This window comes from Halovulum sp. GXIMD14794 (genome assembly GCF_054457455.1).
Window position 1 is genome coordinate 1 of record NZ_JBTLNF010000003.1, and the last position, 449,378, is coordinate 449,378.

The following is a 449,378-nucleotide window of genomic DNA, read 5'->3' on the forward strand; positions in this document are numbered from 1 at the left end:
GCGGCCTTGGGCCGCGCCAAAGCCATTCTAGAACGCGCTTGCCTCGGGGGCCGGGGGACAAGTCTGGGAGACACTAGGTGCGGCGAAGAATGCCACGATAATCGTTACGAACACGGCAGTCACTCGTGTCCGGAAGGTCATCTTTCCACCTTTGATCTGTGCACCTGAAGGTACGGCAAACAAAAAATAGCATATTTGCATGTATCCGGCAACAATCCGCCGACCTGCCTCTTTCTGGCCGCTTGAGGCGAAAAATTGGTTGATCGGATATTTACCTTCGCACGGTAAAGACGGCTGTGGACCGGCGCCGTTCCGCGGCCCGTCCGCCAATCCACGAGATCCCCAGAAATCGCAGTCGCGGGCGCGCGGCGTCCTCGGGGCGTCTTCGCGCCTCCGGCTGTCACCGCGCGACAGCAAAGGACGGCACTTTATGAACAAGGCGATCACCGAAGGTCTGAACCTCATGCCCCCCGCCTTCGTCGACGGGCTGGACATCTGGTCCAGCGGCGACGGCACTCCGGGCACCACCGCCTATGACAGCGACCCGGCGGGCACGCTCTATTCGGCTGACCCGGACTTCGGCACCTGCCTGGAACTGGCCAAGACCACCTCGCCGCAGAAGCTGCGGTACATGGGCGAGACGCCGATCCTGCCGGGCTGCTACCTGGAGGTCAGCGCGCGGGTAAAATGGGTCTCGGGGCCGAAACCCCAGGTCCGCATTGCCGGATACGCGGGCAACGCGACCGGCGGCAAGGTCGGCGCCGTCCCGCAGGAGGCCGATCCGATCACGCTCGAGGACCCGAGCCGCGTCTACACCGTGCGCGCCATCGTCGGATCCGGCCAGCGCACAGGTGTCGACATGGTCTGGGGCGTGAAGCCGGTCTATGCGCATTTCGGCATCGACCTGCTGGGCAGCGACGGTGCGATCATCCGGGTGGAGTCGATCCAGGTCGAGGACCGGACCTCGGTCTTCCATCGCAAGCTGATGGACCTTGTCGACGTGATCGACTACGGCGCAGTCGGCGACGGCGTGACCGACGACTCGCAGGCCTTCGAGGCTGCCGACGCCGCCTCGGACGGGCGAACGCTGATCGTCCCGCGCGGAACCTATTTCCTTGACCGGAATGTCACGCTGCTCTCTCCGGTGCGCTTCGAGGGAACGGTAAAGATGCCTGCCGACAAGCGGCTGGTGTTGCGCGCGAACTTCGATCTGCCCACCTATGCCGAGGCGTTCGGCGACGAGACGCTTGGCCTCAAGAAAGGCCTGCAGGCGCTGTTCAACTTCACCGACCACGAGTCGTTCGACCTCGGCGGCCGGCGCGTGGATCTGACCGAGCCCATCGACGTGCACCGTGTCGTCGGTAACGTCGACGTGCTGTCAAACCGCCGGGTGCTGCGCAATGGCGCGCTGCAGGCCGAGGAGAACGCGGCATGGGATCCCGAGGTGGTAACCGACAACGCGACTTATTCCTCGGGCGATCCGCTGGTGCTCAAAGGCCTGTCGAACATCGGCGCCATCGAGATCGGTGCGCTCGTCGAGGGCTTTGGCGTGGGGCGCGAGGTCTACGTGCGAGGGCGGAACCTTACCACCGGCGAGTTGACGCTCTCGCAGCCGCTGGCGCGCGCACGGGCGTCGCAGAGCTACACGTTCACCCGCTATCGCTACATGCTGGACTTCTCGGGGTTCACCAACATCAAGCGATTCAGCATCGAGTCGGTGCAGTTCTTCGGGGGCGGCGTCGCCTGCGGTGTCATGCTGCCCGACGACGGCACCTGGTGGACCTTCCGCGACTGTTGGTTCGAGCAGGCAGGCGATCATGCGATCAGCTCGATCGGCCGTGCCTGCCAGGGCCTGACGATCGACCAGTGCGAATTCCAGTCGGGCGACACGACGACACCGATCCCCGACCGCCGTTCGGTTGCCTTCAACACCAACGGGAACGATGCGAAGATCCGTAACAATCGCTGCATCAATTATCGTCATTTCGGGGTCATCTCGGGCAGCGGCAACCTTCTGATCGGCAACCATTTCTGGCAGTCCGACCTGCAGAGCGAGGGAGAGAAGACCGCCGGGCTGGTGCTGACCGACCGGACGTCCAAGACGACGGTCACTGGCAACTATTTCGACACCCAGTTCATTGAACTGACCAACGAACACCAGGCCGATGCCGGATCGTCAAGTTTCAGCCCGTTCGGGCGACTGAGTATCGTCGGCAACATCTTCACCGCGACCGACGTGCCGCCTTGGTTCACCTTCATCAAGCTGACGCCAATCGGCTCGAATCACTACATCGACGGCCTTAACGTGGTCGGCAACACGTTCCAGCTGTTCGGTGGCGCAAGCATCGATCGGGTCGAGCAGTTGGACGAGTCGCTGGGGACCATCGATCATTCCCGGACGGTGGATCTGCTATGGGACGGCAACAGCTACTCGTCGGTGACCGAGAAGGCCCAATCCCCGGCGCTGATTTCCCACACGGTCAGCGCCGAGGCGGCGGGTTGGGGCGTCGATGCCTCGGACCGTCTTCCGTTCGGTGGTCATGCGCTGGGCGTCGATGGCGTCACCCCGCACGGGCCGATCCGAGCAGCGAATGGCTCGGTCCACACCGGCCAGCCTTACGCCGAGCCGGCACAGGGCAGCAACAAGGCCAGAGTCGACCTGCGCTGGTCCGAGCCGGTACGTGGCACCGTGCAACTGCGCGTCCGCTCGGACATTGCGGCTTGATGACGGTCTGATGGCGCTAACCGCGTCTTAACCAAGGGCGGGGCAGGGTCGGCAAATGACCCATCCCCGCCCCCCGCGTACTGGCGAGTGCGCCCGCTTCTTCACCGTAGGATTGGCCGAGCCCGGCTCGGACCTGCTGACGGCGCGAGTCGATCGATTGCGGGCGGCCTTCGCCAGCCTGCTGAAGGCGCATCCGGTGCGGGTCGACGCGATGGTCGTCCTGCCGGATCACCTCCATGCTGTCTGGGTTCTGCCCGAAGCCGATGCCGACTTCGCGGGGCGCTGGCGGATCCTCAAAGGACAATTCACCCGGCTGTCGGACGAGGCTTCGCCTTGGCAGCCGCGCTATGCCGAGCATCCGATCGCCTCAGCAGACGAACATCGCGCGCGGATCGAATATTGCTGGCACGACCCGGTACGGCATGGTCTGGCCCGACGTCCCGTGGACTGGCCGTATTCCTCGTTCCGCCGCGATCTCAGGCGGCAGCTGGTCTCTGCTGACTGGGCGGCAAGACCGGCGGCGGTTCTGTTGGACAGCAAAAGGCCCGGCCGGAACTTCCGGGCCGGGCCAATCGGAACCTCATCTGGCGATGCTCAGGCACCGCTCATCTGAGGGGCGCAGGGACGGCACCGGGCCGTCCCGCGTCAGGTTCAGTCGGCCAGCGACAGGTTGCTGGCGGACTGACGGCCGTCACGGCCGGTTTCCAGGTCGAAGCTGACCTTCTGGTTGTCGTCGAGGCCAGACAGACCGGCACGCTCGACGGCCGAGATGTGCACGAACACGTCCTTGCCGCCCGCGTCGGGCTGAATGAAGCCAAAACCTTTGGTCGCGTTGAACCATTTCACGGTGCCAGTGGCCATACCGTAGTCTCCTTCGTAGTGCTGCCCACACCATGTGGCAGCGCGGCGTCTGTCAGAGCAGTATCGAGACTGAGGCCGTGGACGGAGACAGTGGTTCGATAGAGGTAACGTAGCGGGGCGCATCGTCGCCGAAACTCGGCATTAAAGCAAGCGGGATTGATTAGTCGATCCCCTCGTCCCGCGCCTCTGCCCAGCCGTTTTCCCAGGAAAGATGGTCGACCGTGTTCGGCGTGTAGGGGTTCTCGGTCAGCCTTAGGCCCGAAAGCGCAGCGATGAAGCCCTCATCATAGGCCTTGAGGCGCGCATCCGAGGCGCCGAGCGCCCGGTTGCGGTCCCGGATGTAAGCTTCGAACTCGGGATAGGCCATCAGCCGGTCGGTGTCGAAGCCGCCAGGATGACGGGTCAGCAGGCCGCGGCCGCGGTCGGTCAGGGCGAACTGGCCGCTTCCGAGGTCTTCGAGCAGGCGGGCAGCGGTCAGTTCGGCGGCAAGACCGGCGAATCGGGCGCCGAGTTCGGCCTCGGGCAAACGGTCCCGTTCACGTGCGGCGGCGAGCGCCGCGCGGAACCGGTGTACGCAATCGTCGATCCCGGCGGGGCCGTCCCCGGCAGCGCGCAAGAGGATCGCCACCAGGTTTGGCCGGTTGAGCAGAGGGTAGTCATTCGGAAACATGCCGGCCTCCGCTCTGTCCGGGATCAGCCTTTGGCCATCATGTTGCGGACCACGCCGATCACGGCCATCAGGATGCCGCCGCCGACGCCGCCGCCGGCGATCTGCCCGATCAGCGCACCGATATCGAGGCCGCCGGCCTGTGCAGCCGCGGCGCCGTCGGCGAGTTCCGGAGCCGCGCCACCCAGCACTGCGGCGAGGATCTGGCCGCCCAGTCCGCCGCCGACGATCCCGGCGATCGAGTTGCCCAGTGTGCCGAGGCTCTTGTCTTTCATCGCGGCGCCCGCAACGTTGCCGCCGACTGCACCCGCGACTAGGCTGATGATCAGTTCAAGCATGTGTTCCTGTCCCCCAAGACGTGCCCGGCCAGCCCGGGCCGCGCCAGTCTAGCATGAGTTTGTGACAACGTGGGCCACCTGCTATCAGAGACCGACTCAACGGAGGGATGAATGGGCGAGCTGATCCTCAAGGGCGTGGCGCTGGGCGTGGGCGCGACGGTGGCGATGGACCTCTGGGCGCTGCTGATGGGCGCGCTGAGGGTCAACCCGGCGCCGAACTGGGTGATGCCGGGCCGCTGGTTCTGGCACGCCGCGCGGGGGCGGGTCTTTCACGATGATATCGCCGCGGCCGAGGCCTACGGGGCCGAGCAGGCGCTGGGCTGGGCCGGGCACTATGTCGTGGGGATCGCCTACGGGGTAATCTTCGCGCTGATCGTGGGGCCGGGCTGGTTCGCCGATCCGACCTTTCTGCCGGCGTGGATCTTCGCGCTGGTCACGATCTCAGCGGGGTGGTTCCTGATGCAGCCGGGCATGGGGCTGGGCTGGGCGGCGGCGAAAACGCCGAACCCCTGGAAGGTCCGAGGGCTGGGGCTGGCCGCGCATACGGCGTTCGGGCTGGGCCTTTGGGTGACCGGGCTGATCGGGGTTCCGGCATGAAATCCGGGCGTTTCATCGTGAAAACCCACTTAAGCCCATGATTATAAAAAGAAACAGAATCCTAATAAAGAATTACCCCCGCGAAGGGCGGGGGTAACAACAGCAAATTCCGCAGTCAGGGCCAGGCGTTTGCCCGGCCCGAACCGGAATCAGGCCAGCGCCAGGTTGACGGCCGACTCGCGGCCATCACGACCGGATTCCAGGTCGAACGTGACCTTCTGGCCGTCATCGAGGTGGCTGATGCCCGAACGCTCGAGCGCCGAGATGTGGACGAAAACGTCCTTCGAGCCGCCCTCAGGCTGGATGAAGCCGAAGCCTTTGGTGGCGTTGAACCATTTCACGGTGCCGTTGGCCATCGTGAGATCTCCTAAACATGTACTGCCCGCAGGATGCGGCAGCCTGGCGTCAGTCATAAACAAGATCGAGAGACTGAGGCCGGTTAGGGAGACAGCAGGTCGACAAGGAATAACGTAGCCCTGCGCATATGCGCCTTCTCGCGGCAAATAGCAAGCGGCACGCGGGATCATTCGGACCAGGCCATCGCCTCGGAGATCGTGTAGGTCCAGGGCAGACCGGCATTGCGCCAGCCGTTCACGGCGCGCGCGCCGGCGTCGTTCTTGTCGCCCTCGAAACCCTCGACCAGGTTCCAGACATTGGTGTAGCCCGCGTCGATCAGCATCCTCGCCGCGACGGCGGAGCGTCCGCCCGAACGGCAGATCACGAAGATCGGGGTATCGGCCCCGCCGCCCTCGCGCGCGATGATCGCCTTGGCCTGATCCAGAAAGGCCGGGTTGTCTTGGCTCTTCAGCCCGCCCCTGCCGTCGAACTCGTGGGTGGTGATCCGCAACGGCACGATGGCGTCGACGCCCTCGGCATGGCCGATGTAGGCGATCTCGACCGGATCGCGCACGTCGAGAAAGACGATCCCGGGATCGGCGGTCAGCGCACTGTGGGCATCCTCGGACGAAAGATAGAGCCCGAGCGGCGTCGTCCTCGAGTCGGGCAGGCTGCCTGCGTCGACCGACGTGGCGATATCCCCGGCGATGGCGGGCAGGGCGGCGAAGGCGGCCGCCGCGACGGCGAGAGCTTTGAGCATGGCGTTTCCTCCGGTTGTTTTGCGGAGGAGTATGGGGTGGCGAGGTGCGCGCGGCCTTGATGCGGGTCAAGTGTGGGCCTGGGGTGAGGGGGCCTGCCGCCGAAGCTCAAATCCTGGGCGACATGGGTTTCAGCTTGCACGGTTAGGGTGCTGTTAACCCTGCCTCCCGCAGGGTGGGGTATGTCGGTTTACCTCAGACCCAGGGTGCCGGGGGCGACGGTATTCTTCACCGTATGCCTGGCCGAGCGCGGATCGGACCTGTTGGTGCGGGAGGTCGCTTTGCTGCGCACCGCCGTCGCCGCGAGCGGGCCGAGCGGCCGTTCCGCGTGCGGGCGTGGGTGGTGTTGCCGGATCATATGCATGCCGTTTGGACGTTGCCCAAGGGCGATGCGGAGTATTCCGTGCGGTGGGGCGCGATCAAGGCGCGGTTTACGATGGCGATAATGCAGAAGCAGCGTAGGGCGGGCTTCAGCCCGCCATCCGGGTTCCCGGGGGTGGTGTCGGGGAGGTATGCCGGGCTGAAGCCCGGCCTACGCAGTTACAAGCGGGAGCGCGGGATTTGGCAGCGGCGGTTCTGGGGTGAGCGGCGTCCCGGAAACCGTCCAGTGGACGGTTTCAGCCGCGAACGCGCGGAGCCCCGAGGCGAAGCCATCATGTGCGGTGCGCCGAGACCCTGGAAGCGTGTATCCGGTATTGTCATACGAACCCCGTCAAGCACGGGTTGGCCGAGACGCCGGGGCATGGCCGTATTCCTCGGTGCATCGGGATATGCGGCCAGGGGGGGTGTAGGATGGGGTTTTACCCCACCGTTACATTGGTTTCAGGAGGTATTGGGGTGTAACCCCACCCTACCCTTGCTACGGGAGCGCAATGTCAGGTTTTCGGGAGTGGTTTGATTCAGGCTCGCAACGATGCCATTCCATTTCGAAACCTGCCTGACCAGCTTTTCCGTAGCAATAGCCCCGAGCGCTCAATAGATACATCGCATAGTCTCTTGCTCCACAGGCGCGCCAAGTATCGGTTTCACCCCCAGAGCCGCCACGGCATCTCGTATCAAGTATAGAAACGTCCTGCAGAAGTTGTATCGTCTCGGCGTCCTGAGCCATCGTCCCGTCAGGTAAAAAAGACAAGAAAGCTACCGCCATCAGCGCTCTGGGAATCATTAATTACCTCGCAAACTTCTTGTACTTGATCCGCTTCGGCTCCACCGCATCCGGGCCAAGGCGGCGGATCTTGTCTTCCTCGTAGTCCTCGAAGTTGCCCTCGAACCACTCGACATGGGCCTCGCCCTCGAACGCGAGGATGTGCGTGCAGAGGCGGTCCAGGAAGAAGCGGTCGTGGCTGATGATGACCGCGCAGCCGGCGAAGTCGGCGAGGGCGTCTTCGAGGGCGCGCAGGGTCTCGACGTCGAGATCGTTGGTCGGCTCGTCGAGCAGCAGCACGTTGCCGCCCGAGCGCAGCAGTTTCGCCATGTGGACGCGGTTGCGCTCGCCCCCCGAGAGCAGGTTGACCTTCTTCTGCTGGTCGCCGCCCTTGAAGTTGAAGGCGCCGACATAGGCGCGGGAGTTCATCTCGGCGTCGCCCAGCTTGATGACGTCGAGCCCGTCCGAGATCTCTTCCCAGACGGTCTTGCTGTCATCGAGCGCGTCGCGCGACTGGTCGACATAGGAGAGTTTTACCGTGTCGCCGAAGGTGATCGAGCCCTCGTCGGGCTGTTCCTGCCCGGTCAGCATGCGGAAGAGCGTGGATTTACCCGCGCCGTTCGGACCGATCACGCCGACGATGCCGCCCGGCGGCAGGCTGAACGACAGATCGTCGATCAGCAGCTTGTCGCCGAAGCCCTTCTTCAGCCCCTCGACCTCGATCACGTTGGAGCCGAGGCGCGGGCCGTTGGGGATGACGATCTGCGCGCGGGAGATCTTCTCGCGCTCGGACTGCGAGGCGAGGTCGTTATAGGCGTTGATGCGCGCCTTCTGCTTGGCCTGCCGGGCCTTGGCGCCCTGGCGGATCCATTCCAGCTCGCGCTCCAGCGTCTTCTGCCGGGTCTTGTCCTCGCGGGCTTCCTGTTCCAGCCGCTTGGCCTTCTGTTCCAGCCAGGAGGAGTAGTTGCCCTCGTAGGGGATGCCCCGGCCACGGTCGAGTTCGAGGATCCAGCCGGTGATGTCGTCGAGGAAATAGCGGTCGTGGGTGACGATCAGGATCGTGCCCTTGTACTCGATCAGGTGTTTCTGGAGCCAGGCGATGGTCTCGGCGTCGAGGTGGTTGGTCGGCTCGTCGAGCAGCAGCATGTCGGGCGCTTCGAGCAGCAGCTTGCACAGCGCCACGCGGCGGCGCTCACCGCCCGAGAGGGTCGCGGGCATCGCGTCGTCGGGGGGGCAGCGCAGGGCCTCCATCGCGATGTCGATCTGGCTGTCGAGATCCCACAGGTTCTGCGCGTCGATCTGGTCCTGAAGCTCGGTCATCCGGTCCATCAGGTCCGGGTCCTCGGCGATCTTCATGGCGATCTCGTTGAACTCGTCGAGCAGGGCCTTCTTGGCGGCCACGCCCTCCATGACGTTTTCGCGCACGGTCTTGGTCTCGTCGAGGTGCGGCTCCTGCGGGAGATAGCCGACGCGGGCGCCCTCGGCGGCCCAGGCCTCGCCGGTGAAGTCCTTGTCCTGCCCGGCCATGATGCGCATCAGGGTCGACTTGCCCGCGCCGTTAACGCCGACGACGCCGATCTTCACGCCCGGCAGGAACGAGAGGCGGATGTTCTCGAAGCATTTCTTGCCGCCCGGATAGGTCTTGGACACCCCGTCCATGTGGTAGACGTACTGGTACTTCGCCATGAGACTTGCCCCTTGAATGCGGTTTGGCCCCATGTAGCCGCTTGCGCGGGCAGGGGCAACGGGGGCTAGGGCGCTGGCAGGGTCAGCGCGAAGCGCGCGACGTCGTCCCAGACGCGTGGGGCCTGCACGTCGCGGAAGAGCCAGTGCCAGCCCTCGGGGTAAAGGATGTAGCCCGCCTGGCCCGGGATCCGCGTGTGGACGCGCGCGACGGCGGAGGGGGCGAGGATCTGGTCGTTCTCGCCCATCAGGGTGAGCGTCGGTAGCGTGACCGAGGGGGCCGAGGCCGCAGCGCGGTCCATGACTCGGATCAGGCCCATCAGTTCGCGCCCCGAGGGGTTGCCGTAGTGGCGGGGATGCGAGGTGACGATGCGCCAGGCGTCCTCATTGTCGGTGGGGACGATGCGCACGATGCCCTTGCCGGTGAAGCGCTCGTCCGGTGCGATGCTCGCGACGAGCCAGCCACCGAAGCGCTGGGCGGTGCCGATCTGGTCGCCTCCGGCGATGGCGGGAGCGGCGAGCACGATGCCGTCCGCCTGCAGCCCGTCGTCGGCGGCGGCCAGCGTGACGCCGCCGCCCATGGAGTGGCCGACAACGACCAGCGGCACGTCCGGATGCCGGGCACGCAGCAGCGCAGTTACCGCGCGCAGGTCGGATTCGAGGATCTGCGGTCCCGGCCAGGTCTTGAAGCTGGCATTGCGGCCGAAGCCGCGCTGGTCGTAGGCGTAGGTGGTGATGCCCCGCGTTGCCCAGGAGCGCGCGGCTGGGCCGAAGGTCGAGGGGCCGAAATCGCCGTAGCCGTGGACGCCGAGGATCACCGCGCGGGTTCGGCCCTGCGCCGGCCAGGAGGACATCGCGAGGTCGATGCCATCGGCGGCCACGGCCTCGGGCGTCAGGGCGGCGCGGGTGATCGGCTCGGGGTTGCCAAGCGGCCCGGGCGCGCAGGCGGCGAGACCGGCCAGAAGAGCCAGGGCGCGAAAGACGCGAAGGCGCACGGCGGAAAGGGAACGAAAGGGCATCGCGACGCATCCGGAACCACGGGACAGCCGACTGTCGCACGAGCCGCGCACGAGGGCCAGTGCCGCGTGCAGCCCGTTGCGAGAATTGACAAATCCCGCTCCAGATGCGTTTGGTTGTCGCGCTTGGGGAAGCGGGCGGTCCAGTCCCGCACAGGACGGGAAACGCGGTGCGCTACGACTATCCGAAATCGGCGCCGGGGATGAAGGTCGGCCTGCTGGGCGGGTCCTTCGATCCGCCGCACCTGGGCCATGTCCATATTACGCGTCGCGCGTTGCGCCGGTTCGATCTGGACCAGGTCTGGTGGCTGGTAAGTCCCGGCAATCCGTTGAAGGCGGATGCCCCGGCCTCGATGGCGCGGAGAATCGCGGCAGCGCGCACGCTTGTCGGGCACCCGCGAGTGCAGGTCACCGATATCGAGGCGCGGCTGGGCACACGCTTCACCGCCGACACGCTGCGCAAGCTTGTGGGGCTCTATCCCGGCGTCAATTTCGTCTGGCTGATGGGCGCCGACAACCTCGCGAGCTTCCACAAGTGGGAGCATTGGCGCGACATCATGGAGCAGATCCCGATCGGCGTGCTGGCCCGTCCGGGCGAGCAGGTCCGTGCGGGTCTCTCGCCTGCCGCGCAGGTCTATGCGCGGCATCGGCTGCGCAAGGAGGATGCGCCGGGACTGGCGCTCGCGCCGCCGCCGGCCTGGGTGCTGCTGAGCGGCCCGATGGTCGAAGCCTCCTCGACCGCTCTGCGCAAGTCAGGCGCCTGGATCCGCTAGGCGGATAGGATCGCGCCGCCCAAAGGCGAGCGGCGCGAATCGGCTGCGCTCAGCTGCCGAACTTGGCTTCCTGGCACTCGCGCACTGCGGCGGCACCGGCCTTCGTGCCTTCGAGGCTGATGGCAATCGGATCGCGGCCCTCGACCATCAGGGTCAGGGTGTTCTTGTTCTCCAGATCGTAGATGAAGTCCGGATTGTTGAACCAGAAATAGCCGCCGACATAGTCCGGGCGCTCGATATCGACCGCGGTGCCGGTATAGCTTTCGCCGTCGACGTCCAGCATCATGCTGCCGCCCTCGGGCGAGATCCCCAGCGATGCCGGCGCAAAGATCGCGAGATAACCCCGGGTGTCGACCTTGTTGATGCCGATTTGCAGGTCGATGTTGTCCTGCATCCGCTTCTCGAGCAGGCAGCCCTGCATCTTGGTGTTGGCCAGAACCCGCCAGCCGCCAGCCTCGCCATAGGGCTCGAAGGTCTGGGCAAGCGAAGCGGTCGAGATCCCTGCAAGGGCGGCGAGAGCGAGCGTGAAAGTACGTTTCATGTGGTCCTCCGTAAACCGAGTTGTCGAGTTCGTTCTCGTGGTCTGAGTGCCGGGCCAGTTCCGTCTGACCGTCTTTCAGTGGCGCGATTGACTGCGCGCTGCTCGAATCGCCGTCCTGGGGGAGTCACAGAATGCGAGGGCATCTTAGATGCATACTTTGACATAGAACAATGCGTGGATGTATTTCGTGTCGCCCCACCGCTTTCTGCGAAAGCCGTTTCGTGGGGTCCGGAGCCGTTGCGGCGGGGTGGGCTTGAATAACCCGGTCCTGATGTTAGCCTTTGTCGCGGCCGGAAGGTCGGTTTGATCCGCGCGGTCTTGGTGGTTCGTTAACCGGGGCGTGGCAAGACGGACTCGCTCGCGATTCTGTCACATGAGCACGGGTTGCGGGCGCGGTGCGCTCTGGGCATATTCCGCACGGTCCGAATTCCGTACGGAATTCCGCATGGTCCGAATGCGAGGAGAGTTCGCGAAGATGTCGTTTTCGCGTCGTGGATTCCTGGCGGGGCTGGCCGCCTCGTTGCCAGCTGCAGCAGCTACTGCCCAGGTGCGGCCTCGACCGCGCCCGGCCGGGCACCGGCTGCCGCCGCCCGAAGGATCGGCGCAGGCTATCTTGGCGGACTACAATCTTCAGGACATCAGCGGCTTCGCGCTGCGCGACCTGTCGAACGGCCGGATCGTCGAGGAACACAATCCGCGCCTTCTGCTGCCGCCCGCATCGGTCAGCAAGGCGGTCACGACGCTCTATGGGCTGGCCGCGCTGGGCGAGAACTATCGCTTCCGCACGCGGGTCGCGATCGACGGCACGGTGCAGGACGGCGTGTTGCGCGGGGATCTCTACCTGATCGGCGACGGCGATCCGCATATGGATACCGACGGGCTGGCGGATCTGGCCTCGCAGGTGGCCGCCGCGGGCATCCACCGGATCGAGGGCGCGGCCTATGTCTTCGCCTCGGCGCTTCCCTACCACGCCGAGATCGACCCCGAGCAGCCGGTCTACGTCGGTTACAATCCGTCGATCTCGGGGCTGAACCTGAATTTCAACCGCGTCCACTTCGAGTGGAAGCCGAACGGCGGCCAGTACAACGTGGCGATGACCGCGCGCAGCGCCCGGTTCGACCCGGCGGTGAGCCTGGCTGAGGTCCGCGTGGTAGACCGCAACGGGCCGGTGTTCTCATATGCGGGGACCGAAGGACGCGAGGTCTGGTCGGTTGCGCGCGGTGCGCTTGGCAAGGGTGGTGCACGCTGGCTGCCGGTGCGCGAGCCCGCGCTCTACGCCGCCGAGGTGTTCCGCACGGTGGCGAACCAGTACGATCTGCGGCTGCCGAACCTGCGTCGCGCCGACCGGCTTCCGGCCGGGCTGGTCCCGGTCGCCGAGGCCGAGAGCGCCGCGTTTGGACCGATGGCCAAGTCGATGCTGAAGTACTCGACAAACCTGACGGCCGAGGTTCTGGGCCTGCGCGCCGCACAGGTGATCGGGCTGGAGCCGCGGGACATCGCCGACTCCGCCGAAGGGATGACCGAATGGCTGCGCGCCACGCACGGTGTGGGCGGCGCGCGTTTCCTGAACCACTCGGGGCTGACCGACGTGACGCGGATCAGCGCCTCGGAGATGGTGCAGGTTCTGGACATCGCGGCGCATGGCCCGCTGCACGGGATGCTGAAGCCGGTGAACATGCAGTCCGTGCACGATGCGGGCTGCAAGATCGTCGCCAAGACCGGCACGCTGAACTTTGCGCGCGGTCTGGCGGGGTATATCGACGGGCCCGGCGGGCGGCGCTTCGCGTTCGCCATCTTCTCGGCCGACATGGACGCGCGGGCCAAGGCCGGCTCGGCGGAAAGCCCGCGCGGCGCCAAGACCTGGCTTGGCCGCGCGAAGGCGCAGGAGCGCGCCTTGCTGGAGCGCTGGGCAAATACCTTCGTCGCCGCCTGACGCTGCAAGATTGACCCGGATCAAGGCCGGCCCTTTCCAGTCGGGGCATGACGGGCTCCGAAAGGGGGGCTCATGGCCGCCGAGGTGTTCCGCACCGAGAAGCTCTGCAAGGTCTACGATTCCGGCGAGGTGCAGGTGCGCGCGCTGGACGACGTGGACCTGTCGCTGTTCGAGGGCGAACTGGCCGTGCTGCTGGGGCCGTCCGGGTCGGGCAAGTCGACGCTGCTCAACATTCTCGGCGGTCTGGATCATGCATCGAGCGGCCGGGTCTGGTTTCGTGACCGGGAACTGAGCGGGCTGAACGACCGGGGCCTGACCCGGTTCCGGCGCGAGCATGTCGGCTTCGTCTTCCAGTTCTACAACCTCGTCGCCAGCCTGACCGCGCGCGAGAACGTCCAGTTGGTGACCGACGTGGCGCGCGATCCGATGCGCCCCGAGGAGGCGCTGGAGCAGGTCGGGCTGGGGCACCGCATGGACCACTTCCCGGCGCAGATGTCCGGCGGCGAGCAGCAGCGCGTCGCGATCGCACGCGCCATCGCCAAGCGCCCCGAGGTGCTGCTGTGCGACGAGCCGACCGGCGCGCTCGACAGCAAAACCGGGGTCGAGGTGCTGGAGGCGCTCGACCGGATCAACGCACAGTTTGGCACCGCAACGGTGGTCATCACCCACAACGCCGAGATCCGGCGCATGGCGCACCGGGTGATCCGCTTCCAGGACGGACGCGTCGCCGAGGTCGAGGTGAACGAGGGCCGGATCGCCCCGGCGGAGATCGCGTGGTGAGGGCGCTGGACCGCAAGCTATTGCGCGACCTGGCGCGGCTCTGGCCGCAGGCGCTGGCGATCGCGCTGGTGCTGGCCTGCGGGGTCACGGTGATCCAGATGTCGGTCGGCATGTCCTCGGCGCTGGATGATACGCGCGAGGCCTATTACGAGCGCAGCCGGTTCGCCCAGGTTTTCGTGCAGGCGCGGCGTGCGCCGCGCACGCTGCTGCCCGAGATCGCGGCCATTCCCGGCGTTCAGGCGGCGGAGGCGCGGGTCTCGTTCCAGGCGATGCTCGACGTGCCGGGGCAGGTGGAGGCCGCGGTCGGCCAGATCCTGTCGCTACCCGAGACGGGGCCGCCGCGGCTCAACGTGCCGATCCTGATGTCGGGCGACTGGCCGGATCCGGATAGCACCGCCCGGGTGGTGGTCAACGCGCCCTTCGCCGAGGCCAATGGCATGCGGGTGGGCGACGGGTTCTCGGCCAACCTCAACGGGCGGAAGCGCTGGCTGACGATCACCGGCACCGCGCTGTCGCCGGAGTTCATCTATACCATCGGCCCCGGAGCGCTGATGCCCGACGATACCCGCTACGGGATCCTGTGGATGTCGGACCGGGCGGCCTCGGCGGCCTTCGACATGGGCGATGCGTTCAACGACCTGAGCCTGACGCTGGCGCGCGGCGTGGACGAGGCGCCGGTAATCGACCGGCTCGACACGCTGCTGGAGCCCTATGGCGGACAGGGCGCCTACGGGCGCGACCTGCAGCAGTCGAACGCCTTTCTCGACGCGGAGATCACTCAGCTCAAGGCGATGGCGCTTATCCTGCCGCCGGTCTTCCTCGGGATATCGGTCTTCCTGGTGAACATGGTGATCGGCCGGATCGTGGCGCTGGAGCGGTCCGAGATCGGGCTGCTCAAGGCGATCGGCTACGGCGATGGCGAGATCAGCCTGCACTACATGGCGCTGGCCGCGCTGATCGCCGCCGGGGGTATCGGCATCGGTTGGATCTTCGGTGGGTTGATGGGGCGCTACATGGCCGGGGTCTACGCCGAGTTCTTCGACTTTCCCTACCTGATCTACCGGATGCCGCCGGGAACCTACGCCATTTCCGGCTCGGCGGCGCTGGGCGCGACACTTGCGGGCGCGGTACAGAGTGCGCTGAAGGCCGCGCGGCTGCCGCCCGCCGTGGCGATGGCGCCGCCCGCGCCTCCGCGCTATCGCCGGACGCTTATGGACCGGGCGTTGGCCGCGGCACAGCTGAGCCAGCCGATGATGATGGTGGCTCGCAGCCTGATGCGCTGGCCGCTGCGGGCGGCGGCGACGGCCTTGGGGCTGGCGCTGGCGGTCGCGGTGCTGGTTGCGTCGAGTTTCTTCGCAGGCTCGCTCGACGAGATCATCGACAGCGCGTTCTATCAGTCGAACCGCCAGGACGCGATGCTGCTGTTCGCCGACGATGTGCCGCGCAGCGCGCTGGAGGAGGTCCGGCGCCTGCCCGGTGTGCTTCAGGCCGAGCCTCAGCAATACGACGCGGTGATCCTGCGCAACGGCCACCGCGAGAAGCGCACCGCCATCGAGGCCCGGCCCGCCGGGACGGACCTTGCGCGAACCGTCAGCGACACCGGTGAGGTGATCCTGCTGCCCGAACGCGGCATCTATCTTGCGGCGCGCCTGGCAGGGCAGCTTGGGGTCGGGCCCGGCGACACGGTCGAGGCGGAGTTCCTGACCGGCAGGCGCGAGACCGTCCGACTGCCGGTTGCCGGGACGGTGACGCAATACCTCGGCATGGGCGCGTTCATGGAAATCGACGCCTATGATGCGCTGCACCGGCGTGCGCCAAGGATGACCGTGGCGAACGTAACACTGGACGAGACGCGGCGCGACGCGTTCCACGGCGCCATAAAGGAGACGCCGCAACTGGCGGCAGCGATCTTTATGACCGAGAACCGGCGCAGTTTCGAAGCGACCATCGAGAACAACGTTCTGGTGATGACCTCGATCTATGCCGCGCTGGGCATCCTGGTGACGGTGGGCGTGGCCTATAACAGTGCGCGTGTGCAACTCTCCGAGCGAGCGCGCGAGTTGGCGAGCCTGCGGATCCTAGGGTTTACGCGGGGCGAGGTCTCGGCGGTGCTGGTCGGCGAGATCCTGTTGCTGGCGCTGCTGGCGCAGCCGATGGGCTGGTGGATCGGCGCGGCGATCGCGCGGGCGATGACCGAGGCCTTCGCCTCGGACCTCTATTCGATCCCGCTGGTGCTGGAGCCGGGTGTGTTCGCCTATGCCAGCCTGATCGTGTTGAGCGCCACCGCCGTTTCGCTGGCGGTAGTGCGGCGACGGCTCGACCGGCTGGACCTTGTGGCCGTGATGAAGACGCGGGAGTGATTGGCATGCATTGGAAACCGCAGACATATCTTGGCGTGGGAGCCGCTGCCGCGGTGGCGCTGGGCCTGGCCTGGGCCGCATTCCGCGAAGAGCCGGTGCCCGTTGACCTGCACGCCGTCGCGGAGGCGCCGATGCGGATCACGATCAACGCCGATGGCGAGACCCGGATCCGCGAGGTCTACGACATCGCCGCGCCGATCCTCGGTACCGCGCGGCGCAGCCCGGTCGAGGTCGGAGACAGCGTCACTGGCGGCGAAACGGTGGTCGCCGAGGTCGAACCTGCCGCGCCCGCGCTTCTCGATACGCGCAGCCGTGTGCAGGCAGAGGCAGCCCTGCGCGAGGCCGAAGCGGCGCTGCACGTCGCCGAAAGCGATCTGCGCACGGCGGACGAGGATTTGGCCTATGTCCAATCCCATTACGAGCGGACCCGCAGCCTTTTCGACCGCGGCGCGACGACCGAGGCCATCGTAGAGGACGCCCAGCGGCGGCTTGCCGTGGCCGAGGCGGCGCAGGCGGCGGCGCAGAGCCGGGTCGAGATGGCCATAGGCTCGGTTGACCGGGCGCGTGCGGTGCTGGTCCTGCCCGAGGACGGCGCGGGGGATGGCAGCTGTTGCGTGACGCTGGTGGCCCCGGCGGACGGCGTGGTGCTGGAAGTCGTCTCGCAAAGCGAGCGACCGGTGCTGCCCGGGGCACAGCTTCTGAGCATCGGTGATCCGGCGGACCTGGAGATCGTCGCCGACCTGCTGTCGAGCGATGCCGTCCGGATCGGCCCCGGCACCCGTGCCATCGTCGAGCGTTGGGGCGGGCCGGTCCCGCTGGAGGCCGTGCTGCGCCGGGTGGAGCCCGCCGCGCGCACGCATGTCTCCTCGCTGGGAATCGAGGAGCAGCGGGTGGACGCGCGCTTCGATCTGGTCACCCCGGTCGAGGAACGGGCAGGGCTGGGGCACGGGTTTTCGGTGTTCCTGCGGATCGTGGAGTGGGAGGAGGACGCCGTCTTGCAGGTGCCGCTGAGCGCGGTGTTCCGCTCGGGCACGAACGGGACCGACTGGGCGGTGTTCGTGGAGCATGGCGGGCGGGTGAGCCTGCGCGCCGTGACCTTGGGCCGGCGCAACGACCTGTCGGTCCAGGTGCTGGACGGCCTGTCGCCGGGCGAGCGCGTGGTGCTGCATCCGAGCGACAAGCTTGAAGACGGCGGCGCGATCATCGAACGCGCCGTGATGGACTAGCGGCCTTTCGGGACTTCGACCGGGCGGTCGGTGAGGATCTGTTCCATCGAGAAGAGGCCGGTGACCTTCTCGATGTCGAGATCCTGGATCAGGCGCTGGTAGACCTTGTCATAGCCGCTCATCCCGGTGGTCAGGATCTTGATCAGGTAGTCCCATTCCCCGCCGATACGATGCAGTTCCATCACCTCGGGCATACTTTCGACACGGTTGCGAAAGCTCGCGGCCCAGGCAGCGTCGTGGTGGCGGCTGCGCACCAGCATGAACACCGCTAGATCCAGTCCCAGCGCCTCGGCGTTGACGCGGGCCGCGGGTTGGCCCAGCACCCCGCTTTCGCGAAGGCGTTTGACCCGCCGCCAGCAGGCGTTCTGCGAAAGGCCCAGCTTGTCGGCGAGGTCGCGCTGCGAGAGGCTGCCGTCGATCTGCAATTCGTGCAGGATCGTTGTGTCGATATGGTCCAGTTTCGCGCTCATCGGCGATCATCTGACATGGGATTGCGCGGATTGCCAATCGGTTTGCAAGGCTCAGCCCAGTTCCATGGTGGCGATAGCCTGCAGGGTCGTGCCGGTCTTTGGCGCGGGGCCGCGATACATGCGGGCGGTGGCGAAGGTTTCCTGAAAGCCGCGGTCTTCGAGGAGTTGCGCAAATTGGGCGCTGTCCTCGGGCACGTCGACGATGGCTTGGGATTGGTCCAGCAGGGAGGTTGCCGCGATGGCGAGGGCAAGCGCATCTTCGGCGCTGGGCGCGACGATCGGGCCGATCTTGCAGCCTTCGCGGCAGAGGCGGGCGGTGGCGAAGCCGGTGCCATCCTCGAGCAGGACGGTCCTGCGGGTTTCGGTGGGTCTGGCCCATTCAGCAAGGAACCTCAGCCGTGAAAAGCCGTTTGCCCGAAGGTCGAGCGCCGCCAGCGCGGGGAGGTCGCCGGGCGTCACCTCGCGGGCTGGACATTCAAAGAAGGGCAGGGTGCCGCACATTCGGCGGGTTCGACCGGTGCGGACGAAGCCGGATTTCGCGTAGTTCGCCTCCTGGGCGGGCACGCCGTCGAGACCTACCGTCCGGGTGCCCGCATGGGCGAGGGCGTGGGACCAGAGGGCAAAGCCGATGCCCTGCCCGCGATAGGCGGGCTGGCACAGGTAGAGACCGAGGAAGGCGAAGTCGTCGGAGTGGTTGACGACGGAAATCGCGGCGACCGCTTTGCCGGCGACTTCGGCGATGAAGAAGCCATCCGGGTCGCTGGCGTGGAATGCCGCGGCGTCCTCCAGACCCGGATTCCATCCCTCGGCGGCGGCCCAGTCGAGCATCTCGGCCACTTCGGAAAGGGTTGCGGTTCGAAAGGTCGCCTCGGTCATCTGTTCAGAGCTTCGCGCAGGGAAGTGGGGGGCTGGGTGACGTTGCGCAGGTCGAGCGAGGCAACAAGGTCCAGCAGGTGGCTCTTCATCAGCTGCTCGGCCAGCGCGCCATCACGCTCGGCGAAGGCGTCGAGCATCGCGTGGTGGGCCTGCGTTTCGCACAGCGCGGCACGGCGATGCCAATAGAGCGCGATGATCAGCGACGAGCGGGAGACCAGTTCCGAGATGAATGCCTGGATCGTGTCCTGGTCCGCGATGCGGGCGATCTCGACATGGAACTGGCCGGACAGCACCAGCGCGCCGGAATTGTCGCCCGCGTCGAGCGCGGCATGCTCGTTGCGGATGTTCGCCCTGAGGATCGCGAGGTCGCCGTCGGTCATGCGCTCGGCGGCGGAACGGGCAGTGCGCGGCTCGAGCAGCGCGCGGGCTTCGAACACCTCGCGCGCCTCGCGGACCGAGGGCTTGGCGACAAAGGCACCCCGATTGCGCCTCAACTCGACGAGTTTGCGGTGCGAGAGGGACTGGACCGCGGCGCGGACGATGGTGCGGCTGATGCCATAGGCCTCGCCCAGTTCATCCTCGCCCAGCTTGGTACCCGGCGGAAGCCTGTGCTCGTGAATCGCGCGCTCCAGATCCGCTGCGACGGTTTCGCTGCTCCAGTGCCTCGTCCCGGTCTTGTCCATGCCCTCTGCCTCGGCGGGCGCGTGCCCTTTTGTCCTGTGTTTCCGATTCGGCGCGTGCGGAGCAAGGAAGTTCGGAAAGCCTGGCGTTTCGGAGGGATTGTATACAACATTGTGCCGCATTTCGTGCACACTGAGCGTGAGAGTGCACAATTTTTATGCCAAGTCTGGAAATTGGCGATTGGCCGGGCGATTTCTCTGCCGCCCTCCACCGTCCAGTGCGCAAGGTGTGGGCGTTGCGCACGGCGGGGGCAAAATGGCCGCAGGACACGATCTTGAACTTGTTCACCTTACGAAACGCTACGGTTCGACCGTGGCGGTCAACGATCTGAATCACCGGTTCGCGCCGGGGTCCTATGTCTGTCTGCTGGGCCCCTCGGGCTGCGGCAAATCCTCGACGCTGCGGATGATCGCCGGGCACGAGGAGGTGAGCGAAGGCGAGATCCTGCTGGACACTCAGGATGTGTCGCGGATGCCGCCCGCAAAGCGCGGCACGGCGATGATGTTCCAGAGCTATGCGCTGTTCCCGCACCTTTCGGTCCGCGACAACGTCGCCTTCTCGCTGCGGATGAAGGGCATGGACAAGCCGGCACGCCACAAGCGCGCGGACGCGATGCTGGAGCTGGTGGACATGACCTCTTTCGCAGACCGGCTGCCCGCGCAGCTCTCCGGCGGCCAGCAGCAGCGCGTGGCGCTGGCCCGAGCGCTGGTCACGAAACCCAAGGTGCTGCTGCTGGACGAGCCGCTGTCGGCGCTGGACCCGTTCCTGCGGATCCGGATGCGCAGCGAGCTGAAGAAGCTTCAGCGCGAGCTGGGCATCACCTTCCTGCATGTCACCCACGGCCAGGACGAGGCGCTGGCGCTGGCGGACGAGATCGTCGTGATGAACAACGCCGTCATCGAACAGGCCGGCCCCGCGCGCGAGGTCTGGTCGCGCCCTCGGACCGAGTTCGTCGCCCGGTTTATCGGTGGGCACAACGTCATCACCACCCCCGAGGGCAAGGCCACGGTGCGCGCCGATGCGGTGACGATCGCCGACCAGGGCCTGGCCGCGACCGTCACGGCGGTCGAGTACCAGGGCGCATCCGTCGCGGTCACGACGCGGACCGCAGGTGGCGAGGAGGTGCTGGCCCTGCTGCCGGAGGATCAGTTCTACGCCGCGCCCCGGTCCCCGGGCGAGGCGGTGAAGCTGAACTGGAACGAGGGGCGGCTGCACCGCCTCCAGGCCTGACCGGCCCGACCCGAGCGGCGGAACCGGTCACAAACGATCCAACAGAGAGGAGAATAACAATGGCGAAACCCGAGGTCGGATACTCCCGCCGGTCGCTGCTCAAGGCCGGTGGTGCGGCCGTCGCAGCCACGGCGTTCCCCGCACCGATGATCTGGGCGCAGGACACCAAGGACATCGTCCTGCGCCAGTTCGGCACCGGCGTGTCGAACCTGAACGACGTTGCGAACAAGGTGAAGGAAGACCTTGGTCTGACGCTGGAGATGACGGCGCTGGACTCCGACAGCGTCACCCAGCGCGCGGCGACCCAGCCCGACAGCTTCGACATCGCGGACATCGAGTACTGGATCTGCAAGAAGGTCTGGCCGACCGGCAACCTTCAGGCAATGGATACCTCGAAGATCGCCAACTACGACAAGATCGTGGGCATCTTCAAATCCGGCAAGCTGACCCCGGAAAGCGTGATCGCGCAGGGCACCGCCCCGCACACCGTCGGCTTCGTCGACGGGCCGGGAGGCACCGAGTTCGTCGACAACGAGAGCGGCTGGATGACCCTCATCCCGACGATCTACAACGCCGACACGCTGGGCATCCGCCCCGACCTGATCGGCCGCCCGATCGAAAGCTGGACCGAGCTTCTGAACCCGGAGTTCAAGGGTAAGGCCTCGATCCTCGACATCTCGTCCATCGGCATCATGGACATGGCCATGGTCTGCGAGGCCATGGGCGAGATCCAGTATGGCGACAAGGGCAACATGACCCGGGAAGAGATCGACAAGACCATGGCGATCTTCACCGAGGCCAAGCAGAACGGCCAATTCCGCGCCTTCTGGAAGACCTTTGATGAAAGCGTCAACCTGATGGCCTCGGGCGAGGTGGTGATCCAGTCGATGTGGTCGCCGGCGATCACAGCGGTGAAGTCGCGCGGCATTCCCTGCGTCTACCAGCCGCTGAAAGAGGGCTACCGGTCCTGGGGCGGCGGCATCGGCCTGTCCTCGTCGCTGTCGGGCATGGAGCTGGATGCGGCCTACGAGTACATCAACTGGTACCTCTCGGGCTGGGTCGGCGGCTATCTGATGCGGCAGGGCTACTATTCGGCGGTCCCCGAGACCTCGAAGGAGTTCATGACCGAGAACGAGTGGGGCTACTGGTTCGAGGGCAAGGAAGCCACCGACGTCATCACCAGCCCGACCGGCGACAAGCTGGCCGAGGCCGGCGAGGTCCGCGACGGCGGCTCGTTCTACGACCGCATGGGCAGCGTCGCCTGCTGGAACGCGGTCATGGACGAGAACCAGTACATGGTCCGCAAGTGGAACGAGTTCATCGCCGCATGAGGCGATCCTGCTTCGGGGGGCTTCGGCCCCCCGGATTTCCTTCGAGTTCGGATGGCCCTGCGGGAGTGACGCGATGCGCGTGATCAATCGGCATGTGCTGGGATGGCTGCAGGCGGCGCCGCTGACGCTGGTGCTGGCAACCTTCCTCGTCGCGCCCATCATCATGATCGTGATCGTCAGCTTCTGGGGCGCGACCGAGTTCTCGATCTACCCGGCCTTCCAGTTCGACAACTACGAATTCCTGTTCTCGTCCCCGGTGACCTACAAGGTCTTCGGCGCGACGTTGAAATACGCGGCGATCACGTGGGCGCTGACCCTGACCATCGGCTTCACCGTGGCCTACTTCCTGGCATTCCACGTGCGCAGCCTGACCATGCAGATCGCGCTGTTCCTGGTCTGCACGATCCCGTTCTGGACCTCGAACATCATCCGCATGATCTCGTGGATCCCGTTCCTGGGCCGCAACGGCATCGCCAACCAGTCGCTGATTTCATGGGGGGTGATCGACGAGCCGCTGGAGTGGCTGCTCTACTCGGATTTCGCGGTGATCCTGGCCTTCGTGCACCTCTACACGCTGTTCATGGTAGTGCCGATCTTCAACACGATGATGCGCATCGACCGCTCGCTGCTCGAGGCCGCGCGGGACAATGGCGCGTCGGGGTTCCAGACGCTGGTGCATGTGATCCTGCCGCTGACCAAGCCGGGCATCATGATCGGGACGATCTTTGTCGTGACGCTGGTGATGGGCGATTTCATCACCGTGCGCTTCATGAGCGGCTCGCAACGGGCCAATGTCGGGCGGTTGATCTCGAACGATATCGGACTGTTGCAATACCCCTCGGCCGCGGCGACGGCGGTGGTGCTGCTTTGCACGGTGCTGATCGTGATCGCGATCCTTCTGCGCTTCGTCAACATCCGCAAGGAGCTGTGATCCATGGAGAAACGCACCGCCAGCTTCTATGTCCTCGCGGTCTTCTTCGGCCTGTTCGTGCTGTTTCTCTACGGCCCGATCCTGACCATCGGCATTCTCAGCTTCCAGGGACCGCAGGGTGGGCTGACCTTCCCGATGAACGGCGTCTCGCTGCACTGGTTTGCCGAACTGTTCCAGCAGCAGGCGGTCGGCGACATCTGGGGCGCGTTCCGGCGCAGCTTCGGGCTTGGTCTGATGGTCATGGTGACGACCGTGGTGATCTCGTTCATGGCCGGGCTGTCGTTCCGCAAGCGCTTCGCCGGATCGGGGGTGCTGTTCTATATGGCGATCACCTCGCTGGTGATCCCGTCGATCCTGATCTCGCTGGGCGTGGGCCTTATTTTCAACCAGCTGGGGCTCAAGATCCACTGGGCGACCAGCGGCTTCGGGGCGCAGCTGACTTGGACCCTGCCGTTCGGCCTGCTGATCATGTTCGCGGTCTTCAACCGCTTCGACAAGAGCTTCGAAGAAGCCGCCCGCGACCAGGGCGCCAGCGCCTGGCAGACGATCCGCTTCGTGGTCCTCCCGATCATTGCGCCCTCGCTGATCGGCGTGGCGCTGTTCGGCTTCACCCTCAGCTATGACGAGTTTGCCCGCACGCTGCTGGTGGCGGGCAGCTACAACACCCTGCCGCTCGAGATCTTCGGCATGACCACCAACGTGACCACGCCCGTGATCTACGCGCTCGGCACGCTGACGACGGCGTTCTCGCTGGTCATCATCGCGGCCTTTCTGCTGGGCGTCTGGATCATGGGCAAGCGGAGGGCACGGCTGGGATCGGATGCGGGCAAGGGCGTATGAGGATCGCCTACATCAATCCCAACTCCACCGAGGGAATGACCGACGCCATCGTGGCCACCGCACGCGAGGCGCTTCCCGATGCCGAAATCTTCGGTCTGACCAACGCCGACGGCCCCCCGGCGATCGAGGGAGCCGAGGACGGCGCGCGCGCCGTGCCGGGGGTCCTGTCGCGACTCGACGTGGCGCGGGTGCAAGGCGCCGAGGCGATCGTCATCGCCTGTTTCGACGACACCGGCCTGACCGAGGCGCAGGCGAAGAGTGGACTCCCGGTGCTGGGCATCGGTCAGGCGTCCTATGTCATGGCCTCGCTGCTGGGTCTGCGGTTCTCGGTCGTGACCTCGCTGCCGGTCTCGATCCCGGTGATCGAAGTGAATATCCGAGCGCTCGGCTACGCCGGGCACTGCGCTTCGATCCGGGCAAGCGGCCTGCCGGTGCTGACCATCGACGAGGGTGGCCCTGAGGTCATCGCCCGTATCGCGTCGGAAATCGAGCTTGCGCGCACCGAAGACGGCGCCGCCGCTGCAGTGCTCGGCTGCGCCGGAATGGCCCCGCTTCGGGCCGCGCTTCAGGTAACCACCGACATCCCGCTTATCGACGGAGTCGCTGCCTCGGCCCATCTGGCAAGGGCAGCGGCGGGCAGTCGGATCAAGGGGTAGGTTGGAGGCGACGACCGGAATCGAACCGGTGTACACGGATTTGCAATCCGCTGCGTAACCACTCCGCCACGTCGCCTTTGCTCGTCGCTGCTTAGAGATCGCTGCGGCAGCCGTCAAGCAGTTACCGCTTGATCTGCCGCTCTCAGGTTCTGCACTTGTTCCGTTCGGCGCTGGCTGATTTAAGCGCGACAGGTCGGCTTCGCTGACCGCCAATGGCATCTAACGCGTGGCGCGCCGTTCTAGGGGGATGCCGCGGCAATCGCGCGCTCGCAGGCGTTTTCCAGATGGTGCTTCAGGGCCTTTCGCGCACCCTCGGCATCCCTTTTTTCTATTTGGTCGATCAACGCCAGGTGCTCGTAGAACGCCGGACCCTCGGTGTGGAACCGGGGCGGCAGCGTTAGGCGTGTCAGGAGTTCCGTGGTCTCGATTTTCTTGTGAACGGCGGCAATCAGGTCGTTTTCCATTGCGGCGACGATCTCGCGGTGGAGACGCTGGTCCAGCTCGACGCGTTGCTGAAAGATGCGCAGCTCCTGTTCGGGCGTCGACGGATGGGTACGGATCAGCTCTTCGGTCTCCGCGCGAAGCTGGGCGATTTCGGTGGCGCTGACGTTCGCCACATAGGCGCGGATCGCCTCCAGTTCGATCATCGAGCGCAATTGAAACGTGTCGCGGATCTCTTTGCGTCCCGGCTCGTTGATGGCAACGCCGCGCTTCGGGATCAGGGTCACGATCCCCTCCGCCTCGAGCAGTTTCAGCGCTTCGCGGACCGAGGGCAGGGATGCGCCGGTGACATTCACGATCTCGCGCTGGCTGACCAGGTGTCCAGGTCGGAATTTCCGCTCGAGCAGCGCCTGCATGAAGTTGGCGCGCGCGGTTTCCCTCAGGCGTCCCGTGGCCTGATCGTCCGGGTCCCTGCGTGCGGCGGTCGCGTCCATCTCATCTTCCCTCGTACTGCGCCTGTGGTCCGAAACCATTCTTTCACAGCGGCTCGGCAAGCGCGAATCTATTGACACAGCTTGGCATCTTCGCGGATAAGCAACTTAAAGCACAGCTGAGCGCTCAGATAAATGCTCAGATAATGACGGGATCGAATGACCACTGGTCGGGGTCCGTTCAGCCAGGGAGGCGAAGTGGGAATGGTGAACGTGGCGGCAGCGCCCGAAACCGCGCGGACGGTAAACGAAGAGCGTCGGCAATTCTTCCGACGGCTGATCGTCTATGCTGCGTTGACCGGTGTGACCCTGCTGATGGCGTTCCCGATCATCATGATGGTTTCGGTCTCGCTGCGTCCGGCGATCGACACCTTCTCGTTGCCGCCCAAACTCCTGCCCGAAACGATCTATTTCGATGCCTATGTGCGTGTTCTCGAGAACCCGCAGTTCCGGCGCTTCCTGCTCAACAGTTATCTTCTGGGACTGGCGGTCACCGGGCTGTCGCTGCTGATCGGCACGCTCGCGGCATTCGGTTTCTCGCGCTACCGGTTCTTTGGCGACAAGGTCGCGAAGCTCTTCGTCATCACCACGCAGATGGTGCCGACCATCAGCCTGCTGATCCCGTTCTTCGGGGTCATCGTCTGGCTCAGGCTCTACGACACGATGTGGGGACTGATCCTCACATATCTGACCTTCGCGCTGCCCTATGCCGTCATCATGATGAACGGCTATCTCGATACGATCCCCAAGGATTTCGACGAGGCGGCGACGATCGACGGCTGCTCGCCGCTGGGCGTGCTGTTCCGGGTGCTGCTGCCGGTCGCCATGCCGGGGATAATCTCGACGGCGGTCTACACATTCCTGCTGGCCTGGAACGAGTTCCTGTTCGCCCTGGCGCTGACGCGCTCGATGGACATGCGGACTGTGCCGGTCGGGATTTCGATGCTGGTGGGGGAGTTCGGCCTGAAGTGGGACGAGATGATGGCCTTCTCTGTCATCGGATCGCTGCCGGTGCTGGTGCTTTTCATGCTGGTACAGCGCTTCGTTGTCAGCGGTCTCGCCGCGGGCGGGGTGAAGGGATGATCGAAGAACAGGGCCCACACAAAACGCCCGTACACAAGGAGGGAAGACCGACCATGAAACGCAGATCCATCCTCGCGCTGGCCACATCGGCTGCGCTTGCGGCGGGCGTGCCGGGTGCTGCCGCCGCCGACACCGAGATCGAATGGCTCCAGTGGTTCGCCGCAGAAGTCACAGACGGCACGTTCGAGGGCATCGCCGAGGAATTCGAGGCCGCAAACCCCGACATTAAGGTCACGCTGGTCACCCAGCCCTTCGGAAAGGTCCGCGAAAGCGTCGTGACCGACAATGCCATCGGGGTCGGCGCCGACGTGATCGGCATGAACATGCCCTGGACGATGGAGTTCCTGGATATCGGCATTCTCGAGCCGCTCGACGAATACCTCGCCCGCGATGACAACAGTTTCGACACCGGCGAACTGGTTCAGGGCCCGATTGGCAAGATCGAGGGCAAGACCTGGATGGTGCCGCTGAACTCCTTCCCCTTCGTGCTTCACGTCAACATGGAGCTGGTGAAGAAGGCCGGTTTCGACGCGCCGCCGACCAGCTGGGACGAATTGCTGGAACAGGCGACCGCGATCTCGAAGCTCGGCGACGGGATCTCGGGCATCGGTCTGCCGTTCAGCACCCAGCCGCCATCGAACGGCCCGATCCTGGTTTTCCTGCCGATCCTCTATTCGGCCGGCGGGAGGATCATGGACGGGACCACGCCGAACTATGACAACCCCAAGGTCGTCGAGGCGCTGATGCTTCTGAAGCAGCTCAACGATGCCGGTGCGGTCGCGCCCGGCGCCGCCTCGCGAACCGGGGGCGTCGACCTTGAGGAGTTCATCGCCGGTCGGACCGGGTTCCTGATCGCGCCGGGCCTGCATTCGAACTCGGTCACCAGTCGGAACCCGGATCTCGACTATCAGCTTGCGCGCATGCCGCAGAACGGGTCGAACGGGTTCCGCGATCACGGCTGGGAGGTCGCGATGTCGGCTTCGAGCGACAACAAGGATGCGGCCTGGAAGTTCATCGACTTCCTGCTCAGCCCCGAGGTAAACGCCCGGATCGCCAAGGCGACCAACACGCTGCCGGGCAACAAGGCCGCGCTGGACGCGATCGGCGAGGGGGCTGCAGAGCCGTTGCTGACGCAGATCGACATCGTCCGGAACGACGAGTCCGTCGAGGAAATGCGCCAGTCTCCGAAAGCCTCCGCAAGCTGGTCGGTCATGACCGAAGAGATCCAGGCGATGCTGCGCGGGGACCAGACCCCCGAAGAGACGGCGGCCAATACCCAGTCGCGCTGGATGGACCTGCTCGACTGACCCCACGGGCCGGCCGGGTCTCCCTGCGGCCGGCCCGTTCAGACCGATACTGAGGACGCTTCCTTGACCCGGATCTTCGACCGACTGACCAGCGGTGGCACGCCGTACTTCTTCCTGCTGCCTTGCATCCTGATCCTCGGAACCCTGTTGTCGTTCCCGCTCTACAAGGTTGTGGAGTACTCGCTCTACGACAACGTCATCGTCGAGCGCGAACCGACCTTCGTAGGGCTGGCAAACTACACCGAAATCCTCGGCAATTCAGCGTTCTGGAGCGCCTCGCTCAACACGCTGATCTTCACCGTGGGCTCGGTGATAGGCCACCTGATCGTGGGAACCGGCCTTGCGCTTCTGGTGAATGCGGATATCGCGCCGCGGGCGCGGACGCTGTTCCGCTCGCTGCTGATCCTGCCCTGGATATTCACAGCGGTGGTCGTGGCGTTGAACTGGCAACTGCTGCTCAACCCATTCGGCGTGGTGAACTACGCGCTGAACAGCACCGGGTTGGTCTCGGGGCAACTCGACTGGCTGGGCGATCCGACGCTGGCGATGTGGGCGCTGCTGTTGATCTCTACCTGGCGGGGCTATCCGTTCATCATGGTCAGCTTCCTGTCGGGTCTGCAGTCGATCCCGAAGGAACTTTACGAGGCAGCCGAGATCGACGGCGCAAGGTATTGGCACAAGTTCTGGCACGTCACCGTCCCCGAATTGCGGCCGGTAATCTACGGCGTGGCGCTTCTGGACCTGATCTGGACCTTCCAGCTGTTCCCTCTGGTCTGGCTGACCACCGGGGGTGGGCCGGGGCGCGAGACCGAGGTGCTGTCCACCATGACTTTCCGTCTGGCGTTCGTCGATTTCGAGTTCGCGCAGGCCTCTGCCGTGGCGGTGTCGATCCTGGTGATCTCGGCCGCGTTCACCGTCCTTTACCTGCGCAACGAAGCGCGGCGCATCTGAATACCGGAGCAGCAACATGTCCAGAATCGAGATCCGTGACCTCGTGAAGCGCTATGGTGCCCAGCAGGCGCTGCACGGCATCAACATCGACATCGGCGAGGGTGAGTTCTGCGTCCTCGTCGGCCCATCCGGCTGCGGCAAGTCGACGACCCTGCGCATGGTCGCGGGGCTCGAGTCCATCTCGGACGGCGAGGTCCGTATCGGCGAGCGCGTGGTGAACGGGCTCAAGGCGAAAGACCGGGGCATCGCGATGGTGTTCCAGAACTACGCGCTCTATCCGTCCAAGACGGTCTACAACAACATGGCGTTCTCGCTTCAGTTGTCGCGGATGCCAAAGCCCGAGATCGACCGCCGGGTGCGTGAGGTCGCCGAGATCCTGGAACTGACGCCGCTGCTCGAACGCAAGCCCGGCGCGCTGTCTGGCGGGCAGCGCCAGCGTGTCGCGATGGGCCGGGCGATCGTGCGCGACCCTGAGGTGTTCCTGTTCGACGAGCCCCTGTCGAACCTCGACGCGAAGCTTCGGGGCCAGATGCGGGCCGAAATCAAGCGGCTGCACCAGCGGCTCAACAACACGATCATCTATGTTACCCATGACCAGGTCGAGGCGATGACGCTCGCCGACAAAATCGTCATCATGAAGGACGGCAGGATCGAGCAGCAAGGAACGCCCGAGCAGGTCTTTCACGACCCCGCAACGCTGTTCGTCGCCGGCTTCATGGGCAGTCCGCCGATGAACCTGCTGGAGTGCGTGGCGACGCCCACGGGTATCCGCGCGGGTGAGGTGCAGATCCCCTGCCTCACGCCAACGGGCATCAGCGCCGGGGATGCGCTGGTGTTCGGCATTCGCGCAGACGATATCCGGCCTGCTGCGGGCGGTGACAGCGGGTTCCGTTTCGATGCCAGCGTAAGTCTGGTCGAGCAGTTGGGGACCGAGAACCTTGTTCATTTCGAATTCGGCCCCGGCACGATGATCGGCAAGACCGAGGGCCGGTTGCGGCTGGCCGAGGGGGTTGGTGTGCCGCTGACTTTCCATATGCAGCATGCCTATTTCTTCGACCCCGCGACCGGGGCACGCCTGCGGTGAGTATGCTCGCGAAGCCTGTGGGTCTGGGCTTCGGACTTCTGGGTGTGTCCAACGTCGCGCCGATTTCCGACGCCGAGGCCGAGCGGATGTTCGCGGCTGCCCTGGATCTTGGCATACGTCGGTTCGACACCGCGCCCCTCTACGGGGGCGGCGTGTCCGAAGAACGCCTTGGCCGCCTGCTTGGCGGTCTGGAGCGGTCGTCCTACCGTCTGTCCACAAAAGTCGGGCGCTACCGGCCCTACGCGGCCGCTGTGACCAACCCTATGGACAATCCCGGCGACTGGCACGACTACTCTGCCGACGCCACGCGGCGTTCGATCGAGCAGAGCCTGGCCCGGCTGGGGACGGACCGGCTCGACATCGTGTTCATCCACGACTGCGACGCCCATATCGGTGAGGCCTTGGACGGCGCGCTGCCTGCGCTGGCAGACCTGAAATCGCAAGGTGTGATTGGCGCTATCGGCTGTGGCAGCAACATCGCCGCGACGCATGTGGACCTGCTCCGGAGGTTCGAGCTCGACGTGCTGATGGTCGCTGGACGCTTTACCTTGCTCGACCAGAGCGCCGCTCCGGAGCTGCTTCCTTTGGCAACTGCCAAGGGCGTCGAGGTTGAACTTGCCGCCCCGTTCAACTCAGGGATTCTCGCCACCGGAACATCCGACCCAAGGTCCCGCTTCGATTACCTCACCCCGGACGAGACGATGTTGAACCGCGTGCGCCAGATAGAACGCATCTGTTCGGCTCACGATACGACGCTGAAACGAGCGGCGCTGGGCTACCCTGCCGCGCACCCTGCGGTTGGGCGACTCATTCTAGGGCTGATCGGTTCGGCGGGGCTGAAATCGAACCTCGAGGATCTGCAGACGCCCCCGCCTAAGGAGTTGTGGGACGACCTCGCCGGCATCGGTATTCCCCATCCCATCGGCTCGTTGCCCGAAGACTGACTTTATCTAGGGTTCCGAGGCCTTCGGAGCATGTAGTATGGACCGTAAAGCCCAGTACCATCGGGGTGAGAGGCAATAATAGCCAGTAAAGTTAATGGTTTTTATACGTGGGGTCTCGCGGTAATGCGCGATTTTTATTCGGAGGATGCGTTCGTTGCATTCAAGAGTCCTCGCCGGCAAGCCACTTTGACGGCGTTTGCCGTGCGCTCGATGTTTTACGCTGTGTTCGGGCGATGCTATCCATATTTGATAGCTGGGTGAGTTCGCCCCCCAAGCATGCCTTGAAGTTACTGCTCCCCGGGCCGGCTCGACGCGGGGGATTGCGGTGTGGACCCCTCTGCTCCGAAGCATCGCGTCTATCGGAAACGCGGCCGGTTGCGTGCGCGGCGTTGCCCACCGGGGCGGGATGTGGCACATCCCGTTCAACAAAGGGTTCGGACGAGAGTATCTGCTATGACCGACTATGCTGCAGCGCGCACCCAGATGGTGGACAGCCAGGTGCGACCCTCGGACGTCACGCGCTACCCCATTATTGATGCGATGTTGGCTGTTCCCCGTGAAGAATTCGTACCCGCGGCGCTGAAACCGGTGGCCTATGCAGGCGCGCATGTTCCGCTGGGCGGCTCGCGGGTGGTGCTGGATGCGCGGGTGTTTGGAAAGATCCTCGATGCGCTCGAGATCGGGCCGTCGGATCTGGTGCTCGATATCGGTTGCGGCCTGGGCTATTCGAGCGCCGTGATTGCGCGACTGGCCGAGGCGGTGATCGCCGTTGAGGAAGACCCCGAGATGGCGCGCGATGCGGCCGAGACCCTCGCCGCGCAAGGCGCAGATAACGCTGTGGTGACCGAAGGGCCGCTGGCCGCCGGCGACGCGGATCACGGGCCCTATGACGTCATCATGCTCGAGGGCGGTGTGGAGCACATTCCCGACGCCCTGTTCGATCAGCTGAAGGAAGGCGGCCGTATCGCCGCGATCCATATCGACGGAACCGCCGGGCGGGCGCGTATAGGCGTCAAGTCGGCCGGCCGCATCGCGTGGCGGTTCGGCTTCGATGCGACCGCACCGGTGCTGGAGGGCTTCGAGGCAACACAGGCCTTTGAATTCTGACGAAGCTCTTTGAGGCGCGCGGGTTGCGACATAGGATCCGCGCTGAGCAGTAAAACAACAGGCGACCGAAACATGGCCCTCTCCCGCACCGTCGGAACCCTCCTTGCCGGTACGATGCTTGCTGTCGGCGTCTTCGCGCCGGTGCAGGCGGACACCCTGACCGATACGCTGATCCGCGCCTATCAGCTGAGCCCAGTGCTCGAGACTGAGCGTGCCCGGCTGCGCAATACCGATGAGAACGTCGCGATCGCGCGCAGTGCGCGGCGGCCCACGCTGGACGCCCTGGCCACAGCGGATTTCTCCGGCACCGACAATACCGACTACGAGCTGCGCGACAGCTACCAGGCGCAGCTGCGCTCGTCGCTCCTGCTTTATGATCACGGCCAGACCGCATCGGCAATCGAGGCTGCAAAGGCCGCCGTCGCCGCAGGCCGTGCGTCGCTGCGCGATGTCGAACAGCAGGTGCTGCTGGCTGCCGTCACGGCCTACATGGACGTGCGCCGGAACATCCAGGCCGTGCAGGTCGGGGTCAACAACGTGACCGTTCTGGAAGAGCAGGTTCGCGCCACGCGCGACCGGTTCGAGCTGGGCGAGGTGACCCGGACCGACGTGGCGCTGTCCGAATCGCGCCTGGCCCAGGCGCAGGCGAACCTGGCGGTGTTCCAGGGCGAGTTGACCGCCTCGGAAGAAGAATTCCTGTCGGTGGTCGGTGTGCCCGCGAGCAACCTCGAGGCTCCTCCTCCGCTTCCGGCGGTGCCGCCGACGCTCGACCGGATCGAGGCGGTTGCAATCGCCGAGCACCCCGCGCTTCTGGCTGCCCGCTACCTGGAGACTGTGGCGCAGTTCGACCTGCAGCGCGCCCGCGGCGCCCGCGGCCCGTCGCTGACCGCCGACGCGATCGCCGGCGTCAGCAACACCGACACGCTGATCAGCCGCGATGGCGACAATCAGCTGAGCCTCGGCTTCACCGGCAACCTGCCGATCTACAAGGGCGGCGAGCTGAGTGCGCTGGTCCGCCAGGCCGAAGCCGTGCTGCAGCAGCGCCGGTTCGAGCTTCAGGACACCGCGCGGATTATCCGCCAGAATGCCGCGACTGCGCTGTCGACCCTTCAGGCCGCCCGCGCGACCATCGTCGCGAACCGCGAAGGTGTGCGCGCGGCGCAGATCGCATTTGAGGGTGGGCAGGAAGAGGCTACCCTCGGCGCCCGGACCACGCTGGAGGTCCTGGACCTCGAGCAGGATTTGCGCGACGCGCAGCTGGCGCTGGCCACTTCCCTGCGGGACGAATATGTGGCAGCCTATTCTCTGTTGTCCGCCATGGGGCTCTTGAGTGTCGAGTTCCTTAATCTTGGTATCCCCACATACGATCCGGACGTGAATTACAACCGGGTGTCCAGTGCGCCGTATTCCACGGTCGAGGGGGGCATCATGAAGCAGCTGAGCGACCGGTACTCCCGCTAGGGCCCAGGCCCTTCGGGGCCGGCCGGCGAGAGGGGGACTAGACCGATGAGCGATTCCGATACCCTGCCCGAGCAGGACGATGACCTGCTGAGCACGATTCGCGCCCTTGTTTCGGAAGAGGCCGCGCGGGCCGAACCGGTCCGACCGAAGACCGCTGACGACCCGTTCTCCAGACAGGACGCCGGCGCCGTCGAGCGGGCACCAGACAGCGCCAGCGTAACCCCGCTACGGTTGACGACCGATGAAGCGCCGCCAGCGGCCCGTGCAGGTGCTGCACCTCTGATTTTGGATCAGCCGGTGAAGCGGGGCCGGGTGCCTACTGCACCGATGTACGACGAAGATGCCCTGCGGGGCATCGTCACCGAACTGGTTCGCGACGAGCTGGAGCAGATGATGGGCGAAGAACTGGACATGCGCCTGCGCAAGGCCGTCCGGCGCGAGATCGCCCGTCTGGCAGAACAGCGGGCGCAGCGCCGCGAGACCTGAACCTCAGGCCGCCGGATCGGGCGCGGCCCCGGATGTCACATCCTGCCAGATTGCGCGCGGCCGGTAGCCAGGGCGCGCTGCACTCCGGGCCTTGACGCTCGGGTGTTCCGCCTCGCCCGGGGCCAGCCCGGCAATACGCGGCGCGCGCGAGACGAAGTAGCGCGCGTTGCGTCTCCACGTCCCGAAGGCCGGGGCTGCCGGATCGGTGGGGAACTGCGCCTGCCAGCCCGGCGGCAACAGCAGACCGCAAGCTTCGGCCCGGGTCAGCATCCAGACTAGCGAAATGTTCGAGAGCGGCCTGGCCGGGGGATAGGTTCCGACCTGTCCGCCGATGTCGGCATGGCCACCGGGGAACCAGACCTGCTCGAGGCGGCCGTTTCCAGTGCCGTTTCGCTGCCAGAGCACCGGTTCGTAGGCGGTGCGGGTCTCGTCGATAGCCAGCGCGTGACAGGCGTGCCGCACCGTCGGGCCGAGGTTGTAGTCGTGGAAATCCGTCGCCATTGGCGCGAGATGGCTGAGGAACGGGTAGGGGATGCCCAACGCGCCCACCGTGTCGAAGACGCCGATGAACTGGATCGGCACGTCCTGCCGGCAGTAGCGTTGCGAGAACCGGTCGGCATGCGGGTTCGGCATCGGTGACTGGTAGTAGCGGAAAGCACGGTGTACCCGGCGCTGGGTGGCATGGCGGCGGCGTAGCAAACCGATCCGGCCGATGAACCCCGCCAGCGACCGGATGGCGTAGGCCCCCCGGGAATAGCCGAAGAGGATGATCCGGTCGCCTTCGACATAGCGCGAGCAGAGCGTGGCGTATCCAGCCTCGATGCTGTGGTTTATCGTCGTCCCGGCGATCACCGTGAGCCACTTGCTCCAGCCGGTGCCTTGCACGCCGGGGTCATAGCCTACGGTCTGCCGGGCGTTCGGCCCCAGTGAGGCAACCAGCTTGTAGATCTGCCCGACATTGCTTTCATGCCCGTCGTGAAGGCGGCTGAGGGTGCCGTCGATCAGAAAGACATGGGTACGGGGCGGGCGCTCGGGCATATCGTCAGTAGACGCGTGCGCCGGGCGTCCGGCAAGGGGCCTGCCGCGCGATTGATACGGTTGTGAGGCGGCGCGAGCCGAGCTGGCTCAGCGGCCCGAGAGGCGGGCGTTGCGACCGCCGCGGCGCTTCGTAGGGCTCGCCTGCCGGTCGGGCAAAGCGGACATGATCGCGCGGCGCTCCTCGGGTGACATGCGCGACCAACGGGCGATCTCGTCACCGCTGCGTTTGCAGCCGAGGCAAAGGCGTGTCTCGGGATGGAGCATGCACACCTTGGTACAGGGGCTCTCGATCTCGTCCCGCGTCCAGGTCATTCGGGGTTGCCCGCCATATAGGTCAGCCGGTCAAGGAAGCCTTGCAGGATGACGGCGGCGGCGACGTGGTCGATCACCTCGGCCCGGCGGCGGCGCGAGGCGTCGGCTTCGAGCAGGGCGCGTTCGGCGGCGACCGTCGACAGGCGCTCGTCCCAAAGCATCACAGGGATCGGATGGCGCGCGGTGAAATTCCGGGCGAAGGCGCGGGTGGACTGGGCGCGCGGTCCCTCGGTGCCGTCCATGTTGCGCGGCAGGCCCAGCACCAGCCCGCCGATCTGTCGCCCTTCGATCAAGGCTTGCAGCGCGTCGGCATCGGCGCCGAACTTCTTGCGCTTCACAGTCTGAAGCGGCGAGGCGACCGAGAGCCGCCCGTCGGAAACCGCGACGCCGATGGTCTTGGTGCCGAGGTCCAGCCCCATCAGAGCGCGTCCGGCCGGCAGGGCCGCGCGGAATCCGGCGGCGTCCTCGTGGATCAATTGACGATCTCCGCATCGCGGGCGGCCTGTTCGATCACCGCCAGATCCTGTGGCGCCGAGGCGAAAACCTCGCGCGCCTCGTGGTAGATGTCGTTGGCTTGGCCGCGTTCGCCCAGCACGCCGAGCGCGCGGATCAGCTGTGCCCAGTCTTCGGCCGGGCCGCCTTCGGTTGCGAGCCGGTCCGACAGACGGTCGACCATTCCGCGGATCATCTGCGCCCGATCCTCGGGGCTCATGTCCTGCGCGGCGGCGATGTCGTCCTGACTGGGGCCGGAAATTGCGGCGCCGGGTATCTGCGGCATCGGTTGGCCGATAGCAGCGGCGACCTCGGGCATTTGCGTCGCGATAGGGCCGAGCCAGGGCGCGTCGGGTGTGCTTTCGCTGAGCAGCCGGGTCCAGAGGTCGTAGGTGATGTCCGGACGGCCCGCCTGCCGCGCGGCCAGCCCCGAGAAATAGCGTGCGCGAGGCTGTCTGGGGTCCAGCTCCAGCGCGGAGATAAGCGCTTGCTCGGCCTCGGGCGACACGAAGCCCTGGGTGGCGAGAATGCGGAACTCGGCCAGATTGGTCAGATCGGCGGCGGTCAGGTCGTCGCCGAGGATCTCAAGCACGGTCTCCTGCGCCGTGGCAGCCTCTGCATAGCGACCCAAGCGGGCGAGCGACGCGGCCAGCAGGCGGTGCCCCTGCAGGTCCTGCGGGCGGTCGACGAGGACTGTCTTCAGTCGCTCGATCAGGTCCAGCTGCTCGGGGTCGGCGTCGGGCGGCTCGAACCCGCTTGCGGCGAGCTGCGCTTCGGCCTCTGCCTGGCTGGGGCGTTCGGCCCACGCGCGCGCGTTGTCCTCGAAGCGGGCTTCAATAGGGCGATCCTGTGCTCCGGGAGCACCTAGCCCAAGATAGAGCGCGCCGCCGCCCGCTACGACCACAACTGCGATCAGTCCGGCGGCAGCCCGATTGGCACCAGAGGGAGCAATGCCGGCTGCATCTGTGCCGCGATCGGCCGCCGCCAGCAGCCGGCGCGAGACCTCGGCCTTCAGCGCGGTCGCCTCGGCCTCGGTGATCGTGCCACGGACGAGATCGGCATCGACTTCGTCCAATTGCGCGCGATAGACCCGCGCGGCGCGGTCGGCCCGGCTGGCCCCGGCGCCCGGCACCAGGATGGCGCGCGCGAGCACCGCGACGACGAGCAGTCCGAGAATTGCGGCAACCAGCCAGAACACCATTGCGAGCCTCTTGCAGACGAGGCGCCATTATCGACGGCAGGCCCCCGGCTGCAATGCGCAATCCGGTGAGGCGTGCCGGCCATGACCAAATGTCGCAAAACGCGGGTTTCCTGCCGTTCGGCGGCATGGCCCTCTTGCACAGGCCCGCTACACCGGTCAGCGTTCCGGGAAACATTGGGCGGAGGAAGTCGGATGAAGCGCTACTCGGTCTTCGCCATCGCGCGGGAAGCCATGCGCCACCACGAGGGATGGCAGCGGGCCTGGGCCTCGCCCGAGCCGCGGGCGGAGTATGACGTCGTGATCGTCGGGGCCGGCGGGCACGGTCTGGCGACGGCCTACTACCTGGCGAAGAACCACGGCATCACCAATGTCGCTGTGCTCGAAAAGGGCTGGTTGGGCGGCGGCAACACCGGGCGCAACACGACGATCATCCGCTCGAACTACCTGCAGGACGAAAGCGCCGCGATCTTCGAGAAGTCGCGGGCTCTGTACGAGAATCTCAGCCAGGACCTGAACTACAACATCATGTTCAGCCCGCGCGGCGTGATTATGCTGGCCCAGACCGAGCACGAGTTGCGTGCGTGGAAGCGGACAGCGCACGCGAACCGACTGGCCAATATCGAAAGCCGCATGGTCTCGCCCGCCGAGGTGAAGAAGATCGTCAAGGTCATCAACATCGACGGCCCGCGCTATCCGGTGCTGGGTGGGCTATGGCAGCCTCGCGGCGGCACGGCGCGGCATGACGCGGTCGCCTGGGGCTACGCGCGGGCGGCCTCGGACATGGGCGTGCACATCATCCAGAAATGCGCGGTGACGGGCGTGGACCGGGATGCGAACGGGGTGACGGGCGTGCAGACCGAGAAGGGGCCGATCCGCTGCAAGAGGCTGTGCTTCGTGGTGGCAGGCTCGTCCGGGCTGCTGGCCGAGATGGCGGGGTTCCGGCTGCCGGTCGAGTCGGTCGCGCTGCAGGCTTTGGTGTCCGAGCCGATCAAGCCGGTGCTGGACTGCGTGGTCATGGCGAACACGGTTCATGGCTACATGAGCCAGTCCGACAAGGGAGAACTGGTAATCGGTGGCGGCGCGGACGGGTTCAACAACTACACCCAGCGCGGCAGTTTTCAGCACATCGAGGAGACCGTGCGCGCACTGGTCGAGACGTTCCCGCTGATCTCGCGCCTTAAGATGCTTCGGCAGTGGGGCGGAATCGTGGACATGACCGGCGACCGGTCGCCGATCATCGGCGCGACCCCGGTCCCGGGGATCTTCATCAACTGCGGCTGGGGCACGGGCGGGTTCAAGGCGATCCCGGGCTCGGGCTGGGCGACGGCCGAGATGCTGGCCGACGGCGCGCCGCGGGTGCTAGCCGCGCCGTTCTCGCTGGAGCGGTTTGCAGAGGGGCGGATGATCGACGAGAGCGTCGCCGCCGCGGTCGCGCACTGATGCAGTTCTACGGAATACGCCCGTTCAAAAGAAAAGCCGCCGGTGCCCTGGAGGGAACACCGGCGGCCTGTTCACTGAGATCAGAGACCGCGACCGAAGTCGTAGCGATCCGCGTGGCGGATGCGCGGTTTGTGGACCGGCTTGAAGATCCGGTAGAGCACGAAGAAGGAAAGTACGAGCAGCGCGTAGAAAGTCACGGCATTCACCGTGTCCGAGCTTTCGAACCCGAAGGGCTCGTAAAGAAAGGCGCCAACCGTTTCCTTCGCCGTCTCGTGGACCTTCTGCAGGTCAGAAATCCACTTCCCGTTTTCAGACATTCACATGCCCCCAATCAATACGCGGTAACCAATTACGACTATGGCAATAATACATTATCGGAAGGTTTCAGCCAATCCGGTACGGAAGCCGTGACAGTCTGCACTGGTTGGGCTCATAAACCTCAGTCGGAAGGCCGGGGGCAGCCCATAAACTCCCGGGAAAAATCATATTTTTCAATATGGTTACGGGGTCTGAAGTGCCTTCCCTCCGAAACACGCGGAAATTGTGGCATACATATCGAAACCTGTGATTATATTGCCGCAGTTTCGCCGCAATTCGAATTCGCATCCTTGACCCGGGCGATTGATTCGCCGCGTTTGATCGGAGGTGCCCCGTGCTTCTGCTGACCTGTCCCTGCTGCGGCGTGACCGCTGAAGAGACCGAATTCCATCCCGGCGGTGAGGCGCACCTGACCCGAGAGGGGCCAGGGTCCGACCCAGCTGTGTTCAGCGACTACCTGTTCACCCGCAAGAACCCGCGCGGTGTGCATTTCGAGCGCTGGCGCCATGCCTTCGGCTGCGGGAAGTGGTTCCACGCGGCGCGCTGCACGGCCACGCTGGAGGTGTTCGGAACCTATCCGGCACAGGTGAGCCGCCCGCCCGACGACATCCTCGACGCCATCCGTGCTCGCAGACCCGAATGGGAGGATCGCCCATGACCACGCGCCTGTCCTCGGGCGGTCTGCTGATCGACCGGTCGAAACCCGTCGAGTTCACCTTCAACGGGGCGCGTCTGAGCGGCTATGCCGGCGACACGCTGGCCTCGGCATTGCTGGGTAGTGGCAAGGTACTGGTGGGGCGCTCGTTCAAGTACCATCGTCCGCGCGGAATCTATGCCAGCGGTGCCGAAGAGCCGAACGCGCTGGTCTCGCTTGGGACCGGCGCCCGTATGGAGCCGAACCAGCGCGCCACCACGACGGAACTGTTCGCCGGGCTGGAGGCGCGCTCGCAGAACCATTGGCCGAGCCTCGAGATGGACATCGGCGCGGTGAATGCGGGTCTGTCGAAGTTCTTCCCTGCCGGTTTCTACTACAAGACCTTCATACACCCGCGTGCGGCTTGGAAACATGTGTTTGAACCGGTGATCCGGCAGTCGGCGGGCCTGGGTCCGGCGCCGAAGGACGGGGATAGTGATCCGGATACGTATGAGTACTTCTATGCTTTTGCCGATGTGCTCGTGGTCGGCGCAGGTATCGCAGGTCTGACGGCTGCCCGTCGCGCCGCCGAGGCTGGCGCACGCGTCCTGCTGCTGGAGCAGTCCCCGCACGCGGGCGGACGCGCCTTGACGGATGGTGATCGGATCGACGGTAAGGTCGCCGCGGACTGGGTGGCCGAGCAGGTTGCCGCGCTCGAGACGACGCCGAATGTCACCCTGCGTTTCCGTACGCAGGCCACGGGTGTCTACGACCACGGTTACGTTCTGGCTGGAGAGCGGGTGGCGGATCATACGCCGGGCGACGGGCGGCCACGGCACCGTCTGTGGCGGATCCGGGCGGGGCACGTGATCACCGCGACGGGCGCGATCGAGCGGCCGCTGGCGTTTGCGGGCAATGATCGGCCGGGGGTGATGCTGGCCTCTGCCGTGAGGGACTATGTCAGGCTCTACGGGGTCAGCCCGGGGGACCGGACGGTTATCGTGACTGGTAACGACGACGCCTACCGCACGGCGCTGGCGCTGCTCGATGCCGGGCTGACCGTACCTGCGGTGATTGACGCGCGCACCTCGGCGGACGGACCGCTGGTGAAGGCGGTGCGGGAGCGCGGCGTGCGGGTCGAGACTGGGCGCGGCGTCTCGAGGGTCTGGGGTGGGCGCAAGGGCGTGACCTCGGTCGAGATCTGCGCGCAGGCGGGCGAGGGGGCACCGCTGGAAGAGATCGATTGCGACTGCGTGGCTGTCTCGGGCGGCTGGTCGCCGGTCGTCCATCTCTGGTCGCACTGTGGCGGCAAGCTGAATTGGGACGATGCGCGGGCGATGTTCGTGCCGGATCCGGAGCGCGCGCCGCTGAACCATGACGGCGCGGCGATGGTGGCGACGGCGGGCGCGGCCTCGGGTGGCTTGCAGGCCGATGCCGCGTTGGCGGATGCGGCGGCGGCGGCTGACCGCGTGATCGATGCGCTGGGGTTGAGCGTGGACATGGCCGTGCCGAAGGCCGAGGCGACCGAGGAGGGCATGCCTGAGGCGGTCTGGATGATGCCGCAGGGCGCTGCCGTGAAGCTGCGCGAGAAGGCATTCCTCGACTTCCAGAACGACGTGAAGGTCTCGGACGTGCAGCTGGCTGCGCGGGAGGGGTTCGAGAGCGTCGAGCACGCAAAGCGCTATACCACGTTGGGTATGGCGACGGATCAGGGCAAGTTGAGCAATATCAACGGGCTGGCGGTCCTGAGCCAGAGCCTCAATACCCCGATCCCGCAGGTGGGGACGACGACCTTCCGTCCGCCCTACACGCCGCTTTCTTTCGGCGCGATCTCCGGCGAGGCGCGGGACGACCTGTTCAAACCGACGCGCAAGACTGCGATCGACGGCTGGCTCGACGGGCAGGGCGCGCACTGGGAGCCGGTGGGCGACTGGCGGCGGCCTTATGCAATCCCGCGGCAGGGCGAGAGTGTCGAGGATGCCGTCACGCGCGAGATCCTGAACACACGGCAGAACGTGGGGCTTCTGGATGCCTCTACGCTGGGCAAGATCCTGGTGAAGGGGCCGGATGCCGCGAAGTTCCTCGACCTGATCTACACCAATATGATGTCCACGCTGAAGGTTGGGCGCTGCCGCTACGGGCTGATGTGCACCGAGAACGGTTTCCTGTTTGACGATGGCGTGGTGGCGCGGCTGTCCGAGGACACTTTCCTGTGCCACACGACCTCGGGCGGGTCGGACCGGGTGCATGCCTGGATGGAGGAATGGCTCCAGACCGAGTGGTGGGACCTGAAGGTCTATACCGCCAACGTCACCGAGCAGTACGCGCAGATTGCCGTCGTCGGGCCGAAGGCACGGATGGTGCTGGAGGCGCTGGAAGGCATGGATGTCAGCCGCGAGACGCTGCCGTTCATGGGTTTCGCCGAGGGCCGGTTGGCGGGGATCCCGGCGCGGGTGCACAGGATCTCGTTCTCGGGTGAGCTGAGCTTCGAGATTGCCGTGCCATCTGGCCTGGGGATGGAGTTCTGGAATGCCTGCCTCGAAGCCGGGACCGAGCACGGCATCCAACCCTATGGCACCGAGGCACTGCACGTCATGCGGGCCGAAAAGGGCTTCATCATGATCGGCGACGAGACCGACGGCACCGTCACGCCGCATGATCTGAACATGAGCTGGGCGGTCAGTAAGAAGAAGGACGACTTCATCGGCAAGCGCGCGATGGAGCGGGCGTTTCTTATGGCCTCGGACCGCAAGCAGCTTGTGGGACTGGAAACGCTCGATCCGCAGGAGGTGCTGCCGGATGGGGCGCATGCGGTCGAGGGCGAGCCTCGGCCCGACGGGATCGCCTCGATGATCGGGCACGTGACCTCGACATATTACTCGCCGACGTTGGAGCGCTCGATCGCTATGGCGCTGATCAAAGGCGGTGCGGACCGGATGGGGCAGGTGCTGCGCTTCCCGGTCGAGCGCGGCAAGGTGATCGAGGCGAAGGTGGTCGATCCAGTCTTCCTGGATCCGGAAGGGGAGCGGCAGAATGTCTGACACACGCATCATCGGCCCCGAGCACCGGGGCATGATCACTCTCCGCGGCAATCTAGGCGACGAGACCCTGCGCCGTGTGGTGACCGAGGTGACGGGGGCCGATTTCCCCGAGCAGCGGCGGATCACCTTCAACGAGGACTTCGGCCTCGCCTGGATGTCGCCGGACGAACTGCTGATCCTGCTGCCTTTCGAGCAGGCAGCCGACACGGCCATGATGCTGACCGGGCGACTCGAAGACATGCATCATTTGGTTGCCGACGTCTCGGATGCCCGCAGCCTGTTCCGGATCGAGGGTCCGGCCGCGCGCGAGGTGCTGGCCAAGGGTGCACCGGTCGATCTGGCGCCGGGGCGTTTCGAACCGGGCGACTTCCGGCGCACCCGCCTGGGGCAGGTCGCTGCGGCCTTCTGGATGCCTTCTGAAGACGCGATCGAACTGGTCTGCTTCCGCTCGGTCGAAAGTTTCGTCGCACGCTGGCTGACTGTTGTCTCGGATCAAAACGCCATAGTTGGTGTGTATTGACGGTTAGCAACTGTTACGTGCATTGACTGTGGTATGAGTGCAACTTTTGGCGATGTGTTCGCGTTTCCCCTTGGTCAATCCTGGCTGATAGGGTTTGCCTTACGTTGCGGCAGTTGACCGATTCAAACTGTTACCGGAACATTGAAATTGTTCAGCGAAAGGGGAACGGTGTTGAGGACGACCTTGATGACGATGGCGGTGCTTACGGGCATCGGGTCGCAGGCTTTCGGGCAGAGCCTGAACATCTGTGTCGAGGGCGCCTATCCGCCGTTCTCCTTCACAACTGAAAGCGGCGCCGTCGCCGGTTTTGACATCGACATCGCAAACGCGCTCTGCGCCGAGATGGGGTACGAGTGCACCCTGGTCAAAACCGGTTGGGACGGCATCATTCCCGCGCTGCTCGAGCGGAAATGCGACGCGATCATCGCCTCGATGGCAATCACCCCCGAGCGCAAGCAGGTCATCGACTTCTCGATGAAGTACTACAATACCCCCGCTCGCTTCGTTGGCCGCGAAGGGATGACAATGGACGATCTCAAGGATGCGGTCGTGGGGGTGCAGCGCGGTACGGTGCACTACGACTATATGCGCGGCGAGCACCCCACCGTCGATGTGAAGCTCTACACCTCGCAGGACGAGGCATTCCTGGATCTCGCCGCTGGCAGAGTCGATGCCGTGATGGGCGAGAGTATCGCCACCGCGAATGGGTTTCTCGAGACCGACGACGGAAAGGGCTTCGCTTTCTTCGGCCCGCCGATTTCGGTGCCGAAATACCACGGCATTGGCGCAGGAGTTGCGGTGCGACAGGGTGAAGAGGATCTTCGCAACGCGTTTTCACACGCGATAGGCGAGCTGCGGGCAAATGGCACCTATCAGAAGATAAATCAGAAATACTTCGATTTCGATATCTTCGGCGGTTGACGGTGTCCGGCGCGGCACCAATCTGCTGCTGAGACCATGCAGGAACTTATTCCCTATGTGCCGCTGCTGCTGCGCGGCACCGCGCTAACCATTGCCTTGGCCCTGTGCGGCATGGCGCTTGCGACGGCGATCGGCCTGTCATGCGCGGCGCTGCGCCTGACGGGCGGCCGGGCAGGGCGTGGCGTGACGCTCGCTTATACGACGCTGGTGCGCGGTATTCCCGACTTGGTGATGGTGCTGCTGGTCTACTTCGGTGGCCAGCGGATGCTTAACGATATTGGCGCGCTTCTGGGATGGGAGCATATCGGTCTCTCGCCCTTCGTCGCAGGGGTGCTCGCGCTGGGGATCATCTTTGGGGCCTATCTGGCCGAGACATTCCGCGGTGCGTTCCAGGCAGTGCCTACGGGGCAGGGCGATGCAGCTCGGGCCCTAGGGCTCGGACGCGGGACCGCGTTCCGCCGCGTATTGCTACCGCAGATGTTGCACCACGCGCTGCCGGGTTATGCGAACGTCTGGATGGTGCTGGTGAAGTCGACTGCGGTGGTTTCGGTCATCGGGCTTGGTGATCTGGTTGGTGTGGCGAATGACGTCGGGAAGTCGCTGCGCTCTCCATTCGTCTTCTTTGGCTTCGCTCTGTTGGCTTACCTGGCAATAACACTAGTGTCCCACCGCCTGTTGACCAAGGTTGAACGACGCCTCACTCCGCCCGGCCACGCCGCATGAAGCTGAACCTGATCGCGGAGAACTGGCCGCTCTTCGTCGAAGGCCTCTGGAATACCGTGACGCTGACCGGGCTTGCGGTCGTGATCGGGCTTGCGATCGGTCTGCCAGTCGCGCTGCTGCGACTGCACCATGTACGAATTTTCTCCGCTCTCGCGAATGGCTATGTGTACCTTTTTCGCGGCACGCCGCTGCTGGTCCAGCTTTACATGGTTTATTTCGGACTCTCCCAATTCCGGTTCGTGCGCGACAGCTGGGCCTGGGAGTTCTTACGCGAGGCGTGGTGGTGTGCGTTGATCACCTTCAGCCTGAACACAGGCGCCTATATTGCCGAGATCATGCGCGGTACGATGGCAGCTACCCCGAGGGGCGAGATCGAGGCGGCGCGAGCCTTGGGACTGCGCCCGGCGCAGGTCGTCAGACTGGTGCGGCTGCCCTCGGCCTTGCGGCGCGCCCTGCCGCAGCTTGGTAACGAAGCCGTGTTCATGCTGCATGGCTCGGCGGTAGCGAGCGTTATCACGATTACCGACATCCTGGGCGCGGGGCGGACGCTGAACGCGCAATACTACCTCGCCTACGAGGGTCTGCTGACGGCTGGGGCCCTTTATATGCTGGTTACGCTCTGCGTCGTGTTGGCATTCCGGGCGCTCGAGCGGCGCTACCTCGGGTACCTCGGACTGTCGCCTCTCAAAACCCGCTCCCCGCTTCCTGCCATGCGTTGAGTGCATGCCGGGACTGCTGTCTTGTGCGCTGCAATAGAAATCTCGTGTGCCTATCTCTCCTGTCGACCGGGACGCCTGAGGGGTGCCCCTCAAGTGACAGGAGCCAGAGATGACTAACTACTACTACAGTGACCCCGACTTTCTTATACGCGCCGAGCGCCAGGCGAATGCCCTCCGCGCTCAGGTGCTTGCGAACGGCCTGCGTGCCGCTTTCCGCGGCCTTGCTGCCGTACCGGGCCGTCTGGCCCTGATGCTGCGCCGCACCGCGCACATCTGACGACTACCCGGGCCGCGAGGTCCGGTTCGTGTTTCCTCCCTGACTTGGCCGCCCCCTTGCGAGGCGGCCTTTTTTCGTGCTTGTGGCAGGGCACGCCGCCGAAGGACCGATGATGAGCCAAATCGACCGCCCGCATATCCACCTGCGCCCTAACAAGAACGCCCAGCCGCTGCGCTTCGGCGCGCCCTGGGCTTTCGCTGATACGCTGGTGCTGGACCGGCGGGCGCGCAAACTGGCACCCGGAACGCTGGTGGTGCTTGAGGATTCCGAGCGCAATCCGCTGGGGCTGGCGGCCTTCAATCCCGAGAGCCGGATCGCCGCGCGGATGCTTTCGCGAGATCCGGACGAGGTGGTCGATCAGGACTGGTTCGAGACCCGCTTCGCCCGTGCCCTGGCCTTGCGCGAGACGCTTTACGATGCGCCATTCTACCGACTGGTCCACGCCGAGGCCGATGGCCTGCCTGGTGTCGTCGTCGACCGGTTCGGCGATGCCTGTGTGATCCAGCCGAACGCGGCTTGGGCCGAGGTGCTGCTGGAGCCGATGGTCGCCGCCCTGCGCGCAGTCACGGGTGTGACTACCGTGGTCAAGAATGCCTCCGGGCGGGCGCGCGGGCTGGAAGGGCTGGATGACGTATCCTCGGTTCTGGCGGGGGCGCTCGACGGGCCCGTGGATGTGCCGATGAACGGCGCGGTCTATCGGGCGGACCTTGAAGGGGGACAAAAGACCGGGCTGTTCTATGACCAGCGCCCGAACCATGCTTTTGCCGCGCGGCTGGGCAAAGGGCGGCGGGTGCTGGATGTGTTCAGCCATGTCGGCGGCTTCGGGCTTGCCGCGCTAGCCGGTGGCGCGGACAGCGCGCTGGCGGTGGACGGGTCCGCTGCGGCGCTTGCCCTCGCCAGCGAAGGGGCCGAGCGGTCGGGCCTGGCCGAGAGATTCGCGACACGTCAAGGAGACGCGTTCGAGGTCATGGGGGAATTGGCCGAGGCCGGTGAGCGGTTCGGTTTGGTGATCTGCGATCCGCCCGCCTTTGCCCCTGCGAAACCGGCGCTCGAGGCCGGGCTTCGCGCCTATGAGCGCGTCGCGCGGCTGGCGGCCGGATTGGTCGAGCCGGGCGGGTTTCTGGCGCTCTGCTCCTGCTCGCACGCCGCCGATCTGCCGAAGTTCCGCACCGCCAGCCTCAGGGGCATCGGCCGCGCTGGGAGGTCGGCGCAGCTGCTTGCGACCGGCGAGGCCGGGCCGGATCATCCGGTGCATCCCTATCTTGCCGAGTCGTCCTATCTGAAGGCGATCTTTCTGCGGCTAGACTGATGCGCCTGTTCCTCGACGCCTGCATCCTGTTCCCCACGGTCCTGCGGGAAATCCTGCTCGGCGTGGCGGGGCAGGGCGGGTTCGTGCCGCTCTATTCTCCGCGCGTGCTGGAGGAATGGGCGCGCGCCGCCGCCCGGCACAGCGCCGAGGCCGAGGGGATCGCGAGGGCCGAGATCGCTCTGATGCGGGCAGGTTGGCCCTCGGGCGAGGTCACTCCAGCGGAGGGCGTGGAGGAAACGCTTTCGCTGCCCGACGAGAACGACAGGCATGTACTGGCCGCGGCACTGGCGGGCGACGCCGAGGCAATCGTCACGGTCAACCTGCGCGACTTCCCGGGGCGGACGCTGGCCCGGCACGGGTTGCTGGTCCGCACGCCGGACAGCGTTTTGGTTGAACTACTCAATGAAGGAAGGGTGTCTGTAGCCGAGGCCGCCGAGGATGTCCGGAAACGGACCGAACGGATCTCGGGGCGCGAGCAACCGCTCAGGCCGCTTCTGAAACGCGCAGGGTTGCCCCGGCTGGGCAAGGCGCTGAGTTAGCGCGCCTGCCAGTTGGCGCTCAGTTGTTCGATCTGGGCGATGCGGTCCTGCGTCTTGGGGTGGCTCATCAGCCAGGCCAATTGGCCGCCACCACCGCCGGCCATGCCTTCGAGCTTCTGGAACAGCGAGACCTGCGGCCCGGTGCCGATCCCGGCCTTGGTTAGCAGTGCCGCAGCATAGGCATCGGCCTCGTACTCGTCCTGCCGCGACAGGCGCGCGGCCAGCAGCGAGGTCAGCAGCCCCGCAAGGTAAGGCCCGATGCCGGGGATGAACCGGCTCAGCACCATCGCAAGGATCGTGCGGATCGCGTTCTGGCCCGAGAAGTCGAACATCCGCCGTTTGGAATGGCCCAACGCGACATGACCCAGTTCGTGCGCGATGACCGAAGCCAGTTCCGCTGCGCTCACCTGACCCAGACGGTATTTGTCGAAGAAGCCGCGCGTTATGAAGATCCGTCCGTCCGGCGCGGCGAGGCCGTTGACGGCGGGAATCTCGTAGATGTGGACGCGGATCCGGGGCAGGTCCAGTTCGCGGGCCATGTCGCGGGTCAGCCGTTCGATCGCCGGGTCCGCAAGCACGGTGGATTGCGCGTCGAGCTGGCGTTTGAGGCGCCAGGCCGAAAGCATGTACATCCCCACCGCGAAGGCGATGGCCAACAGGATCGGAGTCAGCCGTATCATGCCTCAGATATGGGGGACGCGGCCGACCCGGGCAAGCGCCGGCCACGTTTTCACTCTGGTTTCAGAACCTTGCGGAGGCGGAGGCCCAGTCCCACAGCGACTGCGACCGCGACCAGGAACCAAAGCGCGTCGCCCAGCAGGGTCAATGCCGCCGCGATTTGCCCAGCGAAGAGGTAGCCAAGGCCGGTGTAGAGGCCGACCCAGATCGCCTCGCCGGCGATCTCGGCCCGCGCGAAGCGGAACCAGGGCATGATGCCCGCCCCTGCGACGAGGTTGACCACCGGGCATAGCGGCGACAGCAGCCAGCGGCTGAAAAAGACGGCCATGCCGCCCCATCGGTGCAGCAGGTTCTGCGCCCGGGCGTGCGCCGCAGCGCGCCCGGGGCGAGCGTCAAGAAAGCGGATCAGCCGCGTGCGGGCCAGACGCCCGACAAGATAGCCGGCGTTATCACCGAGGACCGCCCCCGCGAGCGCGGCCCCGAGGACCGACAGGGCGGTCATGTCACCGCTGGCGACGAAGGTGCCTGCCATTACCATCGACAGGCTGGCCGGGAGTGGCACCCCGAGGCAGGCGAAGCCTGTAATCAGGCACAGAAACCATGGCCCCAGCGTGGCGACGAGGCCGAGGATCTGGTCACTCACTGCGCGGGATCCCGGTCCAGGTCAGCGACGGCGGCCTCGATCAGGGCGATGACCTCGGCCTCGGTCATTGCCTTGCGCTTCGCGATCTCGGAAATGGTCTCCCGCTGCCCGCGGGTCAGCTCCAGCGGCCCGGAAAGGCGGTCGAAGAACGCGTCGCGGTCGAGCTTCCACGAATGCGCCACATAGCCCGGGGTCATCCACCCGGCTACGGCCTGCTGGTGGTTGGCGGACCAGTAGACCCAGGCGAACAACAGCTTGACCAGCATCGCCAGTGCGATCGCGACAGCGAGAACGAAGCCGGTCAGCAGAAGGCGGTGGTGCTTCCAGGCATGCGCGAGGCGGGTCAAGCTATCGCCCCAGCAGTCGAGCGGCCTGTGCGATCCCGTCGAGTGTCATCGGCACCATGCGGCCCTCGAAGATTTCCGAGATCAGTCCGACCGACTGGGTATAGCGCCAGTGGGCCTGGGGCAGCGGGTTGATCCAGACGTTCTGCGGCCATTGCTGGCGCAGGCGGTGCAGCCAGACTTCCCCGGTTTCGGCGTTGTAGTGCTCGTTCGCCCCGCCAGGGTAGAGGATTTCGTAGGGGCTCATCGCGGCGTCCCCGACGAAGATCGCCTTGTAGTCGCCGCCATAGGTCCGCAGCACTTCCGCGGTCGGCGTCTGGGCCTCCCATCGGCGGCCGTTATCGCGCCAAAGGCCCTCGTAGATGCAGTTGTGGAAGTAGTAATACTCCAGGTGGCGGAACTCGGCGCGGGCGGCGGAGAACAGCTCCGCGACCACACGAACGTGCGGGTCCATTGAGCCGCCGATGTCGAGAAACAGCAGCAGCTTGACTGCGTTGCGCCGCTCGGGGCGGGTCTGCACGTCCAGCCAGCCGTGTTCGGCGGTGGCGCGGATCGTGCCGGGCAGATCCAATTCCTCGGCGGCGCCGTCGCGGACCCAATGGCGCAATCGGCGCAGGGCGACCTTGATGTTTCGCGTACCCAGTTCGACCTGGTCGTCGAGATTTCGGAACTCGCGTTTGTCCCAGACTTTCACCGCGCGCTGGTGTCGGCTTTCGTCCTGGCCGATCCGGACGCCCTCGGGGTTGTAGCCATAGGCGCCGAAGGGAGAGGTCCCGGCGGTGCCGATCCACTTGTTGCCGCCCTGGTGCCGGCCCTTCTGCTCGGCCAGCCGCTCCATCAACTTGCGCATCAGTTCCTCGAAGCCGCCGGCGGCCTCGACCTTGGCGCGTTCTTCGGGCGTCAGATGCTTCTCGGCAAGTTTGCGGAGCCATTCCTCGGGGATGTCGACGGCGGCCATGACCTGTTCGGGCGTCAGCGATTCCAGCCCGCCGAAGACCTTGCCGAAGGCCTGGTCGAATCGGTCGAGGTGGCGCTCGTCCTTCACCATCGCGGTACGGGCGAGGAAATAGAACGCCTCGGCGTCGAATGTGGCGAGGCCTGCGTTAAGTGCGCGCAGAAAGCTCAGGTATTCGCGGAGCGAGACCGGGACGCCGTGCTGGCGGAGCTGTTCGAAAAAGCCGACGTACACTGCTTGCAGGCCTCTGGTTCCGTGTGCTGCCAGTGTGACGGGCTGGCCGTCAATGGCAAGCTGTCAGACCAGGCGGGCCGCGAAGACCAGGATCGCGAAGGTCAGCAGGCCGAAGGCGATGGCATGCCCGGCGCCGTATTGCAGCTTATCCAGACGGTTACCGCCGCGGCGGCCTGCGCGATACCAGCCGAAGGAGAACCCGGCGACGATGGCGAGAAGCGTGATCATCCGCGTTCCCTAGTCCGGGCGTCGCGCCCGCGCAAGCGGTCAGTTGGTCGCTGGCAGGATCGCTTCGAGCCGCGCCTGTTCGCGGGCACGGTTGCCGTTGCCGTCCCCATAGGCATAGCGCGCCCAGCGCAGGTGATCGAGCTGTGCCTGCCGGGCACCGGTTCGATCGCCGCGGGCGGTTAGCGCGGCGGCCTTGATGGCGAGGAGGCTCGACAGCAGCACCGCGTTCTGCCCCGCGCGGGCGGCCGGGATCGCCTGATCGGCTAGACGCTGCGCGGAGTCGAAATCGCGCTGGTCGAGCGCCGTCAGCGATACATGCAGCGCCGCCTGCGCGGTGCGGATGTCGTTCGGGCCAAGCTGGTTGTAGAACAGGTCGTAGGCAGCCCGGAAATCCGCCGCCGCGCGTGCCCGGTCGCGGTCACGTATCAGCCGGCCGCGGGTGATCAGAGCGACTCCCAGCCTGTGATCGACCGGCTGCATCCGCTGCGCCACGGCGACCGCGTTGTTCGCCGCCTCGATCCGGCGGCTTTCCGAGGTGCGGCGGGTGAGCGCCTGCTCTATATATTGCTTATAGGCGGCCGAGGCCGGGGCCCGCGGGATCGCCCCGCGGCCTTCGCCGCCGGGATTGATTTCGGACAGGATCGGCCCGATCCGACCGGCCACCACGCTCCGCGGCATGCCCGATTGCAGCTCGGGTGAGTAGAGCGCCCGAAGCATCAGCATGTCGAACGATGTAACGATCGAGTGGAAGTTGTCGTCGTTGAAGACACTGTCCGGCAGTCGGTAGAGGTCGTTCGCCGGGCCTAGGGCTTGCGCCAATTCCTCGTGCAGGCAGTCGCGGATGTCTTGCGGGAAGCTGTCCGTGGGAATGAAGATCGCCGTCAGTCCCAGCGTGCGTTGCTGCGACCAGCGCAGCCGATCGCGGTTGCCGCGCCTGCGGAACTCGTCCCATGAGGTCTCTCCCGGGACGATGAAACAGGCGGCGCCGCTGTCGACCTTTTGCAATTCCTCGAGCGTCACGCCGTCGATGTGGATCTGCGCTTCTGCCGGGTTCCGCGTGCTGCGGATGTCGAGCCGTGCCTCGACTCGGAAGCGGTTCAGCAGATTCTCGATATCTCGCTGATAGGGCAGAAGCTGCGGCGAGCGAACATAGACTCGGATCGGGCCTTCGTGGCGCAAAAGGCCGTTCAGATTCTCGCCGCGTTCCAGCGCAAACGTCAGGTCGATGAAGTCCTGCGACAGCTGGCGGTTGTCGCGGGGCACGCCGCGCGGCAGGGTCTCGCGCGGGAAGGCGACGTTGCTGACCTCGACCCCGGTGTCGATGGCGCGCGTCGGCGGCAGTGATGAACTGGTCCCGGTGTCGCAACCGGCGAGCGTGAGGGCGAGCAGGCAGAGGCTGGCAAATCGAGCGCTCACGACAGTCTCCGCTGATACTTGATAAAGTCCGTCTTGTCCGCGATCCGGTCGTAGAGCTGGCGTGCGGTGGTGTTTCCGTCCTGCGTCAGCCAGTAGACCGACGGGCAACCGGCCGCGTCGGCGGCCTTGTAGACCGCTTCGATCAGCGCGCGTCCGGCGCCGGTTCCCCGCGCCTCGGGGGCGACGTAGAGATCCTGAAGGTACACGACGTCCTCGATCTTCCAGCCATGCCGGTGGAAGATATAGTGCACGAGGCCGACAGGTCCGGTGTCGTTTTCGGCGATCATGCCGTGGTAGTCGAGGATCTGCGGATCGGTCAGCCGGTGGAAGCTGCTGCGATAGACTGCGTCGGGTAGTTCGGATTTGTAGAAGGCGAGGTAGTCGCGCCACAGGCGGCGCCAGTGCGTCTCGTCTTGCTGCGAAATCGGCCGTATCCGGATCATCGTGCCCTTGCCTGTGGACCGGCCAACCTGACGTGAGGTCCGCCTGTGACCATCTGTTCGCAGCCGCGAGCGGAACGCAACCCCAAACCCTGACGCGGCTGTGTCGGATCAGCGCTCGCGTCGTGCCATGAAGGCGAGCCGTTCGAAGAGCGCCACGTCCTGCTCGTTCTTCAATAGCGCGCCGTGCAGGCGGGGCAGGGCCTGCCTCGGATCCTGGCGCAGATCGGCAGGGTCGAGATCTTCCGCCACAAGCAGGCGCAGCCAGTCGAGCATCTCGGAGGTGGAGGGCTTCTTCTTCAGTCCCGGCGTCTCACGGATCTCGAAGAACTGTTCCAGGGCGGCGGTCAGCAGGGTCTGCTTGATGCCCGGATAATGCGCCTCGACGATGGCGCGCAGCGTCTCGGCATCCGGGAAACGGATGTAGTGGAAGAAACAGCGGCGCAGGAACGCGTCGGGCAGTTCTTTCTCGTTGTTCGAGGTGATGATGACGACGGGGCGGCGTTTTGCGCGGATCGTCTCGCCAGTTTCGTAGACGTGGAACTCCATCCGGTCGAGTTCCTGCAGCAGGTCATTGGGGAACTCGATGTCGGCCTTGTCGATCTCGTCGATCAGAAGGACGACGCGGTCCTCGGCCTCGAATGCCTGCCAGAGCTTGCCGCGGCGAATGTAGTTCGCCACGTCGCTGACCCGCGGATCGCCCAGTTGGCTGTCTCGCAGGCGGCTGACAGCATCGTATTCGTAAAGGCCCTGCTGGGCCTTGGTGGTGGACTTGATCGCCCACTCCAGCAGTGGCGCGCCCAGCTGCGCCGCGACCTGGCGGGCCAGTTCGGTCTTGCCGGTTCCGGGCTCGCCCTTGACCAGAAGCGGGCGTTCCAGCGCGACGGCGGCATCGACCGCAACCGCCAGGTCTTGCGTCGCGATGTAGTCTGCCGACGATTGAAAATTCATATGCAATTTCCTGCGTTTTCATATCGCTGCGCGGCAGGTCACGTCCGGGGCGTAAACCGATGCCATCACGCAGGTAATAGGTGACAAGCCCCGGGAATCCTAGTAGAGGACCCGCATATCAGAGAGCAGCGGTGCGAAACGGCGCCGAACCCCCCCGGCCCGTGCAAGCACGCAGAACCAGGGTAGCGCACCATATGAAAGCGGAAACCAATTTCGACTCCGATTACATTCCCTCGGAGGACGAGCCGTTCATGAACGAGCGCCAGGTGGCGTGGTTTCGCAAGGAACTGACGAAATGGAAGGAATCCATCCTCGCTGAAAGCAAGGGGACGATCGAGGACATGCAGGAAGGCACCCGCAACATCCCCGACGTCGCCGACCGCGCCAGCGAAGAGACAGACCGGGCACTCGAACTGCGTACCCGTGACCGTCAGCGCAAGGTGGTCTCGAAGATCGACTCGGCGCTGCGCCGGCTCGACGAGGGCAGCTACGGCTACTGCGAAGAGACCGGCGAGCCTATCTCGCTGAAGCGACTGATGGCGCGTCCGATTGCCACACTGAGCCTCGAGGCGCAGGAACGGCATGAGCGGCGCGAAAAGGTTCACCGGGACGATTGATCCCGGAAACCACCGGACTTGAGGGGGCCTTCGGGCCCCTTTTTCATGCGGCACCGCGGTCGTTGACGCCGGATGCCTCCGGCGGGAGTATTTCAGGGATGAAGAAGATGCGGGGCCCGGAGGCATGAGCACAGCGCGCGCGGCAGTCGTCGGAGGCGGGATCGGCGGACTGGCGGCAGCTTTGGCGCTGGCGCGGCGCGGCGTGGAGGTGGCCGTCTACGAGCGGGCTCCGGCGTTTCACGAGGTCGGCGCGGGATTGCAGATCGGCCCGAACGGGGTGCATGTGCTGCATGCGCTCGGGCTGCACGCGGTTCTGAAGGCGCATGCTGCGCGGCCGGTCGCGGTCGAGATGCGCGATGGGGAGAGCGGGCGGCTGGTGGCCTCGGTCGACATGAGCGCCTGCGAAGAGCGCTACGGAGCGCCATACCTGCAATTTCACCGGGCAGACCTGTTGGATATCCTGGCCGATGCGGTGTCGGACGCCGGTATCGAGGTGCAGTTCGACGCCCTGATATCACCCGAGGCACCGCCCGACGCAGATGTGGTGATCGCCGCCGATGGCGTGCGCTCGGCGTTCCGGGAGGCGATCGTGCCGGGCGCGGAGCCCGAATTTACCGGTCAGGTGGCGTGGCGGGCGCTGGTGCCACACGGCTCGGCGGCCGAGGGGCTGGACCCGGCGCGGACGCAGCTGTTCATGGGGCCGGGGCGGCATGTGGTGGTCTATCCGCTACGGGACGGGCGGCTGTGGAACATCGTCGCTGTCGAGGAGCGGAACGAGTGGACGGCGGAAGGCTGGGACGAGCCCGCCGACGCCGAGACCATGCGCGCCGGGTTCGCCGGTTGGTGTCCACAGGTGTCAAATCTGCTGGGCCGGATCGAGCAGGCGCATCGCTGGGGCCTGTTTGCGCATGGCGAACTGCCACGCTGGCACAAGGGCAATGTCGCGTTGCTGGGCGATGCCTGTCATCCGATGTTGCCGTTCATGGCGCAGGGCGCGACCATGGCATTGGAGGACGCCTGGGTCCTGGCCGAGAGCCTCATGAGCCATCGCGGCGTGTCGTCTGCGCTGGCAGCCTATGAACGGTTGCGGAAGGCGCGCGCCACGCGGGTCCAGAAGGTGGCTTGGCGCAATGCACGGATCTACCACATGTCGCCGGGCCCCGTGCGGATGGGACTGCGGGCCGGCATGGCGGCGGTCGGTGCGCTGGCGCCCGGCGGGTTGCTGGGGCGGTTCGACTGGCTTTATGGCCACGACGTAACCGGTGGGCGAGGCTGAGGCCTCAGTCCTCGAGCTCGACCCAGATCGGGACATGGTCCGAGGGCTTCTCGCGGCCCCGGATGTCCTTGTCGATCTGGCACGCAACTAGCCGGTCGGCGGCCTGCGGGGTCAGCAGGACATGGTCGATCCGGATGCCGTCGTTCCGCCGCCAGGCGCCGGCCTGGTAGTCCCAGAACGTGTAGACGCCATCCTGTCGGGTCGTCGCGCGCAGCGCGTCGGTAAAGCCGAGGTTCAAGATCCGTCGGAACGCGGCGCGGGTTTCGGGCAGGAACAGCGCGTCCTCGGCCCAGGCCTGCGGGTTCGCGGCGTCTTCGGCTTGCGGGATCACGTTGTAATCGCCCGCCATCAGCGCCGGTTCCTCGGCGGCGAGCAGGTCCTCGGCGCGGGCCTGCAGGCGCTTCATCCAGGCAAGCTTGTAGTCGTACTTCGGCCCCGGCGTCGGGTTGCCGTTGGGCAGGTAGAGACCGCAGACCCGCACCGGGCGGTCCGCCAGCACCAGAGCCTCGATCCAGCGCGCCTGCTCGTCCTCGTCATCTCCCGGAAGGCCGCGGCGTATGTCCTCGAGCGGCAGGCGCGACAGGATCGCGACGCCGTTGAAACTTTTCTGGCCGTGGGTCTCGACGTTGTAGCCGAGTTCCTCGATTGCCTCGCGCGGGAAGGTCTCGTCCTGGGACTTGATTTCCTGCAGGACGACGACGTCGGGCCTAGCCTCTTCAAGCCAGGCGGTGAGGGCGTGCAGGCGGGCCTTGACGCCGTTGATGTTGAACGAGGCGATCTTCATGGTCGCTCAAGTAGCAGCGCGATTCAGGTTAACGCAATCTTAATCGCCCGGGGGGCAGGCTGCGGGCGATGAGCGCACATGTGGTCAAGATCTTCGGCGAGCGGAACACCGGCACGCGGGCGCTGGGCCTGATGCTGCGGCAGTTGCCGGGGGTTACGCATCGGATTTCCGGCGCGGTCGAGGTGCCGGGCGATGGGGATCTGGAAGCGGCCATCGAGACGCAGATGCGGGGGGCGTGGAGGAAGCTCTATCTGCATGCGCTGCGCGACGAGGCTGCAGCCCGCAAGGCGGCGGCGGATCCTTGGAAGCACGCGGTGCCGCGACTGACCCCGGCGATGATCGCAGCGCGGGCCGGTGTCGTGGTGATGCTCCGCAATCCCTATTCCTGGCTGATCGGGCTCGCGCGGCGCCCATACCACATCAAGGGGCCAAACGCCGAGACGCTTGAAGGTTTCATCGCGCGCCCCTGGATGACCGAGCAGCGCGAGGGGCTGGCGGCGGTGGTCGCCTCGCCGATGGATCTGTGGTCGGCGAAGGCGGCGGCGGCGCTGGACCTGCCCCAGAAGGCCGAGGCCGAGGGGCTGCGCTGCACGCTCGCAAGGTTCGAGGCCTTCGTGGCTGATCCGGAGGGTGTTGCGCGGGCGTGTGCCGTGGCACTGGGATTGCCCGAGGGGGAGATGGAGGCGCGGGAGCGGAACACCAAGCCGGGCGAGGCGGGGCTGGTGGCGTTGCAAGCCTACTACGCTGCCGAGCTTTGGCGGGACTGGCTGACCTCGGGAGCCGTGGCGCGGATCAATGCGCGGCTGGACCGGGGCCTGGTCGAGGCGCTGGGCTATGCCTGGCTGGAACCGGGGGATTTTCCCGACAGGCTTGCCGAGCCGGTTCGGAGAGCAATGGCCGAGGAGATGGGAAGCCTGCGTCAGCCGGCGCACCGGCCGTCCGTCTGACGCGCCGGAGGGTGCGCCTGCGGCAGGCGGGGGCCTCCGGCGGGGATATTTGAAGAACGTGGAAGGGCGTCAGCGCCCCGGGATCACATCGAGAAGCTGGTGCCGCAGCCGCAGCTTGAGGTGGCGTTTGGGTTGTTGATCACGAAACGCGCGCCGATCAGTTCCTCGGTGAAGTCGATCTCGGCGTTCGTGAGGAAGGGCAGGGAGACCGGGTCGACCAGCACGCGGGCCCCGTCCTTTTCCAGCACCAGATCGTCGTCCTCGGGTGCCGGAGCCAGGCTGATGTCGTACTGGAAGCCCGAGCAGCCGCCGCCTTCGACCGCGACGCGCAGGCATTGCGCGGCGTCCGCGCCGGCGTTGATCTCGTGCAGGCGGGCAAAGGCCCGGTCGGTCACTTTCGGAGGCAGGTCGAGCTGCATCTTTTACATCGCCTCTTCATGGGGTAGCACCCCGAATGTAAGTGGCTCCGCCCGTATCAACAAGTCCGACCAGTGATCGGAGAAAGCCCCCATGTCAGCGCCCTTCGCCAGCGATCCTGCCGATAGCCGTGGCAGACTGTTTGCCGAGCCGGTCTCGGCGCACCGGTCCGAGTTTCAGCGCGACCGCGACCGGATCATTCACGCCTCGGCGTTTCGCCGCCTGAAGCACAAGACGCAGGTCTTCGTCGAGCACGAGGGGGACTACTACCGTACGCGGCTGACACACTCGATCGAGGTGGCGCAGGTGGCGCGGACGATCTCGAAGGCGCTGGGCCTGAATGATGAACTGACCGAAGCAGTTGCGTTGGCCCACGACTTGGGTCATCCGCCTTTCGGCCACACCGGCGAGGACGCGTTGGCCGAGATGATGGCCCCCTGGGGCGGGTTCGATCACAACGCCCAGGCGGTCAAGATCGTGACCCGGCTGGAGACGCACTATGCCGCTTTCGACGGGCTGAACCTGACGTGGGAGACGCTTGAGGGCATCGCCAAGCACAATGGGCCGGTGACCGGAGACCTGCCTTATGCCCTGGCCGAATACGACGCGCGGCACGATCTGGAGCTGGCCACGCACGCCAGTGCCGAGGCGCAGGTGGCGGCGGTGGCCGATGATGTCGCGTACAACAATCACGACCTGATGGACGGGCTGCGTGCCAGGCTGTTCTCGGTCGAGGACATCTGCGCGCTGCCCATCGTCGGGCCGTGCTTTGCCGAGGTGGATCGCATCTATCCCGGTCTCGACGATACGCGGCGCCGGCACGAGGCGCTGCGCCGGGTCTTCGGCGTGATGGTCGAGGACGTGATCGCCGAGAGCCGCCGTCGCCTCGATGCCGCCGCACCCGCAAGCGCGCAGGCGGTGCGCGAGTTGGGGCATCCTGTCGTGCGCTTCTCGGACGCTTTGTGGCAGGATCTGCAGCTGATCCGGAAATTTCTGTTCACCAACATGTACCGCCACCCGCGGGTGAAGGAGATGCGTGTGACCTCGGCCAGGGTGGTGCGCGACCTTTTCGAGGCCTACATGGCCACGCCTTCCGATCTTCCCGATGCGTGGAAGGCCGACGCGATGGCCGGGGACGAGACCCGGCTGGCGCGCGCGGTCAGCGATTATATCGCCGGGATGACCGACCGTTTCGCCTATACCGAACACCGCCGTATCTGCGGCTGACACCTTTACCTGTTGCCTGTGGCAGCGCCCGCGCGGCTGTGCTAGGTCGCGCAGCGCAGCATTGACCGGAATCCTGACATGAACCTCTTCGCCGAGATCCATACCGCCGTTATCGCCGCCCTCAACGCGCTGACCGCCGAGGGCCGACTGCCCGAGGGGCTGGACCTGCGCAACGTGGCCGTCGAGCCGCCCCGTGACGCGGCGCATGGCGACATGGCGACCAATGCGGCGATGGTGCTGGCCAAGCCCGCGAAGATGAAGCCGCGCGATATTGCCGATGCGCTGGCCGCCGTGCTGGCCGAAGATCCGCGCATCGCCGAGGCGACCGTCGCTGGGCCGGGCTTTCTGAACCTGCGGCTGGAGCCGGCGCTCTGGCAGGCGGTCGTTCCGGCGGCGATCAAGGCGGGCACGGATTTCGGCCGCTCGCAGATCGGTGCGGGCGTGAAAATGAACGTCGAGTATGTCTCGGCCAACCCGACGGGCCCGCTTCACGTCGGACATACGCGCGGCGCGGTATTCGGCGATGCGCTGGCGGGTCTGCTGGATTTCGCGGGCTATGACGTGACCCGGGAGTACTACATCAACGACGGCGGCGCGCAGGTCGACACGCTCGCGCGGTCGGTCTACCTGCGCTATCTTGAGGCGCACGGGCAGGAGGTCGAGTTTCTCGACGGGACTTATCCGGGCGACTACCTGATCCCGGTTGGCGAGGCGCTGAAAGCCAAGGTCGGCGATGCCTATCTCGACAAGGGCGAGGATGTCTGGCTGGCCGAGATTCGCGAGTTCGCCACCGAGGCGATGATGGACCTGATTCGCGAGGATCTCGCGGCGCTGGGCGTCAGGATGGACGTGTTCTTCAGCGAGAAGTCGCTTTACGGCACCGGCCGGATCGAGGCGGCTATTGCCGCGCTCGAGAACAAGGGCCTGATCTACGAGGGCGTGCTGGAGCCGCCGAAAGGCAAGCTGCCCGAAGATTGGGAGCCGCGCCAGCAGACATTGTTCCGCTCGACCGAGCATGGCGACGACACCGACCGGCCGATCAAGAAGTCGGACGGCAGCTGGACCTATTTCGCACCGGATATCGCCTATCACTTCGACAAGGTCGAGCGTGGCTTCGACCAGTTGATCGACGTGTTCGGCGCCGACCACGGTGGGTACGTCAAGCGGATGAAGGCGGCGGTCTCGGCGCTGTCGGGCGGACGGGTTCCGCTGGACGTCAAGCTGACGCAGCTGGTGCGACTGATGAAAGGCGGCGAAGAGTTCAAGATGTCCAAGCGCGCGGGCACCTTCGTGACCCTGCGCGACGTGATCGATCAGGTGGGCCCGGACGTGACCCGTTTCGTCATGCTGACCCGCAAGAACGACGCGCCGCTGGATTTCGACTTCGACAAGGCGCTGGAGCAGTCGAAGGACAACCCTGTCTTCTACGTGCAGTACGCCCATGCCCGCGTGCACTCTGCGCTGCGCCGGGCTGAGGCCGAAGGCTTCGCGACCGACGACGCGGCGCTGGCCGACGCACCGATCAAGGAACTGACCCGGCCCGAGGAACTGGCGCTGCTGAAGAAGCTGGGCGAATGGCCGCGGCAGGTCGACAGCGCGGCGCTGGCCCATGAGCCGCACCGAATCGCGTTCTACCTGTACGACCTCGCAAGCGCGTATCATTCGCTGCAGCATCAGGGGAAACTCGATGCCGAGATGCGATTCGTGCGCCCGGATGCCCCCGAGGCGACCAAGGCGCGTCTGGCGCTTATCCGGACAACATCTGTTGTTATTGCTGCCGGACTCGGTATCCTTGGGGTGACACCTGTCGAAGACATGTAAAATGTACATTTAGGTGTTGGGCATAGCGCTGCCACCATATAAAGTGGGGCAAGGCAGAGGCGAGCAGTATGCAGGACGCTTATTACGATGAATACGCCGAGGAAGGTGCGCCGAAGGGACTGAAAAAGGCCCTCTTCCTCTATGTCAAATGGGGCGGCGCGCTGCTGTCGCTAATGGTTCTGGGGCTGATGGTGCTCTGGGCCTACCGGCTTGGTGTGCGCGATGCGCAGGACATACCGGTCATTCAGGCAATGGAGATCCCGGCGCGGGTCCTGCCCGAGGATCCGGGCGGCGATGAGATCGCGCACCAAGGCCTCGAGGTGAACGAGATCCTTGCTGGGAGCGAGGCGCAGCGCCCCGGCGGAGCGAGCCTGGCACCCGAGGCGATGGTGCTGGACAGCGCCGACGACCCGGTCACGGACGAGCCCGAACAGGTCGCCGCCGAAGAGGATGACGCCGACCCGCTGGCCGAGACCATCCTGTCGCTGATCACCGCAGAGAACAGCGAGCCTGCACCGGGGCAGGAGGATGTTCTGGGCGAGAGCGACCTCTCCGGCGATCAGCCTCGGCCGCGCGTGCGTCCCGAGACGCTTGGAATCGAGGCCGCCGGTGGGCGGATCACCCAGCCGCCGCAGGAAAGCCTGGGCGCCGCGCTGTCGGCGACCGCTGTCGATCCGGACGAGTTGGCTGCGGGAACCCGCCTGGTCCAGTTGGGCGCGTTCGATACGACCGAGGTCGCTGAGGCGCATTGGGCGCGCCTGCTGGGCGCGCATTCCGATCTTCTGGGCTCGAAGAACCATTATGTGCAGCGCTCGGAGAACAACGGGCGGGTGTACTACCGCCTGCGAGCCGTCGGGTTCGACAGCGCGACATCGCAGCGTGCGCTTTGCGAGGCGTTGGTGGCTCGGAACGTGGACTGCATTCCCGTGACGGTGCGCTGACGTGGGTGCCCGCGCCGCAATTCTCGGCTGCGCCGGCCCGGTCCTGACCGCCGACGAAGCAGCCTTCTTCCGGCAGGCCGATCCCTGGGGGTTCATCCTCTTCGCCCGAAATATCGCCGACTCATCTCAGGTGCGCGCGCTGGTCCAATCGCTGCGCGAGGCGGTAGGCCGTGATGCGCCCGTACTGATCGACCAGGAAGGCGGCCGCGTCGCACGGCTGACGCCACCCGAATGGACCGGCTGGCTGAACGCCGGAGAGTTCATCGCGCGCTATGGGAACGCCCACACCCGGCGCGAGGCGATGCGGCTCCGCTATCACGTGATAGGAGCGGAACTGTCGCGCCTTGGCATCGACGTGAACTGCGCCCCGATGGTCGATATCGCGCGGACCGACACGCACCCGGCGATCCGCGAAAGGCTCTATGGGACGACGCCCGCCGAGGTCGCCGCGCTGGGCCGTGCCGTGACCGAAGGTCTCGCGGCGGGCGCAGTGCTGCCGGTGCTCAAGCACATTCCGGGCCACGGGCGGACGCCGCTCGACAGCCATGTCTCGCTTCCGGTGGTTGACGCACCGCGCGCCGAACTCGACGAACAGGATTTCGCACCGTTCAAGGCGCTGGCGGATCTGCCGCTGGGGATGACGGCGCATATCATCTATTCGGACATCGATCCCGAGCTGCCCGCGACGCTCTCGCCGGAGATACTTCGCGTTGTGCGGCAGGAGATCGGTTTCAACGGCGCGCTTATGACGGACGATCTGTCCATGCGCGCGCTGAGCGGTCCCTTCGCGGAGCGTGCCGCGACCGCAATCGACGCTGGCTGCGATCTGGCGCTGCACTGCAATGGCGATCCGGAGGAAATGGCCGCCGTGATCGACGGCACGCCTCGGCTGGCTGGTGAAAGCCTAGCCCGAACCGAGGCGGCGTTGGCGGCGCGTGATGCCCTCAGCCCGGTGCCGATCGACCTGCCCTCAGCCCTGCAGCAGATCGAGGATCTAGCAAGGGGGGTGCCCGTTGCCTGACGATCACGCACCGGAATTCGGCACGGAACTCGATACCGCGCAGCGCCTCGCCGCCGAGGCGCTGGTCGTCGATGTCGATGGCTACGAAGGCCCGCTGGATCTTCTGCTGACACTGGCTCGGACGCAGAAAGTGGACCTGCGCAAGATCTCGGTTCTGGCGCTGGCCGAGCAATACCTGCAGTTCGTCGAGGCCGCCAAGCGCCTCCGCATCGAACTGGCCGCCGACTACCTGGTGATGGCCGCCTGGCTGGCCTTTCTGAAGTCGCGCCTGCTTCTGCCGCCCGACCCGACCGAAGAAGGCCCTTCGGCCGAGGAACTGGCCGCACACCTGGCCTTCCAGCTGGAACGGCTCGAGGCGATGCGCCGGGCCGCCGCTCAGCTGATGGGCCGGGATCGCCTGGGCCGGGATGTCTTCGCGCGCGGCGAGCCGCAGAACACCAGCGAAAAGCGGAAGATCAATTATCAGGCCAACCTGCTCGAGTTGATGAAGGCCTATGCGCGCATCAAGACCCGCGACGACTTCCAGCCCTTCCACTTGAACCGCGGCCCCGTCTTCACGATGGAACAGGCGCTGGAGCGGATGCGCAGTCTCGTCGGCGGGGCGATAGAGTGGCGCGACCTTGCAACCTTCCTGCCTGAAGGCTGGCAGGTGGATCCCAAGAAACGCCGTTCGGCCATGGCCGCGACCTTCGCCGCGTCGCTGGAACTGGCCAAACGGGGCCGGGTGGAACTGCGCCAGGACGGTGTTTTCGCCCCGATCAGCCTGCGGGCGCGGGCGGACGGCGACGCATGAGCGACGAGACCGACGATCGGTCCGAGGGCGGCGTCGGCTCGCTTTTCGAGGCGCCGCCCCTGCCCGAGCAGGAGCGGATGGTTGAGGCTATCCTGTTCGCCGCGCAAAAGCCGCAAACGCTGCGCGAGATCGAGGACCGGATGCCCCACGGCTCCACCCCCGGCGAGGCGATCGAGTACCTGATCAAGCGCTACGAGGGGCGCGGCGTGCGGCTGGTGAAGATCGGTGACGCCTATGCGTTCCGAACCGCACCGGACCTCGGCTTCCTGATGAGCCGCGAGGTCGAGGAGACTCGCAAGCTGTCGCGCGCCGCGATCGAGACGCTGGCCATCGTCGCCTATCACCAACCGGTCACCCGCGCCGAGATCGAGGAAATCCGTGGGGTTTCGGTGTCGCGCGGGACGATCGATCTGCTGCTGGAACTGGACTGGATCCGCCTTGGTCGTCGGCGCCAGACGCCTGGCCGTCCGGTGACGTTCACGGTGACGCCCGCTTTCCTGGATCATTTCGGCTTGGAAAGCGCCAAGGACCTGCCGGGGATCAAGGAACTGCGCGAGGCGGGGCTACTGGACAACCGGCCGATGCCCGGCAGCATGGGCGTGTCCGGGGATGGCGACCAGCCTGACGAACACGAGGACGACGAGGACGATGTGGATCAGGACAGCATGTTCTGATCACCCGGGCGGGGCTCAGCCCTGCCGGAAGTGCTTCGATAGCTTCAGGCCCTGGCCCTGGTAGTTCGATTTCAGATCCGCACCGTAGAGCTTCTCGGGGCGCGCGGACATTCTTTCGTAGACCAGACGTCCGACGATCTGGCCGTGCTCCAGCGCGAAGGGCGCTTCGTGGCAGCGGACCTCCAGCACGCCCCGCGAGCCATGCCCGCCGGCCGCCGCATGGCCGAAGCCGGGATCAAAGAAACCCGCGTAGTGCACGCGGAACTCGCCGACCATTGCCAGATAAGGCGCCATTTCCGCGGCGCAGGCGGGAGGGACATGAACCGCCTCGCGGCTGACCAGGATGTAGAACGCACCGGGGTCGAGGATGATTCTGCCGTCGCGCGCCTGGACCGGCTCCCAGAAATCATCCACGGCGTAGTGGCCCAGCTTGTCGAGGTCGATCAGCCCGGTGTGGGGTTTGGCGCGATAGCCGACAATGCCGCCATCGCGCGGATGCAGGTCGACCGAGAAGCCTAGGCCGTTGTCGATATGAGCGGGGCCGTCGACCAGCGTTTCCTGCGCGTGCAAGGCGCGCAGTGCCTCGTCGTCCAACTCGGCCCGGCCACGCCGGAAACGGATCTGGTTCAGCCGCATCCCGGGGCGCGCAAGAACCGAGAAGCTGCGGGGCGAGATCTCGGCATAGAGCGGGCCTTCATAGCCGGCGTCGATCCGATCGAACTCGGTGCCGTTGTCGGTGATCAACCGGGTGAACAGGTCGAGCCGCCCGGTCGATGACTTGGCGTTGGCCACTGCCGAGACGTCGGCAGGTAGCGACAGCCGTTCCATCAGCGGCACGACATATACGCATCCCTTTTCCAACACCGCGCCGGGTTCGAGGTCGATCTCGTGCATGGCGAACTGGTCGAGGCGTTCGGCCAGCGTCGCCTCGCTGCCCGGCAGGAACGAGGCGCGCACCCGCCAGGCGCGGGCGCCGAGACGCAAGTCGAGGCTGGCGGGCTGGATCTGGTCGGTATCGCGTGCCCGTTCAAGGACAAGCGCGCCGCTGTCAATCATGTCGGCGATCTGGTGGTCGGCCAGCACGCCCTGGCCTGCGGTATCGGTCATGTGCACCCCCGGCTGCCGGTTGTGAAAAGGGCGCCGGAGCAATGTGCTCCGGCGCCCTGGAATGGGGTGGTCGGGCTAGCGAGATTCGAACTCACGACCTTTCGTCCCCCAGACGAACGCGCTACCAGACTGCGCTATAGCCCGACGAGCCGCTGTTATACTCACCTGAGCAGCGGCTGCAAGACGCATCAGCGCAGGTTCGACGCCATTTTTTCGCGCAGCGTCTCGAGCTTCGAGAGGATGCGGCGCATTTCCTCGGCGCGGGCCGCGCGGGCGGGGTCCGGCGGGAAAGGACGGCGGTCGCGTTTCTCGGCATGGCTGAACAGATCGACCTGCGTATCGCGGCGCGGACTGCGTCCGGGCTGGGGCAGGGCGGCGTCGGGAAAACTGCGCAACGGCGCGGTTTCCGGCTCAGGTGCGATCTCTGCGGCGACGGGTTCCTCGTCGGCGATTTCGTCTTCGACCTCGGCAAACGGTGCTTCGTCTTCATCCATGATTGCGGGCGCCTTGTCGTCGTTATCGGCGGGGCGCACCTCGCCGTCTGCCTGGGTCGGTACGGGCGCTTGATCCATTGGATCCTCTTCGTCCGGCTCTGCCCAGAAGGGCGCTTCGGGGACCGGCTCGGGCCGCTCGGCATCGATGATGGGTTCCGGTGTCGGTGCCTTTGCAGCCCGTGCTTCCGCCGCCTCTGGCTCGATCGTCGGCACCGTGTCCGACTTGGGACGGCGGAGAGGCGGGTCTGGCCGCTCGGTTGCGCCGAGGACCGGGTCCTGATGCGGGTCGAGATGGCCGATTCCGGCGACGTGCTTGATGCCCTTCTCGCGGAGGATCTTCTGCACGCCCTTGATCGTCATGCCCTCGCTGTAGAGCAGGTCGCGGATACCGCGCAGCAGGTCGATGTCCTGCGGACGGTAGTACCGCCGACCGCCGCCGCGCTTGACTGGCTTGATCTGCGTGAAACGGCTTTCCCAGAAACGAAGGACATGGGCCGGGATCTCGAGGATCTCGGCCACTTCGCTGATCGTGCGGAAGGCGTCGGGAGACTTGCTAACCACCGGGTCTGTCCGGCGTCAGCGCTTGTTGCCCGCGTCCACCCGCTCCTTCATGAGGTGCGAGGGGCGAAAGGTCAGTACCCGGCGGGGCGAGATCGGAACCTCTTCCCCGGTTTTCGGATTGCGCCCCATGCGTGCCGATTTGGTCCGGACGTTGAACGTGCCGAAGGACGAGATCTTGACACTCTCGCCTTCAGCGAGCGCGTCGGAAATATGCTGCAATACAGCCTCGACCAGTTCGGCCGACTCGTTACGGGACAGGCCAACCTCCCTGAACACGGCTTCGGCCAGATCCATCCGTGTGAGGGTGGATTCACTCATGTCACGCTCCCGATTTGCGACCGGTGCTGAGGACGTTAGTTGGATTCGTAAAAGCGAGTCAATATCAGGGGGTTGGCCGCCCAATTTCAAATGGCGCCGCAAGGCTACCAGCGAAGTGTCGCAGCGCCCCACGTCAATCCGCCACCGATGGCCTCCATCAGCAGCACATCGCCCTTCTTGAAACGGCCTTCGGCGTTCGCCACGGACAGCGCCAGGGGGATCGAGGCAGCGGAAGTATTGCCGTGATCCTGAACGGTTATGACGATTTTCTCCATCGGCACGCCGATCTTGTTGGCTGTGGCCTTGATAATCCGCAGGTTCGCCTGATGCGGCACGACCCAGGCGACGTCGTCGACCGTAAGACCGGCTTCTTCGAGGGCCTCTTCGCCGGCGACGGCCAGCTTCGAGACGGCGTGCTTGAACACCTCGCGTCCCTGCATCTTCAGGTGGCCTGCCGTCCCGGTGGTCGAGACGCCGCCGTCCACGTAGAGCAGGTCGTTGTACTGGCCGTCCGAGCGCAGGATCGTCGATAGAACGCCACGGTCATCGGAGGTGCCTTCGCCCTCCTGCGCCTCGAGAATCACCGCGCCGGCACCATCGCCAAAAAGCACGCAGGTGGTGCGGTCGTTCCAGTCGAGGATCCGGCTGAAGGTCTCGGCGCCGATGACCATCACGCGCTTCGCCTGGCCCGAGCCGATCAGCGCCGTGGCATTGGCCATCGCGAAGACGAATCCGGCACACACCGCCTGGATGTCGAAGGCAAAGCCGTGGCCCATCTCCAGCGCTGCTTGAACGCGGGTCGCGGTCGAGGGGAAGGTCTGGTCAGGTGTTGCCGTGGCAAGGACAACCGCGTCGATGTCGGTGCCCTTGAGACCGGCGTTCTCCAGCGCCATCCGCGCCGCCTTGATCGCCAGATCCGATGTTTTTTCGCCTTCCGCCGCGAAATGCCTGCGCTCGATGCCCGAGCGGCTCCGAATCCATTCGTCAGTGGTGTCGACGATCTTCTCGAATTCGGCATTTTCCACGACGCGCTCGGGCAGGTAGTGCCCGCACCCGACGGCTACCGCGCGCGTTACGCCCATGCTCAACTGGCCTCTGCTTCTTTTTCGTTCTTGTCACTCTGGACGGGGGTGGCACCCGATGCAATACGGCGCGCCAGCTTCTCGGTGAAGCCGTTCTGCGCCAGGATGAATGCCAGCTTGATGGCGGCCGAGATGCCCGTCGCATCGGCCGAGCCATGAGATTTCACGACCGTTCCGTTCAGCCCCAGGAAAACGCCGCCATTGACCCGGCGCGGGTCGATCCGCTTGGACAGGCGCCGCAGCGAGGTCAGGGCAAAGAGTGCGCCGATGCGGCTGAGCGGTGAGAACTCGAACGCCTCCTTCAGAAGGTCGCGGACCTGGCTGGCGGTGCCTTCGGCGGTTTTCAGCGCAACATTGCCGGTGAAGCCGTCGGTGACGATCAGGTCGGCGCGTGCGCCGCCGATGTCCGAGCCCTCGACATAGCCGACATATTCGAAGTCGCTGCCGGGGGCGGCCGCCTCGATCAGTTCGGCAGCTTCGTGAAGCTCGTTGCGGCCCTTGTGCTCTTCAGTGCCGATATTCAGCAGGCCGACGCGCGGGCGCTTAATCTGAAGGCCGTTGCGGACATAAGCCGCGCCCATGATCGCGTAATTGAGAAGGTCGCGCGCATCGGCGCGAATGTCGGCACCAACGTCCAGCACGACATTATAGCCTGACGGGTTCCGCGACGGCCACATGACCGCGATCGCGGGACGGTCGACGCCGGGCGCCTTGCGAAGGGCCAGCATCGAAAGCGCCATGAGCGCGCCGGTGTTTCCGCAGCTGACGGCGACTGTCGCGTCGCCCTGGGCGACGGTCTCCAGCGCGTTCCACATACTGGTGCCCTTGCCGCGACGCAGCACGCGCGACGGCTTGTCCTCCATCGAGACGACACGCTCGACATGGCGGATTTCCGTGCGCTCAAGAAGAGCAGGGCGCCGCTGCAGCAGCGGCGCCAGCTCGGTTTCGGGACCATGCAGAATGAAGCGGATGTCGGGATTCTTGCTGGCCGACTTTTCCATCCCGCCGATGACAGCCGAAAGCCCCCGCTCCCCACCCATCGCGTCGATGGAGATGACCGTGGACCGGTCGGGGGAGGCGGGACTTTGTTCGGTCATGCGATGGGCCGATCCGGCTTACGCGGCGTCTTCGTCCAGGTCGATCTCGTCAACCATGGCCACGACTTCCCGATCGGCATAGTGGCCGCAGGACGGGCAGACGTGATGCGGACGCTTCAGCTCGCCGCAGTTGCTGCATTCATTCGGGTTCGCGCCGGTCAGAGCATCGTGCGAGCGGCGCATACCGCGGCGGGACCGCGTGATCTTACTCTTAGGAACAGCCATCTGTTCAACCTCTGGGTCTTGGGGCTTCGCCCGTGCCGGATGCGGGACCGGGGCAAACCCCCGCGACCGCTGACACCCGGCGGTGTCCGGAAGCGCGGACCATAGCCAGATTCACCTGCGCTGCAAGTGGAAAGTTGGGTCTAATGCTCGCCATCGCTCAATTTCTGTTTCAGGGCGGCCAGCGCCGCAAAGGGTTTCGGTTCCGGCTCTAGCGGCGCGGCTCCCTCAGGGCGCGCTTCGGCATCGGCTGCACCGGCATCCTTGGCGCGTGGATAGGGCGGCAGCGCCAGCGCCAGTTCCTCAATCGCGAGCGCGCCGAGATCCAGCGTTTCGGGCAGCGGCTCGAGTTCATCGGGCGCGTCCGGGTCCAGCGAGATGTCCTCGGTGCCGGCATCCAGGCCTGCGACGTAATCCCGGTGCACAGGCACGTCTATGCGGGCGGGGACCGGCTGCAGCGTGGCCACACAGGTCTGCGTCACGCTGGCGCCAAGTATGCCGCGGAAGGTCCAGCCGCCATCCTTGGCTGCGTCCAGCTTTCCGCTGATCCTCAGTTTCGAGATGCCCTGCAGGTCCAGAAGCTCCGCCACGGCGGCGCGTTCGCCCGCGTCGGCGGTCTCGTCGAACTCGTGCGCGGTGGCGCGGCCAAGGCGGGCCAGTCGCACGGGGCGGTGAAACCCTTGCGTGGTGGTGGGCTGGGGACGATCCTCTGCCATCGCGCTCTCCTTCCATAGGTGCTCGCTTGAAATTAGGGGGGGCGCGGGGTACGGGACAAGGGGTCGAAGTGAAGAGGACAGCGTGGCAGACAGCTTTTCCAAGGCGATAGCGCGGGCGGCGGCCGGTGTCGGCCTTCTGATTCTCGTCGGCTGCGCGCCTACGGTGACCGTGCATGGCTATGTGCCCAGCGAAGAAGAGATCGCCGCGATCCGTCCCGGCGTGGATACCGTCCTGACGCTTGAGGAGCGGATCGGCCGCCCGTCGAGCACCGCGCTCGTGACCGGCAACGAGTGGTACTATGTACAGACCACGATGGAACAGCTGACCTACAATCCGCCCAAGATCACTGATCGCGTGGTGCTGGCGGTGGCCTTTGACGACAACGGTGTCGTGCGCGGTGTGGATCGCTATGGTCTGAATGATGGGGTGGACGTGCCGCTCTCGACCCGCATCACCGAGACCGGTGGCCAGCGCGAGAACATCCTGCTCGGGATCTTCGGCGGGTTGCTCAATTTCGACGCGGGCCAGTTCCTGAACGAGTGATAGAAGCGCCCTCACCGAACCATGGGCAGCGGCGCGACGGGCTGAAGCCCTCGCTCATCGTCCTGCACTACACCGCCATGCAGGGCGCTGAAGCGGCGCTTGAGCGGCTCTGCGATCCGCAACATGAGGTGTCCTGCCACTACCTTGTTGGCGCCAACGGTCGGGTCTGGCGGCTTGTCGACGAGGAGCGCCGCGCCTGGCATGCGGGCGCTGGGAGCTGGGGCGGCCGGGGGGATGTGAATTCGCGCAGCATCGGGATCGAGCTCGACAACCGGGGCACGCATCCCTTTTCAGCACCACTCATGTCTTCGCTTGGGGCGCTGCTTCCACGGATCATGGCGCGGCACGGGATCCTGCCCGCGGGCGTGATCGGGCATTCGGACATGGCGCCGGATCGCAAGAACGACCCGGGGCCCCGGTTCGACTGGCTGCGGCTGGCGCGGGCGGGGCTGGCGGTGTGGCCTGGGCCCAGCGGGCCTGCGGACGGCGATCTGCAAGCGCGGTTCGCCCGCGCTGCTCAGCGTTTCGGGTACCCGTCCGAAGGCAACGTGCTGGCGGCATTCCGAGCGCGCTTTCGCCCTTGGGCGCGTGGCGCGGGGCCGGACGGCATGGATGTCGCGCTGATCGAGGATCTCGCACGGCGTCACCCCTTCCTTGACCCCGGCGCACCCGCTGCGTAGATCACGTCGGCGGATGGCTGGATGGCCGCGGGCTCAGGCCCGAGGAAAGTCCGGACTCCACGGAGGAACGGCGCCGGGTAACGCCCGGCCGGCGTAAGCCGAGGGACAGCGCCACAGAGATCAGACCGCCCCGGTCCGCCGGGGTAAGGGTGAAACGGTGGGGTAAGAGCCCACCGCGGGCCTGGCAACAGGTCCGGCACGGCAAGCCCCGCCGGGAGCAAGGCCAAATAGGGACCGCGTGCGGCGCAAGTCGCAGGGGCGCCTCCGCCCCGAGCAGGTCCGGGTTGGCTGCCAGAGCCGTTCCGCAAGGGGCGGCCCAGACGAATGGTCATCGGGGCGCGCAAGCGCCTTACAGAATCCGGCTTACAGGCCATCCGCACCCATCGATTCCCATGACGGTCCCCCCTGGTGGGGGATTTTTCCCCATCAAGCCTGTGGATAACCGGGTGGATAACCGCTGTGAGGACGGTGGATCACGCACCTGAAAGGGAAATCATGGGACGACATGGGATAATCCTGCCTCTGCTGCATTGAGCATATCTGGGCTCACTTTCCGGAAGGGGCACTTCATCTTGTGTACTTGCCGCCGGGGGCGCGAATTCTTGCGCTCTCTTGACCCCGGACTCTCCATGCTGGACCATGGTGTGAGTAATTTTCCCATTGATTTGCATGAATTCCCACGATATACCATGAAGCACGGGAAGGATGCGGTTCACCGATACAAGGGGCGCCAAGTCCCCGGCGGACACAAAAAGACGAGCAGGTTTCATACAGGCCCGCATTCTTCCCAACGAATTACAGGCGTCCCCACGCGAGGCACTCGGCGGACAAGCGGCACGCAGGCGGGCGCGGCCACCAGGCAAATCAAGCGACCCGTGCTGAGACCGCACGGGTCGTTTTCGTTTCGGGCGCGCCGGGCAGGAGAGAAACGTGGCACGACGTTTCAGGGGCGAAAGCGTCCACAAGGTGGACAGCAAGGGCCGGGTCTCGATCCCGGCCCCGTTCCGGCGCGTGCTCGAAGAGGGTGACCCGGACTGGGTGCCCGGCAGTCAGCCCACATTGGTCCTTGTCTACGGCATCCCCGGCCGCACCTGCCTTGAAGGCTACTCCATCAAAGGCATTGAGGCAGTGGACGAGCTGATCTCGAAACTGCCGCGCTTCTCGCGCCCCCGCGAAATCCTGGAGCGCGTGATCAACACCCAGTCGATCTATGCCCAGGTGGACGAGAACGGTCGCATTGTGCTTCCCGCCAAGTTGCGCGAGCGCATCGGCGTGAAGTCCGAGGCGACCTTTGCCGGGATGGGCGACAAGTTCCAGGTATGGGAGCCCGCCGCCTACGAAGCCGACATGAACGCCATCGGCGACTGGCTGGGCGACGAGGGCAAGGAAGAGGACATCTTCGCCCTTCTCGATCCCGCAAGGCTGAACGCGTGACGGGGTGGGGGCCGGGAATATGACGCTCGAGCCGCATATCCCCGTTCTGCTGGACCCGATCCTGGCGCGGGCCGCGCCGATCCGAGGAACCTGGCTGGACGGCACCTTCGGCGCGGGCGGCTACACGCGCGCTCTGCTGGAGGCCGGGGCCGAGAAGGTCATCGCCATCGACCGCGACGCCACGGTGTTGGAGGAAGCGCGGGGGTGGGCGGGCGACTACGGCGACCGGTTGCGGCTGGTCGAGGGCAATTTCCAGGATCTGGACCGGATCGCGGCCGACCTGGGCGAACTCCCGCTTTCGGGAGTGGTGCTCGACATCGGCGTCAGTTCGATGCAGCTCGACCGGTCCGAACGCGGCTTTTCGTTCATGCACGACGGACCGCTCGACATGCGGATGGCGCAGACTGGCGATACTGCTGCGGACCTCGTGAACACTCTGCCCGAGGCGGTACTGTCCGATGTCTTGTTCCAATACGGCGAAGAGCGCGCCGCGCGTCGGATCGCGCGGGCCATCGTCTCGGACCGCAAGACCCAGCCTTTCACCCGCACCCGGCAGTTGGCCGGTCTTATCGAACGCGTGATGCCGCGTCCGCGTCCGGGCCAGCCGCATCCGGCAACGCGCACCTTCCAGGCGCTGCGGATTGCCGTGAACGACGAGCTCGGTGCGCTGGCCAGGGGACTTCTGGCCGCCGAGCGCGCATTGGGCGAGGGCGGCATTCTGGCGGTCGTCACCTTCCACTCGCTCGAGGACCGGATCGTGAAGCGCTTTCTGCGCGCCCGCTCGGGGCAGGCCGAAGGCGGCTCGCGCCACATGCCCGAGGCGGCCCCGCCAGAGGCCGCGCGCTTCAAACTTCTGACCCGCAAGGCCGTGCCCCCCGAAGAGGGCGAGACGTTGGCCAACCCGCGGGCCCGTTCGGCCAAGCTGCGGATGGCCGCGCGCACTGACGCGCCCGCCGGATCGGTGGGACTTGACCAGTTGGGCTTGCCGCCCTTGGGTCTGAAACGCATGGAGGAAAATGGATGAGAACGCTGCTCTATATCGCCGCAAGCGCGCTTGTCGTCGCCTTCGCGGCCTGGGCTTACCAGGTGAACTACACCACGCAGGAGGCCGTCCGACGGGTTGACAGCCTGCGCGCCCAGATCGCCGAGGAACGCGAGGCGATCGCCATGCTCAACGCCGAATGGGCCTATCTCAACCGGCCCGACCGCCTTCGAGCGCTGGCCGAGATGTACTTCCCGGAACTGGGCTTGATGCCAATGACAGCCGAGCACTTCGGCGACCCGGCGATGGTGCCATACCCACAGCCCGCGATCCCGCTTCTGGCCGCCAATAGCGAGGGCAATCCGTGACGCCCCGCCGCCCGCTTCGCCCGCTGGCGCGGGTATTTTCGGCCCGAGCCAAGGGCGAGAACCCCGACGAGATTGAGGCCGAAGAGCGCGCCGCGCGGATGCGTGATCGCCACAAGGCGGAACGGCAACGCGCCGAACACCGCCTGCTGCTGCTGGCGGCGACCTTCGTCCTGGCGTTCGGCGCTGTCGCCGCGCGGATGTCGGTGATGGCGGCGGCGGACCCCGAAGAGCCGACGACCACCGCGGCAATCCCGCAGATCGTTGCGCAGCGGGCCGATATCGTGGACCGAAACGGGGCGATCCTCGCGACGAACCTGATGACCGCGTCGCTCTATGCGCAGCCGCACATGATGGTGGATCGCGCCGCAGCCGCCGAGGGGCTGGCGCAGATCTTCCCCGATCTTGATGAGGCCGATCTGTTGAAGCGCTTCTCGGGCAAGCGCAAGTTCATCTGGATCAAGCGCACGCTCTCGCCCGAACAGCAGCAGCAGGTGATGGACCTCGGCGAGCCGGGCCTCCAGTTCGGCCCGCGCGAGATGCGGCTTTATCCCAATGGGCGCCTCGCAGCACATATTCTGGGCGGCTACGGGTTCGGTCGCGAGGGCGTGCACGCGGCCGAGGTCATCGGCTCGGCGGGGGTGGAGCGCGAGTTCGACAGCTTCCTGCGCGATCCGGCCAACGGTGGTCAGCCGCTGCGCCTTTCGATCGATCTTTCGGTGCAGGCGGCGGTCGAGCGAGTGCTGGCGGGCGGCATGACCCTGATGAACGCCAAGGGCGCCGCCGCCGTTCTGATGGAGGCCGATACCGGCCAGATCGTAGCCATGGCCTCGCTGCCGGACTTCGATCCGAACCAGCGCCCATTGCCGCCCACCGAAGGCGATCCCTCTGACAGCCCGATCTTCAACCGGGCGGCGCAGGGCGTCTACGAGCTTGGCTCGACCTTCAAGATCTTCACCGTGGCGCAGGCGCTTGAGACCGGCATTGCGACGCCTGACACCATTGTCGATACCTCGGGCCCGCTGACCTGGGGGCGGTTCCGGATCCGCGACTTCCACGATTATGGCCCATTCCTGACGCTGACCGACGTAATCGTCGAATCGTCCAACATCGGCACCGCGCGAATCGCGATGGAACTGGGCGGCGAGCGGCAGAAGGAATTCCTGGGCCGCCTGGGCTTCCTCGAGCCGGTACCGGTCACGCTCCCCGAAGCGACCAAGACCAAGCCGCTGATCCCGAAGCGCTGGTCCGAGATCTCGACGATGACGATCAGCTACGGTCACGGGCTTGCCGCGACGCCGCTGCACCTTGCGACGGCTTATGCCTCGATTGCGAACGGCGGCCTTCGCGTGCGGCCCTCGCTCCTCGCTGACACACCGCCGCCGACCGAAGCCGACCGGGTCATCTCGACGGAAACATCTCGCAAGATCCGGCAGATGCTGCGTGCGGTGGTCGACCGGGGCACCGCCTCGCTGGCCAATGTCGAAGGCTACCGAGTGGGCGGAAAGACCGGCACTGCGGACAAGCCGAAGTACAATGGCGGGTATCACGACGACAAGGTCATCTCGACCTTCGCCTCGGTGTTCCCGGCACATGACCCGGAATACGTGCTCGTCGTCTCGCTCGACGAACCGGAGGATCGCAGCGGGCGCGAACCGCGCCGCACTGCCGGTTGGACCGCGGCGCCTGTTGCCGCCGAAGTGATTCGCCGCATCGCGCCATTGATGAACATGCGGCCCTTGCCTAAAGAGACGCCCGAAGCCGCGCTGACCCTGCGCGCCAGCAACTGAGGGAGCTGTCGGAGTGACCAGCGAGGGGAATGGGCCGCAGGATCTGGCGGCCCTCGGACTGTTTGAAGGTGATGTTCAGCGCGCCGGCGACTGGTCGCAGCTGCGCCAGGTGACCGGTCTGTCCGTGGACAGCCGCGACACCCTGCCGGGCCACCTGTTTGCCGCGCTGCCGGGCACCAAGATGCACGGCGCAGCCTTTATCAGCTACGCGCTGCGCATGGGGGCGGTTGCCGTGCTGACCGACTCCACCGGGCTTGCGCTGGCCGAGGCCGAGGGTCCGCTTCCGGTGCCGGTGATCGTGCACGAAGATCCGCGCCTGGCGCTGGCCCGCGCCGCCGCCCACTGGTTCTCCAGCCAGCCCGAGACGATGGTCGCGGTGACCGGGACCAACGGCAAGACCTCGGTCGCCAGTTTCACCCGTCAGATCTGGGAGGACGCCGGCCATGCAGCGATCAACCTTGGCACCGTGGGTGTCGAGGGCGCGATCTCCCGGCCGCTCACCCATACCACGCCCGAGCCGATCACCCTGCACCGGCTGCTGGCCGAACTGTCCGCCGAGGGCATCACGCACGCCTCGATGGAGGCGTCGAGCCACGGCCTTTCGCAGCGCCGGCTCGACGGGGTTCGGTTGAAGGCGGCTGGCTACACGAACATCAGCCGCGATCACCTCGACTATCACCCGGATTTCGACTCCTATTTCTTTGCGAAGTGCGGCCTGTTCCAACGGGTGCTTCCGCCCGACGGGACTGCGGTGATCAATCTGGATGACCACATGGGGCCGACGGTGGCGAAGCTGGCAGCCGAGCGGGGGCAGAAAGTCATCGGCGTCGGTCGCCGCGAGCAGGCCGAGCTTCGGTTGCTGGATCAGCGCTTCGATGCGACCGGGCAGGAGCTGCGCTTCTCCTGGCGGGGCGAGGCGCATTTGCGGCGGCTCGATCTGATCGGCGGCTTCCAGGGCGAGAATGCGCTCGTCGCCGCCGGGTTGGCGCTCGCCACCGGGGTGGAGCCGTACGCGGTCTTCGATGCGCTGCCCAAGCTGGCCGCGGTGCGCGGGCGGATGCAGCGCGCGGCGGTGCGCAGCAACGGTGCCGCGATCTTTGTCGACTACGCACATACGCCCGACGCGCTGCAGACCGCGCTGCGCGCGCTGCGCCCGCATGTCATGGGGCGGCTATTGGTGGTGTTCGGTGCGGGAGGCGACAGGGATCCGGGCAAGCGGATCGTCATGGGCGCCGCTGCGCGCGAGAACGCCGACGTGGTTTATGTCACCGACGACAACCCGCGTTCGGAGGACCCGGCCGCGATCCGCGCGCAGATCCTCAAGGGGGCACCCGAGGCCAACGAAATCGGCGACCGCGCCGAGGCGATCCTGACTTCCGTCGATGCTCTGCAGGCGGGCGACACTTTGCTGATCGCAGGAAAGGGCCACGAGACCGGGCAGATCGTCGGCGATGACGTGCTGCCGTTTGACGATGCCGAACAGGCCTCGATCGCTGTCGCCGCGCTCGAGGGCCGGCTGGCATGAGCATTCTCTGGACCGCCGAGGAAGCCGCGCAGGCGACCGGCGGTCGTGTGACAGGCGATTGGACGGCGACCGGCGTCTCCATCGACACCCGTACGCTTGAGCCGGGCGACTTGTTCGTTGCGCTTGCCGCGCAGCGGGACGGGCACGAGTTCGTGGCGCAGGCGCTGGCCAAGGGCGCCGCTGCGGCACTGGTCAGCCATGTGCCCGAGGGCGTGGCCGAGGTCGCGCCGTTGCTGATCGTGAACGACACCCTCGAAGGGCTGACCGCGCTTGGCGTGGCCGCGCGCAAGCGGACCTCGGCACGAGTCGTTGCGGTGACCGGCTCGGTCGGCAAGACCTCGACCAAGGAGATGCTGCGCACGGCACTGGGCGCGCAGGCGCCGACCCACGCTGCCGACAAAAGCTATAACAACCACTGGGGTGTCCCCCTGACGCTGGCGCGGATGCCGCGCGACAGCCGTTACGCTGTGATCGAGATCGGCATGAACCATCCCGGCGAGATCGCGCCCCTGTCGCGCCTCGCCAATCCGCATGTCGGCATTGTGACCACGATCGCCGCGGCACATCTCGAGGCGTTCGGCTCGCTCGAGGGTATCGCGCGCGAGAAGGCCTCTCTGGCCGAGGGGCTGGTGCCCGGCGGGGTGATGATCCTGAACCGCGATACACCCAGTTTCCCGGTGCAGCGCGGTGTTGCCGGTCGGCTCGGCGTGCGCTGCCTGAGTTTCGGGACCTCTCCGTTGGCGCACTACCGGCTACTGGCGACGAACCTGACAGAAACCGCCGTGACCGCGCGGGCCGACTGCATGGGCGCGCCGCAGATCTTCAAGCTGGCGCAGCCCGGGCGGCACCTCGCGATGAACGCGATGGCTGTGCTGGCCGCGGTCGATGCGCTGGGCGCCGACCGGACACGTGCCGCCCTGGCCCTTGCCGGCTGGTCCGCACCCGAGGGCCGCGGCGCCCGGTGGGAGATCGCGCTGGGAGCGGGCGGCATCGACGGGTTCGTGCAGCTGATCGACGAAAGCTACAACGCCAATCCCGCGGCAATGGCGGCGGCCTTTGATGTCTTCGCGGTGACGCAGCCGCGCGACGGGCAAGGGCGGGTGGCGCGAGGACGGCGAATCGCGTTCCTCGCGGACATGCTGGAACTGGGCGACGACGGACCTGCATTGCACGCGGGCATTGCGGGTCTGCCCGCGCTTTCGTCCATCGACACTGTGCATTGCGCCGGTCCGCTGATGAAGCATCTTCACGACGCGCTGCCGCCCAAGAAACGCGGCAGCTGGAGCCCAGACAGCGCCACGCTCGCGGGTAAGGTGCCAAGACTGGTCGATGCCGGTGACGTGGTGATGTGCAAGGGATCGAACGGCAGCAAGGTCGGGCTGCTGGTACAGGCAATCAAAAAACTGGGCGATGCACGCCCGCTGGACGCGCAAGGGACCGAGTAGATGTTGTATTTCCTCAGCGGCTTTTCCGATGACGGCGGGCTGTTCAACCTGTTCAGCTACATCACCTTCCGGGCAGGCGGCGCGTTCCTGACGGCGCTGATCTTCGGCTTCATCTTCGGCCGTCCGCTGATCGACTTCCTACGCCGAAAGCAGAAGCGCGGCCAGCCGATCCGCACCGATGGCCCCGAGGGGCACCTGCTGACCAAGGCCGGAACGCCGACGATGGGCGGGCTGCTGATCCTCTCGGCGCTGCTGATCTCCACGCTGCTCTGGGCGCGGCTCGACAACGGGTTCGTCTGGATGGTCGTCTTCGTGACCTCGGCCTTCGGCCTGATCGGTTTCGCGGATGACTACTCGAAGGTCACCAAGCAGGACGTCGCCGGGATCTCGGGCAAGATGCGGCTTGGCATCGGCTTCGCCATCGCGGCCGCCGCGGCGATCTGGGCGATGTGGCTGCAGCCGACCGGCCTGAGCGGCCAACTGGCCTTCCCGGTCTTCAAGAACCTGCTGCTTGATCTGTCGATCCTCTACGTGCCCTTCGCGATGATCGTGATCGTCGGTGCGGCCAATGCTGTGAACATGACCGACGGTCTGGACGGGCTTGCGATCATGCCGGTGATGATCGCCGGCGGCAGCTTCGGCATCATCGCTTATGTCGTCGGCCGTACGGACTTCACCGAATACCTCGAGGTCCACTACGTCCCCGGCACCGGCGAGATCGCGATCTTCGCCGCCGCGCTGATCGGCGGCGGGCTCGGCTTCCTGTGGTACAATGCGCCCCCCGCGGCGGTGTTCATGGGCGACACCGGCTCGCTGGCCTTGGGCGGCGCGCTCGGCGCGATCGCCGTCGCCACCAAGCACGAGATCGTGCTGGCGATCATCGGCGGCCTCTTCGTTGTCGAGGCGCTCTCGGTCATCATTCAGGTCGCTTATTACAAGCGGACCAAGAAGCGGATTTTCCTGATGGCGCCGATCCACCACCATTTCGAGAAGAAGGGCTGGGGAGAGGCGCAGATCGTGATCCGCTTCTGGATCATCAGCGTGATCCTTGCGCTGATCGGCCTGGCGACCCTGAAACTGAGATGACCCGAAAGGCGCTCGTCACCGGCGGCAACCGCGGCATCGGGCGTGCCATCGCAGCTGGGCTCGCGGCGCGCGGTCTCGACGTGGTGATCGGCGCCCGTGATCCGCAAGCCGGGCAGGAGGCTGCCGAGGCGCTGGGCGTCCGCGCGCTCCACCTCGACCTGATGCACCCCGAAAGCCTGCGCGATGCCGTTGCGGGCGAGGGCGGTTTCGACGTTCTGGTCAACAACGCGGGTGTGCTGGACGGCGGGGGCCTGCTGGCCGATCCCGGCCCGTTCCAGACCGCCATGCAGGTCATGGTCCATGGCCCCTATCACCTGATCCGGGCCAATGTCGCGCACATGCAGGGGCAGGGCTGGGGGCGGATCGTGAATCTCTCGTCGGGCTGGGGCGCGTTCTCGGAAGGACTCGACGGGCCAGGCGCCTATTCAGTCGCCAAGGCGTCTCTGAATGCGCTGACGCTGGCGCTCAGCCACGAATTACCCGATACGATCAAGATCAACGCGGTGTGCCCCGGTTGGGTACGCACGCGCATGGGCGGCCCCGGTGCAAGCCGGTCGCCGGAAGAGGGCGCGGAGACGGCCATTTGGCTGGCGACGCTGCCCGAGGACGGCCCCACCGGGGGCTTCTTCCGCGACCTTAAGCCGATCGCCTGGTAGGAAGGAAAGACGCATGATCCCGGTCAGGGGCTTTGACGGACACCGTGTGGGCGTACTGGGTCTCGGCCGTTCGGGCCTCGCCACGGCGCGCGCGCTGGCCGCGGGCGGCGCGGTCCCGGTCTGCTGGGACGACAGCGACGGCGCGCGCGAGAAGGCCGAAGCCGAAGGGTTCGAAATCGGCGACCTGCGCCGCGATCCCGCGTGGGAGGGCATGGTCGCGCTGATCGTCTCGCCCGGCATTCCGCATCTCTACCCCGCGCCGCACCCGATCATCGAGCGGGCCTATGCGCGGGGCGTCGCCGTTGACAACGACGTTGGCCTGTTCTTCCGCTCGTGGGCGACCGACGACTGGGCCGAGATGGACCCGGTGCCGCGCGTCGTCTGCGTGACCGGCTCAAACGGCAAGTCCACCACCACCGCACTGCTGCACCACTGCCTGCAGGAAGCCGGACGCCCGACGCAGATGGGCGGCAACATCGGCCGCGGCGTGCTGGATCTCGATCCGGCCGAGGAGGGCGAGGTCGTGGTGCTGGAGCTCTCCTCCTACCAGACCGAGCTTGCCCGCGCCCTCGCGCCCGACATCGCGGTTTTCCTGAACCTCAGTCCGGACCATCTTGACCGCCACGGCGGTCTCGGCGGCTATTTCGCGGCCAAGCGCCGCCTGTTCTCCGAAGGCGGCCCCGAGCGCAGCGTGATCGGTGTCGACACCCCCGAGGGCCGTGTGCTCGCCAACCAGATGCGCGAGGTGACGGGCTCGGGCGATCCGGTTATCCGCATCGCCAACACCATGCAGATCAAGGACGGCTGGTCGGTCTTCGCCCGCAAGGGGTTCCTGGCGGAGTGGCGCAACGCACGGCAGGTGGCCTCGGTCGACCTGCGCGATATTCCGACGCTGCCCGGGGCGCACAATCACCAGAATGCCTGCGCGGCGTGGGCTGCCCTGCGGGCCCTCGGTCTCGCGCCCCGGCAGATCGAGAAGGGGCTGCGCAGCTATCCGGGCCTGAAACACCGCAGCCAGGTCATCGCCACCATCGGCGGCGTGACCTTCGTGAACGACAGCAAGGCCACCAACGCAGATGCCGCCGAAAAGGCGCTGCTGGCCTATGACAACATCCGCTGGATCGCCGGCGGTGTGCCGAAGGAAGGCGGGATCAAGCCGCTCCAGCCGCTCTTCGAGCGCATTGCGAAGGCCTACCTTATCGGCCAGTGCGCCCCGGCTTTCGCGGCCACGCTGGGCCAGACCGCGCACACCAATTGCGGAACGCTCGAGGCCGCCGTCTCCACTGCTGCCGCCGAGGCGCAGCCCGGCGACACGGTGCTGCTCGCCCCCGCCGCCGCCAGCTTCGATCAGTACCCCAGCTTCGAGCATCGCGGCGATCATTTCATCGCTCTCGTGCGCGCGCTTGAAGAAAAGGCGTGATCCAAGCCTTCCACGTTCCTCAAATATCCCCGCCGGAGGCATCCGGCGACAGCCCCGAGGCGCTATGACACGGCCCCAGGATATCCACGCCACCTACTGTCGCCAGGCCGCCCGCTGGGACCGCGAGCGGCCCAAGGGCCTCGAGATCGAGTCCGCGTGGCTGGACCGGTTGACCGGGCATCTGCCGGAAGGAGCGACGGTTCTCGATCTCGGCTGCGGCTCCGGCATACCGATCGCGGCGGATCTCGTTCGGCGCGGCTTCAAGGTCACCGGCGTCGATTGTGCCGAGCCGATGCTCGACATCGCCCGGTGCTCTGTCCCCGAGGCGCGCTTCGTGCGGGCCGACATGCGGATGCTCGACCTGGCCGAGCGGTTCTCGGCCATCCTCGCCTGGGACAGCTTCTTCCACCTCGCGCCTGCCTACCAGCGCACCATGTTCCCGATCTTCGCGCGCCACATGCTGCCCGGCGCGAGGCTGCTGCTGACCACCGGCCCCGAGGCAGGCGAGGCCGAGGGGCGTGTCGGAGACGAGCCGGTCTACCATGCCTCGCTCGATCCCGCGGATTACCGCAAGCTCATGGCCGAGAACGGGCTCCGGCCGCTCCTCTACCGCCCCGAGGACCCGGAGAGTGATTTCCATACTGTCTGGCTTGCCGAAAAGCTGGCCTGAACCGTCCAAAACCGCTAGGGTAGTCGGTACAACATAAGGCCACCTCGTTAACAAGAGGGGCCAGAGGCAGTAATTGGGCAGGTCATCATGACCGAGATGGTGTACGGCGCGGTCGTCGCGAAACCCGGCGAACCGTTGTTGCCGCGCTGGTGGCGCACGATCGACCGTTGGTCGCTCGGCGCCGTGGTGGGGCTTTTCCTCGTTGGGATCATGCTGGGGCTGGCCGCATCGCCGCCGCTGGCCGCGCGCAACGGGCTGGATGCGTTCTATTACGTCTATCGTCAGGCGTTCTTCGGCATCGTCGCACTGGGCGCAATGGTACTGGTGTCGATGCTATCCCCGACCGAGATCCGCCGCAAGGCGGTCCTGGGCTTCGTGGCAGCCACCGTCGCAGTGGCGCTGCTGCCGGTGCTGGGCACGGATTTCGGCAAGGGCGCGACGCGCTGGTACTCGCTGGGCTTCGCCTCGGTGCAGCCGTCGGAGTTCCTGAAACCCACATTCGTCGCCTTCGCCGCCTGGATGATGGCCGGCAGCTATGATCTGTCTGGCCCGCCGGGCAAGACGCTCTCGTTCATTGTCGCGGTGCTTCTGGCGCTGATGCTGGCGCTGCAGCCGGACTTCGGGCAGGCCTGCCTGATCCTCGCTGCATGGTCGATGATGTATTTCGTGGCCGGGGCCTCGATCATCCTGCTGGTCGGCATTGCGGTCGCGGTGCTGGGCGCGGGCCTGTTTGCCTATGCCAATTCCGAGCATGTGGCCCGCCGCATCGACGGCTTCCTGTCGCCGGACATTGACCCGCGTACGCAGATCGGTTTCGCCACCAACGCCATCCAGGAAGGCGGGATCTTCGGCGTCGGCGTGGGTGAGGGCACGGTGAAATGGTCTCTGCCCGACGCCCACACCGATTTCATCATCGCCGTCGCCGCCGAGGAGTACGGCCTGCTGATCTGCCTGCTTGTGATCGCGCTGTTCTCGACCGTGGTGATCCGCTCGCTGATCCGCCTGCTGCGCGAGCGCGACCCGTTCGTGCGCCTTGCCGGCACTGGCCTCTCGGTACTTTTTGGCATGCAGGCGCTGATAAACCTCGGCGTCGCGGTGCGGCTGCTGCCCGCCAAGGGCATGACGCTGCCCTTCGTCAGTTATGGGGGCTCGTCGCTGGTCGCCGCAGGCCTGTCGCTTGGCATGTTGCTGGCGCTGACCCGCGAGCGCCCGCAGGACCACTTGTCCGAGATCATCGGGCGCGGACGATGAGCGCGCCGCTTCTGGTCATCGCCGCCGGCGGCACCGGCGGGCACATGTTTCCTGCCCAGGCCCTGGCCGAGGAAATGCTCGCGCGCGGCTGGCGTGTTAAGCTTACCACCGACTCGCGGGGGGCGCGCTACGCGGGCGGCTTCCCGCAGGCGGTCGAGCGTGTCGTGCTGCGCTCGTCGTCCTTTGCGCGCGGCGGAATGCTCGCAAAGCTGATGACGCCGGTGCAGATCGGCATGGGCGTGCTGGGCGCGCTCTGGTCGATGCTGCGCGACCGCCCGGCCTGTGTGGCGGGCTTCGGCGGCTACCCGGCAATCCCCGCCATGAGCGGCGCTTGGGTGTTACGCCGCCCGCGCCTGATCCACGAACAGAACGGCGTTCTGGGCCGGGTGAACCAGATCTTCGCCCGCCGCGTGAACGCGGTCGCCTGCGGAACATGGCCGACCGAGTTGCCGTCGGGCGTCGAGGGCCGGAACATCGGCAACCCGGTGCGCTCGTCGATCCGCAAATGCGCGGGCGCGCCCTATCACCCGCCGGGCGACGGCCCGCTGGAGTTGTTGGTGTTCGGCGGCTCGCAAGGCGCGTCGGTCATGCGCAAGGTGCCCGAGGCGGTCGCGCTGCTGCCAGAGGACATGCGCGGCCAATTGGTCATCGCCCAACAGGCCCGCGACGAGGATGCCGAGGCCGTGCGCCGCGCCTACGCCGACATGGGCCTGCCCGCCGACATCCGTCCGTTTTTCGACGACATGCCCGCGCGTCTGGCTCGGGCGCAGCTGGTCATCTGCCGCTCAGGCGCCTCCTCGGTCGCGGACATCGCGGCCATTGGTCGGCCGGCAATCTTCATCCCCTATGCGGCGGCCGTCCGCGACGAACAGACCGCCAATGCGCGCGGCTTGACCGAGGCCGGGGCCGCCGTCACCCTGCAGGAATCCGAGTTGACACCGGAAAGCCTCGCGGGGCATATCGCCGCGATCCTCGGCAACCCCGAGCGCGCCTCGTGCGCCGCAAGTGCCGCAGGTGCGCTGGGCAAGCCTGAAGCGGCAACCGCACTGGCCGACCTTGTCGAGCAGCTTTCCGCCCGGACCCGATAACGGAGAAGACGCCCATGAATGCGCAGACCCGCATGCCCCAGGACATCGGCCCGATCCATTTCGTCGGAATCGGCGGCATCGGCATGTCCGGGATCGCCGAAGTGCTGCTGAACCACGGCTACACCGTGCAGGGGTCCGATCTGAAAGAAAGCCCGATCACCCGCCGCCTCGCCGAGAAAGGCGCGACGATCTTCATCGGGCAGAAGGCCGCCAACCTGAAAGGCGCCGAGGTTATCGTGATCTCGTCGGCTATCAAGCCGGGCAACCCGGAACTCGACACCGCGCGCAGCCTGAAACTGCCGGTCGTCCGCCGTGCTGAGATGCTGGCCGAACTGATGCGCCTGAAGAACAACGTCGCCGTCGCGGGGACGCATGGCAAGACCACGACAACGTCGATGGTCGCCGCGCTGCTGGACGGCGGCGGGGTGGACCCGACGGTGATCAACGGCGGCATCATCCACGCCTATGGCTCGAACGCCCGGATGGGCGCGGGCGAGTGGATGGTCGTCGAGGCGGACGAGAGCGATGGCACCTTCAACCGGCTGCCTGCCACGATTGCCATCGTGACCAACATCGATCCCGAGCACATGGACCACTACGGGGATTTCGACACGCTGCGTGCGGCCTTCCACACGTTTGTGTCCAACATCCCGTTCTACGGCGTCGCGGTTTGCTGCATCGACCACCCGGAAGTGCAGTCACTGGTCGGCAAGATCCACGATCGCCGGGTCATGACCTACGGGTTCAACCCACAGGCGGACGTGCGCGCGGTGGGGCTGCGCTATGCCGAAGGCAAGGCGCATTTCGACGTGGTGCTGGCTTCCGAGGGCGACGTGATCGACGGTCTGACCCTGCCGATGCCGGGCGCGCACAATGTCTCGAACGCGCTGGCGGCGGTGGCCGTGGCGCGGCACCTCGGGATCGCGCATGACGATATCCGAAAAGCGCTGCTGAACTTCGGCGGCGTGAACCGGCGATTCACCCGCGTGGGCGAGGCCAATGGTGTTACGATCATCGACGATTATGGTCACCACCCGGTAGAGATCGCCGCCGTACTCAAGGCCGCCCGCGAGGCGACCGAGGGGCGGATCATCGCCGTGCACCAGCCGCACCGTTACAGCCGCCTGCACGACCTGTTTGAGGACTTCTGCACCTGCTTCAACGACGCGGACACCGTGGTGATTTCGGACGTCTACGCGGCGGGCGAGGACCCGATCGAAGGCGCGGATCGCGACGGATTGGTCGCCGGACTTCGCACCCACGGCCATCGCCGTGCCCTGGCGCTGGAGAACGAGGCGTTGCTGTCCGAACTGCTGAAGGCCGAGACCAAGCCGGGCGACATGGTGGTCTGCCTGGGCGCGGGTTCGATCAGCGGCTGGGCCCATGCGCTGCCCGAGGCGATGACCAAGGTCGCTGCCGAATGATCTGGAGCGCGGCCCCCGGCCGCGTTTGGATCATCCTGGTCTCGGCGGTCGCGCTCATCCCCAATCCGCAGCACCGGCCCTATGCGGCCGCTTTGCCGGTCCCGTGTCTGCTGTTGCTGATCGCGGCGGACTTTAGCGTGCTCTGGACGGCGCTGTTTCTCGTCTGCGTACTGTCGATATATCGCTACGGGGCGCACTACCTTCTGGGCCGCGCCGCGGAGCGCCTGCGGGAGAGCCGATGACCCAGCTTGCCGCACTGCTCTGGATCTTCCTCTGCTCGGCGGCGGGGGCGACGCCCAACCGCTGGCATCGGACGATCGCCTACACGCTGATGCTGGCGGCGCTGCCGATTTTGTGGTTCCTGTGGCGCGATCTCGGGCCGCCTTGGGCGGTGGGATTCTTTCTGCTGGGGCTGTTCCAGTTCCGGCTTCTGCTGATCCACTGGGCAAAGCGCGCCTGGCGCCACTTCAAGGGGCAAGCCGATGCCTGACATTATCGACCGCCTGCCTGCCGTGCGCGGGCGGCTGACCCCGAACCGGCCGCTGGCCGACCTGTCCTGGCTGCGCGTCGGCGGCCCGGCCGAGGTACTGTTCCAGCCTGCGGACCTCGACGATCTGACCGCGTTTCTCAGGGGTCTGCCCGCCGATGTGCCGGTGTTCCCGGTCGGTGTCTGCTCCAACCTGATCATCCGCGATGGCGGGATCAGGGGGGTGGTGATCCGGCTTGGCCGCGGGTTCAACGGCATCGAGATCAAGGGCGACACGGCGCGCGTCGGCGCCGCCGCGCTGGATGCGCAGGTTGCAAAGCGCGCCGCCGAAGCGGGCGTTGACCTTGCGTTCCTGCGCACGATTCCCGGCAGCATCGGCGGTGCGGTGCGTATGAATGCTGGCTGCTATGGCCGCTACACCGCCGATGTCGTGACCGAAGTGACGGCCGTAACCCGTTCGGGTGAGGTGCTGCGCCTGTCCCCCGAGGACCTGCGATTCGCCTATCGCTCGACGCAGCTGCCCGCCGATACGCTGATCGTCGAGGCCGTGCTGCGCGGCCCGTTTCGCGCGCCCGAGGACATCGAGGCGGCGATGCAGGACGCGCTCGACAAGCGCGAGGCCAGCCAGCCGGTCCGCGACCGCTCGTGCGGGTCGACCTTCCGCAACCCGGCGGGCTATTCGTCGACCGGGCGCGACGACGATGTGCATGACCTGAAGGCCTGGAAGCTGATCGATGATGCAGGCCTGCGCGGCGCGCGGCTGGGCGGGGCGCGCATGTCGCCGAAGCACTCGAATTTCCTGATTAACGAGGGTGGCGCTTCTGCCACAGAACTCGAAGAGTTGGGCGAGAAGGTCCGCGAAACGGTTCTCAAAAATTCAGGCATAGAATTAGAGTGGGAAATCATGCGGGTGGGGGAACCTCTTAAACCAGTGGCCCCGTCCGACAAGTAACTAGAACAATCCCCGAGACGACCGTCAGAGTCGATCCGGGGCGTATCGAGGCGGGTCATGTCGAGCAGGACACTTCCCCGCGTCGCGGTCCTGATGGGCGGACCCTCTGCGGAGAGGGAGGTCTCGCTGTCGTCGGGTCGTGAGTGCGCGGCCGCATTGAGGGGCGAGGGCTACGAGGTCGTCGAGATCGACGCCGGCGCCGACCTGTGCGCCCGGCTGACCACCGAAAAACCCGATGTCGTCTTCAACGCGCTTCACGGTCGCTGGGGCGAGGATGGTTGCGTGCAGGGCATCCTGGAATGGATGCGCATACCCTACACCCACTCCGGCGTGCTGGCCTCGGCGCTTGCGATGGACAAGATTCGCGCCAAGGAAGCCTTCGCTGCCGCCGGTCTGCCGGTCGCCGAAAGCCGACTCGTCACCGCCGATGAGGCTCGTAGCTCACACCCGATCGCGCCGCCCTATGTGGTGAAGCCCTACAACGAGGGATCCTCGGTCGGTGTCTACATCGTTCACGAGCAGGCGAACGCGCCCGCTCAGTTGGACGACAAGATGCCCGAGATGGTCATGGTCGAAGCCTTCGTACCGGGCCGGGAACTGACCGTGTCGGTCATGGATGGCCGGTCGCTGACCGTAACCGATATCGTGACCGAGGGCTGGTATGACTACGATGCCAAGTACAAGGCTGGCGGCTCGCGCCATGTGGTGCCCGCCGACCTGCCGTCCGAGATATTCGACGCCTGCATGGCGCATGCCGCGACCGCCCACCGGGCGCTTGGCTGCCGCGGCGTGTCGCGTAGCGATTTCCGCTGGGATGAAACGAAGGGGCTCGAGGGGCTGATCCTTCTCGAGACGAACACGCAGCCAGGGATGACCCCCACGTCTCTGGTGCCGGAGCAAGCCGCCCACGAGGGTATTTCGTTCGGCCAGCTTGTCTCCTGGATGGTGGGAGACGCCTCATGCTTCCGGTAAAGGCGCCGCGCGACCCCGCGCCAAGTCGGCTGAAGTACCGACTGGAACGCCTGTGGCTGCGTCCCGCCATCCGAAATTCCGTGCGCATCGGCCTGCCGGTCGCCGTGCTTGCCTGGTGCGTCGCAGCCGCCGCGACGGACCCAGGCGTACGGCAGGCCGTCGCCGAGCGTACCCAGGCCGCCCGCGACGCCATCGCCGCGCACCCCGCGCTGCGGGTCGAGCGGCTGGAGCTGAACCCGGTGAGCGAGGAACTGACCGAGGCACTCGGCCCGGTGCTCGACATCGCCTTCCCGATCAGCTCGATGGACCTTGACCTTGGCGAACTGCACGACCGCGTCGTTGCACTAGAGGCGGTGGAAAGCGCCAGCGTCCGCATCGAGAGCGGCGGCACGCTGAAGATTTCTGTCGCCGAGCGCACGCCGCAGATCCTCTGGCGCCGGTCCGATGGCTCGCTTGACCTGCTGGACAAGGGTGGGTTCCGCGTCGGCGCCGCCCAGGGTCGCGAAGCCTGGCCCGAGCTTCCGCTGATTGCGGGTGAGGGTGCCAACGAGGCCGCAGCCGAGGCCTTGTCGCTTCTCAAGCTCGCCGCGCCGCTCGAAGCTCGCATGCGCGGTCTGGTCCGCATTGGCGCGCGGCGCTGGAACCTGGAACTTGCGAACGGCATCACCGTCATGCTGCCCGCTGTCGAGGCCGAAGCGGCGCTGGCCCGCGCCCTGGCGCTCGACGACGCGGAAGACATTTTCGGCCGCGACCTGAGCCATGTCGACATGCGCGATGGGCGCCGCCCGATCCTGCGCCTGCGTCCGCAGGCGTATGAAACCATGCAGGCACTACGCAACCCCGAGGGAGAACGCGACGCATGAGCCATGTGTTCGAAGCGCAGCGCGCCATGAGAGCGCGCCGTGAGGCCGCCTTGCGGCGCGGTGTCGTGGCGGTGCTGGATATCGGCACCAGCAAGATCGCCTGCCTTGTCCTTCGTTTCGCCCCTGGCAGCGAAGACGCCGAGCAACGCCAGACCCGTCACGGCCTGACACACGGGGCGTTCCGCGTGATCGGCGCCGCCACCACGCGCTCGCGCGGCGTCCGCTGCGGCGAGATCACCGCTATGGACGAGACCGAACGTGCCATCCGTACCGCCGTTCAGGCCGCGCAGAAGATGGCAGGCGTTCGCGTCGACCACGTCATCGCCAGCTTCGGCGGCGGTGGTCCGCGCTCCTACGGACTGTCCGGCGAGGTTCGCGTCGAGAACGGCGAGGTGTCCGAACTGGACGTCGGCCACGCCCTTGCCGCCTGCGAGGTGCCCGATTACGGGCACGGCCGCGAGGCGCTGCACGCGCTACCGGTCAACTTCACCCTCGACAGCCGCACTGGCCTGCGCGACCCGCGCGGTCAGATCGGCGCCCGGCTGGCCGTCGACATGCACTTGCTGACGGTGGATGCGGCGACCGTCCACAACATCCTGCACTGCTTCCGCCGCTGCGACCTGGAACTCGCTGGCCTGACCATCGCGCCTTATGCCGCCGGGATTGCCGCGCTGGTCGAGGACGAGCAGGAACTTGGCGCTGCATGCATCGACATCGGCGGCGGCACCACCGGCATTTCGATCTTCGCCAAGCGGCACATGATTTATGCCGACACCGTGCCGATGGGCGGGCATCACGTGACCTCGGACATCTGCCAGGGGCTGCACATCCCGATGGCAACCGCCGAACGGATCAAGACGCTGAACGGCGGCGTTCTGGCGACTGGCGCCGACGACCGCGACCTGATCGAGATCCCCTCGGCCTTCGAGGGCTCCGAGCGGGATCGCCAGCAGATCTCGCGCTCGGAACTGATTGGGGTGATGCGCCCTCGCATGGAAGAGATCCTCGAGGAGGTCCGCGACCGCCTGGACGCCTCTGGGTTCGAGTACCTCCAGGGTCAGCGTATCGTTCTGACCGGCGGCTCGGCGCAGGTGCCGGGGCTGGAGGAACTCGCCGCGCGCATTCTCGGGCGCCAGGTGCGCGTCGGCAAGCCGCTGCGCGTTCAGGGCCTGCCGCAGGCCGCGACCAGCAGCGCCTTCGCGGCCTCGGTCGGGCTGGCGCTTCACGCCTCGGCCCCGCAGGACGAATGCTGGGATTTCGAGATGCCGTCCGATCGCGTCGGGGCCCGCCGCGTGCGCCGCGCGATCCGCTGGTTCAGGGAGAACTGGTAACCCTTACGCGCCGCGTCCCGGGCGCGACTGTTTCAACCGCCTCACAGGCCGCGATCTGGTGTTCTCCTATGGCGAATCACCAGATACGGCTTGCCTTCGCCGATTCGACACAAAATCCGTGACCTCACGCAGATCATGGTTTACGTTACAGAATCAGCAGGACTTTTCACGAACCGTGCCCAGAAAGCGGTCGGCAGATACAGGCGGATACATCCATGGCTTTGACTCTCAGCATGCCCGAGCAGCATGACCTGCGTCCCCGCATCACCGTGTTCGGTGTCGGCGGCGCCGGCGGTAACGCCGTCAACAACATGATCGAGAAGAACCTGGAAGGCGCCGAGTTCGTGGTGGCAAACACCGACGCTCAGGCACTGGCCCAGAACAATGCGCAGCAAAAGCTGCAACTGGGCGTCCAGGTGACCCAGGGCCTTGGCGCTGGCGCCCGTCCGGCGGTCGGCTCGGCCGCGGCCGAAGAATCGATTGAGATGATCGTCGACCAGCTATCGGGCGCGCACATGTGCTTCATCACCGCCGGCATGGGCGGCGGGACCGGCACCGGCGCGGCCCCGATCATCGCCCGTGCGGCGCGCGAAATGGGCATCCTGACCGTCGGCGTCGTGACCAAGCCCTTCCAGTTCGAAGGCGCCAAGCGCATGCGTCAGGCCGAGGCTGGTGTCGAGGAACTGCAGCGCGTCGTGGACACGCTGATCGTGATCCCGAACCAGAACCTGTTCCGCCTCGCCAACGAGAAGACGACCTTCACCGAGGCGTTTTCGATGGCGGACGACGTTCTCTATCAGGGCGTCAAGGGCGTCACCGACCTGATGGTTCGCCCGGGCATCATCAACCTCGACTTCGCCGACATCCGCTCGGTGATGGACGAGATGGGCAAGGCGATGATGGGCACCGGCGAGGCCGAGGGCGAGGACCGCGCGGTTCAGGCGGCCGAGAAGGCCATAGCGAACCCGCTTCTGGACGAGATCAGCCTCAAGGGCGCCCGCGGCGTGCTGATCAACGTGACCGGCGGTACCGACCTGACCCTGTTCGAACTGGACGAAGCGGCGAACCGGATCCGTTCGGAAGTTGATCCCGAGGCGAACATCATCGTCGGTTCGACCCTCGATCCAGATATGGAAGGCCAGATGCGCGTTTCGGTCGTCGCAACTGGCATCGACGTCGCCCAGGGCGAGGTCGAGACCCCGATGCCGCAGCGCCAATCGGCTGCCCCGGCGCGCCGTACGCCCGAGCCGGCTCCGCAGCCTGAGCAGGCCGAAGCCCCGATGGGCCGCAGCTTCATCGACACGCGCGCCGAAGACACACCGCCGGCCGAGGCACCGGCGGCCCCGGCTCCGGCGGCTTACGTCCAGCCCGCCAGCCAGCCGCAGGCCCGGCAGCCCGAGGCTCCGGCCCCGGTGCAGCAGAGCTTCGAGGCCGTGGAGCAGCCGCAGCCGGCACCGCAGGTCGAACAGGTCGAACCGCAGCCGGCTCCGGTCGAAGCCGCAGGTCTGCGCCAACCGGGCGAGCCTTCGCCCGAAACCATTGCGCGCCTCCAGGCTGCGGTCTCGCACAACCCCGAGGGCGGTGCGACCCCGCGTCTTCAAGCCGAGCGCCGCGAGCCGGCTCACAAGCCCGCGCAGCACGCCGAAGAGCAGAGTCGCTTCGCGATCAACAACCTGATCCACAAGATGACCGGCGGCCGGGATGCCAGCGGTGCCGTTCGGCGCCCTCAGCAGGCCCAGGCCGAACAGCCCCAGCGCAGCGGCGAAGTGGAGCGTGACCCGAACGAAATCCCCGCCTTCCTGCGGCGCCAGGCGAACTGACGCTAGGGAAATAGGCGGATATTCGCCAAAGTATTCGCGGGCGTCCCTCCGGGGCGCCCGCTTTCTTTTGGAATCAGGACTTTGCTGCAGTTTGTAGGAATTCGTCACACGATGTGAGTTGTTCCACCCTGACCCTCGGCTTACCCAGACCCTAGTTGAGTACCGGTAAGCCCGGCGCCACGAAGTACAGGCGTAGTGGCGACAAGACGGGCGAAAGGAGAGGCCGTGCAGACGACGCTTAAGAAAGATGTCCAGATGGTCGGCATCGGCCTGCACTCAGGCCGCCCCGCGCGCATCACCCTGCGACCTGCCGACGCCGGAACCGGCGTACGCTTCCGCCGCATCGACGTGACCGACCGCGACCCGGTGATCCCGGCGCGCTTCGACCTTGTCTCGGACACCACGCTGAACACGCGGCTGACCAACGCCGCCGGCGTCTCGGTCTCGACGGTCGAGCACCTGATGGCGGCCTTCGCCGGGTGCGGCCTGCACAACGTGCTGGTCGACATCGACGGCCCCGAGATCCCGATCATGGACGGCAGCTCCCGCCGCTTCGTCCGCGAGATTGTGGGCGCTGGTCTGATCAGCACCCGCGAGCCGCTTACCGCCTGGCGCGTCCGCAAGGAAGTGGTTCTGGAAGATGGCGACGTACGCGCCTCACTGGCGCCGTTCGACGGGCTGTCGATCTCGTTCGAGATTGAGTTCCCAGACGCTGCCATTGGCCACCAGATGCACACGCTCGACATGGCCAACGGCGCTTTCGTGCGCGAGCTGTCGGATTGCCGCACCTTCTGCCGTCGGGCCGAGGTCGACTACATGCAGTCACGCGGGTTGGCCTTGGGTGGAACGCTCGACAACGCCGTCGTGATCGACGGTGCCGAAGTGCTGAACCCCGAGGGTTTTCGTCGCACCGACGAATGCGTCCGGCACAAGATGCTCGACGCGCTCGGCGATCTGTCGCTGGCCGGAGCCCCGATCCTGGGTGCCTACACCGGTTTGCGAGCCGGCCACGGAGCGACAAACCGGCTGCTGCGCAAGCTTTTTGCGACAGAGGGCGCGGTCGAGCGGGTGGTCTGCCCTCCCGAGCTGGTCCAGCGTCTGCCGGGTTTCGGTATCCGTCCCGCGGACCTCGCGGCGGCAGTCTGAACCGCAGCAACAAGCGGCGGCTTGAACACGGACCGGCGGGTTTCGATCCGGCCGGTCTTTTCGTCCCCGTCGTGGGTGTGCTAGGTCAAATCCGGCACCGGTGTTCGCACCGGAAACAGGAGCAGAGGCGCGACAGTGCACAAGGCGGCAGCCCTATTTACATTGCTGACGATTCTGACGGCCTGCGGCGGCAGCGGTGACGGCGATCTGCCTGATGTCGACGGCCGTTCCGCGCAGGAAATCTACCTTGCGGCGGAACGTGAATTGCAAACAGGCCGTCCGGTCAACGCCGGCCGTCTGTTTGACGAGGTCGAACGGCTTTACCCGTATTCCGAATGGTCGAAGCGGGCGATGATCATGTCCGCCTTCTCCTACTACGATGCAAAGCGATTCACGGACGCCCGTGCCGCAGCCGAACGCTACTTGGACTTCTATCCTGCCGACGAAGACGCGGCCTACGCGCAGTACCTGATCGCGCTCAGCTACTACGATCAGATTGCCGATGTCGCGCGTGATCAGACAACCACCTTCGATGCGCTTCAGGCCTTGCGTGAGACGATCGAGCGCTATCCCGACAGCGACTTCTCGAAATCCGCCGAACTGAAGTTCGACCTCGCCCTCGACCACCTCGCGGGCAAGGAGATGGAGATCGGGCGCTACTATCTGAAGAAGCAGCACTACACGGCTGCGATCAATCGCTTCCGCGTGGTGGTACAGGACTTCCCGACCACCCAGCACACCGCCGAGGCGCTGCACCGGCTGGTGGAGTCCTATCTGTCGCTGGGACTGGTCGACGAGGCGCAGACCGCCGGTGCGATCCTTGGTTACAACCATCAGGGCACCGTGTGGTATCAGGACAGCTTCGCGCTGCTGACCGGGCAGGGGCTGACGCTCGACCCGGCAGGAGACAGCTGGCTGACGCGCATCTACCGGCAAGTGATCCAGGGCAAATGGCTCTGACAGGGAAAGGTCTGCGCTGACATGCTGCGCGAGCTTTCGATCCGCGACATGCTGCTGATCGAGACGCTGGACCTGACTTTCCAGCCCGGCCTCAACGTCCTTACGGGCGAGACCGGGGCCGGAAAGTCTATCCTTCTCGATTCGCTGGGTTTCGTGCTGGGATGGCGCGGACGCGCCGAACTGGTGCGTCAGGGCGCCGATCAGGGCGAGGTCACGGCCGTGTTTGAACTGGCCTCGGGGCACCCCGCCAACGCGGTGCTCGAGGAAGCCGGTCTGGACCCGGACGACCAGCTGATCCTGCGCCGCATCAACTCGGCGGATGGGCGCAAGCGAGGGTTTGTCAACGACCGCCGTGTGTCAGGTGACGTGCTGCGCGCGCTCTCTGCGACGCTGGTAGAACTGCACGGCCAGCAGGACGACCGGGGGCTTCTGGACCCGCGGGAACATCGCGCGTTGCTCGACGCCTTCGGGGAGTTGGACACGCTGCGCTCCGACGTCCGCGAGGCATGGCGGGCGCTCTCCGCCGCCCGCACGGCACGCGAGAAGGCCGAGGCCGCGCTGGCCGAGGCTGCCCGTGATGCCGAGTTCCTGCGCCATTCTGTGGCCGAACTGACCGATCTGTCGCCCGAGCCGGGCGAGGAAGAGACGCTCGACACCGCACGCCGTGAGATGCAGACCGCCGCTCGCATCAAGGACGAGGTGGCCCGCGCGGTCGAGATCATGGGCCCCGACGGTGCCGAGGGCCGGATGGCCGAGGCGATCCGCTGGCTGGAGTCGGTTGCCGACCGGGCAGGGGGCGCGCTCGAGGATCCGATCGCCGCTCTGGGCCGTGCCTTGAGCGAGCTGAGCGAGGCGCAATCCGCGACCGAGAGTTTCCTCGACCGCCTGGAATTCGATCCCTACGGGCTGGAACGCACCGAGGAACGGCTGTTCGCGATCCGCGGTCTTGCGCGCAAGCATGACGTCCTGCCTGAAGAACTGCCTGCGCTCAGTGCCGAACTGTCCGCGCGGCTGGCGGCCATCGACGGAGGCGAGGACGAGATCGACCGCCTGCAGAAAGCCGAGGCCGCCGCGCAGAAAGCCTATGACGCCGCTGCAGGCGCGTTGACGGACGCGCGCCGCGAGGCTGCCGGGCGGCTGGATACGCAAATGGCCGAGGAACTGGCGCCGCTCAAAATGGAGCGCGCGGTCTTCGAGACGCGGATCACCCAGGCCGATCCGGGCCCCGAGGGACAGGACGCGGTGAACTTCACCGTCGCCACGAACCCTGGCGCCCCAGCGGGGCCCCTTGGCAAGATCGCTTCGGGCGGCGAGCTGTCGCGCTTCCTTCTGGCGCTGAAGGTCTGCCTGTCGCGCCGCGCTGAAGGCTTGACGATGATCTTCGACGAAATCGACCGCGGCGTGGGCGGCGCGACCGCCGACGCGGTCGGACGGCGACTGGCGAAGGTCGCGGACGGCGCGCAGGTTCTGGTGGTCACGCACTCGCCGCAGGTTGCGGCGCTTGGTGGGCATCACTTCCAGGTGGCGAAGTCCGTGAGCGATGGTTCGACTCGGACGCGGGTGATGCCGCTGGATGCGGCAGCGCGGGTGGACGAGATCGCCCGGATGCTGTCAGGCGATCGGATTTCCGAGGAAGCGCGCTCTGCCGCGCGGGCACTGCTGGGCGACCTCGCTGCCTGACGCCGAAAACGAGAACGCCGGCCCAAGGGCCGGCGCATGTGTTTCGGATCCGTACGATGATCAGACCAGCACGACCTGCGTGCCGATCACGACCTGATCGTAGAGCCACTCGATCTGGTGGTTGTAGAGCCCGATGCAGCCGTTTGACGAGCGGCGGCCGATCTTCCGAACGTCGTTGGTGCCGTGAATGCGGTAGTACTGCCAGCTGAGGTTCAGCGCGCGGGTGCCGAGCGGGTTCTCGGGGCCGGGGCCGACGTAGTCCGGCAGCTCCGGGTTGCGGCTCAACATGTCCGGGGTCGGGCGCCATTCCGGTGCGGGACGCTTCAACACCACCTCGGTACGGCCGCGGCGGGTCAGCTCGTCCGTCAGCGGGACCGAGGTCGGGAAGATCTTCGGCTCGGGGTCGGCTTCCGACCAGTAGTAGAGCGCGCGAGCGTTGGTGTCGCACAGGATGCATCCGTTGGCGCGGTTCTCGAAGTAGTCTTCCCAGCGGTGCGATGACAGTCCCGAAACCCGACGGGTGATGCTGCCGGTGTCCTGGGCGCGGATGATACCGGGCGCAGCCAGAGTCGCTGCGGCCCCAGCCAGAAAGGTGCGGCGTGCAATGGCCATTTTGATTACTGCTCCTGAGTCATGCCTCGTGCCCAAAAATCGCGGAATCCGCGCGCTCAGGCAAGACACGTGTCGTTGAACGGCGGCAAAAATCCGCCGGTTCTAGCCGAAACGCACCACTTTTCCGGGGTTGAGGATGTTCTTCGGATCAAGCGCGCGCTTGATCTCCGCCATCACGTCCCAGGCGGCACCGTGCTCGGCTTCCATATAGCGCATCTTGCCCATGCCGACGCCATGCTCGCCGGTGACGGTACCTCCCATGCCGATGGCGCGTTTGTTCATCCGGCCCGCCAGGTCCATAGCCACGTCGCGTTCGGTCTCGTTACCGGGTTCGATAAGCAGGCTGCTGTGAAAGTTGCCGTCGCCCACATGGCCGACCATCGCTGCCGTCAGGGGACTCGCGTCGATATCAGCGCAGGTCTCGGTAACGGCATCGGCCAGCCGCGAGATCGGCACGCAGATGTCGGTGACGATCGGCTTGCAGCCGGGTCGCAGCGACATGATCGCGTAGTGCACGCCGTGCCGCATCTTCCAGAGCTTCGTGCGTTCTTCTGGCCTGGTGGACCACTGGAAGTCCGCGCCGCCATTTTCGCGCGCCAGTTCAGCGACGGTCTCGGACTGTTCGGCCACGCCTGCCTCGGAGCCGTGGAACTCAAGGAACAGGTGCGGGGCTTCCGGAAGGCCGGCGTCCGAATGGATGTTGAACCCACGCGCGGTCATCGCGTCGACGAACTCCATCCGCGCGATGGGAACGCCCATCTGGATCGTCTGAATCACGGTATTGACCGCGCCGCGGATGTCGTCGAACCGGCAGATCGCGGCCGAGATCGCCTCGGGCTGGCCCTGAAGCCGCAAGGTCAGTTCGGTGATGATCCCGAGCGTGCCTTCCGAGCCCACCATCAGCTTTGTCAGATCGTAGCCTGACGAGGACTTCCGCGCGCGCGAGCCGGTGCGGATGATACGACCGTCCGCCGTCACCACCTCCAGCGCCAGGACGTTCTCGCGCATGGTCCCGTATCGCACTGCTGTCGTGCCCGAGGCGCGCGTCGCGGCCATGCCGCCCAGCGAGGCGTTTGCGCCGGGATCGACCGGAAAGAAGAGGCCCGTGGCGCGAAGTTCGGTGTTCAGCGCCTCGCGGGTGACACCGGGCTGGACCACGGCGTCCATGTCCTCGGCGTGGATCGCGAGCACCTTGTCCATCCGGCTCATATCCAGCGAGATGCCGCCCTGGATCGCCAGCGCGTTGCCCTCCAGCGACGTTCCGGTGCCCCATGGGATGATCGGACAGCCCTCCTCGGCGCAGATGCGGACGATGCGGGCGACCTCCTCGGTCGAGCCGGGGAAAGCCACGCCGTCGGGCGGTGTCTGGGGGAACCATGCCTCGTTCTGGCCGTGCACTTCGAGGACGGCCTGGGTCGTCGCGAAGCGGTCGCCAAGTTCCCCGCGCAGCCTTTCGACGGCAGTTTCGATCGACATCTGGTCCTCCCCGTACTCTGTCGCGGCGGAGCCTAGACCGCGCGCCGGGGAAGGGAAAGTAGGACCGTGTCCGGGAGCGCACATGCAGCGCAACCGGTCTCACAATTCAGCCGGACCCCTTGAAACTGCCGCATTCTGGGCGCACACGAAAAAGGAAGCCGCACAGATTCCGGAGGTTCGCCCCGATGGGTTCCCAGATCCGACCGCGCACTGCCGCTCCCCGGCCGGACGGGAGGCAGGGCTGAGCGATGTCGGAGGTAGGAGAACTTCTCAGAGGGCAGTTCGATCGCGGGGCGCGGCATTGCTCACACGCCCTGAAGACGGTGCGGACGCGCGGGCTCGGCGCGGTGCAGTTCTGGCTGGTGGCGCTGTTCATCGGAATTGCCGCGGGCTTCGCGGCCGTCGGTTTCCGACTTGGGATCGAAACCCTTCAGGAACTGATCTACGGCGCCAATGACGAGGTTCTGGCCAGCCACCTCGCGACGCTGCACTGGTCCTGGGTGGTTGCCATCCCGATCCTTGGCGGGCTGGTGGTCGGCGTGATCCTCAACGCCCTGACCCCGGACGGCAAGGCGCACACCGTCGCCCAGGTGATCGAGGGGGCCGCCTTGCGCGACGGCCGGGTCGATACCCGCTATGGCTTTGCCTCGGCGCTGGCAGCGCTGGTGACGCTCTCGACCGGGGGCTCGACCGGGCGCGAGGGGCCGGTGGTGCACTTCGGCGCAACGATTGCAACCTGGGTGTCGAAGCTGATCCGCGCCGACGGGCTGACGGGACGCGACCTGATGGGCTGCGCCGTCGCGGCGGCTGTCTCGGCCAGTTTCAACGCGCCGATCGCCGGGGCGATCTTCGCCCTCGAAGTGGTGCTGCGGCATTTCGCGGTGCACGCCTTCGCCCCGATCGTGATCGCTTCGGTGGCGGGCGCCGTGGTCAGTCGCCTGTTCGTGGGCGACGTGACCGAGTTCATCCTGCCGATCCACACCCTCGACTTCTACCAGGAACTGCCCGCTTTCATGATCCTCGGCCTGATCTGTGGCGGGGTCGGTGCGGTGATGATCTGGTCGCTGGTGATCGCCGAGGACCTCGGCGACGCGGTCACGAAACAACTGAAGATCCCGCGCTGGCTGCGGCCAGCCCTCGCCGGTGCCTTGCTGGGCGGCATCGCGGTGTTCTTCCCCCACATCATCGGTGTCGGCTACGAGACGACCTCCCGCGCGCTGACCGAGGGCCTGCTTCTGCACGAGGCTCTGGTCTTTGCGGCGGTGAAGGTGATTGCCGTTTCGATCACCATCGCCGGGCGCATGGGCGGCGGCGTGTTCTCGCCCTCGCTGATGCTGGGGGCGTTGACCGGCTTGGGCTACGGGATCGTCGCGACCTCGCTGTTCCCGGCGGTCTCGGGAACCGCAGCACTCTATGCCTTGGCGGGCACCGGGGCGGTGGCTGCCTCGGTGCTAGGCGCGCCGATCTCGACCACGCTGATCATCTTCGAGATGACCGGCGACTGGCAGGCGGGGCTTGCCGTGATGGTCGCCGTGTCACTGTCCTCGGCGCTGTCCACGCGGCTGGTGGCGCACAGCTACTTCCTGACGGTGATCGAGCGGCGCGGGCGCAAGCTGGCGCATGGGCCGCAGGACTATCTGCCTGCAACGATCCGGCTTGGCCGCCTGATGGTGCCGCTGGGCGACGGCGGTCCGGGGTCGATGGGGCAGATCCAGGATCTGGTGGAACAGGGCGTCTGGCTGACGCCCGAAGACACGCTCGAGCGTGCGCTGCCGATGCTGGAGCAGGGCGGGGCGGGCTATCTGCCGATTGCCCGGCCCCTTGAAGACGGCACCCCCGACGTGCTGGGGGTGGTCAGTCACATCGATGCGCTCAAGGCCTACAACCGCGCGCTCTGCGCTATCGCGCGCGAGGAGCATTCCTGAGCGCGGAGGCTTCCGTTCAGAGCTGTTCGACGGTCACGCCGTCACGCACCTGGAAGGCCACGTGACCGGTGATCTGGGTGTATTCCTCGTGCGGGGCCTCGTAGGACCAGGCGGCGTCGGGCAGTGTCCCGCTCTTGGCGCCGATCGAATAATAGGTCGCCTGGCCCATGTTCGGGCTGACGGTGGTGCTGTCCGAGCGGTCGAGAAAGTCCATCTCGATATCGTCGCGCGGAAAATAGATTACCGGGGGATAACCTTCCTCGATCAGCTCGAGCGCGTTCGGGCTTTCGCCGATCACGGCGCCACCGGCCCGGACGACCCAGTGCCCTGTTGCGGGTCGAATCGTGATGGTCTTGGTCAGCATGCGCAGTCCTCCACAAAGCGTCTTACCGCAGGTTTATGACGGGACCGTCACAAGGAGACCGTGTCAGAGAGCGCGAGTCGCGTCCGACAACCAGTCGCGTGCCTTGTCCGATACCAGCGGGGACAGCCGGTCCCGTACCGTGCGGTGATAGGAGTCGAGCCAGTCTCGCTCCTCCGAGCCCAGAAGATGGACGTCAATCAGCCTCAGGTCAATCGGGACGTAGGTGAGGGTCTCGAACGACAGCATCTGCCGGTCGCCGCCGTCGGGCGTGTCCGGCGCGCGCACCGCCAGAAGGTTCTCGATCCGGATGCCGAATGCGCCCTCTCGGTAATAGCCGGGCTCGTTGGACAGGATCATGCCGGGCAGAAGAGGCTCGATACTGCGGCGCGACAGGCCGGCCGGCCCTTCGTGTACGCCGAGGTAGGCGCCGACGCCGTGGCCCGTGCCATGATCGTAGTCCATTCCCGCCTGCCAGAGCGCGATCCGGGCCAGCGCATCCAGATCGCGCCCCGCCAGCCCCTCGGGCCAGCGCGCGCGGGAGATGGCAATCATGCCCTTGAGCACGAGCGTGAACGCGCGCCGCGCCTCGGGATCCGCCGGTCCGGTGGCGACTGTGCGGGTGATGTCGGTGGTCCCATCGACATACTGGCCACCGGAATCGACCAGCAGCAGGTCTCCGGGCGTCACCGCGCGATCGGTGTCCTCGGTCACGCGGTAGTGGACGATGGCGCCGTCCGGTCCCGCGCCGCAGATCGTGTCGAAGCTGATGTCGCGCAGGGCATTGGTCGCGCGCCGCCGCGCTTCCAGTTCCCGAACCACGGCGATCTCGGTCAGCGAGCCGCCCGCAACTGCCTCGTCCAGCCAGCACAGAAACTCGACCATCGCGGCGCCATCGCGCAGATGCGCGGCGCGGGCGCCGGCAAGCTCGGCGCCGGTCTTGGTCGCTTTCGGCAGGATGCAGGGATCGCGCATCCAGCGGATCTCGATCCCCGCCGCCGACAGCCGATCAGATACCCAGGCGGGCGCCGAGTCGCGGTCGACACCCACGGGCCCCTTCAACACATCGAGCGCCAGTCCGAACTCGGACGGAGGCGCAACGGTCACCTCGGCACCCAGGTGCCTGCGTGCAGCTTCGTCCAGCTTGGCCGGATCGGTGAACAGCGACAGCCGCGCATCGTTGTGCAGGATTGCGAAGGCATGGACCGCCGGCATCCGGGGCACGTCGCTGCCACGGATGTTCAGCAGCCACGATATCGAATCCGGCAGTGTCAGCACAACCGCGCGCACGCCATCGTCGCGCATCTCTTCGGCAATCTCGGTGCGTTTGTCGCCGTGGCCCCGGCCTGCGAGTTCCAGCGGGTGCGGCTCGACCTTGCCGCGCGGCGGCGCAGGCTGGTCGTCCCAGACGGTGTCGACGAGATTGTCCACGGCCACTAGCTTCACTCCGGCACGCTCCAGCGCCTTGGTCCAGGTCTCGATGGCCTTCGCCGTGTGCAGCCAGGGATCATAGGCCAGCACATGTCCCGGCTGCATCGTCGCGGCGGCCCATTCCTCGGGCTTGTCCTTCGGGATCGATTTCTGCGCCAGGACGCTGCCGTCAACCTGCGTTGCGGCTTGAAGCGTATAGCGCCCGTCCACGAACAGCGCGGCCTCGTCCGTCAGGACCACCGCCAGCCCGGCCGAGCCGGTGAACCCGGTCAGCCACGAGAGCCGGGCGTCGCGGTCGGCCACGAACTCGCCCTGGTGGGCGTCGGCACGCGGGACCAGGAACCCATGCACACCGGCCTCGGCCATTGCCTTGCGCAACGCGGCGATCCGGGGCGGCCCCAGCTCTGGGGCCGACGGCGTCGTGAAGTCCTGGAACATCAGGCAGCGCGCCCCTTCCGTTTGCCGCTGTCCTGCTCGAACAGGGCGGCCAGCTGGTCGGTCATCGCGCCGGCAAGCTGCTCGACGTCGGTGATGGTCACCGCGCGCTGGTAGTAGCGGGTCACGTCATGGCCGATACCGATGGCGATCAGCTCGACCGCGCGGCGGCGTTCGATCATCGCGATCACGTCGCGCAGGTGCTTCTCGAGGAAGTTCGCCGGGTTCACGCTGAGCGTCGAATCGTCCACCGGTGCACCGTCCGAGATCACCATCATGATGCGCCGCGCCTCGGGACGGCCAAGCATCCGGCGGTGCGCCCATTCCAGCGCCTCGCCGTCGATGTTCTCTTTCAGCAGACCTTCCTTCATCATCAGGCCGAGGTTCGGCCGTGCCCGCCGCCAGGGGGCATCGGCGCGCTTGTAGACGATGTGGCGCAGGTCGTTCAGTCGGCCGGGCAGGGGCGGGCGGCCCTGCGCCAGCCAGTGCTCGCGGCTTTGTCCGCCCTTCCAGGCGCGGGTGGTGAAACCCAGGATCTCGCATTTCACCTGGCAGCGCTCCAGCGTCCGGGCCAGCACGTCGGCGCAAATCGCGGCGATGCTGATCGGTCGCCCGCGCATCGAGCCCGAGTTGTCCAGCAGCAGCGTCACCACCGTGTCGCGGAACTCGGTGTCGGTCTCCTGCTTGAACGAGAGCGGCGTCGTCGGGTTCGCAACCACGCGCGCCAGCCTCCCCGCATCGAGCGTGCCTTCCTCGAGGTCGAACTCCCAGCTGCGGTTCTGCTGTGCCTGAAGCCGCCGCTGCAATCGGTTCGCCAAGCGGCTGACTGCCCCCTTGAGCGGCTCGAGCTGCTGATCCAGGTAGGCACGCAACCGCTCCAGCTCTGCCGGATCGGCCAGGTCTTCGGCGGCGATCTCCTCGTCGTACTTGGTCGAGTACACCTTGTAGTCCGGGTCCGCGTCCGAGACCGGCGGCGGCAACTGATCCTGCGGAGGCTCGCCGTCGTCGGCGTCCATCTCCTCGGACTCCTCGGCGTCCTCCTGCTCCTCGGTCGAGACATGGGCGGTCTGCGTGTCGACCTGCTCGGTGTCCTGTTCCTGCTCGCGGGCGTCGGCGTCGTCGGGCTTTTCCTCGTCCTCGCCGCCCTGGTCGGGCTCCTGCTGGGCGGTCTGCTCCTCTTGGCTTTCGTCGCCCTGCTCGGTCTCGTCCTCGAGGTCCGGGTCCTCACCCAGCTGGTCGCCATAGCCGAGGTCGCGGATCACCTGCCGCGCGGTGCGTGAGAAGGCGCGCTGGTCGTCCAGCACCTCCCCAAGCCGCGCCAGCGTCTCGCCGGCCTGTGCGTCCAGCTTGTCGCGCCACAGGTCCAGGGCGGTCTGCGCCGCCTTGGGCAGCGGACGCCCCGTCGCCTTCTGGCGCAGCAGATAGCCGGCGGCATCGGCAAGCGAGGCGTCCTCGGGCTTCGAGGCGCTGGCATAGCCCTTGCGGCGGCAATCCTCGGCGATCTTGGCGTCGATGTTCCCGGCGGTGCCTGGCATCGCGCGGGCGCCCATCGCCTCGCAGCGGGCGGTCTCCATCGCCTCGTAGAGCGCGGTCGCGTCCGGTCCCTGCGGCGCATAGCGCGTGTGCGTGGCGTCACTGTGATAGCGGCGGCGCAGCGCGAAGGCGTCAGCCGTGCCGCGCGCCAGCATCACCTCGTCGCGGGTCATCCGCCGGGTGACCTGAGGCAGGCGCGCGCCCTCTTTCGTCAGGCCTGGCGGATCGACGGAATAGGTGACCGCAAGCTCGGGATCGTTGGCCATCGCCTTGGTGGCCTCGGCCAGAGCTTTCTTGAACGGGTCCGCGGGATTGTCGCGGCCCTTGCCGTAAGGCGCCTGGGCGTTGTGGCCCCGGGGAGGTGTGCTGCTGCTGGATGCCATATCTCCGTAATTGGACATGGGCCGGGCTTTGGCAAGGGGGAAAGCTCACAGCCCCCTGATGTGAGTTTGGTGACATTTTTATGACGAAATCCGCGTAGACTGTTACCTTGCCAGAAAAAGGAAAGAGCACATGAGGCATAAAGCAGCCCTGACTGCGCTGGTGCTCGCGACCAGCGCACTGACGACCGCGGCACAGGCCGGGGAATTCGGCAAGACCTGCACCTATTTCGAGAACATCGCCTACAACGACCGGTTCACGCAGGACCACGTCACCTTCCGCATGAAGCTTGCGGACGATTGCCAGGATGCCCTGTCGATCTGGGAAGGGGCGCGTCCCGGCTCGGTGCAGCACGCGATGTCGGGCAACTACCTGCAAAGGCTCGAGGATTACCGCTGGACGATGATCGAGATGGCGCGCGAGCGGTTCCGGGCCAGCCGTGTGGGCGACTCCCATGCGATGGGGCCGGTGACCCGCACGGGGGCGTTCCTGATCGCGCGGACCATGGGTATCACCGCCACGCAGACCCGCTGGCGGGACTGGCGTCAGGCGATGGCCGAGGGACGGGTGCTCATTCGCTGAGCGCCTGCGGATAAGCCGCACGAAGCGCCTGGCAGACCTGCATTTCAGTGCTCAGCGCCTCGGCAGCGGCCGGGGCTGCGGCGGTCCCGTCATTGGCTTGTTCGGCCTGACGCAGCGCCCAGTCCCGCATCTCGGTCTGTCTGCCGAGCGCGGCGTCGAGGTCGGGCGTCACGCCCTCGGCCTTAGCATCTTCCAGCAGAACCGCGAAAATTGCCTGGGCATCGTCGCGCAACCGGGCCATCTCGGCGGCGCTATCCCCGTTGACGGAGTAGAACGCCGTCAGCGCCTCTCCCAGCCCGGTACAGCGGGCGGCCATCTCCAGCCGGATCTGCGCGGCACTGGTCTGCGCCCAGACCGCGCCTGCGGCGACGATGCAAATTCCAGCCAATACATGCTTCACGTGCGGTTCTCCGACAAGCCGATGAACCGATAGGTAGCGCGTTCGACACGTTCTAGGAACCGGGGAACGTTCCGAGTCGCCTGTGGGCTGTTTACCGCATAGTCCGAAACGAGGGTCGAGCCGACTGGACGATCCTTGAAACGCCGTCGGTATTCTTCCTTGAATTCGGTCGGGGTGCAGTCGCCCGGAAACTCCCGGGCGATCACATGATGCTCCCAGTCGACCCGCCCGAAATCGCGGCTGGATCGACGGTGCATCTGCCGGATTAACCCAGGCTGACGCTGGCGGCGCTTTCCGGCAGTTCCTCGTCGAAGCAGCGCTGGTAGAACTCGGCCACCGTCTCGCGCTCCAGCTCGTCGCACTTGTTGAGGAACGTCAGGCGGAAAGCGAAGCCGACGTCGCCGAAGATCTGCGCGTTCTGGGCCCAGGCGATCACCGTCCGCGGGCTCATCACGGTCGACAGGTCGCCGTTCATGAACGCGGTCCGGCTGAGATCGGCCACCGTCACCATGCGGCTGACCGTCTTGCGGCCTTCCTCGGTTCCGTAGGACGGGTTCTTGGCAATGACGATGTCCGCCTCGGTGTCGTGGGCCAGGTAGTTCAGCGTTGCGACCAGCGACCAGCGGTCCATCTGGCCCTGGTTGATCTGCTGGGTGCCGTGGTAGAGGCCCGTTGTATCGCCGAGGCCGACCGTGTTGGCGGTGGCGAACAGGCGGAAGTAGGGGTGGGGGTGGATCACCTGGTTCTGATCCAGAAGCGTCAGCTTGCCGTCCACTTCGAGCACGCGCTGGATCACGAACATCACGTCCGGGCGGCCCGCGTCGTATTCGTCGAAGACGATGGCGACCGGATTGCGCAGCGCCCAGGGCAGGATGCCTTCCTGAAACTCGGTGACCTGCACGCCGTCGCGCAGCTTGATCGCGTCCTTGCCGATCAGGTCGATCCGGCTGATGTGGCTGTCGAGGTTCACGCGCACGCACGGCCAGTTCAGACGGGCCGCGACCTGTTCGATGTGGGTCGACTTGCCGGTACCGTGGTAGCCCTGGATCATGACGCGCCGGTTGTGGGCAAAGCCCGCCAGGATCGCCAGCGTCGTGTCGTGGTCGAAAACGTAAGCGCTGTCGATCTCGGGCACCCGGTCGGAGCGTTCGGCGAAACCCTTGATCTTCATCGGCATGTCGAGGCCGAAGGTCTCGCGCACGTCCACGTCGACCGTGGGTTCGCCGGGCAGCTCGATTCCACCGTCAGCCATGCTCAAATCCTTCCTGCTGGTGCCGCTCGGCCTGCCGATCCGTTCGGGCAGGCGACCGCAGTTCTTTGGACGAAATCGCCCCTGGTTGCAAGGCGGCGCGCTTGACAGTCGTGGCCCAGCGCGCACCACTGGCCGCCCATTCATACCGGAGACCATTATGATCGAGGAACCCTCGCAGCTCACCATCGTCCGTCCCGCCGCGCGGCGGCGGCCCACCCCGGCCCAGATCGCGGCCTTCGAGGGGCTTCCCACCGGCTTCATCGTGGACGCGATGGACGGACGCGGGGCGATGGACATGGCGATCAAGCCGCTGCCCGGCCTGCCGAACCGGCTGAGCGGTCCGGCGCTGACCTGCGACAACCGGCCCGGCGACGTGATGGCGCTGCTGGCCGCGCCCAGCCAGGCGCAGGCGGGGGATGTCATCGTGAATGCCGTCGTCGGCTGGCAGGGCTGCGCCGCGCTGGGCGACCGGATCTGCGGGATGGCGCGCAATGCGGGCGCTGCCGGGATCGTCACCGATGGCCCGGCGCGCGATCTTGCCGGGATCCAGGCGGCGGGCCTGCCGATCTTCTGCACCGGGCTGACGCCGAACTCGCCAGTGACCAGCGGGCCGGGCGCTATCGGCCTGCCGATCCTGGTGGGCGGTTTGCACGTTGAAACAGGCGACATGATCGTCGCCGACGAGGACGGCGTGGTCGTCATACCCTTCGCCCGGCTGGACGCTGTGCTGGCGCGGGTGGCACAGGTGAAGGCGCTCGAAGAGGCGCTGGATGCGCGCGTCGCGCAGGGCGAGACCTGCCTCGACCGGATGCGCGAATTGCTGGACGGTCCCGGCGTCACCTGGATCGACTGACGCCGAAACGGGGGGCGGGTCAGTCCGGGAAGCTGCGGCTGTCCTTGACCTGCTCCCAGGCCCAGACCACCTCGGCCAGCCGGTCCTCGTCGTCTCGCTTGCCGCCGTTCATGTCGGGGTGCAGCACCTTGACCAGTGCCTTGTAGGCAGCGCGCAGTTCCGACTTGGTCGCGGTGTCCGAGACCTCGAGGATCGTGATCGCCTTGCGCTCTGCCGGAGGCAGGCGGCGCTGGGGCCGGGTCTCGGCATGGGCCGCGCCGTTCTGCGTGCCCTTGTCGCCCAGCACCTCGAACGGATCGTCAACGCCCAGCCGCTGCCAGGCGCGGCCCTCGGGATGGCCCTCGACGCCGTTCTTGAAGGGCTTGGTCGGCCGTTCCCACACCTTGTCGGCGGCGAACTGGCGCTCCAGCTCGGCCTCGGAGTGGTTTTCGAAGAAGTTCCATTTCAGATTGTACTCGCGGACATGCTGGAGGCAGAACCAGTGGAACTCCTCCAGGTTGTCGGGAGACTTCGGCGCCCGGTACTTGCCCGCGTTCTCGCAGCCCGGATGCTCGCATTTCTTGGCCGAGGACTCGACCGCCCCCGACATGCCCCGCGCACGCTGGCGGCGGCGCTTGTCCGCGCTCACCGAGATATCGAAATCGAAGGGGGACTTGCCTGTCCTGGGAGCCATCCTGTTTCCTCCTTCCCGAGTCGGAGCCGAGAGTTTAAAGGTTCTGGAGCCCGCGCCAAGGGCACATCTCCGAACAAATGGGGCGGCCATGAATACCGCGGAAATCATTGAGAAAAAGCTGCGCGACGCGTTTCAGCCCGCAAAGCTCGAGGTTATCGACGAGAGCGAGGCGCATCGCGGCCACGCCGGCTATCGCGAGGGCGGCGGCACCCATTTCAAGGTGGTGATCGCCGCGGCCGCCTTCAACGGCGAGGGCCGGGTACAGCGGCAGCGGGCGATCCACAAGGTGCTGGCCGAGGAACTCGCCGGCCCGGTCCACGCCCTGTCGCTGCAGGTCGAGGACGCCTGAGGCTCAGTCCTCCCGCTCGCCCGGGGTGAGCCGCATCGCGCTGAGCGGCGGCTCGCTGCGGGCCGGGCGTGAGAAGCGCTGCTCCTTCGACTCGGATCGGGGCGCCTCGGCCTCGTCGTCTTCCTCGTATTCGGCGGGCCGGGGCGCGGCGCGGCGGACCGGGGCCGGTTCGGACGCCACGCCCGAGATTGCACGGCGAAACACCAGTACGGTCTGGTAGACCTCGGTGGCGTTCGACAGCATGCCCTTCTTCTCTTCGGCGGGCAGGGTGTCGGCGCGCAGGTATTCCCAACCCTCACGGGCTTCGGCGTTCATCAGCTCGCTCAGCATGAACGCGAAGCGGTCCGCGTTGGTCTTGGCGCCCTTGGCGCGCTTGGCGCGGCGCGGGGCGGCCACGACCTTGTATTCATAGTGCTGCATCAGGGCCTCCGATCGGGGTGCCGACGGACACTATACGATCCGCCCGCCCGGGGGGAAGGGGGCATGGGCCGATGGGCGGAGAACACCCGGTTTCAGCCTGAAAATTCGGGATTTCATCGTGAAAACCCACTTAACCTCATGAAATATAGAGTGAAAAGAGTATGAAAACTTCGTAAATGCCCGCGCGCCCACTGTCGGAAGGGCGCGGCGCTCCGCTTTCTTCATCCGCAAAATACTTCCGCCGGAGGCGTCCGGCGCCTACATGGCGCGGATCGTCCGAACCCGGAGCGCGACAGAAAATCGAAGGCCCAAAATGGAAACCGGCCCGCTGTGCGCAGGCCGGTCATGTCGTCTCCCCAGACTTGGGCGGTGGCCCTTTTTTCGCCCCGTGATCCCGACGCGATCTGCGAATCTTTCAATTCTGTCGCGTCATTCTGTCACCGGGCGGGTGATTGAAAGCACTTTCTTGCCGATATTGCAAATCGAATATTCCACCTCGCATTGCTCAGCGTGCCGCCGGTCCGCGCATTCCATTGCACAAGCCCCTGCCTTGGCCTAACAGGGCAGGCAAGTTTGCAAGCCCTCGGAGTCCGCATGCGCCTGTCCCGTTACTTCCTGCCCATCCTGAAAGAGACGCCCTCGGAGGCGCAGATCGTCTCGCACCGGCTGATGCTGCGCGCCGGCATGATCCGCCAGGCCAGCGCCGGGATCTATTCCTGGCTGCCGATGGGCTTCAAGGTGCTGCGGCGGCTGGAGCAGATCGTGCACGAAGAACAGCAGCGCGCGGGCCATATCCCGATGCTGATGCCCACGATCCAGTCCGCCGAGCTGTGGCAGGAGAGCGGACGCTACAATGCCTACGGCCCCGAGATGCTGCGCATCCGCGACCGGCACGACCGCGACATGCTCTACGGTCCGACCAACGAGGAACTGATCACCGACATCTTCCGGTCGAGCGTGAAATCCTACCGTGACCTGCCGCTGACGCTGTACCACATCCAGTGGAAGTTCCGGGACGAGATCCGGCCCCGGTTCGGCGTGATGCGCGGCCGCGAGTTCCTTATGAAGGACGGCTACAACTTCGATCTGACGATGGAAGATGCGCTGCACGCCTACAACCGGCATTTCGTCAGTTACCTGCGCACCTACGAGCGCATGGGCCTGAAGGCGATCCCGATGCGCGCCGACACCGGGCCGATCGGCGGCGATTACAGCCACGAGTTCCTTGTGCTGGCCGACACCGGCGAGTCGGAGGTGTTCTATGACAGCAAGGTCACCGATTTCGAGTTCGGCGACCGCGCCATCGACTTCGACGACCGCGCCGCGCTGCAGGGCATCTACGACGAGTGGACGAGCCTTTACGCCCGCACCGACGAAACCCATGACGATGCGATCTACGCGGAGGTTCCCGAAGAGCGCCGCCGCAAGGCGCGCGGGATCGAGGTCGGGCAGATCTTCTATTTCGGCACCAAGTATTCCGAGCCGATGGGCGCGAACGTGCAGGGCCCGGACGGGCAGAGCGTCCCAGTCCACATGGGCAGCCACGGCATCGGCGTCAGCCGCCTTGTCGGCGCGCTGATCGAGGCGAACCACGACGAGCACGGCATCATCTGGCCGGCCTCGGTCGCGCCGTTCAAGGTCGGGATCGTGAACCTCAAGCAGGGCGATACCGACGCGGATGCGGCCTGCGAGAAGCTTTATGCCGAACTGACAGCGAAGGGGCTGGATCCGCTCTATGACGACCGCGAGGAGCGCGCGGGCGCCAAGTTCGCCAGCATGGACCTGATCGGTTGCCCCTGGCGGATCACCGTGGGCCCGCGCGGGCTGAAGAACGGCGTGGTCGAACTGACCTGCCGCCGCACCGGCGAAAGCGAGGAGCTGAGCCCCGAAGCGGCGCTCGACGCCTGCGCGCAGCGCTTGGCAGGCGCGATCTGACGCGATGAGCGCACGCCCGTTCTCGGCCTACGAGCGCATGATCGCATGGCGCTACCTGCGTGCCCGCCGGCGCGAGGGTGGTGTCAGCGTCATGTCGATCATCAGCCTGGTCGGCGTCTCGCTGGCGGTCTTCGCGCTGATCGCGACGCTGGCGGTGCGCTCGGGCTTCCGCACCGAGTTCGTCGACACGATCATTGGGGCCAATGCCCACGTCACCCTGCGCGCGGCACCGACCTACGACGAGCACGGGCTGGTGAGCGACACGATCCAGGACTTCGACAGGCTGGCCGAGGTGGCGGGACAGGTGCCGGGTGTGACCCGCGCCGCGCCGATGATCACCGCACAGGTCATGGCCTCGGCCAACGGGCGCAACAGCGGGGTCGAGGTCTATGGCGAGACGCTGGAGGATCTGAAGACGATCCCGCTGGTCTCGACGCCCGAAGTCGCGCAGGGCGATCTGGAACGCTATGACGAGGGCATCGCCATCGGCTCGGGCATCGCGCGCGAACTGCGCCTCGGCGTCGGCGACGTGCTGCGGCTGATCTCGCCCGACGGGGTGAAGGGGCCGTTCGGCACCACGCCGCGGATCGTCGACTACGAGGTGGTCTACATCTTCCAGGTGGGGCGCTACGACATCGACCGGACCCGGATCTACATGCCCTTCGAGGAAGCGCAGAGCTTCTTCAACCGCGAGGGCGTTGCCGACGGGATCGAGATCATGGTCGCCGACCCCGAGGGCGTGAACGCCATCATCCCCTCGCTGATCGAGGCGACCGGTCCCGAAGTTTATGCCTTCACCTGGCGCGACCAGTGGCAGAGCTTCCTGCGGGCGCTCGAGATGGAGGACAACATCATGTTCATCATCCTCTCGATCCTGGTGATGGTCGCCTCGCTGAACATCGTCTCGGGGCTGATCATGCTGGTGAAGAACAAGGGCCGCGACGTGGGCATCCTGCGCACCATGGGCCTGAGCGAGGGCGCGGTGCTGCGGATCTTCTTCATGTGCGGCGCGTCGATCGGCGTGGCGGGCACGGTGATCGGGGTGATCCTCGGATGCCTCTTCGCGATCTACATCGACCCGATCTTCAACGCGGTGAACTGGATCCTCGGCGGCGGAGCCTGGGACCCGTCGGTGCGCTACCTGTCCAAGCTGCCGGCCGAGCTGCGCTGGGAGGATGTCGCCAAGGCCGTCGCCCTGTCGCTGGGTCTGTCCTTCGGCGTGACCTATTTCCCGGCCCGCCGCGCCGCGCGTCTGAACCCGGTCGAGGCCTTGCGCTATGAGTGAGCCCGCGCTGATCCTGGAGGGCATTCGGAAGGCCTACAATCCCGGCAAGCGGAACGAGATCCGGGTGCTCGACGGCGCCTCGGCGCGGATCGAGGCCGGGGAGGTCGTGGGCCTTCTGGCGCCCTCGGGCGCGGGCAAGTCGACGCTGCTGCATATCGCGGGGCTGCTGGAGACGGCGGACGCGGGCGAGGTCCGGATCGCCGGGCAGGACGCCAGCGGCGGCGGTGACCGGCTGCGCACGCGGCTGCGGCGCGACCGGATCGGCTTCATCTACCAGTTCCACCACCTGCTGCCCGAATTCTCGGCCAGCGAAAACGTCGAGTTGCCGCAGTTGGCGGCGGGGCAGGGCGCAGGTGCAGCCCGCGCTCGGGCCGAGGAACTGCTGGGCCGCGTCGGGCTGGAGGGTCGGCTGGACCACCGTCCGGGCGAGCTTTCGGGCGGCGAGCAGCAACGCGTGGCCTTCTGCCGGGCGCTGGCGAACGGGCCGAAGCTGCTTTTGGCGGATGAGCCGACCGGGAACCTGGACCCGGACACCTCGGACCGGGTGTTCGCGGCAATGCTGGACGTGGTGCGCGAGACCGGGTTGGGCGCGCTCATCGCGACGCACAACCACGAGCTGGCGCACCGGATGGACCGGGTGCTGCGGCTGGATCACGGGCAGCTGGTCGCGGCCTGAGGGCCGCACTCCGGGGGCCCCAGGGCCAGACTTCTCAGATATCGCAGATGTTCTGCAGCGCGACCCAGTCGGCGTCGCGTGGCAGGACGGGTGTGGCCTCGACCGCCGGGGCTTCGGGCAGCGCGGCCTCGGGGTAGCGGGCCGCGATATCGCGCAGGAAGGGCTGCGGGTCGATCGTGGCAGCGGCGAGCGCTGCGAGCGCGGCCGAGAGTGCTTCGGGCGGGGGCGCGCCATTTGCCTCGCGGGTGAGGCGGACCATCTCGCTAATATCGGCCCGCTCGACCGTGCCGCTGGTCAGGAAATCGAGCGCTTCGGCCGCGTTCATGTCATCCGCCCACAATTTCAGCGATGAGGCAGCCCGGCCACGGGCGTTCGCGAGGGCGAGCCAGCCGGCGACGGTCTCGGCCGAGGACGTGCGTTCCACCAGGCGGCGGGACAGGAGCACGCTGCCGTCGGCCAGGGTGACTGCCGGCGGGACCGAGGCGTTGGGCACGGAACTCGGCGCGCTGTCCCAGACGACGACTTCCGCGCGAGCGCCCGGAGCGGCGCGTTGAATCAGGCGGCGCAGGCTGCGGCGGCCCTCGGGCGTGGCGCAGACCGGCAGGTTCAGTTCGGCGCGCACACGGTTCGAGATCACCTCGGCCTGTTCGGGGGTCACCAGCGTGTAGGCGCGGGTGCGCAACGCGTCGGGGCCGAGGAGCGCAGCGGCGCCAAGCGCCAGAACGGCGAGCGAGGGTACGACCAGCCTACGGAGCCGCCTGGGGCTCTGAACCGCGCGGGGGCGGACGCGGGCCATCTGGCTGACCTCGGCGATGGCCTCGATCATGTCGGGATCGCGGACCTCGAGTACCTCGTCAGTGCCGGCGTCGGGCGCGTAGACGGCCAGTCCGTCCTCGTGGACGATGCGTTCGGTGGCGGCAAGCGACCAGTGCGTCAGCGGTTCCTCGTCGAAGGAGGACAGCACCAGTGTCGCATTGCCGAACGAGATCAGCACCTCGCGCCAGGCATCGCCCGGGGCCTCGCGCCAGCGGCCCGCCGCTTCCAGCCGGATGTATTTTTCGAGCGCCGTCAAAGCGGGATCGGTCCTGTCCCTTGGGGATGCCCGGCGGGTCGCATGCCGGACCTCACTTATAGGGTGCCGACGGGCGCGGGCTCAAGCCTTCGCACGCACCGGTTCGGCAGGATTTTCGGTGTTTATCCGGGCGCGCTTGACCGGTTCCGGGGGCGCTGCTATCGCCACGGCATGAAACAGGCAGATGTAGCGGGCGGGCCGATCCAGGCCTTGGTGCGGAGCCACGGCACGCGGGCTTTGGCGAACCGGCATATCCATGTTTCTCCGGAGTTCCGGTTCATCTATTTCTCGAACCCGAAGGTCGCCTGTTCCTCGACCAAGGCAACGCTGAACCTGGCGGTTGCGGAGCGTCAGGGCATCCCGCTGAAGATCACCTCGATGGAAGAGGTGCACAGCCGGGGCCACAACCCGCTGCTGACGCCGCGCAAGATGGGCTGGAAGCAGTTCGGGAAGATGTTGGAGGATCCGGAGGTGTTTCGCTTCACCTTCGTGCGCGATCCGCTGAAGCGCTTCGTTTCGGCCTATCGCAGCAAGCTGGATGCCAACAAGCGCGGCTCAGGTCAGACCCAACGGCTGTTCGCGCATATGGGCTGGCCCAAGGACTATCCGCTTACGTTGGCTGAGTTCGCGGGTCTGGTCCGCACCGAACCGGAAGTGCTTGATCTCGATCCACACTGGCGGCCGCAGCGGCGGCAGATTGGCTTTGACGCTGTGGATTTCGATTTCATCGGCGATCATGCCGCGTTCGATCGGGATTTCGGTCTAGTCGCTCAGCGCATTTTTGGTGGTCCGCTGGAGGTCTTCGACACGCGAAAGGCTTTCGAGCGATACACCCGTGTCCCGCACGAAACCGAGGTCACCGACGAGATCCGCAAGGCAGTGGCCGAAGCCTATGCCGAGGATTACGCCATGCTGGACGAGATCCGGGACCGGGGTCTCGGTCAGCTCGCCGCCTGAATGCTGTTTCGCCGCAAGGCCGAGGGGCGCTCGCCCGCCTTCCGCGCTTTGGTCGAGAGTTATGGCGACCGGCGGCGGATGGATTTCAACATCCACATCTGCCCGGACCGCAGCTTTCTCTATTTCAACAGCCCCAAGGTCGTGTGTTCGACCACCAAGGCCAGCCTGAACAGCGCCATTGCGGCGCGGCAGGGGCGGGCGCTGGAGCTCGGCTCGATGGACGATGTGCATGATCGGGCGCTGAACCCGATGCTGACGCCCAAGGAGGTTGGCTATCCGGTGTTCGACGCGATGCTCGCCGACCCGGCGGTGTTGCGCTTCAGTTTCGTGCGCGATCCGGTGACGCGGTTCTGCTCGGCCTGGCGGTCGAAGCTGCAGCCGCGCAGCCGGGGCACGGGGCCGGGGGCGAAACTGTTCGCGGCGATGGGCTGGGATGCGGCGCAGGTTCCGACGATCGAGGAGTTCGCCGCCGAAGCAAAGCGCAATTCGGAGGTACGGGATTTCGATCCGCACTGGCGGCTGCAGCGGCGGCAGATCGGGTTCGACGTGGTGGACTATGATTTCATCGGCCACCAGGAAAGCTGGGCCGAGGATTTCGCCGCGCTGACCACGCGGCTCTGGGGTGCGCCTGCGCCGGTTTTCGACACACGCGCGCGGTTTCACAAGTTCAAGAAGTCTCGCACCCATGTCGACGAGGTCGGCCCCGCCCTGCGCCGGGACATCGAAGCCGCCTATGCCGAGGATTTCGAGATGCTCGAGCAGATCCGCGCGCGGGGGCTCGACACGCTGGTCTAGGCGGGTTGGTCTAGGCGGGTTGGGGCGTGACGTCCCGTTCCAGCGCCGGGTAGCGAATGAACAGGGTGATCCCGCGCGCCACGTTCAGCACCATCAGCGCGGCCCAGAGCCCGTGGTTGCCGAAGGCGGGCAACAGAATCGCCAGCGCCACGCCGTAGATCAGCACCGAGACCAGCATGGCGTTGCGCATCTGCCGCGTGCGGGTGGCGCCGATGAAGATGCCGTCGAGCATCCAGGCGGCGGCCCCGGCGACCGGGGCCAGCGCGACCCAGGGCAGATAGATGCGGGCGGCTTGCTGCACCTCGGGGGCCTTGGCCATCGTGTCGATCAGCCACGGCCCCGCCAGCCAGAACCCCAGACCCAGCGGGATCGCCAGTCCGCAGCCCCAGATCGAGGCCATTACCGCCGAGCGGCGCAGCAGGGCCCGGTCGCGCGCGCCGAGCGCCGCGCCGACCAGCGCCTCGGCCGAGAAGGCGAAACCGTCCATCGCGAAGGCGGTGATCTGCAGGAACTGAACCAGCACCTGGTTGGCGGCGAGGGTGACGTCTCCGAGGTCCGCGCCGAGGAACAGGAAGGCGACGAAGGTGATCTGAAGCAGGACCGAGCGGATCAGGATGTCGCCGTTCACGCGGGCCATGCGGGCGATGCGTTCGCGGTCGAAGACCCGCGCCCAGTCGCGCCACTGGTCCCCGGCGAAGGCCGAGCCGCAGAGCCAGAGACCGAGTCCGAGCGCGGTCCATTCTGCGATGACCGTGGCGACGGCAACGCCGCCAACGCCAAGGCCAAGGCCAAGGACGAACCACAGGTCCAGCACGATGTTCAGCCCGTTCATCCAGACCTGGAGGATCAGCACCGCGCGGGTTCGCTCCATCGCGATCAGCCAGCCGTTGATGGCGAAGATGGCGATGGCGGCGGGTGCGCCCCAGACACGGATCGAAAGGTAGGTGCGGGTCAGGTCCTCGACCTCGGGTGAGGCGGGGGCGACGGCGAAGGCGGCCAGGAACAGCGGCCATTGCAGCAGGATGAACAGCAGGCCGCCCGCGCCGCCGATCAGCAGGGCGCGCATCAGCAGCGCGCCGGTCTCGGCCACCTCGCCCGCGCCGCGGGCCTGCGCGACGAGGCCGGTCGTGCCCATACGCAGGAAGCTGTAGATCCAGTAGAACATCGAGATGATCACCGCGCCGAGGCCGATGGCGCCGATCGGCGCGGCCTCGCCCAACTGGCCGACGACGCCGGTATCGACCGCGCCGAGGATCGGCACGGTGGCGTTCGACAGAACGATGGGCACGGCGATCTTGAGGATGCGCCGGTTGGTGATCGGCTCAGCGCTCATCGGGCGGCGGCATCAGGAAGTGGCCGGTGGCCTGGGCGAACAGCCGGTCGCGGTTGTCCTGCCAGGCCTCGACATGGACGCTGGCATAGCGCCGGCCCGAGCGGTTGATCCGCGCCCGCGCGTAGGCGTCGCGCGGCAGGCCCGAGCGCAGGTAGTCCACGGTGAAGTCGATGGTCTTGGGCATCGGCGGGAACTGGCACTGGTCGATGGCGGCCGCGCCTTCGGGGCCGCTCTCCATCTTGTCCCAGACCATGGACCATTCGAGTTCCACCACTGCGGCGATTTCGAGGAACGCGCCCACCGCGCCGCCGTGCAGGGCGGGCAGGAGCGGGTTACCAATCAACCGGTCGGAGTAGCCGAGGATCGCGGTCAGCTCGTCGCCCTTGCGCTCGAAGCTGATGCCGAGATGGCGGATGTAGGGCACGGCCTGCACCATGCGGTCGAGCGCGTTCTGGCGGCGCTCTTTCACGACCTGGACGGGTTCGGGGCGGGGACGGGGCATCAGGCGGGCGCTTTCGGGGGTTGGCCGGGCTCGACGGTGAACGCGCCGTTGGCGGCGGCGACGGGCTTGTCTGGGCTGTCGGTCCAGGCGGTGGCGCGGACGAAGGCGACCGAGCGGGTGATGCGGTAGCAGTCGGCGCGGGCGGTCACGGTCTTTCCGGGGGTCGCGGGGCGCATGTAATCGATGCGCAGGTCGAGCGTCGCGGTGCCGCCGGGCGCGGTCGGATGCGCCATCACGGCAGTCCCGGCGCAGGTGTCGAGCAGCGCCGTGATGACCCCGCCGGCAAGCACGCCGGTGCCGGGATCGCCCACGAAGCGCTCGTCATAGCCGACAGTCATCACTGCAAAGCCGTCGCCGACCTCGGACACCTCCATGCCCAGGTCCGCCGCGTGCGGCAGGGCGGCGACGAACTGGCGGGCGATGCGGGTCTTTTCCTCGGGCGTCATGCGACCCGCTTAGCACGCGTCCGAAGCAGGCAAAACGGGAATCAGCAGCGGTACGCGAGGGCGCGGTTGACGTGGCAAGTTGTTGACGTGCGGGTAAACTTTTTTGTTGCTCCTGACGCGAACGTAAACTTATAATCGGGTCAGTTAACAAGAACATGGGAGGAGCCGTCACATGAATGACGAGCTTTGGACCATCGGCCGTATGTGCGAGGTGTTCGAAGTCACCCCGCGGACCCTGAGGTTCTACGAGTCGAAGGAACTGCTTGCCCCCATCCGCGAGGGCCAGAAACGCCTGTTCACGCGCAGCGACCGCGCGCGCCTGAAGTTGATCCTTCAGGGCAAACGCTTCGGTTACTCCCTCGAGGAGATCCGGCAGCTGCTGAACCTCTATTACATCGGCGACCAGCAGGTGACGCAGATCTCGCGCACCTACGAGCTGGGGCAGAAGCACCTCGCAGCGATGGTCGCAAAGCGCGACGAGCTGAACGAGGCGATCGCCGAGTTCGAGGAGAAGCTGCGCTGGGGCGAGCAGGTGCTGGCCTCGAAGGGCGTCAAGAAAGCCGCCGAGTAAGCGGCACTACCTCCGGTAACTGAGCTACCTGCGGCCGACATCCCGATCGGCCGCCCGAATCCTTGCGACCTGAAGGGAGAGGAAATGCCCATCTACAACGCCCCGACAAAGGACATGTCCTTCGTTCTGCACGATCTTCTGGGCGTGCACGACAGCGACATCCCCGGCTACTCCGAGCTGGATCGGGACTTCACCGGCGCGATCCTGGAAGAGGCGGGCAAGATCGCCCGTGACGTCCTTGCGCCGATCAATGCCGCCGGCGACGCGCAGGGCTGCACGCTGGAAAACGGTGTCGTTCGCACGCCCGAGGGCTTCAAGGCGGCCTTCGACACGGTTCGCGAAGGCGGCTGGACCGGTCTCGACTGCGATCCCGAGTATGGCGGCCAGGGCATGCCGCACGTGCTGGCGACCGCCGTCGGCGAGACCCAGGTCGCGGCCAACATGGCGCTGAACATGTACTGGGGCCTGACCCATGGTGCCTATTCGGCGATCCACGCGCACGGCACGGATCAGCAGAAGCAGACCTATCTGCCGAAGCTGGTCTCGGGCGAGTGGACCGGCACGATGAACCTGACCGAGCCGCATTGCGGCACCGATCTTGGCCTGTTGCGCACCAAGGCCGAGCCGCAGGACGACGGCAGCTTCAGGATCAGCGGCCAGAAGATCTTCATCTCGGCCGGCGAGCACGACATGGCCGAGAACATCATCCACCTGGTGCTGGCCAAGATCCCCGGCGGCCCCGATGGCGTGAAGGGCATCAGCCTGTTCATCGTGCCGAAGTTCATGGTGAACGAGGACGGCAGCCTTGGCGCGCGCAACGGCGTGAGCTGCGGCAAGATCGAAGAGAAGATGGGCATCCACGGCAACGCCACCTGCGTGATGAACTACGATGGGGCGGTGGGCTATCTGATCGGGCAGGAGCACAAGGGCCTGCGCGCCATGTTCACGATGATGAACGAGGCCCGTCTGGGCGTCGGCCTTCAGGGTCTGGCGCAAGCGGATGCCGCCTATCAGAACGCACTGGCCTATGCCAAGGACCGGCTGCAGGGCCGTGACGTGACCGGCGCGAAGAACCCGGACGGCCCCGCCGATCCGCTGATCGTGCACCCGGACGTGCGCCGGATGCTGATGGACCAGAAAAGCTTCGTCGAGGGCGGCCGCGCCTTCGTTCTATGGGGCGCAACGCTGATCGACCGCTCGCACCGGATGGAGGATGCCGACGCCGAAGGGCTGATCAGCCTGCTGACGCCGGTCATCAAGGGCTTCCTGACCGACAAGGGGTTCGAGGCCGCGGTGCAGGCGCAGCAGGTCTATGGCGGTCACGGCTACATCGAGGAATGGGGCATGTCGCAGTTCGCCCGCGACGCCCGTATCGCGATGATCTACGAGGGTGCGAACGGCGTGCAGGCGCTGGACCTCGTGGGCCGCAAGCTGGGCGCCGACGGGGGCAAGCATGTCATGGCCTTCTTCGAGCTGGTGAAGTCGTTCATCAAGGAGAACGAGGCCGATGAGACGCTGAAGGCCGGGTTCCTTGATCCCCTCAAGCAGGCGTCGAAGGATCTGCAGGCGGCGGGCATGTTTTTCATGCAGAACGGCATGAAGAACCCGAACGCGGCACTGTCTGGCTCGACCGATTTCATGCACCTGTTCGGTCATGTCTGCCTCGGCCTGATGTGGGCGAAGATGGCCAAGGCCGCGATGGCGGCGCTTGAGGGCGGCGCCGGCGACCGGGACTTCCTGGACGCCAAAATCGCCACCGGGCGCTACTACATGGCACGCCAGCTGCCCGCGACGGGGATGCACCTGAAGCGGATCGAAAGCGGCGCCGAGCCGGTCATGGCCCTGGACGCCGAGGCGTTCTAAGCCGGGTACGAAGGCGGCCGGCTACCGCGCATTCGCGGGCGGGGCCGGCCAGTCTTCGGGGAAAGCCGAACGCAGGCCGTCGAAATGGGCATCGCGGACATGAAGGCAGTTTGTAACATGGTGGTCGTAGGTGCAGGGAATGAATGCCCTGTCTATTCCCATTCGGACATCCCTCCGCCCCGTCGGTCCCGGCGATGCGATTGCGCTATTGATGTCGAAGTAGCGGCAGCCGTGGTTATCGGCGAGTTGCCGAACGCGGCGATTGAACTGCAGCGCCATCGCATTCTGCGCCGCCTCTCCAAGATAACAATCCTGAAGGAGCTTCGAAATTTCCCGCTGTTTGACCTTATTTTCCGTGTCAGTCGCGATGCGCGAGATGTATTTTGCCGCGAAGGCTCTGTTCTCGAGCGTTGTGAGGTTCACGCCCTTAAGCGCCAAGCGGGAAACCGGATAGTCGAGTTCTTTCAGGAAGGCGTCGTAGATGCTGATAAGGTTGTCGACGAAGGCTTCGGGCGAAATGTCTTCGGCTTTCACTGTGCGACGATAGTAAAAGCCAAGCTCAAGATCGACCTGGCCGATAGCGAGAACGATCCGATTAGCGAATCTGGATGCTTGTTCGACTTGGTCACGGACCCGAAGCGAACTGAAGCGGGAGCGAAATCCTACGAGCGATGCGCCTGGAATGGTACGCCCAGCGACTATCACGTTTCGGTTCTCAGGCTTCAGTCGTTTCTGGAGAAAAGGTGGAATACGATAATATTGCGAGTGCGAGCAACCGAAGACGTGTGCAAAGATTTGTGCTTTGGGAACCTTGCGCAAAAGTATGGGATTACCCGCGCCTACAGATATTTTGGTTTCTTCGTGAGTATTTTCAGAGGTGCTTGCGCTGTTTTCCGTCTGGGTCTCGGACATGCTTGGTTTCCTGCGCCCAACAAGGCTTATCAAAATGTTCAATGATCCATTGCTCGCGTCGCTACAAGCAGGAGTTTCGGTTGGCTATGGGAAATTCTGAATGAACAGCAAACTGCACTGCTTTGCCCAGTCCGGCAATGCGTACAAGGCTGCGCTGATGCTCGAACTGTGCGGCGAGCCGTGGGAGCCGATCCACGTCAAGTTCTTCGATGGCGAGGCGCGGACGCCGGAGTATGCAGAGCTGAACGAGATGGCCGAGGTGCCGGTCTATGACGACGGCCGCGTGCGGCTTACGCAGTCGGGGGTGATCCTCGATTATCTTTCCCACAAGCACGGCTGTTTCGGCCCCGACACCGAGACCGAGCGGCTGGAGATCCTGCGCTGGACCCTGTGGGACAATCACAAGCTGACGGCGAATATCGCCACCGCCCGTTTCATGCAGATGTTCCTGCCCGAGAAGCACCGCAATCCGGATGTGATCGGTTTCCTCATGGGCCGGGCAAAGGCGGCGCTGGGCGTGCTGGAGCGGCGGCTGGAACGGCGCGACTGGATCGCCGCCGATCACATCACCACCGCCGACCTCTCCTGCGCGGGCTACATCTGGTTCCTCGAGGAAATCGGACTGGAGCCAGCCCCCGCGACGCTCGCCTGGCGCGAGCGGCTGGAGAAGCAGCCCGGTTGGGCGCATCCCTACGAGCTGATGCCCGGCCATCCGCTGGAGCCCAGGGAATGAGCACAGGCGGCAACCTCGGGGCGTTCATGTTCATCGTCCTGGTGCTGGGCAGCTTGTGCGCACTGGGCGCGCTGACCTTGCGCCGGGCCGAGGAACGGCACCCGGACCCGGACGACTACCAGGTGCGCGGGGGCCTTGCGCACATGATCGTCGGTATTCTCGCGTGGTTCGCCGTCGTCTCGTTCGTGCTGGTCTCGATCTCGTTCGGCGGCGCGCTGATCCCGTTGCTGCTCTGGGCGTGCGCCTGGTTGGGGATCACCCGCACCGATTTCGGGGGGAGCCTGATACCCTACTACCGACTTCAGATGTCATTCGCCGCAGCGGCCACGCTCGCCGCGTTGATCCTGTGGCTTGCAACCATCAACACGATACAAGGAGTGCCCAATGCCTGAGGCCTATATCTACGACGCCGTGCGCACCCCGCGCGGCAAGGGTCGCAAGGACGGTGCGCTGCACGAGGTCACCTCGCTTCGCCTGTCCGCCGAGGTTCTCAACAGCCTCAAAGACCGCAACGACCTGGACACGCTGGCCGTCGAGGACGTGATCTGGGGCAATGTCACGCAAGTGGGCGAGCAGGGCGGCTGCCTTGCCCGCTCGGTCGTGCTGGCATCCGAGTTCGACGAGCACGTCCCGGGGCTGTCGATCAACCGGTTCTGCGCCAGCGGGCTGGAGGCGGTGAACCTCGCCGCCAACCAGGTGCGCGCAGGCTCGGGGCAGGCCTATGTCGCTGGCGGGGTCGAGATGATGGGCCGCGTGCCGATGGGCTCGGACGGGGCGGCGATCGCCGTGGATCCGTCGCTGGCGATGAAGTCCTATTTCGTGCCGCAGGGCATCGCGGCCGACATCATCGCGACGGAATACGGCTTCAGCCGCGACGATGTCGACGCCTATGCCGTCGAAAGCCAGAAGCGCGCCGCCAAGGCCTGGGAGGAGGAGCGGTTCTCGAAATCCGTCCTGACCGTGCGCGACCAGAACGGCCTGCCGATCCTCGACCGCGACGAGTACATGCGCCCCGGTACCGACATGCAGGCGCTGGGTGGGCTGAAGGCCTCGTTCAAGGAGCAGGGCGAGGTGATGCCCGGTTTCGACGCCATCGCCATGATGAAGTACCCGCATCTCGAGAAGATCGAGCATGTGCACCACGCCGGGAACTCCTCGGGGATCGTGGACGGCGCGGCGGGCCTGCTGATCGGCGACCAGGCCTTCGGCGAGAAATACGGGCTGACGCCACGCGCCCGGATCAAGGCGACGGCCAAGATCGGCACCGATCCGACGATCATGCTGACCGGCCCGGTGCCCGCGACCCAGAAGATCCTGGCCGAGGCAGGGATGAGCGTATCCGACATCGACCTCTTCGAGGTGAACGAGGCGTTCTCGGCCGTCGTGCTGCGCTTCATGCAGGCGTTCGACGTGGACCACGACAAGGTCAACGTGAACGGCGGCGCCATCGCGATGGGCCACCCGCTGGGCGCGACCGGCGCGATGATCCTCGGCACGGCGCTCGACGAGCTTGAGCGCTCGGGCAAGGGCACGGCGCTGGCCACCCTGTGCGTCGCCTCGGGCATGGGGGCCGCCACGATCATCGAGCGCCTGTGATGGGCAAGCTGGACCTTTCCGGGATCGAGCCGCGCACCGGTTCGGGCTATCCCGAGCCGCATCGTGCGGCGGTCGCGGGCCGCTCAAGCCTGCGATTGGGCGCAGTGGGCGGACTGACCCAGTTTGGCGTCAACCTGATCACGCTGGAGCCGAGCGCGTGGTCGTCCCAGCGCCACTGGCACCTGAACGAGGACGAGTTCGTCATGGTGACGGCGGGCGAGCTGACCCTCATCACCGATGCGGGCGAGGAAGTCATGCGCCCCGGCGATTGCGCCGCTTTTCCGGCGGGCAAGCCCGACGGGCATCACCTCGTGAACCGCACCGACACAGCGGGCAGCTTCCTCGTGGTCGGCACCCGCGCCGACAGCGACGAGGTCGACTACCCGGACATTGACATGAAGGCCGTATCCAAGGGCGGCGTGCATACGTTCCTGCACAAGGATGGCAGCCCCTTTGACGACGACACCGGAGGAAACGCATGAGCATCTTCACCTACGACGTGGACGCCGACGGCGTCGCGGTTCTGAGCTGGGACCAGCCGGGCACATCGATGAACGTCATGACCATCGAAGGGTTCGAGGAGTTCGAGACCCTGTTCGACAAGGCCATGGCCGATGACGCGGTGAAGGGCGTGGTCGTGACCTCGGCCAAGAAGGACTTCGCCGGGGGCATGGACCTCAAGGTGCTGGCGCAGATCCGCGACAAGGCGGGCGACAACCCGGCGCAGGCGCTGTTCGACTTCACCATGAACGGCCACCGCATCCTGCGGAAGGTCGAGCGCAACAACATGGACCCCAAGACGAACAAGGGCGGCAAGCCCGTCGCTTGGGCAAGCCCCGGCACCAGCGCGGGCATCGGCACCGAGGTGGCGCTGGCCTGTCATCGCCGGTTCGTCGCGGACAACCCGAAAGCCAAGATCGGCCTGCCCGAGATCATGGTCGGGCTGTTCCCCGGCGCGGGCGGCACGACGCGCGTGACCCGGATGATGGGCCTGATGCCCGCCGCGCCGATCCTGCTGGAAGGCAAGATGCTGGCCCCGGCCAAGGCGAAGTCGGCCGGGCTGATCGACGAGGTGGTTCCAGCGGACGAGTTGCTGGCCCGCGCCAAGGCCTGGGTGCTGGAGGCGAAGGACGCCGACATCGTCAAGCCCTGGGACCAGAAGGGCTACAAGATGCCTGGTGGTACGCCCTATCATCCGGCGGGATTCATGACCTTCGTGGGCGCGAGCGCGATGGTCCACGGCAAGACGCAGGGCGTCTATCCGGCGGCCAAGGCGATGCTCTCGGCGATCTACGAGGGCGCGATGGTGCCCTTCGACACCGCGCTGAAGGTCGAGGCGCGCTGGTTCACGAAAGTTCTGATGAACCCGTCCTCGTCGGCAATGATCCGGTCGCTGTTCGTCAACAAGACCGCGCTGGAGAAGGGCGCCGTCCGGCCCGAGGTGGGTGACGAGACCGTGAAGAAAGTCGGCGTTCTGGGGGCCGGCATGATGGGGGCCGGCATCGCCTATGTCGCCGCGCTGGCGGGCATCGACGTCGTGCTGATCGATCAGGAGCAGGCCGCCGCCGACAAGGGCAAGGCGCATTCCGAAGGGCTGCTCGACAAGGGCATCAGCCGCAAGAAGGTGACGCCCGAGAAGAAAGAACAGGTGCTGGCCCGGATCACCGCGACGACCGACTATGCCGCGCTTCAGGGCTGCGATCTGGTGGTGGAAGCCGTGTTCGAGGACCCAGGCGTGAAGGCCGACGTGACCGCGAAGGCCGAGGCTCAGATCCCCGAGGGGGCGATCTTCGCGACCAACACCTCGACCCTGCCGATCACCGAACTGGCCAAGGCCAGCAAGCGGCCCGAGCAGTATGTCGGCATCCACTTCTTCAGCCCCGTGGACAAGATGATGCTGGTCGAGATCATCAAGGGCAAGCAGTCGGGTGACCGGGCGGTGGCCAAGGCGCTCGACTTCGTGCGGCAGATCCGCAAGACGCCGATCGTGGTCAACGATGCGCGCTTCTTCTACGCCAACCGCTGCATCATTCCCTACATCAACGAGGGCGTGGCGATGGTCGCCGAGGGCGTCGAGCCCGCGCTGATCGAGAATGCCGCCAAGCAGATGGGGATGCCGCTGGGCCCGCTTCAGCTGAACGACGAGACCTCGATCGACCTCGGCGTGAAGATTGCCAAGGCGACGAAGGCGGCGATGGGCGATGCCTATCCTGAAAGCGCCGCGAAGGCTGACGAGGTGCTGTTCAAACTGTTCGAGCTGGGCCGGTTGGGCCGCAAGGCGAACGCGGGCTATTACGACTACGACGAGAAGGGCAAGCGCACGGGTCTCTGGCCCGGTCTGCGCGAGCATTGGCCGGTGGCCGGGGACCAGCCCGATGTCACCCGCGTGCAGCACCGGCTGATCCTGTCGCAGGTGCTTGAAGCGGTCCGCGCGCTGGAGGATGGCGTGCTCGAGGACATCCGCGAGGGCGACGTGGGCGCGATCCTGGGCTGGGGCTTCATGCCCTGGTCGGGCGGGCCGTTCTCGTGGCTCGACATCATCGGCGCGCAGCGCGCTTTGGAGTTGTGCGAAGAACTGTCCGAGCTTGGCCCGCGCTTCGAGGCCCCGGCGCTGCTGCGCGAGATGGCCGCGAAGGGCGAAAGCTTCTACGGACGGTTCGGGGTGGCGGAAGCCGCCTGAGCCGGGGTTTGGATGAGAGAAGGGCGGCCGTTGTAGCGGCCGCCCTTTTTTATTGAACAAGTGTTCAGTTAGCGGGCTCAGTTCTGCGGCGGGCGCACCTCGCGCAGCTCGGTGACCTGGATCGTCCCGAGGCCCTGCTGGCAGAACGAGACATCCGCGAATTCGCCCTCGACCGCGACATACTCGCCGTCGGTGAAGGGAATATTCCCGCTGACGACCGAGTAGAAATCGCCGTCTTCTGTGTGGAGCGTGTAGCACTCCGCGCCGTCGCGGATGCGGCCCCGCAGGGCGACCGGCCCGTCCCCGGCCTCGGCGCGGTCGATCACGGTGAAATCGTTCGAGTGCAGCGTGACGCCCCGATCGGTGTTGATCACGAACGTCAGCGTGTCGCCGGGATCGGCCCACCCCGGAACGGTCACCTTGGTCGACACGCGGCCCGCATCGCTCACCTGCACATCCTCGATCTCGTACCAATCGCGGTTCGAGAGACCGACGCCAATCGTGACGTAGTCGCCCGGCCGCATCTCGTGCGCGCGGATGCGAACTTCGCTGCCCGGCGCGCCGTCGGTCGGCCGCACCTTGAAACCGGGCGAGCGGTCGGCGCCGGGCACATCCAGCACGTCGCCGACGCTGAGCTGTAGCGGGTCAGCGTCCGGGTTGGCGAGCAGCAGCTCGAGCAGCGAGACGCCGAGCACTTGCGCGATGGAGTAGGGCGTGTCGCCGGCCTTCACGCGGTATTGCTGCACCCCGTTGCCCGACCACTCGCCGCTCGCGACCTGCTCGCCGTTGCCGGACCATTCGCCGCCCGTCAGCTCGATCTCCTGGCCGACGTCGAGGCTGCGCGGATCGATCTTCGGGTTGAGATCGTAGATGGTGGTCAGGCCCACGCGGCAACGCTGCGAGACTTCAAACAGTGTGTCGCCCGGGCGGATGGTGTAGCTTTCGCCGCACACGCTCTGAGCAGTGGCGGCGCTGCCGATGCCCATGAGCGCAAGGCCCGAGATGGTCAGAATTCGCGTCGTTTGGCGTTTCATCTGGCACTCCCTTTCAGTGTCGTCCTGAAGACAACAGCCCTCATATGGGGAGCGTTCCATGGTCCGGAAGCAATGTTTCCGAATGCTTCAGGCGTTTTGTAGTTTGTTTCGGATTGCTTCAGTGCGTTGTCCGACCGCATCCGCGACGCTTACGTAACCGTCGGAGGTCAGATACTTGTCGAGATCGCGCGCTATTTTTGCGATCAGACCCAATCCTTCGTAGACGAGCGCGCTGTATAGCTGCACCGCTCCGGCCCCGGCCAGGATCTTCTGGTAGGCGTCCTCGCCGCTGGCAATACCGCCCACACCCATGATCGGAAGGTTCGTGCGCTGCGCCAGCTTGGCCAGGATAAGCGTCGACATCTCCATCAGCGGCTTGCCCGAAAGCCCGCCGGTTTCCCCGGCATGGGCGCTGGCAAGCGCGGGGCGGCTGATCGTGGTGTTGGTCGCGACGATGGCCGAAAGACCGGCGCTGGCGGCGGCCTCGGCCACGGTGTCGAGGCCCGCGTCGTCGAGGTCGGGCGCGATCTTGACCATCAGGGGCAGCGGTTTGGCCAGCGCCTGGTTGGCCTCCTGCACCCGCTCCAGCACGGCGCGCAGCGCGCCGGCGCCCTGCAGGTCGCGCAGGCGCTCGGTGTTGGGCGAGGACACGTTGACCGTCGCGAAATCCACGAACGGGCCACAGCGGGCCAGCACAGCAGCGAAGTCCGCGGCCTTGTCCTCGCTGTCCTTGTTGGCGCCCAGATTGATCCCCACAACACCCTGCGCCGGGCGGCGTTCAAGCCGGGGCGCGACGGCCTCCATGCCTTCGGAGTTGAAGCCGAAGCGGTTGATGACGGCGCGGTCCTCGCTCAGGCGGAACAGGCGCGGCCTGGGGTTTCCGGGCTGCGGCCGGGGCGTCACGGCACCCACCTCGACAAAGCCGAAGCCTGCTTTGAGCAGCGGCACAATGACCTCGGCGTTCTTGTCGAACCCGGCGGCGAGGCCGATCGGGTTGGGCAGGTCCAGCCCCGCGAAACGCGTGCGCAGGCGCGGGCTGTCTGGCATCCGGGGCAGGGGGGCGACGCCCAGTCTCAGCGCCTTGATCGCGAGCCCGTGCGCCTGCTCGGGGTCAAGCCTGTGCATCAGGCCAAGGCCGACCTTTTCGAGCGGGCTCACAGCAGCCCCGTAAAGTCGTGGCCCTCGGGTCCCAGCGGAAGCGGCATGACGCGCAGCACGTCGACCATGCGGAGCGGCCCGTAGAGATGCGGGAACTCCTGCCCGCCGCGCGAGACCTCCCATTTCAGGGGCTGGATCTCGTCGGTGTCGAGCGTCAGCAGCATCAGCCCGTCCTCGCCCGCGAAATGCTTGGCGGCGGTGCCGGGGGCCTGCTCGGCGGTGGAGAGGTGCACGTAGCCGTCGGCCACGTCCACGGGCGCGCCGGGGGTTTCCCCGGCCTCTTGCAGCGCCGCCCACTCGTCGGCGCGAAGGATCTTGTAAACCAGCATGGGCGGGTGATGGCCCGCCGCGCGCCGCCGGTCAAGCGGCCCGTTACCCTTGCGGCGTCATCGCCTTGCGGGCGCGGCCGCGCTCCAGCCCCAGCTTACGCTCGCGCCAGATGATGAAGAGGCCCGCACTGACGACCAGCGCGGCGCCGATCAGCGTGCGGCTGGTCGGCACCTCGTCGAAGAAGGCATAGCCGACGGCGATGGCCAGGATCATCGAGGTGTACTCGAACGGCGCCACCACCGAGGTCGGGGCATAGCGATAGGCCGATGTCAGCAGGATCTGGCCGATACCCCCCAGCAGACCCGCCGAAATCAGCAATCCCAGCGTCAGCATGTCTGGCATCACCCAGCCGAAGGGGATGGTGAAGAGCGACAGTACAGTCGTCGTCACCGAGAACCAGAACACGATCGAGGCCGTGGTCTCCTGATGCACCAGCTTGCGGATGAACACCTGCGCCAGCGCCGCCAGCACCGCCCCCATCAGCGCCACGGTGGCGCCCAGGGTCTCGTATTGCGTGGCGCTCTCCAGCGAGGTCACCGACAGCCGGGGCGACAGAACCACCGTCACGCCGACCAGGCCGATCACGACTGCAGTCAGGCGGAAGAGGCGCACGGTCTCGTTCAGGAACATCGCGGCGAAGACGACGATCAGCAGCGGCGCGGCGTAGCCGATCGCCGTTACTTCGGGCAGCGGCAGCAGGCCGAGCGCGGTGAAGCCGCAGGCCATCGCGCCCGATCCCACCAACCCGCGCCACAAATGGCCCATCGGGTTGTCGGTCTTCAGCCCGTGCGGGAAGTCGTGCTGCATGCCCAGCCACACCAGGATCACCGGGATCGCGAAGGCCGAGCGGAAGAACACCGCCTCGCCCGCCGGAACCCCCGAGGCCGCCGTCGCCTTCACGCAAGCCGCCATGGCCGTGAATACGGTGACAGACAGGATCTTCAGCGCGATGCCGTGAAGCGGGTTCATGGAGGGGCTTTCGTGGATGCGCGCGGAACCGGCGCGCCCCGAGACTAGCCCGCGTCGCCGCAAAGGGCCAGCCCCCCGGGCGTGCACGGGTGCTTGATCATACCTTCCCGGTCGGAATATATACCCAGCGTTTCCAGACCTGCACAAAAGTGAAGAGGCGTCGATGGCCGGGCATTCCAAATGGGCGAACATCCAGCACCGCAAGGGCCGGCAGGATGCCGCGCGCTCCAAGCTGTTCTCCAAGCTCTCGAAGGAGATCACCGTTGCGGCGAAGATGGGGGATCCGGACCCGGACAAGAACCCGCGTCTGCGCCTGGCGGTGAAAGAGGCGAAGTCGAACTCGGTCCCCAAGGACGTGATCGACCGCGCGATCAAGAAATCCCAGGGCGGCGATGACGAGAACTACGAAGAGATCCGCTACGAGGGCTACGGCCCGGACGGCGTCGCGGTGATCGTCGAGGCGATGACCGACAACCGCAATCGCACCGCGTCGAACGTGCGCTCGATCTTCACCAAGTCGGGGGGCAACCTGGCCGAGACCGGCGCCGTCAGCTTCATGTTCGACCGCAAGGGTCTCGTGGTCTATCCGGCCTCGGTCGGTGATGCCGAAACGGTGCTGGAAGCCGCGATCATGGCCGGCGCCGAGGATGTCGAAAGCTCCGAGGACGGGCACGAGATCTATTGCGAGGCGACCGACCTCAACGACGTCTCGACCGCGCTGGAAGAGACGCTTGGCGAGAGCGAGACGACCAAGCTGATCTGGAAGCCGCAGAACACCACGCCGCTGGACCTGGAAGGCGCGCAGAAGGTGATGCGGCTGATCGAGTCGCTCGAGGATGACGACGACGTACAGAACGTCACCGCCAATTTCGACATCTCGGACGAGGTGATGGAGCAGCTGTGAGGCTGGTTCCTCCGGGGCGGCCTTTCGCTGCCCCGGCATTCAGGCTTCCCTGAACTCGCGGCGATTGCTAGGTTTTCCGGACATCTGCGCCCGGAGCCGCCCATGTCGGATCGCCCGCCCCTGACCCTCGGCATCGAGGAAGAGTACCTGATCGTCGATCGCCAGACGCGGGAGCTGGTGCGCGAACCGGCCGAGGCGTTTCTCGAGGCGTGCCAGGACGCGGTGGGCGAACGGGTCACGGCCGAGTACCTGCAATGCCAGGTCGAGGTCGGCACCAAGCCGCACCGTACCGTGGCCGATGCTGTCCGCGAACTGGGCGAGCTGCGGGGTGCCATCGCCGATGCCGCCGAGGCGCATGGCTATGCCGCCATCGCCGCCTCGACCCATCCGTTCAGCCGCTGGCGCGAACAGACCCACACGCGCAAGGACCGATACGATACGCTGCGCAGCGACCTGGGCCATACGGTGCGGCGGATGATGATCTGCGGCATGCACATCCACATCGGCATCGAGGACGAGGACCTGCGCATCGACCTGATGAACCAGGCCGCGTATTTTCTGCCGCACATGTTGGCGCTGACCTGCTCTTCGCCGTTCTGGGAGGGCGAGGACACCGGGCTTTCGTCCTACCGGCTGACGGTCTTCGACGCGCTGCCCCGTACCGGCCTGCCGGACGAGCTGGGTTCGTTCAACCAGTACCGCCGCCTGGTTGAGCAGCTTGTCGAGGCCGGCTGTATCGAGGACGGTACTAAGATCTGGTGGGACATCCGCCCTTCGGACAAGTTCGCCACCGTCGAACAGCGGATCACCGACGTCTGCTCGCGCCTGCGCGACGTGGCGGCGATCGCCGCGCTCTACCAGTCGATGATCGGTTATCTCTATCGGCTGAAGGCGCGCAACCAGCGCTGGCGGCTCTATCCCCGCACGATGATCATGGAGAACCGCTGGCGCGCACAGCGCTACGGCGCCGAGGGCAAGCTGGTCGACCACGGTCGCCACCAGCTGGTGCCCTGCGCCGACCTGGTCGAGGAAATGATCGACCTTTTCGGCGACGATGCCGAGGTGCTCGGCTGCCGCCGGGAGCTCGCCCAGCTTCGCGCGATCCTCAGCGAAGGCACCTCGGCCGCGCGCCAGCGCGCCGCCGCCCGCGCCGCCGAGGAGGCAGGCCATTCCGAGCACGAGGCGATGATCGCCGTCGTCGACCAGCTGATCAGCGACTTCACCGCCCACCGGGACACCTGAGGCCCCGCCTTCCACATTCCCTAAATATCCCCGCCGGAGGCATCCGACGCCTGTGACCGCGCGGCCCCGGAACCGCTATCCCAGCCGGTAGGGCAAGGCGTCCCGGTCGTCCGGGTCGATCCGGATCGGCCGGTCCATCGGCGGCAGCGCCCGCTGGTGGCAATCGGTACGCTCGCAGATCCGGCAGGACACGCCGATCGGCTCGAAGCCGCGGTTCAGATCCAGATCGTCCGCATAGGTCAGCGCCCCGGCATGGGCGATCTCGCAGCCCAGCGCGATAGCATAGCGGCGCACCGGTGCGTGGAAATCCCGGCCCGGTTTCGACACGTCCCGGGCGAGGCACAGGTAGTGGACCCCGTCCGGGGTCTCGGCCAGTTGCCGCAGCCAGCGGCCCGGGGCCTCGAAGGCACGGTGGACGTTCCACAAGGGGCAGGCGCTGCCGAAACGGGCGAACTGCAGCCGCGTCGCCGAATGCCGCTTGGTGATCTGCCCCGCCTGGTCGACACGCACGAAGAAGAACGGCACGCCCTTGGCGCCGGTGCGTTGCAGCGTGGACAACCGGTGCGCGACCTGTTCCAGCGAAGCACCAAACAGCAAGGACAGCCGGTCGAGGTCGTGGCGCGACTCGCCCGCCGCCTGCAGGAACCGCCGGTAGGGCAATTGCGCGGCCCCGGCGAAATAGTTGGCTAGGCCGATCTTGCAGATCTCGCGCGCGGTTTCGGTCCGGAACCGGCCCAGGTCCAGCGTCGCCTCCAGCAGGTCGTCATGGGCGACCAGCGCCAGCTGGTGCGCGGCCTGGAACCATTGGGTGGCAGCTCCGGCCTCGGCGGCCAGTGTCAGCGTGCGGCTGTCCGGATCATAGTGCCGAAGCGGCGCGCCGAAACGGAGGTCCAGCCGGATGCCGTGCTTTTCTTCCAGCCGAGCGGCCAGCGCCGCCAGCCGGTCGCCGGGTGCCAGTCCTTCGGCGAAATGCTCGGCGGCGCGGTCCACGGCGTCGATATAGTTGTCGCAATAGTGGAAGAAGTCGCGCACCTCCTCCCAGGGCAGGGGCGCCAGCGCGCTGCCCTCGACCCCCAGCGCCTCGTTCAGCGAGACAAGCTGCTCGCTCTGCTGCCGGTGCGCGCGGTGCAGCGCCAGGAAGGCGCGCGCCAGCCCCGGCGCGTTCGAGGCTACGAGTTGCAGTTCCGCCAGCGGCGGGTTTTCCGAGAACACCGGGTCCGCCAGCGCCTCGCGCATATCCGCGGTGATGCGTTCGGCCTCGCCTACGGACAGCTCGGTGACGTCGAAGCCGAATTCCCGTGCCAGTGCCAGCACCACCCCGGCCGAGACCGGGCGGTGATTGTTCTCCATCTGGTTCAGGTAGGACAGGCTGACGCCCAGCTTGCCCGCGAAGTCGCGCTGGGTAAGGCCGCGGCCGGTGCGGATCTCGCGCAGCTTGACGCCGGCATAGAGTTTCTGGCGGCTCATAACGGGGAGGGATGGTTTGCAAACATCGCGCCGATTATGGCCGCGAGGTTTGCAAACTCAAGTGCGATCAGAAGATCAGATCGTCCATGATCTCGGCACTAGACGTGTTCAGTACGGTCAGCCGGTCGCCGCCGCCAAAGGTGAAGACCAAATCGTCGCCTTGCTGACTGGACAATGCCAGCGCTTCGTCCGCATTGGCGAAACCGAACTTCTTAAGGACTACTGCGTCGATATCGTCTTCGAAATCCTCGATGATGTCGCGGCCCTTGCCAGTGCCAAACACGAATTTGTCCGAGCCTTCGCCGCCGATCATCCGGTCCTGTCCGCGCTGGCCGAACAGCTTGTCGTTACCGGCGCCGCCGTTCAGTACGTCCGCGCGACTGCCGCCCTTCAGGATGTCGTTCCCCGCACCGCCGTTTAGTGAGTCGTTCGAGCCGCGCCCCTTGAGGATGTCATTGCCGGAGTTGCCCGCTAGCGTATTGTCCGAGCGGTTGCCGATCAGCACGTCGCGGCCCGAACCGCCGCTCGCGTTCTCGATCACCGCGCCGAAGGCAATGGAGACATCCTCATGCGTGGTGCCGAAGCGCGAGTAGGCGCCCTCGCGCAGGTCGATTTCGACGCCGTGCGAGGTCGCGGACAAATCGAAGACGTCTGTACCGCCTGTGTCCCAGATCGAATCGACGGTATCGTTGCGCGGCGAGGAATAGGTGGTATCGCCTGCTTCGTTCTCGGCCGCACCCCAGATGTCTTGCAGCGCAAGGATGTCGAACAGCTGCATTGCGGTGCTGTCGACCCCGTTGTCGGGGTTCGCGGTATAGGACATTACCGTGTACTTGTTGTTCTCGAATTCCGCTGGAATTGTTGGCGCCGAGAAGCTGTGCTTCAAGCCCAGTGCATGGCCGATCTCGTGCAGGATAAGGCTAAAATCGGTAGTGATGTCGATGCCGTTGTCGAACACAGCGAAGGCGTCGTAGGCGGTGATCGTATTGGTGCCATCCCAAGCGTAGCTGCTGCCGCCCTCACCGGCGGTGGTTGCACCCAGCGAGACCTTTCCGAAATTCATGTCCGGGTCGAAGTCGCCGCTGACCTCGACGAAGTCGACATTGATCAGCGTCTCGATATGCGCCAGCGCGTCGCGGACGGCCTCCTTTTCGGCGCTGCTCATCGGGGTCCAGCCGAAATAATTCTGCCAGAAGTCGGGTGGTTCGATACCGTCGGCGAACTGATAGGTCATCACGTATGGCGCGGCGCCAGTCAGGTTGATCGGGTTCCGGGCGTTGATCCCGGTGAACTGCATTCCGTCGATAATCTCGGTCTGGCTGAGCATGGCATCCTGCTTGGTAATTTCGTTCGGACCATCCCCGCAGAATGAGGTGAATTTTTGGCGAATGGTTTTGCTTGTTCGCAAATTTGCAATTTGCGCCGTATATCGCGGGATCATTTTGCAAATACACCAGTTCAGACTTCATTTGCCCGCATCGCGCCGCTAGGGTCGGGGCAACGATCTGGGAGGGCGCCGTGCAGGAGATTCTCGACGAACTGGAGCGCCGCCGCGCACAAGCCCGCCTTGGGGGCGGACAGCGGCGGATCGACGCGCAGCATGCCAAGGGTAAGCTGACCGCGCGTGAGCGGCTGGACGTGCTGCTGGATGAGGGCAGCTTCGAGGAGTTCGACATGTTCGTCGCCCACCGCGCGACGGATTTCGGCATGGGCGAGCACAAGTATCCCGGCGATGGTGTCGTGACCGGCTGGGGCACGATCAACGGCCGCATGGTCTACGTCTTCTCCCAGGATTTCACCGTGCTGGGTGGCTCGCTGTCCGAAACCCATGCACAGAAGATCTGCAAGATCATGGACATGGCGATGAAGAACGGCGCCCCGGTGATCGGCCTGAACGATTCGGGCGGGGCCCGTATCCAGGAGGGCGTTGCGAGCCTCGCCGGCTATGCCGAGGTATTCCAGCGCAACATCCTGGCCTCGGGAGTGGTGCCGCAGATCAGCGTCATCATGGGGCCCTGCGCGGGCGGCGCGGTCTACTCGCCGGCGATGACCGACTTCATCTTCATGGTGCGCGACAGTTCCTACATGTTCGTGACCGGCCCCGATGTGGTGAAGACCGTCACCAACGAGGTCGTCTCGGCTGAGGAGCTGGGCGGCGCCGGTACACACACGCGCAAGTCGTCGGTCGCGGACGCGGCCTTCGACAACGACATCGACGCACTGCTCGAGGTCCGGCGCCTTGTCGACCTGCTTCCGCTGAGCAATCGCGAGCGTCCGCCCGAGCGGCCCGTGTTTGATGCGCCCGACCGGGTCGAGAACAGCCTCGACACGCTTGTTCCGGACAATCCGAACCTGCCATACGACATGCGCGAGCTGATCGTGAAGACTGCCGACGAGGGCGAGTTCTACGAGATCCAGAAGGATTTCGCGGGCAATATCCTGACCGGGTTCATCCGGCTGGACGGCTCGACCGTGGGCGTGGTCGCGAACCAGCCGATGGTACTAGCGGGGTGCCTCGACATCGACGCCAGCCGCAAGGCCGCGCGGTTCGTGCGGTTCTGCGATGCGTTCGAGATCCCGATCCTGACGCTGGTCGATGTGCCCGGCTTCCTGCCCGGCACGGGGCAGGAGCATGGCGGCGTCATCAAGCACGGCGCCAAGCTGCTGTTCGCCTATGGCGAGGCGACGGTGCCCAAGGTCACGGTGATTACCCGCAAGGCCTATGGCGGTGCATACGACGTGATGGCGTCAAAACACTTGCGGGGCGACATCAACTACGCCTGGCCGACCGCCGAGATCGCCGTGATGGGCGCCAAGGGGGCCGTCGAGATCCTCTATCGGTCCGAACTTGCTGAGCCGCAGAAGATCGCAGAACGGACCGCTGAATACGAAATGCGCTTTGCGAACCCGTTTGTCGCAGCCGAGAAAGGGTTCATCGATGAGGTAATCATGCCACACTCAACGCGGCGAAGGGTTACGCGTGCTTTCGCTGCTTTGCGAGCAAAGAACCTTCAGAATCCTTGGAAGAAACACGACAACATTCCGCTGTGATGCATTACGCTCGTAAACTGTTCGGGGAATATTGCCGATTTATTGGCGGGCACAGAATTGTTCCCGTTGCAATTTTGAATGCACAGCGTAGTCTTTCCGTCAGCGGGGGCTTCGCCCAGCCGCTGAACACAATATCGACCTACGGGGAAAGGACGTCTATATGTCGCTTGCCACTAAACTTTTTGGACTTGTCATGCTGGCCGGTGTTCTCTCGGCCTGCGGCCAACAGCAGCAGGAGCCCGAGCCGATCCCCGCGCCCCCGCCGGTCATCGAGCCCGAGCCGACCTACAGCAAGTTCTGATCTGACCAGCCTCGCCGTCCCGGTTCGCCGGGCGGCGGGGCAAATCACCCTCGCTCGCGAGGGTGATCGGGGGACCGCTGGACGGTCACCTACAACGCCATTCGATGCCGCCGCGTCCGCGCGGCGGCATCGGCTTTTTCAGAGATTTCCCAACAACATGAGTATCTTGCCATGATGAAGCATCGGGGGTTCCCGGCGCGGATGTCGGGCACGGATTTCCAGTTCACCCTGCGGCGGGAGAACAAGGGTGGCGCGACGCCGTTGCGCGCCCGGCAGCGCTATGCCGACCGTCGACCCCAGGACCGGGCGGCGGATACAGCCTTCCTTTCGGCGCTCTGGGAATACTTCGGGGACGAGCCGTTCGAGCGTGGCAATTTGGACGCGGGTCGGCTGAGCTGGTTGTTCGGACGCGAGGTGGTTGCGGCCGAGGAGCCCTTCGATCCCGAGAGCTACGAGGCGCTTTTGCGGATCGACACCGACGTCGCCACACAAAGCTTCCCGGAGGTGTTCCGGTGATTGCTTGCGTCGGAAGAGATTCGCGCGGCCTATCGCATTGGCGGAATTCCGCCATCTTTCAAAGTCTTTCAGGGCGACCCTGTTTTGTGACGGGCGCTTCCCGGCGCTTCGCATTAAGTGCGGAGCAAGCCAATCTCAAAGGGAAGCTATCGTGCAGATCATCGTCAAACCCGCCCTTGTCGCCGGCCTTCTTGCCGTTGCCGCATGCGGTGACACGTTCCAGGAACAGGCGCTCATCGGCGCCGGTGCCGGCGGCGCGACCGCGGTCGTCATGGACAAGGATGTCGCCACCGGTGCACTTCTGGGCGCAGCGGGGAACGTCGCCTATTGCAACGCCTATCCGGCTCAGTGCCGCTGAAACGCCTGCTGGTGATACACTGACGGCGGGCCCGCCTGCCGTTACCTTCGGGACCGCCTGCGTCTCGCCTCTTCGCGACAACCAGACAACGACACGACCCTGCCGCCCCACGGGCGGCGGGGCGCATACCCATGCGCGCGCGGCTTCGCCGCTCGGGCAGGGCGAGGGAAGGGACACCTGAGAATGTTCGACAAGATCCTGATCGCCAACCGGGGCGAGATTGCCTGCCGCGTCATCAAGACCGCCCGGCGCATGGGCATCAAGACGGTGGCTGTTTACTCGGACGCCGACCGCGACGCGCTGCATGTGAAGATGGCCGACGAGGCGGTGCACATCGGCCCGCCCCCAGCCTCCGAAAGCTACATCGTGATCGAAAAGATCATGGATGCGATCCGCCAGACCGGTGCGCAGGCCGTGCATCCGGGGTATGGTTTCTTGTCCGAGCGTGCAGAATTCGCCGAGGCGCTTGCGAAAGAAGGCGTCGCCTTCATCGGCCCGCCCGTCGGCGCGATCGAGGCGATGGGCGACAAGATCACCTCGAAGAAGTTGGCGGCCGAGGCGGGTGTCTCAACCGTGCCCGGCTACATGGGCCTGATCGCCGATGCCGACGAGGCTGTGAAGATCGCCGGAGAGATCGGCTACCCGGTCATGATCAAGGCCAGCGCGGGCGGTGGCGGCAAGGGGATGCGCATCGCCTGGAACGAGGCTGAGACCCGCGAGGGCTTCCAGTCCTCGAAGAACGAGGCGAAGTCCAGTTTCGGTGACGACCGCATCTTCATCGAGAAGTTCGTCACCTCTCCGCGCCATATCGAGATCCAGGTGCTGGGCGACCAGCACGGCAACTGCATCTACCTGGGAGAGCGGGAATGCTCGATCCAGCGCCGGAACCAGAAGGTGATCGAAGAGGCGCCAAGCCCGTTCCTCGACGAGGCCACCCGCAAGGCGATGGGCGAGCAGGCCGTGGCGCTGTCGAAGGCGGTGGACTACTGCAGCGCCGGGACCGTCGAGTTTATCGTGGACGGTGAGCGCAATTTCTACTTCCTCGAGATGAACACCCGCCTTCAGGTCGAACATCCGGTAACGGAGCTAATCACCGGCATCGATCTGGTCGAGCAGATGATCCGCGTCGCCGCTGGCGAACCGCTGGCGCTGAAGCAGGCTGACGTGCGGCTCGACGGCTGGGCGTTGGAAAGCCGGCTCTATGCCGAGGATCCGTACCGGAACTTCCTGCCCTCGATCGGGCGGCTGACCCGTTATCGCCCGCCCGCCGAAGTCACGCGCCGGGTGCGCAACGACACCGGGGTCTACGAGGGCGGTGAGATCTCGATGTACTACGACCCGATGATCGCCAAGCTCTGCACCTGGGGCCAGGACCGGGCCGAGGCGCTTGAGGAGATGCGCGTCGCGCTCGACACGTTCGAGGTCGAGGGGATCGGTCACAACCTGCCGTTCCTTTCGGCGGTGATGGATCATCCACGTTTCGTCTCGGGCGAGATGACCACCGGCTTCATTGCCGAGGAGTTTCCCGACGGTTTCGACGGCGTGACCCTCGCCGGGGGCGCGCTGCACCGGATCGCCGCGCTGGCCGCCCGCATGTGGGAAATCGTCAGTACCCGCGCGACGCAGATCAGCGGGCAGCTTTCCACCGCCGACCCGCAGGCGGAGCGCGAACTGGTCGTGCTGATCGGCGGCGAACAGCACCCCGTGCGCCTGAACGGCGAGGGGGCGGTCTATTTCGGCGATGTCTCGATCGACGTCGAGGCGCTGGACTGGACCCCCGGCGCAACGCTGGCCCGGGCCGAGGTCGGCGGCGTTCCGATCGCGGTCAAGGTCGACCGGCGCACGGACGGGTTCCGCATCCGGTATCGCGGCGCCGATCTGGTGGTGAAGGTCTACACGCCACGGCAGGCCGAACTGGCCGCGCTGATGCCAGAGAAGCTGCCGCCCGACACCTCCAAGATGCTGCTCTGCCCGATGCCGGGCCTCGTGGTCAACCTTGCCGTGGGAGAGGGCGACGAGGTGCAGGAAGGGCAAGCGCTCTGCACCGTCGAAGCGATGAAGATGGAGAACGTGCTGCGCGCCGAGCGCAAGGGAACGGTCGCGAAGATCCACGTCGAGGCTGGGCAGAGCCTTTCCGTCGATGAGATCATCATGGAGTTCGACTAGGGAGAGGGCGTGGAGGTCAGGTTGCATATCGGCGCGCATCGCACGGGAACGACCCGGCTCCAGCAGGAGCTGGGGCGCCGCGCCGCGCATCTTGCGACCCGTGGCATCGCCGCGCATTGGGCCGAGGGTCTTCGCCCCGATAGCGACCCGCTGTTCCCTCTTTTGGCCGGGGCCGGTTCCCTGGGCCGCCGCTGGCCGACCGAGACCGTGCGCCGCCTGCGCGACGCCCGCAATGCGGCGGAGGCTTCCGGGCGACGGCTGGTCGTATCCGAGGAGAACTACGCCGGCAGTATCGAGGCGATGGTGCGCAGCGGGGTGATCTACCCGCGCATCCGCCAGCGCCTGGCGATGCTCGCCCCCGCGATGGCCGGGGACAAGGTCGTGCTGCTGTTCTCGATCCGCAGCTACGGCGGGTTCTTCGCCTCGCTCTACGCGCAGCAGGTCCGCCGCCAGCCGATGCCGCCATTCGAGACGCTGAAACCGGGGATGCTGGCGCTCAAACGCCGGTGGCCGCAGGTGCTGTCCGATGCCGCCGCCGCGATCCCCGGCGCCGAGCTTCTGGTCTGGCCTTTCGAGGACATGCCCGGCCGCGGCATCGAGGCTCTGCGCCAGGTTCTGGGCGAGCGCCGGATCGTCGCGGTGAACGAGGATATGCCCGCCGTGCTGCCCTCGGCCACCGCCCCGGCAATCGAGATCCTGAACCGGATGACCGCGCCCGAGGAGTTGAAACGGGACGCCCGCCGCGCGGTGATCCTCGCCCACCCGCGCCCCGAGCATCCGCCTTTCGACCCCTGGACCGCGGCCGAGCGCGCGCATCTCGATGCCGACTATGCCGAGGATCTGGAAAAGCTGCGTGTCAGCCCGCCCGCACATCTGCGAATGATCTCGCTGGACGCCGAGGCTTCCGACACAGCGGAGGCTCGCCATGCGTAGCGTTTGTCAGCCGCCGGTGTTCCCGCCGCCGCCCTGGCTCTCGATCTCCTGCCGGCGCAGCGGCAGGCGGTCGATCAGTCGCAACACCTCGCGCGCCGTGATGGGAGTCGGCTTGCGGTACTTGATCTCGCCGTCCTTGCCGACGACCAGCACGACGAAATCCCGTGGCCGGTACGTCTGCCGAAGCTCGGACCGCGCGGTGGGGTCGGTGTCGACCAGGATGACCACGTCCCGCTCCTCCAGCGCCTCGCGGCTGCGTTCCAGGTTTGCAAGCTGCGTCTCGACCCGAGGATCGGCTGGCGAGTCGGCAAAGACGATGATCGGCCGCGCCACCCATTTCAGATCGTCCGGGGATGGGAGCACCACGTCTGTCGCGGTCGCGACTGTGGCGCTCAGGAACCAGGCGACAAGGGGCAGGGCACGTATCGTCATGGGCGGGTCCTCCTTCAACCAAGGTAAGCGCTTGGGCGCGGTTTGCGAGAGCATTTGCTGTCGCGGGGGCGACGACATCCGTTTTTTCAAGGAATTGGGGGCGTTGCGATGACCGATCTGCCTGCGACCGAGCGCGCAGCGACGCCAGCAGACAGCACTGGCGCTCTTGCGACCGCGCTGATCACGGCGCTGGCGATCTTCGTGCTTTACCAGTTGCTGGCGACCATGCGCGCCGGCGAGTTCACCTACCCGCTCGACGACGTTTACATCCACCTCGCGATCGCCGAGAACATTGCGGCGGGCGGCTATGGCGTAAACCCGGGCGAAATCACTTCCGCCGGATCCTCACTGCTCTATCCGTTTCTGCTGACCCCGTTCGCCGGAACCGGTTTGCAGGTCTATGTCCCGCTGTTCTGGAATGCCCTGTTCGTGATAGCCGGGGCCGCCCTCTGGGGGTTGGTCGTCGGCGAGGCGCGGCTTGACCGGTCGATGTCCCGCCTCATGGCCGTCCTCGGGGTGATAGGCTTGAACATCTCGGGCGCGGGGTTCGTGGGGATGGAGAACGCCGGTCATCTCGCCGCGACACTTGCGGTGCTGCTCGGTGTCGTGCGCTTCCTCGACACCGGTCGCATCGGCTGGATCCTGATCGCCGGCGTCGTGATCGGCCCGCTGCTGCGCTACGAGGCGCTGGCCCCGTCGATGGTCGCCGTGGGCCTTCTGGCCATCCACGGTCGCTGGAGGCCCGCACTGGCACTGGCGGCCGGAGCGACTGTTCCTTTGGTCTTGTTCGCGGGTTTTCTCGTTTCGAACGGCCTTTATCCCCTGCCGAACTCGGTCATTGCCAAGATGGGCGGCGGGCAGGTCGACGAACTACCGATCGACAACCGACTGCTGCTGAAGCTGGCGATTGCCATGATCCTCGTACCCGGCTGGGCCCTCATCCTGCTTGTGGTTGGCGGGCTCGTCACTGCCGCGGCGTGCGGAATGCGTCGCTGGGCGCTTGGCGGCTGGCTGGCATTGTCGGCGGCAGGCATTTGCGCTGCACATCTCGTCTTGGGGACAGTCGACCGCATTGGGCGCTACGAGGTCTACGCCATAGCCTTCGGCATGGGCGCGTTCCTGGTCGTCGCGGGCCGTCCGCCCGCGAGGCCCGGTAGATACGCCGTGCTTGCAGTTGCAATTGGCCTCGGCACGCTCTCGGCCTGGTATCAGTATTACCTAAGCGGCTGGGGGCTCTGGAGTCCGCAGGCCATTCGACTTCAGCAGGGCGAAATGGGCCGTTTCGCGAAAGAGGTCTGGAAGGCACCAGTCGCTGTCAACGACCTCGGCATGGTTTCCTGGCAGAACCCTTCCTACGTGCTCGATCTCTGGGGCCTCGCTTCTTCCGCGGCACTCGAAAAGATGCGCGAGGATCCAGTGCAGCCCGGTTGGGGCGGCGAGTTGGCCGAGCGCTATGGCGCGGACATGGCGATGCTCTATGCCGACAGGCTGGACCATGTCATTCCGGACGACTGGATCGTGATGGGAGAGCTGCGCCTCGATCGCCCCTGGGGATACGTCGCCGGTCCGGATGTAACTTTCTATGCCACCAGACCCGAGGCGGTAGAGCCTCTCCGCGAGGCGCTGGCCACGTTCGTGCCCGGCCTGCCAAGCGGTGCCGTCTGGACCCCCGCCAACGAGTGATGGAGAGCGACATGACCGCGAACATCGACGACTGGACCGCCCTTGCCGAGCGCGAGCTCAAGGGCCGCGACCCGAAGGACCTGACCTGGCACACGGTCGAGGGCATCGCCGTGAAGCCGGTCTACACCGAGGCCGACCTGTCAGGCGTGCCCCATCTTGGCACCATTCCCGGACAGGCGCCCTTCTTGCGCGGGCCCCGCGCGACCATGTACGCCGGGCGGCCCTGGACGATCCGCCAGTACGCGGGGTTCTCGACTGCCGAGGAATCCAACGCCTTCTACCGCAAGGCGCTGGCGGCGGGGCAGCAGGGTGTCTCGGTCGCCTTCGATTTGGCAACGCACCGGGGCTATGACAGCGACCACCCGCGCGTCGTGGGCGATGTCGGCAAGGCGGGTGTCGCAATCGACAGCGTCGAGGACATGAAGATCCTCTTCGACGGCATCCCGCTGGGCGAGGTCTCGGTCTCGATGACCATGAACGGCGCTGTGATCCCGGTGCTCGCCAGCTTCATCGTCGCAGGCGAAGAGCAAGGCGTGCCGCGCGAAAAACTCTCGGGGACCATCCAGAACGACATCCTCAAGGAGTTCATGGTTCGCAACACCTACATCTATCCGCCCGAGCCCTCGATGCGGATCGTCGCCGACATCATCGCCTATACGGCCGAGCAGATGCCGCGGTTCAACTCGATCTCGATCTCCGGCTACCACATGCAGGAGGCCGGGGCGACGCTGGTGCAGGAACTGGCCTATACGCTGGCCGACGGGCGCGAATATGTCCGCGCCGCCATCGCGCGGGGCATGGACGTGGACGCGTTCGCCGGGCGGCTGTCGTTCTTCTTCGCCATCGGCATGAACTTCTTCATGGAGGCCGCCAAGCTGCGCGCCGCCCGGCTGCTGTGGTCGCGGATCATGGACGAGTTCGAGCCGAAGAAGCCACAGTCGAAGATGCTGCGGACCCACTGCCAGACGTCGGGCGTGTCGTTGCAGGAGCAGGACCCTTACAACAACATCGTCCGCACCGCCTACGAGGCGATGGCCGCGGCGCTGGGCGGCACCCAGTCGCTGCACACCAACAGCTTCGACGAGGCGATCGGCCTGCCGACCGAGTTCTCGGCCCGCATCGCGCGCAATACCCAGCTGATTTTGCAGAACGAGACCGGGATCACCAATGTCGTCGATCCGCTGGCCGGAAGCTACTATGTCGAGGCGCTCACAGACCAGTTGGCTGCGGAGGCGTGGAAGCTGATCGAAGAGGTCGAGAGCCTCGGCGGCATGACCAAGGCGGTTGCGTCCGGCATGCCCAAGCTACGGATCGAAGAGGCGGCGGCGAAGCGTCAGGCGGCGATCGACCGGGGTGATGAGGTGATCGTCGGCGTGAACAAGTTCCGGCTCGAGCAGGAAGAGCCGATCGACGTTCTGGATATCGACAACGACAAGGTCCGCGAGGCACAGGTCGCGCGGCTGGCCCGCATCCGGCAAAGCCGCGATGCAGCGGCGTGCGAGGGCGCCCTTGCGGCGCTTGAGCAGGCCGCTTCCTCCGGCACCGGCAACCTTCTCGAACTGGCCGTCGAGGCCGCCCGTGCGCGGGCCAGCGTAGGAGAGATCTCCATGGCGATGGAAAAGGCGTTCGGCCGGCACCGGGCGGAGGTGAAAACGCTCGCGGGCGTCTACGGCGCCGCCTACGAGGGCGACGAGGGCTTCGCGCAGATCCAGAAGGACGTCGAGGCCTTCGCCGACGAGACTGGTCGCCGCCCGCGCATGCTGGTGGTCAAGATGGGCCAGGACGGCCACGACCGCGGCGCGAAGGTGATTGCAACGGCCTTTGCCGACATCGGCTTCGACGTCGACGTCGGCCCGCTGTTCCAGACTCCCGAAGAAGCCGCGCAGGACGCCATCGACAACGATGTACACGTCGTCGGTATCTCGTCTCAGGCCGCCGGTCATCGGACGCTTGCGCCGAAACTGGTGCAGGCGCTCAAGGACCAGGGCGCGGGCGATATCCTGGTGATCTGCGGCGGCGTGATCCCGCAACAGGACTACGGCTTCCTCAAGGACGCGGGCGTGCGGGCGATCTTCGGGCCCGGTACCAATATTCCTGCGGCCGCGCGCGAGATCCTCGACATGATCCGCGCGGCGCGCCCGCAGGCGGCGGAGTAGGCGCATGAAGACCGCGATCATCGGTGCGGGCGGCATCGGCGGCTATCTTGGCGCCAAGCTGCTGGGCGTGGACCGGCCGGTGATGCTCATCGCCCGCGGGGCGCACCTGCAAGCGATCCGCGAGCAGGGCTTGCGCCTGATCGAGCCGCAGGGCGAGGTGACCGTGCGCCCCGAGATCACCGACGATCCCGCGCAGGCGGGCAAGGCCGACCTGGTGATCCTTGCGGTGAAGGGCCAGGACCTGCCCGACGCGATCGAAGCCGCGCGCCCGATGGTACACGAGGGCACCCGCGTGCTGCCGTTCCAGAACGGCGTCGAGGCCGCTGGCATGGTCGCCGAGGCCTATGGCGCCGACGCCGCGCTGATCGGCGTCGCCCGGATCTTCGCCAACATCACTGCGCCCGGCGTCGTCACCCGGTATGGCGACCTTCGCAGCTTCACCATCGGCGACGCGCAGGGCCGACAGGACGATCCGTTCGTCGCCGAGCTTCGCGCGGTGCTCGCCGGGGCAGGGGTCGAAGTGCCCGAGGTTGCCGACGTACGCGTCGACCAGTGGACCAAGTTCCTGATGTTCAACGCGCTCAGCAGCCTCACCGCGGCGGCGCGCACCCGCATGGGCACGATCCAACAGACGCCCGAGCTGTGGGCCATGGCCGAGGGCCTCGTCGCGGAGACCGCCGCCGTCGCCCGCGCGCGCGGCGTACCTATTCCCGAGGGGACGGAAGCGAAGGTCATCAAGGCCATCGCCCGGATGCCCGGCGATGCCCGCGCCTCCACCGCACATGACCTCGAGCAGGGCAAGCCGCTGGAAATCGACTGGATCTGCGGCGCGGTCGCGCGGCTGGGGCAGGCCTCGGGCGTGGACACGCCGCTCAGCCGCGCCTGCCACGCGATCCTCTCGCCCTGGAAAGACGGAAGGCCTGCCGCATGAGCGCGCCGCTGCATTGCTTCCACGCGACCTTGCGTCAAGCAATCGCTGGCGCCCGGCGCCGGAATATCGCAGGTAACGGGGTGATGACCGCCCGATCCGATTTGAGGACGACCCCGTGACCGATCGCAAGACCGACCCGTTCGTGCAGGCCGCGCTGCACTACCACCGCCACCCGCGCCCCGGGAAGCTGGAGATCCGCGCCACCAAGCCGCTGGCCAACGGCCGCGACCTGGCCCGTGCCTATTCCCCCGGCGTGGCAGAGGCCTGCATCGAGATCCGCGAGGACGCCTCGACGGTGTCGGACTACACCGCCCGGGGCAACCTTGTCGCGGTGGTCACCAACGGCTCGGCGGTGCTGGGGCTGGGCAATATCGGCGCGCTGGCCTCCAAGCCTGTGATGGAGGGCAAGGCGGTCCTCTTCAAGAAATTCGCCAATGTCGACTGTTTCGATATCGAGGTGAACGAGAGCGACCCCGAGAAGCTGGCCGATATCGTCGCCAGTCTCGAGCCGACCTTCGGTGCGATCAACCTCGAGGACATCAAGGCCCCCGACTGCTTCATCGTCGAGGAGCTGTGCCGCAAGAAGATGAACATCCCCGTCTTCCATGACGACCAGCACGGTACCGCCATCGTCGTTGGCGCGGCGGCGATAAACGCGCTGCGTGTCGCGGGCAAGAAGATCGAGGATATCAAGATCGTTTCGACCGGCGGCGGCGCGGCGGGGATCGCTTGCCTCAACATGCTGATGAGCTTGGGCGCGAAGCGCGAGAACATCTGGCTGTGCGACATTCACGGGCTGGTGCACGAGGGCCGGACCGAGGACATGACGCCCCAGAAGGCCGCCTTCGCGCAAGTCAGCGAACTGCGCACCCTCGATGAGGCGATCGACGGCGCCGACCTGTTTCTGGGCCTCTCGGGGCCGAACGTGCTGAAGCCCGAGATGGTCGCGAAAATGTCTTCGCGCCCGATCATCTTCGCGCTCGCCAATCCCAACCCCGAGATCATGCCCGAGGCCGCCCGCGAGGTGGCCCCCGACGCGATCATCGCGACCGGCCGCTCGGACTATCCGAACCAGGTCAACAACGTCCTGTGTTTCCCGTTCATCTTCCGCGGCGCGCTGGACGTCGGCGCGACCGAGATCAACGAGGAAATGAAGGTCGCCTGCGTTGAGGGCATCGCCGCGCTGGCGCGCGCGTCCTCGTCGGCCGAGGCCGCCGCCGCCTACCAGGGCGAGAAGTTGGTGTTCGGTGCGGACTACCTGATCCCCAAGCCTTTCGATCCGCGCCTGCTGGCCATCGTCGCCTCGTCCGTGGCGCAGGCTGCTATGGCGTCGGGTGTCGCGACCAAGCCGCTCGGGGATATCGAGGAATACAAGCAGCAGCTCGACCAGTCGGTGTTCCGTTCGGCGATGATGATGCGCCGGGTGTTCGAGGCGGCGCGAAACTCCGAACGGCGGATCGTGTTCGCCGAGGGCGAAGACGAGCGCGTTCTGCATGCTGCCCACGCGATGATCGAGGAAACCGTGGACAAGCCGATCCTGATCGGCCGTCCCGAGGTGGTCGAGACCCGGCTGGAGCGTCTGGGCCTGCCGATCCGTCCCGGTGCCGATTTCGAGATCGTGAACCCCGAGAACGACCCGCGCTATCGCGACTACTGGGAGACCTATCACGGTCTTATGGCCCGGCGCGGCGTGACCCCGGACCTGGCCAAGGCGATCATCCGCACCAACACCACCGCGATCGGCGCGGTGATGGTCCACCGTGGCGAGGCCGACAGCCTGATCTGTGGCACTTTCGGTCAGTATCTGTGGCACCTGAAATACGTCTCCGAGGTTCTGGGGACCGACCATCTGCATCCGATCGGCGCGCTGTCGCTGATGATCCTCGAGCGCGGCCCGCTGTTCATCGCCGACACGCAGGTGCACCCCGAACCCACCGCCGAGCAGATCGCCGAGACGACCATCGCCGCCGCGCGCCATGTGCGCCGCTTCGGCCTGGAGCCCTCGATTGCGCTCTGCTCGCACTCGCAGTTCGGCAACCTCGACACCGACAGCGGGCGGCGGATGCGCGGCGCGCTGGAGATCCTCGACAGCCAGCCCCGCGATTTCGCCTACGAGGGCGAGATGCACTCGGATGCGGCGCTCGACCCGGACCTGCGTGAGCGGATCTTCCCCGGCGGGCGGATCCAGGGGCCGGCCAACGTGCTGATCTTCGCGAACACCGATGCAAGCTCGGGCGTGCGCAACATCCTGAAGTCGGCCGCAGGCGGGCTGGAGGTGGGGCCGATCCTGATGGGGATGGGCAACCGCGCCCATATCGTAACCCCTTCGATCACCGCGCGGGGGCTGCTCAACATCTCGGCATTGGCGGGAACGCCCGTGGCGCACTACGGATAGGGGATGCGATGACAGGCGGCGCGGTTCAGGCAAATTCCGGGGCTTTGTCCCCTGCCTGTGCGCCGCCGCACGGCCTGCTCGGACCGCGCGACGGCGCCGGTCGCTACGGGTTATTCGGCCTTCGGTTTCGGGCCCGGTTTCCCGGTTTTCTTGCCCGCGGGCTTCTTGTCGCCCATGGCTTTCGCATCCTCTGTGACAGGTGCGGCGGGATGCCGCACCTGAGCACATCAGGTACGCCGATCCGCCTGCAATGCAAGCGGAATCGGACGGGGCGTCTGCGCCCCCTCGGCGCGCTGCCGCCGATCCCGGCCCGCGGGTCGCAATCAATCAGAATGCTGAAAGATGGGAGAACGGAATGGGCTACAAGGAGACCTATGCCGCCTGGAAGGCGGACCCCGAGGCCTACTGGATGGAGGCCGCCGAGGCGATCGACTGGGTAAAGAAGCCCAGCCGCGCGCTCGATGACAGCGACGCCCCAATCTATCGCTGGTATGCCGACGGGCAGATGAACACCTGTTTCAACGCGGTGGACCGGCATGTCGAGGTCGGGCGCGGCGATGACGTGGCGATCATCTGGGACAGCCCGATGACGGGGCTGAAGCGCAAGATCACCTTTGCCGAGCTTCAGGAGCAGACCGCGCGTCTTGGCGGGGCCCTGCAGGCCAGGGGCGTCGGCAAGGGCGACCGGGTCATCATCTACATGCCTATGGTCCCCGAGGCGCTGGTCGCGATGCTGGCCTGCGCGCGGATCGGGGCGGTCCACTCGGTCGTCTTCGGCGGTTTCGCGGCGCACGAGCTGGCGGTGCGGATCGACGATGCGACGCCGAAGGCGGTGATCGCCGGGTCGTGCGGGCTGGAGCCGGGGCGGGTCGTGGAGTACAAGCCGCTGCTCGACGAGGCGATACGCCAGTCCACGCACGATCCCGATTTCTGTGTCATCCTGCAACGCCCCGAGGCCGAAGCCGCGCTGGAGCCCGGGCGCGACTTCGAGTGGGAGGCGTTCCAGAAGGACGCCGCCCCGGCGGAATGCGTGCCGGTGGGCGGGGCCGATCCGCTGTACATCCTCTATACCTCGGGGACCACCGGACAGCCGAAGGGCGTGGTGCGGCCCAATGCGGGCCATGCCGTCGCGCTGCACTGGACGATGAAGAACATCTACAACGTCGAGCCGGGCGACGTGTTCTGGGCGGCCTCGGACGTGGGCTGGGTCGTGGGGCACAGCTACATCTGCTATGCGCCGCTGATCTATGGCTGCACGACCGTGGTGTTCGAGGGCAAGCCCGTCGGCACGCCCGATGCGGGCACCTTCTGGCGTGTGATCTCGGAGCACGACGTGCGGGTGCTTTTCACCGCGCCGACGGCGTTCCGGGCGATCAAGCGCGTCGATCCCAAGGGCGAGTTCGTGGGCAAGTACGATCTTGGCCGGTTCAAGACGCTGTACCTGGCCGGAGAGCGGGCCGATCCGGACACGATCCAGTGGGCGCAGCGGCTGTTGAACGTGCCGGTGATCGATCATTGGTGGCAGACCGAAACCGGCTACACCATCGCCGGGAACCCGGTCGGGCTGGAACTGCTGCCGGTTAAGATCGGCTCGCCCACGGTGCCGATGCCGGGCTACGAGATCCACGTGCTGGGCGATGACGGTCACGAGGTGAAACCCGGAGAACTGGGCGCGATCGCGATCAAGCTGCCGCTGCCTCCGGGCACGCTGGGCGGGCTGTGGAATGCCGAGGAGCGGTTCAAGAGTTCGTACCTGAACCACTTCCCCGGCTACTACGAGACCGGGGATGCCGGGATGATGGACGAGGACGGTTACCTCTGGATCATGGCCCGCACCGACGATGTCATCAACGTGGCCGGGCACCGGCTGTCGACCGGCGCTATGGAGGAGGTTCTGGCAGGCCTGCCAGACGTTGCCGAATGCGCCGTCATCGGGGTCGCGGACCAGCTGAAGGGGCAGGTCCCAATGGGCTTTCTCTGTGTCAGCGCCGGGGTCGACCGGCCTCATGATGACATCGTGAAAGAGGCCGTCCGCCAGGTCCGCGAGCAGATCGGACCGGTGGCCGCCTTCAAGCTGGCGGTTGTCGTGGACCGGCTGCCGAAGACCCGCTCGGGGAAGATCCTGCGTGCGACCATGGCCAAGATTGCCGATGGAGAGGCCTGGAAGATGCCCGCGACGATCGACGATCCGGTGATCCTGGACGAGATCACCGAGGCGCTTAAGGGCCTCGGCTACGCCAAGGAGACGACGGGGGACTAGGCCCCTCGCAAGCGGGCATTTCACGGTGAAAATCCCGGATTTCACCGTGAAAACCCCTTTAACCCACTGATCTAAAAGGAATGTTAAGTGTTGATGGTTCGTTAACACCGAAAATGCGCGCCGCAAGACGTGAACCAAACACCCGCTTTAAGTGTTAATCTGGGAAACCGGATGCGCGACTGAGGGGGGAGTCATGCTGCGCTTCGACCACACGGATCGGGTGATCCACGCGGTGCTGGAAGGGACCGTTACCCGCGACGACCTGCTACCCTTCTACGAGACATTGAACGCGGCGCTCGATGACGGTGGCCGCCTGGGGTTGGTGATCGATTTTGCCGGGCTGTCGGACATGACTGCCGATGCCATCGTCGAGGATGCCCGGCGCGAGCTGGCCTTGCTGCCCCGCTTGCGGCGCATTCCGCGTGTCGCGGTAATCAGCAACAAGGAGTTCATGGCCGCGCTGGTGCGCTGGACCGATCCGCTGGTGCCGACGACCGAGCTGCGGGTGTTCGCCTCGGGCGAGGACGACCTGGCCCGCGCCTGGGTGGCGCAGGCACCGCAACTGGCTCAAGCGCCGCGCCGCCGCGACGGGTTGCGCGAAATCCCGACGGACGAGGCCGACGTAGTCGCCTTCGAGATCGACGGGCCGTTCGATGGCAATACGCTCGATCCCATCATCGCGCGGATCGACGCGCTGGTGGACCGGGGCACGGGGTTCGACATGCTGGCGCGGGTAAAGCGTTTCGAGGGATTCGACCCGCGGCTGCTGACCCGCTCGGGGCTGTTCTCGATGAAGGTGAACGCGATCCGGCATCTTGACCGGTACGCCATCGTGACGGACGCCCGTTGGTTGCGGACCATGGCGCGGGCGGTCGCGGACGTCATGCCGATGGAGGTGCGCGTCTTCACCCTGGAACAGGAGCCCGAGGCCTGGGCCTGGCTGCGCTGCCGGGCGGCCCGCGAGACGGGCTGAGGGCCGCTCGCGCAGGACTCATGAAAGCGTGACAGCCGGGTCCGGAAACCGGTGCTATCGTCTTCCCGAGGTCTACGAGGGAGGACGATGTGAAACGGTTGATGTTTGCGGCGGCACTGGCGCTGGCCCCCGGCGGGGCGTTTGCGGCGCAGGGCGAGCGGGTCACTGTGACCGGCGAGGCGATAGACACCTGGTGCTATTTCTCGGGCGTGATGGGCGGGCCGGACGCGGTCGTGGGCTCGGCGCATCACACCTGCGCGCTCTGGTGCTCGGCGGGGGGCATCCCGGTGGGGCTGCTGGCCGAGGACGGCACCGTTTACATGGTGCTGAAGATCGAGGGCGACGATGCCTCGAACGGCGGCGACACGCAGCTGCACGTGGCAAGCCATGTGCTGACCGCCGACGGGATGCTCTACCAGCGCGACGGGATCAACTATCTGGTGGTTGAGGAAGTCACCGCCGACGAGGATATCCTGAAGCTGACGCACGAGGATTTCGGCGTCGTTCCCGGCTTTGCCATCCCGGATCCGGAATGAGGGGTAATGCGATGAAATACCTTGCTTTTGCTTTTTCTCTGATGGCCGTTCCGGTGGCCGCACAGGATTTCTCGGAAGGCTCCGAGGCGAAGGAATGGGGGCTCTACGGCGAGTCCAAGGCGCGGTTCGCCGCCACGGTGGTCGATCCGCTGTGCGAACTGGCCGGGGAGTGTGCCGACAATTGCGGCGACGGGCGTCGGCAGTTGGCGCTGCTGCGCGAGGCCGACAATGTGATGGTGCTGCCGCTGAAGAACGGTCAGCCGGTGTTCTCGGGCGCCGCGAACGAGCTGGCGCCGTTCTGCGGGCAGGCGGTCGAGGTCGACGGGCTGCTGATCACCGACGAGGAGCTTGGCGCGCAGAACGTCTACCTGGTGCAGATGATCCGCGCCGCCGGCTCGGACGAGTGGACCCCCGCGAACCGGTGGACCAAGGATTGGGCCGAGGCGAACCCGGATGCGGCGGGCGAGGGCCCGTGGTTCCGGCGCGATCCACGCGTGCTGGCCGAGATCGAGAAGGAAGGCTGGCTGGGTCTTGGCGCCGAGGCGGACGCCGCCTTCCTGGAGGAGTGGTTCCAGTGATCCGCGCTGCCTTTCTGGCCTGTGCGCTGGCGGTGCCTGCCGCCGCGCATGACGGGGTGGAGCATGGCTCGGCCGGGGAAGCGGCAGCGCATCTGGCCGCCAGCGCGCCGATCGATGCGGGCCTGCCGTTCTTCGCCGACATCGGCGGCGCGTTCGCCTTGACCGACCAGACCGGGGCTACGCGGACGCAGGCCGATCCGGACGGGCGAATGCAGCTGCTGTTCTTCGGCTATGCGAACTGCCAGGCGATCTGTTCGGTCGCGCTGCCGCTGATGGGGCAGGTCGCCTCGGATCTGGAAGCCGAGGGGCTGGCGGTGACGCCGGTGATGGTGACGGTCGATCCCGCCCGCGACACGGTCGCGGCGATCGGGGCGCCTTTGGTCCAGCATCACCCGCGCTTCGTCGGGCTGACCGGGACCGAGGCCGAGCTGGCCGTCGCCTGGGACGCCTTCAAGGTCGAGCACAAGGTGGTGTTCGAGGACCCGGAGTACGGCCCGATCTTCGCGCATGGCAGCCATGTCTACCTGCTGGATCCGCAGGGCGAGGTGCTGACGCTGCTGCCCCCGATCCTCAGCGAGGCGCGGGTTGCCGAGATCGTGCGGGCTTATGCCGCCGATTGAGTCGCAGCGTGACGTGAGCGTAATGCGGCCGCCCGCCCCTTGCATGAGCGGGGGGCGGCGGCGATAGTCGGTCGAAGCGTTCAGCAGGGACCGATTTTTCATGGATTTGTTCGAGACCGCCCGCGCGGCGCGCGAGAATGCCTATGCGCCCTATTCGGGCTTCAAGGTGGGGGCGGCGCTGCGCTCGACAGGTGGGACCGTTTTCTCCGGCTGCAATGTCGAGAATGTCGCCTATCCCGAGGGCACCTGCGCCGAGGCCGGGGCGATTGCCGCGATGATCGTGGCGGGCGAGAGCCGGATTGCCGAGGTGCTGGTGATCGCCGACAGCCCCGAGCCGATCCAGCCCTGCGGCGGCTGCCGACAGAAGCTGGCCGAGTTCGCCGATCCGGGCGTCGTGGTCACGCTGGCCGGGCTTGACGGCCCGCGCGGCAGCACCACCGTCGGGGAACTGCTGCCCGGCGCCTTCACTAAGATACATCTGGAATGACCCCATGTCCGAAGACGAACTGAAACAGGCCGCCGCCCGCGCGCTGGCGTGCCTCGATCTGACCAATCTCAACGACGACTGCACCGCCGAGGATGTGCGCGCGCTGTGCCGCCGCGCGATGACCCCGCACGGGCCGGTCGCTGCCGTCTGCATCTGGCCGCAGTTCGTGACCGTCGCGCGCGAGGCGTTGGGCGGCTCGGGCGTGCGGATCGCCACCGTGGTGGCCTTTCCGGGCGGCGACGACGAGACGTCCGAGGTTCTGAAGATGACCGCCCAGGCGGTCGCGGACGGCGCGGACGAGATCGACATGGTGATCCCCTACAAGTCGCTGATGGAGGGGCATCCGCAGATGGTCGCCTCGGCCGTGGCGCGGGTGAAGGACGCGGCCGGCGGGGCGCTGGTGAAGGCGATCCTGGAAACCGGCGTTCTGGGCGATGCCGAACTGATCCGGGAAGCCTCGGAATGCGCGATCGAGGGCGGTGCGGACTTCATCAAGACCTCGACCGGCAAGGTGCCGATCAACGCGACGCCCGAGGCCGCCCGCGTGATGCTGGAGGTGATCGCCAAGGCCGATCCCTCGGTTGGCCTGAAGCCCGCGGGCGGGGTGAAGTCGACGCAGGATGCCGCTGTCTACCTGGATCTCTGCGACGAGATCATGGGCGAGGACTGGGCGACGCCCGGTCATTTCCGCATCGGCGCGTCCTCGGTGCTGACGGCGCTGCTGGCGACGCTGGACGGCGAGGAACCGGCGGACGTGGGCGGAGGCTATTGATGCTGGCGGCGGAACTGATCGGCAAGAAACGCGACGGCAAGCGGCTGACGGATGAGGAACTGCGCTTCGTCGTCAAGGGGATCACCGACGACAGCCTTTCGGAAGGGCAGGTCGCGGCCTTTGCCATGGCGGTCTATTTCAACGGCATGACCGATGCCGAGCGGGTCGGTTTCACCGAAGCGATGCGTGACAGCGGCACTGTGCTGAAATGGGACCTGCCCGGGCCGGTGGTGGACAAGCATTCGACCGGCGGCGTCGGAGACAACACCTCGCTGATGCTGGCGCCCGCGCTGGCGGCCTGCGGGGCTTATGTACCGATGATTTCCGGGCGGGGGCTGGGTCATACCGGAGGAACGCTCGACAAGTTCGACTCGATCCCCGGGTACAAGACGCAGCCCGACGTGGACCTGCTGCGCAAGGTCACGAAGGAAGTCGGCTGCGCGATCATCGGTCAGACGCCGGATATCGCGCCCGCCGACCGGCGGCTGTATGCTATCCGTGACGTGACCGCGACGGTGGAAAGCATCGACCTGATCACCGCCTCGATCCTGTCGAAGAAGCTGGCCGCAGGGCTGGAGGCGCTGGTGCTGGACGTCAAGACCGGCACGGGCGCGTTCATGTCGAAGAAGAAGGACGCCGAGGCGCTGGCGCGCGCGCTGGTCGACGTGGCGAACGGCGCCGGGTGCAAGACCTCGGCTCTGATCACCGACATGAACGAGCCGCTGGCAAGCGTTGCCGGAAACGCGCTGGAGGTCGCCTGCGCCATCGAGTTCCTGAAGGGCGACGAGATCGACAGCCGCCTGTGGGATGTGGTCGTGGCGCTGGGCGCGGGGGCGTTGGTCTCGGCGGGTCTGGCCAAGGACGACGCCGAGGGCGAGGCGAAGATGCAGGACGTGCTGCAATCGGGCAAGGCGGCCGAGGTGTTCGGGCGCATGGTCCACGCGCTGGGCGGGCCGCCGGACATCCTGGAGGATTTCCACACCCATCTGCCGGACGCGAAGGTGATCGAGGAGGTCTATGCCCCGACCGAGGGCTTCGTGACCGCCATCGACACCCGCGCCGTCGGCTGGACCGTTGTGGAACTGGGCGGCGGCCGGAAGAAGGCGACCGACAGCATCAACCCGCGCGTCGGGCTGGACTGGCTTGCAGGGCTGGGCCGCCGGGTCGATGCCGAGACGCCGATCGCGCGTATTCATGCCGCCTCGGCCGACGATGTCGAGGTGGCGCGCAAGCGGCTGGTCGAGGCCTACAAGATCGGCGACGTGCCCGGCGACGAGACGCCCCTGATCGTGAAGAAGATCCGATGAGCCGCGCGATCATCTGCGTGCTCGATTCCGTCGGCTGCGGCGGTGCGCCGGATGCCGAAGCGTTCGGCGACGCGGGCGCGAACACGCTTGGTCATATCGCCGAGGCCTGCGCGGCGGGCCGCGCCGACGAGGGGCGCGCGGGGCCCTTGCAGATGCCGAACCTCGACGCGCTGGGGTTGGGGCGGGCGATCACGCTGGCCTCGGGGCTGGAGGCTCCGGGGCTTGGCGCCGAGCCGAAGGGCCGCTGGGGGGCGGCGACCGAGGTGTCTCAAGGCAAGGACACGCCCTCGGGGCATTGGGAACTGGCCGGCGTGCCGGTGCCTTTCGACTGGCACTATTTCCCACAAGAGGTGCCGACCTTCCCGAAGGATGTGACAGATGCGCTGATCGAACGCGGTGAGTTGCCGGGGATCCTTGGCGACACGCACGCAAGCGGCATGCCGATCATCCGTGAACTGGGACAGGAGCATATCCGTACCGGCAGGCCGATCTGCTACACTTCGGCCGACAGCGTTTTCCAGATCGCCGCGCACGAGGAGCATTTCGGGCTGGAGCGTCTGCTGAAGCTTTGCGAAATCGCCGCCGAGATCGTCCACCCGATGAAGGTCGGGCGGGTCATCGCGCGGCCTTTCGTCGGCGAGACCCCCGACGATTTCAAGCGCACCGCGAACCGGCGCGACTATGCCATCGCGCCGCCCGAGCCGACGATCTGCGACCGGGTGACCGCGGCGGGCGGCACGGTCTGGGGGATCGGCAAGATCCGCGACATCTTTGCCGGGCAGGGGATCGGCAAGGTGCTCAAGGCCAAGGACGACATGGGCCTGTTCGACCGCACGCTCGAGGCGATGGACCGTGCAGCACCCGGCGACCTGGTCTTCGCGAACTATGTCGAGTTCGACTCGCTCTATGGCCATCCGCGCGACGTGGCGGGCTATGCGCGGCACCTGGAGGCGTTCGACGCCCGTGTGCCCGAATTGTTGGGCAAGCTGCGGGCGGGCGATCTGCTGATCTTCACCGCCGATCACGGCAACGATCCGACCTGGACCGGCACCGACCACACGCGCGAGCGGGTGCCCGTGCTGATGGCCGGTGTCGCGCCCGGAGAGATCGGGCTCTGCGGCTTTGCGGATGTCGCCGAAAGCGTCGCGGCGCACCTGGGGCTGGCCCCCGGCAAGCATGGAAGGAGCGTCCTGTGAGCGTCGAGGATCTGCCGAAGGTCGAACTGCACCTGCATCTCGAAGGGGCAGCGCCGCCCGATTTCATCCGCCTGCTGGCGGGCGAGCAAGGTGTCACGCTGAACGGGGTATTCGACGACAAGGGCCAGTACCAGTGGGCCGATTTCGCCGAGTTCCTGGAATGCTATCACAAGGCCTGCGAGGTGCTGACCGGGCCAGACGAGTTTCGCCGCCTGGTCGAGGCGGTGCTGGCGAAATCCGCCCATGATGGCGTGGTTTACACCGAGATCTTCATCGCGCCTCACATTTGCGGGGGGGCCGATCGCGGGGCGTGGTTCGAATATCTCGACGCGATCTACGAGGGCGCGGCCTCGGCGAAGCGGGCGCACGGGATCGAGGCGCGGTTCCTCTCGACCTGCATCCGCAACCTCGGGCCGGACGAGGCGCGCGTCGCGGCGGAGCTGTCGGCCGAGGTGGCTGGGCCGATGCTGACCGGTTTCGGGATGGGCGGCGAGGAGCGCTATCTGAGCGCCGCCGATTTCGCCCCCGCTTTCGACATAGCGCGCGAGGCGGGGCTGGGCATCACCAGCCATGCCGGCGAGATCTGCGGCGCGGACAGCGTGCGCGAGACGCTGGACCACCTCAAGCCCGCGCGCATCGGACATGGCGTGCGCTCCATCGAGGATCCGGCGCTGGTCGCGCGGCTGGCCGAGGAGGGCGTGGTGCTGGAGGTGAACCCTGGATCGAACATCGCGCTGGCGGTGTTCCCGGACTGGGCCGATCATTCGATCGACCGGCTGCGGCAGGCAGGGGTGAAGGTCACGGTCTCGACCGACGATCCGCCCTATTTTCACACCGATATGCGTCACGAGTACCGGATGCTTGCAAAGACCTTCGGATGGGGCGAAGAGGTGTTCCGAAACCTGAACCTGACCGCGATCGACGCTGCGTTCTGCGACGAGCCGACCCGCGCCGCGGTCCGCGCCCGGCTGAAAGGGGCCTGACATGACCCAGCATCTGACCGTCGTCGACCATCCTCTGGTGCAGCACAAGCTGACCGTGATGCGCGAGACCGACACCTCGACCGCCTCGTTCCGGCAGCTTCTCAAGGAGATCAGCCTGCTGCTGGCCTACGAGGTGACGCGCGATCTGCCGATGACCACCAAGCGGATCAACACGCCGCTGACCGAGATGGACGCGCCCACGCTCGAGGGCAAGAAACTGGCGCTGATCTCGATCCTGCGGGCCGGGAACGGGTTGCTCGACGGGGTGCTGGAGCTGATCCCCTCGGCCCGAGTGGGTTTCGTCGGCCTCTACCGCGACGAGGAGACGCTGCAACCGGTGCAGTACTATTTCAAGGTGCCCGCCGATCTTGGTGACCGCCCGGTGATCGCGGTGGACCCGATGCTGGCCACCGGCAACTCCTCGGCCGCCGCTGTCGATCTGCTGAAGCAGGCGGGTGCGACGGATATCCGGTTCCTGTGCCTGCTGGCCGCACCCGAGGGCGTGGCCCGGATGAAGGAGGCGCATCCGGACGTGCGCATCGTGACCGCGGCGCTGGACGAGCGGTTGAACGAGAAGGGCTATATCGTGCCCGGCCTCGGCGACGCCGGTGACCGGATGTTCGGCACCAAGTAAGTCTCAGCGGGCGCGCAGCATCGCCGCGCCCGCGAACAGCAGCGCCAGCCCCGACGTGGCGGTGCGGATCTGATTCCAGAACTGCCAGTCCGCCGAATAGTCGTCCCAGATCCGCGCGGCCTCGGCCGGGTCCTGCGGGACGGTGACAGCGGCAAGCGCCTCGTTCATCGGGACGTTGATCGCCAGCGTGAGACCCATGCCCCCCAGCAGGTAGACCGCCGCCGCCAGCCCGAAAAGCGCGGCAACCGCGCGTTGACCGCAGGCCCACCAGGCCAGTGCCGCCGCCGCCAGCGCCGGGCCGGTGGCGAAGAAGGCGGGCGCGAAGACCGTGTTGCGGACCGAGGCGTTCATCGCCTGCATTGCCGCGATAGCCACCTTCGGATCGGCGGCGTCCAAGCCCCACATGGTCGAGCACACCCAGGCGTAGAAGAACCCGAAGATCGCGCCGCTCAATAGAAGGGCAACGAGGGAAAGCGCGTATCGCATGGGGTCTCCAGAGGCGTAATTGTTGTTACGGTTGCGATGATCCGTAACATAGATTACGGATTTTTCCCAGCAGCGAAGGAAGCGGTCATGCGCGAGGAAAGCCGTTCGGCGCGGCGGGATCAGATCGAACAGGCGGCCTATGCGGTGCTGCGTGACAAGGGGTACGCGGGCGCGTCTATGCAGGCCATCGCGCGCGAGGCGCGGGCCTCGAACGAGACGCTCTATCGCTGGTATGGCGACAAGGCGGGTCTGTTCCGCGCGCTGGTCGTCCGCAATGCCGAGGAAAGCCGCGCGCTGTTGGAAACCGGGCTGGCGGAGGATGTGCCGCCGATGCAGGTGCTTGCGGCGTTTGGCCCGGTGCTGTTGCGCCTGCTGACCGGCGACCGTGCGGTTGCGCTGAACCAGGCGGCGGCCGCCGATGCCTCGGGCACCTTGGGCGCAACGATCGCCGAAGCTGGTCGCGAGAGTATCGCACCGATGATCGGCCGGGTGTTGGAGCGTGCGCGCGAGGCAGGGGACCTTGCCTTCGACGAGACGGGGGCGGCGGTGGGTCTCTACCTCGATCTGCTGGTTGGCGATCTTCAAATCCGCCGCGTCATCCGCCGGCTCGATGCCCCGGACGAAGCGTTTATCCAGAACCGTGCAGCAGAGGCGACAGCCAACCTGAAGCGCCTTCTGGCCCCGTGAAGCGCGCCGCTTTCTGGAACCCGGGGAAAACTCTCTCCGGAAACCCTCGATAGCTGCCGAGGGACCGGCCGATCAGTCCGCGAGCGCCCGCCAGGCCGCCCAATCCTCGGGCGTGTCGAGGTCGGTCAGCGGCGCCCGGCTGTCCAGCGTTACGTCAAAGACATACTCCCGCGCCCCGGCGACGATCCCGCGCGCGCCGGTATCGCCGCGCAGGTCCTGCAGGCTTTCGAAGAAGCGCCTTCCGAACAGGACCGGGTGACCGGGTGTGCCGTCGGGCGCGGCCGCGCGGCATATCTCGCGGTGCCGGCCGGGATCGTAGGCCGTGATCAGCGCATCGAAGGCGGCCGCGTCCACCTCGGGCATGTCGGCGAGCGCGACGATGGCCGCTGCGCTGTCCTCGGGCAGGGCGGCGATGCCGGTGCGCAGGCTTGCGCCCATGCCCTCGGCGGCGGCCTCGGCGATGACCGTCTCGACCGCGAGCCCCTCAAGCGCCTCGGCTCGCGCCCCGGCCTCCGGCGGCAGAACGACGACCACGCGCCGGGCCTGCGAGGCCAGCGCAGCCTCGGCCGCCTTGCGCAGCAAGGGTGCGCCCGCGATGGTTTCGAGCAGCTTGTCCCGCCCGCGCATCCGGCGCGAGGCCCCGGCGGCCAGCAGCACCACATCGACGGGCACGCCCGCCTTGGGCGTGGGTGCGATCACCCGTGGCTGCGGGCGCACGGGGATTTCCTTCAGCAACCCGCCGACGCCCATGGCGGCGATTTCGGCGTCGCCGACTTCGATGCCGCAGACCAGCCGCTCCAGCACCCAGTCGGCCCCATTCAGCGCGGGCGATCTGGCGCAGCCCGGCAGGCCGACGACCTGCGCCGCGCCGCGTCGGCCCAGGAACAAGAGGTTGCCGGGATCGACCGGCATGCCGAACCGGGTCAGCGTGCCACCCGAGGCGACAAGACCGGCGGGGCATACGTCACCCGCATCCGAGGTCGCCGAAGCGCCCAGCACCAGCACCAGCGGGGCCGAGGTCCGATCCAGCGCCTCGGCCACGGCGCCTGTCTCGTGCGGCACCACCTCGTCGCGCAGCAGGCGCACGCCCAGCGCGCCCAGCCGGTCGGCCACCGCGCGGCGGCCCTTGTCGATCAGCTTCTCGGAAAAGCCCGGCGTGCGGGTGATGATCAGCTCGGCCTCGTGCAGCACCGTCGGCGCGACCGAGATCACCGGCGCGTTGCCCAGCGTCGCAGCGGCGCGCGAGACCGCCGCGCCGGGCACCGCATAGGGGATGATCTTGACGGTCGCCAGCATCATCCCGTCCGAGACCCGGGTGTTGTCCGGCAGCGTCGCCAGCGTGATTGCCGGGTCGATGCCGTTGAGCGCATGGATCGCGTCCACGTCCAGTCGTAGCACGCCGGGCCGGTCCGCCAGCAGGTTCACCCGCCCGTTCTGCGGCCGGGTGATCCGCACGCCATGCCCGTCCGGCACCAGCGCACGGGCGACCTGCGTCGCGGCCTCGTCCTCGGGTACGTCGCCCGGCTCCAGCCGCGCGGTGGTGACTTGTTCGATGCCTGCCGCTTGAAGCGCTGCGATCTCTTCGGGACCCAGCACAAGCCCTTTGCGCAACCTGCGCGCGCCGACCTGCACCGAGTGCGCGAGCAGCGCGCCGGCGGCTTGTGTGACCGGCTCGGGCCCGAATTTCATGCTGCGGCTTTCGCGGCGGGTCGGGTCTCGGGGCGGCGCAGGCGCTCGGTGATCTGGGCGAGGATCGAGACCGCGATCTCGGCCGGCGATTTCGCGCCGATGTCCGCGCCGACCGGAGCGTGGATGCGGGTGATCTCGGCCTCGGTGAACCCGTCTTCGGTCAGCCGTGCCACGCGCTTGGCATGGGTCCGGGTGGAGCCGAGGCAGCCGAGGTAGAACACGTCCGAGCGCAGGGCGATGCGGATCGCCGGATCGTCCAGCTTCGGGTCGTGTGTCAACGTGACGACCGCGGTGCGGGCGTCGAGACCGGCCGCTTCCAGCGCCGCGTCGGGCCAGTCCCGCAGGATCGTCTCGCCCGGAAAACGGCTGTCCGAGGCGAAAGCGTCGCGCGGGTCCACCAGTACCGGGTCATAGCCGGTCAGCCGCGCCATCTGCAGCAGCGGCTGGGCGATGTGCACCGCGCCGACGACGACCATGCGCAGCGGCGGGTTGTGGATGCCGACGAACCACGCGTCCTCGAACCCGGATTTGTCCGAGTGGAACCGCGCCTCGATCGCGGGCCAGAGCGGATCGCCGGGCGCCTCGGCCAGCCGCCGCTCCCAACTGTCGGTGTTCACGACATAGGCCACGGCGCGGCGCGCGGCGCGGGCGGCAACCAGGGCGTCCAGCATGTCCTCGGGGATGCCGCGCCCGGTCGCCACGGGCTCGACCATCACGCGGATACGGCCGCCGCAGGCAAGGCCGACGGCGAAGGCCTCGTCGTCGCTGACGCCGAAGTCCAGCACGCGGGGCGTGCCGTCCTCGACCGCCTCGAGTGCCTCGGCAACCACGGCCCCCTCGACGCAGCCGCCCGAAACCGAGCCGGCCATCTCGGCCTCATCCGTGATCGCCAGCTGCGCGCCGACCGGACGCGGGGCCGAGCCCCAGGTCTCGATCACGGTGGCCAGCGCCACCTTGCGCCCCGCCCGCAGCCAACCCAGCGCCTGTTCCGGGATCTGGTCGTGCCGTTCCGCGTCCATCGCAGCCTCCCTCTCTTGCCCGCAATATAGGCCCGCGCCGCGCCTCCCGAAAGGGCGCGGCCTGCCTTCCACTTTCCCCAAATATCCCCGCCGGAGGCCCCCGCCCGGGCCGGGCGCTGCCTCAGTCGGCCAGCATCGCCATCAGCCGCAGCTTGTCGCCACTGTCATCCGCCCGCGTCAGCGCGTCCGCGAGCGCCTCGAGCGAGGCGACGGAATGCCCGGCGCGGAAGCTGTCGACGCGGGGCAGAAGGGCCTTTACGCCGCGCGCCTTGGGGGCGAAGCCGTCCCATCGCAGCAACGGGTTCAGCCAGATCAGCTTGCGGGCCGAGAGGCGCAGGCGGTCTGCCTCGGCCTCGAGCAGGGCGGGATCGTCCCGGTCGAGCCCGTCGGTGATCAGCAGCACGACCGCGCCCTGTCCCAGAACGCGGCGCGACCAGTCGCGGTTGAACTCGTGCAGGCAATGGCCGATGCGGGTGCCGCCCTCCCAGTCCTGCGCCTCGGCCCCGGCGGCGGTGAGCGCCGCGTCCACGTCGCGGGCGCGCATGTGGCGGGTGATGTTGGTCAGCCGCGTGCCGAAGGTGAAGGCGTGGACCTGCGCCCAGCCCGCGCCGTGGGCATTGGCGGCGGCGTGAAGGAAGTGCAGCATCATCCGGCTGTAGGAGGACATCGAGCCGGAGATGTCGCAAAGCGCCACGAGGTTCGGCCAGCGCACCCGGCGGGTCCGGGTCGAGAGGCCGCGGATGTCGCCGCCCGAGCGCATCGCCGCGCGCATCGTGCCGCGCCAGTCCGGCACGCGCCCCTGCGGCGCGGCCATCGTGCGGCGCGAGGCGATGGGCCGGACCGGCAGGTCGAGCCGGGCGATGGCGCGCTTCGCCTCGGCCAGTTCGGCGGCGGTCATCTGCTCAAAATCCATCCGCTTGAGCCGTTCTTCGGCCGAGAAGGTCAGCGTGGCGTCGATCTCGATCTCTTCGCCGTCTTCTTCCGCTTCGGGCAGTTCCGGCGCGGGGGCATCGGGATCGTCCAGCAACGCCTCGGCGGCGCGGCGTTCGGCGGCCCTGGTGTCCGGGGCGGGGTTCGCGCCGCGCACCATCGGGCTGAGCATTTCCATCATCTTCTCGAGGAACTGCGGGTCGCGCCAGTAGAGCCGGAAGACCTGCCCGAAGACCGCGCGATGCTCGGGGCGTGAAACGAAGCAGGCCTCGAGCGTGGCGTAGAAATCGGCCTTCTCGGTGAAGCCTGCCGCTTCCACGGCGCGGATCGCGTCGACCACCCGTCCGGTGCCGACGGGCAGGCCGGCGCGGCGCAGGGCGCGGGCGAAATGGGTGATGTTCTCGGCCAGGCGGCCGTGTTCGGTGACGGGGAGGTCGGCGTAGGTGACCATCGCGCTTGTCTACCGGGCGCGTTCGCTGCGGCGGGCGCTGGATGCCTCCGGCGGGGATATTTGGAGAATGTGGAAGGTGGGCGCGGAAAGGCCGAACGTTGTGGCGGGCGGGATGGTCATACCGGCTCCAGCGCGGCTTTGGACTCGTCGAGGATGCGCTTGGCCTCGGAGCCCTGCAGTTTCTGGATGTCGTCCTGGTATTTCAGGATCGCGCCGAGCGTATCGGCGATCACCGCGGGGCTCAGTTCGAGGTGGTCGAGCGCCACAAGGCACTTCGCCCAGTCGATCGTCTCGGCAACGCCGGGTTTCTTGAACAGGTCCTCGGTGCGGAGTTGCTGGACGAACGCCACGACCTGGCGGCTGAGCTCCTCGCGCGCTTCGGGGGCGCGGGATTGCAGAACGGCCATCTCGCGGTCGAAGCTGGGGTAGTCGACCCAATGGTAGAGGCAGCGGCGCTTCAGCGCGTCGTGCACTTCGCGTGTGCGGTTCGAGGTGAGGATCACGATCGGCGGCTCGGGCGCTTTGATGGTGCCAAGCTCGGGGATGGTGACCTGGAAGTCGGAGAGGGCTTCGAGAAGGAAGGCCTCGAACGGCTCGTCGGTGCGGTCCAGTTCGTCGATCAGCAGGACAGGCGCGCCGCCGTCCTGCGGGCTCATCGCCTCGAGCAGCGGGCGGCGGATCAGGAAACGGTCCGAGAACAGTTCGTCGGTCAGCGCCTGGCGGTCGGTGCCCTCGACCGCCTCGGCGGTGCGGATCGCGACCATCTGCGCGGGAAAGTTCCATTCGTAGACCGCCGAGGATGCGTCCAGTCCCTCGTAGCATTGCAGGCGGATCAGGCGGCGGTTCAGCCCGGCGGCGAGCGCCTTGGCGATTTCGGTCTTGCCGACGCCGGCCTCGCCCTCGAGGAACAGCGGTCGGCCCAGCTTGAGCGACAGGAACACCACGGTGGCCAGCGCGCGGGACGAGACGTAACCCGCCTCGGCGAGCAAGGTCTCGGTGGCGTCGATGCTGTCGGGAAGGTCGGTCACGGGCGGTCTCCGGATCGCTGCTCCTGACCTTTAAATGGCAGCGCCGCGGGGAATTCAACCCCGGCACGTTGGCGGCCCACTCGTGCTATTCTTGAGCATGGCAGACGGGGGAGGGAAAGTCATGACACGGAAGCGGGCCCTCGTGATCGGCGCCAGCGGCGGTATCGGGCGCGCGATCAGCGAGCGGTTGGGCGGAGAAGGCTGGCATGTGCTGGCCCATGGCCGCCGGCGCGACGCGCTGGACGAGACGCTGGCCGCGGTGTCAGCGCATGGCGGCAGCGCCGAGGCGCTTAGCGCAGAGCTTACGGATGCCGACGCGCTCGATGCGCTTTGCGCGCGGATGGCCGGCGAGAAGCGGCTGGATGCGCTGGTCTGGTCGGCGGGCGGCGGGCGCTCGGTGGACAGCGGGCCGGAAGCCTTGCCGGAATGGGAGCGGACCTTGCAGGCGACGCTGCTGGCGCCGATGCGGGTCACGGCGCTGTTGTTACCACAACTACGTGCGTCACACGGGTCGATCCTCTACATTTGCGGGATGTACGCGAAAATGGGCATGGCGCGGATGGCGGCGCATTGCGCCGGTCGGCACGGGCTGGACGGGTTCTGCAAGGCGCTGTTCGAGGAGGTGCGTGAGGACGGCGTGGGCGTCACCCTGCTGCATCCAGGGTTCGTTCATACCGGGCTGACGGACACGGCCCGTCTCGACCCGGACCGGATGATCCATGCAGCCGAGATTGCGGCGATGGCGGTGCTGGCGCTAAGCATGCCTTCGCGGACCTGCGTGACCGAGATGACAGTGCGCCCGCAGCGCTCGCCCTATCGGTAGGGTCTAGGTCAGCGCCTTGCGCAGGAACCAGCGGACATGGGTCGCGGGCGTCGCGCCGGGCGGGTTCTCTAGCCGGCCGAACTCGCTGTAGCCGAGCGCGAGGTAGAAGCCGCGCGCCTTGGGGTTCGAGGTGCGAGCCATGCCGAATGGCAGCCGAGAGCGCTGCCTTCCTCCTCGGCGCGCATCATCATGCGGCGGCCGAGCCCGGTGCCGCGCTGCGCCGGGTCGACCCAGAGTGTCTTGATCAGCAGCCAACCGTAGGAGGTGCTGGCGGTCAGCCCGCTGTCGAGCCGGTCTTCGGGACCGGCGGTAAGCGTGAAGGCGGTGTTGGTTGCTTGCGGCAGGGCGTTTCGCAGGTCGTCCAGCAGTGCAGCCTCGACGCGCGCGGCCAGTCCATTGGCTTCGGGGCCGTGACGCCGGATCCCGCTCACAGCAGGAGGACGGCGGCGAGTCCAAGGAAGGCGAAGAAGCCCACCACGTCGGTCACGGTGGTCACGAACGTGCCCGAAGCCAGCGCCGGGTCGACGCCAATTTTCGACAGTACCATCGGGATCAGGATCCCCGAGAGCCCGGCGACGAAGAGGTTGATGACCATCGCGACGCCCAGCACCAGGCCGAGCATTGGCGAGCCGAACCAGATCATGCCGATGATGCCGATGATCACCGCAAAGGCCACGCCGTTGCCGAGACCCACCAACGCCTCGCGCCGGATGATCCGCATGGCGTTCGATCGGGTGATGTCGCGGGTCGCAAGGGCGCGCACCGCCACGGTCAGGGTCTGCGTCGCGGCGTTGCCGCCCATTGAGGCGACGATGGGCATGAGCACCGCAAGCGCCACGATGGCGGCGATGGTATCGTCGAAAAGCGAGATCACGAGCGAGGCGATGATCGCCGTGACCAGGTTGACCGCGAGCCAGGGGAAGCGGGCGCGGGCGGTTTCCCAGACGCTGTCCGAGATTTCCTCGTCGCCGACGCCGGCGAGAAGCTTCATGTCCTCTTCGGCCTCGTCCTCGAGGACCTCCATCGCGTCGTCGATGGTGATCACACCGACCAGCCGGCCGTCGGCGTCGACCACCGGGGCGCTGACCATGTGGTACTGGTTGAAGGCGTAGGCGACATCCTCCTCGGGCTGGTCGACGGGAATCAGGCGCGGGTTGGTGTCGGCCAGATCGATCAACTTGTGATCGCGTGGGTGGGCCATGATCGTGCCCAGCATCACCGTGCCCGCGACGTGCATCCGGGCGTCTGCCAGGATCACCTTGTAGAAGGTCTCGGGCAGGTCCTCGTGGCTCCGCATGTAGTCGATCGCCTCGCCCACGCTCCAGTGCGGGGGGCAGATCACCATTTCGCGGCTCATCAGGCGGCCGGCGGTGCCTTCGTCGTATTGCAGCGAGGCCTCGACCGCGTGGCGGTCGGCGTCCTCCAGGTGGCTCAGGATCTGGTCCTGCTCGTCCTGTTCGAGATCCTCGATCAGGTAGACGAGGTCGTCGGTTTCCATGTCCTGGACGGCCTGGGCGAGTGTCTTGCGGTCGAGGACCTCGAGCACCTCGTCGCGGACGCCTTCCTCAAGCTCGGACAGCACCTCGCCGTCGAAGCCTTCGCCCCAGACGCGGATCAGCTTCTCGCGTTCGGCGGGGCCGATCTGTTCCAGAAGGTCCGCCTTGTCGGCGGGGTGGAGCGGTTCGAGCAGCTCGTGCAGCCGGTCCTGCGAGCCGACTTCGACCGCCGCGAGGATCGCATCGACCGTGGCGGCGTTTAGTGCGTAGGCGTCATGGTCCACCGCGTCCTGATCGGTCTCCGGGCCGGTCGTCTGGTCGGACATGCGCGTATCCTCTCACAGAATCGGGGCTTTGCGCCGCGCGGGCGCGGCAGCTATAGGGTCCTAGTCCTAACCGGTGGTATCCGCGATGCAACAGACACTTCACCTCGGCCAGACGCTGGAATTCACCGCCGATCCCTTCGTCGAGGGCATCGGCGCCGCGCGGCACCGCAGCGCAGGCGGTGTGCTGGTCGAGGGTGGCCGGATCGCCGCCGTGGGCGAAGCGGTCGACTTGCGCGCGGCGTCGCCCGAGGCCAAGGTGGTGGACCACGGGCAGGGGCTGATCCTGCCGGGCTTCATCGACGCGCATGCGCATTACCCGCAGACCGGGATCATCGCCAGCTGGGGCAAGCGGCTGATCGACTGGCTGAACAGCTACACGTTCCCTGAGGAGGCGCGGTTCGGCGACCCCGAGCATGCGGCCGCGGTGGCACGGACCTACCTGGACCTGAATCTCGCGAACGGGATCACCACGGCCTCGGTTTATTGCACGATCCATCCGGGCAGCGTCGATGCGCTGATGACCGAGGCCGAGGCGCGCGGGCTTGCGATGATCGCGGGCAAGGTGATGATGGACCGCAACGCGCCCGAGGATCTGCGCGATACCGCGCAGTCGGGCTATGACGACAGCAAGGCGCTGATCGGCCGCTGGCATGGGCGCGGACGCCTGGGCTATGCGATCACGCCGCGCTTTGCGCCAACCTCGACCGAGGCGCAGCTTGAGGCGGCGGGGGCGCTCTGGGCCGAGCATCCGGATTGCCTGATGCAGACGCATCTGAGCGAGCAGGTCGAGGAGGTCGCCTGGGTGGCCGAGCTGTTCCCTGAGACGCGGGATTATTTCAGCGTCTACCAGCGGTTCGGGCTGGCCGGACCTGGCGCGGTGATGGGGCATGCGATCCAGTTGAGGCCGCGCGAATGGGCGGCGATCGCCGAGACCGGAACGGCGGTGGCGCATTGCCCGACGTCGAACACGTTCATCGGCTCTGGGCTGTTCGATATGGATGGCGCGCAGACGCTGGGTCTGCCGGTGGGGCTGGCAACGGACGTGGGCGGCGGGTCGAGCTTCTCGATGCTGCGCACGATGGCAGCGGCCTACGAAATCGGGCAGCTGAAGGGGCGGGCGCTGCATGCGGCTGAGTTGATCTGGCTGGCGACAGCGGGCAGCGCGCGGGCGCTGCGGCTGGATGGGCGGTTGGGGCGGCTGGCGCCGGGGATGGATGCGGACCTGGTGGTTCTGGACCTGGCTTCGACACCGGTAATCGCGCAGCGCGCGGCGCGGGCCGAGGACATCTGGGAGGCGTTGCTCCCCACGATCATGCTCGGCGACGACCGGGCCATTGCCGGGGTCTACATCGCCGGCCGCACGGGCGACACCCGGGGCTTGGGCTAAAGCTTCCGAAACCGCCCCCGGACCCGCGAAGCGGGCCCGGCCCAACGGGCGCGGTGCGCCCCTTGGGGGCGCTCCGCGCCGGGCGGGAGCCCACCGCCCGCTTCGGGATCTACCTCGGGATTTCCAGAACCGTATCGCGACCGCCGCGCCGCATGCGCACGGCGTTCTCCCCGATCGCGGCGACCTGGTAGCCGTCGACGCGGTCTCCGGGGCCGACCTTGACGAAGCGGCCGTTGGGCAGACGCACCAGCGCATGGCGGCTGCCTGATTTTCCGAACACGCCGACCAGTGCCAGCTGGCGCATCGGCATGGCGTTGTCGATGGTGGCGGCCTTGGCGACCGAGGCAGACGTCGGCAGCTGCGGCGCCGGCCGCGGGGCGGTGGCGGCGCGGGGCGGCTCTTGCGGAGTGGGCGCGACGGTCGTGCCCGGGACCGGCTGGCGCACCGCTGCGACCGAAGGCGCAGGCGCGGGCGTCGTCGCCACCGCACCAGCGGCTGCGGCGGCCGGGGCCGGAACGCGGACGACGACTGCGTCGGGACGCGCACGGGGTGCGTCCGAACGGGTCAGCGCCAGGTCGCTGGGCGCGAGGGCCGCCATCAGTTCTTCCCGCTCGCGCTCTTCGGCGGTCATCGCGCCGGGACGTGCGGGCGGCCGCGACATCTGGCGGATCGCGTTGGGCGAGGGGGCGAGGTCCTCGGCCTCGGCTGTCGCCGCGGCGGTAGCGGCGGCAACGGCGGTCGCGATCTCGGCCGCTTCGACCGCGCGGGGGCTCGGCGCCGTGGCCGCGACGGTCGCGCCGCCGCGAGCCGGGGGCACGATATCGGGTTTGCGGGGAAAGACCGGCACCGCCGGCTCCGCTGCCACCGGGCGTTCGGGAGGGGCGACGGCGGGTTCCTCCGGGATCACCGCGACCGCAGGCCGGGAATCTGGCCGGGCGGGCGGAACGATCTCGGGTTTGCTCGAGAAGACCTGTACCGGTTCTTTTGCCGGGGGCTGCGGGGCAGCGGGGGTGGAAGGGGAAGCGGTGGGCACCTCCGCCACTGTGCCCGGGCGTGACGGCGGCAACACCGGCAGGGTCTGAAGCTCGGCCACCCGCACCGGAACGGTGTCCTCGCGCGGGGTGCGGGGGGCATCGGCGATCTCGGGTAGTGCAAGCGCGGCGATGCTGTCGAGCAGCGCCGGCCGGAACCCGGTCGCGGCGAGCGCGCGGTCCAGCGTTGGCGGCAGCGTCTCTGCAGTACTCTCGGCGCGCGGGGCCGAGGCTGGGCTGCGCGGTGCGGTCGCCGGTTCCTGCGCTCCGGGCAGTGTTGCGCGGGCGTCGACGATGCTGTTGGGCAGTTCCGGCTGCGGCGTCTCGGTGCGGGGCGGATCTGCCAGCAGCCGCAGCGCGCCGAGGCTGGCCAGCACTTCGGTCCGGTCTTCCGCATTTGCAGGTGGGCTTGCCGGAGCCTTGGACAGGTCCGCGACCGCCGGTTCAGTGGCCGGGATCGCGGGCGTCGCACCTACGGCGGGGCTGACGGGCGTTGCGATGGCGCTGGAAAGCGCCACGGCTCCGGGCGGGCGCGGCGGCGCGCTTGGGGCCGCGTCCGGGGTCGAGGTCGCACGCGCAGCCGCGGGCCGTATCGCGCGGGCCGGAGTGTCGAGCGCGCCGGGCGCAGCGTGGAGGGCGGGCGCGGCTTCGGCCGAGAGCACGATCTGCTGTCCGCCGCCGATATCCGCGCGCGGCTCGGGGGCGTCGCTGCCCCCGCTCAGCCCCCAGAGGCCGCCGGCGCCGAGGACCGCCAGCGCTACCGTCGCGGCGAGCCCCAGCCGTTTGCGCTGGGCAGGCGCGGCCGGGGGCAGGAAGACGGGTGCCGCGTCGAGGCCTTCGGGCGCCTCGCGGAACGTGTAGTGCGAGGGCGTGAAGCCGTGGCGGGTGAGGAACTCGCCAGCTTCGTCGATGAGCGTTTGTGGGATTTCTGCGTTCAGACCCGATGGCGTATCGGGCAGCCATACCTCGACCGGCGCGTCACCGGTGAGCGATGCGGCAAGGCCCCGAAGACGGGCCATTTCCTGCCCGACTTGTCCGAGGGCGAGGGCCACGCGGGCGACTTCCGTCCACTCGGCGCCGGGGTCCTGTCGGTAGAGGCCGACACCTTCCCCGCCGAGGTCCAGCGCGAAGCGCGGTGCGTCCGCAGGGCAGTTGTCGCGAAGGTCGGTCCTGTCGGCTTGGTCGTTCATCGCCCGGTCATGTCCTGTCTGCCCGCGGCGGGATCGTTTGTCGTGGCCCGCCGTTCCCGCGGGGTGCAGCCCCGCCTGCGCGGGAGCATAGCCTCCAGGAGCGTGCAGCGCCATAGAAGAAGCCCGAGGACCGGTATTCGGGCGGGTTTCCGGCGCCCCTTGCGGCGGGGCACCGGATGAAGCGGTCGCCGGTCAGGCGGCGGCGCGGGTCGCGGCGGTCAGCGCCTGGTCTAGATCGGCGATCAGGTCGTCCGCGTCCTCGATCCCGATCGACAGGCGGACGACGTCCGGGCCAGCGCCGGCCGCCTCCTGCTGCTCGGGGGTCAGCTGGCGGTGCGTGGTCGAGGCCGAGTGGATGATCAGCGAGCGGGTGTCGCCGAGGTTCGCGACATGGCTGAAGATCTCGACCGCATCGACCAGTTTCACGCAGGCGTCGTAGCCGCCCTGGACCGAGAAGGTGAAGAGCGCGCCCGCACCCTTGGTGTACAGCCGCTTCGCGCGCTCGTTCCAGGGCGAGGAGGGCAGGCCGGCGTAGGTGACTTTGGTGACGCGGCTGTCCTGCTCCAGCCAGGCGGCGATCTTCTCGGCGTTCGCGACATGCTTTTGCATGCGCAGGCTGAGCGTCTCGATCCCCAGCAGGGTCTGGAACGCGTTCATCGGGGCCATGGTCATGCCGAGATCGCGCAGGCCGATGGCGATGCCGTGGAAGGTGAAGGCCATCGGGCCGAAGGTCTCGTGGAACTTCAGGCCATGGTAAGCGGGCTCCGGCTCGGTCAGCGAGGGGTACTTGCCCGCCGCCGTCCAGTCGAAATTGCCCGAGTCGACGACCACGCCGCCGACACTGGTACCGTTGCCCGAGAGGTATTTCGTGGTCGAGTGCACGACGATATGCGCGCCCTGCTCGAACGGTTTGCACAGGTACGGAGTGGCCGAGGTGTTGTCGACGATCAGCGGCACCTGGAGGGCGTTCGCGACCTCTGCCACGGCCGGAATATCGGTGACATAGCCGCCGGGGTTCGAGATCGACTCGCAGAAGATCGCCCTGGTGTTTTCGTCAGCTGCCGCGCGCAGCGCGTCGAGATCGTCGAGATCGACGAACGTCGCCGACCAGCCGAAGCGCTTGATGGTCTGGCTGAACTGGGTGACCGTGCCGCCATAGAGCCGGGTCGAGGCGATGATGTTGTCGCCCGGGCGCATCAGGGGGAACAGGGCCATGATCTGCGCCGCGTGCCCCGAAGAGCAGCCGACCGCACCGACGCCGCCCTCGAGCGTGGCGACGCGTTCCTGCAGCGCGCTGACCGTCGGGTTGGTCAGGCGCGAGTAGATGTAGCCCACTTCCTGCAGGTTAAAGAGCTTCGCCGCATGGTCGGCGTCGCGGAAGGCGTAGGCCGTGTTCTGGTAGATCGGCACCTGCCGTGCGCCCGTCGCGGGATCCGGCCGCACGCCCGCGTGGACCTGCATAGTGTCGAAGCCAAGTTGCCGGCTGTTGTCGCTCATCGGTGTTTCCCCCGTGTCAGTCTTTGTTTCGGTCAGCGCAGACCCTAGAGCCTGCGCGGGCGCGGGGGAACCGGGATTTTGCGGGCGCGGGAGTTCTCAAGAAAAGCGGCCCGGGAAAACCCGGGCCGAGGTCTGGAACGAGGGACAAAAAGACCGGGACGGCACGTTCCTGCCGCACCCGATAATTCTCAAGTAGGCGCGTTTCCTGTCCCGGCAAGATGTCGGCGCCGTGCCTGGCGGGATTTCGCCCGGGCCTCACGCGAGCGTGATCGGGCGTGTGCGCCGGCTGGCCGCCGCCGGATGCCTCCGGCGGGGATATTTGACGAAAGTGGAAGGCGGGCAGGGCTGTCCGGGCGCGCCGATCAGAGGTCGCGCAGGCCCTTCCAGACTTCCTCGGCGGTTTCGATGTTGCCGCGGATATCGTTCGCCCAGCGGTTCTGCTCGGGGATCGAGTAGTGCAGGTAGATCTTGCCGTCGATCAGCACCCAGAGCGTGGGATCGCTCATCCGCTTGAAGCCGGACGCCACGCCTTGCGCGCAGTAGCCGCCGAAGCGGGGCATGTACTGTTCGGGACGTGAGCGGAACTTCGACAGGTGGTCGGCGCGGGAAAAGAGCCAGGTGCCTTCCTTGGTCTCGTAGGAGTATTCCAGGTCGCCGCGGATGGCTTCCTCGTAGACATGGTAGGCGACCGGGTCGTATCCGCGGATAGCGTGACCGCGACCGTCGAGATAGACCGGCTCGCCATAGCCGGCGCGGGCGGGAGTGCTCAGGGCCGAGGCGGCGCCCGCGGCCATCAGGCCGAGCGCCGTGCGGCGGGTTGGACGGGTCATCTTGCGGACCTCTGGGTTGCTGCTGTCATTTGCCTCGTGTGAAGCATACACTGCAACCGCCCGGAAATCAGTCGAAAATATCCTCTATCGCGTCGAAGATGTCCTCGACGTGGCCGCCAAGCCGCTTGAACGGGCTCTTGCGCTTCTTGGCCTTGGTTTTCTTCGGTTTTTTCGCGGGCACGGGGTCCGGGTGCGGCGCCTTGCGCGGCGGCGAGGACTTGCCGGAGCGGTCCGTGCGCAGAGGTTTCATCTCGGAGAGATGCGCGCCGCAGGCGGTGCAGATCAGCTCGTGCCGCGGTCCCTTCGAGAAGTCGAGCACCGCGCGCGTCCCGCAGTACGAGCAGGTTGCGATCTTGGTCCGGTCAGGCATCGCTGACGGTGCGCGCGGCGTAGAGCGCGACGGCTGCGGCGTTGGAGACGTTGAGCGAGCCGAAGGCACCGGCGGCCGGGATCCGTGCCAGCACGTGGCAGGTCTTGCGGGTCAGCTCGCGCATTCCAGGCCCTTCCGCGCCCATTGTCAGTGCAATGGGCCGTTCGGCGGTGCCGGTCAGCGCCTGATCCAGCGTCTGGTCGGCCTCGCCGTCGAGGCCCACGATCAGGTAGCCCATCTGCTCCAACGATTGCATGGCGTTGGCGAGGTTGGGCACCCGCAGGTAGGGCTGGCGTTCCAGCGCGCCCGAGGCGGTTTTGGCCAGCGCCCCTGTCTCGGGCGCGGAATGCCGGTGCGGCGCGATCACCGCGCGGGCGCCGAAGACCTCGGCCGAGCGCAGGATTGCGCCGACGTTGTGCGGGTCCGTCACCCGGTCGAGCAACACCACGCGGGGCGCACCGCCGCGGGGCGCGCAAAGCTCGGAGACCGAGCCCCAGTCGAGCGGCGCCACCTCCATCGCCGCGCCCTGGTGCACGGACTGCGGGTCGATGGGGGCGGGGAACTTGCGCGCGTCGGCCAGTTCCGGCTCGATCCCGGCCTCGGCGATGGCGTCGGCCAGCTTGTCGGCGGCGTTCTTGGTGACGATCAGCCGGAACCGCTCGCGTGCGGGGTTCACCAGCGCGTCGCGCACGGCATGATGGCCGAACAGCCAGACACGCTCGGGCTGGCCGTCGCGGCCGCGCTCGCGCTCGACCACCCAGGCGGGCTTTTTGCCGCCCGATTTTCTGCCGCCGGGCGCGGGGCTGTTCGATTTTCTGGTCATGACGCCAGCGACTTGGCATTGTGCGGGGCAGAATTCAAGGAATCTCGTATGATCCGTCACGCCCGAATGTCCGACTTGCAGCAGATCCGCTACCTGGCGCAGACCCAGTTCGCGCCCTATGCCTTGCGCGTCCGTGGCAGGCGGGAGCCGTTGCCGGACGACCTGCGCAAGCTGGTCGAGGACGAGCGGATCTACGTGTTCGTGCAGGACAACGGGATCCGGGGATTCATCATCTACCATATCTCCGGCCCGGACGTGCACATCGAGGCGCTGGCGGTCAGCTACCGCTACCGTCGCAGGGGCGTCGGCCGGCAGCTGCTGGACGCCGCCGACCGCGAGGGGCTGAAGCACCACTGCCGGCGCGCGATCTTCTACACCAACGCGCAGATGTTCGAGAACCTGGCCTATTTCCGCGGCAAGGGCTTCACCGAGGTCGACCGGCGCTTCGACCACGGCTTCGAAAGGGTCTACATGGAGCGCTACCTGCGCTAGGCGGGCTGCCGGGGCGGAAGCGGAAAATCGGTCGATTTCGCTATTGACCCCGCCTCGCCGCCTTCGTATTCACCGGGCCTCAGAGGGCGACGTGCTGCAAGGTGCGGCAGCGGACTGTAACTCCGCCGGGGAGACCCATGCCTGGTTCGATTCCAGGGTCGCCCACCATTTCCCGGCAATATCCACTCCCGATCGGTACGTTTGCGGCATCCCGTCGCGCTTGGCGCGCAGTGTTTGGCGCGAATTGGGCTGCGCGATTTCATCCTGTTGTGGCAAAATGGTTTTCCGGCTTGGCAGGCGCTTGGTGCTTTGCCGGGGGACAGGGAGGGAAAGACCATGAGAAAAGCAGCATTGGCTATTGCTCTGTGCGGCCTGGCGGCGCCGGCCTCGGCGCAGGATGACTGGGAATTCACGTTTTCGCTTTACGGCTGGTTCACCGGGATCAACAGCGAGCTGGAAACCCCGCGCGGAACCGTGAACAGCAACATCAGCTTCTCGGACGTCTGGGATTCGCTGGACATCGCGCTCTTCACTGCCGCCGAGGCAAGGCGCGGCCGCTGGAGCGGCGTGGTTGACGTCATCTACTCCGAACTGACGTCCTTCAGCAGCACCGGATTCCCGACCTATTCCGAGGCGAAGGTCTCGAGCGACATGGCGGTCATCGGCGGTTTCGCGACGTATCGCGCGATCGAGCAGCCGAACGTCAGCGTCGATGTGCTGGGCGGTTTCCGCTACTACAACGTGGATATCGGGCTCGGTCTGCGCGGCGACGGCGCGCCCGACCTGGACACTTCTCGCGGGGACCAGTGGGTCGATCCGGTGATCGGCGCACGGGTGCGGGCCCCAATCGGAGACAGCTGGTTCGTCAACGGGTTCGCGGATATCGGCGGCTTCGGCATCGGTGACGCTTCGGACCTCAGCTGGCAGATCTACGGAGGGGCGGGTTACGAGATCAACGAGACCTGGGTGCTTCAGGGCGGCTACCGTTACCTGTCTATCGACCGCGAGTTCGACAACGCGGATACCAAGCTGGAGCTCTATGGGCTTCTACTGGGCGTCTCGGCTCGGTTCTGATACGCGGCCTGGGATACGGGGGCGCGATGGCCCCCGTGGATGGTCTCAATCGGCGGGCAGGCCGCGGAGCGCCATGACCTTGTTTCCGTAGCGCTTGTCCGATGTCACCTCCGTACCGAGCCAGTCGGGCGGTGTGAAGGATCGGGCGGCATCCTCGGACGGAAACTCGACCTCGACAAGGCGGAGCGGTGCGTGCGCGCCCGCGAAGACGTCCAGTTCGAAGACAAGACCGCCGGGCAGGCCGCCGGTCCAGCGTTCCTTCTCGATCCGCCGGCCTTCGGTCGCGGGCCAGAGCCGATCGAACTGGGCTGCGTCGATCGGCACCTCGCGTTCCTGACGCGCCAGCCCGTCGCCGGATTTCAGCGTCAGGAAGAAGCGCGCGCCCTTCTGGCGCAGGCGCAGTTCGACCGAGTCCTCGGGCAAGGTCAGGTAACCCTGCCGCACCGCCTCGGAGCGGGCGTTCGAGAGGTCCGGCATCTGCCGGACCAGGAACTTGCGCTCGATCTCGATTTCCGTGGCCATCTTCAAAGCCTGTCCATGACTTCGCGCCACAGCGCGTCATAGGCCTTGCCCGCCTCGCGGCCCGGCGCGAAGGTCGCGACGGGGGCGCGGTGGACGCCCATCTTCTCGATATCCGACGAGAACGGGATCGAAGTTTTCAGGATGCGCTTCGGGTGGGTCTTACGCAGCCGCGCTTCGGTTTCGGCGTGCAGCTTCTTGCGCTTCTCGACCATCGAGAAGAACGGCATCAGCTTCTTGCGGGGCAATTTCTCGGCTGCGAAGAACTCGATCAGCTGGTCCAGCGTCCGCTCTGACAGGGTGGTTGGGATCACCGGCACGACGATGGCGTCGGCGGCGCGGAACACGTTCTCGGACAGGGTCGAGATGTTCGGCGGGCAATCCAGCACGACAACGTCATAATCGCTATTCACCGATTTCAGCGCCTTGTGCAGGCGCGATCGGCTGCTTTTCATCCGCGACAGGAACACGTCGAAATCGCGGAACGTCAGGTTCGCTGGCAGGATGTCGAGATTGTCGAAATCGCTGGCGCGGATCGACTTCGTGAACCGTTCGACATCCTTGAAGAAGGTTTCGTTCTTCAGCTTCTTCGAGGGCTTCACCCGGAAATAGAAGCCTGAGGCGCCTTGCGGGTCCAGATCGCACAGCAGCACGCGCTTGCCGCCCGCCGCGAAGGAATGCGCCAGGTTGACCGAGGTGGCCGTTTTGCCGACGCCGCCCTTGTTGGAATAGCTCGCGATGATCTTCATGCCGGGACCTCCGCGCCCTTGAAGAGTTTGCGGAAGCCCGCGCGGGTGTCCTCGCCGTCGAAGGTCGCGAAGCTGTCGGCAACCTTGGCGCGTTCCTCGAGTTGGCGCTGGTGAAGCACGGCGATCAGCGCGCCGACGCTTTGCGCGATTTCGAGTTTCTGCGGATTGCGGGCCGACTTCAGCTTTTCGAGGTAGTCCTGTAGCGCGACCTGCTGAACCGAGTAGTCGTTGAAATTGCCGAGGTTGTCCTGCAGCTTCTTCAGCGCCTTGATGAGCGGCTTGGTCTCCGAGCCGAAAAGCGGCGAGAAGAACTCCATCAGGTAGCGCAGTTTCTTGCAGTGAATGCGCAGCTCGTGGACATGCTCGTCCGGCGTCTTGGGGGTTATGTCGGCGGCGGTCTTGCAAACCTTGCGGTAGCGTTTCCAGATCAGCTGGCGTGAAAAATCAAAGGCGGTCCGGTCCGCCGTCGGGCCTTTCTCGAGCGTTACCGGTTCGGCGAACAGCGCCTGCAGATCCTCGATCTCCTTGCGGTATGCCGCGCTGCGGAACCGCTTGGCTAGCTTAGTCTGCGCCTCGCCGCGCCCTTCGGCAAAGCTGGAGAACATTCGATCGAGTCCGGGTTGCAGGCTTTCGGGCACAAGGCCGAGGTAGCTCTCGCGCTCAAGCAGGTAGACGTCGAGGTCGCGCAGCGTTCCGGTCGCGGCCATAAGCGCCGAGAAGCGGTCTTTCAGTTCCCGCGTGCAGTCCTCGGAATAGACGCCCTTGAACAGGCTCAGCACCGAACGGACCTTGCGCAGGGCGACACGGTAGTCGTGCAGGAATTCGCTGTCGTGATCGGCCTGCACGCCGGCCTCGTTCTGGCGCGCGACGTCGAGATAGGTGCGGATCACATCGTTTGCCACGCGATATACTGCATCGCCCGGGGCCATCGGTACGTCGGGCTTCGGGTTGTATCCGACAAGGTCCGGTGCCAGGTGCGTGGCCACGTCTGCCAGCTTCAACGGCGCCGCCTTGTCGGCTGCTAGCGCCGCGCGCAATTGGGCGAACGGCTTGTCATAGCCGCGCAGGCGCTGCAGTGCGGCGAGGGTCACGACCTTCTGCCCGTCGACCGTCAGTTCGCGAAGCGACAGCCGGGCCTGCGTCTTGTCGAGTTCGTCCACCAACGCGAAGCTCTTGAAAACAAGGGTGCCCGAGGCGATCGGCAAGAGGGTGCGCAGCGGATCGACGATGCCTGCGAGCGCGTGTTTCACCGGTCCGTCCGGCAGATCCTGTACGAAGCCAGCCGTGCCATGCGCGGTCTGGACCGTCTCGCTGCCCTTGGCGTCGAGCAGTACGAGTTCGCTGGCCGTCTCCAGCACCAGCGCGCCTGCGGCGGTGACCTGGCCGTCGAACGTGTCGAGCAGGCGGAAGGCAGCCTTGTCGTCAGTGCCGGTCTCGCTCAGCCGGCGTTTGCCGAGCCCGGTTGTGGCACGTTTCGGGGAAAGCGTGCCGGAAATGATGAGGATTTCGTCGGGCGCCGGGGTCGTGCCCGTGCGCGCGTCGTCAGTGGTCAACGGTTCGTCCGCCCTTTTCAATTGGCCCGGTCACGCCCTGAAATGTATCCCGCCCGGATGCTCGGCGAGGTCTGGGCAGGACCGGGCGTTCCATGCCTGGTCTCGAAGGCGCGCCCTGTTCCGCACGGCTTCGAAGGGGGTATTTGTCACGATAATATATCATCTTGCAACAGTGACGCCGGGGCCGATTGTGAGCAGGCGCTCATTCCGCAGCGGCCTGCGCGCAGAAACACGATGCGCGCACCGGTCTGTCGGCCCGCGCGTTGGCGAGGTTCAGCCGCTGCGCGAGCAACCGTCCCTCGGCGCTTTCATCCGCGCCGCGTCGGGTCAGGCAATCCATCAGGCCGCGCAGGCTCCACACGTTGTCGGGGTGGATCTGCGCGCGGGGCAGGGTGCCGCCAAGACCGAGATCCTCGCGGTAGACGGCCTCCGCTTCTTCGACACGGTTCTGCTCCAGCAGCAGCGCACCGAGCGCATGGCGGGTCGGCTGCATCCAACCCCAGGGTTCGTCATAGGGCAGCGCATCCTCGAGCGCGATTGCGCGGCGCAGGTGCGCGAAGCCGGTATCAAAGTGTCCCTTGCGGTAGTCGATCTCGCCCGCGAGCATTTCCTCCGCGACGGCGAGTTGCTGGTGGCAGTGCATGTTGTGCATCAACCGGCCCTCGGGAACCCGGTCGCGGGTGGCGAGGAACAGGCGCTGCTGTTCTTCGGCGGCGTCGACCTCGCCCAAGGCCGCATGGGCGACGCCCTTGGCGTAGTGGCGCACCGCTGTGAGGTTAGCGAAGAGCGCGGGGTCCTCGGGCATTGGCAGGTCGATGATCTCGCGCCATCTGCCGAAGCGGATCAGCACGTGATCGCGGATCGCGAAATAGCTCTCGAAGTAGTCGGCCATCGGCGGCGAGGGCACGCGCAGCAGATCCTCGGGCGTGACGTCGATGAGCTCCTGCGCGGCGGCCAGCGCCGGTTCGTACTGGCCCAGGAACATCGCGCCGTAGACCGCGAAATGGTAGTTGTGGATCCGGTAACCGGTGTAGATCTTGTAGACGCCGTTTCGATCCAGGTACTTGCGGTCGACCTGGCTGGCCTTGTGGTTCCAGTACCAGGTGTCGCGGTACTGGCCGCACTGGATGTCGATATGCGTCGGCATGTGCAGCAGGTGGCCCGAGTCCGGCACAAGGTCGCGCAGCACGTCGCCGGCTTTCATCGCGGCCTCGGGGGTTGGCGACATCTCCATGAGGTGGACGTAAAGGTGCAGCAGCCCCGGATGTTTCCAGGCGGCGGGATCGTTTTCGAAGGCCCACTCCAGTGCGGTGCGCGCCTCTTCGGTCCCGGCGCCCTCGGCGGGCAGGCCGGTCTGAAGGTTCCACATCTGCCAGGGCGTGCGGTTCATGATCGCCTCGACGAAGATCGCCCGCACGTCGAGATCGCCCAGATGCGCGTGGTGGACCTGCCGCATGGCGTCGGCGAAATCGTCGTTCCAGCCGGTCATCACCTCGAGCGGCGCCGGATCACGCTGCGGGAAGCGGGCGGTCAGGGCTTCGAGCAGGGCGCGCTCGGCCTCGGTGACTTTCTTGAGCTTCAACCCGGCCTGCGTCGCGTCATAGGCCTCGGCCAGCGAGTCCGCGCGCATCTGCTCGTCGCGCTTGATCCACGGCAGGTTGTAATTCGGCCCGACAGCGTAGGCGAGGCCCCACCAGGCCATCGCGCATTTCGGGTCGTGGTCGAGCGCCCGGCGGAAACAGTCGGCGGCTTCCTCGTGGCTGTAGGCGAAGCACCAGACCAGTCCGCGGTCGAACCATTTTTGCGCCTTGGCCGATTTCGTCGTGACCTTGCGCGAATAGACGTCGATGTCGAAGTAACTCACGGAACCGCCCCCTGATCCATGGGGCGGAGCATAGCATGGATCGAGGGGAGCGGGTGCGGCGATTGCCTGGTCAGCCGCCCGAGACGCGGACCTCCAGCAGGGCGCAGCGGCGCTCTTCCTGAACGACTTTCAGCGCGTCGGCGATGGCTGCATCCAGCGCCTCCGGGTCCTCGACCAGTCGGGCCCAGGCGCGGCTGGCCTCGGCGTATCGGGTGAAGTCGGGCGTTGGTTCCAGGTTCGTCAGCGGCATCCTGTTCGCCTGCGCCGCCGCCCCGTCCGGGTAGAGCCCTGAGACCGAGGCCCGCACCGCGCCCCATTCGCCGTTGTTCAGGATCACCACCAGCACGGGAAGTTCGAGCGCCTCGGCGATCTGGTGGCAGGCGGCGGGGTTGGCAAAGATGTAGCTGCCGTCGCCCATTGTCGCGACGCAGATCCGCTCGGGCGCGGCCAGTTGCGCCCCGAGCGCGGCGGGGAAGGACCAGCCGAGCCCGCCCGAATGCGGTTCCTGGAACCACGACCGCGGCTCGTGGCGTGAAATCGTGCCAAGGCTGGTGCCCAATTCCGAGAAAACCGTCGCGGGCAGGCCTTCAAGCGCCCGGCCAAGCGCATGGCTCGCCTGCGCCTTGGTGATCCGCCCGCCCTTGGGCACCGCGGCTTCTGCAAGGCCGCGACGCATCCTGTCGGTGGTGTCGGCCAGCGCCGCACGGCGGGTGGCGAGCTTCGCTTCGTCGCGGGGCAGGCCTTCCATCGCCGAAATCAGCGCCGGTATCGTCGTCGCATTTTCGCCGGTGATCGACAGGTCCGACCCGAAGTTGCGCACTGGAAAGCGCGAGAACAGAGGGTCGGGGCCGACATTCGCGATCTTTGCGCCAGGGTGCGGGCGGTGGATGTCCGGCTGCCAAGGCGCCAGGCAATCGAGGATCACCACCACGTCGGCCTTCTCCAGCCACGGACCAGGATCGGCGCCGACATGGCATGGGTGATCCGTCGGGATCGCCAGGTGCGTCGCCCACCACGAGCAGACCGCAACGCCCCAACTCTCGGCCCAGTCCGAGAAGGCGGCGAAGCTGACCTCATCGCCCGCGCCGCGCTGGGCGATGACCAGGGGCGCCTCGGCTTCGGCCAGCCACCCGGCCAGCGTGGCGATGGCCTGTGGGTCCGGCGCGGTCTGCGCGGACGCCATGCCAGGGGCGGCGTCCAGGCCCTCGGTCGGGATCTCCTCGCACAGCACCTCGCGCGGGATCGACAAGTACACCGGCCCCTTGGGCGTCGAGTTGGCGATGGCGTGGGCGCGGTCCAGAAGGTCTGGCACCTGCTCGGGGAACTTCAACTCGTAGTCCCATTTCGCCGCCTCGCGGACCAGAGCGGTCTGATCGCGCATCTCCTGCCCCCAGCCGATGGGGACGGTGCGTGCGCCGAAGCGGCCGATTTCCGTCACCGGTGTGCGGCCCGACATCAGGATCATCGGCACATGCTCGCAGGCGGCGTTTATCGCGCCGATCGCGCCGTTCGCCAGGCCGACATTGGTGTGCAGCATCACCGCCTGCGCGCGCCCGGTCATCAGATAGTAACCGTGCGCCATGCCCATCGCGGCATTCTCGTGCGGCATCACCAGTGCCTGCGGCAGCTCGATCCCCTCGGCGGCCGCCTGGGCCAGCCCCTCGATGATCGGAGGAAAGTCGGTGCCCGAGTTCACGAACACATACTCGACGTCGAGTGCCTTTAGGCGCGGGAAGATTGCGCCCCCCGCGGTCACCTTGCCCTTTTTCATGGGGCCCTTGGTCATGGGGTCAGCCTCCGATCACGCTGGGCAGCCACAGGGTCAGGGCGGGGAAGGCCAGCAGGATCGCCACGCGGATCAGCTCGGCGCTGAAGAAGGGAAGCACGCCCTTAAAGGTCTCGATCATCGGCGTGTCGCGGGCGAGCGCCGAGATGATGAAGACGTTCATGCCGACCGGCGGTGTTATCAGCCCAAGTTCCACGACGATCAAGGCGAGGATGCCGAACCAGACCTTCAGGTCCTCCGAGCTCATGCCGAAGCCCGATCCGTCAGCCCCCTGGTAGAGACCGCCGTTGATCTCCAGCAGGACAGGCCAGAAGAACGGGATCACCAGCAGGATCATCGACAGGCTGTCCATCAGGCAGCCCAGCAGGATCAGCGCGACCAGCAGTACGATCATCACCGCCATTGGCGGAAAGCCCGCGTCGGCGATATAGCTCGCGGCCTGCTGCGGCAGCCCGATGCGGGACATGAGGATCTTCATCAACTCGGCGCCGAGCAGGATCAGGTAGATCATCCCCGAGGTCCGCGCGGTGGCCAACAGCGCGTGGATCAGTTCGCCGAAGCCGAACTTGCGGCGCACAGCGCCGTAGAGGCCGACCAGCGCGACGCCGATGGCGGCGGCCGGGGTCGGGTTGAAGAAGCCCGCGTAGATGCCGCCCAGCACGATGCCAAAGATCACGGTGACCGGGATCAGTCCGACGGTGGCGCTGACGAACTCGGCGCGCGATGCGGCGCCGCCGGGAGGGCCGGCCTCGGGGCGGATCAGCACGTAGATCGCGATGGTCAGGATGAACAGCAGCACCGCCAGGATGCCTGGAAGAAGCGCGGCGGCGAACATGGTGACCACGTTCGCCTCGACGATGACGGCGTAGACGATCAGCACGACCGAGGGCGGGATCAGGATGCCAAGCACGCCGCCGGCGGCTAGCGAGCCGGTCGCAAGCGCGCCGGAGTAGTTGTAACGCTTTAGCTCCGGCAGGGCGACCTTGCCCATGGTCGAGGCGGTTGCCAGCGACGAGCCGCAGACCGCGCCGAAGCCCGCGCAGCCGGCGATGGCCGCCATTGCTGTGCCGCCGCGCATCCACCCGAGCCAAGCGTTCGCGCCTCGGAACAGCGCATGGCTCAGGCCCGCGACGGTGGCAAGCTCGCCCATCAGGATGAACATCGGCACGACCGACAGGTCGTAGATCGAGAATTGCCCGTATGCGAGTGTCTTGAGCTGGCTCAGCAACAGGGCCGGGCCGTTCACAAGCGCGATGCCGACGCCGCCCACCAGGATCATCGCATAGGCGATCGGAATGCGGATCGCGATCAGCACGACCAGCACCGCGAGCGCGATGAGGCCTAGGGTCGTCGGGTCGGTCATTTGCGCACCTGGCCCAGGGATTCAATGAAGGTCAGCGCCGCGGCCGCGATCAGCAGCGCAAGCGACAGAAGGATCGGCACGAACCCCCACCAGATCGGTACCTGGAGGATCGCCGTGGTGTAGTCGTAGTTCTTCTGGTCAAGCATCCCCAGCCACATCCGCCAAACCAGGATGGCTGCGAAGGCGAACGCGATCAGCGAGGCCAGCGCCTTGAGGGCCGCGACCACCGGGGCGGGCGCCCGCGCGGTGAAAATGTCTGCCGTCACGTTGGAATCGGTCAGCTGGCAATAGGGCAGGAAGGCGAAAACTGCGACCGCGACGCCGATCTCGGTCAGCTCGAAATCGCCCGGAAACGGTTTCCAGACGATCGCGCCGAGGACCGACACGACGTTGACCGCGACGACCAGCAGCAGTAGCACCCCGCCGAGCAACGCCCAGAGCGTCACCAGACGAGCGACCGCAGCGGAAAGCCCGCTGCGGTCCCGGGTCATGCCCATGGCCATCAGTTGCTGGCGGCCTGAGCGTTGGCCTCGATTGCGGCGCGGGCAGCCTCGACCAGGGCGGTGCCGTCGACGCCGTTGGAGGCGACGTCCTCGATCCAGCGATCCACCACCGGCTCGAGTGCGGTGCGGAAGACCTCGGTTTCTTCCTCGCTCAGGACGATGTGGGTGTTGCCCGCCTCGACGGCGAGGTTGATCCCGAAATCGTCGGTGGCGCGCCAGATCCGGCCGACCTCGGCCACCCAGTCGCGGCCCGAGGCATCGCGGAAGGCCTGCTTGATGTCGTCGGGGAGGCTATCCCAGCGGGCCTTGTTCATCGAGACCTGGAAGGTCGTGTTGCCGAAGCGGGCCATGTCGTGGCCTTCGATCTGGTACTCGGTCTGGTCCTGGATCTTCAGCGGCGGGATGATCTCCCACGGGATGAAGGCGCCGTCGACGACACCCTTCGACAGCGCGGGCGGCAGGTCGGGGACCGGCATCGCGACCGGGGCCGCGCCGAGAGCCTCGATGATCCAGGCACCGGTGCGCGTCGGGATGCGCATCTTCATGCCCTCGAGGTCAGCGGGCGCGCGTACTTCCTTGTCCGCCATGTGGATGCCCTGGCCGGCGTGGACGTGCAGGAACATCGGCTCGACGCCCTTGTAGTCCTCGGCGAGGTGCTCTTCGTAGAGGTCGAGCATGGCGAGGTTGGTCGCGACCGGATCGTTGACGTAGACGAAGGGCAGTTCCATCACCTCGGTGCGCGGGAACAGGCCCGGGGTGTAGCCGTTCACGGTCCAGACCAGATCGACCACACCGTCGCGAACCTGGTTGATGAGCTCAGGCGGGCGGCCGCCCAGCGTCATCGAGGGGTAGATCTCGATCTTCACGGCGCCGCCGGAGTTCTCTTCGACCTGGCGGGCCCAGGGTTCGAGCATCTGGGTCTGCGCCGGGGCGGTCGCACCCAGGAAGTGATGAAGCTTGAAGACATGCTCCTGCGCCGAGACGGCAGAGCCCGCCAGCACGGCGAAGGCCGCGAGCGCGGTTCTTGCGATATGTCGTTTCATGGTTTCCTCCCTTTGAAACTCCGGATCGTCACTTCGCCGCGGGCTGGGTATCCCGTTGGCCCCCGGTGGGCGAAGTGTCGTGGTTCTGCTGGCCGTCGGCCACGTCGCGAAGTGCCGCGATCAGCGCGGCACGCTCTAGGCTTGGCGGCACGGATTCCTTCTGGCTGATCCCAACGGGTCCGGCGAGCAGCTTCGAGACCAGCGGGATATCGACGAGCGTTCCGTTGGACAGCTCATCCGCGACAACCCCGCGCGAGATGAACCAGACCATGTCCGATTCCTGCACGACCTTGCGGCCGAAGGTCAGCGAGACGGTCTCGAACGCGCCCTCGGCTTCGGGCAGGCCGATGCTCTCGAGATAGCGGAGCACGGTCTTGCGGATCACGGCGCCGCCCGGCGGCAGCACAAGCGGATAGTCGGCGATCTGGGCGGCGGGGCGCACGGTGCGCGTCAGCGGGTGACCCGGCCGCACGACCAGCACGACGTCCTCGACGTAGAGCTGCTGGAACGTCAGGCCCGACAGTGCCTCGGTCTCGGGCATCCGGCCGACGACCATGTCGAGGCGCCCTTCGCGCAGCATGTCGAACAGCAGCCAGTTCGGCCCGGTCATCACCGAGAGCCGCGCCTTGGGATTCTCCGCCCGGTATTTCAGCGCGGCGCGGGGAAAGAGGTCGCTGGCGGCGGTCGGCAGAACGCCCACCTTCAGCCGCGAGCCGGTCGTATTGCCCCGGATCCGGCTCTGACCGCGCATCAGCTCAAGCAGCGCGGCCGAGGCGTGGCCCTGGTAGATCCGCCCCTCGGCGTTCAGGTGCAGCCGACGCCCGGCACGGTCGAACAGTTGACGGCCCAGGATTTCCTCGAGTTCGCGCAGGGTTTTCGACATCGCCGGCTGGGTGAGGCCCAGGTGTTCGGCCGCCTCGGATACGCTTTCGACCTCGGCAATCGCGAGGAAGCACGTGATGTGGCGCAACCTGAGGCGGGATTCGATATCCATAACCGTCAGGTACTATGAAGCCGCTAAAAATTCAATTCAAAGATGTCATTCGTAATGTATAAGGAGGGCAGGAGGGGCGCATGACATCAAGACTCGATCAAGGCATGCGGATTCGGCGGCAGGTGCTGGGCGACACGCATGTGAACAAGGCCGAGGCGGCCAAGAACGCCTTCGACACGCCCTTCCAGGACCTGATCACCGAATCGGCTTGGGGTACTGTCTGGGCCGACGACACGATCACCCGGCGGGAACGCTCGATGCTGACGCTGGCCCTTCTGGCCGCGACCGGCAATTTCGAGGAGATCCCGATGCACGTCCGGGCCACCGCAAATACCGGGGCCAGCCCGGACGACATCATGCAGGCCTTCCTGCATGTCGCGATCTACGCGGGCGTGCCCAAGGCCAACCATGCGATCAAGCTGGCGCGGCAGGCGCTGGACGAAATGGAGGAGGAGAAGGGACGATGACCCCGGCCGAATTCTACCAGAGGGACCGTCACCGGCATCCGCCAACTCTGGCCCCGGACTACAAGACCTCGATCGCGCGCTCTCCGCGACAGTCGATGATCAGTCTCGAACAGGGCATGGGCGAGATTACCGGCCCGACCTTCGGGCACGGTGACATAGATCCGATCGACAACGATCTGATCCGGAACTACGCGCAGAATGGCGACCCGATTGGCGAGCGGATCATCCTGCACGGGCAGGTTCTGGACGAGAACCGCCGCCCGCAGCCGAACACGCTGGTCGAGATCTGGCAGGCGAACGCGGGCGGGCGATACCGGCACCGGAAGGACACCTATCTTGCGCCGATCGACCCGAACTTCGGCGGCTGCGGCCGCACGCTGACCGACGAGAACGGCTACTACTTCTTCCGCACCGTGAAGCCTGGCGCCTACCCTTGGCGCAACTGGGTCAACAACTGGCGTCCGGCGCATATCCACCTTTCGGTCTTTGGCACCTCGTTCAGCCAGAGGCTGATCACGCAGTGCTATTTCGAGGGCGATCCGCTGATCCCGCTCTGTCCGATCCTGGGCACGGTGCCGGATCCGTCGGGGATCGAGGCGCTGACAGCGCGGCTGGACATGAACTCCACGATCCCGTTGGATACGATTGCCTGGCGCTTCGATATCGTGCTGCGGGGCCGCCGCTCCACGCTGTTCGAAAACCGGCTGGAGGGAAACTGATGCGCGAGTGGATCGACTACCTCAAGGAAACTCCGTCGCAGACCGCCGGGCCCTATGTCCACATCGGTCTGGCGCCCGGCGCTGCCGGTTTCGACATCTACCGCCAGGAACTGGGCTGGGACATCGCCGGTCCCAATGCGAAAGGCGAGAAGATCCGCGTCGAGGGCCGGGTCATCGACGGCATGGGCAGCCCCGTGAAGGACGCGCTGATCGAGGTCTGGCAGGCCAATGCCGACGGCATCCACGCCCACCCGGAACATCCGGGCCAGGTCGAGGAAGGCTTCCGTGGCTGGGGCAGGGTCATAACCGATTTCGATACCGGGGTGTTCGTCCTCGACACGGTGAAACCGGGCCGGGTGCCGGGCCGCGTGCCGATGCAGCGCAACGAGGTCCGTGCTGCGGGCCAAGCCGCGCCCGCGCCTGCGTCGCAGCCGCTCCAGGCGCCGCACCTGCACCTGTGGGTCGTGGCGCGCGGGATCAACCTCGGGCTCAACACGCGTCTCTATTTCTCGGATGAGGCCGAGGCAAATGCCGCCGATCCCGTGTTGAATCTGATCGAGTGGGAAAGCCGCCGCGCGACCCTGATCGCGCATCGCCAGGACGAGCCGGCCGAGGACGGGCGCGCGCGTTATCTGTTCGATATCTGCCTGCAAGGCGAAAACGAGACCGTATTCTTCGAAATCTGAGGACCGATGACACAACCTTGCATCATCTGCGTCGCGATCACCGGCTCGGTGCCGACCAAGGCGAACAACCCGGCCGTTCCGATCACTGTCGAGGAACAGGTCGAAAGCACGCACGAGGCCTTCGAGGCCGGGGCGGCGATCCTGCATGCCCATGTGCGCAACGACGATCAGACCCCGTCGAGCGATCCGGAGAAGTTCGCACGGCTGAAGGAGGCGGTGGAGAAACACTGCCCCGGCATGATCATCCAGCTTTCGACCGGCGGGCGTTCGGGCGCCGGGCAGGCGCGTGGCGGGATGCTGCCGCTGCGGCCCGACATGGCCTCGCTGTCGGTCGGGTCGAACAACTTCCCCACGCGCGTCTACGAGAACCCGCCCGACCTGGTGGACTGGCTGGCCTCGGAGATGGTGAAATACGAGGTGCGCCCCGAAATCGAGGCGTTCGACCTCAGCCACATCTTCCAGGCCGCGAAGATGCATGCCGACGGGCGGTTGCCCGAGGTGCCCTATGTGCAGTTCGTGATGGGCGTGAAGAACGCCATGCCAGCCGACCGCGAGGTTTTCGACTTCTACGTTCACACGGTCAAGCGCCTGCTGGGAGAGGATGCCCCGTGGTGCGCCGCTGGCGTGGGCGCGAACCAGTTGAAGGTGAATGAGTGGGCGATTGCGTCGGGCGGTCACGCGCGCACGGGACTGGAAGACAACGTGCGGCTGGACAGGGACACCCTTGCGCCGTCGAACGCCGCTCTGGTCAAGCGCGCGGTCTCGGTCTGCGAGCGGTTCGAGCGGCCCGTTGCCACCGTCGTCCAGGCGCGCGAGATCCTGAAGCTGCGGCCCGCCGCATGACCCAGGCGGTCGCCGTCGACGGTGCGGTGCTCCACGCTGCTTTCCGCCCCGGGGCAGAGGGTCGGCGGCCCGTGGTCTTCGCCAACTCGCTTGGCACCGATCTGCGGATCTGGGACGCGGTCATCGATGCGTTGCCCGCCGACCTGCCGGTACTGACCTGGGACAAGCGCGGGCACGGACTGTCGGATGCGACCGCGCTAGAGATGGAGACGCATGTCTCGGACTTAGCTGCGCTGATGGACCGTTTTGTACTGTCGGGCGCGGTGGTCTGCGGCGTCTCGGTTGGCGGCATGATCGCGCAGGGACTGGCCGCGACGCGACCGGATCTGGTCGCGGGACTGGTGCTGTCGAACACCGGCATGAAGATCGGCGATGCCGCAAACTGGCAGGCGCGGATCGACGCGGTGATGGGGCAAGGGCTGGAGAGCATCGCGGATGCGGTGCTGGAACGCTGGTTCGCCCGCGCCTTCCGCGAAGGCCAGCCCGAGCGGTTGGAGCTCTATCGAAACATGCTGATCCGCACTCCGGCCGAGGGCTATGTCGCGACCTGCGCCGCGATCCGCGACACGGACTACAGCGCGAGGGCGGCGGCGATCTCGGTGCCCTGCCATTGTCTTGCGGGGGACGAGGATTTTGCGACGCCCCCGGAGATCGTCCGCAAGCTGGCCGAGACCGTGCCCGGCGCGGGCCTGACTGTCCTTCCGAACGTCGGCCATCTGCCCTGTATTGAAGCGCCCGAGGCCGTGGCAAGGGCGGTTGTGAACATCCACGCGGGGCTGTCGTGACCGGTCCCTTCGAACACCCCTGGCTCGGCGGATTGCTGGGCGACGACGAAGCGGCGGCGATCTGGTCGGCGGAGCGGGAGCTGTCGCACATGCTGGCGTTCGAGGCCGCTTGGTCGCGTGCCTGCGGGGCGGCGGGACTGTTCGACGAGGAACAGGCCGAGGCCGCAGCGCGGGCCATCGAGCAGGCGGATATCGACCCGTCCTCGCTGCGGGACGGCATGGCCCGCGACGGGGTGCCGATCCCCGCGCTGGTCCGCCAGTTGCACGCCGAGGCAGGGACCACAGCAGAGGCGGTGCACGATGGCGCAACCTCGCAGGATGTCGTGGACAGCGCGCTGGCGCTGACCCTGCAAGAGACATCGAACCTTTTGCAGGAACGGCTGGAAACGCTCCTAGACGCGCTCGACGCGCTGGCCGAGCGGTTCGGCGCAGTGCCACTGATGGGACGCACGCGAATGCAGGCGGCGCGCGAGATCCGCGTCGCGGACCGGATCGCATCATGGTCCCTGCCGCTCAGCGATCACCTTGAACGGCTCGCGCGGCTTCGCGGTATTGTCGAGCGGGTTCAGCTCGGCGGCGCGGCCGGCGACCGCGCGGCGCTGGGCGCGCAGGCCGAAGAGATCGTTGCCGGGGTTGCGGGCGATTTGGGTCTGCAGGCCGCCGAGGTCTGGCACGCCCGCCGCGATGGGATCGCGGACTACGCGAGCTTCCTGTCGCTGGTCTCGGGCAGCCTTGGCAAGATGGGGCAGGATATCTGCCTGATGGCGCAGCAGGGGCTGGACGAGATCACGCTCTCAGGCGGCGGCGGCTCGTCGGCAATGGCGCACAAGCGCAACCCGGTGAAGGCCGAGGTGCTGGTGGCGCTGGCGCGGTTTAACGCCGTGCAGGTCTCGGCGATGCACCAGGCGCTGGTGCACGAGCAGGAACGCTCGGGCGCGGCCTGGACGTTGGAGTGGATGGTGCTTCCGCAGATGGCGCAGGCCACAGCCCGCGGTCTCGCGCTGGCGCTGGAACTGGTGGAGAGTGTCGAGGCAATGGGAGAGCCGGACGCCTGAACTACGCCCGTTCGGAATCGGGCGGCGATCCCTTCACCAGTTCCAGCGTCCGGCCGAGATGTGCCAGCATGGCTGCCCTCGCCGCTTCGGGGTCGCTTGCGGCAATCGCCTCGACGATTGCCCGATGCTCGGCGCGCGAATTGCTCAGGTCACGGTCGCCGAAGGTGCCCGCCGAGGTGAGCGATACGCGCATCCGCGGGATGATCAGTGGCCCCAGATACTCGGTCAGTTCCTCGATGTAGGCGTTGCCGGTCGCGCGGGCGACGGCGAGATGGAAGCCGTAGTCGGCGGCGGCGGGCGCTTGTTCCGCGCCGGCGGCGTTCTCGTAGGCCAGCGCGGCGCCCCGGATCTCGTCAAGCTGCGTGTCCGTGCGCCGCTCGGCGGCCAGGGCAGCGCCTTCGGACTCGACGCCGAGACGCAGTTCGACGAGCGCGATGACGTCCTCGCGTGTTGTATCGCTGGCAGGGGGCAGGGTGAGCGCCCCGCCGCGCGGGGACCGCGCCGCGACGATCAGTGTGCCATCCGGTCCGGGCGCGGCAAGCTCTTCGTCCACCAGCAGTCCCAGCGCCCGCTCGGCAACGGTTTCGCTGGTCACGAAGCTGGAAGCCAACTCGTGCCGGTCGGGCACGGGGTGGCCGGGGGCCAAATCTCCGGTGCGGATCCGATGGGCGATGCCCTGCATCACCTCTTCGGCAAGCTTGGCCTGCCAGAGTGCCCGGCGCGACATGAAACCCTTGTCCGGCATCTCAGTGCTCCGCCTCGACGAGCCGGTTGTGCCGGATCGAGGAATAGAGGGCGAGGCCGATCAGCCCCGCGCCGATCAGGCCGGTGATCACCTCGGGGATATGGGTGATCGACTGGGCGAACATGATCACCGAAAGCGTCAGGATCGAATAGAATGCGCCATGCTCCAGGTAGCGGAACTGCGCCAGCGTTCGCCGTTCTACCAGCATGATGGTCATCGAGCGGACGTAAAAAGCGCCAATGCCGAGGCCGATGGCGATCAGGAACAGGTTCTGGGTGAGAGCGAAGGCGCCGATCACTCCGTCGAACGAGAAGCTGGCGTCCAGCACCTCGAGATAGAGAAAGGCCCCAAGGCCTCCGCTTGCCGCGGTGCCCCGCGCGGCCTCGGCACTGTCGAGCACCTGTCCCAGAAGTTCCACCGCGAGGAATGTCAGCAGGCCGCAGATCGAGGCGAAGAGGAACTCCGCCCCCTGGTCGTCGGGCAGGATCGTGGTGAAGAGCATCGCGAAGGCCAGCACGATCGCCATCTCGACGCCGCGTAGCGAGGCCCAATCCCGAAGCCGGGACTCGACCGCGCGCAGCCAGTCGACGTCCTTCTCCTGGTCGATGAAATAGCTGAGCGCGACCATCATCAGGAACGTGCCGCCGAAGGCCGAGATCGTCAGGTGCGCCTCCTCCATGATGTGGGCGTATTCCTCCGGCTTCGAGGCGGCCAGCACCACCGCCGAGATCGGGTCGATCCGCGCGGCGATCGAGACCACGGCCAGCGGAAAGATGATCCGCATGCCGAAGACGGCGATCAGGATGCCCCAGGTCAGGAAGCGGTGCTGCCATTCGGGGGTCATGTCCTTCAGTTTGTTGGCGTTGACGATCGCGTTGTCGAAGCTGAGCGAGATCTCCAGCACCGCCAGCACGACGCCGATCATCAGGAAGGACAGCGCACCTGTCAGGCTATCGGCGGTGTTCAGCCCAAGAAGGAAGGCGAGGCCCAGCCCAATGAAGGTCAGGGCGATTGGCCAGCGGAAATAGTGGAGTGTGGTGGAGATCACTTCGCGGGAACCGGTACTGCGTTGACGGGCGTGAGCAAGGGTCTGCCCTGGAAATGGGCTGCCAGGTTGTCGACCACGAGCTGTGCCATTGCATCCCTGGTCTCGACCGTGCCGCTGGCGTGATGAGGATAGAGCGTCACATTCGGCAGCGCGATCAGCGCCGGGTCCGGCTCTGGTTCGTTCAGGTAGACGTCGAGCCCGGCGCTGCCCAGCTTTCCGTCCTTCAGCGCGGCGATCAGGGCAGGCTCGTCCACGACGCTGCCGCGTGCAACGTTGATCAGCGTGCCCGTGGGCCCAAGTGCCGCCAGCACCTCGGCGTCGATCATGCCTCGGGTTTCCTCGCCTCCTGGCACCACGAGCACGAGGATGTCGGCCCAATCGGCAAGGTCCCGAGCGGTCGGGTGAAAGGCGAAATCGACCGGCTTTCGGCTACGGGAGGTGTACCCGATCTCCAGCCCCAGCGGCTCGAAGCGGCGCGCGATGGCAAGGCCTATGTTGCCGAGACCGACGATCCCGGCGCGCTTGCCGCGGATCGCCGAAAGCAGCGGATACATGCCCTTTCGGCCCCAGTCGCCGGAGCGGACGTAGGCATGCGCCGCGATCAGCTCTCGCCGGGCTGCGAGCGTCAGCATCAGCGCCGTGTCCGCCACGTCGTCATGTAGGGCGGCAGAGGTATTGGTCAGCGGGATGTCCCGCGCCGTCAGCGCATCCACGTCGATGCTTTCGAACCCTGCCGACCCACAGGCGACGATCTCGACGCCGGGCATGTGCGCAAGGTCCGCATTTGTCAGCGGCGTATGGCCGTTTGTCACCACGGCGCGGCAGAGCGGGCCGTATTGCGCCAGGAATGTCACCGGATCCCCGGCCTCGTCGTAGCGGTGAAGCGTGTAGGCCTCTGCGAGTTGCGCCATCGCCTTGGGGCGGGCGGCGTGCATCACCAGGACTTCGGGCTTGCTCATGGCGCCGCCTCTTCCAGCTGGGCGCGAGCCTGCCTGCGCTCGGCCTGCACCTCGGGATCGGGATCGAGACTCGCGGCCAGCAGGGCCCGCGTATAGGGCTCGCGCGGGCTATCGAAGATCTGCCGGACCGGGCCCTGCTCGACGATCCGGCCGCCCTGCATGACGACCACGCGATGCGCGAAGTCGCGGACCAGCGGCAGGTCATGGGCGATGAAGAGATAACTCAGGCCCAGATCCTTCTGCAGCTTGTTGAGAAGGTCGATCACCTGCGCCTGGATCGAGACGTCGAGCGCCGAGACGGCCTCGTCGCAGATGATGAGCTTCGGCTCCAGCGCCAGGGCGCGAGCGATGGCGATGCGCTGCCGCTGCCCGCCCGAGAACTGGTGCGGGTAGCGGTGGATGTGGCTAGGGTCGAGGCCGACCTGTTGCAGCAATTCCCGCACCCGTGCGTCCCAGCGGTCCTTCGGGAGAATGCCTGGGTGGATCACGAACGCTTCCGAGATGATCTGGCCTACCGACATGCGCGGGTTCAGCGATTGCGTCGGGTCCTGGAACACCATCTGGATCTCGCGCCTGAGGGCGAACAGCTCCTTCGGCGGCATCGAGATCAGGTCCTTGCCTTCGTAGTAGGCCGCGCCGCTGGTGGCCTCCTCCAGCCGCAGCAGGGTCTTGGCCAGCGTCGATTTGCCCGAGCCGCTTTCGCCGACGATCGCGACGGTCTCGCCCGGCAGCACCGTCAGCGAGGCGTTATCGAGCGCGGTGAAGGGGCCGTATTCCTTGGTCAGCCCCTGTACGTCGAGGATCGGCTTGATCCCGGTGTCGAGTGGGGCTGCCATCTCGCCCGAGCCGGGCACGGCGTCGATCAGCTTGCGGGTGTAGGGGTGACGCGGGGTGCGGTAGACCTCGGCGGCGCTGCCGGTCTCGACGATCTCGCCGGAGTTCATGACGACGACGCGGTCCGCGACCTCGGCTACGACACCAAGGTCGTGGGTGATCAACAAAAGGCCCATGCCGGTCTCGCGCTGAAGCTCCTCGAGTAGGGCGAGGATCTGCGCCTGTACCGTAACGTCGAGCGCGGTGGTCGGCTCGTCCGCGATCAGGATGTCGGGCTTCAGCGCCAGCGCCATCGCGATCATCAGGCGCTGCCTCTGGCCGCCCGAGAACTGGTGCGGGTAGGCGTCGATCTTCACCTCGGGTTCGGGGATGCCGACGCGGCGCATCAGGTCGAGCGTGCGGGCGCGCGCGTCCGAGCCCCCGACGCCATGCGCGGTCATCATCTCGGCGATCTGGAAACCCACGGTGTAGACCGGGTTCAGATGGCTCATCGGGTCCTGGAAGATCATCGCGATCCGCTTGCCGTTCAGCTCGCGCCGCGCCTCGTCGGACAGGGTCAGCAGGTTTCGGCCCTCGAACAGGATCTCGCCCGAGACGATTTCGCCCGGCGGGCAGTCGATCAGGTTCATCACCGCCGAGGCCGAGACCGACTTGCCCGAGCCGGATTCGCCCAGGATCGCCAGGCACTCGCCACGGTCCAGGTGCCAGCTGACGTCGCGGACCGCGTGGACGGTGCCGCGGGCGGTGTGAAAGTCCACGGTCAGGTTGCGAACCTCGAGAAGATGCTCGGTCATGTCTTGCTCCGCGGGATTTCCAGCCGCCAGCGCTGGACCGGATCGAGCGCGGTTCGCATCCAGTTCGATAGCAGGTTCAGCGACAGGGTTGTCAGGATGATCGCGAGGCCCGGCCAGAACGACAGCCACCAGGCGGTGGTCAGGTATGGGCGGCCCTGCGAGACCATCAGCCCCCAGGTGATCTCTGGCGGCTGGATGCCGATGCCCAGGAACGACAGCGAGCTTTCGGCCAGCATCACGAAGGCGAAGTCGAGCGTGGCGATGGTCACCAGCGTCGGGAAGATCACCGGCAGGATGTGGCGAAACACGATGCGCGGCTTCGAGGCGCCCATCACCTTGGCCGCCTGCACGAACATGCGCTCGCGGACCTCGAGCACCTCGGCGCGCGAGGTGCGCAGGTAGACCGGGATCCGGGTGATCGCCAGCACGATCACGAGGTTCCCGACAGAGGGTGACAGCATGTAGAGCACGATCACCGCCAGCAGCAGCGAGGGGAAGGACATGATCACGTCCGCCAGCCGCATGATGACCTGGCTGGCGAGCTTCGACGTGTAGCCCGCGATCAGCCCCAGCGCGGTGCCGATGGCAAGCGAGCAGACGACGGCTCCGGCGGCGACCAGAAGCGTGTTCTGCGCCGCGACGATGATCCGCGCCAGCAGCGGCCGGCCCAGCGCGTCGCCGCCCAGCCAGAAGAGCCAGGGCTTTGTGAAGTCGAACGGTGGCGCGTTGCGCCCGCGCAGGTTCTGCTTGGTCGCGACCTCCTCGAAGAGGGCAGGGCCGAACAGGGCGCAGAACACCATCAGCAGCAGGAAGCACGCGGCGGCGAAGGCGAACTTGTCGCGCCAGAGCATCGCCAGGATCTGCCGCGCCGGGTGCGGCGCGTCGGCGAGCTTGGGCGTATCGGGCTGTGTCTGCGCCATGGGCTCAGTACCGGATGCGGGGATCGAGGATGGCATAGAGGATATCGATCAGAAGGTTCATGACGAAGATGGCTGCGGCGGTGACCATGATCGCGGCCAGGATGACGGCGAAATCCCGCTGCAGGATCGAGTCGATCATCAGCTTTCCGACGCCCGGGAAGCCGAAGATGGTCTCGACGACGACGGCGCCGTTCAGAAGTCCGGCGGCCTGGTCGCCGATCACGGTGATGACAGGCAGCATGGCGTTGCGCAGCGCGTGCACGAATATGATCGGTCGGTTCTTCACTCCCTTCGCTCGGGCGGTCTTGATATAGGGCGAGGACAGCGTCGTGATCATCGAGCCGCGCACCACCTGGAGGATGAGCCCGAAGGGCCGGATGAAAAGCACCGAGATCGGCAGGATCCAGTGCCAGACCGAGCCGGTGCCACTGGTCGGGACCCAGCCCAGCTGGACCGAAAACAAGACGATGGCGACGATGGCGATCCAGAAATCCGGCGCGCTGGCGCCGATCAGCGAGAAGAACGTGGCCAGCCGGTCGAACAGGCCGCCGACGTTGAACGCGGCGAGGCTGCCGATCACGATGGCCAGCAGCGTAACCAGGAACATCGTGATCGCGGCCAGCTGCAGGGTCCAGACGAAGGCGCGCAGCACCGCGTCAAGCGCTGGCTCGGCCCGGCGGATCGACATGCCGAAATCCAGCTGGGCCAGATCGCCCAGGAACCGCCCGAACTGGACCATCAGCGGATCGTTCAGGCCGTGGATGTTGCGGAAGTTCTCGCGCGCCTCCTGGCTGGCATCCAGGGGCAGGTAGAGATCGGTCGGATCGCCGGTCAGCCTGCTGAGGAAGAAGACGAGGATGACAAGTCCGACGAGGGAGATCGCGCTGGCGATCGCCCGTTTGCCAAGAAAGCCCTTCATTTCGGAGCCCCTTTTCGTTCCGGGGGCGAGGCGTGCCGCCCCCGGAAAGCGTCCATTACTTGAACGAGATCTGCGAAAGCTGCAGCTCGCTGTTGGTGCGGATCGTCGGCGAGAAGTCCAGGCGTGGGTTCACCCGGCTGAAGCCGACCATGTGGAACAGCTGCACATCGTAGACCTGGTCGGTGGCGATGTACTTGAAGAGCTCGGCCCACTTCGCCGCGCGCTCGTCACCCGTGGCCGTGGTCGCATCGAGGATCATCGCATCGAGATCCGGATCGCGAACCGCCGACTGCAGACCTTCCGAGGCGTACTTGAAGAACACCGAGAACACCGGGTCGCCGTTGGCGTTGTCATGCTGCGCGGCAACGATCTCGGGGCCGCGGCCCTCGGGGAACGGATTGGAGTAGTGCTCCAGCCACTCGGCCACCTCGACCATCTGCAGCGACATGTTGAAGCCCGCGTCCTGCCACATGGCCAGCAGCGCTTCCATCGTCTCCAGCACGTTGCCCCAGTTGTTGGTGCGCCCGATCAGCGTGATCTCGGTGTCGACCGGCACGCCGTCGGCGCGGGCTTCCTCGAGCAGGGCCTTGGCCTTCTCCAGATCGTAGGGATAGGGCTCCAGGTCGTGGTTGTAGCCGATGGTCGAGGGCGGCACGAGCGCGGTCGATAGCAGCGTGCCGTCGGCCAGGATGGTCCCCACGAAGGCCTCGCGGTCGACCGCGTAGTTCAATGCCTGCCGGACCCGCACGTCGTCGAGCGGCGCCATGGTGGTGTCAGGCCGCATGTAGACGCTCTCCGAGTTCGGATAGGAGAAGTCCATCGAGGCGTCGGTGGCGTCCTGAAGTGCGATGTTCGGCGCAATGTCTGCCTCGCCCGCCGCGACCATGGCCGCACGCACCGCGGAATCCGAGCGGAACACGTAAGTCGCGTTCTTCACTGCGGGGGCTTCGCCCCAGTAGTCCGGGTTCTGCGACAGCTTGATGTGCTGGCCGCGGGCATATTCGTCGAACTTGTAGGGGCCGGTGCCCACGGGCGTATCAACGAAGGAATCCATCGCCGTTTCCGCCGGAACGACCGTCACGGTGGACATCAGCAGCGGCAGGATGGGCTGCGCCGGGTCGGCCTTGATCTCGATCGTGGTGTCGTCGACCACGTTGGCGGTCAGTTCGATGCCGCCGAAGAACTTGGCGCCGATCTCGCACGAGATCTGGTCCGACTTGATCCGTGTCAGCGAATGCGCGACGTCGCCCGCATCCAGCGCCGAGCCGTCATGGAACGTGACGCCGCTGCGCAGGTTGAAGCGCCAGGTGCCGTCGCCGATATCCTCCCAGCTTTCGGCCAGACGGGGCTGCAGGCCCGAGCCCGGCACCAGTTCGGTCATGGTCTCCGCGATGTTCTGAAGCACGACGCGTCCCACATTGGACCGCGATGCCTCGCACGGATCGACGATGTCGAGTTCCTCGGAAAGAACGATGGTCACGGCATCGTCCTGTGCGGCCACCTGCGTGGCGCAGGCGGCGGCAAGAACCGCTGCGACGGTTCCGAGCTTGGTTCTGGGTGTCATTCTGTCCTCCCTTTATGTGCGGCCTTCTCTTGGTCCGCGGACTTGGCCTTGCCGGCGATTCCGGTAGCCAGGCTTTCGTTTTCCCGGAACGATACCGGGAAGTTGGCGAAACGCTGTTTCGGATCTGGATTGCTGCGATACAAAAGTTGTATCAATTTGTAATGTGACGAGCGGAGGGGCGCGTGGCCAGCGGCAAATTTGAACTTCACCAGATCAGGTGCTTCGTCTGCGCGGCGGAGGAGTTGAACTTCCGCCGGGCCGCCGAGCGTCTGAACATGACCCAGCCGCCGCTGTCGCGGCAGATCCAGCTTCTGGAGCATGCGGTCGGGGTGCGGCTGATCGACCGCAATAACCGGGTGATCCGCCTGACGGCCGCTGGTGAAACCTTCCTGAGCGCCGCCTATGACATTCTCGAGCGGGCGGAGTTTGCGCTGCTCAGCGCCCGCCAGGCCGAACGGGGCGAGATCGGAAGCATCGTCATGGGCTTCGTGCCCTCGGCCGCGTTCCAGTTCGTACCCACGGTCATCGCGGCGCTCGCCCGGGATCTGCCGGGGGTCAGCTTCAATCCCATCGAGATGATGAGCTACGAGATCGTAGAGGCGCTCGCCTCCGGCCGGCTGGACTTCGGGCTGACGCGCTCGCGCGGCCGCGCAGGACGCCTCGATACGGAGCGGGTGGTGAACGAACCCTTTTTGCTTGCCCTGCCGGCGGATCACCCGCTGAGCCGGGCCGAAGAGCTTCGGCTTGAAGATATCGATGGGCAGGACTTCATTGGCTTCTCCGCGGAACGTGGCGGGTACCTGCGCGAGGTTCACCAGGGGATGTTCGCCGACTCGGGCATCGCCCCGCGGATCGTGCAGGAGGTCAGCCAGACCCATACGGTCCTTGCACTCGTTGACCGGGGTCTCGGCATGGCACTGGTGCCCACCTCGGCCAGTACCGTCAGAATGCAGAACCTGGTCTACCGGCAGCTTCCGATCTCGGCGCGGTTCCGGTCCAGCATCTACCTCGCCTCGGCGCCACGGCGCGGAAACCCGCTGCGCGAGCGGGTACGGGAGGTGATCCGCGAGGCGCTCGCCGGGATCGAATTGCGGGTCGCGTAGGGTCTGGGTCCACACGGTCATATCCAGCGGCTCCGGCGGGTGCGGGCGGTGCGCGCCATAAGAAGCGAAGCGCCGAATATCACGATGCCGCCGATATAGGTCTCGAGCGGGACGACCTCGCCGAACAGCAGGAATGCGAGGCCTGCGACGATGGGCAGCCTAAGGAAGTCGAAGGGTACGATAAGCGAGGCCTCGGCAAGCGAGAAGGCGCGGGTGACCATGAACATCGCGAGCGCGCCGATCATGCCCTGGGTGGCGAGCAGCAGCCACTGATCGGCGGTCGGCGTGGTCCAGAAGAGCGCCGCCGGGATCGCCGCGATCGGGACGGTCACGATCAGGTTCCAGGCGACCAGTGTCTGGGTGGAATCGCGTGCCGACATTGGCTTCAGGATCAATTGGATGATCGCCGTCAGAAGCGCGCCAAGCAACGCGAAGAGCAGTCCGGCCGGGATTCCCTCGTGCTGACCGGGGCGCAGGACGATCACCACACCCGCGAAGCCCATCACGACAGCGACGATGCGCGCCGCCTGCGGGCGCTCGGACAGGAATGCCCAGGCCCCGAGGGTGACGAAGATCGGCGCGGTGAAGGCTATGGCGGTGACGTCGGCCAGTGGCGCGGTCGCGAAGGCCGCGAAGAAGGCGACCAGAGAGGCCAGTTTCAGCGCGGCCCGCACCACGTGCATCATCCGGAACTCGGAGCGCAGCACCTGCGGGCGCGCCATGATCCAGGGGAGCACGACCAGCAGTCCAAAGAGGGAGCGCGTGAAGCCGATGACGAACGGGTGCACGCCCGGCGAGACCGACCGCACGATCACCGCGTCGACCGCGCTGAGCGCGGCGACCGCCATCATCAGGCCGACGCCGACGAGGGCGGCGCGGTCGCTGGCTTGCGTTGTCGAATCCATTCGCTGGTAGAACTCCCCCGGGCCCGGATTGCCGGGCTTGGGGTAGTGTCTGATCTACCGCCGCACATGTCAACTATTCTCGGCAAGAAATTTCAAGAGGCAGGAGGGCTCGAGAAATATATACGTTATAACAGTATCTTAATTGACATAACTCGGAGACCTTCCGGGACTTGAGGTCATCAACAACTTGACAACTAATGAATCGAGGCGCATTGCTGCCCCGATCCGAAGGGGGATTCCATGGACTCACCGCTAACGCCGGAAGCGATCGAAAGCCGGATGGACGGGCGGCTCCTGCCGGTCTCGGCCGGGCGCTGGGAAGCCTTTCTTCCCTCGCCCTGTGTCCAGAACCATGCCGCTTTCCTCGATGCGGGGGACGGCACGCTCGCCTGTCTGTGGTTCGGCGGATCGCTCGAGGGCAAATCGGACATCTCGATCTACCGCTCGACCCTTTTGGGCGATCGTTGGCAATCCGCAGAGAGGTTGAGCGACGATCCCGAGCGATCAGAGCAGAACCCGGTGCGGTTCGTCGCGCCGGACGGGCGGGACATGGTGTTTCACACGGCACAGCCTGGCGGTGACCAGGACGCCTGTATCGTGCGGATGCGCGAGGCCGGGCAGGCGCCCCGCGCGCTGTCGCTGCCGCGCGGAACCTTCGTGCGCGGCGCGGTGCACGTGCGTTCGGACGGCGCCTGGCTGCTGCCGCTCTTTCGCTGCGTTCCGCGACCCGGTGCGCGCTGGATCGGGGCGGACGACACCGCCGCCCTCGCGATCAGCGAGGATGCAGGCGAAAGCTGGCGCAGCGTCGAGGTGCCGGGCTCGGTCGGCTGTGTTCACATGACGCTGGTGCCGCTCGGCGGCGACCGGTTCGCCGCCTTCTTCCGCAGACGCCAGGCAGATCACGTGTTCCGTACCGAAAGTGCCGACGGCGGTGAAAGCTGGAGCGTGCCCGTCGCGACGAACGTCCCGAACAACAATTCCTCGATCTCGGTGGTGCGGCTCAACGACGGACGGGTGGCGATGGCCTGCAACCCGGTGAACGCCCAGATGCACCCGGACCGGCGGAGTTCGCTCTACGACGAACTCGGCTCGGATGATCGGCCGAACGCGACCGGCGGATGCAAGCCGATATGGGGCGTGCCTCGCGCCCCGCTATCGCTGTGCCTGTCAGAGGACGAGGGGCGCAGTTTTCCTGCCCGTCACGTGGTCGATGACAGCCCGGGAACCTGCCTCTCAAACGACAGCCTTGACGGGCGCAATCACGAACTGTCGTATCCGTCGCTTCTCCAGCGACCGGACGGGACGCTGGAACTGGCCTATACGTACTTCCGCCGGGCCATCAAGCACGTTCGCCTGGCACCGGAATGGATGGATGGACGATGATCGGAATTACCATGGGCGACCCGGCGGGGGTCGGACCTGAAATCACTTTGAAGGCGGTCGCCGAGATGGCCCCGGTGGAGCGCGCGGCGACGCGCATCTTCGGCTGCCGCCGCACGCTCGAGGCGGCGGCCAGCGCGGTCGGCGTGCCGCTGGACCCGTCGGTCGCGGTGACGGATCTGCCGGTGGAGGGCGCGCCACTGCCTTTCGGCAAGGCAGACCCTCGGGCAGGGGACGCAGCCTTCCGTTTCATCGAGGCAGCCGTACGCGCGGCCGAAGCGGGCGAGATCGGTTGCATCGTCACCGCGCCGATCAACAAGGCCGCGCTGAACGCCGCCGGCCATCACTACGACGGCCATACCGGCATGCTCGCTGCGCTGACCGGTGAGAAACGCGCCTTCATGCTGTTGGCGTCGGAGCGGCTCAAGGTGATCCATGTCTCGACCCACGTCAGCCTGCATGACGCCATCGACCGTGCGACACCCGATCAGGTGCTCGCGACGATCCGTATCGGGCACGAGCATCTGCGCCGTATCGGCATCGACGCGCCCCGGATCGCGGTGGCAGGCATCAATCCGCATTGCGGTGAAGGCGGACTGTTCGGCCGGGAGGACGATGTGCAGGTCGTTCCGGCAGTCGAAGCCGCCCGGGCCGAGGGCATCGACGTCATTGGGCCGGTGCCCGCCGATACAGTCTTTCATCGTGCCTACAATGGAGCATTCGACCTTGTCGTCGCGCAGTACCACGACCAGGGCCACATCCCGATCAAGCTTGTGGCCTTCGACACCGCGGTAAACGTTTCGCTGGGCCTGCCGATCGACCGGACCTCGGTGGATCATGGCACGGCATTCGATATCGCCGGGAAGGGCATCGCCAATCACCAGAACATGAATGCGGCCATCGCCTATGCGCGCAAGCTGGTCGCCGGGGGGGGAACTTGAAACACGCAATCCAGGGGGTGCACTGCGCCGCCGCGACGCCGGTCACGCCCGAGGGCGAGCCGAATCTGACGCTCTTCGCCGCGCACTGCCGCGCGTTGCTGGATGAGGGGTGCCACGGCATCGCGATGCTCGGTACCACGGGCGAGGCGAACAGCTTCGGCCTGTCCCAGCGCAAGTCGCTGCTCGAGGCGGCCATCGAGGCCGGTATCGCGCCAGGTGATCTGCTGCCCGGGACCTCGACCCCATCCGTCGCGGATACGATCGAACTGACTCGCCACGCCGTGCAGGCGGGGGCCAAAGGCGTGGTGCTGCTGCCGCCGTACTACTACAAGGGCGCGAGCGACGAGGGGCTCTACCGGTTCTACGCCCGGGTGATCGAGGGCGTCGGCGACGACCGGCTGCGCGTGGTTCTCTATCACATCCCGCAGGTCACGCAGGTTCCGATCGGCGAGGCGCTGATCGGCCGGCTGCTGGCGGAATTCCCGGGTATCGTCTGCGGGATAAAGGACAGCAGCGGCGATCTCGAGAACATGACGCGGCTTTGCGAGATCTTCCCGGATCTGGGCGTGCTGGCCGGCGCCGATCCGCTGATGCTGCCTCTGCTTCGGGCCGGTGGCGCTGGGTGCATCACCGCCACCTCGAACCTGCGCGCCGATGCGCTCCGCACCGTGTGGGAGGGCTGGCAGGATCCGGCCCGCGCCGACGAAGTCGCCGCTGCGCAGGCGCGCATCGACGCTTGGCGGACACTGACGAACCGATATGTACAGCTGCCGACGGTCAAGACGATGCTGGCCCGCTCCCGCGGCGACAGCGGATGGTTGAACCTGCTGCCGCCGCTGGTCGAACTGACCGAGTCTGAGCGGCGGGATGTCTGGGCGGAAATGGAAAGATTGGGAGGCTGAAGCGATGAGCATGTCGGGCATATCGCGGGAAATCACCCTTCACCTTCCGCCGCGGATCGAGATCGGCACCGGCGCAGCCGCGAGGCTCGGCGCGCTCGTCGGTGACGCGGAGCGCGTGCTCGTGCTGGCACAACCGGCCACCGCCGATCTGCTCGGCGGTCTCGGGCTCCCGGGCAAGGTCGTGGTGTTCGACGGCATTTCGCCTGAGCCGAAGGACAGTGATCTTGATTCCGCGCTGGATGCCGCGCGGCAGGTCAGGCCGGACCTCGTGGTGGGGCTGGGCGGCGGCTCGGTCATGGACGTGGCCAAGTTGGTGGCGGTGCTCTGGGACAGCGATCAGGCGCTGGAGGATATTATCGGCCCGAACAAGGTCGCTCGAAAGTGCGCGCGCCTGGTGCAGGTTGCGACCACCGCAGGCACTGGCTCCGAGGGCGGGATACGGGCGCTGATCACCAACAGTGAGACCGGCGCGAAGATGGCGGTCGAAAGTCCGCTGATGCTGGCCGATATCGCTGTGCTCGACCCGGAGCTGACGATGACGGTGCCGCAGGCCGTTACTGCCGCGACCGGCGTCGACGCGCTCGCCCATTGCGTCGAGGCATTCACCAGTGCCCGCTCGCATCCGCTGATCGATGGCTATGCGCGCATGGGCATCGGCCTTGCCGGGCAGTTCCTGAAGCGCGCCGTGGTGGATGGCGCGGACGCCGAGGCGCGGGCCGGGATGCTGATGTCATCGTTCTACGGCGGGCTGTGCCTGGGCCCGGTCAATACTGCCGCCGGGCATGCGCTCGCTTATCCGCTCGGAACCCGCGCGGGCCTTCCGCATGGTTTGAGCGTGGCGCTGCTGTTCCCGCAGGTGCTGGCCTTCAATGCGCCGGCCTGCCCTGAGAAGACCGCCGAGATCGCCGCCTTCCTCGGTCTCGACCCGTCTGCGGATGTCGGCGAGGCGGTGGAGGCCTTCTGCCGCGACTTGGGTATCGAGATGTCCCTCGAGTCGCATGGCGCAGCCCAGGAAGATCTGCGCGCCTGGGCCGAAGAGGCGCACGCCATCCGCAGACTAATGGACTACAATCCGCGCGAGATGAGCGTGGATGACGTCGAGGCGATTTACCGCGCTGCGTTCTGATACGCGGAAGCATCCTCCGCGCTGGGCCGACCCTCGAACAACCGGTCGCGCGAGCCCTCCAGGTGTTCCCTCATCAGAAGGCGAGCCGTGTGCGCGTCCCGGTCCACAATGGCTTGGTAGATTGCGGCATGCTCGTCGAAGACACGCTGTAGGCCGTCAGGTGTGGCCTTCAGTGATTGGCCGTGGAATTGCATTCCGACGGCAATATGCTCTTTCAGCGCGTCCATCGCCGTTTCGAAATACTGGTTGTCGCTGGCGCGGGAGATCGCGCTGTGAAAGGCGAAATCGGCATCCTCGCGGTGCCGGTCGCGGGCGGTGGCGTCGCGCATGATGGCCAGCGCATCGCGGATCTCGGCCAGCGACTCCTCGGTCCTGCGTGAGGCGGCGGCGGCGGCAGCGGCAGGCTCCATGGTAAGGCGAAATTCGTAGCATCGGTGCAGGCCAGCGATGCTCTCCAGTGGTCCGAAGCCGAGCGGCTGGCGGATGCCAGACTGCCGCACGAAACTGCCCGCGCCGCGGCGAGAGTAGATCAGCCCATGGTCGCGCAGGCGCTGCAGGGCCTCGCGTACGACGGGGCGGGAGACCTGAAACTCTGCGGCGAGGTCGAACTCGGTGGGTAGCCGTTCGTCCGGGCCATAGGCGCCGGACTTGATGGCGTTTTCGAGCCGGTCATAGATCATGTCCGACAGGTTGCGTCGGCTGCGGCGATGCTTTCGTGTCTTTGGTTGCTCGGTCGGCATCCTCAGCTCTCCACTTCGGCGGCGAGCCTCGCTAAGCGCAGCAGCGCGTCGGTCTCGCCAAAGCCGCCGGACTTGGTGACCACAACCTGGTCTCCGGCTTCGCACAGCGGCATTCCGGGAAGGGCTTCGCCCAAAACACGCAAGGTCGCAAGGCCGAGCCTGTCCAGGACCGACTCTGCCGTCGCGCCGCCTGTCAGCACCATGCTGCGGCAACTGTGGAGGATCGGCGCGGCGGTATTGGCGAGATTGCGTGCCACGACATCTGGCCTGGCCTCGGTGCCGTCGGTGGCTTGGATAAGGACTATATCGCACTGTGCGGGGATTGCGCCGCCTTCGCCGTTTCCGCCGGGGCAGGGCAGGTAGGCCACATGGCCGCCTGAACGTAGCCGGGCAATCTGCGCTAGAGTGATCGGATCGGTCGAACCGACCGTTACGCATAGCGGGGGGGGCAGGTCGGCGCGAGCGGGAACATGCGGCAGGCCGGAGCGTTCGGCAAGCGCCTGGCAAAGGCCGCGTGCGCCGACGAGAATGGCACCGGCGGGCGCGGTGTCGAGCGCCTGCAGCATCTCCTCTCCGGTCGACGTGTCCGGGATTGTCGCGGCGCGCCCCACCGGGCCAAGGCGCTCTCGCACCGACAGGGGAGTGTCGATACCGAAACCCTGCAAGTGACCACCCCGCACGATGCGCCCGAAGTCAGGGATCGCCGGAGCCACGAAAAGCGGTGCGCCGGCAAGCGGCGCCAGTTCCGCCGCAAGGTTGCCCTTGAGCCGGGAGTCGATCTTCTTAATGATCCGCGTCCCGGCTGGAAGCCCGGCGAGCGCGGCCTCGACAGTCCCTTGGGCTGCCGGAGGGTCGAGTTCGCGCGACCGTGTCGAGACCGCGATGACACCTGGATCGAGTGCCAGCGCCTGGGGCAGTGCGTCGGGTCTGGTCGCGACTGCGACGCCCCCTGAAATCCCAGCGAACGGCGCCGACGCATCAAGCGCGCCGGTCAGGTCGTCGGCAATGATGGCGAACTGCGGCTGGGGTATCGTATCGGGCAGGGTCTGTCTTTCGCAGAGTGTGTCTGAAGCCGTCCATGACTTTCAGATCATTTGTTCAACTTTTCACGTTTTTATCTTTATTGTCAATTATCTTGATAACGAACTGAGTTTACATCTGAAATCGGTTTGGTTCAGTTCATGTAGGTTCCGCCGTTGGCGTTCACGGTCTCTCCGGTGATGAAGCCCGAGCCGTCGGAGGCGAGGAAAAGGATCGTTTCAGCGATCTGCTCGGGCGTGCCGAGGCGGCGCAGCGGGACCCTTTCCAGCACCTTTCGGCGGTAGCCCTCATCCCATTGTGCGGTCATGTCGGTTTCGATCGGGCCGGGGCAGACCGCGTTCACCCGAATGCCGTGGAGAGCCATTTCCTGTGCAAGGTGCATGGTCAGGTAGTTTACCGCCGCCTTAGACGCGCCATAGGCGGGGGCCGCGTTTCGGTGCGGCGTCTTGGCGGTTGAGGAACTTACGTTAACGATGGCGCCGGAGCCCTGCGCGATCATCGGCGCCAGCGCTGCCCGGCAGAAATGCAGCGTCCCGGTGAGGTTCACGTCCAGCACGCGGTGCCATTCATCGATGGGCATGTCCAGGGTCGTGGATCGCGTATTGATGCCTGCGTTGTTCACCAGGATGTCGATCCGGCCGTAGCGCTCCATCGCTGCCTCCGCCGCGCGGCTGGCGGTGTCCGCATCCGCGACATCTCCGGTGACGACCTCGGCGGCAGAGCCGATCGCGCGAGCTTCCTCGGCCAGGTCCTCCAGCAGAGCCCGGTTGGTGCCATGCAGGATCAGCGAAGCCCCGGCGCGCGCCAGGCGCAGGGCGGTCGCGCGGCCGATCCCCCGGCTGGCCCCACTGATGATGGCGGTCTTTCCGTCGAGCATCTCATCCTCCGGTTTGTCATTCGTTTTGCTTCGACTTTATAGTCGGTCGTCGTGCGGAACCATCCGCCGCGATCCGTCGAGGGGGACTACATGATCGGGCCAATCGCGATACTCGAGCCGCTTGCGCCGCGGCTGATCCAGACCGTGCGCGCGCTCGCAGGCGAGGATCTGGAATTTCGGGTCATTGAGGACGCAGGTCCCGAGGCGATGCGCGCTGCGCTGCGTGGCGCGCCTTACGCGATCACCCGGGGCGTCGCATTGCCCGAGGAAGTGCTGGCCGAGGCTGATGCGCTGCAGCTGATCCATCAATGGGGCACCGGTGTCGACGGAATACCGGTCGCGCAGGCTCTTGGCCGTGGCATGACCGTTGCCCGCTGCCCGGGCGTGAATGCGCCGTCGGTCGCAGACCTGACGATCGCACTGATGCTGTCGGCCTTGCGCAAGCTGCCGCAGACCGATGCCGGGTTTCGTGCGGGGCACTGGCACATGCCGGAGCTCTGGGACGAAGCGCGCGATCTGGCCGGGATGACCGTTGGCCTGCTTGGGTTCGGTGCGATCGGTCAGGCCGTCGCACGCCGCTTGCAGGGTTTCGATTGCAACGTGCGGTACTGGCGCCGCTCTGGACCAATGCCAGGTGCGGATGCGCGGTTCTGCGAGGTCGATGTTCTGCTCGCCGAGTGCGACGTGGTGAGCGTGCACATGCCGCTGACCGAGGGGACGCGGGACTTCCTTTCGACCGAGCGGCTGGCGTCCATGAAACAGGGGGCGGTGCTGGTGAACACCTCGCGCGGTGGGCTGGTGGACGAAACCGCGCTGCTTGTCGCGCTGCGCAAGGGGCCGCTTTCGGCGGCGGGGCTCGATGTCTTCGCTGAAGAGCCCACGCCCGCGGACAACCCGCTGCTGCGCCTGCCGAATGTCGCCGTTACGCCGCATGTCGGGGGCCGCACACGCGACAACCTGCACCGGATGGTGCGTTACTGGGCGGCCAATATCCGGCGTCACGCCGCAGGGGAGCCGATCCCCGAGGGTGATCTTGTCCGTGGCTAGATCCCGAGCGCATCGCGGTTGACCACCCGCTCCGGCAGCTCGCCCCGCCGAAGCGCCGCGATGTCGTCAAGGACCATGCCGCCCATTCGCTCCAGCGCCTCCCCGGTGTCGGCGCCTGAATGCGGTGAGAACAGGACGCGCGGGTTGCGGAAAATCGGGTGCGTGCGGTCCGGTGGCTCGGTCTCGTAGACATCCAGTGCCGCGCCGCCGAGGTGGCCCGAGGTGAGCCGGTCCTGCAGGGCGTCGAGATCGACGAGGCTGCCGCGCGCGTAGTTCAAAAGTATCGCGCCAGGTTTCATCCGGTCCATCTGCGCTCCGGCGATCAGTCCACGGCTGTCGCCTCCGCCTGCTGCGTGGAGCGACACGTAATCTGCCTTGCCAAGCACCTCGTCTAGCGAATGCAGCGAGACACCGAGCGTTTCGGCAATTTGCGGCGAGCCCCACGGGTCATGTGCGATAACGGTCATATCGAGCGCCCTCGCCATCCGTGCTAGCTGCTGGCCGATCCGCCCAAAGCCAACGATTCCAACCGTGCTGCCGCCAATTTCGCGCCCCGGTTGCCGGTCCCAGCCGCCCGTGGTCACCGAAGCGTGGCCAGCGACCAGTTTCCGCGACATGGCGAGAAGACCTGCAAGCGCCATCTCGGCCACTGCCCGGGCGTTGGCGCCCGGTGTCGAGAGCACTGGCAGGCCTCGCGCAGTGCATGCCTCCAGATCTATGGAATCGAGCCCCACACCGTGCTTGAGAACGGCTTTCAGGGTCGGGGCTGCCGAGAGGGTCTTCGCGTTGACCGGCGGCAAGCCGGCCACGAGGTAATCGGCCTGCGCCAGCAGTTCGGCTAGCGTTTCGTCGTCGGCAGTGTGGCGGACAAGCGAAAGCCCGTCGCGCTTCAGGCGCGCTTGTAAGGCCTCGGTCGTGGCGAACCCCGGCGAGGTGGTCAGGACCATTGGGGTCTGTGGCATCAAGTTGAGGCCCGCTCGAAGAAGTCGGGAAACTCCTGTTGCAGCGCGCTGACCCGGGTGATCGTGCCGGTTATGTGTCGGCGCATGGCGTCCGTGGCGCGCTCGGGGTCCTGTGCTGCCAGCCCGTCGACGATCTCGGTGTGCGCCTGGACGATCTCGGTCATCTTGCCGGCGCGCGGCAGTTCCAGCCGCTGGCAGCGCGCGAGATGGCCGAGCCGGCGCAAAAGGTGGGCGTGCAGGCCATACATGCCGACACCCTCGAACAGGCCGGCGTGGAAGGCGCGGTCGAGCTCGTTGAACATCGCGATCTCGGACGGGTTGTCGACCAGCGTCTGCTGCATCTTGATGATGCTGCGGGCGCGGTTGACGACGACCTCGTTCGGGTTGGAGGCGAGGCGGCGGACAACTTCGGTTTCAAGGGCGACGCGCATGAACTGCGTCTCGTGCAACTGGTCCTGGCTGATGCGGGCAACCACGGTCTTAGACTGCGGGTGAATGCGCACGAGTCCATCCTGCTCCAGCAATTGCAGGGCCTCGCGCACAGGCGTCAGGCTGACGCCGTAGCTTTGCGCCAGCTCGTTCCGCGACAGGGTCATGTCAGGCTTCAGCTCGAGATCGATGATTCGGCGCCGCAGGTCGCCGTAGATACGGCTGGCGGCAGGACCGCCGCGGACAAGTTTCGCCGCGTCCTGTTCGGCTGGGCCCGCGGCCGCCTGCGAAATCTCTCTGTTCATTCGTCACTCTTGGTCTGACTGGCGGTCGCCGCCGTTGGGCCGGGATTTCCCGTATTGCCAGTATTGAGGTACTAATATATTAGTTGGATCGCGCAATCAACAAGACCGCCCCGAAAGCGGGCAGCGCATCCTGAAACAGGGAGGGAAAAATGAAATTGCAGAACCTGCGTGGCCTCGTTCGCGCCGCTACCGTCGCGGTCGTTGTCGGAAGCGTTGCGCTCCCGGCTTTCGCGGCGGATCGCGTGCTGAAGATCCAGACCTCGTCGAACGCCAGTCACGCCTCGCTGGCGTACCTGAACGAGGAGTGGGTGCCGAAGCTCGAGGCCATGACCGGCGGTTCGCTGACCGTCGAGTTGCTGCCCGTCGACGCCGTCGTTCCGCGGCGCGAGACTGCCGAGGCGATCGGCGTCGGGATCCTCGACGGCGACCTGACCTCGATCAACTATTTCTCGGGTATCGATCCGGCTTTCGCGCTGATGGGTGACCTGATCGCTGGTTACGACTCGGCGGACCAGATCCAGGCCTTCTGCGCCCAGGGCGGAGGCAAGGAGATGCTGCAGAAGCTATTCGATGCGCATTATCCCGGCGTGCACGTTGTTGGCTGCGGTGCCTATGCCCGTGAGGCCTTCGTCTCGAAAGTGCCGGTCAACGGTGTCGCAGACCTTGCCGGGCTGAAGATCCGCTCGCCCGAGGGCCTGGCGGCCGACGTCTTCAAGCGCGCGGGCGCGGCGCCAGTGTCGATGTCCGGCTCCGAAACCTACGGCGCGCTCGAGAAGGGCGTGATCGACGCGGCTGACAACTCGGCCTATGCGAACAACGATGCCAACGGGATGCACAAGATCGCCAAGTACCCGATCTTCCCGGGCATCCACTCGACGCCGATCCTGCAGTTTACCGTGTCGCAGCAGGTCTGGGACGAACTCAGCGAGCAGGAGCAGGTGGCGCTCGAGACCTGGTATCTTGCGGCTTACAACGGCCTGCGCCAGTACTTCGACCGCCTCGACCGTCAGCTGGTGGCCCGCGACAAGGCCGCCGGAGAGCTGACGATCATCGACTGGCCCCAGGAAGAGCGCGACAAGCTGCGGGCCATCGCGCAGGAAGCCTGGAACGACTTCGCCGCCCAGTCCGACCTGGCGAAGGAAGTCTATGACGCACACGTCGCTTTCATGAAGGAAGCCGGCCTCCTCTGAGGACCGCTTGGGCGCCTGCGTGCGATCGCGGGCGCCCCATGCCGTCCGGCCTCCGGGCCGGGTCAGAGTGGATGCGGCGCGCCAGACGCCGCCCTAGCAGGGACGCCGGGACCGCAGCATGACCCAGGAATACGAACGCAGGCTCGCCGATACCGACATCGAGATCGGGGCGCAGGACCCGCTACACGAGGACGCGGTCGTCCGCCGCGAAAACTACACCCCCGTCGATCATTTCAGCCACTTGCTCGGCATCGGGATTTCGACCTTCTACCTGGTCGCCGCGCTCGCCACGCTTTACGAGGTGTTCTCCCGCTACCTGCTGAACGCGCCAACCTACTGGGCGTTCGAGACGGTGATGATGCTTTGCGCCTCGGCGTGGATGCTGTCCTCGGGCTACATCACCATGAAGCAGCGCCATATCGGCATCACCGTCTTCCACGTCATGGCGAGCGACCGGCAGCGCTGGTGGCTCGACCTCTTCGCCATGCTGGTGGGCGTCGTCGCGCTCTACATGCTGCTGACGGATGCTTCGATCCGCGCCTATGACAGCATCGCGCGCGTCGAGAAGTCCGGCTCGGCCTTCAACTCGCCGCTGCCGATGATGCTGAAGAGCATCATGGTGACCGGCGCCTTCCTCTATCTGGCGCAGCTGCTCGTCAATCTTCACAGGCATTTCCAGACGCCCTTGCCCCGGCTGCTGGTGAAGGCCACCGCCGGCTACATGATCGTCTATTTCGGCGCCGCGCTGCTGGGCCATGCGTTCGACGTGCAGATCGCCGCCGCGGTATCGGATTTCTTCTCGTCGATCGGGGCGTCTCTTGATCCCAGTAAGGCGCTCAACATGCGCCAGTACGACCTGGGAACGATCTCGGTCATCATGGTGATCCTGCTGGTCGCGCTGATGATGACCGGCATGCCGCTGGGAATCGTGACGCTGATCGTCTCGGTCATTATGGCGATTGCCTTCTTCGGTCCGCGCGGCCTGTTCCTGGTGTCCTCGAATGCGGTCGGCCTGCTGGAACATTACTCGCTGGTCGCCGTGCCCTTTTTCGTGCTGATGGCCTCGATTCTGGAACGCGCCGGCATCGCCGAGGATCTGTTCGACGCGATGTCGATCTTCGCAGGCAACCTGCGTGGGGGCGTGGCGGTGCAGACGACCGTCGTGGCGGTGATCCTCGCGGCCATGTCCGGCGTGATGGGCGGCGAGATCGTGATGTTGGGCCTTGTGGCCCTGCCGCAGATGTTCCGTCTGGGCTACGACCGCAAGCTGACCATCGGGCTGATCTGCGCCAGCGGCGCGCTTGCGACGCTGATCCCGCCGTCGATCATCATGATCGTCTACGGTCTTTCGGCCGAGGTCGGCATCGGCGATCTGTTCATGGCGGGCGCGACGCCCGGCGTGATGCTGGCGGTGTTCTATGCCGGCTACGTGCTGATCCGCGTGAACCTGAACCCCTCGCTGGCGCCGACCGCCGCCGAGGTGGCCGAGATGACCGGCTCCGAGCAGAAGCTCTCGAAGGACCGGATGATCGCGGTGCTGCTCTGCATCCTGCTGATCGGCGCCGTCATGGGCTCGATCTACGGCGGTGTGGCCTCGGTGACCGAGGCCGCGGCGGTGGGTTGTATCGGCTCTCTCTTCGTTGCGGCGGTGCGTAACCAATTCAAGTGGGACGTGCTGTCTGCTGCGATGCTGGGCTCAATGACCACGGTCGGCACGATCATCTGGCTGGTGCTGGGCGCGGTCAGCTTCGTCGGGATCTTCAACCTCGTGGGCGGCGGCGACTTCATGCGCTCGCTGTTCCTCGACATGGGTCTGTCGGCGATGGGCACGATCCTGGTGATGATGCTGATCCTGATGGTGCTCGGTACCTTCATGGAGTGGATCGCCATCGTCTTCATCACCGTGCCGGTGTTCGCGCCCGTCGTGATGACGCTTGCACCCGAGCTTGGTCTGACCGAGGATCAGGCCAAGGTCTGGTTCGGCATCCTCTTCGTGATGAACATCCAGATCTACTTCCTCTCGCCGCCCTTCGGCCCGGCCTGTTTCTGGCTGAAGTCGGTGGCTCCCAAGGATGTGACACTTCAGGAGATCTTCCTTTCCGTCCTTCCCTTCATCGTGCTGCAGGTGATCGGCCTCGTCCTCGTGATGATGTTCCCTCAGATCGCCCTGTGGCTGCCAGAGTACCTGACCGGAGGTTGACCCAATGATCGGACGCGACTCACGCGAGGACATGGACGCCTATGGCCCCTGGCCGTGGATCGGCGGGGTGGCCTTCGCGCTCTTTCTCATCTGGATCCTGTTTCAATTTGCGAGACCCATCTCATGACCAAGAAATACGAAGACCTGCGTTCCGCCCGCTGGCTGGCGCCGGACGATCTGCGCTCGATGGGGCACAGGTCCCGCGCGATGCAGATGGGCTGGGCCGAAGAGGACTGGGCCGGCAAGCCCATCATCGCGATCATCAACACCTGGTCGGACCTCTCGCCCTGCCATCACCACCTGCGCGAGCGCGCCGAAGAGGTAAAGCGTGGTGTGCTCCAAGCCGGGGGTATGCCGGTCGAGATGCCGGTACACTCGTTCTCGGAGCAGTTCCTGAAGCCCACCTCGATGCTCTATCGCAACATGGGCGCGATGGAGGTCGAAGAGACGCTTCGGGCCCATCCGATCGACGGCGTGGTGCTGATGGGCGGCTGCGACAAGTCCACACCGGCGCTGGTGATGGGCGCGATCTCGATGGGCATTCCGTTCATCTTCATGCCGGCCGGTGCCATGCTGCGCGGCCATTACGCCGGGCGCACGCTGGGCTCGGGCACGGATGTCTGGAAATACTGGGACGAGCGACGCGCGGGCACCATCGGCAAGGAGGAATGGGATGGCGTGCAGGGCGGCATTGCGCGCTCCTACGGGACCTGCATGACTATGGGCACCGCCTCGACCATGATGTCGATCGCCGACGGGTGGGGCCTGACCTTGCCAGGCGCCTCGTCGATCCCGGCACCTGATGCCGGGCACAAGCGCATGGCCGCGGCCTGCGGCCGACGCGCGGTCGAGATGGTCTGGGAAGACCTGACGCCCGACAAGATCATCACGCCCCAATCCACGCACAACGCGACCGTTGTCGCGATGGCGACCGGATGCTCGACCAATGCGATCATCCACCTTATCGCGATGGCCCGCCGCGCCGGGATCGACTGGGGACTGGAGGATCTCGACCGCATCGGTCACGAGGTACCGGTGCTCGCCAACATCCGGCCCTCGGGCAAGGAATACCTGATGGAGGATTTCTTCTACGCGGGAGGTCTGCGCGCGCTGATGAAGGAGCTGGGCGACAAGCTGGATCTCTCGTGCATGACCGTCACCGGCAAATCGATGGGCGAGGCGCTGACGGACGCCGTCAACTACAACGACGACGTGATCCGGCCGCTGTCGAACCCGGTCTACCACGAGGGCTCGCTGGCGGTCTTGAAGGGCAACCTCGCGCCAGACGGTGCGGTCATCAAGCCCGCCGCCTGCGATCCGAAGTTCCACACACACGCGGGCCCGGCCATCGTCGCGGACAGCTATCCCGAGCTGAAGAAGATCATCGACGATCCCGACTACCCGATGACGCCCGACCACGTACTTGTGCTCCGCAATGCAGGACCGCAGGGCGGACCGGGGATGCCGGAATGGGGCATGATCCCGATGCCGCGGGCGCTGCTCAAGGACGGGCACCGGGACATGGTGCGGCTGAGCGATGCGCGCATGTCAGGGACGTCCTTCGGGGCCTGCGTGTTGCACGTGGCGCCCGAGTCCTACATCGGCGGCCCGCTGGCGCTGATCCGCACCGGCGACATCATCGAGCTCGACGTGCCGAACCGTACGCTCAACGTTCGCCTGAGCGACGAGGAGTTGGCCAAGCGCCGCGCCGCCTGGACCACGCCGCCGCCGCGCTACGAGCGGGGCTACGGGCACATGTTCCTCAAGCATATCGAGCAGGCCGACAAGGGCTGCGACTTCGACTTCCTGCGCACCGAATTCGGCGCCCCTGTGCGCGAACCGGATATCTACTGAAGGACCGAGAATGACCGATACACCGCTCAAGGACGAGACCCGGGCGAAGCTGGAGACCGTCTCGGTCGCGACGCTGGCGACCGCGCTCTACAAGCGCGGGCTGCGCAACCAGGTGATCCAGGACGTGCGCCCGGTGGCGCCGAAGGGCCGCAACATGGTCGGCCCCGCGTTCACCCTGCGCTACATGCCCGCGCGAGAGGACCGCAACCAGCTGGTCGAGTTCCGCAATCCCAAGCACCCGCAGCGTCATGCCATCGAGACCTGCCCGAAAGGGCATATCCTGGTCATGGACAGCCGCAAGGACGCGACGGCCGCCAGCGCCGGGGACATCCTGATCACCCGGTTGATGATGCGGGGCGCGGCAGGGGTGGTCACCGACGGCGGTTTCCGCGACGCCATGCGGATCGGCGAGCTGGAGATGCCCGCATATCACAACCGCCCGTCGAGCCCGACCAACCTGACGATCAACGAGGCAATCGACATCAACGTGCCGATCGGCTGCGGCGATGCCCCGGTCTTTCCCGGTGACGTTCTGGTCGGCGACGACGACAGCGTGATCGTGATCCCCGCGCACATGGCCGACGAGGTTGCCGACGAGGCGGTCGAGATGACCGCCTACGAGGATTTCGTCGTCGAGCAGGTGAAGGCCGGCGAGACCATCATCGGCCTCTATCCGGCGACGCAGGAAGAGAACCTCGAGAAGTTTGCCCGCTGGCGCGAGCAGAACGGGCGCTGACAAACGGCCGCGCCCGCCGCACGGCGGCCCCGGTCCTCATGCGTGACGCATGACTTTTTCATCGCTTCCGAAGATGTGGAACTTCTGACCCTCGAAGGCGAGGTGCAACACGTCTCCGGCCGAAACCTTCGCCTGACCTTTGATCTCCACCGTCACCGTGTCGCCCTCGGGCAGGGCGACGTAGACATAGGTCTCGCCGCCGAGCTGCTCGGCGATCTGCACGGTGCCTGACAGCACGCCTTCGCCTTCGGCCACGGGAACCAGGTCTTCGGGGCGGATCCCCAAGGTTATGTCCTCGTTTGGTTTCGGCGGTGCGGGGAAATCAGTGGTGAGGCGCTGCCCGCCGTGCAGTTCGATCTCGGCGTGGTGACCGTCTACCGACAGGATCCGGCCCTTCAGGAAATTCATCCGGGGCGAGCCCAGAAAGCCCGCGACGAACACGTTGGCCGGCTTGTTGTAGAGCTCCAGCGGCGCGCCCGCCTGTTCGATCCGGCCTGCGCGCAGAACGACGATCTTGTCGGCAAGCGTCATTGCCTCGACCTGGTCGTGGGTCACGAAGATCATCGTCGAGCGCAGGCGCTGATGGAGGCGGTTGATCTCGACCCGCATCTGCATCCGGAGTTCGGCGTCGAGGTTTGACAGCGGCTCGTCGAAGAGGAAGATCCGCGGCTCGCGCACGATGGCGCGGCCGATCGCGACGCGCTGGCGCTGGCCGCCCGAAAGCTGGCCCGGTTTGCGCTCCAGCAGCTCGTTGATCTGCAGGATATCGGCGGCCTGCTGCACCTTCTCGGCGATCTCGGCCTTGGGCACGCGCATTGTTTCTAGCCCGAAGGCCAGGTTCTTGCGCACGCTCATGTGCGGATAGAGCGCGTAGCTCTGGAACACCATCGCCAGCTCCCGCTTGGCCGCGCTCAGTTCGTTGACCACGGCGCCGTCGATCATCACCTCGCCGTCCGAGATCTCCTCGAGTCCGGCGATCATCCGCAGCAGCGTGGACTTGCCGCAGCCCGAGGGGCCGACGAAGACCACGAATTCGCCGTCGTCGATCTGCAGGTCGATGCCATGGATAACCCGCAGGCTACCGAATTCCTTGACGACCTTGTTGAGAACGAGTTCAGCCATGTGCAGTTTCTTTCTTCATCGTGTCCAGCCATCCGGCATAGAACGGGTGGTCCGGGCTGATTGGCAGTGCGACGGTGTCCCCCGTGCGGGCCGACCAATAGGCCGCGGTCAGAAGCTCGATCGAGCGGCGCGCGTCCGCCAGCGTGACGGGCAGCGGCGCATCACCGGTCAGGGCGCGGTGCAGGCGCATGAACTGACCGGGAAAACGCTCGGGCAGCGGCTCGAAGTCTTTCAGTGCGTCCTCGATGGCGCGCGCCTGTGCGGGATCGTCGTGCGGAAAGGTCCAGGGCTCGTGGCCGGGGTTGTAGGGTGCGAGCCCGCTTTCCGCGACCAGCCCGTCGAAGCAAAAGCGCATCCGCGACATCTCGTGCCGCGAGCCAAGGGTGACCGAAGATGTCGCGAAGGCGCCGTTCTCGAATTCGAGGCTCAGCACGGCCATGTCCTCGGTCTCGTTTCCGTTGATCCGGTTTGAGGTCCGCGCGTGGACCGACGCGATCGGCCCCAGCACCTCGCAGAGCATGTCGTGGATGTGAATCGCGTGTGTAGTGAGGCAACCGCCGGTCTCTCCGGCCCAGGTGCCCCGCCAGGCGGCGCGGTCGTAGTAGGCATGGCCGCGATGCCAGTGCGTCTCTAGGGTCGCGACCGAGGGCGCTCCGGCAACACCTTTGGCGATCAGGTGGTGCAGCTTCTGGATGCCGTGGCCGAAACGGTACTGGAACACCGGGCAGGCGCGTCGGCCGGTCTCGGCCTCGGTGCGGATCAGCGCGTCGACCTCGGCCAGAGAGCGGGCGACGGGCTTTTCGATGACCACGTCGATCCCGGCTTGCATGACCTGCGTTGCCTGGCTGAAATGCAGGCCCGAGGGCGTGCAGAGGTCGATCAGGTCCAGCCCGAGGTCGAGCAAATCCTCCAGCCGGTCGGTCTTGGTGCCGATCCCCGCGGCTTCGGCTACTTTGGCGCAGCGCTCGGGGTCGAGATCGCAAAGGGCGACCACCTCATAAAGGTCGGGGAATTCCTGATAGGCGCTGACATGGGACGCGCCTACCCCCGCGCCGACGACGGCCACACGAAGGCGGGTCATGCGGATACCGCCTCGGGCCGAGACCCGCCGATGCGCTGCGCCATTTCGTGCGCTTGGAGCGCAAGCTCCATTGCATGGAAGCAGTGCACCTGACCCATCGCGGTCTCGGTCCGGTTTCGCACGTCATCACGTAGCCGCGCGCCATAGGTCAGCTCGGTATCCGAGCAGTCGATATAGCGGGTGCCCTTTACGTCAGTCAGGTACAGGTGGTCACCGCCGGGACGCCCCTCGATGTCCATGTACTTGCGCAACTCGATCGTGCCTTCGGTGCCCATCAGGAAAATCCGCCCATCGCCCCAGACCGGAGAGCCCTCGGGTGTGAACCAGTCGACGCGCATGAAGCCGGTCGCATGGTCCGAGGCGACGACCGCGTGGCCATAGTCGCAAAAGTCGGGCCGGTCGGGGTGATCGAAATTCTCTTCGACGCTGCTGAGGATTCGGGCCGATGTGGAGCCGGTGAAGCTGAGGAACTGCTCGAACTGGTGTGCGGCAATGTCCGTCAGGATCGAGCCGCTTTGTTTCGGGTCCCAGAACCAGTCGGGTCGCGGTCCCTGTCCGGCCCGGTGCGGACCAAGGCCGACGGTGTGGAACACCCGGCCGATCGCCCCGGCGCGTACCAGTTCAAGCGCGCGAACGGTGGATTTCTGCCGGTAGTGCTCGGAATAGAGGATCGAGAGGATTTGCCTGGTTTCCGCCTGCACGGACTTGAGCTCGGCCAGTTCAGCAAGCGAGACACAGCCGGGCTTGTCCAGCATCACGTCCTTGCCGGCCCGCATCGCGCGCACAGCCATTGCCGCACGATCCGAGGGGATCCCCGCGCCGGCCACCAGAAGGATCGCGGGATCCTCGAGGATCTCGCGTTCCCCGGCGACCCGGCGGGCCTGCGGATAACGCTCCGAGAACTGCGCCGCCAGATCATCCTCTACGGCGTGGAACTTCGTCAGCCGGCAACCTGCGCCCAGCATCAGATCCACCTGGCCCATGATGTGGTTGTGGTTTATGCCTATGGCAGCGAAATCGAAGGGTTCGGTCGTCATCACCGCCTCACCGTTTCAATGCGCCAAGGGCGACGCCCCGGATGATCAGCCGCTGGAACGCCAGGAACACGATGAACACCGGCACCAGCGACAGCGTCGACATGGCGAACAGCTCGCCATAAAGCGACTCGCCGCCCGAGCTGTCGACGAAGGCGCGCAGCGCCAGCGGCACGGTATAGCTGTTGATATCGTTCAGGTAGATCAGCGGGCCAAGGAAGTCGTCATAGGTCCAGATGAACGAGAAGATCGCGGCCGTCGCCATCACCGGCGTGGAGAGCGGCAGCATGATCTTCCAGTAGATCCGCCAGGGCCCACAGCCGTCCATGATCGCCGCCTCGTCGATCTCGCGCGGGATGCCGCGGAAGAACTGCACCATCAGGAAGATGAAGAAGGCATCGACGGCCAGGAACTTCGGCACGATCAGCGGCAGGAAAGTGTTTACCCAGCCGAACTTGAGGAACAGCACATACTGCGGAACCAGCGTCACATGATAGGGCAGCATCAGCGTGCCCAGCATCAGCGCGAACCAGATCTTCCGGCCCTTGAACTCGAGCCGAGCGAAGGCATAGGCGGTCAGCGAGCATGCCATCAGGTTTCCGATCACCGCCAGCACGGCGATGATGAACGAGTTCATGTAGAAGGTCGTGAACGACACGCGCAGCGCGGTCCAACCCTCGAAATAGCTCGACAGGTCGAACGAGGTCGGCAGCGCCGCCGGCTCCGAGAAAATCAGCTCGTCCGGCTTGAACGACGACATGATCATCCACAGCAGCGGATAGAGCATCAGAACTGCGGCGAAGCCCAGCAGCATGTGCCGCAGAACCTCGCGGCGGACGTTTCTCACGCGTTTGCTCATCGCGACTCGTCCTCGTAGTAGACCCAGTATTTCGAGGTGCCGAAGGCGATGGCGGTGAAGATCGCAATGATGATCAGCAACAGCCAAGCCAGTGCCGAGGCATAGCCCATGCGGAAGTTCGCGAAGGCCTCCTCGTACAGGTAAAGCGAATAGAACAGGGTGGAGTCGACCGGCCCGCCAGTGCCGCCAGAGACGATGTAGGCCTGGGTGAAGGCCTTGAACGCCTCGATCGTCTGCAGCACCAGGTTGAAGAAGATGACCGGCGCCAGAAGTGGCAGGGTAATCTTCCAGAACTGCCGCCAGCCGCTGGCACCGTCCATCGAGGACGCCTCGTATAGATCCTGCGGGATCTGCCGCAGCCCGGCGAGAAAGATGATCATCGGCGAGCCGAACTGCCAGATCGCCAGCACGATCAGCGTCGAAAGTGCGTAATCGGGGTGGGTGATCCACGCCGGCCCCTCGATGCCGGTCACCATGAACAGAAGCTGGTTCACCAAACCGTCTGCGCCGAACAACTGCCGCCACAAGACTGCGATCGCAACCGAGGCGCCTAGCAGCGAGGGCAGATAGAACGTCGCCCGGTAGAAGGCCACACCGCGCACCGAGCGGTCCAGCACCATCGCGAGGATCAGCGCGACCGCAAGTTTCAGCGGAACTGACCACAGCACGTAGGTGAACGTCACCTCGAGCGCATTGCCCAGTCTGCGGTCATAGAAGAAGGCGTATTCGTAGTTCTTCAGCCCAGACCAGCGCGGGGAGGTGAGAAGGTCGTAGTCCGTGAACGACAGATAGAGCGAGGCCAGCGTCGGCCCCAGCGTCAGCGCGAAAAATCCGATCAGCCACGGAAGAAGAAACATGTAGCCTGCGCCGTTCTTCTGCCAGAAGCGGGACAAGCGGCCGGAGCGGGTGGACGGCGCGAGCCGTCCACCGATGTCCTGGTTGAGCGTCGCCACGTTGGCCTCAGGTACGCTCGAGGATCCGCTTGGCGTTCTCGTAGAACTCCACGGCACCCTTTTCCGGATCGATCTGGCCGAAGGCCACCGACTCCCACGCCGGGCGCAGCGAGCGGTCGATCTCGCCCGCGTTCTGCGGCGGCGGCGGGGGCAGGGGGCCGACCCAGGTCGAGACCAGGTCGAGGTAGCGGATGATCTTCTGCTCGGTCTCGGTGAGGCCGGGAAGGATCCGCTCGCGGATCGAGGCATCGCCCGTTACGCCGCGTTCGATCAGCAGGATGTCGTTGGCGTCCTCATTGGTGATGAAATAGTTCAGCAACTCGGCCGCCGCCGCCTTGTCCGAGGAGCTTTCGGACATCGATAGGAACATAGACGGTTTCAGGTACTGCCCCGGCTGGTCGCCGGCGTTCGGGATCATGACGATCTCGATCTCGTCTTCCATGAGGTTCTGGTTCGCGACCAGCTGGTTCGAGTGGATGAAGCCGAAGAGCGAGCGGCCGATCACGTGCATCCGCTCTTCCATCTTGCCCGAGTCCTGGGCCTGCAGGTCCGCCGGCGGCGTCAGCCCCTCGTCCTGCATCATCTTCCAGTATTCGAAGTAGTCGACCATGTCCTCGACGTCGAAGGCGAGCTGTCCATCGGCGTCGTAAAGGTCCTTGCCGCGCGAACGAACCCAGGTCTGCAGGCGCGGCTCCTGGATGCCCATGTTCTCCGAGAAATAGACGCCTTCGGGCAGCTGATCCTTCAGCTCCTTGCCGATGGCGACATAGTCGTCGGTGGTCCACTTGGTGCTGTCCGGCAACTCGAAGCCGATCTTGTCCAGCATCGTCTTGTTGTAGACATGGGTCATCGAGTTCGCGCCCATGGAGACGCCGTAGAGCTTGCCGTCGACCTTGCCGGATTCCATCTGGTTCGGGTCGAAATCGCCCAGCTGAAGCTGGTTGCCGACGAACTCGTCCATCGCCGCAAGCTGGCCGCGACGGGCGTATTCGAAGATGAAACGGTAATCCATCTGGATGACGTCGGGCAGGTTACCGCCCGCGGCCTGCGTGGCCAGCTTCTGCCAGTAGTCGCCCCAGGCGTAGGTCTCGGGTACGACCGAGTTGCCGGTCTGCTGCATGTAAAGGTCGACCACCGCATTGGTGCGCTTGTCCCGCTCGGGGTTGCCCCACCAGATCAGCCTGACGTCGCCGCTTTGCGCGAGCGCGCGACCGCCGAACAGGGCAGAGGCCGCAACTGTACCGCCCAACAGGCCGCCAAAGGCCCGTCGATTGAGCTTCATCGTCATCGTTTTTCCTCCCTTGCGAACCGATATTTCCAGGCCGATTCGTCTGCGCCGGCAGTTGTATTTCCGGCTGTTCCGGAAAAGTAACTTGATGGTTATTTGCTGGCAAGAGGTTTCGAACGAAGGTAGCTCAGAACCACGTCCACGGCATGAGCGCGTCGCGCCTCGCGGCCAGCCGGCGTGTTGAGGTTCTCGTCGAAAGCGATTGATAACGTGTGGATATTCGAGAAGTAGAAATAGCTGACACCGGCGATGGTGATATACAACTGAACCGGGTCGACACCGGTGCGGAAGAGGCCTGCGCGCTCGCCCGCGGCGAGCACGTCACCGATCTGCTGGATGATCGGGGAATGCAGTTCCTTGAAATCGGCGGACTCGGCCAGGTAGCGGCCACGCAGCATGTTCTCGGTCGACAGCAGGCGGATGAACCACGGGTTGCTCTCGAAGTGATCGAAGGTGAACCCAACCAGCTTTTCCATCGCCTCGTCGGGGGGAAGTTCTCCAAGATGCAGCTGCCGTTCGCCGCGCCGGATATCGCGGTATGCTTCGATCAGGACGCGGGCATAGAGCGCTTCCTTGTTGCCGACGTAGTGATAGAGCAACCGCTTGTTTGCACCGGCGCGCTCGGCGATCCGGTCGACCCGGGCACCTTCGAGCCCATGCTCGACGAACTCCTCGCGCGCCGCGACCAGGATGTTGCGCGTGGTTCGTTTGGGGTCGCGGATCTGCTTCGCCCGCCCGGTGTTCCCGGTTTCGCCAGTCTGCTTGTCCATCCTTCAGCTCCCCACCCGATGCGGTCCCAATTTCCTTGACACCTGCTCGGATGCAAACATAGTAACCAAGCTGTTACTTATCGAGCAATGGAAATCCGACATGGCTACGAACAAGCGCCGGGTCGCGATCGTCGGGACGGGGCACCGCGGCACCGGCACCTGGGGCATGGACGCGCCGCAGACCTGCATGGACGAGATCGAATTGGTCGGGCTTGCGGACCTGAACGCCGCTCGGCTGGCGGTGGCGAAGGACAAGGTCGCGGGCAGTGTCGAGGTCTCGACCGACCTGCACGAGATGCTCGACAAGACGCATCCGCACACGCTGCTGGTTTGCACCCGCGACGACACCCACGCCGATATCATCGTGGAGGCGCTCGAACGCGGTATCGACGTGGTTACCGAGAAGCCGATGGCCACCACCGCCGAGGCCTGTCGGCGCATTCTGGACGCTGAGTCGCGGACCGGGCGCAAGGTCAACGTCGCCTTCAACTACCGTTTCGCGCCGACCTCGCGGAAGATCCGCGAGTTGATCGCCTCGGGACGGATCGGCACGGTGACCTCCTGCGATTTCCATTGGTATCTAGATACCGTTCACGGCGCCGACTACTTCCGCCGCTGGCACGCCTACAAGCGTCATTCCGGCAGCCTGTTCGTGCACAAGTCCACGCATCATTTCGACCTGCTGAACTGGTGGATCGACTCGGATCCGGTGCGGACCTTCGCGCAGGGCGCGCTTCGCAAGTACGGCCGCAACGGCCCGTTTCGCGGCGAACGCTGCAAGACCTGCTCCCATGCAGCCGAATGCGAGTTCCATTTCGACATGGGCAAAAGCCCCTGGCTCGACGCGCTTTACGAAGCGCCGATGGCCGAGGACGGATACGTCCGCGACGCCTGCGTCTACCGCGAGGACATCGACATCTACGACACGATGAGCGCGACGCTGGAATACGCGAACGGCGTGCAGGTGTCCTATTCGCTCAACGCGTACATGCCGATCGAGGGATACCATCTGGCCTTCAACGGCACCCATGGCCGGATCGAGGTCCGGATGTACGAGCGCCAGGCTTTCGACGCGCCCTCGGGACAGGACGAAATCCTGCTGCTGGGCACCGACCGTTCGGTCGAGCGGATCACAGTGGCGCACGGGCCCGGCGGACACTTCGGGGGTGATCCGCTGCTGCACAAGTCGCTGTTCGAGCCCGAGGCGGACGATCCTATGGGCCAGCGCGCCGGCGCGCGGGCGGGGGCGCTGTCGGTGCTGACCGGCGTGGCCGCGACGCGCAGCGCCGAAACTGGCCGGCCGGTCGATATCCTGAAGCTGCTAGAAGCCGATTAGGGCTGCGGCTCAGACGATGCCGCCGCCCGCGCCGCTGACCTCGGGTCGCTCAGCGGCCTTGGCGGCGCGGTAGCCCGACGCGCGGAACGCCGCGATCGGGTCGATGGCGGCGCCCTTCCGGGCCCGAGCCATCGCCAGAATCGGTTCCACATCCGTCCGGAACGCTGCTTTCAGCGTCCGCGTCGCCATCAGCGCGTCGTTCTCTTCCTGGAAGCCCAGCAACGCCTCGCGGTCGACCAGCAGCGCCTGCGCATACGCGCGCTGGACCTCGGCGGCGCTCAGCATCAGGCTTTCGATCGGATCGGTGACGTTGTGGCTCTGGTCGAGCATGTGTGCGGGATCAAACCCCGGTTTGCCCTCGGCGGCGACCAGTTCGTTGAAGACCAGGAACAGCCGGTAGGGGTCGATCGCCCCTGTGTCGAGGTCGTCGTCGCCATACTTGCTGTCGTTGAAGTGGAATCCGCCCAGCTTCTTGGCGTGGATCAGCCGCGCCACGATCATCTCGATGTTTACGTTCGGGGCGTGGTGACCCAGGTCGACCAGACAGAAGGCGCGCTCGCCCAGGGTCTGCGCGATCATCAGGTTGGTGCCCCAGTCCTGCACGACGGTCGAATAGAACGCCGGTTCGTACATCTTGTGCTCGGTGAACAGCCGCCAGTCCTCCGGCAGCCCCGCATAGACCTGCCCCATCGCATCGAGATACCGGTCGAATTGCCGGGTGAAATCGGTCTGCCCGGGAAAGTTGGAGCCGTCGCCGACCCAGACCGTCAGCGCCCGGGAGCCGATGGCCTTGCCGATCTCGATGCACTCTAGATTATGCTCGACCGCCTGCGCCCGTACCGCCCTGTCGGCGTGACTGAGCGAGCCGTACTTGTAGGAATGCGCCTGCCCCGGCTGGTCCTGGAACGTGTTTGAGTTCATCGCGTCGAACCCCAGTCCGACCTCCTCGGCCTTGGCCTTCAGCTTGCCCGGATCGGCCTTGTCCCACGGGATGTGCAACGACACCGTCGGCGTCGCGTCGGTCAGTTGGTGGATCACGCCGCAATCGTCGAGCTTGTCGAAGACGTCACGCGGCTCGCCCCTGCCGGGGAAGCGCGCGAAGCGCGTGCCGCCGGTGCCGACGCCCCAGGAGGGGATCGCCACGCCGTAAGCAGCAACCTTGTCGCGGATTGCGTCGATCGAGACGCCGCGCCGATCGAGTTGCGCGCCGAGCGCTTCGTAGTCCTGCTTCAGTGCCGCTTCGCGGGCCGCGTTCTGCTCGGCAATCAGGTCCTTGTCGATCATCGCGTGAACGCCTCCTTGTTGCCGGCGTCGACGTTCAGGATGTTGCCGGTTGATTTCGCCGACAGATCCGAGGCCAGGAAATACGCCGCTTCTGCGATGTCCTCTGGCAGCACCGAGCGTTTCAGCATCGAGCGCTGGCGATACATCTCTTCCAGCCCCTCCTTGTCGGTGCCATATGTCGCCGCGCGCTGGTCGAGCCATTCGCCCGACCAGATCTTCGAGCCGCGCAGCACGGCGTCGGGGTTCACCACGTTGACCCGGATCCCGTGTGGCGCGCCCTCCAACGCAAGGCACCGGGCGAGGTGGATCTCGGCGGCCTTTGCGGTGCAATAGGCGGAGGCGTTGGGCGAGGCCGCCAGCCCGTTCTTGGAGGCGACGAAGACGATGGCTCCACCCATGCCCTGCGCCTGCATCAGCCGGACGGCTTCGCGGCTGACAAGGAAATAACCGGTCGACAGGATGTCCATGTTCCGGTTCCAAAGCTCCAGCGAGGTATCCTCGATCGGCGCGGAAGAAGCGATGCCGGCGTTGGACACGAGGATATCCAGGCCGCCGAACTGCCGCGCCGCATCGGCGAAGGCGCGCGCGACCGCCACCTCGTCGGTCACGTTCATCGCGACGCTGCGCACCACATCCGCCGAGAAGCTGTCCGAGAGCTGCGCCTTTGCGGCCTCCAGCGCATCGGCGTCGATGTCCGCCAGCACCACGCAGGCGCCTTCGCGCAGGTAGCGCTCGGCGGTGGCGGTTCCGATCCCGCCGGCGCCGCCGGTGACCAGGGCGACGCGGCCCGCCAACGACTTCGGCTTCGGCATCCGCTGCAGCTTGGCCTCTTCTAGAAGCCAGTATTCGATGTCGAATGCTTCCTGCTCGGGCAGGCCGCGATAAATGCTAACCGCGCTCGCGCCGCGCATGACATTGATCGCGTTGACGTAGAACTCCCCCGAGATCCGCGCTGTCGCCTTGTCCTTGGCGAAGGTGATCATCCCGACGCCGGGTACCAGGTAGACAACCGCGTTCGGGTCCCGCATCGCCGGGCTGTCCGGGCGTTTGCAGCGCTCGTAATAGGCGGAATAGTCCTGCCGGTATTGCTCGATACTGCCCCGAAGTCCGCTCAAGACTGCATCCACATCCGGCCTGGCCGGGTCGAAATCGACCACAAGCGGCCGGATCTTTGTGCGCAGGAAGTGGTCGGGGCAGGAGGTCCCGAGCGCTGCCAGCGCGGGCATGTCCTTCGCGTTTACGAACTCCAGCACTGCGTCCTGGTCGTCGAAATGACCGACCATGTGCTGGTTGCCCGAGACATAGCCCCGGATCGCCGGCATAAGTCGCGACGCGATCTCGGCGCGCTGCTCGGGCGGCAGGCTTTCGTGCACCGCGCCGCCGAAGGCAGGGCTTTCCGAGGTGCGCGCCTCGAACCAGTCCATTGCCGTGTTGATGACGTCCAGCGTCAACGCATAGCATTCTTCGGCATCGTCGGCCCACGTGAACAGGCCGTGCGATTCCAGCACCACGCCCTTGGCTTCGGGGTTTTCCTCGCAGAACCGCTCCAGCCAGAGCCCCAGTTCGTATCCCGGGCGCTTCCACGGCAGCCAGCCGATCGAGTCGCCGAAGATTTCCTCCGTCAGCGCCTTCGAATCCGCCGAGGCTGCGATGGCGATGATCGCGTCAGGGTGCATGTGGTCGACATGGCGCTTCGGGACATAGGCGTGGAGCGGCGTGTCGATCGAAGCCGCGCGCGGGTTCAGGTTGAAGGTGCAATGGGGCAGGTAGCCCACCATCTCGTCCTCGAACTCCAACCCGCGATACTTGCCTTTCAGCGCCCGCAGCTTGTCCATGTAGAGCGTCGAGAACCCGTCCATCTTTATGGACCCCACATCGCCTCCGGACCCCTTGACCCAGAGCACCTCGACCTGCTCGCCAGTCAGCGGATCGGTCTCCATCACCTTGGCCGAAGTGTTGCCGCCGCCGTAGTTCGTGATTCGCTTGTCCGAGCCCAGCAGGTTCGACCGATAGAGCAGCTTCTCGGGCTCGCTCATCCCTGCGGCCTTGGCGGAATCCCAAAGGTTCTGAAGCCGGTTGCCGGCGCGCGTCAGCATGTTGTCCTCCCCGAGAGCGCGGTCGCTATGCGCGACATTTGCTTCAAGGCTGGCCGCAGCGCCCGCCCAAGTCAACCAGTTTCGATCAACTTCAATCATTGTGCGCTGCAATATGATTGAATATGACAGTTTATGATTGACTTTAGTGGGGAATCGTCCGACCGTTGCGGAAACGGGAGGAACGGATGCACGAGAAGGAGCGGCACAGGGTCATCTTGTCGGCGGTGCAGGAGCGCCCCGTCGCCACCGTGTCCGAACTTGTCTCGCTGACTGGCAGTTCCGAGGCCACCATCCGCCGTGACATTGCCACCCTGCACATGCAGAAACGCCTGCGCCGCGTTCGGGGCGGGGCCGAGGCCGTCGCGCCGCCGCCGCTTCCGGGCCTTGCCGGGCGCCCGTTCTCGGTCAACCAGACCATGCACATCGCACAGAAGCAGGCCATCGCGCGCGAGGCCGTGGCGCTCTGCGACGATGGCGAGCCGATCATCATCAACGGCGGCACGACGACCTTCCAGATGGTGCACCCGCTGGCGTCGCGCCGGTTGCAGGTGATGACCAACAGTTTTCCCATCGCCGAACACCTGCTGAAGCACTCCAAGAACACGGTGCTGGTGCCCGGCGGGGCGCTCTACCGGGAGCAGAACATCATCCTCAGCCCGTTCGACAGCGACATGGCCCGCAACTACTACGCGCGGCGCATGTTCATGGGGGCGCAGGGGCTTGGGCCTCTCGGGCTGATGGAGGCCGACCCGCTGCTGATCCAAGCCGAGGAGAAGCTGATCGGGCAGGCGGACGAACTCGTGGTGCTGGTGGACAGCTCGAAATTCGAGAACCGCTCCAGCCTCATCCTCTGCCCGCTCGAGCGCATCGACGTGGTCATCACCGACGAGGGTGTGACCGACCGTGTCGCGGCGATGCTCGAGGCAGCGGATATCAGGCTGATCGTGGCCGAGGCCCCGGCGGCGGAGAAGACAGGCCCGGCCTGAACCGGGCGAGAGAACGACAAGAATGCTCACCAAGGGAGGAACAACATGAGCATCAGCAGAAGACTGTTCGGCGGCGCGGCTATGGCCGCGCTGATGATGGCCGGCGGCGCGGCTCAGGCGCAAGACAACGTGCGCATCGCGCTCGTGGTCAAGGCGCTGGGCATCGGCTTCTTCGAGGCAGCCGCCGAGGGCGCCGAGGAAGCGGCGCAGGAACTGGGCAATGTCGAGGTGATCTACACCGGCCCGACCGACACCACCGCAGAGGGGCAGATCGAGGTGATCAACTCGCTGATCGCCCAGCAGGTCGATGCGATCGCGGTCTCGGCCAACGATACCGATGCGCTGGTGCCGGCGCTGAAGAAGGCGATGGATCGGGGGATCACGGTGATCAGCTGGGATTCCGGCGTTGCGCCCGAGGGCCGCGAGCTGCACCTGAACCCGTCGTCAAACCCGTTGATCGGCAACATGATCATCAAGCTTGCCGCGGATCACCTGCCTGATGGCGGCCAGGTCGCTGTGTTGTCGGCCTCGGCCACGGCGACGAACCAGAACACCTGGATCGCCGAGATGGAAAAGGTCATGGGCGACTACCCCGGCATCGAGGTCGTGGGCACCGTCTATGGTGACGACCTCGCCGACAAATCCTACCGCGAAGCCCAGGGCCTGATGCAGTCCTACCCGGACCTCGACGCCATCATCGCGCCGACCTCGGTGGGCATCGTGGCCGCCGCGCAGGCGGTCGAGGATGCCGGCAAGGTGGGCGAGGTGAACGTCACCGGCCTGGGCCTTCCGTCGGAAATGGCTGGCGCCATCGAGAGCGGCGCGTCGAAGTCCTTCGCGATCTGGAACCCGATCGATCTGGGGTATTCGGCCACCTATCTCGCCTACCAGTTGGCCACCGATCAGGCCGAGGCCGCGCCGGGCGCAGAGATCCCGATGGGCCGGATGGGCTCGCTGACCCTCGATGACAACAACGAGGGCGCGATGGCTGATCCCTTCGTCTACGACGAGTCCAACATCGATCAGTTCAAGGACATCTTCTGATCGCGTTCCGGCGCGCGGGAGGTTCTGCGCGCCGGACCTTTTTCGGACATGACGATGCTGATGAACGCACCCGCCACCCAAGCCGGGACCGGCGCAGCCGAGCCCGTTCTGCGCCTCTCGGGGATCACCAAGACCTTCCCGGGCGTGAAGGCGCTCGACCAGGTTTCGCTGGAGCTCTACCCTGGCCAGGTCACCGCGCTGGTGGGCGAGAACGGCGCGGGCAAGTCCACCATCGTCAAGGTGCTGACCGGTATCTACCAGCCCGACGGCGGCGAAATCCGCATCGAGGGGGCGGCGACACGCTTCCCGACCGCGCAGCACGCCACCGCCGCCGGGATCACCGCGATACACCAGGAAACGGTCCTCTTCGACGAGCTGACCGTGGCCGAAAACATCTTTATCGGCCATGCGCCCCGCACTCGCTTTGGCCTGATCGACTGGCCCGAGATCCGCCGCCGCGCGTCCGAGATCCTCGACCGTATCGATGCGCGTATCGACCCGATGACGCCGCTGCGGGAACTGGGTATCGCGAACAAGCACCTCGTGGCTATCGCCCGCGCGCTCTCGGTCGAGGCCCGCGTGGTCATCATGGACGAACCCACCGCCGCGCTCTCGCAAAAGGAGATCGAAGAGCTTTACGAGCTGGTCGAGCGCCTCAAGGCCGAGGGGAGGGCGATCCTGTTCATCAGCCACAAGTTCGACGAGATCTTCCGCATCGCGGACCGCTACACCGTGTTCCGCGACGGTCAGCACGTCGGCTCCGGCCTGATCGCCGACGTTGACGAGGCCGAACTGGTGCGAATGATGGTCGGCCGCTCGGTCGACCAGATCTTCCCCGAGCGCAACCACGCCCCCGGCGACGAGGTGCTGAAAGTCGTCGGTTACGCGCACCCGACCGAGTTCGACGATATCGGATTCACGCTTCGCAAGGGCGAGATCCTAGGCTTCTACGGCCTTGTCGGGGCAGGGCGGTCCGAACTTATGCAGGCACTCTTCGGGATCACGAAGCCGTCCAAGGGTGTGGTGCGCATCGACGGCAATATCCGCGTGATCCGCTCGCCCGCCGACGCCATCGCCAACGGCATCGTCTACGTCCCCGAGGACCGGGGCAAGCAGGGCGCGATCATCGGCTTGCCGATCTTCCAGAACGTCACACTGCCCTCACTCTCGCAGACCTCCCGCAACGGGTTCCTGCGGCTGGCCGAGGAGTTCTCTCTGGCTCGCGAATACACCGAGCGGCTGGACCTGCGCGCTGCCGCACTGGACCAGGACGTCGGCAACCTTTCGGGCGGCAACCAGCAGAAGGTCGTCATCGCGAAATGGCTGGCGACCAAACCTCGGGTCATCATCCTCGACGAGCCGACCAAGGGTATCGACATCGGCTCGAAGGCCGCCGTCCATGCCTTCATGGCCGAGCTCGCCGCGCAGGGTCTGGCGGTGATCATGGTCAGCTCGGAGATCCCCGAGATCCTCGGCATGTCCGACCGCGTGATCGTCATGCGCGAAGGCCTAATCGCGGCAGAGCTTTCAGGCGACGAACTGACCCCGGAAACCCTGGTCCGCCATGCGGCGGGCATCGGCGGAGGCTCCGCATGATCCAGTTCCTGAAATCCCGCGAGGCGATCCTGCTGGGCGCGCTGCTTGCGCTACTGGCGCTGATCGCCAGTCGCTTCCCCGGCTTCATCGCGCCCGCCAACCTCGGCAACGTCTTCAACGACACAGCGCCGCTGATCATCCTCGCGCTGGGCCAGACGGTTGTGATCCTGACCCGCTGTATCGACCTCTCGGTCGCCGCAAACCTGGCGCTGACCGGCATGGTCGTGGCGATGCTGAACGCCGCTATGCCAGGCGTGCCGGTTCCGGTCGTGCTGCTGATCGCCTTGACGCTTGGCGCCGCGATGGGGGCGCTCAACGGGCTTCTGGTCTGGAAGCTCTCGATCCCGCCCATCGTCGTGACGCTTGGAACAATGACGATCTACCGGGGGCTGATTTTCGTGATCTCGGGCGGCGAGTGGGTCAACGCCCACGAGATGAGCGCTGCCTTCACCGGCTTCCCCCGCGCCGAGGTGCTGGGCATTCCGATGCTCAGCTGGATCGCCATCGCGGTTGCGGCGCTGTTCTTCCTGATGGTGGCGCGCACGCCGCTGGGCCGGGCGTTCTATGCGGTCGGCGGCAACCCGAACGCGGCGGTCTACGCGGGCATCGACGTCGGCCGTACGCAGTTCTGGGCCTTCGTGATCTCGGGCGCTCTGGCTGGCCTTACCGGCTATCTTTGGGTCGCGCGTTATTCCGTCGCCTATGTAGACATCGCCGGCGGGTTCGAGCTGGAGGTCGTTGCGGCCTGCGTGATCGGCGGCATCTCGATTGCCGGCGGCGCGGGCACAGTGCTGGGCGCGATCCTCGGGGCACTCTTCCTGGGCGTGGTCAAGAACGCGCTGCCGGTGGTGAACATCTTGCCCTTTTGGCAACTCGCGATCTCGGGCGGGGCCATTGTCATCGCCGTTGCCTTCAACGCCCGCGCCAACCGCTCCAAAGGCCGCATCATCCTAAAACGCGCCGAGGGACACGCATGACCGACGCCGTCCGCCATATCCCCGACCGGCTGGAAAGCACCGCCGCGCGCCTGCTGAAAAGCTGGGAGAGCCTGCTGCTGGCCGTCGCGCTGGCAATCTTCGTCGCCAACAGTTTCGCCTCGCCCTATTTCCTGAACGCCTGGAACCTCAGCGACGCGACCTTCAACTTCACCGAGAAGGCGATGATCGCCTTCGCCATGGCACTGCTGATCATCTCGGGCGAGATCGATCTATCGGTCGCCTCGATCATTGCCCTGGCCTCGACAGCCATGGGCGCGGCGGTGCAGCTCGGGGCTGGTACGCCGGAGCTTGTCGCCATCGGCCTTGGCGTGGGCCTGCTCTGCGGGGCATTCAACGGCTTTCTCGTCACCGTCATGGGGCTGCCGTCCATCGTCGTGACCATAGGCACAATGAGCCTGTTCCGCGGTATCTCTTACATCGTGCTCGGCGATCAGGCCTATCGCGGCTACCCGCCCGAGTTCGCCTTCTTCGGGCAGGGCTACGTGTTCTGGGTGATCTCGTTCGAGTTCGTCCTCTTCGCGCTGCTGGCCGTCGTATATGGCGTGCTCCTGCACCGGACCAACTTCGGCCGGGCGGTCTTCGCCATCGGCAACAACGCGACCGGCGCGCTGTTCTCGGGCATCCGCGTGCAGCGGGTGAAGTTCATCCTGTTCCTGCTGACCGGGCTGATGTCCGGGATCGCGGCGATCTGCCTGACGTCGCGGCTCGGCTCCACCCGGCCCTCGATCGCCTTCGGCTGGGAGCTCGAGGTCGTGACCATGGTCGTGCTGGGCGGAGTCAACATCCTCGGAGGCTCGGGCTCGATCCCCGGCGTGGTGATCGCGGCCTTCGTCATGGGGCTGGTGACCTTTGGCCTTGGCCTGTTGAATGTGCCCGGCATCGTCATGTCGATCTTCATCGGCCTGCTGCTGATCGCCGTGATCGCGCTGCCCAGGCTCTGGGCCATGCGGAGAAGATGATGGAGAAATACGCCTTCAAGATGCAGCTGAACCCGGGCTGTGCTGAGGAATACCGTCGCCGCCATGACGAGATCTGGCCCGAGCTGGTCGAGCTGCTGAAGGGCGCGGGCATCTCGGACTACTCGATCCACCTGGACGAGGAGACCGGGACGCTGTTCGGCGTACTCTGGCGCACGCAGGATCACCGCATGGACGATCTGCCCGCGCACGCGGTCATGCAGCGCTGGTGGGCCTACATGGCCGACGTGATGGAGACGCAGGCCGACGACAAGCCGGTGGTGAAGGACCTCGTCCCGATGTTCCACATGCCATGACCGCGAAGCGCGTCGCCGTCATCGACATCGGCAAGACCAACGCCAAGCTGGCGGTGGTCGACACCGGCACCATGCGCGAATTGGGCGTGCTGACCCGGCCCAACACGGTGATCGACGCAGCGCCTTATCCTCATTTCGACGTGGACGGCATCTGGTCCTTCCTGACCGAGGCTCTCGCCGCGCTTCACCGCGCGCATGGTATCGAGGCGATCAGCGTCACCACCCACGGCGCATCGGGTGCGCTGCTGGACCCGGGCGGAGGGCTCGCCTGCCCGGTGCTTGATTACGAGCACGACGGGCCGGATGCCCTCGCCACCGCCTATGATGCGCTTAGACCTGGCTTTGAAGTAACCGGCTCGCCCCGGCTGGGCATGGGGCTGAACCTCGGGGCGCAGCTGCACTGGCTGCTCGAGACGCAGCGCGGGCTGGCGGGGCGGCTGGGGCAGGTCGTGACCTACCCGCAGTTCTGGTCCGGCCGCCTGACCGGTCGGTACCATTGCGAGTACACCTCGCTCGGCTGCCACACGGACCTCTGGGCGCCAGGGCAGGGGGGATTCAGCCCGTTGGTCGAGCGGCTCGGACTCGGTGGTCACATGGCGGCTTTGGCGCGCGCGGACGACAGCCTGGGTCCGATCCTCCCCGAGGTCGCTCGCGCCACTGGCCTGCGACCCGATACTCCGGTCTTTTGCGGCATCCACGACAGCAACGCCTCGCTTCTCCCGCACCTGCGCAGCCTCGAGCCGCCATTGAGCGTGGTCTCCACCGGGACCTGGGTGATCTGCATGGCGATCGGCGGTCGGACGGTGACGCTCGACCCGGACCGGGACACACTAATTAACGTCAATGCGCTGGGCGCGCCGACGCCCTCGGCGCGCTTCATGGGCGGGCGCGAGTACGAGATGCTGCGCGGCGAAACCGCCGACCCGACGGCAGACGACGTGGCCAAGGTTTTGTCTGGCGCTCCGGCGTTGCTGCCTGCTGTCGATCCCGGCAGCGGCCCTTTCCGCGGTCGCACGGGCGGATGGGCCAGCGAGGGCCTGAACCCGGGAGAGAAAGGCGCAGCGCTGTCCTTCTACCTTGCACTCATGACCGCCGAATGCCTGGACCTGATCGGTGCGACGGGCGCAACCGTCGTGGAAGGGCCGTTCGCCCGCAACCGCCCCTACCTCGACATGCTGGCTGCTGTTACGCAGCGCCCAGTGCAGTACAGCAGTAGCGCGACGGGAACGAGCCAGGGCGCGGCGCTGTTGGCGGCTGGCGCCGCGCGTTTGTCGCCGCCGCCTGTTCATGCCGAACCGACCGCAGCGGACCGGCTGGCCGCCTATGCCGGGCGCTGGCGCGCCGCCGTTCAGTAGCGCGGCCGGGCGAAGTTCCAGTCCGGCTTGTGCTTGCGCATCTCGGCCTCGTCGTCCCGCGTCTCGTAGCCGTGCTCCAGCCAGTTGCGGTGCAGCCGTGTCAGCGCATCCCGATCCAGCGTGACGCCGAGCCCCGGCCCCTCAGGCACCGCGAGTGCGCCGCCCCGGAACACAAGCGGACCGCCCTCGATCACCTCGTCGACCTGCCACGGGCTGTGCGTGTCGCAGTCGTAGGTCAGGTTGGGTGTCGCCGCCGCCAGGTGCGTCATCGCCGCAAGGCTGATGCCGAGATGCGAGTTCGAGTGCATCGACAGGCCAAGGCCCCAGATGTCGCAGATCCGGCCCAGGTCCCGGCTGGCCGCCAGCCCGCCCCAGTAGTGATGGTCCGAAAGGATCACCCGCACCGAATCCCGCGCGATGGCGGGCGGAAGATGCGCGTTCGCGACCACGCACATGTTCGTCGCCAGCGGCAGATCGGTCTTGGCCTGCACCGCCGCCATGCCGTCCAGACCGGGCGCCGGGTCCTCGAGATATTCGATCAGCCCTTCGAGCCGGGGCAGCAGCCGCAGCGAGGTCTCGACCGTCCAGCCCGCGTTCGGATCGATCCGCAGCGGCGCCTCGGGGAAGGCCGCGCGCAGCGCCTCGAGCCCGGCGATTTCCGCCTCCGGCTCCAGGATGCCGGCCTTCAGCTTTATCGCATGGAAACCGTGCGCGTCGATCATGCGCCGGGCCTCGTCGACCAGCGTTTCGGGGGTCAGCACCTCGCCCCAAGTGTCGTCCGCATCCGCCCCCGCATGGCGGCCGAACTTGTAGAAAAGATAGGCCGAGAACGGTACTTCGGCCCGGACCTGCCCGCCCAGCAGGTCGCAGACCCGCCGCCCGGTGCTCTTGCCGAAAGCATCCCAGAGCGCCACCTCGATCGCGCCGACCACGCGGGGCAGCAGCCGGTCGCCATCGTCGCTCAGCCGCGCGCCCGCCACCGACCACAACCCGTTCAGGTCCGTCACCTCGCGACCGATCAGTCCCGGGATCACCTGCGCCAGCCCGTCCAGCACCGGCTTGGTGCCATAGCTTTCGCCCAGACCGATCACGCCGTCCTCGGTCTCGACCTCGATGATCGAGCGCAGCGCGAAAGGCTGGTGGCAGCCCGCGTTGTTCAGAAGTGGAGGGTCGTAGAAGGCGATGGGCGTGACGCGGATGTCGGTAATGCGCAGGTCAGACAAGGTTGGCCTCTATGTAGTCCAGTTTCAGATCCTGACCCAGTCCCGGTTCGTTCCGGAAATGGACATAGCCGTCGGCGTCCATCTCGTCGTCGATCCGGTTCTGGTAGTCCTTGGGCTCGTCATAGTCGATGAACGGGTGCAGCAGGCCCCGCTCGTAGTAGGTCGTGTTCGGAATCGCCCCCACGACCGCCATGTTGCCCGCGCCGGTGCCGTGCACTTCGCAGGACATGTGGAAGCTTTCGGCGAGTTTCGCGGTCTTCATCGCCGGGCCGATGCCGCCCACGTCCCAGACGCCGGTCCGCATCATGTCGCAGGCGCCCCTCGCGGCCCATTCGGCGCGGGTCCAGTGCTTGCCGGTCATCGACTCGGGGCCGAGGATCATCAGCCCCGGCGTCCGTTCGGTCAGCCACTGGTAGGACGAGAGCGAGGCCTCCTCCATCATCTCCTCGATCCAGAGAAAGCCCAGCTCCTCCAGCCGTTTGCAGAGCCAGAGGCTGTCGGCGCGCGAATACCAGTGGTTCGGGTCCAGCATCAGCGGGATGTCAGGCCCCACGGCTTCGCGCACGGCGGCGCAGGCGGCATAGTCCTTGCGAACGTCAGGGGCGCCGGGGATGGGGGGCATCCAGCCGTGCAGTTTCACCGCCTTGTAACCACGTTCGCTGACCAGCCATTCACCGAACCGCCCGTAGTCGTCGGGGGTCGCCAGGCCGCCCTCCAGATCGTCGCCGCACATGGTCGAACCATAGGCGAGGATCTTGTCGCGATAGCCGCCCAGCAGCTTCCACACCGGCTGGCCGGTGGCCTTGCCGATCAGGTCCCACAGTGCAAGATCCACCGCGCAGAGCATCCGGTCGGTCAGCTTCATGCCGCTGCCGCGCTGCGACTTGTAGAGCCGCTGCCAGACCCGCTCGGTGCACATCGGATCCTCGCCCAGAAGCATCGGGCGGATGAACTGCGCCAGAAGCGGCTCCTCGATGTCGCCGGGCCGGGCGATCACGTGACCGGTGGTGCCGTCGTCGCAGGTGATCACCAACAGCGCCGAGGTGGTCTGTCCGATCTCTCCGGGGTGCGAATGCCCGTCACTGTCCCGCGTCTGGTTGGTGCTGTGCCGGAAGACCTTTGCCTCCACCCGTTCGATTTTCATGCCGTTTCCTTCTTTGTCAGCGCCGGGTGAGCGGCGGTATTCATGCCTCGCCGTGGTAGCGGTGGCGCTGCCGCGTGCCGCGCATGGCCGGGTCCGAGATAGGAACCGAGGACAGCAGGGCCTGGGTGTAGGGATGCTGGGGATTGGTGATGATCTGCTCGGTCTCGCCGATCTCGACGATCTTGCCGCGGTACATCACCGCCACGCGGTCGCAGAAATAGCGGATCACCGCCATGTCGTGGCTGATGAAGATGAACGACAGCCCCATCTCGGCCTGCAATTGCAGCAGCAGGTCCAGCACCTGCGTCCGGATCGAGACGTCGAGCGCCGATGTCGGCTCGTCGGCGATCACCAGTTCCGGCTCAAGCGCGATGGCGCGGGCGACGACGATGCGCTGCCGCTGCCCGCCCGAGAACGCGTGCGGATAGCGCTCCATCATGCCGGGATCGAGCCCGACCTGCCGCAGCAGGGTGGCCACCCGGTCCTCCAGCTCCTGGCCGCGGGCGAGGCCGTTCACGATCAGCGGTTCGGCGATGATCTGCTTGACCGTCATCCTCGGGTTCAGCGACGCGAACGGATCCTGGAAGATCATCCGGATCTGCTGGCGATAGGTCTGTAGCTCGCCCTTGCCCGCCGAAACAAGGTCCACGCCGTCGTAGTCGATCTCGCCCGAGGTCGGATCGTAGACCCGCGCGATACAGCGTCCGACCGTGGTCTTGCCCGAGCCGGATTCGCCGACGATCCCCAGCGCCTCGCCGCGTTTAAGGGTGAAGCTCACCCCATCCACCGCTTTCGTCGTATCGGTGACTCGCTGGAAGAAGCCCTCGCGCTTCTCGAAATGCAGTCGTAGACCATCGACGCGCAGGATGTCGTCGGCGTCCGCCGCCGGGCGCACCTTGGCCGCCGCCGGTTCGTCAAGGCGCTTCACCGCGCCCAGCAGCTTGCGCGTGTAGGGATGGGTCTGGTGCCGGAACAAGGCGCGGGTCTCGCCGGTCTCGACGACATGGCCCTTTTCCATGACGACAACGTCGTCGGCGATTTCGGCCACCACGCCCATGTCATGGGTGATGAACATGATCGCCATGTCGAGGTCGCGCTGCAGGTTGCCCATAAGGTCGAGGATCTCGGCCTGGGTGGTCACGTCGAGCGCGGTGGTCGGCTCGTCCGCGATCAGCACGTCCGGGTGGCAGGACAGCGCCATCGCGATCATCGCGCGCTGGCGCATCCCGCCCGAGAACTCGAACGGGTACTGGTCGAGCGCCTTTTCGGCGCGTGGGATCTCGACCTGCTCCAGCACCTCACGGGCCATCGCCCGGGCCTCCTTGTTCGAGACGTCGCGATGCAGCCGGATCGCCTCGACGATCTGGTTGCCGATCGTGTGCACCGGCGAGAGCGAGCTCATCGGCTCCTGGAAAATCATCCCGATGCGCCCGCCGCGGATCTGCCGGATCGGCTTGCCGCGCGGGTCGAGCGCGGTCAGGTCGGTTTCCTCGCCTGCCGAGGGGCGGAACAGGATGCGCCCGCCGTTGATGACGCCGGGGCGGGGGACCATGTTCAGGATCGCCCGCGCCGTCACCGATTTGCCTGACCCGGACTCGCCCACGATGGCCGTGGTCTTGCCCCGGTGCAGCTCGAAGCTGACGCCGTGCAGCACGTCGAACATGCCCTGCCGCATGTTGAAGCCGATGTTCAGCTTCTCGACCGACAGGATCGGGCGGTCACTGGCCATAGGGGTCTGCTGCATCACGCATTCCGTCTCCGAGGAAGTTGAAGGCCAGCACCGCGATCACCACGAAGCCGCCGGGGACGAACAGCCAGGGCGCCTGGCTGATCGAGCGGATGTTCTGCGCCTCCTTCAGCAGCACGCCCCACGAGATCGCGGGCGGCTGCAGGCCGAGGCCGAGGAACGAGAGGCTGGTCTCGGCCAGGATCATCAGCGGGATCGCCAACGTCAGAGAGGCGATGATGTGGCTGGTCAGTGAGGGCAGCATGTGCCGGAAGATGATCCGCCGTTCCGAAGCGCCGTCGAGGCGCGCCGCAATGACGAAATCGTCGTTCTTCATCGCCAGGAACCGGCCCCGGACGACGCGCCCCAGTTCGGTCCAGCCGACGAGGCTGACGATCAGGGTGATGACGAAATACTGCTGGTAGATCGGCCAGGACGGGGGAAGAGCGGCGGCCAGCGCCAGCCAGATCGGGATCGTCGGCAGGCTGAGGACGAACTCGATCAGCCGCTGGATCACCGCGTCGATCCGCCCGCCGTAATAACCCGAGACCCCGCCCAGCGTGATCCCCAGGATCAGGCTGATCGCGACGCCAACAAGGCCGATCGACATCGAGATCCGGGTTCCGTACATCACCCGGCTGAACATGTCCCGGCCCAGCCGGTCCGCACCCAGCAGGAAGAACTTGTCGCGCGGGTTCTCGGTCGCGAGCAGGTGGATGTCGGTGTCGAAGAGGCCCCAGAACCTGTATTCCTCGCCTTTGCCGAAGAACGTCAGGTAAATCTTCTCGCCCGACGGGACATAGCTGACCGCAAGCGTCTCGGGATCGCGCTCGCGGTCCATCTCCCAGACGTAGGGGCGGATCGACCAGCCATCTTCGCGACTGTCGATCAGGTGGATCATCTGCGGCGGGTGGAAGACGGCGCGGCGGTTCTGCTTGGTCGGATCGTCCGGCGCGATGAATTCGCAGAACAGCGCCATTAAATACATCAGCCCGATCACCCAGAGGCCGATCATTGCCAGCCGGTGCTTTCGGAAAGCCCACCAGGTCAGCTGCCACTGCGAGGCGATGGCGACGCGGTCCGAGGCGCTGCCCGAACTTGCGGCCGGTGCGGAATGGGTCGTGTCACTCATAGCGCACCCTCGGATCGAGCAGGACGAGAAGGATGTCCGAGATCAACATCCCGATCACGGTCAACGAGGAAAGCAGCAGCACGAAGGCCCCGGCCAGGTACATGTCTTGTGCCAGCAGCGCCTGAAGCATCAGCGGCCCGGCAGTCGGCAGGCTCAGTACGATCGCGGTGACGACCGCGCCCGAGACCAGGTTGGGCAGCACCCAGCCGATGGTCGAGACGAACGGGTTCAGGGCGACCCGCACCGGGTACTTCATGATCAGCCAGAATTCCGACAGGCCCTTTGCGCGCGCGGTGTCGACATAGGGCTTGTTCAGCTCGTCCAGCAGGTTGGCACGCATGATGCGGATCAGGCTCGCCGTGGCCGAGGTGCCCAGCACCACCACCGGCAGCCACAGATGCTGCATCAGGTCCCAGACCTTGGCCCAGGACCAGGGCGCGTTCTTGTACTCGTTCGAGAATAGCCCGCCGACATCACTGCCGAAGTGGACGACGCCGACATACATCAGGATCAGTGCCAGCAGGAAGTTCGGGGTGGCGAGGCCGATGAAACCGATGGTCGTGGCGATGTAGTCGCCCACCGAGTATTTGTGCACCGCAGAGTAGACGCCGATCGGAAAGGCGACCGCCCAGGTGAAAAGCAGCGTCGCGAACGAAAGGCACAGTGTCAGGCCCATCCGTCCCCACACCAGGTCCGACACCGGCAGGCGCCATTCGAAGCTCATGCCGAAGTCACCGACCAGCAGGCGGCTGACCCATTTGAAGTACTGGACGTATAGCGGCTGATCCAGCCCGAAGCGGGCGCGCAGGTTGTCCACGGTGGCCTGGTCGAGCACCTCGTTCGACTCGCCCAGCTTGGCGATATAGGTGGTCAGGAAATCGCCCGGCGGCGCCTGGATCAGCAGGAACGCGACCACCGAGACCGCGAACAGGAAGGGGATCATCCAGAGGATCCGCTTGATGATGAAGCGCCAGATCATGAGGCCTGTGGTCCTGAATTGCGCGATGGGAAAGCCGGCCCCGGCCGAAGGGGTTCCGCGGGGTGGGGCCGGCGCAGGGGCGGTGGGGGCCGCCCCTGCCACGCGCTATTGCGCGTAGTAGTAGGTCTGCGGCAGCGTCGGGCCCGGATCGGGATACATCCACGATCCCGGCAGGCTCTCGGGCACGTTGCGCAGGTTCTTGTTCACCACCCCGAACTGGTTGGGGGCAAGCGACACGCCGATGATCTCGAACTCGTCCGCGGCGATCTGCAGGATCTCGCGGAAGATATCGAGCGCCTTCTCCTGGTCGGCTTCCTTCTTGAAGTCGTCATAGAGCGCCAGGCGCGTCTTCATAGCCTCGGTCGGCTCCTCGCCTTCCGTGCCGCCCGACAGGTACCAGCGCGCCCAGGGAATGCCGTACCAGCTGGCCTGCGGGTGCACCGAGATGGTGTCGCGCGGTGCCAGCGTCGGGTCGAGCCCGCCAGCGCCGCCCCAAACCATGAAGTCATGCTCGTTAGCCTCGCCGCGGCTGTAGTAGATCGAACGCTCGACCGAGCCGATGTTCAGCCCGACGCCGATCTCTTCCCACTGCTCCTTGATGATCTCCAGCGCATCTCCCCACTGCGGCACCTCGATGCCGGTGTACTGGACGTTGAACTCGAACCGCTCGCCGTTGGGCAACAGGCGATAGCCGTCGCCGTCCCGCTGGTCATAGCCGGCGGCGTCGAGCATCTCGTTCGCAAGGTCCGGATCGTACTCGGTGTGCTGCTTGCCAAGCTGCTCGTTATAGAGCGTATGCCCCGGCCGCGGCCCGATCTGGAACGGCTCGCCGACACCCTGGTAGACGATGTCGATGATCTCCTCGCGGTCGATCGCATGGGACAGCGCCACGCGCACGTCCTTGTTGCGGATCGCCTCGCGCATCACCGGATCCTTGTGGGTGTGGTTGAAGTGGATCGCCATGGTGTTGGAGTTCGAGTTGCGCCGCTCATAGAGCTTGTAACCGCCCTTTTCGGCGTTCTCGGCCAGCACCGGCTTGTTGGCGAGGCTGGAGATCCGACGCGCCTGCATGTCGATATTTCCGGCGACCGCCTCGAGGATGATCGACTGGTTGTCCTGCGAGACGTTCCATTCGAGTTTGTCGACATAGGGCAGCTGATTGCCGTCAGTGTCGACCTGCCAGAAGTAGGGGTTGCGCTCCATGATCACCTGGGTCGCCCCGGCGGTGTAGCCATCACCGGTCACGACCCATGGATCCAGTGTCGGGCGCTCGGCATTGGCCCAGCGGTTCGGGGCCTCAACCTCGCCGCAGTTCAGGCGGAACAGCGACGGCCAGTCGTCGACGGCTTCGGTGGCGTCGATCATTTCCTGAATGTTGTCGTTGTAGGTCGGGTGGAACTGCTGGCAGTAGTGCTTGGCCCAAATCACCGGTTCCTGGGCCAGCGGTGTCGCCAGCTCGGTCAAGAAGGTGCCGTAAGGTGCGGCGAACTTCAGCGTCACCGTGTAGTCGTCGACCTTCTCTGCGGTCATCACCTGACCGTCGACGACATAGCGGGCGGGGGCGTTCGGATAGAACTCCTCGTTGTGGAGCAGGTCGTTGACGTAGAACATCACGTCATCCGCGGTTAGCGGCGCGCCATCGCTCCACTTCATCCCCTCGCGCAGTTTGAAGGTGAACTCCGAGCCGGCGTCGTTCACCGTCCAGCTTTCCGCGACATTCGGCATTATACTCTGGAAATCCGGGTCCCAGCGGGTCAGGCCTTGCGGGCTGACGAAGCGCAGGATCGAGTTGTGATCGTTCGACCCGCCCAGCACGCGGCGGATCGTCCCCCCGTAGGTGCCGACAGAGTCGATCGGCGTGATCACTTCGGGATTGGCGGGCAGCCGCTCGTCCACCGGGGGTAGGGCGCCGGACTCCACCAGGGAATCGAGCGACGGCGCCTGCTGGTAGGCCAGTGCGCCGCAGGGCGCAACGAGGGCGCTGCAGGTGGCCGCAAGCGCAAGCAGGCGCGGTTTGCGCCATGAGATGGTCATCAGGATCCTCCCTTTGCAACGGGCCGCATTCTGGGGCGGCCACTGATTGACAAGCGAAACATCTAATCGAAAATCTGTCAAACCGATTCTCATATGTTGTAATTTTGATAGAAAAGTTGCTAAGAGATGTTCAAAGCAGTTGAGGGCTGTCACGTGGTGCAGAAATCTCTCCATGACGAGGTCGAGGGCGGGCAGGAGGACGGCTCGCTGGACGAGCGTGTCTATCTCGCGCTGCTCGACCATATCCGCTCGGGGCACTTCCCGCTGGGAAGCCGCCTGCCCAGTGAGAATGCATTGGCCGAGGAGTTCGGCGTTTCCCGCCCGATCGTGCGGGTCGCGCTGGCACGGCTTCGCGACGAAGGGCTGATCGTTTCGCGCCGCGGCTCGGGCAGCTACGTGACCGACGGCGAGCCGGCGCAGGAGGAAGGCTTCTCGCCGCTCGGCAGCATCGACGATATCGCGGCCTGGTACGCCTATCGAAAGATGATCGAATCCGAGGCGGCCGCGCTCGCCGCGACGCACGCGACGGAGCAGGGCCTTCGCGATCTCCGCGCCATGGTCGAGAACGCCGAGAAGTCGACCGTCACCGGGCGCTACAAGCTGGAAGAGGATCTGCGCTTCCACCTGTTCGTCGCCGGCATGTCCGGCAACCGCTTCCTGTTCGAGACAGTCCGCCTGATGCGCCCGCACATGCAGTTCGTCGGGCGGTTCGTGAACAGCATGAGCCCGCCGATCGCCTTCGCCGCCGATGCGCCGTTCCGCAAGGAGCACCGGGCGCTGCTCGATGCGCTCGAAGCCCGCGATCCGGTCCGGGCCCGTCAGGTCATGGCCGCGCACATCGAGTTGTCCGAGAAACGCGTCTTCAAGGGGGGGTGAGCATGTCGGTATCGGTCGAGATCGCGGTCGACAGCCGCTCCAGCGTCGGCGAGGGCGCCGTCTGGGATGTGTCCGATGCCTCGCTCTGGTGGGTGGACATCAAGCGAGGCCTGATCCACCGCTACGACCCCGAAGCCGGGCGCAACGACAGCTTCGACTTCGGTGAGCCGGTCGGTTGCCTCGCGCGCCGCGATGCTGGCGGGCTGATCGTCGCGGCGCAGAGCGGGTTCTACTTCTACGATCCGGGGACCGGGGCGCGCGAGGCGCTGGCTGACCCCGAGGCCGACTTGCCCGGCAACCGGTTCAATGACGGTGCCACCGACCCGCGCGGGCGTTTCTGGGCCGGAACCATGAAGGACGACGGCGGCCCGGCCGCGCAGGTCGGCCACTTCTACCGCCTAGATCCCGACCGCACCGTAAGCCGGCATTTCGAGCCGGTCTGGACAACCAACGGCATGACTTTCTCGCCAGACGGCAGGACCATGTACCTGTCGGATTCGAACCCCGACGTCCGGATGATCTGGGCCTGTGACTACGATCTCGACAGCGGCATGCCCTCGAACCGGCGGGAGTTCTTCGATACCCGCGCCGGGGCCGGGCGGCCCGACGGAGGTACGGTGGATGCGGACGGCTGCTATTGGATGGCGGGCGTCGGCGGGGCGCAACTCGTCCGGATCACGCCCGACGGCGATATCGACCGGGTCATAGACATGCCTGTCGAGAAGCCCACGAAGCCGATGTTCGGCGGGCCGCGGCTCGACACGCTCTTCGTCACCTCGATCGGCGCAGGCTACGAGGACGATCCGGATCAGCCCCATGCAGGCAGCCTGTTCGCCGTCACTGGCCTCGGCGTGACCGGCGTGCCGCAACCCAGGTTTGCGGGGTAGGCGGCGTGAAAACCATCGGATCACTCATTTCCCCGGACCTTCTGCCGTGCGCGCTCGCTGGCGCCGCCGCCTACGACGAGCGCGCGGAATGACCGAGTCCGCCGCCAACTTGTTGCGCCGCGACCTGCGCGAACTTCTGGGACTGCCTCCCGAGGTGGCACCGCTCACCTGCGCGGAATTGCGGGAGAGCAGCGAGGCTGGAACGATCCGCGAAGACCTGCGCCTTGGACCAAGTGGCGTGATCCCGGGTACGTTCGTGCGCCCCGAGGGACCCGGCCCGTTTCCCGCGGTGCTCTACTGCCATGCACATGGGGGCGACTACTGCATCGGCCGGCGCGAACTTACGGACGGGCGCGCAGCCCTGCTGTCTCCCTATGGGCCGCATATCGTGCGCCGGGGCTGGGCGGCGCTCTGCATCGACGTCGCCTGCTTCGGGGATCGCCAGCCAGAGGGGCCCGAGAACGATCTCGCGAAAGAACTGCTCTGGCGGGGCGGTTCGCTTTTCGGCGCGATGCTCGCCGACCTGCTGGGGGCATTCGGTTACCTCGCGGCGCGCCCGGACGTGGATGCAGGCCGGATCGTAACGCTCGGCCTTTCGATGGGCGCTGCGCATGCCTATTGGCTCTCAGCCCTTGAGCCGAAGGTCGCGGGCTGCGCACATCTGTGCATGATGGCCGACCTCGGATCGATGATCGAAGCGCGGGCGCACGGCTCCCATGGGTTCTACCTGTGGGTGCCCGGCCTCGCACGCATCGCCGAGACTGGCGATATCGCCGGCTTGATCGCACCGCGCCCGCAATTCGCAGCGCACGGCGGGCGGGATGCGCTGACCCCGCTTGCGGCACGCGAGGCGGCGGTCGCACGGCTGGCGCAAGCTTACGCCGTCGCGGGCGCATCGGAGAAACTGACGCTCTGCCTGGAGGATCGGGCAGGGCACGAGGAAACACCGGCCATGCGGGCCGGCGTCATGGCGCTGCTGGAGCGCGTTGCGGCGAAAGAGAAATCTCAGGATCTGGGGGCAATCACATGAAACGATTACTGATTACCGGTGCGGCAGGGGGCTTGGGCAGCGAGTGCCGCAAGCGCCTCGCGCACATGGCCGACACCTTGCGCCTCTCGGACGTGGCGGACCTCGGAGAGGCCGGTCCGAACGAGGAGCTCGTGCTCTGTGATCTGAGCGACAAGGCGGCCGTCGAACGGCTGGTCGAGGGATGCGACGGCATCGTGCACCTGGGCGGCCGCTCGACCGAGGACACGTGGGAGGTGATCCGCGCGGCCAATATCGACGGGGTCTTCAACCTCTACGAGGCGGCGCGCAAACACGGCAATCCGCGCATCGTTTTCGCCAGTTCGAACCACACCATCGGCTACCACCGGCAGACCGAGCAACTAGACGCGGATGCCCGGATCCGGCCCGACGGGCTCTACGGTGTCTCGAAGGTCTTCGGCGAGGCGATCGCGTCGATGTATCACGACAAGTTCGGCGTCGAGACCGCCTGCGTGCGCATCGGCTCCTGCTTCCCCGAGCCGCGAAACCAGCGGATGATGGCCACCTGGCTAAGCTATGACGATTTTGTCCGCCTGATCGAGCGCGTTTTCGCGGTCCCGGTGCTGGGCTGCCCGATCATCTACGGCGCTTCGGACAATGACGTGTCCTGGTGGGACAACGGCAAGACCGGCTACCTTGGATGGCGTCCACAAGACAACAGCGAGGCGTTCCGCGCCAAGGTCGATGCCGAACCGCGCCCCGCGCCGGACGCGCCGGATTCCATCTTCCAGGGTGGGATGTTCACCGCCAATGGCATCTTCGAGGACTGACCCCGCCATGACCCACGACCTTTCCAAGGCCCTGACCGGCATCTCGGGCATTCTCGCAACGCCCTTCGACGCGGCGGGCGAGATCGCTCCCGAGCGCCAGGCTCCGATCGTCGAACGCGCCATCGCGGCGGGGGTCCACATCCTCACTGCGAACGGCAACACCGGTGAGTTCTACGGGCTGACCCTGGACGAGGCCGAGGCGATGGTGCAGGCCGCCGCCGGGCACATTGCGGGCCGCGTGCCACTGGTCGCAGGCGTCGGGCGCGGCATTCGCGACGCCTGCCGTCTGGCCCGAACCTCGGCCGAGGCGGGCGCGGCGGCACTGATGATCCACCAGCCGCCCGATCCTTTCGTCAGCCCGCGTGGCCTGTCGGACTATGTCCGCGCCGTGGGCGAGGCCTCGGGCGGGCTGCCGCTGATCCTTTACCTGCGCAACGACGCTATCGGCACCGGCGCCATCGCCGAACTGTGCGCGCTGCCGAACGTGGTCGGCGTCAAATGGGCAACGCCCAACCCCATGAAACTCAAGGCCGCGATGGAGGCCGCACCGGATCACATCGTCTGGGTTGGCGGCCTTGCCGAGGTCTGGGCGCCCACGTTCTATGCCGTCGGCGCGCGCGGCTTCACTTCGGGCCTGATCAACGTCTGGCCGGAACGCTCTGTGGCCATCTCCCAAGCCCTCGAAGCCGGGCGATGGGAAGAAGCCCGCACCCTTATCGCCGAGATGCAGGTCTTCGAGGACATCCGCGCCGAAGAGCAGGGCGGAACCAATGTCACCGGCGTCAAGGCGGCGCTGCGTCTGATGGGTGAGGATTGCGGCGCCGTCCGTCCGCCCGGCGCCTGGCCGCTGACCGACGATCAGTCCGCACGCCTGCAACAATTCATGGCCGACAACGGCCTTCTGTCCCGCTGAGCCGCTGGCTCTTATTTCCGAGGATCCCATGATCGAACCCACCGCACTTCGCGACATCATCCGCTCCGGCCTGCTGTCGTTCCCCGTCACGCCCTTCGACAGCGAGGATCGGTTCAACCCCACCGCTTTCGCGGCGCATCTCGAATGGCTATCCCAGCACCCGGTCGCCGGTCTCATTGTCGCTGGCGGCACCGGCGAGCTGTTCTCGTTGACCCCGTCAGAGATCGTCGAGGTCGTCCGAACCGCCAAGCAGGCCCAGCCCGGCAATCCGATCATCGCAGGCTGCGGCTACGGCACCCGCATGGCCTGCGAGATCGCGCAAGGCATCGAGGCCGCGGGCGGCGACGGCATCCTGCTGCTGCCGCACTACCTGATTGGCGCGCCGCAGGACGGTATCGAGGCCCACATCCGCACGGTCTGCCAGTCCACCAACATGGGCGTGATCGTCTACAACCGCGGTCAAAGCGTCTGCTCGGCCGAGACGCTTTCGCGGCTGGTCGAGGAGTGCCCGAACCTGATCGGTTTCAAGGACGGCACCGGCGACATCGACACGGTGAAGCGGGTCACGACGGGCCTTGGCGATCGCCTCGCCTATATTGGGGGCATGCCCACGCACGAGCTGTTCGCGCAGGCGTTCCGTGGGGCAGGGGTGGATACCTATTCCTCGGCGGTCTTCAACTTCGTCCCGGAAACCGCGCTGGCCTTCCACAAGGCTTTCGTCGCGGGCGACGATGCGACCTGCGATGCGATGCTGCGCGATTTCTACTATCCCTTCGCCAAGATCCGCGACCGCAAGACCGGCTACGCGGTGTCCGCGATCAAGGCCGGCGTCTCGCTGCGGGGCTTTGATACCGGCCCCGTACGTACGCCGCTGACCGACCTGACCGGCGAAGAGCGCGAGATGCTCCAGGCACTGATTTCCGACCGAAGCTGATTTCGGTCTTCTGCATCCGGCCCTCGTATCCTAAACCGGGGGCCGGGACTGCGGAGTATTTCGATGACGACGGAATTGGTGATCTTCGACTGCGATGGCGTGCTGATCGACAGCGAAGCGATCAGCGCCAAGATGCTGGTCGAGGAAATGGCCGAGCGCGGAATCACCATCGACACGGCCTATGTCACGCGAAATTTCCTCGGCCGCAGCTATCCGGTGGTGCTGTCCACGATCCGCGCCGAGTTCGGCGTCGACTTGCCCGAGGATTTCGAAGCCTCCTACCGCGCCCGCCTGCTGGCCGCATTCGAGCGAGACCTGCGCGTGATGCCCGGCGTGACGGACGTGCTGCAGGCGCTGAACCTGCCGTTCTGCCTTGCCACCAGCTCCAGCGCACCGCGTGTGAAGCGCTCTCTGGAAATCGTTGGTTTGACGGAGCTTTTCAAAGATCGCGTTACCACCGCGTCCGAGGTTCCGCGCGGAAAGCCGGCACCGGACCTGTTTCTTCTCGCGGCCCGGAAGATGGGCGTCGATCCGGCGCGCGCTCTCGTGATCGAGGACAGCTTGAACGGCATCCGCGCGGGGCGCGCCGCAGGCGCCGAGGTCTGGCATTTCACCGGTGGCTCGCATCTGTGCGGTGTTGATCTTGGCCCCGAATTCGGCAGCGAGGCGCACCGCCGATTTGCGTCTTTCGCGGATTTCTTCCAGATTCGACCCGATCTCATGAACTCGGAGGCGCCCGCATGAAGCCTCAGAAACCGCAGGATCAGGACCCGACGTCGCTGGACCAGGCCGCCCGCGCGGCCTGGCTGGCCTATATCGGCGGCATGACACAGGATCAGATTGCGGCCGAAATGGGCATCTCGCGCCAGCGGGCACAACGGCTGGTCTCCCGCGCCATGGCCGAAGGACTGGTGCACGTCCGGCTCGAGCATCGCGTCGCCCGCTGCCTTGAACTCGAGGCCAGCCTGTCGCGCCGTTACGGCCTTCGTCGCTGCCGCGTCGCGCTGGGGCTTGGGCCAGGGATCGACCCGGTCCCGGCGCTGGCGCCGATCGCCGCCGAAGAGATCGAACGCGTTCTTGTGCAGGAGGAACCCAAGGTCGTGGCCATGGGCACCGGCCGCACGTTGCGCGCCTCGATCGAAGAGATGCGCAGACTCGATTGTCCCCAGCACAAGATCGTCTCGCTCAACGGCAACATTGCGCCCGACGGCTCGGCCTCGTTCTTCGATGTCATCATGCGGATCGCGGACAAGGTTCGCGCACCGCATTTCCCGATGCCGCTGCCGGTCCTCTGCGCCACGCCCGAAGAGCGCGAGGTGTTTCATGCCTTCGCCCCCGTTGCCCGGACGCGGGCGCTCGCCAAGTCCGCGGATATCGATTTCGTCGGCATCGGAGAGATGGCCGAGAACCCGCCGCTCCTGAAGGACGGCTTCCTGACGCAGGCGGAACTCGACGACATGCAGGCCGCGGGCGCTGCAGGGGAAATCCTCGGCTGGGTATTCGATGATTCGGGGAAGTACTTGTCTGGCGGCACCAACACCCGTGTCGCCGGTGTCCGGCTGGAGCCAGAGCCCGATCGTCTGTCGATCGGCATTGCTGCAGGCAAGGGCAAGCTGCGCGCGATCCGCGGTGCGCTGAACGGGAACCTTATCAATGGTTTGATAACCGACGAGGCCACCGCCGAGGCGCTTCTCGACGATTGATCCGACTGACGCAGGGGAAGCTTTCCCTTGACAAGTTGCGCCTAGATATGAGCAATTAATCACAACACGAATAAATGCTCATCAGGGAGGAAAATGATGACATCGCCTATCCGTGCCCTTTGCGGTGCGAGCGTCCTGGCTATCGCAGCCGCCGGCGTCTCGGCCGAAACCATCACGGTCGCGACCGTGAACAACGGCGACATGATCCGCATGCAGGGTCTGACTGCCGATTTCACCGAGAAGACCGGCCACGAGGTCGAGTGGGTGACGCTCGAGGAGAACGTGCTGCGCCAGCGCGTGACCCAGGACATCGCCACCAAGGGCGGCCAGTTCGACATCATGACCATCGGCATGTACGAGACGCCGATCTGGGCGGCCAATGACTGGCTGGTGTCGCTGGCAGATCTTCCCGACAGCTACAACGCAGACGACATCCTGCCCGCGATGCGCGCAGGTCTCAGCCATGATGGCACGCTCTACGCCGCGCCGTTCTACGGCGAAAGCTCGATGGTCATGTACCGCACCGACCTGATGGAAGCCGCCGGCATGGAAATGCCGGAAGAGCCGACCTGGGCCGACATTGCGGCCGCCGCCGAGGCGATGACCGACAAGGACAACGAGATCTACGGCATCTGCCTGCGCGGCAAGGCGGGCTGGGGCGAGAACATGGCGTTCATCACCACGGTGGCCAACTCGTTCGGTGCGCGCTGGTTCGACGAGGACTGGAACCCGCAGCTCGACAGCCCCGAGTGGAAAGAGGCGGTCAGCTTCTACTACGACCTGCTGAGCAACTACGGCCCGCCGGGTGCCTCGACCAACGGTTTCAACGAAAACCTGGCGCTGTTCCAGCAGGGCAAGTGCGGCATGTGGATCGACGCCACGGTGGCTGCGTCCTTCGTGACCAACCCCAACGACTCCAGCGTGGCCGACAAGGTCGGGTTCGCGCTGGCGCCGAACAAGGAAGGCGTCGAGAAGCGCGCGAACTGGCTCTGGGCCTGGGCGCTGGCGATCCCTGCGGGTACTCAGAAGGAAGCGGCCGCCAAGGAGTTCATCAACTGGGCGACCTCGGCTGACTACCTCGCGCTCGTAGCCGAGAACGAAGGCTGGGCGAACGTGCCCCCGGGCTCGCGGACCTCGCTCTACGAGAACCCCGAGTACCAGAAAGTGCCCTTCGCGGACATGACCCTGCGCTCGATCAACGCCGCGGATCCGTCGAACCCGACGGTCGACCCGGTGCCCTATGTCGGTATCCAGTACGTCGCGATCCCCGAGTGGGCCGGCATCGGGACCACCGCTGGGCAGGAGTTCTCGGCCATGGTCGCAGGCCAGCAGAGCGTCGACGAGGCGCTCGAGAAGGCCCAGACCCTGACGGCTGACGAGATGGAAGCAGCGGGCTACCGCTAACTCCTCTCCCACCCGGGGGGCGCGGGCCAGCGTCCCCTGGGGCATTCGTTGATTTCCTAGACCGATAGCCTGCCTCGCGGCCCTTGAGCGGCTGCGCCCGGAGGAGACGTCTCATGGCGACCCAGCATTCCCGATCCGCTGCCCGGCTTATGATGGCACCTGCGGTGATCCTGCTCTTGGGCTGGATGCTCGTGCCCCTGACGATGACACTGTGGTTCTCGTTCAAGCAGTACCTACCGCTGCGCGGCGGCGACCTGGGCTGGGTGGGCTTCGACAACTACGTCCGCTTCGTCACCAGCAGCTCGTTCTGGCCAGCGGTGCAGACGACGCTGATCATCGTCGGCGGCGTGCTGGCGATCACCATCATCTTCGGCGTACTGCTCTCGATCCTGCTGGACCAGCCGATGTGGGGGCAGGGGGTCGTGCGCATCCTGGTGATCGCGCCGTTCTTCGTGATGCCTACCGTGTCGGCATTGGTCTGGAAGAACATGTTCATGGATCCGGTGAACGGCCTCTTCGCGCATCTCGCCAAGTTCCTGGGCGCCGAGCCGGTGTCCTGGCTGTCCGAGGCGCCCTTGTTCTCGATCATCCTGATCGTCGCCTGGCAGTGGCTGCCCTTCGCGACGCTGATCCTGCTGACCGCGATTCAGTCGCTCGACAGCGAGCAGCTGGAGGCCGCCGAGATGGACGGCGCGCCGCCCTTGAAACGCTTCTGGTTCATCATCCTGCCGCACCTTAGCCGGGCGATCACGGTCGTGGTGCTGATCCAGACGATCTTCCTGCTGTCGATCTTCGCCGAGATCTTTGTGACCACGCAGGGCTCGTTCGGCACCCGCACCCTGACGTACCTGATCTACCAGCGCGTGCTGGAGAGCCAGAACGTCGGACTCGGCTCGGCCGGTGGCGTCTACGCCATCATCCTCGCCAATATCGTCGCGCTGTTCCTGATGCGCATCGTCGGCAAGAACCTGGACGCCTGAGGAGGATCCAATGGCACGCGCCGTCAAGACACCCCGCAAGATCGTAAACACCGCCCTCGCTTGGGGTGTGGGACTGCTGATCTTCTTCCCGATCCTCTGGACGATCCTGACCAGCTTCAAGACCGAGGCGCAGGCCATCGCAAGCCCGCCCCTGTTCCTGAACTTCGACTGGACGCTCGAGAACTACGCCATCGTGCAAGAGCGCTCGGACTACATGCGCTTCTTGTGGAACTCGATCATCATCGCCGGCGGCTCGACGCTGCTGGGGATCATCATCGCGGTGCCCGCGGCCTGGTCGATGGCGTTCGTTCCGTCCCGCCGGACCAAGGACATCCTGATGTGGATGCTCTCGACCAAGATGCTGCCGGCGGTGGGCGTGCTCTACCCGATCTACCTTCTGTTCATCCAGATGGGCCTGCTCGACTCGCGGATCGGCCTGGTGATCGTGCTGATGCTCATCAACCTGCCGATCATCGTCTGGATGCTCTACACCTACTTCAAGGAGATCCCCGGCGAGATCCTCGAGGCCGCCCGCATGGACGGCGCGACCCTCAAGGAAGAGATCCTGCACGTGCTGACCCCGATGGCCGTACCGGGCATCGCCTCGACCATCCTGCTGAACATCATCCTCGCCTGGAACGAGGCGTTCTGGACGCTGAACCTGACCGCTGCGAAAGCCGCACCGCTGACGGCGTTCATCGCCAGCTACTCGAGCCCCGAGGGCCTGTTCTACGCCAAGCTCAGCGCCGCCTCGACCATGGCGATCGCACCGATCCTGATCCTCGGCTGGTTCAGCCAGAAGCAACTTGTCCGCGGTCTGACCTTCGGCGCCGTGAAATAAGGAAGAAAGCACATGGGACGCATTGTACTGGACAAAGTCACCAAGCGCTTCGGCGACGTCGAGGTCATCCCGCCGCTGGACCTGACCATCGAGGACGGAGAGTTCACCGTCTTCGTCGGCCCCTCGGGCTGCGGCAAGTCCACGCTGCTGCGCCTGATCGCGGGGCTCGAGGACGTCACCAGCGGCGAGATCCGCATCGACGGCACCGACGCGACCACGATCCCGCCCGCCAAGCGCGGCCTCGCGATGGTGTTCCAGAGCTACGCGCTTTACCCGCACATGAGCGTGCGCAAGAACATCGCCTTCCCGCTGCGCATGGCCAAGCTGGACCAGGCCGAGCAGACACGCCGGGTCGAAGCCGCCGCAAAGGTGCTCAACCTGACCGACTACTTGGACCGCCGCCCGGGACAGCTCTCAGGTGGTCAGCGCCAGCGCGTCGCAATCGGCCGTGCCATCGTCCGCGAGCCGGCGGCCTTCCTTTTCGACGAGCCGCTCTCGAACCTCGATGCCGCGCTGCGCGTGGGCATGCGGCTCGAGATCTCGGAACTGCACGAGCGTCTGAAGACCACGATGATCTACGTGACCCACGACCAGGTCGAGGCGATGACTATGGCCGACAAGATCGTGGTGCTTCAGGCCGGTGTTATCGAGCAGGTGGGCAGTCCGCTGGAACTCTACCACACGCCGCGTAACGTCTTCGTTGCGGGCTTCATCGGCTCGCCCAAGATGAACCTCCTGACCGGTGCAGAGGCTGACAAGCGGGGCGCGCACACCATTGGCATCCGGCCCGAGCATATCACCGCCTCGCCCACCGAGGGCGACTGGAAGGGCAAGGTTGGCGTGTCGGAGCACCTCGGCTCGGACACGTTCTTCCACGTGCATCTCGAGGGCCGCGAGGATCCCGTCACCGTTCGCGCGGGCGGCGAGGTCTCGCTGCACGCCGGTGACACGATCTACCTGACGCCCGACGAGGAGCGTATCCACCGCTTCGACCAGCAGGGGCTGCGCATCGCATGAGCCGCCTTGCAGGCAAATGCGCGCTGATCACCGGCGCGGCGCGCGGCATCGGCCTGGCCTTCGCCGAGGCCTATGTCCGCGAGGGTGCGCAGGTGGCGATCGCCGACATCGACATCGCCCGCGCCAGGCAGGCGGCCGAAGCGATCGGCCCGCAGGCCATCGCCGTCGAGATGGACGTGACGCGTCAGGACAGCATCGACGCCGCCGTCGCCGATACCGTCTCGCGGCTCGGCCGGATCGACGTACTGATCAACAACGCGGCGCTCTTCACTGCCGCGCCCATCGTCGAGATCGACCGCGCCGACTACGACCGCGTGTTCGCGATCAACGTCGCGGGCGTGCTCTTCACGATGCAGGCGGTCGCGCGCCACATGATCGAGCGCGGCGGCGGTGGGCGGATCATCAACATGGCCAGCCAGGCCGGCCGCCGGGGCGAGTCGCTCGTGGCGGTCTACTGCGCCTCCAAGGCCGCGGTGATCAGCCTGACGCAATCCGCGGCGCTGAACCTGATCGAGCACCGCATCAACGTGAATGCCATCGCGCCCGGCGTCGTGGACGGCGAGCACTGGGACGGCGTCGACGCGTTCTTCGCAAAGTACGAGAACAAGGCCCCCGGCCAGAAAAAGCGCGAGGTCGGCGAGGCCGTGCCCTACGGGCGCATGGGCCGGGCCGAAGATCTGACGGGCATGGCCGTGTTCCTCGCCTCGGACGAGGCCGAGTACATCCTCGGCCAGACCTACAACGTGGATGGCGGCCAGTGGATGAGCTGAACCTGCTGCGGGACCCGAAAACGGAGGGATCAAGCATGGCGACGAAACTTGCGAACGCCACCCTGGGCAGCCTGCCCGCCGGCATCGCGGCTCCCGGCTACGACCGTGCCGCGCTCAGGGGCGGCATCCTGCATGTGGGTCTGGGCAATTTCCACCGCGCCCACCAGGCGGTCTATTGCGACGAGCTTCTGGCGCAGGGTGGCGATCCGGCCTGGGGCATCCTCGGCGCGGGCGTCATGCCCGCCGACGCCGCGATGCGCGAGGATCTGCTGGCGCAGGACTGCCTCTATTCCGTGACCGAGCAGGACGCCGAGGGCGATGCCGTGCGCGTGGTCGGCGTGATGACCGGCTTCCTGCCGGTCGAGCCGGGCCACGGGCCGATCCTGGCCGCGATGCGCGACCCGGCGGTGCGGATCGTCTCGCTCACCGTGACTGAGGGCGGCTATTTCGTCAGCGCCGAGACCGGCGGCTTCAACCCCGAACATCCCTCCATCCGCGCCGACATTGCCGCGCCGGATGCGCCGACCACGATCTTCGGCGCCATCGTGGCGGGCCTGCGCGCACGTCGCGCCGCCAAGGCCGCGCCCTTTACCGTGATGTCCTGCGATAACCTTCCGCACAACGGTGACGTGACGCGCGCCGCGGTGCTGGGCATCGCCCGCGCTCAGGACCCGGACCTCGCCGCTTGGATCGAGGACACCGTCACCTTCCCGAACGGCATGGTCGACCGCATCACCCCGGCGACCACAGGCGCGCGGCAGGCGGACCTGCGCGAGGCGCACGCCCTTGACGATGCCCGACCGGTGTTCTGCGAGCCCTTCCGTCAGTGGGTGCTCGAGGACAGGTTCTGCAACGGCCGCCCCGAACTCGAGCGCGTCGGCGTCCAGTTCGTCGAGGACGTGACGCCCTACGAGCACATGAAGATCCGCATGCTCAACGGCGGCCACGCGCTGATCGCCTATCCCTCGGCGCTGATGGGGCTGACCTATGCCCACGAGGCGATGGCCGACCCGCTGGTCTCGTCCTTCTTCGACAAGGTCGAACGCGACGAGGTCTACCACGTGGTCGAACCTGTTCCCGGCGCCACGCAGGAAGACTACCACGCGCTGCTGCGCGCGCGCTTCGCCAACCCGCGCATCGAGGACACGATCGCTCGCCTCTGCTTCGACGGCTCGAACCGGCAGCCCAAGTTCATCGTGCCCTCGGCCATCGACAACCGCGCATCTGGACGGGACGTGCCCGGCCTGGCTCTCGGCACGGCGCTCTGGGCCCGCTACTGCTTCGGCGTCGATGATGCGGGCCGCCAGATCGCCCCGAACGATCCGGACTGGGACCGGCTGCACGACCTGGCACGCCGCGCCAAGGACGAGCCGGACCTCTGGCTTGGCATGCGCGACATCTACGGCCCGCTCGCGGATGACAGCCATTTCCGCGCAGCCTTCGCCGCCGCGCTGACCGCATTGCACGAGAAGGGCACCGCGCAGGTGCTGCGCGACTACCTGGGCTGATCCCGTCCTCCCAGACCAAACGCGATCGCCCGGGACTGCGGGACGCCTGCCTGTAGCGCGGCGTCCCGCCTTCCACTTTCCCCAAATATCCCCGCCGGAGGCCCCCGGCCGGACCGGGCGCCGCTTCGGGCCGTCAGAAAATTCGCTGGAACAGCGAGGTCGGCAGGCTCCCCCCGACCGAGAACACCCAACTGAACGGCCTCGGAAAACTGGTCGAGAACCGCCCCGATCGGATCGCGCGCACCACATGCCCGGCCGCTTCGTCCGGCTCCATGATCTGCGGCATGTTGAAATCGTTCTTGTCCGTCAGCCGGGTACGGATGAATCCGGGGTTCGCCCGCTGTACGGTCACCCCCGTGCCCTTCAGGTCGACCCGCATGTCCTCGGCCAGGTGCATCAGTCCGGCCTTGCTCGCGGCATAGCCGATCGATCGTGGCAGTCCCGCAAACCCGGCGAGCGAGCCGATCAGCACGATCCGCCCGGTGCCGCGCCTGACCATGGCCGGGGTCACATGCCCCAGCAGCCTGAGCGCGCCGACGAAATTGATCTCGCCCATCTTCGCCGCTTCCTCGGGGTCCCAATCGGGTGCCGCCATCGGATCGTAATAGCCCACGCAATAGATAAGCCCGTCGATCTCGCCAGCCTCCGCCACCGCCTGCCGAACCGACTCGGGCTGCGTCACGTCCACCGGCAGCGCCCGCGCGTCGCGCAGGCCGCCGGCGATCTCGCGCAGCTTGTCTTCGCTCCGTGCAGACAGGATCAGCGAGGCGCCCTCGGCGTCCAACTGCTTGGCGATGGCCACGCCCAGCCCTTCGCTCGCGCCGACCAGCCACCAGCGGCGGCCTTCGAACAGGTGTGTCACGGGCGGCCCTCCTCCATCGGCCGGATCGTTGCGACCAACTCGGCCAGCTTGATCCCGAACTTCCGCATTTCCGAGCGGTTCAGAACCGCCCCGTCCGGCGCAAGGTAGAGCCAGTCCGTCACCGTCAACACGTGGCCGCCCGCATCGTCGTCGAGCCGCAGCCGATAGCGCATCCGCATCGCGGCGCCGGTACGCTCCACCTCCGCCTTGCCGACGATGTCCGGCGCCGTCGCCTCCATCCGCTGCCCGCCAAGGTCGCGCAGGGTCCAGGCCCGCCGCATGGTGCTGCCGCTGGCGAACTCGAAGACCTCGTCCAGCACGCCGCCGTCGTTGTTCCAGCGGCCGCTCATCCGCGCGGTGAACCGACCCGCGATCCGGCCCGTCGGTCCAAAGATTACTCCCTCCGAGACCATCGGTCCCGAGAGGTGCTGCCGCGGATCGAATACCGGTCCGGCGTCCGCATAGTCGGCTGGCGATTGCGCCCCGAAGCTGAGGAACGTCCGCCGCGCGGCGATCAGCGCCAGCGCAGTCAATGCAAGTGCGAGCAGCACCCAGGGCAGCATCATCGTACCTCCCCAGGCAGGCGCGCGACCATCGCCACCGCGGGCAGTTTCAGCGCCAGCGGCAGCAGTGCATAGGCGGCGTTCAGTGTTGCCAGCGCCTCGGGGCCGTTGTCCTGCCCCGGCACGTAGCCCGACACATCTAGCAGCGGCAGCACGACACCGGCGGCCAATGCCAGCGCGGCCTTGTTCGCGAAGCTCCATGCGCCGAACCCTATGGCCTCGGGCAGGCGCGCGCGGGACAGGGTAGCGGCGAAGAGCGCCGGCAGGATCACCAGATCCGCCCCGACCGCCGCACCCGAGACGATGCAGATCGCGCCGAAAGCCAAGGCCGCGCCCTCGGGCAGCACCGAGGCCCCGGCGAAGGCAAAAAGCGCCAGCGTCATCGCCGGAAGCAGGACGCGTTTCGCACCGAAGCGTTCAGCCAGCCGAGACCACAGCGGTGCGGTCACGCCCGCCGAGAGAAAGAACAGCACCAGGAACGGCCCCGCCAGACCGGGCAGGGCCAGCCGGTCCTCGACGAAGAACAGGAACAGGGTCGAGGTCACCGCGACCGGCAGCGCGTCCAGCAGCGCCAGCACCAGAAGGGGTAGGGCGCCTGCCTGCCGGAAGGCGCTGAGGCGTGGCGCCTTCCCGACCCGGCCCGGCGCGGCGCTCCACAGCGGCATCCCCGCCTGCCACACCAGCGGCGCGGCCAGCGCCAGCACCAACCCGAAGCCCGCATAGCCGCCCAGTGGCCCGAACGCCGCGGCCAGCAGGACCGGCAGCATCGCGGCGGCGACGATCCCCGCCAGAGCTCCGGCCTCGCGCCAGCCCGCCAGCCGGTAGTGCCCGCCGCTTTCGCCCGAGCCGACCAGCACCGCGCCCTGCGCGTAGAACAGGATCGTCCCCAGACTGTAGGCGGTGAAGACCAGCACCAGCGCGGCAGCCAGCCCTGCAACGCCCGGCTGAAGCCAGAACACGGCAGCAAAGCCCGTGCCCATGCCCCCCAGGGCGAGCGCGGCCAGCAGCGGGCGGCGGTCCCGAACCCGCTCGGCCAGCCAGCCCAGGGCGGGGTCCTGCACGAAATCCATCACCCGGAGCGCCAGCAGCAACAGACCGATGGTTGCCAAAGGGATGCCAAGCTCGGCGGCGAAGCGCGGCAGGTGGATGTAGAGGGGCACACCTGCGAACGCCAGGAACCCCGCGACCAGCGCCACCCGTGGCCCGATCCGAGGATCCCGCATCGCAAGCGTTCCCGCCTCAGGCATGGGCAAGCTCGACCTGCACCACGTCTGTCTGCTGGACCGCGAACGAGGCGGCGCAGATCTCGAGGTAGTAGAGCCAGCTGCGCAGGAACGGCTGGTCGTGGCCCATGCTCAGGATCCGGGCGCTTTCCGCGCGCAGCCGGTCGGCCCAGATCCGGCAGGTGCGGGCATAGTCCTGCCCGAAGCCGAAACTGTCGGTGACCCGAAGACCTGCATTGCGGGCCTGCTCGGCGATGACCTCGTTGCTCAGCAGCATCCCGCCCGGGAAGGTGTGATGCCGGATGAAGTCCGAGCCCTTGCGGTAGGTCTCGAAGTACATGTCCGGCACGGTGATCGCCTGCACCACGGCACGCCCGCCCTCGGCCAGCCGGTCGCGCAGCGTGCCGAAATAGGCGGGCCAGTAGCGCGCACCGACCGCCTCGATCATCTCGATCGAGACGATGTTGTCGAAACGGCCTTCGGTTGCGCGATAGTCCTGCAAACGAATGTCGGCGCGGCCGTCCAGCCGGGCCTCGGCCCAGGCCTTCTGCAAGGGGCTGATCGTGATGCCCGTGACGTCACGCCCCGCCTCGGCGGCGGTCTCGGCGAACCCACCCCAGCCGCAGCCGATCTCGAGCACCCGCTCGCCCTCGCCCAGCCGACCCAGGATACGACCGTACTTGCGCGCCTGCGCCCGCTCCAGATCGTCGTCTCCCGGCGCGAACAGGGCCGAGGAATAGGTCATCGATGGGTCCAGCCAAAGCTGGTAGAACTCATTGCCGACGTCGTAATGCGCCCGGATGTTCCGCGACGCGCCGCGCTTCGAGTTCGCGCGCATGATCCGGTCCACGACGCGGAATTTCAGGTTCGCCAGCACTGACGGGTAGGCATAGCCCTGTAGCGCGCCGAGATTGTTGAGCGCCACCGTGGTCACTGCCTCGATCGAGGGCGTGTCCCAGAGCCCGGCCACATAGGCCTCGCCGAAGCCGATATCGCCCCGCGCGGCAGCGGCAGTGATGGCGGCCCAGTCGTGGATCAGAAGCTCGGCCTGCGGCATGCCCTGACCGAAATCGTGCACGTCGCCCTCGGGCGTGACCACGCGGAGCGTCCCGTTCCGGATCCCCTCGCAGCTTTCAAGAAAGTCGTGCTGGATGCGGCGGGACAGGAAACTGGTCATCGGCTGATCTCCTCGAGCGGCGGTTGTGGGCGGGTGCGATAGGGCGCCCCCTTGGCCTTAAGGCGTAGCGCATGCCAGTAGATCAGCAAAATCGTCCGGACCGGGCCCAGCGGCCTGCGGATCAGTGCGCCGAGGATGGCGCGGTTGGTCAGAGGCGCCAGCTCGCCGGTCAGAGTTGCGATCAATCCGCCCTCTCGGGCGGTGTGATCGATGCGGATCGCGATCCGCCCGCCCCTCAAGTCGAAGCGGAATTCGTAGTCGCCGGTCACCTGCTGGAAGGGCGAGACGTGAAACACTTTCTGCGCCGCGATCCGGTCCTGCGGGCGGATCGGCGCGAAGCCGGGACGCGCGCACAGGTAGGAGTGCCGGTCACCGAACGTGTTGTTGACCTCGGCGATCACCGCGACCAGATCGTCACCCTCGAACCGCAGCCAGAAGCTGACCGGGTTGAAGACGTAGCCCAGGAACCGGGGCTGCGTGAGCAGCAACAGCCGGCTTTCCGGCGTCGGCGTAAGGCCAGAGCGGCGCAACACCTCTTCCGCCCAGATTGACCCTCGCCCCGCGCCGCGCACCCCGCCGTGGTCCTTGTCATCGACCGAGGCCAGGTTCAGCCGGTTGCGCGAGAAAAGCCGGGGGCCGGAGCGGGCCTCGGGGTCGATCAGCACGTAATCGATGCCGTAATCGAAGCTGTGCCTCAGCGCGCCGCGTCGGGCATGGACCGTTCGGCCCCGAAGATGCCGGGGCTTGAGAACTCGGGAAGCAGTCATGCGGCCTCCGCGACCGGGCGGGCGATCTGCCGGGCCATCAGCCGCGCGACACGCATGGCCGAGGCGATGCCGTCCTCGTGGAAGCCATGCCGCGTCCACGCCCCGGCAAACCAGGTGCCGCGCTGGCCCTGCAGCGCCGAGATCCGCCGCTGCGCCCGCAGCGCCGCGCGATCGAACACCGGGTGCCGGAAAGTGACCTCGTCATAGACAAAGTGCTCGGGGATCTCTCGCAGTGGATTGAGCGTGACGAAAAGCGGATCGTCCTCGGGGATGTTCTGCAGACGGTTCATCCAGTAGGTCACGCCGATCCCGGCCTGATCGCGCCCGGTCTCCGCCTGATAGACCCAGGAAGACCAACAACGCCGCGCCTGTGGCATCTGTCCAGTGTCGCTGTGCAGCAGCGTGCGGTTGTCCTGGTAGCGGATCGCCGACAGCGCATTGACCTCTTCCATCGAGGGCTGGCCGAGCATGCGCAGCGTGGCGTCCGGGTGCGAGGCGAAGACAACCTCGTCGAACGGACCCTCGGCTCCGGCCTCGGTCCGCACGGTCACACCGGTTTCGTCCCGGTGGACGGTGACAACGGGACAGCCGGGGCGCAGGTCGACGCCGCGCGCGGTCAGCGCCGCCTCCAGCCGCCGCACGTATTCCACGCTGCCGCCCGAGACCGTCCACCACTGGTGCTGCCCGGTGGCGCTGAGCAATGCGTGGTTGCGGAAGAACTGGACCAGAGTGCGGGCCGGGAAGTCGCCGACGCGCTCGGCCCCGGTGGACCAGATCGCACCGCAGATCGGCATCAGGTAGTAGCGCCGGAACCAGTCGCCGAGGCGCAGCCCATCTACAAGCTCGTCTATGGTCACGTCGTCCGAGACTGCCGCCGCCTCGGCGCGCGCATTGAAACGAAAGATATCGCGCAGCATGCCCATGAAGCGCGGATCGCCCAGGTTACGGCGCTGGCCGAACACCGCGTCAAGGGACTTCAGCCCGTACTCAAGCTTACCGCCGTCGATGGTCGCGCCGAAGCTCATGCAGCTTTTCTCGACCGGCACGTCAAGATCGCGGAACAGCCGCGTCAGGTGTGGGTAGTTGGCATAGTTGAAGACGATGAACCCGGTGTCGACGGGCTGATCGCCGTTGCGTCCTGCCATCACGGTACGGGCATGCCCGCCCAGGCGCGGTTCGGCTTCGAACAGAGTGACGTGCCCGATGTCGGCGAGAGCCCAGGCGGCGGACAGACCGGATATGCCACCTCCGATCACGGCGATACGGGGGCGGCGGGGGCGCATGGCGTCGAAGGGCATAAAGTCTCCGTATTTTTCGAGCGATACGACAGGTTAGAGCACCCGGATCAAAAGGCGCGAAAAGAATTCACGCTGGGTATCGGCCCTGCGGATCAGCCGGTCAGCGTGCGCGCGAGCGCGGCGATCTCGTCCGCCATCCAGGCCAGCCGTGCGGGTATTGGCAGACCGGCCGGCCGGATCTGCCAGAGCGTCTGCCGTACCGGGCGGGGCAGGGGGGCGAGGCGCAGCTTGCCGGACCCCGCGAAGGCGTCGACGCCACTGCGGGGCAGGATCGTGTAGCCGGCACCCGAGGCGACCGGCAGCGGGATCTGGGTGATCTGGTTGACGAAACCGCGCCGCCGCAACGCCGCCGCGCCGCGAAAGCCGGGGACGTTGGGCTGCATCAGCATCTCGGCATAGGCCGCCCCGTCCGGGTGGTCGATGAATCCCAGCGTGTCCAGATCTTCCAGCGCCGGCATCCCGTCCGGCGCGGTCCCCGGCAGCACCAGGCACAGGTCCTCATGCCCCAGCTGCTGGGCCTCGATCCCGGCCCGGCCGGGGTCCCGCGCCACCACCGCAAGGTCCAGCCGCCCGGCCGAGATCGCCTCGATCAGCGAGCCCTGCGGCGCGGCGGTCAGCTGCAACTCCAGCGCGGGGGCGACGGCAAGCCGGTCCATGAGGCGCGGATAAAGCAGACTGGCGAAACTGCCCGATGCCCCGATCCGCACCCGCCCGGCCTCCGGGTCGTCGCGCCCGATCCGCACGGCAAGCGCGGCCTCCTCGGCGCGGCGCGCCAGGCCGAGCGCGCGCAGCTCGTGCCCGGCATCCGTCAACCGCAGGTCGCGCCCGGTGACCATGACCAGCTTCGCGCCCAAGGCCTGCTCGAGCTTGCGGACATGCTGCGAGACGCCCGGCTGCGTCATGTTCAACCGCCGCGCGGTCGCGGTGAAGCTGCCCTCTTCGGCGAGGGTGGTGAAGGTTTCGATCCAGGTCGCGTTCAGCATGCTCAAAACGTAGCATTATAAAATCCATTCCAAACGATAATTTTTCATGTGGGTCGCGAATGCCTAGATCCGCGGTGAACGCAAACAAAGGAGACTTTCCATGACCTATCCCCGCGCCTTCTCCCACATCGGCCTTTCGGTGCCGGACCTCGACGCCGCCGTGCGGTTCTATTCCGAAACGCTGGGCTTCTACGTCATCATGAAACCGACCGAGGTGGTCGAGGACGACAGCGAGATCGGGCGCATGTGCACCGACGTGTTCGGCCCTGGCTGGGGGCGCCTGCGCATCGCCCATCTCGCAACCGCCGACCGCATCGGCATCGAGCTTTTCGAGTTCGAGGGCAACACGCCGCCCGAGAACAACCTCGACTACCGCCGCAACGGGCTCTTCCATTTCTGCATCCAGGACCCCGACGTCGAAGGCCTCGCGGCACGCATCGTCGAGGCGGGCGGCAAGCAGCGGATGCCTGTGCGCGAATACTTCCCCGACGAAAAGCCTTATCGCATGGTCTATGTCGAGGACCCGTTCGGCATCGTCTTCGAGATATACAGCCACGGCTACGAGCTGACCTACTCGGCGGGTGCCTACGCCTGAGGCCGTGCAAGGCGCTCAACCAGGAAGTGCCGCCACCTCGTCCGAGGAGATCAGGTTCGCGTACTTCTGCTGCATGTCGAAAAGGTTCGCTTCGTGCGGTCCTTGCGCCCGGTCGCCGACGCAATCGGACAGTACATAGGGCCTGAAGTTTGCGCTCACCGCATCGACCACGGTGGCGCGGACGCAGCCGCTGGTGGTGGCACCCGCCACGGCTACCGTGTCCACGCCACGTGCCCGCAAAACATCCCCCAGGCCGGTGCCGAAGAAGGCCGAGGCCTGGGTCTTGCGGACGACCAATTCGCCGGGCACGGGGCGCAGGATGTCGGCGACATGGCTGGCGGGAGTGTCCTCGGTCAGGTCCCTCAGCCGGGGAACCTTCTCGCACCAGACGCCCGCGTCCGAGCCGTCGGCGGCATAGACGATACGCGTGAACACCACCGGCAGGTCCCGGTCGCGAAACGCGGCGAGCTCGGGCTCCGTCGCCTGCGCCGCTTCCAACGTGTTCCCGCCCCCGAACATCTCGGGATCGAGAAAACCGTTCACGAAGTCGACGACGATCAGCGCGGTCCGGCGACCGGGCACGATCGTGCCGCCAAGCTGCTGTTTTCGATAGATGTCGACGTCGCTCATCCCGCACCTCCGGCCGTTCCCGGCAGGGTAGCACGGGGGGCGCGGACGATCATGCGCGGCGCAGTTGGCAAATGCGAAAGAAAATCCGCATATTCGGTGATCCGCCCCCTTTCTGCCAGCGTAACACCGGTTATGCTTGTCCAGAACGATGTTGCGACCGAGGACTTTACAGCGTGGGCGGGGGCCCGCCCCCCGGCTTTGCGCGTGGCACACGTGATGGACGACGACACAAGGACGGAACTGACACCGCAGACCCAATGGCTGCTCGACGTGCGCGACCGGCGCGACAAGGCCGCGTTCGCTCAGTTGTTCGACTACTATGCGCCCCGCCTGCGGGCCATGTTGGCGCGGCAGAACTGCCGCGGCGCTGCGGCGGACGACATCGTGCAGGACGCAATGCTGCGCGTCTGGCACAAGGCGCACCAGTTCGACCCGGCGCGCGCCTCGGCCTCGGCCTGGGTGTATCGGATCGCACGAAATCGTCACGTCGATGTGATCCGCCGCACCGGCAAGCCCGTACCGGAGGCGCTGAAGGTCGAGGATGCACCCGAGACCGACGCCGGGCAGCGGCTGGCCCTCGACCAAGAGGCGCGGCGGCTGCGCGGCGCGCTGGCCGGGCTGAAGCCCGAGCAGCGCAAGGTGATCGAGCAAGCCTACCTGGGCGAGCTCAGTCATAGCGAGATAAGTGAGCAGACCGGCCTGCCGCTGGGAACGATCAAGTCCCGGATCCGGCTGGCGCTCGAGAAACTGAGACACGAGCTGAAAGACCTGAGAACCGAATGAAAGGCATCACGCATCATATCCCCCAGACGATGATCCGCGCCTACGCCGCCGGAAGCCTGCCCCACGGGTTCTCGCTGGTCGTCGCCGCGCATGTGTCGAAATGCGACGAGTGCCGTGCAATGCTCGAGGCCGAAGAGGCCGCGGGCGGCGCCGTGCTTGATACATTGGATGCGTCCGAGATGAACGGCGACGCGCTTCGCGACCGGTTGCTCTCCATGCTGGACGAGCCTCAACCGGTTGAAGCGGAAGTGCGCCCGATGGGCATCTACCCCGGCCCGGTTGCGCAGGCACTGGGCGGCAAGGAGCCACGCTGGCGCAAGCTTGGCGGCGGCATCCGGCAGACGATCCTGAGCGCCGATGCCGAGGGTTCGGTCCGGCTGCTTTACATCCCCGCCGGAGAGGCGGTCCCGGATCACGGCCATAAGGGCACCGAGCTGACGATGGTCCTACAGGGCAGTTTCAGCGATGAGACCGGGCACTTCGGCGTCGGCGATGTCGAGGTCGCGGACGAGGAGCTGGATCACACCCCCGTCGCCGGCATGGGCGAGCCCTGCATCTGCCTGGCCGCCACCGACGCGCCGCTGCGCTTCCACGCGCTGGTGCCGCGTCTGCTTCAGCCGATCTTCCGGATCTGAATGATCTCTTGCGCTGGCGTCACTTCGCCAGCGCGACGCCCAGCGCGACAAGACCAAGCACGCGGCCCACGTCCGCAATATTGGTCACGCCGCTGTCGTAACAGGCCAGCGCATCGCCCGGCAGCAGGTAGGGGTCGAAATCGTCACGATCCGCACGCACCCGCATCTCTTCGATCCGGCGCTGCACCACCACCGAAACATCCGTCACCGGGTTGCGCGAGAACAGCGCCGCCGAGCGGTCGGCGCTGGTCGCCCGCACCCCGCCGACGCAGTTCAGGTCAACCACCGCCTGCATCATCCGCGTGCCATAGGGCACCTCGCGCACCTCGCGCCCGATGGCCGACTGCGCATTGCTGTCGGCAGGCTGGGTCACGTTCGACATGAACAGCGACACCCCAGGGGGGCTGATCGGGCTCGGCACCATCAGGTCCGACTGGAAACACTGGCGGCTGTGCACGACGACCTCGTCGCCGGTCATCAGCATCACGTCCTCAAAGGCGCGGCCGTCGATCACCGGGCGCAGGTCCAGCACGTATTTGCGGCCGTTGCGGTAAAGCTCCACCGCCGATAGGTCGGCGTCCGGCCGCACTCCGCCCGAAGCGCGCAGCGCGACGCTGAGGTTCCGCCCTTCCGTCGACGAGCCGCGCGCCGCCTGCCGCAGCGCATCCACCTGGTCGCCGGGCACGCCGCCGATATCGCGGGGGCCAGGCTCGAACACTGCGCCCGAAACCGCGACGCGGGCAGGGGCGAAATCCGAAACCAGCAGCGAGATGCGCGGCGCGTCCTGGTAGTAGTCACCCGCGACCAGGGCGCGGGCGATGTCGTTCGCGACTGCCTCCGGGCTGCGGCCCTGCGCCGGGATCGCGCCAATGAAGGGCACCTTCAGCTTGCCGTCGCGGCTGACGACATAGGCGCCCGAGAACACCTCGTCGTCGGGAATGTTCAGCTCCAGCAGATCGTCGCGGGACAGGATCTCGCCCAGCAGCGCCGAGGGCGTCACGCCGACACCCTTGCCGGCGCCCGGCGCGCCGCCGCGCCAGGGGATGCAGTTTTGAGCGTTGATCAGATCCGACTTCAGCGTCTTGGTGCCCTGCGCCATCGGCGTGGGACTGCGGTACTGCGCCTGGTAGGCCTGTCCCGCGTCGACATTCTCGATGTTGTCTGCGGGCGTGAACGAGGCGCAGGACGCCAGCGCCGCCAAGGCGCAGCTCGCCAAGCCCGTTTTCACTGCCCGTCTCAACCTCTTCGCGCCCCGTCTGTCTGCGTCGGCTTGGGCGGAACAATAGTCGCCGCTTTGCGCCAAGTCCACGCGTTCGGGCAATGACCTATCCCTCGGTATAGAACTGTGTCCTTCCGCGCATCCCTCCTGTCCCAAGGCGGACGCGCAATGCCCGGTCCCGGCGGTTATCCCTTTGGCAACGCAACGCCCAAGATGGAGCGCCACCGCATGACCGCACTGGTCGACCGCATCGGACCTTTCGCCCGTAACCTCGCGGCCTACTCGGCCTCGGAGGTCGCGGCCAAGGCCTCGCGGCTGCTGGTCGTCGTGGCCGTGGCGCGCACCATGGACGCGGGCGCGATCGGCCTCGCCGCCGCTGCGATGGCCGCTTCGGACATCCTCAAGGCGCTGACCGAGAACGGCGCGGTGCAGCGGATCATCGCCGCGCCCGAGCACGAGCTTGCCGCCACCTGCGCCACGGCCCGCCGGATCTTCTGGGCCTGGTGCCTGGGCCTCTTTGTGCTGCAGGTCGCCGTCGGTGCCGCGCTCTGGGCGATGGGCGGCAGCGCGATGCTGTTCGGCCTGATCTTCATCCTCGCTTGCGAGTACCTCTTCATGCCCGCGGGGCTCGTGCAGGTTGCGCTCGCAATGCGCGAGGGCCTGCTGAAGCAGACCGCGATGATCGCGGGGGCGCAGGTCGTCGGCGCGAACCTGATGTCGGTGGTCCTGGCGATCTTCTGGCCCGGCGCGCTGGCGCTGGTGCTGCCGCGTCTGCTGTCCGCGCCGATCTGGTTGGTCGCGGTGCGCCGCCTGCGCCCTTGGACGGCGGACCTTTCGCAGGGCTACGCGCCGCTCAAGCCCTTCATCACGTACGGCTGGGCCGTGCTGGGGGTCGAGGTCGTGCAGGCCGCGCGCCTCCAGGCGGACAAACTGGTCATCGGTGCGCTGATGGGCGCCGAGGTACTGGGTCTTTACTTCATGGCGTTCAACGCCGGGCTCGGCCTCGCCACCTCGTTCTCGATGGCCTTCTCCCGCGTGCTCTTCCCGCATCTCTGTGCCGCCGCCGACCGGGCCGAGGCGCTGCGCCGCGCGCTGCTGCTGGCCGTCGGCATCATCGGCCCCGCCGTGGTGCTGCAGGCGCTGATGGCCCCGGTCTACGTTCCGATCCTCTTCGGCGAGAAATGGGCCCACCTGCACCAGGTCGTCTCGATCCTCTGCCTCGCCGCGATCCCCGGCGTGATCTGGGCCGCCGCCGCCCAGTGGCTCCGCGCCGAGGGCCGCCCGCAGGTCGAGTTCGCCGCCACGCTGGCGATGACCCTCGCGCTGGTCGCCAACACGGTGCTGATGGCGCCGCACGGGCTGGTCGCGCTCGCCGCCGGCTACCTGGCCGTCGCCACCGTCACCCAGCTGGGCGCCGCGCTGGCCCCGCTCACCGCCGCCCTTCGCCCCGTCCCCCAGGAGGCCTGATCCATGCCGCGCTTCTCGATCGTCATCCCCTGCTACAACGCCGCCGAAACGCTGCCCGAGACCCTCGCCAGCCTTCGCGCCCAGAGCTTCGCCGACTGGGAAGCGATCTGCATCGACGACGGCTCGACCGACGCGACCGCCGCCGTGATCGAGGCCGCCGCCGCCCATGATCCGCGCATCCGCCGCGAGGCCAGCCTCGGCAAGGGGCCGAGCGATGCCCGCAACGAAGGTGCCTTGCTCCACGCCAGCGGCGAGATCGTCGCCTTCCTCGATGCCGACGACCTCTGGTGGTCCGAGAAGCTGGCGGTCCTCGACCTCGCCTTCACCGACGAAACCGTCGACGCCTGCTATGGCCGGATCGCCTTCTTCGACAAACAGCCGCACACGGCGCGCGTCTTTTCTACAGTCGTGCCCGGTCCGTTGGGCGTCGCCGACCTTCTGGGAGAGAACCCGGTCTGCACCATGTCGAACGTCGCCGTGCGCCGCGATGTCTTCGCCGCGTCCGGCGGGTTCGACCGCGACATGGTCCACAACGAGGACCTGGAATGGCTGATCCGCCTGACCGGCTCGGGGGCGAAGCTGATCGGCCTGCCGCAGATGATGGTCTGGTACCGCGCCAGCCCCACAGGCCTGTCCTCGGACCTGGAGGCCATGCGCAAGGGCCGCGAGGCTGCGCTCGCCAGCGCCCGCAAGCTGGGTTTCACCCCCAGCCCCGCAGACGAGGCGGTGCACCTGCGCTACCTCGCGCGCCGTGCGCTGCGCCTGCAGGGACCACGCATGACCGCGCTGCGCCTGACCGCGACGGCGCTGCGCACCAGCCCCGCGGGCTTCTTCGCCGACCGCCGCCGGGGCGCATTCACCGCCGCCGCCGCCATCCTCAACCCGCTGCTGCCGCGCCGCCTGTCGGGCGCGCTCTTCGCCCGCTGAAAGGAGCCGTCATGCCCCACGCCACGATCGTCGTCCCCGCCTACAACGTCGCCGCCACCATCGGCGACACGCTGCGCTCGCTGCTGGCCCAGACCGCCACCGATTTCGAGATCGTTGTCGTCGACGACGGCTCCTCCGATGACACCGTCGCCGTCGTCCGCAGCTTCGACGACCCGCGTATCCGCCTCGTGCAGCAGGCCAATCGTGGCCTCGCCGGGGCGCGCAACACCGGCATCGCCGAGGCGCGCGGCCAGTTCGTCGGCTTCTGTGACAGCGACGATCTGTGGCTGCCCGGCAAGCTCGCCGCGCACCTCGCGCACCTGCGTGCCAAGCCCGGCGTCGGCATCAGCTATTCCGGCTCCGAATTAATCGACGAGCAGGGCCGCTCGATGGGCATCACCCAGTCGCCCCGCCTGCGCGGCGTCGACGCGGCCCATGTCTTCAAGCGCAACCCGATCGGCAACGGGTCGGCCCCGGTGATCCGCCGCGAGGCGCTGACCGATCTGTCCTGGCGCCCCAGTACCGAGACCGAGCGCGACTGGGTCTTCGACGAGACCTTCCGCCAGTCCGAGGACATCGAGTGCTGGCTGCGCCTGATGCTCACCACCGGCTGGCAGATCGAGGGTGTGCCCGGCGCGTTGACGCAGTACCGCGTGAACCAGGGCGGGCTCTCGGCCAATACCGAGCGCCAGTTCGCCGCCTGGCAGCGCATGGTCGACACGCTCACGCCGCACAACCCGACCTTCTTCGCGCGCCAGACCCCCGCCGCCCGCGCCTATCAGCTGCGCTACCTCGCGCGCCGCGCTGTCAGCGACCGTGACGGCGCCCGCGCGCTGGAACTGGTGCGGCTGTCGCTGGCCTCCTCGGCCCGGCCACTGGTCGAAGAGCCCGCCAAGACCCTGACCACAGGCGCCGCCGCCCTGGTCCTCGCCCTGATCGGCAAGTCCGGCTTCGCCCGTCTCGAAGCCCTTCTGCGCCGCCCCCCCCGTACCGAAGGAGCCTGAGTCATGACCACCATCGTTCACCTGATCGACGACACCACCGCCGGCGGCGTGATGCGCGTGCTGGAGCATCTCGAGACCGATCCCACGCTGGGCGCCTTCGCCACCCACAGGATCCAGACCGTCGAGCGCGGCCGCTTCGGTGCCCCGGCGGTCGAGGGCGCGGACGTGATCGTCTCGCACCTCTCGGTCAGCTGGCGCGCCTTGCCGATGCTTGTCGCGTTGCGCGCCCGCTACGCTCACCTGCCGGTAATCCATGTCGAGCACAGCTACACCGAGGCCTTCACCGCCTTGAACGTCTCCCGCCGCGGACGGTTCATGGCCCTGCTGCGCATCGCTTACTCGCTGTTCGACAAGGTCGTCGCGGTGTCGGAAGCGCAGGGCGCCTGGTTGGTCGAGCGCGGTCTCGTCGCCGCCCCGGCGCTGCGCGTGATCCCCTCGGCTGTCGACGTTACGCCCTTCGCCGAACTGCGTCCCGTCTACACCCAGCCCCGCACCTTCGGCGCCATCGGCCGCCTCGACGCCCAGAAGGGCTTCGACCGGCTGATCGACGCCTTCCGCGCCACCGACCGCGAGGATCTGCACCTTCGCATCATCGGCGACGGCCCGGAACGCGAGGCGCTGGAGGCGCGCGCCGACGGCGACAGCCGCATCAGTTTCACCGGCTTCGTCTTCGACGCGGCCTCGGCCATGGACGAGCTGGACGCCGTCGCGATGCCCTCGCGCTGGGAGGCCTACGGCCTTGTCGCGCTCGAGGCCCGCGCCGCCGGGCGTCCGCTGCTGGTCTCGCCCGTCGACGGACTCGAGGACCACGTCGCTGCAGGCGCGACTGTTGTGGAAGGCGACAGCGTTGCCGACTGGACCCGCGCCATCACACGGCTGGCGGACAGCGGCCCCGCCCTCCACATCGCCGTCGCTCGAGCCCGCAAGGACGCGATGCAAGCCACCGAGCGTTTCGCCGGCGCCTGGGCCGCGCTGGTCGGCGAGCTGGTCGCGACGGACGGCAAGACGCGCAGCGCCTCCGACGCTGCCTGACACCACGGACGCTCCGATCCAGGCGGAGCGCCCGGCACCCGAAGCCCCCCTGCCGGGCCTCTCGGTGCGAAAGCCCGCCGCCCGGTGCACCCGGCGCGGCGGGCTTTCTGCGTCTCGGCGCGACAATCCCGGCCGCGACAGAACGAGCGGTCGCCACAGCCGCGACATGCGCTATCCTCCGCGCAAGGACGGATCAGGGGGAGAGTGACGATGAGCAACGACGTGATGAAATCCGGCAATGTCGCCGTGGTAACCGGAGGCGCCGCCGGCATCGGCTTGGCCGCCGCGCAGCGCTTTGCGAAACGCGGCATGACGGTGGTCGTGGTCGACGTCCGCAAGGAATTGTTCCCTGACGCCGAAACATCGCTCCGGGAAGCAGGCGCGCCCGAGGTCATGGCGCGCGCCGTAGATGTCTCCGACCGCGCGGCGGTCGACGCCTTCCGCGACGAGGTGATCGCCGCCTATGGTCATATCGACCTGCTGATGTGCAACGCGGGCATCCAGCCCGGCAGCGACATCTTCGACAGCAAGCAAACGTGGGCCCGCGTGCTCGAGGTCAATCTCTGGGGCGTGGTCAACTGCTGCCAATCCATCGCGCCCGGCATGATCGAGCGCGGCCGCCCCGCGATCGTCATCAACACCGGCTCCAAGCAGGGGATCACCACGCCGCCGGGCGATCCGGCCTACAACACGTCAAAAGCCGGCGTGAAGGTCTTCACCGAGGCGCTCGCCCACCACCTGCGCGAGGTCGAGGCGAATGTCTCGGCGCATCTGCTGATCCCGGGCTTCGTCTTCACCGACCTGACCCGCCACGACCGGACCGAGAAACCCTCGGGTGCGTGGACCCCGGACCAGACCGCCGATTTCCTAATGGAGCGGCTGGCGATGGGCGATTTTTACATTCTATGCCCGGACAATGACGTCTCCCGCGAGATGGACCAGAAACGCATGGCCTGGGCGATGGGGGACATCATCGAGAACCGCCCCCCGCTCTCGCGCTGGCACAAGGCCTGGAGCGAGGCGTTCGAGGACTTCCTCGCCAAGGACGACTGAAGCCGTTTTCGGGTAGGGTGCTTTCGACACGCAGGCACCGATGGGGAACGGCATGGAGTTGCGCAAGGCAACGTACACGGACGCCGAGGCGCTGGCGCGGATCCACCGCGCGGCCCGCAGAAAGGCCATGCCCTGGCTCCCGGTGCTTCACTCCCCCGAGGGCGACCGGAAATTCTTCGGCAACACGGTCCTCTCGACCGAGGACGTACGCTTGTTCGAAGACGGTGGGCAGGTCATCGGCTTCATCGCCACAAAGGACGACTGGGTGAACCACCTCTATGTGGATCAGGCCCATTGGCGTCGCGGCGTTGGCTCGCGTCTGCTGGAGATCGCGAAAGCGGACGCGCCCCGGCTGCAACTATGGACCTTCCAGGGAAACGACGGTGCGCGCCAATTCTATGCGGCGCATGAGTTCACGGAAGTCGAATTCACCGACGGGCGGAACAACGAGGAAAAGACGCCCGATGTCCGGCTGGTCTGGACCCGAGACGGCTGACCTCGCTCAGGCCGGCAGCGCCTCGATCCGCGCGGCGCGGGCCTCTTTCGCCTCGTCCGCCAGTTCCCGTGCATGCAGGCCCAGGATCATCAGGCCGGGCCAGATCATGTAGGCCTCGATCTCTATGTTCTCGCCCATCGAGAGCAGCACGAAGGTCATGACGATGCCCAGCGGCAGTGCACCGCGGCGGCCTCTGGCGGCGTCCATCAGCGCCAGCCCGGTCTGCCACAGCAGCGGAACCAGCAGCGCGAAGAAGCCGACGACGCCCTTCACGAACAGCAGCCCGTACCAGGTGTGGTGGCTGCCGATGGGCATATACTCGACCAGGTGCGGGCCGGGGCGCACCGTCCCGTGACCGAACCAGAACGCCTCGTTCTGCCAGCGCTCGCCGGCGATGCGCTGCAATGTCTCGCGCACCCGCGTGCTGTCGGCCCGCGCGCCCTTGAAGGCGGCGACGCCGTCCTGAAGGCCGCGCAGCAGCGCCGGGCCGATCATCGCCAGCGAAGCGGTCGCCAGCGCCACCAGCTGCCAGGCCCAGCCGCGCAGGATCAGCGGCATCATCCGCGGGCCGATGGTGCAGGCCACCAGCCCGACCAGCCCCATGCGCGACTTCGACATCAGGATCATCGCGACCCCCGCCGCGATCCCGATGGAGCGCCAGCGGATGTTGCGCTCCTCCAGCGCGAACAGCACCTGGATCACGCCCAGCAGCGCCGCGAAGGGCGACCAGGGCGCATAGAACTGCCAGCGCGGCGTCCACGAGGCCGGATCCCAGGTGAAGAAATAGACGCTGAAATACTCGGGGCCGGGGCCGCCGATCGCCTTCAGCGGCGAGGTGAAGATCTTTTCGGGCAGGCCGATCATAGGCGCGACGGCAAGAATCGGCAGCAGCGCCAGCGTCCAGAGACCGATGACGCACTGGCCGCGCGCCAGCACCTCGCGCCGGATCGGCAGCACCGCGCCCGCCAGCGGGAACAGCGCCATCAGCGCCCAACCCTTGGCCCAGCCGATGCTGCTCTTGATGGTCTGCTTCATGCCCAGCCCCCAGTCGAGATGTCCGACCCAGAGCGCGACCAGCATCACGAGCATGCCCGCGAACCAGCCCCAGACCACAGGCGGGATCGTGCCGGTGGCCCGCAGGTCCTCGCGGATCGCCGGGCCCAGGTAGAGCGACAGCGCCGCAAGCCCGCCCAGGGTCCAGGCCAGTACCGGTCCCACCACGTAGAGCGCACCTACGAAGTAGAGCGGCCATGTGAAGACCAGCGCCTTGTAGACCAGCGCCTCGGCGGGATTGCGGGGCAGGGGACTCATGCCTTGCTTGCCCCGGTGGCCAGCAGGCGGTCGATGACCGGCTGGCGGATCCAGCCCAGCGTCAGGCCCATCAGCAGGAACAGCGTCGCGGCGATCCCGGCGGCGATGGCCAGTTTGCGCTTCGGCGAGGAAGGCTCCTCGGGGAGCGAGGGGTTCTCCAGTACCTGCACCAGCGGGTACGAGGCGAACAGGTCCACCTTCGACGTCTGGCTGCGCGCCATCGCCGAGGCGAAGACGGCTTCGGCGACCGAGAAATCGCGCTGTAGATCCTCCAGCCGCGCCGCAGGCTCCAGCAGGTCGCGGACCCGCGCCTCGGCCTCGGCCAGCTGCGCCCGCAGCGCGCCCAACTCGGCGGCTAGGCCCGCGCGGGCGCTTTCCAGCTGCACCAGCTGCGACAGCAGCTCGGCACGCCCGCCGATGGGGGACATGTCGAGCATCGCGACCTGAACCTCTGGCAGGCCGGTGATCGCACTGGCGCGAGCCAGCGCCCGGCCACGGGTCGCCGCGTGGTTGGCCTGCGCGGAACGAAGCGCCGGGTGGTTGGCGCCGAACTGGCCCTGAGTTTCGGCCAGCGCGGTGGCGTGCAGGCCCATTTCCTCGATGATTGTCGAGAACTCGGTATCCGCGTGCAGGCGCAGCGTCGCGGCGGCCATGATGGCATCGACCCCGAGCGTGGCGCGCAGCGCGGCCACCGCCTGGGTCTTCTCGGTCAGCTCGCTGTCCAGCACGTCGACATTGGCGCGCAGCGCGGCGGTGTCGTCCACAAGGTCATTGTATTGCGAGGCGGTGATCAGCCCGGTCTCGCGCTGCAGGCGGCTGATCTCGGCGCGGGTGGCGGCGACCGACTGGCGGTACTCCTCCAGCGCGCCGCGCCCGCCGTCCTCGCGCACGGTCAGCTCGTCGTTCCGCAGCGCGTCGATCTCGGTAAAGAAGGCGCCCAGCAGTGCATCCAGCCGCGCCTGCGAGTCCTCGGGAGAGTTGCCCACCAGCTCGACATGGATCAGCCCGGTCTGGTCCACCAGGTTCACCCGTGGCTGGCCGAAGTCGCGCCGGATCATGCCGACGGTGCCCGCGGCGGCATCGAGGATCCGGTCGGCGGCCAGCAGACGCTTGTAGGTCTCGGTCGGGCTGACCGAGGGGCTCGAGAACGGAGAGTTCGCGAACGAGGAGGCCTGCCCGATCCGATCCAGGTTGACCGAGGCCGACGCCCCCGAGCCGGGCAGGATCAGCGACATTGACGAGGTGTAGCGCAGCGGCGCGGTCATCAGGTAGCTGCTGACCGGCATCCAGATCGCGGCGGCGCCGATGGCGAACAGGCCAAGATAGCGCGGCAGACGCCCGGCATCGCCGATCCTGCCGCCCCGGAACAGCCGCGCCGCCGACATCTGCCGCAGCGGCGTGCGGAACAGGCGGGGAAGCGGCAGGCGGCGGCGCGGCGCCTCCTCGGCACAGGCGACCCCGGTAATGTCGTCGCAGGCAATCTCGGTCTGAATGTTCATGGCATCTCTCCTTCGCGGGCAGAGATACCGGTTCCCGGCGCGTCCCGGCAGACGCGCCGGGGGATAGGGCAGGGGGCAATCGGAGCGGAACCTAGCCGCCCGGATAGGTCAGAACAGTCCGGCTTCCTTGGCGATCAGCGCCGCCTGGGTGCGGTTCGCCGCGCCGATCTTGCGGTAGAGCGTCTTGACGTGCAGCTTCACCGTGGGCTCGGTCACGTCGAGATCCCGGGCGATCTCCTTGTTGGACTTGCCCTGCGTCAGCCCTTCCAGCACCTGCAACTCGCGCCGGCTGAGCTTTTCCGCCAGCTCGTTCTTCGGCGCGTCCTCGGCGGCGGTCATGAACTCCAGCGGCGCGTACTGCTCGCCCATCGCCATGAACCGGACCGCGTTATAAAGCGACTTCGCCGCCAGCGTCTTAGGCACGAACCCGGCGGCCCCGGCGGCCAGCGCCTTCTCGGCCACATCGCGGGTGGCGACGCCGGACATCAGCGCGACGCGCTGCCCCTCGGCCCGCGCCATCGCCTTCTCCATGCCTGACAGACCGTTCATTCCGGGCATGTTGTAATCCAGCAGGACCAGATCGAACGGGCCTTCCTCGTCGATCTTGACCAGAGCGTCGTCGAGGTTCGCGACGCACACAGTCTCCATCCCGCCCTCGCTCTGCAGGAACAGGACGAGCGTGTCACGCAACAGGTCGTGATCGTCGGCGATCAGGATCTTCATGTCTGCTCTGGGCCTCTTGACCGGGTTTTGCCGACAATAGCGGCGCTTTGCGCGTGCGAACAAGCCTGTTTGGCACAATTCCTATCCGCGTGGATAGCGCGCCGCACCGTCCGGCGAGCGCGGGCGCCCGGTCGGCACCGATGCGCCCCCCGGAACGGACAGGGCGCTGACCGACGGCGCCGCGATCCTCTCCGTCCGCTATGTAGATGGCAGGGCCCGACCCGGGGCATCCCCGTTGCAAGCGAAATGCAAACGGAAGGCCCCCCGCCATGACCATCACTCTGCCGATCCAGACCCGCGATGCCCTCAAGGCTCCCGGCATTCCCGGACTGCCGACGCTTCCCGTCATGGACCTCGACCTGGTCGACGCCACAACCGAAACCACCGTCGACTGGCTTCTGGCCGGCCGCCGCCGCGTCGCTTTCCTAAACGCCCACTGCGCCAACGTCATGGCCCGCGATACGATGTACGCCGCCGCGCTCGAGACCGCCGACGCGGTGCTGCCCGACGGTATCGGGGTCGAACTGGCCGCCCGGATGACGGGCAAGCGGCTGACCGAGAACCTGAATGGCACCGACCTGACCCCGCGCCTGCTCCGCGCTGCCGCGGCCCGCGGCAAGTCGGTGTTCCTGTTCGGTGCCGGGCGCGGTGTCGCCGAGGCCGCCGCCGCGCGGCTGGCGCTCGACATCCCGGGCCTGCGCATCGCCGGCGTGCTCGACGGGTTCGAGGGCGCTGCCGACGATGAGGCCGCCGTTGCCCGGATCAACGACTCCGGCGCCGACATCCTGCTGGTCGCCATGGGCGTGCCGAAACAGGACCTCTGGCTAGCCCGGAACATGGACCGCCTGCAGCCGAGCCTCGCGATGGGCGTCGGCGCGCTCTTCGACTTCCTTGCCGGCCGCGTCACCCGCGCGCCCGCGCCAGTGCGCCGGGCCAAGCTGGAATGGGCCTGGCGCCTGGCGATGGAGCCCCGCCGCATGGCCAGCCGCTACCTGGCCGGCAATTTCACCTTCATGGCCCGCGCCGCGCGCCACGCGGTGTCCACCTCGGCCCGCACTCTCAGCCCGAAGCGCGCGCTCGACGTCGCAATTTCGGGCGGCACTTTGCTGGCGCTCTCGCCGATCCTGCTGACGGTCGCTGCAGCGATCAAGCTGGACAGCAAGGGCCCGGTTCTCTTCAGCCAGACCCGTGTCGGCCGCGACGGCACTCCCTTCAAGGTCTTCAAGTTCCGCACCATGCACACCGACGCCGAAGCCCGCCGAGCCGCGCTGCTGTCCCAATCGGACCGCGAGGGCGTCTGCTTCAAGTCGCGCAACGATCCGCGCGTGACCCGCGTTGGTCGCCTGCTGCGCCGCTACTCTATCGACGAGCTGCCGCAGATCCTCAACATCCTGCGCGGCGAGATGTCGGTCGTCGGCCCCCGCCCGGCGCTGCCCGAAGAGGTCGCCGCCTATCCCGACCGCGCCCTCGGCCGGCTCGCCGTTCGCCCCGGACTGACTGGTCTGTGGCAGGTTTCGGGGCGTGCCGACATCGGTTTCGACAAGATGATCGACATGGACCTGGCCTATGCCCGCTCGGCGACGATCATTCTGGATATCGCCCTGATCGCAATGACGTTTCGGGCAGTTCTGACGGGCAAGGGAGCGTACTGAACCCGCCCTGCGATACGTCCGACCTATCCGTTGGGATAGCCGCGCCTACTCCCCTGCGCGGCTGTCCCCTCGTCCGTATCGTGCTACGTGATGGAGGTATTCCACACGGAAGGGGAAGTCATGACTACCGAATTCCGCACCGCTTTCGCCGCGTTCGCCACCGCCGCCGCGCTGGCCTTCGGCGGGGCCGTCGCAGCCCAGGACCTCCCGGCGCCAAGCGGCGAGGTGGTGCTGACCGTAACCGGTAAGATCGGACAGACCAACGTCGATGCGGCGGCGCAATACGACATGGACATGCTGCAGGCGATGGACAGCCGCAGCTTCACGACCGAGACCATCTGGACCGACGGCGCGCAGACTTTCGAGGGCGTTGGCCTCGACACGCTGCTGGAAAGCCTTGGCGTCTCCGAAGGTACGCTGACCGCCACCGCGATCAACGACTACGCGGTCGAGATCCCGATTTCGGACGCGGTCGCGGACGGCCCGATCATCGCCTATGCCCGCAACGGCGAGGGCATGTCGGTGCGGGACAAGGGGCCGCTCTGGATCGTGTATCCCTATGACGATAACTCGGACTACCAGAGCGAGCAGGTCTATGCCCGCAGCATCTGGCAGCTTGACCGGCTCGACGTCGGTGAGTGATCTCTGAACCCTGAAGAGCGCGTGGTCGGATGGCGCAATCGAGATCCGGCGGCCGGCTGGTCTCCTGGCTGAGGTACACCGTCATCGGCGCAGGCATCGGGCTCTGCATCGTCGCCATCGCCGTGCTCGCCTTCGAGGTCCGCAAGCAGCTCGACGAGCTGGGCACTGCGAACTCTGACAACGTCCAATGGACCCTTTCGCAGCTCGAAGTCGAGTTTACCGCCTTCCAGTTAGCCCTGCACGAGGCCGGTCACGAAGCGCCGCTCTCGGATGTCCGGCGCGCTTTCGACATCTTCTACAGCCGGGTCAGCACCGTCTCGGGCGGCCTGGCCTACAACGAGTTGAACGACGATCCGGTCTTCGCCGCCGCGGTGCTAAAGGTCCGTACCTTCCTCGACCGGACGGTGCCGCTCATCGACGGCGAGGCCTCGGCGCTGGAGGCCGATCTTCCCCGGCTGCAGGAAGTGGCGGGTGAGACCCGGGATGATGTGCGCCGCATCTCGCTGCGTGGCCTCGAGCAATTCGCCAGGGTCTCGGATGCGCGCCGCGAGGATATCGCGGACACCATGTTGCACCTCGGCGTGATCACCACGGCGCTTGTGGCCGCGATGATCCTGTTCACCGTGATGCTTCTGAAGCAGATCCGTGTCAGCGAGCGCCGCGCCGAAGAGCAGGAACTGACCGCGACGCGGCTCCGGACCATCATCAGCACCTCGCTCGATGCGGTGATCGTGGTCGACGAGGACGGCACCGTGCGCGAGTTCAACGGCGCCGCCGAGCGGATCTTCGGCTACACGCGCGCCGAGGTCATGGGCAGCGCGATGCACGAGCTGATCGTCCCCGAAAAGTACCGTGCCGCCCACAAGAAGGGCATGGAGCGGTATCGCAAGACCGAGGAACGCCGCGTGATCGGCGCAGGCCGGATCGAGATCGAGGCGATGCGCAAGTCGGGCGAGGTATTCCCGGTAGAGCTGTCGGTCGATGCCGCCGGCCGCGAGGAAGGCGAGCTTTTCGTCGCCTATATCCGCGACATCACCAGCCGCAAGAAGGCCGAGGCCGAACTGGTCGAGGCCCGCGACCGCGCACTTGCGGGCGAAAAGGCCAAGGCCGAGTTCCTCGCCGTGATGAGCCACGAGATGCGCACGCCGCTCAATGGCCTGCTCGGCACGCTGAACCTGATCCGGGATACCGAGCTGACCAGCGAGCAGGAAAATTTCCTCGATATCATGGATACTTCGGGCCGGCTGCTGATGCACCACGTCAACGACGTGCTCGACATCTCCAAATACGAGGCCGGCAAGATCGAGATCGCGCGCAAGCCGTTCGAGGTGGACGAGCTGCTGCACGAGATCGTCGATAGCCAGCAGAGTGTTGCGAAGGTGCATGGCAACGAGCTGACCTGTCAGTGGGTCGGCGATCCCGCCGGCTGCGTGGTCGGCGACGCGGTGCGCCTGCGCCAGATCCTGCTGAACCTTGTCGGCAACGCGCTCAAGTTCACCCGGCACGGCAGCGTGACCGTCGAAGCCGAGACGCTGACCGATACCGGCGCTCAGCAGGTCGAGTTCCGTGTCATCGACACCGGGATCGGCATCTCCGAGGACGATATCGACCGGGTGTTTTCGGACTTCGAAACGCTCGACACCACCTATGGCCGGCAGACCAGCGGCACCGGGCTCGGGCTCGGGATCGCGCGGCGCCTGGCGCATACCATGGGCGGAGAGATCGGCGCCGAGAGCGTCGAGGGCGAGGGCAGCGTATTCTGGGTGCGCCTGCCGTTGCCCGACTATGACGGGGTCGAGGAGGTCGCCAAGCCCGACGCCGAGAAGCGGCGCGCCCCGGCGCTCGACGTGTTGATTGTCGAGGACAACCGCATCAACCGCGTCGTCCTGCGCGCCATGCTGGAGCGTGAAGGCCACAAGGTTACCGAGGCGGGCGACGGCGAAGAAGGCGTGGCGATCGCCGGCACACGCCGGTTCGACGTGATCCTGATGGATATTTCCATGCCGGTGATGGACGGGGTCGCGGCGACCCGGGCAATACGCGACGGCGGTGGTGCCTCGCACGCCGCGCCGATCCTGGCCGTCACCGCGCATGCGCTGCCCGCCGACCTCGAGACCTTCCGCTCCGCCGGCATGAACGCGCACCTGACCAAGCCGATCACCCGTGAGGCGCTGGCCGAGCAACTCCACCGCCACGTCGGATCCCGCAAGCCGGTCGCCCCGCCCGCGCCGGCCCCGGGCGAGGTGCCGCTGATCGACAAGCCCAAGATCGAGGAACTGCGTGAGGGCCTTGGCAACGGACCTGTCATCGATCTGCTCAAGCGACTCCGGGAAGAAACCGAAAGCACTGTCGGCACGCTCCGCACCCGCGCCGACGACCTGACCGACGACGAGGTCTACGCTCTGCTCCACCGGCTTGCCGGGGCGGCGGGAACGCTGGGCCTGTCCCGGCTCCACGCCGAGCTATCCGTCCACCAGACGCGGGCGCGGGCGGGGACGCTGACGGACATCCGCGGCGCGGCCGATACGCTCGACGCGATCTGGACCGAAAGCTGCGAGGAACTGTCCGAATACTGCCATTGACGCAAGGTTGCCGTCGGCTCCGGCCAGCGCCCCTGATCTGGATCAAGTCGCCCGGCGCGGACCTGTCCTAGAGCAAACCTGCCGGCGCAAGGGCCGGCTGGTGAGGGACGCAGGATGACCCAGTCGGACAACAGCGGCGACGTCGATTTCGTGCCGGCTCCCGACCGGCTGCGCGAGGTGTCGACGCTGCTCGACCGCGAGACGCGCTCGCGCCTCGCCAAGCTCACCCACGGCATATCGCCCGCCGCGCTCATCGACGTGTGGACGGACTGGGGTCTGCACATCCTGTTCTCGCCCGGCCGGCGGGCGGAACTGGCGCAGCGGGCCGTCACCCAGGGCTTCGACCTCTGGCGCTATGGCATGATGCAGGCAATGGGCGGCGATCCCGACCCGATCATCGAGCCCGATGCCCATGATCGGCGCTTCCGCCATCCCGGCTGGGCCAAGCCGCCCTACAGTCTCTACGCGCAGGGCTTCCTGCTGGCGCAGGACTGGTGGCGCAACGCGACCACCGACATTCGCGGCATGAGCGCCGGCAAGGAACGTGCCGCCGCCTTCATGATGCGCCAGCAACTCGACGCGTTCGCGCCCTCGAACCTGCCATGGATGAACCCCGAGGTGATCGAGCGCACCGCAGAGGAGGGCGGGGCGAACCTGCGCCGCGGCGCGGAATACCTGCTCGAGGACATGCGCGACATCGCCGCCGGCCGCTCGGCCGGGGCCGACAGTCCCTACGAGGTCGGCGAGAACCTCGCCGTCACTCCCGGCAAGGTGGTCTACCGCAATCATCTGATCGAGCTGATCCAGTACGCGCCGAAGACCGGCACCGTCCGTCCCGAGCCTGTGCTGATCGTCCCGGCCTGGATCATGAAGTACTACATCCTCGACCTCTCGCCCGAGAACTCGATGGTGCGCTACCTCGTGGGTCAGGGCTTCACCGTCTACATGATTTCCTGGCGCAACCCGGGCGCCGGGGACCGCGAGCTTGGCATGGCCGACTATCTGCGCATGGGGCCGGGGGCGGCGCTGGCCAAGGTCCGCGAGATCACCGGCACGTCCAAGGTTCACCTGACGGGCTATTGCCTGGGCGGCACGCTCGCCGCGATCCACGCCGCGGCGCTGGCGCGCGAAGGCGACGACAGCCTCGCCAGCCTGTCGCTCTTCGCCGCGCAGACCGACTTCACCGAGGCCGGAGAGCTGACGCTCTTCATCAGCGAAGGCGAGGTGGATTTCCTCGAGGACCTGATGTGGTCGGTCGGCTATCTCGACGCCAACCAGATGTCCGGCGCTTTCCAGATCCTGCGCTCGAACGACCTGATCTGGTCGCGCATCCAGCGCCATTACCTGCTCGGCGAACGGGCCGCGCCGAACGACCTGATGTCCTGGAACCAGGACAGCACGCGGATGCCCTATCGGATGCACTCCGAATACCTGCACAAGCTGTTCCTGCAGAACGACCTCGCCAACGGCCGGTTCGAGGTCGACGGCGCGCCGGTCTTCCTCAGCGACATCCGGGTGCCGATCTTCGCCGTCGGCACCGAGAGCGACCACGTCGCGCCCTGGCGCTCTGCCTACAAGATCGCCGCCCTCTCGGACGCGGACACCACATTCGTGCTGACCAATGGCGGGCACAACGCGGGCGTCGTCTCCGAGCCCGGCCACCCGAACCGGCATTACCGGATACGAAGCCATCACCATGGGAACGTTCACCTTTCTGCGGACGCCTGGATGCGTTCGGCGAAAGTGCGCGAGGGGTCCTGGTGGCCCGAGTGGACGCTCTGGCTGGGGGCGCATTCCGGCCTGAAGATCGCACCGCCCGAGATGCCGGTTGCGCTTTGCGATGCGCCGGGCACCTATGTGCACATGAAATGACTGGGGCCCCGCGCATGGACATGATCGAGAATCGCACCTTCGACGAGATCGAGGTCGGCGACACCGCCGAGCTGACCCGCGTGCTCACCGCGAAGGACATCGATCTCTTCGCCATCGTCTCCGGCGACGTTAACCCGACCCATGTCGACCCGGAATTCGCGGCCGGCAGCGAAGAGCACCACGTCGTGGCGCACGGCATGTGGGGCGGCTCGCTGATCTCGGCGGTGCTCGGAACCGAGTTGCCGGGACCGGGCACGATCTATCGCGACCAGCGCCTCAGCTTTCACCGGACCATGACCCAGGGCGACCAGGTCACCGTGCGCGTGCAGGTCACTGGCAAGGATCCCGCGACCGGAGAGGTCCGGCTCGCGTGCAGTTGCCTCGACGCCTCGGGGGATCTGCTGATCGACGGCGAGGCGGTGGTCGTCGCCCCGCGCCAGAAGATCCGCCGCCCGCGCAGGGTGATGCCCGAGGTTCTGCTGCGCCGCCCCGGCGCGAGCCTCGACGAGCTGGTGAAGATGACCGCTCCGCTCGATCCGATCGTGACGGCAGTGGTCCATCCCTGCGACGTCGCCTCGCTCGAAGGCGCGCTGACCTCGGCCCGGCTCAGCCTGATCGAGCCGGTGCTGATCGGCCCCGAGGCCCGCATCCGTGCCGTCTCGGCCGAGGCCGGTCTGGACCTTTCCGCCGCCCGCATTGTCGACGCGCCCCACAGCCACGGCGCCGCCGCGCAGGCCGTGGCCATGGTCCGCGCGGGCGAGGCCGAGGCGCTGATGAAAGGCGCGCTTCATACTGACGAGATCATGGCCGAGGTCGTCGACCGCCAGACCGGTCTGCGGACCGAGCGCCGGATGAGCCATGTCTTCGTACTCGACGTGCCCGGCTACCCGCGCCCGCTGCTCGTCACCGACGCCGCGATCAACATCGCCCCGGACCTCGAAACCAAGGCCGACATCATCCAGAACGCCATCGAGCTCGCGCACGCCATGGGTCAGGAAGCGCCCCGCGTCGCCATCCTCTCGGCGGTCGAGACCGTCTATCCCAAGGTGCCCTCGACCATCGAGGCGGCGGCGCTCTGCAAGATGGCCGACCGGGGACAGATCACCGGCGGCCTGCTGGATGGCCCGCTGGCCTTCGACAACGCGATTTCCCCGGCGGCGGCAAGCGCCAAGGGCATCGTGTCGAAAGTGGCGGGGCAGGCCGACATCCTCGTCGCGCCGGACCTCGAGGCGGGAAACATGATCGCCAAGCAGATGATCTATCTCGCCGGGGCCAAGGCGGCCGGCATCGTGCTCGGTGCGCGGGTGCCGATCATGCTGACCAGCCGCGCCGACGACAGCGCCGCCCGCGTCGCCTCGGCCGCGCTGGCGCTGCTGCTGCGCCGCCACGCCGGAACGAAAGCCTGAGGCTCACTCTGCCGGTGCCATCCGCGCCTGCGCCGGAGTCATCCCGGTCCAGCCGTGGAACGCCCGGTAGAACGAGTTGGGATCGCGGAACGCCAGCAGGTAGCTGATCTCCTCGGCCGACATGTCACCGCGCCGCAGATAGGTCAGCGCAAGGTCGGTGCGGGTCTCGTCGAGGATCCCCTGAAAGGTCCGCCCCTCGGCTTTCAGATGCCGCTGGAGGCTGCGCTTGCTCAGGTGCAGCCGCGCGCACACCGCCTCGGCCGAGGCCTTGCCCGACGGCAGAACGTCCAGCAGCACCGCGCGCACCCGCTCGGCCACGCTGTCGCACACCTCCGCCGCGCGCAGCTGCCCGGTCAATTCGCGCTCGATCATCCGGTAGAACTCGGTGTCCTCCGAGATCAGCGGCCGATGCGCGTCCGCCAGCGCCAGCTCCATCGCCGCACGTGGCCCACGCTGAGCCGGAGCGCCGGTGAATTCTCTGAAGGCGGGCGTCGCCTGCGCAAGGTCCGGCAGCGTCACCATGCGCGGCACGATCCGGTGCCCGGTAAACCCTCGCGCGCTGGCCAGAAAATAGACGATCTCGAAAGCGGCCATGTTCGCAGGCATCGCCGTGCCCGGCTCGGAGGTTTCGAAACTGACCAGCAGCGCGCCATCGCTGCGCTCCAGGATCAGCCGGACCGGCGCGCAGAGCGGTTTGAACAGCGCCATCCGGCTCAGCCCGATCTCCACATTCGGACTGCACGAGAACGCCAGTGCGGCCGGAACCCAGGGCCCGGTGGCGGCAGCCCGGCCCAGCATCACCGGCAGGTCCGGCTGCGGGCATTCTGCCTCGATCGCGGGCCAGAGCGCAAAGAAGGTTGCGGCATCCACCGCCGCGTCCTCGCGGTGCAGGAAATCCGCGCTCAATCCGACACGGGCCAGCACCCGCGCCTCGGAAAGGGACAGCGCGGTGCAGACCTGCCGGATCGACTTGGTGATCGGATATCTTCGTGCCTGCAACCAGACGCCCTCCGTCCCCTCGGATTACTGTGTCACCCGCGCACACACCGGCCTTGGTCTGTCCTCGCGCAGCGCCTGGCGCGGTATGTTGGCATTTTGGCGCGATCCGCAAGTACCCATGTCACAATCCGATGCTATGTATGAACCCAGACCGAAACGACCACGGACCTTCCGACGATGAAGATCGCTTTCACCGTGAACGGCCAGCCGCAAGAGGCCGACGTCCCCGAGGACATGCCGCTCCTTTGGGTGCTGCGCGACGAGCTGGGGCTGACCGGTACGAAATACGGTTGCGGCATCGCGCAGTGCGGCGCGTGCACCGTGCACTTGGACGGGCAGGCGGTCCGCTCCTGCCAGGTGCAGGCACGCGAGCTGGATGGCACCGAAGTGCTGACCGTCGAGGGGCTCGGCCAGCCCGAGGCGCTCCACGCGGTACAGCAGGCCTGGGTCGCGCATCAGGTCGCGCAATGCGGCTACTGCCAGTCGGGCCAGATCATGCAGGCCGCCTGGCTGCTCGACATGAACCCCGAGCCGACGGACGAGGACATCGACGCCGTCATGTCCGGCAACCTCTGCCGCTGCGGCACCTATCCCCGGATCCGCGCCGCGATCCACGACGCCGCCGCGAAGCTGAGGGCCTGAGCATGGGACGCATCCGCACCTTCACCCGCCGTGCCTTCCTCGTCGGCTCGGTCGCCGTTGCGGGCGGCGTCGCCTTCGGCACCTACATGGTCCGCAAGCCGCACGCCAACCCGCTCGCCGATGGGCTGGCCGAGGGCGAGGCGACCTTCAATCCCTGGGTCCGCATCGGTCCCGACGGTGTCACGCTGATCGCGCCGCACACGGACCTCGGGCAGGGCGTGCGCTCGGTGCAGGCAGCGCTGATCGCCGAGGAACTGGACATCGATCCGGCGGCGGTGACAGTCGAAACCGGCGTGCCGTCGCCCGCCTATTACAACGCGGGTCTCGCGGACGAGGGCGTGCCCTTCATGCCGCAGGACGACAGCTTCCCGGCGCAGATGGCCCGCGGCGCGGTCGGCGGGGTGATGAAGGTGCTGGGGATGCAGGTCACCGGCGGCTCCAGCACGATCCCCGACAGTTTCGACAAGCTGCGCCATGCGGGCGCGGTGGCGCGCGAGACGCTGAAGGCCGCTGCCGCGCAGCGCACCGGCGTCGCGGCCTCGGATCTCAAGACCGGGGACGGCGCGGTGATCCTGCCCGACGGAACTGCGATCCGCTATGAAGACCTCGCCGCCGAAGCGGCGCAGATCCCGCCGGTCACCGATGTCGCCCTGCGCTCCCCCGAGGACTGGCGGCTGATCGGCAAGCCGATGCAGCGGCTCGACATTCTGCCCAAATCCACCGGCACCGCCGAATACGGGATCGACTTGCAGATGGAGGGGATGCTCAACGCCACCGTCCGCTTCAACCCACGTCAGGGTGGCGCGCTGAACGGCTATGACGCCAGCGCCGCCGAAACCATGCCTGGCGTCCGGCAGGTCCTGCCCGTGACCGGCGGCGCGGCGGTGATCGCCGACAACACCTGGAACGCCTTTCAGGCCGCGAACGCCATCGACTTCGACTGGGGCCCCGCACCCTATCCCGCCGAACAGCAGGGCCATTGGGACGAAATCGCCGCCTCGTTCACCGACGAGCGGCTGGACAAGGAATGGCGCCATGACGGCGACGTGCCCGCTGCACTGGGGCAGGGGGCGGCGCTCGAGGCCGAGTACCGCTGCCCATATGCCGCGCACGCCCCGCTCGAGCCCATTGGCGCGACAATCCTCGTCACCGATGCGCGCGTCGATATCTGGGTCGGCCACCAGATGCCGATCTTTGCCCGCGACATGGTCGCCCGCATCACCGGGCACGAGGCCGATCAGGTCCACCTGCACAACCTCTATGTCGGCGGCAGTTTCGGTCACCGACTGGAGTTCGAGAACGTCCGCTATGCCGCCGAGATCGGCACGCAGCTCAAGGGCACGCCCGTCAAGCTGACTTTCAGCCGAGAGGAAGATTTCGCCCACGATTACCCGCGCCAGATCGGCATGGCGCGCGGCACCGGAACGGTCGCGGACGGCAAGGTGACGGCGATGGACCTGTCGATCGCGACGCCCTCCGCCTCCGCCTCGCAGTTCGGGCGGCTGGGCATGGCGATGCCGGGGCCGGACGCACAGATCGTCTCGGGCGCTTGGAACATGCCCTACGACCTGCCCGCGCTGCGCGTCCGCGGCTACCGCGTGCCTGAACTCGCGCCGACCTCCTCCTGGCGTTCGGTGGGGGCGGTGACGGCGGGCTTCTTCGCTGAAAGCCTGCTCGACGAGCTGATCCACGCCGCCGGCGCCGACCCGGTGCAGGAGCGCCTGCGCCTCTGCAACTGGGACGTCGCCCGCAAGACGCTGGAGGCTGCGGCCGAGATGTCGAACTGGGGCACCGATCTGGGCGAGGGCCGCGCGATGGGCGTCGCCATGGTCGTCTCGTTCGGCGTACCGGTTGCCGAGGTCGTGCAGGTCGCGCAGACCGACCGGGGCCTGAAGATCGAAAAGGTCTGGGTCGCCGCCGACGTCGGCCGCGTGGTCGATCCGGTCAACTTCGAGAACCTGGTGCAGGGCGGCGTCGTCTGGGGCCTCGGCCACGCGATGAACGCCGAGATCACCTATTCGGACGGCATGGCGCAGCAGACCAACTATCACGCGCACGAGGGGATGCGAATGCACCAGTGCCCCGAGATCCACGTCCGCGGTCTCGAGAACGGCCATGTGCGCGGCATCGGCGAGCCGCCCGTGCCGCCCGCCGCCCCGGCGCTTGCCAACGCGATCTTCGCCGCGACCGGGCAGCGCCTGCGCGAGATGCCCTTCCACAACCACGTCACCTTCGCCTGAGGTCCCGATGCGCCGCATATCCCTGACCCTGGCCGCGCTCGCGGCCTCCGCCGGGCTGGCCCTCGCCGAGGGTGACGCCCCCGCCAAGATCGACGCGCCCGCACCGGGCAGCGTCTCGACCAAAGACGGCCTCGCCGCCTTCACCCGCATCTTCGAAGTGGTCAGCCACCCCCGCTGCGCCAACTGCCACGTCGGCGAGGACCACCGCCCGATGTGGTCCGGCCCCAGCTACGGCCAGACCCGCCCGCACGGCATGAACGTGATTGCCGGCGAAAGCCGCATGGGGATCGAGACCATCCCCTGCGAGACCTGCCACCGCCGCAACGAGGACTTCGCCGCCGACCCGCACGCGCCGCCCCACGCGGGCCTCGACTGGCGCCTGCCGCCGGTCGAGTTCCAGTGGTTCGGCAAGTCACCTGCGGACATCTGCGCCCAGCTCTCGGACCCCGAGCGCACCGGCGGCCGCGACTGGCTGGCCCTGGCCGAGCACCTGGTCGAGGACGCTGGCCACCGCGGCTTCGTGCTCTGGGGCTGGAACCCCGGCGGCACCCGCGAGCCCGCGCCCCACGATCTGCAAACCCATGTCGACGATATCCTGGCCTGGGGCGCGGCGGGCACGCCATGCCCGGCGGAATGAGGAACACCCGATGACCGACGACCGCCCCTTCGTCCCCGCCGTCCTGCTGCTGTTCCTCGCAGGGCTGCTGCACCTCTCCCTGCTCGCCGTTCCCGGCCCGGCAGGCGCCACAACGGTCATCGTCGCCGCCATCCTGCTGGTGGCGCTGGCGCTGGGTCTTCGCCAGGCATGGCGGTGGCTCGGCTATGTCGCCTTCCTCGTGGCACTCGGCACCGGCATCGCGGCGCTCGGCCTTGCCGTCGCGGACGGCGGCACGCAGAGCCTCATCGCCTGGGGCATTCTCGGCTCCACCTGGCTTGCCGCCGCGACGCTCTTCCTGGAGCTCTGGGCTCCGGCTCCATCCGAGTTCGACGTCTGACGCACCGCAGTGCGCCCCGCGTCAGGGGCGCCTACTCCCCGACCACTCCGGCGACGTTCTGGTCGAAATCCACGACCGAGCCGGTCATCACCCCCGAGTCCGCGCTCAGCATGTAGCTCGCCAGCCCCGCAACGTGCCGAGGCTTGACCAGCATCCCCATCGGCTGCGCGGCCTCCGCGTCCTCCAGCCAGCCGTCCTGCGCACCGTGAAACTCGCGCTGGATCGCGTCCTCGCCGGGCGTGTCCATCCACCCGATGTTGATCCCGTTCACCCGGATCCGGTTCCGCCGAAGCGCATGCGCCGCATTCTTGGTGATCACCGCCAGAGCGCCCTTCGAGGCCGAATAGGGCGCGAGGAAGCTCTGCCCCACATGTGCCGACATCGACAGGATGTTCACGATCGAAGCCGCATGCCCGGCCTCGATGGCCCGCTGCGCCACCCGCTGGATCGCGAAGAACGGAGACCGGGCATTGGTCGCGAACATCAGATCGAAGAACTCGGGCGTGGTGTCGAGGATCGAGCCGCGGTGCGTCAGCGCGCCCGCGTTGACCAGCGCGCTCACCCGGCCCATCCGCTCGGCGGCCTCGTCCACAAGCCGAACGACGCTGTCCGTGTCCGCCAGATCGCTCGCCACGAAGGCCGCGTCGACGCCCTCCGCCGCCGCCTCGCCCCGCGCCACGGTGCGCCCCGAGATCACCAGCTGCGTGCAGCCCTCCGCTCGCAGCCGTTCGGCGATGGCCAGCCCCAGCCCTTGCGTGCCGCCGATGATCAGCGCGGCGGTGTCCTTGTGCAGATCCGTCATCCGGTCCTCCCCCTGTGCCGGCGCCTTCCCGCGCCCGTCCCGAACCAGACACCGACCGCCGTCTCCGCGCAAGCGCCGCGCCACGTTCCGCCGATCCCCGCCACAGCGCCGGTCTCGCTTGACCTCGGCGCGGCTTTGGCGGTCACTGGACCGGCTTTTCCCTGAAGTCACGCCGACGTCGAGAGGCCGAATTGACCAGCTTTTCCATAGTCCAGATCAGCGACACGCATTTGTCGCGCAGCTTCCCGCATTTCGTTCCGAATTTCGAACGCGCCGCCGAGTTCGTCGCCCGGACCAAGCCCGATCTCGTGATCCACACCGGCGATCTCTGCGTCGAGGCCCCGGACCGCCCCGAGGAACTGGCCTTCGTCAGAAAGGCGCTCGACGGTCTCGCGGCGCCCTGGCGCGCGATCCCCGGCAATCACGACATCGGCGACAACCCGGATCTGGACTACGCACCCGCCCGCCAGGTCAGCGCCACCCGGGTCGAGGCCTGGCGTGAGGTCTTCGGCCCCGACCGCTGGTCCCTGCGCAAGGGCGACTGGACGCTGATCGGGCTCGACGCGATGCTGTTCAACTCGGGCCTCGAGGACGAGGCGGCGCAACTCGACTGGCTGAACGAGACGCTTTCCGCCGCGCGCGGCCCGGTGGCCGTGTTCAGCCACAAGCCGCTGTTGCTCGACCGGCTGGACGAGCAGCCCGAGCAGCGGTTCTTCTTCGTGCCGACCGTCAGCCGCCCCGCGCTGGTCGAGGCGTTTTCCCGCGCCGACGTGCGGCTTTTCGCCTGCGGGCATGTCCACCAGGCGCGCGATCACGTGGTCGATGGCATCCGCCACGTCTGGGCGCCGCCGACTTCATTCACGCTGCCCGACACGCTGCAGCGGGCCTTCGGGCACAAGACCTGCGGCGTGGTGCGCTACCGCTTCTCGCCGGACGGATTCGAGGTCGAGTTCCTGAGGCCCGAGGGCATGGTCTCGCCCCCCGACGAGGAGGTCGCGGAAATCTACGCCTGAGCCCGTTCCGCCGCCAGCGCGGCGAAGTGGTCCCTTAGCCGGCGCGTCCCCACGGGCGTGCCGACCATGTCCTGTCCCATCGCGCTCAGGAAGAATCGCGCGGGCCCCGCGATGGATCGGGGAAGCCCCGGCTTCAGCGCCAGCAGCGCCGCCTTGCGCAGCGCGTCGGGCAGATGGGTGATCCGCACGGGCGTGCCCAGTGCAGTGAAAGCCAGCTCGGCGATCTGGTCATGGGTCAGCACGTCCGGCCCGCCCACGTCCAGCCAGTCCCGTTCGGCCTCGATCGCCGCGGCGCTGGCGGCGCCAAGATCCGCGCCATGGATCGGGTTGATCCGGTACTGACCGTCGCCGAACAGCCAGACCCGGCCGCCACGCGCCATGTTCAGGAAATCCGCCATGTCCGAGAAGTAGCCCCCCGGCGCAATCACGGTCGAGGCGACAGGTGCGGCGCGCAGCCGGTCCACGAAGGCCTGTTTCGCCTCGACCAGCGGCACGCCCCGCATTTTGTCGGCGTTCAGCACGTGCACATAGGCGAAGCGCGGCACGCGGGCGCGCATCGCCTCTTCCAGCAGGTTGAGGTTCGCACCGTAGTCCACCTCGCGATAGCCCAGCCCGTCGCGTTGCCGCGTGATCCCAAGGGCCGAGATCACCAGATCCGTCCCCTCCATCACGCCCCGCAGGCTGTCGGGCTGCGTGGCCTCGGCCTCGACGATCTGCTGCGCGCGCAGGTCGCCCGCGCGGTCGGCATCGCGCACCAGCGCCCGGACGTGCCAGCCGGTGTCCGCGTACTGGCGGACAAGATGGCGGCCCAGATAGCCGGTGGCGCCGGCGATGAAGACGGTTCTCATGGGGCGGGGTCCGGGGTTGGAGAAAGGACGACGACAGGCTGGCGGCAGCCTAGCCGAAAGCCGCCCGAAATGGGCGGCTTTCTGGCGTTTACGAAGTTTTTACACTCTTTTCAGCATGTATTTCATGGGGTTAAGGGGGTTTTCACGATGAAATCTCCCTTTTTCACCCTGATTTCAGGTCGGGGCCGTGCCGCCCTCTGGCCCAGCCAGACCGAGCCCAGCACCACGATCGCGCCGCCGATCTGGACCGGGGTCAGGCTCTGCCCCAGCAGCGCCCAGCCCAGCACCACGGCGGTCACCGGGCTCATCATCCCCAGCATGGAGATCGCCGACGGCTCGATACGCGCCACGCCACGGAACCACAGCCAGTAGGTCGCCGCCGCGCCGATCAGCCCGAGCCACAGCAGCCCGCCCAGGTTCTCTCCGGTCAGAGGCGGCAGCGGCGGCTCCAGCAAGGCGGCAAGCGGGACCAGCAGCAGTCCCCCGGCGGTCAGCTGCCAGGCGGTGAAGGTCAGCGGCGGCACCGGCGGCTGCCATTTCCGCGAAAGGACCGTGCCCGCCGCCATCGAGGCCGCGCCGCCGATCCCCGCCGCCAGCCCCAGCGGGGCCAGCGCCGCCTCTGGCCCCAGCACCAGCGCCGCGACCCCGGCCGAGCCCGCCAGCGCCGCGAAGACCGCCAGCCCCCGGACCGGCGTGCCCAGCAGCCCGCGTGCCAGCAGGATCACCAGCAGCGCCTGAAGCGAGCCCAGCGTCGCCGCGACGCCGCCGGGCAGGCGGTAGGCGGTGACGAACAGCAGGCACCAGAAGATCGCGAAGTTGAACGCGCCAAGTATCAGGATCCGGCCCAGCCACGCCCTCGGCGGCAGCTGTCTGGTGATTGCCAGCAGCAGCAGGCCCGCGGGCAGGGCGCGCAGCACCGCCAGCGTGACAGGGTAGTCCGGCGGCAGGAACTCGGTGGTGACGTAATAGGTGCTGCCCCAGATCGCCGGCGCGAGCGCGGTCAGCAGAAGATCGGTGGTACGGGTCATCTCTCGGACCTTTCACGATGAAACATGTCAGCAGGCGATACCGCCCGCAAGCGCGACGCTGGCTCCGATCTGCGCCCGCAGATCCTCCAGCGTCCCGTTGACCAGCCGCGCCCCGGTCTCGCGCACGATGACCGTAGGCACGCGCGAGACCTGCAGCCTGCGGGCCAGCGCCCGGTCGGCCTCGACGGCCTCCCGCGTTGCCGGGTCCCGCATCAGCCGGGCGAACCCCGTCGGGTCGAGCCCCTCGGCCTGCGCGATGGAGACCAGCACCTCCGGGTCCGCGACGTTGCGGGCATGGCTCAGGTGCGCCGCCTGGATCGCATCGAAGATCCGCCAGTGCAGATCCTGTCCGCCCAGCCGCTCGGCGGCCTTGCAAGCCAACGCGCCCGGCAGACCGTGGGGATAGTCGAAGGGGGCGGCGCGCATCGCCTCGATAGCGAACCGCTCGGGCGTGTCGCTTGCGGCCTGACAGGCGGCCCAGTGACCGAGGATCGTCCGCTTCGCCTCGTTCTGAGAGCTGAAGACCTCGGCCATCCGCGCCGGGCTGTCCTGCAGCACGAAGGTCCGGTGGCGGATTTCGAGTGGCAACTCTTCAGCGAGCCGGTGCAGCCGGGGCGAGAGGTTGAAGCACCATCCGCAGACCACGTCGTGAAAGAAGTCGAGCGTGAGGATCGGAGCGGCCATCACGCGGCCTCCGACAGCGCCGGGGCGGCGGCCAGCCGCGCGGCGATCTCGGCGACATGACGGCCCTGGAACCGGGCGCCGTCAAGCTCGGTCGTCGAGGGCAGGCGCGAGCCGTCGCCCCCCGCGATCGTGCCCGCGCCGTAGGGCGAGCCGCCGACCACCTCGTCCATCCGGGTCTGCCCGGAGAAACTGTAAGGCAGGCCGACGACCATCATCCCGAAGTGCTGCAGGGGCAACTGGCTCGACAGGATCGCCGCCTCGTGCCCGCCATGTTGCGAGCCGGTCGAAGTGAAGACCGCGCCGACCTTGCCCACAAGCGCGTTCCGCGCCCAGAGCCCGCCCGCCATGTCGATGAACTGCTTCATCTGCGCGGCCATGCCCCCGAACCGGGTCGGAGTTCCGAAGATGATCGCGTCATAGCCCGGCAGGTCCGCGACCGCGGCCTCGGGGGTGTCGTCCGCGGCATAGCCCGCCGCGGCGCGGACCTCGGCAGGGACCGTCTCGGGCACCCGGCGCAGATCGACGGTCACGCCGGGAACGCTCGCCGCGCCTTCGGCCTCGGCTTCGGCCATCGCGCGAATGTGGCCGTAGGCGGAATAATAGAGCACCAGAACACGGGTCTGGGTTGGGGTTTGAGTGGTGGTCATCTTTGCCTCCTGCAATGCGATGCAGGGAAGATGCGTCGGACGGCGCCCCGGAATAACCGGGCGGGGTGCAAGGCTTTCTTAACGGGGCGTAAACAATCAACCCGCGTCGAGCAGACCCTTCAGGTAGTCGAGGAACGCCAGCGTCTTGGCGTCGGTGCCCAGCCGCGAGGCCGTGACGGCATAGACGAAACGCGGGCTCATCGCGTGGTCCGGCAGCACACGGATCAGCCGCCCGGCGCGTTCTTCTGGGTCCGAGATGAAATCGGGCAGCGCGCCGATCCCCTGACCCGAGATCAGCAGATCCCGCAGCACCAGGCTGCTGCCCACGGTCACACGGGGAGTAAGCGGAACCGCCACCTCGCCCTCGGGGCCGATCAGCGGCCAGCCGGCGGACTGGTCCACCAGAAGGTAGCTGACGGTGTCGTGGCCGCGCAGCGCGTCAGGGCTGGCAGGCGTGCCACGCGCCTCGAGGTAGGCAGGCGCGGCGAAAAGGCGACGTTCGACCCGTGCAAGGCGGCGGGCGATCAGGCCGGAATCCGGCAGTTCGGCGCGGACGCGGATCGAGATATCGTAGCCGCCCTCGACCATGTCGATCACCCGGTCGTCCATCGACAGTTCGACCTCGACCTGCGGGTGCGCAGCCAGAAACCCGGGCAAAGCGGGGCCGAGGACGATCTGCCCGAAGCTTTGCGGCGCGTTGATCCTGAGCCGCCCCTGCACGCTGCCCGCGCCCTGCCGGACGCGCTCCTCGGCGGCGTCGATCTCGGCCAGCAGCCGGCGGGCTTCCTCGTAGTACTGGCGGCCGTGGTCGGTGAGGGCCATCGAGCGGGTGGTGCGCGACAGCAGGCTGCACCCAAGACTGGCCTCGAGCAGCTTCACCTCGCGGCTGAGCAGGGCCGAGGATACGCCGAGGTCCTCAGCGGCGCGCACGAAGCTGCCACGCTCGACGATGCGGCAGTACGCCTTCATGACCGACAACCTGTCCACGCGCGCCTCCGGGTCCGGGTGCGACAGGTGTAGCGCCCTCGGAGCGAGGGAAAAAGACCGCGAGACGGGCTTGGGGAATGTTTACCGCCGCCAGCATCGCCCTCTTGGGGGAAAGGGCGAATATCGCTGCTGCCCACTTTTTGGGGGAGGAGGGCAGCAACTGGCTGGCGGCGGCAACTCGGGGACGCTGGCGATGCGGAGGGAAATCTCCACCGTTCCGGGCGTCCCGTCTTGACGCCGTTACACCAGAGATTGCGGAGCCTCGACAGGGCGCGAACAGATAACCGGGCGGCACTTTCGCGCCATCACCTGTCCATCCGGATAGGGTGCCCCAAGGTCACCCTTGCGCGGCGAGACGCAGATTCTCGGGAGGAGCGCCGTGGTGCAGTGCGACTCGGCGGCCGCCGATCTCGTGGACGGCGACTTCGGTGCCGAAAATCGCGCTGAGCTGCGGACCGGTCAGCACCCGGGCCGGCGTGCCCTCGGCGGCAATGCGGCCGTTCTGCATGGCGACGATCCGATCGGCATGGGCGGCGGCGTAGTTTACCTCGTGGAGGACGATGACCACGGTGCGCCCGTGCCGGTCGGCAAGCTCGCGCAGCTGTTCCATCAGCGCGCGGGCATGGGCCATGTCGAGATTGTTCAGCGGCTCGTCCAGCAGAAGGTAGTCGGTTTCCTGCGCGAAGCTCATTGCGACCAGCGCGCGTTGCCGCTGCCCGCCGGAGAGCGTGTCGAGAAAGCGGTCGGCGAGGTCCTCGAGCCTGAGCGCGGACAGCGCCGCCTCGACCTTGCGGTGGTCTTCGCAGGTCAGGCGGCCGCGCGAGTGCGGAAAGCGCCCGAAGCCGACCAGTTGCCGGACTGTCAGCCGGCTGGAGAACACCTGCTGCTGGCGCAGGATCGCCAGTACCTTCGCAAGGCGCGCGGTCGGGGTGGTGGTTACGTCCAGCCCGTCGACGCGGATCGCGCCGGTCTGTACCGGATCGAGCCGGGCGATCAGGGACAGCAGTGTGGACTTGCCCGCGCCGTTGGGGCCGATCAGTGCCGTGATCCCGCCCTTGGGAATCGTGATGTCGATGCCCCCGAGGATCGGGGTGCCGTCGATGGCATGGCTGACGCCTTTGATCTCGATCATCGGGCTGGCTCCTTCAGGACGAGGAAGAGGAAAGTCAGGCCGCCGAGGAACTCGACGATGACGCTGAGCGTGGTCGACAGGCCGAAGACGCGCTCCAGCAGGGCCTGGCCGCCGACCAGCACCAGCGCGCCGATCAGCGCGGCGGCGGGCAGCAGCAGGGCGTGGCGGTGGTCGCGCATCGCCCGGTGCGCGAGCGCCGAGACCAGCAGGCCGAAAAAGGTCACCGGCCCGACCAGCGCCGTGGAGACCGAAACCAGCAGCGCGACGAGCGCCAGCACCGCAAGAACCGAGCGGCGCCAGGCGACGCCGAGGCTGACCGCCGCCTCGCGTCCCAGCGCGAGCACGTCGAGCGTCGCGCGCATCCGCCAGAGCGCCGCGACCGCAAGCGCACAGACGATGGCCGAAAAGCCTAACAGCTCATTATCCACCGCCGAGAAGCGGGCGAAGGTCGTGGACTGGACGACGGCGAATTCAGACGGGTCGATCATCCGCTCCATCAGGCCGGAGAGGCTGCGGAAGAGAACGCCGAAGATGATCCCCGCCAGCACCATCCGGTGCAGGTCGGTGCGACCGCGCCCCAGCAGCAGGCCGAAGAGAGTCAGCGCGGCGACCAGCAGCAGCCCGGCCTCGACGCCGAAGCGGAGGTAGGGGCCGATCATCGCTGCGCCCAGACCGCCCAGCAGGAACACCGCGCCGGTCTGGAGAAGCACGAAGAGCGCGTCCAGCCCCATGACCGAAGGGGTCAGGATGCGGTTCCCGGCGACGGTCTGGAAGGCCACGGTCGCGGTCGCGATCGAGACGCCGATCACCGCAAGCGCCGCCAGTTTGCTGCCACGGTAGGACAGCACGAACCCCCAGTCTCCGCGTGCGCCCCAGGTCAGGAACACGGTCGCCGCGACCACGAGGGCGAGCGCCAGAACGATCAGCCGCTTATCGGGCATGGGCGGGCTTTCCCAGCAGCAGCCAGAGGAAGACGAGTGCGCCGATCACGCCGAAGACGGTGCTGACCGGGATCTCGTATGGATAGCGCAGAAGGCGCGCGAGCACGTCGCAGGCGGTAACGAGGCCCGCGCCCATGGCCGCCACGATTGGCAGGCCCGCACGCAGATCGTCGCCGCTCATGCGGCTGACGATGTTGGGCACGACGAGGCCGACGAAGGGGATCATGCCGACCGTCACCACGGTCACGGCGGTCACCAGCGAGACGACCAGCAGCCCGGCGGTCGCGACGGCGGTGTAGTTGAGGCCGAGGCTGACGCTGGTTTCGCGCCCGAGCCCGATGATTGTAAACCGGTCGGCGACAACATACGCCGCCAGCGCCAGCGCTCCGGCCAGCCAGAGCATCTCGTAGCGACCTTGCAGCACGCCCGAGAACTCGCCGTTCATCCAGATCTCGACATATTGCAGCAGGTCGGTCTGGTAGCCGATGAACGTGGTGATCGCGCCGATGATGCCGCCGTAGATCAGCCCGACGAGCGGCACCATCAGCGGCTGTGTCGGAGGAAGGCGGCGGACCAGCGCCAGGAAACCTGCGCTGCCGATGATGGCGGCGAGGCAGGCCAGCGCCATCTGCACCCAGATCGGCGCCGAGGGCCAGAGGATCGTTGCGCAGAGGATGCCGAGCGCGGCGCTCTGGCCGGTTCCGGCGGTGGTTGGTTCGATGAACCGGTTGCGCGCCAGCATCTGCATGATCATTCCCGCGACCGCCATCGAGGCGCCGGTGAGGATCAGCGCGGCGGTGCGGGGCAGGCGGCTGACCGCCATGACCCGAAGCGCCTCGGGGTCGGAGAGGGCCGCCGCCGGACCGATCTCGATCACGCCGGTCAGCAGGCTCGCGGCCGCCAGCCCCGCGAAGGCGATGCCCGATAGGGCAAGTGTCAGCGGCCGCGGCATCGCTCAGGAGGCCGGGTCGGCTTCGGAGAAGGCTGTGGTCAGCAGGTCCAGCGCCCGCTCGATCGACTGCGCGCCGCCGCCCGAGATGTAGGCGTCCGCGCCGTTCAGGTAGACGACCTGACCCTTTTCCCAGGCGGTGGTCTCGGCGACCAGTTCGTTGTCCAGCGTCTGCTCGGCGCGGGCGCCGTCGGCGCCAATCGCGGCCGCGCGATCGATGACGATCAGCCAGTCGGGATTGGCCTCGGCGATGAACTCGAAGCTGATTGGCTGCCCGTGCGAGCCGGCATCGTCGGTCTGTGCGGCGGGTTCGAGACCGAGGGCGCCATGTACCCAGCCAAAGCGCGAATCGGCGCCATAGGCCGAGACCTTGGGTCCATTAGTGAGCACGATCAGCGCGCTGCCCTTGCCGTCGGCGGCGGTCCGGGCTGCGTCGATCTTGCTCTCCAGGCGGTTACGTAGCGCGGCAGCTTCATCTGCGCGGTCGAAGAGCGCGCCGTAGGCGTCGATCCGCGCCAGCCCGGTCTCGATCAGCGCCTCGCCGGGGATGGTCATGTCGATGGTCGGGGCCAGCCCTTGCAACGACTCAAGTTGGGTCGACGAGCGGCTGCCCAGGATCACCAGGTCCGGCTGCAGCGCGTTGATCGCCTCGAGGTCCGGCTCGAAGAGCGACCCGACCACCTCGGCGGCTTCAGCCTCGGCCAGGTAGTCCACGTAGAGCTTGTCCGGACGGCCCGCGACGGGAATCCCTAGCGCGTACAGCGTGTCGATGGCGGCGATGTCGAAGGCAACCACAGTTTCGGGGGCGGCGGGCATGTCCACTGCACCGCGTGCGGTCTCGACGGTCACGGTCTGGCTCACGGCGGGTGCCGCCAGCAGCATGGTGGTGGCGAAAAGCGCTATTCTGATCAAGGCTTTGGGTCCTTACTCCTTGGCGCGGCGACGGAGGTGGGTCGCCGCGACGTTATACCCGACTGAAAGACTCACTTGCTCGAGCCTTGCGGACTGCTTATTCCGACTGAAATGCTAAGGAAAGGGGAAATCTCATGGATCTGACCACCAGCATCGCGACGTCGAACGGGTCGCGCTACTTGCAGCAACTGTGCAAGCACTTCGCCCACAAGATCGAAACCAGCTTCACGCCCGAGCAGGGCGTGTGTCGGTTCGATTTCTGCGAGGCGCGGATGACCGCCGATGGCGTGGGGCTGACGATCACCGTCGTCGGCGATAGCGTCGAGGGTGTGGACCGGGGCAAGGCCGTGATCTGGAGCCATCTGGAACGCTTCGCATTCCGCGAAGACCTGCCAGAGCCGGTGTGGACGGCCGCCTGATCCCGGGCGGCCTGTCCGGAAAGCGGGTCAGCCCGCGCGCAGTTCCGCCAGCGTTGGCGGGTTGCAGCCGGAGCGCTCGCAATTGATCGCTGCGGCACGGGCGGCGGTTTGCAGGACTTCGACCGCTTCGGACTTGGTGATGCCCTTCAGACCGCCGCGGGTGAGCTTGCCGCGGCGGCGGGTCTCGGCCATCAGCGTGCCCATGAACGTGTCGCCCGCGCCGACGGTATCCTTCAGATCGTGCACCGGGTGGACGGGCACTTCTACCGCGCCCTCGACGGTGATGGCGAAGGCGCCCTCGGATCCCATGGTCAGCACGACCAGGCCCGCAGAGGATCTCGCGGCCATGCCGCGCAGGGCGGCGCGCGGGTCCTCGCCGGGGGCCAGCCAGGAAATGTCCTCGTCGGACATCTTCACGAGATCCGCGCCCGCCAGCAGGTGGTCGAGCCGCTTCAGATAGCGGTCGCGGTCATGGATAAAGGCGGCGCGGATGTTCGGATCCAGCGCAGTGAAAAGGCCACGGCCCGTCAATTCGTCAAAAAGCGCGGTCCAGGCATCCGCGTCGGCGCCATCCGTGACGGCGAGCGAGCCGATGAAGAAGGCCTCGGCCTCGGCCGGGACCAGCGCCGATAGACCCGCATGGGTCACGTCCCGCTCGGCCGTGCCCTCGCGATAAAACTGATAGCTGGCCTGCCCATTGGTCAGCGAAACCACCGCCAGCGAAGTCGGTCGGTCCGAGCCGGGATTGAGCGCCGTCATGTTCGGGACCTTCATCAGGTCCACAAGCAACTGCCTTCCCAACGTGTCTGTCGAAAACGGCGTCAGGTAGCCCACTGGCACGTCCTGCAAAGCCGTGGCCTTGGCGACATTGAACGGCGCCCCGCCGGGCACCGCGCGATAGGCGGGGTGGCCGCCGTCTGGTGGGTCCTGGATGAAATCGATCAGGTTCTCGCCGCCTACGAGGATCATTCTGCTGCTGTCTCCGCGCTCGGTTGGTCAGGGCCGGACCGGTACAATGGCACAGAATTCCGCGCACTAGTAAGTCGGGATTTGTATGCCTTTCGGATCCTTGGACCTGTCGCGTGAATTCGCAGAATCGATTTTGACCGATGTTTCCGGAGCGATTGCGACACTTGGCTTTAAATGAATATGTACAACCTTCGGAAGTTTTCTGAATAACCAGAGTTCTGATTTTGATAAGCGAAAGTGAAAATCTCACACCGATCAACTGAAGTTTGTTGTCGATTTGGTCAATTTTCAGGCAAAGTTGTGGTGGCGGTGGTCTTGAGGGCCAGCGTCGTGCGCCCTGAATTTCACTTGGGGCGATTATTGTAGTGATTGCAGAGAATAAGTGAGTGGGGAGTAACGATGGCTGAGACAACCTTTCAAATAATCGGTGATGTCGCAGTGGCAATCACCGTAACGGAAGTCGCGGGGGACCTCGTCTTCACGGTAGAAGTGCTTGACGAAACTGGACAGATTGGCGACTTGCGTGGCCTGTTCTTTGATCTTAGCGATGACTCGCTGACCGGTTTGACGATCATCGGGGATGACGTGACCGCCCAAGGTACCGATACGAAGGATTTGGGCAACGGCAACAATATGAACGGCGGCGGCCGCGGCAAGTATGATGTCGGTGTCGGCTTCGGCACGCCAGGTATCGGCAAGGACGATATCCAGACCACGACCTTCACGCTATCCGCAGACCAAGATTTGTCGATTGACGATCTCGCCGAAAACTTTGGTGTTCGACTGACAAGCGTTGGAGAAGAAGGCGGGCCTCGCGAAGGTTCGCTGAAGCTGACGGAGATCTGTGAGAAAGTCTGTGAGGAAGAGGAAGTCTGTACGGAGTTTAAGATCGACTTCGAGCAGTTTGAAGCGGGCGATCTCGTAGACGAGATCATCCTCGGCGACCTGGTTGTTAGCGTTCAAGCAGACGAGGACGACAGTTCTGACGCAACAACCGACAACGACGCGATGATTTTCGACAGCGAGAATCCGACAGGCGGCGACCCAGATTTGGGTACCGCTGATCAGGGTAAGGTGTTGATCATCACCGAGAACGATAATGCCGCTAATCCTGACGACTCGAAGGACGGCGGGGTGGTCGTTTTCGAGTTTAGTGAAGCGGTGGATCTGACCTCGATCCTACTGATCGACACAAACGGCGGATCGATAACAACCGATCAAGGAGGCAACGTCTCGATTCCGAATCTTGAGGATAATCAAACCGACGTGCTGCTTCTGGCCAGCGAAACAGGGTTCGAGGATGTCATGACGCTAACGGTGAACATGCGTGGATCGGGCGCCATCGATGATCTGTGCTTCGAAGTATGCAAGATCGTCGAGACGTGTAGCTGCGAATACGAACTACTCTGATGGCTCCGCCAGCTCCGTTCCGGGGCTGGCGGACTAGCGCTGGCGCGCGATCAGCTATACGTGTCGATTCCCATCTGCAAACCTTCCCCAAAGATGCGAAAACACACATTCCGCGCCGGGCCACGCTTGCCGCTTCGAAGGTTTTTGGGCAGAAAGCACCAAGAGTGTCACAGTTAATTGCCTCGGAAAGCAATCTCCGATCTAGTTTGGTGTGGCACGTGTCTTTGCTGCTTGCGTAGCCTCGCCCCCGGGGCGAGGTTCCGAAATTGCGGCATGTATCGGAAGCGCAGTTGGGGGGCGCTTCCGCCCCGGTGTTGCCCTCTTGCAGACAGGGCGCGCCGGAGACACCGGGCTCGTGCTTCGTGCGCGAGCCCGGTGGGTTATCAGAGAAAATTAGCCATCACTCCGCGGCTTCGGCAAAGGCCTCCATCGGCGGGCACGTGCAGATCAGGTTCCGGTCGCCATAGGCGTTGTCGACGCGGTTGACCGGCGGCCAGTACTTGTCGACGCGGAACGCGCCCGGCGGATAGCAGGCCTGCTCGCGGCTGTAGGGCCGGTCCCAGTCGCCAACCAGATCCTCGACCGTGTGTGGGGAGCGCTTTAGCGGGTTGTTGTCGGCGTCCATCTCGCCGCGCTCGATCGCCTTTGCCTCTTCGGCGACAGACAGCATTGCATCGATGAACCGGTCCAGCTCGGCCTTGGGTTCGCTTTCGGTCGGCTCGACCATCAGCGTGCCGGGGACCGGGAAGCTCATCGTCGGTGCGTGGAAGCCATTGTCGATCAGGCGCTTGGCGACATCCTCGACGGTCACGCCGGCGGTCTTCTCCATCGGGCGGGTGTCGATGATGCACTCGTGCGCGACCCGGCCCGAGGGCGAGGTGTAGAGCACTTCGTACGCGCCTTCGAGCCGCTTGGCGATGTAGTTGGCGTTCAGGATCGCCACCTTGGTCGCCTGCGTCAGGCCCGCGCCGCCCATCAGCAGGATGTACCCCCAGGAGATCGGAAGGATCGAGGGCGAGCCATAGGGCGCCGCCGAAACCGGACCGGTCTGCCCGCCAGTGTGCGGATGTCCGGGCAGGAAGGGTGCGAGGTGTTCGCGCACACCGATCGGACCCATGCCGGGACCGCCGCCGCCATGCGGGATGCAGAAGGTCTTGTGCAGGTTCAGGTGGCTGACGTCGCCGCCGATCTTGCCCGGCTGGGCGATGCCGACCATGGCGTTCATGTTCGCGCCGTCGATATAGACCTGCCCGCCGTGCTGGTGGGTGATCTCGCAGACCTCGCGCACGGTTTCCTCGAACACGCCGTGGGTCGAGGGGTAGGTGATCATGCAGCCCGCCAGGTCGGCCGAGTACTGCTCGGCTTTGGCCCGGAAGTCCTCGACGTCGATATCGCCGTTGTCGGCGGATTTCACCGGCACGACCTTCCAGCCGACCATCTGGGCCGAAGCCGGGTTGGTGCCATGCGCCGAGGTCGGGATCAGGCAGACGTTCCGGTGCCCCTCGCCGCGCGAGGCGTGGTAGGCGCGGATCGTCAGCAGGCCCGCGTATTCGCCCTGCGCGCCGGAGTTCGGCTGCATCGACAGCGCGTCATAGCCGGTGATCTCGCAGAGGCGCCGCGACAGATCGTCGATCAGCTCCTTGTAGCCCTGCACCTGGTCGGCGGGCGCGAACGGGTGAATGTCCGAGAACTCGGGCCAGGTCACAGGGATCATCTCGACCGTGGCGTTCAGCTTCATGGTGCAGGAGCCAAGCGGGATCATCGCCCGGTCCAGCGCTAGGTCGCGGTCGGCCAGACGCCGCATGTAGCGGGTCATTTCGGCCTCGGCCCGGTTCATATGGAAGATCGGGTGCTCCATATAGGACGTTTCACGCAGCGAGCCCTCGGGCAGTCGGTAGGGCCGGTCGTCGTCGCGGTAGGTCAGATCGCCGCCGAAGGCGCGCCAGACGGCCTCGACGGTCTCGCCATAGGTGTTCTCGCCGCAGCTCATGCCGATCTTCGTCGTGCCGACCTTGCGCAGGTTCACGCCGTTTGCGGCGGCGGCCTTGAGGATCACGCCCTGAAGCGCGCCGACGTCGACGGTGATCGTGTCAAAGAACTGGCTCGGCTCGACTGTGAAGCCCAGCTTCTCGAGGCCGGTCGCAAGGCGCACGGTCTTGCGGTGCACACTCTGGGCGATGGCTTTCAGACCGTCGGGGCCGTGGAAGACGGCGTACATCGAGGCCATGACCGCCAGCAGCGCCTGCGCGGTGCAGACGTTCGAGGTCGCCTTCTCGCGGCGAATGTGCTGCTCGCGGGTCTGCAGGCTCAGACGGTACGCCTTGTTGCCGCGCGCATCGACCGAGACGCCGATCAGACGGCCGGGCATCGAGCGTTTCAGCGCGTCCTTGCAGGACATGTAGGCGGCGTGCGGACCGCCATAGCCCATCGGCACGCCGAAACGCTGGGTAGAGCCGACGGCGATGTCGGCGCCCATCTCGCCCGGGCTTTTCAGGATGCACAGCGCCAGCGGGTCAGCGGCCAGAACGGCCAGCGCCTTCGCCTCGTGCAGCTGCTCGATCAGGCCCGAGAAGTCGTGCACGTGGCCGTAGGTGCCGGGGTACTGGAAGATCGCGCTGAAGACCTGGTCCGCGGCGAGGTCCGCGAACGGGTCGCCCACGATCACCTCGATGCCCAGTGGCTCGGCGCGGGTCTGGATCACGGCGATGGTCTGCGGGTGGCAATGATGGTCGACGAAAAAGCGCTTCTCTTTCGACTTCGAGGCGCGCTCGGCCATGGTCATTGCCTCGGCCGCGGCGGTCGCCTCGTCCAGAAGCGAGGCGTTGGCGATCTCGAGGCCGGTCAGATCGGCGATCATGGTCTGGAAGTTCAGCAGAGCCTCGAGCCGGCCCTGGCTGATTTCCGGCTGGTACGGCGTGTAGGCCGTGTACCAGGCGGGGTTTTCCATGATGTTGCGCAGGATAACCGGCGGCGTGACGGTGCCGTAATAGCCCTGGCCGATCAGCGAGGCGCACACGCGGTTGCGCTTCGCCACTTCGCGCATCTTCTTGAGCATGTCGCGCTCCGACAGCGCCGGTCCCAGGTCCAGCGCTTCGGGCTGGCGGATGCCCTGCGGCACGGTCTGGTCGATCAGCGTGTCGAGGTCCGGCACACCGAGGGTCGCCAGCATTTCCTCCATCTCGGCCGGAGTCGGGCCGATGTGGCGGCGGTTGGCGAAGTCGTAGGGATCGTAGTCTGTCAGCGCGAAGGTCATGCGATCTCTCAGGAAATGAGCTTCTTGTAGGCTTCTTCGTCCATCAGCTCTTCAAGCTGGGACTCGTCGGTGATGCGGATCTTGTAAAACCAGGCATCGCTTTCCGGGCTTTCGTTCACGTCCGCCGGCGTGTCGGCCAGGCCTTCGTTGGCCTCCAGGATCTCGCAGTCGACGGGGGCATAGATTTCCGAGGCGGCCTTGACGGATTCGACCACGCCGACCTCGTCGCCCTTGGCGAAGCTGTCGCCGACGTCCTTCAACTCGACGAAGACCACTTCGCCCAGCTGTTCGGCGGCGTGCTCGGTAATGCCCAGGGTGGCAACGTCGCCGTCAACGTCGAGCCACTCGTGATCCTCGGTGTAGTAGGTCGTCATGTCGCGCGGTTCCTTCTCAGCGTTTGTAGTTGTGCGGGACGAAGGGCAGGGCGGCGACGCGCGCCGGGTGCGCCTTGCCCCGGATCATCAGCGCCAGTTCGGTGCCCTCGGCCGCATGCTCCGACTCGACATAGCCCATCGAGACCGGTGCCTGCACTGTGGGGCCGAATCCGCCGCTCGTCACCACCCCGATTTCGCGGCCCTCGGCGTCGGCGATCACGGTCCCGGCGCGTGCGGGCGCCCGGCCCTCCGGGCGCAGGCCGACCAGTTTGCGGGGTGCTCCCTCGGCATGTTCCTTCAGGATGCGGTTCGCGCCGGGGAAACCGCCTTCCTCGCGGCGGCGCTTCTGGATCGCCCATCCCAGTCCTGCCTCAATGGGCGAGGTCGTGGTGTCGATGTCGTTCCCGTAAAGGCAAAGCCCCGCTTCCAGCCGGAGGCTGTCGCGTGCGCCGAGCCCGGCGGCCTCCACGTCACCGTGCTCCAGCAACCGACGGGCAAAGCCCTCGGCGGCTTCGGCGGGGATCGAGATTTCAAATCCGTCCTCGCCGGTATAGCCGAGGCGCGAGACGCGGACCGGCGTGCCGTCGATGTCGGCGATCATGGTCTCCATGAAGGTGAGGTCGGCGGCCCCCGGGACGATCGGGGACAGCACGTCCACCGCTTTCGGGCCCTGGAGCGCGATCAGCGCGAGATCGGCGCGCTCGATCAACTCCACACCCTCGGGCAAGTGCGCGCGCATGTGGCCCAGGTCGTGGTCTCGCCGCGCTGCGTTCAGTACCAGGTACAGATGGTCGCCTGCGTTCGAAACGATCAGGTCATCGAGGATGCCGCCGTTCTCGTCGGTGAAGAACGTGTAGCGCGCCTTGCCGGGCTTCAGCGTCGCGATCGAGGCCGGGACCAGCGCTTCGAGGGCCGCGACCGCGCCGTCGCCACGCAGTTCGGCCTGGCACATGTGGCTGACATCGAAGAGCGCCGCCTTCTCGCGCGCGGCGGTGTGTTCGCCCATGACGCCGAGCGGATAGCTGACAGGCATCTCCCAACCGGCGAACTCGACCATTTTCGCGCCCAGCTCGATGTGCAATGCGTGTAGCGGCGTCTTCCCAGTCATGGCGGCCCTTTCCCGACTCGTGCGCAGATAGTGGCGGAAGTTTCCGATAGGAAACATCACAAAGCCGGCGCCGGTGCAAGGGTCTGCGTTTCCAGCGGCAAGTTTCGTTTTGACAGAAAAACGAAAGCGGGCGACACTGTCCGAAAAAGATAACACAGGGAGGATGCGGTGTCGTACCGCAAGGATACCATACTTGCCATGGTCCGGCAGCAAGGCCGTGTCATGGCCGAGGATATGGCGCGCGCGCTGAACACCTCGGTCCAGACGATCCGCAAGGATCTGCGCGAGCTTGAGGCCGCCGGTCAACTGACGCGCTTTCACGGCGGGGCGGTCCCGAGGGCCGGTCGCGAGTACATCGACTACGACGTACGCCTGTCCATCGCGGCGGAGGTGAAGCGCGAGATCGGTGAAAAGGCTGTTGGCCTGTTGCCGCGCGGCGCGACGGTTTTTGTCAACGCGGGCACCACGACCGAGGCGGCGGCGCGTGCATTGCGCCCCGGCATGGGGCTGACGGTGATCGCCGACAACGTGAGAATTGCGAATATCACCAGACAGATACCGGGTATCACCACGATGATCGCGGGCGGCGAAGTGCGCGCGGCAGACGGGGCGGTTGTGGGGGCGACGGCGGTGGCCTTCCTTGACCAGTTCCGCGCGGACTACGCTTTGATAGGTGCCGCGGCGGTCGGCCCGGAGGGGGCGCTGCTGGACTTCGACCTCGATGAGGCGATGGTAGTCCGGGCGATGATGCGCAACGCCACGCACTCCCTCATCCTTGTCGATTCGAGCAAGTTCGAGGCGACCGCTCCGGTCCGTGTGGGCGACGTACGCGACGCACAGGCGCTGGTCACCGATCGCTGTCCGGGGCGGATCCGGGCACTCTGCAATTCAGCCGGTGTCGATGTGGTCGAGGCGGTTTCCGCAACGGATGAACACGCCGCCAATCGGATCGCTTGACTCGATGCTTCGTTTCGAACAGCATCCGAAACCAATCGACGCAAGGGACGAAAGATCCCCGTCGGTCCTGTGGGAGGGAACAGCTTGATCCTGCTCGGCGCGCCTTTGCGCATCCTGTCGGCCGTGAACGCCGGCATTCTGACCGTCGGGCGTCAGCTCGCCTGGGTCGCGTTGGCGATCATGGTGATCGTGATCCTCGCCCAGATCTTCTTCCGTTATGTCCTCGGCGATGCGCTGGCCTGGTCCGAAGAACTCGCCCGCTTCTTCATGCTCTGGATGACCGGGCTGATTGCGCCGTCGGCCTACCGCTGGGGCGGGTTCGTTGCGATCGACATGCTGCCACATGCGCTGCCGCAGCGGCTCGCGGCGGCGCTGAACCTTGTGCTTCTGGCAGTCGCGCTGATGGTGCTGGTTGTCGGCCTGCGCCTTGGCTGGGAGGACGTCACCGGCTTTGGCGGGCGTTTCGCCACCGCCTCGCTCTGGGTGCCGGCCTATTTCGAATTCGCACGGCCCGAGGGGGCACTGCTGCCCGACATCACTTTCGTGGCCGAGCCGACGAAGATCGCCAAGAAATACATGATGGCGTCGCTGCTGACCTGCATGCTCCTTCTGGTGATGGTGAACATCGAGCTGATGCTGCGCGCGATCATTCGCCTGTTCGACCCTGAAACGACTTTCGACATGGTGCCGGATGCTGGCATCATGAGCGCGGGAGCCGACTGATGCTGCTGTGGTTCCTGCCTGTTTTCCTGATCTTCCTGATGATCGGCATGCCGGTCTTCTTCGCGCTGCTCGCGGCGCCCGGCATCCTGATGTACCTCGACGGCGAGAAGCTCGCGCCGCTCTATCGGAACGTCTACAACGGCATGGACAGCTTCCCGCTGATGGCCTTGCCGTTCTTCATGCTGGCGGGCGAGCTGATGAACCGGGGTGGGATCACCCTGCGCCTTGTCGAGTTCAGCCAGGCCGTCATGGGCCACCTGCGCGGCGGGCTGGCGCATGTGAACATCCTCAGTTCGATCCTCTTCGCGGGGCTTTCGGGCTCGGCGGTGGCGGACACTTCGGCGCTGGGCTCGACCCTGATCCCGGCGATGGAGAAGAACGGTTATTCGCGCCGGTTTGCCGCCGCGATCACCGCCGCATCGAGCGTCATCGGGCCGATTATCCCCCCCTCGGGGATCATGATCATCTACGCCTACGTGATGGGCGAAAGCGTTGCAGCACTGTTCCTCGCGGGCATCGTGCCGGGTGTTATGGTGGGCGTCGGCCTGATGCTGGTCGTGCGCCTGATGGCCGATCGCTACGATCTGCCCAAGGCCGAGCGCATCGTGCGCAAGGGTCAGACGGTCAGCCCGGTCGAAAACCTGATCGCGCGCATCCTGGCGCGGGTCAACTTCGTGGGCATCCTCTGGGGGGTGTCGCTGCTGGTGACAGCCGCCGCGGGCATTGAGGACGTGCCGACGCTGCCGGTGCTGGTGGTGCTGCCTGTCGTCACGGAAGCTTTCTTCCGCTACATGCGCCCGCGCATGTCCGAGGATGTCCGCGTGGTCTGGAAGCGCGCGGTGGTGCCACTGCAGACGCCGATCATCATCCTGGGCGGCATTCTGGTCGGCGTGTTCACCCCGACCGAGGCCTCGGTGATCGCGGTGGCCTATGCGATCCTGATCTCGTTCTTCATCCTGCGCTCAATGAAGCTCTCGGACCTGCCGTCGATCTTCATCCGATCGGCGCTGGGCTCGTCCACGGTGCTGCTGCTGGTCGGCGCCGCGGTTGCCTTCAAGACGGTGGTCGCGCTCAGCCACGCGCCCGAGGAGATGGCCGAGTTCATCCTGTCGCTGTCCGAGAACCCGCTGACGCTGCTGTTTCTGATCAACATGCTGCTCTTCGTGGTCGGCATGTTCCTCGATGCGGGGCCCGCGATCATCATCCTCGGCCCGATCCTGGGTCCGATCTTCACCGAGATCGGGGTTCATCCGGTCCACTTCGCCATCATCATGAGCGTCAACCTGACCGTGGGCCTGGCCACGCCGCCGATGGGGCTGGTGCTGTTCGTCGCGTCCGGTGTCTCGGGCGAGCGGGTGGAGGCCATTTCCAAGGCCATCCTGCCGTTCCTGGCGGTCGAGGTCGCGGTGATCTTCCTGATCACCTATGTCCCGGCCATTTCGTTGACCGTCCCCAGGCTGACGGGGTTCATCCAATAGGGCCGAAAGAAGCCGAAACCATCATCTGACAGGAGGAAACAGATGCACTTCAAGAAACTCGCCGGGTCGCTCCTGGTTGCCACGCTGCTGGCCGGCGGCGTCGCGCAGGCTCAGGACTTCACGATCCGCGCCACCGCCAACTCGAACGAAAATGACGAGGACGCAGACGGTCTCAACGTCTTCAAGCAGTATGTTGAGGCGGCCTCGAACGGCGCCATCGCCGTCGAGACCTTCATCGGCACGCAGCTCTGCTCGACCGGGCAGGAGTGCATGCAGGGCATCGCTGACGGTTCGATCGATGTCTACATCTCGACCTCGGGCGGCACCTCGGGGATCTTCCCCTTCGTCCAGGTGCTGGATCTGCCGTACCTGATGGCCGACGACCGTATCGCCGAGGCGGCGCTGGCGAACGGCTCGCCGCTGGTCAAGACCATGCAGCAGATGGTGCGCGAGACGTCGGGCGATGCGATCCGCCTGATGACCATCGGCAACACCGGCGGCTGGCGCAACTTCGCCAACACCAAGCAGCGTGTGGCCAAGCCCGAGGATCTGGCTGGCATGAAGATCCGCACGGTGGTCGCGGACTTGCCGCAGGAACTGGTCAAGGCGCTGGGTGCCAGCCCGACGCCGATCCCGTGGCCCGAGCTGTTCACCAGCCTTCAGACCGGCGTGGTCGAGGGATCGAAGAACGGCATCACCGACATCATGGGCATGAAGTTCCCCGACGCGGGCCTTCAGTACATGACGCTGGACGGCCATGCCTACATGGGCGCGCTGTGGTTCATGAACAACGAGAAGTTCATGTCCATGCCCGAGGACCTTCGCAAGGTCGTCGTGGACGGCTTCTACCAGTTGCAGCAGGCGACCTTTGCCTCGCCGAAGCGCAAGTCGATCCAGGCCTATGAGGATTTCGTCGCCGGTGGCGGTGACCTCTACGTGCCGACGCCCGAAGAAAAGGCCGCTTTCGCCGAGGCTGCCGCGCCGGTCTACGACTGGTTCAAGGCCAATGTCGACGGTGGCGAGGAGATCTTCGCCGCGATGACCGAGGCCGTTTCGCAAGCCGAGGCACAGATCAACGCGGTCTATGAAGGCGAGCTGAACTGATCAACCGGGCCGTGCCCTTCGGGGGCGCGGCCCGACAGTCCGCGCCGGGGTGCGCCCCGAACACGGAACGCCCGGCAGGCCGGGCATGGACTTCCAGACCTGACCGACAGACCGCAGCCTTCCAGGGCCCGACCCATGACGCCGAACGACAGCCAGATTCGCCCACAGACGCGCCCGCTCCGGGCCGCCTCGGCTATGTCATTCGAACGGGTAGAGCCAGGGGCGGTAGTCGTCGATCAACACCTGCGCGCGGGCGATCTGTTCCGGCGTCATCTTCTTGACGACCTCCTCGATGCTGATCGCCGCGTCCGGATCGCCGCCGATGGCGCTGAGCGCATACCACAGATACGCGCGCACGAGGTCCCCTTCGGGCATGCCGCGGCCGATTTCGTAGTACCAGCCGACGCCGGACTGCGCGCCGGGGTGGCCCTTCATGGCCGAGCGCAGATACCAGTCGAACGCCCGCTCGTCGTCGCGCGCGACCCCGAGGCCGAGGGCGTACATCACTCCGATCAGTTCCTCGGCATCCGCGTTGCCCGAGCGCGCCGCCGGCCACAACTCCTTGTACGCCTCCTCGAAGCGTCCGGCCTCCATCAGGTCGCGCGCATGTTCGATTTCGGCCAGTGCTGGGGCGGCCAGAAGGGTCAGCGCAAGGGCAATGGGTTTCAGCATGTTCGTCCTCCGTTGGCCGGACTGTGCCTTGCTGCGGGGCTTGCCTCAAGCGTGACCGCACAAGAGGCGCTGGGGCCAGACGACTTCCTGCCGTTCAACGAGAAGGCCGCCGAAGTCGGGCGGCTGCTGTTCTATGACCCGGTTCTGTCGGGCAACCGGGATATCTCGTGCGGGACCTGCCATCACCACGACCACGGCACCGGCGACGGGCTGAGCCTGGGCCTGGGGCAGGGCGCCAGCGGGCTGGGACCGGAGCGCACCGCCGCGCCGGGCGTGGTCCTGAAGCGGATCCCGCGCAATGCCCCGCCGCTATGGAACCTCGGCGCCAAGCAGGTGCGGGTGCTGTTCCATGACGGGCGGCTGGAGCCCTCGGATCTTTACGACAACGACTTCAACTCTCCGGCCGAAGAATTCCTGCCCAAGGGCCTCAACGGCATTCTCGCCGCGCAGTCGCTGATCCCGCTGACCGCGCGCTTCGAGATGGCCGGCGATCCCGAGGAGAACCCGGTTGTCCGCGCCGTCCTGCGTCGCCCTTCCGAGGGTTGGGCGATGATCGCGCAGCGGGTCCGGACAATCCCCCAGTATGTCGATCTGCTGCGCGCGGCGTACCCCGAGATCGCACGGCCCGAAGATGTCGATATCTCTCACGTCGCCAATGCATTGGGGGATTTCATCAACGCGGAATGGCGCAGTTTCGACAGTCCTTATGACCGGTACCTGGCGGGCGAGGACGCGCTGAGCCCGGCGCAGGCTCGCGGCATGGACCTGTTCTTCGGCGCGGCGGGCTGCGCGGACTGTCACTCCGGCGCGCTGCTGACTGATCAGGGCTTTCACGCGCTGGCACTGCCGCATATCGGCCCAGGACGCACGCGGCGGTTCGATCCAATCCCGCGCGATGTCGGACGCATGGCCGAGACCGACCGGATCGAAGACGCCTACCGTTTCCGCACGCCCGGCCTGCGCAATGTCGCGCTGACCGCGCCTTACGGGCACAACGGGGCCTACCGGACGCTGGAGGGCATCGTGCGGCACCATCTGGACCCGCTGGGGATGCTGGACGCGTGGACGCCAGACGAAGCGATGCTGCCCGAGGTCGCGAATCTTTCTCCCAACGATTTCATGAATTTCCAGGATGAACGTGAAGCGCGTCGTCTACGGGCGCGGGTAGACATCACGCCGCGCAGTCTGACCGATGCGCAGGTGGACGACGTTGTCGCCTTCCTGAATGCACTGACCGGCGGGGACAGCGTGACCGGCCGGTTGGGACGGCCCGAGAGCGTGCCCAGCGGGCTTGAGGTGGACTGAATGGCCGAAGTGCTCGTCTGCGGCTCGACCGCGATCGATTTCCTGTTCATGGTCGACGCCTTCCCGGACCGCCCCGAGAAGTACCGGGCCAGCGATGCCGCCATCGTCGGCGGCGGCTGTGCGGGCAATGCCGCCGTGGCCATCGCGCGGCTCGGCGGTGAGCCGAGGCTCGCGGCGCGGGTCGGGCAGGACATGATCGGCCGGATGACCTGCGACGACCTCGAGGATTGGGGCGTCGACACTTCTCTGGTGATGCGCAGTCCTGGCGGGCGCTCGGCCTATTCCTCGATCCTCGTGGATGGGGCGGGGGAGCGCCAGATCGTCGCCTTTAGAGGAGAGGGGCTGGCCGAGCGGCTGGACAAGGACCTTGGCCGCCCCGCTGCCGTGCTCGCCGACACCCGCTGGCCCGAGGCGGCGATGCAGGTGTTCGCCCATGCCCGATGCCTTGGCATCCCGGCGGTGCTGGACGCCGAGGCCCCGGTGCCAGAGGACCTTGCCGCCGCCGCGACCCATGTCGCCTTTTCGGCGCAAGGACTGGCCGATTTCACCGGCACCCGCGACCTGGACGCTGGCCTTGCGAAAGCCGCCCGCCGCACTGGCGCCTGGGTCTGCGTCACCGACGGCCCCTCGGGCACGCTGATCGCCGGGGCGAACGATCCCGAGCGCATCCCGGCGCCGAAGGTCGCTGCGATTGACACGCTCGGCGCGGGCGACGTCTGGCACGGCGCCTTTGCGCTGTCGCTGGCCGAGGGTCGATCCGAACGCGAGGCGGTGGTCTTCGCCAATGCCACCGCCAGCCTGAAATGCACCCGCCCCGGAGGCCGCCAGGGCGCGCCGACGCGGGCCGAGGTGGAAGAGTTCATGCAAGGAGCAGACTGATGCAGCTTACGCCCGGAAAACTCTGGGGTTTCCGACGCCTGGCCGACGCGGCAGGCCGGTTCAAGATGACCGCCGTGGACCAGCGACCGCCGATCAAGAACCCGATCGCCAAGCACCACAACGCCGCCGAGGCCCCCTGGGAGGAGGTCGCTCGCTTCAAGACCTTGCTGATCGAGACGCTACAGGCGGAAAGCTCGGCCCTGCTGCTGGACCCGCATTACGCGATTCCGATGGGGCTGGACCGCATGTCGCCCGCCAAGGGCCTGATCGTGACGCTCGAGGACAGCCTGTTCGAGGAGACCGACGGCGGTCGCCTGTCCTCCCAGATCGACGACTGGACCGTTGGCAAGATCAAGCGCATGGGCGGCGATGCGGTGAAGGTACTGGCGTGGTACCGCCCCGACGCCGCGCCCGAGATCTGCCGCGCCCAGCAGGAGTTCACCCGCCGCATCGGCGACGCCTGCGCGCAGCATGACATCCCGTTCCTGTTCGAACTGCTGGTCTACCCGCTCAAGGGCGATGCGGACCAGACCAAGGACTATGTCGAGATGCAGGCCAAGCATTCCGACCACGTGCTGGCCTCGGTCGAGGAATTCGCCAAGCCCGAGTACGGCGTCGACATCTTCAAGCTGGAAAGCCCGGTGAACGCGAAGGCGGCGGATGGCTCGGCGCAGGTTCAGGCGCTGTTCGACGAAATGGGCCGGCTGGCGGGGCGTCCGTGGGTCATGCTCTCGGCGGGCGCGGGCAAGCCCGAGTTCAAGCGCATCCTGGAACACGCCTATGCGGCGGGTGCCTCCGGTTACCTCGCAGGGCGGGCGATCTGGCTGGATGCGTTTCAAGCCTATCCCGACTGGGCGGCGATCGAAGCCGGGCTGCGCGATGGCGGCATTTCCTACATGCAGGAGCTGAACGCGCTGACCGATGCCAAGGCCATGCCCTGGGCCGAGCATCCGGCGTTCGGCGGCACCGGCGCGCGGTTCGCGCCTGCCGACGCCAGCTTCCGCCACGCCTATGCCGAGGCCTGAGATGGCGCGGATCGGACTTCTTCCGCTGGGCCGGCCCACCTTCGACGTCGCGTTCGCGAACGAGAAGCTGGCAGCGATGCTGACGGCGCTGGACGCGACGGGGCATGATCTGGTCGGTCCGCGCGAGCTGCTCTTCGACATGGATGCCGGGCGCAAGGCGCTGGCCGAAGTGACTGGGCAGGGCATCGACCGGCTGCTGGTGCTGCAGGTGACCTTCACCGACGCCGCAATGGTGGTCGAGGCGGCGAACGGCTTCGACGGCCCGCTGGCGATCTGGGCCGTGCCCGAGCCCCGGCTGGGCGGGCGGCTGCGCCTCAACGCGTTCTGTGGGCTGAACCTGGCGAGCCACGCGCTGGGGCTGGCGGGGCGCAGCTTCGACTGGCTGTACGCAGACCCGGAGGGCGCGGACGTGGCGGCTCTGCTGGCGGGCACGCGGCCTTCGGGCAAGCTGGAGCCTCAACCAGTGACCGAGACCGGGCCGGACGGCGAGCGGATTGCCAAGGCGCTCTCGGGCAAGCGCATCGGGCGGATCGGCGCGCACCCGGATGGGTTCGATACCTGCGCCTATGACGCGGACACCCTGAAGGCCCTGACCGGCGTCAGCGTCGATGCGCTGGAGATCCAGTCGCTGTTCGCCGACGCGCGCGCCTTGCCCGAGGACGCCGCCGCCGGTCTGCGCGCGCAGACGGCGCAGGCGCTGCCGGATCTGGATGAGGTGGACCAGGCAGAGCTCGACCGCTCGCTGCGGCTGCGGGTGGCGCTGGACAACCTGCGGGCCAAGGGCAGCTATGACGCCTTCGCGATCCGATGCTGGCCCGAGACGTTCACCGAATACGGCGGCGCGGTCTGCGGTCCCGTCGCGCAGCTGGGCGAGGCCCGCGTGCCCTGCGCCTGCGAGGCCGACGTCTACGGCGCGCTAACCCAGATGCTGCTGCAGGAGGCCGCCGACGCGCCCGTATTCCTGGTCGATCTGGTCGACATGGACGAGGGCGACAATACCGGCGTCGTCTGGCATTGCGGGCAGGCACCGTTGTCGATGGCCGACCCGGACGAGCCCCCGCACGCCACGATTCACACCAACCGCAAGATGCCGCTGCTCTACGAGTTTCCGCTGAAACCGGGGCGCGTCACCTTCGCCCGCGTCAGCCAGGCGCAGGGCCAGCCGCGGTTGGTGATCTCGGGCGGCGAGGCGCTCAAGCGGCCCAAGGCCTTCACCGGCACCTCCGGGGTGATCCGTTTCGACCGGCCCGCGAGCGCGGTGCTGGACGACGTGATCGCCTCGGGTCTCGAACACCACATGGCCTTGGCCTATGGCGATCACCGCCCCGCGCTGCGGCAGGCGGCGGCCGCGCTCGGCCTTCCCGTTCTGGAGATCTGACGGACATGCAGAAGACATACGGCATCATCGGCGCCGGCATGATGGGGCGCGAGCACATTCGCAATATCGCCCTTCTGGACGGCGCGCGGGTCACCGCCATCGCCGAGCCCGACGCCGAGCAGACCGCGCTTTCGCTGGAACTGCTGGGCGAGGGCGCGCACGCCTACCCCGACCATCGCGCGATGCTGGCAGCCGAGGAACTGGACGCGCTGGTCATCGCGGCGCCAAATCACCGGCATCTGCCGATTCTGCGCGACGTGCTGCGCACCGAGATCCCGGTGCTCTGCGAGAAGCCGCTGGGCCTGAGCGATACCGAGTGCGTCGAGATCGAGGCGCTGCAGGCGCGCCGCACCGCCGCTCTCTGGGTGGCGATGGAATACCGCTACATGCCCGCGGTCGGGCGGCTGATCGAGGAGGTTCGGGCCGGAACGGCTGGCGACGTGCGGATGCTGACGATCCGCGAGCACCGCTTCCCCTTCCTCGACAAGGTCGGCAACTGGAACCGGTTCAACGCCCAGTCGGGCGGGACGCTGGTCGAGAAGTGCTGTCATTTCTTTGACCTGATGCGGCTGATCCTGCAGGCCGAGCCGGTGCGGGTCTTCGCCTCTGGCGGGATGGACGTGAACTTCCTCGACGAGGACTACGCCGGTCAGCGGCCGGACGTGCTGGATAATGCCTATGTCATCGTCGACTTCGACAGCGGCCAGCGCGCGATGCTGGACCTGTGCATGTTCGCCGAGGGCGCTGAATGGCAGGAGGAAATCTCGGTCGCCGGGACGCTGGCACGGATGGACGCGCGCGTGCCCGGCCCGGCACGCTTCGCGCCTGGCGGTCTGGAGCGGCATGGCGAGTTCGCAACCTACGAGCGGGCGACCAAGCGTGTGATGCGCGAGACGGTCGAGACAGATCCGCGGATCCTGCGGGCCGGGGATCACCACGGTTCGACCTATTTCCAGCACGAGGGCTTCCTCGCGATGCTCAATGGCGGTCCGGGTCCCGCGGTAACCGTCGAGGACGGGCGGATCGCCGTGGCGGTCGGCGCGGCGGCGGAGGAGAGTGTGCGAACCGGATTGCCGGTGATGCTCAGCGGGATCGGTGCGGAGGCGTTGCGGGCCTAGGGGCCTCCTGGTCCGGCGTCCGTCTTCGGGCTGGCGCCGGTTGCCTCCGGCGGGAGTATTTTACGGATAGAGAAGGCGCGGTGTGCACTTTCGGGCGGCGCTCGGTGTCAGGTCAGGCGCGATTGGGCGCGCTGGCGCGCGAGGCCGCTGTCGACATCGTTCACGCCCAGTAGCTTGACGACAAGGCGCAGGAAAGCGTTTTCCGCGTGGTCGCGGTCGGCGTCGGCGAGGGCGACCGACCACAGTGCTTCGACGATGGCACCGCGTTCCTCGTAGGGCACGCCGTCCTTGATTGCCTTGGTCAGGTGGACCGTGTCGCCAGCCTCGAGTTCCAGCGCCTCGCCTTCTGCGCGCAGCTCGGCGGCATCGGTTGCGGACAGCCCGTAGCGGCTGGACAGGATCCGGTCTATGCGCTCGCGCTCGGCCGGGGCGTAGTCGTCGTCGATCCGGGCGCAGCGCACCAGCAGCGCCGCCAGTGAGCGGCGGTAGTCGCCCTGTGGGTCGGGCTGCGGGGCCTCGCCGAGGAGGCGGTTCATCAGGTCAGCAAACATGCAGGCTCATGTAGGGCGGCGCGGGCCGCCCTGAAAGGGGTCAGACGAGGCGCGACTGTTCCAGAGCGGCGCGGATGAAGTCGCGGAACAGCGGATGCGGCTCGAACGGTTTGGACTTCAGCTCGGGGTGGAACTGCACACCGATGTACCAGGGGTGGTCCTTGTACTCGACGATCTCGGGCAGGCGGCCGTCAGGGGACATGCCCGAGAATTTCAGCCCCGCTTCCTCCAGCCGGTCGCGATACTTGATGTCGACCTCGTAGCGATGGCGGTGGCGTTCCGAGATGTCGCTGCCGCCATAGATTTCGGCGACCTTGCTGCCGTCCTTAAGCACCGCGTTGTAGGCGCCGAGGCGCATGGTGCCGCCCTTGTCGTCCTGCGTGGTGCGCTGGATCGTGCGATTGCCCTCGACCCATTCCTTCAGGTGGTAGACGACGGGCTCGAAGCGCTTCACGCCGGCCTCGTGGTCGAATTCCTCGGAGCCGGCGTTCTCGACGCCGGCCAGATCGCGGGCCGCCTCGATCACCGCCATTTGCATGCCGAGGCAGATCCCGAGGTAGGGCACCTTGCGCTCGCGGGCGAACTGGGCGGCGCGGATCTTGCCCTCGGTGCCGCGTTCGCCGAAGCCGCCGGGGACCAGGATCGCGTGATAGCCTTCGAGCAGCGGGGCGACATCCTCGTCTCGCTCGAAGATCTCGGCGTCGATCCACTCGGCGCGGACCCGGACCCGGTTAGCCATGCCGCCATGGGTCAGCGCCTCGGCGATGGATTTGTAGGCGTCCTCAAGCTGCGTGTACTTGCCGACGATGGCCACGCGGACCTCGCCGTCGGGGTTGTAGACGCGGTCCGCCACGTCTTCCCATTTCTCGAGGTTGGGCTTCGGCGCTGGGGAAATCCCGAACGCGTCCAGCACCGCCTGGTCCAGACCCTCGCGGTGATAGGCCAGCGGCGCCTCGTAGATCGACTTGAGGTCCTGCGCGGCGATCACGGCATCGGGGCGCACGTTGCAGAACAGCGCCAGTTTCTCGCGTTCCTTTTCGGGGATCGGGCCTTCCGAGCGGCAGACCAGCACGTCTGGCGCGAGGCCGATCGAGCGCAGTTCCTTGACCGAGTGCTGCGTCGGCTTGGTCTTCAGCTCGCCGCTGGCCTTGATCCAGGGCAGCAGGGTGAGGTGCATGAAGATGCACTGCCCGCGCGGCTTTTCCTGCGCGAACTGGCGGATCGCCTCGAAGAAGGGCAGGCCCTCGATGTCGCCGACAGTGCCGCCGATCTCGCAGAGCATGAAATCGACCTCGTCCTCGCCGATCGAGATGAAGTCCTTGATCTCGTTGGTGACGTGCGGGATCACCTGAATCGTCTTGCCGAGGTAGTCGCCGCGGCGTTCCTTCTCGAGCACGTTGGAATAGATGCGCCCCGAGCTGATCGAGTCGGTTGCCCGGGCCGCAACGCCCGTGAACCGCTCGTAATGACCGAGGTCCAGGTCGGTCTCGGCGCCATCGTCGGTGACGAACACCTCGCCATGCTCATAGGGGCTCATCGTGCCGGGGTCGACGTTCAGGTAGGGGTCGAGCTTGCGCAGTCGAACCGAGTAGCCGCGCGCCTGCAGAAGCGACCCGAGCGCGGCCGAGGCCAGACCCTTGCCCAGGCTCGAAACCACACCACCGGTGATGAAGATGAATCGCGCCATGTTGCGACAGCGCCTCCCGTGCGCCTGACCGGGACGGACCCGGCAAAAATTACTGCTCCACGGGATTACAGACGTAAGGGATTCTCGCGGCCAAAACAAGCCGCGACAACGCTATATCTCGTGGAATGGGGAAAAGGGGCAACCAAGGGTGCCCCGGCGAAGCGGGCAGGGGCGGCAGTCTTGCGCCCCTGCGGTCATCGGCTCATTCGGCCGGCGGAGGAACCGCGGGGCCGGAGCCGTCGGCGCCGGTTGCGGGCGGCGGGGTCAGGTCGCCTTCCAGCGCCGGGGGCAGGGCGATGCCGCCACCGGTCGTGCCATCGGCGGGCGCGTCCACGCCGACCCGGTCGATGACCGAGCTGCCGGCGGAATCCTGCGTAGCGAACCACGTCAGTGCGAGGCTGGTGCAGATGAAGCCGATCGCCAGGATCCACGTCACCTTGGCCATGGGCGTGGTGGGCGGGCGACCTGACATCACACCGCCGCCGCCACCGCCGATCCCCAGGCCGCCGCCTTCGGAGCGCTGCAGCAGCACCGACAGGATCAGCGCCAGCGCCAGCAGAAGGTGGATGATCAAAACGATGTTTTCCATGACGTGCCCGTGGGGTTCCCGTGCGTTTCCGGCTCAGCGCCGGTGTCTAGGCCATGAGGTCGGGATTGTCGATACGCAATTCAAGCGCACGCCGGGACAAGCGGTCCGGGCGTGCGCTCAAGCGGATCAGGCGTTGGTTTCCTCGACGTCGTCCACGTCCAGCTGGCCGGACAGGCGGCGGCGGATGATCGACCAGCTGAGGCCGACGCCCATGACGATCGAGAGGGTGATCAGTGCAAGCCACGTCATCACAGACGGGTTCTCGATCGAGATCATGCCGGCCTCGATCAACACCCAGACCAACGCGCCGATGAGCGCGAGGACCAGGGCGATGCCGACGATGCCGATGGAGCGGACAGTGGCGCGCAGGTAGATGACATAGGCGACCGCCAGCAGCAGGCCGATGAAGACCTTGATGGCCGGCGCTTCGCCGAAGCCATTGCTGACCCAGTGCACATAGCTGAAACCGGCGGGGTTGTAGGTCAGCAGGACCAGCGCCAGTGCGGCGGCCCAGCGGATCAGGAAGGCTCTGCCCATGTCTTGCTCCTGCAATTCGCGTTCGGTGCGGACCTTAGCGGGGGCAGGGCGTCTAGGCTAGGGAGCCGAGGGCGCGCATCCGGGGAAAGGGCTCCCCGGATGCGCGATTGTCACAGCCAGTAGGTGGCGATCAGTTCTTGGCCTTGTCGACCATCTTGCCTTCCGAGATCCACGGCATCATGCCGCGCAGCTTCTCGCCGACCGCTTCGATCTGGTGGGCATCGTTGTTGCGGCGGATCGCCTTGAACGACGGCTGGCCGGCCTGGCATTCCTGCATCCAGTCGCGGACGAAACGGCCGTCCTGGATGTCCTTCAGGACCGCCTTCATGCGGGCCTTGGTCTCGTCGTAGGGCAGGATGCGCGGACCCGAGACATATTCGCCGTACTCGGCGGTGTTCGAGATCGAGTAGTTCATGTTCGCGATGCCGCCCTCGTAGATCAGGTCCACGATCAGCTTCACCTCGTGCAGGCACTCGAAATAGGCCATTTCCGGATCGTAGCCGGCCTCGACCAGTGTTTCGAAGCCCATCCGGATCAGTTCGACCAGACCGCCGCAGAGCACCGCCTGCTCGCCGAACAGGTCGGTCTCGCACTCCTGTTTGAAGTCGGTCTCGATGATGCCCGAACGGCCGCCGCCGATGCCCGAGCAGTAGGATTTGGCGATCTCCAGCGCGGTGCCGGTGGCGTCGTTGTGAACGGCGACCAGGCAGGGCACGCCACCGCCCTTGACGAATTCGCCACGGACGGTGTGGCCGGGGCCCTTCGGCGCCATCATGATGACGTCGACGCCCGGCTTCGGCTCGATCAGGCCGAAGTGCACGTTCAGGCCGTGGGCGAATGCGATCGCGGCGCCTTCACGCAGGTTGTCGTGGACGTATTTCTTGTAGGTGTCGGCCTGAAGCTCGTCCGGCATGGTCAGCATCAGGACGTCGGCCCAGGCGGACACCTCGGCCAGGCCCATGACCTGCAGACCCTCGGCTTCTGCCTTGGCGGCCGAGGCCGAGCCTTCGCGCAGGCCGATGGCCAGGTTCTTGGCGCCCGAGTCGCGCAGGTTCAGCGCGTGGGCGTGGCCCTGGCTGCCGTAGCCGATGATGCCGACCTTCTTGTCCTTGATCAGGTTGATGTCGCAGTCGCGATCGTAATAGACGCGCATGGCGTTGCCTCCGGTTATGGTTGTCGTTCGAAGTGACCGGCGCAGCATAGGGCCGGTCCGCGGTGAACGGGTTTGCCATTTTTGCGGAATTCACGGATTATGCGGCGCATTCATTCACTGAATGTTGCTTGCGCAGAGGATTCATGCAGATCGACCGGATCGACCGCCACCTTCTGAGACTGCTGCAGGAGGATGCCGCGCGCCCCGTCTCGGCGCTGGCCGAGGCGGCGGGGGTGTCGGCCTCGGCCGCGCGGCGACGCATCGACAGGCTGGAGGCCGAGGGCGTTATCGCCGCCCGCCGCGTAGCGCTGGACCTGAAGGCGCTGGGCTACGAGGTGCAGGTCTTCCTGCGTGTGACGCTGGAGAAGACCGAACCGCGCGCCTTCGACGACTTCATCGCAGAGGCCCGCAAGATCCCGAACGTGCAAAGCATCGAGACCCTGCTGGGCCGGGTCGACATCCGCATGGACGTGGTGGCGCGGGACCTGGCGCACTACCAGCAGATCTACCAGGAGCGGATCCTGGCCTTGCCGCATATCTCGGATATCGAGGCGCTGATGCTGGTGAGCGAACTGAAGAACTCGGAGGCGCTGGCAATCTGATGGCCATCGACCTCGACGATACCGACCGGGCGCTGCTGCGGGCGCTGATCGAGGACGGCGGGCGGTCGGCGCAGGTGCTGGCGGACATCACCGGCATCTCGCAGCCAGCCGCCTGGCGCCGGGTCAGACGTCTGGAGGATGCGGGCGTCATCACCGGCCGCCACGCGGTGCTGGACCGGGAAGCACTTGGATTCGGCGTCGTGGTCTTCCTCGGCGTGAAGCTGGCGGCGAAGGGTCGGGTGAGCCTTGCCGAATTCGAGCGCGCGGTGATCGCCATTCCCGAGGTGCAGCTCGTGCAGCATGTGCTGGGGGTCTACGACTACCGGCTTAAAGTCGTGGCGCGGGATCTGGGCGATTTCGAGCGGATCCTGCGGCGCCGGATCATGACCCTGCCGGGCGTGGGCGAGATCGAGTCGAACGTGCTGTTGCGGCAGGAGGACGTGGGCCCCGACGCGCTGTTCGGGGCCGGACGTTAGCGCTTGCGGCCGTCGCCGGGTGCCTCCGGCGGGGATATTTGGGGAAAGTGGAAGGCGGGGCGTTTCGCGCCGAGGCCGAGGCGCATCGCGGCGGTTTTCAGCGGTGTGGTGCGGTGCAGGAGGGCGAGCCCGGCGCGGCGGGCGGCCTGCAGGGTCGGCTCTCCGGCCATCGCGGCGCGGTTGAGGGCGTCGATACCGGCGACGCGCAGCGCGGTCTCGGGTTGGCGGGCGCGGTTGTAGCGGGCAAGCAGCTCGGGCGCGCCGATGTCGCCTTGGGTGTGGGTGATGAGCTCTTTCAGGCACGCGACGTCGGCCAGTGAGGTGTTGAGGCCCTGCGCGCCGATCGGCGGGACCACGTGCGCGGCCTCGGCGATCAGGGCGAGGCGCGGCGCGTCGAAGCGGGCGGCGATCTGGCTGATGATCGGCCAGGCGGCGCGGTCGGAGGCCAGCACCAGCGGGCCGTACTCGTTGCAGGAGCGCTCGGTGGCGGTCTCGGCGAAGGCCTCCGGCGAGAGGGCGCGGAGAAGTGCAACCTCGGGGCCGCGCTCCATCCAGACGACGGCGGAGTGTGGCAAGCCGTCCTGATCGGGCAGCGGCACCAGCGTGAACGGACCGCCGGAGCGGTGGATCTCGGTCGAGATGTTGTCATGCGGGCGTGGGTGCGAGACGGCGAAAACCAGGGCCTGTTGGCCGTAGTCCCATCGCGGCGCGGTGGTGCCCGCCGCTTGTCGGAGCGGGCTGTCGCGGCCGTCCGCGGCGACGACCAGCGGCGCGCGAACCTGGCGGCCGTCGGAGAGGTGCAGGATCGCTTCCGAAGTCCGCGGCGTCATGCGCTTGACGGCGGTGCCGGGCAGCAAGGTTGCGAAAGGCTGGGCTTCGAGATGCGCCAGCAATTCGCGCCTGATCAGCCAGTTGGGCAGATTGACACCGAACCGCGCCTGACCGATCTCGGCCGCGTCGAAGTCGGCACGCTCGCGGACCGTGCCCTCGGGACCGGCGGCGTCGATCAGGCGCATGATCCGCAGGTCGGTGCCGTAGGGCGCGAAACGCTGCCAGAGCCCGGCATCCTCCATCAACGCGATGGCCGGTTCCAGAAAGGCGGTCGAGCGCAGGTCGGCACCCTTGGCGGTACCGGTGGTGACCTGCGGCGCTGGCTCGACGCAGACCGTGCGCAAGCCCATGGCGGCAAAGACTACCGTCGCGGTCATGCCGGCGATGCCGCCGCCGGCGATGGCGATATCCGCAGTCAGGATCTCGGGGCGCTCTGTCATGAGCAGCAACCTAGTCCCCTCGCACTGGGCGGGGAAGGGCGGCTAGACCAGTTGCGACAGAAAGCCCGGCAGGTCGCTGGTATGATGCTCGACATGGGGCGCGGGCGCGGCCTCGGGCGCGACGTGGACGGTACGCATGCCGAGCCCGTGCGGAACCTGCAGGTTGCGCGGGTCGTCCTCGAACATTGCGGCTTGAGCGGGGTCCAGGCGGTCGGCTTCGAAGACTGCCGCGAAGGCCTCGGCACGGGGTTTCGGGACATAGCCCGCATCCTCGACGCCGTAGAGCGCGTCGAACACGCCATCGAGCCCCAGAGCCGCCGTCACGCCGCGGGCGTGGCCGCGCGAGCCGTTGGTGTAGACGATCTTGCGCCCCGGAAGCGTCTCGATCGCACCGCGCAAGCCGGTATCGGCAGCGATGCCGGTCAGATCGATCGCGTGAACCTCTTCGAGGAAATCGTCAGGGGCGACCTGGTGGTGCACCATCAGCCCGGCGAGCGTGGTGCCGTGATCCTCCCAATAGGTGCGGCGGAGCGCGGCGGCGGCGGTCTGGTCCAGGCCCAGCCGGGCGCGAATGAAGCCGTTCATCTTTGCCTCGATCTGGTCGAACAGCCCCGCGCCGGGCGCGTAGAGCGTGTTGTCCAGGTCGAAGACCCAGGTGCGGACGTGAGAGAAGCGGTCTTTTGGCATTCTCCCGACATACGCTGTTGCGGGGGCGGGCTCAACGGGCCGCGGATGCTGCGCCGCGGAAAATTCATCGACAACCTGCGTTCCGGGCGGTAAGCCGTTGAGCGGACGAGAGGAAGCGGATGCCGAGCGATATCCAGGCGCACAAGGATGCCTACGACCTGGTGCTGGACGCCATCGACAAGGGCGAATACCGGCCGGGCGACCGGCTGGTCGAGGCCGAGCTGGCCGAGCGCTTCGGTGTAAGCCGCACGCCGATCCGCGAGGCGTTCCAACGACTTGAAACGCAAGGCATTCTCGCGCGCGACGGGCGTTCGCTGATCGTCGCGTCACTGAACCATGACCAGATCGGCGAGCTCTATGTCCTGCGCGCCGAGCTGGAGGCGCTGGCTGCGCGGCTCGCCGCCCAGCACGCCACACCCGAGGAGATCCGGGTCCTTTTCTCGATGATCGAGGAGGACCGTAAGCTTCTGGGCCAGCCCGACCGGATGAGCCGCGCGAACAAGCGCTTTCATCGGCAGCTGCACCTGGCCAGCCACAACCGCTATCTGGTGCAGCAGCTCGAGGCCGTGCACCGCTCGATGGCGCTGATGAGTTTCACCACCTTCCAGGCCGAGGGCCGTGCCGAAGTCGCGCTGGACCAGCACCAGGCGATCGTCGACGCGATCGAGGCGCGGGACGGGCAGGCGGCGGACCTGGCGATCCGAGGGCATATTTCTTCGGCCTATGAGACGCGGCTCAAGCAGGGCGCGGGGCGGCTCTAGGGGAGCGGGTGTGAGCAGGCGGATCGTTCTCCACATCGGGATGGAGCGCACTGGCACGTCGGCGGTGCAGCGTTTCCTGGCCCGCAACCGCACCGCGCTGCGGCTGATGGGCGTGCGCTATCCGCGGCCCAGGTCCGGCGCGCCGGAGAAGCACCAGGACTTGGTGCATGCGATCCGTTCCGGCGATGACGAGGCGATACGTGCGCTGGTAGCGGCCTATACCGACGGCGCCCGCGCGCCGATTACCGTGCTCAGCGCCGAGGGGTTGTCAGGACCGGATCCGGCCTACGCCCGTGCCCTGTCGCCGCTGGCCGGGAAGTTCGATGTACGCGTCGTGGTCTATTTGCGGCGGCAGGACGAATGGGCGCTGTCGGCCTACAAGCAGGCGGTGTTGGACCCCGAGAAGGCCGAGGCGCGCCCGGTGTCCGAATGGCTGGACGACCCGCGCACGCGCGCGCGGCTGGACTATTCCGAGATGCTGACCTGGTGGGAAGAGGCGTTCGGGGCCGAGAACATCCGGCTGCTGCGTTATCCGCACGATCTGCCGCTGTTGGCCGGGTTCCTGTCTGCGGCGGACCTTCCGGCGGCGGCGGGGCTGCTGCCGCATCGGTCCCTGCGAGTGAACGAGACCGTGGGGGACGCGCGGTTGCTGGAGGCGCTGGCCCGCAACGGGGCCGAGACGGTGGTGCCGGATCTTCCACAGGATGCGCGGGATGCGCTGCTGGAAAGCCTGCGGCCCGGGAACAACCGGATCCGGGAGCGGTATCTGCCGCAGAGCCATACGCTGTTCGGTGTGGCCTGAGGACCGGTCCAAGGGCAGGCTTGGGGACGCCTCCGGCAGGAGTATTTTCGGGATGAAGAAAGTCGGGTGCGTCAAAGGCCGTGGGTGGTCTTGGCCCAGTAGAAGGGTCTGCTGAATAGCTCTCCCACGGCGCGCCATGCGGCGAGTGCGCCGAGCGGCCAGTAGAGAAACAGCAGCGGCACCGTTTTGAGCAGGTGCCGGCGGGGGCGGGCCCAGACCGCGCGCACGGCGACCGCCGCCATCAGCAGTTGGCCAATCGTCATCGAGGCGAACCACGCGCCCCAGAGCCAGCGCGGGCCTGTCTGGAACACGGGCAGGTCGAAGCCGAGCCAGCCCGCCCATAGTGCCCAGTAGATCGGAGTCGCGAGATAGGCTGTCAGCCCGCCCAGCAGCAGCAGTTGGAACCCGGCGAAGCCCATCGGGCCGAGATCGCGCCAGAGGCGGCCAGGACGGCGGATGTGTGTCGCCCAGGTCATCGCATAGCCCTTGAGCCAGCGGGAGCGCTGGCGGATCCAGGGCAGCGGATGGCAGTTCGCTTCCTCGTAGGTGGTGGTGGCAACCATTTCCGTGCGGTAGCCAAGTCGCGCGAGGCGCATTCCAAGATCCGCATCCTCGGTCACGTTATGCGCGTCCCATGCGCCGATCTTCTCGAGCACCTCGCGTCGGAAGAAGACAGTCGTTCCACCAAGCGGCAGGGGCATGCGCAGGCGCTGGACGCCGCGCAGCAGGACCCGGAACCAGATCGCGTATTCGACGGCGAAACAGCGTGCGAGCCAGTTCTGGCGCGGGTTGTAGAAGTCCAGGTAGCCTTGCACGCAGGCGACATCCGGCGGCGCGGCGGCCATGTGCTCGGCGACGCGGCGCAGCTGGTCCGGCTCGGGCCGGTCCTCGGCGTCGTAGATGCCCACGATGTCGCCGCGACAGAAGTTCAGCGCCAGGTTCATCGCCCGCGGCTTGGTCTTGAGCGTGTCCGGCGGCGCCGTCAGCACCCGTGCCCAGGGTGGCAGCCTGCTTTGAGCCAGCGCGATCGGCGTCGCCACGTCGTCGGCCTCGAGGATGAAGATCACGTCGAGCCGTTCGCGCGGATAGTCCGAGGTCTCGAGCGCGGCGATCAGCTGGCGCAGCGTCGCGTCCTCGCGGAACAGCGGGATCAGCAGCGAGATCACCGGCAGCGGCGCATCCGAAGGGGCGCGGCACGGGGCGGATTGCCCGGCGCGAAAGCTCTCGACAAGGGCGACCGCCCGCAGCGCCATGGTGCATGCGTTGACCAGCGCCAGCCAGCTCAGCAGGCCAAGGAACAGCGGTACGGGGGCGAGCAGCGCGACTGCCATCAGCGCAAGACCGAGGACAGGCAACAGGCGGCGGCCCCCGGTCCAGCCACGGCAGGAATAGGGTTCGGGGCAGCGGTCGCGGGCGGCGGTGGCCAGCGCCGGGCCGTGGAGGGCGAGGATTGCATCCTCGATTGCGCGGCGGTCGGCGATTGCAAAATCGGCGGACGCTTCCAGGTCTGGACGCAGGTCCAGCAGGCGCGCGCGCGCGCCCGGCCCGTCGACGGCGATCACCAGCCGATCGTGCCGCCGTTTCCACGGGAGGATGCCGAGGCGTAGCAGGCCGCGTGGGTCCATGCCGCGGGAAAGGGCGGGGTCGGGAGGCTCGGCCTTGAAGTCGGCGAGCGGCAGGCGGGTCTGTTGCGAAAGCGCCTGCGCGACGGCCGCGCCGGTGACGAGACCCCGGCGGCGCAGCGCTTCGCCCAGCGGAACGACGCCCCGCGCCGACAACGCCGCATCGACCGCAGCGCGCGGCACGAGGCCCGACGCGTGCAGCAGATCGCCCAGCCGCGGCGCGCGCGCCGCCGGTCTGCCGAAGTCCTTGGCTGCGGCGGTTCTGGGCACGCGTCGGTCCTCGCTACGGGGTGTTGCGAGTGTGCGCGGAGTTTACTTAACGCGGGCTTAACGCGATCTCAGCCGCCGGATGCCTCCGGCGGGAGTGCTTGGGGATGAAGAAAGCCGGCCCGCGCTCAGGCGGCGCGGGCCTTCATGGCGTCGACGAAGCGGTCGAACAGGTAGTAGCTGTCCATCGGGCCGGGGCTGGCCTCGGGGTGGTACTGAACCGAGAACACCGGGCGGTCGGTCATCGCGATGCCGCAGTTCGAACCGTCGAAGAGCGAGACATGCGTCTCCTCGACGCCCGCTGGCAGCGACTGGGTGTCGATCGCGAAGCCGTGGTTCATCGAGACGATCTCGACCTTGCCGGTGGTGTGGTCCTTCACCGGGTGGTTCGCGCCGTGATGGCCGTGGTTCATCTTGAGCGTCTTCGCACCAAGCGCGAGGCCAAGCATCTGGTGGCCAAGGCAGATGCCGAAGACCGGGATACCGGATTTCTCGAGCACTTCGCGGATCATCGGTACGGCGTATTCGCCAGTCGCCGCCGGATCGCCTGGACCGTTCGACAGGAACAGGCCCTCGGGGTTAAGCGCGAGCACGTCCTCGGCCGTCGCGGTCGCAGGCAGCACGGTCACGTCGCAGCCGGCCGAGGCCAGGCAGCGCAGGATGTTGCGCTTCGCACCGTAGTCGATGGCGACGACCTTGTGGCCCGGCGTGTCGCGCTTGGGATAGCCGTCGGGCCAGGCCCAGCGCATCTCGTCCCAGCGGTAGGACTGGGCGCAGGTGACTTCCTTGGCAAGATCGGCACCTTCAAGACCAGCGAATGCGCGGGCTTTGGCGGTGAGCTCTTCCAGGTCGAAATTGCCGTCCTTGCTGTGCGCCATCGCGACATGCGGGGCGCCCTGGTGGCGGATCGCGCGGGTCAGTCGGCGGGTGTCGACACCGCCCAGACCGATGCGGCCGCGCGCGTTCAGCCAGTCCGAAAGATGCCCGGCGGCGCGCCAGTTCGACGGTTCGGTCGGGTCCCAGCGCACCACCATGCCGGCGGCGACCGGGTCCGAGGTCTCGTCATCCTCGGGATTCACACCTACATTACCGATGTGCGGGAAGGTGAAGGTCACGACCTGCCCGGCGTAGCTGGGGTCGGTCATGATCTCCTGGTAGCCGGTCATCGCCGTGTTGAAGCAAAGCTCGGCGACCGCCAGTCCCTCGGCCCCGAACCCCTGACCATAGAAGACCTGTCCGTCGGCGAGGACGAGGCAGGCGGTGGGTTTGTCGTTCGGTCTTTCGTCGGGCGCGGCCGCGTCGGCGGCGGCCGTCCGTGGGTCGGCGGTCATGGGCAAACGTCCTGTGCGAAGATCGCGCGGACCCTATGCCCGGCGCTCCGCAGGGTCAAGCACCGGGGGCGCGACGCGCCAGCACAGCCGGGCCGGTTTGCCCGCCAAGTTGAAATTAATTGTAACGCTAGCGTCAAACGGATATGACTGTCCGTCCGGACGCCGGAAAACGCCAAGGATGACCCCATGATCCGCAAGCGGCTTACGCGTGAGCTGAGCGAAGCGATGAAGGCGAAGGATCAGACTCGCCTCTGCACGATTCGACTCATCAATGCAGCCATCAAGGACCGCGACATCGCGGCCCGAACCGAGGACAACACCGAAGGTGTCGGCGAGGCCGAGATCCGCGAGATCCTCGCCAAGATGATCAAGCAGCGCAAGGACAGCGCCGAGGTCTACGACGAGGCCGGGCGGATCGAGCTTGCCGAACAGGAACGCCGGGAGATCGAGATCATCCAGGGTTTCCTGCCCAAGCCGCTGTCCGATCAGGACGTCGAGAAGGCGATCCGCGAGGCCATCGACGAGACCGGCGCCAGTTCGATCCGCGACATGGGCCGGATCATGGGCGTGCTGAAAACCCGATATGCCGGGCAGATCGATTTCGGCAAGGCTGGGCAGCGGGTGAAAGCCGCGCTGGGCTGAGGCCGCCCATTTCTCCGGAATTCTGCTAGACTGCCTGGATCCAACACAGGATCCGGGGGGCTGGCGTGTCGGCGATTGCACGAGGAAATCCGCAGGGCGAGCCGCCTGCCTACCGGTGGACGGTAGTCCTGACGGCGGCACTGGTGCTGGCGGTCAGCATGGGCCTGCTGGTCAACGGGTTGTCTGTCCTGATCATCCCCTTGCAGGAAAGCTTCGGCCAGAGCCGAGCCGAGGTCGCCTTCATCAACACCGCCGGGTTGATCGGGCTGGCGCTGGGAGGCGTCGTCATGGGCCGGGTGGCCGAGGCGACCTCGACCCGGACGGTGGCGCTGTTCGGCGCCGGGGTCTTCGCGCTGTGCGTACTGGCGGCGAGCCAGGCGCAGGCGCTCTGGCAGTTGCAGTTTCTGTTCTTCCTTGCGGGTTTTCTGGGTGGTGGAGCACTTTTTGCGCCGTTGATCGCCAACGTGGGGAACTGGTTCGGATTGAGCGCGGGCCTCGGGATCGGTATCGCGGCGGCGGGGCAGGCGCTGGGGCAGGGGGGCGTGCCCTTCGTACTTGGCCTGATGATCGGCGAGTTCGGTTGGCGTGCGGCGCTGGCGCTGTTCGGGGCGGGCTCGCTGCTGCTGCTGCCGCTTGCCGCGCTGCAACGGACCGCGCCGCGGGAGCAGGGGGTCGGCGGTGCGGCTGCGCCACTGTCGAGCGAGTCGCCGGTGCCGGTTCCGACCGGCGTTGTCACCGTGATGCTCTCGGCGGCGGTGCTGTTCTGCTGCACCTGCATGGCCGTGCCGCTGGTCCACCTCGTGCCGCTGATCCAGGGCTGCGGTTTCACCGTGCAAGAGGCGAGCGGCGTGGCCTTCGGGATGCTGCTGGTCGGGATCGCGGGACGCGTGGCCTTCGGGAGGCTTGCGGACTGGATCGGGCCGCTGCAGGCGTGGCTGCTGGCCTCTGCCTGGCAAACGGTGCTGGTCTTCGGGTTCACCCGGCTGGAGAGCTTGGGCGGGTTCACCACCTACGCGCTGATCTACGGCTTCGGCTATGCCGGGGTGATGACCGGGGTTCTGGCGACGACCCGGGCCCTCGCGCCGCCAGCGCGGCGTGCGAGCGTGCTGGGCATCGTGATGGTCTTCGCCTGGGCAGGGCATGGAACCGGAGGCTTGCAGGGCGGGTTCTTCTTCGACCTGACCGGGGGCTATGGCTGGACTTTCGCTAACGCGGCCTTTGCGGGGATTGCCAACCTCGCGATCCTCGGGACGCTCTGGTGGCTGATCAACCGCCCGCGCGGGGTACCAGCTGCTGCCTGAGGGACGGCGGCTGGTTCACCCTGAAATCCGCGTGAAAATCGGGGATTTCATCGTGAAAACCCCCTTAACCCCATGAAATCGCAGGCAGACTGATTCCCAAAACTTCGTAAACGCCCGAAATCGGCCCTAGCCGCGGGCTTGCGGAAGCCGTCTGAGCGCGCTGTCGAGGCGGTCGTGGATCTCGACCCGCTCCTCGGGACTGAGGAAGGCCCCAAGCTCGATCTCGCGGCCCGAGCCCTTGAGTGTCAGGTAGCTTTCCAGGCGCGCGTTCTGGTGCAGAGTCAGCTTCACCCAGTAGGGATTCGCCTGCCAGCGCAGGACGCGGCCGTCGGTCTCGTGGCGCTCGACGGTGATGAGGTCCGGCCAGAGGCGCAGGATCTCGTGCAGGCGGGCGTCGCGGTAGTTCCGTCCGATGGCGAGATAGAGCGCCACCAGCGCGCCGACGAGGAACGGCAGCAGTCCCCAGCCCACGGGGGTGCCGAGGAACGGAATCAGCGGGATCGCGAGGCCGACCGAGGTGAAGATCAGCACCCAGCGAAAGCCGCGCAGGCTCATCGAGCGGTGCGGGTACAGGACCAGCTCCAGCAGCGGTGGGTCGCTCCGGTCGGGCGGCGCGTCCTGCCCCGAAACCGAAGAGGCCGGGGTCTGTGCCCCGGCCTCGTTCTTGTCTTGCTTGTCTGGCCGCATCTCAGTGATGCTGCTTGTCCCACATGTCCTGGGTCGGCAGCGTCTCGAACGTGTGCTCTGGCGGCGGGTTCGGCAGCGTCCACTCCAGCGTGTCGGCGTGCGGGCCCCAGTAGGCCGGCTCCTCGACGCGGGCGCCGCGGGTCAGCGTGTAGAACACGATGCCGAAGAACAGCAGGAACGAGGCGCCCGACAGGAACGCGCCATACGAGCTGACTTCGTTCCAGAGCGCGAACTGCTCGGGGTAGTCGATGTAGCGGCGCGGCATGCCCTGACGGCCCAGGAAGTGCTGCGGGAAGAAGGTCAGGTTGGCGCCGATGAAGAACAGCCAGAAGTGGACCTTGCCCCAGAATTCCGGGTACTGGCGGCCGCTCATCTTGCCGATCCAGTAGTAGACGCCAGCAAAGATCGCGAACACTGCGCCAAGGCTCATCACGTAGTGGAAGTGGGCCACGACGTAGTAGGTGTCGTGATAGGCCCGGTCCACGGCCGCCTGCGACAGGACCACGCCGGTCACGCCGCCCACGGTGAACAGGAAGATGAAGCCGATGGCGAACAGCATGGGCGTCTTGAAGTCGATCGAGCCGCCCCACATGGTCGCGATCCAGCTGAAGATCTTGATGCCGGTGGGCACCGCGATCACCATCGTCGCCATCATGAAGTAGGCCTGCTGGGTGGTCGACATGCCGACCGTGTACATGTGGTGCGCCCACACGACGAAGCCCAGTGCGCCGATCGCCACCATCGCGAAGACCATCGGCAGGTAGCCGAAGATCGGCTTCTTCGAGAAGGTCGCGACGACGTGGCTGATGATGCCGAAGCCCGGCACGATCACGATGTACACCTCGGGGTGGCCGAAGAACCACAGCAGGTGCTGGTAGAGCACCGGGTCACCGCCGTTGGCCGCGTCGAAGAACGCAGTGCCGAAGTTGCGGTCGGTCAGCAGCATCGTGATGGCGCCGGCCAGAACGGGCAGGGCCAGCAGGATCAGGAAGGCCGTGACCAAGATCGACCAGGCGAAGAGCGGCACCTTGAACAGGGTCATGCCCGGGGCACGCATGTTCAGGAAGGTGGTGATCATGTTGATCGCGCCCAGGATCGACGAGGCGCCCGAGAGGTGCACGGCGAAGATCGCGAGGTCGGTCGACATGCCCTGTTCAGAGGTCGACAATGGTGCGTAGAGCACCCAGCCGATGCCGGATCCGAGCTGCCCGTTGCCGCCCGGCGTGACCACCGAAAGCACCGCCAGCGAAGAGCCGGCCGTGAACAGCCAGAAGCTGAGGTTGTTCATCCGCGGGAACGCCATATCCGGCGCACCGATCATCAACGGCATGAAATAGTTGCCGAATCCGCCGAACAGCGCGGGGATGACCACGAAGAACATCATCAGGATGCCGTGGGCGGTGATCATCACGTTCCACAGGTGGCCGTTGGGGGTCCCGTCCTCGAGCAGCATGTACTGCACGCCGGGCTCCATCAGCTCCAGCCGCATGAACATGGTGAAACCGACCGAGATCAGGCCCAGCAGCGCGGACACGATGATGTAGAGGATCCCGATGTCCTTGTGGTTCGTCGACATGAACCACCGGGTGAAAAATCCCCGGTTGTCATGCTCGGCATGGGCGTGTGCCGTAGCGTCTGCCATGTGTTTCTCCTGAGGCGTATTGTCTTTCGCCGCGGGACTCGGGGCCACGCGGGTGTGAGCCGGACTATAGTTCGGCCCCCCGGCCGCCTCAACCAGTTCCTGTATGAAGTAACGGGGTGAATTGTCGCGCTGGAAAGGCCGGCTCAGGTCGCGGGCGGGGCGCCGAAGACCTCGGCGAAACTGGCCTTCAGCGCGAGGTCGACGTCGTCCATCGTGACCGGCAGTCCGAGGTCCACAAGGCTGGTCACCCCGTGGTCCGAAATGCCGCAGGGCACGATGCCCTGGTAGTGGCTGAGGTCCGGCTCGACGTTGATCGCGATGCCGTGGAAACTGACCCAGCGGCGCAGCCGCACGCCGATGGCGGCGATCTTGTCCTCGGCGGGCGAGCCGTCCGGGTTCGGCGAGCGGTCCGGGCGCACGACCCAGACGCCGACGCGGCCCTCGCGCCGCTCTCCGATGACGTTGAAGCGCGCCAGTGTGCGGATCACCCATTCCTCGAGCAGCCAGACGAAGCGCCGCACGTCGCGCCCGCGCCGGTTCAGGTCAAGCATGACGTATGCCACCCGCTGACCGGGCCCGTGGTAGGTGTACTCGCCCCCGCGCCGGGTCTCGTAGACCGGGAAGCGGTCGGGATCGACGAGGTCCGCCGGGTCAGCCGAGGTGCCGGCGGTGTAGAGCGGTGGATGTTCGACCAGCCAGACCAGTTCCGGCGCGTCCCCGGCGAGCATGCGGGCGACACGCTCTTCCATCGCGGCGACGGCCTCGGGGTAGGGCACCGGCGCCTCGGCGCGGAGCCATTCCGGGCTCGTCGTTTCCGGGGCGACCGGAGAATCGACAAGGGAATCGGTCTGGAGAGGGCGTGTCTGGGACATGGCGTCGGCTTCGGTCCTTGGGGGCGGCGTCGCTGTGCCAAGACTTAAGCGGGCGGGGCGGCAAGTGCCAGTGGCACGGGCTTCGGGAGTGGCTTTGGAGGCCGGTTTCGGGAAATTTCAAAAACCCTCGAAACGGCGCTTCACAACCCGAAACGGAGTTGCTATAGCCCCTGCACCAATTTGTGCGGTCGTGGCGGAATTGGTAGACGCGCAGCGTTGAGGTCGCTGTGGGGTAACTCCCGTGGAAGTTCGAGTCTTCTCGACCGCACCAGATTTTCTGGAAATAGTATCAACCCCTTCGGGGGCGACATTGAACCGGGCCTGAGGTCCGGGACAATTGCCGTTTGCGGGGCATTGGCTCCACGGACGGGACTCAGATAGCGTCGGGAGAGGTCTCGTGCCGCGGGTCGGTCGGCAGGCCGACGGGATCGGTGCCGCGGACCTGCGCCCACAGTCCGATTCCCATCAACAGCAACGGGATCGCGATGAAGCCGCCGACCGGGCCCCAGAGCCAGAGCCAGAACACCAGCGAGACGAAGACCAGCAGTGGGTTCACCGACATGTGCCGACCGACAAGCGCGGGGGTTATGAACTGGCCCTCGGCGACGTTGAGCGCGACGAAGACCAGCGGCGGCAGCAGGGTTGCCGCGCCGTCGTAGACCACGATTCCGCTGATCGCGAGGCTGAGCGCCACCAGCGCCGGGCCGAGGTAGAGGATGAAGTTCATCGCCGCCGCGATCACGCCCCAGAGGATCGGCGAGGGCATCCCGATCAGATGAAGCGCGACACCGACGGCCGCGCCGAAGCAGAGGTTGATGACGCTGATCGTCAGGAAATAATGCGAGACGATGTGCTCGACATGCTCGATCTGGCGGCGTTCGAGCTGGGGCAGGGTGCGCGCCAGCGCGTCGTAGACCTGATCGCGGGTCAGCAGGAAGAAGAACAGTCCGCCGATAAAGATCAGGATCTGCGCGGCGAGCGACGGCGCGAACAGCAGGGCGTCGGCCCAGGTGGGGATCGCGTTGCCCTGGCCGTTCTCGGCCTGCTCGCCCAGGGTTTCCGAGACCTGGTCCGAGAAGCGCATCAGCCCGCCGAGCTGGGATTGCAGCTCGGCCACGGTCATCCGGACCTCGTACCAGATCAGAGGTGCGCGCTCGACGATGCGGCTGACCGGCGGCTCAAGCAGCATGACGAGCGCCGCTATGACGCCCAGACCGCAGATCAGCGCGAACAGGGCATTCAGGACCGGCGGAAAGTGCAGCCGTTCGCCGATGCGCAGCAGGGGGGACAGAACCACGCCGATCACGATGGCCAGCAGCATTGGCGCGAACACCGCCTGCGCCTGCCAGAGCGCGAAGAACAGCGCCACGGTGGCCAGAAAGACCACCGCCCCGCGGAACAGGGTATCAGGTATCGTCATGCTCGGAGCGTCCCCCCGCCGGGGCCCATTCCCCGGCGCGGGGGCGACCATAGCCGAGCCGCAGGGCGGTGAAAAGCCGCCCTCAGAGCATCGAGAGCAGCGACAGCCAGCCCCAGACCGACAGCAGCGAGACGAAGGTCGCCAGCATCACCGTGCTGGCCGCCGCGCCTTCCGCGCGGTTGTAGAGCGTCGCGAAGATGTAGGTGTTCACGCCCGGTGCCATCGCGGCGACGGTGACGGCGGCCTTCACGAACAGGATCGGCAGGCCGAACGCCCAGTAGGCCAGCGCGAAGGTGATCGCCGGGTGCACGATCAGGCTGAGCACGCAGGTCATGCCGGCCTCGCCCAGCGACTTTCCGATGGAATAGCGGGTCAGCACGCCGCCCAGCGCGAACAGGGCCACCGGCAGCGCCGAGCGCACCACCATGTCGACAGCGTCCTGGATCGGGGCGGGCAGCGTGGCACCGGTCAGGTTGAAGGCGAAGCCGAGCGCAATGCCGACCATCAGCGCATTGCGCAGCATGGCATTCAGCACCGCTTTGGCGGTATCGCCCGCGCTGCGCCCGTCGGCACGGCTGATCTCCATCACGGTGATGCCGAGGAAATAGCAGAACGGCGCGTGCAGCGAGATGATGGCGATGGCGGCGGCCAGGGCCTCGGGTCCGTAGGCGCGCTCGACGATGGGAATGCCGAGGATCACCGAGTTCGAGAACAGGGACGAGAAGCCGATCGCCACCGCCTCGCCGGGGCGGCGCTTGAAGATCAGCCGCGCGCCGATGATGCCCAGCGTGAACGTGGTCGTCGCCGCGATATAGAATGACAGCAGCATGCCGGGGTTGAACACAGCCGCGAAGTCCATCGTTCGCGTTGCGTTGAACAGCAGCATCGGGATCGCGAAGGCTTGCGTGTAGCGGTTCAGCCCGTCGACCAGGCTGTCCTTGAAATACCCGCCACGTACCAGGCCGTAGCCCGTCGCGGTCACGAGGAAGACGGGCAGGACGACCTGGAGCAGCGTCAGCATGTTAGGGGATACCTCAGCGTCAGCCCGTCGTGGGCGGGGGTGATGTTCTCCGGGGTTTCGGCGTCGACGGTGGCGTAGTCCATGTCGATGTGCATGTTCGTCAGCACGCCGCGCCGGGCGCCGGAGCGGGCGATCCAGGCGAGCGCGGTCTCGAGGTTGATATGCGTCGGGTGCGGCTCGTAGCGAAGTGCGTCGAGAATCCAGGTGTCGAGGTTCTCGAGCAGCGGCCAGCAGTGGTCCGGCATCTCGGAGACGTCCGGCAGGTAGGCGACATCGTGGATCCGGAACCCGAGCGAGGCGATCCGGCCGTGCGTGACCGAGAACGGCATGAACGGGATCGCACCGCCCGCGCCATCGATCTGGAACGGGCCCTCGATCATGTTCAGATCGAGGATAGGGGGATAGGCACTGCCCTCGGGGGTGAAGAACGCATAGCCGAACCGGGCGGTCAGCGAGTCCGAAGTGGGTCCATCCGCCCAGACCGGCAGCCGGGACTTGCGGTTGAAGACCACCATCCGCAGATCGTCCAGCCCGTGGGTGTGGTCGGCGTGTTCGTGGGTGAAGACGACCGCGTCGAGCAGTCCGACCTCGGCGTCGAGAAGCTGGAAGCGCAGGTCCGGCGAGGTGTCGACCAGGACGCGTGTCACGCCGCCCGCATCATGCCGCTCGACCAGGATCGAGCAGCGCCGCCGGGCGTTGCGCGGGTTGCCGGGATCGCACGCGCCCCAGAGCCCGCCGATCCGGGGCACGCCGCCGGACGAGCCGCAGCCCAGGATGCGGACAACCAGCTCAGCCATGCGCGCCCCAGGCGGCGGCCTTGGCGAAGAGCCGGTCGAAATTGGCGGTTGTCTGCGCAGCGAACTCCTCGACGCTGAGGCCGAAGACCTCGGCGCCTGTGGCTGCCGTATGCGCGGTATAGGCCGGCTCGTTCCGCTTGCCGCGATAGGGCACCGGAGCGAGGTAAGGGCTGTCGGTCTCGACCAGGATCCGGTCCACCGGGGCAGCGGCGAAAATCTCGCGCAGTTCGGTGGATTTCTTGAAGGTCGCGATGCCGGACATCGACAGGTAGAAGCCGAGGTCTAGCGCAGCCTGCGCCAGCGGAGCACCGGACGAAAAGCAGTGCATCACGCAGGAATAGGCGCCCGCGCGGTGTTCCTCGGTCAGGATGCGGGCCATGTCCTCGTCCGCGGCGCGGGCGTGGATGATGAGCGGCAGGCCGGTCTGGCGCGCGGCCTCGATGTGGATGCGCAGGCTTTCCTGCTGCACGGCGGCGCTTTCGGCGGTGTAGTGATAGTCGAGGCCGGTCTCGCCGATGCCGACGAATTTCGGGTGCGCGGCGAGGGCGGTCAGTTCCTCGACGGTGGCCATCGGCTGTTCGGTCACGTGCATAGGGTGGGTACCGGCGGCGTAGAACACCGGGTCGTGCGCCTCGGCTATGGCGCGGACGGCGGGTTCGGTGGCAAGGCGCGTGCAGATCGTGACCATGCGGGTAACGCCCGCTTCGACGGCGCGCGCGACGATTTCGTGCGTCTGGCCCTCGAAATCCGGGAAATCCAGGTGGCAGTGGCTGTCGACCAGGGAAGGGGGCATTCGGGCCTTTTGGGCTGGGGCCGGGGTCAGGCGGCGGCTGTCCCGATCCGGCTGGCGGTACGTTCAATGGCGATGAACATATCGAGGATCACCTGCTCGGGGTCAAGGTTCAGCGCCTTCGCGCGGCCCGCGCGTTCGGTGACGGCGGCGTGGGCCTCGGCCCAGGCGCGGGCGGCGTGCGGGTGCGGAGAGAGACGTGCGGCGATGGGCGCCTCGGCCTCGGTCAGATCGTGGGTGAGACCTGCGCCGGCACGGGCGAGCCGGGCGACGGCGCGCTCGGTCAGCGTCAGGATCATGCGGAATGTCGGCTCGTTGGCGCGGCCTGCGGCCTTTTGCGCCAGTGCGGCGATGGCCTGTCGGTCCATGCGCGGCGACTGCGAAAGCAGCGTCAGGATCGCGGGCCAGATCTCGAGCCCGCCGCCTTCGAGCAGGTCGATTGCCTCGCCGACCGAGCCGCCGGACAGCCGGTGCAGCGTGTCGATCTCGTCCAGCGGCTGGCCCGCGGCGTCGAGCGCGCGGCCCATGTCCTCGGGCGAAAGCAGGCCCATGCGCAGGGTGCGGCAGCGCGAGCGGATCGTCGGCAGCAGGCGCGCGGGCTGGTGGCTGATCAGCAGCAGCACCGTGTCGGCGGGCGGTTCCTCGAGCAGTTTCAGCAGCGCGTTGGCGGCGGCGGTGTTCATCTCGTCCGCCGAGTCGATGATCGCGGCGCGCCGGCCGCCGTCGGTCGAGGACAGGCCGAAATGCGCCTTCATCTTGCGGATCTCGTCCACGGTCAGCTGAGTCTTCAGGCGTTTGGCCTTCTCGTCCCAGCCACGGCGACAAAGGAAGATGCCCGGCTCGGCCAGCGCGGCGGAGCGGCGCACGACCGGGTGATCCTCGGGCAGATCGAGCGAAGTCGGGGCAGGGGCCTCGCCAAAAAGACCCGCGTCCTGCCCGGCGGGGGGCGTCGCTGCGAGAAAGCGGGCGATGCGCCAGGCCAGTGTCGCCTTGCCGACGCCGCGCGGGCCTGTCAGCAGCCAGGCGTGGTGCATTCGGCCCGAGGCGTGGGCGTCCAGCACCTCGGCCTCGGCGGCCTCGTGGCCGAAGACCTGAAGGCTGTGACGGGGATGCGGCGCGCCTTCGACGCGGTCGGGTTCGGGAATGTCCTGCTCGCTCATGCGAACTGGCGTATCACGAGGCGCCCGCCGCGCCCAGATGTTCGGCAAGCACCGGCTCTGCGGCGGCGCGGACGCGGGCGGCGACCTCGTCGGGCGACCCGGCCCCGTCAACAAGACGGCAGCGACCGTGGGCGGCGCGGGCGAGGGCGCGGAACCCCTCTGCCAGGCGGGCCTGGAATTCTGCGCCCATGTCCTCGAACCGGTCCTCGCCGCTGGAGCGGGCAAGGCCGCGGGCCAGCGCGGTTTCGGGGTCCATGTCGATGATCAGGGTCAGGTCCGGCTCCGTTCGGATCATCAGGTCGTGCAGAGCGTTCACGGTCGAGCGCAGGTCGGCCCGCGCGGCGCCCTGATAGACCCGGGTGCTGTCGGCGAAGCGATCGCAGATCACGATCTCGCCCCGGTCGAGCGCAGGGCGGATCAGCCGCTCAAGGTGGTCCCGGCGCGCGGCGGTGAACAGCAGGATCTCGGTCTCGGGAGACCAGCGGCCGGGGTCGCCCTCGACCAGCAGCCGCCGGATCTCTTCCGCGCCCGGAGAGCCGCCGGGCTCACGCGTCAGGTGGACGGTCAGGCCTCGGTCGCGCAGAAGATCTGCCAGCCGGGCCGCCTGGGTGGACTTGCCCGATCCGTCGATGCCTTCGAGGCTGATGAACAGGCCGCGCCGGCCCGGGTGTTGCATGGTGTCAGCCGCCGGCTTCGCCCTCGGTGCCGAAGGCGGCCGAGATGGCCCGGCCCATCAGCACCTGCGCCGTCGCCTGGAGCTTCGGCATGAACCCGCCGCGCTTCACGGCGCTGGCGGCCTCGAGCGGGTATCGCGTCTCTCCGACGCCGGGAACGGTGACGACCAGTTCCGCGATCTGCTGGCCGGCCTCGATCGGCGCCTCGACCGGGCCGGAATACTCGACCCAGGTGGTGACGTTGTCGCGCTCGGCCCAGGGCACAACGGCAGTGACCCCGCCGGAGGAGACCAGCGGCACCTCGCTGCGGTCGCCGATCCAGACACGGGCGTTCGAGATCGTCTCGCCGGGTCCGTACATCTCGCGGGTGGTGAACTCGCGGAAGGCCCAGGTCAGCAGGCGCTCGCTCTCGGCGGTGCGCTCGGCATTGGTGTTAAGCCCCGAGACGACAAAGGTCACCCGGCGGTCCTCCTGCACGGCGGATCCGACGAGGCCGTAGCCGGCCTCTTCGGTGTGGCCGGTCTTCAGTCCGTCGGCACCGATATCGAGGTTCAGAAGCGGGTTGCGGTTGTAGCGGTTCGAGGGCGCGCGGCCGTCGAAGTCATACTCACGCACCGAGAAATACTCGTAGTATTTCGGGAATTTGTCGATCAGCAGCGTGCTCAGGTGCACGAGGTCCCGCGCGCTCATCCGGTGATCGGGGTGCGGCCAGCCGGTGGCATTGGCGAAGGTGCTGTCGAGCATCCCCAGTTCGCGGGCGCGCTGGGTCATCTGCGTCGCGAAGGCGCTTTCGCTGCCCGCCAGCCGTTCGGCCAGCACCACGCAGGCGTCGTTGCCGGACTGCACGATCACACCCAGGATCAGATCCTCGACCCGCACCCGGTCGGTGGTGTCGAGGAACATGGTCGAGCCGCCCATCTGCTGCGCCTTGGCCGAAACCTGGAGCCGTTCGTCCAGCGACAGGCGCCCCGCTTCGAGCGCCTCGAACACCATGTAGAGCGTCATCAGCTTCGACATCGACGCCGGCGGAAGCGGCGTGTCGGCCTCCTTCTCGAGCAGCACGGTGCCGGTGTTCTGGTCGATGACCAGTGCCGAGCGCGCGGCAGTCTCGAAGGCCGAGGCCTGGGGGGCGCCCAGCAGCGCGGCCGCGCAGGTGGCGGTGGCGAGCAGGCGGGTGAACGGGCTGGCGGTCATGCCGGTCCTCCTTGTGCGCGATCCCCGGCGCGGTCGAGCCGCACCAGGGTCACTTGATCGCGAAGGCGTCGCCGTAGCCGAGTCCCTTGATCTCGGCCATGGCCGCGTCGAAGGACGCCTGGTTGCTGAAGGGCCCGGCGACGACGCGGTAAAGCTGCGCGTTGGCGGGTCCGTTGGGCTGGATCAGCCCGGCAAGGCCGTTGTCCTTGAGCCGTTTCAGGGTCACCTCGGCGCCGTCTTTGTTGCCGCCGTTGACGACCTGGATATAGGGCTTCGAGGGCGGCTTGGCGCTGGCGGCGGCGGCCTGCGGTTTGGCGGCTGCCGGTTTCGCGGCCGCAGCAGCCGGCGTCGCGGCAAGCGTCGTGGTCTGTAGCGCACCGGTGCTGATGCCCTGCGCCGCCGGCGCGGTGGAAGCCTCCGGTTCGGCCTCGGTCTGGGCCGCACTGGTCGCGGCGGCAGGCGCCACGGCGGCGGGCGCGATGGTGCCGGGGATGCTCTCGGTCTTCATCGAGCCGATCTTGAAGCTCTGGCCGGATTCGGCGATCGGGACGGCTGCGGTGCCGTCGGGCTGGACCTGCACCACCTCGCGGCGGACCACGACGACACGCATCTCGACCGGCGTGCCGGGTAGCATGTTAAGCGCTTCGGCGGCGTTCTGCGAGACCATGATCGGCGGCCCCGGCAGGTTCTCTTCCTTCTGGAAGAGTGCGCCCTCGATCTCGCGCCCGTTGGCGAGGTTGACGATCTTGACCCGGTCGGCCTTGACCGGCGCGGCGACGGCTACCCAGCGGTCGCCGAAGCTGTAGCGCCCGTCCCAGAGGCCCTTGGCTTTGATCTCGAAAATGTCGGGACGTTCACGGTCGCGCTCCTCGACACGGACCGACGCCGTGGCTGCGGGCTGCGCCTCGCCGCTGCTGGCGGCGACCACACCGTCGAACTGGTCACAGCCGGTAAGGGCGGCGCCCAACAGGATAACCCCCAGGACCTGCCCGGGGCGGTTGCGTGAGACTTGCCTGCTCATACTGCTCCCTCTTGCCGGCCCCGGAGAGCGCTCTGCGACGCCTGCCCGGGGAAAGGATCCCTGCCGTCCTTGTGCCGACAGGGCATATGTTGCGGCCAGACTACCGGATGCGGCTAGGTTTGGGAAGGCAGGAAAGCACGCTTGGCGGGTTCTTGCCCCCGCCCGCGGCTCGGTGTACCCCCACGTTGCCGGAGGTGTGGCCGAGTGGTCGAAGGCACTGGTCTTGAAAACCAGCAGGGGGCAACCCCTCGTGGGTTCGAATCCCACCGCCTCCGCCAATGACCTGATTTCTGAATATAATCGTAACGTCAATGATTTAGGCGGTGTGAGCAACCGACGCCCACACACGCTTCCCACACACACAAAGCAACCGGATCTCTGTTTGGTTCGGATTCTAGGGCGGCACCCTCTTTTGTAAGGTGCTGTCACAGTAGTAGTGACGGGAGGGCAGTGCTGAGTCAGCGTTTTGAAAGGGGGGCAAACGATGCGGTTATTGGCATACGCTATGTCTAGCACGCTGGCCGCAGTAATTGCTCGTTTGACACCAGATTGCTAGCGATGGGGAACGAGCGATGCAGGGGGGCAGGCGCTTTTATAGTCGAGACAATACCCAGACCCTGCGAGCCGCCACTCTCGTCGAGTGGCTGACACCACATTCTGGGCGCGGTCATGTAAAATGCAGCAAACTGAAACTGGTTAGAATTAGTCTGGCGGCACCTGCGCAAGCTTAGTCCTATGTCTTGTCTGAACGTTCAATATACGGTCGAAGAGAAGCGCATATTAGTTGAAAAGACTAAAAATATCTTGCAGGTTTCTATGCAGATGCAACCGGGTCGATGATGATGTGCAGGGAATGAAGCATAGCCTCGGAGTCGCGGTCGTGGTGGCGGCCCTTTGCTTCGGCCCCGCGGTTTGCGAGGAGATGCCCAGCGATCATGGTTCGGAGGACAGGCGCCTACGTTTCTTTGCGGATGAGCCAATTCGCAATGGGATCATGTACTTTCCCTATGGTGTGCACACCGCATCAGATGAACTCGAGGCGACTCCGCATAATCTGGTGGGGCTCAGCTACAGGTCGTTCTCTCTTGCCTATTTCCGAAACTCCTATGGGGGCGATACCGTGGCGCTGGTGCACGGGCGGAACCTGCTGAGTTACGAGCCTTTCGGGGCGGATCTGTTCTACGGGATCATGTATGGTTACCACGGCGAGCTGGCCGAAAGCGACAACATGCCGAGCGTGGCCAAGCCGCTTTTCGAGGGCGAGATCAACCCTGTTGCTTCGGTTTCTCCCTATTGGCGGGTCACGGAAAGGCTTGAGCTCAGGGCGATGCTGACCCCGTTTTTTGCGACCCTCGGTGTGAAGGTCAACTTCTGAGCCATGGTCGGAGCCGGGGTCAAGAATTGGCCCCAAACTCAGCGTAGGGTCGGGCAACCGGTTTGCCACGGTCGGAGCCGCAGCGCTGTTTCTCCGGTTTTTGTATGTGTGCTGGATCGCTACTGTGCTCATGCTCCGAGGGCGCATGGCCCGACCGGGCGGATGAGGGCAAGGTCATGTTCTATCGTTCAATCCATTATTTGCGCGCCTTCGCCGCCCTCTCGGTTGTCGCGTATCACGCCTTCCCGAAGGATATGGCGCCGGTCCTGACCGGGGGCGTGGATGTCTTCTTCGTCATCAGCGGGTTCGTGATGGTCGAGTCCACGCGTCGCGGGTTCGTCGCGTCGCGTTTCCTCGCGGCCCGAGCGGTGCGGATCTTTCCAGCCTACTGGATCGCGTGCGCTCTTACGTATCTGTTCGTGGCGAAAGGTCCGATACAGGACTGGTTCTTCCTTTCGGATATCGGAACGATCATGGGCTGGCCCGTGGTCCTGCCGTTTCTGCTGCCTGGCTGGACGCTGGTCTACGAACTGGTGTTCTACATGCTCTTCGCCTGCTGCTTCGGGAATTGGAAGGCGGTCACGGCGGTCCTGATGGTGCTGTCAGCCTCGGGGGCGATCTGGCAGACCGCCATGACCAACCCGGTGTTCGTGGAATTCGCCTTCGGCATGGCGCTGGCCAATGCGCCGCGCGATTTGCTGCGCCGATGGGCCGCTCCGCTGTTTCTGGCCGCGATGCTGGGGTTCATGTGGGCCTCGAGCGCTTTGACGATCACCATGGCAGAGCGCTGGTGGCTGCTTGGGTTCCCGGCGGCAGCCCTCGTGGCGGCCGGGCTCGGGTACGAGAAGCGGGTGCCGGAAAGCAGGGTCCTGCACTTCCTTGGATCGGCGAGCTACTCGATCTATCTCATCCACTTCCTGTTAATGACGTGGTTCAAGGACTGGACCGGGTTCTTCATCGGAACCGCGGCCGGCTGTCTCGTTTACGTGCTGCTCGAAGCGCCCGTGACGCGGCTCCTCAAGCGAGTGATCGTTCGCCTGCAGCGTCGTAGTCCTGCCGCCAGTCCGGCAGAATAGTCCCGCTTCGCTTTGTAAATGGCGTCTTGTCATACCAAGATCTCTGCGGACCCTTGCCTGACCACCTTGTTTGATTGCATGTATCCCCCGCGGATGCCCTGACCAAATGTCGGGGCGCGACCGCGCCGCGGGTCTGCCCGCGTGCAGAGTATTGAAGGGGCGGAAGGGCCGCCGGAAAAGGGGAAACGCATGAAATTCGTACGCTTCGGTGAGAGAGGCCAGGAGAAGCCCGGTGTTCTGGATGCGGATGGCAACATCCGGGATCTGTCGGGCAAGATCGGCGATCTCTCGGGCGCGGTACTGACCGAACTCGATGCGCTCAAGTCGGAGGACCTTTCGGCGCTGCCGCTGGTCGAGGGTGCGCCGCGGCTCGGTGCCCCGATCGCGGGGACCGGCAAGTTTATCTGCATCGGGCTGAACTACGCTGACCACGCTGCGGAATCCGGCCTGGACGTGCCGCCCGAGCCGGTGATCTTCATGAAGGCCACCAGCGCGATCTGCGGACCGAACGACGACATCATCATCCCGCGCAAGAGCCAGAAGACCGACTGGGAGGTCGAGTTGGCCGTGGTCATCGGCAAGCCCGCCAAATACGTTTCGGAGGACGAGGCGCTGAATCACGTGGCGGGCTACGCGATCACCAACGACGTCTCGGAGCGCGAGTTCCAGGCCGAGCGCGCCGGCCAGTGGACGAAGGGCAAGTCCTGCGACAACTTCGGCCAGATCGGCCCCTGGCTGGTGACCCCGGACGAGGTTGCCGATCCGCAGAAGCTCAAGATGTGGCTGACCGTGAACGGCAAGACCATGCAGGACGGCTCGACCGAGACCATGGTCTACGGCGTCAAGCACCTGATCAGCTATCTCAGCCAGTTCATGACGCTGCACCCGGGTGACGTGATCTCGACCGGAACGCCTCCGGGCGTGGGTCTGGGCATGAAGCCGCCGCAGTACCTGAAGGCCGGCGACGTGGTCGAGCTGGGGATCGAGGGCCTGGGCAGCCAGAAACAGAACGTCGTCGCCGACAAGTGACGTTATCTTCCCGCGCCGGGGTATCCGGCGCGGGATTTTCCGGGCCGCGATGCCCCGGGTCTGGTATGCTTTCCCCGCGTGATTTCTGGCGAAAGGGGGGAAGCCATGAGTGTCGCGCGTGTCACCGAGATATCGGCCGTTTCGAGAGAGAGTTTCGAGGATGCCATCGAGCAGGGCGTCGCGCGGGCGTCCGAGACGCTGCGCAATGTCCGCTCGGCCTGGATCAAGGAGCAGCAGGTCCGGATCGAGGGCGGCAAAGTCGTCGAATACCAGGTCAACATGATGGTGACCTTCGTCCTCGAGGGTTGAGAGCTATTCGGTCGTGAATGTGCCGCGCCAGAGATCGAGGAAGCGCGCGCGCTTCTGCTGATCGAGGCCGACCAGCAGCACCGGCGAAAGCGGGATCTGGCGCAGCACCGCGCTGCCCGATGGCAGTGTCAGCTCCGCGGTGTCCGGATCGTCGAGACGTACGATCAGGCGCACGTCCGCCATTGCGCGCTGGCCCGCGTCCGACAGCAGGAAATCGAGGAGCAGCCCGGCGTCCTCGGCCCTTGGCGCGTGTTTCGGGATCACGGCGGCTCGGGACAGCACGAGTGTGTAGTCCTCGGGCGCGACCACGGCCAATTCGGGCGAGGCCTCGGCCCGGGCAAGCGCGTAAGAGCCCAGGACGTTGTAGGCGATCAGGTAGCGACCCGAGACGACGCCATCGATGATCTCGGCCGAGCAGCAGGTGGCGATGGCGCCGGAGCGGCCGAAGGCCTCGATCAGGCTGCCGAAGGTCGTGGCCTGCTGGGAGTCGACGAAGGCGAAGAGGTATCCCAGGCCCGACTGCTCGATGTCGTAGGTCGCGACGCGGCCCGCGTATCGGCTGCCGACCGGGCGCAACAGGTCGATCAGATCGAACCGCGATCGCGGCGCCTCGGAGGCGGGGACCAGGATGCGGTTGTAGACCAGCACCGCCGGCTCGCGGGTGATGCCGAAAACCTCGTCGCGCCAGTTCGCCTCGGGAGGCAGACGGTCGGTCGCATCGGAGCGGTGCGGGCGCGCGCAGCCGTCGTTGACCAGTCGAACCTGCAGATCTACCGCCGAACTGATCAGCATGTCCGCCGTCGGCGTGCCGGTCCCGCAGGCTTCATTGGCGGTGGCGTAGAGATCATTCGACCCCCATTGCTCGTAGTCGACCGCGTATTGCGGGTTGGCGGCAGTAAAGGCCCGGAGCACCGGGCCGAAGAGAAGGATGTCAGTGGTCCCGCGCACGGTCAGCCGGTACACCGCGTCCTGCGCGCCGAAGCTGCGGACGGCCTCGGGGGCTTGGGCGTGGGTTTGTGCTGCAATCGTCAATGCGGCCAGCGTGGCAAGAATGCGTTTCATGATGAACTTTCGGCGGAATAATCGGTTGCGGACAATTCAATGGTTGCTTCAAAACCGCCCGAGGCGGGATGGCTCAGCAATAGCCGTCCCTTATGGGCTGCGGCAACCGCTTGCACGATGGCGAGCCCCAGCCCCGAGCTGTCGGCGCTGACCCCGCCATCGCCCGAGAACCGTTCTCCGGGGGCGGGCAGGCGGGCGGCGGGGATGCCGGGGCCGGCGTCGCGAACCGTGATCCGGGCGCGTGTACCCTTGCGCGCGACGCTGAGGACCACTGGCGCGCGACCGTAGCGCAGGGCGTTCACAACCAGGTTCTTGCTGGCCTCGACCAATGAAAGCGGGTCGCCTTCGGCCCAGACCGGGTCCTCGGGCAAATCGAGGTCCGGGCGTATGCCGCTGCCCAGCACGTCGTGATCGGTCTGCTCCAGCGTCCGGATCGCCACGGTGCGGAGATCCACCTGCTCCAGCGGGGCCGAGTCCGCGCGGTGAATGATCAGCGCGTGGTTCAGAAGCTGATCGGCCAGCCGGCTGAGCGTCACCGAGCGGCGGTGGATCCGGGCGATGGCGCTGCGCAGGCGTTCGGGATCGGTCTCTTCACCCGCGAGTTCGGCCTGTGCGCGCAGGGCGGCGATCGGCGTGCGCAGCTGGTGCGCGGCATCGGCGATCAGGTTGCGCATCACGCCCACCTGCCGGTCGAGCCTGGCCATGAAGCGGTTGAGCGTCGCGACCACGCCGCCGATCTCGCGCGGGACTTCGACCGACAGCGGCGTCAAGTCGTTCGGCGCGCGCCCGGCGATGTCGCTTTCGATCCGGCGAAGGGGCAGCAGGGCCGAGCGGACGGCGAACACCGCGAGCCCCGACATGATAAGTCCGGCGATCCCGGCTGCGATCAGCGCGTTGCGGGTGATCTGTGTGGCCAGTCGTTCTCGGGCGCGGGTCGTCTGCCCGACGAGCACCTCGACCACGCCGGAGAAGCTGCGCTCGGCGAAGGGACGTCGGACCTGGGCGATGCGGATCGGCTCGCCCCCGAAACTGCCGTTGGAGAAGGTCGTTTGCGGGTCGGCCGAGCGCAGCGCCTGGTAACCGGTCAGCAGCCGCCCTGTGGGGTCGTAGACGGCATAGACGATACGATCCTCGGGAGCGAGCGACAGCAGTTCGAAGGCGGAGACGGGCAGATCGACTTCGACCTCGCCACCGCGCACGGTGATCTCGTTGGCGATCTGGTTGGCGGCGCCGATCAGCAGGTTGTCGTAGGACTGCTGCGCGGCATTGCGGCCATAGGCGAGCGCGGCGAGCGCGACAGCGACCCCGCCCAGCGCGAAGATCAGCGCCAGCGCGCCCGCGAGCCGCGCGGTCAACGAAAGGCGCAGGCGCGGCTGCTCAGCGCTCGGTGACAAGCTGATATCCCAGGCCGCGCAGGGTCTTGATCGCAACGCCGCTGCCCGCAAGCTTTCGGCGCAGGCGGGCGATGTAGAGCTCGACCGTGTTCAGCCCGACCTCGTCGTCGTCGAACGAGAACATGCGCTCGAGGATCCGCTGTTTCGGGATCACCCGGCCGCGGTCGGAAAGCATGACCTCCAGCAGGCTCATTTCCCGCCGGGTCAGGGAGAGGGGTTGGCCCGCGACCTCGACCGTATTGCCGGCGGGATCGAAGATCAGGTCGCCGAAGGCGATGGTACCGGCGCGGTCCGTACCGGTGCGGCGCACGAGTGCGCGGACGCGGGCTTCGAGCTCGCGCAGATCGAACGGCTTCACCAGGTAATCGTCTGCTCCGCCGTCGAGCGCCGCCACGCGGTCGTCGATATGCGAGCGGGCGGTGAGCATCAGCACGGGCGTCGGCTTGTTGGCAGCGCGCAGCGCCCGCAGCACGTCGCTGCCGCTGCCGTCCGGCAGGCCGATGTCGAGGATCGCCACGTCGTAGTCCTGAACCGCGAGGCTGTCCTGCGCCGCCTCGACCGTGGCGGCGTGGTCGATGGCATCGCCCCGGCGGCGGAAGCTTTCCACCACCGCTTCGGCAACGTCCATGGTATCCTCGACCAGCAGGATGCGCACCTGCGGGACCCTCCCAGGCTGGCGGCTCTTGGCGGCCGCGGGTTCAAGCCGAACCACTATAGGGGGGGCAGGGGCATGCGCAATCCGCGCCGGGCCGGTGGTCGTTCGTTCGGGGATGACAGGTTGGCGACAGCTTCGCGCGGTATCACCGCTCCGTCCCGGCCCCGCCGAGGGCCAACAACACAATATCAGGAGGAGACACCATGACCCGTTCCACACAGCTGAAGACCGGCCTCGGCGCCGTTCTGATCGTCGTCGGCGCCGCCACGGCGGGCTCCGCGCAGGACTTCGCCCCCGAGGCGCCCGAGTGCATCGCTCCCGCCAACCCGGGCGGCGGCTGGGACTTTACCTGCCGCCAGGTCGGCAAGTCGCTGCAGGACCTCGGCATGATCGACAAGACCATGCAGGTCGTGAACCTCGCCGGTGGTGGCGGCGGCGTGGCCTTCGCCGAGGTCGTCAACAAGCGCAATGACGACAACGACCTTATCGTCGCCGCCTCGACCGCGACCGCGACCCGCCTGGCGCAGGGCGCATATCCGGGTAACACCCGTGAACAGGTCCGCTGGCTGGGCTCGATCGGCGCCGACTACGGCATGATCGCCGTCTCAGCCGACAGCGAAGTCGAGACGCTGCCGCAGCTTCTGGACATGATCAAGGAAGACCCGCGCGCGGTGTCCGTTGCGGGCGGTTCGGCCGTCGGCGGCTGGGACCACCTTAAGGTTCTGATCGCCGCGCAAGCCGCCGGCATCGAGGATGTCCGTCAGGTGAAGTACATCGCCTTCAACGGCGGTGGCGAGGCCGTGACCCAGCTTCTGGCCGGTTCGGTCCAAGCGTTCACCGGCGACATCTCGGAAGCCAAGGGCTTCGTCGACTCGGGCGATATCAAGGTGATCGCCGTCCTGTCCCCGGAGCGTCTGGAGGGCGAGTTCGCCGACTTCCCGACCGCCAAGGAGCAGGGCATCGACGTGGTCGGCGCCAACTGGCGCGGCTTCTACGCGCCGGGCAACATGAGCGACGACGCGTACAACTACTGGGTCGACACGATCGACAAGCTCTACGACACCGAGGAATGGAAAGCCGTCATGGCCCAGAACGGCTTGGCGCCGCTGGACCTGCAGGGCGACGAGTTCCAGCAGTTCGTGTCCGAGTCGATCGACAGCATCACCGCGATTTCCAAGGAAATCGGCATCATCAAGTGATGTGATCCGGGCCTCGGACCGATCCGCCGGCCCCGCATCCCGGGGCCGGCTTCAACCTTTCAAGACGGGAGGGCCGCATGAGCGACCGCGTCTTCGGCGGCGTCGGACTGGCGCTGGCGATCTTCTACATCTGGCAGGCCACGGTCATCGAGGAGAGCTTCATCCAGGACGTGGTGGGCCCCAAGGTGTTCCCGATCATCATCGGCACCGTGCTGGGCCTGTCGAGCCTGTGGTTCATCCTGCGCCCCGATCCCTCGCCCCATTGGCCCGGTGCCGGACGGCTGTTCGAGATCGCCATGGCCGTCGCGGTGATGGTCGCCTACGCGATCATGCTGCCGCAGGTCGGCTTCCTGATCGCGACCGCTGTCGCCTCGGCCTACCTGACCTGGCGGCTGGGCACCCGTCCGCTGCAGTCGATAGTCGCGGGCGTCGCGACCTCGGTGGGCATCTATGTCGTTTTCCGTCTGATCCTGGGCCTATCGCTGGCCAAGGGTCCGCTGGGTTTCTGAGGGGATAGGACCGATGGATGTACTTGCTTCCCTCGGCGACGGGTTCGCCGTCGCCTTCACCTGGCAGAACCTGCTGCTGGCGCTGCTGGGCTGCCTTCTGGGCACGATCATGGGCGCGCTGCCGGGGCTTGGCCCTTCGAACGGCGTCGCCATCCTGATCCCCTTGGCTTTCACCCTGGGCCTTGGCGCGACACCGGCGCTGATCCTGCTGACCTCGGTCTACTACGGGGCGATGTACGGCGGGCGGATCAGTTCGATCCTGCTGAATATTCCGGGTGACGAGCCGGCGCTGATGACCTGCCTCGACGGGTATCCGATGGCGCAGGCAGGCCGCGCGGGCGAGGCGCTGGCGCTGTCGGGCATCGCCTCGTTCGTGGGGGCGTTCTTCGCCACCTGGGGGCTGGTGTTCCTGGCGCCGCAGCTGGTTAAGGTCGCGCTGCTGTTCGGCCCGGCCGAGTATTTCGCGCTGTTCACGCTGGCCTTCGCCACGCTGGGCGGCATCGCCTCGACCAACCAGGCCAAGGCGGCCTTTGCCGCGGCGCTGGGCCTGGGGCTTGCCACCATAGGCGTCGACGGCCAGACGGGCGTTCCGCGCTTCACCTTCGGCGAGGTGCACCTTTACGACGGTATCGACTTCCTGGTCGCCATCGTCGGCCTCTTCGCGTTGTCCGAGGTGCTGATTTTCCTTGAGCACCGCGGCACCGAAAACGACGTCACCGGGCGCAAGGTCGAGATTGGCCGCATCGTGCCGCCCTGGTCGCTGATCCGCAGTTGCATCCCGACCATGGGCCGGACCACCGTCCTCGGCTTCATCGCGGGTGTGCTGCCGGGGGCAGGGGCCTCGTTGGGTTCGTTCATCAGCTATTCGATGGAGAAGCGCCTCGTGGATCGCGAGGGCACGTTCGGCACCGGCGATCCGCGCGGTGTGGCGGCGCCCGAGGCGGGGAACAATGCCGCCGCCGGGGGCGCGCTGGTGCCGATGCTGGCGCTGGGCGTGCCGGGTTCAGGCACCACGGCGGTACTGCTGGCGGTGCTGCTCGCGCTGAACATCACGCCGGGGCCGCTGCTGTTCACCCAGAACCCGGACGTGGTCTGGGGCCTTATCGCGGCGCTCTTCATCGGGAACTTCATGCTGCTGGCGATGAACATTCCGATGGTGGGCCTCTTCACCCGGGTGCTGCTGGTCCCGCCGCGCCTTCTGATGCCGGTCGTGGCCATGGTCTCGTTCGTCGGGATCTACGGCATCTCGGGTTCCAGCTTCGATCTGCTGGTGATGGTCGGCTTCGGCGTCATGGGCTGGGTGCTGCGCAAGCTGGATGTACCGCTGGTGCCGGTGATCCTCGGCACGCTGCTCGGCAACGAGATGGAGGCGAACCTGCGCCGCGCCCTGACGATCTCGGATGGTGACTGGTCGATCCTGGTTGGCAGCCCGCTCGCCATCGTTCTGTGGATCATCGCCTTCGTGGGCTTCGTCCTGCCGATCATCTTCGGCAAGGTGCTGAAACGCCGGATGCGGATGGCGCGTGACGAGGAAGGCGCGATCAGCGATTGATCGCCTTCGCCGGAGGCCTTCGGGCCTCCGGCCCCGCGTCGAGGTCAGGGAACCTCCGCATCGACACCGATCTTTCACGAAACCGACACCTGCGTGTCACCGATGGGGCGACAGGTTTGCGCAACGTCCGATTGCGCGACCGCCGGGGCACACCGGCACGCATCGGAACCGCGCGGCCGCCGCTATCTCGGCAGCATGCGGCGATTGAACTTGTGACGGTGGCCGGGGCCACCCGGTCCTCGCGCTTGGTGGAGGTATGGCCGTGGCCGATATTTCGATCAGGGGTGTCAGCAAGCACGTCGACCGGGTCGAGGTGCTGCACGGCATCGACCTCGAGATCGCGCACGGCAGCAGCGCCGTACTTCTGGGCGCGCCAGGCTGCGGCAAGTCCACGTTGCTGCGGCTGATCGCCGGGCTGGAAGCGCCAAGCGCCGGGAGGGTCCTGGTCGGAAGGCTGGGGCCGGATCCGGGCGTTTGCCGCATGTTCAAGCCTGAAGACGGTGTTGCCGCGTTGGCGAGGGAACTGCTGTCCCTGCCTGATGCCTTGCTGTTTGATGATCCGTTGTCGGCTGTCGAGGCGGCGGAGCGCCCAGCCTTTGCGCATGAAGTACGGAGCGCGCTTGTGGCAGGCGGCGTGACTTCGGTGCATGCGACCCACGACGCGGCGGCCGCGATGGTGCTGGCCGACCAACTGGTCGTGATGCGCGCCGGACGGATCGAGCAGGCCGGCCCGCCGCATGAGGTCTATGACCGGCCCGGAACGATCTACGTTGCTGAAATGGTCGGCTCGCCTGCAATGAACTTCCTGGCCGCAAGGCTGGACGATGCGGGAAGCGTGGTTTTGCCAGATGGCGTTGCGCTTACGCTTCCGAAACCTCCACCGCTCGCGCCGGGCGCGGCGGTGACGCTGGGCGTGCGCCCCGAGGGACTGCGCATCGCAAAGGAGGGCACCGGGCTGCGCGGCACCTTCGACTTCGCCGAGGATCTTGGCGCGGTGCGGCTCTTGTATTTCGAGGTAGGCGGCCGCCGCGTCACCATGCGTAGCGGCGAGCCATGCGGTCTTTTCCCGGGCGACACGCTGACGCTGGCGGTTGCCCCTTCCGCGATGCACCTGTTCGATCCGGCGACCGAGAGGCGGATCGAGGTGATGGTCTGACCCGCGACGCTCCATTGACAAGACGCCCGCTGCCCGTGAGCGTGGCGCAGCAAAGAAATACAAGACAGGGGGAGGGCGCATGAGCCTGGGAGTGGCCGTCATCGGGGCCGGTGTCATGGGCGGAGACCACGCCCGGATCATCCGCGAGGAAACCGCCGGGGCGCATCTGGTGGGCGTTGCCGATGCAGACGTGACGCGGGCCGAGCGCGCGGCTGCCGGTGCGCGGGCGGTGGCGGACGGAATGGAACTGATCGCATCGCCGGACGTCGATGCCGTGATCGTCGCATCGCCTGACCCTTCTCACGCGCCGCTGACGCTGGCCGCGATCGAGGCGGGCAAGCCGGTCCTCTGCGAAAAGCCCCTGGCGGTCACGCCCGAGGATTGTCTTGCGATCTGCGAAGCCGAGGCGGCGGCTGGGCGCAAGCTGGTCCATGTCGGTTTCATGCGCCGCTTCGATCCCGCCTATCGCGAGATGAAGGCCGCAATCGACAGTGGCGCGCTGGGGCCGGTGCGGCTGCTGCACTGCCTGCACCGCAACCAGCAGGTGCCCGACTGGTTCGAGCCGCACATGGCGATCACCAACTCTTTCGTGCACGAGATCGACATTTGCCGGTGGCTGCTGGACAGCGAGTTCGTGGCGGCGACTGTGATCCCGTCGACCTCGGCATCATATGACCCGCTGGGCGATCCGCTGCTGATTGTGCTGGAGGCGGAAAGCGGAGCGGTGGTCTCGACCGAAGTCACGATGAATGCCGAGTATGGCTACCATGTCCACGCCGAGGCGCTGTGCGCGAAGGGCTCGACCGAAATGGCCGAGCCGGCGCGGACGCTGACGCGGGTAGATGCCGCGCAACGCTCGGCCTATCCGCCGAACTGGATTCCACGCTTCGCTGACGCCTACCGAATCCAGGCGCGTGCCTGGGTCGAGGCGATTGCTGCCGGCGGTGTGGACGTGCAGGCGGCGGGTGCCTGGGACGGGACCGTAGCAACGATCCTTGCGGAGCAGATCGTCGAGGCGCTTCGGACGCGGCAGCGGGTCAGCCTGGAGCTTCCGAAGCGTCCAGGCTGATCGCTTCGGGGTCTATTCCTGGATGCTCTCGAGATAGGCCAGCAGCCCGGCCAGTTCGCGCGGGGTCGGGGTCAGGATTCCGTCGATCTCGACCGGGACGAGGTCTTCGGCCATCGCGCCGCCGAACTGCGGCATGACCCGCGACAGGTGACCCTGCTGCGGGTCGCCCCAGATGTAGCTGAGCGCCTCGGCTGCCGGGAAGGTGCCGCCATTGTTCCGCGAAAGCGTGGTCAGGTCCAAGGGTGCTTGGGGCAACTCGGCGGCCAGCGGCCCGTCGCCGCGGGCGTCGGAGCCGTGGCAGGAGACGCAGTTGTCCGCGAAGAAAGCGGCGCCGTCCGCGCGCGTCGGCATCCTGTCGGCGGTGCAAGCCACGAGTCCGAGGGCTGCCGCCATTGTTGCCGCCGCGGCCTGGAAAATTCTGCGCATCTCGTCCTCGCTTCGTCTGCCTGCTCATATCCGGCGGGAACGCCGGCGGTGCCTCTTCTCCGCACCGTAAATCACTCTGTCGGAGTGTTAAGGGAAAAGTGCTGACGGCTCCATGATGGATCGCGAAGGGCTTGGGCGCGGAACGAAAACGGCCCCCTTCGGGGAAGGGGACCGCAAGCCGTTTCAGGATCGATTACTGCGCGATGCAGGTGTCGACGTTGTCAGGCGTGCACACGTCGAGGCCGGTGTAGGTCGGGTCCTCGGGCGCGTCACCGCCTGCAGCCATCTGCGCGAAGGCCTGCATGACGCGGTAGCCCATTTCGAACGGCCGCTGGCCGACCTGTCCGGCGGACAGACCCTCTTTCATCTGGTCGATCTGGACCGGCAGCGTATCGGCGACCACCAGTGCCAGCTTGCCGCTGGCGATGTCGTCCTTGTAAGGCTCGACCGCCGCGCGGTTTGCGTCCGGCACGAACTGCGGGAAACCGCCGGTTGGCAGGAAGGCATCCACGTCCGGATTCGCGGCCATGAAGTCCTCGAACTGCTGCACCGAGACGGGGAAGTCGTCGTTGGTGTAGAGCGGGCAGCCGTCTGCCTCGGTCCAGCCGTTCTGGCCGGTCAGCCGCTCGCCCGGCGAGGTCGTGCCGGACATGTTGCCCAGCGTGTCGCGGATGCCCTGCATGCGCTCGTTGTGGTTCGCCGCTGCGGCGCCGCCCGACTGGATGCAGACCGTGCCGCCGTCGGGTTTGATCTCCATCGCGATCTTGGCGAGGTTCACGCCGATCTCGTAGTTGTGCGTGCCGATATAGGCGGTGCGCAGGTCGGCGTTCTCGGGCAGCAGGTCCGAGTCCCAGGTCAGCATGGGGATGCCGGCCTCTTTCGCGGCCTGCGCCGCGACCGCCATCGCCGCAGCATTGGATGGCGCCACGCCGATGCCCTTCACGTCGCCGCGCGCGATCAGATCCATGACGATCTGCACCTGCTCGTCGCCGCCGCCATGCTCGCCCGGGCCGATGTATTCGCACTCGAAAGCGCCGTTCGACTCGGCCTCGGCCTTCTTGCAGCCGTCGCGGGCCTGGTCGAAGAACGGGTTGTTCATGTTCTTCGGCACAAGTGCGAAGATGTCCTGTGCGACCACCGCCGTTCCGCCGGTCAAGGCGGTGACGGCGACGGCCGATGTGATGAGTAGCTTCTTCACGGTAGTCCTCCCTGGTTCTTTTTGCCGGTTTTCGGTCCGGCGACCGTCATCGATCCCGCCGAAGCCGGATCGAATCCCTCAGTTTCGCGAAGGCGCTGTTGCCGCTGGTCTGCAGGCCGATCAGCACCGCGAGGATGATGATGAAGCCGACGAAAGCGCCCTGCCAGTTCGAGTCGATCCCTGCCATGAGCAGCGCGTTGCGGATCACCTCCAGCAGGGCCGCGCCGACCAGTGCGCCATAGGCCGTGCCCGAGCCCCCCATCAGGTTCGCGCCGCCGATCACCGTGGCCGCGATCACCCTGAGTTCGTAGGTCTGGCCCAGTGCGTTGATCGCCGAGCCCGAGTAGCCGAGGATCAGCAGAGCCGAGACCGAGGCGCAGAAGGCCGAGAACATGTAGACCTGCAGCTTCATGAACGGCACGTTGACCCCGTTCAGCCGTGCGGCCTGCTCGTTGCCGCCGATGGCGAACAGATGCCGGCCCCACGTGGCGTACATGAACACCGCGCCGACGATCAGGCCGAGCACGATCATCACCCAGAAATGGGACGAGAAGGCCGGGATCCAGTCGGGCCAGAAGTCGCCCTCTATGTTTGGCGGAAACCGCGCCTGGCCGATGGCTTTCACCGTCGGTGCATCCGGGCCGAACTGGTAGAGCATCTGGTTGCCCGATATCACCACAGCCAGCGAGCGGGCGATGGACATCATCCCGAGCGTCACGACGAATGGCGACATGCCGACATAGGCCACGAAGAACCCGTTGACCGCGCCGCAGGCCAGTCCTGCAAGCATCCCCATCGAGAAAGCCACGTACCAAGGGTATTCCCAGGTCAGGAACAGGCCCGCGACAATGGCGACAAGCCCCATGATCGAGCCGACCGACAGGTCGATTCCGCCGGTGATGATCACGCAGGTCATACCCAGCGCCATGATCCCGAAGGGCGCGAAGTTGCGCGTGATGTTGGCCATGTTCTGCGCGGTGAAGAAGCTGGGCTGGTAAAGCCCTATGCCCACCGAGACCACGACCAGCGCCACGGTAACCCAGAACGGCTGGCTGGTGACGATCCGATTGAAGACGGATTTCTCTTCGATCTGGGTGACGGTCTCGATATCGACGTCCGCGATCGGGGCTGCGGATTCATGCGGCATGGATCGCTCCAGTGATCAGTCCGGTAATTTCCTCGGGCGAGGTCTGCCCGATCGGCTTGTCGGCGACCTTGCGGCCCCGGCGTAGCACGGCGACGCGGTCGCAGACGTCGAACACGTCCGGCATCCGGTGGCTGACCAGGATGACCGCGTGGTTGGTGTCCTTCAGGCGCTGGATCAGGGCCAGAACCTCGGCCACCTGCCGGACCGAGATCGCGGCGGTGGGCTCGTCCATCAGCACCAGCTTCGGGTCGGAGAGCCGGGTGCGGGCAATGGCGACCGCCTGCCGCTGGCCGCCGGACATCTGCTTGACCAGATCGCGGGGGCGGGTCTCGGATTTCAACTCGGCGAACAGCTCTCCGGCGCGCTGGACCATGCCGCGATGGTCGAGATAGCGGATCGGGCCGATCTGCTTTTTCAGCTCGCGCCCGAGGAAAACGTTCGCCGCTGCCGTCAGGTTGTCGCAGAGCGCGAGGTCCTGGTAGACGATCTCGATCCCGTTGTTGCGTGCATCCAGCGGCTTGTTGAAGTGGACAGGGCGACCCTCGATACGGATCTGGCCGGTCGTCGGCGGGAAGTTCCCGGCGATGATCTTCATCAGCGTCGACTTGCCCGCGCCGTTGTCCCCCATCAGGCCGACGGCCTCACCGGGCTGTATCGTCAGGTTGACGGATTGCAGCGCATGGATCGCACCAAAACTCTTGGTGATCCCGTCGAGCTCCAACAGGCTCATGTATTCCCTCCCACCGCCGGTTTTTCCGGCTGCTTGGTTTATAGGGAAAGCATCGGCGGAAATTATCCCGCCTGTCAACGGTTTGTCTGATTATGGAAAGAAAGGTTTTCGAGGCGTATTAGCTCGGCTGCCCGCGAAGTGAAGATGGATGCCGAGGTTGTTCCGCCGGTCGAACGGGTCCCAGCGTTCGTCTATAGCTGCTATCGGACGATGCCATGCGGGCCCGCCTCACGCGCGGACTTAAACCTTTAGCATTTAACGGCTGGGGCGCGTGAGGATATAGGCCGCCGCAGCAAGCATGCAGGCGCCCTGAAACACCAGCAGTTTCGGGTCGAGTTGCAGTATCAGGACCGAACCGGCGAAACTGACCGCCATAGCGGTGCAGGCGAAGACCTTCCACTTGGTGGCGATGGCTCCGGTGCGTTCCCAGTCATCTATTATCGGCCCGAAATGTTTGTGCGCCACCAGCCTTGCTCGCAGGGCAGGGGAGCCCTTGCCGAAGGCGAAGGCCGCCAGGATCACGAAAGGCGCCGTCGGCAGCACTGGGAGCACCGCGCCGATCAAGCCTGCCACAAGCGCTGCGGCCCCGAGTGCGGTCCACAGCATGCGGCCGCCAGCCGTACGCCTGATGCCCTCCGTTCGCTCGCTCTCGGTCGCCGGCATGCTGCCTTCCTCTTGCCCGTGGCTGTCAAGAAAGCGTCCGGGGCGCCAAGTTCAAGAGGCTTGCGGAGCTTGAATTCGGCTCGGCGGTGAAGTGTAGTCCGAACCGGTCCCGGTCACCGTGCGGTGCCGTTGCGGCCCGCCACCTGAAAGGAGCGCCGATCCGTGAAGGTCCAGGTTTCTGCTGACGGCATCACCGTCGATGCGCGCGATCTCGGCCCGCTGCTGGGGCTCGAGCCGTCCGAGGTGCCGGAGAAGATGCGCTCGGGCGAGATCACCAGCATGCACGAGACCGGCTCGGGCGAGGATGCAGGGCGGTTCCGCGTGACATTCTGGCATGACGGTCAGCGGCTTCGCCTGACCTGCGCCGAGGATGGTACCGTGATCAGCCGGGTGAAGAACCCCGGAACGCCGCCGCGCCGGCGGTAGCTCAGTCGAGCGGCGGCTGCCCGGCGACCTCGAGAGCCCGCGTGTCCACTTCGCCGCGGGCGGTACCGAAGCGGAATTCGTCATAGTAGGCGACGAGCGTGGGTTTCGGGCGGTCCGGGAAGCTGCGGTCCCAGCGTTCGGTGTAGCTGACGAAGATCCCGCGACGGTGCTCGGGCGCCGAGGCGCCCCCAGGCACGGTGGCGACGATCGGGCCGCGGTAGTCGCAGCGCAGCGCGCCGTCGACCCAGATGCGCAAATACCCCGCGTCATCGGTCGCGAAATTCGTGTTCATCACGATGTCGACCCAGCGGCCGCGGCTTTCGGTCATGTCGAACAGGCGGCAGATGTGGCCGCCGTTCTGGGCGTCGCCCCAGTTTCGCGCGGCGGCGATGTCTGGCAGTTGCACCGCGACATCCGCGCTGGAGCGGGCGGAGGGTGAGCAGACCGCCGGGTCGCAGCCTCGCCCGGTCGCTTCGCCGCTGCCGGTCTGCACCAAGCGGATTGCGGCGGGTGCATCGCCCGGCAGCTTCCACTGTCCGACCACGACCCTCAGTGCGTTGTCCGCCGAAAAGCCGGGGATGGTCTCGTTCCGGAAGCTCCAGCCGTACCAACCGTCGCTGTTCAGACGGGCCTTCGGTGCGGTCTCGCGGATCTCGGCCCGGTAGCGCGGTGCGCCGCAGTCACTGCCACCGCAGTCGCCGTCGCGCAACTCGTAGCGTTCGGCGGTCTCGCCTCTCCGGACAGGCTCACCGGGACTGGTGCGGCGCACGGCATGATCAGCGGGGCTGAAGAAGGGAGCATACCCTGCGGGCAGGTCCCCTGACGCGCCGCCGGAACACGCCGCCACTAGCAGCGCGAGAAGTACCCGTCGCGCTCTCGCTGAAACTGATGCTGCCATGTCAGAGATCTCCTGTGCGGCCCGCGTCGGCTGAGGAGTTGTCGCCAGAGTGGACCTCGCCGGTCAAGGGCGGGCGGCGGACTTCACCCTTGAGGAGAGAGATTGCATAAATATTCTTTCAATAAGTGCAAAAAAGTGGCCTTCGGGCACAAAACTGTAGCAGTCCTACAACCATTCAATTCTCGACATGTTTTCGCCAAGAACGCTCCCTATCGCCTTGCGGTGATTTTCATATTCTTCCTTCAACCCAGGGGGCTTCGAGGCAGCTATGGCAAGAATAAGCGTGTTCGGCATCGGTTACGTCGGCGTGGTATCTGCGGCGTGTCTGGCCAGCGACGGCCATGACGTGATCGCCGTCGATATCGACCGCGGCAAGATCGAAGCGATCAATGCCGGCCTTGCGCCAATTGTCGAAAACGGCCTCGACGAATTGCTGGAGAACGTTGTCGCGGAAGGACGCCTGCGCGCCACCGACGACGTTCAGGACGCGATAGAGAACTCGGATGTCTCGTTTATCTGCGTTGGCACGCCTTCGGCCCCCGATGGCAGCGTTGGTCTGAAATATGTCGAGGCCGTGTGCAAGACCATCGGCGAGGCGCTGGGCCGGAAGGACGCCTATCACTCGGTCGTCATCCGCTCGACTATCGTGCCTGGCAGCACCGAGACCACCTGCATTCCCGCGCTCGAGGCGGCCTCCGGCAAGACCGCCGGTGAGGAATTCGGCGTCGGCTACTACCCCGAGTTCCTGCGCGAGAGCACTGCGATCAAGGACTACTACGACCCCGGCCTGATCGTCTTCGGCGCGATGGACGAAGGTACCACCGAAATCCTGACCGCGCTGAACGAACCGCTCGGCTGCAAGATCCATGCCGTCGACCTGCGCACTGCCGAGATGGTCAAGTACACTTCGAACACCTGGCGCGCGGTTAAGGTCACGTTCGCCAACGAGATCGGCAACATCGCCAAATCGGCAGGGCTCGACGGGCAGACGGTGATGGAGATCCTGTGCTCGGACAGCAAGATTGCCATGTCGCCCTATTTCATGCGGCCCGGTTTCGCATTCGGCGGCTCCTGCCTGCCCAAGGATGTCCGCGCACTGCGCCATATGGCGTCCGAAAACGGCACGCCGACGCATCTGCTGGATGCGGTGCTGGACGCCAACGCCGCCCAGATCGCACGCGCCGAAAAGATGGTGAAGGACGCCGGGCTGCGCCGGGTCGGTTTCGTCGGCATCAGCTTCAAGCCGGGCACCGACGATCTGCGCGAGAGCCCGCTGGCGGAACTCGCCTCGCGCCTGATCAGCTCGGGCGTGCAAGTGGATGTCTATGACCCCTATGTCTTTGAGGCCTACAGCAACGGCAATAGCGCCGCCGGTCGGGGCAACGACGTGATCCCCGATCTGCGTGACCGGCTGGTTGCCAGCCTCGACAGTCTGATCGACAGCGCCGGCGCGGTGCTGGTCGGCAACCTCTATTCCGACACCGTAAAGCGGCTGGAGGAAGCCTCCGCTCGCATTCCCGTCCTGGATCTGACCCGCCTGAACCGCAGCCTGGTTTCGAGCGGCCGGTACCAGGGCATCTGCTGGTAAAGGAGATGGTGTGTACGGGGGCCTGACACACGCAGCCTATTTCGCACTGATCGTCCTGCTCGCCACCAGCGTCGAGCCGGCCTATCTGGGCACCCTCGACGGGGCCCAGAAGACGATCGTGATCATCGGGTTTCTCGGTGCATGGCGCTACAGCTGGGCGGCGATAAACTTCACCCGCGCAGTGATCTTCAAGGCCTTCGTCTACCCGCGCCGCCGGGCGCGGCGTCACCGGCAGTTCGCCGAACGGGGCGCGCCATCGCACGCCTATTTCCTGGTGACCTCGTACATGGTGGATGCCGAAGTCACGGTGCCGGTCTACCGTGCCCTCTTCGAAGCCGCCGCGCGCGCGCCTGACGGGGCGACCATCGTGACTTCGGTGGTGGATGGGGCGGATGCACGTCTGATCCAACGCCTGTACGACAGCATGGCACGCGACATGAGCCGGGTCGAGTTGGTGATCGACCGGATCAAGGCGAACGGCAAACGGGACGCGATGGCGCGGACGCTGAAGATCATCGGTCGCAAGTGCCCCTCGCACCGCGATATCGTGGTCTTCGTCGACGGCGACACGATCGTGCCGCTGGACATCGTCTCGGCCTCGGCGCCGGTCTTCACTGATCCGCAGGTCGGTGCGCTGACGACGGACGAGGGCGTGCTGATCGAGAAGCAGAACCTGTTCCGCGACTGGTTCGTTCTTCGCTTCAACCAGCGCCAGATGATGATGTGCTCCATGGGGCTGGGGAACCGGGTACTGACGCTGACGGGCCGCATGTCGGTGTTCCGCGGAGATCTGGCGACCGAGCCGGGTTTCATCGCAGCCGTCAACGACGACTATCTGGATCATTGGCGGTTGGGCCGGGTGAAGTTCCTGACCGGCGACGACAAGTCGACCTGGTTCTGGCTGCTGAAGAACGGTTACGAGATGGCCTACCTGCCCGACGTGCGTTCCTGGTCGATGGAGACGCAGCCGCGGCCGACCTTCCTGGATAGCTCACAGACACTGATGATCCGCTGGTTCGGCAACATGATGCGAACGAACGGCCGGGCGCTGAAGCAAAGCCCGCGCAAGATCGGCTATTTCACCTGGTGGTCGATCCTCGATCAGCGGGTGTCGATGTGGACCACGCTGGTCGGGCCGCTGACCGTCACGCTGACAGCGGTCTTCGAGACCGCGACGATCATCCCGCTCTACATCGCCTGGGTCATGGCGACGCGCTACATCTTCTGCACGATCATCTCGCTGTTCCGGGGGGGCTGGTTCCCTGTGACGCATCCGCCGCTGCTCTACTTCGGGCAGATCGCGGGCGCGCTGGTGAAGACTTTCGTCTTCTTCCGGCTCGACAAGCAGAAGTGGACCCGGCAGTCGGCTGGCGGAGTTGGCGGCGCGGCATCGGCGCTGGCCGACCGTCTGCGGGGCATCGACTCGGTCGTGCACCACGCGCTGGCGCTGGGGTGGCTGACAATCGGCATTATGTTTCTGCTTAAGGCATAGGGGTTTATCGTGCGTTCCTGGCGAACCGATTCAGTACAAGAACCGCCGGTAGTCTCGCCTGTGCGCGAGCAGCCAGTACCTCCCGGGTTCGCCTTCGAGAGCGAGCATCCGGTGGTTCCGATCCCGTTCCGTGCACGGCTCGACGACCTGTGCCTTGAGGGGGCAGGGCTTTCCGTGGCATCGGCGCAAGTGATTGCGCCGCCACGGCTGGACCTGAGCCTGATCCGCAACCGCCAGGTGGCGCGGCTGCAGTTCGACTTCGAGGATTTCTCGATCAGCCTCTACCCGGAGGTTCAGGTCCTCGACGGCGGCAAACCGGGTCAGCTGACGCTTCAGTTCATGGACCCGACCGGGCCGCACCTGCCGCAGCTGCGCTATATTCTAAACAGCTTCATTGCCGGCGATTTCATGTCTCTCGGTTCGATGATGGCCTATTCCGGCCCGACCAAGCCGAAAGAGCCGAAAAGCGGGCAGGGCGGCAAGCCGCGGCAGTATTTCCGCAGCTTCTCGGTCGCTCTGCTGTCACTGGTGCTGATCGTTCTGGCCGGCCAGACGCTGCACGCACGCTATACGCAAAGTTACGAGGCGCGGCCCGCGCTCATCACCCGCGACGGCAACGACATGCGCGCGACGAGCGCGGGTCAGATAACCTATCTGAATCAGGAGGCGAAGGCCGACGAGGTTATCTATTCGATCAGCGCGAATAGTGGCGATGTTTTGAACTTCCAGTTGCCATGCGATTGCGAAGTCTCTGTTTCGGAAGGTATTTTTGAGGGGGCTACTGTCCTTCCGGGCGACCCAATTCTGTCCATTTTCAACTCTACGGTTGCTGTCAGGGTAGAAACCTTGATGAGCGTCGAAGGGGTGGCGAAGGCGATGAGCGGCGAACAGGTCTTCCTGGACATGAGCGATGGCCGGTCTGTACCGGTCACGGTCATCCTGACCTCCGCCACCGAAGCCGCAGCAGCCCGTGGGGACCTGTTCCTTCCGATCACCATGCGGGCCCGCGAAGGCGCGCTCGGGGCGAAGGACATCGGCAAGACGGCGCGCGTGCGCCTGACCAAACCCCTGTTCGGCGGCGCTCTTCCCGGCTTCGGAGGACAGGGATGACCACGATCAATCCGCTTATCATCTGCGGCGGCAACGGCACGCGGCTCTGGCCGATCTCGCGTGTGCAGAGCCCCAAGCAGTTCCAGCGCGTAAGCGGACCGGGGTCGCCCACTTTCTTCCAGTCCGCCGTGCAGCGTCACCGGGCCGACGGGTTCGGTCGCCCGGTGATCGTCACCGGCGCGCGCCACGCCCGCACCGTAGGCGACCAACTCGATCAGTTGCAGTGCCGCGCCGATGTCCTGTGCGAGCCGATGGGCCGCAACACCGGTCCTGCGGTGTTGGCTGCCGCGCTGCACCTGGCGGCGCGCGATCCAGAGGCGCTGATGTTGGTGGTTCCCGCCGATCACGTGATCGAGGGCAATATCAACGAGGCGATCCTGGCGATGGCGCCGGCCGCGTGCGCCGGTCATATCGTCACCTTCGGCATCACTCCGCGCTATGCCGAGACCGGTTTCGGCTACATCGTCGACGGCGGCGAGATCGCTGCCCATGACGGCCTGCACCGCGTCGACCGCTTCGTCGAGAAGCCGGCGATGCCGCGCGCCAAGGAACTGGTCGCGGCGGGAAACGCCTATTGGGCCTCGGGTATCAGCTTGTTCAGCGCCGCGACGATCATCGCCGAGTACCGTCGCTTCGATCCCGAGACCGTCGCCTGCATCGAGCAGTCGCTTTCGATGGCCGTCGCGCGCCCCGAGGGGCTGATGCTGGCCGAGTCCGCGTTCGCTGAGGCCACTTCGGGCGCGACCGAAAGCGTCGTCTTCGAGCGAACCGACCACATCGCGCTGTGTCCGCTGGATGTCGAGTGGAGCGATGTCGGCAGCTGGACCGCGATGTACGGGATTTCCCAGCGCAACAAGGAAGGCAACGTGTTGCAGGGCGACGTGCTGGCGGTCGAGACCGAGAATTCGATGGTCCGCTCGGACGGACGCCTCGTCACCGTTGTCGGCATGAGCGACGTGATCGTCATCGACACAGACGACGCGGTGCTGGTCGCCAAGGTCGGCCACTGCCAGAGCGTCAAGCAAGTCGCCGAGCACCTCAAGGCGCAGAAGCGCGCCGAAGCCGAGCGTCACCTGGGCACCGAGCGAGATTGGGGCAGCATGAAGAAGCTGGTCGACAGCGAGCATTTCTGCATGACCTCGCTGACCATCCAGCCCGGTGCCTCGCTGAGCCTTGACCCGCTGCCGGGTGCCGAGGTCGTTGCCGTCAAGGGCGCTCTGCGTGTTGCCGGGGCCGAGACGGTCGAGCTGAAGGACGGTGCGCGCTGCACACTGGATCTGGCCACGCCGAGCGTACTGACCAATCCGTCCGATGATCCGGTCGAGGCGCTCTACATGGCCAATGCGGCGTCGGGGATGCTGGAGAGGGACACGTCTGCCGTGCGGTATGCCTAAAATTTTAGGAAAACTTCCGCGACTGGCCGCAGGAGCGGCCATCGCCGCGACGCTGATCGCCTCGGGTGCCACCGCCGGTCCCGAGGCGTTCGGCGTAGGTCTACGCGCCAAGCTGCGCACGCTCGAGCAGGCTGCCGCCGATCCGGCGCAGACTCATGTTGCAACGCGCGAATTGATCCGCGAGGCAGGTCTGCTGTCCGCGCTCGACTACGTGCCGGAGCAGGCGCGCCCGAAGATCTTGACCTTTCCAGCTGGCCTGGCCGATCCGATCCATATCGACGTGCTCGATGCGCGTCTGGCACTGGCCATGCTGGCGCAGTCCCACGGCGCGACTGACAACGGCAAGGTGATCGCGGCTCAGGCTTCAGCGGACCTTCCAGCGCTCGTCCTGCATGCTGGCGACGCCGGTCTCGCCGATCTGAAGCTGTTCCTTCGGCTACACGATCTGCAGGAGGTGGCGGACAGTGGCCCGTTGGTCTTGCGGGTGCCGCTCGTCACGATGGCGGGAAGCTCGTTGAACCTTCTGCCCGGCGAGGCGCTTCACCTCGACCGCGAGGCCGGGGCGTTCGTGGTCAACATGGGCGTGCTGCGTTCCAGCGGCGCCGAGATCGCCGGCGTCGGCGGCGAAAACCCGGGCAGCGCCGAGTTCGTGCCCTTTGTCACCTCGACCGGTGGTGGCGCGATGCAGATCCTGGCCAGCCGCATCTCGGATCTCGGTTTCGGTTACAGCCCGAAGTTTTCCGGGCTGTCGGTGCTGCGCAACGGGCTGATGCCGGCGGCGGATGGGTCGCATCTTCGGGACAGCCGGATTTCGGGGCTGGTCTCCGTCTCGGTTGCCGGCGTTCCGGAATTCACCGTCATCGGCAACCGATTCAGCCGGATGAGCGGCCGCTCGGTCATGCTGGCCGCGTCGCCGCGCGCCATAGTGAAGGACAACATCTTCCACAGCGGGATCGAGAACAACGCGATCCGAGTCACCGAAGGCTCGGCGGGCGCGACGGTCTCGGGGAACGTGGTACTGGGCGGACGCCGCTCGGGGATCGTTGTCGAGAAGAGCAGCCACCGCAGTGAGGTCACCGGCAACATCGTCTGGAAGCGGGATGGCGGCGGGCTCAAGATCGACCACGCGGATTGCGGGCGGATCGCCGGAAACCTGTTGATCGACAACCGTCAGAAAGGCATCGAGGTGCGCTCGGGACTCGGTACGAAGGTCGCGGGCAACCGGGTGATCGCAAATGAAAGCGCAGGGATCTGGGTCTCGGCGCAGGACATCGACGCCGTGACCTTCCTGGACGGCAACGTGATGGCAGCCAACGGCACGGGCCTGTCGTCGGCGACGCCGGGGCAGGTCTATCTCTCCGGCAACGATTTCAGCAACCAGTTCCCGCGGTTCCTGCACGGCGACATGGCGCGTCACAACCGCTGGATCGCGAGCGATCTGAAAGGCGCGCAGCCGGTTCTGATTTCGAACAACCAGGGCGGCCCGGCCGGGCGTCCTTACAGCCGGTGCGGGCAGTGAGCGTCTCTTCGTCCAAAATGCGCTCGGCAGTTGCGGCAGCGTTCTGCGGGCTTATGGCCCTTGCTACCGACGCGAACGCCCAACTTAGGTCGGCCTATGGCTGCGAGGGGCTCGAGGACGCGCCGCGGGTTGCGAGCATCGAGGGGCGCGGCGGCGTGTTCTTCCGCCTGCGGCCGGACCTGCAGATGACGCACCCGTTTTCCGACGAAGTCATCGAGGACCTGGGCAAGCTCTCCCGGGCCCTTGCGCGGCGGGGGACGCTGTTGGTCTATGCCCCGGTGCCGACAAAGGCGCTGGCGATGCCGCAGGATTTGCCGGCCGAGGCCGCGGACTACGGCTATGATCCGCTGATCGCTGGCACCGTCTATGAGGAACTGATGGGCCGCCTGCGCGATGCGGATGTCGCGACCGCTGATCTGCGGGCGGCGATGCGGGCCCTGTGGCCGCAGGCGCAACCTTTCTTCGAGGCCGACCCGAGAATGTCCGTCGACGGTGCGCGTGCTGCCGCTCGGGCGGTCGCCGCGATCGTGCGGGACCGCCTGCCGGCGGCGGGCGGAACTCGGTTTGCGAGCGTATCGACCGGGCGCATCGAACTCGCCTCGCAGCACAGGACGCTGATGCAACGCCACTGCTCCGCGACATTGCCGCAGGTGGCGACGGACGTTTTCGAGACGCGGGCGCTTTCCGCTTCCGGTGGAGGCGAATCCGGCGCGATGTTCTTGGATCGCCGTGCCCCGGACCGCCTGGTGCTGGTAGGCACCGAACATTCCGCGACGACGGAAGTGAATTTCGCTGGCTTCCTGGCGGAGGCGACCGGTATGGAGGTCGAGCGCATCGCGCAGCCCGGCGGCGGCGCGTTCGGCGCCATCACCGCCTATCTGACGTCTCGCGCGTTCCAGGATGCCCCGCCCACGGTGCTGGTCTGGGAGAACCCGATCGAGAACAACCTTGGCGGACTGGCCGACCAGCCGATGCGCGAGCTGATCGCCGCTGCCTCGGCCGCGTGTAGGGTGCCGCTGACCATGGTGATGCGCGGCGACCCGCGGCGGCTGGACGTGGACCTTTCGGGGCAGCCCGTCGTGGGGCACATGATCCAGTTCGATGCGGACACGACAGCCGAGGCGGTGCGCTTCCGTTTTGTGACGTCGGAGGGCCGTGCCCGCAGCCGCACGATCCGCCGTCCCGAGGGGCAGCCAGCGAACGGGCGCTTCTTCGTGCCTGTGGACGGACTTTTCGCCGAGGCGCCGACGGCGCTCGAGATCGACCTGCCGGTTCCTGTCGGCGAGGCGCCGTCGCTGAGCATTTGTCAGGCGGCGGAGGGCTGAGATGAAGCGGTGCGTCTGGATCGCGAGCCTTTTCCTGGGCGCGGCGCCTGCCGCGGCTCAGGTGCCGACGCTAGACCTCACTTTCCTGCCGCCCGAGGTGGAGCCGCGCCTGCTGTGCCTTACCAAAGTGGAGGTGCAGGAGCCGGAGCTTGGCGGAGACGGACGGCCAGAGCTGACCGACCTCGATCGTATCGCCTTCCTCGAGGACGACATTCGTCGCTACCAGCGGGAGGATCCGGACCTCTGGTTCGAGTTCATCGAGGCGCTGATCGCACGCCGGGCGGCGCTGGACGAGGAATTCGCGGGCAATGCCGCCCTGTTTGCGCTGGTCGACCTTCACATAGACGCGGGCCGGATGGAGGAACTGAAACGCAGGGGCCTGATCGACCAGTTGCGTTCGGCGGCTGCGGATTTGCACAACGGGCAACGGCTCCGACTGGCGCAACTCTACCGCGCCGGGATCGGTGTCGCGCGCGACGAGGCGCTGGCGTGGAGTCTGATCCGGGACGCCGCCTACCAGGGGCACCCCGACGCGCTGATGACCATCGCGCGGGCGATGCTGGCGGGCGAGACCGTGCCGGACTGGAGCGCGCCGCTCGACCTGACGGTGACGATGGCCTTCAGTGGAATGCTCGGCCAGATGAACGCTGGCGTCTGCGACCGCGCCGAGCGCATTGCCCGGGAGTATGCCGAGGGCGGGATCGTCGCGCAGAACTCTGAGATCGCATATGCGTGGCACCGGTTCTCGGCCGACATGGGCGGGCGGACCGGGGCCTGGCGCGTGGTGGAGCATCACCTGACCAGCGATGGCGTGACCCGCGACAATGCCGAGATGCTGCGCTACCTGCGGCTGGCCGTCGAGCGTGGTTTCCGCCCGGATGAGGCAGACGAGCGCCGCCTGCTTTCAGCCGAGGAACTCGACACAGACGAGCTGCGCAAGATCCTCGGTTTCGATTACACCGGCACCCGGGCCCGACCTTCGATCGCGCCCATGCTGCAGCTGTCGATCCGGCATACCTCGGACACGCCGCCCGAGGGCGGGCTCTACATGGACTACCTGCGCGAGATCTCTGAGATGGAAACCGCGCCAGGCCGTGTATTCACCGAACTGGCCGAGGAAGTGCTGGAGCGCCAGGGCCGCTGGGCGGGCGAGGCCGAGGCGCGGGAACTGCTGGAAGAGGCCGTCGCCCGTGCGGATGGCGAGGGGATGCGCCTGCTGGCCGGGCTTCTTACCCGGCGGCTCGAGAATCCGGAAACCGCCGACCGCGTGGTTGATCTTCTTACCGAGGCGGCCTCGGGCTTCGGTCTGACGGCGGCGATGAACGACCTTGACGCACTCTACCGCTGCCGGATGCCCGGTGCGCCGGTTCTGGAGCCCGCCGCCTATTGGGCTCGCGCCTATCGCGCGTCGCAGGACGAGACGCTGCTTCTGAATCCTACCGATATCGGCGCGTTGGATCCCTATGCATCACCGGGTGTCTATGCGCGGGTGCAGGCGCAGGCGCTGGACGGGCGGATCGGCTCGCTAGCGAACCAGGTCGCGCGCGTGCAGCTGGACCCGACCATGACCGAGCGTGGCCGGCGGATCTGGGCGGATCGGATCGACGGTTCCGAGAAGGCGCTCGAGGAATACGCCAAGCTCGAGTTCGAGTTGGCAACGACCGTAGGCGATCGGCGGCTGGCGCTGGAGCTGTTGCGGCGGGTGTACCTCAACAACGGCACCACCAGCGCGCTGGACCTGGCGATCGGGCTGATCGAATCCGGCGGGCGCGATCCGAAGGTCGCCGAAGAGGTGAAGCGCCTGCTGGCCCAAGCCGGGAGCCGGGGCGAGGGCGCGGCGATCCGCCTTCTCGCGCGGCTGGAGCATGGCAATCGGACGCCGCGCGAGATCTACAATCAGTTCGCTCCGCAGATCGAGGCGCGCGGCGACTTCCTGGCGATGATGTTTTCGATCCCCCACCTGCCCGAACGCGCGGTCCCGGAGTATCTCTCGCGGGCTGTGTCGGTGATGAATTGCGGCACCAAGGATATTGTCGAGATGGCGGACGCGAACATGCTGGCAGGCTTCGCGCAAGGGGCGCTGCACTGGCAGCGGGTGGGGTTGGCGATGGAGCATGGAAACGTGCTGGCCAAGTTGCGCCTGACCGATCAGCAGGTAGCGGCCTTCGGCATTGGCGCCGCCCCGGACGAGCGCGCCGTCTATCGCCGTGCGGCTGCCGACGGCTCGCTGACCGCCCATCGGCAGCTGTTCCGGCTGGCGGCGGACCCCGGTTTGCAGACCTATGACCCACAGGCGGCTGCGCGCCACGTCGCAGTGCTTCTGGACAAGGGCGATGCGGGCGCCAGACGCTGGGCGCAGGTTCAGTACCGGCAGGCCCCGGACGATGTGCGCAAGGCGGTGGCCGAGGCTGTGGACCTGAGGGCGCTTTATCTCGGAGCGGCCGAGGCTGGGGACGTGCAGGCGATGCTGGAACTGGCCCTGCTGTTGCGCGATCAGGCCGGGAGCGTCGCGGAACTCGAGCAGTCCGCACGGTGGTTGAAGAAGGCGGCAGACAACGGCAGTGTCCCGGCAATGGGCGAACTGGGGCATGTGCTGGCCTACGGTATCGGCACGCCCGTCGACAGGCAGGAGGCGCTGCAATGGCTGGACAAGGCTGCCCGGGCCGGCGAGGCGGACGCGGCGCAGACCGCGCGACTGCTGCGGCTCATGCCCGACGGCTGATCCTGGGCCTGGGCCTCTCGCTGGCCGGGGCCGGGGTCTCTGCGGACGAGACCTGCCCCGAGGCGCCGCCGCCAGTGCTGACTCTCGACTACGGCAGCCGCTATTCCGAGGACAGCGAGACCCGTTCGGACCTCGACGAGGATGCCGATGCCGAGGTGGATGCAGCCCTCGCGCCGGTGGATGATTTCCTGCGGGACATGGCGGGCGTGGCGAACCGGGTCTACGCGCCTGGTATCGACCCCGTCGTTGCCGCCGATTGCGTGCTGTCGCGGCTTGCGCCCTGGGCCGAGGCCGATGCATTGGCGCAGCTCGACAGCCAGGCGGCGCAGCTGACCGCCGGATCGCGGCTGGCATCGGTCGGGCTGATCCTGCGGCAGGTCGCTCCTCATGTGGCGGACGATACGCGGCTCGGGATGGTCGTGGGCTGGCTCGACCGCCGGATGCTGGCGCAAATGCGGTACTGGGAGCAGGATGCGCCGGACGGGGCACGGCGGGGCAACCTCAGGGCATGGGCCGCGCTTGCAGCTGCCGCGACGGCGGACCTGACCTGGGACCCGGTGACGCGAGGCTGGGCGGCGTGGTCGACACAGTATGTCCTATGCACCGCCAACGAGGACGGCAGCCTGCCGCAAGAGATGATCCGAGGGCGCCACGCGCTGCACTACCAGCTTCATGCGGTGACGCCGCTGGTGGTCTCGACGGTCTTGCTGGAAGGCCAGGGCATCCCGATGCAAGATCGTTGCGACGGGGCGCTGGGCCGGGTGGTCGCCTACACGGTTGCCGAGCTGGCCGACGGCGCAATGACTGAAGCCCGCACCGGCCAAGTGCAGACCTATTTTGATGGCACGCGCGAGTTGCAGGGGTTCAACATCGCCTGGCTCGAGGCCTATCTGGCGCTGAACCCGGACCCGGTGCTCGAGGTGCTGGCGGCGGACTGGCGGCCGCTGAGCCATTCCAAGCTCGGCGGCGACCAGACGGCGATGTGGGGTGCTCAGCAGTAGCGCTCGGGTCCGATCCACTGGCTTTCGTTGTAGCGATCGCCGTGCGCCCAGCCGACGGGCAGGACGCTTTCGATCCGCTCCATGTCCGCGTCGCTGAGTTCCAGCCGTCCACCGGCGGCCAGTTGTCGGAGGTGGTCGACATCGCGTGTGCCGGGGATCGGGATCACATGCGGGCCGCGTTTCAGTAGCCAGGAGATGGCAAGCGCAGCCGCGCTGTGGCCCATGTCGGCAGCCAGTTTCTGGAATGCCGCTGAATACTCTAGGTTCGCCTGCAGGTTCGGGGCCATGAAGCGCGGGTTGGACTTCAGGAAGTCAAGCCCGTCGACCTTTTCGGCGGTGGGCGGTGTGTCGGTCAGCAGCCCGCGGCCTACGGGCGAGAAGGCGACGAGCGCGGCGCCCACATCGGCGCAGGCCTGGATCAGGCCAAGGTCCGGGTAGCGGGTGGAAAGCGAGTATTCCGACTGCAGGGCGGCAATCGGGTGCACGGCGGCGGCGCGCCGCAGGGACGACGGCGCGATCTCTGAATATGCGATCTGCTGCGTCTTGCCCTTCTTCACCAACTCGGCAAGCGCGCCGGTCACATCCTCGATCGGGATCGCCGGGTCGCGGCGGTGGACGTAGAAAAGCTCCACTTGCTCGACGCCAAGCCGCTTGAGGCTGCCGTCGAGTTCGGTCTCCAGGTGTTCGGGGTCGTTGCAGAACGTCCGCTTGCCCGAGGCGTCGCGGGTGATACCGGCCTTGGTTGCGATCACGAAGGGCGAGCCGCCCTGTTGCTTGGCGAGGTACCGGCCGATGTATTCCTCGGACAGCCCCATCCCGTAGACGTTCGAGGTGTCGATATGGTCGATCCCCTCGTCGCGGGCGGCGTCCAGCAGGGCGTGGGTCTGTTCCTCGGTCGCGTTGCCGTAGACGCCCGCGAAGGACATCGCGCCGATGCCGATGGCCGAGACCTCGGGGCCGTGCGCCCCCAGTTTGCGTTTCTGCATGAGTTCCTCCGGTCGGTGCGTGATGGCCCCGCGGGTGAGTGGTGCTGGCGCGCGCGAGGGGCGGAAATGAATGGGCGCAGGATAGCGGGCCAAGCGGGGGGCGCAAGCCTAGCGCGGTCCCTGCACCGGCCGGGCCCGTCGCGCCGACAGGCTGGACCAGAGCGCAGCGCCCACGATCAGCGCCGCACCGGCAAGGAACGGCAGGGTCAGCGCCTCACCAAAGACGAAGTATCCGACTGCTGACGAGATCACCAGCGAGCCATAGCCGAGCACGGCGAGGAACCCGGCCTCGGCTCTCTTGTGGGCCTGCAAGAAACAGAATTGCCCGGATTGCGCGAAGAGGCCGATGGCAAGCAGCGGCAGCCATTCGCCCTGCGCCACCGGCTTCCAGGTGAGCGCCGCGAACGGGGCTGTAACCAGTGCCAGGCCCGCGGTGTAGAAGCACATCAGCACGATGGTCGGTGTCGCCGACAGGCGGCGGGTGACGATGATCGCGAGCGTTCCGGTTGTCACGGTGACGGCCAACGCGGCGAGGCCGAGGTTTGGCGAGACCGGCCCCCAGGGTTCGACCGCGACGATGACGCCGGCAAGTCCGATGAACGCGGCAATCCAGCGGCGGCCGGGGATGTGCTCGCGCAGGATCAGTGCGGCCATGACCATCATCATCAGCGGACGGGTGAAGTTGATCGCCGTGAACAGCGCGAAGGGCACGCGCGCGATGGCGAAGAAGCTGCTGACCAGCGTGATCGAGGACAGCACCACGCGGAACAGGTGCAGGCCGGGGTCGGAGACATGCGCGAAGGCCCGGCGCTCGCGCCAGATCCAGGGCAGCATCAGGGTGAAGCCGACCAGCGCGCGGAGGAAGACCAGTTGCACGGGCGGGAACTCCAGCCCCATCGCCTTGACGATCGAGAGGGCCCAGATGTTCAGGCTGAAGTCCGCGATCAGCCAGGCCCCGCCCGAGAGGTTCCGGGGCGCGGAAGGCTCACTCATCCCGTGGCGTGACCAGGTTCGCCATCAGGCGGAACGCGCCGGCGGTCAGCCGTTCCATCTGGTGATGCAGGATCAGCGAGGTGTGGATGTGCCGGCCTTTCCCGATATCGGCGGCCAGCATCGCGCCCTTCAACGGGGCTTCGCCCTCATCGTGCATCGACAGCAGCGGCGTGTATGCGTTGTCCCATTCCTTGGCGAAGTAGAGCCCGCGCTCCTTGTGCCAGTTCGCCCAGTCCTCGGGGCCGATCGGGTTCGGCGTGCTCAGGGCAGGGTGGTCGGCCAGCACCGTCACTTCGGCTTTTTCATTCGTGACGCGCCAGCGCAGCGAGGGCTGGCCAATCTCCAGCCGCGCGGGCGGGATCGTGTCCGGATCCCAGGCGTCCCAGGGCCGATGATAAAGCGTGACCAGCGTACCGCCTGCGCGCACCCAGTCGTTGATCCGGGGCATGGCCTGCGCCAGTCCCTCGCGGAAGCGCATGGCGAAGATGCCGACGACCAGCGTGTCATAGGTGGCGAGCGCGCTGTCACTGGCAAGTTCGTCATCGGTCAGGGCGGTGACATTCGTGCCGATGGCAGCCAGCCAGTGGTCCACCCGGTCGTTGCCGCCGCCGATATAGCCGATGCGCCCCTTGGGAAGCGCGACGTTCACAGCGCGTACAGTGACGACGGCGAGCGTGGCCAGGGCGCGGGGTGCGATGTGGGGGTGCGCGATCCGGCGAACTGTCTGCGCTGGCTGGCCGTCGAGCGTCAGCGTCAGGTCATAGGCGCCCTCCGGCAGGGAGGCGGGGGCGGTGACGCGGAAGCCGGTCTCGGTCCGCTCGGCCTGCCAGCCCTCGGGCAGATCCAGCCCCGGCTCGGCCCCGGCGGGCGAGATGTCGGTTAGCGTCAGGTTCAGTGTCCGGGCGTCGGTTGCTGTGTTCAGCACGGCGGCGGTGGGGCTCAGCGCGGCGGACCGGGCGGGCAGCACCACCGGGGCAGGGCGCAGAGGCAGCACGGTTTCCGAACTCTGGCCGTGGGCGGTGATCCGCACCGTGACAGCCGGGGCCCGAGGCACGCCGGGCAGGTAAGTGTCGGGGTAGGGATCGCTGGGCTGTGCGCTATTATCGATATTCAGCGCGATTGCGCCGTCCTTGGGTTCGGCGGTCCAGCCCTCGGGAAGCAGGGGCATGACAGACAGCGCCTCGGCGCGGCCCTGGCGGGTTTCCAGCACCACCTGCACCGCATCCCCGGGGCGTGCGAAGTCGCGATCTGCGATGGCGTGAACCTCGACGCCGGAGGCCAGCCGGATGAGGTGCGCAAGTTGCTGCTGCTTGCGATCCAGCTTGTGGCCGAAAACGGCGTGCTCGGCCTCGGTCAGGGCCTCGGCCCCCTGGCGGAGGGCGGCAAGCGCGGCGCTGGCCTCGGCGAGGATCGCCTCGGCATCCGGGAAGGCCGCGCGGGTCGCATCCATGCGGGCCTGCGCTTCGGCCAGATGGGGGCAGTCCTTCAGATCGGTCAGCGTCGCGGCCAACCCGCCGGACAGCGAGGTTTCCGCGCCATCGACCCGGCCATCGGCCAGGTGCAGCGGCCAGTCGCGCTCGGCCCCGGCGGGCACCCATTTGCCCATGGCCTGCGTCGCGTGGAAGGCGCGGGACTGCTGGCCGATGCGCTCGAAGCTCCAGCCGGTCAGGGGATCGAGGCCCGCGCCGGGCACCGTGATCGTCGCGGGCGGCGGCGGCAGGTCGTCGTCATAGGCCTGGCCTGCGCCCGACCACGCGGGCAGGAACAGCTTCTTCACCTGCCAGGGCGGCAGGTCGCTGCCGGGGAAGGCCGGATCGGCGGCCAGGTCCATGACCCGGTGCGCGGCCTCGGTCATCGCGCGGTGGTGGCCATGCTGGCCCGGCACGTCCAGGAAGGTCGGGCAGATGATGTCGGGCCGCTCGCGCCGCAGGATGTGGACGAAGCTCGCCAGCGTTCGGTCCTCGCCCCAGCGACCCAGCGTCTCCTTGCCGGATTTCGAGAAGCCGAAGTCGAAGATCGCGTCCTCGGGCCCCTCGGAGAGCCAGTACATCCGTAGGCCCAGTATGTCGCAGGCGGCCTCCATCTCGGCGGTGCGCAGCACGCCGAGCGCGGCCCCGGCCTCGGTCCCGATGTCATTCTGCCCGCCTTCACCGCGCGTCGAGCAGGCGTAGGAGATGTCGATCCCATCGCGCCAGGCCATAGCCGCCAGCATGGCCGAGGTCTCGTCGTCCGGGTGCGCGCCGGTGTTCATGAAGCTGACCACGGTCTGCAGTGGCTGGAGGGCGCGCCACAGTTCGACGATCAGCGGGTGGCGGGCCTCGTCGGCAAGGCGGGCGCGGTCGGTCAGGGGCATGGGAAATCCGTTCGGTTGGAAGCTCAGAATGTGCCCACGCGGGGCGTGAAGGCGCGGTCGAGGATCAGCGCTGCGGCGCCAAGCGTGGCAGTCAGCCGCCCGCAGGAGCCGCGGGTCAGGCGGGGCAGGGTGCGGTCAGGCCGGTTCGAGACGCTTGCCGCGGGCAGTTCGATCCGGGCGATGAGCGCATCGAGGATCGATGCCGGCATTGCACCCCCCAGAATGACGGTTTCCGGGTCGAACAGGTTCTCGACCGTGTGTATGGCCTGCGCCAGCGCAGGTGCGGCGCGGTTCAGCCAATCGGTTACTGAGGCATGGTCGTGCAGCGCTTCGAGGGCCTCGACACTGCCGGTTTCGAGCCCTGCTTTGGCGAGGTGGTGCTCGATCGACAGTCGGCTGGCGACGTTCTCCAGCCGCTCAGGCCCGGAGGGCGTGGCGATGGTCAGGTGCCCGATCTCGCCCGCGTTGCCGAAAGCGCCCGCGACGCGCTGGCCCGCGCTGACCAGCCCCAGCCCGAGGCCCGTCCCGAAGTAGAGATAGGCATAGGTCTGAAGTCCGTGCGCCGCGCCGGTGACGCGCTCGGCCATGGCGGCGGCGTTGGCGTCGTTGTCGAATTCGATGGGCAGGTCCAGCGCCTCGGCGAATACGGCGCGGGGGTCCAGCTCCTGCCAGCCGGGCAGGTCCGACTCGGCTCCGGACAACCCGGTAGCACCGAACGGTCCGGGCATGACCACGCCCGCACCGAGCATCCGCGCCTCGGAGCGCGGATGAGCCTTGGCGATCCTGGTCCGCAGCCTCGACAAGATGGCGAGCACCGTGTCCGGGTCAGCGTGCTCCAGTGCCTCGCGGTGGGTGAAGATCGCGGTGCCTTCGAGATTGAGCAGGGCGATCAGAAGGGCGGTGGGTCGGACCTCGATCCCAAGGGCATAGGCGCCCTCGGGTTCGATGGCGTATTGCACCGGCGGCTGGCCGCGTCCGGTGCCCAGCCGCCCGGCCTCGCGGATCAGCCCGTCGTCGTAGAGTTCGGCGATGATGTTCGACACGGCCTGTGTCGACAGGCCCGAGGCCCGCGCGATCTGCGCCCGGCCCATCTGCCCGCCCGCATGGATATGCCCCATGACAAGCCGCCGATTGTGGCTGCGGGCGCGTTCGGCGTTGGCGCCCTGAAGGGAGAGGACCGAGACCATGATCTCTGATTAACTCAACTGTATTGATTGCTCAAGAAGTTTGAGTTAATGCTTTCGGACAGGGGGCGAGACAACGCCGCCGCCATGGCGCAGACGCCATGAACGCGAATGCAAGCAGGGTTGCCGCAACCGGCGCCCGACCAACTGGGAGACCACCCTATGATCAGATCGATTCGCATGACGGCCCTGGCGGGGATGACCAGCGCGGCGGCGCTGCTGGCCGGCCCCTCCGCCGCGGTCGAAATCGAGTATTGGCAGTATTTCTTCGACGCCCGCGTGAAGGCGATGGAGCACCTGATCGAAAGCTTCGAGGAAGCCAACCCCGACATCACCGTCACGATGACCCACTTTCCCTATGCCGACTACCGCACCAAGGTCGCTGCCGCGATCCCCGCGGGAGAGGGCCCGGACGTGGTGCAGCTGTTCTACGGCTGGCTGAACGACTACATCGAGGCCGAGTTGATCCAGCCGTTGCCCGAGGACAGCTTCCCGGCGGCCGAGATCGACGAGCAGTATTTCCCGATGGTCCAGGCGATGAAGGTTGACGGCCAGTATTTCGCCCTGCCGACGGCCGTGCGCTCGCTGGCACTGTTCTACAACGAGCGTCTGTTCGACGAGGCCGGGATCGAAGGCCCGCCCGCCACGCTGGAAGAACTGGTCGAGACCGCCAAGGCGCTGACCAAGAAGGATGGCGCGGGCAACATCACCCAGGTCGGTATCACCGCCGGCATGACCGCGCAGGATCACCACTGGTGGCGCGAGGGCCTGGTGCGCCAGTTCGGCGGCGAGCCGTATCTCGATGACTACCAGACCGTGAACTACAACACCGACGCCGGAAAGGCGGCGCTGGAGTACTATGCGAGCCTCTTCACCGGAGAGGACGCCGTATCCTCGATCGGCTTCATGGACGAGCCCCAGGCGGCGTTCAAGGCGGGCCGTGCGGGCATGCACATCGACGGATCGTTCCGCATCGGCTCGCTGGCTGATGTGCGCGGCCTGAAATGGGGCGTGGCCGAACTGCCGGCGGCGGCTGACGGCACCAAGTCGAACTACTCCAGCTACTGGGTGAACGCGGTGACCTCGAAAGCCGAGGGCGAGAAGTACGAGGCCGCGCTGAAGTTCATGGAGTACATCACCTCGGACGAGGCGATGCAGGTTTGGCTGGATGTCGTGGGCGAGCTGCCCGCCAAGCCGTCCGTTGGCATGACCGACGAGAACGCCAACGATCCGGTGTTCGGCCCGTTCATCCGTGGTCTGGAAAACGCGCACACGACGATCTTCGCCAACGAAAGCGCCCAGCGTCAGTTGATGGTCGAGATGGTCGAGCGCATGACGCTCGAAGACATGCCGCTTGACGAAAGCCTCGCGATCGCGGTCGAGGCCGAGCAGAAGATCCTCGACGAGTACTACGGCAAGTAAGCGCCCCCGCCCCGCCCGGTGACGGGTGGGGCGTCGCGCTTGACGGCGGCGCGGATGACGCGCCGCCCCGAACCGGGAATACGGGATGCAGCTTTACCGCAATCTCTCGATCAAGCAGAAGCAGATCGTCTGGGCCTGGGCCTTTCTGGCCGTGCCGGTCCTGTTCTATGTCGTGATCCGCTTCTACCCCACGGGCAACGCGATCCTGATCAGTTTCCAGGACTGGAACCTGCTGGGGGACCGCACCTGGACGGGGCTTGAGAACTATCAGAAACTGGTCGCGGACCCGGTGTTCTGGAAGGTCTTCAAGAACACCTTCCTCTACCTGCTGATCGGCACGCCCATCAGCCTGGTCTTCAGCTTCATCGTCGCCTACCACCTGGACCAGGTGCGGTTCATGCACGGCTTCCTGCGGATGCTGTACTTCCTGCCGTTCATGACCAGCGCCGTGGCGATGGCTTGGGTCTGGCGCTGGTTCTACCAGCCCGTGCCGACGGGGCTTTTCAACAACCTGCTCAGCCAGATCGGCATCCCGCAGATCGAGTTCCTGAATTCGACCACCAACGCGCTGCCGTCCGTGCTGGCGCCCGCCGTCTGGGCCGGTCTGGGCTTTCAGGTCATCATCTTCATGGCGGGGCTGCGCGCGATCCCGGTCAGCTATTACGAGGCCGCCAAAATCGACGGCGTCGGCTGGTGGACCGTGCTGACGCAGATCACCCTGCCGCTGCTGCGCCCGACAATGGTGTTCATCGTCGTGTTCAGCTCCATCGGCTTCCTGCGGATTTTCGACCACGTCTACAACATGACGACGAACAATCCGGGCGGGCCGCTCAATTCCACGAAACCGCTGGTGCTGATGATCTACGACACCGCCTTCAATGCCTTCGACATGGGCTATGCCGCCGCGCAGACGGTTGTCCTGTTCCTGATCCTGCTGGTGGTCAGCCTGATCCAGCTGCGCCTGCTGCGGAGCGACTGACATGGCCGTGACCGACATTCGCCCGACCACCGCCGCGCTGCTGGATGCAACGCCCGAGCGTAAGCCGCGCAACCTGGGCCAGATCATCCGCTGGACCCTGCTGTTCCTGGGCGGGGTGCTGATGATCATGCCGATCGTCTACATGATCTCGACGTCGCTGAAATGGCCGCACGAGGTCTACAACGTCAACCTGATCCCCGAAGAGCCGACGATCGAGAACTACACCTACGTCCTCGAGGATGGGCGGTTCTACATGTGGTTCTGGAACTCGATCATCATCGCGACGATCACCACGATCTCGAACCTCTTCTTCGACAGCCTCGTAGGGTACACGCTCTGCAAGTTCCGCTTTCCGGGGCGCCAGCTGGTGTTCATCGCAATCCTGTCCACGCTGATGATCCCGACCGAGATGCTGGTGATCCCGTGGTACCTGATGAGCCAAAGCTTCGGCTGGCTCGACAGCTATTGGGGCATCATGTTCCCCGGCCTGATGACCGCATTCGGCACCTTCCTGATGAAGCAGTTCTTCGAGAGCGTGCCTGACGACTTCATCGAGGCCGCGCGTATCGACGGGCTGAACGAACTTCAGATCTGGTGGACCGTCGCCATGCCGCTGGTCAAGCCGGCGCTGGCCGCGCTTGCGATCTTCGTCTTCCTCGGCAACTGGACCGCGTTCCTGTGGCCGCTGATCGTGACCAACTCGGTCGACATGTACACGTTGCCTGTGGGTCTTTCGAGCTTCGGCGACGAGGCTGACGTGGCGTGGGAGCTGATCATGACCGGGGCGGCGATCTCGACCATCCCGACGCTGATCGTGTTCCTTATCTTCCAGCGCTTCATCATTCGCGGCGTCGTCATGGCAGGGCTCAAGGGATGACCGATCACTCCACCTTCCCCGATCCCGTCTACCGCGATACGGTGCTTGCGCCGCTGTTCGAGGGTGTGAAGGCGCACTACGCGCGGCATATGGACAGCATCAACCGGGCGCACTTGGTGATGCTTGTCGAAACCGGCATCCTGAGCGCCGAACAGGGTGCGCAGATCGCCGGAGCGCTTGAGGCGATCCGCGAGGAAACCGATGTCGCGGCGCTGACCTACACCGGTGAGCACGAGGATTATTTCTTCCTCGTCGAGGCCGAGTTGCGCAAGCGGCTGGGTGACCTGGGCGGCTCACTGCACACCGCGCGGTCGCGCAACGACATGGACCACACGCTGTTCAAGATGGAACTGCGGATACGGGCCGAAGCGGCGCTAACGCTGGTGCTAAAGCTTGCCGCCGCGCTGATCGACAAGGCGGAGGTCGAGGCCGAGACGCTGATCGTCGCCTATACCCACGGCCAGCCCGCGCAGCCGACGACCTTCGGTCACTACCTCGCCGCAGCCGTCGAAGTGCTGTTGCGGGATGCCGAGCGCCTGTCGGCGGCCATCGACGGCTTGGAGCACTGCCCGATGGGGGCCGCCGCGATCACGACATCCGGCTTTCCCATAGACCGGCACCGAATGGCGAAACTGCTCGGCTTCGAGACGCCGCTGGTCAACAGCTATGGCTGCATCGCCAGCGTGGACTACGTGACCGGGCTCTATAGTGCGCTGAAACTGGTCTTCGTGCATCTGGGCCGCGTCGTGCAGGACATGGCGTTCTGGTCCAGCTTCGAGGTCGGGCAACTCTACGTGCCGAACAGCCTCGTGCAGATCAGCTCGATCATGCCGCAGAAGCGCAACCCGGTGCCGATCGAACACATGCGCCACCTGGCCAGCGTTACCGCCGGACGCTGCGACATGATCGTGAACACGATGCACAACACGCCGTTCACCGACATGAACGACAGCGAGGGCGAGGTGCAGCAGGCCGGCTATGCCGCGTTCGACAGCGGCGGGCGCGTGCTGTCGCTGCTCACCGCATTCCTGCCCGCCTGCGGGATCCGCGCGGATCGGGTGGCGGCGAACATGGACGCGGCCTGCGTGACGATCACCGAACTGGCCGACACGCTGGTCCGGGACGAGGGGCTCAGCTTCCGGCAGGCGCACGAGATCGCCGCCGACACGGCGCGCGCCGTGATCGCCCGGGAGGCGCCTCTGCGTGAGGGCTACGCGGCCTTTGCCGAGGCCTTCGAGGCGCGGGCAGGGCACAAGACCATGCTGGACGAGGCCGCCTTCCGCACCGCAGTTGCGCCGGAAACCTTCGTTGCCCGCCGCGACCGGCTGGGAGGCCCGGCCCCCGCCGCCCTTGCGGCGGCCCTGAACGATAGTCGTGCCGCGCTGACCATCCTGCGCGGCGCATCCGAAGAACGCACAACCCGCCGCGCCGAGGCCGAACAGGCCCTGGCAACGGCTTTCGCATCGCTTATGGAGGTCTGAGCTTTGGCCAATCTCTCGCTGAAGAAACTGGTGAAGGCCTATGGCCAGACCGAGGTACTGCACGGCATCGACCTTGATGTGGGCGACGGCGAGTTCGTCGTCTTCGTTGGCCCCTCGGGCTGCGGCAAGTCAACCACTCTGCGCATGATCGCGGGGCTCGAGGAAGTGTCCTCGGGCGCCATCGAGATCGGCGGCCGTGTGGTCAACAACTTGGAGCCCAAGGAACGCGACATCGCGATGGTGTTCCAGAATTATGCGATCTACCCGCACATGAGCGTGCGCAAGAACATCGCCTTCGGCCTGCGCACCTCGAAGATGTCGCGCGCCGACAAGGACAAGCGCATCGACGAAGTGGCGGGCATCCTCGGCATGACCGACCTGCTGGAGCGCAAGCCCAGCCAGCTGTCCGGCGGCCAGCGCCAGCGCGTCGCGATCGGCCGGGCGATGGTGCGCGATCCGGCGGTGTTCCTGTTCGACGAGCCGCTCTCGAACCTCGATGCGCAGTTGCGTACGCAGATGAGGCTGGAAATCAAGAAGCTGCACCAGCGCGTTGGAAACACGATCATTTTCGTGACGCATGACCAGGTCGAGGCCATGACGATGGCCGACCGGATCGTGATCATGAAGGACGGTTACATCCAGCAGGTCGGTACCCCGGAAGAGGTCTATCACCGGCCCGCGAACACTTTCGTTGCGCAATTCATCGGCGCGCCGTCGATGAACATGCTGGACGCCCAGCTTGTTGGCGGGCGGGTGAACCTGCCCGAGGGTCATGCGCTTGACTTGCCGCTGGCGCAGCAGCCGTCCAACGGGCGGGTCGTGCTTGGCGTGCGCCCTGATGATCTGACCCTGGCCGACGACGGTGCGTTGATCGAAGGCCGCGTCGCTGTCCGCGAGCCGCTGGGCGCCGAGACGCTGATCTATGTCGAAACGGCCGGGGGCGAGGTCGTCGCTAAGGCTGACGGCCGCCACCCGCCGGAGGTGGGCGCGCACGTGCGACTGGGTGCGGACCCGGCCAACCTGCACCTCTTCGACGGGGAAACCGGAATGGTGCTGACGTGACCGGGAGCGGCTCTGCCAGTTCCCGGCGGGTGCTTTGCGTCGGGCGGCTCTACTGCGACTTGGTGTTTACCGGCGTGCCGCGAATGCCGACGCTCGGCACCGAGGTCTTCGCCGAGGATCTCGGCGTGCATGCGGGCGGCGGCGCGTTCATCACCGCCGCGACGCTGGCAGCGCTCGGTCGGCCCGCCGCGCTTTCAGCGGTCCTGCCCGCGCCGCCCTTCGACGCCCCGGTAAGCGCCGAGATCGAAGCCGCGGGCGTGGATATCGCACTTTCCCAACCCGCAGCTCAGGGTGCCGCCCCGCAGGTCACCGTCGCCATCGTGCAGGGCGGCGACCGTGCCTTCCTGACCAAGGCCAGTGGCGCCGCGGTGCCGGAACTCGACGCTGACGCCCTGCGCGCGTCGGGGGCGGCGCATTTGCACATTGGCGAGCTGCGCAGTCTGAAGGAGCATCCCGGCCTGCTCGAGGCTGCCCGGACGGCCGGCATGACCGTTTCGCTCGATTGCAGCTGGGACGACGCCTTGGGGCCGGAAGATGTCCGGCTGATCGGCGGGGTCGACCTGTTTTTGCCCAATGCCGAAGAGGACGCACGTCTTGCCGCTTTCGGACTGGGCCGAGATTACGCGCCGCTGACCGTGGTCAAGCGAGGCGGCGAGGGGGCGACGGCCCTGACCGGTGGACGGAGTATCGACGTGCCCGGCCTCAGCGTTGCTGTGGTCGACACCACCGGCGCAGGCGATGCGTTCAACGGCGGGTTTCTCGATCGTTGGCTGGACGGAGCGCCGCTGGAAGCCTGTCTTGAAGCCGGGAACGCCTGCGGGGCGGCGACCGTCCAGCATGCGGGCGGGACGGGCGGGCTTGCAGCCGTCCGCGTCGCTCCGGATGGACGCAGGAGTGCCTGATGGCTGGCTTCACCCTCGACGGGTTCGTGTCCGATGCCCGCGCGGCTGCCGCTTCGCAGGACCCGCTGGCCGAGGCCGAGCGGCTGATGGCGCGTGTCCTTGCCGATCCCGACAAGGTTCGGGCGGGCGTCCCGCACATGGATCAGGACGAGGTGCTGCTGTTCGAGGACGACAGCGTCTCGATCTGGCATGAGCGCTTCCTGCCGAGCGAGGTGTTGCCCCCGCACGAGCACCGCATGCCCGTCGTTCTTGGCGTCTATCACGGGCGGGAGCGTAATACGCTATGGCGCCGGATCGACGGCGCGCTGCACCCCGCGGGTAGGCTTGAGCTTGCGGCGGGCGAATACCAGGTGCTTGGTGCCGACGCGATCCACGCCGTTCAGGCGCTGGACGATGCCCCGAGCCTGGGCCTGCATATCTACCTCGGCCCGCTGACGCGGGTCGAACGGTCGCTCTTCGACTGGGACGACGGAGCGCCCCGGCCGATGACCGACACCAATTTCGAAGCCATGAAACGCAGGGTCTGACATGACCGAACAAACGAATATGCGGCGTGAGATCGACGAGATCCCCGCCGCCGCTGCCCGCCTGCTGGATGCGGCGGCACAAGAGCAGATCATCGAAGCCGCCGCACGGCTCAAGGCCGCAGATCCGGCCGCGCTCATCACGATCGCCCGCGGATCTTCGGACCACGCGGCGACCTGCCTGAAATACGCGGTCGAGATGATGACCGGGCGGCCGGTGTCGTCGATGGGTCCATCCGTGGCCTCGATCTATGGCACCCGGTTGCACCTGGAGCGGATCGCCGCAATCGGCATCAGCCAATCCGGGCGAAGCGAGGACCTTGTCGCCCTGATGCGCGCCTGCCGCGAGGGCGGGGCGGAAACGGTGACGTTGACGAATACAGCCACCAGCCCGCTGGCCGCCGCCGCGGGGACGGCGATTGACCTGCAGGCGGGCCCCGAACTGGCGGTCGCGGCGACCAAGAGCTTCACCAACTCGGTGCTGACGGGATTGTGGCTGCTGGCGCATTGGACCGGCGACACGGAGCTTGAGACCGCGCTGCGCAACGCCCCCGATCGCTTTGCCGAAGTTGCGTCCACCACCGCGCCCGAAATCGCCGAGACGCTGGAGCGCACGGACCGGCTGCTGGTGATCTCGCGCGGGCCCGGATTGGGCGTCGCAGCCGAGGTGGCGCTCAAGGCGATGGAGCTTTGCGGCATCCACGCTTCGGCCTATTCCTCGGCCGAAGTGCTGCACGGGCCTTCCGCGGTGCTGCGTGACGGGTTTCCGGTCCTTGCACTGGGCGATCCGGCCGAGGCGGGGCTGCAGGGAACCGTCGACAAGCTGGCCGGGCAGAGGGCGCGGATCGTGCTGCCGCCAAAGATGGACACTGCGAACCGCTTCCTTGCGCCGCTGATCCAGCTGATCCCGGTCTATGGCGCGCTCGAGGCTGCCGCGCGTGCGCGGGGTCGAAACCCGGACAAGCCGGACTTCCTCGCAAAGGAAACGCTGACAGTCTGACCCAAGCTTGACCGGTCGTGCCCAAGCGTATCTTATCGCCGCCGGGGACTGATTGGGGGACAGGCATGAACGCGGACCCGCGCATACTCGAGTCATTGGGTTGGCTCGCGAAGATGCCGCCGGAATTTCGAAGCGACGTTCTGGGCGGTTGCGAGCTGATCGAGTGCGCCGCCGGGCGCAGGATATACGAGCACGGCGGCGAGGCGGATGGCGTCTACGGCGTGCTCGAGGGCCGGGTCGGGCTGAGCAGCATCGCCCCGGACGGGACCATGTACCTGTCCTACATTGGCGGGCGCGGGTTCTGGTTGGGGCTGGCGACCTTCCTGAAGCGGCCCCGGCGCTTCATGGCTGAATCCCGCTCGCACTGCGCACTGCTGTTTCTTTCGGCTTCGCGGATCGAGGAAGTATGTGCCGACAAGCCTCTGTACTGGAAGCATTTCTTCATTCTCACCAACCACAATCTCGAAGTCGCCATCGATGTGCTCGACGTGTTCCGGCACGAGGCGGCGCTGGGCCGTGTCGCCGCCGTTCTGCACATGCTGGCGGTGCATGATCCGTCCGAGGAAGGCATTCAGGCGACGCAGGCCGATATCGCCGAGATCGCTCGGGTGTCCCTGCGTACGGTTGCGGCGGCTTTGGCGGACCTTCAGGAGAAAGGGATCATCCGCCGGCAGTACCGACGGATGGAAATCCTCGACATGGCGGCGCTTCGGAAGCTGGCCGCCGCCTGACCGGGCCGCTCAGGTCGCGAGCGCCTGCTCGGCGGGCAGGAAGTCCAGCGAAAGCGCCTCGGCAACGGCAGAATGGGTGACCTTCCCGTCGCACACGTTAAGGCCTGCGCGCAGGTGCGGATCCTCGGTCAGTGCGGTCTTCCAGCCGCGATCGGCGATGGCCAGCGCATGGGGCAGGGTGACGTTGTTCAGGGCATAGGTGCTGGTGCGCGCCACGGCTCCCGGCATGTTGGCGACGCAATAGTGCACGATCCCCTCGATCACGAAGGTCGGGTCGGCGTGCGTGGTCGGATGAGACGTCTCGAAGCAGCCGCCCTGGTCGATGGCGACATCCACGAGCACCGCGCCGCGCTTCATCATGGCGAGGTGCTCGCGCCGGACCAGCTTGGGGGCGGCAGCGCCGGGGATCAGCACCGCGCCGATCACGAGGTCCGCGCGGGCGATTTCGTCCTCCAGATTCATGGCGCTCGCGAACCGGGTGGTGGCACGGGCCTCGAAATGGGTCGCGAGTTTCTCGAGAACGTCCGGGTTGCGATCCAGAATGGTGGTGTGGGCGCCGAGGCCCACGGCCATCTGCGCCGCGTTGAACCCCACGACGCCGCCACCGATGACCGTAACCCGCGCGGGTGAGACCCCCGGTACGCCGCCCAGCAGCACGCCACGCCCGCCCTGGTGCGTTTCAAGCGCGCTGGCCCCGGCCTGTACCGACAGCCGCCCGGCGACCTGGCTCATGGGCTTGAGCAGCGGCAATCCGCCAGTGGCCGAGGTGACAGTTTCATAGGCGATACAGATGGCCCCGGAGGCGATCAGGGCCCGGGTCTGCGCGGGGTCGGGCGCGAGGTGGAGATAGGTGAACAGGATCTGCCCGGGGCGCAGCATCTTGCGCTCGTCAGCCTGAGGTTCCTTGACCTTGATGATCATGTCGGCGGCCGCGAAGATCGAGGCGGCGTCGCTGATCACTTCGGCGCCGGCGGTGCGGTAATCCTCGTCGGTCGCGCCGATCCCTTCGCCGGCTCCGGCTTGTACGGAAACCACATGTCCGTGTCGACGGCACTCGGCCACGCTTTCGGGCGTAAGCCCAACACGGTATTCATGATTCTTGATTTCCTTGGGGACGCCGATATGCACTTGGATCTCCTCGAAGCAAGGTTTCCCGGGCGCGCCGCGGGCGGCGACGCCCTCTCTGCCGACGATTGCCGTGGCGCTGCGCCGGGTCAAGGGCCTGTGCGGGAACTTGTGGGATTGGTCGGCGGAGCGGTGGCCGCCTTGCTGCTGTGCGCCGTGGGGCCGTCTGAAACTCACGCGCAGGATTCTGCGGTGGAACGTGCATTGGATAGTGCCGTTCCCGAGGACGAGGCGGGCAAGTTCGGCTTTTCCCGCGGGTCCTTCGTCGGGGCGCCGATCCCTTTCCGGAACCCGACAATCGGTACCGGTCTGGCGCTTGGGGCAGGATACCTTTTCAACGCCGACGAGAACTCCGACGCTTCGACCATCGCGCTGGGCGGGTTCTGGACCGACAACGGCAGCAACGGTTACGGCGCGTTGCTGGACCTCAGCCTGTTCTCGGATCGCGTCGGTGTAAAGCTCGCCGCGGGCACCGCGGACGTCACTTATGACTTCTATCTTCTCGGCACGCCGGTTTCTTTCGATCAGAAAGCCGATTTCATCCGGGCCGAAGCCTCGTACGGGCTGACCGAAAAATTCGCGCTCGGACTGGGCGTTCGGTATATCGACACGGTTGTACGGCCCTCGGCGCTTGGCGATCTGCCCACAAGCATCATTCCCGACGCAAATCTCACCATCCTCAAGGGCGGCGCGTTCGGCGAATGGGATGCCCGCGACGACACGCTCTATCCGACCTCGGGGACATATGCCCGGCTTGAGGCGTTTCGGGGCTGGGGGCTGGAAGGGCGGGACCGCGAATACGACAAGGCGACACTGCTGACGAACGCTTACTATCCGATAGGCGAGAAGATCGTGCTCGCCGGCCGCTTCTCGGCTTGTGCTGCAGACCGAGAGGCGCCGTTCTTCGACAGTTGCCTGCTGGGCGGGACCGACGCGATGCGTGGGTTTCCGGTCACCCAGTACATCGGCGACCGTCTGCTGTCGGTGCAGGGAGAGGTGCGGGGCCGACTGACCTCTCGTTTCGGCTACGTGCTGTTTGGCGGTGCAGGGTCGGTGGGGGACGATTTCAGCGATGTGTTTGACGGCCCGTTGCGCGTCGCCGGTGGCGTGGGAGCACGCATTCGCCTTTCGAACAGCTTTCCGGTCGATTTCTCGATAGATGGGACGCTGAACGACGAGGGCGAGAAGCTTCTCTATATCTACGTCGGACAGGATTTCTGAGCCAACGCGCCTGTCGCGGCGCGCCTCCCGTTCTTGAATTACAAGATCCGCCGGGCCGAGAGCCGGTATGGCCGCGCGCGATTGGGCGAAATCACACGATTGACAGATTCCGCTCCGGTATGTTACCAACCGGTAGGTAATAATACTGGGGAGGAAAAACATGACATTCAAAGCAACCGCCGCCGCGCTGGTGGGGCTGGGCCTGATGGCCGGGCCCGCGCTGGCCCAGTGGCAGCCGGACAAGCCGATCAACATCATCGTGCCGTGGTCGGCCGGTGGCTCGACCGACCAGGTCACGCGCGTCGTCGCACCGATCCTGGAAGAGGCTCTGGGGACCCCCGTCGTGGTGGTGAACCAGCCGGGTGCCTCGGGCTCGATCGGCACCAAGGCGGCGCTGGATGCGCCGCGCGACGGCTATACCTGGACGGCGAACGCCATCGCGAACAACGCGACCTATTCGGTGACCGGTATGATCGAGGATACCTCGATCGAGGATTACCACATCTACCTGCACGTCGCGAACGTGCCCGTGGTCTCGGTCAATGCCGATGCGCCCTACCAGGACTTCGGCGAGTTGCTGGAAGCGATGAAGGAAGCCGAGGCCGTCAAGGTCGGCACCGCCGGTGTGAACTCCTCGGGTGGCATGGCGATGGCTGCGATCAACGAGGCAGCCGGCGGCGATCTGGGGGCGCGCATGGTCGCCTATGACGGCGGCAACCCGGCGGTTCTGGCCGCCGCGGCGGGCGAAGTCGAGGCCACGACGCAGCTGGCTGTGGAGCAGACCGAGATGATCAAGGCCGGTCGTCTGCGCGCGCTTGCGGTGCTGTCGGACAAGGAACTGGTCGTCGAGGGGCTGGACCCGATCCCGCCGATCACCAACTGGTTGCCGGACATGCACGTCGCGCCCGACTACTTCGGCGTGTTCATCCCGATGGGCGCTCCGCAGGAGGTCTACGACACCGTGGACAAGGCCTGGCAGGAGCACGTGATGACCTCGGACGCTCTGACGTCCTACGCAACCGAGCGCGGCGCGGTCTTCGATCCCAGTTTCGGCGCCGCGGCGCTGGAAAAGGCGATGCCCGTCGTGATCGCTGAAGCCTGTGCCCGCGTCTCCCGTGGCGAGGCCGTGGTCGATCCGTCCGAGATCGGTATCGACTGCCCGGCCGAGTAAGGCCCCACCCCGCACGCCGGCAGGTCCGGCGTGCGGCCCCTCGCTCCGACACAATCTACCTGGCCGAACGGCCGTGAAAAGGGCACCCGGAATGCGCTTCGATACCCCATTGGCTGACAGAGTGACCGCCGCGATCCTTTTCGCGCTCGGCGCGGCCATGAGCTGGGGCGGCTTCGTCATGGACCGGCTCGAGATCCGCCAGATCCATCCCGCCAGCATCCCCGGCCTCGTGCCGATGATCCTGGGCGCCTTCCTGATGATCTGCGCCGTGCTGTTGGCTTTGGGCACAAGGGGCAAATCCACGCCGCGCGGCGACGTCGAGCCGCATTCGGTCGGCAACTTCACCTTCACAGCGGTCTGGAGCTGCGTTTTCGCCCTGATCCTCGTCGGCTCGCTGCCGTTCTGGCTGGCGACGGCGATCTACATTCTGGTCTTCTCGGGCTGGTTCCTGATCCCCGAGACCGGCGGCGGCGCGCGGCTGCGCACCGGCATTCTACTGCTGATCTTCGCCTTCGGCATGGCCGTCGGCATCTCGGCCCTGTTCCGCTACGGCTTCCTGGTGCGTCTGCCATGATTGACGGTCTCGCCTCCACCGGCTCGGCGCTGCTGGCCTTCCTGACGCCGATGGGCCTGTTCCATGTCGCCTGGGCGACATTGCTGGGCATCCTCGTCGGCAGCCTGCCGGGTCTGACCGCGACCATGGGCGTCGCGCTGCTGACCACGCTGACCTACACGCTGGACCGGGACAGCGCGATCCTGGTGCTGATCTGCATGTATGTGGGCGCCATCTACGGCGGCTCGCGCAGTGCGATCCTGCTGAATATTCCCGGCACGCCCGCCAGCGCGGCAACCTCGCTCGACGGCTTCCCGCTCGCCCAGCGGGGCGAGGCGGGCTACGCGATGGCGCTGGCGACGGCAGGCTCGGCGCTGGGCACCTTCGTCGGCATCCTGCTGCTGGTGATCCTCGCGCCGCTGCTGGCCGAAGTGGCACTGAGCTTCGGCTCGTTCGAATTCTTCTGGCTGGCAGTCTTCGGCATCGTCATCTCGGGTCAGCTTACGGGCGGGGTCAGCCCGCTGCGCGGCTATATCGCGGGGCTTCTGGGCCTGTCGGTCGCGATGGTCGGCTCCGAGGGGATACACGCCCATGTGCGCTTCAACCTGGGCCTGTCCGACCTGAACGGCGGCATCGGCCTGATCCCGGCCATGGTTGGCGCTTTCGGCTTCGCCGAGGTTCTGACGGTCATGTGGCGCGGCAAGGCGAAACTGACCGGAGACGCGGCCACACAGGACCGCATCCTGCCAAGGTTCATCGACCTCTGGCGCTACAAGTTCACCGTCGCTCGTTCGGGCGTGATCGGCACGATTGTCGGCATCATCCCGGGCGTGGGCGAGGACATCGGCGCCTGGGCCAGCTACGCTGTCGCCAAGCGCACCAGCCGCGAAAGCGACCAGTTCGGCAAGGGCTCGAAAGAGGGGCTGACCGCCGCCGAGACCGGCAACAGCGCGGTCGTTCCCGGCGCGCTGATCCCGGCGCTGACGCTGGCAGTGCCCGGCTCGGCCCCGGCGGCGGTTCTGATCGCGGCGCTGTTCATTCACGGTGTGCGCCCCGGCCCGATGATCATGTTCGAACAGCCGGACTTCATCTACTCGGTTGCCGCCATGCTGCTGCTGGCAACCGCCGCGATCCTGATCTACGGCCTGTCGCTGACCCGCGCCTTCATCCAGGTGCTGCGCATCCCGCGCGAGTTGCTGATGCCTGTGGTCTTCGTCCTCTGCGTGATCGGCCCCTACGCGCTGACGCAGCGGGTGTTCGACATCTGGGTCATGGTCGGCTTCGGCCTGCTGGGCTTCCTGTTGCGGCAGATGAACTACCCGATGGCGCCGCTGGTACTGGGTATCATCCTGGGCGACCTGCTGGACAAGAACCTGCGCCGCGGACTGACGCTTTCCGACGGCAGTCTGGAGCCTTTCTTCACCCGCCCGGTCAGTGCGCTGTTCGCAGTCGTGATCGCAGCCAGTATCCTGCTTGGCCTCGCGCCGGTTCGGCGCGGCCTTGCCCGCCTGGCGGGCGCGACAGGAGACCGGACATGACGACCAAACCCAAACCCCGCCGCAGGGACGCCGCGGCCTCCCAGCGGCGGATCCTAGATGCGGCACTGGATGAGTTCGCCCGGCTGGGCCACGCGGGTGCGCGGATCGACTCGATCGCCGAGGCGGCGGGCGTCAGCAAGCCGATGATCTACAGCTACTTCGGCGACAAAGAGGAGCTCTACAAGGCGGCCCTGCGCGAGAGCTACGTGCAGATCCGCCAGGGCGAGCGCGAGCTGAAGACCGACCACATGTCCCCCGACGCGGCGGTGCGCGAGCTGGTGCGCTTCACCATGCAGCACTTCGTCTCGAAGCCCTGGTTCATCTCGATGCTCAACACCGAGAACCTGATGGGCGGAAGCGCCGTCCAGGACATCGCCGACGTGGCCGAGATCCAGTCGCCGCTGATCGAGAAGATCCGCGGTATCCTGAACCGAGGCGCGGCCGAGGGCGTGTTTCGCGACGACGTCGACCCGGTCGAACTTTACATAACCATCGCCTCGCTTTGCTATTTCCCCGTGTCCAACAAGCTGACCCTGCGTGCCGTCTTCAAGGTGCCGGTGGATCAGGCGTGGCTGGATGCGCGGGCTGAAATGGCTGCCGACATGGTCATTGGCTACCTGCGGCAGTCCCCCGACTGACATCACATCAAGAGGAAGATCATGAGACAACAGCGCATCGGCATCATCATGCACGGCGTCACGGGCCGGATGGGCATGAACCAGCACCTGATCCGCTCGGTTCTGGCGATCCGGGACCAGGGCGGCGTGGCGCTGTCCGACGGTTCCTACCTGGTGCCCGACCCGATCATCGTCGGCCGCAACGCCGAAAAGATCGAGGCGCTGGCGAAAAAGCACGGGGTCGAGCGCTGGACGACCGACATGGACGCGGCGTTGGCAAACCCGGACGACACGATCTTCTTCGACGCCGCCTCGACCCAGATGCGCCCCGGCCTGCTGGCCCGCGCCATCGAGGCGGGCAAGCACGTCTACTCCGAGAAACCCGTCGCTGAGGGGCTTGAGGACGCGATGAAGATCGCCCGGCTCGCCAAGGAAAAGGGCGTCAAAAACGGCATCGTGCACGACAAGCTGGACCTGCCGGGCCTTCTGAAGCTCAAGCGCCTGCGTGACAGCGGCTTCTTCGGCAAGATCCTCAGCGTGAAGGGCGAGTTCGGCTATTGGGTGTTCGAGGGCGACTGGATGCCCGCGCAGCGCCCCAGCTGGAACTACCGCGCGCAGGACGGCGGCGGCATGATCTCGGACATGCTGTGTCACTGGCGCTACGTGCTGGATAACGTGGTCGCCCCGGTCAAGTCGGTGTCCTGTCTGGGCTTCACCCACATCAACGAGCGTTGGGACGAGAAAGGCGAGGCCTATGAGGCGACCGCTGATGACGCAGCCTATGCGACCTTCTTGCTGGAAGGCGACATCGTCGCGCACATCAACTCCAGCTGGTGCACCCGCGTGCGCCGCGACGACCTGGTGACCTTCCAGATCGACGGCACCCACGGCTCGGCCGTCGCGGGCCTGCACAAGTGCTATTCGCAGCACCGCGTGAACACGCCGAAGCCGGTCTGGAACCCGGATGAACCGCAGACCCTCGACTTCTTCGCGGATTGGGAGGAAGTGCCCGACAACACCGTCTTCGACAACGGCTTCAAGGTGCAGTGGGAGCAGTTCCTGCGTCACGTGGCCGAGGATGCACCGTGGCACTACACGCTGCTGGAAGGCGCCAAGGGCGTGCAGCTGGCACAGGCGGGCTATCAAAGCTCGAAAGAGCGCCGCTGGGTCGACCTGGAACCGCTGGAGGTCTGAGAATGGTGCATTTGAACCTGCCGGGTGGGGCGGTCGATCTGACCGCCGGCCCGGCACCCGAGGCGCCGCAGGGCTGGACCCGCACCGCCTACGCCGCCGCGCATGTCGTCAACGATCCGCTGGCCGATTGTGACCCCTGGCTCGACTGCCCGATCGACTGGGACCGCACGCTGGCCTTCCGCGAGCATCTGTGGTCGCAGGGCTTCGGCGTCGCCGAAAGCATGGACACCGCGCAGCGCGGCATGGGCCTTGACTGGCCCACCTCGCTGGAGCTGATCCAGCGCTCTACCCGCAACGCCAAGGCGGGCGGGCACCTGATCGCCTCGGGCGCCGGGACCGACCACCTGGCCCCCGGCCCGGACGTGACCATCGACCAGGTGATCGCGGCCTACGAGGAGCAGTGCGAGGCGGTCGAGGCCGCCGGTTCCTGCGTGATCCTGATGGCGTCCCGCGCGCTGGCGCAGGCCGCGAAGGGCCCAGAGGACTATGCCCGCGTCTACGGCAAGGTCCTGTCGGGCCTGTCGCAGCCCGCGATCCTGCACTGGTTGGGCGAGATGTTCGACCCCGCGCTTGCAGGCTACTGGGGCTCGGACGATCACATGACGGCGATGGATACCTGCCTTCAGGTGATCGAGGCCAATGCCGCCAAGGTAGACGGCATCAAGATCTCGCTGCTGTCCGCCGAGAAGGAAATCGCCATGCGCCGCCGCCTGCCCGAAGGCGTGACGATGTATACCGGCGACGACTTTAATTATCCCGAACTGATCGCGGGTGACGAGCAGGGGTATTCCCACGCGCTGCTGGGCATCTTCGACCCGATCGCCCAGTCGGCGTGCCGGGCGCTGAACCGGCTGGGGCAGGGCGATCTGGACGGCTACCATGCCGAGTTCGGCCCTACAGTTCCGCTGTCACGGCACATCTTCAAGGCGCCGACGCGCTTCTACAAGACCGGTGTCGTGTTCATGGCCTACCTGACCGGCCACCAGGATCATTTCACCATGATCGGCGGGCAAGAGAGCACGCGGTCCACGCTGCATCTGGCCGACATCATCCGCATGGCGAATGACGCGGGCCTGTTCGCGGATCCGGACATGGCCGCCGCACGCGCCCGTCCGGTCTTTGCCGCCCGGGGGGTAGAACTATGAGCGGCGTATCGGCCGAGCGCCTGTCGCTCAACACCGCCACGGTGAAAGAGAAATGGGGGCTGGCCCAGGCCATCGACGGCTGCCAGCGCCACGGCCTTGGGGGCATCGCCCCCTGGCGCGACGTCCTTCAGGAGATGGGCGTCGCCAAAGCCGCCCGCGCGATCAAGGCGGCGGAACTGACCGTCACCGGCCTGTGCCGGGGCGGCTGGTACACCGCTGAGGGCGCGCTGACCCAAGGTGTGATCGACGACAATCGCCGCGCCGTGGACGAGGCCGCCGAGATCGGTGCCGAGTGCCTTGTGATGGTGGTGGGCGGTCTGCCCGACGGCTCCCGCGACATCGACGGGGCGCGCGCCATTGTCGAGGAGGGGCTGGCGAACACGCTCGAATATGCCCACCAGAACGACATGAAGGTCGCAATCGAGCCGCTGCACCCGATGTACGCCGGGGACCGGGCCTGCGTGAATACGTTGCGTCAGGCGCTGGATATCTGCGACCGGCTGGGCGACGGGATCGGCGTTGCGGCCGATGTCTATCACATCTGGTGGGATCCCGAAGTGAAGGAACAGATGGCCCGCGCGGGCAAGGAACGGCTGATGGCCTTCCACATCTGCGACTGGCTGGTGCCGACGCGCGATCTGCTGACCGACCGAGGCATGATGGGCGACGGGGTGATCGATATTCCCGGCCTGCGTGGGACGGCCGAGGCCAACGGTTTTGACGGTCTGTGCGAGGTCGAGATCTTCTCGGCGCTGAACTGGTGGAAACGCGATCCGGACGAGGTTCTGGAAACCATCATCGAACGCGGACGGACCGTCTGCTGAGCGTCCGGGCGGGGCTCAGCCCCCGCCCGCCATCACCTCGCGCGGGTCGGTGAAGGCCAGCGGAACGATCCCCCTTACGGCATTCTCGCCGCCCAGCTTCTCGACCAGCGCCGTCTGATCGGCGAAGGCCTGCGCACTGGCGCGCTCAGGGTCGACGATCCGCCGCAGCGCCGCACGGCAATCGGCCAGTGCGACCACATGAGCCGGGTCGTCTGCCAGGTTCTGCAACTCCTCGGGGTCGTTCTGAAGGTCGTAGAGCAGCGGCGCGTCGCCCACGCACTCGATCAGCTTGTACCGCCCGAGCCGCAACATGAACATGCCCGTGGCCGAGCCAACGGCGTGATATTCCGCCATCACCGGACGCTCGGGTCGTTTGTCGTTCGCCAACCGCACAAGGCTTTCACCCGGTCGATCGGGGACGGGGGGCAGTCCGGCGGGCTCCAGCACAGTCGGGTGTAGGTCCAGTAATGACACCGGCGTCCGGTTCACCACGCCCTCGGGGACGCCCGGCCCGGCGACGATCATCGGTACGCCCACTGATTCCTCCCACAAGGTCGACTTGCCCCAGTATCCGCGAGCCCCGACATTGTCGCCATGATCCGAGGTATAGATGATCAGCGTGTCATCCGCCTTGCCGCTGGCCTCGAGCGCCCGCAGCACGCGGCCCACGTTCTCGTCCAGCGCGGTGCAAAGCGCGTAGTAGTGCGCCACCGCCTCGCGGATATGGGCTTCGTCGTCGAAGTGGTCGTGGAAGTCCTGAAGCGCGCGCATCGCGGCGACGCTGGCGTTCTCGGGTGCGTAATCCTGCGCCTTTGGAAAGGGCAGGGTGCTTGCGTCATACATCTCCCGGAAGCGCTGCGGCGCGTTCAGCGGGAAATGCGGCATGACCATGCTGACATAGGCGGTCCAGCCGTGCTCTCTCGGTTCGGCCAGCCAGTCCTCTGCCGCCTTCGCCACGCTGCAATCGTAGTCCCAATAGGGTGTCACGCCCTGACCTGTCGTCGCTGCCAACTGCCGTGTCCCCGGCCGTCTGGGCGGATCGCGCCGCAGCAGCGTCGTCGGATCGCCGATCCCGTCCTTTACGTGCAGAGGCAGGATCTGTTCGTCGAAACCGCTGTCGCAGACGGCATCGCGGAAATGCAGCTTGCCGATGGAGACCACCGACTTCCCCGCCGCCTGTAGGGCGTGGCCCCAGCTTTCCACTCGCCCATCATAGGGCATGGCATTGTCCCAGTACCCGATCTGGTGCGGATAAAGCCCGGTATGCAGACTGGCCCGCGACGGCACGCAGATGGGCGAGTTGCAATAGGCGTCGGTGAACAGCGTCCCCCGCGCGGCCAGCCCGTCGAGGTTCGGTGTGATCGCCTGAGCATTGCCATAGGCGCCCAGCACCTTTCGGCTGTGCTCGTCCGACATGATGACGAGCGTATTCCTGGCCATGATCGCCTCTCAGGTCTCGGGTGAGGTTTCGGGGGCCGCCGCGCGCCTGCCGCGCACGAAGGGCAGCACCAGCATCAGCGCCGCCAGCGCGACGAAGGTCAGGGCGATCGGGTGCCCAGTGATCGCCAACAGCGAGCCGTCCGAAAGTTGCAGCGCCGTGCGCAGCTCCGACTCGAACGGCACCGCAAGCACGAAGCCGATCACGAACGGCCCCAGCGGCACCTTGGCCCGGTCCAGGAAGTAGCCCAGCAACCCGAAGCCCAGCATCACCCAGACGTCGAAAAGGCGGTTCCCGACCGAGAACGAGCCGATCATGCACAGGACGAACACCACCGGCACAAGATAGTGAGCGGGGATGGTGATGATCCGCGCGATCTGCCGGTAGGACAGGATCATGATCGCGAACATCATCACGTTTGCGATCATGTAGGCGGCGATCATCGCCCAGACGAGGTCTCCGTTCGTCGCGAACAGCAGCGGTCCAGGCTGGATCTGATGCATGATCATCGCGCCCAGCAGGATCGCGTCCACCGGCGCGCCAGGAATGCCCAGCGTCACCAGCGGGATCATCGCGCCGCCCACGTTGGCGTTGTTCGCGGCCTCGGAGGCAACGACGCCCTCGTCATGACCGGTGCCGAACTTTTCGGGCGTGCGCGAAAAGCTGCGCGCCATGCCATAGGCCACCATGGACGAAATGCTGGCCCCCACGCCCGGCAGGATGCCGACGAACGTGCCCACAGCCGAGGAACGCAGGATGTTGACCGTGTGCCCCCGCCACTCGGTCAGCTTTGGGAATGCGCCCGACCGCCTGGCCAGCGCGATCAGCTTGCCCTTCGCCAGCGCCTTGTCACTTTCCTTCAGCAGCTGGCTGATGACGAAGATCCCCAGCAGCACCGGCAGCAGGCGAAAGCCCGTCGCCATGTCGGCGCTGCCGAACGTATAGCGCAACTGCCCGTCGGACTCCGCCAGCCCCGGCAGCGCGGCGATAACGCCCAGTACCGCCGAGAACAGCCCTTTCAGCATCGAGCCCTGCGCGATCGCCGCGACCAGCACCAGAGCCATCAGGATCAGCGCCGCCAGTTCCCACGGCCCGATCTTTAACGCCCAGAAGGAGAGCGGCGGCGCCAGGAAGGCCAGCACCACGCCGGCCAGCAACCCGCCGATCAGCGACGCGCCGATACCAAGGCTCAGCGCCCGCTCGGGCTGGCCCTTCTCGGCCATCGGGTGGCCGTCGAACGTGGTCATGACGGACGAGGGCGTGCCGGGCATCTTCAGCAGCGTGGCGCTGATCAGGCCGCCGCTGACCGATCCGACATGCATGCCGATCAGCAGCAGGATCGCATCGACCGGGGCCATCGCGAAGGTCAGGGGCAGGGCCAGCGCCATCAGCATGCCGCCGCCAAGGCCGGGCACGGCCCCCACGAGGATGCCGCTTGCCGTGCCGATCAGGGTCCAGAACAGCGGCAGCGGGCTGAAGGCCGTCAGTAGTCCGTCGAGCATGTCTACGTCCTCAGCCGAAGCGTGGCAGGTCTACGAAGAAGACCGAGGTGAACAGCCACTGTGCCCCCAGCCCCAGCACCAGCGCGATGGGCACGCTGAAGATCAGCAGTCGCCGCGACCGGGCGACCAGCGGGATCGCGGCGGCGGTGAACAGGATCGTCGCTAGCGCGAAGCCCAGACCGAGTTCCATCGCCAGCACATAGGCGACCATCAGGCCGACCAGTCCGATTGTTGCGGGGCGGATCGCGCCCGCCCCGCCCGAAGGGATTCCGCGGAGGGCGGATTGCAGCGCCGTGCCCAGTCCCAGCCCGATCAGAGCCACCGCACAGGCGCGCGGCAGCGCCGCCGAGCCGACCGGGTCGAACATGGGCGGCGCGATGCTGCCCGCTCCGATCAGCAGCACCGCGCCGATGCCAAGGCCGAGACCGGCCACAAAAAGAGCGCTGCCGTCGGGACGGGCCTTCATCGCGCCAGCCCCCCTCAGTTGGCCATCGCGCGAGCCGCTTCGACGAGCGGCTCGGTGCGGGCATTCATGTCGTCCAGACGGGACTTCACGTCGTCGGCCGAAATCCAGGCCGGGTCGATGCTAAGCCCGCGCAGTTCCTCCTGTACGGCCTCGTCAGCGAGTACGGCCTGAAGTATCTCCTCCAGCTTGGCCGAGACCTCGGGCTCCAGCCCCTCAGGGGCCAGCCAGACGCGGAAGACGCCGATGGACAGGTCCACACCGACCTCTTTCAGGGTCGGAACGTCCGGCAGGTCCGGGTCGCGCTCTTCGGCAAAGAGGAACAGCGGGCGCAGGCCGCTTTCCTCGTAGGTCTTGAACTCCGAGACCGAGAACAGCGCCGTGTCGGTATGCCCGCCCAGGATCGAGGCCAACCGCTTTGCGCCGCCGCCGATCTGCACCATCTTCAACTCGATATCCGCCTCGTCCGCGAACATCATCGGGATGAAATGCACCGGCAGGCCGATGTTCGTCGCCACGACGACCGAGTTCGGCTCGGCTTTGGCGGCCTCGATCAGCTGTTCCGGGCTTTCGTAGTCGCTGCTGTCCAGTACGCCCATGCCGATCTGCGTCAGCCCGGTGCCGCCCAGAACGGTGAAGGCGGTGTGGTCATAGTCGACGACGCCCATGGCCTTGGAGGTGATGATGCCCGGGCTCCACAAGCCGATGGTGTGACCGTCCGCCTTGGCGTCCTTGACCGCACGCGTGCCGACAGTGCCGCCCGCGCCGGGTTGGTTGACCACGACGACCGACGGATAGACGTCCATGCCTTCGATTGCGCGCTGGAAGATCCGCGCCAGGTTGTCGACGCTGCCGCCAGCGTCGGTGGGCACGACGATCCGCAACGGCTCGCTGGGGTAGTCCTGCGCTGCGGCCGTTCCGGCCAGGGCGACAAACGCCGCTGTGACGGCCCCGCTGAGAAATTTCATGAATCGATCCTCCCGATGTTTGATTGTGTTTCGCCCATCCTAAGCGGGGACAGAGCCCTCGGGATAGGCGGCGCGGGCGGTATCGCCATAACGATCTGTTATCGCGGGCCGGGCGCAACTGGTCTGTCCAATCGCCCACCGCCCCCATTTGGTCTGGACAATTTTGATGTGGATGCCTATTGGTAGGGCCGATACGAGCCGCCAAAGCGGCACCAGAAGGGGAGGAGTACTCATGAAAATCAAGTCTCTCGCGACCGGCCTGCGCACAGGGCTCGCGATTCTCGCCGCCGGCGCGTTTTTCTCGCCGGTCGGACCGATTTCCGGCACTGCCGCACAGGCGCAGGACTTTCCGACCAAGCCGATCCAGATCATCGTCCCCTTCAAGCCCGGCGGCCGGACCGATGTCGTCGCCCGCCTGATGGCCGAGAAGATCCAGGAAAACGACTGGCTCTCGCAGCCCATGGCGGTGATGAACGCCGACGGCGGGGCCGGGGCCAACGCGGTCAACCAGATGCGCCGGGGCGATGCGGACGGGCACACCATCGTCCACTGGCACCACCAGGCGCTGATCGCGATGGCAATGGGTTTGGGAGACTTCAGCCTCGATGACTTCAAGTCCATCGGCTACACCGGCGGCGGCAGCCCGGTCTGGGTCGTCCGCGAGGACAGCGAGTTCGACACCTTCGAGCAATTGGTCGAGCACCTGAAGGCCGAGCCGCGCTCGCTGGTCGAGGCTGTGGGCATCGGCACCATCCCGCATTTCGTCGGCGCGATGCTGGCAAACGAAGCCGGGTTCGAGACCCGCTATGTCACCGCCAACAGCGGTGCGGACCGTCTGCGCCTGATCCTCGGCGGCAATGCTGACATCTCGCTGTTCGCGGCGTCCGAATACCTGGCGCAGGCCGAGGGTCTGAAGCCGCTCATCTACTTCGGACGCGAGCGTCTGCCGGATCTGCCGGACGTGCCCACCGCGACCGAACTGGGCTATGACGTCTCATGGGCCAACCCGAACTGGTGGCTGGCTCCGGCCGACACCCCGGACGAGGCTGTGGACGCGTTGGCCGCTGCGCTCGAGAAGGCGATCGCCGATCCCGAGATCGTCGAGTACTTTACCAATAACACGCTCGAAGCCTACTGGACGCCCGGAGACGAGGCGATGGCCGACGCCGAAAAGCAGCTCGAGGCGCTGTCCGCCGTCGCGGCCACTATCCAGTAAGACGACAGGCCGGGCGTGCTGCGCCCGGCCTCTCACGGGGCTTCAGGAATGTATCGCAACCAACTGAGATACTGGGGTGATCTCGCCCTTGCTGCGCTGGTAATCTGCGGCGCCGTCGTGCTGCTGATCGGTGCGGCCGAACTGCCGCCGCCCCGGTTCGAGCCCCTGGGCTCGGCCGCCGTGCCGCGCGGGCTGGCCGCGATCCTGATCGTCCTCGGGCTCTGGGTCGCGGTCCGCGCGATCCTTGGCCTGAGGGCCGACGCGCCTGCGCCGAAGGAAACCGGCGAGACCGCTCACCCGATGCGCAGCCTCGGCGTTCTTGCCGCGCTCGTGGCCTATGTCGCGGCGCTCGACCTGGGCCAGATGCCCTTCCTGCCGCTCACCGCGCTGTTCCTCGCGGCGTCGGGCACGATCCTCTCGGGCGGCGGCTGGAAACCCGCGCTGATCTACGGCGCGCTGGGGCTGGCGCTGGCCGCGGCGCTGTCCTTCATCTTCTCCAACTTCCTGTATATCGAGATCGGCTGAGCCATGCTGGACGCCTTCGCCGCCCTGATGGACTGGCACAACCTGCTGCTGCTGCTGATCGGCACCGGCCTTGGCATCGTGATCGGCGCGATCCCCGGCCTGACCGCCTCGATGCTGATCGCGCTGACCTTGCCGCTGACCTTCCACATGGACCCGGTCAACGCGGTCACGCTGCTGATCGGCGAATATGTCGGTGGCATCTCGGGCGGGCTGATCACCGCGATTCTGCTGCGCATGCCCGGCACGCCAGCATCCATCGTCACCACCTTCGACGGCTACCCGATGGCGCAGTCCAACCGCGCAGAGCGGGCGCTGGCCCTGGGCATCATGGCCTCGGTCGTGGGCGGCATCATCTCGTGGGGGTTCCTGGCGGGCATGTCCCCGGCGCTGGCGAAGTTCGCGCTGCAGTTCGGCCCGTGGGAGTATTTCACCTTGGTCCTGATGGCGCTGGTGATGCTCGCAGTGCTTGCGCAGGGCTCGCTGGTCAAGGGGCTGCTGGCCGCTGCGCTTGGCATGGCCTTTGCGCTGCCGGGCATCGACAGTTCCATCGGGCAGGCGCGGCTGACCTTCGGCTCGTCGGCGATGCTGTCCGGCTTCGGCCTGCTGCCGGTGCTGATCGGCGCCTTCGCGATCAGCCAGGTGCTGCGCGACGCGGCGCTGCCGATCAGCAACAAGAAGATCGAGATCCCCAAGCGCCGACTGCCGGTCTACCTGTCGGACGCCAAGACGCACGGCCCGAACATGGCGCGTTCGTCCGTGATCGGCACGTGGATCGGCCTGCTGCCGGGCATCGGCGGCAACATCGCCGCGCTAGTCAGCTACTCCACCGCCAAGCAACTCTCGCGCGAGCCGGATAATTTCGGCTCCGGGCACGAGCCGGGCGTGGTCGCGGGCGAAAGCGCCAACAACGCGGCCATCGGCGGGGCGCTGATCCCGCTGATCACCATGGGCATCCCCGGCAGCGTGACCGAGGCGATCCTGATCGGCGCGCTGACCATCCACAACCTGCAACCCGGGCCGTTGCTGTTCCAGAACGCGCCCGAGATCGCCTATGGCATCATCGCCGCCTACCTGGTCGCCAACCTGTTCATGCTGTTGATGATGTGGGGCGCGGTCAGCTATATCGCGCAACTCGTGCGGCTGCCGCGCGCGGGCATGCTTAGTGTGATCCTGGTGTTCTGCGTCGTCGGCTCCTACGCCGTGAATTCCAGCTTCGTCGATGTCTGGGTGATGATCGCCTTCGGCGTCATCGGCCTGGGGTTGGAGGCGGCGCGCGTTCCTCTAGGTCCGTTCGTGATCGGCTTCGTCCTGAGCCCGATTGCCGAGGAACAGCTGCGCGCCTCGCTGATGCTGTCGGATGGCAACGCGCTGGAGATCTTCCAGCGGCCGTACGCACTGCTGTTCCTCGCTCTCGCCGTGCTAACCGTTGCCTGGCCCGCTATTCTGCAGCGCATTGCTCGCAGCAGAGGGGTTTCGACATGAGCGCGCTAGACCTGCCCGGCGGAGGCCGGCGGTATCTTCAGGTTGCCCAGCAACTGGCCGATCAGATCAATGCCGGCGACTACGCCACAGGCGAACGTTTGCCGCCCGAACGGGATCTGGCTGCGAACCTCGGCGTCAGCCGTACGACCGTGCGCGAGGCGTTGCTGGCGCTGGAGATCATGCGGTTCATCGAGATCCGCGTCGGCTCGGGCGTCTATGTCCTGTCCGAACACCTGCGGGACCGTGACCGAGGCGACCTGATCGCCACCGATGCCGTCGGCCCGTGGGAAGTGCTGGAGGCGCGTCGCGTGGTCGAGGGCCATTCCGCCTACGCCGCCGCTCAGCGCGCTACCGAGGGGCAACTTGATGCGATCGAGGCCACGGTGGACCGCATGGCCGCGGCCATCGACGACATTCCCTCCTTCGACCAGGCAGACGTGGAGTTTCACGCGCTGATCGCGCAGGCCGCCGGGAACGGGGTCATCGAAAGCTATGTCGGGCACCTGTGGCGGATGCGGGAAAGCAATCTCTGGAGCCGCTGGTACGACCTGACGCGCAAGCCGTCGAATCGGCGCCGCTCGGTTCAGGATCACCGCGACATCCTGCGCGCCATGCGGCGCCGGATGCCGGAGAACGCCAAGACCGCCATGCAGGCGCATATCGACGTGCTTGGCGACCGATTTTTCGAGCTCAGGCTCGAACCTACCGAAAGAAAGGACTGACATTGACCGACGCGTCGCTCGACAAGCCCGATATCGTCATGATCGTCACCGACCAGCAGCGCTACGATACGATCGCCGCGCTGGGTGCGTCCCATATGGACACGCCCAATATCGACCGGCTGGCCGAGCGCGGCGTCGTATTCTCGAACTGCCATGTGACCGCGCCCAGCTGCGTACCCTGCCGCGCCAGCCTGTTCACCGGCTATTACCCACACACGAACGGCGTCTTGGCCAACGGCCAGCCCTGGAGCCGCACCTGGGTCGAGGATCTCGCCAATGCCGGTTACCGGACCGTCAACATCGGCAAGATGCATACGATCCCCTACGACGCGAAGGCCGGCTTCTCCGAACGCTACACGGTCGAGAACAAGGACCGCTTCATGGAGGGGCGCTGGTACTTCGACGAATGGGACAAGGCGCTCGCAAGCCACGGGCTGAAGAAGCAGCAGCGCGTCGAATACCGCAAACGCGACGACTACCGCGATGCGCTGGGCGCCTTCCTGTGGGAGCTGCCCGAGAAACTGCATTCCGACAATTTCGTCGGCGAGACCGCGAAATGGTGGCTGGAGACCAAGCCGGTGCAGGAGCCACTTTTCCTTGTCGTCGGCTTCCCCGGGCCGCACCCGCCCTATGACCCGACCCCCGAGATTGCACAAAAGTACATGGACCGCGATGTGCCGCTGCCCGAGTTCGACGCCGAGCAGGAAAGCCAGCTGCCCCCGCCGCTGACCGAGAAGCGCACCCACGATGTCGAGGTCGACCACGATTCCGTCGCGTGGAAGCTGAACCCGACCCGCGACGAGTTGCACAAGATGCGCGCCTACTACTACGCCAATGTCGAGATGATCGACAAACAGGTGGGCGAGATCCTGGACACGCTCGAAGCACGCGGCCGGCTCGACAACACGATCATCATCTTCACGTCCGATCACGGTGACAACCTGGGCGATCACGGGCTCAGCCAGAAATGGGCGCCCTACGAGGAAGTCACCCGCGTTCCGCTGATCATCAGCGCGCCCGAGCGCTTCACCGGCGGCCGCGAGGTGGCCGATCTGGTGCAGCTGTTCGACCTCGGCCCGACAATCCTTGAATGGGCGGGGGTTAAGCCCGACCCGACCTTCGAGGCGATCTCACTGAATCCAGCGCTCGAGGGCGAGGCATTCGAAGGCCGCTCGCATGTGTTTTGCGAGCAGGGCGGCGACGTGAACCTGACTGGTGCCAGTTTCGTGACCATGGTCCGCTCCGCCACGCACAAGCTGGTGCACTACCAAGGTGCGGACTACGGGCAACTCTTCGACCTTGAGTCCGATCCGAAGGAGCACCGTAACCTCTGGGACGATCCCGGCGCAGCGCAGGTGAAGGCCGAACTGATGAAGACCCTCATGAACTGGCACATCGACAGCGCCGTGGCGACCAAGAACGCCCGCCGCCTGATCGTCGCGCCGCAGGCCGAGGTCGCCATCTGACACGGCGCGCGGGGCTGGACAGTCCCGCGCCGCTGCTGCACCAAGGTCTCCGGGGCAAACCGTTCCGGAGACAGCCTATGCACATCGCCTGCACCACCACCGCCGGACGTGGCGACACCGACCGCCTGCTGGCCTCGCTAGCCGAGCGCATGGCCGCGGAAGGATTGACCGCCAGCGGCGTGGTGCAGATCAACACGAATTGCGGCCCCGACCGGCCCTGCGACATGGACGTCGCCGTGCTGCCGGACGGCCCCAGTTTCCGCATCTCCGAGACCCGTGGCCCCGGCGCACGGGGCTGCCGCCTGGACCCCGATGCGCTGGAGCGTGCGGTGGCCGAGGTCGCCGCCCGTCTGACCTCCGAGACAGACGTGCTGATTGTCAACAAGTTCGGCAAGCACGAGGCCGAGGGCAGGGGCTTTCGCGACGTGATCGCCCGCGCCCTGGAGCTGGATGTGCCGGTGCTGGTCGGCGTCAACGGGCTGAACCTCGACGCGTTCAGCGCCTTCGCCGGCGGGTTGGAAACCCGCCTTCCGCCCGAGCCCGAGGCGCTGCTGGATTGGGTCCGCAGCCACGCCCGCACCGCCCGCGCCTGAGCTGCTCCGCAGGCTTGACAAGCTCCGCGCAGGGCAGCGATAACCGGGTTGTTTTAGTCATACCATAATCGGCGACTTGTCAGCTTTGGTCAGCCGTAATCGGAGGAAATCCCATGCCGGCGATCCGTTCGGTCGACTGCGAGCTGTTCCGCATCCCGCTGGCCGAGGTGCTGAGCGACGCCAAGCACGGCGATCATACCCATTTCCAGCTGGTCACCGTCCGCATCGCGCTGGACGACGGGACCGAAGGCACCGGCTACACCTATACCGGCGGCTATGGCGGCGATGCGATCAAGGCGATGGTGGATACCGACCTGAAGCCTTGGCTGCTGGGGCGCAATGGCGGCGATATCGATGCGATCTATGACGGGATGCAGTGGCTGATCCACTATGTCGGGCGCGGCGGCATCGCCTCGTTCGCGATCTCGGCGGTGGATATCGCGCTATGGGACGCGCGCGGCAAGCGCGAGGGTCGGGCGCTTTGGCAGATGGCCGGGGGCCATGCCGACCGCTGCCGCGCGTATTGCGGCGGTATCGACCTGAACTTCCCGCTGCCCAAGCTGCTGGACAGCATCCAGGGCTATCTGGACTGGGGCGCCAACGCGGTGAAAATCAAGATCGGTCAGCCCGAGCTTGCCGCCGATGTCGAGCGTATCGCCGCCGTGCGCGAGCTGATCGGCCCCGACCGGCACTTCATGGTCGACGCCAACTACGGCATGAGCGTCGAGCAGGCCATCGAGGCATCGAAAGCCTTCGCGCCCTACAACCTGACCTGGTTCGAAGAGCCGATCATCCCGGACGACTACGACGGTTACGCTCGTATCGCGAAGGAAACCAGCATGCCTGTCGCGCAGGGCGAGAACCTGCACACGATCCACGAATTCGAAGAGGCGGTGGCGCGCTCCAGCCTGTCTTTCCTGCAGCCCGACGGCTCGAACTGTGGCGGCATCACCGGCTGGCTGCGGGCGGCGAAATTGGGCGCGGAGGCGGGGATCACCGTCTGCAGTCACGGCATGCAGGAGCTACACGTCAGCCTGGTCTCCGGCTTCCCCGGCGACGGCTGGATCGAGGTGCATTCATTCCCGATAGACCAGTACACCACGCGCCCGCTGAGCCTGGAAAACCACCTCGCTGTGGCCTCGTCCGAACCTGGCACCGGCGTCGTTTTCGACTGGGACAAGCTGCGCGCGGCGCACGACCCGGTATAAGGCCTACCGGTCCGCGTCGAAGGTCACGCGGACATATTCCCAGGCCGAGCGCAGATGGTCGGTCAGGGCCCGCTCGGCCGCCTCGGGATCGCGCTCGACAATCGCATCGAAGATCGCTTTGTGGCTGCCGTAGTTAACCCGGTTCCGCTCGGGATAGCGCTGCATCCGCAGCCAGTGCGGAGATAGCCAGGCGGCATAGGCCGCGTGTACCGCCGGGAATACCGGGTTGCGCGTCATCTTGTAGAGGACTCCGTGAAACTCGGTGTCGGTGCGATAGAATTCCTCGGAATTGTCGATGGCGGCATGGTTCGCTTCCAGCGCGGCGGCCAGTTTCTCGATATCCGACTTGGTCGCGGACATGGCTGCGTCGCGGACCAGCCCGCGCTCGATGAAGATGCGGGTGTCGAAGAGGTTGCGTACGTCAGAGCTGTCGACCAGCAGGTGTCGGATGATGCTGCCGATGCTGTCGATCGCGGTGCGGTAGTCCGGACGCTTCACGATGGGACGGTGGCGCGGGCGGCTTTGAAGCATGCCGCGCGCGCTCATCATAATGATCGCTTCGCGGATCACGGTGCGACTGGCGCCGAATCGCTGGATCAGATCGCGCTCGGCAGGCAAGGGGCGGCCGTCGGGCAGGGCGCCCGACAGGATGTCGGCCTCGAGCGCCTTGACCACGGCATCAGCGGCGCGGCTTTCGCCATGCACCTCGTCCTCGTCGCTGTCGGTCGTTGAAATCTCGTGATGTGCTTGATCGACCATGTGACTGGCCCCTGTTTTCGTTCCGGATTCCATTGCACAGGCGGAAAATGACCGCCAGTCCGCGCGATGCCGCAGCAGGGGCAATGTATCATACGAAAATTGCGTTGTAACAAAATTTTGGTATGACAAAACGTAATTGCTTGTTGACGAGATAATAACTCAAAGCCTATCGTCGGCATAGAAACAATAACATCATATCTGGGGGAATGCGTGGCCAGGCGCCCGAACGTTATCCTGATCTCATCCGACCAGCAGCGCGGCGATTGCATTGGCGCTGACCGGCGGAATGTCCGTACTCCGAACATCGACCGTATCGGTCAGGCGGGCGCGCGGTTCGCGAACTGCATCACGCCGCACCCGATGTGCATGGCGGCCCGTGCGTCGATCCTGACCGGCAAGCTGCCCTATACACACGGCGTGCGCGACAACGGCCGCGACCTCGACCCGGCGTTCGGTGCGCAGGGTCTGGCCGGTGTCTTCGGTACCGCCGGCTATGACACGCATTTCATCGGCAAGGCGCATTTCACCTCGCACCAGACGTTCGAGCCGACCGGCCAACCCGAGAACTACCAAAGCGCAGCAGACTATCCCGCCGACTGGAGCGGCCCCTATTTCGGCTTCGACAATGTCCAGATGATGCTGCGTCCGCACCATCACACCCGCTGGTACGACATGCCACAGGGCCTGCACTACGAAAATTTCCTCGATCAGGACGGCAAGGGGCAGGAGCGGTGGGACCGCGCCAAGGAAGCACTTCCGCCCGAAAGCGGGCATTTCCAGGCTTGGCGTTCGAAGCTCGAGGAGCCCTGGCACTCCACCGCCTGGATCGGTGACCGCGCCATCGAGATGATCGAAGGGCAGGGCGACGACCCTCTGCTGGCCTGGGTCTCGTTCCCCGATCCGCACCCGCCGTTCCTGTCGCCTCTGCCCTGGGGCAACATGTACGACCCGGACGAAGTGGATCTGCCGAACCACTATGCGCTGGACCTGGAGCGCCGCCCTTGGTGGCACCACGATTTCCTGAACAACCCGATTCGCACCAGCCAGGGCACCGAGCACAACGCCCGCGGCGTGAACTGGGGTGGCAAGGGCGAGATCACCGAGGCGACGCTGCGCCAGATCACCGCGATCTACTACGGCATGATCTCGAACATCGACGCCCAGGTGGGCCGGATGCTGGACGCGCTGGCCGCGAAGGGCGAGCTGGACAACACCTATGTCATCTACATCAGCGACCACGGCGAGTGGCTGGGCGATCACGGCCTGCTGCTGAAGGGGCCGATGCTCTATGACGGGCTGCTGCGCGTGCCCTGCCTTATGCAGGGGCCGGGCGTGCCGCAGGGCAAGGTGATCGACGATCCGGTCAGCACGCTCGACCTGCGCTCGACCCTGTCGGATCTCTGTGCGATCGAAAATGCGCCCGACAACGGCGCCTCGCTGCGTGGCCTTCTTGACGGTAGTGACAGCCGCGATTTCGCCTATGGCGAATGGGAAGTCGACCAGCGACGCTCGGGGATCTCGCTGGATCTGCGCACCGTGCGGACAGGCCGCTACCGGCTGTCGCTCGACATGCAGACCGACACTGGCGAGCTCTACGACCTGCACGACGATCCTGACGAGATGGACAACCTGTTCGACGATCCTTCGCGCGCCATCGCCCGCAAGGAACTGACGGACATGATCCGCTCGCGCCCCGACGACATGATCCCCGCCGCGCCGCGCGTGGGCTGGCATTGAGCACGAAAGACACAGCATGACCAAGATTGCCGCCATCGAACCGATCCTCGCCCGTGTCGGGAAACGCAACCAGTTGCTGGTCAAGATCACGACCGAGGACGGGATCGTCGGCTGGGGCGAGTCTGGCCTATCCGCGCGCGAGAACAGCGTCGCCGCCAACGTCCGCCATTTCGCCGATTTCCTGGTCGGGCAGGACAGCCGGCAGATCGGCCGGATCTGGCAGGAGAGTTACCGCAGCCAGTATTTCGAAGGCGGGCGCGTCTTCACCGCTGCCATGTCGGCCATCGACATCGCGCTGCATGACATCCTCGGTAAACGGCTTCAGGTGCCGGTCTACCAGCTTCTGGGCGGCAAGCATCGTGACAAGGTTCCCGCCTTCGCGACGACGAACGCCGATGACACCGAAGGCACGCTGAAACAGGTCGACATGCTGCGCGAAGGCGGCTGGGACTGCATCCGCATCCTGCCCGGCATCTGGAACAACGGCGACATCTTCGAGCCGCGCAAATCCATCGCCGACACCGCCGAACGCCTGATCGCCGTGCGCGCGCATGTCGGCCGCGAGATGACGCTTGGCATCGACTATCACCACCGCCTGTCGCTGGCCGAGGCGGCGAGCTTCTGCAACATGCTTCCCGCCGGGACGCTCGACTTCCTTGAAGAGCCGATCCGCGACGAGACCCCCGAGGCCTATCGCACCCTGCGCACGATGACCGACATTCCCTTTGCCGTGGGCGAGGAGTTCGCGTCGAAATGGCAGGCCGGTCCCTATATCGAGCAGGGGCTGACCCAGTACATGCGGCTCGACATCTGCAACATCGGTGGCTTCACCGAGGCGATGAAGGTCGCCGGCTGGTGCGAGCGGCATTACATCGACCTGATGCCCCACAACCCGCTCGGCCCGGTCTGCACCGCCGCGACCGTGCATCTGGGCGCCGCCGTGCCGAACTGGTCCTGGGTCGAGACCCGCCAGGCCCCGACCGAGAACCTGGGCTTCCACGATCCCAAGCTGTTCCCGGTGCAGGTCAAGATGGACGGCCCCTTCTACATCACCCCCGACGCCCCGGGCCTCGGCGTCGAGGTCGACGAGGACGCGATCCGTGCGGCGGGCGCGCCCGAACATGTCGAGCCGCCCCACCTGAGGCGGCCCGACGGATCCGTAACCAACTGGTAAACCAAATAAAAGAACCAGCAGAGGAGGAAATGATGACCCTGATTACCCGCAAACGCGGATGGCGCGCGACGCATGTCGCGGCAGCCTGTCTGGCGTTGGCGCTCTCCGGTCCCGCATGGGCCTATCAGGAAGCGCCGATGCTGACCCAGATGGTCGAATCCGGCGACATTCCCCCCGTGGACGACCGGCTCCCGGCCGAGCCCATGGTGCAGGAAGTCGTCGAGCAGACCGGCGAGTATGGCGGCACCCTGCGGCGCGCGATCCTCGGCGGTGGCGACCAGCACAACATCGTCCGCACCATCGGCAGCGACAACCTCGTGCGCTGGGACTGGAACTGGAGCGAGGTGAAGCCCAACATCGCCAAGGAGTGGGAAGTCTCGGACGACGCGACGACGTTCACCTTCCACCTGCGCGAGGGCATGAAATGGTCTGACGGCGAGCCGTTCAGCGCCGATGACATCATGTTCTGGTACGAGGACGTGTTCCTCAATCCCGATCTGACCCCGGTCAAGGACATCAACTTTGTCGGCGCCAGCGGCCCCGTCGTGGTCACGAAGATCGACGACTACACGGTCGAGTTCAAATTCGGCGAGCCGAACGGCCTGTTCCTGCAGAACCTGGCCTACGGTTTCGGCTATTACCCGACCGTCTTCGCCAAGCACTACCTGTCGCAGTTCCACGAGAAGTACAATCCGGACGTGCAGGCGCTTGTCGACGCGGAACCGGCGGCCTCGGACTGGAAGCAGCTTTTCAACCTCAAGGCCGGGCCGATGGACACGCCGCTGTTCTGGCAGAACCCGGACCGCCCGACGCTGCACGCCTGGCACCTGACCAACGCCTACGGCTCGACCGATCGGGTCGAGGTGGTGCGCAACCCGTACTACTGGAAGGTCGACGAGGACGGCAACCAGCTGCCCTATATCGACCGCATCACCTATGATCAGGTCGAAGACGTCGAGACGATCCTGCTGAAAGCCTTCAACGGCGAGATCGACCTGATGCTGCGCCACATCGGCCGGCCCTCCTACAAGTCGGTGCTGACTGACAACATGGAGCGGGGCAAGTACCGGTTCTTCGACGTGAACGATCTGCCGGCAAACTCGATGATCGTGATGCTGAACCTGACCAACAAGGATCCGGTCAAGCGCGAGGTCGTCAACAACAAGGACTTCCGCATCGGCATCAGCCACGCGATCAACCGCCAGGAGATCATCGACCTGCTGTACTTCGGCTCGGGCCATGCCGCCCAGTCGGCGCCGCAGCCCGGCTCGGAGTTCTTCAAGGAAGAATACCAGAAGCAGTACACCGAATTCGATCCGGACCTGGCCAACGAGTATCTCGACAAGGTCATGCCCGAGAAGGACGGTGAAGGCTTCCGCCTTGGTCCCGACGGCAACCGCTTCCAGCTGATCTTCCTGGTCGCCGATGTCTTCGGTCTGCAGTACCCGGACGCGATGGAGCTGATCAAAGGCTACCTGGCGGACGTGGGCGTGGACATCCAAGTGCGCGCCACCGACCGCTCGCGGCTGATCGCGCTGCACACGGCGAACGAGCAGGACGCCTACCTGTGGAACTGCGGCGGCGGCCAGAAGGATGCCTACACGGCGCCGCTCTGCTACCTGCCGATGCCGTCGAACTCGGTCTCCTGGGCGCGTGAATGGGCCAAGTGGGCGACCGACAAGTCCACCGGCGAAGAGCCGCCCGAAGCGGTGAAGGCGATCCTGACGCAATACGACGCCGTCAAGGCCGCCCCCACGCCCGAAGAACAGTACGAGCGCATGGCCAAGCTGATCGAGATGGCGATGGACGAGTTCTTCACCGTGGGTCTCGTGCAGAACGAGCCGAACTTCGGCCTCGCCCGGAACAACGTGCGCAACGTGCCCGACCCGCTGCCGATCGCCGGCCAGCTGTGGTTCCCGGCGCCTTATGTCGCGCAGGTCTACTACGAAGGCGGTCAGTCTCTCCCTTGATCGTCTAAACTGCGGCCCGGCGATCGGCGTCGGGCCGCCTTTTCTTCCTCTTCGGCAAAGATGCAGGAGCCTATGGCGCCCAACATCCTCATTCTGTGCACCGACCAGCAGCGCTGGGACTCGCTGGGCGCGACGGGCAACCCGCATGTCTCGACGCCCGCGATCGACAGGATGTACGAGACGGGCGCGGGCGTCCCGCTGGCCTATTGCCAGTCGCCGGTGTGCTCGCCCAGCCGGGCCAGCTTCACCACCGGGCGCTATCCGCGCACGACGCGCGTGCGGCAGAACGGGCAGGACATCCCCGCCGACGAGCGGCTTTTGGGCCGCATCCTTGCCGATCACGGCTATGCCTGCGGGTTGGCCGGCAAGCTGCATCTTTCCGCCTGTCATCCCTCCGCTGCGCCGGTGATGGAACGGCGGATCGACGACGGCTACCATGTCTTTCACTGGTCGCATCACCCCGGTGCCTCGGTCTCGGACCAGGCCAGGGGCACTGTCGGCGACCGGACAGTGAACTGGGCGCTGAATGACTACAACACCTGGCTCGCCGCGCGTGGGCGGCACTACGACACCGCGCCGCTGCCCGAGACGGATCTCGTCGTGACCGGCCCCGCGGCTGAGGACCATCAGACCGCTTGGTGTGCCGAGCGCGCGATCCAGTTCATCGATGGGTTCGAGGGCGTCGACAGCCCTTGGATGTTCACCGTCAACTTCTTCGATCCGCACCACCCGTTCGACCCGCCCGTCGACTACCTTCAGCGGCATCTGGACAAGCTCCACGATCTGCCGCTACCCGCAAAGCGCGACGGAGAGCTGGACGACAAGCCGCCCTACCAGGCGACCGACGCGAAAGGCGCATATGGCGGGTTGATGCCCTACGATCCCTCGGCCATGTCCGAGACCGAGCACCGGATGGTCCGCGCCGCCTTTCATGCGATGATCGACCTGATCGACGATCAGGTGGCACGCATCCTCGACGCGCTCGACCGCACCGGTCAGCGCGAGGATACGCTGGTGGTCTTCATGTCCGACCACGGCGAACTGCTGGGCGATCACGGCCTCTACCTCAAGGGCCCGTTCTTCTACGAGCCGTCGGTGCGCGTGCCGCTGGTCCTGAACTGGCCCGGCACCATCGCGCCGCAGACCGTCGAGGGTCTGGTGGAACTGGTCGACCTGGTGCCGACGCTGCTCGACGCGGCGGGCCTGCCGCCCGAGCCGGGCGTGCAGGGCAAATCGCTCTGGCCGTCGATCGCGAAAGGGCAGGGCAGATCAGACCGCGCGTCGGTCTATTGCGAATACTACAATGCGATGAACTGGCACGACACGCCCGGTCCGGCGTTCATGACCATGATCCGAGACGAACGGTGGAAACTGGTGGCCGATCACGGAAACGGCGGAGGCGAGCTCTACGATCTCGACGCCGATCCCGGAGAGCACGTCAATCTGTGGAACCACCCCGATCACAGGGAGGAGCGTTTCAGAATGCTCGAACAACTGGCCGCACGAATGGCCTTCACAGTCGATCCGCTGCCCGCGCGGCAGGCGATCTGGTGAGGTAGCGCGACGATGCGTGCATTCCTGCTCAGACGCCTGCTTTACATGATCCCGACACTGTTCCTGGTGTCGATCACGACCTTCATCATCATCCAGCTGCCGCCCGGCGACTACCTGGATGCACTGGCCGCCGACATGGGCGAGGCCGGCGTCGAGAACACCGCCGTGATGGAGGCCCTGCGCCAGCAGTACGGCCTCGGCCAGCCGATGTACGTCCAGTACTTCAAGTGGATGAAGGGCATCCTGTTCGAAGGCAACTTCGGCATTTCGTTCGAGAAGAACGTGCCCGTCAACGACCTGATCTGGGACCGGCTGGCCTGGACCTTCGGCATCTCGCTTCTGACGCTGATGTTCATCTGGTTCACCGCGCTGCCCATCGGCATCTACTCGGCGGTGCGGAAATACTCGGTCGGAGACTATGTCGCGACCTTCTTCGGCTTCCTCGGCCTCGCGATCCCGAACTTCCTGCTGGCGCTTGTGATGATGTACGTCGCCTTCAAGTATTTCGGCCAGAGTGTCGGCGGTCTCGTCAGCCCGGAATACCTCGACCAGCCCTGGACCTGGGCGAAGTTCGTCGACCTGCTTCAGCACATCTGGATGCCGATCTTCGTGGTGGGCACCTCGGGCGCGGCGGCGCTGATCCGCATCATGCGCGCCAACCTGCTGGACGAGCTTTACCGCCCCTATGTCGTCACCGCCCGCGCCAAGGGCATGAGCGAGTTCCAACTGCTGCTGCGCTACCCGGTGCGCGTCGCGCTGAACCCGTTCATCTCGACCATCGGGTGGATCCTGCCGACCCTCGTCTCGGGCGAGATCATCGTCGCCGTCGTCATGAACCTGCCCACCACCGGCCCGCTGCTTTTGCGCGCGCTGCTGGTACAGGACATGTACCTGGCCGGCTCGATGATCCTGATCGTCAGCGTGCTGACGGTGATCGGTACCCTCATCTCCGACCTGCTGCTGGCCTGGGTCGATCCACGGATACGCTACCAATGACCATGACGCAGACCGATCTGGCGAACGCCGCCGAAAGCAACGCCGACCTGACGCCCGTCGTCCTTGGCCCCTGGGCCCTGGTGTGGCGCAAGTTCCGCCGCCACAAGCTGGCGATGGTCTCGGCCGTGGTGGTGATCTTCATCTACCTGGTCGCGATCTTCGCTGAGTTCCTGGCTCCGTTCCCGACCGACCAGACCAGCGTGCGCCACACGTTCGCGCCGCCTCAACCCATCGGCCTGTTCGTGACGGACGACGAAGGCTCGCGCTTCCAGCTTCACGCCAAGGGCCTGAAGATGGAGATCGACCGCGAGGCGATGCGCCGGACCTTCGTCGTGGACGAGGAAAAGATCATCCCCGTGGGCTTCTTCGTGAAGGGCTACGAGTACAAGCTGCTGGGGTTCATTCCGACGAACCGCCACTTCTTCGGCCCGGTCAATCCGCGGGATCCGATGTATCTCTGGGGCGCCGACCGGCTGGGCCGCGACGTGTTCAGCCGCATCGTCATGGGCACCCGCGTGTCCATGTCCATCGGCCTTGTCGGCGTCGCGGTCTCGCTGATCATCGGCGTCGCGATGGGCGGGCTGTCGGGCTACTACGGTGGCTGGGTGGACACGCTGATCCAGCGCTTCATCGAGTTCATCCGCTCGGTCCCCACGATCCCGCTCTGGATGGGCCTCGCTGCCGCGATCCCGCTCGACTGGCCGCCACTGCGAACATATTTCGTGGTGACGGTGATCGTCTCGATGATCGGCTGGACCAGCCTCGCGCGAGAGGTCAGGGGCAAGTTTTTGTCCCTTAGGGGCGAGGATTTCATCACCGCCGCGCGGCTCGACGGGCTGACCGACTGGGAAGTGATCCTCAAGCACATGGTCCCCAGCTTCTCCAGCCACATCATCGCCTCTCTCACGCTGGCGGTTCCGCTGATGATCCTGGCCGAGACCTCGCTGTCCTTCCTGGGCATCGGCCTGCAACCGCCGCTCGTCAGCTGGGGCACCCTGCTGAAAGAGGCGCAGAACATCCGCTCGATCATCGAGGCGCCCTGGCTGCTCATCGCGCCCGGCTCCGTCATCGTGGTCGCCGTCCTGGCACTCAACTTCCTGGGAGACGGTCTTCGTGACGCAGCCGACCCCTATTCCAACTGAGCCCGCACCGCTGCTGAGCATCGCGGGGCTCAAGACACACTTCTTCACCGACGATGGCGTGGTGAAGGCCGTGGACGGCGTGGACCTGACCGTCGAGCAGGGCAAGACGCTCTGCGTGCTGGGTGAATCCGGCTGCGGCAAGTCGATCATGGCGCGCTCGATCCTGCGGATCGTCGATCATCCGGGGCGCATCGTCGATGGCTCGATCACCTACCGGGCCGCCGATGGGCGGACGGTGGATCTTGCCGCCATGTCGCCGACCTCTCCGGCGATCCGGCAGATCCGCGGCAGCGACATCGCGATGATCTTCCAGGAGCCGATGACCTCGCTCGGGCCGATCCAGAAGATCGGCAAGCAGATCGTCGAGACCATCCTGCTGCACCGCAAGATGAGCAAATCCGAGGCGAAGGAAACCGCCATCGAGATGCTCAACCGCGTCGGCATCCCCCGCCCGCGCGAGCGGTTCGAGGCGTACCCGTTCGAACTGTCCGGCGGAATGCGCCAACGCGCCATGATCGCCATGGCGCTCTGCTGCCAGCCGCGCCTTCTGATCGCGGACGAGCCGACGACGGCGCTCGATGTGACCACGCAGGCGCAGATCCTCGACCTGATCGCGGACCTGAAGGAAGAGTTCAATATGGCCGTCATGCTGATCACGCATGATCTGGGCGTTGTCGCCGAGGTGGCGGAGGACGTGGCCGTGATGTACCTCGGCAAGGTGGTCGAGAAGGGCGACGTCTATTCGATCTTCGAGGAACCGAAACATCCCTACACTCGTGCGCTGCTGGAATCCGTGCCCCGGATCGGTGTGAAACACGAGGGCCGCCTGCCTGCGATCGAGGGCATGGTCCCGCACCCGCTGGTCCGCCCCACGGGCTGCCCGTTCCGCACCCGCTGCCGCGAATTCATGCCCGGTATATGCGACGTTCATCAGCCCGAGCTTCAGCGGCAGGGCCGCTCGGACGTGGCCTGTTTCCTTCACAATCCGGTACCCGCCCATGGATGACCAGACCCCGATGAACGACGTGATCCTGGACGTCCGAGACCTGTCCATGCACTTCCCGGTGCGCGCCGGCATGTTTGGCAAGAACCACGCCGTGGTGCGCGCGGTCGACAATGTCTCATTCGACGTGAGACGAGGCGAAACATTTGGAATCGTTGGGGAAAGCGGGTCCGGCAAGACCACGCTCGGGCGCTGCATCATGCGGATCCTCGGCCCCACCGGTGGCGAGATCGCCTATGCCAGCGAGGGCGCGGGCCAGGTCGATCTGGCCTCGGTCGACGATTCGCAGATGCGCGACCTCTGGCGTGAGATCCGGATGATCTTCCAGGATCCACAGTCCTCGCTGAACCCACGCCTGCCGGTGATCGAACTCGTCGGCCAGGTGCTGCGCAAGGCCGAGGGGCTGAAGGGGGGCGCGCTCGCCGACCGGGTGGCCGAACTGCTGAAAAGCGTCGGCCTGCGCCCCGAGATCCTGCACCGCTACCCGGCCGCCTTCTCAGGCGGGCAGCGACAGCGGATCGGGATCGCGCGGGCACTTGCGACCCGCCCGCAACTGGTCATCGCCGACGAGGCGGTCTCGGCCCTCGACGTGTCGATCCAGGCGCAGACGCTGAACCTGCTGCAGGACCTGCAGGAAGAGTTCGGCCTGACCTATGTTTTCATCGCGCATGACCTCGCGGTGGTCGAGCACATCTGCGATCGCGTCGCCGTCATGTTCCTCGGGGAGATCGTCGAGCTTGCCGACACCGAGACCCTGTTCGCGTCGCCCAAGCACCCCTATACCCGCGCGCTGCTCTCCGCCGTGCCGGTGCCCGATCCGCGCAAACGCACGGACCGCCGGCTGCGCGCCGCCGCGCCCGCCGAGGTGACGGACACCGCCAGCGCCTGCAAGTTCGCCGCCCGCTGCCCGCACGCCCAGGACCTCTGCCGTCGCCAGCGCCCGCAGAAACGCGTGGTCGACGGGGCAGAGGTCCTGTGCCACTTCGCCGGGGAGATCTAAAGAACAAGGGCGTTGAACCTGCTGCGAACGCGTTGGGTGCTTTGTGCACCCTCGGTTCGTCTTGGCGTCCGAAGTTTGTGCGGCACGAAGCTTGCCAGACACGTTTTGCGAAAGCTACTGATGAATGGGCGACTACTATGGTTGTGGCCGCGTACCATTCAAATCTAGTTTTTGTGAAGGGATTTCAGATGGAAGAGCAGGATAAGCTTCGCGGAAGGCAGAATCATCCGCGCAATCTGGCGATTATTGCTGCGGGCTTGGTTTTTGTCTTTCTGGCGTGGAACGCTTTCGGTGCGGTGCAGTGTATTTCAAGAGGCGGTGATTTCAGCATTTCTGGATTCAACGGAACCTGCTTTCTCGACCTAAGCGATCCTCGCGTACGGGAGCGTGCCGCGAGCCGGGGATAGCCCTCGTTTCGGGATGGGCACGGAGAAGGGTTCGCCGTGCCCAATGGTTTCTTCGCGGAGGGCGGGTTCTGGTTGACCCAGCTTGTCTCTATCGCCGGTTCGGCTTTCCCTTCGTGATCCGCTTCACCATCTTCCCGAACTCCTTGTCCCGCGCCCTTCGCTCGGCCAGCGAGGCGCTGTTATGGGCGTCCTCGGCGGCCAGTTTGCGCCAGCGGGCGAGGCGGGCGGGGTCGAGCGTGCCGTCCTCGATGGCTGCTTGCACCGCGCAACCCGGTTCGGTCTGGTGGTGGCAGTCGTTGAAGCGGCAGGTGGCGGCGAGCTCGGTGATGTCGGCGAAGACCTCGGCCAGGCCCTCGGCAGCGTCCGCCAGCTGAAGCTCGCGCATGCCGGGGGTGTCCAGCAGCCAGCCGCCTCCGGGCAGGCGGTGCAGCTGGCGCCGGGTGGTAGTGTGCCGCCCCTTTGCGTCGTCCTCGCGGATGCCTTGCGTCGCCAGCGTCTGGCCGGTCAGCGTGCCGATCAGGGTCGACTTGCCAACCCCCGACGAGCCGACGATCCCCACCGTCTGGCCTTTGCCGCACCAGGGTGAAAGCCGCCCGGCGGCCTGCGGATCGCGGGCGTCGAGCACCTCGACCATCAGGCCGGGCAGAAGGGCCTCGGCCTGCCGCGCCAGCGCCTGCGGGTCGTCGCAGAGGTCGGCCTTGGTCAGCACGACGACCGGCGTTACCTCGGCCTCGCGGGCGAGGGCGAGGTAACGCTCCAGCCGGGCGGGGTTGAAGTCCTGGTTGCAGGATGTCGTGATGAACAGCGTGTCGAGATTGGCGGCGATCAGCTGCCGCTCCCGCCCCGCGCCGGGGGCGCGGCGGGCGATCAGGCTGAACCGGTCGAGCAGGCGGACAGGACGGAGCGTTTCCGGCTCCACCAGAAGCCAGTCGCCGACGGTGGCGGGACCGCCGCGATCTTCGGGTAACGGCGGAACGTGCGCCGAGAGGGTTTCACCCTGCACGGTCAGGCCGGAGCGGTCCACGGTCAGCACGCGGACAGGGGCGAGGGTGCCGAACTCGTCCATGTCCAGTTGCGCGGTGAAATGCGGCCGCCAGCCCAGCGCGGCGAGGTCGGCCGGGGTATACCCGAGGTGCAGGACCGGCTCGCCGGTCGCCTCGTCGGTGCCCTCGCCTGTCACGGTGAAACCGTAGGCGGCATAGAAGGCGCGGGCCGAAGGGTTGCGGGCGAAGACGGTCAGGCTCAGCGCGCCGCGTTCGGCGACGGCGTGGTCCAGCAGCGCCCGGCCGAGGCCGAGGCCCTGGCAGTCGGGCGCGACGAAAAGGCCGCCAACCTCCGTGTCCAGCAGCGAGACGAAGCCCGCGACGCGGCCCTCGTGCTCGGCCACCCAGGTCTCGGCGGCGGGCAGGTAGACGGTGCGGATCGTCTCGGCGTTTTCATCGTGAAACCCGGCGGGCAGGAAATCATGCGCGGCCGAGGCGGCGGCATGCCAGACGGCGACGACAGCGTCGGCGTCCTTGGGGTCATAGGGTCGGATCATCGGTTCCGGTCTTTCAAGTGATCAGGTTGGCAAAGGCACGAGGGACCAGCCCGCGACTTGCGGGGTGAGAGGGTCTGCATTCGTGCAAGGGGCGGCCATTCGGCTGCCCGGCCTGATCAGGACATAAAAGCTCCGTTTCCTGCGCCGAACATAGGGCCGGGATGTGCCGCAGGGAAGGGGGTGATTGAGGTGAAATCAGGGGTTTTCATCGTGAAAACCCCCTTAAGTATATGAAATTTAATCTGAAAAGAGTGTGAAAACTTCGTAAATGGCTTTTTACTGGGGGCAGCCGGGCCATGAGGCTCACGTTGATGGACCTGGCTGGAGGAAGCATGGTTGCGAAGAACGCGAGGACCTGTCGTGTCCCTATGTCGGTCGGTACGTGAGGCCCGACGGTGGCATTTCTGGTGCCCGTCGAGCTCTCGCCGTGGATAGCCCTGTGAGTGCCACCCCGTCGGGATTACGGCACTCGCCATACAGAGAGCGCCCTCTACAACTCGTTCTTGTAGATCTCGCCTCCCTTCATGATCAGGTCGAACCGCTCGTCGTATTCCGTCATGACCGACATGTCCTCCAGCGGATTTCCATCGATCAGCAGGATATCGGCGTGCGCGCCTTCCGCGATGACGCCAAGCGCACCGGGATAGGGATTGCGCGGCCCGGAGAGCGCCAGCAGCTCGGCCGAGCGCGACGTGGCCTGCCTCAGGATCTCGACATTGTCGAACCACTCGGTGCGCAGCACGAATTCCTCGTTGGCGCGCGCGAGCATTGCGGGCGAGGTGATAACGTCGGTTCCGAAGACGATGTTCTCGAAGCCGAGTTCCTTGGCCATGGTGAACATCTGGTCGATCCCGTCAAAGGCTTCGTCGTGCCGGGCCTTCTGCTCGTCGTTGTAGCCCGCCGGGTGGAAGGTGTAGACGATCACCTGCGGCGACAGCCATGCATCGGCTTCCATCATCGCCCGCATGGCCTCTTCGCTCATAAGGTTGCCGTGCTCGATGGATTTCACCCCGTTCCGCAGCGCACGCAGAATGCCGTCGGAATTGTAGACATGGGCGGTGACATAAGTGTTCCAGTCCTCGGCCGCTTCGACGGCGGCGCGGATCTCGTCATCCGTGTATTGCATGGTGTCGAGCGGGTCGGCGTAGGAGCCGGTCCCGCCGCCAACCGAGATCTTGATCTGCGACGCCCGCCGGCGCAGGATCTCGCGCACCGTGCGCAGCACCTCCTCGCGCCCGTCGGCAATCGCGGCATGGAAGTATTTCATCGGCGTACTGGGTTCGAATGCCAGTGACCCAGGCGCTTCGGCATCGGTGCGGTGGTCCGAATGGCCGGAGCTTTGCGAGATCATCGGACCCGAGGGATAGACCCGCGGGCCGACAAGGATGCCCTCGTCGATTGCACGTTTCAACGAGAACGAGTTCCCGCCCACATCCCGCACTGTCGTGAACCCCTGCATCAGATATTGTTCGGCAGTGACCGACGCCACATAAGCCCAGTATTCGCGGTCGGCGGTGAAAGCGATACCGAACGGCATCTGGAACATCAGGTGCGCGTGCATATCGGCGAAGCCGGGCATCAGGAAACGCCCCTCGGCGTCGAGCACGGTGGCCCCTTCAGGCACCTCGAGACCGGTGCCGATGGCGGAAATAATGCCGTCCTGCACCAGAACGTCCTGCCCCTCGATCAGCTCGGCACTGACACCGTCGAATATGCGAGCGCCGGTGATCAGGGTGGCCTCCTGTGCAAGGCCTGGCGCGGCAACGGCGAAGGACAGGAGGCTCGCGGCGATCTTGCACGCAGTTCGCATTTCGATTCCCTTCAGGTTTTATGGGTCTGGCGAAACGATACCGTATAGATCTGCAGGTTAGTCGGACTTCAGTGCAGATTGAACGGTCACGTTGGGCGAAGCTCTGAAGACGGTTCGGGATCGTCGGCGTAGCCCGGGCCCTCGATGCTTGCCAGTTAGCGGCCGGTTTGCAGCAGCTCAGGCGTTTGAGCGCACCGGTTCCTCGTCCTCTCCGGCGAGGAAGTTGCCGAAGCTGCGCAGGCCCGGGATGTAGGAGCAGAGCACGCGCAGCACCACCAGCATCGGCACCGCGACGATCATGCCCATCACCGACCACAGCCAAGCCCAGAGCGCCACGGTGACGAATACGACCACCGTGTTCAGCCGCAGCCTGCGCGAGACGAAATAGGGCGTGACGAACTGGCCCTCGGTCGAGGTCAGGATGAAGTAGGTGAGGCCCACGAGGAAGGGCTGGAACACGCCCGGCATCGAGACGAGCGCGACGACGGTGGCGAGCGCGACGCCGGCGACCGCTCCGAGGTAGGGCACGAAGTTCACCGCGAAGGCGAAGACCCCGAAGAGCACCGGCGCGGGCATTCCCCAGGCCCACATGGCGAGCCCGACCGAGATGCCGAGACAGGCGTTGATCAGGGTGATCGCGCCGAGGTAGCTGCCGAGGCTTTCCTCGATCTCGTACATCGCCTCGAGCGCCTGGCGTTTGTCGGAGATCGCCGAGAAGCTTTGCACGATCCGCTTGTAGAGCAGGTGGCCCGAGGCGAGCATGAAGTAGAGCAGCACGAAGGTGAACGCGAGCTGCGCGAATAGCGAGGGCGTGTTCCGGGCGACCTGGGTCAGGATGTTGCCCTCGTCCTCGGTCTCGGCCTTGATCGTGGCGCCGTCGTCCTCGCCGTTGGAGATCTCGTCGATCTTCTCGGCAGCCTCCTGAATTTCCTTCATCGAGCCCTGCAGCTTGTCGAGCTTGTACTCCATCTGCGCGAACAGGCGCGGCGCGTTGTCGAGCGCGTTGGTGATGGGCATGGTCAGCGAGAGCGCGGCGAGGGCGAGGCCGATGAAGAGGCTGAAGGTGATGAGCGCCGCCGCGATCGGGCGCGGGATCCGCATCCGGACCATCACCCTGCAGATCGGCGAAAACACGAAGAACAAGAGGATGCCAAGGGTCAGCGGCATCAGGAAGTCGCGTGCGAGCGTGATCGCGCCGAACGCGAGGATCAGGAATATCCCGATCACGGCCCAGCGCGGCGCGCTGATCCAGATCGTGTCGGGGTCCGCGTCGGGCGGGGCGACCGGGCGGGGTGAAGGACGGGACACGTCGTTCATGATAACGGGGGCAAGGCAAGCGGGCCGCTGGGGGAATTGGCGTGGCCTGAGCGCCAGACTTGCGCTGGGTCCTCCCGGATATGTGAACGGAACATTCGGTGTTGAACGCTTGGGAGGGAGGATTGGTTCCCTGCCTTGTTTCCCGGTTGCAACGAGGGCTGCGGAAGGCATTGCTCTCGGAGGGTTTACTGGCGCGAACCGCCGGGGCGGGGTATTTCCTGACCTCGATGAAAGTGCTGACCTCCTTTTCTGCCCGCCTCGCGGCCTGTCTCGCGACCGTCGTCGCCTCGGGCCTGTCTGCCCATGCCGACGCAGACGATCCGGTCGTGGTCGAGCTGTTCACCTCGCAGGGCTGTTCCAGTTGCCCGCCGGCGGACGCGCTGTTGGTGGAACTGGCCGCGCGCGAGGACGTGATCGCGCTGGCCTATCATGTCGACTACTGGGACTACCTGGGCTGGGAGGACACCTTCGGCAGCCGCGAGAACACCCAGCGGCAGCGCAGCTACGCGCCAGTGGTCGATCGCTCGCATATCGAGGGGCGCAAGCTGCGGGGCAGTTTCACCCCGGAGATGGTGGTCGGCGGCATGGACAGCCTGGTGGGATCGGACCGCGAGGATGTGCTGGCGCGGATCGACTACCATGCGCAGAAGCCGGCGGTCGCGGATGTCGACCTGAGCCGGGACGGCGAGGCGCTGGTGATCTCGATGGCGCCCGTGGAGGGGATGGATGCGGCCACGGTCAACGTGCGGGTGGTCGAGTTCCTGCCGATGGCCGAGGTCGAGATCCCGCGCGGCGAGAATGCCGGCAAGATGATCGCCTATGCCAATATCGTGCGCAGCATGCGCGACGTCGGGCGCTGGGATGGGGCAAGCCCCGCCGAGATCCGGTTGACCGACGTGACCCCGCCGCTGGCGGTGCTGTTGCAGCGCGGGACGGCGGGCAAGATCCTCGCCGCGGCCGCCACCGAATAGGCGCCGACCCGTCCGCCATCGACTATTCCGACTTGGGGCGCGGTTTGCGCATGCCCTTGGGTGTCGCCCAGCGCCGGTGCAGCCAGTACCATTCGGTGGGATCGCGCCGGATGTGGTCTGACAGCATGTCGTTGAGCTGCCGGGTCATCTCGACCGGGTCGCCATGCGGGATCGGGCCCTCGACCTCGAGCCGGAAACCGTGCTCGCCGACGCGGCGCGCGACACCGGTCATCACAAGCAGGTTGTGACGCAGCGCCAGTTCGGCGGCCTCGGTCGAGGTCATCGCGGGGTGTCCTAGAAAGTCGAGCGGCTGGCCAAGTCCCATCTTCTGGTCGATCAGGATCGCCATCGCGCCGCCGCCCTTGAGGTGGCGGATCAGCTGGCGCATGCCCGCACGGCCACGGGGCAGCATCGGCTCGCCGGCGCGGGACAGTCGGTCGATCATGAACCGGTGGAACCAGGGATTGTTCTGCTGGCGGTAGACGGCGCCAACCTCGATCCCGCACGTGCGCAGTCCGATGCGTCCGGCGTCGAACTGGCCGTAATGCCCCGAGATCAGCAGGACGCCGCGCCCCTCGGCCTGGGCTTCGCGCAGGGCGGCGAGGGCAGGGGTCTCGGGGATCTCGATCAGGCTTTCGGCGATGGCGATCAGATCGCCATTGTCCAGCAACTCGACCATGTTGCGGGCGATGTTGCCGGCGATCCGCGCCAGCAGGCGCGCGCGCTCGGCCTCGGAACTGTCGGGGTAGACCAGCGCCAGGTTCTCGGCAATGCGGCGGCGCAGGCCAGGGATATTGAGGATGATGCGGCGACCCAGCCAGCGCGTCGCGGCGGGGCGGCGGCTGGCGGGGATCGCGTGCAGCGCGGCGAGGATGCCACGCAATGCTGCATATTGCAGAAAATAGCCGAACGACTTCAGGCGGGCCATGCGGTGTCTCGGACCGGGACGGCCCGCCTTCGTCTTCTCAGCGCGTCAGTGCTTGAGCGGGTTGATGATCATGACCATCTGCCGCCCTTCCATCTTCGGCATCGCCTCGACCTTGCCCAGTTCTTCGGTGTCGGCGGCGACACGTTCCAGAAGCCGGCGGCCAAGATCCTGGTGCGCCATCTCGCGCCCACGGAAGCGCAGGGTGACTTTCACCTTGTCGCCGCCTTCGAGGAAGCGGGTGACGTTGCGCATCTTGACGTCATAATCGTGCGTGTCGGTGTTGGGCCGGAATTTGACTTCCTTGACCTCGATCACCTTCTGCTTCTTGCGGGCCTCGGACTCTTTCTTCTGCTGTTCGTACTTGAACTTGCCGAAGTCCATGATCTTGCACACGGGCGGCGTCGCGTTCGGCGAAATCTCGACCAGGTCGAGGCCGGCTTCCTCTGCAAGTTCGAGGCCGCGGGCGGGGGAGACCACCCCGATGTTTTCACCCTCGGCGCCGATCAGGCGAATCTCGGGCGCGCGAATGCGGCGGTTGACGCGGGGTCCGTCGTCACGGGTCGGCGGGGCGTGGTGCGGTCTGCGGGCTATGGCCTGAGAATCCTTCGATTGTTCACGGTCAGAAACGAGTATGGGCGCCGTTCAGCGCCCGGCAGGGAATATAGGCGAATTTCCGGGTACGTAAAAGGGGTTTGAGAAAACCGGTGGCCGGGCCCGGCCCAGAGCGTGGTAGGATGGCCGCGCTGCCCGCCATGCCGGCGGCGGCAGAAGTTATGGGGGAATTCAATATGCGTGCAGCAGTCATCGTGATCGCGATCATCATCGTCGTCGGGGGGATCTTCTGGTTCAGCTCGACAGGCGACGAGCCGACCGTCGAGGAGGCCGCAGGCGAAGCCGCAACGGCTGTGGAGGAGGCCGGGGAAGCCGCGGAAGGCGCTGCCGAAGGCGCGGCCGAGGCGGTCGAAGATGCTGCCGAGGGAGCAGCAGAAGCAGTCGAGGGCGCGGCCGAGGAGGCCACCACCGGCCAGTAACGCGCTGCTTTGAAGAAAAACGATTACGCCGGGCACTTGGCCCGGCGTTGACCGGGGGGCGGCATGTGCCGCCCGCCCATTCTGTCTTGTTACGTCAGTCGCGCAGGTCGGGCGGGGTCGCCTCGTCCTTGAGCTGGGCAACCACGGTGTCGAGACCGAGCACCTCGGTGGACTTCTCGCCGAGGCGGCGGACCGAAACGGTGCGCTCCTCGACCTCTTTCATGCCGATTGCCAGGATCACCGGCACCTTGCCGACCGAGTGCTCGCGGACCTTGTAGTTGATCTTCTCGTTCCGCACGTCCGCCTCGGCGCGCAGTCCTGCCGCGCGGAGGGTCTTGACGACCTCGTGCACGTAGGGGTCCGCGTCCGACACGATCGAGGCGACGACCACCTGGCGCGGCGCCAGCCACAGAGGGAACTTGCCCGAGTAGTTCTCGATCAGGATGCCGAGGAAGCGCTCGAAGCTGCCGAGGATCGCGCGGTGCAGCATGACGGGGCGGTGCTTTGCGCCATCCTCGCCCACGTACTCCGCATCCAGCCGCTCGGGCAGGTTGAAGTCGGCCTGAAAGGTGCCGCACTGCCATTCGCGTCCGATGGCGTCCGTCAGTTTGAAGTCCAGCTTCGGCCCGTAGAACGCGCCCTCGCCGGGGTCGAGCTCGTAGTCGTTGCGCACGGCCAGGATCGCCTTTTCAAGCGCCGACTCGGCCTTGTCCCAGACCTCATCCGAGCCGACGCGGACCTCGGGTCGGGTCGAGAACTTGATGTCGAAGCGCTCGAAGCCGAGATCGGCGTAGATCGAGGACAGCAGGTCGATGAAGCCTGCGCATTCCGCCTCGATCTGGTCCTCGGTGCAGAAGATGTGCGCGTCGTCCTGCGTGAAGCCGCGCACGCGCATCAGCCCATGCATCGAGCCCGAGGGTTCATAGCGGTGGCAGGCGCCGAACTCGGCCATGCGCAGCGGCAGGTCGCGGTAGGACTTGAGCCCGTGGTTGTAGACCTGGACGTGGCAGGGGCAATTCATCGGTTTGAGGGCGTTGACGCGCTTTTCCTGCGCGTGCTCTTCCTCGACTTCCGCGATGAACATGTTCTCGCGGTACTTGTCCCAGTGGCCCGAGGCCTCCCACAGCTTGCGGTCGACGACCTGCGGGGTCTTGATTTCCTTGTAGCCGGCAGCGGTCAGGCGGCGGCGCATATAATCCTCGAGCACCCGGTAGACGGTCCAGCCGTTGGGGTGCCAGAAGACCATGCCGGGGGCCTCTTCCTGCATGTGGAAGAGTTGCATTTCGCGGCCCAGCTTGCGGTGGTCGCGCTTGGCGGCCTCTTCCAGCATGTGCAGGTAGGCCTTGAGGTCCTGCTTGTTGCGGAAGGCGACGCCGTAGATGCGCTGCAGCATCTTGTTCTTGCTGTCGCCGCGCCAGTAAGCGCCCGCGACGCTCATCAGCTTGAACGCGTCCGCCGGAACCTGCCCGGTATGGGCGAGGTGCGGGCCGCGGCAAAGATCCTGCCAGTGGCCGTGCCAGTACATGCGGATCGGCTGATCCTCGGGGATCGCGCCGATCAGTTCGACCTTGAAGGGCTCGTTCTGCTCTTCGTAATGGGCGATGGCGCGGGCGCGGTCCCAGACCTCGGTGCGGACCGGGTCGCGGGCGGCGATGATCTCGCGCATCTTCGCCTCGATCTGGTCCAGGTCCTCGGACGAGAAAGGCTGTTCGCGGTCGAAATCGTAGTACCAGCCGTTCTCGATGACCGGGCCGATGGTGACCTTCACGTCGGGCCACAGCTCCTGCACGGCGCGCGCCATGATGTGGGCGGCGTCGTGGCGGATGAGCTCCAGCGCCTCGTCGTCCTTGGGCGTGACGATGGCGACCTCGGCGTCGGCCTCGATGGGGCGCGAAAGGTCGGTGAGGGTTCCGTCGATCCTGGCGGCGATGGCGGATTTGGCGAGCGACTTGGAGATGTCGGCGGCAACGTCCGCGGGGGTGGTTCCGGCGGGGTAGCTGCGGCTTGCGCCGTCGGGAAGGGTAATGGAAATATGAGCGCCGTCCATCGCGCTGTCCTCCATGGTTCGGCGCCTACGAAACGCCCGGTTACGGTTGCGGGGTTTCACTGCGCGTTCCGGGGCGCGGTGTCAACCGTCCGGCTGTCGCGCCCGGGCCGGGTGGGGGCCTCCGGCGGGGATATTTGGATAAAGTGGAAGGTGGGGACTTCGGGCCGGGCGCGGTGCGCGGGGTGGCCTTGCGAACGGGCGCGCGCCCCGGATGGGCCGGGGCGCGAGACCGGTCAGGCTAGGATGCGTTCGGCCAGGGCCTCCTGGTAGACTGCCAGGGTTTCGGCCTGCATGCGTGCGACCGAGAAGCGGCCCGAGACGAAGGTACGGGCGGCCATCGACATTGCGTCGCGGATGATATCCTCACGCTCCAGCGCGCCGGAGACCGCGTAGACCAGCGAGCCGGGGTCGCGGGCGCGGACCAGCCAGCCGGTCTTGCCGGGCTGGATCGCCTCGGCCCCGGCGCCGGCGTCGGAGGTGACGACCGGGCGGCCCATGGCCTGCGCGCAGAGCGCGTGTTCGCAGATCAGCGGTGCGTTGGCGGGCAGCGAGACCACGAGGCTGGCCAGCTTGTAGGCGGCCTGCCAGTCCTCGGGCGCCTCGGCCCAGGCGACGCGGTGCGCGGCGCCGGACGAGGCGATCTTGCTGCGGGCCGCGGTAGCGTCGGTCTCGGATCCGAGCAGCATCCAGACCGCATCGGGCGCGTCCGGCGCGGCGGCGGCGGCCAGCAGGGTGCCGAGCCAGGTGGGGTCGGCGGAAGCGCCGGGCACCAGGATGAGCGGGCGCATGTCGTCCTGAAGCCCCCAGGCCTGGAGCAACGCCAGGGTTCGCGGGCCGCTGACACGGCTGGCGTCGAACGCCTCGAGATCAATGCCGGGCGGGATCACGCGGATCGCCGCCTCGGGCACCGCGAAGTCGCGCCGCAGGCATTCGGCGGCGAAGGCCGAGCGCACGATCACCGGGCGGCCCGAGATGTGCTTTCGCGCCGAGCGGCGGCGCAGGAGGCCGGCGGCCGGGGGCAGCGTCTCGCAGGTCATCACCAGCGGCAGGTTCGCGGCCTCGGCGAAGGCCTTGGCGGCGAGGCCCCCGGCGGTGCCGTGCACGTGGACGAGTTGCAGCCGGCGTTGGTCCACCGTGTCGAGCAACGCCTGGGTCGCGCCGAGCTGGAAGATGGAGCCGCGCTGCGCGGTGTAGGGACGATGGTCGATCCCGGCGCGGCGGGTGTCGACCTCGAGCCGGGGCGGTCCGCCGGCAATGACCATCTCGCCGCCCGCGCCTTTCAGCGCCTGAGCGATCGCGAGGGCCCGATTTGCCGCGATGGGATCAAGTTCTTCTGGCAGGAGTTGCAGGACGCGCGCCGCTGAGCCATTTTCGGCAGCGACGGATGGTCCGCCTTGGTGACGGAGAAACATGCTCGATTACGACCTCTATGGTGCCTCTGACGGGCGTTCATTGGCCTACAGTACAGTAAATTCGCCGAAGAGCAGCAAAAAACTGCCGGGACTCGTGTTTCTCGGAGGCTTCCGATCAGACATGACCGGGACCAAGGCCGTATTCCTCGAAGACTGGGCGAAATCGCAGGGCAGGGACTTCTTGCGCTTCGACTACACCGGGCATGGCGCAAGCTCGGGCGCGTTCGAGGACGGCTGCATCGGCGACTGGATCCGGGACGCGCGCGACATCATCGGCGCGCTGACCGAGGGGCCGCAGATCCTTGTGGGCAGCTCGATGGGCGGCTGGATCGCCCTGTCGCTTGCGCGCGACTGGCCCGAGAAGGTCGCGGGGCTTGTCGGCATCGCCGCGGCCCCCGATTTCACCGAGGACAGCATGTGGGCGAACTTCGACGCCGATCAGCGTGCCGCCCTGGAACGTGACGGCCGGGTCGAGATCCCGACGGAATACGACGACCAGCCCTATGTTATCACCCGCAAGTTGATCGAGGATGGGCGGCAGCGTCTGCTGCTGCGCGATCCGCTGCCGCTGCGCTGCAAGGTGCGGCTGCTGCACGGCACGGCGGATGCGGATGTCGAAATGTCGGTCCCGCTGCGCCTGCTGGCCCATGCCGACTGCGACGACATGGCGCTGAAGCTGGTCAAGGGCGCGGATCACCGGTTCTCGGAGCCGGGGCCGCTGCAGGAGATCCTCGGGGCCATCGCAGAGGTGGAGCCGGGCGGAAGCTGACCGGCGGCGGCAGGTCGCACAGCCTGCGCTTGTGCGGCTTCGCTACCCGGAATAAGGTTCAACGATCATGCGGATCATCCTGATATTCTTGGCAGTTGTCGTGGTCGTGGGGGCGGTGCTGTGGCTTGTTGGCCCGCGCGAGCCTGCCGGGCGCGGTGCGCCCTTCGATCCCGAGAGCATCGGGCGCGACGTGGACAACTATCTCTACCGGACCGAACGTGCGGTGCCGGGCGTGGTGCGCGGCGCGCAGAAGCATGTGCTCTGGGCCGATCCGACCCGGCGCGACAAGCGTGCGCTGGCGCTGGTCTACATCCACGGCTTCTCGGCCTCGCTGGAGGAAACCCGGCCGGTCAGCGACATCGTCGCGCGGGAACTGGGGGCGAACCTGTTCTACACGCGCCTCACCGGGCATGGCCGCGATGGCGAGGCGATGGCCGAGGCGACCGTCGCCGACTGGCGCCGCGACGTCGAGGAGGCGATCGCCATCGGCCGGAGGCTGGGCGACCGGGTGATCCTGATCGGTGCCTCGACCGGGGCGACCTTGATCACCCTGGCGCTGGAGGACCCCGCGCTGCGCGAAGGTGTCGCCGGGATCGTGATGATCTCGCCCAATTTCAAGGTGAAGGCGGCCGGCTCGGCGGCGCTGACCTGGCCCTTTGCCCGCCGGTTCGTGCCCATGATCGAAGGCGAAGAGCGGTTCTTCGCCCCGCGCACCGCCGAGCATGCCAAGTGGTGGACGGAGCGCTACCCGACCGTCGCCGTGCTGCCGATGGCGGCCTCGGTCAAGGCGGCGCGCGAGGTCGAGGTCGGCGAGATCGACGTGCCGGCGCTGTTCGTCTTCTCGGATCTCGACGAGGTGGTCGACCACCGCCAGACCCGCGCCGTCGCCGACGCCTGGGGCGGGCCGGTCACGGTCTGGCCGGTGGAGCCGGGCCGCAGCGACGATCCGCAGGCGCATGTGATCGCGGGGGACATCATGAGCCCGGGCCTAACCGAGCCCGTCGCCGAGCGGATCCTCGAGTGGACGCGGGAGCGGGGACTACGCTGATCTGGGCGCTGATCCGGGCAGCGCGGCGCGTGCTGCCGTCGACGGATGCCTCCGGCGGGGATATCTGGAGAAAGTGGAAGGCTTGGGGGCGTTTCGGCCCCGGGCGCGGGTTCTAGAGGAAGAGGCCGACCACCACGAAGGCGAGGCCGAGCCCCGCGACCCCGACCGAGGCAAGGTTCAGCGCCACCAGCCCGTGCAACTGACGTTTCACCTTTTCCTGGTCCGGCTCGCCCTTCACTGCCGCGGCGCGGCGGATGCAGACGGCCAGACCGGCGAGGCCGATCAGCGTGGTGATGGTTCCGAGGATCACGAGCCATGTCATGCGCGTCCGGTTACGCCAGAGCGCGGCGGGCGGCAAGGGCCTTCGTGGCTCGGGCGGGGCAACGCGGGCTTGAAGCCGCTTGGGCAGGGCCATACTGTGCGCGCCTGACAATGTGCCCTAGGGCAGCCCCACGAGCAGGTGAGAGGACGAATGGAGACCCCCCTGGAAGATCTGGAAGACGACGGCCCGCGCGACATTCACCGTGTCACCGCCGCCGAGCTGCGCCAGTTCATAGAGCGTTTCGAGCGGCTGGAAGCCGAGAAGAAGGACATCGCCGACCAGCAGAAGGAGGTGATGGCCGAGGCCAAGGGGCGCGGTTATGACCCGAAGATCATGCGCAAGCTGATCAGCCTGCGGAAGAAGGACCCGCAGGAGATTTCGGAGGAGGAGGCGATCCTCGATCTCTACAAGGAAGCGCTGGGCATGTGAGCCCGGTCCTGCCGCGGCGCCCTCGTGCGGGGCGCCGCCGGTTCCAGGCGAAACTGGCGCTAGAGCCCTTCGAGGGGCATCGTGTACGTGGTCGCCTCGCCTTCGACGCAGATGTCTCCGTCGCTGTCGATGACGGAGACTTTCAGCTGGCAGATGGGCTTGTCGTCGCGGACCGAAACCACCTCGACGATCCCCGTGATTTCCTCGTTCACGCCGACAGCCTTCCGGAAGCTCAGGTTGGTGTTGAGGAACACTGTCCCCGGCCCAGGAAGGTCCTCGGCGACGCAGGCATTCAGAATCCCCGTCGTGACGCCTCCCTGAACGATCAGCTTTCCGAATGGCGTCTTCCTGGCGAGCGCCTCGTCGTAGTGCACCGGATTGCGGTCGCCGGTCATGCGGGTGAACGCCTCGATGTCCGCCTTCGAGGTCGTGCGCGTCCGTCTGGCGACCGCTCCCAGTACGGGCTTGCCGTTCGTCACGCCGCTCCACCCGTCTGTGCCCTGGCTCATTGGTCGCGCTCCCTTTGATGATCCTCCGGGAGTATAGCGTTTGCGCGCTTGCCGGAGAACTTGGGTTCCCTGTCGCCGAGTTACGTACCTTGTGCGACCGGCTGCGGGAACTTTTTGGCAGTGCAGCATTTCCTTTGGCGTCGGCGTACAAACTGCGCTAAGGCAGGCTCTGGCCCTGTCCTGCGTGAACCCCCGGGGGACAACATGACGAAAGACGACCTCAAGGCCGAGATCCTGCGCCACCTGGCGTTCTCGTTCGGCAAGGATCCCGCCCATGCGCAGCTGCGCGACTGGCGCATGGCGCTGTCGCTGGCGATCCGTGACCGGATCGTGACGCCCTGGTTCGACTCCACCCGCAAGACCTATGAGGGCCGCAACAAGCGGGTCTACTACCTGTCGATGGAGTTCCTGATCGGCCGCCTGCTGCAGGATGCGATCGTGAACCTTGGCCTCGACGAGGCCGCGCAGGCCGCCTGCGGCGAGCTGGGCCTGTCCTATCGCGAGGTGCTGAACGACGAGCCGGATGCGGCGCTGGGCAACGGCGGCCTGGGGCGGCTGGCGGCCTGCTTCCTCGACAGTCTCTCGACGATCGGGATTCCGGCCTACGGCTACGGCATCCGCTACGAGCACGGGCTGTTCCGGCAGTCCTTCCACGAGGGCCGGCAGGTCGAACAGGCCGAGGACTGGCTGAGCCAGCCCCATCCGTGGGAGTTCGAGCGGCCCGAGGTCACCTATGGCATCGGCTATTACGGAACTGTGCGCGAGGCCGAGGACGGCGCGCACTGGGATCCGGGCGATCTGGTCGTGGCCAAGGCTTGGGACACGCCGATCCTGGGCTGGCAAGGACGCTGGGCCAACACCCTGCGCCTTTGGAGCGCGCAGCCGCGCACCCAGTTCGACCTGGCGCGCTTCAACGAGGGGCAGTTTGCCAGCGCGGCGGAGCCCGAGGCGCTGGCACGGACGATCAGCCGGGTGCTGTACCCGAACGACTCGACGCCGCAGGGCAAGGAACTGCGCCTGAAGCAGGAATACTTCTTCACCGCCGCGTCGCTTGCCGACATTATGCGCCGCTATCACAGCGAATACACCGACATCCGCGCCCTGCCGCAGCATGTCGCGATCCAGTTGAACGACACGCACCCCGCGATCGCCGGGCCCGAGCTGGTCCGGATCCTGCACGACGAGCATGCCGTCGATTTCGACGAGGCGGTCGAAATCGCCCAGGCGACGCTGTCCTATACCAACCACACCTTGCTGCCCGAAGCGCTGGAGCGCTGGGACGAGGGGCTGATGTGGCACCTGCTGCCGCGTCACATGCGGCTGATCGAGCAGATCGACGACTGGCACGCGCGGAAGTTCCCGAAGCGGACCCAGTCGACCATCGACCACGGGCAGGTGAAGATGGGCGAGTTGTCCTTCGTCATGGCGCACAAGGTCAACGGCGTCTCGGCGCTGCACACGGACCTGATGAAGAAGACCGTGTTCAAGGAATTGCACGCGCTGCATCCGGAGCGGATCGTGAACCAGACCAACGGCATCACGCCGCGACGCTGGCTGCGGACCTGCAACCCGGCCCTGAGCAGATTGATCACCGATACGATCGGCACCGGCTGGGAGGACGATCTGGAGCGGCTTCAGGACCTTGAGCCGCATGTCGAGGATGCCGGTTTCCGCGAGGCCTTCGCCAAGGCCAAGCGCGACAACAAGGTTGCACTGTCGAACCGGGTGCGGGCGCTGCGCGGCGTCTGGCTGGACCCGGACGCGATGTTCGATGTGCAGGTGAAGCGGATCCACGAGTACAAACGCCAGCTGATGAACGTGCTCGAGGTGATCGCGCTCTGGGACGAGATCCGGCGGTTCCCGGACCGCGAATGGACGCCGCGGGTCAAGATCTTCGGTGGCAAGGCCGCGCCGGGTTATTACACTGCCAAGGAAATCGTATATCTTATCAACGACGTGGCGCGGATCGTAAACTCGGACGAGACGGTGAACGGTCGGCTGACCGTGGCCTTCCCGCCGAACTACAACGTCTCGATGGCCGAGCGGCTGATCCCGGCGGCGGACCTGAGTCAGCAGATCTCGACCGCGGGCAAGGAGGCCTCGGGCACCGGCAACATGAAATTCGCGCTCAACGGCGCGTTGACCATCGGCACGCTGGACGGCGCGAACGTCGAGATTCGCGAGCACGTCGGGGCCGAGAATTTCTTCCTTTTCGGCATGACCGCCGAAGAGGTCGTCGCCCGACGCAACGTTCAGGATCACGCGATGCAGGCCATCGCGGAGTCGCCCGAGTTGGACCGCGCGATCGAACATATCGAGCGGGGCAGCTTCTCGCCGCGCGAGCCGGACCGGCACCGGCATCTGGCCAACCTTCTGCGGCATCACGATTATTTTCTCGTCTGCTCGGATTTTGCGTCATACTGGAAGAAGAGTCGCGAGGTGGATGCGGTCTACCGGGACGCGGACAAATGGGTGCGCATGGCGGCCCTGAACACCGCGCGCACCGGATGGTTCTCGTCCGATCGCACGATTCGCGGCTATGCTGGGGACATCTGGGGGGCGGCGCCCGCGACCTGACCTCCCTTGCCGATCGACTGGACTGGAGCAGGTAGAGACATATGCGCGAACCCGAAGCTACCCCGTCTCACCTGATCGACGAAGCGGACGCCCAGCTGCTGGCCGAGGGCCGGCACCCGGATCCGTTCGGCGTACTTGGCCCCCATGAATTCGGTGGCCGCCGCGTGCTGCGGGTCTTCGATCCCGCTGCCGAGCAGATCACCGCCGCGATGGAAGATGGCTCGGTCAATGCGCTGTCGCACGTGCCGGGCGCGCGGGGCGTCTTTGCGGGCAAGATCGGACCGGGGAACTACCTGCTGCACTGCCGGGGCCAGGGTGCCGAGTGGCAGATGGAGGATGCCTACCGCTTCGGCCCGGTGCTGGGCGAAATGGACGAATACCTGCTGGGCGAGGGCACGCACCAGCGCATGTGGCACGCGCTGGGCGCGCATGTGATGACCCATGAAGGTGTGCACGGCACGCATTTCGCGGTCTGGGCGCCGAATGCCGAGCGGGTCTCGGTCGTCGGGGATTTCAACGGCTGGAACGGGCGGCGGCATCCGATGCGGTCGCGGGGGACCACCGGCGTGTGGGAGATCTTCCTGCCCGGTATCGGCGAGGGCGCGGTCTACAAGTACGAGATCATCGCCCAGGGCGGGCGCCTGTTGCCGCTCAAGGCGGACCCCGTTGGCTTCGGTGCGCAGCACGCGCCCGAGACTGGGTCCGTGGTGCGCGATCTTTCAGGCTATGGCTGGCGCGACGGCGACTGGATGGCCGGGCGCGAGGCGGCGCAGCGCGTGGATGCGCCGGTGTCGATCTACGAGGTGCACCTCGGCTCGTGGCGGCGGTTGCCGGAGGAGGGGAACCGCTCGCTCAGCTATCGTGAACTGGCGACCGAACTGGTCGATTACGTCGTCGACATGGGCTTCACCCATATCGAATTGCTGCCGGTGTCCGAGCATCCGTTCGACGGGTCCTGGGGCTATCAGCCGGTGGGGATGTACGCGCCGACGATCCGCTTCGGCCCGGCGCAGGAGTTTCGCGACCTGATCGACGCAGCGCATAAGAAGGGCGTCGGCGTCATCATCGACTGGGTGCCGGGGCATTTCCCGACCGACGCCCACGGGCTGGGACGCTTCGACGGTACGCCGCTCTACGAGCATTCCGATCCGCGCGAGGGGTTCCACCAGGACTGGAACACGTTGATCTACAACTTCGGTCGAACGGAGGTCGCCAACTACCTGATTTCGAACGCCCTCTACTGGCTTGAGGAATACCATGTCGACGGGCTGCGGGTGGATGCGGTGGCCTCGATGCTCTATCGCGACTACAGCCGTGCCGAAGGCGAGTGGGTGCCAAATGTCCACGGCGGGCGCGAGAACCTGGAGGCGATCTCGCTGCTGCAGCGGATGAACACGCAGGTCTATGGCGAGGTGCCGGGGATCCTCACGGCGGCCGAGGAAAGCACCTCGTTCCCGGCGGTCTCGCGGCCGGTGGACATGGGCGGGCTCGGCTTCGGATACAAGTGGAACATGGGGTGGATGAACGATACCCTGTCCTACATCGAGAAGGACCCGATCCATCGCCGGCATCATCACCACCAGATGACCTTCGGCATTCACTACGCCTATTCCGAAAATTTCATCCTGCCGATCAGCCATGACGAGGTGGTGCACGGCAAGGGCTCGATGCTGGGCAAGATGCCGGGGAACGAGTGGGACAGGTTCGCCAACCTGCGCGCCTATTACGGGTTCATGTGGGGCCATCCGGGCAAGAAGCTGCTGTTCATGGGGCAGGAGTTCGCCCAGGGCACCGAGTGGAACCATGCGACGCAACTGGACTGGTATGTGCTGGATTACGAGCATCACGCCGGGATGCAGCGGCTGGTGCGCGATCTGAACACGCTTTACCGCGAGACGCCGGCGCTGTTCGTCCGCGACTGCGAGCCCGAGGGCTTTCAGTGGATCGAGGCCAACGCGGCGGAGGAATCCATCTTTGCATGGGCGCGGTTCGGCGGCCCGGGCGATCCGCCCTGCGTGGTGATCTGCAACTTCACGCCCGTCGAGCGCCGCGACCGGGTCTGCGGACTGCCGAAAGCGGGACGCTGGGAAGAGGTGCTCAACACCGATGCGGAGCACTACGGCGGCGGGAACAGGGGCAACATGGGTGGCGTTGAGGCGACGGAAAGCGGGGCGCACGGGCAGCCGGCCTCGGCGACCGTCACGCTGCCGCCACTGTCCGCCGTCATCCTGAGATTTGCCGGTTCTTGAAAAGACGCGAAGTCAAACGGGGAGGGGAGCCACATGACCAAGAGATCACAAGAGCCGGGACGGCGGCTGATGAGCCGGACGATGGCCTTCGTTCTGGCGGGCGGGCGCGGCTCACGGCTGAAGGAGTTGACCGACCGCCGAGCCAAGCCGGCGGTCTATTTCGGTGGCAAGACCCGGATCATCGACTTCGCGCTGTCGAACGCGCTGAACTCGGGCATCCGCAAGATGGCGATCGCAACCCAGTACAAGGCGCACAGCCTGATCCGGCACATGCAGCGCGGCTGGAACTTCTTCCGCGCCGAGCGCAACGAGTACCTGGACATCCTGCCGGCCAGCCAGCGCGTCAGTGAGCATCAGTGGTACGAGGGCACTGCCGACGCGGTGACGCAGAATATCGACATCGTGGACGATTACGACGTCGATTACGTGCTGATCCTGGCTGGCGACCACATCTACAAGATGGATTACGAGATCATGGTCCGGCAGCATGTCGAGACCGGCGCAGACGTCACCGTCGGCTGCCTGACCGTCCCGCGCGAGGAGGCCTCGGCCTTCGGGGTCATGGACATCGACGATGATCTGCGGATCAAAAGCTTCCTCGAAAAGCCCGCCGATCCTCCGGGGATGCCGGGGGATCCGGACCGGACGCTGGCCTCGATGGGGATCTACGTTTTCAAGTGGAGCTTCCTGCGCGAGCTGCTGCTGGCCGACCGCGACAACCCGGACAGCAAGCACGATTTCGGCGGAGACATCATCCCGCAGGTGGTCGCCAACGGGAAGGCAATGGCGCACAAGTTCGACGAGAGCTGCGTGCGTTCGGGTGAGGATGCGCCGGCCTACTGGCGGGATGTCGGTACCGTTGATGCCTTCCATCAGGCCAATATCGACCTGACGGATTTCACGCCGGAGCTGGACCTGTGGGACAAGGACTGGCCGATCTGGACCTATTCCGAAAGCGTGCCGCCCGCGAAGTTCATCCATGACGAAAAGAACCGGCGCGGGCTTGCCGTCAGCTCGATGATCTCGGGCGGGTGTATCATCTCGGGGACCGAGGTGCGCGAGTCGCTGCTGTTCACAGGGGTCCACACCAACAGTTTTGCAGTGCTGGAGCGGGCGGTGATCCTGCCTTATGTCACCGTCCATCGCCACGCACGGTTGCGCAACGTGGTCATTGACCGGGGCGTCGAGATCCCGCGTGGACTGGTCGTCGGCGAGGACCCGGTCGAGGACGCCAAGTGGTTCCGCGTCAGCGACAAGGGCGTGACGCTGATCACCGCCGACATGATCGCAAAGTACGAGGCCGCGCACTGATGCGGCAGGCGCTTTCGGTCGCTTCGGAATGCGTGCCGCTGGTCAAGACCGGCGGGCTTGCGGACGTGGTAGGCGCGCTGCCCGCCGCGCTCGCGCCGCAGGGCTGGGCGCTGCGTACGCTGCTGCCGGGCTATCCGAAGGTCATGGCTACGATGGGCGAGGCGCGCGAGGTCTGGCAGGCCGCCGAGCTGTTCGGCGGCCCCGCGCGGCTGCTTGCGGCCGAGGCCGAGGGGCTCGACCTCTTGGTGCTGGATGCGCCGCATCTCTACGACCGGGCAGGGACACTGTATCTGAACCCCGAGGGATTCGACTGGCCCGACAACCCCGAGCGCTTCGCCGCGCTGAGCCTGGCCGCGACCGAAGTGGCTGCCGGCGCGCTGGGCGACTGGCGGCCCGAGGTGGTGCACGTCCACGACTGGCAGGCGGCGCTGACGCCGACCTACATGAAGGGCCGGAGCATCGATGTGCCCGTGCTGCTGACGGTGCACAATATCGCCTTTCACGGCCTCGCCCCCTCGGACCGGCTGGAGGCACTGCACCTGCCGCGCATCCGCTTCACCCCCGAGGAACTGGAGTTCTGGGGGCAACTGAGCGCGCTCAAGGCGGGGCTGGTGGATGCGGCCGCCGTCTCCACCGTCAGCCCGACCTATGCGCGCGAGCTGATGAGCCCGCGGTTCGGCATGGGGCTGGAGGGCGTCATCGCCACCCGCGCCGCCGATCTGCACGGCATCCTGAACGGAATCGACACCGCCGTCTGGTCCCCCGAGGCGGACCCGGCGATCACCTCTTATAGCGCGCCCAAGGGCAAGGCCGCGAACCGTGCCGCGCTGCTGGAGGAGTTCGGCATCGAGCCGGGGCCTGGGCCGCTTTGCATCGTCGTTTCGCGGCTGACCGGGCAGAAGGGATTGGACCTGTTGCTACACGCCGCACCGCGCCTTCTGGCGGCGGGGGGCATGATCGCGCTGCTCGGTACCGGCGAGAAGGGGCTGGAGGGCGGCTGGAAGGATCTGGGGGAGCGCTCTCCAGCGGTGGGCGTGCACATAGGGTATGACGAAGCGATGAGCCACCGGATGTTCGCGGGCGCGGACGCGGTGCTGGTGCCCTCGCGGTTTGAGCCTTGTGGTCTGACGCAGATGTACGGGCTGCGATATGGTACGATACCGCTGGTCGCGCGTACCGGTGGGCTGGCCGATACGGTGATCGACGCCAACGAGGCCGCATTGCGGGCGGGCGTCGCGACCGGTCTGCTGGTCGAGCCGGACGACGAGGCCGCGCTGGGCGCCGGGCTCGAGCGACTGGTGGACCTGCATGCACAGCCCGAGTTGTGGGCGAAGATGCAGCGCAACGCGATGAAGCACCCCGTGGGGTGGCGAACCTCGGCTGCCGAATACGCGGCGCTATACGACAGCCTGTCAGGGTAAGGCGGACATGAGTGCGGAACATGTGCTGGGGCCAGGCAGCCCCGAGCCTCTGGGGGCGACCCCGGATGCCGAGGGCGTCAATTTCGCCGTCTACTCGGCCAACGCGACGCGGATGCTGCTGTGCCTGTTCGATGCCGACGGGCTGGAGACGGCGCGTCTGCCGCTGCCCGAGCACACCTGCGGCGTCTGGCACGGCCATGTCGCCGGACTGAAGCCGGGGCAGCTATACGGCTATCGCGCCGAAGGGCCGTGGGCGCCGGGGCAAGGCCATCGGTTCAATGCGCGCAAGCTTCTGGTCGATCCCTACACGCGCGCGCTCAGCGGCCCGCTGGTGTGGGATCCGGCGCTGATGTGCCACGCCGGACCGCACGGGCAGATGGCCGAGCCGCGCGACAGCGGACCTTACGTACCGAAGTCGGTGGTCACCGAGCCGCAGCCGCCCGCAGACGAGGCGCGGCCCCGCACGCCGTGGTCGCAGACGGTCATCTACGAGGCGCACGTCAAGGGGCTGACCATGCAGATGCCCGGCGTGAAGGACCCGGGCACCTACAAGGCGCTGGGCGATCCCAAGGTCATCGCGCACCTGCAGGCGCTGGGCGTCACGGCGATCGAGCTCCTGCCGATCCACGGCTTCATCGAGGACCGGCACCTAGCGGACCGGGGGCTGACGAACTACTGGGGGTATCAGACGCTGACCTTCTTCGCGCCAGAGCGCCGCTATGCCGCGACGGACGATCCGGCTGCCGAGTTCCGCGAAGCGGTGAAGGCGCTGCACGGCGCCGGGATCGAGGTGATCCTCGACGTCGTCTACAACCACAGCTGCGAGGGTGACTGGGAAGGCCCGACGCTGATGTTCCGCGGGCTCGACAATGCGACCTACTATCGGCTGGGGCCGGACGGGCACTCCTATCTGAACGATACCGGGACGGGGAACACGCTCGATTGCGCCGAACCTGCGATGCAGCGGCTGGTGATGGACAGTCTGCGGTTCTGGGCCGGAGAGATGGGCGTCGACGGGTTCCGCTTCGACCTTGGCACCGTGCTGGGGCGCGAGGGGCGCGGCTTCGATCCCGGCGCGGGGCTGCTGGACGCGATGCGGCAGGACCCGCTGCTACGGCAGGTCAAGCTGATCGCCGAGCCCTGGGACGTGGGGCCGGGCGGCTACCAGGTGGGGGCCTTCCCGCCGCCCTTCGCCGAGTGGAACGACGTCTCGCGCGACACGATGCGGGCCTTCTGGCGCGGCGATCCGGGGCAGGTGCCGCATCTGAGCAGGGTGATCGCCGGCTCTGCCGGGGCGTTCGACCACTCGGGGCGGCCGGCGACCAGTTCGATCAATTTCCTGACGGCTCATGACGGGTTCACGCTGGCCGACGTGGTCAGCTACAACGCGCGCCACAACGAGGCCAATGGCGAGGACAATCGCGACGGCCACGCGCACAACATCTCGGACAACATGGGCGTCGAGGGACCGACGGACGATCCGAAGATCCAGGCTGCCCGCGACCGGCGGCGGCGCAACATGATCGCGACGCTGCTGGCCGCGCAGGGCACGCCGATGCTGCTGGCGGGGGACGAGCTTGGCAACAGCCAGAGCGGCAACAACAACGCCTATGTGCAGGACAACCCGACCGGCTGGCTGGACTGGGAGGGTGCGGATCCCGAGGTCGTGGAGTTCGTCGCCCGCGCCGTGCGCCTGCGCCGGGCCTGCCCGATGATGGGCCAGCGGCGTTTTCTGCATGCCGAGCAGCGCGCGGACGGTTTGCCGGACCTGACGTGGTATCATCCTGACGGGCACGCGATGCGCGCCCCGGATTGGGAGGATGACGAGCTGTTCGCGCTCTGCGTCGAGAAGCGCATGGCGGCCGGCACGCCTGACCATGCGGACAGCGACCTTGCGCTGTTCATGGTGTTCAACGCCGGCGCCGCCGTCGATGTGGTGCTGCCGCGCGGCAACGAGGCCGACTGGCAGCCCTTCTTCTGGAGCGCCGAGCCTCCGGAGGTGCATGGCGGCGCGGTGCGCGTGCCAGAACATTCCGTGGCGGTGCTCAAGCCCGCCGACGACCAGATTGCAATGCCCGAAAACGGAGCCACGAGATGACCCGTATCGCCACCCATGACACCACCCCGATCGAGGGCCAGAAGCCCGGCACCTCGGGGTTGCGGAAGAAGACCCGCACCTTCATGGAGCCGCACTTCCTTGAAAACTTCGTTCAGGCGATCTTCGACGGGATCGGTGGTGCGGACGGCAAGACCTTCGTGCTGGGCGGGGACGGGCGCTATTTCAACGACCGTGCGGCGCAGGTGGTTCTGCGCATGGCCGCCGCCAATGGCGCGGCGAAGGTGATCGTCGGGCAGAACGGTTTGCTGTCGACCCCCGCCGCCAGCAACGTGATCCGCAAGCGTGGCACCGACGGCGGCATCATCATGTCCGCCAGCCATAATCCCGGCGGTCCGGACGAGGATTTCGGGGTGAAGTTCAACACGCCCAACGGCGGACCCGCACCCGAGGAGGTGACGGGGCGGATCCACGCCGCGACGCAGGTGATCCAGCGCTACAAGATCATGGAGACGGGGGACGTCGACCTCTCGACGCTGGGTGAGACCACACTGGGCGACATGGTGGTCGAGGTGATCGACCCGGTCGAGGACTATGCCGCGCTGATGCGGGACCTGTTCGATTTCGACGCGATTTCGAAACTGTTCGCGGGCGGGTTCACCATGGCGTTCGACGCGATGCACGCGGTGACCGGGCCTTATGCCAAGCGCATTCTGGAGGGCGAGCTGGGCGCACCCGCCGGTACTGTCCGTAATGGCGAGCCGAGCCCGGATTTCGGCGGCGGCCATCCGGATCCGAACCCGGTCTGGGCTAAGGAGTTGATGGACCTGATGATGGGGCCGGACGCCCCCGATTTCGGTGCCGCCTCGGACGGCGACGGCGACCGGAACATGATCGTCGGCAAGGGGGCCTACGTCACGCCCTCTGACAGCCTCGCGGTGCTCGCGGCGCAGGCGCATCTGGCGCCGGGCTACGCGGGCGGTCTGGCCGGGGTTGCGCGGTCGATGCCGACCTCGGCGGCGGTGGACCGGGTGGCGGAGGCCAAGGGCATCGGCTGCTATGCCACGCCCACCGGCTGGAAGTTCTTCGGCAACCTGCTGGATGCCGGCAAGGCGACGCTGTGCGGCGAGGAAAGCGCCGGGACCGGCTCGAACCATGTGCGCGAGAAAGACGGGTTGTGGGCGGTGCTGCTGTGGCTGAACATCCTGGCGGCGACCGGCAAGAGCGTCGCCGACCTGCTGGCCGCGCATTGGGCCGAATATGGGCGCAACTACTATTCACGCCATGACTACGAGGCGCTGGATGCCGTGGCGGCGGGCGACCTCATGGACGGTCTGCGCGAGCAGCTGGAGTCGCTGGCCGGGGTCGAGGTGAATGGCCTGACCGTGCGCGAGGCGGACGAATTCAGCTACACCGACCCGGTCGACGGCTCGGTCGCCACGGCGCAGGGCATCCGGGTGCATTTCGAGGATGGCAGCCGCATCGTCTATCGCCTCTCCGGCACTGGCACCGTGGGCGCGACGCTGCGGGTCTATCTGGAGCGCTACGAGCCGGACCCGGCGAAGCAGCAGATGGACCCGCAGGAGGCGTTGGCCCCGGTGATCGCGGCCGCCGACGCGCTTGCGGGCATCTCGGATCGCACCGGGCGCGAGCGCCCGGACGTCATCACCTGACGCCTAACCGATCCAGGCGGCGAAGATGTCGAGCGGCTGCAGCGAGATCGTCTTGCCGTTCAGCTTCCCCTTGAAGCCGGGCAGTTCCAGCTGCTTCGGCTTCTTGGCCCAGGAGGGCAGGGCGGGCGCGGCGGGGTCTTCCGAGTAGTTGTAGACCAGGAGCAGCCGCTTGCCCGCGTGCGCGCGGACGATCAGCAGGCAGCCGTCGTCCAGCGCCTCGCACCGTTCCATGTCACCGAGTTTCAGGGCGGGCGTTTCGGCGCGCAGCTTCAGGATCGCGCGGTAGTGGTTCAGCACCGAAGCCGGGTCCGCGTCCTGCCGGTCAACGGCGCCCGGTAGATGTTCCTCCCGGATTGGCAGCCAGGGCGCGCCTTTGGTGAAGCCTGCGTTCGGGTCTTCGGCCTGCCAGAGCATCGGCGTCCGGCACCCGTCGCGACCCTTGAAGGCGGGCCAGAAGCGTTTGCCGTAGGGATCCTGGATCTCGTGGTAGTCATAGTCGGTCTCGGGCTGGGCGATCTCTTCGCCCTGGTAGAGGCAGAGCGTGCCGCGCATCCCAGCCAGCACCATCAGCGCGAATTTCGCCACCTGGTCGTGGTCCATGCCCGGCTTGGTGAAGCGGGTCACATGGCGCGGCACGTCATGGTTCGAGAACGCCCAGCAGGCCCAGCCGTCGGTCACGACCTTCTCGAACCGGTTGACGGTATGCGAGATGAACTTGGCGTCGAGCCGCGGGCTGAGCAGGTCGAACGTGTAGCACATGTGCAGCTTGTCGCCGCCGTTGGTGTATTCGGCCGTCAGCTCGATCGCCTTTGGATCGCCGATCTCGCCCACGCTGGTCGTCGCGCCGTACTCGTTCAGCAGGGCGCGCATACGCTGGTAGAAACCGATCATCTCGGGCTGGGACTTGGAATGCACGTGTTCCTGCATCCCGTAGGGATTGGTCTCGGGCGCGTCCGCCCCGATACCCGCCGGGCCTCCGAAATCCTCGCGCGGCGGGTTGGAGCGCAATTCGCGGTCGTGGAAGAAGAAATTCGCCGTGTCGATGCGGAACCCGTCGACGCCCCGCTCAAGCCAGAAGCGGCAGGTGTCGAGGATCGCATCGACGACCTCGGGGTTGTGGAAGTTGAGGTCCGGCTGCTCTTTCAGGAAGTTGTGCAGGTAGAACTGACGCCGCACGCCGTCCCATTCCCAGGACGGTCCGCCGAACACCGACAGCCAGTTGTTGGGGGGCGTCCCATCGGGCTGCGGGTCGACCCAGACATACCAGTCTGCCTTTGGGTTGGTGCGGTCCTTGCGGCTCTCGATGAACCAGGGGTGCTGGTCCGAGGTGTGGTTCATCACCTGGTCGATGATCACCTTCAGGCCCAGCACGTGCGCGCGGGCGATCAGTGCGTCGAAATCGGCGAGATAGCCGAAAATCGGGTCGACATCCGTGTAGTCCGAGATGTCATACCCCATGTCCTTCATCGGCGAGGTAAAGAACGGCGACAGCCATATCGCGTCCACGCCAAGCGCCGCGATGTGGTCGAGCCTGCGGGTGATCCCGACAAGGTCCCCGGTGCCATCCCCGTCCGAGTCCTGAAACGAGCGCGGGTAAACCTGGTAGATCACTGCGCCGCGCCACCAGTCGTTGTCGCTTTCGGAGACACCGGTGTCGGCGGGGGTGGTCGCGGGTCGGGCCATGAAGTCACCTGTCGTGGAGCGGGTGGCGGAGGGTTTTGCCTGAATGTGGCTGTGAAAAGCCTAGGGCCGGTATCAGGGGCTGGCAACGGGGCAAATGCTGTGTGGCACGGGGCACAGCGACGCGCGGGTGTTACGCCTTCGAGTTGACAGATTCACACCTGAAGGTGCCTTTGGCTCGGGACGGAATCCCGCAGGAAAGGCCGATCGTGACCGTGACAGCAGACCGGGCAAGCCCGCAGTCCAATGCCCTGACCCTCTTCCTGCCTGCTGCGCTGGGACTGGTTGTCTACGTCATGCTGATGTGGCCGTCGCTCATGGACCAGCCGGAGCCAAGCTTCGGCGACATGATCTACAATTACTACTTCCTGTCGATCATCGAGGGACGCTTCGATGTGCCCGCCCGGATCGTGAGTTCCGAGGGGCTCTACGCCCCGGATGGCACCGCATACGTCAACCAGGGTTTGGCGCCTTTGC

General features: G+C 66.5%; 427 protein-coding genes, 5 tRNA genes, 1 other RNA gene and 1 pseudogene (1 of these 434 running past the window's edge). 250 read left to right on the forward strand and 184 right to left on the reverse strand.

The genetic code is table 11. The features are described from left to right. Window positions 1-430: 430 nt before the first annotated feature. Together ACW9UR_RS02330 and ACW9UR_RS02335 are read left to right on the forward strand one after the other, a co-directional pair. A complete protein-coding gene (locus ACW9UR_RS02330; protein ID WP_458915295.1) occupies window positions 431-2,725 on the forward strand; it encodes a right-handed parallel beta-helix repeat-containing protein in 2,295 nt (764 codons plus the stop codon). 55 nt (window positions 2,726-2,780) lie between these two features. After that, window positions 2,781-3,338, forward strand: coding sequence for an REP-associated tyrosine transposase (locus ACW9UR_RS02335; RefSeq protein ID WP_458915296.1), 558 nt, complete (start codon window positions 2,781-2,783; stop codon window positions 3,336-3,338). A gap of 38 nt (window positions 3,339-3,376) precedes the next feature. On the opposite strand, the gene ACW9UR_RS02340 is transcribed toward ACW9UR_RS02335, so the two are convergent. The 3 genes from ACW9UR_RS02340 to ACW9UR_RS02350 all read right to left on the reverse strand — a co-directional run bounded on the left by ACW9UR_RS02340 (window position 3,377) and on the right by ACW9UR_RS02350 (window position 4,591). Further along, a complete protein-coding gene (locus ACW9UR_RS02340; protein ID WP_458915297.1) occupies window positions 3,377-3,586 on the reverse strand; it encodes a cold-shock protein in 210 nt (69 codons plus the stop codon). 160 nt (window positions 3,587-3,746) lie between these two features. Beyond that, the gene (locus tag ACW9UR_RS02345; RefSeq protein WP_458915298.1) at window positions 3,747-4,256 is read right to left on the reverse strand and encodes a ribosome modulation factor; all 510 of its coding nucleotides are present in this window, start codon (window positions 4,254-4,256) and stop codon (window positions 3,747-3,749) included. Window positions 4,257-4,279: 23 nt separating this feature from the next. Beyond that, a complete protein-coding gene (locus ACW9UR_RS02350; RefSeq protein WP_458915299.1) occupies window positions 4,280-4,591 on the reverse strand; it encodes a hypothetical protein in 312 nt (103 codons plus the stop codon). A 111-nt stretch (window positions 4,592-4,702) separates the two neighbouring features. On the opposite strand from ACW9UR_RS02350, the gene ACW9UR_RS02355 reads away from it, so the two are divergent. Continuing rightward, the gene (locus tag ACW9UR_RS02355; RefSeq protein WP_458915300.1) at window positions 4,703-5,188 is read left to right on the forward strand and encodes a DUF2938 domain-containing protein; all 486 of its coding nucleotides are present in this window, start codon (window positions 4,703-4,705) and stop codon (window positions 5,186-5,188) included. A 149-nt stretch (window positions 5,189-5,337) separates the two neighbouring features. On the opposite strand, the gene ACW9UR_RS02360 is transcribed toward ACW9UR_RS02355, so the two are convergent. The 4 genes from ACW9UR_RS02360 to ACW9UR_RS02375 form a co-directional block, all read right to left on the reverse strand. Further along, window positions 5,338-5,544, reverse strand: coding sequence for a cold-shock protein (locus ACW9UR_RS02360; RefSeq protein ID WP_458915301.1), 207 nt, complete (start codon window positions 5,542-5,544; stop codon window positions 5,338-5,340). A 167-nt stretch (window positions 5,545-5,711) separates the two neighbouring features. Beyond that, window positions 5,712-6,284 carry a rhodanese-like domain-containing protein gene (locus tag ACW9UR_RS02365; protein ID WP_458915302.1) on the reverse strand — a complete coding sequence of 191 codons (573 nt, stop codon included), beginning with the start codon at window positions 6,282-6,284 and terminating at the stop codon, window positions 5,712-5,714. 1,166 nt (window positions 6,285-7,450) lie between these two features. Beyond that, window positions 7,451-9,112: an energy-dependent translational throttle protein EttA gene (ettA, locus tag ACW9UR_RS02370; RefSeq protein ID WP_458915303.1), complete on the reverse strand. Its 1,662-nt coding sequence runs from the start codon at window positions 9,110-9,112 to the stop codon at window positions 7,451-7,453. Window positions 9,113-9,177: 65 nt separating this feature from the next. Beyond that, entirely contained in the window at window positions 9,178-10,128 is a 951-nt protein-coding gene (locus ACW9UR_RS02375; RefSeq protein ID WP_458915304.1) for an alpha/beta fold hydrolase, read from the reverse strand. A gap of 167 nt (window positions 10,129-10,295) precedes the next feature. On the opposite strand from ACW9UR_RS02375, the gene ACW9UR_RS02380 reads away from it, so the two are divergent. After that, entirely contained in the window at window positions 10,296-10,898 is a 603-nt protein-coding gene (locus tag ACW9UR_RS02380) for a nicotinate-nucleotide adenylyltransferase (protein ID WP_458915305.1), read from the forward strand. A 49-nt stretch (window positions 10,899-10,947) separates the two neighbouring features. Here ACW9UR_RS02380 and ACW9UR_RS02385 read toward each other — a convergent pair whose 3' ends face one another. Beyond that, entirely contained in the window at window positions 10,948-11,439 is a 492-nt protein-coding gene (locus ACW9UR_RS02385) for a hypothetical protein (protein WP_458915306.1), read from the reverse strand. 613 nt (window positions 11,440-12,052) lie between these two features. Here ACW9UR_RS02385 and dacB point away from each other — a divergent pair. The 4 genes from dacB to ACW9UR_RS02405 all read left to right on the forward strand — a co-directional run bounded on the left by dacB (window position 12,053) and on the right by ACW9UR_RS02405 (window position 17,738). Further along, window positions 12,053-13,372, forward strand: a complete 1,320-nt coding sequence (dacB, locus tag ACW9UR_RS02390; RefSeq protein WP_458915307.1) for a D-alanyl-D-alanine carboxypeptidase/D-alanyl-D-alanine endopeptidase — start codon at window positions 12,053-12,055, stop codon at window positions 13,370-13,372. 72 nt (window positions 13,373-13,444) lie between these two features. Continuing rightward, entirely contained in the window at window positions 13,445-14,152 is a 708-nt protein-coding gene (locus ACW9UR_RS02395) for an ABC transporter ATP-binding protein (RefSeq protein ID WP_458915308.1), read from the forward strand. Further along, window positions 14,149-16,512, forward strand: a complete 2,364-nt coding sequence (locus tag ACW9UR_RS02400; RefSeq protein ID WP_458915309.1) for an ABC transporter permease — start codon at window positions 14,149-14,151, stop codon at window positions 16,510-16,512. The genes ACW9UR_RS02395 and ACW9UR_RS02400 overlap by 4 nt, the downstream gene beginning before the upstream one ends. Window positions 16,513-16,517: 5 nt before the next feature. Further along, window positions 16,518-17,738 carry an efflux RND transporter periplasmic adaptor subunit gene (locus ACW9UR_RS02405; RefSeq protein ID WP_458915310.1) on the forward strand — a complete coding sequence of 407 codons (1,221 nt, stop codon included), beginning with the start codon at window positions 16,518-16,520 and terminating at the stop codon, window positions 17,736-17,738. On the opposite strand, the gene ACW9UR_RS02410 is transcribed toward ACW9UR_RS02405, so the two are convergent. From ACW9UR_RS02410 to ACW9UR_RS02420, 3 genes are read right to left on the reverse strand one after another with little or no spacing between them, the layout of a single operon-like run. Further along, the gene (locus ACW9UR_RS02410; protein ID WP_458915311.1) at window positions 17,735-18,208 is read right to left on the reverse strand and encodes an Lrp/AsnC family transcriptional regulator; all 474 of its coding nucleotides are present in this window, start codon (window positions 18,206-18,208) and stop codon (window positions 17,735-17,737) included. The two genes, ACW9UR_RS02405 and ACW9UR_RS02410, sit on opposite strands and share 4 nt — an antisense overlap. A gap of 51 nt (window positions 18,209-18,259) precedes the next feature. After that, a complete protein-coding gene (locus ACW9UR_RS02415; protein ID WP_458915312.1) occupies window positions 18,260-19,084 on the reverse strand; it encodes a GNAT family N-acetyltransferase in 825 nt (274 codons plus the stop codon). Then, window positions 19,081-19,767: a GntR family transcriptional regulator gene (locus ACW9UR_RS02420; protein ID WP_458915313.1), complete on the reverse strand. Its 687-nt coding sequence runs from the start codon at window positions 19,765-19,767 to the stop codon at window positions 19,081-19,083. Before ACW9UR_RS02420 ends, ACW9UR_RS02415 begins: the two co-directional genes overlap by 4 nt. Before the next feature lie 253 nt (window positions 19,768-20,020). On the opposite strand from ACW9UR_RS02420, the gene ACW9UR_RS02425 reads away from it, so the two are divergent. From ACW9UR_RS02425 to ACW9UR_RS02445, 5 genes are all read left to right on the forward strand, one after another. Continuing rightward, complete coding sequence (locus ACW9UR_RS02425; protein ID WP_458915314.1) at window positions 20,021-20,995, forward strand: ABC transporter ATP-binding protein; 975 nt, start codon at window positions 20,021-20,023, stop codon at window positions 20,993-20,995. A 59-nt stretch (window positions 20,996-21,054) separates the two neighbouring features. Further along, entirely contained in the window at window positions 21,055-22,326 is a 1,272-nt protein-coding gene (locus tag ACW9UR_RS02430; RefSeq protein ID WP_458915315.1) for an ABC transporter substrate-binding protein, read from the forward strand. Between the two features lie 73 nt (window positions 22,327-22,399). Continuing rightward, on the forward strand, window positions 22,400-23,257 hold the full coding sequence (locus ACW9UR_RS02435; RefSeq protein WP_458915316.1) for an ABC transporter permease: 858 nt from the start codon (window positions 22,400-22,402) through the stop codon (window positions 23,255-23,257). Between the two features lie 3 nt (window positions 23,258-23,260). Then, window positions 23,261-24,097, forward strand: a complete 837-nt coding sequence (locus ACW9UR_RS02440) for an ABC transporter permease (RefSeq protein ID WP_458915317.1) — start codon at window positions 23,261-23,263, stop codon at window positions 24,095-24,097. Continuing rightward, window positions 24,094-24,753, forward strand: coding sequence for an aspartate/glutamate racemase family protein (locus ACW9UR_RS02445; RefSeq protein WP_458915318.1), 660 nt, complete (start codon window positions 24,094-24,096; stop codon window positions 24,751-24,753). Before ACW9UR_RS02440 ends, ACW9UR_RS02445 begins: the two co-directional genes overlap by 4 nt. Window positions 24,754-24,755: 2 nt before the next feature. On the opposite strand, the gene ACW9UR_RS02450 is transcribed toward ACW9UR_RS02445, so the two are convergent. Beyond that, window positions 24,756-24,829, reverse strand: a tRNA-Cys gene (locus ACW9UR_RS02450). A gap of 163 nt (window positions 24,830-24,992) precedes the next feature. After that, window positions 24,993-25,688 carry a GntR family transcriptional regulator gene (locus ACW9UR_RS02455; RefSeq protein ID WP_458915319.1) on the reverse strand — a complete coding sequence of 232 codons (696 nt, stop codon included), beginning with the start codon at window positions 25,686-25,688 and terminating at the stop codon, window positions 24,993-24,995. A gap of 156 nt (window positions 25,689-25,844) precedes the next feature. Between ACW9UR_RS02455 and ACW9UR_RS02460 the strand changes: the two genes are divergently transcribed. The 8 genes from ACW9UR_RS02460 to ACW9UR_RS02495 all read left to right on the forward strand — a co-directional run bounded on the left by ACW9UR_RS02460 (window position 25,845) and on the right by ACW9UR_RS02495 (window position 34,108). Further along, complete coding sequence (locus ACW9UR_RS02460) at window positions 25,845-26,768, forward strand: carbohydrate ABC transporter permease (protein ID WP_458915320.1); 924 nt, start codon at window positions 25,845-25,847, stop codon at window positions 26,766-26,768. Window positions 26,769-26,821: 53 nt separating this feature from the next. Further along, window positions 26,822-28,075 (forward strand): ABC transporter substrate-binding protein, encoded by a 1,254-nt coding sequence (locus ACW9UR_RS02465; protein WP_458915321.1) that lies wholly within the window; start codon window positions 26,822-26,824, stop codon window positions 28,073-28,075. A 63-nt stretch (window positions 28,076-28,138) separates the two neighbouring features. Next, window positions 28,139-29,026 (forward strand): carbohydrate ABC transporter permease, encoded by an 888-nt coding sequence (locus ACW9UR_RS02470; protein WP_458915322.1) that lies wholly within the window; start codon window positions 28,139-28,141, stop codon window positions 29,024-29,026. Window positions 29,027-29,042: 16 nt separating this feature from the next. Next, entirely contained in the window at window positions 29,043-30,110 is a 1,068-nt protein-coding gene (locus tag ACW9UR_RS02475; protein ID WP_458915323.1) for an ABC transporter ATP-binding protein, read from the forward strand. Between the two features lie 2 nt (window positions 30,111-30,112). Further along, entirely contained in the window at window positions 30,113-31,054 is a 942-nt protein-coding gene (locus tag ACW9UR_RS02480; protein WP_458916152.1) for an aldo/keto reductase, read from the forward strand. 453 nt (window positions 31,055-31,507) lie between these two features. Continuing rightward, a complete protein-coding gene (locus ACW9UR_RS02485; protein WP_458915324.1) occupies window positions 31,508-32,161 on the forward strand; it encodes a protein-L-isoaspartate O-methyltransferase family protein in 654 nt (217 codons plus the stop codon). Between the two features lie 72 nt (window positions 32,162-32,233). Continuing rightward, window positions 32,234-33,622: a TolC family outer membrane protein gene (locus ACW9UR_RS02490; protein WP_458915325.1), complete on the forward strand. Its 1,389-nt coding sequence runs from the start codon at window positions 32,234-32,236 to the stop codon at window positions 33,620-33,622. Window positions 33,623-33,667: 45 nt separating this feature from the next. After that, window positions 33,668-34,108, forward strand: coding sequence for a hypothetical protein (locus ACW9UR_RS02495; RefSeq protein WP_458915326.1), 441 nt, complete (start codon window positions 33,668-33,670; stop codon window positions 34,106-34,108). A 3-nt stretch (window positions 34,109-34,111) separates the two neighbouring features. Here ACW9UR_RS02495 and ACW9UR_RS02500 read toward each other — a convergent pair whose 3' ends face one another. The 4 genes from ACW9UR_RS02500 to ccmI form a co-directional block, all read right to left on the reverse strand. Next, the gene (locus ACW9UR_RS02500; RefSeq protein ID WP_458915327.1) at window positions 34,112-35,146 is read right to left on the reverse strand and encodes a DUF2235 domain-containing protein; all 1,035 of its coding nucleotides are present in this window, start codon (window positions 35,144-35,146) and stop codon (window positions 34,112-34,114) included. A gap of 87 nt (window positions 35,147-35,233) precedes the next feature. After that, window positions 35,234-35,458: a DUF1289 domain-containing protein gene (locus ACW9UR_RS02505; protein WP_458915328.1), complete on the reverse strand. Its 225-nt coding sequence runs from the start codon at window positions 35,456-35,458 to the stop codon at window positions 35,234-35,236. Then, window positions 35,455-35,934 (reverse strand): Holliday junction resolvase RuvX, encoded by a 480-nt coding sequence (ruvX, locus tag ACW9UR_RS02510; protein WP_458915329.1) that lies wholly within the window; start codon window positions 35,932-35,934, stop codon window positions 35,455-35,457. The genes ACW9UR_RS02505 and ruvX overlap by 4 nt, the downstream gene beginning before the upstream one ends. Further along, window positions 35,931-37,151 carry a c-type cytochrome biogenesis protein CcmI gene (gene ccmI / locus ACW9UR_RS02515; RefSeq protein ID WP_458915330.1) on the reverse strand — a complete coding sequence of 407 codons (1,221 nt, stop codon included), beginning with the start codon at window positions 37,149-37,151 and terminating at the stop codon, window positions 35,931-35,933. The genes ruvX and ccmI overlap by 4 nt, the downstream gene beginning before the upstream one ends. A 192-nt stretch (window positions 37,152-37,343) precedes the next feature. Between ccmI and ACW9UR_RS02520 the strand changes: the two genes are divergently transcribed. Continuing rightward, window positions 37,344-38,591 (forward strand): sarcosine oxidase subunit beta family protein, encoded by a 1,248-nt coding sequence (locus ACW9UR_RS02520; protein WP_458915331.1) that lies wholly within the window; start codon window positions 37,344-37,346, stop codon window positions 38,589-38,591. 80 nt (window positions 38,592-38,671) lie between these two features. Here the strand turns inward: ACW9UR_RS02520 and ACW9UR_RS02525 are convergent, their stop codons facing one another. Beyond that, window positions 38,672-38,908, reverse strand: coding sequence for a hypothetical protein (locus ACW9UR_RS02525; protein WP_458915332.1), 237 nt, complete (start codon window positions 38,906-38,908; stop codon window positions 38,672-38,674). A 335-nt stretch (window positions 38,909-39,243) separates the two neighbouring features. Between ACW9UR_RS02525 and ACW9UR_RS02530 the strand changes: the two genes are divergently transcribed. From ACW9UR_RS02530 to ACW9UR_RS02570, 9 genes are all read left to right on the forward strand, one after another. Then, window positions 39,244-39,567, forward strand: a complete 324-nt coding sequence (locus ACW9UR_RS02530) for a sarcosine oxidase subunit delta (RefSeq protein WP_458915333.1) — start codon at window positions 39,244-39,246, stop codon at window positions 39,565-39,567. Beyond that, window positions 39,564-42,584 (forward strand): sarcosine oxidase subunit alpha family protein, encoded by a 3,021-nt coding sequence (locus ACW9UR_RS02535; RefSeq protein ID WP_458915334.1) that lies wholly within the window; start codon window positions 39,564-39,566, stop codon window positions 42,582-42,584. The genes ACW9UR_RS02530 and ACW9UR_RS02535 overlap by 4 nt, the downstream gene beginning before the upstream one ends. Continuing rightward, window positions 42,577-43,104 carry a sarcosine oxidase subunit gamma gene (locus tag ACW9UR_RS02540; RefSeq protein ID WP_458915335.1) on the forward strand — a complete coding sequence of 176 codons (528 nt, stop codon included), beginning with the start codon at window positions 42,577-42,579 and terminating at the stop codon, window positions 43,102-43,104. The genes ACW9UR_RS02535 and ACW9UR_RS02540 overlap by 8 nt, the downstream gene beginning before the upstream one ends. A 171-nt stretch (window positions 43,105-43,275) precedes the next feature. Beyond that, window positions 43,276-44,025 (forward strand): transporter substrate-binding domain-containing protein, encoded by a 750-nt coding sequence (locus tag ACW9UR_RS02545; RefSeq protein WP_458915336.1) that lies wholly within the window; start codon window positions 43,276-43,278, stop codon window positions 44,023-44,025. A 36-nt stretch (window positions 44,026-44,061) separates the two neighbouring features. Continuing rightward, a complete protein-coding gene (locus ACW9UR_RS02550) occupies window positions 44,062-44,748 on the forward strand; it encodes an ABC transporter permease (RefSeq protein WP_458915337.1) in 687 nt (228 codons plus the stop codon). Beyond that, window positions 44,745-45,467, forward strand: a complete 723-nt coding sequence (locus tag ACW9UR_RS02555; RefSeq protein ID WP_458915338.1) for an ABC transporter permease — start codon at window positions 44,745-44,747, stop codon at window positions 45,465-45,467. Before ACW9UR_RS02550 ends, ACW9UR_RS02555 begins: the two co-directional genes overlap by 4 nt. A 109-nt stretch (window positions 45,468-45,576) precedes the next feature. Then, a complete protein-coding gene (locus ACW9UR_RS02560; protein WP_458915339.1) occupies window positions 45,577-45,744 on the forward strand; it encodes an RSP_7527 family protein in 168 nt (55 codons plus the stop codon). 121 nt (window positions 45,745-45,865) lie between these two features. Then, window positions 45,866-47,053: an RSP_2647 family RNA methyltransferase gene (locus tag ACW9UR_RS02565; RefSeq protein WP_458916154.1), complete on the forward strand. Its 1,188-nt coding sequence runs from the start codon at window positions 45,866-45,868 to the stop codon at window positions 47,051-47,053. Next, entirely contained in the window at window positions 47,053-47,592 is a 540-nt protein-coding gene (locus ACW9UR_RS02570; RefSeq protein WP_458915340.1) for an RSP_2648 family PIN domain-containing protein, read from the forward strand. Before ACW9UR_RS02565 ends, ACW9UR_RS02570 begins: the two co-directional genes overlap by 1 nt. On the opposite strand, the gene ACW9UR_RS02575 is transcribed toward ACW9UR_RS02570, so the two are convergent. From ACW9UR_RS02575 to ACW9UR_RS02610, 8 genes are all read right to left on the reverse strand, one after another. Continuing rightward, window positions 47,589-48,272 (reverse strand): M48 family metalloprotease, encoded by a 684-nt coding sequence (locus ACW9UR_RS02575; protein ID WP_458915341.1) that lies wholly within the window; start codon window positions 48,270-48,272, stop codon window positions 47,589-47,591. The two genes, ACW9UR_RS02570 and ACW9UR_RS02575, sit on opposite strands and share 4 nt — an antisense overlap. A 50-nt stretch (window positions 48,273-48,322) precedes the next feature. Then, a complete protein-coding gene (locus tag ACW9UR_RS02580) occupies window positions 48,323-48,913 on the reverse strand; it encodes a DedA family protein (protein ID WP_458915342.1) in 591 nt (196 codons plus the stop codon). Continuing rightward, the gene (locus ACW9UR_RS02585; protein ID WP_458915343.1) at window positions 48,910-49,260 is read right to left on the reverse strand and encodes a hypothetical protein; all 351 of its coding nucleotides are present in this window, start codon (window positions 49,258-49,260) and stop codon (window positions 48,910-48,912) included. The genes ACW9UR_RS02580 and ACW9UR_RS02585 overlap by 4 nt, the downstream gene beginning before the upstream one ends. Window position 49,261: 1 nt before the next feature. Then, window positions 49,262-50,446: a vWA domain-containing protein gene (locus ACW9UR_RS02590; protein WP_458915344.1), complete on the reverse strand. Its 1,185-nt coding sequence runs from the start codon at window positions 50,444-50,446 to the stop codon at window positions 49,262-49,264. 63 nt (window positions 50,447-50,509) lie between these two features. Further along, complete coding sequence (locus ACW9UR_RS02595) at window positions 50,510-50,674, reverse strand: hypothetical protein (protein ID WP_458915345.1); 165 nt, start codon at window positions 50,672-50,674, stop codon at window positions 50,510-50,512. A gap of 39 nt (window positions 50,675-50,713) precedes the next feature. After that, the gene (locus tag ACW9UR_RS02600) at window positions 50,714-52,090 is read right to left on the reverse strand and encodes a DUF2927 domain-containing protein (RefSeq protein ID WP_458915346.1); all 1,377 of its coding nucleotides are present in this window, start codon (window positions 52,088-52,090) and stop codon (window positions 50,714-50,716) included. Beyond that, a complete protein-coding gene (locus tag ACW9UR_RS02605; RefSeq protein ID WP_458915347.1) occupies window positions 52,087-52,533 on the reverse strand; it encodes a GNAT family N-acetyltransferase in 447 nt (148 codons plus the stop codon). The genes ACW9UR_RS02600 and ACW9UR_RS02605 overlap by 4 nt, the downstream gene beginning before the upstream one ends. A gap of 108 nt (window positions 52,534-52,641) precedes the next feature. Beyond that, window positions 52,642-53,481: an AAA family ATPase gene (locus ACW9UR_RS02610; RefSeq protein ID WP_458915348.1), complete on the reverse strand. Its 840-nt coding sequence runs from the start codon at window positions 53,479-53,481 to the stop codon at window positions 52,642-52,644. A 194-nt stretch (window positions 53,482-53,675) separates the two neighbouring features. On the opposite strand from ACW9UR_RS02610, the gene dksA reads away from it, so the two are divergent. Both dksA and ACW9UR_RS02620 read left to right on the forward strand, forming a co-directional pair. Further along, window positions 53,676-54,098, forward strand: a complete 423-nt coding sequence (dksA, locus tag ACW9UR_RS02615) for an RNA polymerase-binding protein DksA (RefSeq protein WP_458915349.1) — start codon at window positions 53,676-53,678, stop codon at window positions 54,096-54,098. Window positions 54,099-54,222: 124 nt separating this feature from the next. Continuing rightward, on the forward strand, window positions 54,223-55,374 hold the full coding sequence (locus ACW9UR_RS02620; RefSeq protein WP_458915350.1) for an FAD-dependent monooxygenase: 1,152 nt from the start codon (window positions 54,223-54,225) through the stop codon (window positions 55,372-55,374). 4 nt (window positions 55,375-55,378) lie between these two features. On the opposite strand, the gene xth is transcribed toward ACW9UR_RS02620, so the two are convergent. Beyond that, complete coding sequence (gene xth / locus ACW9UR_RS02625; RefSeq protein WP_458915351.1) at window positions 55,379-56,158, reverse strand: exodeoxyribonuclease III; 780 nt, start codon at window positions 56,156-56,158, stop codon at window positions 55,379-55,381. Between the two features lie 68 nt (window positions 56,159-56,226). On the opposite strand from xth, the gene ACW9UR_RS02630 reads away from it, so the two are divergent. Next, window positions 56,227-57,105 (forward strand): hypothetical protein, encoded by an 879-nt coding sequence (locus ACW9UR_RS02630; protein WP_458915352.1) that lies wholly within the window; start codon window positions 56,227-56,229, stop codon window positions 57,103-57,105. 83 nt (window positions 57,106-57,188) lie between these two features. Here ACW9UR_RS02630 and erpA read toward each other — a convergent pair whose 3' ends face one another. Further along, window positions 57,189-57,524 carry an iron-sulfur cluster insertion protein ErpA gene (erpA, locus tag ACW9UR_RS02635; RefSeq protein ID WP_458915353.1) on the reverse strand — a complete coding sequence of 112 codons (336 nt, stop codon included), beginning with the start codon at window positions 57,522-57,524 and terminating at the stop codon, window positions 57,189-57,191. Between the two features lie 91 nt (window positions 57,525-57,615). Here erpA and ACW9UR_RS02640 point away from each other — a divergent pair, with 91 nt between their 5' ends. From ACW9UR_RS02640 to scpB, 6 genes are all read left to right on the forward strand, one after another. After that, on the forward strand, window positions 57,616-58,749 hold the full coding sequence (locus ACW9UR_RS02640) for a deoxyguanosinetriphosphate triphosphohydrolase (RefSeq protein ID WP_458915354.1): 1,134 nt from the start codon (window positions 57,616-57,618) through the stop codon (window positions 58,747-58,749). 78 nt (window positions 58,750-58,827) lie between these two features. Beyond that, window positions 58,828-60,570 carry an arginine--tRNA ligase gene (gene argS, locus ACW9UR_RS02645; RefSeq protein ID WP_458915355.1) on the forward strand — a complete coding sequence of 581 codons (1,743 nt, stop codon included), beginning with the start codon at window positions 58,828-58,830 and terminating at the stop codon, window positions 60,568-60,570. A 68-nt stretch (window positions 60,571-60,638) separates the two neighbouring features. Then, complete coding sequence (locus tag ACW9UR_RS02650; protein WP_458915356.1) at window positions 60,639-61,511, forward strand: SPOR domain-containing protein; 873 nt, start codon at window positions 60,639-60,641, stop codon at window positions 61,509-61,511. Window position 61,512: 1 nt separating this feature from the next. Next, entirely contained in the window at window positions 61,513-62,532 is a 1,020-nt protein-coding gene (nagZ, locus tag ACW9UR_RS02655; RefSeq protein ID WP_458915357.1) for a beta-N-acetylhexosaminidase, read from the forward strand. Next, on the forward strand, window positions 62,525-63,325 hold the full coding sequence (locus ACW9UR_RS02660; RefSeq protein WP_458915358.1) for a segregation and condensation protein A: 801 nt from the start codon (window positions 62,525-62,527) through the stop codon (window positions 63,323-63,325). The genes nagZ and ACW9UR_RS02660 overlap by 8 nt, the downstream gene beginning before the upstream one ends. Next, window positions 63,322-63,999 (forward strand): SMC-Scp complex subunit ScpB, encoded by a 678-nt coding sequence (gene scpB / locus ACW9UR_RS02665; protein WP_458915359.1) that lies wholly within the window; start codon window positions 63,322-63,324, stop codon window positions 63,997-63,999. Before ACW9UR_RS02660 ends, scpB begins: the two co-directional genes overlap by 4 nt. Before the next feature lie 15 nt (window positions 64,000-64,014). Here scpB and ACW9UR_RS02670 read toward each other — a convergent pair whose 3' ends face one another. From ACW9UR_RS02670 to ACW9UR_RS02705, 8 genes are all read right to left on the reverse strand, one after another. Further along, window positions 64,015-65,106 carry a 2'-deoxycytidine 5'-triphosphate deaminase gene (locus tag ACW9UR_RS02670; RefSeq protein WP_458915360.1) on the reverse strand — a complete coding sequence of 364 codons (1,092 nt, stop codon included), beginning with the start codon at window positions 65,104-65,106 and terminating at the stop codon, window positions 64,015-64,017. Between the two features lie 67 nt (window positions 65,107-65,173). Then, a tRNA-Pro gene (locus tag ACW9UR_RS02675) sits at window positions 65,174-65,250 on the reverse strand. A 44-nt stretch (window positions 65,251-65,294) separates the two neighbouring features. Next, complete coding sequence (locus tag ACW9UR_RS02680) at window positions 65,295-66,161, reverse strand: MerR family transcriptional regulator (RefSeq protein WP_458915361.1); 867 nt, start codon at window positions 66,159-66,161, stop codon at window positions 65,295-65,297. A 15-nt stretch (window positions 66,162-66,176) separates the two neighbouring features. Next, window positions 66,177-66,479 carry an integration host factor subunit alpha gene (gene ihfA / locus ACW9UR_RS02685; protein WP_458915362.1) on the reverse strand — a complete coding sequence of 101 codons (303 nt, stop codon included), beginning with the start codon at window positions 66,477-66,479 and terminating at the stop codon, window positions 66,177-66,179. Between the two features lie 104 nt (window positions 66,480-66,583). Then, the gene (locus ACW9UR_RS02690) at window positions 66,584-67,561 is read right to left on the reverse strand and encodes a beta-ketoacyl-ACP synthase III (protein WP_458915363.1); all 978 of its coding nucleotides are present in this window, start codon (window positions 67,559-67,561) and stop codon (window positions 66,584-66,586) included. A 2-nt stretch (window positions 67,562-67,563) separates the two neighbouring features. Further along, the gene (plsX, locus tag ACW9UR_RS02695; RefSeq protein ID WP_458915364.1) at window positions 67,564-68,658 is read right to left on the reverse strand and encodes a phosphate acyltransferase PlsX; all 1,095 of its coding nucleotides are present in this window, start codon (window positions 68,656-68,658) and stop codon (window positions 67,564-67,566) included. A gap of 18 nt (window positions 68,659-68,676) precedes the next feature. After that, complete coding sequence (rpmF, locus tag ACW9UR_RS02700; RefSeq protein WP_458915365.1) at window positions 68,677-68,883, reverse strand: 50S ribosomal protein L32; 207 nt, start codon at window positions 68,881-68,883, stop codon at window positions 68,677-68,679. Window positions 68,884-69,023: 140 nt separating this feature from the next. Continuing rightward, entirely contained in the window at window positions 69,024-69,596 is a 573-nt protein-coding gene (locus ACW9UR_RS02705; RefSeq protein ID WP_458915366.1) for a YceD family protein, read from the reverse strand. An 82-nt stretch (window positions 69,597-69,678) separates the two neighbouring features. On the opposite strand from ACW9UR_RS02705, the gene ACW9UR_RS02710 reads away from it, so the two are divergent. The 26 genes from ACW9UR_RS02710 (at window position 69,679) to recN (ending at window position 96,167) form a co-directional block, all read left to right on the forward strand. Next, window positions 69,679-70,140, forward strand: coding sequence for an outer membrane protein assembly factor BamE (locus ACW9UR_RS02710; protein ID WP_458915367.1), 462 nt, complete (start codon window positions 69,679-69,681; stop codon window positions 70,138-70,140). Continuing rightward, window positions 70,137-70,820 (forward strand): N-acetylmuramoyl-L-alanine amidase, encoded by a 684-nt coding sequence (locus tag ACW9UR_RS02715; protein WP_458915368.1) that lies wholly within the window; start codon window positions 70,137-70,139, stop codon window positions 70,818-70,820. Before ACW9UR_RS02710 ends, ACW9UR_RS02715 begins: the two co-directional genes overlap by 4 nt. 9 nt (window positions 70,821-70,829) lie before the next feature. Then, an RNA gene (gene rnpB, locus ACW9UR_RS02720) (RNase P RNA component class A) lies at window positions 70,830-71,202 on the forward strand. A gap of 548 nt (window positions 71,203-71,750) precedes the next feature. Then, window positions 71,751-72,254, forward strand: a complete 504-nt coding sequence (gene mraZ, locus ACW9UR_RS02725) for a division/cell wall cluster transcriptional repressor MraZ (protein WP_458915369.1) — start codon at window positions 71,751-71,753, stop codon at window positions 72,252-72,254. A 19-nt stretch (window positions 72,255-72,273) separates the two neighbouring features. After that, window positions 72,274-73,278 carry a 16S rRNA (cytosine(1402)-N(4))-methyltransferase RsmH gene (rsmH, locus tag ACW9UR_RS02730; protein WP_458915370.1) on the forward strand — a complete coding sequence of 335 codons (1,005 nt, stop codon included), beginning with the start codon at window positions 72,274-72,276 and terminating at the stop codon, window positions 73,276-73,278. Beyond that, window positions 73,275-73,604, forward strand: a complete 330-nt coding sequence (ftsL, locus tag ACW9UR_RS02735; protein WP_458915371.1) for a cell division protein FtsL — start codon at window positions 73,275-73,277, stop codon at window positions 73,602-73,604. The genes rsmH and ftsL overlap by 4 nt, the downstream gene beginning before the upstream one ends. Further along, window positions 73,601-75,391 (forward strand): peptidoglycan D,D-transpeptidase FtsI family protein, encoded by a 1,791-nt coding sequence (locus ACW9UR_RS02740; protein WP_458915372.1) that lies wholly within the window; start codon window positions 73,601-73,603, stop codon window positions 75,389-75,391. Before ftsL ends, ACW9UR_RS02740 begins: the two co-directional genes overlap by 4 nt. 58 nt (window positions 75,392-75,449) lie before the next feature. Then, complete coding sequence (locus ACW9UR_RS02745; RefSeq protein WP_458916155.1) at window positions 75,450-76,916, forward strand: UDP-N-acetylmuramoyl-L-alanyl-D-glutamate--2,6-diaminopimelate ligase; 1,467 nt, start codon at window positions 75,450-75,452, stop codon at window positions 76,914-76,916. After that, window positions 76,913-78,361, forward strand: a complete 1,449-nt coding sequence (locus ACW9UR_RS02750) for a UDP-N-acetylmuramoyl-tripeptide--D-alanyl-D-alanine ligase (protein WP_458915373.1) — start codon at window positions 76,913-76,915, stop codon at window positions 78,359-78,361. The genes ACW9UR_RS02745 and ACW9UR_RS02750 overlap by 4 nt, the downstream gene beginning before the upstream one ends. Then, a complete protein-coding gene (gene mraY / locus ACW9UR_RS02755; RefSeq protein WP_458915374.1) occupies window positions 78,362-79,447 on the forward strand; it encodes a phospho-N-acetylmuramoyl-pentapeptide-transferase in 1,086 nt (361 codons plus the stop codon). Then, window positions 79,444-80,103, forward strand: coding sequence for an SDR family NAD(P)-dependent oxidoreductase (locus ACW9UR_RS02760; protein ID WP_458915375.1), 660 nt, complete (start codon window positions 79,444-79,446; stop codon window positions 80,101-80,103). The genes mraY and ACW9UR_RS02760 overlap by 4 nt, the downstream gene beginning before the upstream one ends. Window positions 80,104-80,116: 13 nt before the next feature. Then, on the forward strand, window positions 80,117-81,523 hold the full coding sequence (gene murD, locus ACW9UR_RS02765) for a UDP-N-acetylmuramoyl-L-alanine--D-glutamate ligase (RefSeq protein WP_458915376.1): 1,407 nt from the start codon (window positions 80,117-80,119) through the stop codon (window positions 81,521-81,523). 64 nt (window positions 81,524-81,587) lie between these two features. Next, window positions 81,588-82,193, forward strand: coding sequence for a class I SAM-dependent methyltransferase (locus tag ACW9UR_RS02770; protein WP_458915377.1), 606 nt, complete (start codon window positions 81,588-81,590; stop codon window positions 82,191-82,193). Between the two features lie 87 nt (window positions 82,194-82,280). Then, window positions 82,281-83,444, forward strand: a complete 1,164-nt coding sequence (locus ACW9UR_RS02775) for a peptidoglycan glycosyltransferase FtsW (RefSeq protein WP_458915378.1) — start codon at window positions 82,281-82,283, stop codon at window positions 83,442-83,444. Further along, entirely contained in the window at window positions 83,441-84,532 is a 1,092-nt protein-coding gene (locus ACW9UR_RS02780) for a UDP-N-acetylglucosamine--N-acetylmuramyl-(pentapeptide) pyrophosphoryl-undecaprenol N-acetylglucosamine transferase (protein ID WP_458915379.1), read from the forward strand. The genes ACW9UR_RS02775 and ACW9UR_RS02780 overlap by 4 nt, the downstream gene beginning before the upstream one ends. 14 nt (window positions 84,533-84,546) lie before the next feature. Next, window positions 84,547-85,956, forward strand: a complete 1,410-nt coding sequence (gene murC, locus ACW9UR_RS02785; RefSeq protein ID WP_458915380.1) for a UDP-N-acetylmuramate--L-alanine ligase — start codon at window positions 84,547-84,549, stop codon at window positions 85,954-85,956. After that, window positions 85,953-86,198 carry a hypothetical protein gene (locus ACW9UR_RS02790; RefSeq protein ID WP_458915381.1) on the forward strand — a complete coding sequence of 82 codons (246 nt, stop codon included), beginning with the start codon at window positions 85,953-85,955 and terminating at the stop codon, window positions 86,196-86,198. Before murC ends, ACW9UR_RS02790 begins: the two co-directional genes overlap by 4 nt. Then, window positions 86,195-86,446 (forward strand): DUF2484 family protein, encoded by a 252-nt coding sequence (locus ACW9UR_RS02795; protein WP_458915382.1) that lies wholly within the window; start codon window positions 86,195-86,197, stop codon window positions 86,444-86,446. The genes ACW9UR_RS02790 and ACW9UR_RS02795 overlap by 4 nt, the downstream gene beginning before the upstream one ends. Beyond that, window positions 86,439-87,395, forward strand: coding sequence for a UDP-N-acetylmuramate dehydrogenase (murB, locus tag ACW9UR_RS02800; protein WP_458915383.1), 957 nt, complete (start codon window positions 86,439-86,441; stop codon window positions 87,393-87,395). The genes ACW9UR_RS02795 and murB overlap by 8 nt, the downstream gene beginning before the upstream one ends. Window positions 87,396-87,452: 57 nt before the next feature. Then, on the forward strand, window positions 87,453-88,367 hold the full coding sequence (locus ACW9UR_RS02805) for a D-alanine--D-alanine ligase (protein ID WP_458915384.1): 915 nt from the start codon (window positions 87,453-87,455) through the stop codon (window positions 88,365-88,367). Beyond that, a complete protein-coding gene (locus tag ACW9UR_RS02810) occupies window positions 88,355-89,230 on the forward strand; it encodes a cell division protein FtsQ/DivIB (RefSeq protein ID WP_458915385.1) in 876 nt (291 codons plus the stop codon). The genes ACW9UR_RS02805 and ACW9UR_RS02810 overlap by 13 nt, the downstream gene beginning before the upstream one ends. Continuing rightward, window positions 89,227-90,561, forward strand: a complete 1,335-nt coding sequence (ftsA, locus tag ACW9UR_RS02815) for a cell division protein FtsA (protein ID WP_458915386.1) — start codon at window positions 89,227-89,229, stop codon at window positions 90,559-90,561. The genes ACW9UR_RS02810 and ftsA overlap by 4 nt, the downstream gene beginning before the upstream one ends. A gap of 215 nt (window positions 90,562-90,776) precedes the next feature. Further along, the gene (gene ftsZ / locus ACW9UR_RS02820; protein WP_458915387.1) at window positions 90,777-92,381 is read left to right on the forward strand and encodes a cell division protein FtsZ; all 1,605 of its coding nucleotides are present in this window, start codon (window positions 90,777-90,779) and stop codon (window positions 92,379-92,381) included. A gap of 225 nt (window positions 92,382-92,606) precedes the next feature. Then, on the forward strand, window positions 92,607-93,527 hold the full coding sequence (gene lpxC, locus ACW9UR_RS02825) for a UDP-3-O-acyl-N-acetylglucosamine deacetylase (RefSeq protein ID WP_458915388.1): 921 nt from the start codon (window positions 92,607-92,609) through the stop codon (window positions 93,525-93,527). 135 nt (window positions 93,528-93,662) lie between these two features. Then, window positions 93,663-94,487, forward strand: coding sequence for an outer membrane protein assembly factor BamD (locus tag ACW9UR_RS02830; RefSeq protein ID WP_458915389.1), 825 nt, complete (start codon window positions 93,663-93,665; stop codon window positions 94,485-94,487). Window positions 94,488-94,508: 21 nt separating this feature from the next. After that, complete coding sequence (recN, locus tag ACW9UR_RS02835; protein ID WP_458915390.1) at window positions 94,509-96,167, forward strand: DNA repair protein RecN; 1,659 nt, start codon at window positions 94,509-94,511, stop codon at window positions 96,165-96,167. Between the two features lie 60 nt (window positions 96,168-96,227). Here the strand turns inward: recN and ACW9UR_RS02840 are convergent, their stop codons facing one another. Then, the gene (locus tag ACW9UR_RS02840) at window positions 96,228-96,779 is read right to left on the reverse strand and encodes a L,D-transpeptidase (protein ID WP_458915391.1); all 552 of its coding nucleotides are present in this window, start codon (window positions 96,777-96,779) and stop codon (window positions 96,228-96,230) included. A 102-nt stretch (window positions 96,780-96,881) separates the two neighbouring features. Beyond that, window positions 96,882-98,255 carry an FAD-binding oxidoreductase gene (locus ACW9UR_RS02845; RefSeq protein WP_458915392.1) on the reverse strand — a complete coding sequence of 458 codons (1,374 nt, stop codon included), beginning with the start codon at window positions 98,253-98,255 and terminating at the stop codon, window positions 96,882-96,884. A 248-nt stretch (window positions 98,256-98,503) separates the two neighbouring features. On the opposite strand from ACW9UR_RS02845, the gene ACW9UR_RS02850 reads away from it, so the two are divergent. Further along, entirely contained in the window at window positions 98,504-100,180 is a 1,677-nt protein-coding gene (locus ACW9UR_RS02850) for a chloride channel protein (protein WP_458915393.1), read from the forward strand. A 16-nt stretch (window positions 100,181-100,196) separates the two neighbouring features. On the opposite strand, the gene ACW9UR_RS02855 is transcribed toward ACW9UR_RS02850, so the two are convergent. The 3 genes from ACW9UR_RS02855 to cobT form a co-directional block, all read right to left on the reverse strand. Continuing rightward, the gene (locus ACW9UR_RS02855) at window positions 100,197-100,541 is read right to left on the reverse strand and encodes a DUF427 domain-containing protein (RefSeq protein ID WP_458916156.1); all 345 of its coding nucleotides are present in this window, start codon (window positions 100,539-100,541) and stop codon (window positions 100,197-100,199) included. A gap of 66 nt (window positions 100,542-100,607) precedes the next feature. Then, the gene (locus ACW9UR_RS02860; protein WP_458915394.1) at window positions 100,608-102,410 is read right to left on the reverse strand and encodes an aminopeptidase P family protein; all 1,803 of its coding nucleotides are present in this window, start codon (window positions 102,408-102,410) and stop codon (window positions 100,608-100,610) included. Beyond that, a complete protein-coding gene (gene cobT, locus ACW9UR_RS02865; RefSeq protein ID WP_458915395.1) occupies window positions 102,410-104,323 on the reverse strand; it encodes a cobaltochelatase subunit CobT in 1,914 nt (637 codons plus the stop codon). The genes ACW9UR_RS02860 and cobT overlap by 1 nt, the downstream gene beginning before the upstream one ends. 130 nt (window positions 104,324-104,453) lie before the next feature. On the opposite strand from cobT, the gene ACW9UR_RS02870 reads away from it, so the two are divergent. Further along, window positions 104,454-104,903, forward strand: a complete 450-nt coding sequence (locus ACW9UR_RS02870) for a hypothetical protein (protein WP_458915396.1) — start codon at window positions 104,454-104,456, stop codon at window positions 104,901-104,903. Here ACW9UR_RS02870 and ACW9UR_RS02875 read toward each other — a convergent pair. Both ACW9UR_RS02875 and cobS read right to left on the reverse strand, forming a co-directional pair. Further along, the gene (locus ACW9UR_RS02875; protein WP_458915397.1) at window positions 104,893-105,303 is read right to left on the reverse strand and encodes a hypothetical protein; all 411 of its coding nucleotides are present in this window, start codon (window positions 105,301-105,303) and stop codon (window positions 104,893-104,895) included. The two genes, ACW9UR_RS02870 and ACW9UR_RS02875, sit on opposite strands and share 11 nt — an antisense overlap. Window positions 105,304-105,568: 265 nt before the next feature. Beyond that, the gene (cobS, locus tag ACW9UR_RS02880) at window positions 105,569-106,555 is read right to left on the reverse strand and encodes a cobaltochelatase subunit CobS (protein ID WP_458915398.1); all 987 of its coding nucleotides are present in this window, start codon (window positions 106,553-106,555) and stop codon (window positions 105,569-105,571) included. A gap of 157 nt (window positions 106,556-106,712) precedes the next feature. Between cobS and ACW9UR_RS02885 the strand changes: the two genes are divergently transcribed. Then, window positions 106,713-107,408 carry an RraA family protein gene (locus ACW9UR_RS02885; protein ID WP_458915399.1) on the forward strand — a complete coding sequence of 232 codons (696 nt, stop codon included), beginning with the start codon at window positions 106,713-106,715 and terminating at the stop codon, window positions 107,406-107,408. 19 nt (window positions 107,409-107,427) lie between these two features. Here ACW9UR_RS02885 and ACW9UR_RS02890 read toward each other — a convergent pair whose 3' ends face one another. Continuing rightward, a complete protein-coding gene (locus ACW9UR_RS02890) occupies window positions 107,428-108,081 on the reverse strand; it encodes a J domain-containing protein (RefSeq protein WP_458915400.1) in 654 nt (217 codons plus the stop codon). Between the two features lie 88 nt (window positions 108,082-108,169). Here ACW9UR_RS02890 and ACW9UR_RS02895 point away from each other — a divergent pair, with 88 nt between their 5' ends. Next, entirely contained in the window at window positions 108,170-108,430 is a 261-nt protein-coding gene (locus tag ACW9UR_RS02895; RefSeq protein ID WP_458915401.1) for a BolA family protein, read from the forward strand. Window positions 108,431-108,433: 3 nt separating this feature from the next. Here the strand turns inward: ACW9UR_RS02895 and ACW9UR_RS02900 are convergent, their stop codons facing one another. Then, on the reverse strand, window positions 108,434-108,850 hold the full coding sequence (locus tag ACW9UR_RS02900) for a DUF4177 domain-containing protein (RefSeq protein WP_458915402.1): 417 nt from the start codon (window positions 108,848-108,850) through the stop codon (window positions 108,434-108,436). A gap of 594 nt (window positions 108,851-109,444) precedes the next feature. Between ACW9UR_RS02900 and proS the strand changes: the two genes are divergently transcribed. From proS to ACW9UR_RS02915, 3 genes are read left to right on the forward strand one after another with little or no spacing between them, the layout of a single operon-like run. Then, window positions 109,445-110,785, forward strand: a complete 1,341-nt coding sequence (gene proS / locus ACW9UR_RS02905; protein WP_458915403.1) for a proline--tRNA ligase — start codon at window positions 109,445-109,447, stop codon at window positions 110,783-110,785. Between the two features lie 4 nt (window positions 110,786-110,789). After that, window positions 110,790-112,070: a lipoprotein-releasing ABC transporter permease subunit gene (locus tag ACW9UR_RS02910; RefSeq protein WP_458915404.1), complete on the forward strand. Its 1,281-nt coding sequence runs from the start codon at window positions 110,790-110,792 to the stop codon at window positions 112,068-112,070. After that, window positions 112,063-112,746 carry an ABC transporter ATP-binding protein gene (locus ACW9UR_RS02915; RefSeq protein WP_458915405.1) on the forward strand — a complete coding sequence of 228 codons (684 nt, stop codon included), beginning with the start codon at window positions 112,063-112,065 and terminating at the stop codon, window positions 112,744-112,746. Before ACW9UR_RS02910 ends, ACW9UR_RS02915 begins: the two co-directional genes overlap by 8 nt. Before the next feature lie 34 nt (window positions 112,747-112,780). On the opposite strand, the gene ACW9UR_RS02920 is transcribed toward ACW9UR_RS02915, so the two are convergent. Next, window positions 112,781-113,818, reverse strand: coding sequence for a hypothetical protein (locus ACW9UR_RS02920; protein ID WP_458915406.1), 1,038 nt, complete (start codon window positions 113,816-113,818; stop codon window positions 112,781-112,783). A 42-nt stretch (window positions 113,819-113,860) separates the two neighbouring features. Here ACW9UR_RS02920 and ACW9UR_RS02925 point away from each other — a divergent pair, with 42 nt between their 5' ends. Together ACW9UR_RS02925 and ACW9UR_RS02930 are read left to right on the forward strand one after the other, a co-directional pair. Then, a complete protein-coding gene (locus ACW9UR_RS02925) occupies window positions 113,861-114,775 on the forward strand; it encodes a sulfotransferase family 2 domain-containing protein (RefSeq protein WP_458915407.1) in 915 nt (304 codons plus the stop codon). After that, window positions 114,776-115,570: a sulfotransferase family 2 domain-containing protein gene (locus ACW9UR_RS02930; RefSeq protein WP_458915408.1), complete on the forward strand. Its 795-nt coding sequence runs from the start codon at window positions 114,776-114,778 to the stop codon at window positions 115,568-115,570. It abuts the gene before it with no gap. A 10-nt stretch (window positions 115,571-115,580) separates the two neighbouring features. On the opposite strand, the gene ACW9UR_RS02935 is transcribed toward ACW9UR_RS02930, so the two are convergent. From ACW9UR_RS02935 to ACW9UR_RS02945, 3 genes are read right to left on the reverse strand one after another with little or no spacing between them, the layout of a single operon-like run. Then, entirely contained in the window at window positions 115,581-116,903 is a 1,323-nt protein-coding gene (locus ACW9UR_RS02935; protein WP_458915409.1) for an MATE family efflux transporter, read from the reverse strand. After that, window positions 116,893-117,405 carry a PaaI family thioesterase gene (locus tag ACW9UR_RS02940; protein WP_458915410.1) on the reverse strand — a complete coding sequence of 171 codons (513 nt, stop codon included), beginning with the start codon at window positions 117,403-117,405 and terminating at the stop codon, window positions 116,893-116,895. Before ACW9UR_RS02940 ends, ACW9UR_RS02935 begins: the two co-directional genes overlap by 11 nt. Beyond that, window positions 117,405-117,851, reverse strand: a complete 447-nt coding sequence (locus ACW9UR_RS02945) for a PaaI family thioesterase (protein ID WP_458915411.1) — start codon at window positions 117,849-117,851, stop codon at window positions 117,405-117,407. The genes ACW9UR_RS02940 and ACW9UR_RS02945 overlap by 1 nt, the downstream gene beginning before the upstream one ends. A gap of 172 nt (window positions 117,852-118,023) precedes the next feature. Between ACW9UR_RS02945 and ACW9UR_RS02950 the strand changes: the two genes are divergently transcribed. Together ACW9UR_RS02950 and ACW9UR_RS02955 are read left to right on the forward strand one after the other, a co-directional pair. Continuing rightward, window positions 118,024-118,422 (forward strand): MerR family transcriptional regulator, encoded by a 399-nt coding sequence (locus ACW9UR_RS02950; RefSeq protein ID WP_458915412.1) that lies wholly within the window; start codon window positions 118,024-118,026, stop codon window positions 118,420-118,422. A gap of 84 nt (window positions 118,423-118,506) precedes the next feature. Further along, on the forward strand, window positions 118,507-120,285 hold the full coding sequence (locus tag ACW9UR_RS02955; protein ID WP_458915413.1) for an acyl-CoA dehydrogenase C-terminal domain-containing protein: 1,779 nt from the start codon (window positions 118,507-118,509) through the stop codon (window positions 120,283-120,285). A gap of 21 nt (window positions 120,286-120,306) precedes the next feature. Here the strand turns inward: ACW9UR_RS02955 and ACW9UR_RS02960 are convergent, their stop codons facing one another. Next, complete coding sequence (locus ACW9UR_RS02960; RefSeq protein WP_458915414.1) at window positions 120,307-121,197, reverse strand: hypothetical protein; 891 nt, start codon at window positions 121,195-121,197, stop codon at window positions 120,307-120,309. 100 nt (window positions 121,198-121,297) lie between these two features. Here ACW9UR_RS02960 and ACW9UR_RS02965 point away from each other — a divergent pair, with 100 nt between their 5' ends. From ACW9UR_RS02965 to ACW9UR_RS02985, 5 genes are read left to right on the forward strand one after another with little or no spacing between them, the layout of a single operon-like run. Next, a complete protein-coding gene (locus ACW9UR_RS02965; RefSeq protein WP_458915415.1) occupies window positions 121,298-121,930 on the forward strand; it encodes a glutathione S-transferase family protein in 633 nt (210 codons plus the stop codon). After that, window positions 121,927-122,322, forward strand: a complete 396-nt coding sequence (locus ACW9UR_RS02970) for a hypothetical protein (RefSeq protein WP_458915416.1) — start codon at window positions 121,927-121,929, stop codon at window positions 122,320-122,322. Before ACW9UR_RS02965 ends, ACW9UR_RS02970 begins: the two co-directional genes overlap by 4 nt. After that, the gene (locus ACW9UR_RS02975) at window positions 122,315-123,526 is read left to right on the forward strand and encodes an acetyl-CoA C-acetyltransferase (RefSeq protein ID WP_458915417.1); all 1,212 of its coding nucleotides are present in this window, start codon (window positions 122,315-122,317) and stop codon (window positions 123,524-123,526) included. Before ACW9UR_RS02970 ends, ACW9UR_RS02975 begins: the two co-directional genes overlap by 8 nt. After that, entirely contained in the window at window positions 123,526-124,008 is a 483-nt protein-coding gene (locus ACW9UR_RS02980) for a cupin domain-containing protein (protein ID WP_458915418.1), read from the forward strand. The genes ACW9UR_RS02975 and ACW9UR_RS02980 overlap by 1 nt, the downstream gene beginning before the upstream one ends. Beyond that, window positions 124,005-126,206 carry an FAD-dependent oxidoreductase gene (locus ACW9UR_RS02985; protein ID WP_458915419.1) on the forward strand — a complete coding sequence of 734 codons (2,202 nt, stop codon included), beginning with the start codon at window positions 124,005-124,007 and terminating at the stop codon, window positions 126,204-126,206. Before ACW9UR_RS02980 ends, ACW9UR_RS02985 begins: the two co-directional genes overlap by 4 nt. Window positions 126,207-126,283: 77 nt before the next feature. On the opposite strand, the gene ACW9UR_RS02990 is transcribed toward ACW9UR_RS02985, so the two are convergent. The 4 genes from ACW9UR_RS02990 to ACW9UR_RS03005 all read right to left on the reverse strand — a co-directional run bounded on the left by ACW9UR_RS02990 (window position 126,284) and on the right by ACW9UR_RS03005 (window position 129,697). Next, window positions 126,284-127,240, reverse strand: coding sequence for a LysM peptidoglycan-binding domain-containing protein (locus ACW9UR_RS02990; protein WP_458915420.1), 957 nt, complete (start codon window positions 127,238-127,240; stop codon window positions 126,284-126,286). A gap of 87 nt (window positions 127,241-127,327) precedes the next feature. Beyond that, a complete protein-coding gene (locus ACW9UR_RS02995) occupies window positions 127,328-128,398 on the reverse strand; it encodes a quinone-dependent dihydroorotate dehydrogenase (RefSeq protein ID WP_458915421.1) in 1,071 nt (356 codons plus the stop codon). Further along, a complete protein-coding gene (locus tag ACW9UR_RS03000; RefSeq protein WP_458915422.1) occupies window positions 128,395-128,727 on the reverse strand; it encodes a DUF952 domain-containing protein in 333 nt (110 codons plus the stop codon). Before ACW9UR_RS03000 ends, ACW9UR_RS02995 begins: the two co-directional genes overlap by 4 nt. A gap of 43 nt (window positions 128,728-128,770) precedes the next feature. Continuing rightward, window positions 128,771-129,697 carry a DMT family transporter gene (locus tag ACW9UR_RS03005; RefSeq protein WP_458915423.1) on the reverse strand — a complete coding sequence of 309 codons (927 nt, stop codon included), beginning with the start codon at window positions 129,695-129,697 and terminating at the stop codon, window positions 128,771-128,773. A gap of 163 nt (window positions 129,698-129,860) precedes the next feature. Here ACW9UR_RS03005 and ACW9UR_RS03010 point away from each other — a divergent pair, with 163 nt between their 5' ends. Both ACW9UR_RS03010 and ACW9UR_RS03015 read left to right on the forward strand, forming a co-directional pair. Beyond that, on the forward strand, window positions 129,861-130,601 hold the full coding sequence (locus ACW9UR_RS03010) for a YebC/PmpR family DNA-binding transcriptional regulator (protein ID WP_458915424.1): 741 nt from the start codon (window positions 129,861-129,863) through the stop codon (window positions 130,599-130,601). Between the two features lie 102 nt (window positions 130,602-130,703). Beyond that, the gene (locus tag ACW9UR_RS03015; protein ID WP_458915425.1) at window positions 130,704-131,843 is read left to right on the forward strand and encodes a carboxylate-amine ligase; all 1,140 of its coding nucleotides are present in this window, start codon (window positions 130,704-130,706) and stop codon (window positions 131,841-131,843) included. A 75-nt stretch (window positions 131,844-131,918) separates the two neighbouring features. Here ACW9UR_RS03015 and ACW9UR_RS03020 read toward each other — a convergent pair whose 3' ends face one another. Further along, window positions 131,919-133,310, reverse strand: coding sequence for a helix-turn-helix domain-containing protein (locus ACW9UR_RS03020; protein ID WP_458915426.1), 1,392 nt, complete (start codon window positions 133,308-133,310; stop codon window positions 131,919-131,921). Between the two features lie 67 nt (window positions 133,311-133,377). Further along, complete coding sequence (locus tag ACW9UR_RS03025) at window positions 133,378-134,637, reverse strand: M10 family metallopeptidase C-terminal domain-containing protein (RefSeq protein WP_458915427.1); 1,260 nt, start codon at window positions 134,635-134,637, stop codon at window positions 133,378-133,380. Window positions 134,638-134,828: 191 nt separating this feature from the next. Here ACW9UR_RS03025 and ACW9UR_RS03030 point away from each other — a divergent pair, with 191 nt between their 5' ends. From ACW9UR_RS03030 to ACW9UR_RS03055, 6 genes are all read left to right on the forward strand, one after another. Further along, a complete protein-coding gene (locus ACW9UR_RS03030) occupies window positions 134,829-136,361 on the forward strand; it encodes an acyl-CoA carboxylase subunit beta (RefSeq protein ID WP_458915428.1) in 1,533 nt (510 codons plus the stop codon). A 160-nt stretch (window positions 136,362-136,521) separates the two neighbouring features. Continuing rightward, window positions 136,522-136,662, forward strand: a complete 141-nt coding sequence (locus ACW9UR_RS03035; RefSeq protein ID WP_458915429.1) for a hypothetical protein — start codon at window positions 136,522-136,524, stop codon at window positions 136,660-136,662. Between the two features lie 171 nt (window positions 136,663-136,833). Beyond that, window positions 136,834-137,178, forward strand: a complete 345-nt coding sequence (locus ACW9UR_RS03040) for a hypothetical protein (RefSeq protein ID WP_458915430.1) — start codon at window positions 136,834-136,836, stop codon at window positions 137,176-137,178. Window positions 137,179-137,329: 151 nt separating this feature from the next. Continuing rightward, the gene (locus ACW9UR_RS03045) at window positions 137,330-137,536 is read left to right on the forward strand and encodes a hypothetical protein (RefSeq protein WP_458915431.1); all 207 of its coding nucleotides are present in this window, start codon (window positions 137,330-137,332) and stop codon (window positions 137,534-137,536) included. Between the two features lie 183 nt (window positions 137,537-137,719). Further along, window positions 137,720-139,702 carry an acetyl-CoA carboxylase biotin carboxylase subunit gene (locus ACW9UR_RS03050; RefSeq protein ID WP_458915432.1) on the forward strand — a complete coding sequence of 661 codons (1,983 nt, stop codon included), beginning with the start codon at window positions 137,720-137,722 and terminating at the stop codon, window positions 139,700-139,702. Between the two features lie 9 nt (window positions 139,703-139,711). Beyond that, on the forward strand, window positions 139,712-140,635 hold the full coding sequence (locus tag ACW9UR_RS03055) for a hypothetical protein (RefSeq protein WP_458915433.1): 924 nt from the start codon (window positions 139,712-139,714) through the stop codon (window positions 140,633-140,635). Window positions 140,636-140,641: 6 nt separating this feature from the next. Here the strand turns inward: ACW9UR_RS03055 and ACW9UR_RS03060 are convergent, their stop codons facing one another. Then, a complete protein-coding gene (locus tag ACW9UR_RS03060; protein ID WP_458915434.1) occupies window positions 140,642-141,067 on the reverse strand; it encodes a DUF4174 domain-containing protein in 426 nt (141 codons plus the stop codon). Between the two features lie 108 nt (window positions 141,068-141,175). On the opposite strand from ACW9UR_RS03060, the gene ACW9UR_RS03065 reads away from it, so the two are divergent. From ACW9UR_RS03065 to upp, 15 genes are all read left to right on the forward strand, one after another. Next, window positions 141,176-142,750 carry a hypothetical protein gene (locus ACW9UR_RS03065; RefSeq protein WP_458915435.1) on the forward strand — a complete coding sequence of 525 codons (1,575 nt, stop codon included), beginning with the start codon at window positions 141,176-141,178 and terminating at the stop codon, window positions 142,748-142,750. Between the two features lie 11 nt (window positions 142,751-142,761). Further along, window positions 142,762-144,906, forward strand: a complete 2,145-nt coding sequence (scpA, locus tag ACW9UR_RS03070; protein WP_458915436.1) for a methylmalonyl-CoA mutase — start codon at window positions 142,762-142,764, stop codon at window positions 144,904-144,906. A 4-nt stretch (window positions 144,907-144,910) separates the two neighbouring features. Beyond that, a complete protein-coding gene (locus ACW9UR_RS03075) occupies window positions 144,911-145,837 on the forward strand; it encodes a ketopantoate reductase family protein (protein ID WP_458915437.1) in 927 nt (308 codons plus the stop codon). A 115-nt stretch (window positions 145,838-145,952) separates the two neighbouring features. After that, complete coding sequence (locus tag ACW9UR_RS03080) at window positions 145,953-148,232, forward strand: NADP-dependent malic enzyme (RefSeq protein WP_458915438.1); 2,280 nt, start codon at window positions 145,953-145,955, stop codon at window positions 148,230-148,232. 355 nt (window positions 148,233-148,587) lie between these two features. After that, window positions 148,588-150,492 carry a propionyl-CoA synthetase gene (locus ACW9UR_RS03085; protein WP_458915439.1) on the forward strand — a complete coding sequence of 635 codons (1,905 nt, stop codon included), beginning with the start codon at window positions 148,588-148,590 and terminating at the stop codon, window positions 150,490-150,492. Window positions 150,493-150,685: 193 nt separating this feature from the next. Then, a complete protein-coding gene (locus tag ACW9UR_RS03090; protein WP_458915440.1) occupies window positions 150,686-151,465 on the forward strand; it encodes a SpoIIAA family protein in 780 nt (259 codons plus the stop codon). 89 nt (window positions 151,466-151,554) lie between these two features. After that, window positions 151,555-152,001, forward strand: coding sequence for a hypothetical protein (locus tag ACW9UR_RS03095; RefSeq protein WP_458915441.1), 447 nt, complete (start codon window positions 151,555-151,557; stop codon window positions 151,999-152,001). Window positions 152,002-152,012: 11 nt separating this feature from the next. Further along, window positions 152,013-152,579 (forward strand): hypothetical protein, encoded by a 567-nt coding sequence (locus ACW9UR_RS03100; protein ID WP_458915442.1) that lies wholly within the window; start codon window positions 152,013-152,015, stop codon window positions 152,577-152,579. Then, window positions 152,576-153,199, forward strand: a complete 624-nt coding sequence (locus tag ACW9UR_RS03105; protein WP_458915443.1) for an SCO family protein — start codon at window positions 152,576-152,578, stop codon at window positions 153,197-153,199. Before ACW9UR_RS03100 ends, ACW9UR_RS03105 begins: the two co-directional genes overlap by 4 nt. A gap of 100 nt (window positions 153,200-153,299) precedes the next feature. Next, window positions 153,300-153,686: a cytidine deaminase gene (locus ACW9UR_RS03110; RefSeq protein WP_458915444.1), complete on the forward strand. Its 387-nt coding sequence runs from the start codon at window positions 153,300-153,302 to the stop codon at window positions 153,684-153,686. 4 nt (window positions 153,687-153,690) lie between these two features. Continuing rightward, complete coding sequence (gene deoC, locus ACW9UR_RS03115; RefSeq protein ID WP_458915445.1) at window positions 153,691-154,458, forward strand: deoxyribose-phosphate aldolase; 768 nt, start codon at window positions 153,691-153,693, stop codon at window positions 154,456-154,458. Then, on the forward strand, window positions 154,458-155,765 hold the full coding sequence (gene deoA / locus ACW9UR_RS03120) for a thymidine phosphorylase (protein ID WP_458915446.1): 1,308 nt from the start codon (window positions 154,458-154,460) through the stop codon (window positions 155,763-155,765). The genes deoC and deoA overlap by 1 nt, the downstream gene beginning before the upstream one ends. Next, the gene (locus tag ACW9UR_RS03125) at window positions 155,762-156,961 is read left to right on the forward strand and encodes a phosphopentomutase (protein WP_458915447.1); all 1,200 of its coding nucleotides are present in this window, start codon (window positions 155,762-155,764) and stop codon (window positions 156,959-156,961) included. Before deoA ends, ACW9UR_RS03125 begins: the two co-directional genes overlap by 4 nt. Further along, window positions 156,958-157,944, forward strand: coding sequence for an adenosine deaminase (locus tag ACW9UR_RS03130; RefSeq protein WP_458915448.1), 987 nt, complete (start codon window positions 156,958-156,960; stop codon window positions 157,942-157,944). Before ACW9UR_RS03125 ends, ACW9UR_RS03130 begins: the two co-directional genes overlap by 4 nt. 1 nt (window position 157,945) lies before the next feature. Then, a complete protein-coding gene (gene upp / locus ACW9UR_RS03135) occupies window positions 157,946-158,578 on the forward strand; it encodes a uracil phosphoribosyltransferase (RefSeq protein ID WP_458915449.1) in 633 nt (210 codons plus the stop codon). A gap of 3 nt (window positions 158,579-158,581) precedes the next feature. Here upp and ACW9UR_RS03140 read toward each other — a convergent pair whose 3' ends face one another. Continuing rightward, entirely contained in the window at window positions 158,582-159,064 is a 483-nt protein-coding gene (locus tag ACW9UR_RS03140; RefSeq protein WP_458915450.1) for an anthrone oxygenase family protein, read from the reverse strand. 87 nt (window positions 159,065-159,151) lie between these two features. Here ACW9UR_RS03140 and ACW9UR_RS03145 point away from each other — a divergent pair, with 87 nt between their 5' ends. Continuing rightward, window positions 159,152-159,751 carry a TetR/AcrR family transcriptional regulator gene (locus tag ACW9UR_RS03145; RefSeq protein WP_458915451.1) on the forward strand — a complete coding sequence of 200 codons (600 nt, stop codon included), beginning with the start codon at window positions 159,152-159,154 and terminating at the stop codon, window positions 159,749-159,751. 72 nt (window positions 159,752-159,823) lie between these two features. Here the strand turns inward: ACW9UR_RS03145 and ACW9UR_RS03150 are convergent, their stop codons facing one another. From ACW9UR_RS03150 to ACW9UR_RS03165, 4 genes are all read right to left on the reverse strand, one after another. Further along, window positions 159,824-161,440, reverse strand: a complete 1,617-nt coding sequence (locus tag ACW9UR_RS03150) for an NTP transferase domain-containing protein (protein ID WP_458915452.1) — start codon at window positions 161,438-161,440, stop codon at window positions 159,824-159,826. After that, the gene (locus ACW9UR_RS03155) at window positions 161,437-162,459 is read right to left on the reverse strand and encodes an XdhC family protein (protein ID WP_458915453.1); all 1,023 of its coding nucleotides are present in this window, start codon (window positions 162,457-162,459) and stop codon (window positions 161,437-161,439) included. Before ACW9UR_RS03155 ends, ACW9UR_RS03150 begins: the two co-directional genes overlap by 4 nt. 121 nt (window positions 162,460-162,580) lie before the next feature. Continuing rightward, the gene (locus tag ACW9UR_RS03160) at window positions 162,581-163,840 is read right to left on the reverse strand and encodes a vWA domain-containing protein (RefSeq protein ID WP_458915454.1); all 1,260 of its coding nucleotides are present in this window, start codon (window positions 163,838-163,840) and stop codon (window positions 162,581-162,583) included. A 116-nt stretch (window positions 163,841-163,956) separates the two neighbouring features. Beyond that, the gene (locus tag ACW9UR_RS03165) at window positions 163,957-164,868 is read right to left on the reverse strand and encodes an AAA family ATPase (protein ID WP_458915455.1); all 912 of its coding nucleotides are present in this window, start codon (window positions 164,866-164,868) and stop codon (window positions 163,957-163,959) included. A 121-nt stretch (window positions 164,869-164,989) separates the two neighbouring features. On the opposite strand from ACW9UR_RS03165, the gene ACW9UR_RS03170 reads away from it, so the two are divergent. Next, window positions 164,990-165,691: an SDR family oxidoreductase gene (locus ACW9UR_RS03170; RefSeq protein ID WP_458915456.1), complete on the forward strand. Its 702-nt coding sequence runs from the start codon at window positions 164,990-164,992 to the stop codon at window positions 165,689-165,691. A 68-nt stretch (window positions 165,692-165,759) separates the two neighbouring features. Here ACW9UR_RS03170 and ACW9UR_RS03175 read toward each other — a convergent pair whose 3' ends face one another. Both ACW9UR_RS03175 and mgtE read right to left on the reverse strand, forming a co-directional pair. Next, window positions 165,760-166,122 (reverse strand): GNAT family N-acetyltransferase, encoded by a 363-nt coding sequence (locus tag ACW9UR_RS03175; RefSeq protein ID WP_458915457.1) that lies wholly within the window; start codon window positions 166,120-166,122, stop codon window positions 165,760-165,762. Further along, entirely contained in the window at window positions 166,119-167,513 is a 1,395-nt protein-coding gene (gene mgtE / locus ACW9UR_RS03180; RefSeq protein ID WP_458915458.1) for a magnesium transporter, read from the reverse strand. Before mgtE ends, ACW9UR_RS03175 begins: the two co-directional genes overlap by 4 nt. 85 nt (window positions 167,514-167,598) lie before the next feature. On the opposite strand from mgtE, the gene guaD reads away from it, so the two are divergent. Then, window positions 167,599-168,900, forward strand: coding sequence for a guanine deaminase (gene guaD / locus ACW9UR_RS03185; RefSeq protein WP_458915459.1), 1,302 nt, complete (start codon window positions 167,599-167,601; stop codon window positions 168,898-168,900). Window positions 168,901-169,009: 109 nt separating this feature from the next. Here guaD and ACW9UR_RS03190 read toward each other — a convergent pair whose 3' ends face one another. The 5 genes from ACW9UR_RS03190 to rlmB form a co-directional block, all read right to left on the reverse strand. Then, window positions 169,010-171,121 carry a hypothetical protein gene (locus ACW9UR_RS03190; protein WP_458915460.1) on the reverse strand — a complete coding sequence of 704 codons (2,112 nt, stop codon included), beginning with the start codon at window positions 171,119-171,121 and terminating at the stop codon, window positions 169,010-169,012. 192 nt (window positions 171,122-171,313) lie between these two features. Next, window positions 171,314-172,618 (reverse strand): O-acetylhomoserine aminocarboxypropyltransferase/cysteine synthase family protein, encoded by a 1,305-nt coding sequence (locus ACW9UR_RS03195; protein WP_458915461.1) that lies wholly within the window; start codon window positions 172,616-172,618, stop codon window positions 171,314-171,316. A gap of 362 nt (window positions 172,619-172,980) precedes the next feature. Further along, window positions 172,981-173,448, reverse strand: a complete 468-nt coding sequence (locus ACW9UR_RS03200) for a YHS domain-containing (seleno)protein (RefSeq protein WP_458915462.1) — start codon at window positions 173,446-173,448, stop codon at window positions 172,981-172,983. 67 nt (window positions 173,449-173,515) lie between these two features. Beyond that, window positions 173,516-173,818, reverse strand: a complete 303-nt coding sequence (locus ACW9UR_RS03205) for a hypothetical protein (protein ID WP_458915463.1) — start codon at window positions 173,816-173,818, stop codon at window positions 173,516-173,518. Further along, window positions 173,811-174,641 carry a 23S rRNA (guanosine(2251)-2'-O)-methyltransferase RlmB gene (gene rlmB, locus ACW9UR_RS03210; protein ID WP_458915464.1) on the reverse strand — a complete coding sequence of 277 codons (831 nt, stop codon included), beginning with the start codon at window positions 174,639-174,641 and terminating at the stop codon, window positions 173,811-173,813. Before rlmB ends, ACW9UR_RS03205 begins: the two co-directional genes overlap by 8 nt. 48 nt (window positions 174,642-174,689) lie before the next feature. Between rlmB and ACW9UR_RS03215 the strand changes: the two genes are divergently transcribed. The 3 genes from ACW9UR_RS03215 to ACW9UR_RS03225 all read left to right on the forward strand — a co-directional run bounded on the left by ACW9UR_RS03215 (window position 174,690) and on the right by ACW9UR_RS03225 (window position 176,207). Further along, window positions 174,690-175,133, forward strand: coding sequence for a GNAT family N-acetyltransferase (locus ACW9UR_RS03215; RefSeq protein WP_458915465.1), 444 nt, complete (start codon window positions 174,690-174,692; stop codon window positions 175,131-175,133). An 84-nt stretch (window positions 175,134-175,217) separates the two neighbouring features. Then, window positions 175,218-175,301: transfer RNA gene (locus ACW9UR_RS03220), tRNA-Tyr, on the forward strand. Window positions 175,302-175,469: 168 nt separating this feature from the next. Further along, window positions 175,470-176,207 carry an outer membrane beta-barrel protein gene (locus tag ACW9UR_RS03225; protein WP_458915466.1) on the forward strand — a complete coding sequence of 246 codons (738 nt, stop codon included), beginning with the start codon at window positions 175,470-175,472 and terminating at the stop codon, window positions 176,205-176,207. A 45-nt stretch (window positions 176,208-176,252) separates the two neighbouring features. Here ACW9UR_RS03225 and ACW9UR_RS03230 read toward each other — a convergent pair whose 3' ends face one another. The 9 genes from ACW9UR_RS03230 to ACW9UR_RS03270 all read right to left on the reverse strand — a co-directional run bounded on the left by ACW9UR_RS03230 (window position 176,253) and on the right by ACW9UR_RS03270 (window position 186,557). Continuing rightward, window positions 176,253-176,729 (reverse strand): CYTH domain-containing protein, encoded by a 477-nt coding sequence (locus tag ACW9UR_RS03230; protein WP_458915467.1) that lies wholly within the window; start codon window positions 176,727-176,729, stop codon window positions 176,253-176,255. A gap of 2 nt (window positions 176,730-176,731) precedes the next feature. Next, the gene (locus tag ACW9UR_RS03235; RefSeq protein WP_458915468.1) at window positions 176,732-177,475 is read right to left on the reverse strand and encodes a ParA family protein; all 744 of its coding nucleotides are present in this window, start codon (window positions 177,473-177,475) and stop codon (window positions 176,732-176,734) included. Continuing rightward, window positions 177,472-179,028, reverse strand: a complete 1,557-nt coding sequence (locus ACW9UR_RS03240; RefSeq protein WP_458915469.1) for a CHAD domain-containing protein — start codon at window positions 179,026-179,028, stop codon at window positions 177,472-177,474. The genes ACW9UR_RS03235 and ACW9UR_RS03240 overlap by 4 nt, the downstream gene beginning before the upstream one ends. 202 nt (window positions 179,029-179,230) lie before the next feature. After that, window positions 179,231-180,892: a tetratricopeptide repeat protein gene (locus ACW9UR_RS03245; RefSeq protein ID WP_458915470.1), complete on the reverse strand. Its 1,662-nt coding sequence runs from the start codon at window positions 180,890-180,892 to the stop codon at window positions 179,231-179,233. Window positions 180,893-180,962: 70 nt separating this feature from the next. After that, the gene (locus ACW9UR_RS03250) at window positions 180,963-182,678 is read right to left on the reverse strand and encodes a thiamine pyrophosphate-requiring protein (protein WP_458915471.1); all 1,716 of its coding nucleotides are present in this window, start codon (window positions 182,676-182,678) and stop codon (window positions 180,963-180,965) included. Window positions 182,679-182,682: 4 nt separating this feature from the next. After that, entirely contained in the window at window positions 182,683-184,041 is a 1,359-nt protein-coding gene (locus ACW9UR_RS03255; RefSeq protein WP_458915472.1) for a TRAP transporter large permease, read from the reverse strand. Then, window positions 184,038-184,538, reverse strand: a complete 501-nt coding sequence (locus tag ACW9UR_RS03260; RefSeq protein WP_458915473.1) for a TRAP transporter small permease — start codon at window positions 184,536-184,538, stop codon at window positions 184,038-184,040. The genes ACW9UR_RS03255 and ACW9UR_RS03260 overlap by 4 nt, the downstream gene beginning before the upstream one ends. Before the next feature lie 5 nt (window positions 184,539-184,543). Further along, the gene (locus ACW9UR_RS03265) at window positions 184,544-185,587 is read right to left on the reverse strand and encodes a TRAP transporter substrate-binding protein (RefSeq protein WP_458915474.1); all 1,044 of its coding nucleotides are present in this window, start codon (window positions 185,585-185,587) and stop codon (window positions 184,544-184,546) included. 28 nt (window positions 185,588-185,615) lie between these two features. Beyond that, the gene (locus ACW9UR_RS03270; protein WP_458915475.1) at window positions 185,616-186,557 is read right to left on the reverse strand and encodes a LysR substrate-binding domain-containing protein; all 942 of its coding nucleotides are present in this window, start codon (window positions 186,555-186,557) and stop codon (window positions 185,616-185,618) included. A 104-nt stretch (window positions 186,558-186,661) separates the two neighbouring features. Here ACW9UR_RS03270 and pcaC point away from each other — a divergent pair, with 104 nt between their 5' ends. The 6 genes from pcaC to ACW9UR_RS03300 are packed head-to-tail and all read left to right on the forward strand — an operon-like array spanning window position 186,662 to window position 191,136. Beyond that, complete coding sequence (gene pcaC / locus ACW9UR_RS03275; RefSeq protein ID WP_458915476.1) at window positions 186,662-187,048, forward strand: 4-carboxymuconolactone decarboxylase; 387 nt, start codon at window positions 186,662-186,664, stop codon at window positions 187,046-187,048. Continuing rightward, window positions 187,045-187,767 carry a protocatechuate 3,4-dioxygenase subunit beta gene (pcaH, locus tag ACW9UR_RS03280; RefSeq protein ID WP_458915477.1) on the forward strand — a complete coding sequence of 241 codons (723 nt, stop codon included), beginning with the start codon at window positions 187,045-187,047 and terminating at the stop codon, window positions 187,765-187,767. Before pcaC ends, pcaH begins: the two co-directional genes overlap by 4 nt. Beyond that, window positions 187,767-188,453 carry a protocatechuate 3,4-dioxygenase subunit alpha gene (pcaG, locus tag ACW9UR_RS03285; protein WP_458915478.1) on the forward strand — a complete coding sequence of 229 codons (687 nt, stop codon included), beginning with the start codon at window positions 187,767-187,769 and terminating at the stop codon, window positions 188,451-188,453. Before pcaH ends, pcaG begins: the two co-directional genes overlap by 1 nt. 6 nt (window positions 188,454-188,459) lie before the next feature. After that, entirely contained in the window at window positions 188,460-189,296 is an 837-nt protein-coding gene (locus ACW9UR_RS03290; RefSeq protein WP_458915479.1) for a beta-keto acid cleavage family enzyme, read from the forward strand. Further along, window positions 189,293-190,081 (forward strand): 3-oxoadipate enol-lactonase, encoded by a 789-nt coding sequence (gene pcaD / locus ACW9UR_RS03295; RefSeq protein WP_458915480.1) that lies wholly within the window; start codon window positions 189,293-189,295, stop codon window positions 190,079-190,081. The genes ACW9UR_RS03290 and pcaD overlap by 4 nt, the downstream gene beginning before the upstream one ends. Further along, window positions 190,078-191,136 carry a 3-carboxy-cis,cis-muconate cycloisomerase gene (locus ACW9UR_RS03300; protein WP_458915481.1) on the forward strand — a complete coding sequence of 353 codons (1,059 nt, stop codon included), beginning with the start codon at window positions 190,078-190,080 and terminating at the stop codon, window positions 191,134-191,136. The genes pcaD and ACW9UR_RS03300 overlap by 4 nt, the downstream gene beginning before the upstream one ends. A 1-nt stretch (window position 191,137) precedes the next feature. Here ACW9UR_RS03300 and ACW9UR_RS03305 read toward each other — a convergent pair whose 3' ends face one another. From ACW9UR_RS03305 to ACW9UR_RS03335, 7 genes are read right to left on the reverse strand one after another with little or no spacing between them, the layout of a single operon-like run. Then, a complete protein-coding gene (locus ACW9UR_RS03305) occupies window positions 191,138-191,881 on the reverse strand; it encodes a FadR/GntR family transcriptional regulator (protein WP_458915482.1) in 744 nt (247 codons plus the stop codon). A 1-nt stretch (window position 191,882) separates the two neighbouring features. Beyond that, on the reverse strand, window positions 191,883-192,926 hold the full coding sequence (locus ACW9UR_RS03310; RefSeq protein WP_458916157.1) for a DUF475 domain-containing protein: 1,044 nt from the start codon (window positions 192,924-192,926) through the stop codon (window positions 191,883-191,885). Beyond that, window positions 192,926-193,888 (reverse strand): 2-hydroxyacid dehydrogenase, encoded by a 963-nt coding sequence (locus ACW9UR_RS03315; RefSeq protein ID WP_458915483.1) that lies wholly within the window; start codon window positions 193,886-193,888, stop codon window positions 192,926-192,928. The genes ACW9UR_RS03310 and ACW9UR_RS03315 overlap by 1 nt, the downstream gene beginning before the upstream one ends. Then, window positions 193,885-195,516 carry an ABC transporter ATP-binding protein gene (locus ACW9UR_RS03320; RefSeq protein WP_458915484.1) on the reverse strand — a complete coding sequence of 544 codons (1,632 nt, stop codon included), beginning with the start codon at window positions 195,514-195,516 and terminating at the stop codon, window positions 193,885-193,887. The genes ACW9UR_RS03315 and ACW9UR_RS03320 overlap by 4 nt, the downstream gene beginning before the upstream one ends. Continuing rightward, on the reverse strand, window positions 195,513-196,436 hold the full coding sequence (locus tag ACW9UR_RS03325) for an ABC transporter permease (protein ID WP_458915485.1): 924 nt from the start codon (window positions 196,434-196,436) through the stop codon (window positions 195,513-195,515). The genes ACW9UR_RS03320 and ACW9UR_RS03325 overlap by 4 nt, the downstream gene beginning before the upstream one ends. Before the next feature lie 4 nt (window positions 196,437-196,440). Then, window positions 196,441-197,355 carry an ABC transporter permease gene (locus tag ACW9UR_RS03330; protein WP_458915486.1) on the reverse strand — a complete coding sequence of 305 codons (915 nt, stop codon included), beginning with the start codon at window positions 197,353-197,355 and terminating at the stop codon, window positions 196,441-196,443. 55 nt (window positions 197,356-197,410) lie between these two features. Continuing rightward, complete coding sequence (locus tag ACW9UR_RS03335; protein ID WP_458915487.1) at window positions 197,411-198,919, reverse strand: ABC transporter substrate-binding protein; 1,509 nt, start codon at window positions 198,917-198,919, stop codon at window positions 197,411-197,413. A 182-nt stretch (window positions 198,920-199,101) separates the two neighbouring features. Here ACW9UR_RS03335 and ACW9UR_RS03340 point away from each other — a divergent pair, with 182 nt between their 5' ends. Beyond that, window positions 199,102-200,022 (forward strand): LysR substrate-binding domain-containing protein, encoded by a 921-nt coding sequence (locus ACW9UR_RS03340; RefSeq protein WP_458915488.1) that lies wholly within the window; start codon window positions 199,102-199,104, stop codon window positions 200,020-200,022. A gap of 17 nt (window positions 200,023-200,039) precedes the next feature. Here ACW9UR_RS03340 and ACW9UR_RS03345 read toward each other — a convergent pair whose 3' ends face one another. After that, entirely contained in the window at window positions 200,040-200,927 is an 888-nt protein-coding gene (locus ACW9UR_RS03345) for a DMT family transporter (protein ID WP_458915489.1), read from the reverse strand. Between the two features lie 240 nt (window positions 200,928-201,167). Between ACW9UR_RS03345 and ACW9UR_RS03350 the strand changes: the two genes are divergently transcribed. The 4 genes from ACW9UR_RS03350 to ACW9UR_RS03365 are packed head-to-tail and all read left to right on the forward strand — an operon-like array spanning window position 201,168 to window position 205,276. Then, entirely contained in the window at window positions 201,168-202,310 is a 1,143-nt protein-coding gene (locus tag ACW9UR_RS03350; RefSeq protein WP_458915490.1) for a sialidase family protein, read from the forward strand. Continuing rightward, a complete protein-coding gene (gene pdxA / locus ACW9UR_RS03355; RefSeq protein WP_458915491.1) occupies window positions 202,307-203,248 on the forward strand; it encodes a 4-hydroxythreonine-4-phosphate dehydrogenase PdxA in 942 nt (313 codons plus the stop codon). Before ACW9UR_RS03350 ends, pdxA begins: the two co-directional genes overlap by 4 nt. Next, on the forward strand, window positions 203,245-204,150 hold the full coding sequence (locus ACW9UR_RS03360) for a dihydrodipicolinate synthase family protein (protein WP_458915492.1): 906 nt from the start codon (window positions 203,245-203,247) through the stop codon (window positions 204,148-204,150). Before pdxA ends, ACW9UR_RS03360 begins: the two co-directional genes overlap by 4 nt. A gap of 4 nt (window positions 204,151-204,154) precedes the next feature. Continuing rightward, the gene (locus tag ACW9UR_RS03365; RefSeq protein ID WP_458915493.1) at window positions 204,155-205,276 is read left to right on the forward strand and encodes an iron-containing alcohol dehydrogenase; all 1,122 of its coding nucleotides are present in this window, start codon (window positions 204,155-204,157) and stop codon (window positions 205,274-205,276) included. On the opposite strand, the gene ACW9UR_RS03370 is transcribed toward ACW9UR_RS03365, so the two are convergent. From ACW9UR_RS03370 to ACW9UR_RS03385, 4 genes and pseudogenes are all read right to left on the reverse strand, one after another. Next, window positions 205,258-206,016, reverse strand: coding sequence for a FadR/GntR family transcriptional regulator (locus tag ACW9UR_RS03370; RefSeq protein ID WP_458915494.1), 759 nt, complete (start codon window positions 206,014-206,016; stop codon window positions 205,258-205,260). The two genes, ACW9UR_RS03365 and ACW9UR_RS03370, sit on opposite strands and share 19 nt — an antisense overlap. 2 nt (window positions 206,017-206,018) lie before the next feature. Continuing rightward, a complete protein-coding gene (locus ACW9UR_RS03375) occupies window positions 206,019-206,582 on the reverse strand; it encodes a nucleotide-binding domain containing protein (protein WP_458915495.1) in 564 nt (187 codons plus the stop codon). 108 nt (window positions 206,583-206,690) lie between these two features. Then, window positions 206,691-207,059: pseudogene (locus ACW9UR_RS03380) on the reverse strand (four-carbon acid sugar kinase family protein); the annotation flags it as partial. 131 nt (window positions 207,060-207,190) lie between these two features. After that, a complete protein-coding gene (locus ACW9UR_RS03385) occupies window positions 207,191-207,934 on the reverse strand; it encodes an SDR family NAD(P)-dependent oxidoreductase (RefSeq protein ID WP_458915496.1) in 744 nt (247 codons plus the stop codon). 90 nt (window positions 207,935-208,024) lie between these two features. Here ACW9UR_RS03385 and ACW9UR_RS03390 point away from each other — a divergent pair, with 90 nt between their 5' ends. Next, the gene (locus ACW9UR_RS03390; protein WP_458915497.1) at window positions 208,025-208,981 is read left to right on the forward strand and encodes a 2-hydroxyacid dehydrogenase; all 957 of its coding nucleotides are present in this window, start codon (window positions 208,025-208,027) and stop codon (window positions 208,979-208,981) included. On the opposite strand, the gene ACW9UR_RS03395 is transcribed toward ACW9UR_RS03390, so the two are convergent. Further along, a complete protein-coding gene (locus ACW9UR_RS03395; protein ID WP_458915498.1) occupies window positions 208,978-209,943 on the reverse strand; it encodes a phosphoglycerate dehydrogenase in 966 nt (321 codons plus the stop codon). The genes ACW9UR_RS03390 and ACW9UR_RS03395 overlap by 4 nt on opposite strands. Next, window positions 209,943-210,677 (reverse strand): GntR family transcriptional regulator, encoded by a 735-nt coding sequence (locus tag ACW9UR_RS03400; RefSeq protein WP_458915499.1) that lies wholly within the window; start codon window positions 210,675-210,677, stop codon window positions 209,943-209,945. Before ACW9UR_RS03400 ends, ACW9UR_RS03395 begins: the two co-directional genes overlap by 1 nt. A gap of 149 nt (window positions 210,678-210,826) precedes the next feature. On the opposite strand from ACW9UR_RS03400, the gene ACW9UR_RS03405 reads away from it, so the two are divergent. From ACW9UR_RS03405 to ACW9UR_RS03420, 4 genes are all read left to right on the forward strand, one after another. Then, complete coding sequence (locus ACW9UR_RS03405; RefSeq protein ID WP_458915500.1) at window positions 210,827-211,867, forward strand: TRAP transporter substrate-binding protein; 1,041 nt, start codon at window positions 210,827-210,829, stop codon at window positions 211,865-211,867. A 118-nt stretch (window positions 211,868-211,985) separates the two neighbouring features. After that, entirely contained in the window at window positions 211,986-214,067 is a 2,082-nt protein-coding gene (locus tag ACW9UR_RS03410; RefSeq protein ID WP_458915501.1) for a TRAP transporter large permease subunit, read from the forward strand. A 123-nt stretch (window positions 214,068-214,190) separates the two neighbouring features. Further along, window positions 214,191-215,921, forward strand: a complete 1,731-nt coding sequence (gene araD / locus ACW9UR_RS03415; protein ID WP_458915502.1) for an L-arabinonate dehydratase — start codon at window positions 214,191-214,193, stop codon at window positions 215,919-215,921. A gap of 10 nt (window positions 215,922-215,931) precedes the next feature. Further along, window positions 215,932-216,657, forward strand: a complete 726-nt coding sequence (locus tag ACW9UR_RS03420; protein WP_458915503.1) for a ribonuclease activity regulator RraA — start codon at window positions 215,932-215,934, stop codon at window positions 216,655-216,657. 36 nt (window positions 216,658-216,693) lie between these two features. Here ACW9UR_RS03420 and ACW9UR_RS03425 read toward each other — a convergent pair whose 3' ends face one another. The 7 genes from ACW9UR_RS03425 to ACW9UR_RS03455 form a co-directional block, all read right to left on the reverse strand. Further along, on the reverse strand, window positions 216,694-217,779 hold the full coding sequence (locus ACW9UR_RS03425) for an ABC transporter ATP-binding protein (protein ID WP_458915504.1): 1,086 nt from the start codon (window positions 217,777-217,779) through the stop codon (window positions 216,694-216,696). Further along, window positions 217,772-218,860, reverse strand: a complete 1,089-nt coding sequence (locus ACW9UR_RS03430; protein ID WP_458915505.1) for a Gfo/Idh/MocA family protein — start codon at window positions 218,858-218,860, stop codon at window positions 217,772-217,774. The genes ACW9UR_RS03425 and ACW9UR_RS03430 overlap by 8 nt, the downstream gene beginning before the upstream one ends. Beyond that, complete coding sequence (locus tag ACW9UR_RS03435; RefSeq protein ID WP_458915506.1) at window positions 218,857-219,897, reverse strand: Gfo/Idh/MocA family protein; 1,041 nt, start codon at window positions 219,895-219,897, stop codon at window positions 218,857-218,859. Before ACW9UR_RS03435 ends, ACW9UR_RS03430 begins: the two co-directional genes overlap by 4 nt. A gap of 7 nt (window positions 219,898-219,904) precedes the next feature. Next, a complete protein-coding gene (locus ACW9UR_RS03440) occupies window positions 219,905-220,753 on the reverse strand; it encodes a carbohydrate ABC transporter permease (protein ID WP_458915507.1) in 849 nt (282 codons plus the stop codon). Further along, a complete protein-coding gene (locus ACW9UR_RS03445; protein ID WP_458915508.1) occupies window positions 220,750-221,706 on the reverse strand; it encodes a carbohydrate ABC transporter permease in 957 nt (318 codons plus the stop codon). Before ACW9UR_RS03445 ends, ACW9UR_RS03440 begins: the two co-directional genes overlap by 4 nt. Window positions 221,707-221,713: 7 nt before the next feature. Further along, a complete protein-coding gene (locus ACW9UR_RS03450) occupies window positions 221,714-222,994 on the reverse strand; it encodes an ABC transporter substrate-binding protein (protein WP_458915509.1) in 1,281 nt (426 codons plus the stop codon). A 92-nt stretch (window positions 222,995-223,086) separates the two neighbouring features. Continuing rightward, the gene (locus tag ACW9UR_RS03455) at window positions 223,087-223,764 is read right to left on the reverse strand and encodes a TetR/AcrR family transcriptional regulator (RefSeq protein WP_458915510.1); all 678 of its coding nucleotides are present in this window, start codon (window positions 223,762-223,764) and stop codon (window positions 223,087-223,089) included. Window positions 223,765-223,864: 100 nt separating this feature from the next. Between ACW9UR_RS03455 and ACW9UR_RS03460 the strand changes: the two genes are divergently transcribed. Beyond that, on the forward strand, window positions 223,865-225,100 hold the full coding sequence (locus tag ACW9UR_RS03460) for a Gfo/Idh/MocA family oxidoreductase (RefSeq protein WP_458915511.1): 1,236 nt from the start codon (window positions 223,865-223,867) through the stop codon (window positions 225,098-225,100). 9 nt (window positions 225,101-225,109) lie between these two features. Here the strand turns inward: ACW9UR_RS03460 and rhaI are convergent, their stop codons facing one another. Next, a complete protein-coding gene (gene rhaI, locus ACW9UR_RS03465) occupies window positions 225,110-226,384 on the reverse strand; it encodes an L-rhamnose catabolism isomerase (RefSeq protein ID WP_458915512.1) in 1,275 nt (424 codons plus the stop codon). Beyond that, complete coding sequence (locus ACW9UR_RS03470) at window positions 226,381-228,480, reverse strand: bifunctional rhamnulose-1-phosphate aldolase/short-chain dehydrogenase (protein WP_458915513.1); 2,100 nt, start codon at window positions 228,478-228,480, stop codon at window positions 226,381-226,383. Before ACW9UR_RS03470 ends, rhaI begins: the two co-directional genes overlap by 4 nt. Before the next feature lie 185 nt (window positions 228,481-228,665). Between ACW9UR_RS03470 and ACW9UR_RS03475 the strand changes: the two genes are divergently transcribed. Genes ACW9UR_RS03475 through ACW9UR_RS03505 form a run of 7 tightly spaced genes read left to right on the forward strand, consistent with a single transcriptional unit; the run spans window position 228,666 to window position 235,732 of the window. Next, window positions 228,666-229,466, forward strand: coding sequence for a DeoR/GlpR family DNA-binding transcription regulator (locus ACW9UR_RS03475; protein WP_458915514.1), 801 nt, complete (start codon window positions 228,666-228,668; stop codon window positions 229,464-229,466). A gap of 45 nt (window positions 229,467-229,511) precedes the next feature. Then, the gene (rhaS, locus tag ACW9UR_RS03480; RefSeq protein ID WP_458915515.1) at window positions 229,512-230,510 is read left to right on the forward strand and encodes a rhamnose ABC transporter substrate-binding protein; all 999 of its coding nucleotides are present in this window, start codon (window positions 229,512-229,514) and stop codon (window positions 230,508-230,510) included. A gap of 60 nt (window positions 230,511-230,570) precedes the next feature. Continuing rightward, window positions 230,571-232,106: a sugar ABC transporter ATP-binding protein gene (locus ACW9UR_RS03485; protein WP_458916159.1), complete on the forward strand. Its 1,536-nt coding sequence runs from the start codon at window positions 230,571-230,573 to the stop codon at window positions 232,104-232,106. After that, on the forward strand, window positions 232,103-233,083 hold the full coding sequence (locus ACW9UR_RS03490) for an ABC transporter permease (protein ID WP_458915516.1): 981 nt from the start codon (window positions 232,103-232,105) through the stop codon (window positions 233,081-233,083). The genes ACW9UR_RS03485 and ACW9UR_RS03490 overlap by 4 nt, the downstream gene beginning before the upstream one ends. Then, entirely contained in the window at window positions 233,080-234,063 is a 984-nt protein-coding gene (locus ACW9UR_RS03495; protein ID WP_458915517.1) for an ABC transporter permease, read from the forward strand. Before ACW9UR_RS03490 ends, ACW9UR_RS03495 begins: the two co-directional genes overlap by 4 nt. Further along, window positions 234,063-234,377, forward strand: a complete 315-nt coding sequence (gene rhaM / locus ACW9UR_RS03500) for an L-rhamnose mutarotase (protein WP_458915518.1) — start codon at window positions 234,063-234,065, stop codon at window positions 234,375-234,377. Before ACW9UR_RS03495 ends, rhaM begins: the two co-directional genes overlap by 1 nt. Beyond that, the gene (locus tag ACW9UR_RS03505) at window positions 234,374-235,732 is read left to right on the forward strand and encodes an FGGY-family carbohydrate kinase (RefSeq protein ID WP_458915519.1); all 1,359 of its coding nucleotides are present in this window, start codon (window positions 234,374-234,376) and stop codon (window positions 235,730-235,732) included. Before rhaM ends, ACW9UR_RS03505 begins: the two co-directional genes overlap by 4 nt. Here ACW9UR_RS03505 and ACW9UR_RS03510 read toward each other — a convergent pair. The 6 genes from ACW9UR_RS03510 to ACW9UR_RS03535 form a co-directional block, all read right to left on the reverse strand. Further along, a complete protein-coding gene (locus ACW9UR_RS03510) occupies window positions 235,726-236,955 on the reverse strand; it encodes a glucarate dehydratase family protein (protein WP_458915520.1) in 1,230 nt (409 codons plus the stop codon). The genes ACW9UR_RS03505 and ACW9UR_RS03510 overlap by 7 nt on opposite strands. Continuing rightward, the gene (locus tag ACW9UR_RS03515; RefSeq protein ID WP_458915521.1) at window positions 236,948-238,099 is read right to left on the reverse strand and encodes an enolase C-terminal domain-like protein; all 1,152 of its coding nucleotides are present in this window, start codon (window positions 238,097-238,099) and stop codon (window positions 236,948-236,950) included. The genes ACW9UR_RS03510 and ACW9UR_RS03515 overlap by 8 nt, the downstream gene beginning before the upstream one ends. A gap of 40 nt (window positions 238,100-238,139) precedes the next feature. Beyond that, window positions 238,140-239,843 carry an ABC transporter ATP-binding protein gene (locus ACW9UR_RS03520; protein WP_458915522.1) on the reverse strand — a complete coding sequence of 568 codons (1,704 nt, stop codon included), beginning with the start codon at window positions 239,841-239,843 and terminating at the stop codon, window positions 238,140-238,142. Further along, entirely contained in the window at window positions 239,818-240,957 is a 1,140-nt protein-coding gene (locus tag ACW9UR_RS03525) for an ABC transporter permease (RefSeq protein WP_458915523.1), read from the reverse strand. The genes ACW9UR_RS03520 and ACW9UR_RS03525 overlap by 26 nt, the downstream gene beginning before the upstream one ends. After that, window positions 240,950-241,936, reverse strand: coding sequence for an ABC transporter permease (locus ACW9UR_RS03530; RefSeq protein WP_458915524.1), 987 nt, complete (start codon window positions 241,934-241,936; stop codon window positions 240,950-240,952). The genes ACW9UR_RS03525 and ACW9UR_RS03530 overlap by 8 nt, the downstream gene beginning before the upstream one ends. A gap of 105 nt (window positions 241,937-242,041) precedes the next feature. Continuing rightward, window positions 242,042-243,970 carry an ABC transporter substrate-binding protein gene (locus tag ACW9UR_RS03535; protein ID WP_458915525.1) on the reverse strand — a complete coding sequence of 643 codons (1,929 nt, stop codon included), beginning with the start codon at window positions 243,968-243,970 and terminating at the stop codon, window positions 242,042-242,044. A gap of 126 nt (window positions 243,971-244,096) precedes the next feature. Between ACW9UR_RS03535 and ACW9UR_RS03540 the strand changes: the two genes are divergently transcribed. The 14 genes from ACW9UR_RS03540 to ACW9UR_RS03605 all read left to right on the forward strand — a co-directional run bounded on the left by ACW9UR_RS03540 (window position 244,097) and on the right by ACW9UR_RS03605 (window position 257,621). Then, window positions 244,097-244,846, forward strand: coding sequence for a FadR/GntR family transcriptional regulator (locus ACW9UR_RS03540; protein ID WP_458915526.1), 750 nt, complete (start codon window positions 244,097-244,099; stop codon window positions 244,844-244,846). A gap of 2 nt (window positions 244,847-244,848) precedes the next feature. After that, window positions 244,849-245,733, forward strand: a complete 885-nt coding sequence (locus tag ACW9UR_RS03545) for an SMP-30/gluconolactonase/LRE family protein (RefSeq protein WP_458915527.1) — start codon at window positions 244,849-244,851, stop codon at window positions 245,731-245,733. Between the two features lie 88 nt (window positions 245,734-245,821). Next, a complete protein-coding gene (locus ACW9UR_RS03550; RefSeq protein ID WP_458915528.1) occupies window positions 245,822-246,763 on the forward strand; it encodes a dienelactone hydrolase family protein in 942 nt (313 codons plus the stop codon). Continuing rightward, the gene (locus ACW9UR_RS03555) at window positions 246,760-247,551 is read left to right on the forward strand and encodes an NAD-dependent epimerase/dehydratase family protein (protein WP_458915529.1); all 792 of its coding nucleotides are present in this window, start codon (window positions 246,760-246,762) and stop codon (window positions 247,549-247,551) included. The genes ACW9UR_RS03550 and ACW9UR_RS03555 overlap by 4 nt, the downstream gene beginning before the upstream one ends. A 7-nt stretch (window positions 247,552-247,558) precedes the next feature. After that, window positions 247,559-248,464, forward strand: a complete 906-nt coding sequence (locus ACW9UR_RS03560) for a dihydrodipicolinate synthase family protein (RefSeq protein ID WP_458915530.1) — start codon at window positions 247,559-247,561, stop codon at window positions 248,462-248,464. 31 nt (window positions 248,465-248,495) lie between these two features. Continuing rightward, window positions 248,496-249,398 (forward strand): 5-dehydro-4-deoxyglucarate dehydratase, encoded by a 903-nt coding sequence (locus ACW9UR_RS03565; protein WP_458916160.1) that lies wholly within the window; start codon window positions 248,496-248,498, stop codon window positions 249,396-249,398. Between the two features lie 63 nt (window positions 249,399-249,461). Further along, a complete protein-coding gene (locus ACW9UR_RS03570; protein ID WP_458915531.1) occupies window positions 249,462-250,142 on the forward strand; it encodes an HAD family hydrolase in 681 nt (226 codons plus the stop codon). Further along, complete coding sequence (locus ACW9UR_RS03575) at window positions 250,139-251,101, forward strand: sugar-binding transcriptional regulator (protein WP_458915532.1); 963 nt, start codon at window positions 250,139-250,141, stop codon at window positions 251,099-251,101. The genes ACW9UR_RS03570 and ACW9UR_RS03575 overlap by 4 nt, the downstream gene beginning before the upstream one ends. Window positions 251,102-251,197: 96 nt before the next feature. Next, a complete protein-coding gene (locus ACW9UR_RS03580; protein WP_458915533.1) occupies window positions 251,198-252,505 on the forward strand; it encodes an ABC transporter substrate-binding protein in 1,308 nt (435 codons plus the stop codon). A gap of 113 nt (window positions 252,506-252,618) precedes the next feature. Beyond that, window positions 252,619-253,485: a carbohydrate ABC transporter permease gene (locus tag ACW9UR_RS03585; RefSeq protein ID WP_458915534.1), complete on the forward strand. Its 867-nt coding sequence runs from the start codon at window positions 252,619-252,621 to the stop codon at window positions 253,483-253,485. 10 nt (window positions 253,486-253,495) lie between these two features. Beyond that, a complete protein-coding gene (locus ACW9UR_RS03590; RefSeq protein ID WP_458915535.1) occupies window positions 253,496-254,326 on the forward strand; it encodes a carbohydrate ABC transporter permease in 831 nt (276 codons plus the stop codon). Window positions 254,327-254,338: 12 nt separating this feature from the next. Beyond that, on the forward strand, window positions 254,339-255,343 hold the full coding sequence (locus ACW9UR_RS03595; RefSeq protein ID WP_458915536.1) for an ABC transporter ATP-binding protein: 1,005 nt from the start codon (window positions 254,339-254,341) through the stop codon (window positions 255,341-255,343). After that, on the forward strand, window positions 255,340-256,113 hold the full coding sequence (locus ACW9UR_RS03600; protein ID WP_458915537.1) for an L-iditol 2-dehydrogenase: 774 nt from the start codon (window positions 255,340-255,342) through the stop codon (window positions 256,111-256,113). Before ACW9UR_RS03595 ends, ACW9UR_RS03600 begins: the two co-directional genes overlap by 4 nt. Window positions 256,114-256,148: 35 nt before the next feature. Continuing rightward, the gene (locus ACW9UR_RS03605; RefSeq protein WP_458915538.1) at window positions 256,149-257,621 is read left to right on the forward strand and encodes a mannitol dehydrogenase family protein; all 1,473 of its coding nucleotides are present in this window, start codon (window positions 256,149-256,151) and stop codon (window positions 257,619-257,621) included. Window positions 257,622-257,754: 133 nt separating this feature from the next. Here the strand turns inward: ACW9UR_RS03605 and ACW9UR_RS03610 are convergent, their stop codons facing one another. The 7 genes from ACW9UR_RS03610 to ACW9UR_RS03640 all read right to left on the reverse strand — a co-directional run bounded on the left by ACW9UR_RS03610 (window position 257,755) and on the right by ACW9UR_RS03640 (window position 264,494). Then, window positions 257,755-258,474, reverse strand: a complete 720-nt coding sequence (locus tag ACW9UR_RS03610; RefSeq protein ID WP_458916161.1) for an SDR family NAD(P)-dependent oxidoreductase — start codon at window positions 258,472-258,474, stop codon at window positions 257,755-257,757. Between the two features lie 5 nt (window positions 258,475-258,479). Continuing rightward, on the reverse strand, window positions 258,480-259,049 hold the full coding sequence (locus ACW9UR_RS03615; protein WP_458915539.1) for a DUF3833 family protein: 570 nt from the start codon (window positions 259,047-259,049) through the stop codon (window positions 258,480-258,482). After that, complete coding sequence (locus ACW9UR_RS03620; RefSeq protein WP_458915540.1) at window positions 259,046-260,293, reverse strand: MFS transporter; 1,248 nt, start codon at window positions 260,291-260,293, stop codon at window positions 259,046-259,048. The genes ACW9UR_RS03615 and ACW9UR_RS03620 overlap by 4 nt, the downstream gene beginning before the upstream one ends. Further along, window positions 260,286-261,446, reverse strand: coding sequence for a class I SAM-dependent methyltransferase (locus tag ACW9UR_RS03625; RefSeq protein ID WP_458915541.1), 1,161 nt, complete (start codon window positions 261,444-261,446; stop codon window positions 260,286-260,288). The genes ACW9UR_RS03620 and ACW9UR_RS03625 overlap by 8 nt, the downstream gene beginning before the upstream one ends. Next, entirely contained in the window at window positions 261,443-262,213 is a 771-nt protein-coding gene (locus tag ACW9UR_RS03630) for a DUF1365 domain-containing protein (RefSeq protein ID WP_458915542.1), read from the reverse strand. Before ACW9UR_RS03630 ends, ACW9UR_RS03625 begins: the two co-directional genes overlap by 4 nt. Then, window positions 262,210-263,511, reverse strand: coding sequence for an NAD(P)/FAD-dependent oxidoreductase (locus ACW9UR_RS03635; protein WP_458915543.1), 1,302 nt, complete (start codon window positions 263,509-263,511; stop codon window positions 262,210-262,212). The genes ACW9UR_RS03630 and ACW9UR_RS03635 overlap by 4 nt, the downstream gene beginning before the upstream one ends. A 92-nt stretch (window positions 263,512-263,603) precedes the next feature. Beyond that, window positions 263,604-264,494 carry a LysR family transcriptional regulator gene (locus tag ACW9UR_RS03640; RefSeq protein ID WP_458915544.1) on the reverse strand — a complete coding sequence of 297 codons (891 nt, stop codon included), beginning with the start codon at window positions 264,492-264,494 and terminating at the stop codon, window positions 263,604-263,606. 100 nt (window positions 264,495-264,594) lie between these two features. On the opposite strand from ACW9UR_RS03640, the gene ACW9UR_RS03645 reads away from it, so the two are divergent. Then, window positions 264,595-265,089 (forward strand): lactoylglutathione lyase family protein, encoded by a 495-nt coding sequence (locus tag ACW9UR_RS03645; RefSeq protein ID WP_458915545.1) that lies wholly within the window; start codon window positions 264,595-264,597, stop codon window positions 265,087-265,089. A 15-nt stretch (window positions 265,090-265,104) separates the two neighbouring features. Here ACW9UR_RS03645 and ACW9UR_RS03650 read toward each other — a convergent pair whose 3' ends face one another. Further along, window positions 265,105-265,719: an isochorismatase family protein gene (locus tag ACW9UR_RS03650; RefSeq protein ID WP_458915546.1), complete on the reverse strand. Its 615-nt coding sequence runs from the start codon at window positions 265,717-265,719 to the stop codon at window positions 265,105-265,107. 216 nt (window positions 265,720-265,935) lie between these two features. Between ACW9UR_RS03650 and ACW9UR_RS03655 the strand changes: the two genes are divergently transcribed. Continuing rightward, window positions 265,936-266,502, forward strand: a complete 567-nt coding sequence (locus ACW9UR_RS03655; RefSeq protein WP_458915547.1) for a sigma-70 family RNA polymerase sigma factor — start codon at window positions 265,936-265,938, stop codon at window positions 266,500-266,502. Further along, window positions 266,499-267,137, forward strand: coding sequence for a ChrR family anti-sigma-E factor (locus tag ACW9UR_RS03660; RefSeq protein WP_458915548.1), 639 nt, complete (start codon window positions 266,499-266,501; stop codon window positions 267,135-267,137). The genes ACW9UR_RS03655 and ACW9UR_RS03660 overlap by 4 nt, the downstream gene beginning before the upstream one ends. A gap of 19 nt (window positions 267,138-267,156) precedes the next feature. Here the strand turns inward: ACW9UR_RS03660 and ACW9UR_RS03665 are convergent, their stop codons facing one another. Then, window positions 267,157-268,365, reverse strand: a complete 1,209-nt coding sequence (locus tag ACW9UR_RS03665) for a polysaccharide biosynthesis/export family protein (RefSeq protein WP_458915549.1) — start codon at window positions 268,363-268,365, stop codon at window positions 267,157-267,159. Between the two features lie 219 nt (window positions 268,366-268,584). On the opposite strand from ACW9UR_RS03665, the gene ACW9UR_RS03670 reads away from it, so the two are divergent. From ACW9UR_RS03670 to ACW9UR_RS03695, 6 genes are all read left to right on the forward strand, one after another. Next, window positions 268,585-269,823: an oligosaccharide flippase family protein gene (locus ACW9UR_RS03670; protein WP_458915550.1), complete on the forward strand. Its 1,239-nt coding sequence runs from the start codon at window positions 268,585-268,587 to the stop codon at window positions 269,821-269,823. A gap of 3 nt (window positions 269,824-269,826) precedes the next feature. After that, window positions 269,827-270,750 (forward strand): glycosyltransferase family 2 protein, encoded by a 924-nt coding sequence (locus tag ACW9UR_RS03675; protein WP_458915551.1) that lies wholly within the window; start codon window positions 269,827-269,829, stop codon window positions 270,748-270,750. A gap of 11 nt (window positions 270,751-270,761) precedes the next feature. Beyond that, window positions 270,762-271,754: a glycosyltransferase family 2 protein gene (locus tag ACW9UR_RS03680; RefSeq protein WP_458915552.1), complete on the forward strand. Its 993-nt coding sequence runs from the start codon at window positions 270,762-270,764 to the stop codon at window positions 271,752-271,754. Between the two features lie 3 nt (window positions 271,755-271,757). Then, complete coding sequence (locus tag ACW9UR_RS03685; protein WP_458915553.1) at window positions 271,758-272,786, forward strand: glycosyltransferase family 4 protein; 1,029 nt, start codon at window positions 271,758-271,760, stop codon at window positions 272,784-272,786. A 210-nt stretch (window positions 272,787-272,996) separates the two neighbouring features. After that, complete coding sequence (locus ACW9UR_RS03690; protein WP_458915554.1) at window positions 272,997-273,839, forward strand: SDR family NAD(P)-dependent oxidoreductase; 843 nt, start codon at window positions 272,997-272,999, stop codon at window positions 273,837-273,839. Between the two features lie 52 nt (window positions 273,840-273,891). Then, window positions 273,892-274,335: a GNAT family N-acetyltransferase gene (locus ACW9UR_RS03695; RefSeq protein ID WP_458915555.1), complete on the forward strand. Its 444-nt coding sequence runs from the start codon at window positions 273,892-273,894 to the stop codon at window positions 274,333-274,335. 6 nt (window positions 274,336-274,341) lie between these two features. On the opposite strand, the gene ACW9UR_RS03700 is transcribed toward ACW9UR_RS03695, so the two are convergent. The 3 genes from ACW9UR_RS03700 to ACW9UR_RS03710 all read right to left on the reverse strand — a co-directional run bounded on the left by ACW9UR_RS03700 (window position 274,342) and on the right by ACW9UR_RS03710 (window position 277,868). Then, window positions 274,342-275,646: an O-antigen ligase domain-containing protein gene (locus ACW9UR_RS03700; protein WP_458915556.1), complete on the reverse strand. Its 1,305-nt coding sequence runs from the start codon at window positions 275,644-275,646 to the stop codon at window positions 274,342-274,344. Further along, complete coding sequence (locus ACW9UR_RS03705) at window positions 275,643-277,145, reverse strand: GumC family protein (protein ID WP_458915557.1); 1,503 nt, start codon at window positions 277,143-277,145, stop codon at window positions 275,643-275,645. The genes ACW9UR_RS03700 and ACW9UR_RS03705 overlap by 4 nt, the downstream gene beginning before the upstream one ends. Before the next feature lie 108 nt (window positions 277,146-277,253). Further along, window positions 277,254-277,868 carry a response regulator transcription factor gene (locus tag ACW9UR_RS03710; RefSeq protein ID WP_458915558.1) on the reverse strand — a complete coding sequence of 205 codons (615 nt, stop codon included), beginning with the start codon at window positions 277,866-277,868 and terminating at the stop codon, window positions 277,254-277,256. 269 nt (window positions 277,869-278,137) lie between these two features. Between ACW9UR_RS03710 and ACW9UR_RS03715 the strand changes: the two genes are divergently transcribed. The 5 genes from ACW9UR_RS03715 (at window position 278,138) to ACW9UR_RS03735 (ending at window position 286,022) form a co-directional block, all read left to right on the forward strand. Next, window positions 278,138-279,520, forward strand: a complete 1,383-nt coding sequence (locus ACW9UR_RS03715; protein WP_458915559.1) for a sugar transferase — start codon at window positions 278,138-278,140, stop codon at window positions 279,518-279,520. A 120-nt stretch (window positions 279,521-279,640) separates the two neighbouring features. After that, window positions 279,641-280,162, forward strand: a complete 522-nt coding sequence (locus ACW9UR_RS03720; RefSeq protein ID WP_458915560.1) for a putative pterin-binding protein — start codon at window positions 279,641-279,643, stop codon at window positions 280,160-280,162. Between the two features lie 29 nt (window positions 280,163-280,191). Then, window positions 280,192-282,744 carry a hybrid sensor histidine kinase/response regulator gene (locus ACW9UR_RS03725; RefSeq protein WP_458915561.1) on the forward strand — a complete coding sequence of 851 codons (2,553 nt, stop codon included), beginning with the start codon at window positions 280,192-280,194 and terminating at the stop codon, window positions 282,742-282,744. A gap of 114 nt (window positions 282,745-282,858) precedes the next feature. After that, window positions 282,859-284,616: a PHA/PHB synthase family protein gene (locus ACW9UR_RS03730; RefSeq protein ID WP_458915562.1), complete on the forward strand. Its 1,758-nt coding sequence runs from the start codon at window positions 282,859-282,861 to the stop codon at window positions 284,614-284,616. A gap of 14 nt (window positions 284,617-284,630) precedes the next feature. Next, window positions 284,631-286,022, forward strand: coding sequence for a bifunctional enoyl-CoA hydratase/phosphate acetyltransferase (locus ACW9UR_RS03735; RefSeq protein WP_458915563.1), 1,392 nt, complete (start codon window positions 284,631-284,633; stop codon window positions 286,020-286,022). 3 nt (window positions 286,023-286,025) lie between these two features. Here the strand turns inward: ACW9UR_RS03735 and ACW9UR_RS03740 are convergent, their stop codons facing one another. Beyond that, window positions 286,026-287,021, reverse strand: a complete 996-nt coding sequence (locus tag ACW9UR_RS03740; RefSeq protein ID WP_458915564.1) for a helix-turn-helix domain-containing protein — start codon at window positions 287,019-287,021, stop codon at window positions 286,026-286,028. Window positions 287,022-287,204: 183 nt separating this feature from the next. Here ACW9UR_RS03740 and ACW9UR_RS03745 point away from each other — a divergent pair, with 183 nt between their 5' ends. The 4 genes from ACW9UR_RS03745 to ACW9UR_RS03760 are packed head-to-tail and all read left to right on the forward strand — an operon-like array spanning window position 287,205 to window position 290,898. After that, on the forward strand, window positions 287,205-287,663 hold the full coding sequence (locus tag ACW9UR_RS03745; RefSeq protein ID WP_458916162.1) for a (2Fe-2S)-binding protein: 459 nt from the start codon (window positions 287,205-287,207) through the stop codon (window positions 287,661-287,663). Between the two features lie 2 nt (window positions 287,664-287,665). Beyond that, window positions 287,666-289,903: a xanthine dehydrogenase family protein molybdopterin-binding subunit gene (locus ACW9UR_RS03750; protein WP_458915565.1), complete on the forward strand. Its 2,238-nt coding sequence runs from the start codon at window positions 287,666-287,668 to the stop codon at window positions 289,901-289,903. A gap of 7 nt (window positions 289,904-289,910) precedes the next feature. Further along, the gene (locus ACW9UR_RS03755) at window positions 289,911-290,540 is read left to right on the forward strand and encodes a hypothetical protein (protein WP_458915566.1); all 630 of its coding nucleotides are present in this window, start codon (window positions 289,911-289,913) and stop codon (window positions 290,538-290,540) included. 10 nt (window positions 290,541-290,550) lie between these two features. Further along, a complete protein-coding gene (locus ACW9UR_RS03760) occupies window positions 290,551-290,898 on the forward strand; it encodes a hypothetical protein (protein WP_458915567.1) in 348 nt (115 codons plus the stop codon). A gap of 31 nt (window positions 290,899-290,929) precedes the next feature. Here ACW9UR_RS03760 and ACW9UR_RS03765 read toward each other — a convergent pair whose 3' ends face one another. Further along, entirely contained in the window at window positions 290,930-291,700 is a 771-nt protein-coding gene (locus ACW9UR_RS03765; RefSeq protein WP_458915568.1) for an SDR family oxidoreductase, read from the reverse strand. A 191-nt stretch (window positions 291,701-291,891) separates the two neighbouring features. Between ACW9UR_RS03765 and ACW9UR_RS03770 the strand changes: the two genes are divergently transcribed. Further along, entirely contained in the window at window positions 291,892-292,713 is an 822-nt protein-coding gene (locus ACW9UR_RS03770) for a metallophosphoesterase family protein (protein ID WP_458915569.1), read from the forward strand. Here the strand turns inward: ACW9UR_RS03770 and ACW9UR_RS03775 are convergent. From ACW9UR_RS03775 to ACW9UR_RS03815, 9 genes are all read right to left on the reverse strand, one after another. After that, window positions 292,704-293,561 (reverse strand): SDR family oxidoreductase, encoded by an 858-nt coding sequence (locus tag ACW9UR_RS03775; protein WP_458915570.1) that lies wholly within the window; start codon window positions 293,559-293,561, stop codon window positions 292,704-292,706. The genes ACW9UR_RS03770 and ACW9UR_RS03775 overlap by 10 nt on opposite strands. 122 nt (window positions 293,562-293,683) lie before the next feature. Further along, a complete protein-coding gene (locus tag ACW9UR_RS03780; protein WP_458915571.1) occupies window positions 293,684-294,589 on the reverse strand; it encodes an EamA family transporter in 906 nt (301 codons plus the stop codon). Window positions 294,590-294,616: 27 nt separating this feature from the next. Further along, window positions 294,617-295,273 carry a DsbA family oxidoreductase gene (locus tag ACW9UR_RS03785; protein ID WP_458915572.1) on the reverse strand — a complete coding sequence of 219 codons (657 nt, stop codon included), beginning with the start codon at window positions 295,271-295,273 and terminating at the stop codon, window positions 294,617-294,619. Next, window positions 295,273-295,920 carry an NAD(P)H:quinone oxidoreductase gene (gene wrbA / locus ACW9UR_RS03790; RefSeq protein WP_458915573.1) on the reverse strand — a complete coding sequence of 216 codons (648 nt, stop codon included), beginning with the start codon at window positions 295,918-295,920 and terminating at the stop codon, window positions 295,273-295,275. Before wrbA ends, ACW9UR_RS03785 begins: the two co-directional genes overlap by 1 nt. Window positions 295,921-296,016: 96 nt before the next feature. Further along, complete coding sequence (locus tag ACW9UR_RS03795) at window positions 296,017-296,907, reverse strand: LysR family transcriptional regulator (RefSeq protein ID WP_458915575.1); 891 nt, start codon at window positions 296,905-296,907, stop codon at window positions 296,017-296,019. Window positions 296,908-297,244: 337 nt separating this feature from the next. Beyond that, window positions 297,245-298,039, reverse strand: a complete 795-nt coding sequence (locus tag ACW9UR_RS03800; RefSeq protein ID WP_458915576.1) for an iron ABC transporter ATP-binding protein — start codon at window positions 298,037-298,039, stop codon at window positions 297,245-297,247. Beyond that, entirely contained in the window at window positions 298,036-298,980 is a 945-nt protein-coding gene (locus ACW9UR_RS03805) for an iron chelate uptake ABC transporter family permease subunit (RefSeq protein ID WP_458915577.1), read from the reverse strand. The genes ACW9UR_RS03800 and ACW9UR_RS03805 overlap by 4 nt, the downstream gene beginning before the upstream one ends. Beyond that, window positions 298,970-299,932, reverse strand: coding sequence for an ABC transporter permease (locus ACW9UR_RS03810; protein ID WP_458915578.1), 963 nt, complete (start codon window positions 299,930-299,932; stop codon window positions 298,970-298,972). The genes ACW9UR_RS03805 and ACW9UR_RS03810 overlap by 11 nt, the downstream gene beginning before the upstream one ends. 3 nt (window positions 299,933-299,935) lie before the next feature. Next, window positions 299,936-300,841 (reverse strand): siderophore ABC transporter substrate-binding protein, encoded by a 906-nt coding sequence (locus tag ACW9UR_RS03815; RefSeq protein ID WP_458915579.1) that lies wholly within the window; start codon window positions 300,839-300,841, stop codon window positions 299,936-299,938. A 134-nt stretch (window positions 300,842-300,975) separates the two neighbouring features. On the opposite strand from ACW9UR_RS03815, the gene ACW9UR_RS03820 reads away from it, so the two are divergent. Next, entirely contained in the window at window positions 300,976-301,260 is a 285-nt protein-coding gene (locus ACW9UR_RS03820) for a DUF2218 domain-containing protein (RefSeq protein WP_458915580.1), read from the forward strand. A 27-nt stretch (window positions 301,261-301,287) separates the two neighbouring features. On the opposite strand, the gene ACW9UR_RS03825 is transcribed toward ACW9UR_RS03820, so the two are convergent. Then, window positions 301,288-302,229, reverse strand: a complete 942-nt coding sequence (locus ACW9UR_RS03825; RefSeq protein WP_458915581.1) for a carbohydrate kinase family protein — start codon at window positions 302,227-302,229, stop codon at window positions 301,288-301,290. Between the two features lie 399 nt (window positions 302,230-302,628). Here ACW9UR_RS03825 and ACW9UR_RS03830 point away from each other — a divergent pair, with 399 nt between their 5' ends. After that, the gene (locus tag ACW9UR_RS03830; protein WP_458915582.1) at window positions 302,629-303,639 is read left to right on the forward strand and encodes a hypothetical protein; all 1,011 of its coding nucleotides are present in this window, start codon (window positions 302,629-302,631) and stop codon (window positions 303,637-303,639) included. 400 nt (window positions 303,640-304,039) lie between these two features. Here the strand turns inward: ACW9UR_RS03830 and gcvP are convergent, their stop codons facing one another. The 3 genes from gcvP to gcvT are packed head-to-tail and all read right to left on the reverse strand — an operon-like array spanning window position 304,040 to window position 308,374. Continuing rightward, a complete protein-coding gene (gcvP, locus tag ACW9UR_RS03835) occupies window positions 304,040-306,892 on the reverse strand; it encodes an aminomethyl-transferring glycine dehydrogenase (protein WP_458915583.1) in 2,853 nt (950 codons plus the stop codon). A gap of 8 nt (window positions 306,893-306,900) precedes the next feature. Then, on the reverse strand, window positions 306,901-307,266 hold the full coding sequence (gcvH, locus tag ACW9UR_RS03840; RefSeq protein ID WP_458915585.1) for a glycine cleavage system protein GcvH: 366 nt from the start codon (window positions 307,264-307,266) through the stop codon (window positions 306,901-306,903). Window positions 307,267-307,282: 16 nt separating this feature from the next. Further along, window positions 307,283-308,374, reverse strand: coding sequence for a glycine cleavage system aminomethyltransferase GcvT (gene gcvT, locus ACW9UR_RS03845; RefSeq protein WP_458915586.1), 1,092 nt, complete (start codon window positions 308,372-308,374; stop codon window positions 307,283-307,285). A gap of 168 nt (window positions 308,375-308,542) precedes the next feature. Between gcvT and ACW9UR_RS03850 the strand changes: the two genes are divergently transcribed. From ACW9UR_RS03850 to dctP, 4 genes are all read left to right on the forward strand, one after another. Further along, window positions 308,543-309,331, forward strand: coding sequence for a DeoR/GlpR family DNA-binding transcription regulator (locus ACW9UR_RS03850; protein WP_458915588.1), 789 nt, complete (start codon window positions 308,543-308,545; stop codon window positions 309,329-309,331). An 84-nt stretch (window positions 309,332-309,415) separates the two neighbouring features. Further along, window positions 309,416-310,054 (forward strand): TRAP transporter small permease, encoded by a 639-nt coding sequence (locus ACW9UR_RS03855; protein WP_458915590.1) that lies wholly within the window; start codon window positions 309,416-309,418, stop codon window positions 310,052-310,054. Further along, window positions 310,054-311,532, forward strand: a complete 1,479-nt coding sequence (locus ACW9UR_RS03860) for a TRAP transporter large permease (protein ID WP_458915591.1) — start codon at window positions 310,054-310,056, stop codon at window positions 311,530-311,532. The genes ACW9UR_RS03855 and ACW9UR_RS03860 overlap by 1 nt, the downstream gene beginning before the upstream one ends. A gap of 42 nt (window positions 311,533-311,574) precedes the next feature. Continuing rightward, window positions 311,575-312,636 (forward strand): TRAP transporter substrate-binding protein DctP, encoded by a 1,062-nt coding sequence (gene dctP / locus ACW9UR_RS03865; RefSeq protein ID WP_458915592.1) that lies wholly within the window; start codon window positions 311,575-311,577, stop codon window positions 312,634-312,636. Between the two features lie 198 nt (window positions 312,637-312,834). Here dctP and ACW9UR_RS03870 read toward each other — a convergent pair whose 3' ends face one another. Then, window positions 312,835-313,308, reverse strand: a complete 474-nt coding sequence (locus ACW9UR_RS03870) for a tetratricopeptide repeat protein (protein WP_458915593.1) — start codon at window positions 313,306-313,308, stop codon at window positions 312,835-312,837. 51 nt (window positions 313,309-313,359) lie between these two features. Here ACW9UR_RS03870 and ACW9UR_RS03875 point away from each other — a divergent pair, with 51 nt between their 5' ends. The 5 genes from ACW9UR_RS03875 to ACW9UR_RS03895 are packed head-to-tail and all read left to right on the forward strand — an operon-like array spanning window position 313,360 to window position 319,013. Beyond that, a complete protein-coding gene (locus ACW9UR_RS03875) occupies window positions 313,360-314,613 on the forward strand; it encodes a cytochrome-c peroxidase (protein ID WP_458915594.1) in 1,254 nt (417 codons plus the stop codon). After that, window positions 314,614-315,492: a PfkB family carbohydrate kinase gene (locus ACW9UR_RS03880; protein WP_458915595.1), complete on the forward strand. Its 879-nt coding sequence runs from the start codon at window positions 314,614-314,616 to the stop codon at window positions 315,490-315,492. Beyond that, window positions 315,492-316,517 (forward strand): tagatose 1,6-diphosphate aldolase, encoded by a 1,026-nt coding sequence (locus tag ACW9UR_RS03885; protein WP_458915596.1) that lies wholly within the window; start codon window positions 315,492-315,494, stop codon window positions 316,515-316,517. Before ACW9UR_RS03880 ends, ACW9UR_RS03885 begins: the two co-directional genes overlap by 1 nt. A gap of 1 nt (window position 316,518) precedes the next feature. Next, on the forward strand, window positions 316,519-317,895 hold the full coding sequence (locus ACW9UR_RS03890; RefSeq protein WP_458915597.1) for an L-fucose/L-arabinose isomerase family protein: 1,377 nt from the start codon (window positions 316,519-316,521) through the stop codon (window positions 317,893-317,895). A gap of 5 nt (window positions 317,896-317,900) precedes the next feature. After that, complete coding sequence (locus ACW9UR_RS03895) at window positions 317,901-319,013, forward strand: Gfo/Idh/MocA family protein (RefSeq protein WP_458915598.1); 1,113 nt, start codon at window positions 317,901-317,903, stop codon at window positions 319,011-319,013. A 107-nt stretch (window positions 319,014-319,120) separates the two neighbouring features. On the opposite strand, the gene ACW9UR_RS03900 is transcribed toward ACW9UR_RS03895, so the two are convergent. The 5 genes from ACW9UR_RS03900 to ilvC all read right to left on the reverse strand — a co-directional run bounded on the left by ACW9UR_RS03900 (window position 319,121) and on the right by ilvC (window position 323,530). Next, the gene (locus tag ACW9UR_RS03900; protein WP_458915599.1) at window positions 319,121-319,564 is read right to left on the reverse strand and encodes a tellurite resistance TerB family protein; all 444 of its coding nucleotides are present in this window, start codon (window positions 319,562-319,564) and stop codon (window positions 319,121-319,123) included. A 40-nt stretch (window positions 319,565-319,604) separates the two neighbouring features. Further along, window positions 319,605-321,251, reverse strand: coding sequence for a CTP synthase (locus ACW9UR_RS03905; protein ID WP_458915600.1), 1,647 nt, complete (start codon window positions 321,249-321,251; stop codon window positions 319,605-319,607). A gap of 202 nt (window positions 321,252-321,453) precedes the next feature. Beyond that, window positions 321,454-321,840 (reverse strand): preprotein translocase subunit SecG, encoded by a 387-nt coding sequence (gene secG / locus ACW9UR_RS03910; protein ID WP_458915601.1) that lies wholly within the window; start codon window positions 321,838-321,840, stop codon window positions 321,454-321,456. Between the two features lie 126 nt (window positions 321,841-321,966). Then, complete coding sequence (locus ACW9UR_RS03915) at window positions 321,967-322,377, reverse strand: DUF6524 family protein (protein WP_458915602.1); 411 nt, start codon at window positions 322,375-322,377, stop codon at window positions 321,967-321,969. A 130-nt stretch (window positions 322,378-322,507) separates the two neighbouring features. Beyond that, on the reverse strand, window positions 322,508-323,530 hold the full coding sequence (ilvC, locus tag ACW9UR_RS03920; RefSeq protein ID WP_458915603.1) for a ketol-acid reductoisomerase: 1,023 nt from the start codon (window positions 323,528-323,530) through the stop codon (window positions 322,508-322,510). A gap of 143 nt (window positions 323,531-323,673) precedes the next feature. Between ilvC and ACW9UR_RS03925 the strand changes: the two genes are divergently transcribed. Both ACW9UR_RS03925 and ACW9UR_RS03930 read left to right on the forward strand, forming a co-directional pair. After that, entirely contained in the window at window positions 323,674-324,132 is a 459-nt protein-coding gene (locus ACW9UR_RS03925; protein WP_458915604.1) for an Lrp/AsnC family transcriptional regulator, read from the forward strand. Then, window positions 324,132-324,608, forward strand: coding sequence for an Lrp/AsnC family transcriptional regulator (locus tag ACW9UR_RS03930; RefSeq protein ID WP_458915605.1), 477 nt, complete (start codon window positions 324,132-324,134; stop codon window positions 324,606-324,608). The genes ACW9UR_RS03925 and ACW9UR_RS03930 overlap by 1 nt, the downstream gene beginning before the upstream one ends. On the opposite strand, the gene ACW9UR_RS03935 is transcribed toward ACW9UR_RS03930, so the two are convergent. Both ACW9UR_RS03935 and ACW9UR_RS03940 read right to left on the reverse strand, forming a co-directional pair. After that, window positions 324,605-325,879, reverse strand: a complete 1,275-nt coding sequence (locus tag ACW9UR_RS03935) for an FAD-dependent monooxygenase (RefSeq protein WP_458916163.1) — start codon at window positions 325,877-325,879, stop codon at window positions 324,605-324,607. The genes ACW9UR_RS03930 and ACW9UR_RS03935 overlap by 4 nt on opposite strands. Window positions 325,880-325,921: 42 nt before the next feature. Next, window positions 325,922-326,566 (reverse strand): pyrimidine 5'-nucleotidase, encoded by a 645-nt coding sequence (locus ACW9UR_RS03940; protein WP_458915606.1) that lies wholly within the window; start codon window positions 326,564-326,566, stop codon window positions 325,922-325,924. Window positions 326,567-326,685: 119 nt separating this feature from the next. Between ACW9UR_RS03940 and ACW9UR_RS03945 the strand changes: the two genes are divergently transcribed. Together ACW9UR_RS03945 and ACW9UR_RS03950 are read left to right on the forward strand one after the other, a co-directional pair. Beyond that, the gene (locus ACW9UR_RS03945) at window positions 326,686-327,327 is read left to right on the forward strand and encodes a GntR family transcriptional regulator (protein WP_458915607.1); all 642 of its coding nucleotides are present in this window, start codon (window positions 326,686-326,688) and stop codon (window positions 327,325-327,327) included. A 10-nt stretch (window positions 327,328-327,337) separates the two neighbouring features. Continuing rightward, window positions 327,338-328,129 (forward strand): hypothetical protein, encoded by a 792-nt coding sequence (locus ACW9UR_RS03950; protein ID WP_458915608.1) that lies wholly within the window; start codon window positions 327,338-327,340, stop codon window positions 328,127-328,129. 71 nt (window positions 328,130-328,200) lie between these two features. On the opposite strand, the gene ACW9UR_RS03955 is transcribed toward ACW9UR_RS03950, so the two are convergent. Continuing rightward, complete coding sequence (locus ACW9UR_RS03955; protein ID WP_458915609.1) at window positions 328,201-330,021, reverse strand: glycosyltransferase family 2 protein; 1,821 nt, start codon at window positions 330,019-330,021, stop codon at window positions 328,201-328,203. A gap of 125 nt (window positions 330,022-330,146) precedes the next feature. Next, on the reverse strand, window positions 330,147-331,349 hold the full coding sequence (gene carA, locus ACW9UR_RS03960; protein ID WP_458915610.1) for a glutamine-hydrolyzing carbamoyl-phosphate synthase small subunit: 1,203 nt from the start codon (window positions 331,347-331,349) through the stop codon (window positions 330,147-330,149). A 186-nt stretch (window positions 331,350-331,535) separates the two neighbouring features. On the opposite strand from carA, the gene ACW9UR_RS03965 reads away from it, so the two are divergent. Together ACW9UR_RS03965 and ACW9UR_RS03970 are read left to right on the forward strand one after the other, a co-directional pair. Continuing rightward, complete coding sequence (locus ACW9UR_RS03965; protein WP_458915611.1) at window positions 331,536-331,991, forward strand: GatB/YqeY domain-containing protein; 456 nt, start codon at window positions 331,536-331,538, stop codon at window positions 331,989-331,991. A 65-nt stretch (window positions 331,992-332,056) separates the two neighbouring features. Beyond that, window positions 332,057-333,292 carry an MFS transporter gene (locus ACW9UR_RS03970; RefSeq protein ID WP_458915612.1) on the forward strand — a complete coding sequence of 412 codons (1,236 nt, stop codon included), beginning with the start codon at window positions 332,057-332,059 and terminating at the stop codon, window positions 333,290-333,292. Window positions 333,293-333,418: 126 nt separating this feature from the next. On the opposite strand, the gene ACW9UR_RS03975 is transcribed toward ACW9UR_RS03970, so the two are convergent. From ACW9UR_RS03975 to lipB, 3 genes are all read right to left on the reverse strand, one after another. After that, entirely contained in the window at window positions 333,419-333,979 is a 561-nt protein-coding gene (locus ACW9UR_RS03975; RefSeq protein WP_458915613.1) for a DUF2244 domain-containing protein, read from the reverse strand. A gap of 1 nt (window position 333,980) precedes the next feature. Further along, complete coding sequence (ctaD, locus tag ACW9UR_RS03980) at window positions 333,981-335,621, reverse strand: cytochrome c oxidase subunit I (RefSeq protein ID WP_458915614.1); 1,641 nt, start codon at window positions 335,619-335,621, stop codon at window positions 333,981-333,983. 143 nt (window positions 335,622-335,764) lie between these two features. Further along, window positions 335,765-336,493: a lipoyl(octanoyl) transferase LipB gene (gene lipB, locus ACW9UR_RS03985; RefSeq protein ID WP_458915615.1), complete on the reverse strand. Its 729-nt coding sequence runs from the start codon at window positions 336,491-336,493 to the stop codon at window positions 335,765-335,767. A 184-nt stretch (window positions 336,494-336,677) separates the two neighbouring features. Between lipB and ACW9UR_RS03990 the strand changes: the two genes are divergently transcribed. After that, window positions 336,678-336,764 (forward strand) — tRNA-Leu (locus ACW9UR_RS03990). Window positions 336,765-336,866: 102 nt separating this feature from the next. Here ACW9UR_RS03990 and ACW9UR_RS03995 read toward each other — a convergent pair. The 8 genes from ACW9UR_RS03995 to ACW9UR_RS04030 all read right to left on the reverse strand — a co-directional run bounded on the left by ACW9UR_RS03995 (window position 336,867) and on the right by ACW9UR_RS04030 (window position 344,570). Beyond that, window positions 336,867-337,913 carry an AI-2E family transporter gene (locus ACW9UR_RS03995; RefSeq protein ID WP_458915616.1) on the reverse strand — a complete coding sequence of 349 codons (1,047 nt, stop codon included), beginning with the start codon at window positions 337,911-337,913 and terminating at the stop codon, window positions 336,867-336,869. Window positions 337,914-337,995: 82 nt separating this feature from the next. Next, entirely contained in the window at window positions 337,996-338,934 is a 939-nt protein-coding gene (locus ACW9UR_RS04000; RefSeq protein WP_458915617.1) for an AEC family transporter, read from the reverse strand. Next, a complete protein-coding gene (locus ACW9UR_RS04005) occupies window positions 338,928-339,731 on the reverse strand; it encodes an MBL fold metallo-hydrolase (RefSeq protein ID WP_458915618.1) in 804 nt (267 codons plus the stop codon). Before ACW9UR_RS04005 ends, ACW9UR_RS04000 begins: the two co-directional genes overlap by 7 nt. Beyond that, window positions 339,724-340,524 (reverse strand): TatD family hydrolase, encoded by an 801-nt coding sequence (locus tag ACW9UR_RS04010; RefSeq protein ID WP_458915619.1) that lies wholly within the window; start codon window positions 340,522-340,524, stop codon window positions 339,724-339,726. Before ACW9UR_RS04010 ends, ACW9UR_RS04005 begins: the two co-directional genes overlap by 8 nt. Window positions 340,525-340,550: 26 nt before the next feature. Continuing rightward, the gene (locus ACW9UR_RS04015; protein WP_458915620.1) at window positions 340,551-341,681 is read right to left on the reverse strand and encodes a DNA polymerase III subunit delta'; all 1,131 of its coding nucleotides are present in this window, start codon (window positions 341,679-341,681) and stop codon (window positions 340,551-340,553) included. A 13-nt stretch (window positions 341,682-341,694) separates the two neighbouring features. Then, window positions 341,695-342,357, reverse strand: coding sequence for a dTMP kinase (gene tmk / locus ACW9UR_RS04020; protein WP_458915621.1), 663 nt, complete (start codon window positions 342,355-342,357; stop codon window positions 341,695-341,697). Window positions 342,358-342,361: 4 nt separating this feature from the next. After that, complete coding sequence (locus ACW9UR_RS04025; protein ID WP_458915622.1) at window positions 342,362-343,549, reverse strand: D-alanyl-D-alanine carboxypeptidase family protein; 1,188 nt, start codon at window positions 343,547-343,549, stop codon at window positions 342,362-342,364. A gap of 49 nt (window positions 343,550-343,598) precedes the next feature. Next, window positions 343,599-344,570 (reverse strand): SPOR domain-containing protein, encoded by a 972-nt coding sequence (locus tag ACW9UR_RS04030; RefSeq protein WP_458915623.1) that lies wholly within the window; start codon window positions 344,568-344,570, stop codon window positions 343,599-343,601. Window positions 344,571-344,760: 190 nt separating this feature from the next. On the opposite strand from ACW9UR_RS04030, the gene ACW9UR_RS04035 reads away from it, so the two are divergent. The 5 genes from ACW9UR_RS04035 to ACW9UR_RS04055 all read left to right on the forward strand — a co-directional run bounded on the left by ACW9UR_RS04035 (window position 344,761) and on the right by ACW9UR_RS04055 (window position 348,359). Then, window positions 344,761-344,848 (forward strand) — tRNA-Ser (locus ACW9UR_RS04035). A gap of 575 nt (window positions 344,849-345,423) precedes the next feature. Next, entirely contained in the window at window positions 345,424-345,945 is a 522-nt protein-coding gene (locus ACW9UR_RS04040) for a hypothetical protein (RefSeq protein WP_458915624.1), read from the forward strand. 176 nt (window positions 345,946-346,121) lie between these two features. Beyond that, window positions 346,122-347,021, forward strand: a complete 900-nt coding sequence (locus ACW9UR_RS04045; RefSeq protein ID WP_458915625.1) for an acyltransferase family protein — start codon at window positions 346,122-346,124, stop codon at window positions 347,019-347,021. A 189-nt stretch (window positions 347,022-347,210) separates the two neighbouring features. Further along, window positions 347,211-348,050, forward strand: coding sequence for a fumarylacetoacetate hydrolase family protein (locus ACW9UR_RS04050; RefSeq protein ID WP_458915626.1), 840 nt, complete (start codon window positions 347,211-347,213; stop codon window positions 348,048-348,050). Window positions 348,051-348,155: 105 nt separating this feature from the next. Further along, complete coding sequence (locus tag ACW9UR_RS04055) at window positions 348,156-348,359, forward strand: dodecin family protein (RefSeq protein ID WP_458915627.1); 204 nt, start codon at window positions 348,156-348,158, stop codon at window positions 348,357-348,359. Window positions 348,360-348,362: 3 nt separating this feature from the next. On the opposite strand, the gene ACW9UR_RS04060 is transcribed toward ACW9UR_RS04055, so the two are convergent. From ACW9UR_RS04060 to ACW9UR_RS04070, 3 genes are read right to left on the reverse strand one after another with little or no spacing between them, the layout of a single operon-like run. Beyond that, a complete protein-coding gene (locus ACW9UR_RS04060) occupies window positions 348,363-349,421 on the reverse strand; it encodes an ABC transporter substrate-binding protein (protein ID WP_458915628.1) in 1,059 nt (352 codons plus the stop codon). Beyond that, a complete protein-coding gene (locus ACW9UR_RS04065) occupies window positions 349,418-350,815 on the reverse strand; it encodes a sensor histidine kinase N-terminal domain-containing protein (protein WP_458915629.1) in 1,398 nt (465 codons plus the stop codon). The genes ACW9UR_RS04060 and ACW9UR_RS04065 overlap by 4 nt, the downstream gene beginning before the upstream one ends. Beyond that, window positions 350,799-351,470 carry a response regulator transcription factor gene (locus ACW9UR_RS04070; protein WP_458915630.1) on the reverse strand — a complete coding sequence of 224 codons (672 nt, stop codon included), beginning with the start codon at window positions 351,468-351,470 and terminating at the stop codon, window positions 350,799-350,801. Before ACW9UR_RS04070 ends, ACW9UR_RS04065 begins: the two co-directional genes overlap by 17 nt. Before the next feature lie 203 nt (window positions 351,471-351,673). Here ACW9UR_RS04070 and ACW9UR_RS04075 point away from each other — a divergent pair, with 203 nt between their 5' ends. The 5 genes from ACW9UR_RS04075 to ACW9UR_RS04095 all read left to right on the forward strand — a co-directional run bounded on the left by ACW9UR_RS04075 (window position 351,674) and on the right by ACW9UR_RS04095 (window position 356,955). Continuing rightward, entirely contained in the window at window positions 351,674-352,669 is a 996-nt protein-coding gene (locus ACW9UR_RS04075; protein WP_458915631.1) for a Bug family tripartite tricarboxylate transporter substrate binding protein, read from the forward strand. A gap of 77 nt (window positions 352,670-352,746) precedes the next feature. Further along, the gene (locus ACW9UR_RS04080) at window positions 352,747-353,178 is read left to right on the forward strand and encodes a tripartite tricarboxylate transporter TctB family protein (protein ID WP_458915632.1); all 432 of its coding nucleotides are present in this window, start codon (window positions 352,747-352,749) and stop codon (window positions 353,176-353,178) included. 13 nt (window positions 353,179-353,191) lie between these two features. After that, window positions 353,192-354,730, forward strand: a complete 1,539-nt coding sequence (locus tag ACW9UR_RS04085) for a tripartite tricarboxylate transporter permease (protein ID WP_458915633.1) — start codon at window positions 353,192-353,194, stop codon at window positions 354,728-354,730. A gap of 262 nt (window positions 354,731-354,992) precedes the next feature. Continuing rightward, window positions 354,993-355,886: an ABC transporter ATP-binding protein gene (locus ACW9UR_RS04090; RefSeq protein ID WP_458915634.1), complete on the forward strand. Its 894-nt coding sequence runs from the start codon at window positions 354,993-354,995 to the stop codon at window positions 355,884-355,886. A 79-nt stretch (window positions 355,887-355,965) separates the two neighbouring features. After that, entirely contained in the window at window positions 355,966-356,955 is a 990-nt protein-coding gene (locus tag ACW9UR_RS04095; RefSeq protein ID WP_458915635.1) for a Gfo/Idh/MocA family protein, read from the forward strand. Window positions 356,956-356,967: 12 nt separating this feature from the next. On the opposite strand, the gene ACW9UR_RS04100 is transcribed toward ACW9UR_RS04095, so the two are convergent. The 5 genes from ACW9UR_RS04100 to ACW9UR_RS04120 all read right to left on the reverse strand — a co-directional run bounded on the left by ACW9UR_RS04100 (window position 356,968) and on the right by ACW9UR_RS04120 (window position 361,119). Further along, window positions 356,968-357,381: a c-type cytochrome gene (locus tag ACW9UR_RS04100; protein ID WP_458915637.1), complete on the reverse strand. Its 414-nt coding sequence runs from the start codon at window positions 357,379-357,381 to the stop codon at window positions 356,968-356,970. 193 nt (window positions 357,382-357,574) lie between these two features. Beyond that, entirely contained in the window at window positions 357,575-358,579 is a 1,005-nt protein-coding gene (locus ACW9UR_RS04105; protein ID WP_458915638.1) for a substrate-binding domain-containing protein, read from the reverse strand. Between the two features lie 46 nt (window positions 358,580-358,625). Next, complete coding sequence (locus ACW9UR_RS04110) at window positions 358,626-359,726, reverse strand: ABC transporter permease (protein ID WP_458915639.1); 1,101 nt, start codon at window positions 359,724-359,726, stop codon at window positions 358,626-358,628. Next, on the reverse strand, window positions 359,716-360,456 hold the full coding sequence (locus ACW9UR_RS04115; RefSeq protein WP_458915640.1) for an ATP-binding cassette domain-containing protein: 741 nt from the start codon (window positions 360,454-360,456) through the stop codon (window positions 359,716-359,718). Before ACW9UR_RS04115 ends, ACW9UR_RS04110 begins: the two co-directional genes overlap by 11 nt. Before the next feature lie 255 nt (window positions 360,457-360,711). Further along, complete coding sequence (locus ACW9UR_RS04120; RefSeq protein WP_458915641.1) at window positions 360,712-361,119, reverse strand: YbaN family protein; 408 nt, start codon at window positions 361,117-361,119, stop codon at window positions 360,712-360,714. Window positions 361,120-361,281: 162 nt separating this feature from the next. On the opposite strand from ACW9UR_RS04120, the gene ACW9UR_RS04125 reads away from it, so the two are divergent. After that, window positions 361,282-361,545 (forward strand): DUF6522 family protein, encoded by a 264-nt coding sequence (locus ACW9UR_RS04125; protein ID WP_458915642.1) that lies wholly within the window; start codon window positions 361,282-361,284, stop codon window positions 361,543-361,545. A 1-nt stretch (window position 361,546) separates the two neighbouring features. Here the strand turns inward: ACW9UR_RS04125 and ACW9UR_RS04130 are convergent, their stop codons facing one another. Further along, window positions 361,547-362,314 carry a heparin lyase I family protein gene (locus ACW9UR_RS04130; RefSeq protein ID WP_458915643.1) on the reverse strand — a complete coding sequence of 256 codons (768 nt, stop codon included), beginning with the start codon at window positions 362,312-362,314 and terminating at the stop codon, window positions 361,547-361,549. 397 nt (window positions 362,315-362,711) lie between these two features. Here ACW9UR_RS04130 and ACW9UR_RS04135 point away from each other — a divergent pair, with 397 nt between their 5' ends. From ACW9UR_RS04135 to ACW9UR_RS04170, 8 genes are read left to right on the forward strand one after another with little or no spacing between them, the layout of a single operon-like run. Further along, entirely contained in the window at window positions 362,712-364,031 is a 1,320-nt protein-coding gene (locus ACW9UR_RS04135) for a nucleotide sugar dehydrogenase (protein ID WP_458915644.1), read from the forward strand. 10 nt (window positions 364,032-364,041) lie between these two features. Beyond that, window positions 364,042-365,523: a glycosyltransferase gene (locus ACW9UR_RS04140; RefSeq protein WP_458915645.1), complete on the forward strand. Its 1,482-nt coding sequence runs from the start codon at window positions 364,042-364,044 to the stop codon at window positions 365,521-365,523. A 60-nt stretch (window positions 365,524-365,583) separates the two neighbouring features. Further along, window positions 365,584-366,633, forward strand: coding sequence for a hypothetical protein (locus ACW9UR_RS04145; RefSeq protein ID WP_458915646.1), 1,050 nt, complete (start codon window positions 365,584-365,586; stop codon window positions 366,631-366,633). After that, a complete protein-coding gene (locus tag ACW9UR_RS04150; protein WP_458915647.1) occupies window positions 366,630-368,027 on the forward strand; it encodes a mannose-1-phosphate guanylyltransferase in 1,398 nt (465 codons plus the stop codon). Before ACW9UR_RS04145 ends, ACW9UR_RS04150 begins: the two co-directional genes overlap by 4 nt. After that, on the forward strand, window positions 368,020-369,546 hold the full coding sequence (locus ACW9UR_RS04155) for a right-handed parallel beta-helix repeat-containing protein (RefSeq protein ID WP_458915648.1): 1,527 nt from the start codon (window positions 368,020-368,022) through the stop codon (window positions 369,544-369,546). Before ACW9UR_RS04150 ends, ACW9UR_RS04155 begins: the two co-directional genes overlap by 8 nt. 53 nt (window positions 369,547-369,599) lie before the next feature. Further along, the gene (locus tag ACW9UR_RS04160; protein WP_458915649.1) at window positions 369,600-370,871 is read left to right on the forward strand and encodes an alginate O-acetyltransferase AlgX-related protein; all 1,272 of its coding nucleotides are present in this window, start codon (window positions 369,600-369,602) and stop codon (window positions 370,869-370,871) included. Between the two features lies 1 nt (window position 370,872). Next, a complete protein-coding gene (locus tag ACW9UR_RS04165) occupies window positions 370,873-373,593 on the forward strand; it encodes a hypothetical protein (protein WP_458915650.1) in 2,721 nt (906 codons plus the stop codon). Continuing rightward, window positions 373,512-374,594 (forward strand): alginate lyase family protein, encoded by a 1,083-nt coding sequence (locus ACW9UR_RS04170; RefSeq protein WP_458915651.1) that lies wholly within the window; start codon window positions 373,512-373,514, stop codon window positions 374,592-374,594. Before ACW9UR_RS04165 ends, ACW9UR_RS04170 begins: the two co-directional genes overlap by 82 nt. On the opposite strand, the gene ACW9UR_RS04175 is transcribed toward ACW9UR_RS04170, so the two are convergent. The 4 genes from ACW9UR_RS04175 to ACW9UR_RS04190 form a co-directional block, all read right to left on the reverse strand. Then, window positions 374,585-375,580 (reverse strand): aldo/keto reductase, encoded by a 996-nt coding sequence (locus tag ACW9UR_RS04175; protein ID WP_458915652.1) that lies wholly within the window; start codon window positions 375,578-375,580, stop codon window positions 374,585-374,587. The two genes, ACW9UR_RS04170 and ACW9UR_RS04175, sit on opposite strands and share 10 nt — an antisense overlap. Before the next feature lie 108 nt (window positions 375,581-375,688). Continuing rightward, window positions 375,689-376,573, reverse strand: coding sequence for a DMT family transporter (locus tag ACW9UR_RS04180; RefSeq protein WP_458915653.1), 885 nt, complete (start codon window positions 376,571-376,573; stop codon window positions 375,689-375,691). Further along, window positions 376,566-378,926 (reverse strand): PIG-L family deacetylase, encoded by a 2,361-nt coding sequence (locus ACW9UR_RS04185; protein WP_458915654.1) that lies wholly within the window; start codon window positions 378,924-378,926, stop codon window positions 376,566-376,568. The genes ACW9UR_RS04180 and ACW9UR_RS04185 overlap by 8 nt, the downstream gene beginning before the upstream one ends. A gap of 23 nt (window positions 378,927-378,949) precedes the next feature. Then, window positions 378,950-380,113 (reverse strand): ROK family transcriptional regulator, encoded by a 1,164-nt coding sequence (locus ACW9UR_RS04190; protein ID WP_458915655.1) that lies wholly within the window; start codon window positions 380,111-380,113, stop codon window positions 378,950-378,952. A gap of 159 nt (window positions 380,114-380,272) precedes the next feature. On the opposite strand from ACW9UR_RS04190, the gene ACW9UR_RS04195 reads away from it, so the two are divergent. From ACW9UR_RS04195 to ACW9UR_RS04235, 9 genes are all read left to right on the forward strand, one after another. Next, entirely contained in the window at window positions 380,273-381,532 is a 1,260-nt protein-coding gene (locus ACW9UR_RS04195; RefSeq protein WP_458915656.1) for an extracellular solute-binding protein, read from the forward strand. Between the two features lie 85 nt (window positions 381,533-381,617). Then, window positions 381,618-382,511, forward strand: a complete 894-nt coding sequence (locus ACW9UR_RS04200; protein ID WP_458915657.1) for a carbohydrate ABC transporter permease — start codon at window positions 381,618-381,620, stop codon at window positions 382,509-382,511. A gap of 1 nt (window position 382,512) precedes the next feature. After that, on the forward strand, window positions 382,513-383,388 hold the full coding sequence (locus ACW9UR_RS04205) for a carbohydrate ABC transporter permease (RefSeq protein ID WP_458915658.1): 876 nt from the start codon (window positions 382,513-382,515) through the stop codon (window positions 383,386-383,388). Further along, entirely contained in the window at window positions 383,385-384,869 is a 1,485-nt protein-coding gene (gene argH, locus ACW9UR_RS04210) for an argininosuccinate lyase (protein ID WP_458915659.1), read from the forward strand. The genes ACW9UR_RS04205 and argH overlap by 4 nt, the downstream gene beginning before the upstream one ends. 3 nt (window positions 384,870-384,872) lie before the next feature. Further along, on the forward strand, window positions 384,873-385,931 hold the full coding sequence (locus ACW9UR_RS04215) for an ABC transporter ATP-binding protein (protein ID WP_458915660.1): 1,059 nt from the start codon (window positions 384,873-384,875) through the stop codon (window positions 385,929-385,931). Then, window positions 385,928-386,833 (forward strand): carbohydrate kinase family protein, encoded by a 906-nt coding sequence (locus ACW9UR_RS04220; RefSeq protein WP_458915661.1) that lies wholly within the window; start codon window positions 385,928-385,930, stop codon window positions 386,831-386,833. The genes ACW9UR_RS04215 and ACW9UR_RS04220 overlap by 4 nt, the downstream gene beginning before the upstream one ends. Further along, the gene (locus tag ACW9UR_RS04225; protein WP_458915662.1) at window positions 386,833-387,360 is read left to right on the forward strand and encodes a hypothetical protein; all 528 of its coding nucleotides are present in this window, start codon (window positions 386,833-386,835) and stop codon (window positions 387,358-387,360) included. Before ACW9UR_RS04220 ends, ACW9UR_RS04225 begins: the two co-directional genes overlap by 1 nt. Before the next feature lies 1 nt (window position 387,361). After that, window positions 387,362-388,357 (forward strand): SIS domain-containing protein, encoded by a 996-nt coding sequence (locus ACW9UR_RS04230; protein WP_458915663.1) that lies wholly within the window; start codon window positions 387,362-387,364, stop codon window positions 388,355-388,357. Between the two features lie 65 nt (window positions 388,358-388,422). Next, window positions 388,423-389,088 (forward strand): Crp/Fnr family transcriptional regulator, encoded by a 666-nt coding sequence (locus ACW9UR_RS04235; RefSeq protein WP_458915664.1) that lies wholly within the window; start codon window positions 388,423-388,425, stop codon window positions 389,086-389,088. A gap of 9 nt (window positions 389,089-389,097) precedes the next feature. On the opposite strand, the gene ald is transcribed toward ACW9UR_RS04235, so the two are convergent. Further along, window positions 389,098-390,216 (reverse strand): alanine dehydrogenase, encoded by a 1,119-nt coding sequence (gene ald, locus ACW9UR_RS04240; protein WP_458915665.1) that lies wholly within the window; start codon window positions 390,214-390,216, stop codon window positions 389,098-389,100. Window positions 390,217-390,405: 189 nt separating this feature from the next. Between ald and ACW9UR_RS04245 the strand changes: the two genes are divergently transcribed. From ACW9UR_RS04245 to ACW9UR_RS04280, 8 genes are all read left to right on the forward strand, one after another. Next, complete coding sequence (locus ACW9UR_RS04245; RefSeq protein ID WP_458915666.1) at window positions 390,406-391,434, forward strand: BamA/TamA family outer membrane protein; 1,029 nt, start codon at window positions 390,406-390,408, stop codon at window positions 391,432-391,434. 160 nt (window positions 391,435-391,594) lie between these two features. Further along, entirely contained in the window at window positions 391,595-392,605 is a 1,011-nt protein-coding gene (locus tag ACW9UR_RS04250; protein ID WP_458915667.1) for a Bug family tripartite tricarboxylate transporter substrate binding protein, read from the forward strand. A 91-nt stretch (window positions 392,606-392,696) separates the two neighbouring features. Then, on the forward strand, window positions 392,697-393,179 hold the full coding sequence (locus tag ACW9UR_RS04255) for a tripartite tricarboxylate transporter TctB family protein (RefSeq protein WP_458915668.1): 483 nt from the start codon (window positions 392,697-392,699) through the stop codon (window positions 393,177-393,179). After that, entirely contained in the window at window positions 393,176-394,696 is a 1,521-nt protein-coding gene (locus ACW9UR_RS04260; protein ID WP_458915669.1) for a tripartite tricarboxylate transporter permease, read from the forward strand. Before ACW9UR_RS04255 ends, ACW9UR_RS04260 begins: the two co-directional genes overlap by 4 nt. After that, complete coding sequence (locus ACW9UR_RS04265; RefSeq protein WP_458915670.1) at window positions 394,693-395,334, forward strand: TetR family transcriptional regulator; 642 nt, start codon at window positions 394,693-394,695, stop codon at window positions 395,332-395,334. The genes ACW9UR_RS04260 and ACW9UR_RS04265 overlap by 4 nt, the downstream gene beginning before the upstream one ends. Window positions 395,335-395,355: 21 nt before the next feature. Continuing rightward, on the forward strand, window positions 395,356-396,507 hold the full coding sequence (locus ACW9UR_RS04270) for a Gfo/Idh/MocA family protein (protein ID WP_458915671.1): 1,152 nt from the start codon (window positions 395,356-395,358) through the stop codon (window positions 396,505-396,507). Window positions 396,508-396,509: 2 nt separating this feature from the next. Further along, on the forward strand, window positions 396,510-397,652 hold the full coding sequence (locus ACW9UR_RS04275) for a dihydrodipicolinate synthase family protein (RefSeq protein WP_458915672.1): 1,143 nt from the start codon (window positions 396,510-396,512) through the stop codon (window positions 397,650-397,652). Beyond that, window positions 397,649-398,476 carry a sugar phosphate isomerase/epimerase family protein gene (locus ACW9UR_RS04280; protein WP_458915673.1) on the forward strand — a complete coding sequence of 276 codons (828 nt, stop codon included), beginning with the start codon at window positions 397,649-397,651 and terminating at the stop codon, window positions 398,474-398,476. The genes ACW9UR_RS04275 and ACW9UR_RS04280 overlap by 4 nt, the downstream gene beginning before the upstream one ends. Before the next feature lie 15 nt (window positions 398,477-398,491). Here ACW9UR_RS04280 and ACW9UR_RS04285 read toward each other — a convergent pair whose 3' ends face one another. Genes ACW9UR_RS04285 through ACW9UR_RS04300 form a run of 4 tightly spaced genes read right to left on the reverse strand, consistent with a single transcriptional unit; the run spans window position 398,492 to window position 402,847 of the window. Next, a complete protein-coding gene (locus tag ACW9UR_RS04285) occupies window positions 398,492-399,916 on the reverse strand; it encodes a sulfatase-like hydrolase/transferase (RefSeq protein WP_458915674.1) in 1,425 nt (474 codons plus the stop codon). A 9-nt stretch (window positions 399,917-399,925) separates the two neighbouring features. Next, entirely contained in the window at window positions 399,926-401,416 is a 1,491-nt protein-coding gene (locus ACW9UR_RS04290) for a tripartite tricarboxylate transporter permease (protein WP_458915675.1), read from the reverse strand. A gap of 10 nt (window positions 401,417-401,426) precedes the next feature. Further along, the gene (locus ACW9UR_RS04295; RefSeq protein ID WP_458915676.1) at window positions 401,427-401,882 is read right to left on the reverse strand and encodes a tripartite tricarboxylate transporter TctB family protein; all 456 of its coding nucleotides are present in this window, start codon (window positions 401,880-401,882) and stop codon (window positions 401,427-401,429) included. 14 nt (window positions 401,883-401,896) lie between these two features. Further along, window positions 401,897-402,847, reverse strand: coding sequence for a Bug family tripartite tricarboxylate transporter substrate binding protein (locus ACW9UR_RS04300; protein ID WP_458915677.1), 951 nt, complete (start codon window positions 402,845-402,847; stop codon window positions 401,897-401,899). 232 nt (window positions 402,848-403,079) lie between these two features. Here ACW9UR_RS04300 and ACW9UR_RS04305 point away from each other — a divergent pair, with 232 nt between their 5' ends. The 7 genes from ACW9UR_RS04305 (at window position 403,080) to ACW9UR_RS04335 (ending at window position 410,059) form a co-directional block, all read left to right on the forward strand. Then, window positions 403,080-404,063 carry a Bug family tripartite tricarboxylate transporter substrate binding protein gene (locus ACW9UR_RS04305; protein WP_458915678.1) on the forward strand — a complete coding sequence of 328 codons (984 nt, stop codon included), beginning with the start codon at window positions 403,080-403,082 and terminating at the stop codon, window positions 404,061-404,063. 48 nt (window positions 404,064-404,111) lie between these two features. Continuing rightward, window positions 404,112-404,588, forward strand: a complete 477-nt coding sequence (locus ACW9UR_RS04310; RefSeq protein ID WP_458915679.1) for a tripartite tricarboxylate transporter TctB family protein — start codon at window positions 404,112-404,114, stop codon at window positions 404,586-404,588. A gap of 3 nt (window positions 404,589-404,591) precedes the next feature. Then, window positions 404,592-406,070 carry a tripartite tricarboxylate transporter permease gene (locus ACW9UR_RS04315; protein WP_458915680.1) on the forward strand — a complete coding sequence of 493 codons (1,479 nt, stop codon included), beginning with the start codon at window positions 404,592-404,594 and terminating at the stop codon, window positions 406,068-406,070. Then, a complete protein-coding gene (locus tag ACW9UR_RS04320) occupies window positions 406,067-406,792 on the forward strand; it encodes a FadR/GntR family transcriptional regulator (RefSeq protein ID WP_458915681.1) in 726 nt (241 codons plus the stop codon). The genes ACW9UR_RS04315 and ACW9UR_RS04320 overlap by 4 nt, the downstream gene beginning before the upstream one ends. 2 nt (window positions 406,793-406,794) lie before the next feature. Continuing rightward, window positions 406,795-408,258, forward strand: coding sequence for a sulfatase family protein (locus ACW9UR_RS04325; RefSeq protein WP_458915682.1), 1,464 nt, complete (start codon window positions 406,795-406,797; stop codon window positions 408,256-408,258). Window positions 408,259-408,335: 77 nt separating this feature from the next. Then, window positions 408,336-408,851, forward strand: a complete 516-nt coding sequence (locus ACW9UR_RS04330; RefSeq protein ID WP_458915683.1) for a DUF2478 domain-containing protein — start codon at window positions 408,336-408,338, stop codon at window positions 408,849-408,851. A gap of 113 nt (window positions 408,852-408,964) precedes the next feature. Further along, a complete protein-coding gene (locus ACW9UR_RS04335) occupies window positions 408,965-410,059 on the forward strand; it encodes a mandelate racemase/muconate lactonizing enzyme family protein (RefSeq protein WP_458915684.1) in 1,095 nt (364 codons plus the stop codon). Between the two features lie 3 nt (window positions 410,060-410,062). On the opposite strand, the gene ACW9UR_RS04340 is transcribed toward ACW9UR_RS04335, so the two are convergent. Continuing rightward, window positions 410,063-410,818: a FadR/GntR family transcriptional regulator gene (locus ACW9UR_RS04340; RefSeq protein ID WP_458915685.1), complete on the reverse strand. Its 756-nt coding sequence runs from the start codon at window positions 410,816-410,818 to the stop codon at window positions 410,063-410,065. A 210-nt stretch (window positions 410,819-411,028) separates the two neighbouring features. Here ACW9UR_RS04340 and ACW9UR_RS04345 point away from each other — a divergent pair, with 210 nt between their 5' ends. From ACW9UR_RS04345 to ACW9UR_RS04385, 9 genes are all read left to right on the forward strand, one after another. Beyond that, entirely contained in the window at window positions 411,029-412,555 is a 1,527-nt protein-coding gene (locus ACW9UR_RS04345) for a sulfatase family protein (RefSeq protein WP_458915686.1), read from the forward strand. A gap of 16 nt (window positions 412,556-412,571) precedes the next feature. Continuing rightward, on the forward strand, window positions 412,572-413,729 hold the full coding sequence (locus ACW9UR_RS04350) for a mandelate racemase/muconate lactonizing enzyme family protein (RefSeq protein ID WP_458915687.1): 1,158 nt from the start codon (window positions 412,572-412,574) through the stop codon (window positions 413,727-413,729). A 32-nt stretch (window positions 413,730-413,761) separates the two neighbouring features. Beyond that, window positions 413,762-415,699: an ABC transporter substrate-binding protein gene (locus ACW9UR_RS04355; RefSeq protein ID WP_458915688.1), complete on the forward strand. Its 1,938-nt coding sequence runs from the start codon at window positions 413,762-413,764 to the stop codon at window positions 415,697-415,699. Between the two features lie 72 nt (window positions 415,700-415,771). Continuing rightward, entirely contained in the window at window positions 415,772-417,253 is a 1,482-nt protein-coding gene (locus ACW9UR_RS04360) for a sulfatase-like hydrolase/transferase (RefSeq protein ID WP_458915689.1), read from the forward strand. A gap of 12 nt (window positions 417,254-417,265) precedes the next feature. Continuing rightward, entirely contained in the window at window positions 417,266-418,249 is a 984-nt protein-coding gene (locus ACW9UR_RS04365) for an ABC transporter permease (protein WP_458915690.1), read from the forward strand. Next, a complete protein-coding gene (locus ACW9UR_RS04370; protein ID WP_458915691.1) occupies window positions 418,246-419,391 on the forward strand; it encodes an ABC transporter permease in 1,146 nt (381 codons plus the stop codon). Before ACW9UR_RS04365 ends, ACW9UR_RS04370 begins: the two co-directional genes overlap by 4 nt. Next, complete coding sequence (locus tag ACW9UR_RS04375) at window positions 419,363-420,397, forward strand: ABC transporter ATP-binding protein (RefSeq protein WP_458915692.1); 1,035 nt, start codon at window positions 419,363-419,365, stop codon at window positions 420,395-420,397. Before ACW9UR_RS04370 ends, ACW9UR_RS04375 begins: the two co-directional genes overlap by 29 nt. After that, on the forward strand, window positions 420,390-421,394 hold the full coding sequence (locus ACW9UR_RS04380; RefSeq protein WP_458915693.1) for an ABC transporter ATP-binding protein: 1,005 nt from the start codon (window positions 420,390-420,392) through the stop codon (window positions 421,392-421,394). The genes ACW9UR_RS04375 and ACW9UR_RS04380 overlap by 8 nt, the downstream gene beginning before the upstream one ends. 188 nt (window positions 421,395-421,582) lie before the next feature. Next, window positions 421,583-421,801, forward strand: coding sequence for a hypothetical protein (locus ACW9UR_RS04385; RefSeq protein WP_458915695.1), 219 nt, complete (start codon window positions 421,583-421,585; stop codon window positions 421,799-421,801). Window positions 421,802-421,889: 88 nt separating this feature from the next. Here the strand turns inward: ACW9UR_RS04385 and rsgA are convergent, their stop codons facing one another. From rsgA to ACW9UR_RS04400, 3 genes are all read right to left on the reverse strand, one after another. Continuing rightward, window positions 421,890-423,341, reverse strand: a complete 1,452-nt coding sequence (rsgA, locus tag ACW9UR_RS04390) for a ribosome small subunit-dependent GTPase A (protein WP_458915696.1) — start codon at window positions 423,339-423,341, stop codon at window positions 421,890-421,892. Between the two features lie 490 nt (window positions 423,342-423,831). Beyond that, entirely contained in the window at window positions 423,832-425,151 is a 1,320-nt protein-coding gene (locus tag ACW9UR_RS04395; RefSeq protein ID WP_458915697.1) for a metal-dependent hydrolase family protein, read from the reverse strand. A 177-nt stretch (window positions 425,152-425,328) separates the two neighbouring features. Next, on the reverse strand, window positions 425,329-426,468 hold the full coding sequence (locus ACW9UR_RS04400; RefSeq protein WP_458915698.1) for an AI-2E family transporter: 1,140 nt from the start codon (window positions 426,466-426,468) through the stop codon (window positions 425,329-425,331). A 227-nt stretch (window positions 426,469-426,695) separates the two neighbouring features. Between ACW9UR_RS04400 and ACW9UR_RS04405 the strand changes: the two genes are divergently transcribed. Then, a complete protein-coding gene (locus ACW9UR_RS04405) occupies window positions 426,696-427,439 on the forward strand; it encodes a DUF1223 domain-containing protein (protein ID WP_458915699.1) in 744 nt (247 codons plus the stop codon). Between the two features lie 22 nt (window positions 427,440-427,461). Here ACW9UR_RS04405 and ACW9UR_RS04410 read toward each other — a convergent pair whose 3' ends face one another. Next, complete coding sequence (locus ACW9UR_RS04410; RefSeq protein WP_458915700.1) at window positions 427,462-428,367, reverse strand: lysophospholipid acyltransferase family protein; 906 nt, start codon at window positions 428,365-428,367, stop codon at window positions 427,462-427,464. 45 nt (window positions 428,368-428,412) lie between these two features. Continuing rightward, complete coding sequence (infC, locus tag ACW9UR_RS04415; RefSeq protein ID WP_458916164.1) at window positions 428,413-429,000, reverse strand: translation initiation factor IF-3; 588 nt, start codon at window positions 428,998-429,000, stop codon at window positions 428,413-428,415. 155 nt (window positions 429,001-429,155) lie between these two features. On the opposite strand from infC, the gene ACW9UR_RS04420 reads away from it, so the two are divergent. Then, on the forward strand, window positions 429,156-429,398 hold the full coding sequence (locus tag ACW9UR_RS04420) for a hypothetical protein (protein ID WP_458915701.1): 243 nt from the start codon (window positions 429,156-429,158) through the stop codon (window positions 429,396-429,398). Between the two features lie 94 nt (window positions 429,399-429,492). On the opposite strand, the gene thrS is transcribed toward ACW9UR_RS04420, so the two are convergent. Together thrS and ACW9UR_RS04430 are read right to left on the reverse strand one after the other, a co-directional pair. After that, complete coding sequence (thrS, locus tag ACW9UR_RS04425) at window positions 429,493-431,445, reverse strand: threonine--tRNA ligase (RefSeq protein ID WP_458916165.1); 1,953 nt, start codon at window positions 431,443-431,445, stop codon at window positions 429,493-429,495. 233 nt (window positions 431,446-431,678) lie between these two features. Next, window positions 431,679-432,857 (reverse strand): glycosyltransferase, encoded by a 1,179-nt coding sequence (locus tag ACW9UR_RS04430; protein WP_458915702.1) that lies wholly within the window; start codon window positions 432,855-432,857, stop codon window positions 431,679-431,681. Between ACW9UR_RS04430 and ACW9UR_RS04435 the strand changes: the two genes are divergently transcribed. Beyond that, a complete protein-coding gene (locus tag ACW9UR_RS04435) occupies window positions 432,856-433,626 on the forward strand; it encodes an alpha/beta fold hydrolase (protein WP_458915703.1) in 771 nt (256 codons plus the stop codon). The two genes, ACW9UR_RS04430 and ACW9UR_RS04435, sit on opposite strands and share 2 nt — an antisense overlap. Window positions 433,627-433,693: 67 nt before the next feature. Next, window positions 433,694-434,674 carry an alpha/beta hydrolase gene (locus tag ACW9UR_RS04440; RefSeq protein WP_458915704.1) on the forward strand — a complete coding sequence of 327 codons (981 nt, stop codon included), beginning with the start codon at window positions 433,694-433,696 and terminating at the stop codon, window positions 434,672-434,674. Window positions 434,675-434,786: 112 nt separating this feature from the next. Here the strand turns inward: ACW9UR_RS04440 and ACW9UR_RS04445 are convergent, their stop codons facing one another. After that, the gene (locus tag ACW9UR_RS04445) at window positions 434,787-435,089 is read right to left on the reverse strand and encodes a hypothetical protein (protein WP_458915705.1); all 303 of its coding nucleotides are present in this window, start codon (window positions 435,087-435,089) and stop codon (window positions 434,787-434,789) included. Between the two features lie 57 nt (window positions 435,090-435,146). On the opposite strand from ACW9UR_RS04445, the gene ACW9UR_RS04450 reads away from it, so the two are divergent. After that, a complete protein-coding gene (locus ACW9UR_RS04450; RefSeq protein WP_458915706.1) occupies window positions 435,147-435,425 on the forward strand; it encodes a DUF2312 domain-containing protein in 279 nt (92 codons plus the stop codon). 59 nt (window positions 435,426-435,484) lie between these two features. On the opposite strand, the gene ACW9UR_RS04455 is transcribed toward ACW9UR_RS04450, so the two are convergent. Next, on the reverse strand, window positions 435,485-435,934 hold the full coding sequence (locus tag ACW9UR_RS04455) for a MaoC family dehydratase (protein WP_458915707.1): 450 nt from the start codon (window positions 435,932-435,934) through the stop codon (window positions 435,485-435,487). Window positions 435,935-436,138: 204 nt separating this feature from the next. Here ACW9UR_RS04455 and ACW9UR_RS04460 point away from each other — a divergent pair, with 204 nt between their 5' ends. The 6 genes from ACW9UR_RS04460 to ACW9UR_RS04485 are packed head-to-tail and all read left to right on the forward strand — an operon-like array spanning window position 436,139 to window position 447,221. Then, window positions 436,139-438,511, forward strand: a complete 2,373-nt coding sequence (locus tag ACW9UR_RS04460) for a glycogen/starch/alpha-glucan phosphorylase (RefSeq protein ID WP_458915708.1) — start codon at window positions 436,139-436,141, stop codon at window positions 438,509-438,511. 41 nt (window positions 438,512-438,552) lie between these two features. Then, window positions 438,553-440,760, forward strand: a complete 2,208-nt coding sequence (gene glgB / locus ACW9UR_RS04465; RefSeq protein ID WP_458915709.1) for a 1,4-alpha-glucan branching protein GlgB — start codon at window positions 438,553-438,555, stop codon at window positions 440,758-440,760. A 33-nt stretch (window positions 440,761-440,793) separates the two neighbouring features. After that, window positions 440,794-442,071, forward strand: coding sequence for a glucose-1-phosphate adenylyltransferase (glgC, locus tag ACW9UR_RS04470; protein ID WP_458915710.1), 1,278 nt, complete (start codon window positions 440,794-440,796; stop codon window positions 442,069-442,071). Further along, entirely contained in the window at window positions 442,071-443,492 is a 1,422-nt protein-coding gene (gene glgA / locus ACW9UR_RS04475; RefSeq protein ID WP_458915711.1) for a glycogen synthase GlgA, read from the forward strand. The genes glgC and glgA overlap by 1 nt, the downstream gene beginning before the upstream one ends. A gap of 7 nt (window positions 443,493-443,499) precedes the next feature. Beyond that, complete coding sequence (gene glgX, locus ACW9UR_RS04480; protein ID WP_458915712.1) at window positions 443,500-445,590, forward strand: glycogen debranching protein GlgX; 2,091 nt, start codon at window positions 443,500-443,502, stop codon at window positions 445,588-445,590. Then, window positions 445,587-447,221, forward strand: coding sequence for an alpha-D-glucose phosphate-specific phosphoglucomutase (locus ACW9UR_RS04485; protein WP_458915713.1), 1,635 nt, complete (start codon window positions 445,587-445,589; stop codon window positions 447,219-447,221). The genes glgX and ACW9UR_RS04485 overlap by 4 nt, the downstream gene beginning before the upstream one ends. Before the next feature lie 3 nt (window positions 447,222-447,224). On the opposite strand, the gene ACW9UR_RS04490 is transcribed toward ACW9UR_RS04485, so the two are convergent. Continuing rightward, entirely contained in the window at window positions 447,225-448,904 is a 1,680-nt protein-coding gene (locus ACW9UR_RS04490; RefSeq protein WP_458915714.1) for an alpha-amylase family glycosyl hydrolase, read from the reverse strand. A 206-nt stretch (window positions 448,905-449,110) separates the two neighbouring features. On the opposite strand from ACW9UR_RS04490, the gene ACW9UR_RS04495 reads away from it, so the two are divergent. Next, window positions 449,111-449,378, forward strand: the beginning of a protein-coding gene (locus ACW9UR_RS04495; RefSeq protein ID WP_458915715.1) for a hypothetical protein. The gene runs 1,202 nt beyond the window's last position; 268 of the gene's 1,470 nt are visible here — the first part of the coding sequence; it begins with the start codon at window positions 449,111-449,113; its stop codon lies off the right edge, out of view.

Excerpts from the sequence above, each read along its gene's own strand:
- plsX (WP_458915364.1), bottom strand. The coding sequence starts at position 68,658 with ATGACCGAACAAAGTCCCGCCTCCCCCGACCGGTCCACGGTCATCTCC.
- ACW9UR_RS03935 (WP_458916163.1), bottom strand. The coding sequence starts at position 325,879 with ATGACAGAGCGCCCCGAGATCCTGACTGCGGATATCGCCATCGCCGGC.
- ACW9UR_RS03880 (WP_458915595.1), top strand. The coding sequence starts at position 314,614 with ATGGCCGAAGTGCTCGTCTGCGGCTCGACCGCGATCGATTTCCTGTTC.
- guaD (WP_458915459.1), top strand. The coding sequence starts at position 167,599 with ATGCAACAGACACTTCACCTCGGCCAGACGCTGGAATTCACCGCCGAT.
- ACW9UR_RS03520 (WP_458915522.1), bottom strand. The coding sequence starts at position 239,843 with ATGCAGCAGACCCCTATGGCCAGTGACCGCCCGATCCTGTCGGTCGAG.
- ACW9UR_RS03205 (WP_458915463.1), bottom strand. The coding sequence starts at position 173,818 with ATGCCTGACCGGACCAAGATCGCAACCTGCTCGTACTGCGGGACGCGC.
- ACW9UR_RS04045 (WP_458915625.1), top strand. The coding sequence starts at position 346,122 with ATGTTCTATCGTTCAATCCATTATTTGCGCGCCTTCGCCGCCCTCTCG.
- ACW9UR_RS02950 (WP_458915412.1), top strand. The coding sequence starts at position 118,024 with ATGAATGACGAGCTTTGGACCATCGGCCGTATGTGCGAGGTGTTCGAA.
- ACW9UR_RS04275 (WP_458915672.1), top strand. The coding sequence starts at position 396,510 with ATGGTGCATTTGAACCTGCCGGGTGGGGCGGTCGATCTGACCGCCGGC.
- ACW9UR_RS04030 (WP_458915623.1), bottom strand. The coding sequence starts at position 344,570 with ATGAGCAGGCAAGTCTCACGCAACCGCCCCGGGCAGGTCCTGGGGGTT.
- ACW9UR_RS04320 (WP_458915681.1), top strand. The coding sequence starts at position 406,067 with ATGAGCGCGCTAGACCTGCCCGGCGGAGGCCGGCGGTATCTTCAGGTT.
- ACW9UR_RS02810 (WP_458915385.1), top strand. The coding sequence starts at position 88,355 with ATGCTTCCGGTAAAGGCGCCGCGCGACCCCGCGCCAAGTCGGCTGAAG.
- ACW9UR_RS02475 (WP_458915323.1), top strand. The coding sequence starts at position 29,043 with ATGTCCAGAATCGAGATCCGTGACCTCGTGAAGCGCTATGGTGCCCAG.
- ACW9UR_RS02760 (WP_458915375.1), top strand. The coding sequence starts at position 79,444 with ATGACCCGAAAGGCGCTCGTCACCGGCGGCAACCGCGGCATCGGGCGT.
- ACW9UR_RS04400 (WP_458915698.1), bottom strand. The coding sequence starts at position 426,468 with ATGAACGACGTGTCCCGTCCTTCACCCCGCCCGGTCGCCCCGCCCGAC.
- ACW9UR_RS02355 (WP_458915300.1), top strand. The coding sequence starts at position 4,703 with ATGGGCGAGCTGATCCTCAAGGGCGTGGCGCTGGGCGTGGGCGCGACG.
- ACW9UR_RS03575 (WP_458915532.1), top strand. The coding sequence starts at position 250,139 with ATGAAGCCTCAGAAACCGCAGGATCAGGACCCGACGTCGCTGGACCAG.
- ACW9UR_RS03475 (WP_458915514.1), top strand. The coding sequence starts at position 228,666 with ATGCACGAGAAGGAGCGGCACAGGGTCATCTTGTCGGCGGTGCAGGAG.
- ACW9UR_RS03730 (WP_458915562.1), top strand. The coding sequence starts at position 282,859 with ATGACCCAGTCGGACAACAGCGGCGACGTCGATTTCGTGCCGGCTCCC.
- ACW9UR_RS03605 (WP_458915538.1), top strand. The coding sequence starts at position 256,149 with ATGGCGACGAAACTTGCGAACGCCACCCTGGGCAGCCTGCCCGCCGGC.
- ACW9UR_RS04340 (WP_458915685.1), bottom strand. The coding sequence starts at position 410,818 with ATGGTCGATCAAGCACATCACGAGATTTCAACGACCGACAGCGACGAG.
- ACW9UR_RS04200 (WP_458915657.1), top strand. The coding sequence starts at position 381,618 with ATGCAGCTTTACCGCAATCTCTCGATCAAGCAGAAGCAGATCGTCTGG.
- ACW9UR_RS04100 (WP_458915637.1), bottom strand. The coding sequence starts at position 357,381 with ATGCGCAGAATTTTCCAGGCCGCGGCGGCAACAATGGCGGCAGCCCTC.
- ACW9UR_RS03655 (WP_458915547.1), top strand. The coding sequence starts at position 265,936 with ATGGACGACGACACAAGGACGGAACTGACACCGCAGACCCAATGGCTG.
- ACW9UR_RS04280 (WP_458915673.1), top strand. The coding sequence starts at position 397,649 with ATGAGCGGCGTATCGGCCGAGCGCCTGTCGCTCAACACCGCCACGGTG.
- ACW9UR_RS03900 (WP_458915599.1), bottom strand. The coding sequence starts at position 319,564 with ATGTTTGCTGACCTGATGAACCGCCTCCTCGGCGAGGCCCCGCAGCCC.
- ACW9UR_RS02620 (WP_458915350.1), top strand. The coding sequence starts at position 54,223 with ATGAGCACAGCGCGCGCGGCAGTCGTCGGAGGCGGGATCGGCGGACTG.
- ACW9UR_RS02490 (WP_458915325.1), top strand. The coding sequence starts at position 32,234 with ATGGCCCTCTCCCGCACCGTCGGAACCCTCCTTGCCGGTACGATGCTT.
- murD (WP_458915376.1), top strand. The coding sequence starts at position 80,117 with ATGATCCCGGTCAGGGGCTTTGACGGACACCGTGTGGGCGTACTGGGT.
- ACW9UR_RS04110 (WP_458915639.1), bottom strand. The coding sequence starts at position 359,726 with ATGCCGCATGAATCCGCAGCCCCGATCGCGGACGTCGATATCGAGACC.
- ACW9UR_RS02345 (WP_458915298.1), bottom strand. The coding sequence starts at position 4,256 with ATGTTTCCGAATGACTACCCTCTGCTCAACCGGCCAAACCTGGTGGCG.
- ACW9UR_RS03060 (WP_458915434.1), bottom strand. The coding sequence starts at position 141,067 with ATGACGATACGTGCCCTGCCCCTTGTCGCCTGGTTCCTGAGCGCCACA.
- ACW9UR_RS03025 (WP_458915427.1), bottom strand. The coding sequence starts at position 134,637 with ATGCTCAGCCAGACCGAGATTATCGACGGAATGCAGTTCACCGGGATC.
- ACW9UR_RS02360 (WP_458915301.1), bottom strand. The coding sequence starts at position 5,544 with ATGGCCAACGGCACCGTGAAATGGTTCAACGCCACCAAAGGCTTCGGC.
- ACW9UR_RS03320 (WP_458915484.1), bottom strand. The coding sequence starts at position 195,516 with ATGACCGAGCATCTTCTCGAGGTTCGCAACCTGACCGTGGACTTTCAC.
- ACW9UR_RS03680 (WP_458915552.1), top strand. The coding sequence starts at position 270,762 with ATGCCCCACGCCACGATCGTCGTCCCCGCCTACAACGTCGCCGCCACC.
- ACW9UR_RS03580 (WP_458915533.1), top strand. The coding sequence starts at position 251,198 with ATGACATCGCCTATCCGTGCCCTTTGCGGTGCGAGCGTCCTGGCTATC.
- ACW9UR_RS04270 (WP_458915671.1), top strand. The coding sequence starts at position 395,356 with ATGAGACAACAGCGCATCGGCATCATCATGCACGGCGTCACGGGCCGG.
- ACW9UR_RS03430 (WP_458915505.1), bottom strand. The coding sequence starts at position 218,860 with ATGACCCGCCTTCGTGTGGCCGTCGTCGGCGCGGGGGTAGGCGCGTCC.
- murC (WP_458915380.1), top strand. The coding sequence starts at position 84,547 with ATGAATGCGCAGACCCGCATGCCCCAGGACATCGGCCCGATCCATTTC.
- tmk (WP_458915621.1), bottom strand. The coding sequence starts at position 342,357 with ATGCAACACCCGGGCCGGCGCGGCCTGTTCATCAGCCTCGAAGGCATC.
- ACW9UR_RS03585 (WP_458915534.1), top strand. The coding sequence starts at position 252,619 with ATGGCGACCCAGCATTCCCGATCCGCTGCCCGGCTTATGATGGCACCT.
- ACW9UR_RS03860 (WP_458915591.1), top strand. The coding sequence starts at position 310,054 with ATGCTGCTGTGGTTCCTGCCTGTTTTCCTGATCTTCCTGATGATCGGC.
- ACW9UR_RS03640 (WP_458915544.1), bottom strand. The coding sequence starts at position 264,494 with ATGCTGAACGCGACCTGGATCGAAACCTTCACCACCCTCGCCGAAGAG.
- xth (WP_458915351.1), bottom strand. The coding sequence starts at position 56,158 with ATGAAGATCGCCTCGTTCAACATCAACGGCGTCAAGGCCCGCCTGCAC.
- ACW9UR_RS03715 (WP_458915559.1), top strand. The coding sequence starts at position 278,138 with ATGACCATCACTCTGCCGATCCAGACCCGCGATGCCCTCAAGGCTCCC.
- ettA (WP_458915303.1), bottom strand. The coding sequence starts at position 9,112 with ATGGCGAAGTACCAGTACGTCTACCACATGGACGGGGTGTCCAAGACC.
- ACW9UR_RS03215 (WP_458915465.1), top strand. The coding sequence starts at position 174,690 with ATGATCCGTCACGCCCGAATGTCCGACTTGCAGCAGATCCGCTACCTG.
- ACW9UR_RS02550 (WP_458915337.1), top strand. The coding sequence starts at position 44,062 with ATGCAGGAACTTATTCCCTATGTGCCGCTGCTGCTGCGCGGCACCGCG.
- ACW9UR_RS04455 (WP_458915707.1), bottom strand. The coding sequence starts at position 435,934 with ATGAGCCAGGGCACAGACGGGTGGAGCGGCGTGACGAACGGCAAGCCC.
- ACW9UR_RS04330 (WP_458915683.1), top strand. The coding sequence starts at position 408,336 with ATGCACATCGCCTGCACCACCACCGCCGGACGTGGCGACACCGACCGC.
- ACW9UR_RS03905 (WP_458915600.1), bottom strand. The coding sequence starts at position 321,251 with ATGGCGCGATTCATCTTCATCACCGGTGGTGTGGTTTCGAGCCTGGGC.
- ACW9UR_RS04355 (WP_458915688.1), top strand. The coding sequence starts at position 413,762 with ATGACCCTGATTACCCGCAAACGCGGATGGCGCGCGACGCATGTCGCG.
- ACW9UR_RS03440 (WP_458915507.1), bottom strand. The coding sequence starts at position 220,753 with ATGAGCAAACGCGTGAGAAACGTCCGCCGCGAGGTTCTGCGGCACATG.
- ACW9UR_RS03160 (WP_458915454.1), bottom strand. The coding sequence starts at position 163,840 with ATGGTCACCTACGCCGACCTCCCCGTCACCGAACACGGCCGCCTGGCC.
- ACW9UR_RS02840 (WP_458915391.1), bottom strand. The coding sequence starts at position 96,779 with ATGGCCATTGCACGCCGCACCTTTCTGGCTGGGGCCGCAGCGACTCTG.
- scpB (WP_458915359.1), top strand. The coding sequence starts at position 63,322 with ATGAGCGACGAGACCGACGATCGGTCCGAGGGCGGCGTCGGCTCGCTT.
- ACW9UR_RS03550 (WP_458915528.1), top strand. The coding sequence starts at position 245,822 with ATGACCGAGTCCGCCGCCAACTTGTTGCGCCGCGACCTGCGCGAACTT.
- ACW9UR_RS03400 (WP_458915499.1), bottom strand. The coding sequence starts at position 210,677 with ATGAACAGAGAGATTTCGCAGGCGGCCGCGGGCCCAGCCGAACAGGAC.
- glgB (WP_458915709.1), top strand. The coding sequence starts at position 438,553 with ATGCGCGAACCCGAAGCTACCCCGTCTCACCTGATCGACGAAGCGGAC.
- ACW9UR_RS03940 (WP_458915606.1), bottom strand. The coding sequence starts at position 326,566 with ATGCCAAAAGACCGCTTCTCTCACGTCCGCACCTGGGTCTTCGACCTG.
- ACW9UR_RS03915 (WP_458915602.1), bottom strand. The coding sequence starts at position 322,377 with ATGGGCAGAGCCTTCCTGATCCGCTGGGCCGCCGCACTGGCGCTGGTC.
- ACW9UR_RS02435 (WP_458915316.1), top strand. The coding sequence starts at position 22,400 with ATGCGCGTGATCAATCGGCATGTGCTGGGATGGCTGCAGGCGGCGCCG.
- ACW9UR_RS04180 (WP_458915653.1), bottom strand. The coding sequence starts at position 376,573 with ATGAGTGAGCCTTCCGCGCCCCGGAACCTCTCGGGCGGGGCCTGGCTG.
- wrbA (WP_458915573.1), bottom strand. The coding sequence starts at position 295,920 with ATGACCACCACTCAAACCCCAACCCAGACCCGTGTTCTGGTGCTCTAT.
- ACW9UR_RS03020 (WP_458915426.1), bottom strand. The coding sequence starts at position 133,310 with ATGAGCCGCCAGAAACTCTATGCCGGCGTCAAGCTGCGCGAGATCCGC.
- ACW9UR_RS04370 (WP_458915691.1), top strand. The coding sequence starts at position 418,246 with ATGACCATGACGCAGACCGATCTGGCGAACGCCGCCGAAAGCAACGCC.
- ACW9UR_RS03820 (WP_458915580.1), top strand. The coding sequence starts at position 300,976 with ATGGATCTGACCACCAGCATCGCGACGTCGAACGGGTCGCGCTACTTG.
- upp (WP_458915449.1), top strand. The coding sequence starts at position 157,946 with ATGACCCAGCATCTGACCGTCGTCGACCATCCTCTGGTGCAGCACAAG.
- carA (WP_458915610.1), bottom strand. The coding sequence starts at position 331,349 with ATGACCGCCGACCCACGGACGGCCGCCGCCGACGCGGCCGCGCCCGAC.
- ACW9UR_RS04290 (WP_458915675.1), bottom strand. The coding sequence starts at position 401,416 with ATGCTCGACGGACTACTGACGGCCTTCAGCCCGCTGCCGCTGTTCTGG.
- ACW9UR_RS03235 (WP_458915468.1), bottom strand. The coding sequence starts at position 177,475 with ATGAAGATCATCGCGAGCTATTCCAACAAGGGCGGCGTCGGCAAAACG.
- ACW9UR_RS03460 (WP_458915511.1), top strand. The coding sequence starts at position 223,865 with ATGGCTACGAACAAGCGCCGGGTCGCGATCGTCGGGACGGGGCACCGC.
- ACW9UR_RS02465 (WP_458915321.1), top strand. The coding sequence starts at position 26,822 with ATGAAACGCAGATCCATCCTCGCGCTGGCCACATCGGCTGCGCTTGCG.
- ACW9UR_RS02960 (WP_458915414.1), bottom strand. The coding sequence starts at position 121,197 with ATGTCCGAGACCCAGACGGAAAACAGCGCAAGCACCTCTGAAAATACT.
- rhaS (WP_458915515.1), top strand. The coding sequence starts at position 229,512 with ATGAGCATCAGCAGAAGACTGTTCGGCGGCGCGGCTATGGCCGCGCTG.
- ACW9UR_RS04440 (WP_458915704.1), top strand. The coding sequence starts at position 433,694 with ATGCGGATCATCCTGATATTCTTGGCAGTTGTCGTGGTCGTGGGGGCG.
- ACW9UR_RS04395 (WP_458915697.1), bottom strand. The coding sequence starts at position 425,151 with ATGCGAACTGCGTGCAAGATCGCCGCGAGCCTCCTGTCCTTCGCCGTT.
- ACW9UR_RS02895 (WP_458915401.1), top strand. The coding sequence starts at position 108,170 with ATGAATACCGCGGAAATCATTGAGAAAAAGCTGCGCGACGCGTTTCAG.
- ACW9UR_RS04485 (WP_458915713.1), top strand. The coding sequence starts at position 445,587 with ATGACCCGTATCGCCACCCATGACACCACCCCGATCGAGGGCCAGAAG.
- ACW9UR_RS03200 (WP_458915462.1), bottom strand. The coding sequence starts at position 173,448 with ATGACCCGTCCAACCCGCCGCACGGCGCTCGGCCTGATGGCCGCGGGC.
- ACW9UR_RS04005 (WP_458915618.1), bottom strand. The coding sequence starts at position 339,731 with ATGGCTGAGCTGGTTGTCCGCATCCTGGGCTGCGGCTCGTCCGGCGGC.
- ACW9UR_RS03650 (WP_458915546.1), bottom strand. The coding sequence starts at position 265,719 with ATGAGCGACGTCGACATCTATCGAAAACAGCAGCTTGGCGGCACGATC.
- ACW9UR_RS04335 (WP_458915684.1), top strand. The coding sequence starts at position 408,965 with ATGCCGGCGATCCGTTCGGTCGACTGCGAGCTGTTCCGCATCCCGCTG.
- ACW9UR_RS02395 (WP_458915308.1), top strand. The coding sequence starts at position 13,445 with ATGGCCGCCGAGGTGTTCCGCACCGAGAAGCTCTGCAAGGTCTACGAT.
- ACW9UR_RS04170 (WP_458915651.1), top strand. The coding sequence starts at position 373,512 with ATGGCTGGACAAGGCTGCCCGGGCCGGCGAGGCGGACGCGGCGCAGAC.
- ACW9UR_RS04300 (WP_458915677.1), bottom strand. The coding sequence starts at position 402,847 with ATGAAATTTCTCAGCGGGGCCGTCACAGCGGCGTTTGTCGCCCTGGCC.
- ACW9UR_RS03435 (WP_458915506.1), bottom strand. The coding sequence starts at position 219,897 with ATGACGACCGAACCCTTCGATTTCGCTGCCATAGGCATAAACCACAAC.
- ACW9UR_RS02945 (WP_458915411.1), bottom strand. The coding sequence starts at position 117,851 with ATGACGCCCGAGGAAAAGACCCGCATCGCCCGCCAGTTCGTCGCCGCC.
- ACW9UR_RS03545 (WP_458915527.1), top strand. The coding sequence starts at position 244,849 with ATGTCGGTATCGGTCGAGATCGCGGTCGACAGCCGCTCCAGCGTCGGC.
- ACW9UR_RS02935 (WP_458915409.1), bottom strand. The coding sequence starts at position 116,903 with ATGAGCGCTGAGCCGATCACCAACCGGCGCATCCTCAAGATCGCCGTG.
- ACW9UR_RS03250 (WP_458915471.1), bottom strand. The coding sequence starts at position 182,678 with ATGACCAAGGGCCCCATGAAAAAGGGCAAGGTGACCGCGGGGGGCGCA.
- dksA (WP_458915349.1), top strand. The coding sequence starts at position 53,676 with ATGAAAGCGGAAACCAATTTCGACTCCGATTACATTCCCTCGGAGGAC.
- ACW9UR_RS03015 (WP_458915425.1), top strand. The coding sequence starts at position 130,704 with ATGTCGGATCGCCCGCCCCTGACCCTCGGCATCGAGGAAGAGTACCTG.
- ACW9UR_RS02430 (WP_458915315.1), top strand. The coding sequence starts at position 21,055 with ATGGCGAAACCCGAGGTCGGATACTCCCGCCGGTCGCTGCTCAAGGCC.
- ACW9UR_RS03090 (WP_458915440.1), top strand. The coding sequence starts at position 150,686 with ATGCTGCGCTTCGACCACACGGATCGGGTGATCCACGCGGTGCTGGAA.
- ACW9UR_RS03625 (WP_458915541.1), bottom strand. The coding sequence starts at position 261,446 with ATGACCAGTTTCCTGTCCCGCCGCATCCAGCACGACTTTCTTGAAAGC.
- ACW9UR_RS04120 (WP_458915641.1), bottom strand. The coding sequence starts at position 361,119 with ATGCCGGCGACCGAGAGCGAGCGAACGGAGGGCATCAGGCGTACGGCT.
- ACW9UR_RS03110 (WP_458915444.1), top strand. The coding sequence starts at position 153,300 with ATGGATTTGTTCGAGACCGCCCGCGCGGCGCGCGAGAATGCCTATGCG.
- ACW9UR_RS03325 (WP_458915485.1), bottom strand. The coding sequence starts at position 196,436 with ATGGCGCAGACACAGCCCGATACGCCCAAGCTCGCCGACGCGCCGCAC.
- ACW9UR_RS03975 (WP_458915613.1), bottom strand. The coding sequence starts at position 333,979 with ATGCGGCCAGACAAGCAAGACAAGAACGAGGCCGGGGCACAGACCCCG.
- pcaC (WP_458915476.1), top strand. The coding sequence starts at position 186,662 with ATGACATCAAGACTCGATCAAGGCATGCGGATTCGGCGGCAGGTGCTG.
- ACW9UR_RS02770 (WP_458915377.1), top strand. The coding sequence starts at position 81,588 with ATGACACGGCCCCAGGATATCCACGCCACCTACTGTCGCCAGGCCGCC.
- ACW9UR_RS04075 (WP_458915631.1), top strand. The coding sequence starts at position 351,674 with ATGACCCGTTCCACACAGCTGAAGACCGGCCTCGGCGCCGTTCTGATC.
- ACW9UR_RS03750 (WP_458915565.1), top strand. The coding sequence starts at position 287,666 with ATGGGACGCATCCGCACCTTCACCCGCCGTGCCTTCCTCGTCGGCTCG.
- ACW9UR_RS03335 (WP_458915487.1), bottom strand. The coding sequence starts at position 198,919 with ATGACACCCAGAACCAAGCTCGGAACCGTCGCAGCGGTTCTTGCCGCC.
- ACW9UR_RS03600 (WP_458915537.1), top strand. The coding sequence starts at position 255,340 with ATGAGCCGCCTTGCAGGCAAATGCGCGCTGATCACCGGCGCGGCGCGC.
- araD (WP_458915502.1), top strand. The coding sequence starts at position 214,191 with ATGACCAAGAAATACGAAGACCTGCGTTCCGCCCGCTGGCTGGCGCCG.
- ACW9UR_RS03800 (WP_458915576.1), bottom strand. The coding sequence starts at position 298,039 with ATGATCGAGATCAAAGGCGTCAGCCATGCCATCGACGGCACCCCGATC.
- ACW9UR_RS02670 (WP_458915360.1), bottom strand. The coding sequence starts at position 65,106 with ATGACCGATACCGCAGGCCAGGGCGTGCTGGCCGACCACCAGATCGCC.
- ACW9UR_RS02610 (WP_458915348.1), bottom strand. The coding sequence starts at position 53,481 with ATGAATTTTCAATCGTCGGCAGACTACATCGCGACGCAAGACCTGGCG.
- ACW9UR_RS04450 (WP_458915706.1), top strand. The coding sequence starts at position 435,147 with ATGGAGACCCCCCTGGAAGATCTGGAAGACGACGGCCCGCGCGACATT.
- ACW9UR_RS03830 (WP_458915582.1), top strand. The coding sequence starts at position 302,629 with ATGGCTGAGACAACCTTTCAAATAATCGGTGATGTCGCAGTGGCAATC.
- ACW9UR_RS03890 (WP_458915597.1), top strand. The coding sequence starts at position 316,519 with ATGGCGCGGATCGGACTTCTTCCGCTGGGCCGGCCCACCTTCGACGTC.
- ACW9UR_RS03925 (WP_458915604.1), top strand. The coding sequence starts at position 323,674 with ATGCAGATCGACCGGATCGACCGCCACCTTCTGAGACTGCTGCAGGAG.
- ACW9UR_RS04195 (WP_458915656.1), top strand. The coding sequence starts at position 380,273 with ATGATCAGATCGATTCGCATGACGGCCCTGGCGGGGATGACCAGCGCG.
- ACW9UR_RS03385 (WP_458915496.1), bottom strand. The coding sequence starts at position 207,934 with ATGCTCGACGGAAAGACCGCCATCATCAGTGGGGCCAGCCGGGGGATC.
- ACW9UR_RS04380 (WP_458915693.1), top strand. The coding sequence starts at position 420,390 with ATGGATGACCAGACCCCGATGAACGACGTGATCCTGGACGTCCGAGAC.
- ACW9UR_RS04285 (WP_458915674.1), bottom strand. The coding sequence starts at position 399,916 with ATGGCCAGGAATACGCTCGTCATCATGTCGGACGAGCACAGCCGAAAG.
- ACW9UR_RS04365 (WP_458915690.1), top strand. The coding sequence starts at position 417,266 with ATGCGTGCATTCCTGCTCAGACGCCTGCTTTACATGATCCCGACACTG.
- ACW9UR_RS02640 (WP_458915354.1), top strand. The coding sequence starts at position 57,616 with ATGTCAGCGCCCTTCGCCAGCGATCCTGCCGATAGCCGTGGCAGACTG.
- ACW9UR_RS03560 (WP_458915530.1), top strand. The coding sequence starts at position 247,559 with ATGACCCACGACCTTTCCAAGGCCCTGACCGGCATCTCGGGCATTCTC.
- mraY (WP_458915374.1), top strand. The coding sequence starts at position 78,362 with ATGTTGTATTTCCTCAGCGGCTTTTCCGATGACGGCGGGCTGTTCAAC.
- ACW9UR_RS02425 (WP_458915314.1), top strand. The coding sequence starts at position 20,021 with ATGGCCGCAGGACACGATCTTGAACTTGTTCACCTTACGAAACGCTAC.
- ACW9UR_RS04420 (WP_458915701.1), top strand. The coding sequence starts at position 429,156 with ATGCGTGCAGCAGTCATCGTGATCGCGATCATCATCGTCGTCGGGGGG.
- ACW9UR_RS04040 (WP_458915624.1), top strand. The coding sequence starts at position 345,424 with ATGAAGCATAGCCTCGGAGTCGCGGTCGTGGTGGCGGCCCTTTGCTTC.
- ACW9UR_RS04445 (WP_458915705.1), bottom strand. The coding sequence starts at position 435,089 with ATGGCCCTGCCCAAGCGGCTTCAAGCCCGCGTTGCCCCGCCCGAGCCA.
- ACW9UR_RS02560 (WP_458915339.1), top strand. The coding sequence starts at position 45,577 with ATGACTAACTACTACTACAGTGACCCCGACTTTCTTATACGCGCCGAG.
- ftsL (WP_458915371.1), top strand. The coding sequence starts at position 73,275 with ATGAGAACGCTGCTCTATATCGCCGCAAGCGCGCTTGTCGTCGCCTTC.
- ACW9UR_RS04205 (WP_458915658.1), top strand. The coding sequence starts at position 382,513 with ATGGCCGTGACCGACATTCGCCCGACCACCGCCGCGCTGCTGGATGCA.
- ACW9UR_RS02405 (WP_458915310.1), top strand. The coding sequence starts at position 16,518 with ATGCATTGGAAACCGCAGACATATCTTGGCGTGGGAGCCGCTGCCGCG.
- ACW9UR_RS02790 (WP_458915381.1), top strand. The coding sequence starts at position 85,953 with ATGATCTGGAGCGCGGCCCCCGGCCGCGTTTGGATCATCCTGGTCTCG.
- rlmB (WP_458915464.1), bottom strand. The coding sequence starts at position 174,641 with ATGACCAGAAAATCGAACAGCCCCGCGCCCGGCGGCAGAAAATCGGGC.
- proS (WP_458915403.1), top strand. The coding sequence starts at position 109,445 with ATGCGCCTGTCCCGTTACTTCCTGCCCATCCTGAAAGAGACGCCCTCG.
- ACW9UR_RS03395 (WP_458915498.1), bottom strand. The coding sequence starts at position 209,943 with ATGCCACAGACCCCAATGGTCCTGACCACCTCGCCGGGGTTCGCCACG.
- ACW9UR_RS03630 (WP_458915542.1), bottom strand. The coding sequence starts at position 262,213 with ATGACTGCTTCCCGAGTTCTCAAGCCCCGGCATCTTCGGGGCCGAACG.
- ACW9UR_RS03540 (WP_458915526.1), top strand. The coding sequence starts at position 244,097 with ATGTTCAAAGCAGTTGAGGGCTGTCACGTGGTGCAGAAATCTCTCCAT.
- ACW9UR_RS02850 (WP_458915393.1), top strand. The coding sequence starts at position 98,504 with ATGTCGGAGGTAGGAGAACTTCTCAGAGGGCAGTTCGATCGCGGGGCG.
- ACW9UR_RS03725 (WP_458915561.1), top strand. The coding sequence starts at position 280,192 with ATGGCGCAATCGAGATCCGGCGGCCGGCTGGTCTCCTGGCTGAGGTAC.
- secG (WP_458915601.1), bottom strand. The coding sequence starts at position 321,840 with ATGGAAAACATCGTTTTGATCATCCACCTTCTGCTGGCGCTGGCGCTG.
- ACW9UR_RS03690 (WP_458915554.1), top strand. The coding sequence starts at position 272,997 with ATGAGCAACGACGTGATGAAATCCGGCAATGTCGCCGTGGTAACCGGA.
- ACW9UR_RS03555 (WP_458915529.1), top strand. The coding sequence starts at position 246,760 with ATGAAACGATTACTGATTACCGGTGCGGCAGGGGGCTTGGGCAGCGAG.
- ACW9UR_RS03085 (WP_458915439.1), top strand. The coding sequence starts at position 148,588 with ATGGGCTACAAGGAGACCTATGCCGCCTGGAAGGCGGACCCCGAGGCC.
- ccmI (WP_458915330.1), bottom strand. The coding sequence starts at position 37,151 with ATGGTGTTCTGGCTGGTTGCCGCAATTCTCGGACTGCTCGTCGTCGCG.
- ACW9UR_RS03635 (WP_458915543.1), bottom strand. The coding sequence starts at position 263,511 with ATGCCCTTCGACGCCATGCGCCCCCGCCGCCCCCGTATCGCCGTGATC.
- ACW9UR_RS03255 (WP_458915472.1), bottom strand. The coding sequence starts at position 184,041 with ATGACCGACCCGACGACCCTAGGCCTCATCGCGCTCGCGGTGCTGGTC.
- ACW9UR_RS02990 (WP_458915420.1), bottom strand. The coding sequence starts at position 127,240 with ATGAAACGCCAAACGACGCGAATTCTGACCATCTCGGGCCTTGCGCTC.
- ACW9UR_RS02915 (WP_458915405.1), top strand. The coding sequence starts at position 112,063 with ATGAGTGAGCCCGCGCTGATCCTGGAGGGCATTCGGAAGGCCTACAAT.
- ACW9UR_RS02480 (WP_458916152.1), top strand. The coding sequence starts at position 30,113 with ATGCTCGCGAAGCCTGTGGGTCTGGGCTTCGGACTTCTGGGTGTGTCC.
- ACW9UR_RS02910 (WP_458915404.1), top strand. The coding sequence starts at position 110,790 with ATGAGCGCACGCCCGTTCTCGGCCTACGAGCGCATGATCGCATGGCGC.
- cobS (WP_458915398.1), bottom strand. The coding sequence starts at position 106,555 with ATGGCTGACGGTGGAATCGAGCTGCCCGGCGAACCCACGGTCGACGTG.
- glgA (WP_458915711.1), top strand. The coding sequence starts at position 442,071 with ATGCGGCAGGCGCTTTCGGTCGCTTCGGAATGCGTGCCGCTGGTCAAG.
- ACW9UR_RS02605 (WP_458915347.1), bottom strand. The coding sequence starts at position 52,533 with ATGATCCGGATACGGCCGATTTCGCAGCAAGACGAGACGCACTGGCGC.
- ACW9UR_RS04405 (WP_458915699.1), top strand. The coding sequence starts at position 426,696 with ATGAAAGTGCTGACCTCCTTTTCTGCCCGCCTCGCGGCCTGTCTCGCG.
- ACW9UR_RS03620 (WP_458915540.1), bottom strand. The coding sequence starts at position 260,293 with ATGCCTGAGGCGGGAACGCTTGCGATGCGGGATCCTCGGATCGGGCCA.
- ACW9UR_RS03760 (WP_458915567.1), top strand. The coding sequence starts at position 290,551 with ATGACCGACGACCGCCCCTTCGTCCCCGCCGTCCTGCTGCTGTTCCTC.
- ACW9UR_RS02540 (WP_458915335.1), top strand. The coding sequence starts at position 42,577 with ATGTCTGACACACGCATCATCGGCCCCGAGCACCGGGGCATGATCACT.
- ACW9UR_RS04265 (WP_458915670.1), top strand. The coding sequence starts at position 394,693 with ATGACGACCAAACCCAAACCCCGCCGCAGGGACGCCGCGGCCTCCCAG.
- ACW9UR_RS02925 (WP_458915407.1), top strand. The coding sequence starts at position 113,861 with ATGCCGGACCTCACTTATAGGGTGCCGACGGGCGCGGGCTCAAGCCTT.
- ACW9UR_RS04135 (WP_458915644.1), top strand. The coding sequence starts at position 362,712 with ATGGCAAGAATAAGCGTGTTCGGCATCGGTTACGTCGGCGTGGTATCT.
- cobT (WP_458915395.1), bottom strand. The coding sequence starts at position 104,323 with ATGGCATCCAGCAGCAGCACACCTCCCCGGGGCCACAACGCCCAGGCG.
- ACW9UR_RS02845 (WP_458915392.1), bottom strand. The coding sequence starts at position 98,255 with ATGTCGATCGAAACTGCCGTCGAAAGGCTGCGCGGGGAACTTGGCGAC.
- ACW9UR_RS02570 (WP_458915340.1), top strand. The coding sequence starts at position 47,053 with ATGCGCCTGTTCCTCGACGCCTGCATCCTGTTCCCCACGGTCCTGCGG.
- ACW9UR_RS04025 (WP_458915622.1), bottom strand. The coding sequence starts at position 343,549 with ATGACCGCCAGCCCGTTCACCCGCCTGCTCGCCACCGCCACCTGCGCG.
- ACW9UR_RS03290 (WP_458915479.1), top strand. The coding sequence starts at position 188,460 with ATGACACAACCTTGCATCATCTGCGTCGCGATCACCGGCTCGGTGCCG.
- ftsA (WP_458915386.1), top strand. The coding sequence starts at position 89,227 with ATGAGCCATGTGTTCGAAGCGCAGCGCGCCATGAGAGCGCGCCGTGAG.
- ACW9UR_RS03010 (WP_458915424.1), top strand. The coding sequence starts at position 129,861 with ATGGCCGGGCATTCCAAATGGGCGAACATCCAGCACCGCAAGGGCCGG.
- scpA (WP_458915436.1), top strand. The coding sequence starts at position 142,762 with ATGACCGCGAACATCGACGACTGGACCGCCCTTGCCGAGCGCGAGCTC.
- ACW9UR_RS03145 (WP_458915451.1), top strand. The coding sequence starts at position 159,152 with ATGCGCGAGGAAAGCCGTTCGGCGCGGCGGGATCAGATCGAACAGGCG.
- ACW9UR_RS03410 (WP_458915501.1), top strand. The coding sequence starts at position 211,986 with ATGACCCAGGAATACGAACGCAGGCTCGCCGATACCGACATCGAGATC.
- ACW9UR_RS03150 (WP_458915452.1), bottom strand. The coding sequence starts at position 161,440 with ATGAAATTCGGGCCCGAGCCGGTCACACAAGCCGCCGGCGCGCTGCTC.
- ACW9UR_RS04260 (WP_458915669.1), top strand. The coding sequence starts at position 393,176 with ATGATTGACGGTCTCGCCTCCACCGGCTCGGCGCTGCTGGCCTTCCTG.
- ACW9UR_RS04225 (WP_458915662.1), top strand. The coding sequence starts at position 386,833 with ATGGCTGGCTTCACCCTCGACGGGTTCGTGTCCGATGCCCGCGCGGCT.
- ACW9UR_RS02985 (WP_458915419.1), top strand. The coding sequence starts at position 124,005 with ATGAGCATCTTCACCTACGACGTGGACGCCGACGGCGTCGCGGTTCTG.
- argS (WP_458915355.1), top strand. The coding sequence starts at position 58,828 with ATGAACCTCTTCGCCGAGATCCATACCGCCGTTATCGCCGCCCTCAAC.
- ACW9UR_RS03870 (WP_458915593.1), bottom strand. The coding sequence starts at position 313,308 with ATGCTGAAACCCATTGCCCTTGCGCTGACCCTTCTGGCCGCCCCAGCA.
- ACW9UR_RS02575 (WP_458915341.1), bottom strand. The coding sequence starts at position 48,272 with ATGATACGGCTGACTCCGATCCTGTTGGCCATCGCCTTCGCGGTGGGG.
- ACW9UR_RS03195 (WP_458915461.1), bottom strand. The coding sequence starts at position 172,618 with ATGAGCGACAACAGCCGGCAACTTGGCTTCGACACTATGCAGGTCCAC.
- ACW9UR_RS02955 (WP_458915413.1), top strand. The coding sequence starts at position 118,507 with ATGCCCATCTACAACGCCCCGACAAAGGACATGTCCTTCGTTCTGCAC.
- ACW9UR_RS02330 (WP_458915295.1), top strand. The coding sequence starts at position 431 with ATGAACAAGGCGATCACCGAAGGTCTGAACCTCATGCCCCCCGCCTTC.
- erpA (WP_458915353.1), bottom strand. The coding sequence starts at position 57,524 with ATGCAGCTCGACCTGCCTCCGAAAGTGACCGACCGGGCCTTTGCCCGC.
- deoA (WP_458915446.1), top strand. The coding sequence starts at position 154,458 with ATGCTGGCGGCGGAACTGATCGGCAAGAAACGCGACGGCAAGCGGCTG.
- ACW9UR_RS02900 (WP_458915402.1), bottom strand. The coding sequence starts at position 108,850 with ATGCAGCACTATGAATACAAGGTCGTGGCCGCCCCGCGCCGCGCCAAG.
- ACW9UR_RS04435 (WP_458915703.1), top strand. The coding sequence starts at position 432,856 with ATGCTCGATTACGACCTCTATGGTGCCTCTGACGGGCGTTCATTGGCC.
- ilvC (WP_458915603.1), bottom strand. The coding sequence starts at position 323,530 with ATGCGCGTCTATTACGATCGCGACTGCGACATCAACCTGATCAAGGAC.
- ACW9UR_RS02415 (WP_458915312.1), bottom strand. The coding sequence starts at position 19,084 with ATGACCGAGGCGACCTTTCGAACCGCAACCCTTTCCGAAGTGGCCGAG.
- ACW9UR_RS03570 (WP_458915531.1), top strand. The coding sequence starts at position 249,462 with ATGACGACGGAATTGGTGATCTTCGACTGCGATGGCGTGCTGATCGAC.
- ACW9UR_RS03420 (WP_458915503.1), top strand. The coding sequence starts at position 215,932 with ATGACCGATACACCGCTCAAGGACGAGACCCGGGCGAAGCTGGAGACC.
- ACW9UR_RS02500 (WP_458915327.1), bottom strand. The coding sequence starts at position 35,146 with ATGCCCGAGCGCCCGCCCCGTACCCATGTCTTTCTGATCGACGGCACC.
- ACW9UR_RS03515 (WP_458915521.1), bottom strand. The coding sequence starts at position 238,099 with ATGAAAATCGAACGGGTGGAGGCAAAGGTCTTCCGGCACAGCACCAAC.
- ACW9UR_RS03645 (WP_458915545.1), top strand. The coding sequence starts at position 264,595 with ATGACCTATCCCCGCGCCTTCTCCCACATCGGCCTTTCGGTGCCGGAC.
- glgX (WP_458915712.1), top strand. The coding sequence starts at position 443,500 with ATGAGTGCGGAACATGTGCTGGGGCCAGGCAGCCCCGAGCCTCTGGGG.
- ACW9UR_RS03065 (WP_458915435.1), top strand. The coding sequence starts at position 141,176 with ATGACCGATCTGCCTGCGACCGAGCGCGCAGCGACGCCAGCAGACAGC.
- ACW9UR_RS02750 (WP_458915373.1), top strand. The coding sequence starts at position 76,913 with ATGAGCATTCTCTGGACCGCCGAGGAAGCCGCGCAGGCGACCGGCGGT.
- ACW9UR_RS04315 (WP_458915680.1), top strand. The coding sequence starts at position 404,592 with ATGCTGGACGCCTTCGCCGCCCTGATGGACTGGCACAACCTGCTGCTG.
- ACW9UR_RS03190 (WP_458915460.1), bottom strand. The coding sequence starts at position 171,121 with ATGAACGACCAAGCCGACAGGACCGACCTTCGCGACAACTGCCCTGCG.
- ACW9UR_RS03825 (WP_458915581.1), bottom strand. The coding sequence starts at position 302,229 with ATGATCCTCGTAGGCGGCGAGAACCTGATCGATTTCATCCAGGACCCA.
- ACW9UR_RS03450 (WP_458915509.1), bottom strand. The coding sequence starts at position 222,994 with ATGACGATGAAGCTCAATCGACGGGCCTTTGGCGGCCTGTTGGGCGGT.
- ACW9UR_RS04095 (WP_458915635.1), top strand. The coding sequence starts at position 355,966 with ATGAGCCTGGGAGTGGCCGTCATCGGGGCCGGTGTCATGGGCGGAGAC.
- ACW9UR_RS02520 (WP_458915331.1), top strand. The coding sequence starts at position 37,344 with ATGAAGCGCTACTCGGTCTTCGCCATCGCGCGGGAAGCCATGCGCCAC.
- ACW9UR_RS04185 (WP_458915654.1), bottom strand. The coding sequence starts at position 378,926 with ATGCCCCTGACCGACCGCGCCCGCCTTGCCGACGAGGCCCGCCACCCG.
- ACW9UR_RS03075 (WP_458915437.1), top strand. The coding sequence starts at position 144,911 with ATGAAGACCGCGATCATCGGTGCGGGCGGCATCGGCGGCTATCTTGGC.
- ACW9UR_RS03425 (WP_458915504.1), bottom strand. The coding sequence starts at position 217,779 with ATGGCTGAACTCGTTCTCAACAAGGTCGTCAAGGAATTCGGTAGCCTG.
- ACW9UR_RS04305 (WP_458915678.1), top strand. The coding sequence starts at position 403,080 with ATGAAAATCAAGTCTCTCGCGACCGGCCTGCGCACAGGGCTCGCGATT.
- murB (WP_458915383.1), top strand. The coding sequence starts at position 86,439 with ATGCCTGACATTATCGACCGCCTGCCTGCCGTGCGCGGGCGGCTGACC.
- ACW9UR_RS02445 (WP_458915318.1), top strand. The coding sequence starts at position 24,094 with ATGAGGATCGCCTACATCAATCCCAACTCCACCGAGGGAATGACCGAC.
- gcvT (WP_458915586.1), bottom strand. The coding sequence starts at position 308,374 with ATGACTGGGAAGACGCCGCTACACGCATTGCACATCGAGCTGGGCGCG.
- ACW9UR_RS04350 (WP_458915687.1), top strand. The coding sequence starts at position 412,572 with ATGACCAAGATTGCCGCCATCGAACCGATCCTCGCCCGTGTCGGGAAA.
- ACW9UR_RS03155 (WP_458915453.1), bottom strand. The coding sequence starts at position 162,459 with ATGGACGCGGAACGGCACGACCAGATCCCGGAACAGGCGCTGGGTTGG.
- ACW9UR_RS04410 (WP_458915700.1), bottom strand. The coding sequence starts at position 428,367 with ATGGCCCGCCTGAAGTCGTTCGGCTATTTTCTGCAATATGCAGCATTG.
- ACW9UR_RS03695 (WP_458915555.1), top strand. The coding sequence starts at position 273,892 with ATGGAGTTGCGCAAGGCAACGTACACGGACGCCGAGGCGCTGGCGCGG.
- ACW9UR_RS02420 (WP_458915313.1), bottom strand. The coding sequence starts at position 19,767 with ATGGACAAGACCGGGACGAGGCACTGGAGCAGCGAAACCGTCGCAGCG.
- gcvH (WP_458915585.1), bottom strand. The coding sequence starts at position 307,266 with ATGACGACCTACTACACCGAGGATCACGAGTGGCTCGACGTTGACGGC.
- ACW9UR_RS02340 (WP_458915297.1), bottom strand. The coding sequence starts at position 3,586 with ATGGCCACTGGCACCGTGAAATGGTTCAACGCGACCAAAGGTTTTGGC.
- ACW9UR_RS03525 (WP_458915523.1), bottom strand. The coding sequence starts at position 240,957 with ATGAGTGACACGACCCATTCCGCACCGGCCGCAAGTTCGGGCAGCGCC.
- ACW9UR_RS03675 (WP_458915551.1), top strand. The coding sequence starts at position 269,827 with ATGCCGCGCTTCTCGATCGTCATCCCCTGCTACAACGCCGCCGAAACG.
- ACW9UR_RS02630 (WP_458915352.1), top strand. The coding sequence starts at position 56,227 with ATGAGCGCACATGTGGTCAAGATCTTCGGCGAGCGGAACACCGGCACG.
- ACW9UR_RS04155 (WP_458915648.1), top strand. The coding sequence starts at position 368,020 with ATGCCTAAAATTTTAGGAAAACTTCCGCGACTGGCCGCAGGAGCGGCC.
- thrS (WP_458916165.1), bottom strand. The coding sequence starts at position 431,445 with ATGGACGGCGCTCATATTTCCATTACCCTTCCCGACGGCGCAAGCCGC.
- ACW9UR_RS03590 (WP_458915535.1), top strand. The coding sequence starts at position 253,496 with ATGGCACGCGCCGTCAAGACACCCCGCAAGATCGTAAACACCGCCCTC.
- ACW9UR_RS03495 (WP_458915517.1), top strand. The coding sequence starts at position 233,080 with ATGACCGACGCCGTCCGCCATATCCCCGACCGGCTGGAAAGCACCGCC.
- rhaI (WP_458915512.1), bottom strand. The coding sequence starts at position 226,384 with ATGATCGACAAGGACCTGATTGCCGAGCAGAACGCGGCCCGCGAAGCG.
- rsgA (WP_458915696.1), bottom strand. The coding sequence starts at position 423,341 with ATGATCCGACCCTATGACCCCAAGGACGCCGACGCTGTCGTCGCCGTC.
- ACW9UR_RS03930 (WP_458915605.1), top strand. The coding sequence starts at position 324,132 with ATGGCCATCGACCTCGACGATACCGACCGGGCGCTGCTGCGGGCGCTG.
- ACW9UR_RS03780 (WP_458915571.1), bottom strand. The coding sequence starts at position 294,589 with ATGACCCGTACCACCGATCTTCTGCTGACCGCGCTCGCGCCGGCGATC.
- ACW9UR_RS02705 (WP_458915366.1), bottom strand. The coding sequence starts at position 69,596 with ATGGCAGAGGATCGTCCCCAGCCCACCACCACGCAAGGGTTTCACCGC.
- ACW9UR_RS03140 (WP_458915450.1), bottom strand. The coding sequence starts at position 159,064 with ATGCGATACGCGCTTTCCCTCGTTGCCCTTCTATTGAGCGGCGCGATC.
- argH (WP_458915659.1), top strand. The coding sequence starts at position 383,385 with ATGACCGATCACTCCACCTTCCCCGATCCCGTCTACCGCGATACGGTG.
- ACW9UR_RS02485 (WP_458915324.1), top strand. The coding sequence starts at position 31,508 with ATGACCGACTATGCTGCAGCGCGCACCCAGATGGTGGACAGCCAGGTG.
- pcaD (WP_458915480.1), top strand. The coding sequence starts at position 189,293 with ATGACCCAGGCGGTCGCCGTCGACGGTGCGGTGCTCCACGCTGCTTTC.
- ACW9UR_RS02775 (WP_458915378.1), top strand. The coding sequence starts at position 82,281 with ATGACCGAGATGGTGTACGGCGCGGTCGTCGCGAAACCCGGCGAACCG.
- ihfA (WP_458915362.1), bottom strand. The coding sequence starts at position 66,479 with ATGAGTGAATCCACCCTCACACGGATGGATCTGGCCGAAGCCGTGTTC.
- ACW9UR_RS04165 (WP_458915650.1), top strand. The coding sequence starts at position 370,873 with ATGAAGCGGTGCGTCTGGATCGCGAGCCTTTTCCTGGGCGCGGCGCCT.
- ACW9UR_RS04295 (WP_458915676.1), bottom strand. The coding sequence starts at position 401,882 with ATGAAGGCCCGTCCCGACGGCAGCGCTCTTTTTGTGGCCGGTCTCGGC.
- ACW9UR_RS03225 (WP_458915466.1), top strand. The coding sequence starts at position 175,470 with ATGAGAAAAGCAGCATTGGCTATTGCTCTGTGCGGCCTGGCGGCGCCG.
- ACW9UR_RS04050 (WP_458915626.1), top strand. The coding sequence starts at position 347,211 with ATGAAATTCGTACGCTTCGGTGAGAGAGGCCAGGAGAAGCCCGGTGTT.
- ACW9UR_RS03670 (WP_458915550.1), top strand. The coding sequence starts at position 268,585 with ATGACCGCACTGGTCGACCGCATCGGACCTTTCGCCCGTAACCTCGCG.
- ACW9UR_RS04010 (WP_458915619.1), bottom strand. The coding sequence starts at position 340,524 with ATGCCCCCTTCCCTGGTCGACAGCCACTGCCACCTGGATTTCCCGGAT.
- ACW9UR_RS04115 (WP_458915640.1), bottom strand. The coding sequence starts at position 360,456 with ATGAGCCTGTTGGAGCTCGACGGGATCACCAAGAGTTTTGGTGCGATC.
- ACW9UR_RS03230 (WP_458915467.1), bottom strand. The coding sequence starts at position 176,729 with ATGGCCACGGAAATCGAGATCGAGCGCAAGTTCCTGGTCCGGCAGATG.
- ACW9UR_RS04490 (WP_458915714.1), bottom strand. The coding sequence starts at position 448,904 with ATGGCCCGACCCGCGACCACCCCCGCCGACACCGGTGTCTCCGAAAGC.
- ACW9UR_RS02795 (WP_458915382.1), top strand. The coding sequence starts at position 86,195 with ATGACCCAGCTTGCCGCACTGCTCTGGATCTTCCTCTGCTCGGCGGCG.
- ACW9UR_RS03530 (WP_458915524.1), bottom strand. The coding sequence starts at position 241,936 with ATGATCTGGCGCTTCATCATCAAGCGGATCCTCTGGATGATCCCCTTC.
- ACW9UR_RS03660 (WP_458915548.1), top strand. The coding sequence starts at position 266,499 with ATGAAAGGCATCACGCATCATATCCCCCAGACGATGATCCGCGCCTAC.
- ACW9UR_RS03470 (WP_458915513.1), bottom strand. The coding sequence starts at position 228,480 with ATGCTGACGCGCGCCGGCAACCGGCTTCAGAACCTTTGGGATTCCGCC.
- ACW9UR_RS04080 (WP_458915632.1), top strand. The coding sequence starts at position 352,747 with ATGAGCGACCGCGTCTTCGGCGGCGTCGGACTGGCGCTGGCGATCTTC.
- ACW9UR_RS03995 (WP_458915616.1), bottom strand. The coding sequence starts at position 337,913 with ATGACGATACCTGATACCCTGTTCCGCGGGGCGGTGGTCTTTCTGGCC.
- ACW9UR_RS03455 (WP_458915510.1), bottom strand. The coding sequence starts at position 223,764 with ATGGACAAGCAGACTGGCGAAACCGGGAACACCGGGCGGGCGAAGCAG.
- ACW9UR_RS02690 (WP_458915363.1), bottom strand. The coding sequence starts at position 67,561 with ATGGGCGTAACGCGCGCGGTAGCCGTCGGGTGCGGGCACTACCTGCCC.
- ACW9UR_RS04150 (WP_458915647.1), top strand. The coding sequence starts at position 366,630 with ATGACCACGATCAATCCGCTTATCATCTGCGGCGGCAACGGCACGCGG.
- ACW9UR_RS03710 (WP_458915558.1), bottom strand. The coding sequence starts at position 277,868 with ATGAAGATCCTGATCGCCGACGATCACGACCTGTTGCGTGACACGCTC.
- ACW9UR_RS04055 (WP_458915627.1), top strand. The coding sequence starts at position 348,156 with ATGAGTGTCGCGCGTGTCACCGAGATATCGGCCGTTTCGAGAGAGAGT.
- ACW9UR_RS04430 (WP_458915702.1), bottom strand. The coding sequence starts at position 432,857 with ATGTTTCTCCGTCACCAAGGCGGACCATCCGTCGCTGCCGAAAATGGC.
- ACW9UR_RS02555 (WP_458915338.1), top strand. The coding sequence starts at position 44,745 with ATGAAGCTGAACCTGATCGCGGAGAACTGGCCGCTCTTCGTCGAAGGC.
- ACW9UR_RS03035 (WP_458915429.1), top strand. The coding sequence starts at position 136,522 with ATGTCGCTTGCCACTAAACTTTTTGGACTTGTCATGCTGGCCGGTGTT.
- ACW9UR_RS03040 (WP_458915430.1), top strand. The coding sequence starts at position 136,834 with ATGATGAAGCATCGGGGGTTCCCGGCGCGGATGTCGGGCACGGATTTC.
- ACW9UR_RS04255 (WP_458915668.1), top strand. The coding sequence starts at position 392,697 with ATGCGCTTCGATACCCCATTGGCTGACAGAGTGACCGCCGCGATCCTT.
- ACW9UR_RS03365 (WP_458915493.1), top strand. The coding sequence starts at position 204,155 with ATGAGCATGTCGGGCATATCGCGGGAAATCACCCTTCACCTTCCGCCG.
- dctP (WP_458915592.1), top strand. The coding sequence starts at position 311,575 with ATGCACTTCAAGAAACTCGCCGGGTCGCTCCTGGTTGCCACGCTGCTG.
- ACW9UR_RS02525 (WP_458915332.1), bottom strand. The coding sequence starts at position 38,908 with ATGTCTGAAAACGGGAAGTGGATTTCTGACCTGCAGAAGGTCCACGAG.
- ACW9UR_RS02505 (WP_458915328.1), bottom strand. The coding sequence starts at position 35,458 with ATGACCTGGACGCGGGACGAGATCGAGAGCCCCTGTACCAAGGTGTGC.
- ACW9UR_RS04160 (WP_458915649.1), top strand. The coding sequence starts at position 369,600 with ATGGCCCTTGCTACCGACGCGAACGCCCAACTTAGGTCGGCCTATGGC.
- ACW9UR_RS02365 (WP_458915302.1), bottom strand. The coding sequence starts at position 6,284 with ATGCTCAAAGCTCTCGCCGTCGCGGCGGCCGCCTTCGCCGCCCTGCCC.
- ACW9UR_RS02460 (WP_458915320.1), top strand. The coding sequence starts at position 25,845 with ATGACCACTGGTCGGGGTCCGTTCAGCCAGGGAGGCGAAGTGGGAATG.
- ACW9UR_RS03050 (WP_458915432.1), top strand. The coding sequence starts at position 137,720 with ATGTTCGACAAGATCCTGATCGCCAACCGGGGCGAGATTGCCTGCCGC.
- gcvP (WP_458915583.1), bottom strand. The coding sequence starts at position 306,892 with ATGACCTTCGCGCTGACAGACTACGATCCCTACGACTTCGCCAACCGC.
- ACW9UR_RS03735 (WP_458915563.1), top strand. The coding sequence starts at position 284,631 with ATGGACATGATCGAGAATCGCACCTTCGACGAGATCGAGGTCGGCGAC.
- ACW9UR_RS03000 (WP_458915422.1), bottom strand. The coding sequence starts at position 128,727 with ATGCTGGTTTACAAGATCCTTCGCGCCGACGAGTGGGCGGCGCTGCAA.
- ACW9UR_RS03705 (WP_458915557.1), bottom strand. The coding sequence starts at position 277,145 with ATGAACATTCAGACCGAGATTGCCTGCGACGACATTACCGGGGTCGCC.
- ACW9UR_RS04385 (WP_458915695.1), top strand. The coding sequence starts at position 421,583 with ATGGAAGAGCAGGATAAGCTTCGCGGAAGGCAGAATCATCCGCGCAAT.
- rhaM (WP_458915518.1), top strand. The coding sequence starts at position 234,063 with ATGGAGAAATACGCCTTCAAGATGCAGCTGAACCCGGGCTGTGCTGAG.
- ACW9UR_RS02780 (WP_458915379.1), top strand. The coding sequence starts at position 83,441 with ATGAGCGCGCCGCTTCTGGTCATCGCCGCCGGCGGCACCGGCGGGCAC.
- ACW9UR_RS03775 (WP_458915570.1), bottom strand. The coding sequence starts at position 293,561 with ATGAGAACCGTCTTCATCGCCGGCGCCACCGGCTATCTGGGCCGCCAT.
- ACW9UR_RS02410 (WP_458915311.1), bottom strand. The coding sequence starts at position 18,208 with ATGAGCGCGAAACTGGACCATATCGACACAACGATCCTGCACGAATTG.
- ACW9UR_RS02965 (WP_458915415.1), top strand. The coding sequence starts at position 121,298 with ATGAACAGCAAACTGCACTGCTTTGCCCAGTCCGGCAATGCGTACAAG.
- ACW9UR_RS04000 (WP_458915617.1), bottom strand. The coding sequence starts at position 338,934 with ATGCTGACGCTGCTCCAGGTCGTCCTGCCCGTCTTCCTCGTGACCGCG.
- ACW9UR_RS03720 (WP_458915560.1), top strand. The coding sequence starts at position 279,641 with ATGACTACCGAATTCCGCACCGCTTTCGCCGCGTTCGCCACCGCCGCC.
- ACW9UR_RS03100 (WP_458915442.1), top strand. The coding sequence starts at position 152,013 with ATGAAATACCTTGCTTTTGCTTTTTCTCTGATGGCCGTTCCGGTGGCC.
- ACW9UR_RS03805 (WP_458915577.1), bottom strand. The coding sequence starts at position 298,980 with ATGCCCGATAAGCGGCTGATCGTTCTGGCGCTCGCCCTCGTGGTCGCG.
- ACW9UR_RS03370 (WP_458915494.1), bottom strand. The coding sequence starts at position 206,016 with ATGCCGACCGAGCAACCAAAGACACGAAAGCATCGCCGCAGCCGACGC.
- ACW9UR_RS03945 (WP_458915607.1), top strand. The coding sequence starts at position 326,686 with ATGCCGAGCGATATCCAGGCGCACAAGGATGCCTACGACCTGGTGCTG.
- ACW9UR_RS03595 (WP_458915536.1), top strand. The coding sequence starts at position 254,339 with ATGGGACGCATTGTACTGGACAAAGTCACCAAGCGCTTCGGCGACGTC.
- ACW9UR_RS02350 (WP_458915299.1), bottom strand. The coding sequence starts at position 4,591 with ATGCTTGAACTGATCATCAGCCTAGTCGCGGGTGCAGTCGGCGGCAAC.
- ACW9UR_RS03170 (WP_458915456.1), top strand. The coding sequence starts at position 164,990 with ATGACACGGAAGCGGGCCCTCGTGATCGGCGCCAGCGGCGGTATCGGG.
- ACW9UR_RS04085 (WP_458915633.1), top strand. The coding sequence starts at position 353,192 with ATGGATGTACTTGCTTCCCTCGGCGACGGGTTCGCCGTCGCCTTCACC.
- ACW9UR_RS02650 (WP_458915356.1), top strand. The coding sequence starts at position 60,639 with ATGCAGGACGCTTATTACGATGAATACGCCGAGGAAGGTGCGCCGAAG.
- ACW9UR_RS03505 (WP_458915519.1), top strand. The coding sequence starts at position 234,374 with ATGACCGCGAAGCGCGTCGCCGTCATCGACATCGGCAAGACCAACGCC.
- ACW9UR_RS02860 (WP_458915394.1), bottom strand. The coding sequence starts at position 102,410 with ATGTTCCAGGACTTCACGACGCCGTCGGCCCCAGAGCTGGGGCCGCCC.
- ACW9UR_RS03535 (WP_458915525.1), bottom strand. The coding sequence starts at position 243,970 with ATGACCATCTCATGGCGCAAACCGCGCCTGCTTGCGCTTGCGGCCACC.
- ACW9UR_RS02970 (WP_458915416.1), top strand. The coding sequence starts at position 121,927 with ATGAGCACAGGCGGCAACCTCGGGGCGTTCATGTTCATCGTCCTGGTG.
- mgtE (WP_458915458.1), bottom strand. The coding sequence starts at position 167,513 with ATGTCCGACCAGACGACCGGCCCGGAGACCGATCAGGACGCGGTGGAC.
- ACW9UR_RS03375 (WP_458915495.1), bottom strand. The coding sequence starts at position 206,582 with ATGCTGCAGGCGCTCGACACCGCGCCCGCCGGTGCCATTCTCGTCGGC.
- ACW9UR_RS04175 (WP_458915652.1), bottom strand. The coding sequence starts at position 375,580 with ATGCAGAAACGCAAACTGGGGGCGCACGGCCCCGAGGTCTCGGCCATC.
- ACW9UR_RS03685 (WP_458915553.1), top strand. The coding sequence starts at position 271,758 with ATGACCACCATCGTTCACCTGATCGACGACACCACCGCCGGCGGCGTG.
- ACW9UR_RS02440 (WP_458915317.1), top strand. The coding sequence starts at position 23,261 with ATGGAGAAACGCACCGCCAGCTTCTATGTCCTCGCGGTCTTCTTCGGC.
- ACW9UR_RS03765 (WP_458915568.1), bottom strand. The coding sequence starts at position 291,700 with ATGACGGATCTGCACAAGGACACCGCCGCGCTGATCATCGGCGGCACG.
- ACW9UR_RS03700 (WP_458915556.1), bottom strand. The coding sequence starts at position 275,646 with ATGAGTCCCCTGCCCCGCAATCCCGCCGAGGCGCTGGTCTACAAGGCG.
- ACW9UR_RS02870 (WP_458915396.1), top strand. The coding sequence starts at position 104,454 with ATGAGGCATAAAGCAGCCCTGACTGCGCTGGTGCTCGCGACCAGCGCA.
- deoC (WP_458915445.1), top strand. The coding sequence starts at position 153,691 with ATGTCCGAAGACGAACTGAAACAGGCCGCCGCCCGCGCGCTGGCGTGC.
- ACW9UR_RS03005 (WP_458915423.1), bottom strand. The coding sequence starts at position 129,697 with ATGAACCCGCTTCACGGCATCGCGCTGAAGATCCTGTCTGTCACCGTA.
- ACW9UR_RS02805 (WP_458915384.1), top strand. The coding sequence starts at position 87,453 with ATGTCGAGCAGGACACTTCCCCGCGTCGCGGTCCTGATGGGCGGACCC.
- ACW9UR_RS03390 (WP_458915497.1), top strand. The coding sequence starts at position 208,025 with ATGATCGGGCCAATCGCGATACTCGAGCCGCTTGCGCCGCGGCTGATC.
- ACW9UR_RS02885 (WP_458915399.1), top strand. The coding sequence starts at position 106,713 with ATGATCGAGGAACCCTCGCAGCTCACCATCGTCCGTCCCGCCGCGCGG.
- ACW9UR_RS02375 (WP_458915304.1), bottom strand. The coding sequence starts at position 10,128 with ATGCCCTTTCGTTCCCTTTCCGCCGTGCGCCTTCGCGTCTTTCGCGCC.
- ACW9UR_RS04060 (WP_458915628.1), bottom strand. The coding sequence starts at position 349,421 with ATGAAACGCATTCTTGCCACGCTGGCCGCATTGACGATTGCAGCACAA.
- ACW9UR_RS03885 (WP_458915596.1), top strand. The coding sequence starts at position 315,492 with ATGCAGCTTACGCCCGGAAAACTCTGGGGTTTCCGACGCCTGGCCGAC.
- ACW9UR_RS02975 (WP_458915417.1), top strand. The coding sequence starts at position 122,315 with ATGCCTGAGGCCTATATCTACGACGCCGTGCGCACCCCGCGCGGCAAG.
- ACW9UR_RS03810 (WP_458915578.1), bottom strand. The coding sequence starts at position 299,932 with ATGCCGCGGCCGCTGACACTTGCCCTATCGGGCATCGCCTTCGCGGGG.
- lipB (WP_458915615.1), bottom strand. The coding sequence starts at position 336,493 with ATGTCCCAGACACGCCCTCTCCAGACCGATTCCCTTGTCGATTCTCCG.
- ACW9UR_RS02455 (WP_458915319.1), bottom strand. The coding sequence starts at position 25,688 with ATGGACGCGACCGCCGCACGCAGGGACCCGGACGATCAGGCCACGGGA.
- ACW9UR_RS03350 (WP_458915490.1), top strand. The coding sequence starts at position 201,168 with ATGGACTCACCGCTAACGCCGGAAGCGATCGAAAGCCGGATGGACGGG.
- recN (WP_458915390.1), top strand. The coding sequence starts at position 94,509 with ATGCTGCGCGAGCTTTCGATCCGCGACATGCTGCTGATCGAGACGCTG.
- ACW9UR_RS02980 (WP_458915418.1), top strand. The coding sequence starts at position 123,526 with ATGGGCAAGCTGGACCTTTCCGGGATCGAGCCGCGCACCGGTTCGGGC.
- ACW9UR_RS03490 (WP_458915516.1), top strand. The coding sequence starts at position 232,103 with ATGATCCAGTTCCTGAAATCCCGCGAGGCGATCCTGCTGGGCGCGCTG.
- ACW9UR_RS04230 (WP_458915663.1), top strand. The coding sequence starts at position 387,362 with ATGACCGAACAAACGAATATGCGGCGTGAGATCGACGAGATCCCCGCC.
- ACW9UR_RS04015 (WP_458915620.1), bottom strand. The coding sequence starts at position 341,681 with ATGAGCGAGCAGGACATTCCCGAACCCGACCGCGTCGAAGGCGCGCCG.
- ACW9UR_RS02595 (WP_458915345.1), bottom strand. The coding sequence starts at position 50,674 with ATGATCACGCTTCTCGCCATCGTCGCCGGGTTCTCCTTCGGCTGGTAT.
- ACW9UR_RS02930 (WP_458915408.1), top strand. The coding sequence starts at position 114,776 with ATGCTGTTTCGCCGCAAGGCCGAGGGGCGCTCGCCCGCCTTCCGCGCT.
- ACW9UR_RS02385 (WP_458915306.1), bottom strand. The coding sequence starts at position 11,439 with ATGAAACGTACTTTCACGCTCGCTCTCGCCGCCCTTGCAGGGATCTCG.
- ACW9UR_RS04250 (WP_458915667.1), top strand. The coding sequence starts at position 391,595 with ATGACATTCAAAGCAACCGCCGCCGCGCTGGTGGGGCTGGGCCTGATG.
- ACW9UR_RS04310 (WP_458915679.1), top strand. The coding sequence starts at position 404,112 with ATGTATCGCAACCAACTGAGATACTGGGGTGATCTCGCCCTTGCTGCG.
- ACW9UR_RS02890 (WP_458915400.1), bottom strand. The coding sequence starts at position 108,081 with ATGGCTCCCAGGACAGGCAAGTCCCCCTTCGATTTCGATATCTCGGTG.
- pdxA (WP_458915491.1), top strand. The coding sequence starts at position 202,307 with ATGATCGGAATTACCATGGGCGACCCGGCGGGGGTCGGACCTGAAATC.
- ctaD (WP_458915614.1), bottom strand. The coding sequence starts at position 335,621 with ATGGCAGACGCTACGGCACACGCCCATGCCGAGCATGACAACCGGGGA.
- ACW9UR_RS03965 (WP_458915611.1), top strand. The coding sequence starts at position 331,536 with ATGATCCGCAAGCGGCTTACGCGTGAGCTGAGCGAAGCGATGAAGGCG.
- ACW9UR_RS02940 (WP_458915410.1), bottom strand. The coding sequence starts at position 117,405 with ATGCCCCGTCCCCGCCCCGAACCCGTCCAGGTCGTGAAAGAGCGCCGC.
- ACW9UR_RS03345 (WP_458915489.1), bottom strand. The coding sequence starts at position 200,927 with ATGGATTCGACAACGCAAGCCAGCGACCGCGCCGCCCTCGTCGGCGTC.
- ACW9UR_RS03125 (WP_458915447.1), top strand. The coding sequence starts at position 155,762 with ATGAGCCGCGCGATCATCTGCGTGCTCGATTCCGTCGGCTGCGGCGGT.
- ACW9UR_RS03615 (WP_458915539.1), bottom strand. The coding sequence starts at position 259,049 with ATGATGCTGCCCTGGGTGCTGCTCGCACTTGCATTGACTGCGCTGGCG.
- ACW9UR_RS03755 (WP_458915566.1), top strand. The coding sequence starts at position 289,911 with ATGCGCCGCATATCCCTGACCCTGGCCGCGCTCGCGGCCTCCGCCGGG.
- ACW9UR_RS03330 (WP_458915486.1), bottom strand. The coding sequence starts at position 197,355 with ATGAAGGGCTTTCTTGGCAAACGGGCGATCGCCAGCGCGATCTCCCTC.
- pcaG (WP_458915478.1), top strand. The coding sequence starts at position 187,767 with ATGCGCGAGTGGATCGACTACCTCAAGGAAACTCCGTCGCAGACCGCC.
- ACW9UR_RS03895 (WP_458915598.1), top strand. The coding sequence starts at position 317,901 with ATGCAGAAGACATACGGCATCATCGGCGCCGGCATGATGGGGCGCGAG.
- ACW9UR_RS03260 (WP_458915473.1), bottom strand. The coding sequence starts at position 184,538 with ATGGGCATGACCCGGGACCGCAGCGGGCTTTCCGCTGCGGTCGCTCGT.
- ACW9UR_RS02535 (WP_458915334.1), top strand. The coding sequence starts at position 39,564 with ATGACCACGCGCCTGTCCTCGGGCGGTCTGCTGATCGACCGGTCGAAA.
- ACW9UR_RS03315 (WP_458915483.1), bottom strand. The coding sequence starts at position 193,888 with ATGAGCAAGCCCGAAGTCCTGGTGATGCACGCCGCCCGCCCCAAGGCG.
- rsmH (WP_458915370.1), top strand. The coding sequence starts at position 72,274 with ATGACGCTCGAGCCGCATATCCCCGTTCTGCTGGACCCGATCCTGGCG.
- rpmF (WP_458915365.1), bottom strand. The coding sequence starts at position 68,883 with ATGGCTGTTCCTAAGAGTAAGATCACGCGGTCCCGCCGCGGTATGCGC.
- ACW9UR_RS03405 (WP_458915500.1), top strand. The coding sequence starts at position 210,827 with ATGAAATTGCAGAACCTGCGTGGCCTCGTTCGCGCCGCTACCGTCGCG.
- ACW9UR_RS04190 (WP_458915655.1), bottom strand. The coding sequence starts at position 380,113 with ATGGTCTCGGTCCTCTCCCTTCAGGGCGCCAACGCCGAACGCGCCCGC.
- pcaH (WP_458915477.1), top strand. The coding sequence starts at position 187,045 with ATGACCCCGGCCGAATTCTACCAGAGGGACCGTCACCGGCATCCGCCA.
- ACW9UR_RS03785 (WP_458915572.1), bottom strand. The coding sequence starts at position 295,273 with ATGGCCGCTCCGATCCTCACGCTCGACTTCTTTCACGACGTGGTCTGC.
- ACW9UR_RS03485 (WP_458916159.1), top strand. The coding sequence starts at position 230,571 with ATGAACGCACCCGCCACCCAAGCCGGGACCGGCGCAGCCGAGCCCGTT.
- ACW9UR_RS04235 (WP_458915664.1), top strand. The coding sequence starts at position 388,423 with ATGAACGCGGACCCGCGCATACTCGAGTCATTGGGTTGGCTCGCGAAG.
- ACW9UR_RS02335 (WP_458915296.1), top strand. The coding sequence starts at position 2,781 with ATGACCCATCCCCGCCCCCCGCGTACTGGCGAGTGCGCCCGCTTCTTC.
- ACW9UR_RS04360 (WP_458915689.1), top strand. The coding sequence starts at position 415,772 with ATGGCGCCCAACATCCTCATTCTGTGCACCGACCAGCAGCGCTGGGAC.
- glgC (WP_458915710.1), top strand. The coding sequence starts at position 440,794 with ATGACCAAGAGATCACAAGAGCCGGGACGGCGGCTGATGAGCCGGACG.
- ACW9UR_RS03305 (WP_458915482.1), bottom strand. The coding sequence starts at position 191,881 with ATGCCGGACAAGGGTTTCATGTCGCGCCGGGCACTCTGGCAGGCCAAG.
- ACW9UR_RS04460 (WP_458915708.1), top strand. The coding sequence starts at position 436,139 with ATGACGAAAGACGACCTCAAGGCCGAGATCCTGCGCCACCTGGCGTTC.
- ftsZ (WP_458915387.1), top strand. The coding sequence starts at position 90,777 with ATGGCTTTGACTCTCAGCATGCCCGAGCAGCATGACCTGCGTCCCCGC.
- ACW9UR_RS03265 (WP_458915474.1), bottom strand. The coding sequence starts at position 185,587 with ATGAAACGACATATCGCAAGAACCGCGCTCGCGGCCTTCGCCGTGCTG.
- ACW9UR_RS02495 (WP_458915326.1), top strand. The coding sequence starts at position 33,668 with ATGAGCGATTCCGATACCCTGCCCGAGCAGGACGATGACCTGCTGAGC.